Source organism: Acidobacteriota bacterium, assembly GCA_016716435.1.
Taxonomy (GTDB): Bacteria; Acidobacteriota; Blastocatellia; order Pyrinomonadales; family Pyrinomonadaceae; genus OLB17.
Window position 1 is genome coordinate 687,501 of record JADJWI010000008.1, and the last position, 461,373, is coordinate 1,148,873.

The following is a 461,373-nucleotide window of genomic DNA, read 5'->3' on the forward strand; positions in this document are numbered from 1 at the left end:
TTTGCCCGTTATCCGGCCGGTATCGGCAATTATTTGCAGCTTCCCGATGATATTGATGGCCGGATCGTTGAGCTTGCCGCAGAGGTCACCGAGGGAGCGACCAACAGATACGACGCAGCCCGAATGATCGAGGGCTATCTTCAGACCGAGTTTGGCTACACGCTTGAAATGAAAGCCGGCGGCGATAATCCACTTGCCGATTTCTTATTTAATGTCCGCGAAGGGCATTGCGAATATTTTGCGACGGCGATGGCCGTTATGCTCAGAACACAAGGTATCGCTACGCGGGTGGTAAATGGTTTCCAGCGGGGAGAATATAACGAGACCGCGGATGTTTTCGTCGTTCGCCAGCGGGACGCACATTCCTGGGTCGAGGTCTATTTTCCGGGCGAAGATGTTTGGGTGTCCTTTGACCCAACGCCGGCCGCGGGACAAACTGGAGAAGCTGCCGCCGGCGGTTTTACCCAGAGCATGCGAAAGTACTTCGAGGCCCTCGAAATGCTTTGGATACAGTATTTCGTTGCTTTCGACAGCCAGGAACAGCGATCGCTCTTCGCCTCCGCCCGAAAGAATATCTCGGAAGCGAATCAGGCGGCGAACTCGTGGCTTACATCGGCCTATACCGCACTGCAGGAATGGTGGCGGAACTTCCGTGGTGACTCGGGCCTTGCTGGGACTGCATATGCGATAGGCGTCGGTGCCGGTGTTCTTTTATCTACCGCCATGACGGTTTATTTCGTGATATTTCTCTTCCGTCGGCTCCGCAAGTCACGTTTTTGGTCACGGTTCTCGTCGAGGCTCAGGCGAGAGAAGCAGGGCGACATGGTCGAGTTTTATGCTCGGATGCAGCGAATTTTGGCTGAAAAGGGAATGATCCGAGCCCAAGACCAGACGCCGCTGGAATTTGCTTATGCGCTCGGGGACCCGGATGTGAAAAATATCACTGAGGCGTATAACCGAGCTCGGTATGGCTCGGCCGAGCTTACATCCGACGAGAATGCAGCGGTCGAGGATTCGATCGCACGGCTGGAGGCCGAGAGGAGTTTTCCGCCAACAAGTAAGTGATCATAGGTCTCGAAGGCGGCTTATATGTCGTCGTTTGCAGATAACGCAGGGCATCACATATCTGCGTTCTCATCCCGAAAATAGTAAAGTAGAAGTAATGAAAAAGGTCGGATTTGTCAGTCTCGGGTGCCCGAAGAACCTCGTTGATAGCGAGGTGATGATGGGCACGCTCCAGCAAGCTGGCTGGGAAATAACGAATAATGCCGAGGAGGCAGACACGGTCGTCGTCAACACCTGCGGGTTTATCGAATCCGCCAAGCAGGAATCGATAGACGCCATTCTCGAGGCGACGAGTTTGAAAGCGAACGGTAAGGCGAAACGGGTTGTAGTTGCGGGCTGTCTTGTCGAGCGGTATCGCGATGACCTGATGAAAGAGCTCCCGGAAGTCGATGCGTTCATCGGAACAAATGAAGTCACCCGCATACTTGAGGCCGCTGATGAAAGGATGAATTTCCGCGAGCTGCCGCTGCTTCCTATCGGCAATAAAACAGCGACGTATCTTTATGATTTCGATACGCCCCGTTTCCGGGCGACCGAGTCGCATACGGCATTCATAAAGATCGCCGAGGGCTGCGACCGGCCGTGTGCATTTTGTTCGATACCGGGAATGCGGGGTTCATTTCGTTCACGGCGTTTTGGCTCGATCATCGAAGAGGCTCGCGGTCTTGCAAAACAAGGAGTTAAGGAAGTAGTCTTGATCGCACAGGATTCATCTCGTTATGGCGAAGATCTGGGCGAGGTTGATGCCTTGGCGGCTCTGATCCGAGCTCTTGGCGAGATCGATGAACTTGAATGGGTCCGCGTGATGTATGCATACCCTACCCATATTTCCGATGCATTTCTCGCCGCGATCGCCGAAACGCCGAAGGCGGTCAAGTATCTCGATATGCCGCTCCAGCATGCCTCCCGCAATGTGTTAAAGCTTATGAAACGCGGCGGGACTCGGGCCTCGCTTGAGAAACTTATTACCCGGGTTCGCGAGAAGGTTCCCGGCATCGCGATCCGGACCACGTTCATTACCGGCTTTCCCGGCGAGACCGACGAAGATTTTGACGAGTTGATGGAGTTTGTCCGCACGTGCCGTTTTGATAACGTCGGCGTGTTTACTTATTCCGATGAAGAGGGAACGCCCGCGTATGACCTGACGAACAAGGTGGACCCAAAAGTCGCGGTCCGCCGCCGGAATCTGCTGATGAAAGAGCAGGCAAAGATCAGCAAGGCCATGAACAAGGCAAAGATCGGCAGGACATTTCCCGTTATCTTCGAGGGCCTCTCGCAGGAATCAGACCTTCTTTTCCAGGGCCGGCTCGAGGGCCAGACACAGGAGATCGACGGCTACATTCTCATCAACGACATGCCCGAAGGTTTTGAGCCGAAGATAGGCAATATCTACAACGTAAAGATCACCGAAGCCCACGCCTACGACCTCATCGGCGAGATCGTATCTCTAAAATAGATTCGAAAGACCTTATCGCGGAACTCCGTATAGTCCGTAGATCTCATTCTCCAGTGTACTCAGGAATCTGTTCGCTCTTTCTTCGATCGAGTCCGAAATAGCTGCCGCCGGGCAATTGGAATATGAGCTCCAGCTTCCGCCGCCGGCTGCAATGACCTCTTCAACAAATGCCACGCAGTTATTCGGAAGAACTCCCCACGTCCATGTCCGCGACATCAGCCCTTCCAGATAGTTCATCGCCCCGTTCGGATCCGGGAGGCTCAGGATACGCCGCCTGATCTCCGATTTTCCGTTCTCGCGAAGGTACCTTTGAAATCCGGCCGGGGCCATATATTTCGGATAATCACGAAGCTCGGCGACATGAAAATAATTCATGTTCCCGCCGACGCCGGTCCCTATCAGAAGGTGGCCGCAAACATTTGGCCCGCTGCCGCTGACCGCTACGACCGCGACCCGCGAGCAATCCATATCGACCGTCCCGCACGAATCCAAAAACTCTCCATCGTATGCCATTGTCCTTTCTCCAGGTCTGTATTGCCCCGGGCGGGGCTCCAATATCTTACACCTGACGCCTCGGAATTTACAGTTTTGCCGCCCGGTGGAAACAATTTACGCCGAAACTGAGTATAATCCCAATAAAGTTCCCGGCCCGCGTGGCCATATCCTAAAAAAACACGACCGGCACCTCATCGGAGCTTTCCGCTTGTTCCGTTTTGCCCGCCGGAACCGAAAATACGCTATGAAAAAACTTCGCACACTTGTCTCGTCTTTCCTTGCGGTCAGCATTTTGTTTTCCTCGGTGGCATTTGCCCAAGCGCCGGACATAAATGCCCGCATCCGCGAGGAAGGAACAAAGAATTCACAGGTCGTAAAGCTTGTCCAAACTCTTACCGATGTTTACGGGCCGCGGCTTACGGGTTCGCCCAAGCTGAAAGCTTCCGGCGAATGGGCAATTCGGCAAATGGCCGAGTGGGGAATGAAAAATGGTGCTCTTGAGCCCTGGGAATTTGGTTTCCCGGGTTGGGAGAACGAAAGAGCTTCCGGCCACATGCTTAGCCCGGTTGCGAGCCCGTTGGTCTTTGAAGTTTTGGCGTGGACCCCAAGCACCAACGGCGTTGCCAAAGGTAAAGCCGTGCAGATGGTCCTCCCGCAGCGACCGACTCAGGCCGAGCTTGATACATATTTCGCCTCGATGCGGGAAAAGGTCCGCGGAGCGATAGTAATGTATGGCGAGCCTCAAAATGTTCCGGTGAATCTCAATCCGCCGCCGAAGCGCATCCCGGATGAACTTATCAAGCCGAGATTTGATCCTGAAGCTCAGCGGCAGCCCGGCCCGCAACGCCCGCCGCAGATCGACAGGGAAGCAAAGCCCGGCGAGCTCAACGGGGCACAGATCTCGCAGGCGGTAAATAAGTTCCTGATGGAAAGCGGCGTTCTTGTGCGTGTAAATGACGCCGGCCGCGAGCACGGACAGATCCGTGCGTTCTCGCCCTTCCGCGGTGAGTACGATCCGGCAAAAACTCTTCCCACGGTCGTAATGCGCAATGAGGATTTCGGCCGGATAGTTCGCCTGATGAAAGGCGGAAAGAGCGTAGAGCTTGAATTCGACATCAAAAACAGCATCTATCCGGAAGGGAAGACGGCATACAACGTGGTCTCGGAAATTCCGGGCACCGATAAGGCCGATGAGGTCGTAATGCTCGGCGGCCACCTTGATTCCTGGCATGCGGCGACCGGTGCGACAGATAATGCCACCGGCTGCGCGATCATGATGGAAGCGGCAAGGATATTGACGGCTTTGGGTGTAAAACCGCGGCGGACAATTCGGGTCGCACTCTGGAGCGGCGAGGAACAGGGCTTGTTAGGCTCTCAGGCGTATGTGGCCAAACATTTTGGCACGGCGGAATCGCCCAAACCGGCCTGGTTCAAGTTCAACGGCTACATAAATCATGATTCGGGAACGGGACGTATCCGCGGGCTTACGGTTTTTGGCCCGCCGTCGGCAGCGGATGAACTCCGCCGCGTCGGAGCCCCTTTTGCAGATATGAATCTCATCGGTGCGATCGCGACAATGAGCCGGAACACCGGCGGAACGGATCACACTTCGTTCAATGCAGCCGGGCTGCCGGGAATCGGAACCGCACTCGACCCGATCGAATACGGGACGCATACCTGGCACACGAACCTCGATACCTTTGAGCGGATCATCCCCGAGGACCTGCAGCAAAGCGCGATAGTCGCCGCCGCGATCGTTTACCACCTCGCGATGGCCGACGAAATGCTCCCAAGGTTCCCGGCCGATAAAATGCCGCCCGCACCGAGAAGGTAATTAGCCACAGAGAGCACAGAGGTTTGTGAGGCGTTGATCGAGTTCAACTATTGAATCGTTTGGTCACCGAGCCGAAATTTCACAAAAATCTCTGTGCTCTCTGTGTCCTCTGCGTTTGAAATAATTCCGTGGCTCGGTGTCTGTGCTTTCTGTGTCTTGGTCTGTGGTTTCTGTGTTCCTTTCCGTGCATTCTGTGGTCGAAGAAAGACCATAAACACAGAACACACAGATAAGGAACACAGAATGCTCAGACGGTTTCTTCTTTCTGTGCTTTCTGTGTCTTGGTCTGCGCATTCTGTGGTTTGCGGTTTTCTTAGAACACAGAATACACAGAACGGGAACACAGAATTCACAGACGGGGAATTGAAAGTAAGCCGTTCCCGAAATGAGCGGAAATGTTTCCGGATGATCCGGAAAAACCAACGGGCTTGCCGGGAACGTTTATGTTTGAGTTGAAAGACCTGACTATTCTGCCGGCAATTGTTATTTGTTAGTTGGAAAACGTTACAAAAATGCGGTGAGTTTTGCCGTCGGAGATGTGGAATGTTCCATCTCTTTCGGCAGGTTTTCCGGTTAGAAAAAAAGTCTTGTTAGGCGGGTTGGGGATTGTTTAGAATCATAAATGGCTTTGTGCCGAGGGCTTTCCTAAGGCTCGGAGCCACTTGGCCAGTCAAAACTCCTGTTTTTAGAACCACCTTTCCCGGGCATTCGGTTCTTTAACCCAAAACTCATAACGATGGCAAGAAAATTTTGGTGGCCACGCCGCCTTTCTAAGCAGCAGATGCTTGTCCTAAATTTCCGGTCAAAGATCGCGGGCCACGCGGCTGTTCTCGGGCTTTCGCCGGCGGAAACCGCGGCGGCCGTCGCTCTTTGCGACACGATGCTGACCGCTTACGCGCCACCGAACAGTGCAAATTAACGATGCAGGCGATGACGACGTGGCGGGACGAAGTTCTTTTCGGCAAGCAAACGGGTGCAGTCGCTCCGGCGGCTCCGCTGTTTCCCGCACCTCCGGCCGGAAGCCTGACAATCGGTGCCGTCGATCAATTTATCGAACTCCGCAACCGGATAGTCGCCGCTCCGGGTTTTAATGAATCGATCGGCTTCGACCTCGGACTTCTCGGCCCCGAACACCGGCCGAAAGATGAAGCGGAAGTTTTCCCCGAGCTCAAATTCAAGGTCACGAACGGCGGGACCATAAATGTCACCGGCAGCCTTCAGGGCACGGACGCCGTAAGGATAGAAAAGAAGGCCGGCGACGGCGAATTCACGACCGCGGCCTTTCTCACGATAACACCCGGCGATTTCCAGCTAACAACGACCACGCCCGGAGCCGTAGAACGCGTCGCCCTCCGTGCGATCTTTATCCGCAAGAATAAAGATTACGGAAACTTCTCGCCGACCTATAATGTCGTGGTCGATTCGGCGGTCTGATCAAAACATTTAGCAACTAATTCACGCCTCGATCCGGCTTGGGCAGATGTCGGCGAGTGTGCAGATGCCGCAGAGCGGTTTTCGGGCGTTGCAAACTTGGCGGCCGTGGTAAATAAGCCAATGCGGGAACATCACCCAATGTTTCTTGGGGACAAGTTCCGCGAGATCGGCCTCGATCTTTTCGGGCGTCTTTGCATCGGTCAGCCCGAGCCGCTGAGAAAGCCGCGATACGTGTGTATCAACGACCACACCCGACGCGATCCCAAAAGCATTTCCTAAAACAACGTTCGCAGTCTTGCGGGCAACACCGCCGAGCGTCAAAAGGTCTTCCATCGTCTGCGGAACCTCGCCGCCATACGTCTCCAAAAGCCTTTCACACGCCGCTTTTATATTCTTCGCCTTGTTGCGGAAAAATCCGGTCGAGTGGATCTCTTTTTCGAGCTCCGATTGGGAAAGCTCGACGAAATGTTTCGGTGTCGGGTACTTCCGGAAAAGCTCGGCGGTGACGATATTTACGCGCTCGTCCGTGCATTGTGCCGACAGGATCGTGGCGATCAAAAGCTCAAAGGCATTTGTATGGTTAAGCGCGCAATGCGCGTCCGGATAGGCCTTTTTAAGTTGTTTTATAACCTCTTTTGTCTGTGCAGCTCGGTCGGGGATCATTCCTGCAAGATTAAAGTCCGCCCGGCAACAATGCAAATCAAGAGGAACTTCGGTAAGATTTGGTTTTTAACGCAGAGACGCTGAGACGCAAGGGTTTTTAAGTTTTTCACCGCAGAGACGGAGGAAGGTTTTTGGGTTTTTGCAAGGCGGCAAGTTATGCGGGCAGCGTTCAGGGAATTTGCCCCCGAATATTCTCATCATCTCTGTGTCCTCTGTGGCAATAAATATAATGAAGGTTCCTTTACTTGATCTTAGTGAACAGAATGCAAAGCTTCGGCCGGAGATAGAGGCGGCTTTGGGGCGGGTGTTGGATACCAATGCATTCATCCTCGGCGGTGAGGTCGCGGAACTCGAATGTGAGCTTGCCGGTTATTGCGGGACGAGATACGCCATCGGATGCGCTTCGGGCAGCGACGCTTTGCTTCTGGCGATGATGGCCTTTGATATCGGTCCGGGCGACGAGGTTATTACTACGCCGTACAGCTTTTTTGCGACCGTAAGTGCGATCACCCGGCTCGGTGCGACTCCCGTTTTTGTCGATATCGAACCCGACACTTACAATATCGACGTCGCACAGATCGAGGCGAAGATCACCGAACGCACGAAGGCCATCCAGCCCGTCCATCTCTTCGGACAGTGCGCGGATATGCAGGCGCTGAACGCTATCTCGGAGAAACACGGCATACCTCTTATCGAGGACGCAGCACAGGCGATCGGGGCTGAGGAAAATGGAGTTCGGGCCGGGAATATGTCCGCCGTCGGCTGCTTTTCCTTTTATCCATCGAAAAATCTCGGCGGCATGGGCGATGGCGGATTTATGACCGCCAACGATGACGAGATTGCCGAGAAGTTAAAAGCACTTCGCGTTCATGGTTCAAAGGAACGGTATTTTCATAAATGGGTCGGGCTGAATTCAAGGCTTGATGGCTTTCAGGGAGCGGTTCTTAGAGTGAAACTTCCGCATCTTGACGAGTGGTCGGATAAGCGTAAAGCAAATGCCGAAAGATACGGCGAGCTTTTTTCCGCCGCGGGGCTCTCGGGCGAAATAACTCTGCCATATGAACGCCCGAACGTCCGCCATATTTATAATCAATACGTTGTAAGGGTTCCCGCGGGCCGCGATGAGCTTCGCGCATTTCTTGCGGAGAAAGGCATCGGCACCGATATCTATTATCCGGTCCCGCTGCATCTTCAGGAGTGCTTTGAATTTGTCGGCTACAAGGCGGGCGATCTTCCCGAGGCCGAGCGGGCGGCCCGCGAGACGCTGGCATTGCCAATTTATCCCTGAATTAAAGCCGGAACAGCAGGAATATGTTGTTGCCGCGATCGCGGAATTCTTCGCCGGCCGCTCGGCGTCTGCTTAAGAGTTAAATGTCCCGGATCGACACGACAGACACAAAGGTAAAGATAGCGATCGGCGTCCTGCTTGCGGCGACGCTCGCTTTCGCGTGGTTCGGGGTGAGGTGGCAGATCGGGAATATGTTTGCCGAGCTTACATCTCCGGCCCAACCGAATTCAGATGCTATTGCACGCTACGCGGTCTCGCTCGCACCCGGCGATCCGCTCGCCGCGTGGCTTGCGGCAAGCAAAGAGCGGGAGAATTTTTCGGCCGAGAGCATCGAGAACTCGGTCCGGCTGTTTGAAGATACCGTCCGGCTCTCGCCATATGATTTTCGGTGGTGGATAGAGCTCGGCCGTGCCTACGAACAGGCCGAACGGTTTGAAGAAGCCGAAAATGCGATCAAGCGTTCGATAGAATTGGCTCCGGAATACACATTCCCGCGTTGGCAATACGGAAATTTCCTTCTCCGCCGCGGCCGCAGAGACGAGGCATTCGCCGAACTCAACAAGGCAGCACAAAAAAGCAGCGTTTACCGCGAACAGGTCTTCTCGCTGGCTTGGGATTACTTCGGAAAAGATGCCGCCGAGGTCGAAAAGATCGCCGGAGACGCCCCGGATGTAAGGGCCAGCCTCGCGCTCTTTTTCGCCGCCCGCGGAGCCTCGGCCGACGCCCTCAGAAATTGGAACCTGCTCACCCCGGAACAAAAAGCAGCAAGCGACACTCTGCCCCGCACCATAGCGATGGGACTTTTCAGCCGGCGGGCGTTTCGTGAGGCGGCGGAATTTGCCCGGGACTCCGGGATCGACCCCGAAGCACGCGCCGAGCAGATGACGAACGCCGGATTTGAGAATTTCATCGGTGCGGCGGAGGATACGCTCTTCGGCTGGCGTGTCCAACGCGGAGAACCTCGGGTGGACATGACGCCGGATTCCGCCGTCAAGCGAGAAGGAACCCGGAGCTTCCGCCTGACCTTTAAAGGCTTCGATAAGCCTGAATTTTACAACATCGTTCAGGTCGTGCCGGTCGTTCCCGGCGTTTCTTATCGCCTGACCTATTGGGTGCGAACGGAAAACTTCCGCTCGGGCGGCCCGCCTTTTATCCAGGTCGCCAATGCGAGCGATGACACGTTAATAATCAATGGCGAGACCTTTCCCGAAGGAACTGCCGACTGGCAGCAGCGGACACTGGACTTTACCGCTCCCGAGAACTGCGAAGGTGTTTATGTGAGAACGGCGAGGATAACCTGCGGGCCGGAATGTCCGATCGTCGGCACAGCCTGGCTTGATGACTTTGCGATAGTGAAAAGATAGCCGCCGGAAAGACTTTAATGAGGTCCACACTTGCACAAAAAACGGCATTCGCCCTCCTGCTCGGACTCGCGGGCTTTGTCACGCTGGCATATGGCGGTGTTCATCAGCCGATAATCTCAGTTTACTATGTGGCGATCGCCCTGGCAGTTATGCTCGTCGGCGTGGACGCTTTCCGCTCGGGATCGATCGCCGTGGATAAGAGCTACGTCTCGGTCGCCATTCTGGCGGCTGCGGTTTACGGGCTTGTTCAAGTTATCCCTTTCGGAGAAGCTGCGGCCACGGCCGGGCTCACAGGAATCCCGGCGACGATCTCGCTCGATCCTTTTGCAACGAAACAATCCGCCATTGGCTTCTTCGCACTCTTTCTTTTGCTCACGGCCTTTGTCGCGGTCCTCAATAAGAATAAACGGATACACAAGGTCGTCGCTGTGTTAACGATCTTCGGTTTTGCGTACGCATTTTTTGCGATACTGCAATCTTTTTTGAGTCCCGGAAAGATCTACGGAATTTATGAGGTCAACGCTCAGACCTCTTTCGGCTCGTTCGTAAATCGCCACAACTTTGCGGCATTTATGGAGATGGCGATCGCACTTCCGCTCGGGCTTCTTTTTGCCGGGGCGGTCGAGCGGGACAAAAAGCTGCTTTACATTACGGCCGTGACGCTGATGGGCGTTGCGTTGCTGCTCAGCGGTTCCCGCGGCGGCTTGGTCGCCTTTCTGGCACAGCTTGTTTTTCTTGCTTTGGTTACGCTCGGAAAAGGCGGCGGCAAAAAACTCGCTCTTCGTATTGCACTGGTGCTTCTGCTATTTGGGGCGATCGTTGGCGGGTCGATATTTGTCGGCGGTGAAAGCTCGCTGACGCGGATAGCCGACACGGCCACGTCGGACAACATCACAAGCGACCGCACGCATATCTGGGGCGTTACCTTAAAGATGATCGCGGCGAATATGCCGTTCGGAGCGGGACTCGGAGCCTACGGAGTTGCATATACGCCGCACGATTCGCTTACCGGGCTCGAACGTGTCGAACAGGCGCACAATGATTATCTTCAGGTTCTCTCGGACGCCGGCCTGCCTGGTTTGATCATCGGCGGGGCGTTTCTTTTCTTTATCTACAGATTGGCGAAAGCGGGTATGGCGACGGGGAATCAGTGGCGGCGGGCAGTTGCAATCGGCGCCGTCTCAGGCATCTTTGCCATACTTGTCCACAGCATTTTCGACTTCGTACTTCACATCACCGCGATCTCGGTTACATTCGTAATGCTGATCGCGGTTCTGATCGCTGCGAGAGAGAGTTATGATGACGACTTTCCGGACGATCCCGATATTAAACACCGGCCGCGTTCACGCAGTTCGAAGGGAAAGATCGCGAGATTTAGGAAGTAGTTAAGCTTCGGCGGTTTGTTCGCGGCTGCGGCGTCTTAAAAGAGAGAAGACATACCAGACAACGCCGTGGCCGACGTAGATCGCTGAAACGATCAGCAGTACATATTCCGAATAAAGCCAGATAAGCATTCCGACCGCGGCAATGAGAAGCACGAGGTAAAGATTTCGCCTGCCAGTCCCGGCCGACTTAAAACTTGTGTATCGCAGAGTGCTGACCATCAAAACTCCAAGCACGGCAAGAAGCACCATCATCAGCATTGCGTAGAAGCGGGCATGTCCTTCGCCGTAGGTGTTGAGCGGCATCGGGGCAAAGTGGACTATCGAGGCCATCAGCCCGGCGGCAGGCGGGATCGGCAGCCCGACGAAATTCTTTTTATCAAGCTTTGGAGTTCCTTCGATAAGCACACGCGGCCGCGTAGCTTGCAGATTGAACCTCGCAAGCCTAAAGGCACCGCACATCAAATACATAAAGAGAAGAAAGATCGCGAAGCCGTGCTCTGAAGATTTTTCGCTAAAAGCCGTAGCAAATCCCCAGCTATAAACAAGTGCGATCGGAGCGATGCCAAAGGTTAGAACATCTGCGAGGGAATCAAATTGGACGCCGAGCTCGGTCGCGGTCTTTGTCGCCCGGGCGACGCGGCCATCGAGAGTGTCAAAGAGAATTGCAAGCCCGATCGCGATGGCAGCGTAATTGAAATAGCTCGCCGCGGCCGCCGGATTTTCAAAAGCAAGATGAAATCCGCGGATCGACCAGATGACCGCAAAAAAGCCCATGGCAATATTCGCCGCCGTAAATGCGGTCGGCAGGACGTAAAGCCCTTTTTTTATGCCTTTATGGCCCGGATGCTCTTCGGTTTCCATCTGGTCTATTTGATCCTTGCGATCACCGTTTCACCGCCGACGACGCGGTCGCCGATCTTTACCTGAAGCTCGACGATGTTTGGCATCAAGATATCCGTACGCGAACTAAACTTGATCAAGCCAAAACGCTGGCCTTTCTCAAGGGTGTCTCCGACGCCATTCCAGCAAACTATCCGTCGGGCAACGAGCCCGGCGATCTGCGTACAAACGACGGTGATCTTTTCGCCGCGAATGGTCAGCGAATTCCGTTCATTAAAAAGGCTCGATTCGTTGCTCGTCGCCGGGCCCTTCTTGCCCTTGATATATTCTGCTTTTTCGATAACACCGGCGATCGGCGAGCGATTGATATGAACATCGATCGGCGAAAGAAAGACACTAACAAGCGTGCCTTTCTCGCTGACATCGATGCGGGTCACCTTGCCGTCCGCTGCCGAGACAATGATGTCGTCGCCTTCGGGAATCACCCGATGCGGGTCGCGGAAAAAATACGCCATAAAGGCCGCGAGCGCCGCAAATGCGAAAGCCACCGGCCAAAGCTGCAGGTAACCGGCTATCAGCGCAAGCAGAGCCGGAATGAGTACAAACGGAAATCCTTCTTTTGCCACAGGAAGATCAAATGCAGGTCGTAGCTTTCCACGGCCCGCCTAACGCATCAAGCGAAAGTAAGTAAAGAGTTTAGCTGATAAGAATCGGTTTTGCGAACACGAAAAAGCCCGCCGTCATCGGACAAGCGGGCGTAAAGGAGGATCAAATGAAGAACGGTCATCTAACGGGATTGTCCTTTGCGTAGCTGTAAGCACACCAGGCAGCGATAATATGAACTATCCAGCCGAGAGTACCTGCGGAACCTATCCACGAAAAGCCGGACACAATAAGCCAAATGAAACCAATGATCAAACGGCCATTGTAGATCTGCCCAAAGCCCGGAATAAGGAAACTCAGAATACCAGCTAATAACGGATTTCTCATCGTGAATCTCGCCTCCATTAGCTTATACGCCCCGGCACGCCAGATGGTTCCGAACATTTGTTAGTGCGGTTGCGAAAAAAAACTAAGAAGGAAACGGATCAGGAAAAAGAGCCCAACACCGCCAAATACCGAGAGGGAAACGAATGGCCGCTTTCCGCCGTGGTGATTCACTTCGGGGATAAGGTCGCTTGCCGCGACATAAAGCGTTACGCCGGCCGCGATCGGCAGGGCATACATCACCGCATTCTCAAATCTCGCCCCGATAAGATAAAAGCCGATAACGCCGAGCAACGTCGCCGACCCAATTAGCCCGGTGGCAAAGATCACCTCGCGAAAGCCGCGGCCGGATGCGAGCACCATCGAACCGATCGTGAAACCTTCGGGAAGTTTGTGCATAAAGACCGCGAGGAAGACCAGAAATCCCACTTGCGGATCGATCTGTGCGGCAGCGGCGATGGAAACACCGTCGAAGAACGTGTGGATCAGCAGGCCGCCGATCCCGGCATACGCAGACCGGACTGAAAGGATCGTGTCAGTATGAACTTCCTCGCCGAGGTGAAAATGCGGAGCGATGGTGTGTTCAAAAAACTGTGTTGCAAGATATCCGGCCGTCACTAGTAGAAAAGGTACTGTGTAACGTTCGGCTCCGCCCGTCGCATCGCGCGACCAGAGTTCTAGAGCTCGCGGAAAGATCTCGAGCAGGGTCACGGCCAGCATAAACCCGGCGCCAAAGGCTAGCAGATAATTAAGATAGCGCTTGTAGGTAGTGTGAAGCCGCGAGGGGAATAGAAGCAGGCCGCCGACCACATTGCCGAGTCCGGCAAGTGTCCCAAAAACGATCAACTGTAAGAAGAGGTACGACATACACTCGCAAGCCGAATAGGAGACTCTACCGCAAAAATCGAGCTATGTGAACTGAATAGATGGACCGCGGAAGGCAATATCAGAAATTCTTAAGCAGTTGATTAAATTTTATGCAGAAAACTCTTGACATTGCATAAGAGTTCGGACTAAGATAACTGAGTCTAAAGGGGCAAAAGACCAAGGGGAAGTTCAAAATGACCAAATTATCGACCCACATGAGTTTAAGCAGTTGGCGCATTTTGACTGGACTTTCCCAAATAACACTCTTTGGACACAGGCATCGGCGGAATGCAGGCCGCTAGGTGTCGTTTCAACGGTAACTTTTTCCTTAAGTATTAACGAATCAAAACAAGACTGGCGCTATTCGCGACAGCGGGGTAGATGTGTCTTCGGGCGGAGCAGCCTCGACAATGGAACAGCTTGATGCAGCTTCCAGACACCGATCGGTGTTGCTTGATGAATCACTCGGGTTCTTTGACTTTGCGACTTCAGAGATCATCGTCGATGCGACGCTCGGAATGGGCGGGCACACCGAAGAGATGCTCGAACGCTCCGAAAGCCTTCGTGTAATAGGGCTTGACCAGGATGCGGCGGCACTCAAACTGGCTACGGAACGCCTGGCGAGATTCGGAAACAGATTCACGGCAATTCATACGAATTTTGCCGATATCCGCTCCGCACTCGCAGATGCTGGGATAGAAGCAGTCGACGGTGTGCTTGCGGATCTCGGGCTTTCATCTTTCCAGATCGATTCGCCGGAGCGAGGCTTCAGTTTTCGATTTGATGCCCCGCTCGATATGCGGATGGACCCGGATTCGGGCTATCAAACGGCGGCCGAACTTCTGGAAGAACTGGAAGAGGTGGAGATCGCGAACGTGATCTACCGGTTTGGCGAAGAGCGGGCGTCAAGGAAAATAGCCCGCCGGATCGTCAAACGCCGCGAACAAGGTCGTCCGGTGAAGACCACAACGGAACTCGCTGATCTTGTCGCCTCGGTGCTTGGACGAAAGCACGGCGAGCGGATCCATCCGGCAACGCGGACGTTTCAGGCACTTCGGATAGCAGTAAATCGCGAGACCGAGATCCTTGAAGGCTTTATTGACGATGCGGCCGATGTGCTAAAGCCGGGCGGAGTGATCGCGATGATCGCGTTTCATTCGCTGGAGGACCGGATCGTAAAGAACGAATTTAGGCGGCTTTCAGGGAAATGCAGTTGCCCGCCGCGAATGCCGGTTTGCCAGTGCCGGGCGGTAAAAAAGCTGGAGATATTAACCAAGAAGCCGATCGAGCCAACGCCCGCCGAGGCCGACGCAAACCAAAGAGCACGAAGCGCAAAACTTAGAGCCGCAAGAAGGCTCGCCGAACAGGAAGCAAGGTGACTTATGAGAAAGCGAACTCCAACCATAAACAGAAAAAAGAGAACAAACGGCCGGGGCGGCAGATGGAAATATGTGTTCATCACGGTGTTTTGCGCGGTTCTCGTGATGGCGGGCTTCTTTCTGGTCGCGGTTCAGCACTTTGCGACGGTCGAGCTTGGCATAAAGAATTCTGAACTTCGGTCAAAGGTCGAAGAGCTTGAGGCCGAAAAGCGTCGGCTGCTTCTCGCCCGCGAGACCACGCTTTCACCCGCAGAGATCGCCCGGACCGCTCGTCGACTCGGATTCGTTCAGCGTGAACTGGCTGAGCCTACGATCGAGATCGCGGCGACGACCGCGTCAGCAAAGCCGGAGACACTGGCAACAAATAAGCCAGTCGAGACAGCAGTCGAGCGGATAGTATATTCAAAACCCGCAGCTGAAAATCCGAAGGCCGGGGAACGCGAGCGAAAAGCAGTGACCGCCCCGAAAGCAGAATCGAAACCGCGGATTGTGGTTGCCGCTGTAGAGAAAAAGCCGGTCGACGTATTAGCGGCGAAGTCCGAAGGCAGGCCGCGGCGGGTATCAGAATCTTCGACAAAGAGTACACTGGCCACAGCGGCAAGACTTAAATAGAGCGAGCAAATGCCAAAACGGAATCTCAACGCCAAGAAAAAGAAAACGGCCGCCGAGCTGAGACAGACCGCGTTTATCCGATTCATGATCGTGATCGCGGTCTTTGTCGTCTGGTTTGGCGGGGTTGGGGCTCGGCTGGTTTACCTACAAATCACTCAGCACGAGCCCCTAAGATCAAAGGCGGTCAGCCAACGGCGCGATGTTCAAAAGAGTCGCATGCCTCGCGGGACGATCTACGACCGGAACGGGCGTGCCCTTGCGATAAGTGTTTCCGTCAAAACGCTTTACGCTGATGCGACCGCGATCACCGACATCGGCAAAGCTGCCGATGACATCGCGAAGGCACTAAAGACAAAGCCGGCCGAGCTTCGAAAGACGCTCGAAGAGGCCAAAGAGCTTGGCAGGAAAGCCGTGCCGATCGCAAAAGGGCTAGATGCGACCGAGGTCGAAGCGATCGAAAGGGCACTCGATACGCCGAATATGCGAAAGGCGGGAACGCCGAAGTACGAAGGCCTTTTCTGGCGCGATTCACAGAAACGCAGCTATCCGCACGGCCCGCTCGCGGCGCACGTAATAGGTTTCAGTGATGCAGAAGGCGTCGGGCAAGCGGGCATCGAGCAATCGCAGAATGAGGTGCTCTACGGTGCGGTCATCCGCCGCGAGCAAGAGCGCGATCGGCTCGGACGTGTTTACGACGAGGTCGTTACCGAAAAATCACCGCCCGGTGATGTCGTGCTGACCATCGACAATTCGGCTCAGTATTTTGCAGAGACGGCCCTTGCTAACGCCGTTAAAAACGCAAACGCGAAAGCCGGAATGGCCGTCGTGATCGCAAATAAGACCGGCGAAGTGTTGGCACTCGCAAACTATCCGACATTCGATCCCTCAAAGCTCGAATCGATCGGCGAAAACAATCTTCGCAATGCCGCGATACAGAATATGTATACGCCCGGGTCGGTCTTTAAGCTGATCACCTACAGCGCCGCCCGCGAACGCGACCTTGTTCGGCCTGATAACCAGATCGATCTGGGAGCCGGAACGATCGAGATCGGCTCCCGCAGATTTAGCGATTCGGGCCGTTACGGTTCAGTCTCTTATTCGCGGGCAATGGCCGTTTCAAGCAACGTCGGTGCGATCCGGACAGCGATGCGGGTCGGGAAGAAGGACTTCCACCAGAGCATTGTCAATTTTGGCTTTGGAAGCCCAACGGGAATCGAACTACCGGCTGAAACCGCAGGTGTTGTGCGGTCGCCGGAGCGATGGTTTGGCGATTCGCTCGCATCGATGGCGATAGGCTATGAAATTGGGGTGTCTGCTTTGCAAATGGCGACGGCTTTTGCGACGATAGCAAACGACGGCGTCAGAATTCAGCCACATATAATTAAGGAAATCCGAGACCATGACGAAACGATCGTTTCAGCGGCGAATCCGGCAAAAAACCGGGTCGTTTCCGTCGAAACTGCGCGTGACATCAGGGAAATGCTGAAAGAGGTCGTCGTATCAGGCACCGGAAAAAATGCGGCGCTTAGCGTTTATTCCGCAGCGGGCAAAACCGGAACGGCGTGGAAGTTTGACGAAAAGCTGAAGCGGATTAACTCGGCAAAATATATTTCGTCATTCATTGGGATGGCACCGGCGGACAACCCGGAGATCACCATCGCAGTTATCATTGACGAACCGAAGATCGGTGGCAGAGGCGGCGGTGCAGTTGCGGCTCCGGTATTCAAAGAGATCGCTGATAAACTGCTCCCGGCGATGAACATCCCGTCCGGCGGGTCGCCCCAGGTTTTGGGCGACGAAGAAGATGAGCTTATAGCGGAAACGGTCGGCAACGGAGAATCGCTCGACGGAGATGACGCCGACTCCGCCGTCACGAGCACCGAGACGAAGAAGGAGCAGAAGCCGGTACCGAAAAAGGGAGAGCGAGAGAGAATTGCGGCTGCCGCGCCGCCCGGAAAGAAGCCGGATGTGGCACCGAAGCGGCCGGGGACATCCGCGAAAAACAAGAATGAAGCTTCGCGAAGCAATTGAGAAAATGGCGGGCAGGTCGGCCCACCTTGACCCCGCACTGGCCGAAAGCGATGTGACACGTTTCGTGATCGATTCGCGTGAGGCAGGTGCGGGGAGTGTCTTTTTCGCTCTCTCGCAGCCCGAGTATAAGAACAACGGATTCAACGGTGATTTCGCCGATTCGACCGAGTACGTTCCCGCGGCATTATCGGCTGGAGCGGTCGCGGCGGTGGTTAGAGAAGAGCGTTTTGCTGAGTATTCAGAAGCACTTGAAGGGTTCAGCGGACAACTCATCTTTTCGGACGATGTCATCGCATCGCTCCAGTCGCTTGCCCATCAGGTTTATCTCGAATGGAACCGTCCGGTCGTCGCAATCACCGGAAGCGCCGGAAAAACGACCGCGAAAGAGTTGACGGCCCACGTTCTTTCAGCCGCGGGACTTCGCGTACTGCGAAACAAAAAGAATTACAACAATGGACTCGGACATCCGCTAACGGTCCTCGAACTACCGGCCGACAGTTCCTACCAGATGGCGGTGCTTGAGATGGGAATGTCCACGCCGCTTAATGAGATCGAGCGTCTTTGCCGCATCACGCCGCCGGACGTTTCGGTCGTGCTCAATGTGATGCCTGTCCACATCGAGCATCTCGGCACGATCGAAGGGATCGCTGCGGCAAAAGCTGAGATCGTCGAGGGGATGAAGGAAGGCGGCACGGCGGTTTTGAATGCAGATGATGAACGCGTTGCCGCGATGGCGGCCCTTTCGAAGGGGCATGTAATTACCTTTGGCATCGCTAATGAGGCGGATATTCGCGCCGAGGAAATCGAATTCAGCGGCTTTGGGAACACGCAGTTCAAGTTGATAACTCCAGCAGGTGAGGCTCAGGTTGCGTTTCCGCTTAACGGAAAGCATAACGTAATGAACGCACTTGCCGCAGCCGCGGTTGGCCATATCTATGGCATGGGCCCGGCGGATATCGCGGGCGCATTCGCGACCGTTTCCGCTCCCGGACAACGAGGCGAGATCATCGAATACAAGGCCGGTTTCCGCGTCATAAACGATTCTTACAACTCAAATCCGGATGCGCTTGTTTCGATGGCCGAAACGCTTGTTGCGGGAAGCCGTCAGGAGGAGCGAAAGATCGTTGTTGCCGGTGAGATGCTTGAGCTTGGAACCGGCGCGGTCGAGATGCACCGCGATGCCGGGCAACGGATAGGCGCTCTCGGCGTTGATGTTTTGATCGGTGTGCGAGGATTGGCGGAACATATCGTTGCGGGTGCCGAATTGGTAGGCATCAATAACGCAAGGTTCGCGGCTGATTCCGAGGCTGCGGGCGAAATGCTCGCGGAGATGATCACCGCAGGTGATGTAGTACTTGTTAAAGGTTCGCGAGGGGTTAAGACCGAACGGGTCATAGAGAAATTGGACGAGCGATTCGAGCGTAGTTAAACGGGCCGCGAGGTTGATTGGCCGGCGGGCGGTTCGGAGCCGGGACGAGGAGTGCGATGCTCTATCATCTCTTATATCAATGGTTGTTCAGGGAATACGGGGCGGTCAGCGAATCGTATTTTTTCAAAGCGCTCAACGTATTTCAGTATGTGACCTTCCGCACCGCATGGGCGACGATCACGGCTCTGCTCGTGTCGCTTTTCCTCGGCAAATGGGTCATCCGCAAGCTTGAGGCACTCAAGGTCGGGCAGGAGATCCGCGAGGAACTCTCCGCCGAGCACCAGGCCAAAAAGGGCACGCCGACGATGGGCGGAGTGCTGATAATCGGAGCGGTCATTCTCTCGACCCTTCTTTGGGCACGGCTCGATAGCCTTTTCCTTTGGCTGGCTTTAGGTGCGACGACGCTTTTCGGGGTGGTCGGTTTCGCCGACGACTATATAAAGATCGTCAAAAAACGAAGCCTCGGGCTGACGGGAAGGCAAAAGCTTGCCGGGCAGCTTCTCACGGCACTCGGCGTTTGGGGAGTTCTGTATTTTCTGACGAATTATACGTGGAAGCTGAGCGTTCCGTTCTTCCGAGCGACCGTCGAGACGGACATCACAAACATCGGGCCGTGGCTCTATCTGGTGTTTATCGTTTTCGTGCTGCTTGGGTCGTCTAACGCGGTAAACCTGACGGACGGGTTAGATGGGCTGGCGACCAGCGTGACGTTCATCGCGATGGCAGCATTGACTGCTCTTACTTACGTTTCGAGTGACCGGCGTTGGGCTGAATACCTCGATCTCGCCCATATCCCCGCGGCAGGAGAACTGACCGTCTTTTGCGGTGCGATGGTCGGGGCAAGCCTCGGGTTTCTGTGGTATAACGCGCCGCCGGCTGAGGTATTTATGGGCGACGTCGGCTCGCTCGCGATCGGCGGGGCACTTGGAACCGTTGCGATCCTTACGAAGCAGGAGTTTCTGCTGCCCTTCATCGGCGGCATCTTCATCATCGAGGTGCTCTCGGTGATGATCCAAGTCTCGTTCTTTAAATTTACGAAACGGACCGGCGGAGTCGGGAAGCGAATTTTTCTTCAGGCCCCGCTCCATCACCATTTTCAAATGGCCGGATGGAAGGAACCGAAGATCGTTTTTCGATTTGTGATCGTAGCGATATTGTTCGCATTGCTGAGTCTTTCGACGGTCAAATTGCGTTAGAAAGCATCGGTTTTCGGTCTTTGGATTTTGGTCTTTGTTTGGAGGTTATATTCCTGAAACGAATTTTGAAAAACTAGATATTTACAAGCTTTCTGAGCGGCTTTCCTCTCTGATTTGGCGGATTGCGGTGAAATGGGAGCGACTTCCGCAGAATACCGTCGGAACTCAATTAGTCCGCGCGGCGGACAGCATAGGGGCAAATATTGCCGAAGGAAGTGGCCGGGGCAGCGAAAAGGACTACCTTCGCTTTCTAAGAATCAGTCGCGGCTCACTCTATGAAACTAAGCATTGGTTGAGACTCGCGTTCACAAGAGATCTTTTGACGATGGAAAATGTAGAGGAGCTTCGGGCGATCGTGGACGAGCTCACACCGAAGTTGAATTCGTATATTAGGGTAGTTGGCAATAAGAAAGCGGCCAAGGCTCGATACGAAGACCAAAGACCAAAAACCGAAGACCAATGATTGTTCGGGGCCAAAAAGCGTTAGTGCTCGGTGCGGGACGGTCGGGAATTGCTTCTGCGAAGTTTTTGGCCGAGCGCGGAGCGACCGTTGCCTTGCACGACCGAAAGCCGATCGCGGAATGGAGCGAGGCGGCTAGATCTTTGAAAGAAAGCAGCGGCGTAGGGCTGATCGACGGGCAGATTCCGTCGTGGCTCTTGGACCAAATCGATCTGGTTGTCATTTCGCCGGGCGTGCCGACGGGTTCGATCCCGGCTCGATATGTTGATCGAAAAGATGGCCAAGTCATCGGCGAGGTCGAGCTTGCTTATCGTTTTTTGAAAGGCCGGATGGTCGGCATTACCGGCTCGAACGGAAAGACGACAACCACGACGCTCGTCGGCGAGATATTAAAAGACGCAGGTTTAAGGACGCTCGTCGGAGGCAATATCGGAACGCCGCTCATCGACCTGATCGCCGAATCTGATGAAGATACGTGGACGGTCGCCGAGCTTTCGAGCTATCAGCTTGAGACCATCGTCGATCTGCACCCGCGAGTGGCTCTTTGCCTCAACGTTACGCCGAACCATCTCGATCGCTATGATCTTTTCTCGGACTACGCCGCGGCGAAGCATCGGATCTTTATGAATCAAACGCCCGAGGATCTTGCCGTGCTTAACGCGGATAACGAAGTGACGGCCGGTTGGGGAGCGGGCCTGCGGGCACATGTTGCAATGTTCAGCGTGGTGAAGGAACTCGACGAGGGGCTATTTCTCCGCGGCCGCGAACTTGTTTCTCGAAGCGGCGGCAAAGAAAGAGTGCTCACTACACGTGATGAGATCGCGATCCGTGGGCTTCACAACGTTGAGAACGTGCTTGCCGCAATGGCTGCCGGGCTGGCCTGCGGAGCGTCGCCGGAATCGATGCGGGAAACGATCGCACGATTCCGTGGGGTCGAGCACCGGATCGAATTTGTAGATGAGGTTGGCGGCGTTCGCTTCTATAACGACTCCAAAGCGACCTCGGTCGATGCTACCTTAAAGGCCCTCGAGGCTCTCAGTGAAGACGCCGGAAAGATCGTCCTGCTCATCGGCGGACGCGGAAAGAACGCTCCCTATTCGCCGCTCATTCCGCTGATAGAAAAGAGCGTCCGGGCATTGATAGTTTACGGCGAGGACGGCGATAACATTGCCTCGCAGCTCAGCGGGCATGCCGCGGTCGAGCGTGCCGCTTCGATGGCCGAGGCAGTGCGGCTCGCATTTGCGGCGGCCGAAGTCGGCGATTCGGTACTCCTTGCACCGGCATGCGCGAGCTTTGATATGTTTGGGAGTTTTGAAGAACGCGGCCGTGCGTTCAAGTCGGAGGTAGCGGCGATCGCTCAGGGCGAACGTGCCGCGGCAGGTGATGCATAGTTATGAAGCTCGACCGGATAGATTGGATCATGTTCTTACTGGCTGCGGGGCTCGCGGTCTTTGGGACGATGATGGTCTATTCCGCATCGGCGATGATCGCCCATCGCGAAACGGCCGGAGCCTCGCAGTTCACCTATTTTTACAAGCAGGCGGGCTTTGCCGTTGCCGGCATCGTGATAATGTTCGCCGCGAGCCGCGTTGACTACCGGAGGCTAAACAGCTTTCCGGTTGTGATCGCCGGGCTTTTGATAACAGTGGTTTTGCTCGCGGCGGTGTTCGGCTTTCCGGAAATCAACGGAGCACAGCGGTGGATCCGTTTCGGCGGCCTCTCGCTGCAGCCCTCGGAGATCGCGAAGATAACGATGCCCGTCTTTCTGGCGTGGTTCCTTTCGCGACAAGCCGACCGGGTTGGTGAGTTTCGGGCGACACTTTTGCCGATGATCTTGATCGTCGGGCTCGTCGCCGGATTGATCTTTGCAGAGCCGGACCTCGGCACGACCATGGTGATATGTGCCGTCTTCGCCGCGATCTATTTCGCGGCGGGTGCTCGGCTAGTTCACGTTGCGGCGGTCGGGGCATTGTTCGTGGCCGGAGTTGCCGCAGCCTTGTTTTTGGCACCCTGGCGGATGCGGCGGTTGGGAGCGTTTCTTGACCCCTGCGACCCGGAGAATGCGGCCGGTGCCGGCTATCAGGTTTGCCAGTCGCTTTATGCGATCGGCTCGGGCGGCGTACTCGGCGAAGGCTTTGCCCGAGGCCAGCAGAAGCTCTTTTACTTGCCGTACCCGCACTCCGACTTCATATTTTCGGTGGTCGGAGAGGAGTTCGGGCTGGTCGGCACGCTAGCGATCGTCGCGGCCTTTGCGATCCTGCTTTGGCGGGGCACAAGGGCGGCTCTGAACGCCCCGGACCGATTCGGGACGCTGCTTGGCATTGGATTGATAACAGGGATAACGGTTCAAGCCCTTTTTAACGTAAGTGTTGTTATTTCGATACTACCCGCGAAGGGCATACCGCTTCCGTTTATCTCTTATGGCGGCTCATCCGTTCTTGTGACGCTCGCTGCGGTCGGCATTTTGCTCAGCATTGCAGCCGCCGGCGAGGGCGATACGCCCGAAAGGCCCACTGGCGGGGTCAGACGCAAGAAGGCGAAGACGGGGCTCAAATGATACTTTAACGATCTGGAAATGAAGGTACTTTTCGCAGCCGGAGGCACCGGCGGACATATTTTCCCGGCAATTGCCGTCGCAAAGGAGGTCTTGCGGCGTGATCCTTCGTCTGAGGTTTTGTTCGTCGGAACAGCACGCGGGCTCGAAACACGGATCGTCCCCGAGGCCGGCTTTCAGCTTTCGCTGATAAACAGTGCGGGGCTCAAGAACGTCGGCTTCGCCGGCAAGATCAAGGGCCTTTCCGTTCTGCCAAAGAGCTTCATTGAGGCTCGGCAGATCATAAAGCAATTCCGGCCGCACGTCGCGGTCGGAGCAGGCGGATATGTCTCGGGGCCCGTGCTCCTGATGGCGGCAATAATGGGCGTGCCGACGCTTGTGATGGATTCGAACGCACTGCCCGGATTTACCAACCGGCAGCTCGCGAGGTTCGTCGATAAAGCGGCGTTGACCTTCGAAGCTTCGCTGCCGTACTTCGGCAAAAAGGGCGTGGTCACCGGAAACCCGGTCAGGAAAGAGTTTTTTGAGGTGCCGCCAAAGCCGCGAGGAGACGTCGCACATCTGCTGATCTTCGGCGGTTCGCAGGGAGCCCGTGCGATAAACAACGCGATGACCGAAGCCCTGCCGCATCTCAGCGAGCTTAGCGGCCGGCTGACGATCACGCACCAGACAGGCGAGTCTGACTTCGAGAAGATCCGCGAGCTTTACGGCCGATCAGAGTTTGCATCGGCAGACGTGCGGCCATTTATCGCGAATATGTTCGAGGAATTTGCGAGAGCGGACCTGGTGATCTGCCGTGCCGGTGCAACGACATGTGCCGAACTCGCTGCGGCCGGCAAGGCGTCGATAATGATCCCGCTACCGACCGCCGCCGACGATCATCAGCGAAAGAATGCAGAGGCTCTCGAAGAAGGCGGAGCGGCGAAGATGCTTTTGCAAGCAGATATGACCGGCGAATCGCTCGCCGAGCTAATTCGTTTGACGATCAGCGACGGCGAAAAGCTCTCGGCAATGGAGGCCGCCGCCAAAGCAATGGGCCGAGCGGACGCGGCCGAGCGAACCGCGGACATAATAGAGGAACTGAGGAACAGCATTTGATCCTTGTGTTCTTCAATGCAAATACGCGAAGGGGCAAAGACGCAAAGTTCTCATTTAATAGGTTTGTGTCCTCACAATTGAATGACAGATAAGGTTTTGATGTTTAGACACGTTAAGAAAATACATTTCATTGGCATTGGCGGTATTGGGATGAGCGGCATCGCGGAGGTGCTCGCAAGCCTCGGTTTTGAGGTGGCAGGCTCGGATATCAAGCGTTCGAAGAACACGGATAGGCTTGAGCTGAATTTCAACGTCCGCATCTTTGAGGGCCATGCGGCCGAGAATGTTGGAGATGCTCAGGTCGTCGTTTATTCCTCCGCCGTTCGGCCGGACAATCCGGAGATCGTTAAGGCGAAGGAGAACGGCGTCCCGGTCATTCCGCGTGCTGAGATGCTTGCGGAGTTGATGGTCTTGAAGCCATATGCTGTCGCCGTTTCCGGCACGCACGGCAAGACCTCGACCACTTCGATGGTCGCGACCATTTTGAAACACGCGGGGCTTGACCCGACCACGGTCGTCGGCGGAGTTGTCGAAACTCTCGGTTCGAACGCACAGGTAGGATCGTCCGAATGGTTTGTTACCGAGGCCGATGAAAGCGACCGCTCTTTTCTGATGCTCTACCCGACGATCGCCGTCGTCACGAACATCGACAAAGAGCACATGGAGAGCTACAAGGGAATGGACGACGTCGTGCAATGCTTCACCGATTTTGTGAACAAAGTGCCATTCTTTGGTGCGGCGATCATCTGCCTCGATGACCCGAACGTCCAACTCATCATCCCGAACATCAAACGCCGCCGCGTGACCTACGGCATGACCGCTCAGGCAGACATATCGGCACACGACATCAAGTACACGGACGGCTTCGGTTCGACGTTCGAGGTCTGGAAGGGAACTGAAGTGCTCGGCCGCATCGACCTGCCGGTCCCAGGCAAGCACAACGTTTACAACGCACTTGCCGCGACGGCGGTTGCGATGGAACTCGAAGTGCCTTTCGCAAAGATCGCCGAGGCGTTTACAGGTTTCAAGAATGCGAATCGGCGGTTTCAGTTCAAGGGCGAAATCGGCGGTATAACGGTCGTCGATGACTACGGGCATCATCCGACCGAGATATTAGCAACGCTTTCAGCGGCCAAGAATGCAGCCGCCGGCCGACGTACGGTCGTCGCATTTCAACCGCATCGTTTCACGCGAACGCAGGAATTGATGGACGAATTCGCGCTCGCGTTCAACAACGCGGATGTCCTTTTCGTGCTCGATATTTATCCGGCGAGCGAGCCGCCGATCGAGGGCATTACGGCCGAAGTGCTTGTGGAGAATATTAGAAAATACGGCCACAAGAATGTGACCTACATCGGTGACATCGAGACGGCCGCCGAGAAGATCGTACCGTCGCTCGTGGAAGGCGACCTCGCAATAACTCTCGGTGCCGGAACCGTTACGCGGCTTTCCGAAGAACTGTTGGAGGCTATTAAAAAGCGCGGATAGGCAATCTTGACCAAATGGCGAAACGACCGAATGCAGTGAAAGTAAGACGCGATGCGGGAACGCGGAAGAGCAAGTCCGCCCGCCGGCGAAACGCGCCGAATAGCGGCGGCGGTTCGACCCGCGTTCTTCCGCTTGTGCTTTCGACGGCAATGCTTCTCTGCATCGGCGTGATCGCGTATTTCGGCATCAGGGCGATCGTTAACTCGGATTTCTTTAGCGTTACGCGGGTAGAGATATCGGGTATCGAACGGGCTCCTCGCGACACCATCGAGCGGATCGTCAATGCCGAAGCAGCAGAGAACAGTGCCTGGACCGCAGACCTTGCGACGGTAAAGGAGCGGATCGAGAAGCTGACCTTCGTTCGCTCGGCGTCCGTCTCACGATGGCTTCCGAATTCGATCATCGTCAGCATCAAAGAGCACGAACCGGCGGCGGTCGTGAAATTGAAGAAGGGCGAGTTTCTCGTCACGAAAGACGCTCAGGTGCTCGCCGAGGCGACGGCCCCGGAACCGGGCCTGCCGGTCGCGATGATCGGCTGGGACGAGGAAAAATCGCAGACGGCCGATAAGGAAAATCTGGAACGCGTCAAGCTTTACGCAAAGATGATCGACGACTGGAAGATCCACGGTGTGCTTGAAAGGGTTTCGCTGGTCGATCTTTCGAATGTGCGCGTTCCGCGGGCGTTGGCAGAGGAAGGCGGGATGACCGTATCGCTTGAGGTCGGCAAGGAGAGTTTTGGCGAAAACCTTGAACGCGGACTAAGGGCGATAGCCGGGAAGGCGACGGAGTTCGAAGGCGTCGAATTGGTTGGTTCGACCCTAAATCTGAAGCCGAGAAAGACCGCAGCGAAATGAATGTTATGAAGAACGAGATTCACGCGATAGGACTTGATATCGGCACGAGCCGCGTTCGCTGCGTGGTCGGCGAGGCCTCCGATGACGGGCTGCTCAAGGTCGTCGGCATCGGCCGGAGCGAGTCACGAGGGCTTCGCCGAGGCATTGTCACCGGTGCCGAGGCTGTTGCCGAAAGCATTCGCAAGGCTTTCGATGAAGCGGAGCGGGTTAGCGGGCTCGAGATCAAGGCCGCGACCGTAAATCTTTCCGGCGAACATTTTCGCGGCGAGAACAAGAACGGTGTGGTCGCCGTCGCCGGTGCCGGACGCGAGATCAGCAACGAGGACGTGGAGCGGGCGGTCGAATCCGCCTGTGCCGTTCAGCTTCCTTCGGGCTGGGAAGTTTTCGATCGCGTTGCGCAGGAATTTATCATCGACGGTCAGGACGGCATAACCGAGCCGATCGGAATGAGTGGTTCGCGGCTTGAGGCACTTGTCCACGTCGTGACCGGGCCGAGTGCGGGCAGGCAAAACCTCGAGAAGGCGGTTCGGCGAGCCGGAATCGACGTTGAGCGGATGATGCTCGAACCGATCGCCGCAGCGGAGAGCACGCTAACCGACGACGACCGCGAATACGGTTGTGCGGTCGTGAACATCGGTTCGGAGATCACGAGCCTCAACATCTTTGGCCGCGGAGCGGTTCAGCATACGGCGGTCTTTCCGTTCGGCGGGCTGCATTTCACGAAAGATCTGGCGGTCGGGCTTCGCGTTTCGATGCAAGAAGCCGCCGAGATCAAACATCGCTACGGCTGCGTTGCAACATTTTTGATGGACGACCAAGAGCGGGCTGAGATGATCGAGATAACCCCGGTCGGGCGGAGCGAGACGCGAGGGCTGTCGAAAGAAATACTGTGCGACATAATGCAGCCGCGTGCGATCGAACTCCTTCAGCATCTTGCCGGCGAAGTTGCTACGGCTGGAGCTCAGATCCCGAGCGGAGTTGTGCTGACTGGCGGCGGCTCGATGCCGCGTGGAATGGTCGAGATCGCGGAGCAGGTCTTCGATGCCCCGACGCGACTCGGTTTGCCTTCGCGAAAGTTGTTTGGCGGATTGATCGAGCAGATCGAAACGCCGGAGTGGGCGGTTGCTTGCGGGCTTGCTCTCCGCTCTTTGCGTGAGCAAATGCGCGAGGGCGGCGGCATTCGCGGCGGAACGGGCAAACTTGGCGTTTGGTTTGAAAATTTTCGCGAAAAATTTCGTTAGTTTGGAATTGTTGACTAGATTTTTTACACAAATGGTTGTATGCTCTTCTCCCATCAACACTATATATAGTTGATATTGCACTCGTCAGCATTTCACCGAAAACATCGAATTGTTGGTTTCCTGTGTGTGCAGGAATTGATTGAATTTTGCAAAAAAGGACACGAAATGAACACTAGTGGTATCAAGATGTTTATCGACGAACCGCCCATCACCGGGGCCAGGATCAAGGTTATCGGCGTCGGCGGCGGCGGCGGGAACGCGGTGAACCGGATGATCGCAGAAGGGATCAAGGGCGTCGAGTTCATCGTGGCTAACACCGATCTCCAGGCTCTCAATGCCTCAAACGCTCCGATCAAGATCCAGCTCGGTAATCGCTCGACCCGCGGGCTCGGTGCGGGTTCGAATCCGGACACCGGCCGCGACGCCGCACTCGAAGATCACGAGAAACTTCTTGAGGTGCTAGAAGGTTCGGACATGGTCTTCGTTACCGCAGGGCTCGGCGGCGGAACGGGAACCGGTGCTGCTCCGATCGTTGCCTCGCTCGCGATCGAGCTAGGTGCTCTTACGGTTGCGGTGGTGACGAAACCCTTCGGCATGGAAGGCAGGAAGCGAATGGCCCAAGCCGAGCGAGGGCTGGCCGAGCTTCGCGGCTGCGTCGATACGATCATCACGATCCCGAACGCGCGTCTCCGCGAGGTGGAAGAAAACATCACCGTGATGGACGCGTTCAAGAAAGCGGACGAGGTTCTGTTGCAGGCGGTTCAGGGCATCACCGATCTGATCACAACGCCGGGCGTCGTCAATCTAGACTTCGCTGATGTGACCACTGTAATGAAGGGCCGCGGAGTTGCATTGATGGGTGTCGGCCGTGCGAAAGGTCCGGACGCCGCTTCAAAGGCGATGCGTGAAGCTCTTGATTACAAGCTGCTCGAAGAAAATTCGATCACGGGAGCGAAGGCCGCGCTGATCAACGTTACCGGAAGCTCGCGAATGGCCCTCGGCGAGATCGAGGACGCGATCGGTATGATCGAGAGCGAGGCCGACGAGAATGCGGACATTATCTGGGGGAACGTCTTCCGTGATGACATGGAGGACGAGATCAAGGTGACCGTCATCGCGACCGGATTCGATGTCGCGGCCGAGGTTGCGATGCCGCTGCCACGTGCGGTGCCGGCGGTTGCGAATGGGGGCGGTGCTGCTTTTATACCGGTCGATAGCCGCGGAAGCGAGGACCTGGACGTGCCGACTTTCATCCGACGGCAAGCGGATTGATCCTGATTAACCACTTAACTATCAGCGGTGGTATCATTGGCGTGTAATGACGTCTTCGATGCCGCCGCTTTCAAATTGGGGCCGTCCCCGGATCGGTATTACCATCGGCGATGCCGCCGGCATCGGTCCCGAGATAGTACTCAAATCGTTAGCTGAAAATGAGTTGCACGCGTCCGCGGATTTTCTTATCATCGGCGATCTCGCATTCCTTCGCTCCGAGGCCGAGAAGTTCGGAGTCGATTTTGATTTGACCTCAGGTGATACGCCCGAGCCCGGCAAGGCGGTCGTATTTGACCTTAAGAATTTGCCCGAAAGCGTTGTCGCGGGCAAGGAAGACGCGGCGTGCGGACGGGCGGCAGGCGAATATATCGAGGCCGCGGTCAAACTTTGGAGCGAGGGCCGGATCGATGCCGTGGCGACCGCGCCGATCAGCAAGCATTCCTTAGGTCTAGGAGGCTACGCCTTTCCGGGACACACTGAATTCTTGGCGGCACTGACCGGCACCGAAAAGTTTGCGATGAGCTTTTTTGCGGGGTCGCTTCGGGTCGTTTTGCTTTCCACCCACCTCTCGCTGCGCGATGCGATCGGACGCGTTACGAAAGAGCGGCTTGCCGAACTGATCCGGTTCACTTCAGCCGAACTGGCGAAGCTTCTCGGCCGGCCCGTTCGTCTCGCCGTTGCCGGCTTGAACCCGCACGTTTCTGAAAATGGGATGTTTGGAAGCGAAGAGGCCGAAGAGATGACGCCGGCCATCGAGCACTGCCGAAGCGAAGGCATTGAGGTCACGGGACCGTTCGCGGCTGATACGGTCTTTTTGCGATGCAATTCGGGCGAGTTTGATGCCGTGATCGCGTGTTATCATGATCAGGCGACGATCGCAGTAAAGTGCCTTTCGTTTGGCCGCGGCGTGAATGTAACGCTCGGCCTGCCGCTGATCAGGACATCTGTCGACCACGGCACCGCGTTCGATATCGCAGGCAAAGGCATCGCTGAACACTCCAGTATGATGGAGGCGATAAGGCTTGCTGGCGAACTGGCGAGAACCCGGCCGCGAGATCAGAAAATGCAGCCTGAGCACGCAAATTCTTGACGTTTAACAACATAAGGTGTTAGGTTTTTGAAGACCGATCTTCATTTTTCCTTTGTTTTGAGGAGCAAATACCGTGAGCAACCGCAAGCTATTGATAGCAGACGATTCTGTAACGATACAAAAAGTAATTAAACTTACGTTCACTGAAGAGGGGTACGAGGTTCTCACCGCTCCGGACGGAGCATCCGCAATGGAACTGCTGCGGGCCGAGCGGCCGGACATCGTAATGGCGGACGTTAATATGCCCGGGCCTGACGGTTACGAGATCTGTCGTGCCATTCGCTCGGATATGAATGCCCACGCGACTCCGGTGGTTCTTCTCGCGGGCTCGTTCGAGCCCTTCGATGAGCAAATGGCATCGGCGGTCGGGGCTAGTGCCTCGGTCACAAAGCCCTTCCAATCCATCCGCCAGTTGGTCCATCAGGTCAATCAGCTTGTTGAAAATAGCTCGATCGTAGAGAACGGAGAATTGCCTGCCGGTTTGGCTAATGATGATGCGAACCATTCGGACATCGAATCGCTCTATCAACAAAGCATCCATGATCCGGCAACATCGGTAGAGACCGTGGAATTTGAATTCAGCGACCAAGGCCTTGACGATGAGATGATCGAGACCCAATACTCAGGGTCGTCTGTTGATCAAACAGGGCCGCTACCGGAGCAGGACTACGGAGACCTTGCGTTTGAGCCTGAGAAGCAGCGTGAGCAGGAGCTTTCCTTGCCTATCATCGAAGAATCAACCGCAGAAACCCAGCCGATGATCGAGGAAAGCTGGACAAATGGGGATACCGATATCGAAACGGACGAGGCTGCTTCCGGCTTCGAGCAGCAAGCTGATCGCGAGGATGAAACTGTTGAGTTCAGCACCTCAGATCTTGCTTCCGCGATGGATTATGGGTCGCTCGATCGCGAGAATGACGGCGAGCATCTGGTTCCGGTGAGCGACGGTTTCGAATTTGAGCCTGTCGTTCCTCAGCAAGAAGAATTGCTGTCGGATGACGACGAAAATTCCTCCGCTAGCGAGCCCCAGTCATATTCAGAACTCACCAGAACAGAAGAGTTTCCTCTAGCGACAGAATCCGGGTGGAACGATGTCGACCTTCTAGAGATTCCGGTGGTCAGGAGTACATCAGAGCCGGTTCGATTCACGACCGAAAGCGAAGCGGCGAGTATCGAAGGCAAGGAACGAGTTATCGCTCTTTCCGATGAGTTGATCGAACGGATCGCAACTAGGGTCGCCGAGAAGATAAATCGGCCGATCTAAACAAAGCCACGCTTCAATTCCGCCGGCCGGTGATCTCAAGCGAGATGAAAACCGGCCGGTTTTGTTTTAGAATCTCATTTTTATTCATATGGAAATCGCTAAAGCCTACGACCCCAAAACGGCTGAGGAAAGCCATTATCAGCGTTGGGAAGCAAACGGGTGTTTCGCTCCCGAGATCAATGAAGATCCTGCGGCGCCGACGTATTCGATCGTAATTCCGCCGCCGAATGTAACGGGCTCGCTGCACATGGGCCACGCTCTTCAGCACACGATTATGGACGTGCTGACCCGCTGGAAGCGGATGCAGGGCTATCGGACGCTCTGGCTTCCGGGCACCGACCACGCCGGAATTTCGGTCCAGCGAAAGGTCGTCGAACAGCTTAAGAAAGACGAGGGCAAGTCGCCGCTCGACATCGGCCGCGAAGAGTTTGTCCGGCGGGCATGGGCCTGGAAAGAGCAGTACGGCAACACGATCACCGAGCAAATGCGCCGCGAGGGAGCCTCGGTCGATTGGTCGCGGCATCGCTTTACGATGGATGAGAGCCTCTCGCTCGCCGTTCGCAACGTTTTCTGCACGCTCTACAAAGAGGGCTGGATCTATCGCGGTCTTCGGATCGTCAACTGGTGCCCGAGGGATAAGACCGTTCTCTCCGACCTTGAAGTAAAAGAAGAGACCAAAAAAGACGGCAAGCTCGTTTACCTGAAATATCCGGTAAAGGGAACCGAGCGAACGATCACGGTCGCGACCACACGTCCGGAAACGATGCTCGGCGATACAGCCGTTGCCGTTAATCCCTCGGACGAACGTTACAAAGACATGATCGGCAAAACCGTCGAGCTGCCGCTTACCGAACGCGAGATACCGATCATTGCCGATGAATATGTCGAAGCTGAGTTCGGAACCGGTGCGGTAAAGATCACGCCGGCACACGACCCGAACGACTATCTCGTCGGCGAGCGGCATGGGCTCGAGCAACTTCTCGTGATGAACGAGGACGGCACGATGAACGCCGCCGCCGGCAAAGACTTCGACGGGATCGATCGCTTTGCGGCCCGCACGATGGTCGTCGAACGGTTCGAGGAACTCGGGCTGCTTGAGAAGATCGACGACTATGAGGTCTCGCTGCCGATCTGCGAACGCTGTAAAACGGTGGTCGAGCCGATCCTTTCAAAGCAATGGTTCGTCAAGATGGACGAGATGCGTGACATCGCTCTCGAGCTTATGCGGTCTGAAGGCGTTCCGCACTTTCACCCGCAGGTCCCGCACGAAAAGGTCTATACAACATGGCTTGAGAATCTGAAAGATTGGACGATCTCGCGGCAGCTTTGGTGGGGACATCAGATACCGGCCTGGTACGACGAAGAGGGCAACGTTTTCGTTGCCCGCACCGAGGCCGAAGCGAAAGAAAAAGCCGGCGGCAAGGAACTTAAACAAGACCAAGACGTACTTGATACCTGGTTTTCGTCGGGGCTCTGGGCCTTTTCAACGTTCGGTTGGACTGGAGAGGTGAGCAGTGAGCCGTCAGCAGTTAGCAGTCAGGACGTGGGCTCAGATATGCTCACCGCTCACCGCTCACCGCTCACCGATCTGGAAACTTTCCTCCCGACAGACGTGCTCGTTACCGGCCGCGACATAATCTTCCTTTGGGTTTCGCGGATGATAATGCTGACGAAGAAATTCGCCGGTAAGAAGGCATTCGAAGACGTCGTTGTTACCGGAACGGTTTTAGCCAAAGATGGTAAGCCAATGTCGAAAGGTCGCGGAAATGGGGTTGATCCCATCGAGATGTTCGATAAATTCGGTGTGGACGCGACGCGAGTTTATCTGGCCTCTATTGCAACGGGCGCAGATATCAGGTGGAACGACTCTGGAATAGAAACCTACCGAAACTTCGCCAACAAGATCTGGAACGCCACGCGTTTTTGCCTGATGAATTCCGAGAATGCGGCTGTGGACCACGCGAGTTTAATGGATCGGTCAGCCCTTTCGCTTCCGGACAGGTGGATCATTTCGCGGCTGAACCAGACGGCGATGGATGTTAACAGGTCGCTTTCGAGGTATGAGTTCCACACGGCGGTTTCATTGCTTTATCACTTTGTCTGGGACGATTTCTGCGATTGGTACATCGAGCTAAAGAAGGACGAGATCAACGCCGGTGATGTCGACGCGACGTCGCGGATCCTGACCATTCTTGAGATCGCCCTGCGGATGCTCCATCCATTTATGCCGTATCTGACCGAGGAACTCTGGCTGAAACTCCCGGGAACCTCGTCACAAATGCATGCCAAGGCGTATCAGAATGCCGAGACGACGATAATGCTCGCGGCGTTTCCGCCGGGTGACGTGAGTGCGGTCGATGCGGCTGCCGAGGCCGAAATGCAGCTCGTGATCGATACGATCCGCCGGGTTCGCAACATTAGAACCGAGATGAACATCAAGCCCTCGGACCGCGTGGCCGTTCATGTCGCGGCCGCCGCAGAGCAACAGGCGATCCTTGCGGCCAATGAGGCGCAGATATTAAAGCTTGCTCGGGCTGATAAACTTGTGCTCGGCGATACTCTTGCTGTCCCGAAGGCCTCGGCGAAAGCCGTTATCACAAACGCCGAGATTGCGGTGCCGCTCGAGGGGCTGATCGACTTCGACAAGGAACGCGAAAGATTGCAGAACCAGATCAACAAACTTGATGTAGAATTGCAGCGTCTAAACGGGCAGCTTTCAAACGAAGATTTCGTCAACAAAGCCCCGGCCGAAAAGGTCGAAGCTTTGGGGTCAAGGAAAACCGAAATAGAACAGCAGACCGCAACCTTAAAGACAAATTTGGAGGCACTTAATTAAAATGCGGACTTCGATCAGTTTACTGGTAACTATTTTTATCTGCAGTTTATGCTCCGTTGCTTTTGGGCAGATCAAAGAGATAAAGAGTGACGAATACCGGAAGGCGTTTGGCGACGCTCACTCGAAATCGAGAGTGGTTTCCCGACGGGTGACGCAATCGATCAGCGGTACGAGAAACGACAAGCCTTATTCAGAAGTATGGACGTATGAATATCAGTTACCTGATAGAATTCGCTACGTGCATATCACAACGTATTCGGGAAAAGAACGGCGAACCGAACAAATTGAAATCGGGGATACGAAATACTGCCGTAGGGATAATGGAAAGTGGGAGTTGATCAAAGGCCCTTGCATCGGCGGTTCTGTATCCGGGGGACCGTCGGGCATCATCAGTGAACGATTCGAGCGAGAGAAAAGTAAAAAAGATGGTAAGGATCAGGTTCGATTTGGGGAGTATATTACCTACAAGAACAACTATTCAAAAACGGCTGATTCCGACGGGCCTTTATTCTGGAACTCATCGTTTTGGGTCGACAGTTCCGGAAGGTTGGTGAGGAACGAAATAAGTACAGGTTTCGTGAAAGGTCCGATAGTTACATATCAAAATATCGAAACGATCGAATATGATCCAAATATCAAGATAGAAGCGCCGATTCCCTGATTCTGCGAAAACTGATTGAAAAATGGCCGCGGGCGAGTGCGGAAGTGGAGCTTCGAATTCCGCACTCATCCGTGGCCAAGTGTTTTTACGGCAAGCGATAGGTCTATGTCGGCCTAGTTGCTGTCGTCGCTGTTTGCAGTGTCGTCCTCGCTGTCGTCGGTAGTTTCCGGTGTTGGAGCCGGAGCCTTTCCGGCTTCGATCGTTATGGCAACGGTCTTCCCATCTTTCTTCTCGCCTGCCTCATTATGCATATCGGCGGTCAGGATGTATTTCCCGCCCGCAACGCCTGCAGGTATCGGCAACGAATACATTGCCGTTCCGCCGCCGTCCGGTACCGCGACATCGACATTCGTTCCTTTAAGCATCTCGCCCTTCGTCATGTTTGCAACCTCGTCTGCCGAGAGAAAAAACTTGACCGTAGTCTTCCCCGGTGCATTTGAGATCGTCGCGACGCCGTAAATGGTGTCGCCCGCTTTGAAGGCCGCCGATTCCTGCGTCACGGCCTTATCTTTACCGACCTTAAAGCTGCTCATGTTCGCGGTGCTCATGTTGCAGGCGATGCCAACGGCAAGAAGTGCCGCAATTGAAACGACCAACTGAAACTTGTTTTTCACTTAGAAAATCTCCTTCGATCCGAAATTAGAATCTATATGGACGCGCCGAGAGTACTCCTACCCGGTGACTGTGTCAAAGTTCGACAAAGTTCTAACCGGATAAACGAATCTTTGCTATGATTTGGGTCAAGGGTTTCGTTAATTTCTGATAAAGATATGTACTGGTTAGATAACGGAGAGGTCATCTCGGCGATCGGACAATTTCTGGCGGAAGACATCGGCCGCGGTGATATTACTACATCGGCGACGGTCCCGGACGAGGTTCGCGGCGTCGGCCGATTCTTGGCCAAGGAATATCTGGTCATCTGCGGGATGAATGTCGCTGAGGCCGTATTTCTTCATCTTGACCCGGATATTCCCGAGATCGAAACCGGATTCCAGGACGGCGACGAGGTCGAGGAAGGCACGATCTTCGGCTCGCTAAAGGGTTACGCTGATGTGCTGCTGACCGGCGAGCGCGTCGCGCTTAATCTGCTCCAGCGAATGTCCGGCGTGGCGACGCTTACACGGCAATACGTCCGAGCCGTCGAGGGAACGAATGCGGCGATAGTCGATACCCGCAAGACAACTCCCGGCCTTCGCTTGCTAGAAAAATATGCCGTAACGGTCGGCGGCGGAAAGAATCATCGGATGGGGCTCGATGATGGCGTGCTGATCAAGGACAACCACATCACACTCGCCGGCGGTGTGACCGAGGCGGTCATCGCAGCGAAAAAGAAGGTCGGGCATCTGCACAAGATCGAGGTCGAGATCACCAATTGGGCCCAGCTTCGCGAGGCGATCGAGGCCGGTGCGGATATCGTTATGCTCGATAATCAGTCGCCCGAAGAAGCGGCAAAGCTGGTCGAAATGTCGCGCAACCTGAACCCGAACGTTCTTATTGAAGCCTCGGGCGGAATGGACCTCGACCGTGTTCGTTCCTATGCCGAGGCAGGAGTTGACCTAATATCGGTCGGCCGACTGACACATTCGGCGCGGGCGATGGATATCTCCTTCAAGATCCAGACCGCTTAAGCCCCGGAACGAACCAGATCAATGCGGTCGAAAAAAGCAAGGCAACGGTGCATGCAATGCCGCCCTCGAGCCCGTAGTCGCCGCCGGTCAGCCAGACCGGGCCGGCGTCCGCCTTTACCAAAAATGGTGCGGGAATAAGCTCTTTCAGCCCGCTCACTTCAATCCCGAAAAAGGCTCCCTGCATCCAGTTCCACATTACGTGCAGCCCGGTCGCGAACCAGAGGTCGCGCGTCCGGAGGTAAGCGACGGCAAACCAGATGCCCGCCAGAAAAGTGTTACTCCACGAGAAAACCGACGCGTTCGGGTTGGCATTGTGGACGGTCGCAAAGAGCAGCGAGGTTAGCACGATCGCAAAAAGCGTCAGCCGCGAGCGGTCGAACGTCTGAAAGATGTAACCGCGAAAGAGCGCCTCCTCGGCGGCTCCGGCCGCAAAAAAGACTGCGAATGTGAGAGCCAACGTTTGCAGGATCGCAGACGCTCCGGCCTGATTCATTGCAAATGACACGCCGCCAAAAGCCCAGGCGATCCCGATCGCCAGCGACAGCGTCGCCGCTCCGAGCAGACTGCCGATAGCAAGGTTCTGCAACCATCCGGACGAGAACGACGCACCGAGCGAACTGAACGGGAGCCTCTCAAAAGTCCGGGCACAAAGCCACCCGATCAGTAATGCCGCGGCCGTCGTGAAAACGCCATTGATCAAAAGAAAGGTGGCTGAACCGGCACCGGTCTCGATGCCAAAAGGGCTTGCGAGTGCGAACGCACTGACCGTGACAATCACCCACGCGACGATAAAGAGTGCCGAGAAAACGGCGAATCGCCAACCGCTTCTCAGCACTCCATCAGGCCCGAAAAATATCGACGAAACCGGCATATTCAGCAGAGTTTAACGAAATCCAGGCGGCGGCACAATCAGCCCTTCGGCCGCCACACTTATGGTAAACTCTTGCAAAATGGCGAAGACAAAGGACAAACCCGACCGGCGAAAAACGGCGATCCTTACCGGGATCTTCGTCGTCGTTTCGTTCGTCGTGCTTTTTCTTTTGCAGACGTCGAACCTCTGGAAAGATTTTTCGGTCCAAACGGCGAGCGACACGCTTCTCCTCTACGCACTTTCGTCGCTCAACTTTTTTGCCTTCATAATCTTCGGATTTATCTTTCTCCGCAGCGTGCTCAAGCTCGTCCGCGAGCGGCGACAGCTTCAGCTCGGTTCGCGGATAAAGACGCGGCTCTTTCTATATTTTTTCGCTATCAGCCTTTTGCCGATCGTGGCGATGGCGGGGTTTTCATATCTTTTTATGAACCGAGCGATCGAGCGCTGGTTCTCGCAGATTCCGGAGAACGTGCTGACCCAGGCCCGCGATGAGGCGATCGCTGACCACGCTGCCGGATTGCTCCGCGACGCTCGTGCTCTTTCTGCGGCGGTCGGCAGTCGGGAACTATCGGAGGCCGATCTCGACCGGATCGCGGAGGCGGCAAATCTCTCGCACATTGAAATCATTGATGGCAGTGGTGCCGTCATCGCGGCGGCAACTCGTCTAAGCTCACCGGAGCGAAAGGCTGAACTCGACGATCTTATAGCGAGATCGAAAAGTGGAAGCCTGCCTGAGGTTTATATCAGCGAGACCGGCGGCTTTGATGCCGTGACCACCGGTCTTGCCGAGGGCAGAAAGCTGCGGATCGTTCCGAACAAGCGTTCCGGCGAGATCGCGGGCCAGAGCTTTCAGGAATCGCTCGTTGAGTTTGACCGGATGAAGGAGCAGCAGATCACCGTCCGCCAGCTCGGCTTTCTTACGCTTGGCGTGCTTACATTTTTGCTCATTTTCGCCTCATCGTGGACGGCGATCTACGTCGCCCGCGGTCTGACCGACCCGATCAAAGCTCTTGCCGAAGGTGCGCGCGAGATCGCTAAAGGAAATCTTGGTCATCGCGTTGACGCACCGGCCGAGGACGAACTCGCCTTGCTGGTCGGGGCGTTCAATGAGATGTCCGGCAAGCTCGAGGAAAGCTCGGCGGAGATCCGAGAGCGGCGGCGGTATATCGAGACCGTGCTCGATTCGCTCCCGACCGGTGTCGTTTCGCTCGATGCCAACGGTCGCGTTACGACGATCAACCGTGCGGCGGTTCGGATGCTGAAGCTAGAAACGGCGGATTTCAAGGGGCTCGAGCTCGCGACGCTACTCGGCGAAGAGAACCGTCGGGTTATCGAGACGCTCGTCTCGCGGGCAAGGCGGATTGGGCACGCGTCGGACCAGACGCAGCTTCGGCCCGAGAATGAAGCGACGGCCGATGCGGTCGAGATACCGGTCGCAATAACGGCGACGGCCCTTGAGAACGAAGCCGGTGCGGTGGTCGTTATCGAAGACCTCTCGGAACTCATCGCCGCACAGCGGGCCTCGGCATGGCAGGAAGTGGCACGCCGAATGGCGCACGAGATCAAGAATCCGCTTACCCCGATTCAGCTTTCAGCCGAGCGGATCGCAAAGCGTTTTGCCGAGTCGAACGGAACCGCAGAAGATATCCACACCACCGACGGCCAGACCGTAAAGGTGATCCGCGACGGCACGAGCACCATAATCCGCGAGGTGCAGTCGCTGAAGACGATGGTCGATGAGTTTTCGCGATTTGCCCGTTTGCCGAACGCCAAGCCGCAACCCGGCGACCTCAACGAGATGATCCGCCAGGCGGCGGCAATGTACGAAGATCGTAGCGACGAAGCAAAACTTGAGGCCGAACTCGCCGCTGGCCTGCCGCCGTCGATGCTCGACGCCGAGCAGATCAAGCGCGTTTTTGTTAACCTGATCGAGAACGCCTACGAGGCATTTGAAGAGCACGGCGACGGCAACTTGATCAGGATCTCGACCCGCTACGAACCGGCACGCGATATAATCGTTGCCGAGGTGACCGACAACGGAAAGGGAATTCAGCCGGCCGACCTCCAGCGGCTCTTTCAGCCATATTTTTCGACCAAGGGCCGCGGAACCGGCCTCGGACTCGCGATAGTCCAGCGTATTATCAGCGAACACAGCGGCAAAATAATCGCCGCAGTAAATAAGCCTAAAGGCTCAAGGTTTATCATCGAACTGCCGCTCTAAGGGGGATTATGTGGACGAATTGGAAGCGAGAATACATGAGCCGTTTTGCTTCCGTACGATTCGTTTCGATAGTTTCGGCCGTACTGCTGGTAATTCTCTCTTTGAGGGAAGTGGTCTTGGTTCCGTTTGCTGCTCAGGCTGCGGAAGAGGTATCGGAAAAGGCAGTGTTTAAGGCTATTCTCGTGCCTTTTTGCTTTTTCGGATTGTTTGGGCTCCGGCTGGCTTATCTGGCGTTCAATCGGCTGAGCTTGCTCGGAAACTTTGTCACGTTTTGCATTTGCTCGGTTTGTTCGTATGTTTTGGCCTCGTTCTCTCTATATGGTTGCGTGTGGAACTGTGACAGCTCAAACGGGTTTCCGATGTACAGTCTACTTACGACCTTTCCACTTGAGATGACGTCGCTTGCGTTTGTATTACTTGGGTTGGTCAAGTTTGCCGGGATCTCGATAATCTCCATTGATAGGTTTCGTGCGAGCTAAATGAACGGTTTGTATAAAAGATATGTCGAACTAATGCTGCGAACCCGGGGGCTTAGTATCGCTGCCGCGTCTGGGTTGCTGTTTCTCTCCGCGGCGGAGATCGCTGGCGTTGTTCAGGCTTGGATCAATCATGAGACTTCGGTTTCGTTCGAGAACAACCTTGGGGACCTTATTCTTTTGGGAAGTGTTGGCATTTTGATTCTTGCGCTTGGGTTTCGCATATACATACTTTCGCGACGTGACGAGCAGAAACATTTTCGGCAGGTCGCGTCTTGGATCGCAGTTGTGGTTCCATTGATCGCGTTCTTCGTAGTTTGGGACATTTCGACACGACCGATGCCGTCGGTTCCTTGTGATCACAAAGCGGAAGAGATGTGTTTTGGCATCTATGTTTTTTATCGGTCACCTCCTTTACTGATTGCGATGCAGATTTTCATCGGAGGGAGTATTTTACGGAGTCTCGTAACATTGATGGTTGCGAAAGCAAATCTGCGGAAAAAGCTCAAATGAGTACCGTACATAATGTTGATTCAGATTAAGTCGTGAATATCTGGCACAGGAGATACGTTGAATTGATGCTGCGAACCCGGTGGCTGACCTTGCTCGGCGCCGGAATATCCGCATTGGTAATTCCAATCGAGTTCTTTCAGTTCCAGGCTGCTGTCGAGCGTGCTGAGGTGTTCGATCTCCGGGATATTTACGCGGCAATGCTGCCAGAAGTGGTGACGCTCGCCATCGTTGGTTTAGCCTTTGCGTTGCGGTTCGCGATGGTCGCAAAGCTCCAGCAGAAGAGTTACTTGCTGGCAACGGCTTCTTGGGCAGGAGCAATAGTATTGATGATCTTTTACGTCTGGGTTAGTCGAGGGTTTGAGCCTTACTCAATATATTACCCTGATGGTGGAGAACGGTATGGAATTTATGACTCGACGAGGAATGCTCCGTTTGCCTTCAACATGGTCTTCTTGTCGAATCTGCTACTCGGAAGTATCCGAGCTTTTGCAACAGCCGCAATTGCGCTACTTACTCGAAAACGTATTGCTAAATGAGTTCTGTTCTTATAGTTGACGACGAGCCGAGTATTCGCGAGACTCTTCGCGGAGTGCTCGAGGATGAGGGTTTTGACGTTGCAGATGCGGCGACGGGCGAGGCGTGCCTTGAGGTAACGCGGAAAGAGCATTTTGCCTGCATTCTGCTCGATATATGGCTTGGCGATGGCATTGACGGGCTCGAAACACTGCAGAAACTCCGCGAAGAGGGAAACGACGCAGCTGTCGTAATGATCTCCGGCCATGGGAATATCGAAACCGCGGTCCGCTCGACCAAGCTCGGTGCTTTTGATTTTATCGAGAAGCCGCTGAGCCTCGAGCGGACGATCGTTACGGTAAAAAACGCCGTTCGCCAACGCGAACTCGAACGCACAAATCAGCAGCTTCAGCAGGACCTAGCCGATGAATACGTGATGGTCGGCGAATCGGTCGCGATGCGGGCGCTCCGCAAACAGATCTCGATCGTCGCTCCCTCGGATGGCCGCGTTCTGATCTCCGGCGAGAGCGGAACGGGCAAGGAGCTCGTCGCCCGGGCGATCCATGCCCAGTCGAAGCGGCGAACCGCTCCTTTCGTCGAGATAAACTCGGCGGCGATCCCTGAAGACCTCGTCGAATCCGAACTATTCGGCCATGTGAAAGGGGCGTTTTCCGGAGCGACCGCGAACAAGAAAGGGAAGTTTGAGATCGCCGATGGGGCGACGCTCTTCTTGGACGAGATCGGCGATATGTCGCCGCGGGTGCAGGCGAAAATGCTGCGGGTGCTTGAGGAGCAACGCTTCGAACCGGTCGGCAGCAATTCGCCCATCAAGGTCGATGTCCGCGTTATTTCGGCGACCAACAAACGGCTCGATTGGCTTATCGATAACGGAAACTTTCGCGCCGACCTATTTTATCGGCTGAACGTTATCCCGTTTCAGGTGCCGCCGCTCCGCGAACGTAGCGAGGACATTCCGCTGCTTGTCGAACATTTCAATCGGCGATTCTCAGCAGCCTATGGCAAGCCGCCGAAGATATTTGCCGAGGACACGATCGACGCTCTCGGGAAATACACTTGGCCCGGCAATATCCGCGAACTGCGGAACACGGTCGAGCGGGTGATAATAATGAACGCGAAGCAGAAGATCGCCGCCGCCGATCTGCCATCATTCGGCACCGCCGATGAAGCGCCGGCCGCGAGCTTCCGATTTCCGTCGTTCAAGGCCGCGACCGATGCCTACCAGCGGGAGTTCATCCTTCACAAACTCGCCGAACACGACGGCAACGTTAGCAAGGCCGCCGAGGAAATGGGCGTCGACCGCAGCCACCTCTACCGCCGTATGCGCAACCTCGGCATCCAGCCAAAGTAGCTACCGCCCGAAAAATATTGACATCGAAAAAGCGAACAACGTAATATAACGGGAATCTTCATTCGGAGTAGTACCATATGACCCACAAAAGTATCCGCCGGCGTTCGCTGATCGCGTTCTTCATCTTCGCGGCCGCGTTTGCCCTGCCGGCCGCCGCCCAGGAACAATGGACCTCGGCACGTTCGGCCAATTTTCACCTTATCGGCAATGCGAAAGAAGCTGAGATCAAACGGGTCGCGACCCGGCTCGAGCAGTTTCGCGAGGTCTTTGTCCAGCTTTTTCCTTCGCTCAAATATACATCACAGGTCCCGACGACGGTGATAGTCTTTCGAAACGAGAAGTCCTTTCGCCCGTTCAAGCCGCAAGCCGCAGATGGCAAGGCCGTCAAGTGGATCGCGCGATATTTTTCCGCACGGGAGGATGCGAACTACATCGTGCTTTCAACCGAAGGGGAGACCAAACAGACGTATCAGACCATCTATCATGAGTATGTTCATTACCTTGTAAACAACAGCTTTGGCCGGTCAAAAATTCCGCCGTGGTTCAATGAAGGCCTTGCGGAATATTACGATCAGTTTGAGATCGAGGGCGATATTCGGGTCAAACTCGGAATGATCAATCAGAATCACCTGTACACGCTCCAGAACACGAAGCTTATACCGTTACAGCAGTTCTTCAGCATTGATTACTTTACCCTCAATCAACAGGGAGGCCACAGCGCGAATATTTTCTATGCTCAGTCGTGGGCTCTGATGCATTATCTGATCCACGGCAAAGGCGGGAACCGGGCGAACGAAATAAACGCATATCTGAATGCCATTGATAAGGGCGATACGCCGGCGACGGCATTTCGTGCTGCTTTCAAGATGGAATTTGAAGAGATGGAAAAGGAATTACGCCGCTATGTGGAACGACGCTCTTACCAGGCCTATCAAATCACTTTCAAAAATAAACTCGCTGTCGATGACCCGATCAAGACCGAGCCGATGACGCTTGCTTCGGCAAACGCATATCTGGGCGATCTGCTCCTTGGCTCCGGCCGCACCGAGGAGGCACATGCTCGGTTAGCCGAATCGCTCGCCGCCGAGCCTGACAATGTCCTCGCGAATTCATCGATGGGAATGGCGAAAATGCGCCAGCGGAACTTTGCCGAAGCAAAAGGCTATCTGGAAAAGGCCAGACGGGCAGAAACAGCGGGCCACCTCGTCCATTATCGTTATGCTTATGTCCTCAGCCGCGAAGCGATGGACACGCGCGGTTTCGTCTCGCGCTATCCGGAGGATGCGGTTCGGTCGATACGCGAATCGTTGAAGAAGGCCATCGCGGCGAATCCAAACTTTCCCGAGAGCTATTCGCTTCTCGCCTTCATCGCGCTCGTTCAAAACGACGAGATAGACGACGCGATCGGCCAGATCCGTACGGCGCTACGACTTTCGCCAGGAAATGAGAACTACATTCTCGACCTAGCCGGGCTCCATGGGCGCAAACGCGATTTCGATCAGGCGAAGAAGCTGGCCGAGAGCGTTTACAATTCGGCACAGGATCCCTATACACGGGCGCGTGCGCAAAGCGTTTTGCAGAATGTTACTGACCTGCAGCTTTATGCGGAGAATGCGAGCAGTCGAGGGACGGGCAATTCGGGAGAGGCAGCAGGTGAACGCGGCGTTCGTCGGCAGACCGTGGTCATGCTCGACGCCGATGAGGAACTTACCGAAGAGAAGCTGAAAGAACTCACCGCCGCTGCCGAACTCGAATCGATAAACGAGGCACTAAGGAAGCCGAAGGACGGAGAGAAGCGCATTCTCGGCCACCTGAATGCGATCGAATGTGCGCGAGATAATATCGCTTTTGTCGTCAAATCCGCGGCATCCACGATCCGGCTGACAAGCAAAGACTTCCAGGGCCTCGAGCTGACCTCTTTCGTCGATATGCCCGACCTTCAGATCGGCTGCGGCACCATAAAACAGCCGCTCTGGGCGGTGGTAACATACGTCCCCGAAGAAGACCAGAAGAAAAAGACCGCCGGTCGCATCATCGCGATTGACATCGTTCCCGATAGGGTGAAGTCGATCGAATAGTCCGAGCAGTTGGGTTCAGTCAATGCAATTTCGAAACTAAAAGAGGGCAGATTCGATCTGCCCTCTTTTAGTATTCTAAGAACGTAACGTCTCTACGCCTAAAATCCTCGTTTCTTCATCAATGCCTCGACTCTTGGGTCGCGTCCGCGGAATTTACGGTAGGCCTCGGCGGGGTCCATTGTGTTGCCGACCGAGAAAATGTATTTAACGAGCCGCTCGCCAACCGCTTTGTCATACGGGCCTTTGCCTTCGGTAAACGCTCCGTACGCGTCCGCGGTGATCACGTCCGACCAGAGATAGCTGTAGTATCCGGCCGAGTAGCCGTCGCTCCCGAATGCGTGTGAGAATTGTGGGGTTCGGTGGCGCATAACGAGTTCACGCGGCATCCCGAGTGTATCGAGCGTTTCCTTCTCAAATTTCGCGACATCGATCTTCTGCGAGCCCGCGAGGTGCAGCTTCATATCGATCAAAGCACTCGCGAGATATTCTGTCGTCGCAAAGCCCTGATTGAAGGTCGCTGCTCGCGCGATCTTGTCAACAAGATCCTGCGGGATCGGTTTGCCGGTCTCATAATGGACAGCGTATTTCTGCAGAACCTCGGGCGTTGAGAGCCAGTGCTCCAGAAGCTGCGACGGGAACTCGACGTAGTCACGCGAAACAGCCGTGCCCGAAAGCGACGGGTAGTTTACGTTCGAAGAAAGCCCATGAAGCGCGTGGCCAAATTCGTGGAACATCGTGCTCGCGTCGTCCCACGAGATCAAAACCGGCTCGCCCGCTTTGCCTTTGACGAAGTTCGAGTTGTTCGAAACGATTGTCGTCACCTCGCCGTCAATCTTCGACTGCGAACGGTATGCGTTCATCCATGCTCCCGACCGCTTGCCGTCGCGGGCATACGGGTCGAAATACCAGAGCCCGACGTGCTTGCCGTTCGCTTTGTTCTTCACTTCCCAAACGGTAACGTCCGGATGAAAGACCGGCACATTCGTGACCGGCGTGAACGTGAAATTAAAGAGCTCGCCCGCGACCCAGAACATCGCGTCGCGGATCTTGTCGAGCTGCAAATACTGCTTGACCTCATTCGCATCAAGGTCGTAGCGGTCCTTCCGCACCTTTTCCATATAGTAGCGGTAGTCCCACGGCTCGATAGTGATCTTTGCGCCTTCCTTGTTGGCAAGGGCCTGCATGTCGCGGACCTCTTCCTTTACGCGGGCGATCGCAGGCGTCCAAACTGCCTCGAGAAGCTCCATCGCCCGCTCGGGCGTTTTTGCCATTGCGTTCTCAAGCCGCCAGTGGGCATGCGTCTCGTATCCGAGCAACTTTGCCCGTTCGGCACGTAGCTGCAGAATTTCAGTGATGATCGCTTTGTTGTCCGTTTCGCCACCGTTGTCGCCCCGCATTATGAACATCTTCCAGACCTTTTCGCGGAGGTCGCGGCGTTCGGCATAGGTGAGGAACGGATCGACCGAGGACCTTGTGTTGCGGATTATCCAACTGCCTTTGAGTCCCTTTGCGGCTGCATCGGCGGCGGCTCCGTCCTTGAAAGACTGCGACATTCCGGCGAGATCGCCTTCACTCTTGAGTTCGATATAAAGGTCATTCTCATCCTTGAGAAGGTTCTGTCCGAATTTCGTAAAGTGGCCCGCAAGTGCTTGGTTTATCTCCGAGAGACGAGCCTTTTGCTCGGTATTGAGCTTCGCACCGGCCCGAACAAAATTTGTGTAATAGACCCACGCGAGCCGCCGCTGTTCAGATGTCAGCTTGGCCTTTTCGGGGGAGTTGTAGACTGTTTCGATCTTTTTGAATAGGCCCTCGTTCTGCGTGATCTTGTCGCTAAACGCCGCAAGCTTTGGAGCCATCTCGCGTTGCACCTTAGCAAACTCGGGCGAGTTCATATTCGCCGCCCAGATGTAATAGACCGTTGAAACGCGGTCCATTTTGTCGCCGGCACGCTCCATCGCCGCGATGGTGTTTTCAAACGTCGGCACCGCTCGGTTGTTCGCGATCGCGTCGATTTCCTGAAGCTGCTCGGCCATCGCCTCTTCAAGCGCAGGGGCAAATGCTTCGACCTTGACCTTGTCAAAAGCGGGAACTCCGCTGAACGGGCCACTCCATTTCTGGGTCAAGGCTTCGACGGCGGCCTTGTCAACCTCCGCGGCGGAAGTCGCCGTTTCATAATTCGTTGTCATAAAGATCGTTGAGAAAGCGCCGGCCGCCACGACTGCGGCAATGCGGGCTTTCTTATTTCTGAAGATGTTCTTCATTTCTTGCTCCTAAAGTGAGTATTTCTTTTATTCTGCTCTCAATTGACGGCCTAATCAAATACGCGACAAACCGCTCCTTGGTTTTCCGGCGGAGTCTAGCGGGATTTTGATTCCCGAAGCGTCATGAGCGTTGGAGTAAAAGTTCAGCCGCATCAACCATATCGGCCTCGATGCTACAAAAGCGTAGGACTCTGCATCGAGGCAGTACAAAAATGTAGAAGCCGTTCGTCTTTGGCTTTTAGCAGGGCAGAAGTAAGTGTCTGGGTTCATTGGTTTTTTGCGAACTCGCCCTGACTCTTGCTAATCGGCACAGTTATTGCGACTCCAAGACTAATTTCTTTGAGAGAATTGCCTTACAGTTTAGGCAGCCAATTCGAACACAAATATATGAACCCAAAACAAGTAATCCATTTCGGCTCCGATCAGGAGGCAAGATTCGTCTCCATTCGGTTTTGCGACCTGCTCGGCGCTTGGCACCATCTCACGTATCCTATCGGGCAATTGACCGAGGACTCGTTTGAAGATGGTTTCGGCTTCGATGCGTCGTCTCTCCGCGGTTGGGCGGCGATCAATGAATCGGACATGCTGCTCGTTCCGGACCCGTCGCGGTTCTGGATGGACCCGTTCACCGACGAGCCGACGCTCTGCCTTATCGCCAATGTGGTCGACCCGATAACTAAAGAAGGCTACGGCCTCGATCCTCGCTCGGTCGCCGTACGGGCAGAAAGCTATCTTCGCTTCACCGGCATTGCCGATACGGCATATTTTGGCCCTGAGGCGGAGTTTTTCCTCTTTGACGAGGCGGCATTTCACAATGACCAGAACTCGGCCGGCTATTACCTCGATTCGGAAGAGGGCCATTGGAACAGCCGCCGAAGCCGCGACGAGATGCGGCCGAACCTGGGCTACCACATTCGCCCGAAGGAAGGTTACGTCCCGGTCGCTCCGCTCGATAGCCTGATCGACATCCGCAACACGATCTCCCTGACGCTCGCCGAGGTCGGCATAGACGTTGAATGCCATCACCACGAGGTGGCGACCGCAGGTCAGTGTGAGATCGATTTTCGCTTCTCGAATATGCTCCACACGGCCGACAATCTGATGCTCTTCAAATATGTCGTGAAGAACACCGCCGTGGCTTATGGAAAGACGGCGACCTTTATGCCTAAGCCGCTTTTTGGCGACAACGGTTCGGGAATGCACGTCCACCAGTCGCTCTGGCGCGACGGCGAGCCGCTCTTTGCAGGTGACCAATACGCCGGGCTTTCGGAGATGGCAAAGTTTTACATAGGCGGCCTGCTCAAGCATGCCCCGGCACTCGTTGCCTTTGCGGCTCCGACGACCAACAGCTATAAGCGGCTTGTACCGGGTTTCGAGGCACCGGTAAATCTCGCGTATTCCGCCCGGAATCGCTCTGCCGCGGTGCGGATACCGATGTTTTCGCCGTCGCCAAAAGCGAAGCGGCTGGAGTTTCGTCCGCCGGACCCGACCTGCAATCCGTACATCACTTTTGCGGCATTGATGATGGCGGGGCTTGACGGCGTCCAGAATCGCATCGATCCGGGCGAGCCGCTCGACAAGGACATTTACGATCTGCCGCCCGAGGAGCTGAAAAATGTTCCCTCGCTTCCGGGAACGCTCGACGAGGCGCTTACGGCACTTGAGGCAGACCACGATTTCCTTCTCAAAGGCGACGTCTTTTCAAAAACGATGATCGAACGCTGGATCTCATACAAACGCGAAAAAGAGATCGCTCCGCTCCGCCTGCGTCCGCATCCGCTTGAGTTCGCGATGTACTACGACGTCTAGGCTCTCGCCCCGATCGGTAAAAGTGAAAAGGCTGTCTGAAAAGGCGGCCTTTTTCGTTTAATGCGGGGCGGCAGCGATCGCACCGGCGAAATCCTTAACAAAAAGCTGTTGCTGAGCGATTTATCGACGTCCGCAAACCGTTCCGCCACGTCGCCGAACCATTCCGACACGTCCCCAAACTATTCCGCCACGTCGCCGAACCATTCCGAGACGTGGTAAAACCGTTCCGACACGTCCCCAAACCATTCCGCGACGTCGCAAAACCATTCCGCGACGTCGTAGAACCATTTTGAGACGTCGTAAAACCGTCCTGAGACGTCGTAAAACCATTTCGAGACGTCGTAAAACCATTTTGGGACGTCCTAAAACCATTCCGCGACCTGCTAAAACCATTTTGAGACGTCGTAGAACCATTCTGAGACCTCCTAAAACCATTTTGAGACGTCCAGAACCATTTTGAGACCTCCTAAAACCATTTTTGGACGTCCTAAAACCATTCTGACACGTCGTAAAACGAATTTTTTGGGCCGTGATATGGGCCTGCGAAGGGTCGCGGAGATGCAGGCCAAGGTGCATTTTCTATATTTCAGACCACCTTTCTTTTACGCCGCAAGCTAATTTGATTATTATTAGGAGTAATGTTTTTGCTCAAGACGTTCAGATGGATAGGAATGAATGGGGTCGCCGGGGCTTTGGCCATCGCGGCAATTGCGATCTCCGGTTGCGGCGGTTCGGGCGAGTCGGAAGTTTCGGCTTCAAATGCCTCGGGCTCGAACACGACAACGGTCGTCAAGCCAGTTCAGGTCGATCCGAATGAGGTCAATTCACCGGCCGTGCCCGGCGATGCAAACACAAATCGGCCGTTGAACCCGATCGAGCAAGAACGGCTCTTAAAAGAGGAGCGTGCAAGGCAATCTAACCTCAAGGTGCCGGACGGGGTGATCCATCCGGGGCTTCGGGCCGAGCCGCTCGCAAGGCCGGCCCCCGACAATTCGACCATTTCGACGACGCTGACGGACGTTGCGACCGAAACGCGGCAGTTCCGATCGCATCCGCAGATCAACAAGGTCGAGCGTGTAACCGATACCAACGGTTCGCGGGTAAAGATCTATTTGAAGAACGGTAAGGTGGTTGACGCAGACCCGAACCGGTTTCGGCAGATCGCCAATGTCTCGGTGAATGAATTTATCCTTGCTGCCGGCCTGACGCCGCCCGCAACACCGACACCGCCGCCTTCGACTGTACCCGGAAAGGGCGGAAACAACCCGGCGAAGGTGCCAAATGTTTTCCCGGGCCGCCCGAGTAATTGATGGATAATTAAAGGGCTTTTATGGATAAATTCTCGATAGTTTGCCCTTGCTGCGAGGCGGCCATCACGGTCGATGCCATGACCGGTGCAGTGCTCGCGCATGAGGAAAAGAAGAAAGTACACGGCTCGTTTGATGAGCTGAAGGGCGAACTTTCGAAACAGAAAGATCTTCGCGACCAGCTTTTTGCGCAGGAAATGGCGTCCATGAAGGACCGCGAACGGCTGCTTGAAGAGAAATTCCAGGAAGCATTGAAAAAGGCCGATAGGACCTCGAAAGACCCGTTCAAGAACCCGCTTGATCTTGACTGACGCTTCAAAATAACCTCCGTGACGAAACCCGCACCCGAAAGAAATTTATCGATAGAACCCCGCGAACGCCTGATCGTTGCTCTGGATGTGCCGGATCGAGCCTCGGCAACCGCGGCGGTCGAAGAATTGAGCGGAGCGGTCGGTTCTTTCAAGATCGGGATGCAGCTATTCACGTCGGCCGGCCCGGACCTTGTTCGCGAACTTTCGTCGGCGGGCCATCGTGTTTTCCTGGACCTTAAGTACCATGACATTCCGACCACGGTCGCAAACGCGGCGGTCGAAGCGACCCGACTCGGCATCTGGATGATGAACGTCCACGCTCTCGGCGGCCGCGAAATGATGGCCCGGACAGCCGATGCCGTCAATGAGGTCTGTGAGAAGGAAGGCCACAACCGGCCGATCCTCATAGCTGTAACGCTTCTTACCAGCAGCGATGCGGCCGTGCTCGCGGAGCTCGGGATCGGCGGAACTGAGGAAGAAGCGGTATTGAGGCTGGCAAAGCTGACGGCGGCGAGCGGATTTGATGGCATTGTCGCCTCTGCCCGCGAGGTTGCGGCGATCAGGCAAGATCCGATCACTGCAAATTGCGTGACCGTGACGCCGGGAATACGTCCGTCGGATGGAACAAATGACGACCAGCGGCGTGTAATGACACCGGAGGCCGCCGTGGCTGCAGGCTCGGACTACATCGTCGTCGGCCGGCCGATAATGAACGCCGCCAACAAGCGGAAAGCAGCAGAAGGAATCGTAAACTCGATTGCCGCCGTCAAATAGGTTCTGAGAGGAAAGCTCGATCTGACAAATACTGAACTGAAATCATGTCCGCTCGGCCCGATCGCCTTCGGGCTAATCGCATTTGCCACACTTGCGGTTTTTCTCTTCGCCGGCGTTCCGGCAGGAGCACAGCAGCAGAAGTTTCGCACGGGCGAGAAACTGGCATATCGCGTCTCGCTTGATTCGTTTGATGATGTGGCATTTGCCGAGACGCATGTCGTCTCATCGGGATTGCTTGACGGGCGTCCGACGTATGAGATCAGATTCCGGACGCGTTCGCTCAATTTTGCTTCGGCCGCATTTTTTCTTTTCGACGAGGACCGAACGACCTTCGTTTCAGCCGATACCGGCTTGCCTCTCTTCCAACGGCGGATCGACGCTTCTGCCGGGATGCCGATCGAAACGACGATCGACCGTCGCCAGGATCCCGCGGCCCCGCTAGATCTTGTGACGGCACTTTCCCGCATCCGGCAGTCGAATGGCTCGGCAAACCTTGTTTTTGCAGAGGGCGATCGAACCTATTCGCTGACCTCATCGATCAGCGGAGCGGAGCGGCTGGTGCTTTCGGCCGGTGAGTTTGATACGAATATTGCCACGCTCCAGAGTGATTATTTCACGACGCTCGGGATGAGCGATTTCCGATTGAACCTGACAAGCGACGAACGGCAGATCCCAGTGCTTCTCCGTGCCCGAATCACACGCGGTGAACTTCGGATCGAGATATCGGGCATCGTAATGGTCGAGCAGCCCTCGGCCGAGCCGACGCCGAACCCAATTATTTCGCCCGTAACGCCGCCGCCGACGCCAACTCCGATGCCGACGCCAACGCCGTATCAGGCCAACCAGCCGATCTCGCCTGAGCTTTCGTTCGTTCTTGGCGAGACAATGAAGTTTCGCGTAAGGGAAGCCGGCGTCGATGCCGGCCTGCTGACGGTCGCTGCCGAAGAGAGGCGGGAGTTTGATGGTATCGATTCAATTCGCATTGCCGCAAGGTTCTCCGACGTCCCAGCGACGTCAACCGCGATCCGCAATGGCGATTCGGTCATTACGTTTGTCGATCCGCGGACGATGATCCCGTTCAAGACCGAAGTTCGATTCTCGGGTGCACTCGCCGCGATGTCGCAGACCGCCACGCTCGACCGGACGACCAACGCGATCGTCTACGACGGCACCCGACTAGATGCTCCGTTTGCAACGCATAGCGTTCTCTCGCTTTTTTACGCCGTCCGCTCGTTCAACCTAAAGCCAAGTAATGACGCAAAGAATCCGGTAAATGACACGCGAGTGTCTGTCTTTTGGCGCGACCGGGCCACGGTCTTCACCCTTCGCCCCGGGCAGGGCGAAACCTTTATGAACCGTGGGGAAACTCGCCCAGCACAGTTGATCACCATACTCCCCCAGAATCCCGAGCTCGACCGGCTTTTTCCAAAATTATGGCTTGGGCTCGACGCAAATAGAACGCCTCTTAAGCTTGTTCTCGGTACTTTCGAGTTTGAACTAATTGATGTTCAGTTTCGCCTTCCTGCACCTCCGCGTGAACCTCAAAAAATTGACACAATGCCAAATTGAAAGTGGTTTTCAATTAGATTACACTTCAATTTATGAGGCTTTCCGACTTGCCAGCCGGAGGTTCCGGAATTGTGACCGCGGTCGATGATGGCTCCCGCGTCGGCCGAAGGCTTAGCGAACTCGGCGTCGTTCCGGGCGTTAAGATCGCGGTCATCAAGCACGCTCCATTCGGCGATCCGGTCGAGATCCGTCTTCTCCGATACAATCTTGCTCTCAGAAAGGAGGAAGCGGCGGTCGTCCAGATCGACCCGGAAAGCACAAATGGACGAAGCTAACTCCCAAAAGGCCTCACCGGTCATCGCCCTCGCCGGCAATCCGAACGCCGGGAAAACCACTCTTTTCAATGCTCTGACAGGACTACGTCACAAGGTTGCAAATTACCCGGGCGTTACGGTCGAACGCCGCTCCGGGCGATGGGGCATCGGCGAAGGCTCGGCTGAGTTGATCGACCTGCCCGGCCTTTACAGCCTTGATGCCACCTCGATGGACGAGGAGATCGCTCGAGATGTCCTCCGCGGTTCGGCCGAGTCTCCGGTTCGTCCGGATGCGATCGTCGCGGTCGTCGATGCAACCAACCTCGAGCGCAACCTTTACCTAATAACGCAAATCATCGAGCATGAAACGCCGGTCGTCGTCGCACTGACGATGATGGATCTGTTTGAAGAACAGGGGCATATTGTTGATCTCGCGTCGCTCGCGGCAGGGCTTGGCGTGCCGGTCGTGCCGGTCGATTCGCGAAAGGGAACCGGCATCGCGGAGCTCGGAGAGGCTGTCAGCAGCGTACTCGGGAATAAGAACGGAGTGCCAAACGGGCTTGCGGCCGAACTAGCCGGAGAGGGAAGCAATGTCTTTGGCCGCTACCGTTTCATCTCCGGCCTCGTCCAAATGGCGGTGAAGCATAACGACCTCGACGCCCATCGGTTTTCGGACCGGATCGATTCGATACTGACGCACAAGGTCTGGGGCTTGCTGGTGCTTTTTGGCATCCTGCTTCTTGTTTTCCAGGCCATTTTTTCGTGGGCGACCGTTCCAATGGATCTGCTCGAGGCCGGTTTTGGGGCGCTCGGCGACGGTGCGAGAAGCATTCTGCCTGAAGGAATGTTGGCCGACCTCGTCGTTGACGGAATTATCGCCGGTGTTGGCGGGATTCTTGTCTTTCTCCCGCAGATCATTCTGCTTTTCGTCTTTATATCGATACTTGAAGATTCGGGCTATATGTCGCGGGCGGCATTTTTGCTTGATCGCCTGATGAGCCGCATCGGGCTCCACGGCAAGGCATTTCTGCCGCTTATCAGCAGCTTTGCTTGCGCGATTCCGGGTATCATGGCGACTCGTACGATCGAGGACCGCCGCGATCGGCTGGCAACGATAATGATCGCCCCGCTGATGAGCTGTTCGGCTCGGTTGCCGGTCTATGTCCTTATGATCGCGGCCTTTTTCGGTGGTCAAACTGTCTTCGGCTTTGTATCGCTCGGGGCGGTAATAATGCTAGGGATGTATTTACTCGGCATTGTCGCCGCCATAGTCGTTGCATTCATCCTTAAACGAACGGTGCTCAAGTCTCCGACGCCGCCTTTCATGATGGAGCTGCCGCCTTACAGGATGCCGAGCGTTCGCACGGTGCTGGCAAATGTGCTAGAGCGTGCCGGGCTATTTGTGCGAAGGGCGGGTACGGTGATCCTGGCGATCTCGATCATTCTCTGGGCTCTCGCCTATTTTCCGCGAAGCGATACGGCGGCCGAGCCGGGCTCGGAAACGGCGGCAAGCGCGCAGCTAGAGAATAGCTTTGCCGGGCGGCTCGGGCATGCGATTGAGCCGGTGATCGAGCCGCTCGGATACGATTGGAAGATCGGCGTCGCTCTGATCGCGAGCTTTGCCGCCCGCGAGGTTTTGGTCTCAACGCTCAGCATTCTCTACAATGTTGGCGGCGACGCCGAGGAGACGGGCGGGCTTGCATCGGCACTTCGCGATGCCAAGCGAGCAGATGGGTTGCCGGTTTGGACGCCGCTTACGTCTATCTCATTGATGGTCTTTTTCGTCCTGGCAATGCAGTGCATGAGTACGGTCGCGATCGTCCGTCGTGAGACGAATAGCTGGCGATGGCCGCTTTTTATGGTCGTTTATATGACGCTGCTTGCGTATCTCGGGGCGTTTGTTACTTATCAAGGCGGGCGGCTGCTCGGGTTTACTTAAGGCTCCTATGGAACTATCAATACAGGAGATGGTCGTTTATGCGGTTATCATTGGGGCGGCGGCTTTTGGCATTGTCGGGCTGATTCGCCGCAGTTCAGCTTTTCGCCGCGGCTCTGAGTGTTCCGCTGACTGCGGCTGCTCGCCTGCTCCTCGAAAACATCCGTGAGCGACGATAACTCTCTTTTAACCGCCGGCGTAAAGGCGATGTTTCTCTCGACCCTCTCGTTCGCCCTCGCAAATCTTTTTGTAAAGCAGGTCGCACATCTTCCGGCAATGCAGATCGTCTTTTTTCGCTGTGTAATCGCCTCTGCATTTTGTTTCTACGGGCTGCGAATGGCCCGGGCGGATTGGATCGGCTCAAACCGGATGTTGCTCCTGCTCCGCGGCTTTTTCGGCACAATTGCTCTTTATCTTTTTTTCGTCACGGTCCAGAATGTCCCGCTTGCGACCGCGACGACCATTCAATATCTCTCACCGATATTTACGACCATAATCGCGATCTTTCTGCTCAAAGAAGGCGTCCGACCGCTGCAATGGATTTTTTACGCCCTCGCTTTCTCGGGGGTGGTTTTGATACAGCAGCTCGATGGTCGTGTCTCGGCGTTTTACGCAATGCTCGGCATCATTTCCGCACTTTTCTCGGGAGTTGCTTATAATCTTGTCCGCTCGCTGAAGGGCAAGGAGCATCCGCTTACGGTGGTCCTACATTTTCAGCTTGTAGGTGTCGTCGCCGGCGGCATCAGCATAATGTTCTATTGGACGACGCCGGTCGGATGGGACTGGCTTTACCTGCTTCTCATCGGAATATTCTCTCAGCTCGGGCAGATGTTCCTTACGAACGCATTGCAGCGAGAGGCGGTTGCCGGAGTGGCGATAGTGAACTACACCGGCCTGGTTTATGCGGTCTCGATCGGCTGGATCATCTTCGGCGAACCTCAGACGGTTTTCTCGATAGCCGGGATGTTTCTGGTTGTCGCCGGAGTGCTGATGAGCGTACTCTATAGCCGAAGGCAGCGGGCGCTCGAAAAGCTAGAGGCGACCGCGGCTTGAACGCGATGAAATTTGACCCGGAGATCAAGGCAGCGGTGCTGACCGCAAGCGATACGCGAACAAAGGCGACCGACGAATCGGGCACGGTCTTGGTCGGGCTTTTGCTCGGCCTCGGCATCGGCGTTACCGAGCGTGTGATCGTGCCGGACGAGTTCGATGCCATTCATGATGCTCTTGTCGCCTTTGCGGACGAAGCTCGAGTTGACCTGATTCTGACAACCGGCGGGACGGGATTCGCCGCGAGAGACGTTACGCCCGAGGCGACGCTCGCCGCGATCGACCGCGAAGCTCCCGGCATCGCTGAGGCCATCCGCCGCGAGACCGCCACTAAAACGAAGTTTGCAATGCTTTCCCGGGCCGTCGCCGGTATCCGCGGAAAGACGCTGATCATAAACCTGCCCGGCTCACCAAATGGCGTCCGTGAATGCTTCGCTGTCTTCGAGCCCGTCCTGGTCCACGCTTTAAAACTGATTCGAGGCGAGACAGCTCATTAGAGCCGCTCGCCCCGAATACAGTTGCGATAAACAACCTACCTAACGCGGAACACTTCCGTTGATAAAGACCCGAATATCGTCTTTCAGTTTCTTGAGCGAACCGACCTCTATGTACATCATATGGCCGGCCTCGTAGTAGGCGGTAGAGATGTTCCGCCGGATCTCGGGTTCGAGATTGAGCGAGGCGAAAGTATAATCCGCCGCGAAATATGGCGTCGCCATATCGTAATAACCGCTGGCGAGGAACACCTTCATATACGGGTTCTTCCGCATCGCGCTCGAGAGTGCCTGGGTCGTATCCGCCCAGCCGTTGTTCGTGTTCCAGTTCCAGGGCTGCGTGATTCCGCCGCCCAGGATGTAGTACTCAAGATCGGTCTGGAAGCCGAGTTCACGGCGGACATAATCGTTGAGCGTTGCGGTGTAAGGCGGCCGAATGGCAGTCATGCTCGGGTCAAATTCCGGACCTGCGGCACCAGCATCGCGGTCGATACCCGTGAAGCGGCTGTCGAGCCGGCCGGTCGTCCGCCGACGGTCGCGGAGAAGTTCTTTGTTGAACTCGCCTAGTTCGACGCGGAGGTTTTGATTCGCGACGAATGTCGGTGAGAGCCCGCTATAAGCCGCATATTTTTGCACAACCGCGTTCCGCTCCGCGGCCGGCAAACGGTCGGCACGCAGCAAGGCAGGTGCGAGTTCATCAACGGCAAAAGACTCGGCTTCGCGGAGCAATTCCTGAAGCGGCTTTCGCTGCAGTTCGGGCGAGAGCTTTTTGTGGTACCACGCCGTTGCCGCATACGACGGGAAGATCATCACCAGCGGAGTGTCGTTGTTATCGGCAAAGCGGATCGACTGAAAGTTCGTCACCATCGAGACCATCGCTACGCCGTTGAGTCCGATCCCCCGTTCGAAAAGGTGGTTTGAGAGCCCGGCGACGCGAGTCGTTCCGTAGCTTTCACCGACGAGAAAAAGCGGTGATGACCACCGCTCATTGCGGACAAGGAACATCCGAATAAATTCGCCGTTGGACTCGATGTCGCCATTGACCGAAAAGAACTTCGAGGCGAATTCCGGTTTCGTCGCCCGCGAATAGCCCGTCCCGACCGGATCGACAAAGACAAGGTCAGTCAGGTCAAGCCAGCTATGATCGTTCTCGACCAGTTGATAAGGCGGCGGAGGCATCATGCCGTCGTCGAGCATCTTCACCCGCTTTGGCCCGAGGGCACCGAGGTGAAGCCAGACCGATGCCGAGCCTGGCCCGCCGTTGAACGAGAACATCAGCGGTCGCTTTGACCTATCCGCAACGCCGTCCAATTGATAGGCCATGTAGAAGATGCGGCCTTCGGTCACCTGCGTCTGCGGATTGCGGATCGGCATAAAGCCGGTCGTGACGGTGTAATTGAGCACGCGGCCGCCGACCCTTGCCGAGTGTTTCGTGACGACCGGCGGGTCTTCCTTCTCAGCGGCCGGAGCAGCGGGAGCAGGCGAGCTCGCGGGAGCTTGAGCCATCCCGAAAGCCGCAAGAGAAAATGCGATCAGGATATGAAGGATGATACGTTTCATTTCGAGCTTACCTCGCCTCCTCGCTGACCATTTTGCCGTTGATCATCGTGCCAATGCACTTGGTCGTGTATTCGAACGGGTCGCCGTCGTACATTGCAATGTCCGCATCCTTCCCAACGGCCAGCGAGCCGATACGCGAATCGAGCCCGATTATCCGTGCGGCATCGATCGTGATGCTTGCAAGTGCATCGCGTCTTCCGAGTCCGGCACCCGCGGCGACTGCCGCTTCAAAAAGCACAACGCGGGTCTTCGGTACGTAGCCTTCGTAGCCGCTCTGAATGGCGAAAAGAATACCGGCTTCCTTAAGCTTGGCAGCGGTGGCCATCGAGAGGTTCTCGCGGTCGCCGCCCGGCCGGGCCATCGTCGGGTGAAGAATGACAGGAATTCCGGCAGCCTTGATCTCGTTGATAACAATCTGAGCATCGGATGCACCGTCGAGCACGATACGGATGTTGAATTCTTTCGCGATCCGAAGAGCGGTGAGAATATCCTGGGCCTTTTCCGCAGTGACGAGCAAAGGCACTTCGCGTTTGATCACGCGGATCATGATCTGGCTCTTCAGGTCGGTCGGCGCTTCCGATTTCTTCGAGGCTTCCTGAGCTTTGATAAGTTCGCCGCGAAGCATTGCGGCCTGTTTCGCACGCGTGCCCGGCGACCGGCCCTGACCGGCAAGTCCAGCCTGGCCGAGAGTCACCGCGATCATAGCGAGCGGGGAAACGGTGGCTTCGTCAACGTTCTTGCCCGCCGTCTTTGCGATCATCGTCTGGCCGGACACAAGCGCTGAAGGCTGATGGCCGGTGTGGATGGTCGTTACGCCGAGGTTGCGAACATATTCGACGAGCGTCTCCTGGGCGTTGTAGGCATCGATAGCACGAAGTTCCGGCTGAAATGCAGAACCGCCGTCAAGAGCCATTTGGTCGTGCGGCTGATTGAGGTATCCATTGAGGCCGATAACGGTGTGGGCATCGATAAGCCCCGGCGTCACGACCTTTGCATTCATGATCCGATAGCCGTCCGGGATGCGGACCTGTGCCGCCGTGCCGACCGCCTCGATCTTGCCGTCCTTTACGAGTACGACGCCGTTCGTGATCGGTTCACCGGTCATTGTCCATACCGTTTCGCCGCGGACGGCGATCTGTGCCGAGGCAGCCGTTGCGAACGGGAAGGCGACGATTGCGAAAAGCGAAACGGCAGCGAGTGCACGTCCGAAAATTCGTTTATTGATATTTGAGATGCTCATTAGTTTTCACCTCCGATGTCACCGTCAAAGCAGTGAATGTGATCGGTGTTTTCGTCATTGCCGGCACCGAAGCCGCCGACGGCGATCAGGTAATCTTTCGGGTCCGCACGGTCAAAGACCTTGTTTCCTTCGACCCACGTTTCGAGGACGTTCGTGTAAACGCTCAGCGGATCACCGGAGAGTACGACCATGTCAGCGTCCTTCCCGACCTCAAGCGAACCGACGCGATCCTGGAGGTCCATCATTATCGCGTTCGCCATTGTTAGGGCATAAAGAGCCTTTTCACGCGACATTCCGACGCGGACTGCAAGGCCCGCAGAGCGGAGGAATAGCCGCGAATCGGTAATCGAATCGTCGGTATGAAAACCGGTCAAAGCTCCGGCCTTTTCGAGGGCTACGCCATTCTCGAATTTGATGTCCATCGTCTCAAGCTTTCCGCCGGGCGAATCGATGAAGATTATCGATGCCGGAGCGTTTGCCGCAGCGATCTCCTCGGCGACCTTCCATGCTTCTGAGACGTGCTGGAGAACGATGCGGAAACCGAACTCCTTCTGGAGCCGGAGTGCGGTGAGAATGTCATCATGCCGGTGTGTATGGAAATGCACCACGCGGGTGCCTTCAAGAACTTCAACAAGAGCTTCCATCGCAAGGTCGCGAGCCGGCATCTTGCTCGCGTCACCAGCGGCTTTCTGGATCTTTTCGCGGTATTCACGTGCCTTTATCAACTGCTCGCGAACGAGTGAGGCCGATTTGGCCCGAGTCCCCGGGAAACTGCCGCCGCCGGCACGGATCGAGTTAGTACCGTTAGCAAACTTCATCCCGCCCATGTATTTGCCGTTCTTGTCTAGTATCAGAACGTCGTCGATCTTAACGGCATTGTCTCGGAGCTTAAGGTAGAGGGTTTGTCCGCTATTCAAATGTCCGGAACCGGGCATCACGTTAACAGAGGTAATGCCGCCGGACTGGGCACGCTGCAAGCTCGACGATCGTACGTTAAGAGAATCGAGTAACCTCACCTCGGGTTGGATGGGCCCGGACGCATCGGCACCGGCAGTCCCGCCGATATGACTGTGGGTATCGACAAGTCCCGGCATTATCACTTTGCCGGCCATGTCAACGACCCGAGCGCCCGCGGGCGGGCGGACAGAAGCAGACGGCCCGATCGCGGTGATCTTGCCGCCCTGAACGACTATAGTTCCACGCTCGATCTCAGGACCTGTGATAGGGATCAGACGCGCATTTGTAAATGCAACCGGCTGCTGCTGTCCTAAAATCGGACACGCGAACAGCGCGGCTACACTAATCAGCCTTAGTAGTTTTCGCATTTTTTTGACCTCGTATGTGATTGCGGTTGCAACGGGAATATGACTAAAGTGCTACGAAATCGTGTGACTGTCAAGAAAGCCCGCACTATATCGTACGTTTCGGTCTGCAAGTTTATTTATTTTCGAGAGCGATTCAACACCACCGTTCCAAGAAATATAAACGTATTAGCCAAACTCCGATATTGAAAGCGTTTTGGCACACGGGTTGACTATAGAATCTCTTGAAACATCTTTTGGGGGAGAGATATTATGAAGAAACTAGTTATAGTCTCAATTTTCTTTGCATTTATTTTCACGATGATCGTACCGGAATCGTACGGTCAGACGCGAAGAAAGAAGAAGAAGTACCCGGGGCTCGCGACCAATATCGCGATCGTCGCCGGTAGTACGGCAGCAGGTGCTTTGATCGGCCGCGGACGTAACGGTGCGATGATCGGGGCTGGTGCCGGTTTACTTTACGCCTCAAGCCGTAAGGGAACCAAGCGTCGAGCTTATAATTCGAACTATCGTCGTGGTGCGAAGATCGCCGGTGGTACGCTTCTCGGTGCCGGTACCGGTGCCTGGGTCGGCGGCAAGACCGGAATGGTCGTTGGCGGACTTGCGGGTGCAGGTGCAACGTATCTTTACACCAAGAACGGCAACCGCTACTATCGCGCAAACAATGGCCGGCAGTTTTATACTCGTAACGGAAAGCGTTACTACGTGAGATAAACTCGGATGAACTTTTCAGGCAAAGGCGGGCGTTTCGGCGTCCGCCTTTTATTATTTGGCGATGGGAATTTCGACGACCACCTCGGCACCGCCTTTCTCGGCTGAACGAATCTCGATCGTACCGCCATGAGCAGTCACGATGCCGTAGCAGACAGCAAGGCCGAGCCCGGTGCCTTTTCCGGGAGGCTTGGTCGTAAAGAATGGATCGAACGCATTTCGCGAAATGTGTTCGTCGAATCCGCTACCGGAATCCGCTACGGTCAATCTCAAAGTATTTCCCGATTGCTCGGCCTTGATCTCCAACACGCCGCCGTCATGCATCGCATCGCGGGCGTTAAGTAACAGATTCAAGAGGACCTGTTGTAGCTGGCTCGCATCAGCCATTATCTGCGGAAGTTCATCTGAGACACTCGTCCTGATCTCAAGCCGGCTAAAGCTCGCATCGTAATTCGCAAGCTGAAGTGCCGAATTCACGACATCCCTTACGCTCACCAAAGAGCGGCCGGGCGGTCTGCTTCGCGAGAAATCTGTCAGATCGTGCGTCACCCGTTTTATCCGTTCGATCTGTGCGGCGATGAGGTCGAGATCTTCGTTCGTTTCAGGATCGTTGTCTTTGCGGGAGCGAATAAGCTGGATAAGCGACGAGATGGACGCAAGTGGATTATTGACCTCATGGGCCACGCCTGTAGCAAGCGTTCCCATCGCAGCCAGCCTGTCCGCTCGTTGAAGCTGTTCGTTCATACGCCGAAGCCGTTCAAGGTCCTCGGCCATCTTTCGGCTCATTTCATTAAACGATGAAGCAAGTAGCCCGATCTCGTCATTGCTTTTTCTAAGGTCGGCTTCAGCACCGTAGCGGCCGTTCGTCACCTCGATCGCGGCAAGAGTTATCCGCTGGAGCGGCCGCGAGACCGAGCGTACGACCATAAGCAGCAGCAAAAGGTTCGGAACAAGCGCCGAAATGATGCTGAAGATCAAAAACTTTTGCCAGGCAAAGGATGTCATCCCATCGCGAAATGCCCACCAGGCGATAGGCACCTGAAAGATGAAAAATGACGGAACAGCGACCGCCGCAATGCTAACGGCGATCTTGTATGTGATCGGGAAAAGCCGAAATTGATCGAGAGTGGTTTGCAGCGATAGCAGCTTGAAATTAGTTATCGCGTAGGCATAGATCAGCACGCCGGGGATGACGAATAGCGAACTGTAAGGCAATAGCTCATAGCGGTCAAAGTAGGGAAGTACCAGATTGGCGCATGTCTTCAGTACGCCGGTTATCGCGAGTGCAAGGATGATAGCCCCAAGCTGCTTCGCCCGCTGTGTGCCGGCATAGAGCCGATATTTCCGTGCGAGCACCGCGAATCCATAGAAGAACAAAAAGTAAACGTAGCCTACAAAAATATATGCGAGAGGCGAAAGTGAAATGGAGAAACTAACGTCGGCAAGTTCGATCGAATCCCACAGATAGCCAAGCAAAGCAGCCGGTATAAAGATCAGGCCTGGAGCGAAGAATACCGCTGCCTTTTCTCTCGGAATACGATTGTTTTCCGGAAAGACCCAAGCAAAGATGACCAGTGCATATTGAAGGAGAAGCGCGGTCACGAAGCTTGCTGCTGCCCACCAGCCGGCTCCGAATGCGGGGTCGTTGAAGTTCCAGAAAACAAGGTCCTTTGTGGTCCAAAAGGCGAGAAACGCAATGAACGCACCAAACGTCTGATTTGCTCGGCTCCGTGGGTCATTCACAAAAACGAAAAACCCGAGCAGAACGAGTAGGATCACGACCGCGAGCTGAAAGAATGCGAACATCAAGAGCATTCTAAGCCCGCAGCCTCGATAGCGGAAATTCGCAGCCGTTGCCGCTTAGTCGATCTCGATCTTGAAGTTCACGCCAACGGCGTTGATATATTTGGGAAGCCCGCCTGTATTGTAGCGATTCAGATAGAAGACCTCAGCCGTAAAATTCGGGGTCACCTTTCTCTCGATTCCTGCAGAAAACTCGTTTCGGAAGAACCTGCCATCTCGAAAATCATAAAAGACCTCGTCGGCAGCAAATGCCGAAAAGATGGTTTTGCCATCTTTTTTGATGGGATGCTTGAAGGTTATTTTGTTGCGGTAACGAATCGTATCCGGGCGGCTGTTGCGGATGCGATATTCAACTCGGTTACGATCCTTAATGGAGAGTTCTTTGTATGTAAATGAAAGAGTCGTATCAAATCGTGCCCGGTGTTCGATGTCCTTTCGTCCCGGGAACTGCTCGGCATATTTATAAATGTAGGTAGGCGTGATCGAAACGTATTTGTTTATCCTCTTATCGAAACCGATGCCGACGCGTTCATCGACGGGATAGAGCTTGTTGCGGCCAAGGCGGATGCTGCCGATCAATAGCAGCGATAGGTCTTTGTACTCCTTGTCATCCGCATCGCGTTTCTTGACCAACGGTATGGTTACTACAGTTTCGCTCCAGACTTGAAAGTCGCGCTCGCCCGGGCTCGATTGGCCGTAGGCCGTTGTAATAATTACCGAAAGGAAAACAAAAAGAATGGCAGATGGTCGAATTGATTTGGCGTAACTCTTCACATTTTCGCTCTAATCTGAGGTCTAGGAACGAGGAAGATGTTAACACGAAGTTACAGGAAAGTTACAAGCCGACAAAAACGAAATGCTTTACGATCCGAGAAAAAGGGCGGCGGCAGTCCCGGAAATTCCAACCGCCAAAGGGAGAAATCGCTTGACGGCGATCTTCCCATCATCAGCGGCGAGACTATGTAGAGCCGCAAACAAAGGAAGTGCAGCCGCGGCAACAGCTCCACCGATGAAGGCTCCGACGAAAGCTCCGAATACGAACAAGAATATGCCGCCGGCAGCTCCGGAAATTATCCCCCATGCGGCACCGAGGATGGGAATGAACAAAAGTGAACGAAAGAACCCGGACGCGAGAATATTGTCGAGCGATCGAGCAACAGCACCGCCGGTCAAAAAGCCCACTGCTCCGGTCACGGCGGTCGCTAATGCGGCTATCAAAAGAACCGCTGGGTTTGGAGAAGAGGTATCCATCACAAACAAGCGCACAAGAATCGCCGCGGTCGGCACAGTGCCGATCGCGAGGCCAAAGTATTTGATAGATGCCGTGAGGTCGAGTTCCCGGTTTATAAAACCTAACGCTTTGGGAGCATTACCGGACGTGATGGCAAGTTCGCTCGTAGCTCTTCGAAGCTCGTCGATACGCCTTTCGTAATCAAGGTCGTCGCCGGCCATCAAAGGTGAAAGAGTGTTTTCGTCAACCTGCGTTATCGTTTCCATATGAACTCCCCGATATGATGACGGCGTTGTGCCCAGCAGTTGCTCGCTGTAGCTCTGATAGAGTGCTATCGGTAAATAGCTCGTCGGCTAACGCCGATCCGGCGACTTCCGGAGCTCTGAGCCAAAGCGTTTCTCTCAGATCATCGGCTGAACGTCGTGCGTGGATCGCGACCCGCCGAGCGTTCCGGCGGGCAAGGCACCTGCTCGCAAGTCCCGGATCAGGATGTCCGGAAACCGTAAAGATCTCCGCATTGCTTTGGTGAACCGCAAAGTTCTCGTGGCTCGCAAGTCGAAGGCCGACAAACCGATCGATCGCGTCAAACAGCTCCTTTCGTAAAGCAAAGCGGCGGTCCTCCGACCTCTCGAAATGACCTTCGACTGCCGATCTCAACGAAGTTGCCTTGCGAGTGATACGTGAATCCGATGTATTACGCGTATCGAAGGTAGAGGCAGTAATCAAAACAGGTCTTCGCTTATACAGGAGAATGCCCAAAAAGATCGGCCAGAGCCCGAAGCCAAATAAAGCTCTTCCAATTGTTGAAAAAGTTGGTCTTGACTTCTCGGCTTGAAGCAGCAAATAGACGCCGACTGGGGATCCAAGAGCAAGATAGGCAAGAATGATATCAATGGCCATCGCGGTACACGCGGCAAGTATCGTTCCTGCGTTCAACGTGTCCGGTTGCCTGCTCCCGTTACGTCTTAATTAGCGAGAAGCAAAGGCTTTAACAATAATTTGGGAACCTAGGGCCTTGTGAATTCGTAAGGCAAATTTAGGGAAATCGCAAGAAATTGGTGAAACCGGTTCGCAAAATGCAAAATTTTCAAATTTGCAACACGAAATCGAAGCGATTATGCAAAAACTTCGATTTGGGCCGTTCTTATTGTAATGGCACGGTGATTGCTTGAAGTAATAGCGGGCAGTCAATTTGGCCATAGAGTTTTGGGAATATTTTTACCGAGATTGGGATTAACAGGATTAAAGCAATGAAGGATAGAAAGGTCAAAGTCATTAAGAAGGCGGCGTTTGAGGCATCGGCGGGTAAGAATATTAAACAACCTACAAAAGCCCGCGATGCCGCTCGGGACGCGGTTAAGACAGTCTCTGCGTGGGTGAGTGATTTCCAATCGCGTAAGAGCGAGGAGACCTACATCGCATTCGAAAAGCTTTTTGCTCAAAGCCCGAGAGCCTCAGAAGGCTAACGCAAACGAGATAAGATCCCCTTAATACCTATACTTAAGCCGGCATGTGACCGGCTTTTTTCTTTTCTTGGCTATTGACCTTTTGCAACAATTCAATCCGTATTGCTATCCTAAGCGTTCTAAATATATACGGAACCCCCAAAACAAATGAAGGACAAGGTTGCAATCGTAACCGGTGCCAGCAGCGGTATCGGAAAGGCCACGGCGGTTAAATTTGCTCAGGAAGGCGCGACGGTCGTCGCCGTTGGACGAAACGAGGCGGGTTTCAGCGAGCTTCGCGAAGAGGTTCGTGAACTGGAAGGAACCCTCCGCGTTCACCTCGCTGACCTTACGGAACAATCGCAGATCGACCGACTCGTCTCCGAAACCGTGCAGCATTGCGGTCAAATTGACGTTTTGGTCAATGCCGCCGGCATCATTCGCTCTGGCACTCTGGCAGACACATCGGTTGATGATCTGGACAAGCTGATGGGCATAAATCTCCGGTCTGTTTATTATTTAATGCAAAAAGTTTTGCCTTTTTTGGAAAAAACGAGCGGAAATATCGTCAACATCTCAAGCATTGCAGGTTCGAGGGCATTTCCGGGCGTGATGGCCTATTGCATTTCGAAAGCTGCGGTCGATCAATTAACGCGTTGTGCTGCCCTAGAACTTGCTGAAAAGGGCATTCGGGTGAACGCTGTTAATCCGGGAGTGGTAGTTACGAACCTGCACAAACGGGGTGGAATGTCCGAGGAAGCGTACGAGGCATTTCTCGAGAACGCAAAACGGACACATCCGCTTGGGCGGCCGGGCGAGGCGAGCGAGGTGGCCGAATTGGTCGCGTTTCTAGCATCGGACAAGGCGGGCTGGATCACGGGCGTAACATACGAGATCGACGGCGGGCGAGGCCAGACGTGCCTCCGATGACGCCCGATCGGAGAAAGGGATTTGAAGCTAAGACTTCTTCCAAGTTCATTTGACCAGAATGGCGTCTATTCGGCCGGCCAGCATCTGACTTCGTTTTTGATCGATGATCGCGTCGCCCTCGATGCGGGAAGCCTTGCAATGGCCGCCGGCGAAGCGGATCGCCGCTCCGTTCGCGATATCATTCTGACCCACGCCCACCTTGATCACATCGCCGGCCTTCCGCTCTTCATTGATGACCTTTTTGCCTCCCTTACAGAGCCGATACGGATCCACGCAACTGCTGATGTGATCGAGGTGCTCGAACGCGATGTCTTCAATTGGTCGGTTTATCCGCGGTTTTCGGAACTGCAGAATGATAATGGGCCGGTGATGGAATATCGGCCCTTTGAACTCGGTGCCCGATTCGATATCGGCGGCCTGACCTTTTCATCCATCCCGGTCGACCACAAGGTGCCGTCGTCGGGCTTTGTCATCGATGACGGCAGCTCGGCGATCGCATTTTCGGGCGATACATCCAGTTCGTTGGCGTTTTGGGCGAATGTGAATGAACGAAATGATCTGAAGGCAATTCTTGTCGAGTGTGCATTTCCGGATCGGATGTCGGAACTAGCCGAGGCCTCACATCATTTCACACCTAAAACTTTAAAGCTGGATCTTGGGCTGCTCAAGCTTGATGTCGAGATCTGCATCATCAACATCAAGCCGATGTATCGGAGCGAGGTGATCGACGAGTTGCGAGCGACACTCGACCGTAGTGTGACGATCATTGAGCCCGTCAGGCAATATCATTTCTGAAGGGGACCTGCAGCGGGACGAAGAAAATTGATCGGTTCAAATGAGCTTTGCCGGTGTTCATCCGGAAAGTCATAAAGCTTAACCCGGCCGTTCGGGCGTACCTCCTTCACCTTGAAGGTTCGCTCGTCGCGGGTCTTCCCGGGCATTATCTCTGCTCGGAACGTGACCAGCATCTCGGGCCTTGCCCAGATGTGCTTCTTGATCGGCTCCTGTTTACGTTTACTAAACATCTGAGTTGTCTTCCGTGGGGTTTTTCTGTTTGTGCTTGCTCTTTCGACCCGAAGGATAGAGCTTTTCCGCCGGTTTGTCCGGGTCGATCTTACGGCTAGGCGGAGCGGTCGGCTTCCTGATCGATTCAAAGATCGTCGTTCGCTTCTTTTTCCTTCCCTTAGTCACAGCGGGCGATATTATAGCAGAGGATTCACAAAGTATCGTGAATAAAATCCGCGGTGAATCAACGAACAGATTGACTATATGGCCGAAACGATAGAGTATTTACGTCGGTAATGACGGGAAGGCAAGTAAATACATTTGGCGGGCGGTCGTCCAACCGGCGTATCGACCCGAATCGCGGGCCGTTGGCGAAACGCGAGCCATTTCGGTTGCCCGCAACTGGGTTTTATATCGCTTTTGTGCTTTTTTCCATCATCATCGCCCTATTCGTATGGTTGGTGCTTTATGAGACCGGAGACGAATCGGCGGCGAACTGGGCGATAATTTCGGGCGTCGCCTGCCTTTCCGGAGCGGTCATATTTCGCGAGGCGTTCCTCACGAGCATGAGGAAAAAGATGCTTTCGCGGGAACGTCGGCTTATCAGCAACGTCTCAGGTGAGTTCGAAGTTCCAAAGCCGTCATTTAAGCTTACCGTAGAGCATAATGCTGCCTGGGTTCGGTCGATGCAGCAGAAATCTGACGCAGCAAATGTTCTCGGAGGGCTTGCCGACGGACATCGCGAGGTCTTTCTCCTTTGTGAGGAGTATCTCGAGGTAATTAAAAGCGAATTGCCGCGGGTCGCAGCCGGTTCGCCGCGGTTTGCGGCGTTCAGAAAGGGAACCGTGGTCGCCAACCGGCTTCACTATGAGCACATGATCCGTTGGGCAAAACTCGAGGCTGCGGGAGCTACAGGATCTGCTGGAAGTGACAGCGACGAGGCGTTTAAACGTCGGTCGCGGCAAGCGGCGCAGGCACTGGATACAGCATTGTCCCATTACCCGGACGAGCGGCTGCTTATCGAGCTTCGAGGTTCATTCGCGGCTGTAGATCGAGTTGATGGGTTTGGCGAGGTCATTGATGTCGAGGGCGAGGTGATCGAGGCCGAATCGTAAGGCGGAATCACGAGCATGCAGAATCCCGGAGACTTTAGTAGACTTTTTAATAATTTTTCGCTCAAACTGTTAAATCTTTGTTAGAATATTGCCCACTGGGCCTGATGCAATGCTGTAAACAGTAAAGCACTTTTGTGAAATGATCTCTCAACGCTGTCCAAAATGTCGCAGTAATCGCATCCGACGCGGTTATCGACCCACGCCCTTTCTTCTAAAACTCATATTCCGATTTAACCTGCTTTGCGATAACTGCAACCTGGAATTTCGTGGTTTTGCCGTTCCGGGGACGGTAAATTCTCGTTCCAAAAAGCGTGAACGGGCGGGTTAGTTGTTTATCCCAGGCGATCCCGCATAAAACACTCACGATTTTTTGTTTTGGTGTGTGTCGTTTTGCATCTGATTTCGTAATATAAGGAAATTGAGTCGTTTTTCCACACCTAGTTCGCTATACGTTTTGCTCTGGATCACCGCTGTGCTCGCAGGGGCCACAGGCGTTTCTGGACAATCGAATAAGATCACAACAATTCATTATGGCGATCGTATAGAGATCGACGTGCTCGGAAGTTTTGAGTTTGATTGGCGAGGCGGAATCAACCCGGAAGGATTTCTCGATGGGTTTGACCGTGTTGAGGAGCAAGTTTATGTCCTCTGCAGGACAGAAGCTGAGGTGGCTGCCGAGGTCGCCCGGCTCTATTCGCGGTTTCTTCGCGAACCGGTGGTTACGGTTAGGATAATCGATACATCAGGCCGGCCGAACGTATTCTTGACGGGCGGCGTGCGAAATCCGCATAGATTTCGGCTTGCGAGGCCGGCAAGCCTTCAGGAGCTTCTTGTCTTGAGCGGCGGATTGACCGAGCTAGCGAGCGGTGAGATCACACTTTTTCGGCGTCCGGACACGAGCTGTGACCCAGCTTCAAACGGCGATCGTTCGCCGCAGACGTTGCGAATCAAGATCAGCGACATCCTCGCCGGCGACCCTGCGGCGAATCCGCAGGTCTTGACCGGCGATATCGTAGATGTGAACGAAGCGTCCCCTATCTATGTGATCGGTGGTATTGCGAGGCCCGGCCGACAGCTTTTTCGCTCCGAGCTAACGCTTTCGCGTGCTGTGGCCGCCGCCGGAGGGCTGGACAAGAATGCCGTGGCGTCGCGAGTTGTAATATACAGGCGTGAGGGCGGGACCGGTTCGATAATCGAGGCGGACCTGGAAAAGATCGCGTCGGACCCAACCGCTGACGTTGAGCTAAAACCCTACGACGTTGTGGATATCGGTATCAGAGGCCTGGAACGGAGACAATTTTCGCCAGTCGTCGAGGGCTTTGGAGCCGCAGCGGTTCCACGAGAGGAACTTCCGCTAAGGGTCATAGATTAAATTTGATCTCGTCGGATTGAAAGCAAACGTTGTAAAGAGTTCCCGAATCAGTTTATTATTATAGATTGCCGTCAATTCTACGGCATTTTGTTATGGCTGAAAAGAGAAAGCTTAGCAGGCGGATGTCCGCCCTTATTTGGTTGGTCGGAGTAGCGATCGTGATCGGTGTTCTCATTGCGACGCACCAGATCGCTATGATCTATCTTCTGGCGACCGTTGCTTTGGTGGTATTGCTCCTGATCGTGGCATTTTCCGATCTCGAGAACATTGATCGCCAGGATATAGCTGGTTCGGAAGCGGACTAGGTATTTTCTCGGCGGTTCGTTTTGATGAAACGAAGCCTTAAAAGTTTTTTGCTCCTGGCAGTGCTGATCGTGGGCACTCACATGGGCTACGCCTCATCGTTCGATGCGGATTCGGGCAGTATTCCTGACCTGCGGTGGCGCGGAAACACGATCCGCATTGGCATTTCGACATCGCTGACCGACGAAAGTCCGTCGATAAAGCGGGGAAGCGATGCAGCGGCCGCAGTCGAGCGTAGCTTGCAACGGTGGGCCGAAGCAGCGGGCATTAGCATTCAGGTCTTTCAGACCTCGATCGAAAACGTCAGTCCGTCGGGGCCGCGAGGCGATGGCGTTTCGCTCATCACTATTGCTTCTACATCGGAGAACACCCTCGTATTCAACAAGAACGGAAACCAACTTCCGGCCGCCACGCGGATATTTTTCGACCGCAGCGGCAATATCTCCGAGGCGGATATCGTTCTCAACGCGAGTCACCAGTTCTCGACCGACGGAACATTTGGCACCTATGACCTCGAGACAGTTTTGATGCACGAGGTCGGCCACTTGCTCGGGCTTGATCACGCCCCAACCGTAGGCAGCCTGATGTGGCCGCAGATAAGCCGCAACGGCCTCTTTTCTGTCAATTCTTTTTTCCGACGTGAGCTTTTAGAAACTGACGTAGCATCTGTTCGCGAGATCTACCGCTCGGAGACGGGCGACGAAGGATCCTCCGGATCGGTCGAGTTGAAAATTTCCGTTGGCAAGATCAAGGCCAGTGAGGCCGGATTCATTTGGCTTGAAGATGCCGTCAGCGGCAAACTCGTCACGACTGTTTCGATCCCTTCGGATTCCGACAACATACAACTTCGTTCAGTACCCGAGGGAACCTATAACGTTTTCTTTTCAAATGCGGATTCCGATGGCATAGGCAGCGGGCAAACGATTGGGACCGTTGACGTAACGAACGGCGAGCCTAGCGTTTTTAAGATCGTCGGAGAGGCATCAACCGGTTCCGCAACACTTATCGGCCTCAACGGCGAGACGACGGCTCTTAGCTTGCCCCTGAACGCCGGCAAGACCTTTTCCGTCTCCATGGTGCTGACGGAAGAAATGGACCTCCGACCCGTTCTTTATTCGTATTCTCGATATATTGTCGTCGACGAAAGTAACATTCTGCCAACGAAAGACCCGCTTGGGCGTGCCGTCGCGATTTTTGACGTTACGATCTCAGAGGACGCCCCGAACGGGGCCTATTCGCTCTGCACTATCAACCGCACCGGCGGCGAAGCCTGTTTTCCCGGAGTTTTTTCCATTTCCGGCCATCAAAACCCGTGGTATAAGCGGGACTTCTCAAAATATTAAGAAAAGTTTAAAAACTTCTTCCATTTTTTTCCGATATTGTGCATAATCGAGGCGTTCACCTCCCCGGTGAACATCGGTCCGCAAGGGGTGAGGACTTGCGGCCAAAACGGGCGGCGGTGTGGGAGACGCCGCCCATTTTCTTGTGCGGCTCCTGATTCGCGGCCTTCCTTCGGAGCAATTCACGGCAACTTTGAGAACTACATTGCCGATCCACTTTGGGATTTGACCCACTGTGGTATATCCTCACAGTGTTTTTCCCGCGGCGCATCTATTTGAATGCCCGTGGCTGGCGGCATGGTTGAAAGAAGAGCTGTTTCTCGCATATTTGGTTGAGAAGCGGTTCTTTTGATTTTTTATGGCTCTGAAAAAGCGCGGCAGGCTCGGCCGGTGGATGTTTGAAGGCGTCCCGGAGGTCGAAGGTCCTCACGAACCTGAAGGCCGCCACCGGAAGCACTCCTGGTGGCAGGTGATGTGCCTAACGGGCGTCGACTATTTCTCCACACTCGGCTACCAGCCGGGAATTGCTCTGCTTGCCGCAGGTGCCCTATCTCCGTTCGCTACGCTTGTTCTTGTCTTGCTAACGCTTTTCGGGGCGTTGCCGATGTATCGCCGCGTTGCCGAGGAAAGCCCGCATGGCGATGGTAGCATTTCAATGCTCGAACGGCTCCTTTCGCGTTGGAAGGGCAAGATGTTCGTGCTTGCCCTGCTCGGCTTTGTAGCGACGAGTTTCATCATCACCATCACCCTTTCCGCCGCTGATGCGACCGCCCATATCATCGAGAATCCCTTTGTAGTCAAGAATTTACAGTTTCTGCACCATGAGGTGATCGTTACGTTGGTCCTTATCGTCCTGCTCGGCGCGGTGTTCCTTCGCGGCTTCAGCGAAGTTATCGGGATCGCCGTCGGCATCGTCGTTGTTTTTCTGGGACTCAACCTCGTCACCATAGGAGTCGGCGTTTATCAGATCTTTTGGATCCAACCGGACATCGTGCCGAACTGGAGCGCTCTTCTTTGGTCGCAGCCGAACGTCAACGGAAGCATCTTCATGCTCATTGCGGCATCGCTGCTTACCTTTCCAAAACTTGCACTCGGGCTCTCGGGGTTTGAGACCGGCGTGGTCGTCATGCCGCTTATCAAGAGCGATGTCGAGGTCCAAAAGTCGCAGCTTGTTGCCTTTCATTCGACGCAGGTCGATCACTCTGAAGCACCGGACGACATAAAGGCTCATATCGAGGGACGCATCCGCGGCGGCAAAAAGCTGCTTACCGGTGCGGCCGTGATAATGAGCTTTTTCCTGATCGGTTCGAGCATTATCACGACAATGCTTGTCCCGCAATCGGAGATCGGCCCCGGTGGAAAGGCTTACGGCAGAGCTATAGCGTATCTCGCCCACGAGTATCTCGGGCCGGGCTTCGGTACGGTATACGACCTTTCGACGATCGCCATTCTCTGGTTTGCCGGTGCATCGGCGATGGCCGGTTTGCTTAACATAGTGCCTCGCTACCTCCCGCGATACGGCATGGCTCCCGATTGGGCAAGGGCGACGCGTCCGCTTGTGATCGTTTTCACGGCGATCTGTATCGTTGTCACCATCTTTTTTGAAGCAAGCGTTTCGGCCCAGGGCGGAGCCTATGCGACCGGCGTCTTGATGCTGATGACCTCGGCCGCCGTCGCGGTCACCATCTCGTCGAGGCGAAAGAAAGAGAAGCGATGGGTTGGGTTTCTGATCATTACGCTGATATTCGCCTACACGACCATCGCGAACATGATCGCCCAGCCGAGTGGAATCCAGATCGCGACACTCTTCATCATTGGCATAATCGTTACGTCGTTCATTTCGCGTGCTCTGCGGACGACTGAACTCCGGATCGACGAGATCGAATACGACGAGACAGCGCTCGAGTTCATCAAGGAAATGGCCGAGGGCGACATCCGCATTGTCACCAACCGCCGTGAGGTCGGCAATGTCGTCGAATACCGTTTCAAGGAGCATGAAAAGCGGATCGACAACCACATCCCTTCGACCGACCCGGTGATCTTTTATGAGGTCGACCTCGGAGACGCGTCGGAGTTCATTGGCACAATGGCGGTTCGCGGCGTCGACGTTGACGGCTACAAAATTCTGCGGACAGAATCACCGGCAGTACCGAATGCGATCGCGGCTCTTTTGCTCGACCTTCGCAATCGCACGGGCAAGATTCCGCATGTCTATTTCGGCTGGAGCGAGGGTAACCCGATAATGTACCTCGCCCGCTACATACTCTTCGGCGAGGGCGATACAGCGCCCGTTACGCGTGAGATATTGAGGCAGGCGGAATCGGACCCAGAACTCAGGCCGAATGTTCACGTCGGTGGTTAACTTCCTTACTGGTGCGGCGGCAGGAGCGAAGGGTTGAGTTCGAGGTAACACGAGCGGCAATAGACCGGACGGCCCTGCGAGGGATAGAACGGAACGGTCGTATTGCATCCGCATTTGGCACAAGCGACCAGGACCTCGATCCGTTGTTTGACGCCAAGCTCATGAGCAGCATTGATCGCGGCTATCCGCTCATTTTTTGCCTGCTTGCAGGGTTTGCACCGCTTTGGCGGGTTTTGGAGGTTCTTGTCGTAGAAGAACTGCTGTTCACCGACGGTCCAAACGAAATCGCTGTGGCAATCCATGCAGTTGATCGTTTGGTCGGTAAATTGTGGTTCTTCAGCACTTGCCTGTAAGGGGGCGCTGAATGAATCTGAAAAGCCGTTATCTGACATACCCTACCTCTTAATCGTCAATGAAAATCAAGATCGCAGCCTGATAAACGCGACCGGCAGCCGAACCGTAAGTGGTCGGGAAGTGTTGAAATTGCCCTTTGTCACAATTGCCGGCATCCGGGAGAACAGGCAAATTTGTGTAGGGAGCGGGCCAAGCGGGAACAACGTCTGAACTTATAAAATTAGCTAATGCATGTCAAGGATGTGCGATTTGAATTGACCCAGGTTCTCTGTAAAGATTGTCGGAGCGTATGAAGATTCTAGTTATCGGTTCGGGCGGCCGCGAACACGCCATATGTTACACCTTTCAACGGAGCCCGAGGGTCGAAAAGGTCTATTGTGCAAACGGCAATGCCGGGATCGCGTCCATCGCCGAATTGGTCGACATCAAACCGGACGAGATCGATCGCCTCGCCGGGTTTGCCGAGACTGAAGGCATTGATCTTACCTTCGTCGGAGGCGAGACGGCTCTTGCCCTCGGGATCGTCGATGCGTTCGAATCTCGAGGGTTGCGTATCATCGGAGCTTCGAAGGCAGCGGCAAGGTTGGAGGCGAGCAAGTCGTTTGCAAAGGATTTCATGCAGAGGCACGGCGTCCCGGCCGCTGATTATGCGGTTGCGGCATCGCCGACCGAGGCGATAGAAATACTTGAAAGCGGCCGATTTAGCGATGCATCAACTCCGGTCGTCGTAAAGGCAGATGGCCTTGCGGCCGGCAAAGGCGTCGTCGTTGCCCGCGAACGCTTGGAAGCGATCGAAGCCATCAATGAATTAGAGACACTGGTCGGAGCAGAGGCGGCTTCGACCATCGTTCTCGAGGAATGTCTTTTCGGCCGCGAGGTCTCGCTCATTCTTTTTGCCGACGGCGAAAGCTTCTCCCTAATGCCGCCGACGCGTGACCATAAACGTATCGGCGAGGGCGATACGGGCCCGAACACCGGCGGCATGGGCACATTCACAGCCGACGCTTTGCTAACGGCCGAGCAGCGTGAGCTGATCGTTGACACGATAGTCAGCCCGACTCTTAGGGGCTGTGTTGATGATGGTTTTCCGTTTCGCGGCATACTCTTTCTGGGGCTGATGATGACGGACGCCGGCCCAAAGACGCTCGAATACAACGTCCGCTTCGGCGACCCCGAGACGCAGGCGATATTGGTTCGGCTTGAGTCCGATCTCGTGGAGATCTGCGAAGCAATGCTAGAAGGGCGGCTAGCTGATATGGAAATCAAATGGCGAGCGGGTTCCTCCGCATGCGTCATCCTGGCAGCAGAGAACTATCCGGCAAAGCCGCGGACGGGCGATGTTATTACCGGCCTTGATTCGGCGGTAGCTCGCGAGGACGTTGTAGTATTTCACTCAGGAACGAAGCTCAGCGAGAGCGGCGAGTATCTGACCTCCGGCGGGCGTGTGCTTGGCGTTACCGCGGTCGGCGATGCTCTGGCGTCGGCGCTTGAAAAGGCCTATGCGGCAGCCGCGGAGATCTCCTGGCCCGGAATGCAGTTCAGGCGCGATATCGGGAAGTGAGAAGATTCAATATTCCGCGACGCTTTTCTGATACGACTCGAAATTGCGGAGCATTTCATCAAGCGAATCGCCGCCGAATTTCTCCCGCATCGAGTTCGCAAGCACAACCGCCAGCATCGCTTCGCCGATGACACCCGCAGCGGGGACAGCGGTAATGTCAGAGCGTTCAAAAGCGGCTGGCGACTCTTCCTTCGAATCTATATCGACTGAGGTCAACGGCTTTCGGAGCGTCGAGATCGGCTTAAGATATCCGCGGACGCGAAGCTCCTCGCCATTCGTGATCCCGCCTTCGAGCCCGCCTGCCCGGTTTGTTTTGCGGACGAGGCCGGCGTAGATCTCATCGTGGACCTCCGAGCCGAAACGGCCCGCATTCGCGACGCCCTCACCTATCTCAACCGCCTTCACCGCGTGGATCGACATTATCGCCCGGGCGATGCGGCCATCGAGCTTTTCTTCCCACGAAGTGTGCGAGCCGAGCCCTATCGGCAGCCCGTGGGCAACGACCTCAAAAATACCGCCAAGTGTGTCGCCATTTGCCTTTGCTTCATCGACCAGGGCGACCATTTGAGCCTCGACATCTTTATCGACGCAAGCGAGTGGGGCATCCGCGGCAATCGCGGTAATCTCTTCCCACGAAGCATTTATCGGCGTTTCAGGCACCGAGCCGAGCTTTGCGACATGGCTGCGGACCGCGATCCCGAACGCGGCGAGGAGTTGTTTGGCGACGGCACCCGCCGCGACGCGTGCTGCCGTCTCGCGGGCGGAGGCGCGTTCCAGGATGTCGCGGAGGTCGCGTGTTTGGTATTTTTGTCCGCCGGCGAGGTCGGCATGTCCGGGCCGCGGCCGCTTTACGATCCGCGGGTTCCTCGGCTCGGCGTCGAGTGCATCGGCGGACATCACTTCCTGCCAATGGACAAAATCGCGGTTCTCGATCGTCAATGCGATCGGCGAGCCGAGAGCCCGGCCGTGTCGCACGCCTGAGAGCACTTGGACGGCATCGGACTCGATCTTCATCCTGCCGCCGCGGCCATAGCCCTGCTGCCTCCGCCAGAGCTCAAGGTCGATCGCCGCTTTGTCAAAAGGCAATCCCGCCGGAACGCCCTCGATTATCACCACCAAAGCCGGGCCGTGCGATTCGCCTGCTGTTGTAAATCTGAAGTTCATTCGTTCGCTTTAAGCTCGCGGACACGCCGCCTGAAGACGATAAGGCCGATTCCAGAGAGGATCAGAAGCCCGCCGATCAGCGTTTGCGGCGGAAGAGTCTCGCCGAGAAAAATGTTGCCGACCAACACCGCAATCAGCGGCGTGACCAGCGAGATCATCATCGCCTTTGTCGATTCTATCCTCGCAAGAAGCCAGTAATAAAGCCAGAAAGCGGCAATCGTCCCAGCAATTGAGAGATAAAGCACGGACGCGACCGCCCGCGTGCTCCAGTTATGTTGAAATGGTGAGCCCTCAACAGCAAGCGCATAGATCACGAGCGGCGGCAGCCCGCAGAGCATCTGCGAAAGAAGGATCATTGCCGGGTCGATCCCGACCGCCTTTGCCTTGACCAGAATCGACGCCTGTGCCGCAGCATAAGCTCCAACGACGATTGCAACGGAACCTGCGAATGCCCGTGCACTTTCCACCCGAAGCTGGTCTATAAAGATAATGCCGACCCCGACGATGCCGATCAGAACGGCGATTATTTTGAGCGGAGTAATGCGTTCGCTCGGCAGAAATATCCACGCGAGCACTAGGCCAAAGACCGTTATCATCGCCTGCAAAACGGCGGCGAGGCCCGAGGTAATGTGTTGCTCCGCCCAAAAGACCGTGCTGTAGTTTACGGAAAATTGCAGAACACCTGTCAACGCGATCAATATCCATTCGCGGCGGCCCTGCGGCCACGCGATCCGCGCAAAATAAACGACCGGCAAAAGAAGTACCGCGGAGAGAAGAAAGCGGCTGACGGCGAAGGTGATCGGCGGAAGGTCCTCGAGCCCGATCTTGATGAAGATCCATGTCGTTCCCCAGATCAGGCAAAGTATCAGCCAAACGAAGATCTGCATAAAGTTACTCCGCCGGCCGTTAGCTGCGTTCGTAAAAACTCAATCGCGTCTCGCCTTGTTTCAGGATACGCCAGCGGCGAATATGTCCGACCGCGTCCGGAAGCACGGTTTTCGCGTGGTGCTCGACCACAAGCAGGCCGCCATCCTTTAGCAAACGGCTGGCGGCGGTGCCAAATTCGTGAAGCACGGGCGAATAGTTCATCTCATATGGCGGATCAAAGAAGACTATGTCCCAGCCCTCGGCATGTTCGCGACCGGTAAAGTTTTCGGCCGAGAGAGAGAGCACCTCGGTTTGGTCCTCAGGAACGACGAGCGTGTCAAGATTTTCTTCGATCAGGGCACATGATCGCCGTGAACGGTCAACGAATGTAGCGTGTTTGGCTCCGCGTGAGATCGCCTCGATACCAATTGCTCCCGTTCCGGCGCAGAGGTCCAGGAAGCGTGTATGCTCGTCGATCTTCGGGGCAAGAATGTTAAAGAGCGTCTCGCGAAGGCGGTCCGAGGTCGGACGTGTGCGGTTATCCGCGGGGCTTTTCAAGATCCGGCCGCCGTAAGTCCCTGCAATGACACGCATAAACTCCTATCCTATCCCAGCGAGGCGATATTTCGAATCGCCGCGGACACGTTTGATAAGAGCGGCAGTCTCAGGGTTCACCCTTTTTGCGGCAAGGAGTTTTTCGGCGTCCCCGCGAGCGGCCTCTAGGATCTCAAAATCGCGGATGATATTGGCGATCTTGAACATCTGAACGCCCGATTGCCGCGTGCCGAAAAGCTCGCCTTCTCCGCGGAGTTCGAGGTCCTTTTCAGCGATCTTGAAGCCATCGTTCGTCTTTTCCATTATCCCGAGCCGTTCTTTGGCGACCGCCGTCTTTTTGTCGCCGGTCAGCAGCACGCAGTAGCTCTGCTCCGCACCGCGGCCAACGCGTCCGCGAAGCTGATGTAGCTGCGAAAGGCCGAATCGCTCGGCGTGTTCGATGACCATCGTCGAGGCATTGGGCACATCTACGCCGACCTCGATCACGGTCGTCGACACGAGCACCTCGGCCTCGCCCGCGACGAATGCCCGCATCATCGCTTCCTTTTCATCGCTTCTCATCTTGCCGTGGAGCAGGCCGACCGAACGGTGCGGGAAAACACGCTGGCGCAGTTCTTCATACATAGCGGTCGCGGCCTTTAGGTCGAGCTTCTCGGATTCGTCAATAAGCGGATAAACGACATAAGCCTGCCGGCCAAGCTTCAGCTCGCGTTCGATGCCTTTATAGACACCGACACGTTTGTCTTCACCGACGACGACCGTCTTGATCGGCGTTCGCCCGGGCGGAAGCTCGTCGATCACAGAAACATCGAGGTCGCCGTAAACCGTCATTGCAAGCGACCGCGGGATCGGAGTCGCGGTCATGACGAGGACGTCCGGATTCAGGCCGCTTTTCTTGAGTGCGGCCCGCTGTAGCACGCCAAACCTGTGCTGTTCATCAATAACGGCAAGGCCGAGGTTCTCGAACTCGACGCCATCTTGAATTATCGCGTGTGTCCCGATGACGATCTGCACTTCACCCGTGGCGATGGCGTTGCGGGCTTTCTTTTTTTCGGCCGCCTTTAAGCTGCCCGTAAGCAGACGGACCGAATAACCGGCGGGCTCGAAGAATCGGACCGCGTTGCGGAAATGCTGTTCGGCGAGTATTTCGGTCGGAGCCATCAGCGCCGTTTGATAGCCGTTCTCGGCCGCGGCGAACATGGCGATGAATGCGACGATCGTCTTGCCGCTTCCGACGTCGCCCTGGATGAGCCGGTTCATCGGAGCGTCCGACGTCATATCGCCAAATATCTGCTTGACAACGCGGCGTTGAGCCTCGGTTAGCTTAAAGGGAAGCAGCTCAGCGATGCGTTTCTTGACCGTCTCGTTTATCTCAATAACTGCGCCTTTCGGTTCCTTCTTTCGCTCGCCGCGGACGAGTTGCAGGGCGAATGAAAGCCAGAAGAATTCCTCGTAGATCAGCCGCCGGTGAGCATCGCTCCGATACCGCTCATAATCTGAGATCGATGCAGTTTCGGGTGGGAAGTGGACCTCGCACATCGCGTCGCCGCGGCTGATCAATCGATTGGACCGGACCAGTTCGTCAGGCAGAAACTCACCGATCGAGCCGCGGTCGAGCACACGCGTGACGGCATAAACGATCTCGCGAAGCCGCTTTGTTTGAAACGGGCCGAGCTTGCGGTAAACGGGTACGTGGCGGGCGGTGTGGATGGTCGCAAACTCAGCATTCGATTCATCTGCGCCGAGTTCGTCTTCGGATCCTTCTTCATTGTCGGCAATCAACGGAAGTTCGACTGCGGCTTCGTCATCCGGGAGAACTTCGAGTTCATCGGGCTTTGTGACCTTGAGGACGAATGTATTTCGCCGACCGTCCCACTCCCATCGGCCGTGGGCCACGAAGCGAACACCGCGTTTGAACTTGCCCGTATAGAATTCGATTGCGTGTTTTGCGGCCTTGCCTGACAGGAACCACATCACTACGACGGGCTTTCTGACGCGTTCGCGGTCGCTGCCGGTTATCTCAAAGATATATAGCGGCGGCTGCTTCGGCCCGCGGTTTTTACCGACCTGAAAGGCACCCGAAACTCGTACGTGAAGCTCGACCGAGGCTTCTAGGCCGTCATAGAGTTGATCGATCGGGAGCAAATTCGAGCGGTCTTCATAACGCGTTGGAAAGTAGGAAAGAAGGTCCTCGACCGTCGATTCGAGCGGCTCAGGCCGCCCGGCGTAGGCTCCGACCGCGGCCGCGAGCTTTCGAGCCATTGTCGCCGAAAGATGGACCTCGGGAAACCGCGGTAGCTCAAGGATAGGAGTTTCAAGCGTAAGGGGCATTGCTTGGAAAGGATTCTAGCAGAAACTCCGGCGGGCTTGCATTAACGCGATGAACGGCCCTCAGGTCTCGAGAGTGAACGGGTTGAAGTTCGTGTCTTTGTCGTAATGATCGACGTTCTCAGTTCGCTTAAGGAAGCCGACGATGATGTAGGTGAAGGGCGTTGCGAGAACCTCCCAGAGCACCTTCAGGATATAGTTGCCGATCATAACGCTAACGACCTGCTCGGTCGGCCAGACGCCGAGGAACGCGACCGGATAAAAGATCAGGCTGTCTGCCATTTCGCCGAATATGGTCGAGCCGATGGTCCGGGTCCAAAGCCAGCGGCCGCGTGTCAGCAGCTTCATCTTTGCGAGAACAAATGAATTGACGAACTCGCCCGCCCAAAAACCGAGTACGGAAGCCGCGACGATCCGCGGCGTTTGCCCGAAGATCATGTTCACCGCTTCGACATATTCCGGCGGCATCGTTCGAGCGACCGGGAGATTGGTGACCGTTACGGCCATCAGCGAGGCAAAGATCAAGGCACCGAAGCCGGCCCAGATGACCCGCCGCGAGCGGGCGTATCCATAAACCTCAGTAAGGATATCGCCGAAAAGATAGCTGATCGGGAAAAAGAGGACGCCGGCCCCATAGATGTATTCACCGTAGAAGGGCAGGTTTACATAAGAGACCTTATGGACGCCGATCAGGTTAGAACACAAAATGACCGCGACGAATGCGGCCATTATCAGGTCGTAATATTTGAATTGCCGTGTTGCCAAGCAGGTCAGGGAACGCCTTGGTTTATAGGATCAAGTCTAGCAAAAGTAAAAGGTTATGCAATACGAAAAACCGGAGCACGCTCGAAAACGTGCTCCGGAAAAAGGAGGAATATAGAAAACACTACTGTTGGGCTATGGCCGATACATGCTTGGTAAGCCGAGCTTTGTAACGGGCCGCCGTGTTGCGGTGAATAACGCCCTTATTTACCGACTTATCGATAAGCGAAACGGTCTCGCCGAGCAGTTCAGTGCTCGTTTTGGAATCTGCGGCTCCGATGGCCGTACGAAGTTTCTTGATCTGCGTCCGGAGCTTACCACGGTTCGAGCGGTTGATCTCGCGACGCTTTTCGTTCTGTCGTATCCGCTTTTCGGCTGATTTATGATTTGCCATTCTTAACTGTCCTCAAAAGCTGCCCTTATCGGCAAACTCCAAATAATAGTACCTGGCCCCGTCCAAGTCAAGTTTCCAGACGGGTCAAAACCGAGTGGGCTAGGTCGGCGATCATTACAAATATGGGCGGGTAAAACACGAACTCCGGGTTAAGGGTCACAGAAAAGATTCTCGGCATCGTGACGGCGAGAAACTGCGAGTAATTTCCGATGACCAGGCCGAGTGTAAAACTCGCAACAACCGAACCGAGGATCAGTGCGCCGATGGTTAGCCGCGAATACGGCTTTCCGCTTTCCGGCTGAGCTTCGAAAAGAGAATCGTGAATCTCGGAATCATCGTAGGTGAACCGGTCGAGCCCCTGCCGAATGCGGCCGTAAATATGAAAAAGCCCAGCGGCGAAAAGAAAGACGATCACGATCTTTATGATGACCGGAGCATTCAAGAAGTAATGCGGCTTGCCAAACGCGACGAGGAAGGTCGAAAGTATCAACGCGACCGCGGGAAAGATAAGCTTCTGAAGCTCGGCCGCCTGCCGGCGTTCTTCGGCGACCATGCGGTTGATTATCTCGTTGTAACGATGCTCGTAAACGAGTTGCCGCCAGCGGCGGGCGTGGCTATTGCGTGAAGTGAAGATCGAATCGTCGCCGCTGCCGTTGCCATTCTGGTACTGATGTTCAAGGAGTTTGCGGTCGTAGCGGGCCCGTTCACGCGGACTTCCGAGCACTTCATAGGCCTCGGCGATCGCCGCAAATGCTTTCGCCGTCTCCTCGGAGCCCTCGTTTTTATCGGGATGCAGCTCTCGCGCAAGACGGCGGTAGGCCGACTTGATCTCGTTCTTCGAGGCTCGCTGCGAAACCTTTAGGACGTCGTAATAATTCACTGACCGAATGCTCGAACCGATAACAAAATGTGGGGAGCGGAGTCGGGTGGTGGAGCCCCCGATTTCTTCAAAAGTATAACATATTCCATGCTGCAATTTCTGCCGAAACTACTACTCTAACCGATCGATTTGCAGGCTTATCGGCGAAGCTCCGGCCAACTTTACTGCATCGACGATCCGGGCGACCGACCCGTAATCGAGGCCCTTCGGGGCTTTGATAAAGACCGTGCGTTCGATGTCTGTCTTGCCGGTTTGGGGATCGGTCCGGAAAGCGTGGATCGCAATCCGTTCGGCAAGTGTTTCTCGGATCACCGAAACGAGTGCATCGGGTTCGGCGATGGTTGCGATCGGATCGCTTTGGTTGACGGAAAGACTGCCGTTGCGGTCGGCGTTTACGATGATCGTGTCCGGATTGGGCTTGACCGGCAATGCGTCCGCCGGCTCGGAAGGAACCCGCGTTTCGAGGCTGCTTGGGCGGGTTGGTGTGATGATCATGAAGATGATCAGAAGGACGAGTAGAACGTCTATAAGCGGGGTCACATTTATTTCGGGCTGGTTCATTTCGGGTTCCTCCAATATGTTTTTAGACACCGAAATGGAGAAATTGTTCCCGAACGCCCGACTTCTATTTCACGCACAGAGCTTGAAGGAGAGCTTTTGCCTTGAGCAGCGATTCGCGGTATTCGCTGTCGGGGTCGCTATCGATCACAACGCCGCCGCCGACGTTAAAGACAGAACGATTATCGGAGATCGTGATCGTGCGGATCGCGACGTTCGTATCAATGAACGGCCCAAGTTTCTCGAAGACGTTGCCGCCGACGGCGATGCCGACCGATCCCATCGAGAGCCCACGAGCCACCAGCTCGATCTCGCCGATGAGCTGCATTGTCCGGACCTTTGGGGCTCCGGTGATCGAGCCGCTCGGGAAAAGTGAAAGCAGCACCTCGCGGAGTCCCGCGTCCTGCCGAAGCCTGCCGCTCACGGTTGATACCAGATGAAAAAGCGTCGCGTGTTCCTCGATGGTGCAGAGCTGGTCAACAGCGACCGATCCGTATTCGCAAATGCGGCCGAGGTCGTTGCGGAGCAGATCGACGATCATCGTGTTCTCGGCCCGATCCTTTGCACTCGCCGCGAGAGCCTCGCGGAGTGCCGCGTCTTCTTGCCGATCGGCACCGCGTTTGATCGTGCCCTTGATCGGAGCGACAGTTATTCGATCGCCCTCGATGCGAAAGAACCGCTCGGGCGATGAAGATACGACCGCCGTCTCGCCACGTTGAACGAAAGCGGCAAAGGCGGACGGATTTTGGCTCCGCAGCCTCCTGAAGACCTCGCCAGCAGGAATCGCGTCTTCAAACTCGATCGCAAACTGCTGCGTCAGGTTTGCTTGGTAAGTATCGCCGCGGCGGATGTGTTCCTTTACCAGGTTGACGGCAGCGACGTACTCGTCTTTCGTAAAGCTCGATCTGACCGCACGTGCCGCGGAAATGCCGCCGATCGGCTTTGCGGCCGTAGTTAGAAGGCTCTCGATCTCATCGAAGCGAGCTTCGTTTCCATCAATGTATGTTTTCCCGGTCGCGTAATCGTGGATGGTCAGAGCGTTGAACTGGGCAACGTATGCCAGCGGTTCTTTCGACTCTGCAGTTTCGGGAATTTGTATCGGTTTTGGTTGGAGCGAGGCACCGAACTCGTAAGAGAGAGTGAAGATCGAGGAGTAGTTCTTGTTGAGAAGGCTTGCGAGTTCACTTAAGCCTTCTAGTCCGCCCGTTCGCACCTCGAACGTCTCTACCGGATCAACGCCGGCGATGAGAAGATGCGAACCGAGATACCCGACGCCGGAGCTGTCCAAAATCGCCGCTCGCCGCTCCGGCGGAAGCGCGGAAAACGCATTGACCACATCGGCGGCTGTTGCACTGATCTCCTTCACCGAAATGGATGATATCACGCCCGCCTTTGCGTTTTTCAAAATCGCTGAATTGACGTAATATACCTCAGACCTCACTTTCCGGTTCTATCCGTAAAATTTATGACCCTCGACACAAACGACAAGCACTCACTAGTACGTGGACTTGGACTCATCGCCGCTGCCTCGGTGATCATCGGTAACGTTATTGGTACCGGTGTGTTCTTTAAGGCAAGGATCATGACCTGCAACGTCGGCGAACCGACGTGGGTAATCATTGCGTGGGTTGCCGCCGGCCTTCTCGCTCTCGCGGGTTCGCTGACCTACGCCGAGCTTACGGCGATGAAGCCGCAGGCAAGCGCGGAGTATGTTCTTCTCCGTGACGCTTACGGCAAGGTCTCAGCCTTTCTATACGGCTGGATGCAGATGCTCATCGCAAAGACCGGTTCGATGGCCGCTCTTGGTGTTGCATTTGCGATCGCCCTGAATAGCTATCTGGACGAAAAGCTTGGTTATACTCTTCTCTCGATTCCTGTCGGCGGGTCAAATGTTGAGATCACTACGCTGCAGATCATCGCCATAATGGCGATCATCATCTTCACTACGCTTAACAGTGCGTCGGTTGCTATCAGCGGCCGGATCGCGACTGTGCTCACCTTCGTTAAGATCGCTCTCGTCGTGCTCGTCGGGCTCGGAGCTTTCATGTTCGTGACCGGCGGCAGTTTTGAAAATTTCGGAATGACCTCAGCCGGGGCAGAGTGCCTTGACGTAGCAGAATCGCAGAGATACGGGCATGTCAATTATTCGTTCTTTGCCGGATTTGCGGCGGCGATGCTCGGGGCACTTTGGGGCTACGACGGCTGGAATCAGCTTACGTTCGTCGCCGGTGAAGTTAAGGATCCGAACCGCAACATCCCGCTCGCGATCATCGGCAGCACCGTACTTATCATGGTGCTTTATGTGTTCGTTCACATCGCATACTTCTACGTGCTCGATCCGGCCGCGATCGCCTCTGTTGACAAGGACGTCGCAGTGGCCAATGTCGTGCTCGGTAAGTTTTTCGCGGCGGATGCTGCAACAATGCTGACCGGAGTCGCCGTGGCCATCTTTACAATGGGCCTCGTGCTGTCGTCGCTTGGTTCGCTGCATACATCGATATTGGCCGGTGCCCGCGTTCCATACGCGATGGCACGCGACCGGCAGTTCTTCTCGCGGTTCGGCACGCTTTCGGTCTCCGGCGTTCCGATCGCCTCTCTGATACTTCAGGGAACTTGGGCGATCCTGCTCATTCTCTCGGATTCGCTCTGGCGGCTCTATAACCCCGATAGTGCACTTTTCGACATGTTGACCAACTACGTGGTCTTCGGCTCGTTCATCTTTTACGCGCTGATAACCTCGACGGTCTTCATCTTCCGCAAGCGATATCCGGATGCCGAACGGCCATACAAGACCTTTGGTTACCCGGTCGTTCCGATCATTTTCCTTCTTGTGACGGCCTGGCTGTTGATCCAGACACTCTACGACGATACGGCCAATTCGCTGATCGGTATCGGACTGATCCTGCTTGGCCTTCCGGTCTATTACTATATGAACGGCAGGAACAAGGACGCGGCGGTAGAAAATGACGATAAATGATAGAAGAAGCGGCCGCGAACGGCGTGCGGTCGCCCGGTCGAAGGTGACCGTTGACATCGAGTGGGAGAATCACCTCGGCCGGCACAAAGGCACGATCAGCGACATTGGCGGGAAGGGGTGTTTCGTCCTAACCGGCGGCGATTTCGTCAATGGCGAGACGGTCTTTTTATATCTGCCGCTATCGACCGGAAATCTAATGAGAATTCATGGCGAGATCGCAAACAATGTTTTTGAGATAGGATTTGCGGTCAAGTTCGAGGGGCTTTCGGAAACGGAGCTCGAATTCATCGACAATTTTATCGCCTTTCACGCAGAGGAAAGCTAGACGCTAGCGTTCCGCCAGCGACGCGATCGCCTCGCGGGCGGCCTCGCGGTCGTCGAAGTGAAATTTGTCATTCCCGATGATCTGGTACGTCTCATGGCCTTTCCCGGCGATGATCACAACATCGCCAGGGTGAGCCACGCGGATCGCCGTCGCGATAGCTTCGCGGCGATCTGAGATGCTCATTCGCTCGGCTCTTGTCCCGGCAATTCCCGCCTCAATTTCGGCGATGATCTTCAGCGGGTCTTCGGTGCGCGGATTGTCCGATGTGATTATCGCAATATCGCTCAGCTCGCCGGCAACCTTTCCCATCGGAGCACGTTTTGTTTTGTCCCTATCGCCGCCGCAGCCGAAAACTGTGATGACACGGCCCGTGGTCAATTGCCGGGCGGTGCGAAGCGTATTCATCAGAGCATCGTCCGTGTGGGCATAGTCCACGACCACCGCGAATTCGCCGTCGTGCGGAACAAGTTCAAACCGCCCGGGAGCTCCAACACATTTCGACAGCCCTTCCGCGATCGCATCGAGCCCATAGCCGAGCTCGAGTGCCGCAGCAGCGGCCGAAAGCATATTGTAAACATGCGGCCTTCCGACCAGCGGGGAAGTGATCTCTCGCTCGTCCTCGGGCGTCTTCAAAAGAAATGACGTTCCCTCTAGAAGCGAGACTTCGATATTCTCGGCGGTCAGATCCGCGTTTTGCGTGCCGTCTTCAGACCGCCGCTGAGAGAAAGTTACAACCTTCTGGCCGTCTGCCCGTAGTTCACTCGCTAATTTCGCACCCCAATCGTCGTCGATATTTATCACGCACGCACCGGGACGTTGGCCCAGTCGGCCGTCAAAGAGTTTCTTCTTCGCGTCGAAGTAGTTCTCCATCGTGCCATGGTAATCAAGGTGGTCTTGCGTCAGGTTCGTAAAGATAGCAACGCGAAAACGGAGCCAGTCGCAGCGATGCAGGTCGATCGCCTGTGATGAAGCCTCCATCGCCGCAAAGCCGCAGCCCGCCTCGACCGCCCGCCGCAAAAATCTGTTCGTGTCCGAGGCTTCGGGTGTGGTTCGCACCGCCTCTTCGCTTTCGTCGCCGATGCGGTACTCGACCGTGGTCAACATTGCGGGTTTTATGCCTGCGGCTTCGGCGAGTGCGTAGCAGAGATAGGTTGTCGTCGTTTTTCCGTTGGTGCCGGTAATGCCGATAAGGTCGAGCAGGTGCGAGGGTTCTCCATTGATGATCGAGGCCGCCTTTGCGAGAGCGACGCGGGCATCCGAAACCTTCAGCCAAGCACCGGCAAAGCCTTCAGGTGCATCAAATTCTGAAATAACGCCGACCGCTCCGCGACGCATCACATCCTCAACGAACCTGTGACCGTCAACCGTCGCACCCTTGATCGCCGCAAAAAGCGTCCCCTCGCGAGCTTGCCGCGAGTCGTGCGTCACGTCCAAAGGGTAGCCCGCTGTGCCCGAAAGCTCGGCCCCGATCTCGGAAGCAAGTGCCTCTATTGTGTTTGCTGCCACGTTGTGAATCCCGTCCCAAAAAACGAGATTATACGACACGCTGCAATTTTGTTCGAACAACCGCTTTTGGTTTTCGTATCTCTAAATAGATCGGAGGGGTTCGACGAATGAAATTCATAAAGGTAATTCTTACGCTATTGGCGATAATGTTTGGGGTGATGGCGGTTTTCTGGCTTCTTGGGATCGTTTGGACGCTTTTTGGCTACGCGTTCTGGTTCGGTGTAGTCGCTGCGATCGGGTATGGCGGCTACAAACTGTTCAAGAAGCTCGAGAATAAGGCACTCACGAGCGGCACTGCCTTTCCGGAGATCGAAGATCGGGATTACACGCTCTCGTGGGAAGAATACAACCGAAAGTATCTGAAAAAGTAAGTCGCTAGACATTTTCGCCTCGTTTGGCTAGATTGGGTTAGGCACCACTGCCGAGGTGGCGAAATTGGTAGACGCACTAGACTTAGGATCTAGCGTCGAGAGACGTGCAGGTTCGATTCCTGTCCTCGGCACCACATTCTTGATCATACGGCCGTAAGCTGCATACCCAGCTCGGCCGTTTTTGCGTTTTGGATACAGACATCGTATTCGACTTTTCTGCCCCGCTTAGCTATCCTTTTCAATTACTTGACCGGTATTTGATTCGTAAATGAAAAGCCAATTAAAAGAGGTCTCGCCGACAGAGCGAGAGATAAATCTGACGATCGACGCGGCGTCCTTGAAAGATGCTTACGGCAAGATAAGCCAGCGATTTGTTAAGGGAGCCAATATTCCCGGATTCCGCAAGGGCTATGCTCCGCTCGACGTTGTTCGCCTTCGCTACAAGGAAGAGATCAAGCAGGAAGTGCTTCAGCTTCTCGTTCCGGAACAGGTTTCCGCCGCAATACTTGAGCACGGGCTTCAGCCGCTCTCCGAACCGCAGCTACACATCGATGATGTCGAGAATGTGAAGGTCAACGGCTCGCAGGATGTTGAATTGCACGTTCACGTCGAAGTGATGCCGGAGATTCCGCAGCCCGACTACAAAGGCCTCGAGCTCACCCGCCGCATCAAACCGGTTGATGATTCTGAGATCGAAGACCTGATCGCCCGCCGCGTCAATGAAGAAGCGGCCCTTGTGCCGATCGAAGGACGAGCTTCGCAGGATGGCGACACGGTCATTGTCGATCTGGAAGGAACATTTGCAGACGATCCGGCTGGCGAGCCCATCACCGCTGAGGACCTCGAGGTCAAGCTCGGTGATGAGTTGATCGAGAAGTCATTTTCGGAGAATCTGGTCGGTGTAAAGGAAGACGACGAGAAGGAATTTACCGTCAGCTATCCGGACGATTTCTCTTCGCCCGCACTTTCCGGGAAGACGGTTCATTACAAGGCGAAGATCAAGTCTGTCGGGATCATGGAAACTCCGGAGCTCAACGACGAATGGGCGGTCGCACTTGATGAGGGCTACGAGTCGCTTGCAGATCTTCGGACAAAGCTTCGTGCTGATCTCGAAAAGCTTGCCGAGACAGACGCCGACGCTCGGCTTCGCAACAACGCGATCGCAAAGCTCATTGAGGAGAATGAATTTCAGGTTCCGAACTCGCTCATCGAGAGCCAGGCCCGCAACCTGCTGAATAACTTCGCCCAGGACCTTCAGCAACGCGGCGTTGACCTGAATAAGGTCGAGCCCAACTTTGTCGAGATGGCCTATTCGCAGATGAGGCTCCAGGCCGAGCGAGACGTTCGGGGAGCGATCTTGCTCGAAAAGGTCGGCGACACCGAGGGCGTTAAGGTCGAAACTGCCGAGGTCGATGAGGAGGTCGGGAAGATGGCTGAGTATTATCGTCAGGAACCGGCCGAGATGCGGAAGATGTTTGAGGCTCAAGGCGGGCTCGCAAACATCGAGAACAACCTCCGCACCCGCAAAGCGATCGAGGCTCTCGTAGCCGCAGCAAAGGTGACCGACGGGCCGTGGGTCGATGAGAATCAGCCTGAAGCCGAGGCTGCCGAGGCTGTTGAGAAGCCGAAGAAGGCCGCGAAGGCGAAAGCCCCGGCAAAGGCTAAGAAGTCGACGAAGAAAGCGGCAGGTGATGAATAGGCTCCTTGGCCGCCCGCTTTATTGTTTGCATTTTTAGGAGAAATGTGTAGAATCGGCAATCGGCTGATATCCAACACTTTACCTCCGCATTCTTAAGGCTAAGCTTTAAGGAATTTCCGAACAGAGGTTTTACGAATATGGCTTTGGTCCCAATGGTGGTCGAACAGACGTCTCGCGGCGAGCGTGCCTTCGACATCTTCTCGCGTCTCTTAAAAGACAGCATTATCTTCATCGGTACGCCGATCGACGACCAGATCGCGAACCTGATCGTCGCCCAGCTGCTCTTTCTCGAGGCGGACGACCCGGAACGCGACATCAATCTCTATATCAACTCGCCGGGCGGTTCAATAACGGCCGGAATGGCGATCTACGACACGATGCAGTTCATCAAGAACGATGTGACGACGATCTGCGTCGGGCAGGCAGCATCGATGGGAGCTCTCTTGCTAACGGCCGGAGCGAAAGGAAAACGCTTTGCCCTGCCTCACTCGCGGGTTCTTATCCATCAGCCTTCGGGCGGTGCTTCGGGCCAGGCGTCAGACGTCCGCATCATGGCCGAAGAAATTCTGCGTATGCGTGAGATGACCTCGCGGATCATCGCAAACCACAGCGGCCAGAGCTTTGACCAGGTCGAGCTCGACGTCGAACGCGACCGCATTCTTTCACCGGTCCAGGCAAAGGCCTACGGCCTGATCGACGAAGTGATCGAGCACCGGGAGAAGTAGAGGGAAGTCTAGGAAGTCGAGGATGTCTAGAAAGTCTTGGAGGTCTGGAAGCTAACGGATATTGCTTGAATTAAAAGGGACGTAACTCGAAGAGGACATCTTTTTCTTTCAGAAACTTTAGCGCCGACGGCTTCCAAAACTTACCGGACTTCCTTGACTGACCGGACTGACCAGACTAACGATATGGCTAATTTCCGACGACCAGAAGAATTGTTGTGCTGCTCGTTTTGCGGGAAGACGCAGAATGACGTTAAGAAGCTGATTGCCGGCCCGGGTGTCTACGTCTGCAATGAGTGCATTGATATCTGCAACGAGATCATCAATGACGACGACAAGGTCGATGGACAGCTATCTCGCACGCACCTTCCAAAGCCCTCGGAGATCAAAAAATTCCTCGATGAATACGTCATCGGCCAGGATGGAGCAAAGAAGCGGCTCGCAGTCGCCGTTTATCAGCATTACAAACGGCTTGAGCTCGCCAAGCGGCGTTCGGACATCGAGATCCAGAAGTCGAACATCCTCCTAATCGGCCCGACCGGCACCGGCAAGACGCTACTTGCCCAAACGCTCGCACGCCAGCTCAGCGTTCCTTTCTGCATCGTTGACGCGACCAGCCTGACCGAGGCCGGCTACGTCGGTGAGGATGTCGAGACGATATTGCTTCGGCTTCTGCAGGCCGCCGGCAACGACGTCGAGCTTGCCCAGCAGGGCATCATCTACATCGATGAGATCGACAAGATCTGCCGCAAGGACGACAACCCCTCGATCACCCGCGATGTCTCCGGCGAAGGCGTGCAACAGGCATTGCTCAAGATCCTTGAAGGCACGGTCGCCAATATCCCGACCGGCGGCGGCCGCAAGCACCCGCAGCAGGAATTCACACAACTTGATACGACCAATATCCTCTTCATGTGCGGCGGAGCGTTCATCGGGCTTGAAAAGGTGGTCGAGAAGCGGCTCCGCAACAAATCGCTCGGCTTTCAGGCTGACGTCAAATCAAGCAAGGAACGCCGCAACGAGGCATTCGGCAAGCTTGAGCCCGAGGACCTTATCCACTACGGCCTTATCCCCGAGTTCGTCGGCCGCCTGCCGGTCGTCGGCGTGCTTGCCGAGCTCGATGAGGCCGCACTCATCCGCATTCTCACCGAGCCGAAGAACGCCCTTGTCCGCCAGTATCAGCGGAAGTTCGAGTTCGACAATATCTCGCTCAAATTCACCGCGGGAGCTCTAAAGGCTGTTGCCCACGAGGCCCACAAACGCAAGGTCGGTGCCCGCGGCCTGATGATGATAATGGAAGAGATACTGCTCGAATCAATGTACGAGCTGCCCTCTGACACAAAGATCAAGGAGCTCCTCATCACCCGCGAAATGATCGAGAAAAAGACCCCCGTCTTCGACGTAGTCGCCCCAATAGAACAAGCCGCTTGATCGTGGTTCTTACCTGCATTCGTTTTCCATAACGCGCCTCTGTGCACGTTTAACCATCAACTATCCAAGGAGAATGCACATGCTAGAAAAGGCAAGACCGACCATTTTAATCTTCACTTTCGTACTTGCTCTGGTAACGCTCGGAACAGCTCAATCGGGCGAGAAAGAAGTTCACATCGGCTTAAAGGGCGGATTCAGCCTTCCGAACCTGGTCGGCGGCGATGATCAAGAGATAACGCGTGACTATAAGTCACGGTTCGCACCAAATTTTGGTGCATATGTCGAATTTGGCACGGCACGGAACCTTTCGATCCAAACCGGGATCGACTACGCACCGCAGGGCGGCAAGCGAGACGGTATTCAGCCGATCACGGCTCCGATCCCACTGCTTCCTCCGCTCCCGGCTGGGCAATTTTACTACGCAGACTTTAAGAACACAGCGAAACTCGAGTACCTTGAGTTTCCGGTGCTCGTAAAATACACCGGGCGGCGAGAGAGTTCCTTGCAGCCGTATGTCAATGCTGGGCCTTACGTTGGTGTGCTTCTAAAGGCAACTCAGGTAACGAGAGGTTCAAGCACGATCTATTCCGACCGAAATGGAACACCCATCCTAATTCCGCCGATAAATCAGCCGCTACCTCCGATCTCGTTCGATGCGGAAACCGATGTGACCGATAACTTGAATCGGGTCAACTTTGGTCTCACTGGCGGGGGCGGGCTGAAGTTTCCGGTTAAAGGGAATTACTGGTTCCTTGATGTTCGGGCTTCATACGGCCTTACGACCCTTCAGAAAGATACCGCCAACGACGGAAAAAGCCGGACCGGAAATCTCGTCATCTCGGTTGGATATGCTTTCAAGGTCAAGGGGCAATGACTTGTACAAGTCAATGTAGTTAACGAATCTGTGCGTTCGGTCGAGCGGGAAGGCAGATGAATTGGAATCGGATCCCAATAAAGGCGAGTGTTCCCAGTTACCCTTTGAGCGAGCTTACCGCCCGCAGGGGACGCCGTGCCCGTGCACCAGACGCATGCAGTAAAAGAAAAAAGGGTGTCGCAGAAAACTGCGAAACCCTGAAACGAAATTAACTGGTGCACCCGGCATGATTCGAACATGCGACCCCTTGATTCGTAGTCAAGTACTCTATCCAGCTGAGCTACGGGTGCCCGAAGCGAACTATTAGATTACGAAGAGCGGCCGAGGCTGTCAAGTAAACCCCGTCGGGCTAGCGGGCGAAGTAGCCTTGCCGTGTGCGTGAGATCAGGCCGGGTTCGTTTACCTCGACGCGTATCTCACGCCACTTGCCGTCGCGGGCGAGGTTGGTCGGTGCGTATTCGATGGTGTAGAGCGTGCGGAGATCGGCGGCGACCTCGGCATAGAGCCGGCCCATTTCCTCGAGCCGCTGAATAGTATTGAGCGTCCCGCCGGTGCGGTCGGCGATATATTTCAGCCGCGAGCGGGCGACGCGAAACATCTCCACCTGTCGCGGTGTCGGGTCGGCAAGCCGTGCCGGATCGCCGGTCGGCAATGCCAGCGGGTAAATGGTCACACCTTGCTTGTCCGCCCGGTCGAGTATCTCGTTGAGCTTGCTGTTGTCCTCGGTCTTGAGAAAACTCGGGATCTTGTCGTCCGTAAGGCCCGCGAGCATCTGACGGTCGCGGTCTTGGGCGTCGGTGTCGATACCGTCGGACAAAACGACGATCGCCTTTCGCCGCGTGTTCTCACGTTCAAGCCGCTGAAGTGCGAATTCAACCGCCTTATAAAGATCGGTTTGGCCTTGGCCATTGGCGAGCTGGATCGAGGTTGCTGCACGCCGCTTGTCGGTCGTGAAATCATTTAGCATTCGCACCTTGTCGTAAAACTCGACCACGGCAATGCGGTCGTCCGGAGCTAGTGCGTCAAGAAAACGCGAGGCCGAGAGCTTGATGTTCTGGCGAAACGACTTGGTCGAGCCGCTCATGTCGAGCAAAACGACAACGCTAAATGGAGCGGTCGTTGTCTCAAAGCGGGCAATGTCCTGCTTTTCGCCGTCCTCAAAGACTGAAAAATTCGTGCGGTTGAGCAGCGTGATCGGCCGGCCGCGACCGTCGACAACTCCGATATTAAGCCGCACCAAGGCGGCATCAACGCGAATCGGGTCGTCGTCCTGGGCAATAACGGCCGGGGCCGCATAGGCAAGCAGGGCAAGGAATGTAATAAGGCACAAAAGGGAACGCTGCATATGCTCGGTCAAATGATAACAATCAGACGCCGCCAGCGGAAGTTTCGTTGTATCTGAACAATGCGTTCCGCTCTTAACTTATTGACCCATTTGGCTTATACTTCTGGCAATCCGGGTTACGGGCCTGGCGAGAAAGCAAATGCTCTATCGGCCAAAATTCTGCTGCAGCTGCGGTGAGCGGATCGAACGGGTGGAGTGGGGATTGCTCACCAGCCGCCGGTTCTGCGATTTTTGTGCAACGGAGAACATGGGCTTTGAGTGGGCGAATAAAGGAACGCTCGCCCTTGGTTTGGTTCTCGGCCTTTTCGGCTTCGTGAGCTTTCTCGGCGGCTCCGGAAAGGGAACTCCGGCCCGGATGGAGGCTCCGGCCGCGGTGGTCAATGAGAAGCGTTTCCTAAAGCCGTTGCCTGCCGAAGCAAAGCAGGCCGAGCCGGCGAGGCCGCTCTCGCAAGTTCCGGAACCGGTTCAGCCATCGCAGGCTTTAATTGCTCCGGCCGAGCCGGTAAGGCCCGCTCCGGCTGTAGCAAAGTTTTTCTGCGGTTACCCGACAAAAAAGGGAACGCCTTGCTCTCGAAAGGTGAAAGTGAAAGGTGCCAGGTGCTACCAACACGACGGGCTCGAGCTTCCCGAGTGATTTTTGTTGCACCCTTTTGCCTCAATTTTGAATCACTTATAACTGGCCCTGATGTTATAAGTATGCCAGGCGTGAGAATTCTTGTTGATGTTTAACCATATTTGTAAGAGAATGTCTGGGATTAGGCCTCAAACATTGTGTCACCCATTCTTCAGTTCATCAGCCTAAAAACGAAATGAAACCACTTGCACAAAATACGATGATCCAGGGCCGCTACCTGATCGTCCAGCTCATCGGCAAAGGCGGGATGGGTGAGGTATATCTCGCCGTGGATCAGCGTCTCGGGAGTGCCGTCGCTCTTAAGCGGACATTTTATGCCGGCGATGAAGCTCTCGGACAGGCTTTTGAACGCGAGGCTCGTACTCTTGCCCGCCTGCGGCACCCGGTCTTGCCGAAGGTCAGCGACCATTTCGGCGAGGGTGATCAGCAGTATTTGGTGATGGAGCATATCTCGGGCGACGACCTGGCAAAGCGGCTCGAGGTTGCACAGAAGGCGTTCCCGATCAACTGGGTGATGTTCTGGGCCGATCAGCTTCTCGACGCTCTCTCGTACCTCCATTCGCATGAGCCGCCGATCATTCACCGCGACATCAAGCCGCAGAACCTTAAACTTACTGACGAAAATCACATTATCCTGCTCGATTTCGGCCTCTCGAAAAGCTCGACTGGAAACACGCTGATCCGTGAAGATGGGACGGGTACGTCCTCCGGAAGTTCTGGAAGCGTTGTCGGCTATACGCCTCATTACGCTCCGATGGAGCAGATCCGCGGGATAGGGACGAACGAGCGAAGTGATCTTTATGCTCTTGCGGCGACGCTCTATCAGTTGATGACAAACGTCGTCCCGGCGGATGCTCTAACCCGTGCCGACCGAATGCTTGCCGGTATCGAAGATCCGGTCGAACCGCTGTACATGGTGAACACGGAGATCTCGAAGGATGTCTCAGATTCCATCGCAAAGGCGATGGACCTCTCGCAGGATAAACGCTACGCGACCGCCCGCGAGATGCAAAAGGCCTTGCGGAAGGCCTATGCGGCGATGCAAGCCGCAACGTCTGAGAAGACCGTCGCATTCACTGCTGAAGAGTCGGCGAAGATCACCGAACAAAGCACGGCCGAACCGCAGGTCCCGGCTACGACCTCGTTCGACAAGACCGAGGTAATGGACTTTTCAAACGCTGCCGGGCTCGCAGGAGCAGGTGCGATCGCCGGCTCGATAGCTGCGAATGAACCGGACCCTGAACCGGTCGATATGGATGCGACCGTTGCGTTTAATTCTGACGCAGGCGGGTCGGAAGTGAAGCAATCCGACCTCAAGACAGAAGTATTCATTGGGGGGGCCGGCCTTGGCGATTACGGAACGCCGGCAGAGACGCCTCCAGAGCAACTTGTACCCGAGGAAGCGGCCCCGAGTGATTACTCGACGCCGTACGACGGGTCTTCAGAGCAGCCATACGACGCAACCGTTGCCAATTTTAATGCCGGCGGGTACGGTTCGGACAGCGGGCCTTCGCAGCCGGATGAATTTTATACCACGCCGGGATTCACGCCGGAGTCTGAGAGCGGAACAGACTTTCAGAACGAGGCTCGTTCTGACGATGAGGCCCCGTTTGAAGAACCAGCCGTAGCGGCCGCGGCGGCGGGCTCGTCGCAGCCTGCACCAGCAGCAAAAAAGAAGGGCTCGGGCGGCAAGATCCTAGCGATCTTTGCGGGCCTGTTCGCGATTTTTATTCTGGCTCTCGCGGGAGTCGGCGGTGGTTGGTATTACTACACGAACTATTATGCCGGCGGGCAGACGGACCCGGAGCCGACGCCGCTTCCGACATTTGAGGCAACGCCGTCGCCGGAACCGACCCTTGACGTAACGTTCGACTCGAATGTGAACAGCAATTCGAATTCGAATGCGAACGTGAACGCCGCGACCCCGACCCCGACCCCGACACCGGTCGTTGAGACAACCCCCGGAACTCGGGGGCAGCCAACGCCGCAGCGGACCCGAACACCCGCAGGTACGCGTACACCACAGCGGCCAACGCCTCAGAGGCCGACGCCGACACCGCGGCGAACAGGACCCGGAATTTTGCAGTAATTTGCCATGGAGACCGAAATGAGAAAGCTCGTCAATGTTTTTGGAATTGTGATGTTCGCCGTGCTCTTTGGCACAGTGTTATTTTCAGCTGAGGCAGCCGGGCAGAATCGCCGCGATGTGCAGCGGGCGAACCGGCTTGTTACGGAAGGCAATCAGTTGTTCAATCAGCGGAATTATAGTGCAGCACTCGAAAAGTATGCCGAAGCGATCGTGCTTGTTCCGCGTAATGCCGGTGCCTATTTCTGGAAGGGAATGTCCCATCACAATTTGGACCAGGGCGAAATGGCTCTTGCGGAGTTCGACAAAGCGTTGACTTACGGCTACCAGCGACCGGTCGATATTTATCGGGTCCGCTGGAGGATACATTTTGCCCGCAAAGACTATGCGGCCGCACTCAGCGATGTCACAAATGGTTCCTCGATCGACCCGAACAATTTCGAATTCGTATTGGCCCGCGGCGATCTGAATTTTGTCCAGAAAAAATACAACGATGCCATTCCGGCATACCTTGCCGCGATAGAGAAGCAGCCGACGAATGGAGCGATTCAGCTTAATCTTGCGTGGTCCTATTACTACACCGGCAATACGAACGCGCAGTACAATTACGCGAAACAGGCATTAAGTCGCGGCGTGCAGAACCCGGCCGATGCCCATTTGCTGATAGCAGATGCGTCCTATAAGCTGCGACGATACTCGGAAGCGACGGAATCGTACAAACAAGCTTTAAGGGCCAATCCGGACAATTACGAGATCTATCGGCGGCTGGCGGATCTTCATCGCATACAGAATCAATACGAAGAGGCGATCACCGTTTCCCGACAGGCCCTGACGCGTCTATCAAGCACCGGACAGGCTACGCGTGAACTTCAGGGGCAGATATTCACTGATCTGAGCTGGTACTACAGCCTCAATGAGCAGCACACCGAGGCTTCGGAAGCCGCAAAGGCCGGAACCACATTTCTTCCGAACGAGTATATGGCCTACACAAATCTTTGCCGGGCCTATAACGACCTGAACAAGCCAGAAATGGCGATCCGCGAATGTAATAACGCTCTAAAGTTCCGCCCCGGCGATGGCGAGACGCATTTCTATCTCGGATACTCGAACAGCCTCCTCGGCCGAACGGCTGAAGCGCAGCGTAATTATAAACTCGCGGTTGCTGGCCTTGAGCAATTTACCCGAGAGAACCTTACCTATTCGGACGGTTTTTATCTGCTTGGGAATGCCTATTTTGCCGATGGCCAGACCGACAAGGCGATCACAGCATACAAGAAGTCCATCGAACTTAGCCCCGGGTTTCCGCGGGCACTCTATAATCTCGGTTTTGTTCTCGTGCAAAAGCGGGACAAAGCAGGAGCAATGGAACAATACGAGAACCTGAAGGGTCTCGATTCAAAAAGGGCAGATCAGCTAAAGAAGGAGATCGATAAGCTCTGATATTTTGTAATTTCGATCGACCTAGGAATCTCTGGGTCAGTTGCGATCGATTGGCGTTCTCCTTTAAACACTCGGCGGTCTCTGCGTTCAGATCAATTGAACGCAGAGGCCGCGAAGTATATGCGCGGAGCTAGCCGATTGCCAGCTCGCTAGTTGAATCCAAAACTCGGAAGAATGTCTCGCGGATTTCCGAAGAGAAAGAACGCCAGGTTCGGGCTTTCGTGAGATCGGTCGTAACCAACGAGTTCAGCATAGGCCTTTCCTTTCACAGATTCACCCGCTGCCGTTCCGCGGACCCGGCAAGACCCTTCCCAATAAACTATCATCGTCGTCCCGCGGGTATCGAGTTCCTGGTCGCGGAACATCGGAGCGACGCGTAAGTCAAGTTTGAGCTTCGGCACCTTTATCGCCCATCCGCTCGGATATGTCGCATTAGTGTTCGGGCTCGTCCAGTGCTCGGTTGGTACGATGGTGAAGTCCTCGTTGCGGAACTTGGTCACATTTCCGTGCTCGTCAACATAGGTGCCGCTCGAATATGGCGAGGTTTCGTTCTCGCTGTTCCTGAGGTGATAGCACATCAGCTCGCAGCCACTATCGAGCTGTATCGAGAACCAATCCCAGCCCTTTTGGTTCTCGGTCGGGAGCCATGTGCCAAACTCGCGGTCCATCCATCCCGAGCCTCGGAAGTGCTCGGTCTTGCCGCCGAGCGTAATATCGCCCTCCATTTCCATACGAGTGTAGGCAAAGTAGCGCGAAGCTTCGCCGGCATCCTTAAAAGAAACGCCGTTCTCGCCGTTGAGAACGACCGGCTTCGTGGGTTTGAGCGAGGCTTCGAAGATCGTGCCGTCTTTCAATGTTGCTCGAAGGATGTGAACGCCGCCCGATTCCCGCACCGACCAATCGCCAAGCCGCAGGTAATAGTGCGATTCGCTCGCTGCGGCCGGTTCATCCAAAACGCCGTTCGAACTCTTCTTGTGATCGTAACGAAACGATTGGCTCTCAACGTCCGAGATCGCAAAATGAGCGAAATAGAACGGATTGCCAATCAGCCGCACCGGAACTATCGAAAACTTGTCGAGGTCCGTCCGGCGTTTGAAAAAGACCAGTTCAAAGCCGAATTCGCGGCCCGAGTCGGTCTCGGCATGGCCGGTGTAGTACCACCATTCGGTCTGCACGTCGGAATGCGCCGCGAGGTCGCGGGGAAGCTCGACCGGGTCGTGCTCCGTGCCATCGCGAAGCGTGCTCGCCCGGCCGGAGACCTGCTCGGCGAGAGATTCAAAAATGCCTTCGACCGCTCGCAGCGGTTCGGCTGTCACCTGTTCAAAAAGGTTGCGGATATCCATAAGTTTGGTTTTCGGGTTGCCAACCCCATCAGATTCAAAAAAACAAAGCCGCGGTTGTTCATTTCCGCGGCTGCGATGGCGTCTGAATTTGTCGGAGCGATCTAGTTTACTGGCGAGGTTTGTCTCATATCGACATCTACGGTCTGAAGCTTCAGCACGACCCTTACGCTCTGGCCGCGGCGGTCCATGCTGGCGGGGACGAACGGTGCAAAATCTGGATCGGATTGCAAAGCTTTTTCAAGGTCACGAATTGCCTGGTCGTCGTTGAGCGGCTCTACGACCTCGGCGATCCGGGCGAGCCCGTTGCCGAAGACGTCCGCAACCACAACAACCTCTTCATCCTTCATTTCGCCCCGAAGCAACGACCGCGTCAATGCGACCAATGCCCCCTGCGGATTAACACTTGGCGACTCGGCCGAGACAGAATACCGGGTGCTGGCGTATTGGAAGGGTGTAAGTTCAACCGAAAGCGGGTCGCTTCCTGTCAGGTAGATCGGCCGTTCAGCAGGCTGCTGCGGCGTTCGGTTCGCGGCCACGTTCAACCCCTCGGCCGGCGACATTAGCAGCCAAAGTAGCGTGATACCCATGACGAACGATGCGAATGAGCCGATCGTCGAAGGAAACAGCCAACGGTCGAACCAGTTTCCGGTACTTTCGATCAACCTGAAGCCGGGCGCCGCTGTCGGAGATATCGGAAGGCTCTCGGCCACCGCCGCACGGATCATTCCGATCCGCTCGGCTGATAGCTGCGGCCGGCTAAGCGAAGCGATCTCGCTCTTTAGATCTTTCAGGTCGGCAAGCCGCTGACGGCAAACAGGGCAGCCATCCAGATGCATTTCTATCTCTGCGGCGTCACCGGAGCGAAGCTCGCCGTCAAAATACAACGGCAGAGTGAGTTCGATCTCTTTGCAACGCATTGACCTGTTCTCTCCGCTCATACTTCCCTTATTTAAATCGTTCGAACGGATCATCGGCTGGCACCACTCGGCTGCCGGAATCAGAGAAAATGCACTTCCTCGAATCCTGCAGGTCCCTTCGTCTTTTATCGCCACATCGATTTGCTGGTCAATGTCTGTAAAGATCAAGGCGACTCGTCACGAAAAGCACTGCAGCTAACCGGAGCAGAGCGTTTTCTGACCTCTCGTTTGGCACCGATACGTCGATTTTAGGCTGCTCGAGCAGGTGCCAGCGGATGATCCTATTCGATTGTCAATAACCTTTGAGCTTTCTTCTAAGCTCTTCACGGCCGCGGGCGATCCGCGATTTTACCGTGCCCATTGAGATGCCGAGCACCTCGGCTATCTCGTCGTAACTCAAACCCTCGATGTCGCAGAGCACTACGGCTTCGCGAAAGATCTCGGGCAGTTCATTCAGTGCCCGGCGGAGCGAAAGCTGCCTTTCGCGCCAGATTGCCTCGTCCTCGGGCGAACGCGAACCCGCGTCGAGAGTATCGCCGATCGTTTGCTCCGAAGGACCGATGGGCGAATCGATCGAGATCGTCTTCGTCTTTCCCCGCCGGAACCACCACCGCTTTCTATTGCGGGCGTGGTTGATCGCGATGCGATAGAGCCATGTTTTCAAGCCTGAGTCGCCGCGGAAGCCCGCGACCGACTTTGCGGCACTCATGAACGTCTCTTGCGTAAGGTCGGCGGCTTCTTCGGCGTCTTCGGTCATGCGATAAAGCGTCGCGAAGATATCGCTCGAAAAGCGGTCGATCAAAGTGTCAAAAGCTTCCTGCCGCCCCGCCTTCAGCCCTTCAAGCAATTCTATTTCCTGTCGCGAGATGGCCGAGTCGAGTCCCGCTGCCGAAGCTGCTTCGTTCAGCGTGTCCTCATCGTAAACGATCGATCTGCTAAGGGCCATTTCGTCTGTCTGACTCGAAACCGCCGGGCTTTTTCAAAGGTGCCGTGGGGAACCATATCCCCTGTAACTATGTTTAGACACCACTTTCTGAAAAATGTTCCCGTGTTTCGTAACTTTTTTTCTTCGGGAATGTTCCGCGAGCCTGTTATTTGCTCTTCCGTCCCATATAAGCTACATTTACTCTTTTGGAAACTTCCCGAATTTCCTTATTATATAACGATTTGGATAAGAGAAATTGCACTTTTTGTAATGGCGAGAAAGAAACGAAGAATTGAACAGGCCGTTCCCGTAGCGGCGAATGAGCCGGCTGAGAAGCCGCGTTATCAGGATCCGTTCCAGTCGGCCGTAAGCCACCGGATAGAAGAGGCCGGTAAAGTGTTCGAAGGCAAGGGCCGAACAATCCTTTATGGCATCGGGGCCCTAGCAGTGCTCGGGATCATTATTGCTGTCTTTGTTCAGTGGAACAATCGGTCGCAGGCCGCAGCCCAGACCGCACTCGGCAAGGGGATCGAGATAATGCAGGCACAGGTGACGGACGTTCCGCCGCTTGCCGGTTCGACCGAGAAGACCTACAAGACACAGCGCGAGAGAGCCGAGGCAGCGATCGCCGAATTCGAATCGGTTGCACGCGAGCATGGCGGTGCGGCTGCTGAGAAGGCAAAGTATTTCGCGGCCGTTAATCGTCTTTATGTCGATCGTGAAATGGCGCTCAGCGAGCTTGAAGCGATGGCAGCCGGCAGCGGCGAGGTTGCAACTCTCGCGACGTTTGCTTCGGCGCAGGCACGATTCGATGCAGGACAGTTTGATCTGGCGGCCGCTCATTACCGAAAGCTCAGCACCGGAGACGGAACGATCATCCCGCTTGATACCATTAAGCTCGAACTCGGCAATACGCTCGAGAAGCAAGGAAACAAGGAAGAGGCGGTCAATATTTTCTTTGAGATCGCAAAAACCGCCAGCGAAGCGAAAGATAAAGAAGGCAAGTCGATACCGCTAAGCTCGGCCGCACTTGAGGCAAAGGACAGGCTGAAGGAACTCGCACCTGAGAAGGCGAAAGAGATCCCCGAACCGGATCCGGCAGCCGCCGGAATGCCGTTCGGTTTTTAAGAATCCTCAAACAATTTTACGGCCCGGGCAGAGAGAATACTTGACGCCCGGGCCATTCTGCATTTACATCTAAAGGTAGTGATAGAAGAATCGACCGAACAAACCAAGAACGACCACATTGCCGCTAGGGTAAGCGTTCGTGTTTCGCCGGGGCCATATTTGACGGCGATATCGCTTCTGCTTCTCATCGCTCTATTTCTTCTTTACCTCGAGCTTTTTGCTGCGGCCGCGATCCTTGCGGTCGGGTCGGTCGTCACGGGCTTCATCTTTGCCGTGACCGACCGCGTCGTTTTTGACGGGAAGCGGATCCGGCGTACGGGCATACTTCCGCGGACCGGCTACCGTATGTTCGGCCTCCGCGATCGCTTGAAGCTGACGGACATCGAACAGGTAGATAGCCAGTCGGTGCGTGGCATTCGTCGCAGCGGTCGTTTTCCGTATCGCCACCGCACGACCTTTCGGGGCAAGGGCATTGCGATGACGGTCGTATCGGGAGGCGAGCGTTACAGGAAGTTCGTGCGTGAGGTGCTCGGTAGGCTGGACCCGAACGTCCTCGATGCCAGATCGCTCGAACTCCGCGAATACCTCTCAGACCCTGCGACGATCGATCGGCTGATCGAGCAGTTCCGCATTCCATCGGCCGACGTGCTCGAGCCCTCGTTCAAGAAATGGAAGGCCGCACGCAACTCCGATGTTCTTCCGGGCGAAGGTTCTGGGCAGGAGTTTAGCCAAAAGGCACGCGAGCTCCGCGACCTCGGAAATCGGCTTCGATTTTCGGGCTCGCTGATCCAGGCGGCCGAGGCTTTTCGGCGTGCCCTGCGGCTCGACCCGCGTGACGGCTGGGTGCTGTTCGACCTCGGGCGATGCCTTCTTTCGGTTGCCGGCTACGAGCGAGACAGCAAGCTCCATCGGCGGGCGATTGCTCTTATGAGGCTCGCCGAGCGGCGGGCCGGCGAGGACGGCGAACTGCTTTCGCGTCTCGGCGAGGCTTACTTTCAAGTAGGCGATTGGAAGCGGGCAAATACGGCATTTAGGCGTGCGATCGAAGTCTTAGGCGACGGCTTTCGTGCCATCCGCGGGCTTGCGGAGATCGCACTTCGCGAAGGAAAAATTGCACACGTTATTCACAATTTTGGTGCAGCGAATCGTTCTGCTGAGAATGCCGCACTTCGCCGTTGGGCCGGGACCGAGGCAGATTATTTCTCGCGGCTTAATGCCGATGATGAATACATGGAACTCGAGGTCAGCCGCGTCAATCTGCTCGAAAGGCTTGAGCGAAATAGCCGCGTCGCCGTCCGAGCTTCGTTTGTCGGGCTACTTGTACTTTTCGGGGGGCTGGTTTTTGAACAGGTGATGGTCGCCAACTTCGGCTGGGCGATCATTTTCATCGCCGTTGGCTTGAGGCTTGTTCTCCTCATAGGCCGCAAGATGATGACCAACCGCATTCCGTTCGAACTCGTTGAGCGAGACCGTGAGGAATAAAAGTCTGCGATCATGAAAAAGCCCCGCGAATCTTTCGGATCCGCGGGGCTTTAGTATGTTCGGCTTGAGTCTAATTTCCGGCGTTTTTGACCCGTGTTTTCTTCTCTGCGGATGCTTTCGGTGTGCTTGACGCCTTCGCTTTGGCCTTCGCCGGCGATTTTGCGGCCCTAGTTGTTACTTTTTTTTTAGTCTGGCTTGCCGGGTTTAGCATTGCCGACCAGCGGTATTCCGGTGCGTCCCATCCTTCTTTGAGCTTCTTTAGGATGAACTCGGTCATATTCTCTACGATCCAGTTATGGTTGTACTCGCCGACCGAAGCGAGTTCGGCGTCCGGTGCCGGGTTCATAAAGTCGATCGCGTACGGGATGCCATCCTTGATCGCGAACTCGACCGTGTTGAGGTCATAGCCGAGAGCCTTGCAGATCGTGATCACGTCCTGCTCGACCCGCTTGTGCAGTTCCGGCGTCAGGTAGTTTTCGATGTTGACGTACTGCATCCCGCTCAAGTAAGGCTTCGAGGGGTCGTACGGCATGATCAGCACCTTTTCTTGCCCGACGCAATAGCAGCGGACGAAGTGATCGTATTCGATGCCTTCCTGAAGCGTCATGCAGAGCGTGCCCGACTGGTTATACTCCGACCAAAGTTCCTCGAGCGAGTTGACCTTCGAAACGTTCTTCCAGCCGCCACCGTCGAAGGGTTTGAGGAAAGCCGGAAAGCCGACGTAATCGACAATGCCTTCCCAATCGATCGGGAACTCAAGGTTACGCAGCGATTCGCTGGTGATGTCTTTGATGTAAGCGTGCTGCGGAAGCAGTACGGTCTTCGGGATCGCGATGCCGATCTTTGCTGCGAGCGAATAGTTAAAGAACTTGTCATCCGCCGACCACCAGAAGGGATTGTTGATTACGTAGGTGCCCTCAAGGGCCATTCGCTTGAGAACTGCCCGATAATAGGGCACCTCGTGCGAAATGCGATCGATGACCACGTCGTAACGCTTCTCTTCTTCGTGGCGAATGCCGCCGACCTTTACCATTTCGGCAACGACCTCGCCGCCGCCTTTTTCATTTATGCTGTTAATTATAGATTCGGGAAACGTGACCTCACGCCCGACCAATATCCCAACTCGTTTCATATCTTGATAATATTCCTTATTGAAATTGCTGCCGGGGCGGAAGGCTCCGACAAAGTAAAACCTAGATTGTAAGCGATTGCCCCCCGCCGGGCAAGACAAACAAAAGCCTTGCGCAACCGGCCGGTAAGACGCTATTATTCAATTACGGGCATCTGCGGCCCCGACTAGTCGTTCCCAAACTCTCGAACTAGTTTTACCCTTTATCGATCATGGACACTAATCAAACTCTTCCAGTGGAGCAGTCTGCTCGCGCTACGCCCGTTACACAGCCCATTCAATCTGCGAAGGATATTTTTCACAACATCCTTCGCCGGATGCTTGCGGCCGGCGATAAGGTCAGCGACCTCATATTTTCGCCCGGAAGACCGCCGCAAGTTGAGCTAAGCGGCGACCTTGAACCGGTGCCGATCCCGGGCTACGAAATGCTCAAACCGCAGCATATCAAGGCATTCGTCGATGTGATGCTCGAGGGAAACCGGCAGGGAAATGAATCGCTCGATGCAAAGGGCTCGGCGGATATCTCTTACAGCGTGCCGGGCCTCTGCCGTTTCCGTGTAAACATCTTCAATCAACGCGGTACGCATGCGGTAGTGATGCGTGTTATCCCGACTCGGCCGCCGAATTGGCAAGAACTCGATCTTCCGATAGCCGTTCGAAACGTTGCCACGATCAAGAATGGCCTTGTGCTTGTAACAGGGCCGACCGGTTCGGGTAAATCGACGACGCTGGCTGCGATCATTGACCTGATAAACAACACCAAGAAATACCACATTGTCACCATCGAGGATCCTATCGAGTTTATCCATGACCATCGCCTAAGCACGATACATCAACGTGAGCTCCACTCGGATACACCCGACTTTGCACTCGCTCTTCGGGCGGCTCTTCGGCAGGCCCCGAAAGTAATCCTTGTGGGTGAGATGCGCGACCGCGAGACGATCGAGGTAGCTATGGAAGCTGCCGAAACAGGCCACCTCGTGCTCTCAACGCTCCATACTATTGACGCCGCGAAGACCATCGACCGCATCATCGGCGTTTTTCCGAAAAACGAAGAAGCCGCGATCCGTACGAGGCTTTCGCAATCGTTTCGGCGGATCGTCTCGCAGCGATTGATGCCAAAGGTCGGAGGGGGCCGCATCGCGGCGATCGAGATCCTCGTCTCCAATTCACGAACCCGCGAATATATTGAGCGAGGCGAAAAAGAGGGCCGTTCGATCACGGACGCGATGAAGGATGGCGAACTCGACGGCATGCAAACATTTGACCAGGAGCTCGAAAAGTTGATACGCAAGGGGCTGATCACACGCGATACCGGAATGGCTTACGCATCAAATGCGACGAACCTCGGGCTCGCGATCGCCGACCTCGACGGCACACCGACCTCGTTCGAGGAACAACCAGCCGCAAACGGATACTCAGCTCCCCGGCATGAAACATCGGTCGAGGCCGAGATAATGTTCGAGGGATTTGAACGATAAATTGTGAAAGCCGCCGATTTGGCGGCTTTTCACTTGTTAATATCTATTGGGTCTAGCGGTTGCCTTCGGGCAGGAGTTCGTAGTTGCCCATTTCGCGGTTGTAGGCGTCGAGTTGGCCGACGGAGTCTGCCGTTGCGTCGAGCATTTGCTTGGTCATTGCGATGGAATCAGACAGTTGCTCGAAGTCGAGTAGCGAGAATTTCTCCGGCGTTGACATCGTTACGATCTCGTCATTGAGGTAACTGAAAAAGTTCTCGATCGACTGCAACTGGCCCTCGACAAGTTTAACGCTCCGCTCGATCTCATCGAACGATGCGATACGCCGTTTCAGTATTTCGACGTTCGTCTGCTGGATCCGCTTGGTCTTTTCGTCGGTCGATGACTCGGCGGCACGATATGCCTGCGAGAGTTGATTGTGAACTGCCTGCCGATTGATCGATTTCAGGTGTTGCTTTCGCCGGCGGTAAACATCGAGCAGATCGACAAAATCTTCCCAACGCTGGTCGAGTGCGATGAGATTGCCGGGCAGCCTTCCGGCACCGGTGAATTTGCGGTAGTTGTCCTGGATCTTTTCCTTAAGCCAACGAAGATATTCGACCGCTTCGCGTTCGCGGGGTGTGAATGATTTGATCAGCTTCTCGCGGTTCGACTTCGCCAATTGAAAAAGCCGATCCTTTTCGCGCTTCTGTACGATCTGCCTGTACCACGGCAAGTTAGGCATGACCATTATATAGACCACCTCGACGATCAGGGCTACAAGAAGCGGTATAACGCTTCCGGTATAAGCAGCGGCAACGGCAAAGCCCGCGAGCCCCCAAAAGTTCGCCGGTTCTTTGATAGCTTCCTTAGCGTAGCTTGTTTGGAATTTTTCCAGACTCTGCTGGTACTTAGCCAGATCTGCCATATAAAACTAGATGCCGCCGAGGTCCGATTCGTTCGAACAAATTGTAACGATCAGGACTTTGCTTCGTTCGCTTCGGTCTCGATAACCTGTTCCAGGATCTCTTCCTCAGTAGCGGGAGCTCCCGAGCCGGCTCCGATCTGCTTGCCCGCATCATTGGACGAACCGGCACCGAGCAGGCCCATCTGCTGCTTATAGGAAAGAAGCTTGTCCTGGAGCTGAATGTCCATTGCCTCGCGCTCGATGTCCGCCATTTGCGAATCGACCGACGAGGAACCGAGTTGGAGCTTTGCTTCCGCAGCGGCAACGCGACGCTCGATCTTTTCTCGCATTTCGTTGAAGGTCGAAGCATCGTCGCCGATGTTGAAGCCTTCCATCGTTTGGGCGAGCTGTTCCTGAAGCTTGGCCTGCTTTGCCGCGGAAATGAGCTGCATCGCCTCTGCGCTCTTTTTCTTCATGTTCAGGACGTAATTGTCCCGAGCCTTGAGCGCATTGGCCGAAGCGGACTGTGCGAGTTCAAGCTGTGCACTTGTTCTTTCAAGGTCGATCTGCGCTTGCTGGAGTTGGCCGATGTAAGCGGTAGCGATGTCGTCGCGGCCCATCTTGACCGAGGCTTTGATCTTCGAATCGAGATCGACCACCTGAGTTTCGAGGTTCTCTCTATTCTTTTGGAGCAAGCGCTCGGTCGCCATTACCTGAGCCACCGAATTATTCAGTTCCGGCACACGGTCGCGCATATCGCGGATGGTCTGCTGGAGCACGAGTTCCGGGTTCTCGATCTTATCGAGAGCCGCACCGGTACCTGCCCTGAAAATCCGCGTTATCCTTTGCCACAATCCCATTTTTTTCTGGTTCTCCTCTAAATTCTAACAACGAGCAACCCGCCGGCCAACATCTGTACGTCGCCGTACGGTTCGAAGTTCAAAAATCGGATTAAGTATAACAGGAATTGCGATTTAGTTAATAGTAGCGTCCGCTGGGGTGCAAAAGTTTCACCGATTTCACAGAGACGGAGCCTAACGGTATGATGTTCGGCAGCACAAGGAGGCACGATGAACGATGAACTGAAGCGAGCGGTACGGGAACTGGATGACGATCTGGTCAGAAACAATCGGCGAAATGAGGAGCTTTTTGCGAAGCTGTCGGAACTTCAGGTTTCGCTTGGGCTTCTGCACGATGACCGGCCGATATGCCCATTTCTGCGGCCGTTTTTCCTCTCTCGCGATCTGTATTCGGAGATCTCAAAGGCCGCCCGCGTCGTGAGCGGGGCGTTTGCCCAAGTTGCTCTCGCTGCGTTAGAAGATCCAAAGATCGCCAAAATGCTCGGCGTGACCGAAAAAGAGATGGTTTGGGCGAAGCTCGACCCGGGCTACAGCGGCGTCACCGTTAACAGCCGTTTGGACACATATATTTATGGCAACGAGTTCAAATTCCTCGAATACAATGCCGAGAACCCGGCGGGCATCGGTGACCAGCAGTCGCTAAAGACGCTTTTTGCTGAGGTTCCGGAGGTCAAACATTTCCTCGCCGCAAACAAACATTATTTCCCTCAGCCGCATCAGACGCTTTTGGAATCGCTCGTTTCCGCCTATCGCGAGTACGGCGGCACGGAAGAGAAGCCGCAGATCGCGATAGTCGATTGGGACGGCGTTTCGACCGCGGCCGAGTTTGAGATTCTCGCCCGGCACTTTGAGGCGTGCGGCCACCGAACGCTGATCTGCGACCCGGAAAATCTTGAATACGATGGGAAGGTTCTCAGCTACGGCGATTTTCGTATCGATATTTTTTTCAAACGGGTGATCATACACGAGTTTCTCGAGCGTTTCGACGAATCGCACCCGCTCTATAAGGCTTGCCGCGACGGCAATGTCTGCATGGCGAATGCGTTCCGGGCGAAGCTTGCACATAAAAAGGCCGGATACGCCATCGTCACCGACGAGCGATACAGCCATCTTCTCACCAGCGAGCAGATCGAAATGGCAACAAAGCATCTGCCCTGGACGCGAAGGGTCACCGACGAACGAACCAAGTACGAGGGGAAAGAGGTCGAGCTTCTGGAATCTCTTCGCCGCGAACGCGAACGGTTCGTGCTCAAGCCAAGCGATGACTACGGCGGCGAAGGTGTAAAGCTCGGTTGGGAATCGAGCGAAAGCGAGTGGGAGGCCGCGCTTGAGGATGCGATTGATAATGACTTCGTCGTGCAGGAAAAGGCACCGGTCGATAAGATCCGGATCGCTTCATATGCGGATGGCGAAGCCTTTCACCAGGACCTTTTGGTCGATTTTGATCCGTTCCTTTTCCGCGGCAGTGTCGAGGGCGGAATGGTTCGGCTTTCCGCGGATTCGATCGTTAATATCACACAGGGCGGCGGCGAGACCGGCCTTGTTATTCTTGGGTAACCGCCACACCTTTGGCGATCATTTTTGAAACCGACGTCTCTCGAATTTAAGTCGGTGGTGCAAGTATTTACCGTTCGGTCCGTTCCAAGACCAGGCAATGCTCGTTTGCCCGCGTTCAAGTCGCGGTCAAATGAGCAGGCTAAAATATAACGAACGGGAAGTTAACGTAATGAGAAAATTCACTGCTTTGGTGCTGTTATTTACGATCTATACGGGTGCAGTCGCTCCCTTTGCCGTTTCCGGACAGATCGTTGGAAGGACAATGGAGATCAAGCTAAAAGACGTTCCTTCGGGACTTACATTTCGGCTGAGCGAAGGCTCCGAGGGTGCCGAGACGCGCGAGGTCCAGCAACCCGCGACCGCGGAGCAGCTAACCGACGACGCCTCCGGCAAATTGCTCGGCCGGCTGCCGGCGATCAAGACCGACCCCGACGATAAGGCCGAATTTGCAAAGCGTATAGGCACGCTTCCAGCACCGAAGACCGGCGAAAAGATACCGGTGAAATTTCCGGCCGATACACAGCAGCCGATCCCGCAAACCGGCGATGCAAAGCAGGCGCTCGAGGTAGTGCGTTTTTCACCTGAGGGCGACGTCCCGCTCGCTCCCGATCTAAACATCACTTTTTCGCAGCCGATGGTCGCCGTTACTTCACAGGAAGAAGCGGCAAAGTTTGCACCGGTCGAACTGAGCCCGCAGGTCGAAGGTCGCTGGCGATGGCTCGGAACGCGAACGCTGATGTTCGATACCGACAAGCGTTTCCCGATGGCGACCGTTTTCACCGCCCGCGTCCCGGCCGGAACGCGTTCAACGAACGGCCAAGCTCTCCAAAAAGATTTCATTTGGACATTCAAAACACCGCCGCCGAAAGCAATTCAGATGATGCCGAACGGCCAGACGACCCGCCGCGATGCGGTCATCTTCGTTGGCTTTGATCAGGCGATCAACCCGGCAGCCGTGCTCGAATCGATAACAGTTACGGGCGGCGGCAAGCGGCTCCCGATCCGGCTCGCTACCGAAGCGGAGACGGTTCAATTCAAGTATTACATCGATCAGGCACAGCCCGGCCGCTGGCTCGCTTTTCGTGCGGTAACCGCCGATGGCGGAGTCGAAAATGCATTGCCCGCCGATTCGCCGATAACGGTAACCATAGGCAAAGGAACGCCCTCAGCCGAAGGCCCGCTAACCACGACCGCGGCACAGACTTTCAGCTTGCGTACGTACGGCGCCATGAAGGCGACCGATTTCGTCTGCGGCTGGCAGCGGAACCAAAACTGTTCGCCCTTCGAGCAGTGGATGATCACGTTTACAAACACCATCAATTCTTCGGATTTCAAGAAAGAGATGGTGACGATCGAGCCCGCCGTCGAGGGCCTTAACATCTATCCGTCCGGAAACCGCATTTACGTTCAGGGCCCAAAAAAGGGAAGGACCTCGTACAAGATCACGGTCAGCGGCGAGCTCAGCGATATTTACGGCCAGAAGCTCGGAGCACCGGCCGTCGGCACGATCAAGACCGGATCGGCCGAAAGCAATATGTACGCCCAGGGCGGGCCGATGACCGTGCTCGACCCGATGGCGAAGCCGAATTTTTCGTTCTATTCGACCAATCATAAGAACGCCCGCGTTCGGATCTATCGTGTTCAGCCCGAAGACTGGAGCAAGTATGTTCAATACGTCCGGTATCTGAACTACGACGATGGCCGCCGGCCCTCAATGCCAGGCTCGCTTGTCTCTGAAAAGGTGATGCCGATCGAATCGGTGGCCGATGACCTCGTCGAGACGCGCATCGATCTTGCCCGCTTCCTGAGCGGCGGCGTCGGCCATCTGGTCCTTGATATCGAGCCGACGGTCAAGCGCGATCAGTATGACCGGACGAGAATTCTCACTTGGATCCAGTCGACTAAGATCGGGCTGGATGCGTTCGTTGATAACGAAGAACTCGTCGGCTTCGCGACGGAACTTTCGACCGGAAAGCCGATGTCGGGCGTTGGGCTGACCATCTATCCTAACGACGGAGTTGTGGTCGAGCGTTCCTCGAATGAAGGCGAAACGGGAACGACCTTCTTCGGCTCGATCTGGAATTGGATCTCGAGTTGGGGAAGTGCCGACCCGACGGAGAATTCCTCGGTCGATGCCGATGGCTCCGCGGTCGAACTCGAGACCATCGAGCCGGCCCAAAGCCAGCAGACCGGTGCCAACGGCATCTTGCGGATCGCTCTTGCCGAAAAGGCTTCCGACAAAGGGCAGAATCTGCTGATCGCCCGCCGCGGACAGGACTCGGCATTTTTGCCGGAGAACTCCGATTACTATTGGCAGGATTACGGCAATTGGCACAAAAGAGCTCGACCGATTCGCTCCGTTGGTTCGTCTTTGACGACCGCCGGATGTACAAGCCGAACGAAGAGGTCTCGGTCAAAGGATATCTCCGAAAGCAGACGGCTGGAAAATTTGGCGACATCGAACCGCTAGGTGACGCGGCATCGGGGATCACATGGTCGGCCCGCGACCCGCGGAACAACGAGATCGCGAAGGGAACCGCGAACCTCAACGCCTTCGGAGCGTTCGACCTCAAGTTCAAGCTGCCGGACAACGCGAATCTTGGGTACGCGAGTGTCCAGTTCACCACGGCGAGTGCGCTTTCCGGGGCGAGCTATTCGCACCAGTTCCAGATACAGGAATTTCGCCGGCCCGAGTTTGAGGTTACGGCAAAGGTCGATAGCGAGGCACCGCATTTCGTTGGCGAAAAGGCCGATCTTTCCGTCGAGGCAAAATATTACGCCGGCGGTGGGCTTGCCAATGCGGAGACCAACTGGACCGTAACGGCGACGCCGACCAGCTACACGCCACCCAATCGTGACGACTTTACCTTCGGCACTTGGGTGCCCTGGTGGCGTGGCGATTTCTACGGCGGGCCGCGTGGTTCGGGTTCGACGCAGAATTTCGAAGGCACGACCGACGCCGAGGGCAAGCACCACCTCAAGATCGATTTTGAATCGGTAAAACCGCCGCGGCCTTACACCATCTCAGCTTCGGCCTCGGTGCAGGACGTTAATCGCCAAGCGTGGGCAGGCCAGACCTCGCTGCTCGTCCATCCGTCGGATCTTTACGTTGGCATCAAGACGCCGCGGACCTTCGTCCAAAAGGGCGAAAAGATCACGGTCGAATCGATCGTGTCTGACATCGATGGCAAGCTGATCGCCGGCCGTGACGTCGAGATCAAGGCCGTGCTCAAAGACTGGCGGTTCGACGCCGGTTCGTGGAAAGAGGTCACTATCGACGAGCAGGCCTGCAACGTCAGATCGGGCGAAGCCGCAGTTAAATGCGAATTCGTCGCCAGAAATGGCGGGCGGTACATCGTCACCGCGACCGTTATGGACGACCGCGAACGGTTCAACGAAAGCGAATTCATGATCTGGGTTCCGGGCGGAAAGACGCCGCCGAACCGTGGCGTTGAACAGGAAGAGGTTCAGATAATCCCGAGCCAGAAGGAGTTTGCTCCGGGCGACGTCGCCGAACTTCTCGTTATCGCTCCCTTTACTCCGGCCGAAGGCGTGCTTACGCTCCGCCGCGATGGGTTGGTGAAAACCGAGCGGTTCACGATGAAGGATTCATCGATAACGCTCAAAATACCGATCGAAGAAAAGTATCTGCCGAACATTTATGCCCAAGTCGATCTGGTCGGCGCCTCGCCTCGGCAAAACGACAAAGGCGAGGTCGATGCGAAGCTTGGTTCGCGGCCGGCATTTGCCACAGGCAACCTCAACCTGCCGGTCTCGACCGCGGGGAGGAAGCTGACGGTCACGGCCGAGCCTGCGGATTCAACGCTCGCTCCCGGCGGCGGACGAAGGTCTCGGTTTCGGTCAAGGACCATCGCGGCGAACCGGTCGCGAACAGCGAGGTTGCGATCGTCATCGTTGACGAAAGCGTGCTTGCTCTTTCGCGTTACACGATCTCCGACCCGGCAAACGTCTTTTACACGCCCCGTGGAGCGGGCGTTCAGGATCATCATTCTCGAAAGGATGTTCTTCTCGGCAATCCGGAGGATGTGCAGCCCGTTCCGCCGCCTCCGCCGCCCATGCCCTCACCCGCGAGTGGGGAGTTTGCGAAATCGCAGCGTGCGAGAAACAGCGCGCCTACGGCAGGCAGGGCAATGGACATGGCAATGCTTGAAGCGGTAACAGCGGATAGCGACGATTCCGGCGGCGACACGCCGATCAACTTGCGGGAGAACTTTGACGCACTCGCCGTCTGGTCGCCTTCGGTGCGGACGGATTCTAACGGCCGTGCGACCCTCGATGTAAAGCTGCCTGACAACCTGACGCGTTATCGCATAACGGCCGTCTCGGTCGATAGCGGCAAGCGGTTCGGCAAGACCGAATCGAGCATCACGGCCCGCAAGCCGCTGATGGTGCGGCCCTCGGCACCGCGGTTCATGAACTTTGGCGATAAGATCGAGCTTCCGGTCGTAATCCAAAATCAGACCGATCAGGATATGGCGGTCGATGTTGCCGTAAGAGCGACGAATGCCGTTTTGAGTCCCAACTTTGGTCAGCTAAATGCTGAGTCTCAGTCGGTTGATGGCGGCACCCAGAACGCAGGAAAGCGTGTCTTGGTCAAGGCCAACAGCCGCGAGGAGGTTCGCTTCCCGGTGGCGGCGATGAAGGCCGGGACGGCCCGCTTCCAATTTGCAGCAAGCTCGGGCAAGAACAACGACGCGGCCGAAATATCTCTGCCCGTTTGGACACCCGCGACGACCGAGGCATTTGCCACTTATGGCACGACCGACGCGAACGGTGCCATCTTCCAGCCGGTTCAAACTCCCGGCGACGTTTGGCCGCAGTTCGGCGGGCTCGAGGTGACGACCAGCTCGACTCAGCTACAGGAGCTGACCGATGCCTACATCTATCTCGCGAATTATCCGTACGCCTGCTCTGAGCAGATATCCTCGCGGATGATCTCGACCGCGGCCCTTCGCGACGTGCTCTCGGCTTTCAAGGCCAAGGACATGCCGACGGCGGCTGCTATCGAAGCACAGTTCAAGCGCGATATCGAGGTGCTCGCCTCGCGTCAGCGGAGCGACGGCAGCTTCGGGCTCTGGAAGCGTGACCGCGAGCGGTATGAATATCCGTTCCTGACGATCCACGTCGCCCACGCCCTTGCCCTCGCGAAGCAAAAGGGCTACAAGGTCCCGGATGAAATGCTCAACCGGACAAAGCCTTACCTTACGGATATCGAAAGCAAGCTGAAGGATCAGCTCTATATGTCGTCGCCGCAGGTGCGTTGGTCGATCTCGGCCTACGCTCTCTACATCCGCAATTTGATGGGCGACCGCGACGCCGGAAAGGCGAAGAAGCTCCTCGCCGAAGCAACGATCGAAAAGCTTAACTTCGAGGCTCTCGGCTGGGTTCTCTCGGTACTTGCCGAGGACAAAGGCTCGGTCGCCGAGGTCGAACAGATCACGCGGTTCCTAATGAACCGGACGACCGAGACTGCTGGTGCGGCGAACTTCGTCACCAACTACGCCGATGGCGGCTGGCTGATCATGCACTCGAACCGCCGAGCGGATGGCATCCTTCTCGAATCGCTGATCCGCGTCCGCGGGGCCGGTTCGTCCGCCGAAGGAACGCGAGCGGCGGTCGAGGACCTGATCCCGAAGCTCGTCCGCGGGCTGCTTGCCCATCGAAAGAAAGGCCATTGGGGCTCAACGCAGGAGAACGTCTTCATCCTGCTTGCCCTGGATAAATACTTCAACGCCTTCGAGAGCGTGACGCCCGACTTCGTAACGCGTGTCTGGCTCGGCAATACCTACGCGGGCGAACAGGCGTTCAAGGGCCGCAGTGCCGATTCGAATGTGCTCAACATCCCGATGTCGTATCTGGTAGAGCAGGGCGGCACTTCGAACCTGATCCTCGATCGGCAAGGTGCGGGAAGGCTTTATTACCGCATCGGAATGCAGTACGCGCCGAAGAGCCTCAAGCTCGAACCGGCAGATTATGGCTTCACCGTTCTGAGGAAGTACGAGGCCGTCGATGACCAGGCGGACGTTCGGCAAAACCCGGACGGGTCGTGGGTCGTCAAATCCGGTGCACGCGTCCGCGTTCGGTTGACGATGATCGCTCAGGCACGGCGATACCACGTCGCACTCGTCGATTATCTGCCGGCCGGATTCGAGATACTCAACCCCGCACTCGCGACAACCGAAGCGATTCCCGCAGATGCCGGCGGCGGCAACACGGGCGTCATTGAGGTCGGCGGGCGTTCGATCGGAAGGAACTATTTCTGGTGGCGGCAATATTGGTTCGAGCACCAGAACTTCCGCGACGAGCGGGCCGAGGCCTTCGCGTCGCTGCTCTGGGAAGGCGTTTACAACTACACCTACGTCGCACGTGCCACGACGCCGGGCGAATTCGTCGCCCCGCCCGCCAAGGCCGAGGAGATGTATTCCCCCGAAACCTTTGGCCGGACGGGCACCGAGTTCGTCAAGGTTGAATAGGTAGGCCGAGGCTTTCCATCGTTTCGCCGTCTGTGGGTTTCGGTTCTGTGTTTTCTGTGGTTATCGCCCTGTCCGCGAGGCGGCTACCGCAGAAAGCACAGAAATAAGACACAAACGGCAAAGCGTCGGACGACCGTGTTTTGCTAATAAGTCCCGTTCATCTTTACGGCCTTGCCTACGTGCTTCTTCATAAAGTCCTGATTCTTCGTCGTAGGTGAACCGTTATAGTCCGGGGCGTCTTTTAGAAATCCGTTTTGATCTTTATGGAGCGAATTGTCCATATTCGAAAGGATATGCGCCGCCTCGTGATAAATAGCACCGGAAAGTTCCTTCGGGCTTCCATCGTACATCCGGTCAAAATAGACCTCGCAGATCTTTTTATTTAGATCGGTGAGCCCAAGAATGCCCTCGTTCGCTTCGGCGATCGCAGCGCTGCCGCCCTGCTTTGCGATGACGCTTTTGCTCACGCTTCGGACCATGTAAACGATCACGTCCGTGTCGAGCAGCGTTGGCGAGGTTCCATCGTCAACGACCTTTACGTCCGTTCCGGTGATGGTTGTGTTCGTGATCGAAGATAGGTAGGTCTTCAGCAGGGTCGCGGCTTTATTTGCTGCTTCCATATCACCGCCTTTCCTCTTGATGTAGATCGTAAATGTGCTCATTCGTCTCTTTCTCCATTTGGTATATTTACCCCTTGTTTATGCTGGTTTGACGCTTCACCGCGGCCGTTTTGCATTGCCCGCGTCGGTCGTGAGATTTGAACAGCGGTTCGTCAGGGGCGTGATGATATATCAGTTGCATTGGAATGTGTAGGCTTGAAAAAGTCACTGGGATTCCGCAAACTTCCCCTCGTGGCAGAGAATCATACAAAGATCCGCGAATTGCTGTTGATCGAGGCCGGTGCGGTCGAGCGGGCGGCGGGCCGTTTGACGGCGGCGGACGCGGATAAAGCTGTCGGATTGCTTGTAGGCTGTGAAGGCAAGGTCGTCGTACTCGGCGTCGGGAAGTCGGGCGTCATTGCCCAGAAGATCGCCCAGACAATGACCTCGACTGGTACCGTCGCGGTCTATCTTCACCCCTCGGACGCACTCCACGGTAGCCTCGGCGTAGTGACGAGTGGTGACGTGATCATCGCACTCAGCAACTCCGGCGAGACGGACGAGATCATCGCGATTCTGCCGACGCTGAAATCGCGGCAAGTTCCGATCATAGCCATCGTCGGCAATCTCGCATCGACACTTGCCCTCGAATCCGACGTCGCGCTCGACGCAAGCGTTGACCGCGAGGCTTGCCCGCTCAATCTCGCCCCGACAACATCTACGACCGTCGCTCTTTCGCTCGGCGACGCACTAGCGATGACTGTTATGGAGGCGAAAGGACTGACCGCCGAAGACTTTGCGGCGAATCATCCCGCCGGGCGGCTCGGCAAGCGGTTGACGCTCCGTGTCCGCGACCTTATGCACCCGAGCCCGAACGTGTCCCCGGCCGATGGTTGGCTCTCGGTCGTGAAGGCGATCTCGGATGGCTCTCTTGGTGCGGTAAATGTCGTCGATGGCTCGGAACTTATTGGTATCATCACCGATGGCGATCTTCGCCGCACAATTGAGCGGACCGATCCGGCCGAGTTCTCATCGCTGACGGCCGAGCAGATGATGACCCGCTCGCCAACGACAGCAACCGACGAAATGCTCGCCTTTGAAGCGCTAAAGGTGATGGAGGAACGGCCGTCGCAGATCTCCGTACTTCCGGTCGTGAATGCAGAGGGCGAATGCACGGGAATGCTACGGCTTCACGATATAGTCCGGGCAGGCATCTAACCGAACAACGCATCGCCCGCTTTTTGCGTCTCAGAAAGGGTTCAAAGTGAGGACAATGGATATGAAAAACTTACGGGCTTTGGGATTTCTATCGGTATTGATGCTTGCTCTTTCAGTCGTAGGCCACGGCCAGCGGACTGAAATCACCATCTCGCTCGGCGAGCAGTTTTTTGAGACTGTCATCGATTCGGTCTTCGCCCACGCGGCTCCGCCGGAATTTTCGATCGCCGGAAACAACGCGAAACCCGGCCCGCTTGCCAATGAACCGTGGTCGGCCCTCACCATTTCATACCCGAGCTCGTTTCTTCCGAAGCCTAACCCCGCACCAGCCTGTCGAGAATCCATAACGCTCCGCCGTGACAATTCCGGCGTCCGGACGGCAGTCCTTTTCCGCGATGGCCGTATCTCAGCACCGCTTGCATTTTCGGGTGGATATAATCCGCCGCTTGTCGGCTGCGTGCAGTTCGCCGGGCTTGCCGAAACGAACCTCGACCTCGAGTTTGACGAACCCGGCCAGCGGCTCGTGGCACGTGCTCGCGTGACCAATGTTAATCTAAATGGAACGGGCGGGGTCGGCGGAAGCGTTATCGCCCGGCTCGTACAAAGCTCGATCGACCGAAAGATCAACCCGATCGAGATGATCAGCCTCGATAAGCTCTCGTTCCTTTTGCCGCTTCAGGGTGATTCGAAAATGAGGATGGTCGCAAAAGCGATCCGGCCCGAAGTGCATCCGGGCCGGCTAGATATTCACGTTACTTACGAATTTGCTAAGGCTGAGTGATCAATTGGCTTCGGTCAGCTCAACGCCTTGTGCTCCATAGGGCGAGCGGACTTCCTGCTTGACCAGCCCTACGCCCTTCGCGAACCAGTTCGTGCCTTTGATGGTCATTCCGGGTACTTTTTGGCCTCCCATGGTCAGGTTGATCGTGATCTCGGTATCGACCTTCGCGGCCTCGAATTCCTTGCCGCCGGCTGTGATCTTATCGTTGAGCGAAACGACCTTGTTTCGAACGACGACGTCGCCGTCCGAGCCGATGTTCATCCCGCCGGCTTGTCCCTTGACGCGGACCTTGTAGGTCGCGTCCCAGGCCTTGCCGACCGAAAGCTCACGCGGTATCGTCAGGCCTTTGCTCTCAAGTGTTTCCATGTCAAACGCAGCATTCTCGACCGAGATATTGTTGCCGTACTGCGCGTTACGAAGGCCGTCTGCATCGCAGATCCAGTTGGTCGTAACATTCACACCCGAATCAAAAGCCCGCGTCTCGCTGAACGAATTCGGGTCGTTCAGCTTCTGGGTCAGAGTGTAGCTGCCCGGAGCGGCACCGGTGACCTTGTAGTTCTCCGCACCGCTGTTGATCGGATAATAATCATTTGCACAATTTCCGAGCGTTGCCGTTTGCGTAGCTGTCTCGGCAGTATTCGTTTCGGTGCTGGGAGTGGTCGTGTTCGCCGGTGCCTCCGCAGTATTTGAGCTTCCGGTAAAGCGCTCGAGCGAGCCGCAGCCCATTACGAACAAAAGTGCTGCGAGGCAAAGCCCGCCGGAGATCAGCGTTTTATGTGAAGGTCCTGAGGTGTTGTTCTTTTGCATTTCGATAACTCCGTGTTGCCAACTGTGGGAGGCAAATTGTATGAATAGTGTTTGCTTATTTGTTTGACCGTAAGCAATTTACCACACCGGACGGGTTCGTGTGAATCTCAAGAGGAAGCAACTCGAACCGGTCTGATGGAGAAGAATGGCACTACCGCTCGTAGCTATCATCGGCCGGCCGAATGTCGGCAAATCGACGCTCTTTAACCGGCTGGTCGGTTCGCGGCGCTCGATCGTTGGCGACGAGCCGGGCATCACCCGTGACCGTATTTACGGCGAGGTCGAGTGGTCGCAGAAGCGTTTTGAGCTTGTCGATACGGGCGGCATCGTCCCCGACGATGAAGCGATAATTCCCGCGAACATCTTCAAACAGGCAGGTTTTGCCATCGATCAAGCCGAGGCCGTGATCTGGGTCGTCGATTCGCGTGCCGGCATTACGCCGCTCGACGAAGAGATCTCGGTATTGCTGAGAAATCTCGGAAAGCCGATCTTCATCGCCGCCAATAAGGCCGAATCGAAAAAAGCGACCGAAGAGGCGGGCGAGTTCTATCAGTTCGGCTTTGAGATGTTTCCCGTCTCGGCCGAACACGGCACTTCGATCGGTGATCTACTCGACGGCGTAACCAGCGTTTTGACCTTCGACGAAGAGGCCGAGGATCATCGGCCCGAAGAGATACGGCTGGCGATAGTCGGCCGCCCGAACGTCGGCAAGTCTTCGCTGCTCAATAAATTGCTCGGCGAGGAGCGGGCGATCGTGTCGCCGATCGCCGGAACCACGCGGGATACCGTGGATACTGCAGTCGAGTTTGAAGGAACCAAGTTTGTTCTCGTAGATACTGCCGGCATCCGCCGCCGCGGCAAGACGACCGAAATGGCCGAGAAAATGTCGGTGATAATGGCAAAAAAAGCTCTCGAACGCGCCGATGTTGCGGTCTTGCTTATCGACGCCGAAGAAGGCGTAACGAACCTTGACGCAAACATTGCCGGACTCGCGGTCGATTCGGGTTGTTCGGTGATCATCGCGCTCAATAAATGGGACGCGGTCGAAGAGAAAGAAACGAACACCATCTACGAATATGAACGCGAGGTGCGGCGGCATATGAAGTTTCTCGATTGGGCGCCGATCGTGCCGATCTCTGCCTTGACGGGCCAGCGGGTGAGCCGCGTGCTTGAGATCGCGATCGAGGCGAATGAGGCACGAAATCTCCGTATATCGACCGGGCGGCTCAACAAATTCTTTGAAGAAAACATATCGCAGCCGCGGAGCGGCGGGACGCCCGCACCGGTCAAGGGCGGTGTTTCGCGCCTCAAGGTACAATATATTACCCAAGGCGGTGTCCGCCCGCCGACATTCATTTTGTTCACGACCGGCGGAGGCAAAGGCGGAATGCACTTTTCTTATCTGCGGTACGTCGAGAACCGGCTTCGCGAGGCGTTCGGGTTTTACGCGACGCCGCTAAAGATCAAAGAGAGGCACAAGACAAAACCGAAATGAGCGATGAGATGTTGCTGATATTGCGTGTTCTGCTCGCCGCCATTTTTGCGCTCGCGGCGGTCGGTAAACTGCAGGACCGAGCCGGTGCCAAGAAGGCAATGGCAGATTTCGGCGTGCCCGAAAGCTCCGCACCCGCTGCATCGCTTGGGCTTGCGCTCGCGGAGCTTACGGTCGCTTTTTGTCTGCTGTTCCCGAGCGTTTCGTGGTTTGCGGCGATCGGTGCAACGCTGCTCCTTGCTATATTCACCGGGGGAATGGCGTATCAGATTGCAAAGGGGAATGCTCCGGATTGCCACTGCTTTGGGCAATTGCACAGCGAACCGGTCAGCATTTGGAGCCTCGTCCGTAATGCCGGTTTCATTGTTCCGGCTGTGCTTCTCGTCATCGCAGGCCGCGGTTCCCAAGGGCCGGCGGTTGCGATTACGGCCCACGAGTATTTTGTCGTTGCGATCTTTGCCGCACTTTTCTGCGCAGCCGCGGCGATCGCCGGATACGCCAAGCAGATCATCGCAAATCAGGAAAAGATCATCCGGCGCGTCGAGACGCTTGAGCTTCTCTCCGGCGGCGAGCCCTTGCTCGAACGCAACGAAGCCGGCGATCCGGCTGACGGCCTCGCCATCGGTTCGCCTTTTCCGGACTTCAAACTCCCGGACATCAACGGAAAGGTCTTCACCTTCGACCATCTTTTCGCCGAGGGCGGCCCGATGCTTTTTATGTTCATCGGCCCGGATTGCAACCCTTGTAAGGCATTGTTTCCCGAGTTTCGCGAATGGGAACGTGAGTTCGCCGGCCGGCTTCGCTTCGTTTACATAAGCCGGGGAAGTGTTGCCGAGAACGCCGACAAGTTTGCCGAAGGCTCGGACATCCGGCTGTTACTGCAGAAGGAAAGGGAACTCGCCAACGAGGTCTATGCCAAATGGACGCCGACCGCCATATTCGTCGATGCGAACGGGAACATCGCCAGCCACACGGCCGCCGGCGACCAGGCGATCCGCGAACTTATCGACAAGCTACGCAAGGCCGATCTCAGCCGCCAACATATTTACTTCCGTTCAAATTTTGTCAAAACGCGTGAACCGAAGATCGGGAAGCAGATACCCGAATTCGCGTTGAAAGACATCAGCGGCAACGACGTCCGAAAGGCCGACCTCATCGGCAAACGAAGCCTCGTATTTCTTCTGACGCTGACCTGTACTTACTGCCAAGACGTTGTCAAGGACATCAAGAAACGCGAAGCCGAAGCAAACGGGCATCGGCCGCAGTTCATCGTCCTCGCCGATGGCGATCCCGCTGAGCTCGCCGAGTGGGGACTGAAGTCGCCTGTGCTCATTGATAAAGACTACAAAACGGCGGTCGAGTTCGGGCTCCATGGCGCTCCGGCAGCGGTTTTGATCGGCGAAGACGGCACGGTGCTTTCGGAGTCGGCCGTTGGTGCCCCTGTCATCTGGCCGCTGATCGGTGAGAAGCCATGAGCGGCGGTTCGGAAAAGGCCATTGAGTGGACCGTCGAGGCGACCGATGGCCGGGCGCGAGCGGGGACGCTTCGCACACGTCGCTCAGTCATCGAAACGCCGGTATTTATGCCGGTCGGCACGCAGGGCTCGGTCAAGGGCGTGCGGTTCGAGTGGCTTGAGGACGAGCTCGACGCCCGCATCATTCTCGGCAATACCTATCATCTTTTCCTTCGGCCCGGGCCGGATGCGATACGAAAGCTCGGCGGGCTTCACAAATTCACCACATGGAAGCGTTCGCTCCTAACAGACTCCGGCGGTTTCCAGGTTTTCTCGCTTACCGATCTCAGAAAGCTGACCGAGGCAGGCGTCGAATTTCGCTCGCATCTCGACGGAAGCCGGCAATTCATCTCGCCCGAGGTTTCGATGGAGATACAGGCTGCGCTCGGGGCTGAGATCGTGATGGCATTTGACGAATGCCCGCCCGGGGACGCCGGCCACGAAAAGACCCGCGAGAGTATGGATCTAACACTCCGCTGGGGCGAGCGTTCGAAGAAGCGGTTCTTTGAATTGCAAGAATCGGGCGAAGATGCAGGCCGACTTACGGCCGACGGACTTGCCGGCAGACAAGTACTTTTCGGCATCATCCAGGGAGCGGGCCACCACGACCTTCGCAGCGAGAGCCTTGAACGCACCGTCGCCATCGGCTTTGACGGCTATGCGATTGGCGGCTTGAGTGTCGGGGAGGCAAAGCCGGTAATGTACGGCGTGCTTGACCACATCGCGCACCAAATGCCCGAGAATGCTCCGCGTTACCTGATGGGCGTCGGCACGCCCGAGGATCTGCTCGAAGCCGTCGGCCATGGCGTGGATATGTTCGATTGCGTAATGCCGACGCGAAACGGCAGGACCGGCGGCGTCTTCACCTCGCGGGGAAAGATAAACATCCGCAATGCGAAATTTGCCCTCGATGAAGCTCCGCTTGATGACCGTTGCGGCTGCTCCGTCTGCCGTCGTTACTCGCGGGCATATCTTCGCCATCTCTATCAGGCGGGCGAAATGACGGCCGCGACGATGATCTCGCACCACAACCTTGCGTTCTATCTTGATCTGATGCGGGGGGCGAGGGAAGCGATCCGCGAGGGGCGTTACTTGGCCTTCAAACAGGCGCAGCTTGCCGGATTTGCTGAGAATGCCGCTCCCGACGTTTGATAATCAAAGGGCTACTATATAATATGAATCTTTTACTTTCTGGTCGGAACACGCAATGAACCTATTACTCTTTTTTCAGGACGGCGGATTCTTAGGCGGCTTCGGATTCCTTCTTCCGTTTGTATTGATCTTCGCGATCTTCTATTTTCTGATCATCCTTCCGCAAAAGCGGCAGAGACAGCAGCTTTCGGAGATGATCGCCGGCCTCAAGATCAATGACGAGGTCGTGACCAATGGCGGTGTGATCGGAAAGATCAAAGAGGTTCGCGAAACGAGTTTCGTTATATTAAGCGCGGAAAAACGCTGATCGAGATCGGAAAGACTGCCGTCGTCGGCAAAAAGCCGTAATCGGGACCTTGAGCCCGAGGCTGACTTCGGACGAGCAAGCAATATCGGAATAATATGAACACCAAGAGTTTGAAAGTACGGACTCTGATCATCCTTGCCGTGACCCTGGCAGGGATCTACTTCGTCTTTGGCCCGCGTCGCACCCCGACGGGAGCCGACTTTACTTGGACAGGCATCAAGGCAAATCTTGAACAGAATATCAGCCTCGGCCTTGACCTAAAGGGCGGTACGCATCTCGTAATGCGTGTCAAGACGGACGATTACCTCAAGACCCTGACCGAGAATAACGCCCAGGCCGCACTTACCGCCGCTCAGGACGCAAAGCTTCCGGTGGCCGGCAGCAATGTTGTTGCCGCGGACGGGACTTACGAGATAACGCTAAACCTCGGGCCTGATGCCCAGGGAGCAGCCGTCGCCGAAGAGGTCAAGAAGAAGGTCGATTTCTTCAATTGGTCTGAGGACGTTTCTGCAACTGCCGTTACCTGGTCGTTGCCCTCGACCGTCCAGACGAACCTCAAGAATCAGGCCGTCGAACAGGCACTGAGGATCATTGAGAGCCGTATCAACGCATTTGGTGTTAAGGAGCCGACCCTTCAGCGGCACGGTGCCGAAGCTTCGGCACAGATCCTCTTACAAATGCCGGGCGTCGAAGACCCCGAACGTGTTAAGAAACTGATCGGTGCGGATTCGAACCTGATGCTGATGAAGATCGTCAGCCCGCCGAACCCGTCGCCTGTCCAAACATATCCGTCTCGCGAGGCCGCTCTCCAGTCGGTTGGTGGAGCATTGCCCCCGAACCGCCAGATCTTGCCGTATGCCGAGCGTGATGCGCTGCCCGGAGCTGATGGGGCTCAGCCGCCGCCAAGTTTTGTGGTCGTTGAATATCCGCCGGTCGTGGACGGCAGCGAGCTTCGCGATGCCTCGGCCGTGTCGCGGACTGGCAACGAAGGCGATTACCAGATCTCGTTCTCATTCAAGCCGGCCGGTGCCCAAAAGTTCGGCGAATGGACAGGCCGCAACATCGGAAACTACATGGCCGTTGTTCTTAACGACGAGGTGAAATCGGCCGCCTACATTCGCTCGCAGATATTTGATCAGGGCGAAATTTCCGGGCAGTTTACAAAGACGACCGCCGAGGACCTTGCTTTAACACTTCGCTCCGGTGCACTACCGGCTAAGATCGAATACCTTGAAGAGCGAACTGTCGGGCCGAGCCTCGGTGCCGATTCGATCGCGGCAGGCGTTCGGGCCTCATTAGGCGGCCTGGCGTTTATCATTCTGTTCATGCTCTTTTATTACAGGGCATCCGGAGTAAACGCCCTTGTTGCACTGGTTCTGAATATGCTTCTTACCGGAGCTGCCTTAGTAATGTTTGGGGCAACCTTGACCCTTCCGGGCATTGCAGGCTTTATCCTTGGCATCGGCATGGCTGTCGATGCGAACGTGCTTGTTTTTGAGCGAATTCGTGAAGAGCTGCGGGCCGGAGTTCCGGTTTCAAAGGCCATCTGGAACGGATTTGACCGGGCGTTCATCACCATCGTTGATTCGAACGTCACGACGATCATTTCTTCGCTCATTCTATATCTTTACGGCTCGGGCCCGATCCGTGGATTTGCCGTGACGCTCATTTTGGCGTTGCTTATCAACCTGTTTACGGCAGTATTCGTTTCGCGGACCATCTTCGGATGGCTCTTGAGCCGCAACCCGGAACCGAAGTCTTTGAGTATTTGACCAAGTGTCCGGCGGCGTGCGACGAGTACGCTGCCGGGCCAGAGAACATCTTTAAATGTTTCAATTTTTTACTGAACTAAAAGTTGACTGGATGGGCCTTCGCAAGCCCTTCGTCTTTATCTCGATCGCGATCTTGCTTGCGGGTTTGATCTCTGCTGCTGGCCGGCAATTGACCGACGGCGGCTCTAGCGCGTTCAACCTTGGTGTTGATTTTCAGGGCGGAACGGTCCTGACCGTGAAGTTTCGCGAAAAGCCGACCGCCGATGCGGTCCGAAGTGCTCTCAACAGCGTTGGCATCGGCGAAGCGGTAATTCAGGATTCGACCGACAAACCGGACGAAAAGCTGATCAAGATACCGATCATCGAAGGCCAGGAGGCCGCCGCCCCGCCACCCGCTCCGGAAGCGAACGCCAATGCGAACACCCAGGCAGGCACAACCGCCGGCGGAACGCAGGTCGAGATCGGCCGGGCGCAGGTAAAGAGGGCCCTGGATACTTTTGGCAAGGAAGCAGCCCCGGAACAGAGCCTTGAGCAGGACGCTGCGGCCGCGTACAAGATCGTCGGAACCGATTCGGTCGGGCCCGTTGCCGGCGAACAGCTCCGCGACGCCGCGGTCATTGCAACGTTGCTCGGCATGGTCGGGATTCTGCTTTTCATTGCGTTTCGTTACGACTGGACCTATGCGGCCGGTGCCGTTATCGCGGTGTTCCACGACGTTCTCGTAACACTGGCATTCTTTACGGTCTTTCAATGGGAGGTCAGCCTCACGGTGCTCGCCGCGATGCTTACGCTCGTCGGTTTCTCGGTCAATGACTCTATCGTCATCTTTGACCGCATCCGCGAGAACATGAACCTAAATCGGACCGATTCGGTCTATAAGCTGACGAATCAATCGATCAACCAAACGATGTCGCGAACGATCGTCACCAACGGGTTGACGTTCCTCGCCGTTCTCGCTCTCGTGCTTTTCGGTGGCGAGGTGCTCCGGACCTTCTCGCTTGCACTTCTCGTTGGCTCGATAGTCGGTACTTATTCGACCATCGCCATCGCCAGCCCGATCGCCCTCTGGTGGCAGAGCAAGATCGGCCGGGCCGAGATGAAGGACGTGACCCCGGACAAAACGAGCGGCGAAAAGCTCGCCTCCGCCTCGCGCCGTTCGGTAGCGCGTAGGCCGGTGACTCGGTAGCTGTCCGCGGAGAGCCCGGTAAAGGTTTTGGTTATTAAGTTTTTGTAAAGAATTAGTTTCGCTTACGGAAAATTCGCGATTTTACCTTGACTTTCGGGAGTCGAAAAATTAGACTTTGCCTGTTGCTGGTCAATTTATTCGTTCTTCGTTTGCGTCCTTTCATTCAATGAATTGGAAAGGCTCGCGGATTTTCGTTGATTGTGGCCGGCAGAGTTCCAGTTTGCCCCGCACTTAGTGAGAAAGATCTTTAGTATTCGGAGAACGGGCTCGGGAGCCTTGTTGGGCGCACCCGAGTTATCAGGTTCGTTTACAACGCGATTTAGCTGTTTTTACATCGAAGTCGTTGAGTGATCGATTTACCCCCTGACCTCAAAGTTTGGCACCGGAAAGAAAGGGAGGACCCAGGATGTTAGACCAATTAGTAGAATCAGCCAGCCATTCCCAAGAGAATCGGCGCAAGAGCGGACTGCTGCTCACGACCTTCGTGATACTTTCAACGGTATTGCTTAGCTCGTGGGTTTACAGCCTCTTCGCGAAGGATTATGGAATGGGAGGCGACGAACTTTCGCTCCAGACTCTGGTAGCTCCGCCGGTGGTCGAAGAACCGCCGAAGCCGGAACCGGAGGAAAAGCCGAAAGACGCACAGAAAGACCCGAACGTTGATATCCGCAAGGAGATCATCGCGAGCATGACCGAAACTCCGCCGAAACCGCCGGATAAGGTCAGCACGACGCGAAACGAAATTCCGCCGCGTGACCCGAATCGTCTTACGATCCAGGGCGACCGGAACTACACGGCAACGAACCCGCTTCCGCCGGACTACAAGGGTCCTGTGAACACGCAGGGAACCGGAAGCGACAGCGGCCGTCCGGGTGGAGGAGGAAATGAAGAACGAGGTGGACCGCCGCCGCCCCCGCCGCCGAAGCCGCCGCCACCAGCAAAGCCGATCTCGGGCGGTGTTCTTAACGGTAAGGCGCGCAGCCTTCCGAAGCCGGCGTATCCGCCGGCAGCCCGTGCTGTTCGAGCCTCGGGTCCCGTTCAGGTTCAGGTGGTCATCGATGAAAGTGGTAATGTGATCTCGGCAAGCGCCGTTAGCGGTCATCCGCTTCTTCGTCAGGCCGCCGCTGGTGCCGCTCGCGGAGCGAAGTTTAGCCCGACGATGCTTTCCGGGCAGCCGGTCAAGGTGCAGGGGTATCATCACCTATAACTTTGTCGCACCATAACCTTAAACAAGGATCTTCGGGCCGGCCGTTTCTGCTTGCGTTCGGCTCGAAGACAATAACAAGATCTGCAATCTTAGACATTCACGATTTTCTTTGGAGGAAAAACAATGACTTTAATCGCAAGCCTGCTGGGTAGCGACTTCTCAGCCGCTCTGCTTTTCTTCGCCGGCCAAATGAGTTTCGGCATATATGACATCGTCAAGAGTTTGACGATCCCGGGTTGGGTAGTTATTTTCGTGCTGCTCGTCCAGTCAGTTTATCTTATTGCCGTCGGCATCGAACGCTGGCTCACCTACAACAAAGCAAAGCAGCAGTCGCGGGCATATGCCCCGAAGGTCGCTCAGGCTTTGAAGAACAGCAATATCGACGAAGCGATCAACATCAGCGACAAGCACAAGGATTCGCACCTCGCGATGGTCGTTTCAAGCGGCCTCAAAGAGTTCAGTGCTCACCTTGGCAATGAAGAGATCACCGCTGACCAGATGGAAGCTTCGAAGCGTGCCCTTGAGCGGGCGATCGCCGTCAAGACCGCCGAACTCAAGCGCGGCCTTTCGGGCCTCGCAACGGTCGGTTCGACCGCACCGTTCGTCGGCCTCTTCGGAACGGTCGTCGGCATCATCTCGGCGTTCGTTGCACTCGCTCAGGCCGAAACGGCCGGTATCGCAGCGGTCGGCGGCGCTATCGCAGAGGCCCTTGTCGCTACGGCCTTCGGTATCGGTGTGGCAGTTCCGGCCGTTTGGATGTTCAACTACTTCACCAACAAGGTGACGAGCTTCAGCGTCGAAATGGAAAACTCGGCTTCGGAACTCGTTGACTACTTCATCCGCCAGCGCACCAAGCGTCTGCACGGCTAGTGGTTTTAGTTAAGCGGCCGCCTCGTTAAAAGAGGCGGCCAAGAGCAAAGTTCGGAGAATTAAGCAATGGGTGCAAAAGTCGGTGGAACCGATGAACTCAATTCGGAGATCAACGTGACCCCAATGGTGGACGTCATGCTGGTGCTGCTGATCATCTTCATGATCGTCACACCGCTGCTCAACGAGGGTGTCGCCGTCAATCTTCCGAAGGATATGGCCACTCCGGTCGAGGACGCCGAGATAACGAAAGATACTTCGGTCGTTATCACGATCCCGGACAACAGCAACTTCTATGTCGGCAAGGACCCGTTTCCGCTCGAGAATTTGGCGGAAAAGATCCAGACGATGATGCGGGACAAAGCTCCCGATAAGCGCATCGTTTATATCAAGGCCGGTATTGAGGTTGATTATGGAACGGTCGTTCAGGCGATCGATGTCATCCGCAAGCAGGATATCGATAAGATCGGCCTGGTCGCTGACCGCAAGAAAGGCGGTGAAGGCAGCGAAGGGAGCTAGTCTTATTCGCGGCGGTGCAAATATTACGCCGCAAGGAGAACAAAAATGGGAATGTCATCCGGTGGTTCGAAAGACGGAGCCACACCAAACATTAACGTAACTCCGCTGATCGACGTTCTGCTCGTTCTGCTCATCATCTTCATGGTCATCACGCCGCTCAAGCCGAGCCGGTTTGAGGCCAAGGTTCCGGCGGAACCGAAGAATCAGCAGAATCAGGAGGTCAAGCCGAACCCGCTTACACTTGTTGTCGCGATCAGGCGGACGTCCCGCGAGATCCTGCTCAACAATGAAGCGTTTGGCACGGTCGATGAACCGGAACGGCTCACGGAGCGGCTTAAGGCGATTTTTGCCGAAAGAGAAACGAATAACGTCCGGCGTGAGGACAGCAACGAGATCGAAAAGACCGTATTCATCAAAGCACCGACACTTGTTCGGTACGGCGATGTCGTAAAGGTCATTGACGCGGTCAAGTTGGCCGGGTCCGAACCGGTCGGATTGCAGATCGACGATCTTACAGCAGAATAAACGTAACACCGCCCCGCAATGCAAAAGGCATAGAGCTGCGGGGCGGTACTTTTTATATGGAGTCTAGAATGAGTTTTTCTCGTTTAGGGGTAATTGTATTCTTAGGCGCGCTGGTCGCTGTTTCAACCGGTTGCGAGGCATATAGTCGGATCCTTTCTCGTAAGGACGTGGTTGACGGCTCGACGGCTTATAAGGAACGGAAGTTCGCTGAGGCTGAAAGCCTCTTCCGCCAGGCCGCAGCTCGCGACCCCGAAGGGAAGACGGAAGAAGGCAAGATCGCCCAACTCTTCCTTGCCCGAACGCTTCACTCGAGGTACATCGGTAATCGAACTGAACGGCCGTTAGCAGAGCAGGCGATAGCTGAGTACAAGAAGGCCCTTCAGAACGATCCTAACGAGCAGAGTGCTTACAAAGCAGTTGCGAGTCTTCTTGATACGCCCGAGTTGCAAAATGAATGGCGTGCATGGGTTACGGAACGTGCCAACAATGAAGGCATCCGAGCTGAGAACCGGGCCGAGGCTTTGACCTCGCTCGCCGCTCGCGAGAATACCTGCGCCAACGAGATCACGGATACGGAGGCCACGAAGAAGCCCGGTAAGCGTGACGGTCAGGATGTATTCCTTTTCGTCAAGCCTGAAAAACCGGAGGACCTTGAACGCCTAAAGCAATGCGTTGCTCGTGGTACCGAGTTCGCAGACAAGGCTTCCGGGCTTGAGCCGCCGGACGTCGAGGCAGCCAAGAACCTCGACCTGACAGCGCTTTCGGCTGCGGAGCTAAATTCAAAGCACGAGTTGGTCAAGATCTTCGAATCTGCCCGCTCTTACAAAGCCGCAATGCTTAACCAGGCAGCTCGCCTTGCCGAAATGGAAGAACGTACTGAAGATGCCGCCCGGCTTCGAACCGAAACCGATGCGGCCCGGGCACGATTTAATGAGCTTTCGCAGTTGAATAAGGCCTTCCAGACAGAAAAGGACCGTCGCCTGGCTGTCGAACGTGATGCTGAAAACGCGAATGCGAACGCGGGGAAATAGTTCTCCTTCAGTTTTACATTACAGAGGCTGGCCGCTTGGCCGGCCTCTTTTCTTATCAGTCGCCGGGCCGATCATCTCTGGTATAAACACGCATTGTAGCTATAGAATGGTTGTAAGGGTTTTCTTATGATCCGCATCGATGACGTCATTGAAAAGGTAGAGCACAACCGCCCGAGCTCGAATATCGATCTGATCCGGCGGGCTTATCTTTTCTCTGCGCTTCATCATAAAGGCCAAACCCGTGCCTCCGGCGAGCCTTATCTGGTTCACCCGCTTGCAGTTGCCAATATCCTCGCCGATCTCCGGCTCGATGAGACCAGCGTCGCGACCGGCCTGCTCCACGATGTCGTCGAGGATACTCTCGTCGACCTTGACACCATTCGCAGCTATTTTGGCGACGAGATCACCTCGCTCGTTGATGGCCTGACAAAGATCGCACAGATCAGCAATCTCTCGAAAGAGAAGCAGCAGGCCGAGAACGTTCGCAAGATGGTCCTCGCGATGGTGACGGACGTCCGGGTCGTGCTGATCAAGTTGGCAGACCGCCTGCATAACATGCGGACGATGCAGTTCCTCAAGCCCGAGAAGCGAGCCCGCATCGCCCAGGAAACGCTTGATATCTACGCCCCGATCGCCCATCGGCTCGGAATGGGTAAGATCCGAGGCGAGCTCGAAGACCTTTCTTTCCAGAATCTTTATCCGGTCGAATACGAGCGGCTTTCTAAGGAAGTAGAGATCCGCCGCCCCGACCTCGAGGCCGCACTTTCCCGCATCACCTCGACCATTGAGGAACGCCTTAAAGTGAATGACGTGCCGTACATCAAGGTCGAAGGCCGTGTGAAACGTCTTTTTTCGCTCTGGAAAAAGCTCAAGAAGCAAAAGATCGCCATCGAACAGGTCTATGACCTGATCGCGGCCCGCGTCATTACCGAAAATCAGAAGAAGAATTGCTATCTCGCCCTGAGCGTCATCCACGATACATGGACACCCGTCCCGGAGCGCTTCAAAGATTGGATCGCCATACCGCGTGATAACCTCTACCAGTCGCTCCACACGTCCGTGATCGGCGATGGCGGCCAACCCTTTGAGGTTCAGATCCGGACGCAGGAGATGCACCAGATCGCCGAGGAGGGCGTTGCAGCCCACTGGAAGTACAAGGAAAAGCGGCTCGGCTCGGCCGAGGACGACGAAAGCCTCGAAGAACTCCGCCGGACGGTCGAAAAGCTTCTGCTTCCGCTGGTCGAGACGACGAACGAGAATCCGGATTCGGAGGATTTTATCGAGTCGCTCAAGCTCGATCTTTTCCCCAAGGACGTTTATGCCTTTACGCCGATGGGGAAGGTCATTCAGCTTCCGCGCGGAGCGACGCCGCTCGATTTCGCCTATGCGATCCACTCCGAGGTCGGCGATACCTGCACCGGTGCGAAGATCAATAGCCGGATCGTTCCGCTTAAGACCGAGCTGCAGAACGGCGATGTGGTCGAGATCCTGACCACTTCGAACTCAAAACCCTCGCGCGACTGGCTGACCTTCGTTGTTACGTCCAAGGCACGCAACCGCATCCGCCATTGGATCACCGAGCAGCAGCGGTCCGAGTCCATCGACCTCGGCCGTAAATTGCTTGAAAAAGAAGCCGACCGCTTTAGGGTCGCACCGAAAAAACTCATCGGGAATGATGATGCGATGAAGCGTATCGCCAATGAATACGGCCTCGGCCGGGCCGAAGACCTTCTAGCCTCGATCGGCTACGGCAAGACGCTTCCGAGGAATGTCCTCGCAAAGTATCTCGGGCCTGAAAAATTTGCGGAGCTCGACCCCGAACGGCGAAAGGAAACGCGACTTGAGACAGGCATGAAGGCCGTCAAAAAGTTCATCGGGCTCGGCGAGGATGCGATCGTCGTAAAAGGCGTCGATAATCTGCTTACGACCCGTGCAAGGTGCTGCAATCCGATCCGCGGCGAGGATATCATTGGCTACATCTCGCTCGGCAAGGGCATCGTCGTCCACAGCAAACGCTGCAAGAATGTAAAGCAGTTGATGATCAACCGGGAGCGGATCGTCGAGGTCGAATGGGCAAAGATCGAAAAAGAAGAGGTCCAGTCCGTCCGTCTTCTTGTTACGACCGAGAACCGCACAGGTATGCTTGCCGGCATCACAAATGCGATCGCCGAGATCAAGACCGGCATCCGGGATGCCTCGGCGAGCGTTTCCCGATCCGACCAGGGACTTATCGAGGTGACGGTTGAGGTATTCGATAAACGCCATCTCGACCGCGTCATCTCCTCGGTCGAGGGAGTCCCCGGCGTACTTGCGGTGGAAAGAATGAATGCCTCCTAAATCCCCTTGCCCGCATCGTTTTGTTTATCGTGGCTAATCTGTTAAAATTCGCCTTTTGCTTGAGGTAAGCGAGCGACAGATATGAAGGTGATCTCGACAGAAAAAGCACCCGGCGCTATCGGGCCATATTCGCAGGCGATCGTTGCAAATGGAATGGTCTTTTGCTCGGGCCAGATACCGATCGATCCGGCAACCGGAGATTTTGTTTCCGAGGATGTCAGCGAACAGACCGAGCAGGTTTTCAAGAATCTGAGTGCGGTGCTCGAGGCTGCCGGCGCGTCGCTTGAGAGCGTGGTCAAGACGACCGTCTTTCTCGCGGATATGAATGACTTTGCGGCGATGAACGAGGTTTACGGCCGATATTTTGATACGAACAAACCGGCACGGGCGACGGTACAGGCGGCGCGGCTGCCGCGTGATGCCCGCGTTGAGATCGAGTGCATTGCACTCGTTTAGATCTTTGTAAGTGAAGTGGCCGGAGAGCTTCCGATCCTAATGGTTAATCGGGAACACAAGAAAAGCCAAACGCCTTTTGAGCGTTTGGCAACTTTCTCGGTAAAGCAAGACTCAAAAAGAGTTAAGCAGCTTTAACGATCTTTCCAGACTTAATGCAGCGTGTGCAGACCTTCGCCCGAGCGTTTCCGCCGGCCGGCATCTGAACACGAACGTTCTGAAGATTTGGGTTGAACCGACGACGCGTTTTGTTGTTCGCGTGCGAAACGTTGTTTCCGAATTGCGGGCCCTTGCCGCATATGTCGCATCTTTTTGCCATTATCATCGCCTCCGTAAAATTGCGGTGCAAAGAGTTTGTAAAAACTCAAAAACAAGTTTTATACCAGATAGGTCTCTAAGTAGTCAAGTAATGATTGAAAAAGGATATTTCAAAGGAGTACTTTCGAAAGTGCAAATTTCCAAGTTTCGTTTAGGTTTGGCCGCCGTTGTGGCGGTCACCGGCGTTTTTCTTTCGGCATGCGGTGGTTCCGGTACGGCCAATGGCCCGAGCGGCGATCCAAATGTGGTCGCTGCTAAGGTCAATGGCAAGGATATCAAGCTCGAAGAGGTTGAAAAGGGCATTAAGGCACAGGCACAGGGTGCCGAGGCCAACCTTTCGCCGCTTGAGCTTGCTTCGGCAAGGCTTCAGGTGCTTGAGCAGCTGATCCAGACCGAAGTGATGTTCCAGCGTGCTGAAAAGGAACTGACCGTCCCGACCGAGGACGAGGTTACGGCAGAGATGAACAAACGCCGAACGGCGAGCAACCTCTCGGCCGAAGAGTTTCAAAAACAGATGACCGCCGCCGGTGAGACCGAAGAGAGCTGGCGACAGAACGTACGCAAGGAAATGGCACTCTCCAAGCTCCAGGAGAAAATAACCGGCAAGGTCGAGGCCCCGAAAGACAGCGAGATCGAGGCCTTCTTTAACGGCAACCGCGAGCAGTTCAAGAACAAACGTGGTGCACAGCTCGCAGCGATCGTCATCGACCCCGCGAACAGCGGTCAGGGCGATACGACGACCACCGACCAGGAAGCTCAACTTCGGGCCAAAGAGGTCGGCCAGCGTGCCTTGAGCGGTGCCGATTTTGCAACTCTTGCTCGTGAATTCAGCGAGGACTTCGATACACGTGCCCGCGGCGGCGACTGGCGGTATTTTACCGAGCAAGAGATGACGCAGGTCTTTGGCCAGGGCGTTGCCGCCTTCGTGATGGGCCAGATGCAGAATGGCCAGATCGTCCCGCAGGCGATCCCGTTCGAGGGCCGTTACCTTATCATCAAGCTGCAGCGTAAGGTCGAGAAGGATGAGGACCGCACGCTTGAGAGCCCCGAGGTTCGGCCGCAGATCACGCAGTTGCTTATCAACGCACGCAAGAATTTGTTATGGCAATCGTACATGGCGATTGCACTTAACGAGGCACGCATCGAGAATCTGCTGGCCCGAAAGGTCGTTGATAATCCCAACGAGCTGAGCGGTGCCCGCCAGGCTCCGGTAGCGACTCCGGCCGATGCCAATACGAACACGGCAAACGCAAACGCGAATACGCCATCGAATGCGAACGCGGCAGCAAACGCTCCGGCAAATGCGGCAGCGAACTCGGGCTCGGCGAATACTGCAAACGCCAACGCGGCGAACGCAAACGCCAATCGATAACATCGCCCACGGGGGCGTTTCACAATAACGCCACGGGGCGGATCGCTTGAAGTTAATGCGGTCCGCCCGTGGCATTTCTAGTCAAGAATGCTGTTCAGATTCGGCGACATCACCAAGAGCTACGGCGGCACGGAGATACTACGCGGCGTCTCGTTCCAGATCAATCCGGGCGAAAAGGCTGGACTTGTCGGGCGAAACGGAGCGGGGAAGACGACCGTCTTTCGCCTGCTGACGGGATCTGAATCGCCGGATTCTGGCGAGATCGCAAAGATCAACGGGCTCCGACTCGGCCTGCTTGACCAGCACGTAGATTTCGCCGCGGGCGAGACGGTCCATACGGCCGCACTCTCCGCCTTCAAAGAGATCCACGACATCGAAGCCGAGATGCGGCAGCTTGAGAAGCAGATGGAGACGGACCACTCGGCTGAGATCCTTGACCGCTACGCCGACCTCCAGATCCGCTTCGAACAGGCCGATGGCTTCACCTATGCCGCCCGGGCCGAGTCGATCTTGCTTGGCCTCGGGTTTACCCGCGAACAGTGGTCGCACGATACGGGCATCCTCTCCGGCGGGCAGAAAAACCGCCTTGGCATGGCCCGGCTGCTTCTCTCGGGTGCGGACATTCTCTTGCTCGATGAGCCTACAAATCACCTTGATGTCAACGCTGTCGAATGGCTCGAGGGCTTTTTGGCGCAATACGAAACGGCGTATGTCGTCATCAGCCACGACCGTTACTTCCTTGACCGGACGACCGACCGGATCATCGAGATCGAGAACGGCCGTGCGGTTACGTATAAGGGAAACTACTCAAAGTTTCTCGTTGAGCGGGAGCTCCGCCGCGAGCAGCAGCAGCGGGAATACGAGAACCAGCAGTCGATGATAAATAAGACTCAAGAGTTCATCCGCCGCAACCTTGAAGGGCAAAAGACCAAGCAGGCAAAGTCGCGACGCAATATGCTGGAACGGATGGAACGGCTTGACGCGGTCATCGCCGACAAGTCCGGCGGAAGCTTTGGGCTAAAAAAGGTCGAACGGACCGGCAACAACGTCCTGATGGCCGAGGACCTTACAATCGGTTACGGTGATAAGGTGCTAGCCTCGGACATCAACCTCTCGCTCCATCGCGGCGAGGCTCTTGGCATAATCGGGGCGAACGGCACCGGCAAAACGACATTTCTCAAGACCATTCTCGGGCAGATCCGCGAACTCGACGGAAAGTTCATCTGGGGCACGAAAGCCGACATCGGCTATTACGCTCAGAATCTCGACGATCTTCATCCGGCGAATGAGATAGTCCAGGAACTTCGTCGGGTCGATCCGATGGCCGATAATGGAACTCTCCGATCGTTTCTCGCCCGTTTTCTTTTTGTCGGCGAGGATGTTTTCAAACGCGTCGGCGACCTCTCGGGCGGCGAGAAGGGAAGGCTGGCTCTCGCCAAGCTGATCTATTCGCGAAAGAACGTTCTGGTGCTCGACGAGCCGACGAACCATCTCGATATTCCGTCCCGCGAGGCGCTCGAAGACGCCCTACGCGAATACGACGGGACGATCATAACCGTCAGCCACGACCGCTTTTTCCTCGACAAGATCGCGACCCAGATCCTTGCCTTCAACGCCGACGCCGTGCACGTCTTCGCCGGAAACTACACCGAGTATCACGAATGGGCAGAGACGGCGGCGAAGGCCGAAGGCAAGAATGTCGGGGTCACGCTTAAGGTTGAAGAGCCATTGGCGATCGGGGCAAGTTCGGACGGCGGTTCGGGGAACGGCCATGCGGTCAAAGCCGCGATCGCTGATGCGGCCGTTGCCGGAGGTCAGGAAAAGAAGCCGTCCCGCTTTAGCAAAAATCAGCTTCGGCAGATGGAGCAACGCGTCGCCCGGCTTGAAGAGCTGATCGCCGAGTGCGAGGACCGGCACACCCGACTCACCGTCGAGATGTCCGAACCCGAAACGGCAAAAAGTGCCGACCGGCTCGCCGAACTCGTCCGCCTTATCGCCGAGACCGAGACCGAGCTCGGGGCCCACACCGCCGAATGGGAACAGCTCTCGCTCGATCTTGAATCTTAACGGCCGCTACTTGCCGGAGTATTCGGCCCGCTCGGCGAGCAGTTCATCCATCAGGTTTTTGTCCGACTCCCGGACCGCATCTTTATCTTTCAATTGTTGGGCGATCTCAATAGCTTTTCCTATCGAATCGATAGCTTTCTCACGCTGCGAGGTCTCGAACTGAGCTCTTGCGAGCAGCCGATGGGCGATCGAGAGGTCGTATTGATAGGTCAGCGATCCCTTATCGGCCTCTGCGATCGGTTCCATTATCCGGATCACGCCCGCGAGCGGAGCCAAGGCCTCGGAATATTTTCGAAGTGCTACTAGTGCTCGTGCGCGTTCCGTTTCGTAGATGGCAAGGTTTCGTTTGTATTCGTTGTTGTCCGGATTCTTTTCGCTCAATCGTGCCATGACGGCAGAGGCTTTTGCCGTGTTTTCGACCGTCGCAGTAAAGTTCCCAGCAATACGATTCGCCCGTGCGACGTTGAAATACGATATCGCCAGGTCATAGGCCACAACGCCATTTTCGGGCTCCTTTGCCAGTGCGTTTTCGGGAAAAGCGGTCGTCGGCGAACATGTCTCGACCGCTTGTTTGCCATCCTGTTTGTCGATGAAAAGCTCGCACTTCATTAAATGGGTCAGCCAGACACTTCGCTGAACGCGAAAGTCATTCGGGAACTCGCGTGCGAGTTCGTCGCTGAGCGCGATTGCCAGGTCGAATCCACGGACGGCCGCTTCGTAATCGCCGAGCGAGGCTTTTGCCTTGCTCATTATCCGGAGCAGACGCGTTTGCGCCTTTTTGAAGTCGCCGTTTTCCGGATCGCTTGCTCGCAGCTTTTCGATGATCGCGAATGCTTCGTCGAAGAGCACTACGGCCTTCTCGGTCTGCGAATTGAAAACAGGTATCGCCCCGTAGTCGATCAGCAAGACCGCAAGTCGATTCTGGTGATCGGCCGATTCCGGCATGTCGCGTACAAGCTCTCGACGCAGGCCAAGGGCTCGCTCAAATGCCTGTTCGGCCTCCGCCGTCCGGCTACTGTTCCATAGCGTTCGTGCGGTCGTGTAGTAATTATTGGCGAGCTTTTCTTTCGCTTCGGGGTCGCTTGGGTTCGCGGCGTAAACCGCTTCACGGAGCTTCGCCGCTTTTGCATAGCTGTCGAGGCCGGCCTGTACGTTGCCGAGGCTCGAGTTGCTGAGAGCGCCCTGCACATCCCCGACCTTTTCGTAAGCGGTCGCAAGCTCGCTCTGAAGTGAGAGATCGTCGGTTGCTTCGCTCGAAAGGCTGTCTAGGTATTGGAGTGCGTTCGTGATGATCTTTTCGCGAGCCTTCAACGAGCCCTCAAGGTTCTCTATCTCCGGATAAACGTCGAAGAGGTATGAATTCGCCAGGGTGCGAACATCATTGAAACGTTTCTCGGCCTTGGCACGTTCCGCTTGAGCCACCCTCGCCTGCCAGACGGTCGCGATCACGCCCGCCGCGATGGCGAGGATCACTAGCCCCGCGCCGATCGCTCCGGCTTTGTTGCGGGCGTAAAATCTCTCGATGCGGTACGAAAATGTGTTCGGCCGGGCCGTCACGGGAAGTCCGCGTTGGTGCCGGTGAATGTCTTCCGCAAGATTTTCGGCCGAGGTGTACCGTCGCTCGGGCTCTTTGCGAAGTGCCTTGAGCACAATATTGTCCAGATCGCCGCGAAGGCTGGTGGCATTTATGCTAGGTTTGCCCGGCAGAGTGATCTTCTGCCTTCCGGCATCTGTGTTCGGACGGGCCGCCAATGTCGGCTGTTCCTTGGCTTCGGGCGTGGCGGCGAGCACTTCTGTTCCCGCGTCGGAAAGTGATCGGTAGATCTTTGCGGCCGTCACGACCTGATCCGACGGCGGCCGCGGTTCTGCCTCAAGAACTGCTTTGTAGATTTCCTGAAGGTCGGCCTCCTTCTCCCGGAACGGCCGACTGCCCGTAAGGAGTTCGTAAAGTATGACGCCGAGCGAGTAAATGTCGGTCGCGGTGGTTACGCTTTCATTGCGGAGTTGTTCCGGCGAGGCATAGCTCGGGGTCATCACGCCCAAGTTCGTGACCGTCGATGCGCCGAATGCGGACAACTCCTCCGAGAGAACTTTCGCGATCCCGAAATCAAGAAGTTTCGGAACGCCGTCGCCATTGACCAGAATGTTCGAGGGCTTTAGGTCGCGGTGAACGACCAGATTTCGATGTGCGAAATTGACCGTCGAACAGACCGTTCGGAAAAGGTCGAGACGCTTCGCGAGTCCAAGGCCGTGCTTATCGCAATAGACATCGATGGGCAGGCCGTCGACATATTCCATCGCGATAAACGGAACCTGATCGTCGGTCGTGCCGGCGTCAAGAAGACGGGCGATATTTGGATGTTCGAGCGATGCGAGTATTTCGCGTTCGTGTTCAAATCGGCGGCGGAGATCGGCGGTGTTGAGTTCACGTTTGAGAAGCTTGAGCGCGACCTTTTGATCGAACTTGCCGTCCGAGCGTTCGGCAAGATAAACGACGCCCATACCGCCGTAACCGATCTCTCGGGTTATCCGATAGTTGCCGATCTCCTGCCCGACCAGCTTCTCATCGGCCGAGTCGGCAAAGAAATCCTTCGAAAACTCGACAGCCGAGAGCCGCAGCACATCCTCGGACTCGGTCTCGAATGCGAGGAGCGAATCGACCTCCGCACGCATTTCAGGCGACAGGCCAAGGCCATCGATAAACGAACGCCGTTCCGATTCGGGCAGATCCAGGGCATCCGCAAGAATATCCTTTATCTTCTTCCAATTTTCGGACTGCATAAATTTGCCGGTCGAATTGAGTTTCTCTCAACAACTGAAATGCGTGAGATCGGAGAATTTCGTGCCAACAAAAATTAAGAGCGATTTAACTCGCGAAACAACCAGAGTCGAGCCGACTGCCATTCGCGCACGACGGTCCGTTCGGAAATGCCAAGTGCTTCGGCGATCTCGGCATTGCTCATCCCGCCGAAGAACCGCATCTCAACAACGCGTGCCTGCTGTTCGTCGATCGCGAAAAGCCGGTCGAGCACTTCATCGACGATCAAGATCGAATCGGCCCGCTGCTCGACCGGGATATCGACATCGTCGGCGGAAAAATGTATTGCGTGATTGCCGCGTTTTGCGGCGCCGTGATTTCGAGCATGGTCGACGAGTATTTGCCGCATCAGCCGGGCGGAAGTGCCGTAGAAATGGGCTCGGTTTTGCCATTCGATGCCGGTTTGCTTGGCAAGCCGCATGAAAGCCTCATGAACAAGCGCGGTCGGCTGGAGCGTATGATTCGGCCGCTCGCGCGACATCAAAGCCCGAGCCTGCCGCTTCAGCTCGTCATAGACATAGGGAATCAACCGCTCGCCCGCCGCGTCGTCGCCGTTATTCCAGTCTTTCAGAATGGTAGTGATCTCCGAGATGTTCGGTTCACTCATAATCGTCGATGTGTAGAGGATTTTGCGAGCATAGTAACCTATTCGCCGCCCAAAGCGAAGCAAAGGGCAATACTCAACAGCCCTAGCTTCATGAGGATCATTTGGCAAATGGGCCTGTAATACTTAACTCTCTATTCGATAGTTCGGGGCTTCTTTGGTGATTATTACGTCGTGGACGTGAGATTCGCGGAGGCCGGCGGACGTCATCCGGACGAAACGGGCATTGGCTTGCAGGTCCGCGATGTCGCGGCAGCCGGTGTAACCCATTCCGGCACGAAGCCCGCCAATGAGCTGCGTTACCATCTCCGCGACGGAGCCTTTGTAAGCCACGCGGCCCTCGATGCCCTCGGGCACAAACTTCGAATCGACCGTCGTCATCTCCTGTGCGTAGCGGTCGCTTGAACCCGCTTCATTGCACCGATCGAGCCCATCCCGCGATAGGTCTTAAAGCTGCGTCCTTGGAAAAGAATGACTTCGCCCGGGGCTTCCTCGGTACCGGCGAAAAGCGACCCGATCATTACGGTATCGGCACCGGCGGCGATCGCCTTGACCACATCGCCCGAGAACTTGACGCCGCCATCGGCGATAATGGGGACGCCCGTGCCCTTCGCGGCCTTAACTGCATTTGTAACGGCTGTTATCTGCGGCACTCCCGCACCGGTCACAACCCGCGTCGTGCAGATCGAACCCGGCCCGATGCCGATCTTTACGGCGTCAACGCCCGCTGAGATGAGCGCCGCGGTGCCTTCCTCGGTCGCTACGTTTCCGGCGATGACCTGCATTTCGGGGAACTTCTGCTTTATCGCCTTTACGGCCTCGAGCACACGCGAGCTATGGCCGTGGGCCGTGTCAACAACAATGGCGTCAGCACGTGAGCTGACCAGAGCCGTCGCTCGTTCAAGGAAGTCGCCGGTCGCGCCGACGGCTGCCGCACAGCGAAGCCGGCCGAAGTCATCCTTTGCCGCATGAGGGAAGCGGATCGCCTTTTGAATGTCTTTCACCGTGATCAGTCCCTTGAGATGCCCGTCGCCATCAACGACAAGCAGCTTTTCAATGCGGTGCTTTTGAAGTGTGACCTTGGCGTCGTCCAGCGTTGTGCCGACCGGAACAGTGACGAGAGGCTGCGGGGTCATTACGTCCGAGACCGGGCTGTCGAACCGTGTCTCAAACCGTAGGTCCCGGTTCGTGATGATCCCGACCAGAAAGCCGTTCTCGTCGATCACCGGAACGCCGCTGATCTTGTAGCGTTCCATTATGTGAAGAGCCTCGGAAACGAGCGCATTCTTGTTGATGGTGACCGGGTCAACGATCATCCCGGACTCGCTCCGTTTGACCTTGTCGACCTCTTCGGCCTGTTCGGCGATGGAGAGATTTTTGTGGATAACGCCGATGCCGCCTTGCTGGGCAAGAGCGATGGCAAGTCCGGCCTCGGTCACCGTGTCCATTGCCGAGGAGCAAAGCGGGATGTTCAGCTCAATGCCGCGGCTGAAGCGTGTTCGGGTATCGACCTCGCCCGGCAGTATCTCAGAATAATTGGGGACGAGCATCACGTCGTCGAATGTAAGGCCTTCTTTAATTTCGTCGATGTTCATAAAAGCTTGTTCTATTTACAAAAAAGCCCGCAAGTATCTGCGGGCGGCGCAATCCATGTATTTTGGCGAATCGTTGTGCTTTTCGTAAGGAACGTATCGCATCTTTAGGGCGTCGGCGTTGCGGCCGGTGTCGTTCTGGCCAGCGGCGTTGTGCGTACGGCGGGCGTCGCCGTCCGGGCCGGTGTCGCGGTGTTTCCGCGGATAACGGGCCCAGGGCTAAGTCCCGGTGTTGTTACCGGACTCGTGCTCACGGTTGCGGTCGGAACGGCAGTCGGCGTCGGTGCGGGCGTAGTTACCGTCGGACTTGGAGTCGTCTCGCCGGGTTGAACAAACCTTCCCGCCGTGTAGATCGCCTCGGCATTCGCCTTATCTATCGTAAATGTGACCGAGCTTCCCCGAGCCGGAGCCGGAGGAGGCTCGATCGCTTTGCCGTTGAGTTTCAACGCCACCTTATCAAAAAAGCCGCGGTAATAGCTGAGCCGTACGGATTCGCTCGCAGTAATTACCTTTGGCGTACCCGCAGGAACAACCTCCGAGATCTGTTTTCCATCTACCACGGAAGTCAGGCTGATCGCTTCAGCGGTCGGTGTGAATTCGATGCGGATCTCATTAAAGCTCGGGGCCGGTGTCGGGGTCGGGACCGTTCCGGTCCGGTTTGCGTTCACATTTGTGTTCGCCGCTGGCTCGCTAGGCTGAGTCTGTAGATAATTCAGGAGAAAGAGAACTCCGCCGGTTATCAAAGCGAGGATGATGCCCGCGAAGATCAGGGTCGGGATCATCGAATTCGCAACATTATCGTCGGTTAGAACCTCGGACCTGTAAACCCGAAGTTCTTTATCTTCAAGCCCCTCGGTCTTTGTGACGATCCTCGAGTATTCCTGAACCGCTTCGTTTTCATCGAGCCCAACGAATTTCGCGTAGGATTTAACGAAACCTTTGTTAAAAATGCCGCCGGGGAGTGGTTTGTAGTCGTCGCGCTCTATCGATTCGAGATAGAGGCTGGAGATGCGCGTTTGCTCAGCAACCTCGCCGATCGATAAACCTCGCTCCTCGCGAGCCTCTCGCAGTTTTTCACCAAGGGTTTGAGACATTTCTATGATCGGTAAGCCGTTCCAGAGCCATTCACCACCAACATTTCCGTAAACTTGAAATATAGCCCTGAAAACAAGGCTGTGTCAATCGGAAGGCCTATTTGAGCTTTCGGCTCGGTTGCTTGATTATTCCGAGCTACGCGTGATACGTTTACACATTGATCATCAACGGCATGCGGGCCGCGACGGCCGCACTGCCACAAACACTACAGGGAGCTAGATCGATGAGTTTAGAGGCACTAGGAATGGTCGAGACCAAAGGTTTTGTCGGCGGCGTTGAAGCCGCGGACGCCATGGTCAAGGCCGCAAATGTTCAACTGGTCGGCAAAGAGTATATCGGCGCCGGTTATGTGACGATCTTCGTCCGCGGCGACGTCGGTGCGGTCAAAGCTGCGACCGATGCCGGTGCCGCAGCGGCACGACGCGTCGGCGAGCTTATCAGCGTCCACGTTATTCCGCGGCCTCATCAGGAGGTCGAGCGTGTCATCCCGAATGGCGGTAAGGTCGGCTACAGCCCGGATGAAAAGGCTCTGCAGGGCGGCGGAAAGCAGATCGCTTCCGGCTCGGAAAACGACAGCAGCAAGCTGAAGTCCAAGTAATTACTAGCTCCGGCTCTCTCCGGTAACGGCTGTCCATGGGCGATAAAGATCTTGTAGCTCAACAAGAGGCCCGCGACGCGGTCGAATCAGCTCACATAGCCTGGCAGAAGCTAGCCGCTTTTGACCAGGCTAAAGTTGACGCCATCTGCGACGCGATGTCCGCGGCCGCCCTTCGTGAAGCGGGACGGCTAGGTACACTCGCGCACGAAGAGACGGGCTTTGGCCGGCCCGAGGACAAGCGGGAAAAGAACCGCTTCGCCGCCGAGGACGTTTGGAACCACTTCAAAACGCTTAAGACCGTCGGCGTTGTTGCCGACCATGGCGACATTGTTGAGATCGCATCGCCCCGCGGCGTTGTCGCTGCGATCATCCCGTCCACAAATCCGACCTCGACCGCGATCTTCAAGATAATCATCGCCATCAAGGCTCGCAATTCCGTTGTGCTTTCACCGCACCCTTCGGCCGCACGCTGTATTGCTGAAACGACCCGCGTGATGCGTGAGGCGGCTATCGCAAATGGCCTACCTGCCGAGGCGATACACTGCCTTGAGAACTCGACCATCGAAGGAACTGAGGCGCTGATGCAGCACAAGCGTACGGCTGTGATCCTTGCGACCGGCGGCATCGGGCTTGTCCGTGCGGCATATTCGTCGGGCAAACCGGCATTTGGTGTCGGGCCCGGAAACGTGCCGGTTTACGTAGACTCTTCGGCAGATATCAAAAAGGCGGTCGCAGACATCCTGACCGGAACTTGCTTTGATAACGGCACCATTTGTGCGTCGGAGCAGTCGGTCGTGGTCGATCGGTCGGTTGCCGATACGGTTCGTGCGGAATTCACAGCTCAAGGCGGGCATTTCCTAGATCGAACTTCCGCCGATGCGGTCGGAAAGATTTTGCTTACGCCACAGCGCACTCTGAATGCGGCGATTGTCGGCAAGTCGGCGGCACATATTGCCGAGCTCGCGGGCATTTCAATTCCGCAGGGAGTTCGCTGCCTGCTCGCCGATTGTGACGGTGTCGGCCGCGATCATCCGTGGTCGATCGAGAAGCTTTCGCCGACGCTCGCATTCTTCGTGGTTGACGGTGCCGAGGCCGCCGCCGCTCGTTGTCGCGAGATACTTCAGTTCGGCGGAATGGGACATACGGCGGGAATGCACTCGCGCGACCGAGCGGCCGCGATCCGCTTTGGCGAGCTTATGCCGGCCTCGCGTGTCATTATCAATTCGCCGACAACGCACGGTGCGATCGGGCTCTCGACCGGGCTGCCGCCGTCGATGACGCTCGGCTGCGGATCATGGGGCGGAAACGTCACCTCGGACAACGTGTCGCCGGTGCATTTGATCGACATCAAACGCGTCGCCTTTGAAACAAAACCGGTCAATCGGCCGGCCGCGTCGTCGGCTCCGGCAAGAGCAGTCGCCCCAACGCCTTCGCGAACGGTCAACCGCGATGCGATAGCGACATTGGTCGATTCATTTCTAAAGGATAAGCTCGCGAGTGTTCCCGCAGAACCTGAACCGCCGCCGGCTCCGATAATGCCGAAGCCCGAACCGCCAAAACCGGTAGCGGCCCCGGAAAGTCCGGTCCGGACAATAATTCACGAACTCCGCCCGACGCAGGAAGGCGAGACTAAGTCGCGGGTCGCCGTCGACTTCGTCAGCGAGGCGGACGTCCGGATGGCGGTCGATAAGGGCGAGAAGATATTCATTAACAGCAAGACCATCATTACCCCGGCGGCTCGTGACCTCGGGGGAGAAAAGGACGTCTTTGCCCGCGTATAGATTTTTGATGCTGCGGATCGCAATATTTACCTTGGTCGCTATGCTTTCGCTCTGCTCGTTAGCATTGGCCCAAGCGCCCGAGGCCGAGAGCGAACCCGCGACGAAAACTATCGGTTTTTTGATTGATAATTCAGGGACCTTTCGGCGGATGCTCGATCGATCGATTCGCATCGCGTCCGGTGTTGCTGTGGGCTTGCCGGAAGGCTCGGCCGGGTTTTTGATAACCTACACCGACCCCGAAAACGTTTATCTGAGGCAGGACCTGACGAACGACCGGGAAATGCTTGCGGGAGAGATCGAGAATATTTTTGTGCGGCCGGGCCGAACGGCGGTTTGGGATGCACTCCGGGTCGCGGCAGATCATTTTCGAAGACACACGCCCGCCGGCGGCCGGACGCTTATCGTTTTTACTGATGGCGACGAACTCGGCAGCGTCTCAAAACCCGATCAAGTGATCAAGGACCTGCAAGAACTTAACGTGACGGTCATTGCTATTGGGCTCGCCGAGCGGCGGGTGAATGAAAAAATGCTCGACCGAGTGGTTCGCGAGACCGGCGGACTTAAGATCCTTCCTCATATGGGCAGCGATCTGCGATCGGTCTCAGAAGAGATATTGTCTCGAATTCGTGATGGAAACTAGCACGGTGGAAAACCGTCCAACACAATCGGTCTGCCCTTCATGTTCTGTCGAGATCCGCGACGGCGCAATGTTCTGCTATAACTGCGGCACCGCGACGCCAGCAGCGGACGAGACAGAATTCCTCGAGGCAGCAGTTGCCGAGGCCGACACTGAGGCGAAGGTCATCGAGGAAAAGCAGGCCGAGACGAAAGATCCCTGGAGCGTCAGCGCTCCTATCGAATCACGGCCCATAGCCACTCCGAAGAAGCGGCGCGAAAAACGCCGGCACTCAAAACCACAGGCCGTTGAGATCGTTCCGCGGAGCGGCCCGCAATGGCAGTTTGTCATCGCGACCGCAGTGCTCTTCGTAATCGGCTTCGTGGTGATCCTTCTGGCTCTCTATTTCAAGTAGGCCTTAAATGGAGATCGCAATACTCATCTTCTTCGCCGCCATTTTAGGCGTTGCCGCGTTTGTCATCATCGGCGTATTGATACTTCTCTACCTCAGAAAGCGCAAATGAAAACGGCCGCTCGATCGGCGGCCGCATTTCAGATCAATAACATTCGTTCTAGTTTCTTTGCAGTGTGGGGGCATTGCCTGTTGGCGTTGCGTACCTTCCGGTGCGGGTGACCGCGATCCGCCGTTCGCGATTCGGCCCGTCTTTGATCACAACCCGAATATTGCGAAAGGTGCCGTCGGTCGTCTCGTTGGTCGGGGCATAGCCGATCGAATACTGCATTCGCATCTCGTTCGAAATGGATGCCGCGATCTCATTCAGTTCGTTAACGCTCGCCGGAAAATATGCCCGGCCGCCGGTCTCTGTCGCGAGTTTGGTCAAAAGATTCTTCGCACGGTTATACGGGCTGCGGCGAATAAATCCACCTTCTTTCGGAAGCTCATCGAGAAAACCGATGGTGTAGATCTGCACGTCAAGCTCTTTGAGCAATTCGAAAAGCTGCTCCTCCTTAAAATAACTGTCGCGATCCTCGCCGTCCGAAACCACGATCAATGCCCGGCGCTTTCGTTCGTTCGGCCCGAGGCTTTTGTCGTGTTCGTTCACATTCTCCGCGGCGAGATAAACGGCATCGATGATCGCCGTCTGCCCGCCCTCGGTGTAGAGATCGTCGAGCGTTTCGCCAAGGTATGTCTTATTGGTTGTAAAGGGCTGCTTGACCTCGATCTTAGCCGAGCTGACAAAGCGGATGATCGACGTCTCGTCTTCTGGGCGGTTTGCGTTGACCAAGATCTTGCCCGCTTCAATGACCTTTTCGATCTGCTGACGAAGCGAATTCGAGTTGTCGATCACCAGCGAGTAGTTGGTCGGGACCTCCGAACGCGAGAAAAACTCGATCTGCTGCGGCTGGTTATCCTCAAAGATCGTGAAATCCGATTGTGAGAGGTTGCTGATCGGGCGGTTGTTTCTGTCGACAACGCGGACGTTTAGATTGACGAGTTCGGTCTCGATCTTGATCGGCTCTTCATCGTCTATCGTTGGTGAGGGGGTCGGCGTTGGAGTTGCGGCACTATTTACTGTCCGCTCGCGGCTCGTGTCCTGAGCCGCTGCCCGATCGGCAAAATAAACACCCGCCGATATGAAACACATCGACGCAAGTAAAGTGCTGAAAAGCTTGAACTTATTCATCGTATCGATCCCGCCCTATCGGTAAGTAACCTGTGGAGTGGCGAAATAACCCTCCCGGCTCCGAACCGTTAGACGCGGCAATCCGCGAGGGGGTTTGACGCGAACTCTAACCTTACGCCATTTTCCATCGGGGCTGAAATCTGGTGGGGTATAGCCTACGGAATACTGATGCCGAAGCTCGAGCGCGATACGTTCAAAGATCTCGTCCATCTCGACCGCAGTATTCGGATAGAATGCCCGTCCGCCTGTTACGGACGCGAGTTCATCGAGAAATGCCTGGCCCTGCATTCCGAGCTGCGACGAAACGTCACCGCGATCCTGAATGCCGACGGCATAGGTCACAACGTCCGATTCCTTCATCAACCGCTTGACCTCGTTGAAATTGTATCGCGATGCATTGTCCTGGCCGTCGCTGATTATCAACAGCGCCTTCTTCTGATGAGTGCCCCGCGTCACGCGGTCAAGCCCGAGATAGACGGCATCGTAGAGCGCGGTATTTGCTCGCGGGTTAACGAGCGTGAGCTTTTGAAGCACGGCGTCACTGTCACGGGTCCGGTCTAACAAAAGTTGGGCACGGCTGTTAAATCCGATCAGGAAGTACTCGTCGTTCGGATGGCTCGCCTCGACGAAACGCCGGAGGGCGGTTCGAGCCTTGCCGATCTTTTCGCCGCCCATCGAGCCAGAAACGTCAAAAAGGATGCCGACCGAAACCGGCGCATCGCTATCGCTGAAGAATGTAATGGTCTGTTCCTCGTTGTTATCGAACACGCGGAATGAGTTTTTCGAAAGCCCGGAAACGTAGCGTCCGTAAAGGTCGGTAACCGTCAGCGTAAGCGTAATGAGGTCGGTTCGTACTGTCACCGGGCGGGTCGGGTCGTCGGGGGGCGGCGTGGCCACCGGTTCAGGATCCTGGGCGAACAGAGCCGCCGAAAAGATCAACAAAAGGCCAAGAGCTGCCAATGACCGGTAAAGAATACCGCCCCGGACAACCGACAAATCGGAAAAAACACGCATAGCGTCCCCTGTTAGCTTAATACCATCTTAGAAAAAAGGTACACGTATCGCAAGATTTTTCTTTGATGAAGGAAGTTCCGCTACGGTTGTTCGGAAGCGATACGAAAATTACCATCCGCTTCGCAGGAACATTTTCGCCGCTTGTGCGTGTTATAATTCAGGAATTCCGAGAGGGCTCGCAGCCTCGGGGTGACCGATTAACTGCGAAGTCCGTGTACTTCTTTTTCTATGCCCGAATTCGTTTGCCGGCTTGGCACTCCATCCGGAGAGATCGTTACGCGAATAGTTGAGGCCCACGCCGCCGGCGAGGCCCGCACCGAACTTGAGCGCGAGGGCTATCGCGTCTTTGACGTAAGCTCGGCCGACGGCGGCATGGCCTCGATCCTTTCGTTCGGCGGCTCGTCCTCGAGGCCGAAGGTCAAGCAGTCCGATTTTCTCCTCTTCAATCAACAGCTTTCGGCGCTTCTTCGAGCCGGCATTCCGGTTCTGCAGGCCGTCTCGCTTCTCAAGACGCGTTCAACTTCGGCCGCACTCCGCGAAGTGCTCGGCAGCGTTGAAGAAAAGATCAAGAACGGCATTCCGCTCTCCAAAGCGTTTGAAGATCAGGGGATATTTCCTCGCATTTACACAGCATCGATACTTGCCGGCGAGCAGAGCGGATCGCTCGACGAGGTGCTGGCCCGCTTTGTCGAATATCTTCGCCGCAGCGTTTCGATAACGCGAAAGCTTCGCGGAGCACTCGCCTATCCGGCGTTTCTACTGGTAGCGGCCGGGTTCATGATCGCGTTCCTTACGCTTTACATCGTGCCGCGGATGTCAGACCTTTTTCGCGGGCTCGATGCCAATCGCGGCTTACCGGCGATCACGAATTTCGTACTCGCCGTCTCGACCGGCGTAACGCAAAACATTTGGTGGCTGCTGCCGCTCGTCATCATTCTCATTACCGCCCTCGTGATCTGGCTTCGGACTGCGAGCGGGCGGCTTGTCCTTCATAAATTCCTGCTAAGGCTTCCGGTTGCCGGCACGCTGATCAAGCAAATGGCGACGGCGCAGCTCACCCGTTCGCTCTCGACGCTCCTTTCGGGCGGCATCACTGTCCCGGACTCGTGGGAGATCGCCTCTCAGGCAATTACAAATACCGAGCTCCGGCGGCGAAGTGAATCGGTACTGCAGCTCATTCGCGAAGGACGCGGCTTTACCGAAGCGCTCGAACAGGCAAACTGGCTGCCCGACCTCGCTCTTGACATGATCGGCATCGGCGAACGATCGGGCAGCCTTCGCGAAATGCTCGATGAGGTCGCGAAGTTTTATGATGCCGAGTCCGAGGTCAAGCTCGAGCAGCTTACGACACTCCTGGAGCCCGCGATCCTGCTTGTGATGGCCGGCGTCGTCGTGGTCATCCTGCTTGCCATCTACCTTCCGATCATCGATACGATCTCCGCCGGGCCGAGCGGAGGACGAAGATAGTCAAGAAATATAATGAACGTGGAAACACCTACGACAACTAACGTCTCATCGCCGAAGATCGAGCTCTCAGATTTTCTCGAGAACGAACCGCCTGAGGTGCTTCAAGCAAAGCAAATCGCCAAGCGTTACCGCTTGCCGTATATCGACCTGCTGCCGCCGGACGCCCCCTCGCCGATCGATTACGACGAGCTGGCGAAGATCCCGGTCGATATGATGCTCCGCAATCATTTCGTCCCGCTCAAGCGCGAAGGCCGCGACCTCCACGCTGCGATGGCCGACCCGACCGACCTCGAGAAGATGGACGAGATGGAGAATGCTCTTAACGTCCGCATTGTTCCATATATTGCGACGCAGGGAGCCATCGACGTCGTTCTCAAAAAGGGCGATGCGACCCAGCGTGTTCTGCAGGAAGCGGCATCGGGCTTCAAGATCTCGCTCGTAAAAGAAACCGAACACGGCGAAGAGGTCCTCGACCTCGACCGATTGGCGACCGATGCGGATATGTCGCCGATCATCAAGCTGGTCGATACAATTATTTATAACGCTATGGAATCGCGGGCGTCGGACATTCACATCGAGGCCGGCGACCGCGACGTCAGCGTCAAGTTCCGCATTGACGGAGCGCTCTATTCAAAGGTCGATCCGATCGATATTGCCTATCACCAAACGCTCGTCTCGCGCATCAAGGTAATGTCCGAACTCGACATCGCCGAACGCCGCATTCCGCAAGACGGCCGTTTTCGTGTGCGTTACAAAGGCCGGACGGTAGATTTTCGCGTCTCGATACTGCCCGCAGCATTTGGCGAGAATTGCGTTATTCGTATCCTTGATAAAGAGCAGATCTCTGAGGAATTCAAGAACCTCAGCCTGGAGGTCGTCGGCTTTGACCCCGAGGACCTTCGCCGTTTCCGTATTTACATCAAAGAGCCATACGGAATGGTGCTCGTAACCGGCCCGACCGGTTCCGGTAAGACGACAACGCTTTACGCCGCTCTCAACGAGATCCGCAACGAAGAGGACAAGATCATTACGATCGAAGACCCGGTCGAGTATCAACTCCAGGGCATCATGCAGATTCCTGTAAACGAGAAAAAGGGCCTGACCTTTGCCCGTGGGCTTCGCTCGATACTCCGCCACGATCCGGACAAGATAATGGTCGGTGAAATTCGTGACGAGGAGACCGCCCAGATCGCGATCCAATCAGCGCTTACGGGCCACCTTGTTTTCACAACCGTCCACGCCAACAACGTCATCGACGTCATCGGCCGCTTCTTGAACATGGGCGTCGAGCCCTACAACTTCGTTTCGTCGCTCAACTGCGTCCTTGCCCAGCGGCTCGTCCGCCTGCTTTGCCAAACATGCAAACGGCAGTACGACCCGACCGAAGAGGAACTGAGGGAATCGGGCATGCGTCCTGAAGAGGTCAAGGATCGGGTCTTTCTTCGTAACGTCGGCTGCGACGCCTGTAACCACACGGGCTACCGCGGCCGAACGGCGATCCACGAACTCCTGGATATGTCCGATAACATCCGGGAAATGATCATCGAGCGGCGGCCGGGCTCCGAGATACGCCGGCAGGCCGAAAAAGAAGGCCTTTCAAGCCTTCGCGAATCGGCGATAAAAAAGGTCTTCGCCGGCCAGACGACGCTTTACGAGATCAATCGTGTGACCTTTGTTGAAGAGGCGAAATAAATGAGCCGACGAATACTTTTCTTGATTGCGATGGTTATGTTCTCATCCGCCGCCTTCGGCCAGATGGAAGGGAACCCGACCAACTGGTGCCGCGGCGGCTTCTTTACGTCTGAATCGGAGAGCTTTTCGACCGGAACCGTTAAAGGCAAACGCGGAACGCGGTCTTATTTTTTCAACGACGACCGCGAAGATTGCCCGGCGGGCAAGAACTGCCAGGCGAGATCCTACGTCGTCACCGGCGACGAGGTGATCGTCAATCGCATTTACAATGGCTTCGCTTGCAGTTGGTTTCCCGGCAAGAACGGCGGGACCGTCGGCTGGCTCCGTGCCGATACGCTGGACATGCCGGAAAGCCTTTACGATGCATCACCTGCAGCATGGTCCGGAGAATGGAATTACGCAGAAAACTCGATCAAGCTTGTCCCCGAGCGAGGTTCCGGCTGGCTGCGTGTGACCGGCAATGCTTTCTGGAAAGGCCTCGGCGATAACATCCACATCGGCGAACTCGACGGCCGTGCCGAAGCGAAGAACGGAATCCTGAAATACTCCGACGGCGACGATGAATACGACTGCAAAGTGACGATGCGACTTCTCGGTAGCTACCTCATCGTTTCTGATAATCAAAAATGCGGCGGGGTGAACGTGACGTTCTCCGGCGTTTACCTCAAGACCAAAAAATCAACGAGCCGCTATCCGAGAAGTGAGCAGTAAACTGCAGGATCGACATTCCCGCCGCTGACAACCAAGCAGATCTTCTTTCCGGAAAAGCGTTCAGGCTGTTCGAGCAAAGACCCGAGCGTCAATGCTCCCGTCGGTTCGGATTTCAGATTCGCGAGGCCGTAATACAGACGCACTGCTTCTGCGATATTTTCGTCCGAGACCTCGAGAAAATCTTTCACGCCATTTTGTATGATCGGCCAGTTCAGATTCCCGAGCGAGATCGTCCTCGCTCCGTCGGCGATGGTCGTCGGCTCGGTTTCGTTCGGTATCAAACGGCCTTCGCGGAACGAACGGGCAGCATCATTCCCAAGCAAAGGTTCTGCGCCGTAAACCTCAGCCAGATCGCCGTTGCGGCAAAGCCCGGTGACCACGCCGGAGATCAATCCACCGCCGCCGACCGGGACAAGGACCACGTCAAACCCCTTGCCCGAAAGCTCATCACCGAGCGTCGAATTGCCCGCGATCACCCATTCATCGTCGTATGCCGAGGCGTGATAGGCATCGGGCATCCGGGCTGCGAGCTCCGCTACACGCTCATTGCGGCCGACCTTTTTCGTATCTATCAGATCGACCGTCGCACCAAAACCACGGACCGCATCTATCTTTACCTGAGCTGAGATCTCGGGTATCACAACCGTGCACCGCTTGTCGAGCAACTTGCAGGCATAGGCAAGGGCCTGACCGAAATTGCCGGAAGAAGCCGTCAGTATCTCTTCGTTCGGTACGTTCAAAGCGAGGTTGTAGCCGGCACGGAACTTGAAACTTCCCGTGTGCTGGAATGTTTCGGTCGCGATCGTGATATCTAATCCGAGGTGATCGCGGAGCTTTGAGGATACGACGAAGGTCGTCGGGCGAATGGCGTCTTTGAGTGATAACATATCTCGTGAAACCGAGTTTAATGCTCCCGGCCAAAGCGGGCAAGTTCGTCGTCGATGCGGCCAAATTACTAGAACTTTATGAAAAAACCGGAAAAGGAGATGAAAGAGCTTTTGGAGCTCATATTTCTTCAGGCGCAGATGCAGTTTGGCCCGGCGATCAAGTCGCGTTGGCTTCATGATGGCGATGGCTGCCCGGGCTGCGGCGGCGAGCTTAACGTCGTCAAGTTCAAGAAAAAGAAGGCACTCTCGCTTAACGCATTTATCTTTCGCGAGCACGGCGTGCTGATCGCCTATTTGCTCTGCAGCAAATGCGCAAATGCTGTGATCAAGCTCGGCGAAACGCATCCGCACGGGACGACGCCGCTCCATCAGGAGATCGAGAAAAACCTGAAGGCCGCATATCTGAAACACCAGGGACATTAAATGGCGAAAGCAGAATTTGGAATGGTCGGGCTCGGGACGATGGGCCGCAACTTTTTGCTAAATGTGGCAGAGAATGGCTTCGCGGCCGTCGGCTACGACCTCAATGCCGAAAAGCGCGATCTGCTCGAACAGGAAGGAGCAGGCCTGCGGGTGAAAGCGGCAGCGGACGTTGTCACGCTCGTCGCTTCGCTTGAGTCACCCCGGCGGATAATGATGCTCGTGCCCGCCGGGCCGATCGTCGAATCGGTCATCAATGAGCTGCTGCCGCATCTTGAGCCCGGCGACATCGTCAACGATGGAGGCAATTCGCATTTTCCGGATACCGCGCGACGCGAGGCATTTCTTAAGGAAGCGGGCATCGCATTTCTCGGCGTCGGCGTTTCGGGCGGCGAGGAAGGTGCCCGCCACGGCCCGAGCATTATGATCGGCGGCGATCCGGCGGTTTATCCCCAAGTCAGCCCGATCTTCGAGGCCGTTTCCGCAAAGGTCAACGGCGAACCCTGCGCCGCCCATGTTGGCCGCGGCTCAGCCGGCCACTTCGTCAAGATGGTCCATAACGGTATCGAATACGCGATGATGCAACTCATCGCCGAGAGCTACGACCTTCTTCGCAGGGCCGAATCGCCTGCGTCAGCGGGCGGCCAGGTTTTGTCAGAACCGCCTACCTCAGCGGGCGGCCAGTTTGCTGCGAATGATGATGTCGCCAATATCTTCGCCGAATGGAACCGCGGCCGTCTCAATTCGTTTCTAATCGAAATAACCGCGACCGTCCTGCGAAAGACCGACCCCGAAACCGGCAACTCGCTCGTCGATATGATCCTCGACACCGCCGGCCAAAAGGGCACCGGCAAATGGACCTCGCAAGCCGCAATGGACCTCGGCATCCCGATACCAGCGATAGACTCCGCCGTGACGATGCGGCAGATCTCCGCCCAAAAAGCATTTCGAACGACACTTTCAACCCAGTTTCCGTCTTCAATAATTAATAATTATCAATTAGTAATTAGTAATGTAGAAAGTGCCTTGAACGCAGCATTTATCGCGGCCTATGCTCAGGGCTTCTCGCTGCTCCGGGCGGCGTCGGATGAAATGGGCTTTGAGCTTGATATGGTCGAGATCGCCAAGATCTGGCGAGGCGGGTGCATCATCCGGGCAGCGATGCTTGAGGATATTCGTGCTGCCTTTTCGGAGGAACCCGGACTCGAAAACCTGATCGCGTCGCCTCGGTTTCAGTCTGCACTCTCCGCCGGCCGGGAAGACCTTCGCCGGGTCGTCGTCGCGGGGGCGGCCGCGGGCATTCCAACGATGGCATTTGCCGCGTCCCTGAACTACCTGACGGCCTTTGCCACCGAACGCCTCCCGGCCAACCTAATCCAGGCCCAGCGAGACTACTTCGGCGCCCACACCTACCAACGCACCGACCGCGAAGGCACGTTTCACACGGACGATTGGGAGAGTAGATGATCTATTCGGTTCGTCGAGTTTTTGCTCTTTTCGTCTTTGCCGTCGCCGCTTCTGTGGTGACCGCCGGACAGCAACGCAACCCGTGTGCAGATGAGCCGCCCTACGATTCCACTACCAGACTATCCGGCGGATATCGGATCGTGTTCACAAAGGACAACGAACTGAAGTACCTGAGCCTCTGGAGGGGTAAGAGAAAGATATTGGAACTTTCGTCTGTGTCCTGCGGTCTTTCGCACAAGAACCTTGGCTATGTTGGAGCGGACTTTCCTAAACATTTCGCTTTTGTGAATTCGTTCGGCTCCGGAAATCCGCACTTTGTTAGTTTGATTCGAAAGGCGGACGGCTCTGACATTCTCTCGAAGGAAAAAGATGTGTGTTGGGTTGATGCCGACGAAAAGAACTCGCTTTTGATCTATAGCACCGCCTGTGTGCCGAAGGCGACGAGCCGAATGGTGCTGTTCAATATGAAAACGTTGCATAAGCGTTCGGTTCGGTTCCCGAGCATTGTCTTCACCGGCCCGGAAGCACTGAATCGCATCTCCATCGTTTCTGTATCGCGAAACTTTGTAACTCTCGAGTTTGAGAACTGGGAACGTACGCGTTCTATGCGGCTGCGATATCGATTCTGATTGCGACTCCATTCGCTATCCGGGAATAGCGAATGCAAAGGAGATTTCTTCATCCGCATTGGAGCAACTGCTCGAACATCGCGAGTTCATTGAAAAGAGGAAAAGATCGCTTCCGACAGCTATTCCAAGATCTCCCAGGCTGATTCGGTTTTCAGGAGTTTGCTCATCAGGGCGGCGTGGACGGCGTGGCCGCTTTTTTCGGCGGTGATCTTTCCGAGGACGGGGAGGCCGACGAGGGCAACGTCGCCGATGATGTCGAGTATTTTGTGTCGGACGAACTCATCGTCGAACCGGAGCGGCGTTTCATTTAGCATCCCGTTGGGCGTCAGGACTATGGCGTTATCGAGCGAGCCGCCGAGCGCTAGATTTGCCTTGCGGAGCATCTCAATCTCTTCCGTAAAGCCGAATGTCCGCGCCGAGGCGATCTCGCGGCCGTAGCTGCCGTTATCTGCCGTAAAGCTGAAGCTCTGCCGGTTGATGAAAGGATGCTTGAAGTCGATCACGCATTCGATCGAAAAATTCTCCGCCGGTTCGATCGACATACGGCGATCGCCCTGTTCGATCTCAACCCGTTCCCGCACCTTTAGGTAGCGACGCGGGGCATCTTGCTCCGCAACACCGGCTTCTTTGATCAGGTCATAGAAGTTCTCGCTCGAGCCATCGAGGATCGGTATCTCGATGTTGTCGAGGTCGATGAAACAATTATCGACGTCCGCACCGCGAAGCGCCGAGAGAAGATGCTCGCAGGTCGAAAGCACAACGCCGCGTCGGACGAGCGTCGTCGCATAGCTGCAATGGCCAACGTATTCGACCGAGGCCGGGATCTCGAAATCATCAAGGTCGGTCCTGACAAAAATATAGCCGGTGTTCGCCGGCGCCGGCCTCAGCCGCATATTGACCGGAACTCCCGTATGGAGCCCGACGCCGGTTGCTTCAATTGGTTTTGCAATGGTCGTTTGCCGCATTTTTAAGAATTAGTAACAAAACCCGTGCCTAAACTTTCGGCTAGTGATTTCTTCCAAATTCAACTGCAAACCGAAATTTCAAGGCGGAAAAATTTGCCCAGCTGTTGCGGGACCGCAACACATCCGTGGCGCGATTTACTAATTGTCGGCAACAATCTACAATTAGGGTTTTACTACAGTTATGGCGATTCAAACTGCGGGCCAGAAAACCGCAAAAGCAGTAAAACTTAGGATCGAGAACGCGTCCTCGCTTGATATGCCCAAGGGCGGCGAAGAGACGATACGGCAAGTTATCGATTATGTCCCGATCGAGCAACTCCGCGGGCTTGAGCGCGTGAAACTTGTCGATTTCATCAACGACCCGCGTCTCAAGAACGTGGACGTTCCGATGAAGGGCGACCTTCCGGGGGCTTTACCACCCAAAGGTCGGCAACCAAAATGCGTGGTTTGAGATAGCAATGGGCGCCTTGCTCCAGCCGACCGAGGGCTTTGCCAAGCGTTGGATGGCTAAGACGTCGTTCAAGGCAAATATCGCCGGCTTGCTCTTCTCGCTCATCGGCCAGCACTATTACTTGACGCTCCGCCACTCCGTCAAAAAGCAGAACCTTGAACCGCAAATTCGGCAGTACACGGAAAAGAACCTCCGCTCATGGAGCGAAAAGCAGAACAAGAACAGCTTTCGGGCAAAGCTCTTCAAACCCATCCGGCCTTTCGTCGAGCGCATGGCGAAATGGCTGAATAAAAAAGCCGCGAAAGCGCAAAAGAAAGTCTAGGAAGTCTGGGAAGTCTGGGAAGTCTAGGAAGTCTGGGAAGTCTGGGAAGTCTAGGAAGTCTGGGAAGTCTGGGAAGTCTAGGAAGTCTGGGAAGTCTAGGAAGTTGAGGAGGTCTAGGAAGTCTGGGAAGTTCGAAAGTTTGGTCCGACGAATGATATGGGGACATTCAAGAGGTTCGAGGATATTGTCGCTTGGCAGAAGGCACGCGAATTGAATCTCGAAATTTACCGTATTTGCGGTTCCGGGCCGTTTTCAAAAGATTTTGATCTTCGAAACCAAATACGTCGATCATCGGTATCGATTGCAGCAAATATTGCCGAAGGGCAGGGACGGCGTACCGATAAAGATTTCGCACATTTTCTTAATATCGCCCTTGGTTCTGTTGCCGAAACGAAGTCACACTTATACTTGGCTTTAGACCTTGGATACATCGACAAGACGACCTTTGACGAACTATACGCTCGGCTCGATGAGATCGGACGGATGACCTTTGGTCTCATCCAACATTTGCGAAACGCGAACAAAACGATTGAAGTTTAGGAAGCCCGAAGCGGTTCAACTCTGTGCTACAGACTTCCAAGACCTCCTAGACTTCCAAGACTGACTAGACATTAAACTTATGAACTACTGGATGGTTAAACAGGAACCCGATTCTTACTCTTGGGACGATTTTGTAAAGGACGGAAAGACCGATTGGACCGGCGTACGTAACTATCAGGCACGCAACAACCTTCGCGATATGAAGGTCGGTGATAAGGTGCTCTTTTACCATTCGAACATCGGCAAGGAAGTGGTCGGCATTGCCAAAGTGACGAAGGCCGCATTTCCGGATCCAACGGCTGATGATGACAAGTGGGTCGCGGTCGAGCTTTCGCCTGTAAAGCCGCTCAAAAAGCCTGTCGGGCTCGCACAGATGAAAGAGAATCTGGCCCTCAACGACCTCAAGCTAATTCGGCAGTCGCAGCTTTCCGTGATGCCGGTTACAAAAGACGAGTTCGACGAGATACTCAGCATGGCAAGGTAAACCGAATGACAAGAAAAGAAGCCGTTGAGTACTATCACGAATTGCTCGAAGACGCCGACCTCGCCCGCGAATCTGCCGAAGCTCTCGACCGTGGCCTCGAATCGGCCCGCTTGGTTTTCGGCCGCCGCCGTCTGACGCCGTATCTTCGGCCGCATTTTATCACCGCAGAAGAATGGTCGATGGCCCGAAAGGCGTGCGAGACCATCTGGGGAACGCTTCAAAAGGTAAAGGACGCTGCGGTCGAGAGCGACGAGCTGCTTGACGAACTCGGCATCACCGAGATCGAAAGGGAACTCGTAAAGATCGATCCCGGTTACGAACAGGTCTCGCCGACCGCACGGCTCGATTCGTTTCTTGGCGAAACGGCCTATAGCTTTGTTGAGCTAAATGGCGAAAGCCCGGCCGGTATCGCCTATTCGGATTCGGCTTCGGACATCTTTCTTGACCTTCCGATAATGAAGCGATTCACCGAACGCTATCCGGTGACGAAGCTGGAAGGCCGGTCGAAGCTTCTGCAGGTACTTCTTGATTGCCATGCCGAATACCTCGGAAAGCAGCCCGACGAGAAGCCGATCATCGCCATTGTTGACCTCAACGATCTCCCTACCCAGAAGGAATTCGAGCTTTTCCGCGACTTCTTTGAATATTCCGGCTACACTGCCCTCATCTGTTCGCCCGAGGAGCTCGAGTTTGACGGTAGCAGGCTGCGATATGCCGGCGTTGCTATCGACATCGTTTACAAGCGGCTGTTAGTCAATGAATACCTTCCGATAATGGAGCAGGCACCTGCATTGCTTGATGCCTATCGGGCCGGTGCGGTCTGCATGGTCAACAGCTTCCGCGGCAAACTTGTTCACAAGAAAGCGATCTTTGCTGTGCTGACCAACGAACGATACGCATCGCTCTTTAGCGCCGAAGAGCTGGAAGCAATCGGCCGGCATGTGCCTTGGACACGCCGATTTCGGAATGAGCGAACGATGAACCACGGCAGCGAGATCGACCTTGTCGAATGGACGCGTGCCAATGCCGCAAAGCTCGTTCTGAAACCAAACGACGACTACGGCGGCCACGGCATCTATATCGGCTGGAGCCTGACTGAAGACGAATGGCACGAAGCTATAACGGTCGCTCTCGAAAACGGCGACTATCTTGTCCAGGAAAAGGTCCAGACCGCGAAGGAATATTTCCCGATGCTGTTCGACGAACACGGAAAATGGCGCATGGTCGAGCAGCTCGTTGATCTTGACCCGCTCCTGTTCAATGGCGTCGTCGGCTCGGCATTCACCCGGCTTTCGTCCTCGGAGCTTGCAAATGTTTCAAGCGGCGGCGGGATGGTTCCGACCTTTATTTTGGGAGAAGTTTAACTATGAGAACTACGGCAACTGGACTTTTGTTTGTGCTTTTCGCGTGTCTCGCCGGCGGGGCAAACGCACAGTCGTCCGTTCGCCTTTTTTCGGTCACCGAAGCTTCTAGCCCATTTGCCGAACGTTCATCGATCGCCGCAAAACGCGAATCTACCATCGCTGTAAACACCGGCGAGGCTTTGATGGCGGAGGCTCTAGAGCTTCCGATGGCTGAAGGCAAAGCGTACCGTGCCCTCAAGTCTGAGTCTGAAGTGCGAGGCGTTGATGACGTCACTTGGCGCGGGAAGATCAGTGAAAAGGGCTTTGAGGGCGACGTTGTCTTGACCTTCCGCAAGGGCCACGTCGCCGGACTGATCTACACGCCCGACGCCGTATATGAGATCGTCCCGCGTGGAGCCCATCACATTCTCGTGGAACTCGATCAGGCATTATTCCCTGAGTGCGGCGGGGCGATCGAACCCGGAGATGCGACTAAACAGGATCTGTCCGAAGGCGACGCCCTCGCCACATTTTCTGATTCCGGCGATCGGATCGATGTGCTTGTCGTTTACACAACCGCGACCAAGAACGTTCTCGGCGGTGATGCCCAGGCCCAAACGCTCGCTCAAAACGCGATCGACGCGACAAACACCGCCTACATCAACAGCCGGGTTCGGCAGCGTGTCCGAATGATCGACGCTAAGGAATGGGTTTACACCGAAACAACGAGTGCAAGCACCGACCTAAGCAATCTTCGCAATGATGCGACCATTCAGGGCCTCAGAAACTCGGCTAACGCTGACCTCGTGGCGATGATCGGAGAGATCGCCGGGGCATGCGGCGTCGGTTACCTTATGGGGTCGAATCCAGCCGGCAATCCAAACGCCGGATATACCGTAACTTCTCGGAGTTGCGCGGTCGGCAATCTTTCGTTCGCCCATGAACTCGGTCACAACATGGGCGGCCAGCACAATCCGGAGAACGGAAGCGGTGCGACCTACGCGTATGGCTATGGCCACTATGTCAATGCCGTGTTCCGAACGGTGATGTCATATTCGAACCCTTGCGCTAACGGGTGCACTCGACGAGCGTATTTCTCGAGCCCCTCAATTCTTTACCAAGGCTTCCCGACCGGCATCGACAACACACGCGACAATGTGAGAGCGATCAACGCTACGGCCGATGTTATCGCAAACTATCGCTACAGCGGCTCGAGCATAACGCTGGTAAACTTCGCCAACGGCGGCTTCTTGCCCCGCGGAATTGCCCGGCCGGTAACCTGGAAAACGAACAATCTCGGTGGCAATGTTCGCATTGAAATTTCGCGAAACGAGGGCCTTAATTGGACCACGGTAGTCGCAAATACGCCGAATGACGGCAATGAACCGATCGCGATCTGGGGCGGAGCAAGCCGGCGAGCTTGGCTGCGGGTTGTGAGCATTGATTCGCCTACGGTTTCGGACACATCGACCGGCTCGGTCTATCTTCGCTAAGCCGGTCACTTTTGAATTAGCTACTGATAATGAGTAAATCTGAAAATCGCCTCCGAGCTCTTACCGATGAATACCTGCAGCTTGAGGAAAAGCTCAAGCAGGGCGGCGGGCCGGAGAAGGTTGCGAAAATTCACAAACAAGGGAAGCTGACCGCCCGCGAGCGCATCGAGCTTTTGCTCGATAAGGACACCTACGCGCAGGAGATCGGCCTTCTGGTCGCCTATGACGAATATGGCGGGCAGGCTCCGGCCGCGGCTGTTGTTACCGTCGTTGGAAAGATACGAGGCCGTGAGTGCGTCGTCGTCGCCAACGACGCGACGATCAAAGCAGGTGCTTGGTATCCGGAGACGATCAAAAAGATACTCCGCGCACAGGAGATCGCGATGCGGAACCGCGTCCCGATCATCTATCTCGTCGATTCGGCCGGCGTAAATTTGCCATATCAAGGCGGCGTCTTCCCGGGACAATACGGTGCGGCCCGCATCTTCTATTACAACTCGATAATGCGGCGCTATCTAAAGGTGCCGCAGATCGCGGCCGTTATGGGAATGTGCGTCGCCGGCGGAGCTTATCTGCCCGCACTCAGCGACGTGATACTGATGGTCGAGGGCACTTCCTTTATGGGCCTCGGCGGTGCAAATTTGGTCAAAGGTGCGACCGGCCAGACCATCGACAATGAAACTCTCGGCGGGGCGATGACGCACAACGCCATGTCCGGCGTCGCCCATTACCGCACAAAAGACGAGGATGAATGCATCACCAAGATCCGCGACCTCGTCGCCGAAATGCCCGCCAAAGATCCGACGCGTGTTTCGATCGAAGAAAGCCGTGAGCCCTTAGCCGTAAGCGATAAGCTTTATGAAATACTGCCTGAAGATCATCGAGCTCCATACGACATGCAGGCCGTGCTCGAAACTTTTCTCGACGAGGGCGGTATAGATGAATTTCAGGCAGATTTCGCAAAAGAGATGATCTGCGGTACTGCGCGGATCGGCGGCATTCTGGTTGGCGTTATTGCAAACAGCCGCGGGATGTCGAAAGGCAAGCCGGGCGAGCCGCCTCGTTTTGGCGGGATAGTTTACACCGAATCGGCGGAAAAGACGGCGTATTTCATCGAGAACTGCGACCGCCACGGCACGCCGCTTTTGTTTGTCCAAGATGTGTCGGGCTTTATGGTCGGCGCCGATGCCGAGCACTCGGGCATCATCCGTGCGGGAGCCCGTTTCGTCGAGGCAATGGCGACCGCCCGCGTGCCGAAGATTGTTTTGACCATCAACCACGCCTCGGGTGCGGGTTATTATGCGATGGCCGGCCAGGGCTTTGACCCCGACTTCATCTTCTCGCTGCCGACCGGGCGAATGGGCGTGATGGAAGGCGACAGCGCCGTTCAGGCGATCTTTGGAACACAACTCGATAAGCTCAAGGCGGCCGGCGAAACGCCCTCGGCCGAACTAGAAGCCGAGATGCAAAAGGTTCGCGAAACCTACGACCGCGAGCTCGACGCCAAGCACGCCGCCGCCCGTGGCCTTGTCGATGCGATCATCACGCCCGAAGACCTCCGTCCGGCATTGCTTCTCGCACTCCAAACGACCCTGAACACATCAACGCCGCACATCGGCGCGTTTGTCCTTCCGACGATATAAAAGAGCGTGAATTATTTGATCGGGGGCTCAATTATGATTGTGCTCGTGTAATCGTATTCAGTAGTGGTTCGGTATTTACTTGGTGGAATTGTGTCTTCGCTGGTCATGCGCAGGAGCATTCCGTCCTCACGGTACCAGTACTCTTCGACGAACGTCCTTACGAATTTTCTTTCGGCAATCGACGATGTCGTCTTTATGCTTTTCGTGTACCGGTCTGCCTTTTGACCGTTGATTCGATGTTTTCCCAAATAAAGGTACTCGATTTCGATCTTCGGCGGAGGACCTAGGGTGCCGGTGCCGCGACCGCCCGCAACCGCCGAACCGCGGCCAGAGGAAACTTCCACTTTCCGCCATCCGTCATCATTTTGGCGGGCGTAAACATTACCACCGATCCTGATCGTTTCCGACTTCGTTTCAACACCTTTTGATGTTCGGCTAACCGCAATTCGCATTGCTCCATCCGGACCGTGGTCGTAAACCGTACGGCTACTGTCTCCTGGCGCATATCCTTCGGTCGTAACGGTCACACGCATCGGGAGACCGGCCCTTAATCGTGATGCAGTGCTGATCTTGCTTCTAAACTCAGCCTCTTCGATCTTTCTAGTTTGAGCATGAGCATCGATGCACACGATTGCAGTTACGCTCGTGACGAGAAAGAGTAATGATGATCTCTTCGACATTTTCAGTCCATTGCCTCCGGGATGAAGAAGTGACTGTTTATCCGACGGTTTCGCCGGGCTCCTTTTCTTTATCGTTATGATACCGTTGAGCAAATGATGTGACAACAATAACCTCGAGTTGCCTATTTCCATCACCTCAAGCTCGCCCTGATGTCTTTGATGTTCAGCATCAAGGTAAGCGGTTCGATCGGTGATTCCCGGAATCCGTAACGCAGATAGAAGTGCTTTGCTTCTTCGTCCTTGGCGTGAGTCAGCATAGCCCGAAGCCCGGCAATGTCCGCGGCTGCAAGAGTTCTCAACATTGCGTCCTTGAGTAATCCCTTCCCGAGCCCTTTTCCTTTTTCGCGGATATCGACCGCAAGTCTTGCGAGCAGGATGATGGGAATCGGATACTGCGGAAGCTTAGCCTTGACCGCGGGCGTCGCCTCAGCATGCGAGACTGACCCGAAAGCGAGCGTATAATAACCGACAGCAAAGCTATTCCGGGTCGCAACGTAGGTCCGCGAGATCTCGTTCTCTTGATTGATCAGAGCGTATTTCTTGAGGAACTGGTTGAGTGCAGGTTTGCCGCAGGCGAATCGGGAACAGTCATGCGACGCGGTCAGCAACTCCGGCGGGCTGAGCGGTTCGCTATTTTTCATCGAAAACGCCCGGCTCCTTTAGAAGATTTCTTAGCGCTTCTATGCTTCGCGGCGGTGCGTCGAGAGCGGCGATGAATTTTTTCCATTCGCGGTCGGTCAGCTCGAAATGAGCATCATCGCGAACGACCGCCTCTGCTGCTGAAAGAGCATTTTCCAGCACAAAGTCGCTCAGATTCTTACGTTCCTTTCGAGCCGCCCGCTCAAGCAAAGCCTTGCCTTCGCTTGTGGTTCTAATGCTGAGCCTCTCTTTCTTTAATTCGATCGTCGTAGCCATCGGTCCAATATACTCTCGTAATGTGCGTACATCCAATGTACACCCGTGGAAAGTATATCGGGATTGAGGGCAGAAAAGCAAGAATTTGACCGAGCTCGGCAAGCCGCAGATCAAAAGCGAGCGGGGCGACAGTTTAGTTACCGTTTGCCCGGAGTTCTGATACGATTCGCAGTATGGAGTTTGCGGTTGAGAGATCGATCGAATTGCTGGCAGCCACGCCGGAGTCCTTGCGGGCGTGGCTCGGCGGGCTTTCGGTTGAGTGGACTGCTTCAGCCGGGAATCGTGACAATTGGGAGCCGTATGATATCGTCGGCCATTTGATCCATGCGGACGAAACGGATTGGATCCCGCGGGCAAGGGTCATACTTGCACAGGGCGAGGACCGAAGCTTTCCGCCGTTCGACCGTTTCGGACAGTTCGAGCGGTCGCAGGAAAAGCCGTTTTCAGAACTCCTCGATGAGTTCGCGGCGGTCCGCAGGCGGTGCCTCGACGAACTCACCGCTTGGAACCTTTCCGCCGAGCAACTCGAGCTTTGCGGCAGCCATCCTGAATTTGGTGAAGTGTCTCTCGCTCAGCTTCTTTCAACATGGGTCGTCCACGACCTCACGCACATCCGCCAGATCGCGATCGCAATGGCACGCCGCTACGAAACGGCCGTCGGCCCGTGGAAAGCTTACCTGAGCATCTTGAATTGAAATGAAGTTTACTATCGAGGCGTTCTTGGGCCGCCTGCCGCTCCCGGCAAACGACAAATGGCCCGATGGTGTTTGGGACATCGAGCCATTCGAGAAAGATGGCGTGAAGCTGGTCTTCTTCGCTCCCCGCGGCACCGATCACCAAACCAGCCATGACGAGGACGAATTCTATTTCATCGCCCGGGGCAGCGGCGAGATCTTGATCGCCGGCGAACGCCACACGTGCACTGCCGGCGACGCATTCTTCGTCCCGGCCGGGGTCGAGCATCGGTTCGAGAATTTTACCGACAACTTCGCAACCTGGGCGGTGTTCTTCTGATCGATAACTTTTGGATGGACCGAACTCGCTGGTTAGACGCTAGTATGCCGAAAGTTCTTTCTAGTTTGATGTCAAATTATGCTGCTGCTCCGGCGACGGAGGGAAAAGCGTTTGGATCTCATCTTCTGTTCTTCGCTTAAGAATACCGAGTCAACATCTTTTCGGCCGATTTTCGGCACGTCGAGAAGTCTCTTTAGCTCAGGCCCGATCAATTCAAGATCTTCCGGCTTCACAAAAAAGCCCGAGGCACCTGCCGAGAACGCCTGTTCTTTATCGATCTCGCGATCAAGGGCACTATAGATAAGAACCGGTGCCCGTGGGGCAAATTCTTTGATCTGTTTGCAGAGTTTTACGGCGGTTACGTCCTGCAAGCAGTAATCCAATAGGAAAACATCGTACGGACTAGACCTCACCATTTCGATCGCATGGCTTCCACTTGAGGCAGTATCTACCTGATACCCAAAATAGTGGTTAAGCTGAAACGCCATCAGTTCGCAGCCATCGGCGTCATCATCAACATACAAGATTCGCGGTGTGGTGTTCATAAATCTCACGATCCTTTTGAAAGAAGACGGAATGCCTTCGCTGTGCCAATATCGATGCCTGATTCAGGGGCTCCCGCCCCAGCCCTTCTACCTTCCGAGCGTTCCGGTTTCCTTCGTATTATTCAGTCGATTTAAAGAGTATGGACGATGAGCAGCAGGCGGGACTGTACGTTTGCTAACACAGTCGAAACTATTTTCGAGGTGGAGGTTCAGTTTCTATGTTCGGCCTTGTATTTGTTGAGGATCCGGTCGCGGCATTCGACCACAACTTCGTGGCATTCGCAGACGATTGAATTGAGTTTTTTGAGATTGGCGATCGCGACTTTGCCGCGACTGGTCCCGATCACGCCTTGTTTGCTTAGATTAGTTAGGCCAAGCGAAACGCTTTCCCGCCGAACACCTAAAAGGTTGGCGATCTGTGCATGTGTGACGAAAAAAGTTTCGGTTTGCAGCTCGTCGTTCATTTCCAGAAACAGCCGGCATAGGTGTTGATCGACGCGATGCAAGCGATAGCAAATGGCATTCAGCGCGATCTGAGTGAGCAGGCCCTGATTGTAAGTCATCAGCAGGTCCTGGAAGTCACCGCATTCTGATAGTTCTTTTCGGACGACTCCGGAACCCATCTGATATGCAGTTCCCGTGTAACTGACAACGGCTCGATCAGGTGTTTTAAGGCCCATCACAATGCTTGTACCAGCAATGCCGTGTCGCCCGATGGTGGCCACGGCGATCGAATCGCCATCGCCGGACTCATACATCAGCGAAATGAGAGAATCGATGGGGAAATAAATAAATTTGCCCTTCTCCTCGGCCTCCCATAGGACCTGGCCCTTGTGGACCTCAACGATGGTGCATGCATTTCTGATATTCAACCACTCCGCAGCCGGAAGTGTAGCGAGGAGCATGTTAAGAGAAGGCATTTCGGTTGATGCGGTTTGTGGCATTATGTTGATCTAGATCGCTCTCCCGGTTAGTTCGGCATAGTCGGCGATCGCCGTTCGGATCACCTCATATGATGCTTCGCGGCCGTAGGAGTACGCGATCTCGCAGACATTCGGTGCATCGGGCAGCGATTTGTAGGTAAGGAAATAATGCTCGAACCGTTCGAGAATTCCTTTCGGGAGTTGGCTGATTTCACTATATTGCTCAAAGACCTTATCGCCCTTCAGCACCGCGATTATTTTGTCATCGGCTTCGTTATCGTCTACGAGACAAAAGCCACCGATCGGCCTCGCCTTTAGTATGATGTCGCCCCGCGGAATGTGATGCTCCGAAAGCACTAGAATATCGAGCGGGTCACCGTCGCCCCCGGCTATCTTAATGTCGGTTTTTGCACGAGCCAGGGCCGCGATCCCCGCCGCACAATAGGTCTGCGGAATAAAGCCGTAATTTGCAGGGACGACATTCGAGTACTGCTGAGGCCGGTCGATCTTAAGATAACCCGTTTCCTTATCGACCTCGTATTTGACCGTATCCCGCGGGACGATCTCGATAAAAACCGTCACCTCAGCCGGTGCATCGTCGCCGATCGGAATGCCGTGCCATGGATGCGCTTTGTCCGTGCGAAACATATCGCTATTATTAAGCCGTAGCCCGCCGATGTCTAACCCGCTAACAACCGAAGCGCACGGCGACGCATTGATCGCCCGGTTCACGCGCCCCGAAGTGCGGAATCCGCTCTCGGTTGAAGTTATCGCGGAACTGAATCGCGTGATCGACAATATTCAATCATCGACCCGGCGGCTTATCCTCACCGGCAGCGAAGGCGTTTTTGCCTCCGGTGCAGATCTTCGCGAGATAGCGAGGCTCGACCCGGCGAGTGCAAGAAAGTTTGCCGAACTTGGACAAGGCCTGATGCGGCGCATTTCCGAGCTTCCAGTCACGACTATCGCGGCGGTGAATGGGCCGTGCTTTGGCGGGGCTCTCGACCTCGCACTGGCTTGCAGCGTTCGCGTAGCGTCACCGTCGGCCGTATTCTGTCATCCGGGAGCAAAGCTTGGAATAATGACCGGTTGGGGCGGGACCCAGCGGCTCCCGCGTCTGATCGGCGAGGCACGTGCGCTCGAGATGTTCTTCACCGCTGAACCGTTTTCGGCCGAATGGGCACTGGATGCGGGCCTGATCAACCGCATCGCTGAAGACCCTGTCCTGGCCGCAATTGAGGAGGCATTCTGACGAACGAAAAGTTCTCGGCACAACATCAGTTCATCGCCATCGCGGTCATCGTGCTCGTCACGCTTGGCGTCTATTACGGGTCGCTCTCGGGCGATTTTGTTTACGACGATAACCGGCAGATCGCCCAGAATCTTCTCATTCAGGAGCGCTCTCTCTACGGTACGGCAATCGTCTCGGACGTTTGGGCCTACAGAGGAAGCGGCGCGGTCGCTGACAGCAATTATTGGCGGCCGACGTTCACTCTCTGGAGCATCGCCAATAACGAACTGTTCGGCATCGAGCCTTTCGGTTGGCGCGTCTCGAATCTCGCCATCCACATCGCGGCCGCGGTCGCCGCATTCTATCTGCTTCTTTTGCTCGGGATACCGCTGATGCCAGCTGCCGTCTTCGCAACCGTTTTCGCCGTTCACCCCGCTCAGGTCGAGTCGGTCGCGTGGATATCCGGAGCCCCAAGCACGCTCGCCGGCCTCTTCTTGACGTTGTCCCTGATTTTCGCTGTTCGCTCGGCCCGAGAGTCGAAGGGCAAATACTATCTTGCCATCGCTGTCGGTACATTCTTACTTGCGGTCGGAGCGAGGGAATCGGTCGTCGTTTGTCTGCCGCTGTTTTGGCTTATCTTTTCGACACGCGGGCTTTCCGACTTCTCGGAAATGAAGCAGAGAACACGCAAGAGCATACTACCGCTCGGACTCTTCGCGTCGGCCGCCGCTGCTTTTCTTATCATCCGATCGATCATTTTGGGCGGCGTCGCGTTGCCGGTAGAGAATGCGCCGAGCCTCGCCGAGGCGATCCTTACCGCTCCGACTATCTTTCTGTTTTATCTAAAACAGATCTTCTATCCATCCATCATCGGCCCGAACTATGGCATCCGGGCGATCGGCGAGATCGGCCTGATGAACTTCGCCGTCCCCGTGATACTATCCGCCGCGATACTTGGCTTTGCGATATTCTTTGCTCGTAGCTCGCCGCGGGCACTCTTTGGCCTTGGGCTCTTCATTCTTCCGCTTCTGCCCGCCTTTTACATTCCGGCCTTTCGGCCTGAGGAGCTCGTCCATGACCGCTATCTTTATATCTCGGTCCTCGGCCTCTGCATCATGTTTGCCGCGATGATCTACGACCGGTTTGCGGCCTCGATGCAGGGGATCAACTTCAAGGCGGCATTCACCATCGCGTGCTTCATCGCATTTCTGCTGGCATTTCGTTCGTTGGTCTATACCGAGGTCTGGCGGTCTGATGAAGCGCTCTGGCGGCACGCCGTTACGGTCGATGCAAATTCGGCGACCAACTGGCTCCAACTTGGTGCCGCCCTTGAGGCGAACGGCAAAGATGCTCTTAGCGAATTCGAACGCGCCGTCGCGATCCGCCCCGAACCGCTCGCCCTAAACGGCCGTGCCCGCGCTCGTATCGCCCGCAACGACCCGCAAAATGCCATCGCCGATGCCGAACGCGTCATCGCCACGCCCAACGCGAACATCAACGCCTACACGCTCTTTCAAGGCTATGAAGTCCTCTCAATGGCGCTCCAAAACGCCAACCGGCTGCCCGAAGCTCGCCAGCGTTTGACCGAAGCACGCGAACGGCTACCCATATATCGTGCCGCCCTTACCGAAAAGATCGCCGTCGTTTTGTATCAGCAAGGCCAGAAGGCCGAGGCCCTGCGTGAGCTCGAGTCTGTCCGCGAAGTGGCCGCCGCCGAGATGATCCCCGGTTCGAAGCTAGTATTTTTACGGCTAGGGATGCTTTACGCCGAACTCGGGCGGCGGGACGAAGCGAGGCGGGATGTTCAGCGCTTTCTTCAGGCGACGGGCAAAGACCGCTCGCCGATCACCCGCGGATACAGGGCCGAGGCTGAAAAACTACTCCGTTCGTTGAGCTAAGGTTTTCGCGGTTCTTCAGCCTTGACGTCCACGTCTGGACGCGAGAAGCGTGTGTATTCAAAGACGGCCCGAACGTCAGTCTCACTCCGTTGCTGCTTACGAATCAGCGTGAAAAATTCGTGCGTGATCTTCGCCGGTGTGTTGATGCCAAACTCGCTCGGCTGATATTCGAGCACGACCCGCGAGATAACCACCGGCCGCGCAAAACCCTTCGGCTGAACGGTCAGCTCACGAACCTCGCGGAGCACGCGGCTCGTCTCCGCATCTATCCAGAGCGAGCCGCGCAGCCTTTCATTAAATGGCTCCCGCGATCGGTCCTCTATCTCAAAGCTGACCACCGGCTCCTCGCCCGACGTCAGTCCGCGGTTGAGCGTTATGTATGGGCTCTCCGCCGTCTGTTCGTAATTAAGCCGGACCACGGCGCGGCCGCTGATCGCATCATCCTCGGATTGCCGAATCGTCATCACCCCGCGGACCTTCGGCGAGAGAGCGACCGCCTGAAAGAGCGTAAAGCCGTTGATCCGCATGCCTTCGTCAAACCGCGTGCTCTCATCCTGCAGCTTTTCGAGCTCTTTTCTAGAAGACCCGAGCGTGACCAGCTTTTCAAAAAACTCCTGCGATCGAAGCTCGGCCTTCTCGACCGCCTTGCCATCGACCCGCAGCACGTGCCGATATTCGGCGGCCGTGCCCTCTCCGCCGCCGAGCTCATAAACGATGAAGTTCGATTCGACAACCCGCGTCTTCCGAACTCGCCCGTTCGATCCGAAAAACTCGAACGTCTTTTTCTCCTCGGCAAGCAGATCGCGAAACCTCGCCAGATATTCGCGAGTGCCAGCATAAGCGGCATCAACCACATCCTGCCCAACGGCCGCCGCCGGAAAAAGCCCCACGAGCACAAGCATCGCCGCTCCGATCAAACCGCCATTCCGCTTTCGTGGGTTTATCATCAAATAGAAGTTCCTCGGCCTTTCGGCTATATTTATCCAAAGGCCGGATAACAGCTATGAAAATACAACTCATAAAGATCGCCCACGCCCGCTCGGGCGACAAAGGCGACACCGCAAACGTCGGGCTCATCGCTCTCGAAGATAAATACTATCCGATTCTCGTCCGCGAGGTAACGGCCGAACGCGTAAAAGAGCACTTCGGCGACATCGTCAAAGGCGACGTCGAACGCTTCGAGCTACCAAACCTCGGCGCCCTGAATTTCCTGCTCCACGGCGCCCTCGGCGGCGGCGGCACGCTCAGCCTGATGACCGACGCCCAAGGCAAAACATTTTCAACCGCCCTGCTGCGGATGTATATCGATATTGACGAAGCTTAGTTCTCCCATCTAATTACTAATTAAGAATTATTAATTAGTAATTAGCCGGAGAATAGAGATCAGCATTCATATGGAGAAGAACCCCGTACTCGATAAGTCGCTTGATTTTGCTTTGCGGATCGTGAAGCTTTGCCATTTTTTGAATGAGGAGAAGCGGGAGTTTGTTTTATCGAAGGAGTTGTTGATCTCGGGGACGAATATCGGCAAGCATGTTAAGGCGGCTATCGGGGCGGAGAATCGCAACACTTTTATAACTGAATTCGGGGTCGCCCGTCGACGTGCAATGGAAACCGAGTATTGGCTGATGGTTCTTTTCCATGGCGGCATCTTGTCCGAGGCACAATTTAATGAGATCGAATCCGATCGCCTTGAGTTGGTAAAGATAATCTCGTCGATAATCTCAACCTCTCGCAAGTCTTAATTACTAATTATTAATTGATAATTACAAATTATGTCGACAGTAATCGTCTCGACCGAAGACAACATACGGATCTTGACCCTGAACCGCCCCGAGAAGCGGAATGCGCTTAATGATGAGCTGGTGGCGGAGCTTAAGCGGGCGGTGCGGGAGGCGGATGCGGATGATTCGCTGAGTGCGGTTGTGATCCGCGGGGCGGGGAAGGATTTTTGCTCCGGGGCGGACCTTTCGGCGTTGCAGAAGATCGCCGGGGCGTCATACGAAGAAAATCTGGAGGATGCGAAAGGCCTTGCGGAGCTTTTCTCGTTGATCCGCAATGCGCGGGTGCCGGTGATCGCGGCGGTTCATGGTCGGGCGCTTGCGGGCGGATGTGGGCTGGCGACCGGCTGCGACATCGTGCTTGCGACCGAGACCGCCCGCTTCGGTTATCCGGAGGTGAAGATCGGCTTTGTCCCGGCGATCGTTATGGCGATACTCCGCCGCAACCTCGGCGAAAAACTCGCCTTTGAGCTGGTCACACAGGGCTTCGAGTTCTCCGCACCGGAGGCGAAGGCCCTCGGCCTCGTCAACCGGATCTTCCCCGAGGAAGGCTTTGAGGCCGCCGTGCTTGACTACGCCACCGTCTATTCAAAGATCAGCCGCATCGCCGTCGCCCTCAGCAAATCGCTGCTCTACCGAATGGACGCCATGGACTTCGCCGCCGCCCTCGCCGCCGGCTCCGAAACCAACGCCCAGGCCCGAATGACCGAAGACTGCCAAAAAGGCATCACTAAGTTTTTGAAGACATCGTAAATTAGGGATCGGGGCTCAAAACGACTCTCAAGTTTCTGCTGATATTACTCCATTTCGATACTCTGTCATTTCTAAAATGTACGGTTGAATACCCGTAACCGAAGCTATTACCTATTATGCTATCGGGCGTACCTTGAACTCTAATGACGTCGTCTTTGCTCGAACCGATCGTAAACTGATTCAACGACATTTCAGAATTGCTCAACATTCTCACTTTCAAGTTCTTACTAATGTTGCTCCAACCAACAACAGAATTTCCTTGAAAGGTAATGCTTGAATAACCATAACCGTAACTATTTCCGATGATACTGTCGGGCGTGCCTTGAATCTTAACGACATCGGCTCTGGTCGAGCCGAGAGTAAAATAATTTTCGCTACTTGGAGAATAACTGATCATTCTTACGCGCAGATTCTTACTTATATTGCTCCATCCAGACACCCGATCGTTCTGAAAACTTACGCTTGAATACCCATATGAAAAAGTATTGCCGATTATGCTGTCTGGTGTGCCCTGAATTCGTAATACGTCATTCCGCGTGGAGTTCAGAGAGAAAAAACCAGCACTTGGTGCAGTTTCATTAAGTTCGGCTTCGACTCCAGAGGGATGCGCTTGAGGCGGCGGCTCCAAGGAAAAAGGTTTCTCTGCGGGTCGTTCTATAGTTTGAAGAGATAAGGGAGCCAATTCCACATATTCATTTTCGGAAACCTCATTCAGGGAATTTTCGAACGAATTTGTATCATTCTGATTTTCGCCAACACGAATCCTTTGTTCTGAATCAGTTTCGGCAGCGACCTCTGGGCTAATAGCGTTAGAGGTCGAGTTCGTCACGCCAGAAGCTACTGGGCTTTCGGCGCCTGGGTCTGTATGGGTTCTCCTAGTGATATCGCTATAGATCAAAAAGGATCCTAGCGAGAGGAAAGCGGTAGCTACGAATGCAATGTAGTAGCGTCTATTGGTCGGCTTAACCGCTACCTGTGTGGTAGAGAACGGGGTGTATTCATCATATAAATTCGTTACCGGGGATTTTTCTCTATTGGAATGTCGCTCGGAAGCCTCATCATAATCCTGAGAGTCCTTTTCATTTGCTTTTTTTGCTCGGTCGCTATCATTTGATTTTCTGGTCTTAGCTTTTGCTTTCGAAGAAGCATGGCTATCGTCTGAGGAGCGGTGTGTAGATTTTTTTCGTTCGGTTGTAGAACTTGCTTTTTTCGATCCATTTTCTATAAATGACGACACCTTTTGATAGGCCTCATTTATTTCTTTCAGTTTCTCTTGAGCCTTAATTCTTAGTTTTGGATCGTGAAGAAATCTATCTGGATGCCAGACCTTTACAAGATCCTTGTAGGCTTCCTTGAGCTGTTTTTGGCTCGAATTGTGAGCTAAGCCTAAAATGTCGAAATAGTGATTTATCCCTTGCTCTCTCATTCAACCCTATCTCCGCCTTATGAAAAACGACCACGAGTAAATAGTGCCTCGCGACAATGTGCTTTTGCCAAATGTGGCCCGAACGCCGGGCGACCATCCATAGTATTCGTAGGGGCCGGGCGCTAATGTAAACGAGCGAGTTGTATTGGCTTTAATAACGTATAGGACGCCATTCATACGGAGATTCAAATCCGTTGCCCTTTCCTGATTGGTGATCTTAACCGTTGGATTTGAATCAGATTCAGTTACTTCTTCTTCAAAATCCGGCGCGGTGTATCGATTCGCTGTGAGTTTATTAACGATTACACTTTGATCGATCCATCCTTCGATGGCGGTTTCTACATGAATCACGCGAAACCAAGTTCCTGTTGGTTCGCGTTCAATTAATGAAAGAGCTTCGCCTCGTTCAACCTCAAGAAGAATTCGGCTCGTCCTATCCGGTTCTTCCCTGATGTTGGCTCTTGTCGCGACAACAAAGGCTGTGTCAGCACCTGGATCAGGCATCTTTCGGACTGCCTCTTCGTCCGCTGCCCTTTGCGCTTTCTCTTGCGCTGCCTTAGCTGCTGCGGCCCGAGCAGTCGCTCCTTTTTGGGCGAGACAGACGCTTGACGCTGCAAAAATTAGCAATATAACGAGACTACCTGTTTTGAATATTTTCATTGTTAACCTCCTACTGCGTTGGCGGCTCCCTTTTTATCGGTGCTTTCTCGAAGTGGGTGGCTCGGGTGGTACAAATTCGTGTTTTCCCCAGGCTGAGCGGGCCGTCAGGAAAAAAACGAAGCGCCATGAAGCCCACTATAACCCTATTTTTCATAGCGGAAATAATACACGCATCCGCATTCATCTGCAATGCTCTTTTCTTGCCTCCGGACAACGCCGACGCTCACGAACCCTACTAAATCGCCCCACCAAGAGCCTCCGAAAATTATGAATTAGCAATTAGAAATTAGAAATTAGGACGGATGAGGGAAAAGCTCGTTCGCCCGAACATTTTATTGTTGACATAGGCGTTGCAGCCATGATACAGTCATGCGTGTCTAGGACAGCCGGGTCGCGGGCTTGCGGCGGGCGGTCGAGAAAGAAATGGTGATGATGGGAATGGATCGGAAATTGGGAATGGCGGCGGCGGAGCATAGGGAACGATTGGCTCCGGTGATTGTCCGTTCGTTTTCCTTTTGCGCAAGTCCGTTCAAATCGGCTGCCGGGAAAAGTGTAAAACTATTTCAGGACAAAGCTCCACGACTTCGTGTTTCCGGCGTTCGCGATGTTCGCGATGTTTCAGTTGTTTCACATGTTTCCGATGTTTCTGTTGTTTCTTTGTTTCAACCGTTTCAGAAACGCGCAGTCTCCTTAAAAAATGAAACGCCCCAAATGCGGAATACGCGCTCCGGAATCTGGAATCTGGAATTTGGAATCCCAAATCGGCCTCAGGCTTCGATGATCTCGACCTTTGTCTCGATCAGGTGCTTGGGGATGAGGGCGGGGAAGTACGCCATTATCTCCTCGACCTTCGGGCGGCCGCCGGCAAAGCCTGTAACGGCGGGCGGGCCGGTCAGGATGAGCGGTGCGATCTCCTTCGTGAACCGCTCGACATCCGCCTTGCTTTGCCCGCGTACGCCGATCCGGAACTGCACTTCGGGGATGTCAGCGGCGGGCTCGCCGGAAAGATGCCCGTGGGTCGCGTTAACACCGACGAACTCGCTGAGTACGACGTCGAACTTAAGGCCGAGCCGGTCGAGCCGTTTGCGGAGTATCCGGTCCGCGGCCTGGGCCTTCTGGTAAGCGTCGGGCCAGGAATACACAAGAGTGCCGACGGCCTTCCAACCATGAGAATAAGCGATCGAAACCTTGAAAAATTCGGTATTCGGGTTTCCCTTGATGCCGAAAACCCGCACGCGGTCAGGACCGGCATCCTCAAGCTGAATGGACGAGAAATCGGCGACAACGTCGGGCGTGATGTAAGCCTTCGGGTCACCCATTTCGTAAAGAAGCTGCTCTTTGACAGATTGAACACTAACACGGCCGCCGGTGCCGTCGTGTTTGGTGACGATGAACTCGCCGCTCGGCCCGGCCTCGACGATCGGAAAGCCGACGCGTGCCATGTCGGGGATCGAGTTCCACTCGAACTGGCAGTTGCCGCCCGAGGCCTGAGCACCGCATTCGATGATGTGTCCGGCGATCGTACCGGCGGAGATCAGATCCCACTGGTCAAACTTCCAGCCGAACTCGTGCATCAGCGGAGCAAGCGTAAGGCCGGTGTCGGTCAGCCTGCCGCCGACAACGACGCGAGCACCGCGATCAAGAGCCTCGACCAAGCCGCCGGCACCGAGATAGACGTTCGCTGCCTGAACCTTATCGCGAACGGCCGCCAGCGGTTCGCCCGTATCCATGTTGGTGATCTCAATGCCGCGTTCGGCAAATTCATCAAGCCGCGGAAGAATGTCGTCGCCGGTGATAACGCCGATCTTGAGCTTGCCGCCAAAGCCGAGTTCGCGGGCGGTCTCGCGGATCGCCTCGGCGCAGCCTTCGACGTTCACACCGCCGGCGTTCGAGAGCACCTTGATGTCCTTTTCGACGCAATCGGGAAGAATCTCGCGCATCAGCGAGACAAAGTCGCGGGCAAAGCCGGCGTTCGGGTCGCGCTGCCGTTGCTTCTGGACGATCGACATCGTCACCTCGGCGAGGTAATCGAGCATAAGGTAGTCGATCGGCCCGCCGCGGACCTGATCCACCGGCGCCGTCAGCAGATCGCCCCAAAAACCCTGTCCGCTAGCAACTCTGATCTTTTCTTTCATAAGCGTTTGTTAGGAAAGTATAAGCGGAAAGGCAGGCTTTGGCGAAGTTGGGAGTCCACCGGTAAGCCTACCCGCTTGGGCAAAGGAAAAAGCGTCCAATCGGACGCTTTCACGAAATCGAGGATGACGACGGTTCTAGTAAACGATCTTCTTCGTGCGGCTCACGACCTTGCGGCCGGTCCGCCAAGATTTGTTGGTGACCCATTTGCCGCCGCGATAGGTTTTGTAAGCGACCCAACGCGATCCGTTCCAGATCTGTTGACCAACGTACTTACCGCCGCGATAAATGCGCCGCGTAGCACCGACCTTTCGCTTTCTCTTAACCGATGTTTGAGCCTGTGCGGAAAATGCGTCACCGCCGCCCGTCAACGACGAGACGCCGCCGCTGATAAATGTTGCCGAAACGATCAACGCAAATGCGAAGAAAAGTAATTTTAGTTTTTTCATTGAGAAACGTTCCACCTTGTTCTAACGCTTTCGAACGACCCAAGGGTCGTCGCAACTGGCTATTCAGCAGCCCGGACGTTCGCCCTTATGTAGGTAACGATGTCCTCTGTCGATGTTCCGGGGAGAAAGATCTCCGAAACGCCCTTTTCTTTCAGAGCCGGAATATCCTCGGCCGGTACAATACCGCCAACCAAGACGAGTGTATCATCCATTCCATTCTCGCGGAGCAGATCGACGATCCGAGGGCAGAGCGTTTTGTGCGCGCCGCTGAGGATCGAAATACCGACGGCATCAACGTCCTCCTGCAGAGCCGCCGAAGCAATCATCTCGGGCGTTTGCCTCAGGCCAGTGTAAATGACTTCCATTCCCGCATCGCGGAGGGCCCGGGCGATAACCTTTGCCCCGCGGTCGTGTCCGTCGAGGCCCGGTTTAGCCACCAAAACCCTTATCTTTCGTTCGCTCATAAAAGCGTAAGTATATTACCGCCAAAAGTTTCGGGCAAGCGATGGTCAGACGGGCAGGCGTGTTTCGGTGACCGATTCTTCCGCCTCCATGTTCGGCGAGCCGAAAATGCATCGGAGCTTTGCGAGCATTCCTTTGCGGTTCCGCATCGCCTGCCACGTCTCAACCCAGCCGTGAGTGTTGATCCAGAGCAGGTTATAACTCTTGATCGGTTTGATGATGCCGTACCGCGGTTCTTCGGTTTCCGGAACGAAAGAACCGAAAAGTTTGTCCCAAATGATCAGAACGCCGGCGTAGTTTTTATCAAGATAGGGATTGTTAACGCCGTGATGAACTCGATGATGCGAGGGCGTGTTGAGCACATGCTCAAGCGGGCCAAGGCTTCGAATGAATTTCGTGTGTATCCAGAACTGGTAGATCAGGTTGAACCCGTGCATCAGGGCGAACATCCACGGTGCGAAGCCGAGGAGCATGATCGGGGCGTAAAATACCCAGTGCAAGATGCCCGAGAACCAGCTTTGCCGCACCGCGACGCTCAGGTTGTAGTGCTCGCTCGAATGGTGGACAACGTGGAAGTTCCAAAAGAGCCGCATTTCGTGGCTGATTCGATGGAACCAGTAATATGCGAAGTCATCGACGAAAAAGAGGATCGCCCAGGTCCACCACGCCTCGGCCGGGAATTTGTAAGGCGCGAGCTGATATGCGGACGTATATATAACCGCAACAAAGACGCCGAAGAGAGCACCGAAAGCGACGCTCATAAAGCCGACGAAGATGTTCGTCCAGGCATCTCTGGATTCGTATGCATTTGCATGCCGTCGGTGGGAATACCAAGCCTCAAGCCCGATAAGAAGGGCGAAGATGGGGATCGCAATGACGGTCGGCTTAAGCATCTTTCCGTATTCTATTACGTTCGCTGGAAAAGTGAGAAGCGAATTTGCGGACGCTCTATAGGGTTCGGGCTCTTGGCCGTTCCAAAGCGTGAATATATAGCCCCGCTCGTGATATTATTTTTTTTATGCTGGACCTAAAGATCGTTCATTATCCTGACCCCGTGCTGCTTACGGTTGCAAAACCGGTGACCGAGGAGCGCTTTGGAAAGGAACTTGAGGAACTGGTCGATAAGATGTTCGCGACGATGTATCAGGCCCGAGGCGTCGGGCTTGCTGCTCCGCAGGTGGGAATTTCGGAACGGATATTCGTTATGGACATACCGAACGAAGATGGCCCTTCGCAGAAGCACGCGTTCATCAACCCAGAGATTCTTCATGTCGAAGGCGAGCAGGTCGGCGACGAAGGATGTCTCTCGTTTCCGGGGCTTTATCAGCAGGTGAAGCGCGACACGCGGGTGATCGTTAGGGCACACGACGTTGCGGGAAAGGAGTTTGAGCTGGACGTCAGCGACCTAGCGGCCCGCTGCGTTTTGCACGAGACGGACCATTGCGACGGGATCGTATTTCTCGACCGAATGAGTCCGCTGAAACGTCAGCTCGCGAAACGAAAGATCAAGCGGTTACAGAACACCGGCGAATGGGAGTAGATTGGAGATACTTTATGCAAACACAAAGAGTTTTAGACGAATTTAAGAACGAGCCTTTTACCGATTTTTCGAAACCCGAAAATGCCGAAGCGATGCGGGCGGCGATCGAGAAGGTGCGCGGCGAACTTGGACGTGAACATACATGTCTGGTAAACGGTGAACGGATTTCGATCGATTCCAAGTTCAAGAGTTACAATCCGGCAAAAAGGGATGAGGTCGTCGGGGTCTTTTCTGTGGTCGATGACGATCTCTCAATAGTCGAAAATGCTATCGACGCCGCGACCGAGGCGTTCAACACTTGGCGGTTTGTGCCTGCGGCCGAGCGAGCGGAGTATCTTTTCCGTATCGCCGATATTATGCGGCAGCGGAAGCACGAGCTTTCGGCTTGGATGGTGTTTGAGGTATCGAAAACCTGGGCCGAGGCGGACGGCGATACGGCAGAAGCGATCGATTTCATGGAATTCTACGGCCGCGAGATGATCCGATGGTCGCAAGAACAGCCGATCACAAAGATTCCCGGCGAGGACAATAGCCTTGAATATATTCCGCTGGGCGTTGGGGCGATCATCCCGCCTTGGAACTTCCCACTCGCGATCATGTCAGGAATGGCAATGGCGGCGGTCGTTGCGGGGAACACCGTGGTGCTGAAGCCGTCATCTGATTCGCCGACGATAGCGGCGAAGTTCATCGAGATCGTTGAGGAAGTTGGCTTGCCACCGGGCGTTGTGAACTTTGTCACCGGCGGCCCGCCGACCGGTGAAGCGATGGTGACGAGTCCGAAAACGCGCTTCATTTCGTTTACCGGCTCGAAGGGCGTTGGGCTTCACATCAACGAAGAAGCGGCGAAACCACGACCGGGACAGATCTGGATCAAGCGGGTCGTGGCCGAGATGGGCGGAAAAGACGCCATCGTCGTAGCCGATGATGGAGACATCGATGCAGCAGCTCTCGGAGCTGTCCAGGCGGCCTATGGATTCCAGGGGCAGAAATGCTCAGCGTGTTCGCGTTTGATCGTTGATGAGAAGGTGCACGACGAACTGCTTGAAAAGGTCGTCGCCCTGACAGAGCGACTTAACATCGGCCAGCCTATCGAAGGCGACACGAACGTCGCTGCCGTGATCAACAAAAAGGCGTTTGACAATACGCTCGGGTACATTCGAAAGGGCGCTGAGGAAGGCGGTGAGATCGTGACCGGTGGCACCGGTGATGATTCGCAAGGCTTCTTCATCCTTCCGACCATCATTGCCAACGTCCAACCCGGAGATACGATCGAGCAGGAAGAGATATTCGCTCCGGTGCTGGCTGTGATTAAAGCACGCGACTACGACCACGCTCTTGAGATCGCAAACGGAACGGAATTCGGGCTAACCGGTTCTGTCTATTCAGCATCAGAGGAAAGACTTGAACGGGCTCGCCGTGAGTTTCATGTCGGTAATCTCTACCTCAATCGGAAGTGTACCGGTGCTCTCGTCGGAGTTCATCCATTTGGCGGGTTCAATATGAGCGGTACGGATTCGAAGGCAGGCGGGCGTGAGTATCTGCTTCAGTTCATGCAAGGTAAGTTAGTGTCACGGAAGGTGTGATGAAAAGAGTTTTTGTTAAATTTTGTGTCGTGGCGGCGGTTGCGGGCGTTGTATTTGCCGGGAGTTCTTTTGGGCAGAGGCGAACGCCAACTCCGGCAAAGCGCGTGCTTAAGCCGATAATCTTCGCTGTTTTGAACGATGGCCAGTTACTTGAGCCGATCGCCCATGTTGAGAACGGGAAGCTTTCGGAACCCGTCGGCGGAGGTGATGAGAACTCGCTGATCCAAAAGTTCAACGCCGCGTACTATGCTCCGAAGTCTTCGTATCGTCTGATCTTCGGCGGGGCAAATGCCGGAACTGTGACCGTTGACAGCTCAGACGCGGCAGTCGATTGCGGGCCGAATTTGGCAAAGGCAACTACGTCATCGACGAAGGCTAAGCTCAAAGGCAAGCTCATGGCGATCGCGACCAATGCGCCGGCCGGAAAGGGGGCGTTTGGTGTCAGGCGTCCGCCGACCTGGCCAGAACGCAACGAGATCGATGCACTTGTGCGAGCTGAGTTTGCGAAAAACACCGTCGAGGTGACAAAGCTTGATTATCACAATCTAACGGCTCTCGATCTGAATAATGACAAGAAGGCGGAATTCGTCGGAAGTTTCTGGGCTGAGAACGACCCGAAATCGCGTACACTTCTCTTCTTTGTAGCCGAAATGGACTCGGCCGGAAAGTTGGAGATTGTCCACTCGGACCTCCGTACCATCAAAGAAGATGAGGTTATGAACGGTGAGATCACATCGCTCGATGAGGGCGTTTACCACGAACTTCTCCTCGATGTTTTCGATTACGACCGCGATGGAACAGCGGAGATCTTCACATACGTACAGGCGTTTGAAGGTGCTGGCTTCAATGTCTATAAAAGCCTTGGTGGAAAGTGGAATAAGGTTTACGAATTTTCAAACTACCATTGCGGTTTTTAGTTTTCATGGTCTAGATAGTTCCCGCGGCCGCTCAAATTTCGGCGGCCGCATTTTAATTTGATGAAGATCGTTTTTATGGGTACGCCGCGAGCAGCGGTGCCAAGTCTTGAGCGACTTGCAGCAGATGGCCACGAGGTCGTCGCGGTATACACCCAACCGGACAGGCCGGCAGGCCGCGGCCAAAGGTTGACAACTTCGCCGGTGAAAGACTCGGCAGTGCAGTTCGGTATTCCGGTTGTGCAGCCCGAAAGGATAAGAACTGCTGAAGCCCTTTCGGAATTTGAGTCGTTTGGAGCAGACGCGGCGATCGTGGTTGCATACGGCCGGATATTGCCGGAAGCGTTTCTCCACGCGTTTCCGCGTGGGTGTATCAATGTACATTTCTCGTTGCTGCCAAAGTATCGCGGGGCCGCCCCGGTCAATTGGGCGATAGTAAATGGCGAAAGCCATACCGGGGTGACGACGATGCAAATGGACGCCGGCCTTGATACCGGGGACATCTTGGTTCAGCAAGAGACGCCCATCGCTCGCGGCGAGAATGCGATCGAACTGATGGATCGGTTGGCCACACTCGGTGCCGATGCTCTCGCGACGACGTTGAACGGGCTTGACGCGATCATTCCAACAAAGCAGGACGATTCAAAGGCATCACTCGCTCCGATACTTAAGAAACAGGATGGAAGATTCGATTGGTCCGACGCCGCTGTAGTGATAGAGCGGCGAGTCCGCGGCTTCCAGCCATTCCCGACCACATTCACAAGCTTTCAGGGCAAAAAGCTTACGCTTTGGAGGACTGAAATTGCAGATTTGCAAATCGATAGCGTTGTGCCGGGAACCGTGCTTCAAGCAAAGGCCGACGACCTTGTTATAGCATGCGGAAAAGGTGCATTGCGGATACTCGAAATCCAAACAGAGGGCCGTCGTAAAATGAGTGCGAGAGATTTCCTCAACGGAGCGAAGCTTGAGGAAGGGAATCGATTTGAATAGGCGTTTAGCAGAACAATGTTCGAGATAATCACATTTTATGAGTTCAAGAGAATATCAGAGGTAGGCAACCTCGCGGATATGCGAGATGCTCTTCGCAACGCGATGCGCCGATATTCAATAACGGGAACCGTGATCTTAGCGGATGAAGGCTTTAACTCGACGGTCTGCGGTCGGCCCGAGGACATTCGGAGCTTCGTTGGGTACGCGGAAAAGATCTTCAAATCGACGCTGAACTATAAATCCTCATCTCATAATTCGATGCCATTCAGAAAGGTTGATGTGAAGATCAAGCCCGAGATCGTAACTCTAAAACAGAGCGTAGATGTCGAGAAGGGAAAGGGAACGCATCTTGGGGCGAAAGAATGGAACCGGCTCATCTCCGATCCTGACACCATTGTTTTGGACACCCGCAATGACTATGAGTACCGAAGCGGAACATTTCGGCGGGCGATCAATCCGGGAACCGAAAAATTCAGCGATCTGCCGGCATTCGTCGAAGACAACTTAGATCCAGAGCGCGACAAGCGAATAGCAGTGTTTTGTACCGGCGGTATCCGATGCGAGAAGTTCGCTCCGTATCTGATCGAAAAGGGCTTCCGTGAGGTCTTTCAACTCGATGGTGGGATCTTAAAATACCTTGCGTCTGTTGACGCTACCGAATCGCTGTGGGAAGGCGAGTGTTATGTTTTCGATGAAAGGGTGACCGTCGATCATAGTTTAACAAAAGGAAACTCAACCGATCTTTCGCTTCTCAAGCCGGAGAATGCGGAATGAAGATATCTCCCGCGAGAACGTCCGCGTTCGATATCCTCTTTCATATTGAAACCGAGCAAGCATACTCTTCGGTTCTTCTTCCGCTCCACACTAAGAATCTATCGGACGTTGACCGCGCCTTGTGTTATCAGCTCGTTCTTGGCTCGCTGCGGCGACAGTTGTTTCTTGATGAGGTCATTCGCCATTTGTCCGGAAAGAACAGACTCGACATCGAGGTTCGGATCGCGCTTCGTCTCGGTGTGTACCAGATCGGATATCTTGACCGCATACCGCCGCACGCAGCCATTAATGAAAGCGTAAACCTTGTTGTCAGATCGCGGAAGGCTTCTGCCAAGGGGTTTGTCAACGCAATTCTTCGGAAAGCGGCTGCGGGTTTTCCGACATTCGCTAATTCTGACGCGGCCGAGACCTTGTCAATCGAAACTTCGCATCCGAAGTGGTTGGTCGAAAAGTGGATGTCCGATTTTGGGCTCGAGCGGGCTACGGCGATATGCAAGGCCAACAACGAAGCAATTCCCCCGGCTTTCAGGCTTACGGCGCGGTTTTTTGCAGAGTTTGGAGTCGAGAACAGGTCGCCAAACAGTGTGGCACAAGCTTTGGGGCTTAGCGAGACCGATCTCCGAGCTTCGCAGACGATCAACGGATGTTTTTATGCTGAACGAATGATCTCGAAGATCCATGACGCCGTAGAGGCCGGATTTATTTATTTTCAAGACGCGGGGTCACAACTGGTTGCTGGAGCCACGAAAATACCTGTGAACGGCCGTTTTCTCGACCTTTGCGCCTCGCCCGGGGGTAAAGTCACGCGGATCGCGGCAGAGACAGGGACATTGGCGGCTTTGATCGTTGCGGCCGATTACAGCTCGGTGAGAATAAGGAACCTGAAAATGAACTGCGAACGCCAGGGCTTACCCGGTATCAAGGTTTTGCAGATCGATGCCACTAGCGACTTGCCGTTCATCGACAGTTCCTTCGATACTGTGCTCGTCGATGCACCTTGTTCGGGAACGGGGACAATTAGGCATAACCCTGAGATCAGGTATCGAGTCTCATCGGAAGATATATTAGCGAAACAGCGTAAACAACGCGCGATATTAGATTCGGCATCAAAGGCAGTTAAGGTCGGTGGTTTGATCATCTATGCAACCTGTTCGCTGGAGCGAGAGGAGAACGAGTACGTTGCGAACAGCTTTCTGGCCGAAAACCAAAATTTCGTATGCGTTTCGCCGATCGTGCCGGACTATTTTTTAGCGGAAAGACAGTCTGCTCGAACGTTCCCATCAGATTTTGAGGGTGACGGCTTCTTTATCGCTAGCTTCGAGCGTAAATCGATCTAGTTTTATTGGTCGCGGCAGACAAAAATGTTAAACTTTCACTTTAATTTTTGAAGTCCTCTATGAATATCTTCAAGCTCGGAATGACATCACTTGGCCGCCTGCTTTTTCTTGCAGGGATGTTGGCTGCATTCCTGTTTGGAATGGCCGCGGTGGTCTATATGTCGCTTTCTGGCGAAGAGGTCAAGGTGCCGGAACTTGTCGGCCGGGACTTTGTAGAGAGCGAGAAGGAACTTGCAGCCCTTGGTCTAAAGATCAAAAAAAGAGCTGATCGCCCGAGCACTGAGAAGATGAACACTGTACTCGAGCAGTTGCCGCGGCCCGGCGAAACAGTGAAGACCGGGCAAATGATCTTGGTCGTGGTGAGCAAAGCCGGACTTACCCAGGACGAACGGCCCGAATCGCTTAAGAAGGACATTGAAGAAGACGATACAAAGAAGATCGAGGAGATGATCTCGGACAAGCCGAAGAGACAACGTCCGAATGCGAACGCAAACGCGAATAGCAATGCGAACACTCCTCGGAAGGTCGCTGACACCGCTCGAGACGTTGGCTCAAATACGTCAACGTCTTCGAATACCGCAACTGTAGACGGGCCAACAAGGACCGACGAAGTCGACAGGCGAGAGACGCCGCCCGCAAATACGGGAGAGCGTCCGAACAGAAATACGGCACCAACGTCAACGCCGCGACCGCAATCGTCGCCCTTGGGCTCTCGGCCCGCGTCGGGCGACACACGGCCTCGAACGGCCAATCGTCCGTAGTGATCAACGATGTATAGCATCGCACCATCTATACTTTCGGCCAATTTTGTTAGGCTCGAGGAAGAGATCGTAGCAGTTGAGCGCGGCGGAGCAAGTATTTTGCACGTCGATGTAATGGACGGGCGGTTCGTTCCGAATATTACGATCGGACTTCCGGTTGTTAAATCGATTCGGAAAGCAACCTCAATGACGATCGACACTCATTTGATGATCGTCGAACCAGGGAAATACGCCGTCCAATTCGTTGAGGCCGGAGCGGATATGGTCTCTGTACACATCGAGGCCGACCCGCATATTCATCGGACGCTGCAAGGGATTCGCGATGCAGGAGCAAAGGCGGGGGTTGTTGTGAATCCCGGCACACCGTTGAGTGCCATTACTGAAGCGATCTATCACGTCGATTTTGTGCTGTTGATGTCGGTTAATCCCGGGTTCGGCGGTCAGAAGTTCATACCTCGGTCGCTGGCCCGAGTTCGGGAACTTCGACAAATGATCACGGAACGCGGTTTGAATGTGAAGATAGAGATAGATGGCGGCATCGACCTTGGCAACATAGCTGACGTCGCAGAAGCAGGGGCCGAGATAATGGTTGCTGGCTCCGCAGTTTTCGGCACTGATGATCCTGCCGAAGCGGTCCGATCACTAACTCAGAAGGGGGCCGTTTGGGTTTGAACTAGTTTACGGCCAACAAGTTTTTAATTATGAAGCGTTTTATTTTTTCGTTCACTACTGTTTTTGTTATCGCGATTGGTTTTCTGGCCGTCTCGGATTCATTCGCTCAGGCTCGGCCCGGAGAGGGCACACCTCTGCAGCGTCTACAAGTGATGCGTGAAAAGCTCGAAGCTATACGCCGTTCGGCAAATGGTTCGCTTTCGGGTCTCCGGCAAGAAGGCCGCGATACTAAAGAGGAACGTGAGAATGCCGATTCACCAGTTGCCCGCCTTCGGTCAGTCGAAAGTGAAGCATCGAGAATTCAAAGCGATGTCATTTCACTAAGAAACAAGCTCGACCGGAACGAAAAATATGAAGCTTCGGAGGTCGACCAGCTTGAAGTCGCGGTTACTGAACTGCAAACGCGTGCGGACCTAGTCTTTACTGAGACCGCAGCGGCTCGGGCAAACCCGCAATCAACAGTCGGTCAGCCGCGAGAAATAAAGAAAAAGAAGAAGTTTCTTGGGATCTTTGGAGGTGGCGGAAATGACGAGTACGATGAGCTGCTAGGTACTGTGTCTCCCGGCCGAGATCGTGAGCTTTTTGTAACAGCGACCCGTGAAGCAAGGAAGAAGAATTTCGACGTTGGGCGTCTGCTCTTCCAGACGATCATTACGACTTACCCTGATTCTCCCTACCTCCCGATGGCGAAGCTTGCTATTGCTGACGCTTTTTTCCTGGAGGGTACGACGAGTGCTCTGATCCAGGCGATCGCGGCTTATCAGGATTGGTTGACGTTCTTCCCGACCCATCCGCTTGCAGACCGCGTCGTTTTGAAGATCGCCGAATCCGAAATGCGACAGATCGGGCTGCCAGACCGTGACGCAACTCGAGCCAAGCGTGCTGAGGTGCGACTGAGGGCACTACTCGCGTCATACCCGAATTCGATCCTAAAACCGGAAGCGGAAAAACGGCTCGTAGAGGTTCAAAATAACCTTGGTTCGCACAATTTAGGTATCGCTAATTACTACTACACCCTTTCGGTCGACCAGAAAAAGGGCGGTCTCAAGGGGGCTCAGTCGCGGTACAGAGAGATAATCGACAAGTATCCGAACTTCGCGTACATGGATGAGGTTTTGTACAAGCTCGGGGTAACTTATATGGTCGAGGAAGAGACCGATCAGGCTGCGAGATATTTCCAACAGATCGTCGCGGACTATCCAAATAGCGAATTTGTTTCAAAGTCGAAAGAGCAGCTCGAACTGATCGGGGCTTCCGTTCCGGAACCAAATCCAGAAAGAGTGGATGTGCTTCCGGCTCCGAGGGACGGTTTTTTCACCAATTTCCGGAATCAGCTTTTTGGTATCTACCCGATGACTATTGATAAGAATGGCGTTCTCATGACGAAAGACTTTGACCGCGAGAAGTTTGAACTGATCGATCAGATCATCGAGAACCAAGGCGATATCCAGACCAACCAGATCCCGCAATCGTTCACGACGGTGATCTCAGATAGGCGTACTGCGAGCATTACAACACCGTCGCCGTAGTCGTCGGATTGGCTCGTTGATCTTTTAGTTAGTTTGACGCGGGGCCGACGATTAAATGTCGGTCCCTTTTTCTTTGGCCATTTTCGTGAAAACCTGAATGAAATTGCAGTTCTTGTCATACCGTATCGTCCTTTCGCTCGTCGTTGCCGTTTTGATGTCAGGCACATCGGGGGCCGTCTTTGCGTTCCCACAGGATAACTGGGAAGCGACGATCGCGAGGCTAGAGGGCCGAGCCGCACTCTCCGGCTCGCCGAGTGATGTTTCGGCACAGGAGGCTTATGCGAAGTTACTCGAGGGCCAGCGTCACGCCTGGGCTGCCAAGCGAACAAGAAGCGCCGCTCGGGCTACTGCCTCTGTTCGGTCTGCCCGAATAGCGTTGGTCGCGGCCGTCGATGCAGATCCAGGGCTTTCCGAGGCATATACAGCTCTTGCAGAACTCGAAATTCTTCGTCGGGTGGGTGAGGCGGAGGTATCGAATGCGATCAGGCTTGCAACTTTGGCGTTAAGGAATGACGGGAATAATTTTGGCGCACGGCGAGTGATGGCCCGCCTCTTGTCGCTTAGGGCAAATCTAGCCCGAGGCCAACTCGATCGCAGAAGCGCCGAAGTTGCCGCTGTCGAATGGCGAAAGGTCGCAGAACTTGACCCGAGAAACACGGAAGCGTGGGCGTTCCTAAGTGTGATCTATGAAAAACTCGGGGAGCCTGAGAAAAAGATCGAAGCCCTTCGTAAATGGGTATCATCAAGCGGGGCTCTCGAGAGTCAATACTATCAGTTCATCGTTGGCGTCAACGAGGATCTCGCGCCGGAGCGGGCATCGGTTCGTCTGGCCTCGGACCTTCTTGCACTTGGCCGGGTGAGCGAGGCATTAGAGGTGGTCGCTCCTGTGGTTTCCGATCAACCCGGGAATACGGTTGCAGTAAACATACTGAGGGACGTCGCGGAACAGATCGACGAAAATCGGTTCGAACAAGCTGCTGAGCCGTTGACTCAGGCGGTTGCGACAGATCCGAACAATGTGGAACTCGCGAACACACTGGCAAGGCTATATCGGCGACGGGGGATGCAGGAGCGAGCGGTGACCGTGTATTCGCGCGCGCTACAGCAGCTCAGCTCGCGAGAAACGCGTGTAAGAGCGAGACTTTTGATTGGCAGAGGTGACCTCTTAGCCGGTGCCGGGAAGTACGAAGAAGCAATACTTTCCTATTCTGAGGCATTTGAGGCTTTTGGATCTGGTGCTGGCCCTGGCGAGCAAGAAGTTGCTCGTGAGGCCGCACGTAAGATGATCGTCACAGCACGTGTGACGGGTGATACAAGCCTTATCGAAACAGCCCTGCAACGCGCGGCCCGGCGCTTTGGCGGTGACGACTCTCTGGTACTTCTCGAGAGATCGGCACATCTTCGCGAAACCGGAAAAAGAATCGAGGCTTTGGCGTTGCTTAAAGGGGTCGCGGCAAGCGGGAATCGATCGTTCGAAGTCTTTCGAGCCGAGGTAAGTCTTTTGGTCGAGACCGGCAAGGTAGAAGATGCGGTGGCTTTGATCCGGAGTTCGACACGTGGCGAATCATCTGCCGCCGGTGGTCCGCGCGGGACCGATTCTGCATTCCTTGATAGTTTTACTGCTTCGCTTTTGATCACAGGTGCATATATCTCCGGAAAGAAGGCCCCCCAGGCAATGGCGGCGGCTGAGGATCTGTCATCGCTTGCGCGTGGCAATGAAAGGCGGCAGCTTGCAACCATCAGCAAAGCTACCGCGGCCAATCTAAACGGCGACCGGAGCACGGCCCTGCAGCTTTTGCGAAGTGTGCTTGAAGAATCCCCAAACAATCCGATCGCGTTGAATAACCTTGGCTACTATCTACTGGACGAGGCTGCGAGCAGAGATGAGGGAATCGCAATGATAAGGCGGGCGGTTTCCGTTGATCCAAGAAACGCGTCCTACTTGCACAGCCTAGGGAAAGCAATGTTGCAGAAAGGGGAATTGGATAATGCGGGGATTTATTTGTTTGAGGCGGTCGCGATCGAGCCGGGATCTCTTGTGGTCTGGGAGCAACTCGGTGAACTCTTTGAGCGACGGAGAGCGGTGGCGGAGTCTCAACGAGCGTTCCAACGGGCACTTCGTATGGCATGGAACTCCGACGACAAGAATCGACTTCTTGCTCGGATCAAATAAAAAGTGCGGCAATGGTGCCGCACTTTTCGATCGATCGGTTGAAAAGGAAAGCCAAGGTTACGGCTTGTCCGGAGAAGGCGTCGGTTCGGGTGTTTGATCACGACGCTTCAGTTGCGGTGGTTTGCTCGACGATGACCCGGAGGAATCAGAGCTGTCCGAATCGCTAACGCCCGGCTCATCACCGTCCGCTGGTTGTCTCCGCTTGAGCGTCGGTCTTCCCGGCTCGCCTTCATCCGAATCACTGAAAACTCCGGCTTTTGCATTTGTCTGCCTCAGAAGAAGATTCTTAACCCGCTGGAATTCTGAGGTGCTGATGACGTATTCCTCACGTTCCGGAAAACGAGAAACCAGTGCGAGGCTTGCATCTCTGCGATCTAGTGACTGCGGATGCGTAGTGAATATTTTGGCCAATGTTCCCGGCTTTTTCTTATTCTTTTCATTCAACTTTTCGAACATTGTCGCCATCGCGGAAGGATCGTAGCCGGCAGCGTACAGGTATTGAACCCCAAGCATATCAGCTTCCATTTCTGCGTTGCGGCTAAACTTTAGAAAACTGAGGAGTTGGGCAAAACCGCCGGCATTCTGTGCGATCGGAGCGGCGATACCACCGCCAAAAATGATAGTTGCAAGCAGGCCATAATTGATCGCCTGCAGCTTGCCCTGGTTTTCCATTGCGTGCCGGGCGGCAACGTGTGCGATCTCGTGGGCCATAACACCCGCGATCTCCGCTTCATTATCGGCTGCAAGGATCAGGCCCTTATTTACAAAGAAATATCCTCCTGGCAACGCAAAAGCATTGACCTCGTCGCTGTCAATAACTTTGATCGTGAAAGGTATCTTCGCGTCCGAATGAAGCACCAAATTCTGACCAACCCGGTTGATGTACTCAGTGATCATCGGATCTTCGACCATTTTCGCCGACTGCTCTATCTCCAATGACAACTGACGGCCGATGGCAAGCTCCTTTGACTGCGAGCCGCCGAGCCATCCGAAAAATTTATCTGTGCCTTTATTGATCTTACGCTTACCGATCATTGCCGGATTCTCTTTTTCCGAGAGAGGCTTAAGGCTCGATTGAGCAGTAAGTTGACTAGTAGTCGTTTCACTTTTCGCATTCGACGCCGTTTCGTTGGCCTTCTGGGCGATCGCCTGGGCCGGCAGAAATGCGAAACTGCCAACGAGCATCACAAATGAAAGCAAAAACGACAGTGCTTTGGATTCTCTGATCTTCATAAGGGTGTCCTACGATCGGTTCAACGTCAATCCTACCGAATTTTACTAGTAGAGTTCAATGTATTTTGATGCACCGAGAAATTATTTGGTTGCGAGAAACAGGCCAATTTTTACTTTTTCCATTTCTCGAAAAGTCTTGATACCAACCAGCGAGAGAATTTTCGTTCTCGTGTGCCGAAATACGTGTTATATTCATAGATGCCTTCAACCGTCTCACGGGTTGCGGGCGTCTTTCCGAAAACCCCTAAACATTGCAGCCTTCGCTGCTTTTCTTTCAAATGAAGATTCAGGAAAAAGTTAAAGATCTCGTGGAGGTCCGACACTATAAGGGCCTTCGCGATTTCCACGCCGATCCTTCCGCGACTCTGGAAAGCTATTGTTTTACCGATGAAACCGCCACACTGATGGCGAGATGGATCGATTCGGCCTCAACGATCGGGCCGGGGAAAGGGAAATCGCTTGCTCTCGCCGGCTATAGAGGAGTTGGTAAAAGTCACTTTTTGGCATCCTTCGGTTCGATACTAGCGCTTCCGGAACTCCGTTCCAAGATTCAGAATCATCACGTATCAGCGGCAACGCAGGGACTGTTGCGAAGGCACTATCCCCTTTTGAACGTGCGCCGTGGAACGCAGGCGACCTTGATCGAAGAGCTCAAGTCAGCTATCTCTGCATCGCTCGGTCCCGAAGCGGTTATCGGAGCAGGTAGTATCACAACTCTGCTTGCAAAAGCGGCGGCCCGATCTGGAGATGTCCCGCTAGTCATTATTGTGGACACCGCCCACGATCGGGAGAGCCGCGTATCGCGAAACGATGGCGATGAACTCGCAGAAATGTCCGTGTTCGCAGCGGAGAATAATGCTATCCTCGCGGTCGCGCTCGATGACGATATCGCCGGGGCTGACGGCTCAAACTCGGCAATAGTCCGGGCATTCAACATCGACTTTCTCGACCAACAGCATCTATTCAAGGTCGTAAATTCATTTATTTTTCCGAAGTTTAACCAAAAGATCTCGCTTATCGAAGAGATCTATTCATTCTTCAGCCGCGTTGTGCCGAACTTCCGATGGAGTTCACAACGGTTCGTTTCTTTGTATCCGCTGCATCCCGGAATTCTTGATGTGGCTCCGTATGTCCGCCTATTTGTTCAGGATTTTGCTTTGCTTGGATTCGCGGCTGAAGCCGGCGAGCGCATTCTTGGCCGTCCGGCGACCTCTTTGATCGCATTTGATGAGGTGTTTGACAATGCTGAGGCGGGACTGAGGAAGGTAAAGGACCTTGAAGATGCCTTTGCCGCTTACGACCGGTTGAATGCGGAGGTCGTGAGCAAAGTGCCCGTTATACAACGACTGCAGGCTAAGCTCATTTTGAAGGCCCTTCTTCTGCATTCCCTTAATGGTCGCGGTGCCACGGTCGAAGAGATCTGTGCGTCGATGATGATCTACGATGAGTCTGATCCGTCGAAGGCACTCGAAGGGGCAACTGGCATCATCAAAATGTTCGCAGACGCCTTACCCGACGACATATCTTCGTATTCGGAAGAGGGAATCGGCGTACTTTATAGTTTCCGAGCAAATTCGAAGGAAAACGCGAACATTGTACTTGACGAGGCGATCGGCCGAACCGACCCAGGTGTTGTGACCGAAATACTCAGGAAGCTATTGCAAGAACGGTATCCGGATCTTACATTAACGCCGGCACCTGATAATCCCAATCTGCTTTCTTCAGAGTCATTGGCGATCTGGAGAGGTGGTCAGAGGCGGGGAAGATTTTTTGCGGCACTTGATGACTCAGCGGTCGAGGTATTGGGGATCCAGGAAGAGTCGCTTGAATGGCGAATAACGTTGGACGTAAGAGGGGTTCTTCGGCCAGCTACTGAGGCCGCGTCAGCACCAGATTGTGTCCTCTGGCGCCCAGACCTTCTCAGAAAAGATGAGATCGACACACTTCTTCGGTTCTATGTGCTTCAAACTCAAACCGAGTTGATAGAGACGTTTGGGGATCAGCATAGGGCGCTTTTGCATTCCCAACGCGTTGCCGCCGTAAACATCGCGGAAAGGGTATTTCTTGCGAATGGAAATCTTTTCATCAACGGTTTCGATTTCAACTTCACCGAGGAAGCAATGGCTTCGCAGTCGATTTCCGGATTGATCTCGGCAATGTTGGATCCGATGTTCGAGACGCAATATCCTGATCATCCGGTTTTTGGTCGAACTCTGGGCATCAAGGATGTATCAGCCACGATCACGGACTTTTTCGATCCTGCAAAAACCGGGTTGGAAGAAACCCAGGAAATGGCTCGTGCCTTTCTCGCTCCGCTTGGGCTGGCCACAGAGCAGGATGGAAAACTCACGCCCGTGTTTGGCGAAGATCTTGACCGCCTTCCTTACATCGGGACGATCAATGAACTTCTAAGTACAACGGGCAACGGACCCGCCGAGATCCTTGGAGTTTATCAAAGCCTAAAACAGCCGCCTTTTGGATTTGTCCGAGAGGCTCAGCATTTGATCCTTGCATCGCTCGTAGCGGATCGAAGGATCGAGTTCGTTACGGCTAAAGGCGATCGGATCAATGCGCGGTCACTCGACCTGAAGATCGTTTGGGGCGATATTGTCGGCATCGCTCGGCCGACCGTAACCGATCGCCCGGTCGTGTCGAACATCAAGTGGGCACAGCTATTGACCGGATTCGACGATGAGCTTTCCGACAAGGGTACTCCGGGAAACGAACGTGTTGTTGAGGCACTGGGCGCGTGGCTTGAGGAGTGGAACACGGCGAATCTCTTGAATCGGTTCGATAAGGTGCCGGATTCGCTTGTAAACACCAGGATCTGGCTCGACGCGTCGTTCGTTAAAAAGACTCTCGGTCGCGTTGTGGAGACTATAACCCATTTGATAGCCGGTTCCACGCGACTCGACCAAGCACTTGGAGACATTGCTGATGCGTTTTCGCATAGCGAAACCGAATTCGAAAAGAGTGTAGCGGGGCTCGAAAGGATAGAGACGTTTCTATCATCGGTCGCAGTTCGGCAACGCATCGTAGGATATACCACACCCGCCGGATTTACTCCTGACGCAAAAGCCAACGACACAAAACGAGCACTACTAGCGTGCATTTCGGAGAGCATCAGGAATCCGGGTTCGGCAAGAAACCGGGAAGCGGGCTATCTCTGGGATGGCTACCGCTTACAGTACCACGAAGCATTTACTAACGAACATTCAAGGATAATGCGTTCTCACGAGCTTCAGGAAAGATTTGAGAGTATGAGGCGAACGGATATTTGGTGGGAGTTCGAGTCACTCAGCGAAATCCCGCAGCTTCGAACGCCCTTTTGGCAGAAAGCTCTTGAGCTCAGTGGCCGATTGACTGAGCTTGACTGCGGCTTTGAGACCAGCCGCGGACTTGAACACCGCGCTGGCTGTGTCTGCGAATTTGATATATCCGCCGCGAGCGACTGGGAAATGATGTCAGACGAACTTTGGGATGCAGTTACGTCCGGGCATAACATGATCAGGGAAAAGATCGCTCGGGACTGCGAACGCCTTGCTGACGTTGCCAACGGCGCAATTTCAACGTTCAAGTCAAAGCGAGACGCCGAGGCCGGCAAGGCTCTTTTAGCCGGTTTACGCGTAGAGGGTCTTCGTCGACTAGGCAAATCCGAAATCGATATTCTACGATTTCTTTACCGCGATCTGGCTTCACAAGGACCGTCGAATGATGCTGGCCCAATTTCTTCTGACCGCTACTCTGTTTCCCCTCCTGGAGCAGACCCCCAGCACAGGGAACTCGCGACAGTATAGGCCCTACGGTTCAGCGTCTGAATTTGTCGAACCTTACGTTTCTCGCCCATATAGCGAAATCGATTCTACCGCTGTATTCTTAACATCGTGAAACGAGTTGCGATTGTTGGGGTCGGACGGGTTGGCGGAGCTTTTGCTCTGGCTTTGGATCGCTGCGGCTACACGGTCAATGAACTCATCACCCGCGATGGAAGTGTTCCCAGCGTGATGGAGCACCTTTCGCGCCCAGCTCTGGTTACCGGCATTGAACACAGCGAAGGAATTTCAGCGGACATTGTGATCATCACTACGTCCGATCCGGACATCGAAACGGCGACCACCTCCGTACTACCTCGGCTTGCTAAGCAAGCGATGGTATTCCATACAAGTGGTTCACTCAGCTCAGACGTACTTTCTGTCGTTGAAAAACGGGGGCACGCGACCGGTTCGATCCATCCACTTATCGCGGTGAGTGATGCTGTCGCAGGGGCAGCGGCTTTCTCAGGCGCCTATTTTTGTATTGAAGGATCAGAGGTCGCAGTGCAGGGGGGTCGCGAGATCGTCGCTCAACTTGGCGGTCACGAGATCGTTGTTGAGACCACTAAAAAGCCACTTTATCATGCTGCCGCAGTCATGTCGGCCGGACACTTGGTGGCATTGCTTACCACCGCTCACAGACTCATTGCTATGGCAGGCGTCGATCCGGATCGGGGCAAAGAGGCTCTGCTAGTGCTTTCAAGATCTGCGATAGATAATCTTTCACACAAACGACCGGAGGAGGCTCTTACCGGGACGTTTGCCCGGCTCGACATTGCCGCCTTTCGCCGTCACCTAGAACTACTGGGGGCTGGAGCTGAGGGATTTGGCAAGGATATTTACTTGGCGCTCGCCGCCGCGTCCATGGAATTGGTTCGAGAAACCGAAGAGAACAAAGAGCTTCGAGACCATCTCATCGAAGAGTTAAATATGGCTAAAGCGAATAGCAAATGATACCATTATAATTTAGGTGACGAGCCGTGGCAGAGTTCGAAAAAGAAAAGGAAATCTTTCTGGAACACATCCGAAAGTCCGGCCTGCGTAGGACCGGTCAGCGTGATTTGATCCTGGAGATCTTCCTCCGAACGGAGGATCATTTAACGAGCGAAGACCTCTATTGGCTGGTCCAGAAAGAGGATCCGTCCGTTGGGCACACCACGGTTTATCGCACGCTTAAACTGCTTACTGAGGCTGGCCTCGCACGAGAGGTTCGGTTCGGCGACAACAAGACCTATTACGAGCACCATTACGACCACGAGCATCACGATCATTTGATCTGCACATCGTGCGGTAAAGTTGTCGAGTTTTATTCCCCCAAGATCGAAGAGCTACAGGACACGATCGCGGAGCAGCAGGGCTTCACGCTTTCGCATCATAGTCTCAGGATGTGGGGACTTTGTGAGTCATGCTCACTTTCAAAGGCGGAAGTTTCAACAGCACCCTCCGGGGCGCAACCAAAAGTCAGGGTAAGAACAGTGATTGGCGGATATTGATGGAAAACGAAGTAAAGATCGACGAAATAGCAATTGAGTTCAAGAAAGAAGGAATCAATGGGAGCATTCCGGCTGGTACATATCTGATAGATGCGGCCAAAAGGCTGGGCGTCCGATTTCCTATCCCTTGTATACCGGTGTCCGGCGAGCACTATTGCTCGGTCGACGTTGAGAACGGAATCGGGGCCCTGTCGGACACGTCAGAAGCCGAAAAGGAATTCTTCGCAAACAGCACGGCGGCATTTGGAAATCGGCTCGCCTGCCAAGCCCGTTTGGAACGGCCGGGTTCAATAGTAGTTGAGACCCGGTTCGAAGAACCTGAGCCTGAGGAGAAAAAGGAAGATGGAAATAAGATCTTCGAGGGCTACAAAGAGCGGTTCTCCGCACTTTCACTCGAGCAGAAAATGTCCGAGATCAGTCAGTTGGAGGCCCTCGCTTTAGCAGATACGCTCGGTTTCGTGATGAACGCACCATACGCGATCGGGAATAAAGTGACGGATGTTCTTGCCGATATCGGGCTGAAAAAGGACATTCCCGACGATCCGGAAAAGGGCGAAAAAAAGGTTGAAGCCGAAGAACCGTCGAAATAGGGTAAAACCAGATCGGCCGTCCGCTCGAATCCAATAAATGCAGGCGACAGGGTAACGTGAACGATAACGCGATCGAAAAACGAGTTCCCAACATGATCAAGGACAAGGGACAATATTTCCTTGCCTTCGGGATCATTGTTTCGATGCTCGCGGTCACCAACATTCCATTTCTTGTTATATTCTTCTTCGGGGTTTTCGCCTATTTTGTCATAAAGGTCTTTGCCGGCGGGCCTCGGGCCGATAGTCGTGAGATCTTTGAGTTCTTTTTGAGCGCGAACGAGATACTAAGGGACGACGACCGGCGGTGGTTTGGGTTCGAACTTCGCGAGACGATCGAGCGAGGTGAGAACATTGTCCGCAGGATGTCCGCTGCCCCGCCGTTGGTTTATTTCGCGCTTGGAGCCTTGTACAACAAACTAGGCGAGCATAAGGCTGCAGTAAAATATCTTTCACGTGTAGTTGAAAAACCGGAATCGGATGAGTCCGCTTATGTTTATCCGACCCCGGAACTGCGACAGTATGTCAGAGTACTGCGACGGATCGAACGGGAACCTGCAGACGCTCCGCTGACCTCAGCAGCGATACGATCACTCGAACGAGCGCGGAAGTTGCGGGGAACGAACTTGCTCGAGGATAGTCGGGAGAGGTTTTCGGCTGGAGAGTTGAGTCCGGGACAGGTTGCTGCCGCTTTGCCTGAGGCCCCGAATGCGGAAGAGAACGCAGTGCCGCTCGTTTACACCGAAGAGTTGGTGCCTGATGATTCGTCATTGCGGACGGAGCAGAATGGTAGCTCGAGCGGAAAGTCGTCTCCAAATCAAGTCGATTCCGCGGGTGATCCGTTTTCAAACAGAAAGCCCATCACCGAATTGCTTCACGACATCTACGACAAGAACCCACGCTGATCATTTCCGCAGACCAAAGAATTGTTTTACAGACAGAAGGATCCCCTGTTTATTAGGGGTCTTGTCCTCGTGATGTCTATCCTCGATCGCGGAAAGCTCGTTCCTTCGCAGTTCAACGATCTCGGCGATTCTCTCTGCAAGAGAGGGATCCTTCTTTAGAATAGGAGCGAGTTCTTTCTTCCTTATTTCGATGACCTGCGTTTCGTCGTCCGCAATAACACTTGCCGAACGCTTCTCGCCGGTTAGTAGACTCATCTCTCCAAAAAAGTCACCGGTGCCGAGACGCGTCAGGACGTGCCTATCGCCACCCTCGACATGTTCGATCCTGACGCCGCCTTGCGTGATGATGAACATCGACCCTCCTGATTTGCCTTGTTCAACTATCACTTCGCCGGGAGCAAACACGCGGGCTACGGCGTGGGTGGCCAACTCATCCAGGTCGTTTTCTGAAAGCGGCGCAAAGATCGGCACACTTGCGATGGCCTCAGATGAACGTGCGGAGCGTTCTTCATGAGCAATCGGCGACGCGGCACCTTCAACGTGAACAGTCCGGGTTGGGAATGCGAACCTGATGCTCTCTCGGGTGAAAAGGTACCAGACCGTTTGTCGGATCACCGCATCCGTGTCGTTATGCCGACGGTAATCTTCGCACCAATACTTGATCTCCCAATCGATGCCGCTCTCGGCGAGATCGCGAATTCGCACGATCGGACGCTTCAGCGGCGAGACGTTTGAGATATTTCGGACCGCCTCACGAACTAGCTTAGCCGTTCGCGACGGCGAAAACCCATACTCCGTATTGAAAAAGACCAGACGTGCGTTAAGGTTGTCCTTTGGAGCGACTTCGATAACCTCTTTTCCGATCACGGAGTTGCTGATTATGATCAATTTGTCCTGAAAGGTGCGGATCTTGACGCCTCGCCAGGTCACTGACTCAACAACGCCTTTCGCTCTACTCGCGACCGAGATCACATCGCCTACCTGAAATGGATGATCTGCCTGAAGGGCAACGCCCGAAAAGAAATTCCCAAGCGTGTCCTGGAGAGCAAGTCCGACCACGATGCCGACTATGGTTGAACCTGTGAAAAGTGCAGCGAGCTGAACATCCGGAAAATGCGACTGAAAGATGACAAAAAAGGCGGTTATATATACCAGAACCGAGACCACCGTGCGGGTTAAGGAGACGATCTCTGAGTGGGCGACCGACCTCAGCACGGTCGCGAGGATGATAGCCGTGAGCAATCTAACGATGGCGACAACGAGCGACATCCAGAAGAGAATCTTAAGTGTTGGAAAGAGGTATGACGCGAAAGACTGAAGGCTTACGAAGAACATCTCGGAAGTAACGCTTCGTGCGTACATACCGCCGATATATTCGAGAGTTGTGGCTTCGATTCGAGGAAGGAGAAAAAGAACTATCGAAACCAGGATGATGAACAAAAAGGTCGGAAGAATGCGGTTAAGAAGTTTATTTTGGTCCATGGCCTAGCCGCTAAAAATATCAGCTATTGAATACCCAATCAACATTAGAGACAAGATCGAGACCACTCCAGTGATCGCCCAAGCAAAAATGTTGAAGTACTTTCCGTTGGCGTAATCGCCCATGATCTCTCGATTGCTGGCAAGTTTGACGATAGCTACTAAGATGACCGGCAGTAGCAGGCCATTGACGCTTTGCGTAAAGATCAAAAGCCGGATCTGCGGGATACCTGGAATCAAAGCGACTATAGTTCCGATGACGATAAGGACGGTGAACAGCCCAAGGAAAATAGGTGCTTCGCGAAATGAGCGGGAAAGACCCTTCTCGAATCCGAGTGCTTCGCTCATCGAATATGCCGTGGCCAATGGGAGAACTCCCATTGCCAGCATTGCCGCCCCAAATAGCCCGATCGCAAAGAGATAGTTTGCGTACTCCCCGACGACCGGGACGAAGGCCTGGGCGGCGGTTGCGGCAGAATCGATCTCATAAATGCCCTGCAAATGCAGCGTCGCGGCAGTGGAGATCACGATAAAAGCTGCTATCACAACGGCAAATGTTGTTCCGAGGATGACGTCCGCTCGAGCGATAGGCAGATCATCTTTGTCCAGCCCTTTCTCTACGACCGTTGACTGGACATACACCTGCATGAAAGGGGTTATCGTTGTCCCGATCAGTGCCATTATCGTGAAAAGATACGCGGTCTCAGCCCGAAACGTCGGCATTACGAAACCGGACGCAACGTCGCCCCAAACGGGGCGTGCCAAGAACGCGGAGAGTATGTAGCAGAAAAAGACGAGCGACATCGCGAGGAACACTCGTTCGATACGCTTTTGTGTTCCGCGAACAACAAGCCACCAGATCACGCCTGCGGTCAAGGGCACGGAGACGTAACGCGGCACTCCGATCAATTCAGATGCCTGAGCAATACCGACAAATTCTGAGATGACAACGCCCGTATTTGCTATCAGCAGAGCGACCATCACCAGGGTCGTCCATCTGACTCCGAATTGTTCACGAATAAGGTCTGCGAGCCCCTGCCCGGTTACTGCGCCCATGCGGACGCACATTTCTTGAACGACAATAAGGCTTATGACCATCGGGATGAACACCCAGAGAAGGGCGTATCCGAATTGGGCTCCGACGGAGGAATAGGTGGCGATCCCGCTAGCGTCATTTCCTGCATTTGCAGCAATTACTCCAGGACCTAGTACGGCCAGATAGGCAATAAACCGATATTTAGACAGACGTTCCGCAAGCCGCCCCGTAAGGCGCCGCAATCTGACGATCAAGAACTTTGGTGAAAGTCCGCCGAGGTTCATTGCCGCAACTATCGCTCTCTAGCATTCCGGAATGTAGTCCAACTATTGTTGCTTAACGCGAACGATGACTATAACCCGTTTTTTCCGAGCAGCAAAGCAATGCTCGATGGATTTGAATCGCCAAAGCTGTTTCAAGTCAATCACGGAATTTGTGCGGTCGTAGGTCCTTTGATAAAGTTCCGATATGACTAAAAAGATGGTCCTCCGATCTCTTGCCGCGCTCCTAATTCTCACTTTCTCATTTTCTCTTGCAACACCCGCGGCTCAAGCCCTTGCTTCGCTTGAACCGGTCCGCGCACGCAGCGCGATGGTTGCCTCGCAGCACGAATTGGCTTCGAAGATCGGCGTCGAAGTGATGAAACGCGGCGGGAATGCCGTCGATGCCGCAATCGCTGTCGGAATAGCGTTAGCTGTCGTATATCCGGAAGCGGGAAACATCGGTGGCGGCGGTTTCATGGTCATTCGGTTCAAGGACGGTCGAACCCACGCGATCGACTATCGCGAGATGGCTCCGGCGGCAGCCCATCGGGACATTTATGTGGATAAGGACGGAAACGTGATTCGGGGCGAGGGCAGTTCGACCATCGGCTACCGAGCATCAGGAGTCCCTGGCACGATCGCCGGGTTCGAGATGGCTTTGGCAAAATTTGGTTCCGGAAAGCTTAAATGGCGCGATCTGATCGAGCCATCTATCCCGCTGGCAAATGATGGTTACGTGCTGTCGCATCGGCTTGCATCGTTGGCCGAAGCATATAAGGAACATCTTTCAAAGTATCCGGACAGCAACCGGATCTTTCTGAACAACGGCAAGTTCTATAAGGAAGGCGATGTGTTCAAGCAACCCGAACTGGCAGCGACCTTGAAGCGAATCGCTGACAAGGGGCCGAGAGAATTCTACGAAGGCGAGACTGCGAAAATGATCGCCGCCGATATGAAGGCGAACAGCGGCCTCATCACCCTCGAAGACCTCAAGGACTATAAGGCAAAGGAACGGGCACCGATCCGCGGAACCTATCGCGGGCACGAGATAATCTCAATGCCTCCGCCGAGCTCCGGCGGCATCGTGATGCTCCAGGTGCTGAACATGCTTGAGGCGTGGGACATCGCAGCTATGGGCCACAATTCCGCTGCAAAGTACCACGTGCTGACAGAGGCCTCGCGGCGGGCATTTTCGGACAGGGCAGAATATATGGCCGATCCTGATTTTGCGGATGTTCCAACGGGCGGGCTGATCTCAAAAGAATACGCTGCCGCCCGACGCAAGGGAATCGACCTTAAAAAGGCTTCAAACAGCCGTGAAATCAAGTTCGGGGAGGTCGCAATAAGCGAAGGGCAGGACACGACCCACTACACGGTAGTTGACCCGGAGGGTAATGTAGTTTCAAACACCTACACGATAAATGACCTTTATGGTTCGCGAGTGACCATCAAGGGAACTGGCATTTTGATGAACGACGAGATGGATGATTTCGCCGCGCGTCCGGGGACGCCGAACCTTTTCGGACTTGTTCAAGGCGAGAGAAACAAGGTTGAGGGTGGCAAACGGCCGTTGTCATCAATGACCCCCACGATCGTGCTTAGAAAAGATGGTTCGGTGTGGTTTGCCGTTGGTGCAAGAGGTGGCCCGCGAATCATCTCGGCGGTAATGCAGACCGTGATAAACGTGATCGATCACGGAATGAACATTCAGCAAGCGATCGATTCTCCAAGGATCCATCACCAGTGGCTGCCTGATGAGGTGCTTCATGAGCCCTACGGACTTTCACCTGATACTATCGAGATCTTGCGAGGTTACGGGCACAAACTTGCGGATCGTCCGGGAAATATTGCTTCAGCAACTGGAATAATGATCGGGGGCGACGGAGTTCGCTACGGAGCGATCGATTCGCGTAGCGACGGAGCGGCGGTGGGCTTTTAGAGCTCTTCTTCTTTCTCCAAGAGTTTGGTCGTATTGTCTGTCGCGCTTGCGGGACGTCGATCAAGCTCATTGGTCTCACGCCATGCACCTTCTTTCGGCGGAGCATACGCGTCTACTGGAATTGATTGTCCTTTCGGTAAAGCGCGAAAGCCGGCGGATGTCGCACCGCCCAAGGATTTTAGGCCCTCATCTGAGGCATCTACGGCCGGATCAGAGGACTCAAACATTAATGCAAATACCACGCGGAGGATGCCGCCAACCAATAAAATGATCGCCGAGGCAGCGACGAAAAAGGGCTCAGCATTTGCCGCAATGGTTATAAGAGAAACCAACGGCACGACCAAGAAAGAAAGCAGGAAAATGAACAGGCCTTGATAAATGCCCTTTCTCCGAGGATTCATCTTCGACCCATTCTTGGGTTCCGGCAGCTTTCCGCCGCCTTCTATCAACGCTGTCACCCCGCTCATCTCAAAGCCGCAGCGGGAGCAGAAGCGAATCTCACGTGAAATTTGTTGTTGACCGCAAACGGGGCAATGCATCATTTCTCAAGATCTCTTTGAAGAAGTTTCGTCGTACTCTCTGTAACACTTCCCGGACGTGCTAGATCGTCAGTGTCAGGTGCTCGCCACATTCCCGCCGAAGGCGGCACGAAATCAGCAACGCCGACAGGGTTGCCCGCCGGTAGTTCGCCATAATTTGGTCGGCCAGAAAGCGACGATTGCCGTTCCGATCTCCCCGGGTCAGGTAGATCTGCAGTTTTCCGCGTCGATGATTTCGGGAGCAAGACCAACGAAACAAGAAGAAATAAAAGGCTTCCAAATATCGACAGGACTCCCGAGATCGCAACCAACACATCGCCATCGAGAATAGCGAGGATCGGCGTGACAATGAACAGCATTATCAGGAACCAAAAAGCGGTGAAGATCAGACCGTTCTTCCGCGTCAACAAGGAAGTCGCGTTCGCGGGAATTAGCGGTTGTTGCGGAAGTTCACCATGATTATCCAGGACTCCTGCTATTGCAGTTAGCGGCAGGCCACAACGCGCACAGAATCGCGTCTCCTGACTAACTTGCTGTTGTCCACATCGAGGGCAATGCATTTTCTTGATCCGCAACTAAGCCGTCCTGAATTCACTGGACTGAATGACTACGAATTCTTACACAGAATTGTTCGCGATGTAAAATACTAGAGTCTTGGTGGCGGTTCGTCTGAAAGCACCTGGAACAGTGCAAAAGCTCGGCCTTGAAGATGTTCGGCAGTACAAAGCGATTCGAGAATGACGTCGATTATCGGCCTTAGTTCCGTAGGGGCCGGTATTTCGCGAAGCAGAGCCGTGTCGTCGCCGATGAATTTGAATCCTTGTGAAGTCATATCCTCGACCTCCGATAGGTAACGAAAGATCGTTTCGTGTGACCCAACAGCCTCGGCAAGCGTCCATTCAAACGGATCATCCCAGAGACGGCGAGTGATCCCGCCAAAGGCCATTTCGACATTTGCAGCCGAACGAATAATGTATTCTGCGCATGAAAAATGGGACGGAAAGTAATGCAACCGCTTGGGCCGCTCAAAAAGCAAATGAGCCGGGCAGTTCTGAATCAGGCCGTGCGAGCGGCGATGAAGGTTTTCAAACCTGCTTTCGAAGTGGTCAAGAAGCGTTGCCATAGACTAGAAAGACCGCAGTTTAGCGCGGTCTTTCGTGATTCTCATACCGTAGAAACGTCTATCGCTTACGGAAACGACGGTCTTTCTCGAGCATTCCGAGCCCAAAATTCCGGCCCTGCCAACTGACACCGCTTCCGATGCGGCCCTTTATTCCGATCTCCGCCCCCTTATTTGGGACAATGTCTTCGGTGATTATCCAAAGCGTCCCGGTGCCGTCGTCGATCTTATAGGCTCCGCCGCGGATCGGTGTTCCGGGTATGTTCACCCCGTAACTGTCTCGAACGACGCCTGCAACTGAAACGTCCTTATTGCTATATCGAGACGGGTTTGCTTGTAGTTCTGCGATGCTAACCCGCTTTGGGCAGGCCGCAAGGAACAATGATCCTACTACCAGTAACAAAACCCCAGCAATGGTGCTTTTCTTCATTCTAATTATGATCTCCTCCGGTTCTAGGTCTTTGCCGTCACCGACGCTGTAGAGATTCGTTCCGGCACTAAAAGAGTTGCACAAAATTTCTTAGAAAGCGTGATCTTCTTCGCTGGAACTAGGCCTTCTAATTGCAAATTTGCTGAAAAAACAACTTAAAATGCCATATTTTATGATATATTAAGGGGTTTCCGTTCGTTGCCAGCGTTCGGATGATCGAAAATACTTCTTAATACTTATGACACAAAGTCTATTTAATTCGCGCCAAACGTTTCGGACCGGAGCAGGATCCGACGGTACCTTTTATTCATTGCCGCAGCTCGAATCCGAAGGAATCGGGCAGATAGGTAGATTGCCGATCTCGATAAGGATCGTTCTCGAGTCAGTTCTGCGGAATTTCGATGGCGGCCTAAAGGTAAGCGAAGAGAATGTTAGAAAACTAGCTAGCTGGAAGCCAAATGACGAAAGAACGGCCGAGATACCATTTATTGTTGCCCGGGTCGTGCTTCAGGATTTTACTGGTGTTCCGCTGCTTGTTGACCTTGCTGCGATGCGATCGGCGGTTCAGAGAATGGGCAAAGATGTCGGATTGATCGAGCCATTAGTGCCAGTCGACCTTGTCATCGACCACTCTGTTCAAGTTGATTTCGCAGGAAGTGAAGCGGCCTACCAACGTAACATGGAGATCGAGTTCCAACGGAACGAACAGCGGTATCGCTTTCTAAAGTGGGGAACTCAGGCGTTCAACGGATTTAGCGTTATACCTCCGGGAATCGGCATCGTTCACCAGGTCAACCTTGAATACCTTGCAAAGGGTGTTTTTGAACGTGACGGAGTCTATTTTCCGGATACGTTGGTGGGCACCGATTCACACACGACGATGATAAACGGCCTGGGAATTGTTGGATGGGGAGTAGGCGGCATTGAGGCGGAAGCAGGAATGTTGGGACAGCCGGTCTATTTTCTGACACCAGATGTCGTGGGTGTTCATATGACCGGATCTCTTGCCGAAGGCGCTACAGCGACCGATTTGGTGCTTAGTGTGACCGAGATGCTTCGGAATTTGAACGTCGTCGGCAAATTCGTTGAATTTTTTGGCGAAGGGGCGGCGGCCCTTGGAGCAACCGACAGAGCGACCATCGCCAACATGGCGCCGGAATATGGAGCGACAATGGGCTTTTTCGGCGTTGATGAAAAGACCCTAGAGTATTTTGGGTCGACCGGCCGCCAAAATGAGCATATAGAAACGATCCGAAACTATTTTGTTGCACAGCAGATGTTCGGCATCCCGAAGAAGGGAGATGTTGATTACAGCGAAGTCCATGAGTTGAATCTGGCAACGATCGTACCTTCGGTCGCGGGACCAAAGCGTCCGCAGGATCGCATCGAACTTAAGGACCTTTCAACAAAATTTCGCGATCTCTTTTCAGCACCATCGGCGGATGGAGGATTTGGCAAGTCGGCAGAGCAGCTCACCGATCGGTTCCCGGTCGAGCTTTGTGGAGCAGAAGATTCAATCGTCGCGGGCGGCGGCGATCAGCGCTCTGCCTCGATTCCACTTCCGATTTTCGGGGATGAAAGCGCGAAAGATACGAACGTTAAATCCGAGGTCGAAATGGTAAATAATCGGCCAACGCCGAATTCGGTCAACGTTGCACAAGAGGATTGCCCACCTGAACGCACGAACATCGGCCACGGTGATGTACTCATTGCCGCGATAACTTCCTGCACGAATACTTCTAATCCTTCAGTGATGATCGCAGCCGGCTTGCTAGCGAAAAAGGCGTCGGAACGGGGAATGAAGGTTCCCGATTTTGTCAAAACTTCTCTGGCTCCGGGGTCGAGGGTCGTTACCGATTACCTCGAAAAAACTGGTCTGCAGAAGCATCTTGACGCTGTCGGTTTCAATTTGGTCGGGTACGGCTGCACGACCTGTATCGGAAATTCAGGGCCGCTGGACGGCGGGATCGAAAAAGAGATCGTCGGGAACGATCTAGTGGCAGCATCGGTGCTCTCGGGTAATCGTAATTTCGAAGCTCGTGTTCATCAGAACATCAAGGCGAATTTTCTTATGTCTCCGCCGCTTGTTGTTGCGTATGCACTTGCCGGAACGGTTCTGAAGGACATTTATCGGGAACCGATCGGTCGAGACAGGGACGGCAGCGACGTTTATTTGAAGGATCTTTGGCCGACGCTCGATGAAGTCAGGGAGTTGCTCGCTCAAGCATTTGACCCGGAGACGTTCAAGCGGCTCTATAGTGAATTTGCTGAACAAAACCCACTTTGGAACCAGATCGAAACGTCGGTCGGCAAAGTTTATGAGTGGGATGCGTCTTCAACATATATTCAGGAACCGCCCTATTTTGACGACTTTTCGCTGGAAACGGGCCGGTTTTCGGACTTTCAAGGGGCTAAGGCGCTCGCGATCTTTGGCGACTCGGTAACGACCGACCATATTTCGCCGGCCGGTGCGATCAAGGCAGATTCGCCGGCTGGGCGATATTTGCAGGAGCTTGGTGTCGAGCCGAGGGATTTCAATTCTTACGGTTCACGCCGTGGCAATGATAGGGTCATGCTCCGAGGGACTTTCGCCAATGTTCGGATCAAGAACAAGCTTGTAGCCCCGAAAGAGGGTGGATTTACAAGGTATCAGCCCGATGGTTACGAGTTGACCATTTACGATGCCGCAGCCAGATATAAATCGGCCGGTGTGCCGCTTATGATCTTTGCAGGGAAAGAATATGGAACCGGTAGTAGCCGCGACTGGGCGGCTAAGGGCACGCGTTTAATGGGCGTCAAGGCCGTTGTAGCCGAGTCTTTCGAACGTATTCATCGCTCTAACTTGGTTGGGATGGGTGTACTCCCTCTGCAATTTGTAGACGGTGAGACGGCGGAGACGCTTAAACTCGATGGAACGGAGACTTTCGACCTTGTTGGACTAGAAAGCGGTGATGTTAGACCGATGCAGGACGTAACGCTACGGATTCGGCGGACAACCGGTGAGATCACCGAAACTTCGCTCCGACTTCGAATCGATACGCCGATCGAACTCGAATACTATACGGGCGGGGGTATTTTACCGTTTGTGCTGCGGCAGTTGATCCGAATGGGCGATGCCGCCACCGCCTAGAATGTTTAAAGTGTTGGAATAAAATCGATTCAGTTCCGAATTACAATTTGGCAACGCTCTGATTTGCCTCAAGCCCATACTGAATTTGAACCAGAAGTTGGTCAGGAGTTGTTATGAAAAAGCTGTTCTCTTTGGCGATCTGCCTTTCCCTCATAGTTGCAAGCCCGTTAATTCTTCAAGCCCAACGGGGCGAATCTAAGGGACGGATGTTGCCGCCGCTTGCGGACCAATCGCCAATGGTTAGTTCTTTAACCGCATTCGGGCCCGCTTTTGCTTATACCGACGGGAACGTGACGTTGGTCGAATGGACCATGATCGCGGAAAGAGAAAATTTCGGTTTCAGCCTGCAACGACTTGGTGATAAAGGTTGGGAGACCGTCTCCGACACTTTTACTGGCGGATCGGCGTTGCTTCACGGGTCAGCGGTCGTGCCTGGCGAAAAATACAGTACCCTGGTTGAATACAATGCTGCCGGTACGATCTATCGTATCGAAAGTATTTCCACCGTGGGTGCGATAACTTTTTCTGAGCCGTTCACGGCAGTGCAAGTTAACGAACTGGCCGGCTTCTCAGAGTTCCACAATGCCGAAACTCGCAAAAGAGCCCGTAGTCAGTCAGGGACAACTGTTATAAACACTCCGAGTCTACCAAAAGAGGTTGCTTCCGAGGTCGAAAGCAATTCGTTGACCCCTAATCCTGATGGGCACCGATGGGTCGTTTCCCAGCCCGGTGTTCGAATCGGTGTTCGGAAAGATGGGTTTTATCGTGTGACTCGTACGGAACTTGAGATCGCCGGGTTCAATGTGAATGCCGATCCTGCCCTTTGGCATCTCTATTCAGAGGGAAACCAGCAATCACTCATCGTTGGGCCGAATGGTGATTACATTGAATTTTACGGTCGCGGTATTGATACGCCGGAGAGCGACAATCGCGGGTATTTTCTTGTTGTAGGCCCGAGTGCCGGAAAGCGGATGGCCACGAGGGTCGCCCGTCCGGACGGTAGTACGGTCCGAGCTGCAAGTTACCAGCACCGCTTCGAATTCAAGGAAAGAATCAATTATACGAACCAGATCAGAAACGGTGATGCCGAGAATTTCTTCGGACGGCCCATCCTGAGGACATTGTCCGCTACAGTTCCTTTCAATTTGTCTGAGATCGATACGGAAGCTCCTTCGGCTCAAGTCTCTGTTCGAATCCAGGGCTTTAGCGCCGGATTGCATTCGGTATCCGTCAGAGTGAACGGCCAAAGTGTTGGCACCGTCGAAGGAGCCGGGCAGCTTAATGTTGTACAGACATTTTCGATTCCGACTGCTTGGCTCCAACAAGGTGCAAATTCGGTGTTGCTTGCTGCGGTTGCTCCTGGGACTGAAGCGGACACCAATCTTTTCGACAGTCTAACGGTTGAGTTTCGTCGTAAGCATGTGATCGAGGGCGGGAAACTTGATTTCTACACGCTCGGCAACCGCGGAGCGACACTAACTGGCCTTTCATCTGCGAATGTTCGGTTGATCGACACTACGTTCGAAAACGACCCGATCGAAGTGGTCGGTCTTAATCCGATCGAATCGAACGGCAACTATTCGTTACAAATCCCGGCCGCGCGTCCGAAGACATATCATGCATTTGAGCCTTCGCAAGTTCTTTCGGTCGCAGATATTCGTCCGATTATCGCCGACTCTTTAGGGACACCTGCGGAAGGGGCTCAGCTAGTTGTTATTGCCCATCCAAGCCTCATGACCGAAGCAACCCAATGGGCGGCATACCGACAGTCACAAGGGATTAGCGTGAAAGTGGTCAATGTTATTGACGTTTTCGATGAGTTCGGTTTTGGCGTATTAAGTTCCGCTTCGATCAAGTCTTTTCTACAGTATGCTGAACTTAATTGGACTGTGAGACCTGGATACGTTTTGTTGGTCGGAGACGCGTCGTACGACTCGCGAGATTATACAGGTGCTGGCAAATGGAATATGGTACCGACCAAGATCGTGAATACCATCTTTTCGGAGACGGGAAGCGATGAGTATTTGGCTGATTTCAACAACGATGGGCTATCGGAGATCGCGATCGGCAGAATTCCGGCTCGCACGACCGCACGAGTTCAAAATGCTCTGGAAAAGGTAGTTCGGTGGGAAGCGAACCTCATTGACCCATTGTCTCGTGGGGCATTGTTTGCGTACGATGAACCGGTCGGTTATGACTTTCAAGCAATGAGCGAACGGCTTCGCGACCGTTTGCCGCAGTCGATGACTGCGACATTCGTAGGAAAGCCTGATGTGGACTCAGTGGCTTCCCTGATAAGTGCGATGAACAATGGACCCTATGTAGTAAATTATGCTGGTCACGGGTCGACCGGGGCGTGGTCAGGAAGCCCAGTTTGGTTTAGCGTATTTAATGTCAATTGTACGAACGGAGCGACCCAATGCGTTTCTAACGTTGATAATGAGTCCCTTTATTTGATGCTGACATGTTTGAATGGCTATTTTGTGCAGACTACAAGTGACAGTCTTGCAGAGTCTCTTCTTTTCCTTGAGGACCGCGGAGCCGTTGCTTCGTGGGCTTCTACTGGTCTTACGACAGCTGACGTACAAGAGATCATGGGCCAGAGGTTTTACCAAAAAGTGACCGAAGGGACGATACCGAGAATCGGCGACCTGATCGTGGACGCAAAGTCTATAATTCCGGGCGGCACTGACGTCAGGTTGTCGTGGGCTCTGTTCGGAGATCCGATGCTTAGAGTTAGGTAAAATAAGAACATTCGAAAAAAAAGGCATCCGATCGACTCGGACGCCCTAACTTATTGTAAATAATGGTACTCGCGGCAGGAGTCGAACCTGCGACTTCTTCCTCCGGAGGGAAGCGCTCTATCCACTGAGCTACGCGAGCGAAAGCAAAATTATAACACAGAGCTATTTCCTCGGTTCAATTCGGATCGTCTTGATGCGTAAGTCCTCGACCGGCCGTTCGAAGTCCTTTGGCTGGACGCCGGAGATGATCCGGGCATTGTTCATTCCCTCGATCACCTTGCCAAAGATCGTGTATCGCCGATCGAAGGCAGATTCACGTTTTAGTGTTATGAAGAACTGCGCGTTGGCCGAGTTAACGTCCGGACCGCGTGCCGCGCCAACGATGCCAGAATTGTATTCGATATCAGAAAACTCGGCCGGAACGTCCGGCTTTTGCGAGCCGCCCTGGCCGTCGTTTGTGGGGTCGTCGTCCTTGGAGTTAGGGTCGCCGCCCTGTATCACACTGTCGTTGACGCGGTGAAAGGTGGTGCCGTCGTAAACGCCTTCGCGGGCGAGTTCCTTGAACCGCTCGACCATTTTCGGAGCAATATTGGAGTAAAGCTCTATCTTGATAGTGCCGTAAGCTCCGTCGTTCTCCATTTCAATGACCGCGATTTCCGGGTCAGCAACCGGCGTAACGCCCGTTTTGACGGGGGCATTCGTTGCGTTGCTCGCCGTAGGAGTATTGCCGCATCCTGCGGCCAACAAAAGGCTGAGCGACAGTGCCAATGTAGTTCCAATCGTTCTTCTGATCATTTTTCTTTCTTTAGATCGTCGGTATCGAGCCAGATTGTGACCGGGCCGTTGTTAACTAAAGAGACGTTCATCATCGCCTGAAACCGCCCTGATTCGACCTTCAATCCGAGCCGCTTCGTCCGGTCGATAAAGTATTCATAAAGCCGGTTCGCTTCCGCTGGCGGAGCCGCATCAATGTATGACGGCCGCCGGCCGCGTCTGGCATCGGCAAAAAGGGTGAACTGCGAAACTACCAGCATCTCTCCACCCACCTCGAGGAGCGATAGATTCATCTTGCCCGCTTCGTCGTCAAAGATCCGCAGATGGACGATCTTCTCAACAAGCTTATCCGCTTCTCCCTTTCCGTCTTCGGCTCCTACGCCGAGCAGGACGACCACGCCACGTCCGACCTGTCCGACCAGCTCGTCGCCCACCTCGACCGAAGCTTGCGAGACCCGCTGGATCAGGGCTCGCATTAGTTGACTGCTTCTTCAATATATACGCGGGTCATCACTACCGGCTCGAGCGGTTTGTCGTTCGAGTTCGTCGCTACCTCGGCGATCTCATTTATCACGTCCTGACCCTCGACGACTTTGCCAAATTTTGTATAGCTCGGCGGCAGCGGATAATCGATGTGCATTATGAAAAACTGCGAGCCGTTGGTGTTCGGGCCGGCGTTTGCCATGGCGACCGTGCCGCGTTCGTAAACGCCGGCGTAAAGGTCGGAGGTCTTGTCGATCTCGTCATCAAATCGGCCGCCCCAGGCTGATTCACCGCCGAAGCCTTCGCCGAGCGGGTCGCCGCCCTGGATCATAAAATTCTTGATAACGCGATGAAAAATAACGCTGTCGTAATAATTTCGCTCGGCGAGAAGCCGGAAATTCTCGGTCGTCTTCGGTGCATCCTGCTCCAAAAGCTCAAATTTGATAACACCCTTGTTCGTCTCAATTACTGCAATTCGATTGCTCATAAATCTCTCCTAAATTGAATAAATACAAATGAAAAAACTACCATGATTGCCCTCTAAACGCGAATTGGCGCTCTATCGGTCAAGAATGAACCTCCGTATCGCTTCGGCTACGCCAGCACTGTTGTTGTCCGAGGTGCGGTGGACTCCGTCGCGCTCGAGCAGCTCCCTGGCAGCGTTGCCCATTACCACCGGCGTTCCCGCGTATTCGAGCATCTCGAGGTCGTTGAAATTATCTCCGATCGCCATCACGCCCTCGTGCCCAATGCCGTGCCGTTCGGCCAGCTTCTGAACGCCGATGCCCTTTGAGGCGTGGCTCGGAAGAATGTCGAGCAGGGTGAAGTCGAGCTTCGGATAGACCGTCGCAAGGAGCGTTACCGTGTCGCCGAGCTCGGTTCTGAGCAGAGCTTCGAGCTTGGCCATCGGCTCGCATCCGCCGGAGAACGAGATGTGAATGACCTGATGGTCGGGCACTGCATCCTCTAGCGAGAGCACGTGATGAACTGCCTCTTCGGCCTCGTCGCCGTGCATCGTCTCGGCCCAGCGGATGTATTGCTGCAGCGGCTGATTGTCCTCGGAGATGCGGTCGTAGATCATCGTCCCTTTGCCGGCCGGGTCGGCGCTTACGAGGGCGTCGCCGCCATACTTTTTGCCGACGCGAACGATCTCGAGAGCGACGTCCGTGGCAAGCAGGGAAGCCTCGACCGTCTGCAGGGAATCGGCGAACTTCAAGAGTGCTCCGTTGTGAGTTATGAGCGGAGCGTTCAGCTCAAGAGCTTGCCCTACGTGCCTTGCGTCGCGGAAGCGACGGCCGGTCGCGATGGTGACAAGCACGCCGGCGTCCTCCGCCGCACGTATCGCGAGCCGATTCGCTTCCGGCACTTTGCCCTGAGAATCCAGGACCGTGCCGTCAAGATCTAATGCGAGGAGTTTTATCATCTGGAGTTGTTATGCTTTGTGGGCGTCTACGTACTGTCGTTTCGGAGGCACGGCCTTGAATCCCTTTCTAACAATTCCTTTAGCCCACATTTCCGGTGTTGTTCGCGGGATGTCTGAAAGATCGATCTCATCATCCTTCATATTTCGAAGCCTCTCGATGTCAGTCCCGTATTTGTTTGAAGTATCTTTCTTGTTCATTTTTGTCGCGTACGTTCTATGTCAGCTCAGTGGCACCTCTAGCGCTGAGGTATTTCCTCCACAAAATTGTTGCTTGCCAAACGAAGAGAACAATGATCGCAAATGCGGCGAGATAATCGTAATGATTGGTCTTCATCGAAAGTTCAAGCCATCGGTTAGTGTAAAAGTTCTCGCCGCCAAGTGCTCCTCCTCCATCCAGCCGCTCCCAGATACTAAACAAAAGTAAAACGAGATAGACCACTGTTAGCGAAATCGAGATGATGAACTCTTTTGTTCGGAAAAGAGCTAGGAATATGAGAAAAGTTATCAAATGAAACATTGGAACCGTGGGCGTCATAAACCTACCCGATAGTTGGGCGAATTCATTGGCTAACGAGGCCCTGTAAATTTGTACCTCTTCCGCAAATATTGCCGCGGCGAAGATCGCGAAGACCATAAAGCTGAACGATAGGAGGAGAACCCGCTCGGTCTTTGAAATTGGATGACCTGGCTTCATGCTATCTTTAGACCCTCATCTTCGCTAAATGTTCCACCTATCAATTGCCCTCGCTCTCCCGTTTCAGCCTTCGCTGTTCCTCTAGCCATCGTTGGTAGATGGCTTTGCCTTTTTCGAAATCGGCGGCGGAGGCGTAGAAGTGGTGCGAGCCGTCGTTTTTCCCAACATCAAGCACGTAGAATATGTAGTCTGTCTCGGCCGGGTTAAGGGCTGCTTCGATGGCCGAGGCTGAGACGGATGAGATCGGGCCGGGCGGGATACCGCCGTATTTTCGCGTGTTGTAGGGCGAATCGGCCTCGATGTCGCTTTTGTGAATGGTGCCGTCCCAGCGGTTCTGCATCTTTGCGACATAGACGACCGTCTGGTCGATGCCGAGCGGGATGTTCCGCCTGATCCGGTTATAGATCACGGACGCGACGATCGGCCGCTCGGCCTCGACCGGCGATTCGGTCTCGATCAGCGACGCAATTGTGACGATCTCATGCGGCGTGCGGCCGAGGGCCTTTGCCCGCTCGGTCCATTCCGGCTTCCAGGTCTTGCGAAACTGCTCGACGAGCATCGGCAGAATGATCTTGGCCGTAGCGTCGGGCGGCAGCTCGTACGTGGCCGGGTACAGGTAACCCTCAAGGTTGCGGGCGTCGGGGTCGAGGTCGCGGATCAGCGCCGTATCGTTCATCAAGGTTAGGATCTCGCCTTCGCTCATCGCCGGTTCGCCCGGGAATTGCTCGGCAAGCCGCTTGGCGATGTCGAAGCGGGTGAAGCCCTCGGGAATGGTCAGCCGCTTCGTTGCTGTCGTGCCTTTCTCGAGCGTCTTTAATACTTCGAGCGGCGAGATCGGCGAGGCAAAGCGGTACTCGCCGGCCTGGAGCTTTGAGGCGTCGCCGACCGTCCGCAGATAGAGCTTGAGTGCAAGGGGCGAGCGGACAATGCCCGCCGCGGCGAGGCGGTCGATGATCGCATTCGGTGCCGTGCCGCGTTCGACCGCAATAACCTCGTCGGCCATCGTATGCTCTGTCTTCACGCCAAGCGAGGAATAGAGCCAATAGCTAACCGCTATCGCCGCCAAAAGCCCCATTGACGCCAGCACGAAAATGATCTTCAACAGTCTTTCCATCGCGTTTTCCATATTACCAAAATCGGGCCGACGTTCTCATTTCGGCAGTGTTTCGTTTCTAAACGGAGACCGCGCGTTTCTGAAACACCATGAAACGAATGAAAGAAACGAAGCGCCTGAAACAAGTGAAACACCTGAAACAAGTGAAACACCTTGTGTCGTCCTGAAAAAAGTTGACACTTTCTGTTGCATCGTCCTGATATAGGTTTGCATTGTGCTCTTAGTCCTGTTCTTTGCTCGTTCGATCTCGGCATTTTTCACTAGTGTTAATTTCTAATTCGGTAATTATTAATTATTAATTTAGGAGGCTTTCGAGTATCTGTCCCACTATTCTCGATTTACATTCACGATTTACTATCCTCCGCTGTCCATTTTCTATACTCTCCGGGTGAAAGGGAATGGTGATCCGTGAGAGATGGAAGATATGGATGATATGGAAGGGTAAAGTTTAGGAGTTGCGAAGTTTCGAAGTTGCGAAGTTTCGAAGTTGCGGAGTTTCAGAGTTGCGGAGTTTCAGAGTTGCGAAGTTGCGGAGTTGCGGAGTTTCAGAGTTGCTGAGTTGCGGCGGGGGAATGTGTTGGGTGTCTTGGCTTGGGTTGGCGAACTACTTTTTCATAAAGTCTTCTTTTGTAGTAAGTCGGCTAAGACCTCGGGGCTTAGGAGGCGGTCGTATTCGTCCTTTACGACGCGGTAACATTCGCATCCAACCGTCTCAAGCCTATTGCGGTCGACCATCGTGATGGTCCCGCGGACGTACTGTATCAATCCGAGTTTCTGAAAACGCCCGGCGGCGACCGAAACACCTTCTCGGCGAACGCCAAGCATGTTTGCGATCAGATCGTGCGTCATTATCAGCTTGTTTGACTGAAGAAGGTCGTAATTGATGAGGAGCCAGCGGCAAAGCTGCTGCTCGACCGTGTGGAGCCGGTTGCAAACGGCCGTTTGGGCGATCTGCGTCATCAGCGCCTGCGTGTATCGCAGCAAGATCTTTTGAAATGGTCCGCCGAGGCTGAATTCATCGGTCAAATGTCGTGAATGAAGCCGAAAGGCTTTCCCGCCGCTTTGAACGACCGCGCGGCTCGGGGTAGTGCTTCCGCCCATGAAGAGAGCGATACCGACGAGGCCATCATTGCCGGAAAGGCCGATCTCGGCGGTTGACCCGTTTTCCATTATGTAAAGCAGCGAAATGATCGCGGTGGTTGGAAGAAAAAGGTGCTCTAGTTTCTCGCCGGATTCGTAAATGACGTCTCCAAGATCAAGCGATACAAGTTCGAGATGGGTGGTTAGCCTCTCGAAGTCTTCATCCGGAAGGGCGGCAATCAGCTTATTTGAATGCGCGTCATCACTGAAAGGTATGGAAAGCGGTTCATTCGACATTTAAGTTTACATGACCCGCGGCGAGTCCAACTGGATAAATTTATTGTTAAGACTGTATCGCGCTTTGTGAACTGTTCCAAACTGTTTTCTTCTAATGAAACATTCGATTGTGTATGAAAACGCACAGACGGCCACGTAATTATTGGGTAAACTCAATCTAACTGGAAAACTTATTCACCGAGAATAACTAGCTCACGGGTTTTCATATCAAGGGACGGCCGATGACCATCGGTCAAAAGCCGCCGGTATTAGTGGTTCAGTCCACAATGATGGGACAACTGAGATTCAGTTGTCCCCTTTTTTATTCTATGAAGCAAACAAGACAAGCAAGGAGAGTCAAGGTTGTTAAACGGCGGGACAGGCCGCTGATGCCGGGCTATTCTGCCGCTCAGGCCGAGAGTCGGACCGCAAGAGCGATCAGTGATGAACGCACGAGCATCGTTGCCGCTTGGATCTCGGAACGCGAGCAGATTCAACGCAATGAGGAGGCCCGGTCAAGAAATGTGATCGAGGCGTGGAGAATGGCCGATGGCGAATGATCGGGAATCGCTTCGATAACCACACGATCACTTAGCGAGGGCCGCTTCGAGCTTCTCAACGACCTCGGGGTCGGTCGGCACGGTCCGCGGCGAAAAGCGGGCGATTATCTTTCCCTCGCGGTCCGCTAGAAACTTCTCAAAATTCCATGTAATGTCGCCGTCGAAACCGGGATTGGTCTCAGGGTGCGTCAAAAACCCATAAAGCGGATGTTGGTCGGATCCTTTGACCGAGATCTTTGAGAACATCGGGAAGCCGACGTTGTATGTCAGCGAACAAAATTCTTTGATCTCTGCCTCGGTGCCGGGCTCCTGGCCCATGAAGTTGTTGGCGGGGAAGCCGAGAACGGTGAAGCCGCGGTCCTTATATTTCTCGTAGATCTCCTGAAGGCCTTCGTATTGCGGCGTCAGACCGCAGCGGCTTGCAACATTGACCAGCATAACGACTTCACCTTTGTATTTCTCAAGGCTGACGTCGTTGCCATCGATGTCCTTCATCGTAAATTCGTACATTCCTTTCTCCTTTACGGCGGCGACCGGCGACGGGTTGAAAATGAACCCGTACTTATAGGCGGCGAAAACGAGTCCCGCCGCACCGGCCGCAACCAAAACCAATATGATCTTAAGCATTACTCTCATCACTTCGCCTGCCTTCTATCAGCGGATTCGCCTTTAGCGGTTTAGCTCACGCGGCGTCCGAGGGGTCGGCGGAAGTTCTTCCTTCTTTTCGCCGGTCTCGGCAAATACTTCTTTCAGCATTCCGACGCTCGAGAGCATTGCCGAGGTCTCCATCGGCATAAAGATGACCTTCGAATTCTGCGTCCGAGTCATATCGCGTAGCGACTCGATGTAGCGAGCGGTGATCAGATATTGTGCTGTTTCCTGCGAGTTGCCGATCACTCCGGCGATCTGCTTGATGGCCTGTGCCTCGGCGTTTGCGGCCGTAAGCCGTGCCTGAGCGGCGCCTTCGGCATCGAGGATGGCGGATTGCTTGTTGCCCTCGGAACGAGTAACGGCGGCCTGCTTTTCGCCCTCGGCACGCGTGATGGCGGCTTGCTTGTCGCCCTCGGCCTGCAAGATCAACGCACGGCGGTTTCGCTCGGCGGTCATTTGCTTTTCCATCGTGATGCGGACATCTTCGGGCGGGTTGATGTTCTTGACGTCAACGCGGGTCACCTTAACGCCCCATTTATCGGTCGCTTCGTCGAGGATCATCCGGAGCTTGGAGTTGATCTGGTCGCGATTGGAGAGCGTGTGGTCGAGGTCCATTTCGCCCATAACCGAACGCATACCGGTGATCGTCAACTGCACAAGACTGCCGACGAGGTCGTTGATCTCATAAACCGCCTTAATAGGATCGGTGATCATCCAATAGACGACGGAATCGACGTTAATGGTCACGTTATCGCGGGTGATGACCGGCTGCGGCGGCAGGTCGATGTATTGTTCGCGGAGGTCGATTGATGTTACGCCGGGCCGGACGTTGGTCCAATAAACCGCACGGGGCGAATCGATGATCGGAACGATGATGTTCAAACCGCTTGCTGCGACGCGATGAAATTTTCCAAGCCGCTCGATGAGCAGGACGCTCGATTGCGGGACGATCTTGATCGTTCGCCAGGCGACGAGCAAAAGTGCAAAGCCCAGAAAGAGCAGAAATGCGAGTCCGAGTCCGGCAATTGGTAGTTCCATCAGTATCCTCCACGAAGTGATTTGTAAGCCAATTATAACCCAAACGTTTTTAGCCGTATAGACAGGTTTGCACAAAAACACGTTAAAACCTTTGTCCTGCGTGCGGCGGTTAGTGCGTCTTTTTAATTGAGGGGACGCGGCGGCGTGATACGAAATCGAAAACGGTGACGCGTATCAAGGTGAAGTATCTGGAACCCAAGAAGGGTTCAAGGCGTTAAAGAGTTCAGAAGTTTTCATAAACGGAAGGAACGCTCGGAAAGGCACAGTAGACATACCTTAAACCTTCATTGATCATCCTCAGGTCTTCTTCATAAACCAATCATTGTCTTTCCGGGCGGGCCGACCGCCCTTTTTTATTTTGCTTTGCCACAGAGGGCACAGAGAATTTGAGTTAGTTGAGGCCGTTTCAACGTGTTCCGTTGGTTTCGCCGGTAGGTGCGTTCCGGATCGCTTCTCTCCAATTACTGATTTCCTCTTAGTTCGCTTATAATCTCCCGGTCTATGCCGGTGGGAATTAAGGACATTGAAGCTGCTCGCGAATTGCTCGCGGGCGTTGTTACACGCACTCCGACGCTCTACGACGGGCGGATGTCAGAGAACATTCACGCAAACGCCTATCTGAAGGCCGAGTGTCTGCAAAAGAGCGGTTCGTTCAAGATCCGTGGGGCTTATAACAAGATCTCGCGGCTTTCGGATGAAGAAAAGCAGCGGGGCGTTATCACCGCATCGGCGGGAAATCATGCCCAAGGCGTCGCTCTTGCGGCGAAACTCCATGGCATCCGGGCAACGATCGTGCTGCCGGAGTTTGCTCCGCTGACAAAGATAATGGCGACGCGGGCGCTCGGGGCCGAGGTGATCATGCACGGCCAAAGCTTTGACGAGGCGGTCGCATATTCCCGCGGGCTCGGCGAGGAACGGCGGATGACCTACGTTCACGCTTTTGACGACGATCATGTGATCGCCGGGCAAGGAACTATCGGGTTCGAGATCGCCGAGGATCTGCCGAGTGCGAATGTCATTGTTGTGCCGATCGGCGGCGGCGGCGTGTGCTCCGGCGTTGCGATCGCGGCGAAGCATTTGCTGCCGGGCGTGAAGGTTTACGGTGTTCAGGCGAAGAACGTGGCCTCGATGCGTGTTTCGATCGAGGCCGGGCAGCCGGTCGAGGTCGCCCATCAATCGACGATCGCCGATGGCATCGCGATAAAACGGCCGGCCGAGCGGACGCTTGCTCTGATCCGCGAATATGTGGACGAGATCGTTGAGGTTACGGAAGAGGAGATCGCGGCGGCCATCTATCACCTGGCCCAGAATGCGAGACTCGTGGTTGAAGGCGCCGGTGCGGCGGGTGCGGCTGCCCTTTTGGCAGGCCGAATAAAGCTGCAAAGCGACGACACCGTTTGCACCGTGCTCTGCGGCGGCAATATTGACGGGAACTTGCTTGCCCGCGTCATCGAGCAGGTGCTGGTCCGCAACGGCCGATACATCATTTTGCGAATCCTTGTACCGGACAGGCCGGGATCACTTGCCGGAATGCTCGCTATTGTAGCAGAGCAGCACGCGAACGTGATCGAGGTCTATCACCAGCGGGCGATCTGGCTGGCGCCGCTCGGGAGCGTCGGGATCGAGGTGATCCTCGAGGTCCGTGATGAGGAACACGGCGAACAGGTCCACCAAAAGTTAACGGAATCCGGCTACTATGCCGAGCACGTTAAGGGTGACTGGTAACATTCGCCTTATCGATCTCTACGTAAACTTAGCGGCCTCTGCGTTTCAATTGCTCGAACGCAGAGGCCGTTGATTTTCAAAGACTACCGATGACCTTTAGGGGACGTCGATGGTCATCGTGCTTCCTGAAAAGGCAAAGTTTGGCCGCTTGCGTCCTTTCATGAACTTCGCCGCGGTCTGCGATAGAGCGGTGATGATCATCGGCAATGCGATCGAAGGATCGGCCGGGACGTAGGCGGTAGTCGCTCCTTTGAGCAGCTTGCCAAAGGTCTCGGTGTGCGAACCGCCAAATGAAGGCGTACGCGTTGCGAGCGGGACCGAATCGGTCGTTATCGAGATGGCATACTTGTGCCCGCGGAGCTTTGAGCGGGTCAGGTACGACGTGATCTCGGCGATATTGAGCATAGACTGGCTTGAGCTCGAGCCGAGCGTGATGACCGCGGAATTACGGGTCTTCTGGGCGATCTGCATCATCTCGAGCGTGTCCTGCGAGATATCGAGGCTGAGCTGCAGCTTCTTCTCAAAGCGGGCACGAGCGATGCCGGCGGCCATCTCGCTGCCGAGAATATCCGGGCAAAAGACGGGCACGCGTGACTTGTAAGCGGCGGTCAGGAGGCCGTCCTCATTGGCGATCTCAGCCAATTCCCGGCCGACAAGATGCAGAAACTCGCGAACGGCATATGGCCGCGAGGTTTCAAGCTGATTGACGACGCTGCCGATCCATTCGTCCGCTTCCTGATATTCCTCGCGGTTGGCGAGAACGTCGCCGATGCGGGTCACGTCTGAACCATCAAGTTCTTCGTCGCTCATGCTCGGGTGGCCCTGGAAGTGATTCCGGCCGAGCGTTTCGTGGATGTCCTGGAAAAGAACAGTTCCCGAAAGCACGAGCACGTCAACAAAGCGGTTTTTGACCACATAAGCCAAGAGCCGCCGCATTCCCGACGAGACGAGGTTTCCCGAACCGCAAAGGTAGATGGTCGAATTATCATCGAGCATATCGAGCCAAATACGGTGGGCTTCTGCCAACTGCTTGGCGCCAAAGCCGGCGCCTTCCATCTTTTCCAAAAGGCCGGCGACAGAACGGTCGCGGTCGATCGGAACAGGCCTCGTCGGTACGGTGAGGAATTTTGAGGCCTTGTTTTTCTTTTGAGTTACCATAGTTTCTCCAACACTGAAGATTGCGTAAAGCTAAATTTGCATTGAGATCAGACGGAGCCGTTGTGTGAGAGATACGTATAGCTCTCGCCCTGATTCTCGTAATATTCGATCAGATCGGTGCCTTCCTTCGTTGAAAGCAGACCGCTTTTTATTCGCTGCATGACCGAACGGCGAAATTGGTCATGAAGCTGAACGGCGTCAAAGCGGGCCGTTGCCACGGCCTCGCCGAGCGTTGCTCCATAGATCACTTTCTTGATGATGTGGCCGTCCTCGCCAATAAAAATGTGAGCCTCATGCGGCACGCCGAACAGGTTGTGATTGTTGCCCATCACTTCCTGATACGCACCAACGAGCATCATCGCAATATAATACGGCTCGCCGGTAATGAGCGTGTGAAGCTCGAGGACGTTCTTTACATCGTGCAGGTCAACAAATTTATCAACAATTCCGTCCGAATCACACGTAATATCACATAGCGTAGCATATTCCGTCGGCTTTTTGTTGAGTCTATGTATTGGCACGATCGGGAAAAGCTGTTCGAGTGCCCAATTGTCCGGCATTGACCGAAAAACCGAGAAATTTGCGAGATATTTGACGCACAAGAGCCGCCGAAGGTCGTCAAATTCCTCAGAAACGTATTTCTTTTGCTGGGCAAACTGGTCTGCCCGCTCGCAAACGTCCCAGAAGAGCACTTCACCCTTGCCCTTGTCCTCAAGATCGATCAGGCCGAGGTTAAACATCGTGAAAAGCTCTTCGCGATGCTCGAGGGCGTCGTGGTAATACTCGCGGTGATTCTTTGCGTTTATCGTCTCCCGAAGGTCGTAAAGCTCTTTAACTACCTGCGGGTCATCCTCGTCGATCGTGAGCGGCGTGATGTCTTCAACTACCGTTTCTATCTCATCCTGCACATTCGTAACGAGGATCGCGTGATATGCGGACAGGTAACGGCCGGATTCCTGAATGATCGTCGGGTGCGGCACGTTCTCGTCGTCGCAAACCGTCTTGATCACGTAGATAACGTCATTGGCGAACTCCTGAGCGTTATAATTGGCCGAGCTTTCAAACGAGGTCCTTGAGCCGTCGTAATCGACCGCCATACCGCCGCCGACGTCGAGATATTCGATATCGATCCCCATCTGCCGGATCTTTGCGTAGGTCCGGGCGGCCTCTTTCATTGCATTCTTGATCCGCTTGATGTCGGTAAGCTGCGACCCGATGTGAAAGTGGAGCAGCTTGAGCATCGAGAGCTTTCCGGCCTCGTTAAGCTGACGGATGACATCGAGTATTTCTGTCGTTGTAAGGCCGAATTTTGCTGCCTCGCCCCCGGATTTCTCCCATTTTCCGGAGCCTTTTGAATAGAGCTTGACGCGAACGCCGAGCATCGGCATATTCGTTTCCGGATTCTCTGCCTCAAGATCGGCTGCGATGGCGAGAGCATGCGTCAACTCGCTCATCTTCTCGATAACGATGACGACATTCTTACCGGCACGGGCTCCGGCAAAGGCGAGCTCGACAAAGTCGCGGTCCTTGAAGCCGTTGAGGACGAGGAGCGAGTCTTTCGATTGGTCCAGGGCGAGAGCGGCATAAAGCTCGGCTTTCGAACCGGCTTCGAGGCCAAAGCTGTAGCGTGAGCCCTCGCGGAGATATTCTTCAATAACGGCCCGGTTCTGGTTGACCTTCATCGGGTAAACGCAGAGGTGGCCGCCCTCGTAGTCGAATTCCTTTATCGCCTTTTTGAACGAGTTGTGAAGCTTGCGGATCTGGCCGGCAAGAAGCTGAGGAAAGCGTAACAAGACCGGCGTTGAGACACCGCGGCGTCGAAGATCGTCGATGATCTCTTTAACGTCAGCGGTCAATTTTTCGTCCTCCGGTGCCCGTACGACGAGATTGCCCTTGCGGTTTACGCCGAAGTAACCCGCTCCCCAATTCTCTATGCCGTATGTTTCGGACGTCTGGTCAGTAACTGAACTCAATTATTTCCCTCGAAAGTCGCTTTAAGCGTCAAAGTTTACGAAACTACAAAACTACAGAGTGTAATAAAAATCGGAGAAAAATGAAAGCCCCTTTTTTTGCAAGGTTTGCCACGAGATCGCAACCCGGGTGATCGAAGCCAAGTTTGGCTGGCACAGACTTTGCACTGATCCTTTGCGGTAAATGGGCCGGTGGCCAGCATGAACCTGCTAAAATTAAGGTTTTTCGACGAATTGCAGGCCTTTTGAAAACCCAAACCGGTCAAAATGGCAAAAAGTGGTGTCAAAAAGTGTCACCAGCCGAAGCGAAAGCTAGATAAAGCTTGATACACAAAGGAACGGACTGAGATTATGAATACGAATGGACAAGGCGGATTCTCGCTAATCGAACTATTGATCGTCGTTGTTATCGTCGGAATTGTAGCCGCTCTCGCAGTCCCGTCATTCCAGCGAGGAATTCGTGCTGCGGAGAACGGGACCGCTTTCGCAACTCTTCGTACGATATCGTCTTCACAGGTCGGCTATTTCTCGCAGAACAACCGCTTTGGCCGGCTTTCGGAACTCAATAATGCCTCGAACCAGGTTTTTGGTGTTACCGCGGGCGACCGTGTGATCAGAGGACGATACGTCTTTGAAATGACGCCTGCGAATCCTACCGATGCTGAGCTTCGCGACTCGTTCACCATTTCGGCGACTCGTTCAGTATCGGATGACACCGTTTACAAATACGAATTGACCCACACCGGCGAGATCATCCAGATCTTGCCATAAACCCTTTTCTTAATGCGGCTCCCACGCCGCTCCCCACCTCCTCCACGGGGACCAAAACCAACATGAATGTTTTTGAAGATCTCGTCGAAGAATTAAAGGAAGAGAATCTCCTCGAGTCCACCTTTATCGAAGGCTCGGGGACTTCTCACGTTTCTGCGAACGGCAATGAGCTGCCGCTGACGCCACCCTTTGGCAACCGATTCGGCGAGGCGGATGTTGCTGAAGAACCGCTCGATTCTATTGACCTCGAGGAGATCGATGTCGAGATGACCGATGGCTCAGACATCGATGACGAAATCGATGTACCGGAAGAACCGCCGGTCACCGACGTCCCGCAGATCACAAAGGCCAAAAGCCAGACCGATTTCCTTCGGCGCAGGGCCAACGAAGAGGTCAGCAGTCTCCAGATGGTCGAACACGTTCTGGCCGGAGTCGAGCGCGAGCACCTGAAGATGGTTCCGACGCCCTACGACGACCTGAACGCCAAGAAAGCACTTCATCGATTTCTACAGTCGCTCGAAGTCCCGCGAAGCGAAGAGACCGCGGACGCTGAATACGAACTCTTGCAAGAGACCCAGACATGGGCCTCGGAACTTGCCGAGCGCGATAGCCGAGTCTCGGTTGCCAACCTACGCAGATTCTGTGAAAACTCAAGACCCGCACTCAGTTCACAAGCTCTTATCGCGCTCGCACGATTTTACCGCAACGGTGCTCTGACCGACGTCAATCTGGAAAAATTCGATTTCGTAATGACTCGGCTTTTCTCGCGTGATGCCGGCGGTGAAAAGCGAAGATTTCTTTTTGAGCGGCCGGAGGTCGTTCCGCATATCAAGACGCTCTACGGAAACTGGTCAAGCGTTTGTCTCTATTCGGTAGAGGAAAACGGAGCGGAGATCAAGGACCTCATTTCATCGCTCGCGGCACTGCGGACGACCGCAGATGCTGCAGACACGATAGACCAGCTTCTTGCGAGCGGCGTATTCGAATCGGTGCGTTCGCTTAAACAGCAAGCCGGTGAATATTTCATGGTGCCCGAGGTGCTGGCAGCCGCGATAGATACCAATATTCACCTTGGTAACCGCTTTGTCGAATTGGCCGAGGAAAGCCGGAAGGTAAACTCGCTCGATGAGATGGAGGAACGTTTTGGTGACCAATACGACCACCTGATCTCGACGGCGACCGGAAAGACCTATTTACTTTGCGATCTGGTATCCGGCGATGCTACGCACGGCCGCGAACGGATCAATGTTAATTTCACCCCCGCCGCGAGCGTTGAAAGAACCGAGACAACCTCAACTTCCTCGGCCGTCAGTTCGAGCTTCTTGGCTCTACGCATCAATAAATGGCTGTTGCTCGCCGCTACGATCCTGATCGGAGTGAGCATTGGGCTCTATCTCTGGGCCGACCAAATGGTCGAATCAAACAAAGCAAGTATTGTCGCGGACGAGATCGACCTTGCCGGAACGGAACTCGCCCCGCATCTCGGCAAAGCGAAGCTCACAAAAGATACGTTCTATGGCATGACGGAACCGACGTGGGACTCACTTACAGAAAGCGAACAGAAGCAGATAACCGTTAGAGCCTATCAATTTGCCCAACAGAAAAATCTTTCGAAGGTCAGCATACTCAATTACAGAGGCCGAACGGTCGCTTTTGCAACAGCAAACACCGTCGAAGTGGTCAAGCCCTAAGGCGTCGATATTTACAAGAGTTCAAAACGGCCGAGCTTGAAAATAAGCCCGGCCGTTTTGAGTTGTTTGAAGAGCAGTGGCCGCGATCAACGCGAAAGAAATCTGAATTCCCGCCCTCATTCCTCGTTTACACGGATGAATCTTTTACAGAAGGGGCGGAACATGCTCTATTGATTGGCGGCTTCACAGCCGATTGCAAACCTGCTCGGTTTTTGAGTAAATGGAGTTATCCGACCGTTCAGGAATCCTAATCCGACAATTTAGCAATAAGATATATGCAGGAATTTTCCGACCAGATGCCTTCCGATATTAAGCGATATCCAATGGTCCCGATCCGGGATGTTGTGATTTTTCCCTCAACTAAGGTTGCGTTCAAGATCGGCCGCCCGAGCAGCGTCCGTGCGCTTGAGCAGGCAATGGCCGGCGAACGGGACATTTTTCTTGCAACACAACACGATGCAACGATCGACGAACCCTCGGCAGACCAGATCTACCGTGTCGGTACGCTCGGACGCATCCTGCAGGCACAGCGGCAGGAGAACGGACAGATCAAGGTCGTGGTCGAAGGCCGCGAGCGTGGACAATCTGTAAAGATCGAACAGGACGAGGACGGGATGTTCTTCGCCTACGTCCGGCGGGTACAGTCGACCGACGAATCGGGCTTCCGGACTGACGGGCTACTGCAGAAGATCCACACACTAGTTGAGCAGTTCCTGAGAGTTTCGCCGGATGCATATACGGACGCGCTCCACGCCAGCTTGCGAGGAGTTTCGGCCTCGCACATCGCGGATTCGATGTCGTCGCATTTGCGCATCAGCGTTGAGGAAAAGCAGGGTTTACTTGAGACCTTTTCAGTTTCGGGGCGGTTGACGCAACTGGTCGAGATCCTTGAACAAGAGATTGAAAAGCGGCAGCTTGACCGTGCGATCCACGCCCGGACCAAGAAGCAGATGGATAAGCATCAGCGTGAGTATTACCTCAACGAGCAGATCAAGGCCATCCACAAGGAACTCGGGCGAAAGGACGAAAAAGCCGAGCTCGAAGAGCTGAAAAAGAAGGTCGAAGAATCGGGCATGACCGATGAGGCCCGCGATAAGGCGATGCAAGAGGTCGCCCGGCTTGAGGCAATGCCGCCTATGTCCGCCGAAAGCACTGTCTCGCGAACCTACATAGAATGGTTGCTGAACGTGCCGTGGAAGGACCGTTCGGAAGAGATCGACAACCTTATTGAGGCCGAACGGACGCTGAACGAAGACCACTACGGGCTAGAAAAGATCAAGGAACGCATTCTCGAATTTCTCGCCGTTCGGCAGTTGGTCAAAAATCCGAAAGGAACCATTTTGTGCTTCGTCGGTGCTCCGGGTGTCGGTAAGACGTCGCTAGGGAAGTCGATTGCCAACGCGACGGGCAGAAAGTTCATGCGGCTCGCTCTCGGCGGTGTGCATGATGAGGCGGAGATCCGCGGCCACCGCCGAACCTATATCGGTGCTCTGCCGGGCCAGATAATTCAGTTGATGAAACGTGCGGGCACGGTCAATCCGGTGATCCTGCTTGATGAGGTCGATAAGCTCGGCCGCGATTTCCGCGGCGACCCAAGTGCGGCCCTGCTCGAAGTGCTCGATCCCGAGCAGAACGATACATTCCGCGATCATTATCTGGACGTCGATTACGACCTCTCGAACGTTTTCTTTATCGCGACGGCGAACGTGCTCCATACCATTCCGCCGGCGCTTCAGGATCGTCTTGAGACGCTTAATCTCTCCGGCTATACCGAACGCGAAAAGGTCGAGATCGCCAAGCGTCACCTGATACCGAAGCAGTGTCTTAACAACGGTATGGACCCAGAGAAGGTGACCTTTACCGACGACGGAATTCTTGAGACGATTCGCCACTATACCCGCGAGGCCGGCGTTCGAAGCCTAGAGAGGGAACTGAGCTCGTGCCTCCGCAAGATCGCTCGCAAGTTCGTGGTTTCTGAGTCGAAAGATGATTTCCGCGTGGTGATCGATGCTGAGAAGGTTCGCGAGCTGCTCGGCACCATCCGTTTCCGCAAACAGGACGTTGCCCGGACGAGCGAGATCGGGCTTGTTAACGGGCTCGCCTGGACCGAGGTCGGCGGCGATGTTCTGCAGGTCGAAGCGACCTTGGTTCCCGGAAAGGGCGACGTTACGCTTACCGGTAAGCTCGGCGAGGTGATGCAGGAATCGGCTCGGGCGGCACTTACGTGTGTGCGGTCGCGGGCGGATGAGATCGGGATCGATAACAAGGAATTTCGCGAGAAAGATCTGCACATTCACGTACCGGAAGGAGCGATCCCGAAGGACGGGCCAAGCGCGGGCATTACGATCGCGACAGCAATGGTTTCGGCATTAACGCGGCAGAAGGCCCGCCATGATGTAGCGATGACGGGTGAGATAACGCTCCGCGGCAAAGTGCTGCCGATCGGCGGAGTGAAGGAAAAGCTGTTGGCAGCACACCGGTTCGGCCTGCGAACGCTTATACTTTCGCGTGAAAATGAAAAAGACCTCGCCGACATTCCGGATGAGGTTCGTGACGAGCTAACGATAAAGCTCGTTGATACGATCGATGAGGTGCTCGCCGTCGCCATCGAGCGAGGTGAAGTAAACGAATCGGCCGTTCCGCATGTCGTTGCGGTCGTCGAGCCCGGGTCGCTCGATCAGCCTTCGTTGGGCGAAAGCACACTGACGCCATGAGAATCGCCTCGGCCGACTTCGTCAAGAGCGCCTTTGATGCCACGCATCTGACGACCGACGGCCTGCCGGAAATTGCTTTTCTCGGCAGGTCGAACGTCGGCAAATCCTCATTACTCAATTCGCTTCTGTTGCGTAAAGGCCTTGCCCGTACGTCCCGAACCCCGGGACGGACGCAAAGCATCAACTATTTCCTAATTAACTCGGCGTTCTACTTTGTTGACCTTCCGGGCTACGGCTATGCGAAGGTGCCGAAGGCGATGCGGCAGGAATGGGGTAAGCTCGCCGGTGATTATCTTTCAACCCGGAAAGAACTTGCTCTCTGCGTGCAGCTCGTCGATTCGCGTCATAAGCCCTCAGAACTCGATATCGAGCTTTTTGATTGGCTGGTCGAGAACGGCCGCGAGCATATCGTCGTCGCCACAAAATCCGACAAACTTTCGGCGAACAAATTGAATCAGAGCCTCAAGCTGATCAAGGAAACGCTCGGTGATGCCGAGATCCTCGCCTACTCTTCGGAGACGGGGAAAGGCCGGGAGAAGCTCTGGGCGAGAATTTCCGCAGCGGTTGGAAAATTGTGAAAAAAATATTTGCTTTCTATCGCTGAATGGTGTAAATAATAGTTTATTCCTTGATCCTAAAGGTTACCGCGGATTTGTTCTCCGCTTTTTCTTACATAACTGCGTTCATTTCCATACGAAACCTCCGTGTAAATAAAGTTGCCGCCTTGCGGCGCATCCACCCGGAAACCTCAAACCGGAACTCGTTGGGTTAGCGAACATTGATACCATACTCTGCTAAAAAATAATGGCAACCAAAACTACCACCACCCGCAAGGGTAAATCGGCCGCAAAGGACGAGACTCTCTCAGATCCGGAATCGGTTGAAGTAATTGAATCGGAAAATCCGGAAGGGGAAACGGAAGCTCCCGCAAAGGAAAGACCGGCGTCAAACAACAGCACAAACGGCGAAGTGCTCAACCTCGCCAATCTCAAGGATTTGTCGATCAGCGAACTAACGCATATCGCTAAAGAGATGGGCATTGAGGGCGCGACCGGGCTGCGCAAGCAAGAATTGATCTTTAAGCTGCTCGCCGCACAAACGGAAAAGAGTGGCCTGATCTTTTCGGCGGGCGTTCTCGAAACGCTGCCGGATGGCTTCGGCTTCCTTCGCGCACCTGAATACAACTATCTACCGGGCCCCGACGATATTTACGTCAGCCCCTCGCAGATCCGCAAATTCGACCTCCGCACCGGTGATACGGTTTCCGGGCAGATCCGCCCGCCGAAGGAAGGTGAGCGTTACTTTGCCCTGATCAAGGTCGAGGCTATCAATTTCGAAGCTCCCGAGACCTCGCGGGAGAAGATCTTTTTCGACAACCTGACGCCGCTTTATCCTGACGAAATGCTCAAGATGGAGACGACGGCTGACAACATTTCAGCTCGCGTCCTTGATCTTGTAACGCCGATCGGAAAAGGACAGCGTGCGTTGATCGTGGCACCGCCGCGGACCGGTAAGACGATGCTTCTTCAGACCGTGGCCAACTCCATTACGGAGAACCACCCGGAAGTGACCCTTATCGTTCTGCTCATCGACGAACGTCCGGAAGAGGTCACCGACATGCAGCGTTCGGTCAGGGGCGAGGTCATCTCCTCAACCTTTGACGAGCCGCCGACCAGGCACGTACAGGTGGCCGACATGGTCATCGAAAAAGCGAAGCGGCTCGTAGAGCACAAGCGCGATGTTGTTATTCTGCTCGATTCGATAACTCGCCTTGCCCGTGCCCATAACTCGGTCGTTCCGCCTTCGGGCAAGATCCTCTCGGGCGGTATCGATTCGAACGCACTTCAGCGTCCGAAGCGCTTCTTTGGAGCGGCACGTAATATCGAAGAAGGCGGCTCGCTGACAATCATCGCGACGGCCCTAATTGATACGGGTTCGCGAATGGACGACGTTATCTTCGAGGAATTCAAGGGTACAGGTAACTCCGAGATTCACCTCGACAGGCGGCTTTCGGACAAGCGGCTCTTCCCGGCGATCGACCTCCAGCGGTCCGGAACGCGAAAAGAAGAGCTTTTGCTCAGCAAGGAAGACCTAAACCGGATCTGGGTCATGCGGCGTGTGCTCAACCCGCTTTCGCCGGTCGAACAGATGGAGGTGGTGCTCGAACGCCTTGGCAAGACCAAGAAGAACGCCGAGTTCCTCGCCTCGATGCAGACTTAGTAGACGTCAGTTGTCAGTTGTCGGTTGTCAGCAGTCGGTTTCGGAGTTTTTCTGACAACTGGCGGCTGGCAACCGACAACTGTTTTTTTATGCGTGTAGCTGTCATTTCCGCGGAAGCGGTGCCTTATTCCAAGACCGGCGGGCTCGGCGATGTGGCCGGTGCCTTGCCGAAGGCATTGAAGGCGGTCGGCGTCGATTCGGTGCTGATAACGCCTTGTTATTGGCAAACAAAAGGAGAGCACCTCTGGAAAACGGCGATCGACGACCTTTTCGTCGATTGGCGTGGCGGCACCTACCACGCAAAGGCATTCTACAGCGAGGCGAACGGCTCACCGACCTTTCTCATCGATGCCCCGTCGCTATTCCACCGCGACTCGATCTACGGCTATCGCGAAGACCACGAGCGATTTGCGTTCTTTAACCATGCGGCTCTGACGCTCTTAAAACGCATCGGCCCGCCGCCGGACATCATTCATCTTAATGACTGGCACTGCGGCTTCGGTGCTGTGGAGCTTGCATCCTTGCGTCGGCGTGACGAATATTGGCGGCGAACGCGGACGGTTTTCTCGATCCACAACATGGCATATCAGGGCGGCTTCGGAAGCGAGGACCTCTGGAAGTTCGGTTTTGGGAGCGAGTTCGCCCGAAATGCATTCGCCTCTAACGGCCACGCATCGGCGATGAAAGCCGGGCTTGAAACCTCCGATATGCTCTCGACCGTCTCGCGGCGATATGCACATGAGATACAGACGCCTGAGTTCGGATATGGGCTAGACTGGCTGACGCGGCAGCGGGCCGGCCGCCTTGTCGGGATAACCAACGGCGTCGATTTCGACGTCTGGAATCCGGCGACCGACCCTGAGCTTCCCGCCAACTACGATATTAACGACATGAGCGGAAAGGCCGAGTGCAAGCGGCAGCTTCTCGACCGTTTCGGTTTGCCGCAAGACCTTGAGCGTCCGGTAATTGCTATCGTAACGCGTCTTACAGGACAGAAGGGCATCGAGCTGATCCAACAGGCGGCGGGCGACATTCTCGCGACCGGGGCATTCTTCATCGCACTCGGCTCGGGTGAGAAGCAGTATGAGAATTTCCTCCAGCGGCTTCGCGACGTTGCCCCTAGGCAGGTCGGCGTTTATGTCGGTTACAGCGAACCGCTCGCCCATCAGATCGAGGCTGGTGCGGATATTTTCTTGATGCCGTCGCGATTCGAGCCCTGCGGGCTGAATCAGATGTATTCGCTCCGTTACGGGACGATCCCGGTCGTTCGGGCGGTCGGCGGGCTTGATGATACGGTCGAGAACTTCGACGCCGTAACGGGCCGTGGCAACGGGTTCAAGTTTCACGCCTTTCCGTGCCGACAGGTTCGTCGAGCGGATCTATGAAGCACTTTTCGCATATGCCGATCCGGTGATGCGGGGCCGCATTCGCCGCAACGGAATGGCGATAGATAATTCGTGGGAAAACGCCGCCCGCAAATACGTTGACCTTTACCGCATGACGCTTTCCATCTAATGTTTGCTTTCAAGATCGATAACGATGTTGAACTAACTCTCCCGCAGATGCACCATGCGGAGGAACTGGCGGCGGTCGTTCGAGATAACCTCGATCGGCTCCAACCCTGGATGCCGTGGGCTGTCGACGACTACTCGCTCGAACACGCTAAGCAGTTCGTCTTTCGGACGCTCGACGAATTCTCCCAGGTCGGCCGTTTCGATGCTCTGATCCTTTACCGTGGGCGGTTCGTTGGAACCATCGGTTTTCATCATCTGGACACGACCAACAAGATGGCGTCGGTCGGTTATTGGATCACCCGCGAGCTTGAGGGAAAGGGCGTCGTCACGAAATGCTCGCGTGTCGTTATCAACTATCTTTTTGATACAATGGGACTTAACCGGGTGCAGATCAACTGCAATGTCGAGAACCTTCGGAGCCGTGTGATACCTGAAAGGCTAGGGTTCACGCTGGAAGGAACTCTGCGCGAGGTCGAATATTTGGACGGCAGATTTGGCGATTGGGCGGTATATTCGATGTTAAAACGCGAATGGGAAGCGAACGGCCGAGCATCCGGAAATTGATATGATAATCGTAATTATTGGCGCCCAATGGGGCGATGAGGGCAAGGGAAAGGTCGTTGACCTGCTGGCGGAACGCTTTGATATCGTTTCGCGTTATCAGGGCGGGCACAATGCCGGCCACAGCGTTTACGTCGGCGACCGGGCTTTTGTGCTTCGGCTTCTTCCTTCGGGGATAATCCATCCGGACAAGACGTGTGTGCTCGGGAATGGAATGGTCATCGACCCGAAGGCTTTCTTCGAAGAGGTCGACCAGATCGCCGAAAAGGGCGTCGAGGTCTCGCCCGAACGGCTGAAGGTCTCAAGCCGGGCGCACCTGATAATGCCCTATCACCGGGCACTTGACCATACCTCGGAAGAACGGCTTGGCAACGAAAAGATCGGCACGACGCTCCGCGGCATCGGGCCTGCGTATGAGGACAAAGCGGGCCGGCGAGGTATTCGCGTTGCCGATGCGATGTCGCCGGAGATCTTGAAGCTCAGGATCGAGCGGAACCTTGAGGAAGCAAACCGGATAATCGTTCTTTTCGGCAATCAGCCGCTGAGGGCCGATGAAATACTGGCTGAGATATCGCCTTTGGTCGAGCGGTTGCGGCCGTTCGTTTGCGAGACCTCACATTTTCTAGCCGAGGCTCGCAAGGCCAAGAAGAAGATACTGCTCGAGGGAGCGCAGGCGACGCTGCTCGACGTTGACCACGGGACGTATCCATACGTAACGTCGTCGAACCCGACGGCTGGCGGTGCCTCGGTCGGAGCGGGCATTCCGCCGCACCACATCACGGGAGTCTTGGGAATTGTTCGGACTTACGCAACACGCGTAGGTGAAGGGCCGTTCCCAACGGAGATGCTCGACACCGAGGAGCCGATCGCTCACATCATCCGCGAACGCGGGAACGAATATGGTTCGGTCACCAAGCGGCCGCGGCGATGCGGATGGTTTGACGCGGTCGCGACGCGATATGCCGCCGAGCTCAACGGCTTTGATTCAATCGCACTTACAAAGCTCGATGTGCTCGACGAACTCGATGAGATCAAGGTCTGTGTCGGTTACACGATCAATGGCGAACGCGTTGATACCTTTCCCGCCGTCTCGCATGACCTGCGGCAGATCGAGCCGATCTATGAAACGCTCCCGGGCTGGAAGAGCGATACGCTCGGAACTACCGAGTTTGACGAGCTGCCTGAGAATGCCCAAAACTACGTTCGCTTTCTTTCAGACCGGGTCGGTGTTGAGATCGGACTGATCTCGACCGGGCCGGAACGCGACCAGACGATCATTTTGAAGGAATCAGTAATGGAGGGCTGGTTCGCATAGGTTATTTTTCCGGAGTTCGGGGCCGTTTTCTGGTACCATTATCCGGATCGAAAGCTTAGGAGGGTCAATGAAAAACCTAAAGAACTTAATGCTCGTTCTCGGCCTTGCCATCGGACTCGGGCTTGCTTGCGGAGGCGGCGATCCTGTGCCGCAGGCCTATCAAGGAGACTGGATCGGAACTGACGGTTCAACGATCTACATGTATGGCGACGGCAAGGCTGGCTTCAAGGTCGGCGGAAAATCGGTGGATGGCGGCGGAGCAGAGATCGACAACGCCGCGAAGACACTCACCATTTCGCTCTTTGGTATCAGTCAAACCTGGAAGATCGACGAGGAACCGGCCGACGGCGAAATGAAGCTGAGCGGTGTCGTTTACCGGCGGAATTAGAGTCGGCACTTTCCAACCGATGACGCGGCCTGGACGAAACAACCGGAGCCTTCGCGCTCTTTTAGGTGAACTTGCCTTAGATCACTCGAATAGGTAGAATTTTCAATTCGGCCCGAGCGGCCGTATGGTCCGATAGCTCAGTCGGTAGAGCAAATGGCTTTTAACCATTGGGTCCCAGGTTCGAGTCCTGGTCGGATCACCAGATTCACAAAGGCACGTCTTCACGGCGTGCCTTTTTTGCCGCAATCCCTCCATTACCGACGTTCGAGGGTCATCGGCAAGCCTGAATACATCAAATGGCAATCGGGTTTCTCAAATCCAAATCTGCCGATAGAGAGCCCGGAATCGTCAATTGTACCCAAGAGCAAAATGCGGGCACCGCGGAGTTCGATGATCACCTAGTTGTTGCTCGATACCACAATACGTTCTCAGAATTAAGAACCAGATCGTACTCGCGAACAATAAGTTCATAGGTAGTCGGGGTGTTCTTCCGAATAAGTTCCAAACAAAAGGGATACAAAACCAGGTTTTCCGGTCGGGATTTTGTTATCTCCTCCTCGAGTTTACGCCATTGGCCTTCGACAAAGAATTCCGGCATCCAGCCGTTCGATGAGATCGGCGGGATCTTGTCGTTAAGATAGTAGTAATGCGGTTCGGCACATGCCCAAATGTCGCTTCCGCCTGATTGAAGGCCTGCTGCGCGAGACTGGTCGATGACTTTCCGGTATACTTCCCAGCTATCTCCTATTGGGCCAACCAGTCCATTTTCATAACCAAAGTCGCGCGGCATAAGGCTCGATTTCACAGCCCGCACCGTGAAGACATTAAAAATGGATATAGTGATGACCGTTGCTACAGTAAATATAGCAGCCGCGGTTCGCCTGTGGGCCCAATGACGGCTATCAATTAAGAGAATCATTTCGTCCATACCGCGAAGAGCAAGAAAGCCGAGCGGTACGACGAAAAGCATGAAGTGATATGCCCACCATGATGTTGCCTGCATTATCAAAACAAACAGCCCGACGACCAGCCAGACGCAAAAGCACCATGTGTAAATGGATCGGACGTCGCGGGTCGCTTTGGTTTTGCCGCCCCTTGTTTCATTGCCCTGGGTCCTGAAACGCCTGATCGTCGTCAGGAGCCCGAACACGGACGTTAGTAGAATTAGCGGGGCGAAGGTAAGTGCGAACCATACGACGCTATTTGCCAGGGTCGACAAACGCTCAGCCCCGGCATGGGCCGCAACCGCCTGTTGGGGATACTGGAACGTACTGTAGATGATCTCATCAAGTATTCCGTCGTACCAATATTTCACAAGAAAGAGAGCGATAATGGCCGCGGCAACACTCCAAATCGAAAGCAGGCTCAACGCCGCCCCGGAGAGTGTCAATCTGCTCGACTTCCAAACCGTAGTGGTTATAGCCGCAAGCGTCAGCAGGCCAAGAAGCGGAAGAAATGCGAACTTAAGCATCAACGCGGAGGCGATTGCCAGCCCGCTCACGAAGATTCCGATCATCCACGTTAATGAGCCGACCGAATCACAAGTTCTGGGAATAAATGCAAATGACAAAAACAAGGGAAATCCGACAAGCGTTTCAACTTGAGTCATCTGTAGGCTGCCAGCGGTTGCGTAGTAATACCCAACCGTTGTGAGCGGCATCAGGTATCGTAGCCAGTCATTCTCGAATTGTTCGTCTGTGATCCAAATCAGTGCCGCCGAAAATACTATCCAATACAAAAGCTCAAAAAAATGAATGCCTATTTCCGAAAATCCGAAGATCCGGCCCGCAAATTCATAAAAATAGAAAATGCCCGGCTGCTTGACGTCCCATAGATCCACGTAAAGCTGCGACCCTCCCGCAAGCCCCTTGGCATAGACCAAAAACATTGCTTGATCGCCGTTGAACGATTCAGATAGTCGAATAAGACCGAAAACAAACGCGATTGCTAAAGCAGCAAACGAAGCAATGATCTTAAGGTGGCGTTGAGTCATGGTATCCCCTAGGGTTCGTAACTGTACCTTTCTTCCGTCGACAGAGACAACTGTTGATACCGCGCATTCCGAGGTCAATGTCTGCGGTTGAGCGATCAGCCGGCTTATGGCTTCACTTCCGGGTAACTTCAATAGGTCGCAGGGGTTGCGGTGACGAGCTCTCCTTACCGGTCCCGATCCGAAAGATCTACGCCGCTCATCAACGCTTCCGATAGATCGCGTAGAACAGGTCGTCCGATATATAGGGCAGTCGTATTCGGTCCGGTATGAGTCCGAGCCCTGGCATTCTTCCAAGGCGGTATCTGAGTAACGACTTAATGTGATCGCCCGCGATCCATTTCAATGTTCTGCCTCCGCTAAGCTTCTCAAAGCCTAGCGGGCTGAGACATCTGTCAAGGCCCTCTGAGCTGAACCATTGCAGAACGCTCGGCGGCGAGTATTCGTGCCAGTGTTTGCCGAGCGTTCGGGCAACTATCGAACCGCGATCCCAGGTTTCGATCAGCAGCAGTCCGCGGTCCGTCAGCAGGTCGCGCGCTTTTTCGAATGCCCGCATCGGCTCGCGAAAATGGGCAACTACCTGTATCATCGCGATGGCCGAAAACCGGTCGGACTCACCAAATGCCTCAAGCGTTCCGTGGCGAATGTCGAGCCCTAGTTGGACGCGGCCGTAGGAACCGATCATTTCGTTAGGCTCGATGCCGGTTCCGTTCCACCCCGCGTCATGAAAACCCTTCAGCGTAAAGCCAGCCGCACAACCTACGTCCAGGATCCTCCCGGGTTCCGTATGGCGGGCTAGCTTTCGTGCGTAAAAGACTCCTCGTTTTCGAAGTAGCCGCTCTTCCGAAAGATAGTCCGCATAGCCTGCTCCGCCTTCCGTGAAATAGTGGTCGCCGTAAACCCGCTCGATGTGGTCCTCTTCGTCCCCGGTTTCGGCGAACCTGTGCCCGCACTCCTTGCAGTCAAGGATGTTGATACCCGAGACCTCAAAAACAAAGGCCTGCATCCGTGATCTGCAAAGGGGGCAGGGCATAGGCATTTCACTGTACTGCGGCCGGATCCGTACTGGTCAATGGCCGGCTACGCTTGCCCGCGATCTCCGCGTGTTCCCCTAGCTTTACCGTTTCGAAATCGCGTGTTAGTCTGCCGACAAATTCGTTAAGCAACTCGATCTTCTTCTTATGGTCCATATTCATTGCCGGAAAGAACTCGAGCTCCCGAGCGTCTCCGCCGTCCAGAAAGTCGAGCGGATGCAGAAGCATCGAAGGCTCTACGCCGGCAAGCTTGCAGAACCGAAGGGCCGCATTGAAGTAAAGCCACGCTGACGTTTCTGAAAAACATGCAAGGTAAAGTAGATATGAGAAATGGATCGGTGTCTTTACGCCCGGAAAGGTGGTCACCGGTATCTCCATCAGTTTTCGGCCGTTCACGTTCAATTCGTGCGCTTTCAGGGTCACGAAGCCGTCACCAAACGTTCCGAAGAGCTTCTTCCTCTTCTCTCGCTCTTCCTGAGACATTTTTGGCGACCGCAGAAAGTAATACGCTCTCGCCAAAGGGCCTATATATGTCGGAAACTTTGAACAGTCGTATTTGTAGCCTCTTTCGGCTAGGACCTCCTCTACCGTTGCCGAAAGGCTGAAACCCGGCCCGCGAAAGCCGATCGGCTGCCGCCCCGTCGCGGATTCGATCGCTGCTTCGGCCTTATCAAACTCCTCGGTCAATTGCTCCTTCGAGTAAAGGTGCAGCCACGGCTCGTGATTGAATGAATGGTTCCCGATCTCATGTCCCGCCGCCGGTATTTGCGCTAGAGCCTCGCGGTTCTTCTCAAGTGCGGCGTCCTGCCCGACGATAAAGTAGGTAATTGCAAGGTCTTGCTCCTTAAAAAATGCGAGCGATCGCGGTACCACGGTCTCCAGATATGTTGGAAACGTTTCCCAACCGCTGTCGCCATGTGTCTTCATATACGACCACTTATTATCTAGGTCGAGCGAAAGGCTTGCGATCGGTTTGGCGGAGTTCATAATGCAGCGATTTCGGGCCGGCTTTTCCGGCCTTGCGGTTCAAAGATGGTCGCAAAAGAACGCCTCGGCAAGCTGAACCGTTTCGTTTACGTTAAGCGTTCCGTTGGCGATGTGCGACGAGTTCAGAACATACACCCCTTTGATCGAGGTTCTCACCGGGGCGACCAGTTCCGAGTATCCGACCACTGGGATAGGGAATACCTCCTTGACCCGCGATATCCTCATCTCGGCCACGTCGCTCCGCGAAAGCTCCGGATACATCGCTTCAAGTCCGGCCAGGAACCGTTCCTTTATTGTCTCGTCCGTTTCCGTGAACATTTCGTCATTCGGAGAAAGATACTTCGGAAGGTAGACCAGCGAATTCCCATCGAACTCGCTCTTTTCTACCAGGGCCGTCATTTCGATGATTCCCGTAAATGGCGTTTCGTCCGTTATGTTCGTCACATAAAATTCTGACAAAGGCCGCTTCAGAATTAGTGAAGCACAAATGATCCCCTGATACGGTATCGCCTCGTATCGCGCCTTTTCCTCCTGAGTGAGTTCGGGCAGCATTCCTGCGGCCGCTCGCGGTGTACAGGTCAGCAAGGCCGCATCAAAGTCATCCGAATGGCCTTCCGCCTCCACCTTGACCTTCCCGCCCTCAGAATGAATACTCTTTGCCCGGGTGTTGAGCTTTATCTCTACGCCGAGTTCGGCGAGCCGCTCTCCAAACCGGCCGAGCACGCGGGCATACCCGCCGCGTACGTAGCCGAACATTTCTCTCTTGAGCCCCGATCGCCGTGCCGCATACATCCGTTGGATCGTCGCCCAGATGAAAGCGGCAGACGTTTCCTTGTAGCTGTCACCGAGCTTGGCTCTAAGGAGCGGCCGCCACATTCGCTGAAACGTCTTCCTGCCCGACAGCCGGGTCAGCCATTCTTCGACCGAGATCTTTTCAAGCTTACGCCAATTCTTTACCTTCGAGGCATAAAAGATCGTGCCGCCTAGCCGCAATTTGCTTATCAGGTCGAGCGGCGGAAATCGCAGGAACTCCATTGTGTTGGACATCGAGTAGAGCTTTCCGCCGGAGTAAAAGCCCGTCCGCGTCTCCACCCACCGAAATTCGTCCCCGAGGCCGATCTCTTCGACTATCGCCCGGGTATAGCTGTCCGAAAGCAGCGTAACGTGGTAATGCTTGTCCCACCTGATGCCGCCGATGTCCCAGGCCGCCGCCAGCCCGCCGATCTCGGGCCCCAATTCAAACACCGTGACCTTGTCTCCGCGTTTTGCACATCGCAGCGCGACGGTCAAACCAAGAAACCCGGCACCAACTATCGCTATACGTCTGCTCATCAATGGCCCGGATCGCTATCAAGGCTATTCTCGATCGGCGAGACAAGGCGTTCCTTGATCGTGTAGCGAAGCCCACACTCACACGCGTATTCCGCCGCCTCCGGCTCGCCAAAGCGATAAAAAAGTAGCCCGCATTTGCATACTGCACCTATTGATTTGGCCGGGCTTCCGATCGCGAGGTGATGGTCCGGAATGCTCTTTGTGACCAGCGAACCCATACCGATCATCGCCCACCGCCCGATCTCAAGGTCATTGCCGATCACACATCCTGCACCTATCGTCGCCCCGGCCCGAACCACGGTCGGCAGCGTATGCTCGTCAGGTTCGCTCGGGCGAAGTGACTTTAGATCCGGAAAGGTCGCCCGCGGGAATCGGTCGTTCGTAAATGTGGTCGAGGCCGATATCATGACCCCGTCCTCGATCGTCACCGCCGCACAGATATAGACCATCGCATTGATCTTTACCCGGTTCCCGATCTTTACATCGTAGGCGATGTAGGACTTTTCGCCGACGATGCATTCCTCCCCGATCGTCGCCCCGTGCCTTATATGGACGTTGTCCCATATGCTGCTGCCTTCGCCGATCGTGACGCCTTCTTCGATTATCGCTGTAGGGTGAATACGTGTCATAGCTCGTGCGATCTTTTTTCCGACGTCGGTAACATTATTTACCCCGGCCGGTCTTGGCCGCCGCAACCGGACGTCGGGTCAACTTCTTCGTTTACGCTGCCGACGCGGTACTTTCGGCCGTCGGGCCCGACCCGACCGACTCCCAGTGGTTTGCATTCAGCGACCGGTATGCCGCCTCGATCACCTCGACCGAGGCAAGTGCTCCCGCTGGATTGATCAATAGATCTTCTTTTCCGACCGATGCTCCCGAAAAATTCCGGATCTTCGACTTAAAGGCCTGTACCTTGTCATAGCCGCTCCCGAAAACGGTCCAGTCCGGCGAGGAGTTGAGCTTATACTTCGATTCTCGCCAGCCGATATGCAGCGTCCCCTGCGTACCGTAAATGCTGATAAAATACGGAAGCTCTTTGTTGATTCCCCATGTTAGGTCAACCGAGGCGACGACGCCGTTCGCCGTCCGTGCCAGCAGCCGGACATTCTCATCCACCTTCAGGCCCTGCGTCGCTCCGGTCTCGATCGCCAGCACATCCGATATCGGGCCTAGAAAATATCGGATGATATCGACCGAGTGGGTACCATTGTCCATCAGTACACCTCCGCCCGAGATCGAAGGCGTCGAGTTCCAGCGGCCGGACATATCGACCTTTGCAGTGAACGCGTTCTCGAACTGGATCACCTCTCCAAGAGCTCCCGAGGCAAGCATTGCTTTCGCTTTGATCACATCGTCCACGTACCGGAACTTTGAGGCCATCGTGAACGTGACCCCTGTCGTTTCGGCCGTCTCGATCATCCTTCGGGCTTCTGCCGGCGAAATGCAAAGCGGCTTCTCGCAAAGAACGTGGATGCCCTTCTGCATCAGCGCGACCGCGATGTCGGCATGCGTGTTCGGCGGGGTTGCGATGATCACCGCATCCGGTTTCGCTTCTTCCACCATAGCCACATGGTCGGTGAAAACCTTTGCTTGAAAGGGCTCGGCAAAGGCCTCGGCAGCATCCCGGCGAATATCCGTTACGGCCGCAAGCGTGCCGCATTCATTCGTCTTAAAAGCTTGGGAGTACGTCTGTGCGATCCCCCCTGTCCCGATTATTCCGTATTTCAATCTGTTCATAACACAAGATCTTAGCTGCAAAGTTGATTTGGGCCGCCCACGAGCGGCCCGTTGACTAGATCGCCGGGCCCGCGGTCCGACGCTCGGCCGCCGGCTAGGCGATTCGGATTGCTTCTGCCGCCTCCTTGATCGAGGCCACAAGGAAATTGGCATGCTCCGCAGTGTATTTTTCGTTGATCGGGAGCACGAGAACATCGTGAAGCCCCTTAAAGGTTCCTGGGAAGTGTTCTTCACTGTAATCGACCGCTTCCGGCCTCGCTAAGTTGAAGGGATAGTGGCTGTCGCCGAATGTGTTCTGCTCCGCAAACACTTTGCACCGGAACGCCGGCTTTACGACGTATCGCGGGGCCGAAGCCACATCATAGACCTTAAGAGCTTTCGCCAGGCCGACAGAGCCATCCGCCAGCTTCGCGTCATCTACCCGGAGGCAATATTTCCAATACGTCATTGTCGAGCCCTCTGCGGCTTCGTAGCTCTCAATGCCGTCGATGTCTTTGAGGCCCTCGTGCAGTATTCCCGCGATCTTCCTTCGCTGCTCCACACAGGCATCAAGCTTCTTTAGCTGCTCGTAGGCCAGTGCTGCCTGCAGTTCCGTCATCCGGTAATTGAGCGAGGCAAAATAATGGTCCGGGTTCGGGTCGCCGTATCCCCAGGCCTTGTTTATAAAGAGATACATTCGGCGGGCCAGAGCATCGTCATTTGTCACGACTATGCCGCCTTCGCCCGTGGTCATATGCTTGCCCTGTTGAAATGAGAAAGCGCCGATCTTGCCGATCGTCCCTACATATTTGCCGTCGCACTGCGCGAGAAAAGATTGTGCCGTATCTTCGATGACCGGTATTCCCCGTGAATCCGCAAGTTCCATTATCGCCTTCATCTCGCAGGGGTTTCCGAACAGGTGAGTCACAATGATCGCTTTTGTTTTCTCTGACAGCACCCTCTCGATGGTCTCTGCGGTAACGTTCAGCGTCTTCGGGTCAACATCGGCAAAGACCGGTATCGCCCCCTGAAAGACGATCGGGGTCAGTGCCCCCATGTCCGTTATCGATGTGGTGACGATCTCATCACCCGGGTTCGGGTTTATCGCCGCTATCGCAACGTGGACCGCGGCCGAGCCCGAGTTGCACGCATAGGCATATTTTACGCCCAGCCGTTTTGCAAATGCTTCCTCAAGCATCCGGCCGTATTTCCCCTTGGTCGTTATCAAAGTGCCGGTGTTGATTACATCCGCGATCGCATCCAGCTCTTCTTTGCCAAATGAACGGCCGCTTATGTCCTGATCCGAAGGCAGTTTGATATTTACTTCACTTGTTGCTGTTGTTGCCATGATTCCTTCCTTTTATTTATCTTCGTTTGTGGTCGATGGTTATTTGATGGCTTCTTCCTGCGAAGAAGGTCTAATAGAAGCCGTTTTCCCGAATATTCGCATTTTTGCAAGTCTTGCGAGCAACTTCAAATGCCCTGCTATCGTTTTGGCGGTCTTCATCTTTGAGAGGCCGAAAAGTCGCACCTCGAGCACCGCCGGATGCTCCACGATCGTTGCACCTTCGATATGCAGCTTCCCGAGTAGCTCCGCTACGCCCAAAAAGCCTGTTTCCTTGATCTCGATGTCTGCTACCGATGACCGGCGATATATGCGAAAACAGCTTGTATAGGTCGCAAGTTCACTTTTTAATGTCTTGCGGTAAAGAAATGATGCTCCTCTTGAGAGAAATAATCGCCAACCGGGAACATTCTTCACCCGGCCGCCAATGTGGTACGGGGAGGCTGTGACCAGATCGACCCCATTCTTGAATAATGGAAGCATCGCCGCGATCTCATATGGATCGTATGTGCAATCACAATCGATCGAACAGACTATCTCCGTCGTTGAGGCACGGATCCCGGTCATTATGGCCCCGGCGACCCCCAGGTTCTTCTCGTGTCGGATGATCCTAAAGTTCTTGTCGTTTCCGAAATACTCTGCCAATTTGTCGTAGGTCGCGTCCGTACTCTTGTCATCAACGAATGTCGCGTGCATCTCGTAGCCGCGCTCTGCAAGCTCGTGTCTTACGCCCTCGAGCGTTTTGGCCAGATAGGGAAGCGACTCAACCTCGTTGTAGCACGGGACCACAACCGTCACCGGTGTTTCTGTCGGCGTCTTTGCTCCATCTGCGAAGGCAATGGCGGATGTTTGGCCCTTGAATTCCATTTCGCCTCGGTCCGCGGCTAGCGAGCCCTCGAGTCCAAGATGCCCTGCGACCGAATCGAACCTATGGGTCGTTAGCAGGTCGCGAACCACCCAGTCCATTTTGTCGAGCTTCCGGTAATGCCGGAGCTTGTTTCTCAGGCTCGCTGCCGAGATTCGCGGCTGCTCGGGGTCAAGTTCCCAAACGTGAAAGTAAAAGACGAACGGGCCTTTCTTCGCCTCGTCCCATCGCCTTATCGCATGCTTCGTTATCGAATATGGGATCTGCCTGATGTAGTTGCCGCCCGAGATCGGTACGAGGGCAGCAAAAAGGTCAATAGTCGAATACGGGAATTCCCATATCGGGCCCGAGGCCGTCTCGATGACCGATGCCGTTCTCAGCTCCCGAGCATCCTTTCGTACCGGCAGGAATGAGGCGTCATAGGCCATTCCCTCTTCGGCCAATGCATCAAGCACCCATGCGTCCCGAGCAAAGCTTAATTTTTCGGCCGCCCGATGCCCGAGCACCTTTTGGCCCGTCGCCGATTCTATCGCTAGCGTCGTGCGGTCAAGGTCTGCCTTGAATTCGTCGCGTGAGAGGTTCACCAGGCCGCGATGATAAAATCCCCGGCTCGCCACCTCGTGTCCGCGTCGGGCGATCTCTTTGATCAGGCCGGGATTCTGTTCCGCTATCCATCCGAGTACAAAGAAAGTAGCTTTTGTATCAGATTTGTCGAGCAGCTCGAGGGCCTTTTCCGTGTTTTGCTCGTACCGGGTTTGAAAATTGGGCCAATTCCGCTTTCTTATCAGCGAATCGAACGCTCCGACGTGGAAATAATCTTCGACCAGGATCGTCAGAAGGTGGGTTTTATCATTTGATCTGGACGTCATTGGGATATAACTTTCATTCCTTGACGCATTCACCGTCCGACTTTTGCCGAAGAAAACTAAAGTTTTCGCAATATCACGTCAATTATCTTTTCCGCCGACTTGCCGTCGCCAAAAGGGTTCTTGCGCTGTCTCACCGATCTGATCCACGTCTCGTCGCGATAGTTGGCCTCCAGATGCCGCTTTAGCGAGCTCGGCGAGCGGCCGACAAGCCGGGCAACACCTGCCTCTATCGCCTCCGGCCTTTCCGTGTTTTCGCGGATCACCAGCAGCGGCTTACCAAGGCTCGGAGCCTCTTCCTGGACTCCGCCCGAGTCTGAAACTATCAGCCACGATGACCGGATAAGGGCTATAAAGTCGCTATAGCCCGCAGGTTCCAGCAAAAATATTCGATCCGCTCCTTCCAAGATCTCTTTTGTTGCCCTCCGGACATTAGGATTCGGATGGACCGGGAAAAAGAGCGAGGTGTCCTTGTGCGTCTCGATGAACGCTTTCAAGACCCTTAAGTTTCCTTCCATTGCCTCGCCAAAGCTCTCGCGTCTGTGGGTGGTGAGCAAGATCCGCCTTGTGGATTCGGTGGCGGCAAGCAGCTTGGCAAGCTTCGGGTTCGGCACGGCCGTCGCCGCAAACCTGAGCAGGGAATCGACGACCGGATTTCCCGTAACGGCGATGTTCGCTCGCGGCACGCCTTCTGCGATAAGCGTCTCTCGGTTGCGCCGGGTTGCCGCAAAGTGCAGGTCTGCGAGCTGTGTGATCAACCGCCGGTTCATTTCCTCCGGGAAGGGGTTTTTCGGGTCGCCCGAACGTAGGCCAGCCTCGACATGGCCGATTTTGATGCCTAGGTTGAAAGCTGCGATCGCTCCCGCTAGTGCGGTCGTCGTATCGCCCTGGACCAGCAAGATGTCCGGCTTCTCGCCTTTAAGGATCGTATCGAGCTTCGCGATTGCCCGTGATGCTACGTCGTTTGGCGTCTGGCCGCGGCGCATTATCCGGAGGTCGATGTCGATCTTCAAAGAAAATTCATCAAGGAAAGGCCGGAGCAGATCCGTGTGCTGGCTTGATGAGATGGTCGTGGTTGGGAGCCCTCTCTTCCTCGCCGCCTCGATCACCGGGGCCAGCTTGATCAATTCCGGGCGGGTGCCAAAAAGCACTGTCGTTTTTGGGAGTGGCACTTCTCGGGTCATTGACCGGATTATAGCCGAATTTGAACCGTATCGGGAATGCCGCGGCTTACAAATTTACACGAGTGTTAGATTCATTTGCCGGGCTTTTCTTGCTTACAATTGCCGCCTCCGTTCGTTCGGTGCCCCCTCGCCCTGCGATTTCCTGTTCGGTCAAATTGACATAACGCATTCCCGTTTATTAGACTTCCGTTTTACAAGGCCGGCTGAACACCAAGCAAGCTTTCTGGAATCATCGGCTCTTTCAAGGTTTTCTTTAAATGTGGAAAACCGTTTCGGGCTCCCCAGCCCATATTCCCAATACTGAACAGTTGGATGTCATATTGACCGATAGTTGCTATCGGCTGCCCCTCACAAGATTTGATCTGTTGAACATCTGTTCATCGGTCTCCGTCCCACAAATTTGCCCAGAGTTTCGTTTCGCAGAAGATCGCGGATAGGCTCCAACCTGTCCATTTCTGCTAGATCTTTTCGGCTGGCCCAGGAGCCGTCGCCCTGAACGCTAGGCAGGTTTTTGTCTGAGCTGTACCCTGCGGCCGTCGCACTAAACAGTCCCGTACGGAGGAATTCATGTTCTCGATCTCAAGTCTTAGGCTCTACACTTTGAAGTCCGTTTTGATCGGTTTGGGTAGCATCTCATGCGTAAGCGTGATGCAAACGCCCGCCGAGGCCGCCACCCTCAATGTCCCGAGCTCGCAATACCCGACCATCCAGTCTGCCATCAATGCCGCCAACCGCGGCGATACGATAGTTGTTGAAGCGGGCCGGACCTATACCGAGAACCTGGTTCTCCGGTACAAGAGTGGTTCGGGCTACGTCACTATTCAGAGTTCGGCTTTAGGGAGTTTACCAACGGCGGGGAATAGAGTTGCTCCGGCTGATGCTTCTAATATGCCGACGATTCGCTCGACGGCGGCGGGGGCGACATCGCCCATTAATACCGTATCGGGGTCAAACCCGACTGGTTATTACAAACTGATCGGGCTGAACATTCTTCGGCATAATTCGACATCACAGCAGCAGGTATTGTTGCGGCTTGGGACGGAAGGGACGAGTCAGGATACGCTTGCCGAAACGCCGCACAACATCATTATCGACCGTTGCTTGATACGCGGCTCGGACGCGGGGCAGACCCGTCGAGGCATTCAACTCAATGTAAAGGATTCGCAGGTCATCAATAGTTACATTGATAACTTTTGGGAAACCGACACGGAGAGCCACGGCATACTTGGCTACAACGGAACGAACAGCGTCCTGATAGCCAATAACTTCATCGAGGGAGCAAGCATCAATATCCTGATAGGCGGGGCTGACCCATCGGCAGAGGAAATGATGCCGACCGACATCACGATAGAGCATAACCATTTCTTTAAGCGGCTTTCGTGGATAGGCGACGGTGCGAAGGATATAAAGAACTTGCTTGAGTTCAAGTTGGGCATTGGGCTAACGATACGCAATAACATTTTTGAGAACAGTTGGGCCGACGCACAGGACGGACGGGGCATCCATTTCAGTAACCGGGGTTCGGCATCCGCTCCGTGGTCAACTGTCAAGAACGTCGTATTTGAATACAACATAGTCAAGAACGTCGGCAACGGCATATCGTTCCTTGTTGAAGATGATTTTTCGACAACCGTTGCTCAGGACAATATGGCTATCCGCAACAATCTGGTCATCACAGAAGGCGATGACAACGGCGGCTCAGGATGGGCGTTGCTGTTCGTGGCAGGCCAATCAGACGGCAACGATTACGACATAGATCATAATACGTTCATCCAAAAACCCGGCAGCAACCGTTTTATTGACAGCGACGGCGGGACGGATTTCATTACTAATCTAAGCGTCACTAACAACATCGTCGCGGGCGACAGCGGCGACATCGGACGCATTGCCTGTGACGGCAATGCGGGCGAGACCGCCCTTAATTCACTGGTCGATGGTGCGTGGACGTTTTCAACGAACCTTGTTCGGCGCAGTTCATCTGGGATGCCGGCCGGCAACTTTTATGTTTCGTCAACGTCGGCGATCGGGTTTGCAAATCCAACTGCCGGCGACTATCGGCTTTCTTCCGGTTCACCGTATAAGGGCCGTGCACCGGGCAATAAGGACATAGGTTCAGATATTGTAGGACTGAATTCTCGAACCGCTTGTGTCGTTTCCGGGCGGCGAAGCGACTGTGCCGCAACAGGTTCGACAGCATTCGACTTTGATGGTGACGGCAGGGCCGATGTATCACTTTTTAGGCCGTCCGATGGTGTTTGGTATCTGAATCGCAGCCGTGATGGCAGCACAGGTGTTAACTTCGGCATTTCTACCGACAAGGTCACTCCGGCTGATTTCGATGGCGATGGCAAGGCCGATATCGCCGTCTTTCGTCCCGAAAACAACATCTGGTACGTGCTCAATAGCTCTAGCTGGTCTCTTTCCGTAAGTTACTTTGGGAGTGTCGGTGATCTTCCCGTTCCGTCCGATTATGATGGCGACGGACGGGCCGAGTTTGCCGTCTGGCGCCCGTCTGATGGCACTTGGTATCGCGCCAATAGCACTGACGGCCAGTTTGTTGCTTCGCAGTTCGGCGTCGCGGGGGACCGGCCCGCCCTCGGCGATTACGATGGCGATGGCCGTGCGGACCTTGCCGTGTTTCGTCCATCCACCGGTGTCTGGTACCTGCTGCGTTCATCCGCCGGTTTCGCCGCATTCAAGTTCGGTATCGGGGGTGACGTGATAACGCCTGCCGATTTCAGCGGCGATGGGCGTACCGATATTGCGGTGTTTCGTCCTTCGAACGGAACCTGGTACCGGTTCGATCAATCGACCGGCCATATGACCGTATTCCAGTTTGGGACTGCCGCCGACCTGCCTGTTCCCGCCGACTACGACGGCGATGGCAAGGCCGATCTCGCCGTTTTCCGCCCCGCCACCGGTCTCTGGTATTTTCAGAAAAGCACCGAGGGCTACTCTACACTTCGCTATGGTTCCATCGGCGATACTCCGCTGGCGGCTCTTAGCTATGCCAACCTGCCTGCCTCAGCAAACTGATTCCACTCTAACTCGCCGTAAGTAGGGTATTGTTTTCCATTAGACGACATGCTTCTTGCGGTATCCTTTGCTCGTAAGTTAGAATTTCGGTGGTTCCGTTCGGCATTCAACGAGCCACGAACGATCGCCTGCGGTTGACCGCTTCGCCGAGGGAGGAAAGCTTATCAGGGAGAAAGAACGGCAAGAAAATACCTACGTAAAACCGGTTACCAAAGCAGATGATTTCCAGAGCTTTAACCGGGACAAGTTCAGCGGTTATGATTCATATCTTGCCGCGGAGTGGGAGCTCTTCAAGAAGAACGATTCGCGCTATCAAGCATTCCTTTCATTGGCTAACGCGGCACCTGTCCGTCGGGTCGCGGACATCGGGTGTGGAGCTGGTCAGGAGATGCTACCCTTCATTGCAAACGGTGCGTTTGGATGCGGTCTCGACTACGTTCCTGAAACCGGACAGGTTGGCCGCCGGCTCTATGAAGATGAAGGGCTTGGAGATAGGGTTGCTTTTCTCCGTGGTAGCGGCGACCTTTTACCGTTTGCCGATTCTCGGTTTGATGTTGTTGTCTGTAGGGGGGCGATAATGTTCATGAATAATGAACAGGCGATTGCTGAATTTGCACGCATTTTGCGTGATGGCGGCCAACTTTTCCTTATGTTAGGCTCGGCTTCTTGGGGAGTTTGGGGATCTTTGCGGCCGTTTCCTATCGCGGTACCTCGGTCTGGGGGGGGGGTGGGTGCTGGGGGGGGGTTGGGGCGGCGGGGCGGGGAAGCCGATTCAATCCGCAGCTCCCTTTATTGTATTTGCTAAGAATCCTACCGGTAAGTGATAAAGCACCGGGGTTCTCGTTCTCCGTAAAGCTACAACTTCGGAAGCATTCGTTCGAAAGGCAGATCAGAAAATACATTACCCTTCCTCAGCGAAAGCCATCTTCATGTACTCACTGATAACTATTCGCCAGTTCATCGGCCTAAGCCACCAACCGACGTTCGGCACATCAAGGCCCGACACCGATGGATGCACTATACCGATCGATCTGCGTTCGCTATACGCGTCGGTGATTGACAGATAGGTGATCAGGGCTCGGCGGGTGTGATAGGGTGAGGTAACGATCAGCAGCCGCCCGTAACCTTTGTCGCGGCAAAATGCCAGTACCTTTTTGGCCTCTACTTCGGTACCGATCTCGCCCCGGTCACGGATAGGTTCCGGAATTTCTTCTATTGCCGCCTCGGGAACTCCGTTTGCGATTAGCAGCCATCGGGCTTTTTCTACGAAATAGGGGTTTCGCCCTAGCTCATTGTTCCAACCGCCCTTCATTCCGTCATTTGTCAATATGATCCGCGGGGCTGCTCCTTCCCTGTAGAGTCGGGCGGCTTCCAGGTTCCTTTCCTCGTATTCGGCACTTCCGGCCAGCACGACTATCGCATCCGGATTCTCGACCGGCTGCGAAACCACCAGGTATCGCCCAAGAAGCCACGCCGTTGGTATCCATACCACAAAGGCCACCATTGCCGCGAGCCCGATCTTCCACAGATTCATAGCGAAAAGTAACCTCTTGACCAACGCTTCGGGCGTCCCGCTCGAGCCGGGTCCACTTGTCCGCACTTCCCGTCGCTTACCAGCATATTCCTTGGTAGTTTGGGCCGGTTTGGCGGTCGCCAAATATTCTCACAAGGTCGATGATCGTCGTCTTGCCCGCCGACGGAGTGTCGGCCAAGCCTGTGAATTCTTCGCTCTTGTTGCCGATCACGATAACCTCTGCGTGTTCGATCACCTCTGCGGCCGTTTCGGCCATCAGGCGTGAGATGTGCGGTATCTCCTGTTCGATGTATTGCTTGTTTGCCCCGACCAGCCGTGCAAGCGAGACCTCTTTGTCGTAGAGCCGCACGTCGTAGCCCTTGCCGATCATTCTTTCGATCACGGCAACCACCGGCGATTCGCGAAGGTCGTCCGTACCCGCCTTAAAAGCAAAGCCGAGAAATCCGATCTTTTTCTTGCCGGTCTTGGTTATCATCGTAACCGCCCGCTCGATCTGCAGGAGGTTGCTTTCAATCGTCGCTTCAAGTACCGGCACTGGCACGTCCAGTTGGCGTGCCTTGTATGTCAGTGCCCTCAGGTCCTTTGGCAGGCACGAGCCGCCGAATGCAAATCCGGGCTTCAGGTAATAGGGCGAAAGATTCAGCTTTGTGTCCTTTACAAAAACGTCCATTACCTCGTGGCTGTCAATGCCGGATTCCTTGCAGATATTCCCGATCTCGTTCGCAAATGCGACCTTCAGCCCGTGAAAACAATTGCAGGCATATTTTACCATTTCGGCTGCCTTGACCGATGTGATGTGTATCGGAGCGTCTATCATCCGATAAAGCTCCGTTAGCTGCTCGGCCGCCTCGGGCCGGTCAGCACCGATCAAGGTAAAGGGCGGAGCATAGAAGTCCTTTATCGAGCTGCCTTCGCGCAAAAATTCGGGATTGACGCATAGGTCGAACCCAACTCCCGCTGTTTTTCCGGACGTTCGCTCCAAAGCCGGCCTGACCACTGTTTCGATCGTACCCGGCAGCATCGTGCTCCGCATCACCACTAGGTGGCGGCCGTCCTTCATGGCGATCGCGGCACCGATCTGTTCGCTAACGCGTTCAACGTAGTCCAGCTTCAGCGAGCCGTTGTCGTTTGAGGGCGTGCCGACGCAGACCAGCGAAATATCTGTGCCCGCCACCGCCTCAGCCGTATCCGCGGTCGCTCGCAGCCGCCCTTCCCCGACGGCCTTTGCCGTCATCTCCGCTATGCCATCCTCCACTATCGGCGAAAGGCCCTTGTTGATATGTTCGACCTTGGTCGGGTTCACATCAACTCCGATAACATAGTGCCCCTCCGCCGCCAAACACGCCGCCGAAACCGCCCCAACGTACCCTAGTCCAAAAACGCTTATCATCATTAATCTAACAACTCTGAATCAACAAACACACTGGCGTTTCAGGCCGTCAACGCAGGCGTTTCTACCATGCTGCTTTCTAATAATCGATGCAATGTCTCATCCTTATGGAAACGATTGCGATCGGCTCGATCAACACTGCCCGTCACGACGCACATTGTGGGCGTCATTCTCACCAGTTTGAATTTTCCGGTAAGATTCCAACAGAAGCACCATCAAAAGCAACGCACCAAAGGGCAAAGAGACCGTTGCGATAAGGTCAAGAATAAACGAATCTGTTGCCGCGGCCGCGTATTGCGGCAAAATACTAAGCAAAAGAATGCTCCCAACGGCGAGAATCATGGTACGGACCGTGTCCCACTTCTCTCGGTACGCTAACATCCAAGCACAAATTATCGGAAGAAAAGCGAGCACATATGCATGTCGCCAACTTACAGGCGAAAACGGCAGAGTCCACAACAGGCTTGTAATCACCGCGACTACCGAACCAATCTCGGTAAATTGTCGTTTTCGCGCAACTACGATGAGCACCGAAGAATAGGTAGCAAATGCTAAAATCTTGAAAACAATTGTCGCATATCCGAAAAAGGAACCGTCCACTTTTTCGGGATAGTCCGCTGTAGAAAGGGATATTCCAGACAGCAGGGAGTATATAACACTTGAGAAGGACGCATTGGTGGAGACCGGAACCCCCTGCGACATTCCCGGCACTATTTTGAGAAAGAACTCATAGTGATTTTCCAGCCCCACAACCGAGATACTACCCAAAAGAAGCAAAACAAGAGAGGTCGAGTATGTGATACACCATTTCCATTGCCGACCGATCAACATCACTGGCAAAACCACGATCGGGGTCAGTTTAATAGACGTTGCAAGAGCGAGCGCAAACGCGCTGAAAAGTGGCGATCGTTTCAGTGTCGCGGAGCAGAACGCACAGAGCAACAGCATCAAAGAACCGACATTTCCGACCATAAGGAGATCCTGCATCGGAAGAGTAAATTCAAAGAATGCAACTGCGAGGGCCGCTAAAATGAAGCGTTCGGAATTTCTTGATACAAAAATGGAAAAGGTGAAGAAGATTCCGCAAAAGAGAAATAAGGTCAAAGCAAAGTGCCATACCATCGAAGCAGTATTGTATGGTAAATACGTAACTGGAATCATCAATACCGCGAATGGCGGCGGATAGAGATATTGCAAGCTCGATCTCGAAATATTGTCGAAGCCCGCGTACGTCGAAAGTGGGTCCGGCGGCATAAGCTGTGGATTGCCTTTCGGCCCGGTACCTCTGTCATCCGCTTGTCCATCTTTTGTTAACGAATAGAGGCGTCTATCGGATTGGCTGCTAGCCACTAGGCCCGCTGTATAATAAACAGCAAAATCAATGTGTTTGTCGCTTTTGGTTGGATCAAACACTTTTATCTCGCGCTGAATGAAGCCGCTGAACCAAACGACAAAAATAGTTAAGATCAAAAAAAGCGCGAATCGTCGATGTCCGAGGGGTTCCATATTCTAGCGTTGTCGGCAGTTTGCCAGTGATCTCAAGCCCCCCGCGAGGCATTGAACATATGATGCCGGGTGATTTGTGGAAAGAACGCGCAGGTAACTTCATAAACAAAACCAAGAATCAGAGTTTACCGTCGAGGACACAACCAATGTCTATAAGTGCATTTCCTGATTCCATGATGAAAAATCTTAACCCGCCTATCCGAATAAAAGTAAGTCGAATGTAGACCGACGCTAACGATGCTGTAATTCCGCGGCCTGAGAAAAGAACCGAGACCGCCCCCACATATCCAAGTCCAAAAACGCTAATTCGCATAGTTCTCCCGCTTACCGATCTGAAAGAGCAACAACAACGGAGTGCTCGGTCCGACCAATTACCACACCTTGGTTTTCGAATTCGCTCAAAGCACGGGTTGAAGGTTTGAACACCCAAACGTATCTATAATTGTTTAAAGTATGAGCCCTGTCTGATGGTAATATCTCGTTAGCACCCCGGCGATCAGGCAAATTTCTGAAAGCGAGTGGATGTTGTCCGCGTATAGCAAAGAGTCCGGGCCAGATAATGTCCCGGTCTATGCTTGCTAGGGCTATCGCCATGATAAGCGAACGTTCGGTTTTACTTGTCTGTTCCATGAATTCCTCGCCGTAAATGTCAAGAACGAAGCTTTTGCGAGGGACCGATTCAAATATTCGGGACTCCGCTATCAGCAGATCGCTCATCGAATCCCACCTATAGGCTACGGTGCCTTGGCGGATCCCGAAAACCGATAAGAATAATATCAGAATAGGAACGAACGGCCGATTCAGAACCTGAACGTCAAGCGACAGGAAAAACAAACAGAAAGCAGGAAGAATGATTCGCGCATCTGCATCGCCTGCAGTAAAAAGGAGGTTTGGAGCAGGGATGAACAGGAGAAAGAAAATACCCGAGATCGCCAGAAGCGCTCTATGAACGGACACAGTTCCTCTCGCAACAGCGATGATCGCAATTGCCGCAAAGATGCCATAACAGATGCCATCGATCAAGTAGTCGTAGCTGATTAGCGGCGATATCGCAAGGATAAGCTTCTTCGAGAAACCGGCCCATTCGAGGCCTCCGACGCTGCCGGAGCCGCTCAGGAAGGTAACGAACGCGATCGACGGCAACAGGAATAGGGCTCCGTCGCGTATCCAGTTCGAAATAGAACGTGTCCTTGATCCAGATTCCCACGCTTCGAATGTGTTGTATAGGATCAACGCCAAGGCCAAAAACGCAAACGATGACAGGTGCGAGAGATAGACCAGAATTGTTAAAACCGCCAGTGTCGCATAGCGGAGAACAGATAGTTCATCCCTCCACCGCATCCATAGCCCAAAGCAGACCAGGAATAGCGAAACGCTCAATACGTAGTTCAAATAGCCGTAGAAAAATGTTCCTCCATACAAGAGAAAAGGCGCGGCGAATGCCGTCAAGGTCGTCGTTCGGCCATGTGCCGCCATTGCTATCAACTGGCAGCCTAGAAAGAATGTCAATGCGACAATGGTAAGAAAGATCTTGAGCGTCGTCCAAATTCCGAATACCTTCGTCAGTGGAACGGCCAAGATGTCCAATGCAACATTCGGTATCGGCTCCAGGACAAGCTCAAAATTCCTCTGATAAAACTCGTTGCCTTCATAGTTTGCAAGGATATTGATCCGGGCTGCGTGATTCGGTAGGTCAACCAACGGCGGCACTTCGGGAACCCATATCGGCGCCACGAGCAGAACTAGGACTAGTGCTTGTATCAGCTTGAGGTAACTCTTATGCATAAAAGGGAGAACTCTCCGATCGTACGATTTCGCAAGCGGTCTGACCGTGGGCTAGCTATTCCGCCCGAGCCTTGAGTTGGTAGATCTTATAATGGGCTTGGTCGTAAACTAGCTCATAATCACGATTTAGGGTATCAACTACATGGTGGTATACCTCCGGCATTTGTTGCCGTTTGCCATCAAGAGCGTCCAAATAGACCTCTTCCAGTACAAAAAATCGAAATCGCCTGTTGCGTTCGAAACCAAGCCAGTGATCGTCAACGACCTGGCCGTCAAATCCTAGCGCGAAGGCCATCTCCGCACTCGCGGCTGTTACATCACCGGCCTTCGATCTCGCGCTTAAAAACGTTGCAGCGGCCGCGAACTGATCGGCATAAGCGTTCGACCTCATTTTGTACAAAAGCCCTCCAAGCTGCAAAAAAAGGACTCCGGCAATCATCATCGGCACGATGATCTTCAGAGTTCGCGACGCCCGGTACAAATGGACAGCGGAGACTGCGGTTATGATCGAGTACAGCGGAATAATATTCAGCAAGTAATAGCTAAGTTTTTGCCCGTCGAGTATTGTGAGCACGACAAAGAAAACTGATAGTAGGACTAGGCAGATCCTGACACCGCTGTGACGCCGCAGTTCCTTAAAAGCTAGTACCGTGATCAGCGAGACAAGATAGAGAACTAGAACACTGCTTTTTAACCAGATCGGCCCGGTCGATCCAAGTGAGTTTGGCCCAAGGCCGTACGCAACCGCATACCGTAATGTTAGCTCTTTGTAAATTGCCGATATTGGATCCGCCAATAGCTTCAGTCGTCCCCCATCGGCGGCGTTGCCCCCAAATTGCGACATAAAAAGTGCGGGTTCCTGCAGTATATAGGCACCCCATGCAAGACCGCCGATCAGGTAGGGAATGAACGAAAGAACCACATCTCTTGCCGATAAACGTGACCGGTCAAAATAGGCTGCAACTATCCAAAGCGCGAGAAAATAAAGAACACCTAGAAAATGGGTCAAACCCGACAAAACAACTAAGGTTTGCCCGACCAGCAGCGCCAAAAATAAATTTCTTTCTCTGAGTAGAAAATATGCCGCGATCGCCGACCATCCAAACGCGGAACAAATAATATCCATTCTCCCAAATGACGAGCCCATGACCACGACATAGTCAAACGAGAGTAGAGCTGCGGTCAATATCGCAATAGAATCATCCATGAAGAGCTTGCGGGATATAATAAAAACGGAAAGGACCAGCAAAAGTCCAAACATTGTCGAAAGCGAACGCATGGAAAGCAGGCTGAAGCCGAAAACCCGATACCACGCAGCTTGAAGCGGGTAATAGAGCGGAGCTGTCCAATAGGTATATCTGTCAAGTCCCTCGCGGTAACCCCGCGGCTCGATCACCAATGTTCCCGGTTTGCCATTGAATGCCAAGTTATATCCTGCCGCCGCGAACCACCCCTCATCGCTCCATGGTCGCTTCGTCAGGCTTGTCCCGAGACACAATGCAAGGAAAATGACCATAAGGACCAAGGTGATCCATTTGATACTTCCTAAAGTCGATAGCTGTTTGAGCATGCTGCTTCTGATTCTTCGGCTTTCGGCCGCGTGCGAAACTGTTAGGAACTAACATGGCTAACCGTTCGCTACGCCGAATGAAAGCTCTTTCCTGCCGTGGCCTTCGGTTCAAAGGCCGCAACTTGATGGGCCGTTTTGGCCTTCCCGACCGTCAAGGTGTTGTCCGCTATATCGGAAAATTGTTTCGCGATCCTGTGCCATGCAAATCTCCGTCGGACGATATTCGAACCCGATTCGGATAACCCGGCGGCGTATTCTAGATCAACAAAAAGCGAAACTATTGCTTGGCTAAATGTTGGTGGGTCATCGCGGAGCAGGATGTCTTTGCCGTCGGTTACCGGGAGTCCTTCGGCTCCGATGGTTGTTGAGACCACCGGAAGGCCCATTGCCATTGCTTCAAAGATCTTCAGCCGGGTGCCGCCGCCTATCCGGATCGGCACTACGAAAACGGCAGCCTCTCGCATATATGGGCGTACGTCATCGACCCGGCCGGTGACCTTTATTGATGGATCCCTTTTTGCCAGCTCAAGTATCTCCGGAAAAGGGTCGCGGCCGACCACCGTAAAGGTTGCCTCCGGTATCTCCTGCTTGATCCTCGGAAATATCTCCTTCGTGAACCACATTACGGCATCGCTGTTCGGCAGCCAGTCCATCGACCCCGTAAAGACGATGTTAGGTTTTGTGGTCCGGTCTCCGTTGACCGGCGTGAAATATTCGGTATCAACTCCGGTGCCGATCTCCTTGACGCGCTTATGGCCGTATTCGCTGCGAAATACCTCGCCGTCTTCCTTTGAAACTGCTACCACCGTGTCAAACCGCCTGCAGGCCTGCCGCTCGAATCTTCTTGCCCGTTCCCATTGCGATTTTAGGTAGGCTTTCTTCGGCATGCTTTCTGCGACCTCATAATGCCGTCGCCAGATCATCGCTTCGACGTTGTGTTGAAAGAGCAGAGTCGGGATGCCGATGCTTTTTTGTGGTAAGTTGATCGCCGGGTGGAGAAAGTCACATACCAATATGTCATGACGCCCGTCGGCAACCGTTGTTTCGATCGCTTGTTGCATTGCCGGCGAGCGGTATTTTGCAATAAAGTAGGGAAGCTTCGAAAAGAGGTTTCCGGCAAGTTCGCCGTAGAATCGCGGGCTGAATTTTGGCGCAACCTGGTGGGGGACCGTTATCAGTTCGCTGCAGTATTCTGCGGCAAGTTCCCGGGCGTCCGCGGCCGCCGTTCCATCGTCGAGCGTCAGATACGTGATCTCATGCTCCTTCTTCAGCTCGCGGAGCATTTGATAGGTCCGTATCCGCCCGCCCTTATCGACCGGGTGCAGAAGCTCGGTTTTTAGCCATAGTATCTTCACAAGTTTGAATCGTGCCTTCGCCGATCTAGGGTCTCCGCTATGCGGTTCTGGTGTCTGTGTCTACAAAACGCCGGTGCCAGATCTCAAGGTTTAGCAGGGCCCAGAGCCGTTCGTCATGGTTTTCGCCCTGCATATGCCTTTCAACCAGCTGCTTGACCTGCTTAGCGTCAAAAATGCCTCTGGCGAGTGCTCTTTCCGAAAGAACATATTCGTCAACTACGCTTCGAAATTTGCCGCGGAACCATTTTCCGACCGGTACCGGAAAGCCCATCTTGCCTCGGCTCAGTATCTCATCCGGAAGCGTGCCTTCCATCGCCTTTCTGAGCACATATTTCGTCGTCCGTCCGCGGAGCTTCATCCTCGTCGGCATCGCGGCCGTAAATTCGATCAGTTTATGGTCCAGAAAGGGGACCCGGCTCTCGATCGAGGCCGCCATCGACATCTGGTCCTGCTTCATCAGCAACTCGTGCAGGTAGGTCTTTGTATCCGCATAGAGCATTCGGTCGAGCAGGCTGCCGGTCTCCAACGAATCAAATAGCCGCGACATTTCTGCATAGGGGTCCGCCGAACCGTTCAGGCGTTCGCGGGTCGCCGGCGTCAGAAGGCTGTCCTGCATCGTGCGTGGAAAGACCGCAAAGTTGTCGAAATACATCGAATCGATCGTCGGTTCTACCGTGACAAAGCTCTTGCGGAGCTTATGCCTGATCTTTGACCGCAGTGGCAAGGCCTCGACCCCGCTGGCCAGAAGGCGTCTTGCCGCTCCCGGCAACAGCCCGTTGTAGAGCTTTCCGAGCCGAAGGTTCGCCAGCGTTCTCTTGTATCGCGGGTAGCCGGCAAGGCTCTCGTCGCTGCCTTCGCCCGTCAGCACTACCTTTACGTGCTTCGCTGCGAGCTTTGAAACAAAATAAAGCGCCACGCTCGAAGGATGGGCCAGCGGCTCATCCTCGTGCCAGACCAGCTCCGGTAATGCCTCAAAGAACTGCTCCGGCGTAACGACCACTTCGTGGTGGTCCGTGGTGAAACGTTCGGCGACCATCCTCGCGTATCTCAGCTCGTTGGCCTCGCGTTCGGCAAACCCGACCGAAAAGGTCTTGATCCGCGTCTCCACCATTTTCGCCATTGCCGCCGCGATAGCGCTCGAATCGATCCCGCCCGAAAGAAACATCCCAAGCGGAACGTCGGACATCAGCCTGAGTCGTACCGAGTCGTGAAAGAGTTCCGACCATCGTTCCACCCATTCGCGGTCGGATATGTTCTCGTCTTCGTTTCGTTCGAACGTGACGTCCCAGTATTTTCTCGTCTCGACCCGCCCGTTCTTCAGCGTCAGAGTGTGGCCGGGCAAAAGCCTTTTCGCCCCTCTAAAGAGCGTCAGCTCGCCCGAGTTGCCGTGGTTTGCTAGATAGTCCGTTAGCGAGCGGTATTCAAGTTCCGGCCGTACCGCACCCGCTTCGAGCAATGCCTTGATCTCCGAGGCGAAAAAAAGGCTGCCGTCCTCGCTGTGCACATAATATAACGGCTTGACCCCAAGCCGGTCGCGGGCAATAAAAAGCTCTTCTCCCTCCGCGTCCCAGATCGCAAATGCGAACATTCCCCGGAACTTTTCGATCGAGGCTGGCCCATACGCTTCATAGGCTTTGAGTATCGTCTCTGTGTCGGATGTTGTGCGAAAGGTGAAGCCGAGGCGTTCAAGTTCCGGCCTTAGCTCAAGGTGGTTATAGACCTCGCCGTTATAGACAATGACGAGCGAGCGGTCGTCGCTGAACATCGGCTGTTGGCCTGTCTTTAGGTCAACTATCGAAAGTCGACGGTGTCCGAGGCCCGCTCGCCCCGAGACGAAAAGGCCTTCTTCGTCCGGTCCGCGATGGGCCTGAACGTCGCGCATCCGGGCCAAGACCGATCCGTCGGCCGTTCGTCCCGAACTACGCGAATAGATTATGCCGTTAATGCCGCACATTTAAGCGATGTGAACTGGCTTGCGTATCTATGCCGCCCGCCCAAAATCGTCCTCCAGTCGCACAATGTCGTCCTCGCCTAGATAGGGGCCCTGCTGGACTTCGATGAAGACCAAATGTTCATCTCCGGGGTTTTCGACCCGATGTGCCGTCCCGACCTCGATATCCACCGCTTCGCCGGCCGTGACGAGGGTATCGCTTCCGTCGAGTGTTACCTTAGCCGTGCCGGCGACGACGAACCAATGCTCCGACCGCTGTGCATGTCTCTGATAGCTGAGCCGCTTGCCGGGCAGGACCTCGATCCGTTTGACCTTAAAGCCCTCGCCTTCATCAAGAACGGTAAAGCTGCCCCACGGCCGTTCGTCATATTTTGGAGAGTTTTCGTCGTTTACCAGAACCATAATGCTTAATATTCCCGCCGCCCTCGGCCATTTTACCAGCGGAATGTGGTTACGATCTCGACCTCGCCGGCTGCCACCACACGTGATCTGATGATCTTTGTAGGCACCAACTTACCATAAATTGGCGAGATGGCTGCATCATCTATCTCCCAGCTTGACGAGATCACGTTGCCGTTCTCCTTCGCTCGGGTTTCGCCGCAAACCATCAGGCTATTCGGTTCCGCTCTTGATGACAAGCAGATCTTGTCGCCGCTTAACCTTGCCTCAATATCGGGGGCTAGAACAAAACTGAGCGTGATCTCGTGCCGCTCGTCCGTTGCGATCGTATCCGTGAGAACCAATCCCTCGCCCGGTGTAAGTATTGCCGTTCGGCAATGTTCCACCCCGAGCCGGACAAACCCATCCGTCGCTGCGCTGATCTTAAACTCACCGTTAGCGGCTTCCGCAGCGAGTAAACGGGCATTTACGGCCGATTTCCAGGAGAATGGCCCGTCGGGCTCAGATAGGGACCGGCCATCGACGGTGAGGCAATTATGCGCTAAGCCCGAACGCAACAGGTTCCGCGTTTCAAGATCGGTGGTGTAAACGTATGTTCCCGAATCTATGAACACCCGATGGCCGCCAATGGTAGCTCGAACGAAATTGCATCGGCGTGGGCGTGTCCGCAGTTCAGAAAGCCGTGCGGCCCGGCGTGGAAAAGAAAATGCTCGGCCCCGCCCGGCGGCCGGTAGGCAAAGAGCCCGCCAGAGCGAAAGGCCGATAAGCCCATTGTCGGCTCTGTACGCGTCATTTCCTTGACCGCCTCTCTCTCCGCCTTTGAGAGCGACCAGATCAGCGACGGAAGCACATTCTCACCGTTAAGCGGTCCGTCGCTTACCGGTATCCCCGTTGCGGCCGACATTCGTGCGAGCGTCGGGCCTATGTGGTCGATCTCGGGCGGGTCCGAAGGGAAGTAGCGGCCGCCATCGTCATCACCGAAAATGATGAATGTTCCGTCCGGCCGGATCAGGGCCTCAAGATACTGCTTGAGTGCCGAAAGACGTTCGATCATTTCCCCCGGAACATCAAGTCCCTCGCGCCGCCGGATCAGCACAAGGTCCGAATAGATATCCGCCGTATAGCGGGCATAGTGGCTCGCCTGCTCAACATAGCTTCCGTCTTCGCGGATGTGCTTTTCCGCCTGTTCGCAGAGAATGCGGTAGCCGAGCTCCCGCCATCGCTTCGAGTGCTTGCCGGCATTGAGAAACGTCCCGATGTAGTAGAGCCCTATCGCCTCGCCGGTCAGGTGCGTGTTCGGTGCAAAATATGTTGAGAGAAACCGCTCAATGTGCCGGGCGTGAATAAATAGCATCCGGGCCAACTGTTCGGACCGCTCGGTTGTAAAGATTCCCGATCCATCTAGCAGGTAAAAGGCACGGATCCACGATATGGCCCGAAACGCGAGCTCCAGGCTCGAGAGCCAGTTAACCCCCGTCTTTGCTGGGTTCTCCCGGCACCATGAATCGAAATGGTTCCAAACCGCCTCGGCGTACTTTGGGTCCGCGGTTATCAAATACGCCTGGCCGAGCGTTATAAAATACTGATGTCGGTTTAGCTCCCAGATGACCTTCTTATCCCCGGTCTCGTCAGCGTTTATCTCGTTGATCCGCAACCAATGGACCCGCGGCGACCGCTTGCCCGAGACCGGGTCGAAATGCCAATCGGGAAGCGGCTTGCCAAAGTCGAGCCCCTCGTACCCGAGCAGATCGAATTTGCCCTCCAAGATTCGATCCGCTGACCGAATGATCGATTCCGATTGGTCCTTCGCCTGTTTGAGCTCCTCTACGCTCTCGTCCGGGCCAAAGGCGGCGGGCGCCAGAATGTCCCCAACTCCTTCCCGGATGCTCAGGCCGTCCGGCAGCCGCCCGGTTACGGCGTCAAAACCGGCCGCTTCCAAAACGCCGTAGATGGCCGTGACCGTCCGCTCTCTCAATTCGGTCAGCCCTTTGCCCTTGAGTTTTCTCAAGTGTCGCATCATCCCGGCTTCACCATCGACCGGTAAAGCTCGACCCACTCGTCCGCGACCCTTTCCCATGTATATCGCTTGACCTCGTCCCGAGCCGCGGAAATAAGCCGTTCCGCAAGATCAGGCTCACGAAACAAGCGTAAGGCATTTTGTGCGAGGCTTTCCGGATCATTGACCGCTGACATTAGGCCCGTTCTCTCGTGCTCAACAATGTACGGGATACCCCCGGCATTGGTCGTAACGACTGGAAGCCCGGCGGAGAAGGCCTCAATTACCGAGTTTGGCATATTGTCGATGCTCGAAGCGTTCAGGTAAATATCCGCCTCGTCATACACCGATGGCATCTGATCTGGCGAGACCGAACCTCGAAACTCGACATTCCGCAATTCCAACCGCGACGCCAGATCGCGAAGTTCCGCCCTCAAAGGCCCGTCACCGACGACCAGAAGGCTTGCTTCGGGCATTTGTCCCTGGATCTGCTTGAAAGCATGGAGAGTGCATTGGACATTGTAATGTGCCTCAAAATTGCGATTCGAGAGAAAGACCGGCCTGAGCGGGTCACGCCGTCGAAACGAAAACCGGTCGGTATCGACGAAATTGAAAATTGAATGTGCGTTGAGGCCAAATTTTGCGAAGACATCCACGAGGTATCCGGAGGGAACTACGATCTCATCGAATTGGCTCGCCGTCCTGATCGCGCTTTTCCAACGCCGCAGATGGTCTTCGGCCTCGCCGCTGCGGTAGTTCAGGATCGTCGGCTTGCGAAAGAGTTTCGCAACCAGCAGGGCCGGCGTCGGGCTGATCACGAATGAGGAATAGGACGCTGAAAAGATATGAATCACATCAAATGAACGGACCCGAAAGAGAAGATCGATAACGTATTTCGGAATAGTGATGAGCGTTCGTACATACTTGATCTTTTGCAGCCTCGGCAAAAATTGCGGATTGATGGGTTGGAGTGCAACCTCAAGCCCCGGGACCGCAGAAAGCCGACGCAGAAGCCGTTCTGCCTGCACAGTTTGCCCGCCGACGATAGGTAACGCCGGAGCAACGAGCAGAACTCGGATTGGTTTGGTTTTGTCGAGGGGGGTGTTCACGGATGGGTTGCTTTATCTGGGTATTACATCTGTCGGGTCATCCATTTAGCAGTGAATCGTAGAGTGATATGACCGCCTCAAGCTGTGCACTTTCGGAAAATCGCTCAGCCGCAATCGCCCGTCCCCGTTCGCCCATTGCCGTTGACATTTCCGCATCGTTCAAAAGTGCTAGTACCGATGAGGCTAGAGCCGTCACATCGCTTGCGGGAATCACAAATCCGGTTCGTTCGTGTTCCACCGCCTCACGTGCTCCGCCCACGTCCGTCGCCACCACCGGCAACCCTGCCGCCATGTATTCGAGTATCGCATTCGCAAACCCTTCTGACCGCGAGCAAAGTACGCCAACGTCCGATACGGAAAGGATTTCACGAACATCCGAACGGCCCCCAAGGAACCTGCATCGCCCACCAATGCCCAGTTCTCCGGCCATTTGCCTAAACTCTGCCTCAAGTTCGCCCTCTCCGACCAGTACAAAAATGGCCGTGTTTTCTTCGGCACCTATCAGCTTTGCCGAGCGAAGGAACATCTCGTGATTCTTCACGTCACTTCGCATATTTGCGACGATCGTGACAAGTCTTGCCTCTGGGTCGACATCGAGGCCAAGTTTATCCTGCCATTCGTGCCTGTCGTCTACTCGCCTCTCTACAAACCGACTCGGGTCCAGTCCGTTGTAGATCGTTGCGATCTTTGCTCCCGGTACCCCGCCCTCAATCAAAAACTCTCTGACTGCGTCCGAGTTCGCAACTATTTTATGAGCGAATCGAAACGCCTGCCGCTCAACCAGGAGTTGGGCTCCCGTCTTGCTCCAGGTTGCTCGTTTCGATGCAAGCCGGCATCGGGTATTTGCCAGTCTGGCCGATGCCATCCCTAGAATATTTGAATAGAAATCGTGAGTGTGCAATAGGTCGATTGCATTCCGTTTCAGGTAGCCCGCCAGGCTGAACGATTGCTTGATAAAATTTGCGTCGCGGAAACTTGTTAAGGGGAATTCCGCGACCGTTCTGTAACCGGCATCCTCGATGACTGTTCGAAGCGGCCCGGCCCCACTAATGGCGCCGACGCTCGTGCAAAGATCTCGTTGAGTTGAAAGGGAGCGAAGCAATCGAACTGCCTGAACCTCGGTTCCTCCTATTTCGAAACTTCCAAGTAAATGTAAAACTCTGGGTCGCTTCATTGACTTCGTCCAAACTTCAGACCGGCTGTATCCATTTGCCGCTAAGCCGCCGAAATATCGCAAGTTTCATTTCGCAAATATTCCTACAAGTGATCACTAAAGATTCCGATGGACTTTAACCGATAATTGCGATATTCGTTGGGCGAGCCGGTCTTTCCATCGACCGCCGCCATTACGATATTGAAAACTTCTCGAGCTGAAGCAAAGTGTACCTTGTAAGCTCCCGTTTTTTCGCCGTGCTCCACGATCTCAGAAAAGGCCCTTATCGCTTCATCGCCGATGCATGCCTGCTGATCGTCGTCAAAAAACCCGTGGCAATGAAGCTTGATGAAGCACCAATCGGGCCTACCTTTCACCGTCACATTCGCGTTGACCCAGCGATCAAGGCGACGAAGGTTGGTCGTGCGAAAATGCGCCAGTTCGGCGTTATCAAACTTCGGCAACGGAAGTGCTTTCAGCCTTGCCGACCAGTCAAGCACTAGCGGCCCTGTAACAAGTACGGGAAGTTGCGGTTTAGTGCCGTTGACCGCTAACCGCTTTTCCTTTCGGTGCGGAGCACTTTCAGAAAACGGGAGCCCGCTTTCATAAACGGAGTTGAGCACCGGAACCTGGCTGATGTCCGGAGCAGACGGCAAGGTCATATCGATATAGCACCCCGTCTCGCGCAGGATCTCGAACTCGTTATCAACTCCGCAGTATTGCCCATTCGCTGAGTTTCCCAATGCCCAGTTTCCGTGTACGAAAGCGTACATCGGCGGGCCCTCGCCTTCCATTCTCGAAAGACACTTGTGATCTTCAGCCAACCGGTCTCGAAACTCGACGAGCTGACTTCGAAGTCCCTCCTCAGTATCGGGGCTTTCGACGCCGTGGTGGAGGTGTATCTCGACCTCACCGAGTCCTGCAGCTTGCAGGTCAGCAATGGTGTTCAACAGCCCTCGGTCGTACTGCTCTGCCGGATAGAAGTTCGTGTGCCTGAATCTGGTTCCATCAGAATCCTTGACCGCCTCGCCCGCCCGCTCCGCAAGCTTGCACCATTCATCCAGCCGTCTCCTCTGCGTCTCAATGTCATACATTTCTTTCCCCTTCCAGCTGGGTTCGAAATGATTCGCGATGCAAAAGATAAGATGCTTTGGCACTGAGGCGTCATACTCAACCATTGCCCGGGCCCTTGAAATTGGATAGCGGGCAAGCCACGGCAAAGAATTCAATAGGTTGGTAAACAAACTCGACATAACTTATCGCTTGCCGATCAGATACGTGTGCCCCCCTTTGCCCTCTGCCGGGCCATCTTCGATTATTCCTAGCCCGCAGGCGTTTAGTTCCCGGGCGAGCATCGATTTCGTATGAAATGTCTCTTTGCCTTTCCAGAACGCTCCTCTTGGCTGCTTGCCTGTCATTAGGAACCAACCGCCGCCCGCAAAACAGATCACCGGATAGGCAAGTTGCTTGACCGAAAAGCTGCCAAGTCTTTTTCGGATCATCTGCAGATAGAAACCCGGTGCATGGACCGTCAGCACTATCCGCCCCTCAGGAGCGAGGATTCGCGACATTTCCCGAATTGCGGTTTCCGAGTGCATATAGGGTAACGCGACTCGGCAGATGATCAGGTGAAAGCTCTCTTTCGCAAAAGGAAGTTCTTCTCCTGCGGAATTTATGAAGATACTCTGCTCGCCGTCTCGTCGCGAATGCAGACGGTTGAAAATATCACCCGCGGCAAACTCAACGTCCACACCGATCTTTAGAACGCCCTTCCTGCTCGAGAACTGAAGCAATTCCTGTCCGGCACCGCACCCGAGGTCAAGTATTGCTGGTTTTTCGAATTCTAATACAAATTCAAGTAGCCTAAGTCCCTTATCCTGTCGGGATTCGAAACGCGAAAGTTCCTTTTCTAGATACCCTTTGTATGATTCTTCATCGTATGGCGTCATTATTTTACGGCCAGAATCTTCAAATTCTATCGGGGAAGCTCATTTCACCTAAACGCTCGGACGGATCAAGAGATTGCGAAAAGCCATGGCTTTCCAAAACCGTACACTCGTTCGCTCGCCTCCATATCAGAAATGTTGCGATCCCGTCCATGCTATGTTCCTTGATAGCGTTCTTGCCATTTCTCGAGCATAAAGAGTGCCCAGATGGCATGCGAGTGGTCCCGCCGGCCGCTTGAGTGCTCACCCAAAAGCACCTCGATATACAAGCGATCGAAAAGTTTTCGCCCAAGCGAATTTTTGTCCAGAAGTGTTTCTCTAATATCGTCCCGCAGTTCGCGGTTTATCCAGGCTTCGATCGGAACCCCAAAGCCTTGCTTCTCGCGGTACAGGATTTCCTTAGGCACAAAACCTCCGAGTGCCTTCTTTAGGATGTATTTTGTCTCACCGCCCTTTAGCTTTAGGTCGCTTGGAATTCCGGCCGCAAATTCTATCAGCTCCTGGTCGAGCAGCGGTGACCGGGCCTCCAACGAATTTGCCATCGTCATTCTATCGACCTTTACCATTATATCGCTCGGGAGGTAGGTCTTGAAGTCGAGTGCCATCAGCGGTCCAAGGAGGTCGGCCGTACCTCGGGATCCGGAGATCTCCGAAAATTTCTCTTCTGGTCCGCCATTTTTACCATTAAGCTGCCTCCGCAGATCCTCTGAGTAAAGCATTTGCCGTTGCGGCCGGTTGATCACCGAGACAAGATCGATGTATCGGCCGATATGGTCCTGCGCGATGTTGTAAAGATAGTTTTTTCCGCGTGCCGAGTGCGGAAGCCTTATGGCCGCCGCCGCGATTGCTTGCCGCAAAAAATGCGGCAGCCTCCGCGCCCATTGTCTCCCGAGAGCGGTCTTGTACCTCGTGTAACCGCCAAAAAGCTCATCGCCGCCGTCGCCTGAGAGCACGACCGTCACGTGTTCACGGGCAAGTTTTGCGACCATGAAAGTCGGCAGTGCTGAGGAATCTGCAAATGGTTCGTCGAAATGCCAGGCGATGTCGTCAACGGTGTCGACCAGTTCCGGTGTCACAATGAACTCATGGTGGTCGGTCTTGAAATGCCTTGCCGCCCGTCGTGCGTACTCAAGCTCATTAAAACTATCTTCGTTGAAACCGATAGAAAAGGTCTTGACCGGGCCGTCGCTTAGCTCGGCCATCATTCCGACCACTGCCGAGGAATCGATACCGCCTGAGAGAAAGGCACCAAGTGGCACCTCGGAGATCAGCCGTACTCGGACTGCCTCGCGGAGCCGTTCCACAAGCTCCTCCGCGATCTCATCATCGCTCCGGCCTTCGACTCTATCCTCCGGGAGTTTCCAGTACCGCCTAGTCGATATCTTGCCCTTAGCCAGCAGAAGGGTGTGTCCGGGCTCAAGCTTCTTGATCGCTCCGAATATGCAAAGGTGTTCGGGCACATAACCGAAGGCCAAATAGGCGTCAAGCGCTTCCGGGTCGATCGTTCTGTCAATTCCCGGGTGTAGTACGAGCGATTTTAGCTCAGAACCGAAGATGAATGCTCCGTCGCCTGCCGTCCCATAAAAAAGCGGCTTTTTCCCGACCCGGTCGCGGGCCAGAAATAGCTCTTCCGATTCGAAATTCCAGATCGCGATCGCGAACATTCCCCGAAGGTGATCTACGCACTCCGCACCGTATTCTTCAAAGGCATGTAAAATGGTTTCCGTGTCCGAATTTGTCCGAAAACGGTAACCCTTGGATTCAAGCTCCGCCTTTAGGTCGAGGTAATTATAGATCTCGCCATTAAAAACTATCGCCAGCCGGTTGTCCTCTGAAAATATCGGCTGCTGCCCGGTCGCGAGGTCGATAATGGCGAGCCGTCGCATCCCAAGCGCGGCCCGCCCCCGCACCACCGTCCCTTGGTCGTCCGGCCCGCGGTGCGCGATCGCGCGGCACATCGCGTCGAGCAGTTCCTCCCGTTCGTACCTCTCTTCGCCCGTCTTTCTACTAATGAATCCGGCTATCCCGCACATATCTTTTTGCTAGGTCAAATGTTGTTCCGCCGCTCTGCGGCCGTTCTTTCAGTCCCGGTTCCGTTCCTATGGCATCATGCTACCGTGGACGTCATTTCCGGCGTCCAACGAAACCGAAGGCCCTTGCCTTCAGGTTTGTCAGAAGCCGGACCTCGTCTTCCTCGAGTCCTGCATACCGAATGCAAAGTAAAAGGTACGGGATGGCAAATGCGATCCCGGCTACTGACAGCACCGCGAGCATCGAAAGGCTTTGAACCAGCTGCCCTGCCGTGTTTCCGTAGCTCTCATGTAGCAGGCCCGCGAGCATTTGCGGAACCCGAGCGCGGGTCGTGAAGTATACGGCCGCACAGCATATCGCCGCCGCTCCGCTTGCGATAACCAGGCGTAATACGCGGGCAAACTTTGGCAGGTCCGTCCGCCGAAACCCGAGTCTCGTAAAGATCCCGTATTCGGCAATAAGAGCCTCGCCGTACCTGATCGCCACCATCGTAAGGACGATCGCCAAAAGGCTTTCCGTCCCCGCTGCCGCGATCAGCCCGATTGTCAAGATTATCGTGGACCCGATCCGGACCTTTAGCAAAAAACTTGCCAGATCCGTGTAAACCCTGACGACCGAGTCGGACATTACGATCCCCAGCGGGATCAGAAAAAGGAATACCCTAAAAATAGGCGTGCTCGCCACATAGGCCTCGGTGAAAAGCAGCGTGATCACCGTTTCGGCCGTTATAAAAAAGAAAGCAAAGATCGGAAGGTAAACTATTGCCAATTTACTCGAGGCCCTAGCCAAAAGCTCTACCATCGAGCTCCGGTCGTCCGCCGACTGCAGCTCCGTCATCCGCGGTATCAGGACCGAGTTTACCGATTCTGATAGCATCCCGATCAGCGGTAGTTGAAAGCACCCTACCGCATAGATGGCAAAAGCCGCCGTATTGAATCGGTTGCCCACGACGAAGAAATGCAGATTCGCGTGAGCGTTCCACAAAAGCCCGGAAAAACCGAGCGGCAGTGCGTATGCAATATGCCTCTTGAGGAACGCCGCATCAAAGCTTCGCCAAAATCTTGGGAAACGGTCACCAAGGTAGACTAGTAGCACAACGCTCTGGATAGCAGCTTGTATTATCGATGCCACCAGGATCGATAGGACCGTCCCGAAGGCCACGGCGGCAATTATCACCGCCAGAGTCCGCGTTATCTGCGACGCGATCACGAAATATGCCCCTATCACCGGCTCCCGATTCGCGAAGGCAACATAGTCGAGAAAAAGCGAAAAAAGCACGACCGCCGAAAGGCCCCCGATCAATGCCGAGAGTGAAACGGTTTCGTCGGAGTCAAAGAAAACTCGGACCGCCTCCGGGAAAAACCCGAAGACGGCGATCGTGGAAAGGCCGATAAATGTGAAATAAAGGACAATGTTCAATACTGCTGGCGAGCGCTCAGAGTCGTCTCGCGAAAGGAAATAAAATGCGCTTATCCCAACCCCAAACGGCAATACCGAAGCAAGTGTTGTTATCAGAGTAGATGCCTGCTTGTAGACGCCGAAATGCTCGATAGTGAGAGTTCTGACGATGATAATGGGTGTAAGCACCGAAAGCGAGAACGCGATAAATCGCGCCAGGAAATACCATGAGGCCTGCTTCTGCAGGGTTGGGACGTCGATTCTGCTGCTAGCGGATTTTCTCGGGTCCATTTTCACTTGGTCGCTGGTACCGTTTGTCAAAGTGGTAAATTGAGGCGATGGCGACCGACTATTGACCTAAAATACACACATTCGCGAAGTGATCGTTTGCGTGATCCTTGGCGGCATTTGTACGGTGCTCTATCCGAATGAAAGTACGTAACGTCAGATCGGCAACGCGGGAAACCATAGTTCGGAAACAACATTTTGAGTAACTCGTAGTTGTCCCGGCTTGTTTAATTAGTTGCATCTCGGATTGGTTCCCAAACGTAAAATGTTTCACCTCACAGAAATCGATAGATTCCAAGTAGGGATGCAAGGTTCGCAAGCGCGAAGTAGGTAGGGTATCCGAGTATTCTGGCGGCGGATCTTTTCCGGTCGATCAGCATTCCGGCCAGCCCCACTCCCCAAAAGACCGTCTGACCAGCAAATAGTATCGCGTACCCGGTTGACCTGAAGGCAAGGACCATATTTGCGAAGTAGGCCGCGATCAGGAATAGCGGGACCGAGTATCGGGCCACTTTATGCGATACGATCGCAAATCCGAAAAACCCTGCCCTCAGCGGGTTCAGGATATCTCGGTTCCGCCAGATGTCAGAAAGCGTTTGGGCTATCACCCGCACCCGCATTCTTAACTCCTTTTCGGTTGTCTCGTTTGTTTCTTCTGTGCAGACGGCCTCTGGTTCAAAAACGGTTCTTAGCCCCTGTCGTTGCATCACAGTTGCGATCAAGAAATCGGAGCACGCCTCCGGGTACATTGGCTTGTAGGCTGAGCGGCGTACCGCATACATACAGCCCGAAACCCCGATCAGCGATGCGGCGAGGCTTTCGTGCCGCTTTATGAAGGTTTCGTAGCCCCAGTAGTCCGCTGAGGCCCTCCCGACCGAGGTGTTTGTACCATCTCGGTAAATGAGCATTCCGCCGACGCAGCCTATTGTCGGGTCTGCGAAGTTTCGGACAAGGTTGCGGACAACGTCCTTCTCGTACCAGGTCGTCGCGTCTGAAAAGAGTAAGATCTCTCCCTCCGCATGTTCCACCCCGAGGTTTTGTGCTCCCGTCTTTCCGAGTCGCCGTTCGGCACGGAGCAGTTTTACCCGCGCATCCGGAAAAGCCTCTACGATCGAGTCTGTCGCATCTTCTGACGCATCCGAAACCACAATAAAATCAAGTTTATCTTCCGGGTAATCGAGGGCCAGCGAGTTTTCGAGCTTTTCGGCAATCGCCTTTTCCTCGTTCCTTGCGGCGATTATCATCGTGACTCTTGGAGTCATCTCCTCGATCTTCCAGCGTCTCGGTCGCAACCGGGCTGCCAGCCAGACTGCGACCGGGTAGCCCGCGTAGGCATACGCTATGGCCGCCGTGTTGGCCCAAAAGATCAGTGAGGCGATCTCAAATATTCCCATTCTTCCAATCAAGCTCGGATCAATTCTGATTTCGGTAGGGTTCCTGCTTCTTGATCCTTCTGGCCTTCACTTTCGGTTCTCTGCCGTTCATGCAATTCCCGCAACCCGATAGCGTAGCATATCGGGAAATAAACGAACCAAAGGTATGCTATTGAGGCAAAAAAGCTCGAAACCGCATATCCGATTATCCCGGCCCACGTCCCGACCACAAGGTAATAGGCCGCGTGCCTTTCATCTCGGGCTCGAAGCTTCTTTTCTATCCTTGATAGCTCCCGAAGCGGATAACAGATAAGTACCAAATACGCTCCAAATGCTATCCAGCCGAGTTCGGACGAAACCTGCGTATAGGCGTTGTGCGTTTGCAGGTTGCGGGGGCCAAACATGATGCTGTTTCCGATTCCAACTCCCTGGGGGTTCCGTAGTGTGACGTAGATCGATCGCGTAACAGCTTCTTGCCGTTGATTGTGCGATCCTGTCGGGTCAAGAGCGGAGTCAAAGATCGAAGCGATCCTTGTTCCAATGTTGCCCGGCGCAAATGCAACCAGAACTATAAAGATGATCGCTGCCAGTCCAAGCGCCTGCGGCATCCGCCCTTTCCCGAGCCGGCTCAGCAGTGCGATGCCGATCGCGGCAATGCCGATCAATCCGCCTCTTGACTGCGTAAGCGTCACCGCTACCAGCATCAGCACGGCCGAGGCAAGCAGGAGAACTCTCAACATTATACTCCGCCCCGCAAACGCCAATCCGATCGCTATCGGAACGAACATCACCAGATGGATGGCCATGTCGTTCGGGTTCCCGAACATTCCGCCGAAATCAACTGCGATCCGGTAGCCCTCTATCTCGAAGATCCCTTGGCTGTAAAGGTCATAGGTCTGGTAGCTCAGGTAAACCCCGATAGCTACGCCCAGCAGCATTAGCGTTTTGATCCGCCGCAGGCTTGTCAATACGTTCGCCGTTACGAAAAATACAAGCACGAGCGGCAGCCACAGGTCGTTAAATGTCTTCCATGCTAATGCCGGGTCGCGGGCTATCGGCATTGTCAGCAAAGCAAACGCCGTCATTACCAGCACGCACTTCACCTCGGTCGGGAATTTGCGTGACGAACCGCCGCTCATCAGTTCGGTCAGAAGGAAAGAAACCAATGCCCCCGCCGCTGTCAGCATCGGCAGCGAGTTTACTACCGGAGTTGTCGGGTAAAACTCATGCGGCCGGAAATATACCGCATATGCAAACGCCGCAACGAACAAAAACGTTAAGCGATGCCCACCGGTTCGTTCTTCCGTTGGCTTTGCATCGCCAGCCGTCCTAGGATCGCGATCGAGAATCTTCCCATTTCTTACTGCTTCCTCCATCGCTCCGAAGATCTAGATGCTTGAGGTTTTTCGAGGTTTTCGTCCCCCGAATACACCTCGGTCTCTTAAGATCCATTACATTTTATTGGTCCCGGACCTTAAGCATCATCGATAAGCCGGTCCCGCCAAATCCGACCGCGTAAATACGTTTTCGCGTCGCATGAATACGCTCCAGCCGGTGCTTGCTTCCGGTGGCGGAAAGGCTCCATGTGGCTCCGTTATCCTCGGAGACTATCGCAACGCCCTTTTCGCCGATCGCCGTGGCCTGCCCGTTGCCGAAAAAAACGACGTCGGTCAGGTCGCTCGCGACCGGCGAGCGTACCACTTCCCAGTTGGTTCCGCGGTCCTTGCTGCGGAGAATTAGCCCATTGCGCCCTACCGCGATCAAGGTTTCTTTGTCGTCCGATCGTGCGACCGCGTTTAGCCGGAGCCGTTGGCCGGTCTGCGGAGCGGAGGCCGCCGTCCACGAACTGCCCCGGTCCATGCTTAAAAGTACGGTCCCCAACCCTCCGACGATAATGCTCCGGCCGTCTGCGTCCATCAGCCCGCTGGTCAGCATCGCCCGGGTCGCGAGCCTAACCCGCCGGAATCCGCTTTCATCGGGTTCCGGCATTAGCAGCGTGCCTGATTCGCCCAGGGCCCCGGGCATCCCGCCTTTTGCATCAAGCAAGAAACGCAAGAACCGCTCGCGGCCGGGCTCTATCTTAACCGTGTCCCATGTCGTTCCGCCGTCGTTGGTCCTTAGGATAACGGTCGGTGTCTCGGCCGCGGGGCCAAAAATGTCCTTTTCGCAAAGCAGCCAGCCGGTCTGTGCATTGGCAAAGTAAATATCCAGTATCGTTTCGATTCCGCCGATCTTTACCCGCTCCCAGCTATCGCCCCCATCTTTCGTCCTGAGTAGTGTGGCTGCGGTTCCGCCCGCCCAGCCGTTCAGATCATCGAGAAAATAGACCGATCTCAAGTGGGCCAATGTCCCCGAGTTCAGCCGCGTCCATTCTGCCTGAGCCGCGGCGACCCCTACGAGCAAAATTGCAATACCGCCCGCGACGAAAATGTTTCGCAAAAAATGGACCACGCTTTTACTTACAACGGACTGCCCAAAAGGACGCGGATCGCACTGACCCGGCCAACGATCTCGAATATCTTTGTCAGGCTCCAGCGCTTCTCGGGTACGATTATTTGGTCGCCCGGCAGCAAATATGGCACCGGCTCCCGGCCCTTAAGAACTTGTTCAAGGTCTACCACCGACTGCGAGAGCTGGCCGTTTCGGTCCATCCGGACCAGGACTACCCGATTGCGGTCGCCTTTTTCCGCAATTCCCCCGGCTTCGGCGATCGCTTCGTAAAGTGAATATCGACGGTTCATCGGCTTGATGCCGGGCGTCCCGACCCGCCCGAGGACGCTGAACCGGGCCGAGCCTACCTTGTCGAGCGTGACCGTCACCTGCGGGTCGATAATGTATTCGTTTAGCTCGCGTTGGATGATCTCGGCAACCTGTTCGGTCGTCTTCCCGCCGACAAAGATCCCGCCGCGTATCAATGGATACGCGATCCTTGATGTCGGCGGAACGACGATCCCCGATTTCGAGTAGTTCGCATGCCCGAATACATCCACTGAGATCACATCCTCCGGCCCGAGGACGTACTCAGCAAGGAAATTGTTGTAAAAGGGAAGCAGCGATTCTTCGTCATCCTGGCCCGCGGCGCTAGTGTTCGCGGGCGGTGTCCCCGCCGTTTGCGGAACTGTTGCATCTCCGGCAGTTTGGGCGCGGGCCTCGGCCCCAAAAAGTATTCCTGAGAATAATACCACCAATAAAACGCTTCTAATTCTCATTGTTCTTCACCTGTTTGCGTCCATTCCCCGGCTATGCGGTGCCCCGTATCCCTGCATGTGGATCTTGTTCGCCTATCGGCTGCCGCGTCCGAAGAGTATTGTCTTGAATGTTTCAAACAATATCACAAGATCGAGCGACAGCGACTGATTCTTTATATAGTAAAGATCGTATTCCAGCTTCTTTTTCGACTCCTCTACCGATGCACCATATGGATAATTCACCTGTGCCCATCCGGTCAGTCCGGGCGGGACAAGGTGCCGGTATTCATAAAATGGGATTGCTTCGGCAAGTTTCGCGACGAACTCCGGACGTTCGGGCCGGGGCCCTACGAAACTCATATCCCCTTTCACGATGTTCCAGAATTGCGGGATCTCGTCAAACCTCAGCTTTCTAATGATTCGGCCGACCCTTGTAATGCGATCATCCCCTTCGCTCGCCCAGACTGCACCGTTCTCTTCTGCGTCCGTCCGCATTGAACGAAACTTAAGTAGGACGAACCGCTTGCCATGCTTGCCGACCCGTGTTTGCTTGTAGAGCAACGGTCCGCTCGAATCAAGTTTCACGGCGATAGCGGTCAGGAGGGCGATCGGAAACGAAACGATCATTCCAACCAACGCAAGAAGTCTTTGCGAAACATCTCGGAAGCTCTGCATGAACCGGGTCTCTCTCGGCCGGGCCGAGAATATCAGCCACGAGGGCAGCAAGCTGTCCAAATGGACCTTGCCGGTAATACGCTCCATATAGGTCGTTGATTCTTCTATGCTCAGGTTTCCTGAGAGTCGCAGCTTCAGCAGCATATCTAGCGGGAACTTGCCGCGGCGGTCCGAAACGCCGACGACGACCCTCGTGATGCCCTCTTCGGCGATGACCCGTTCCAGTTCGTCAAGCCGGCCCTTGAATTCTAGGGCGGAACTCGGGCGGTTCCCGTTGAGCTTCTCGCCGCAAACATACCCGACGATCCGGTAGCCAAGGTCACGTCGTTTCAAGGTCGCGTAATTCATCTCATCCAGCGATGACCCGCTTCCGACCAAAATGACCCGTTCCCCGATCTCCGGATGGCCAAGGTAGTAGTGGATCACCACCCTTGAAGCCAAAAGGAACATCAGGATGATCGGGGCTGAAAGGGCCGCGACGCCGCGCCCGACCATTAGTTGGGGAAAGAAAAAGTATATCAGCGCCAGAAACAGCCACGTCGTCCCAAGCGACTGGATCAGCCTCACCAGCATTTCACGCCGGCTGCTTATGACCGAAAAGTCGTATAGATCAAAAACGTAGAGCGACCCGATACTGGCGGCCATAGCGAAAGCGATCTTGAGCTCGGTAAATTCATCTCCGAGCCAGGCCTCGGCATCACTCAAACCCAATCGCCCAACGGCCGCGAGCACGAATCCCAGGAATACGAATACAATATCCGCAAAGAGTAATAAAACGGCTCTTGATGTTAGGCGGCTATTCATTCTGCTTTTAACCGATCTTTCCTGGCGACCGCCACTGGCTACTTTTCACGCATCGAACGGTAATTCGAGTAGTAGTAATAGTCACGACTGACCAATGCTTCTTCCGATCGGTTGACCACTACGGCCAGAAGTTTTTGCTTCGGGAGCGTACGGATGACCCGGTCCAGTTCTTGATAATTCACCTGATTCGTTCCGACGACCAATATTCCGGCGTCTGCTACCTCGAGGATCGCCGCAGCATCGGCGAAAAGGTTCATCGGTGGGGCGTCAAAGATCGTGAGATCAAACGCTTCTACCAACTTGTCGTGCAGGTCACGGAATTTTGAGCTCGAGATCAGCTCCGCCACGTCTTCCCGCGACCGGCCGCCGTGGATCAGGCCTAAGCCGGACGGTTCGAGGATGTTTAGAGCTTTCTCGAAGGGTTGCCCATCTCTCAATAGCTCCGCCAGGCCGTATGAATCTTGGTGCCCGAGATATTCTGCTATGCTCGGCTGTCGAAGGTCCGCATCGACCAGGGCCGCACGGATCCCGTCCGTCTGAGCAAGTAGCCACGCCAGATTTATCGCCGTTACTGTCTTGCCCTCGCCCGAACCGAAACTTAACACGACAACACTGCGGAGCCCGGTTTCGTTTTTTTTTGTTGATCAATTGTGTCCTGAGTGATCGGTAATCTTCAGTGTATACCGACTCAGGTTCGCGAATAGCCACCAAACGTTCATTGACGCCCGTCGGTGAAATGGTAAGGGTCGCAAACTCGTCCGGAGCCGCCGCGGCAACGAGGTGGTTCGCGTTAGACGCTTCGATTGGAGCCCCGATCTGATGAATGCCCGAAGGGGCTGAAAAATCACCGGTAGGTTCGGTGCGGCTTTCTTCGGTCTTTGCGGTCGGACGCCCGAATTTCAGCTCGCGGACCGCGAACTCCGCGTTTTGATGCGGATCGCGGTTTGTCCGTTGAGACATATTGGACGTCGGGTCGAGTTTGTCCTCAGGCCGTGCTGGCGGGTTCTCAACCACTTTTTTTAAGGACTTAGAAAACCTCATTGATAATAAAGACTACGGAAATCACCAGTCCAACCCAAGTAAACTGCAAATATGGGCAAAACCGTTGCCCCGAGAAAATGTCGAATCAGTGAAAGTTTCCCGATTCTGGAAAATGCCTCACTTCAGCGGCCCGCCTAGAGCGGCTCAAAGCTTGTGACTTCTTCCTCCTCGTGGACCTTTGAGATCAGGTCACTGAATCCCCGTTCACTCAAAACCCTTGTATTCGCCTGTTCTGCCGCCTTTCGTTCATGCGAAAGAAGATTTTCCCGGTCCGGAAGAAGGTCGAGGCTGGAGGCGACCTCCTCCACCATGGATCGATCTACGGACTTTTTATTGGCTGCAAATGCTGCAATGAGGGAATTGTCGCAAAGGTTATTTACTTGTCTTGCAATTCCCTCAGAACATTGGAATATCAGTTCAATTGCCTCGCCACTAAAGATCGCATCGTTTTTTGCACCCGCAAGTTTCATTCGTTCGACAATGAAACGCTCGACTTCACCAACATCACCAAGTATTGGCATCTCACACCGCAGCGCGATCCTCTGTTTCAATTGTCGCAGGTCACGCCGGCGAAGCCGCTCTTTAAGTTCCGGCTGGCCAGTCAAAATGATCTGAAGGAACTTTGAACTGTCAGACTCAAAATTCAAAAGCAGACGGATCTCTTCCATTAATTCGTCTGACAGCTCATGGGCTTCGTCCACGATCAACATTGTCCTAAGGCCGCGCTTGTGTCTTTCCTCGAGCATTTTGCCCATTTCCAAGAGAAGCCCGGTCTTTGAATCGTGATCGCCAAGGCCAAGCATTTCTGAAATGTGTTGATAAAACTCGTCGATAGTTAAGTGCGGGTTGAAGATATAGGCGGCGAGAACGCTCGAATCGAGACGGCGGATTATCCAGCGCAACGCCGTTGTTTTCCCGGTCCCGACCTCGCCCGTTAACATCATCAGGCCTTTCGCCATCTCGACGCCGTAGTATAAGCCAGCAAGCAATTCATTGTACTTCGGTGTGAAAACAATGAACCTCGGGTCAGGCGTCAGGCTGAACGGGTAATCGTCTAATTCAAAAAATTCTTTATACATCTTATGAAAGGCGCCTTAGCCGATCAACTCGAATAGCCGCGTTGCCGAGATCGCCAAAGCAAGCACCGGCACCGCGGCCGCCGCAATGGCAATTCCACCGGCCCGCAAGAGCAAGGTTCGCCTCCTAGCCTGTACTACCTCGCCCTCGGTCAAGAGCGGCGGAATTGCGGCCCAAACAGGGAGGCCTGTATAGTACTCGGCGTCCACAACTGAGTTTATCCTGAAAAGCCGGGGAAATTCATAAAATGCCGTTAGAGCCAGACCGAAGAACAAGCCCGCCCCGATGCCACCAAATAAGAGAAATGTCTTCTTTGACGCGTTTTCGGGGGTTTCGGGGAGGTTAGCGGCGTCAACTATCTGGATAGTTTCGCCCTGGTCGTTAGATTCGCGTTCGACCTGCTGTTGAGCGGTGTTGAACTTTCGCAGCAGTTCGTCGTAATTCGCTTTCGCAGAGGCATACTGGTTGTTGACGCCCTCAAGTGCAACCTTAACGTTTGGTATCAAGTTGATCCGGCTTTCAAGCTGCACGATCTGTGCAGAATTTTGCCTTATCTCGAGGTCTTTTGCCTGCATTTGGACGTCGATCTGCCGAATCTGCCCCTCAGCCTTTTCGCGCTCGATCTCTAGACTGCTTTTCTGTAGTTCTGCCCGCCGGTTTGCGGCGTCGTTCACTTGCTTGACACGGTTATCGGTTGTCCGGGCAAGCTTGTCGATCTCGTCATTTACCTTCGAAAGTTCGATCTGTGCCTGAATCACATCCGGATGACGCTCGCGAAACTGCTTTTTCAGGTTCTCTAGCTTTGCCGCCACCTCGGTTCGTCGCGTGATCAACTCGGCATAGGCAGGGGTATCCTCAATGCGGGTCGCCTGAACAACGGCGTCCTGAGTTTCTTTCTGCCCAAAGTTTTCAACAAGACGAATCTGGCTATTAAGGGCTCGAACATTCTCAAAAACGCGTCCCCGCTCCATCATCAAGGTTTCCTTTTCCTTGTAGATCGTCTGTTCGCGTTGGCGTAGGCCTTGTAATTGTGCGATCAACCCTTGCGAAGACTCCGGCAGGGTCTCAATGTTGCTGGCCATGATCTGGAGTCGCTGCTGCTCAAGAGCGTCGAGGGACGCCTTGGCCTGTTCAAGCTGAGTGTCGATGAACTCCTTTGTCGTTTCGGCACTCTCCTGAGAGGCGGAGAGCTGGGATGCGATGTAACGGTTCGCGAGTTCGGCCGTCACCTTTTGGGCGGTGACCGGATCCGTGTATTCGTAGCTTATCCGAAACCCTACGACCTGCTGGCCTTCACCGCGTTCCGGTTCGACCAGGATGTCTCCCTTCATCTTCTCAGCGACGTCGCCAACCGGCATCCCGGCTGCAATGTCGCGAGGGTACAGGCCATATTGCTCGACCAATTCAGAAAGAGAAGAACGGCTAAGAACAGCGGAACCTATCGACTGCAGCCGATTCGAGAGATTCTCGTCGGTAAGAGATGGGGCGACCTTTTCGGATATCGAAGGAGGCGTGAGGGTAAGAAATGAGGTCGATTTGTATTTTTCGGGGAAGTCCTGGAGGCTGATAGCTACCGCGAGAGCCACCGCAACGGTCGGCAAAATGAGCAGCCAAGCCCTGCGCTTCAGTATTCCTAAAATGTCACCGGGTGTCCTTTTTCTGAATGCAAGATTCATTGTTCGTCCTTCTCTGCGTAGACAATTACCACGCTCAACCTTAATGCTCTACTCGAACCCCTGCTTGCAAGCTATTAGTAATAGCATATTCCCAGGACTCTTGTTGAACATAGATGATCTACGCGACTAACAGTGCTAATTGCTAAACGAATCCAAAATTTGGAGAGAAGGCTCTGCTTGTTAGCCGGCGTTTCCGAAACTTCTTCTTATTGCATGAGCGAACCCGACCAATCCTAAACCAAAGAGCATTAAGGAAGCGGACTCGAAAGAGGCAGGCGACCCGGGACAAGTTCCAAGGAAACTAACCCAAGCGGTAGTATCCGGGGAGCAGCCGACAGCGCCGTCCGCTATAGAGGAGCCCTGACTGATCTGAGCAAAGGTCAGGGCGAAAGCAGCCAAAGTCAAAAATAAACAGACCGCCATTAAGAAACGGTTGTGGGTCTTACGGGACATTTTAATACCTCTTCAGTGAGGGATGAGCCGGGGAAACGGCTTATCCCAATAAATCTCAGATCGACACTGTCGTCCAAAACTCGGGACTAGTTGCAACCGAATCTGAGATCGGCTCTATCTGCAAAAGCTACAATAGAGACGAATTTCCGCAATTAATTTGCTCAAGCCGGTCGAGGAGCTGTGTCCGAAACCTGTACAAACAAAAAGTTCCCAGAACTCCGGGAACCGCTGGTGAAAGACAACTTCTCTTCCGGTAATGACCCTTTTGGATCTGTAATTTCCTTCATCGTACCGCCGAAGAAGCAGAAAAGCAAGCATTTTTTGCGAAATTTAACAATAAAGTAGTTTATATAGGTGAGATGGAATATGCCCATCTGTGTCTCTTGAACCATTAGAAGTTGAATCGCGCTGAACTTGATATCGTCGATTGGCTTTTGCTGCGTTTCCATCAATTTCGTTCGAAAACGGCTACGGCCGAGAAGGCGGCCATGATGAGGACAACGAGCCAGCCGGCGGCTTGGAGCCAGGTCGGTATGGCGATGTCCGGACGGCGGCGGGCGGCGATGAGCATCAGGCCGAGGCCGAATGGCAGGATAAAGCCATTGATCGTACCGGCCCAGACGAGCACGGCGACAGGCCGCCCGACGATAAGAAATACGGTGGTTGAGAATGCAATGAAGACTACGATGGCCAGCCGCGTTCGCCATTCGGTCCATGTGCCAAATGTCTTGAGAAACGAGATCGATGTATAGGCCGCCCCGATGACGGATGTGATGGCTGCGCACCACATCACGATGCCGAAGATCCGTTGGCCTATGTCGCCCGCCGCATTCTGAAAGACCGAGGCGGGTGGGTTCGCAGGGTCGATCGTAAATCCCATCGAGATAACGCCGAGAGCCGCAAGAAAAAGAGAGAACCGGATGATGGCGGTCAGGACAATGCCGGTCACCGCGCTTCGAATGATCTGGCCGAGGTTCTCCGGCCCCGTGATTCCGGCGTCGATCAGGCGATGAGCTCCGGCGAAGGTGATGTAGCCGCCGACCGTTCCGCCGACGAGAGTTACGATCGCACGAGCGTCGATCGTCGTTGGGACAAGTGTCCGATAAACCGCTTCGCCGAGCGGCGGGCTTGAGACGAAAAGGACGTAAACGATCAACGCGAGCAATACGATGCCGAGGACCTTGACGAAATGGTCCATGAAGCGGTTCGCGTCGGGCAAGAGAAATATCGCGATGGCGACCAATGCACTAATGGCGGCACCGGCTTCGACCGGCAGTCCTGCCGCAGCATTGAGCCCGAGGCCGGTTCCGGCGATGTTGCCGACATTAAAGACTAGCCCGCCGAAGACGATCATCGCCGCGAGTACATAGCCAGAACCGGTCAGCGTTTCATTCGCGAGGTCCTGTGCCCGCATTCCGGCAAGCGAAAGCACCCGCCAGATATTAAGCTGGGCAAAGATATCGAGGATGACCGAGATAAGGATGACGAAGCCGAAGCTCGCGAGGAGCTGCCCGGTGAAGACCGTCGTCTGCGTCAAAAATCCGGGGCCGACGGCCGAGGTCGCCATTAGGAATGCGGCACCGAGTATGGCCGAAGATCTTGTCTTGTTTGTCATCTAAGCAGCTTTGATCTCGAATCCGTTTTCAACGAAGGCTTCGTAGAGTCGCTTGGCGATCGCGACCGCATTCGGGCCGTCGCCGTGGACGCAGATCGTCTCCCCGGAGAGCTCGACGTTTGAGCCATCGCTGGCGACAACGCCGCCGCCGAGAGCGATGCGAAGTGCCTGTGACGCCGCGATCTCGGGCGCATTTATCAGTGAGTTCGCCTTTATCCGCGAGACGAGCGAGCCGTCGGGTTCGTAAGCTCGGTCGGCGAATGCCTCGTCGGCGGCTTTGAGCCCAAGCGAGCGTGCAGCGGCGGTCGAATGGCTTTGAGCAAGGCCGTAAAGCGTCAGGCCCGGGTCAAACTCGCGGACAGCTTCGGCGATGGCTTTAGCGATCACGACGTCGCGGGCGGAGCGGTTGTAGAGAGCTCCGTGCGGTTTTACATGGTTCATCTTAACGCCCAGTTCACCGCAGGTTTCGGCAAAGATCTCGAGCTGTTCAAGGATCAGAGATCGGATCTCTGCAGGCGAAAGCTCGAAATCGGTCCTGCCGAAGTTCTCTCGGTCCGAGTAGCTTGGGTGTGCACCAACGGCAACGCCGTGCTCTTCGGCAAGTGCAATAGTTCGCCGCATCGTATTGGCATCGCCGGCGTGATAGCCGCAGGCGATGTTGGCCGAGCTGATGAACGGCATCAGACCTGCGTCGTCGCCGCAGCCCTCGCCCATATCGCAGTTGATGTCGATCGTGTACTGCATCGTCTTTGCGAAATATTCAATCAGCAAACCTGTTCGCGGGCAAGCCGAACGCCGGTTTCGAGGAAGAGGAGGTCTCGTTCCTGCTCGGCGAGTGATTGCATCGCATCTCCGAGTTCGATCAATTCAAATTTGAAGGAACGCCCCGGCCGGAGCTGAGCCAGGAGCGGCAGATCGACGGCGGCAACGGTAGCGATCCGCGGATAGCCACCCGTCGTCTGGTGATCTGACATCAGAACGGCAAGGCCGCCATCGGGCAAAAGTTGGACCGTTCCGAAAACGGCGGCCGAAGATAAGAGCTCAGTGTCGTCCAATGAAAAGAGCTTCGGACCGGAGAGCCGAAAGCCCATCGGGTCGGAGTTCGGCGTGATCGCAAATGGCTCGCTCGCGAGCACCTGCTCGCTCAATCCCGTGAGGCGGTGAAACTCGGGTCCGGCGGTGATGCGGATGCGAACCGGATCGGTTAGCCGCGGCCGAAGCGAATTGCCGAGAGCGGAAAATGCATCGTGAAAAGTCTCGTTAGTCTCCCCGATCGCTAGCCTGTCGCCAGCTGCCAAAGAGCGTCCATTAAAGCCGCCGAATTGAGCGGCGACATTTGTCGTTCGGCTGCCGAGAATTTCGGGCAGATCAATGCCGCCGCTTACGGCGAGATAGCCGAAGTTGCCCGACGCGGCACCAGAGAACGTAAGGACATCGCCAACCGAGGCAGATTGCGGTTGCCAGGCTTTGATGGTCGAGCCGTTAACGGCGGCTTCAACGTCACAGCCGCCGATGCAGAAAATGGCGTCTGTTTCAAACTCGATTTCAGGAGCGGGGAAGCCGAAATCGAGAACGGCGGCATTCTCGCTATTGCTGAGAAGGATGTTCACGATTCGAACCGAAAGCGTGTCCATCGCCCCGGTCGGGTTGATGCCAAGAGCCATCCGGCCAAAGCGGCCGAGGTCGCGGACGACCGTTCGAATGCCCGGTTTTCGTATGAGAAGCGACATTAGACAGCAACAAATCGGACGCGGTCTCCGGGGCGAAAGACGCAGGGTTCTGCGCGGTTCGGGTCGAAAAGTTCAAGCTCAGTTCGGCCGATCAATCGCCATCCGCCAGGCGATTCGAATGGATAAATTCCTGTTTGGCGGCCGGCGATACCGACGCTGCCCTTCGGTACGCGAAGCCGCGGCGTCGGAAGACGTGGAAACGAGATCGAACTATCAAGTTCGCCCATATATGCAAAGCCGGGAAGAAAGCCGAGCATATAGACGCGGTATTCGCGGCCGCAATATTCGGCGATGAACTCGTCACGCGTCTTGTCGATGGCCGCACAAATTTCGTCGAGGTCAGGCCCGGAAAAATCGACCGGAATCTCCATAAGGCGTGAGCTCACAGAGGCATCTATCGAAAGCTCGTCGAGGCGAGACTCGATCTCCTGTCGAACTTTTGAATGAGCATCGCGTCCGTCTCGCACCACTTCGAGCGGATCAAAGTAAACGCCAACCGACGCATAACAGGGAACTGCTTCGCGGAAGCCGACGAAGGGGGTAGCGGTCAGAGCGGTGGCGAGGGCGATGGCTTTGTCACTAAGCTCGGGCGAGATCTCGGTGCCGAGCTCGACCACCATTGCCGATTCGCCAAGCGGAATTATCCTCATCTTGTTCGCTGTTTGGGGTCGAGATACTCGCGGAGCCCGTCGCCCAAAAAGTTAAAGGCGAGCACGGTCAAGGCGATCGCGGCACCCGGGAAAAAGAGTATGTGCGGATAGATCGAAAAGAAGTTTCGTGCTTCCTCGATCATCGTTCCCCAGCTCGGTGCCGGCGGCGGAATGCCGAGGCCGAGGAATGAAAGCGTCGCTTCGGAGAGCACAGCTCCGGCCATGCCGAGCGAGGACTGGACGATAAGCGGCTGGATCGCGTTTGGCAGAATATGCGTGAAGAGAATCCGCATATTGCTCGCACCAAGAGCTCGGGCGGCCTGGACGAAATCGTATTCGCGGACCTTTAGAACCTGCCCGCGCATAACTCGGGCATAGCCGACCCAGCCGATGATGCAGAGTGCGATGATCAGCTTCTCAAGCCCGGCTCCGAGAAAGGCAACGAAGGCGATCGCGAGCAAAAGGCCCGGAAATGCGAGGAACACGTTGAAGAGATAGCCGGAAAGAATTCGGTCGACCCAGCCGCCGTAGAATCCGGCGATCGAACCAATAAAAATACCGACGACCGCCGAAACGACGACCACGATTATCCCGACCTGAAGCGAGATGCGAGCCCCAAAAAGAACTCGCGAGAAGACATCGCGGCCGAGGCCGTCCGTGCCAAACCAGTGCTGTGCCGATGGAGCGGCAAAGCGAAGCTCGAGGTTTTGCGCCGTCACCTCGTGCGTCGCCAGAAATGGGGCGAATATCGCCACGAAAACGACGATACCCGCGATCACAAGTCCGATGTAGGTCAGGCGATTCATCTAGTTAAGCCGAATTCGCGGGTCGAGCCAGCGATAAACGACGTCGGTCAATGTGTTGGCCAAAATGTACGTTAGGCTGATGACCAAAACGCAGCCCTGGACAAGCCGATAATCGCGTTTAGCGATGCCTTCATCGAGCAAAAGCAGGCCAAGGCCCTGCCAGCTAAAGATCTTTTCAGTGATTATCGAGCCCGCAAGCAAAACGCCGAGCTGAAGCCCGAGGATCGTTACGACCGGGATGAGCCCGTTCTTGAGGACGTGTTTGTAGATTACCGTGCGTTCGCTGAGTCCCTTGGCACGTGCGGTCCTCACGTAGTCCTCGCCGAGTTCTTCGATCACGCTCGAACGCACCATTCGCGTCAGAATCGCCGAAAGAGCCGCCCCGAGCGTGACCGCTGGGAGGATTATGTCTTCGGGATATAAGCTTCCGGTTGGGCGGAAAATCTCAAGCTGTACGGCAAAGAGATAGACGAGAAACGGCCCGACGACAAAGGTCGGCAGCGAAATGCCGAGCAATGCGATGAACGAGGCAAAGTTATCAATGATCTTGCCCTTGTTTGTACCGGCGAGAATTCCGAGCGGGATCGCGATCCCGATCGCGACGAGCATCGAGGCCACGGCGAGCTTGATCGTCGCCGGATACCTCTCGAGGATCATATCCAGAACGGGCCTATCCGTCCTGAATGACGTGCCAAGATCGCCGCGAAGCAGCCCGGCAAAATAGTCGTAATAGCGGTTATTGAGGCCGTGCCACTCAAAACCTTCCTCTGAACTGATCGAGAAAAAGAACGCCGGGCGGTCGAGCCCATGCTTGCGGTTAAAGTTGTCGATCTGCTCCTGCGTCGCCGTTTCGCCAAGGATCGCGGTCGCCGGCGAGCCCGGCACGAATTCGATGAGAAACGTGACGAGCGAGACCACGGTCCACGCGACCAAGATGATCAGGCCGACCTGCCGTGCAAAGCTGAGGAGCTTGTATTTCATCAGAACTATGGGAACGCCGCGAAGATTCCCGTCAGGAAGCAGGCGAACGCAGCCCGGTGTGTATCGCGGCGATGCCGCCGGTCAGATTCCGATATTCTACATCATCAAAGCCGCACTCGCTCATTAGCGCCACAAGGGCTTTCTGATCAGGGAACTTTGAGACCGAATCGGGGAGGTATTCATAGGCCCCACGGTTCCCGCTGACCATGCCGCCGATCCGCGGAAGAACGCGTGTGAAATAAAAATTAAACGCCTGCCGAAATCCCGGCAGGACCGGAGATGAGAACTCAAGGACGACCAGCCGCCCGCCGGGTTTGAGAATACGACGAAGCTCGACCAGGCCGTCGCGAAAATTTGCAAGATTGCGAAGTCCGAAGGCGATGGTGACGGCGTCAAAGGAGCGATCGGCAAACGGCATCGAAAGGGCATCGCCTTCGATCCAGGGAATACGCTCGGTCTTTTCCTTTGCGACGGCGAGCATCGGATGGCAGAAATCGCTTCCGATGACACGTGCATTCGCTCCGGTCTTTAGCTCGATAGAAAGGTCGCCGGTGCCGCAGGCGACATCAAGAACAACGGCGTTTTCATCGTCGAGAATATCGTCAAGCTGAGCCCGGACCTTCCGCCGCCAGCGTTTATCGGTGTTACCGGAGAGAACGTGGTTGAGCAGGTCGTAGCGACGCGCGATGCCAGAAAACATCGAGCGGACAGCACGTGCGTGCTCCTGTTCGCGTAGTGAACGTTCGGGCTGCACTAGTTTTCGGCGGTCTCCTCGGCGGGCGTAAAAAGCATCAGCGAGACCATTGGTGCGGCCCGCAGCTTGTCGATGAAGGACTGCACGTCGGTGAGCGACACGGCGGTGATGGCGTCGGCCTCGGCCTTTGCCGAACGGAGGCTGTAAGTATGAACGTCAAGCCAGAGCGTGGTCGGTTCGATCAAGGCACGCTTGGCGAGGACGAGCCGCTTTGCTGCGTCAAACTCCGCCTGCGAAACGCGGTCGCCGAGAGCCTTCGGGACGGCCTCGTTAACCTCAACAGGCTTGATTCCGTTGTCCGGCCGGCTGATATCGGAGAAGCGAATAACAAAGGTGCCCGGCAGGATATTGGCGTTATTTGCGACCGAAACAAGCTCGCGTTTGTCCGCTGGAGTGGCGTTGCGGAGCCGAGTTTCGATCAGCCCGGCGGCAACGAGCGATGCGGGATATTCCTTTGAATTTCGTGCAATTCCGCGGGCGACCATTCGCATCTCGCCTGTCCCGACAACTGGCGAAGCGACCGTCTTCATCAACGTTTCTGGAGTATCGGGCTGGCGAAATGTTGGCGGAATTCTTCCATCGGATTTTTTCCAAGCACCGAAGAACCGCCGCACGGCCCGATAAGTCATTTCACCTTCATACCGGCCGCTGAGCGTGATGGTCGCGTTGTCGGCACCGAAAAAGCGGCTATAAGCAAACTGCAGATCGGCGAAGTCGATCTTGTCGATCGACGTCGGTGTTCCATTGGCCGGGCGTCCGTAGGGAAACGTGCCGAGCAGATGTGAGGCGGCGGCGATGTCGGCTGCGTAAGCCGGCTGCTTCTCAAGCTCGGCTGCACGTTTAATGGCCTCTGCTTTAACGGCGGCGGTCACATCTTTATCGAGCGTCGGCGTCGAAACGGCAGCGGCCAGCGTCTCGATCATCGTCAAGAAACCTTCCTGATTTGATGACGCAGCGATCTCGATATAATCGTAGTTGCAGGTGACTTCGAGGCCTCCACCGACGTCCGAGAAAAAGTCGCGGGACGCCTGGTTGGGAAATATTGCATCGGAAAGCAGGCACATCAAGCCCTCTTTTCCCTGCGGGTCGAAGGCGGCTCCGGAGTGGACGCGCACTCGGGCCTTTATCTGTTCGGCGGTGTCGCTAAACATCAGGACACGCATTCCGTTGAGCAGTTTTTCCTGCCGTGGTCCGCCGCTTGAGGAGCGCTGTGCGGACATCGCTCCTGCAAATGCGGCAACAAGCGCGAGAGTAGCGAATGATCTAGTTAAAATGGCGTTATTGAACATCTTTTCACGCGGAGCAAAAGCAAAATGGTAACCTTTTTAGTTGCAAAATTCCATCGGAGTGTTGTAACCGCCTTTTCTACTTTTTCCCTTTGCCCAAACTTAAAGAAAAAAATTAACTATAGGCATCGTCACCAAGCGGGAAAGCATCTAGAAACTTTGGATGGACGCCCGGCGTTTCGCGATCAGGCTTTGGAAGATTGACACTTAACATTGCGGCGAAACGCGTTATAATATTTAGATAGATGGTTTTACCTGCCGTCACCCACAGGAGGCAGAGGAGAAGCGGAAAATGGCAAAGATCGTAAAGTATTGCGGTAAATGCGACGAAGGGTTTGCAGAACGGTTTACTTTCTGTCCCGATTGCGGAAGCGAACTGCAAGCTTATGAAATGAATCCGGTCGGCCAAGGGGCCGCACCGCCTTCGCCCGTGTTTCTGGAAGAGACTGCACCGGAGCCGGTCGTTGAGCCTCAGATCGAGGCGGCAGCGGTCGAGGAAGAAGAAATTCTCGAGCTCGGCAATGCCGATCAGCCTGCCGAAGAGATCTTCGTGGCCCCGCCGACTGTCGAGGTGAACGAAGAGGTTCGGGAGTTCGATGGGTACGACGAAGACGTTCAGGAAATTGAGGTTGAGGAACCAGAACCGGAACCGGAAAGGCTACCGACCTCCGCAGCAGCCTTCTTTGAACCGAAGGCCTATGAGCACTCTGAGGCCTCGAAAGCTGCTTACGACCACGACGATGACGGTTATTACATAACTGTTATCCAGGATAATAACGGGAAACAGCGGAATGTGCTGCTTCTAGGGGCAACCTTTCTGGTGCTGACCGTAGCTTTTGCCTCGTGGGGATATTCGCTCTTCAACAAAGATCTCGGCGTCGGTTCGATCGGTGATTCGCAATCACTTGCGTATTTGCTCGATTCGGTACCGATGCCGATCGATGAGATCGAAGAGCAAAAGAAGAATGACGAAGAAGGCGGTGGCGGCGGCGGTGGTGGCCGGGATGAACAAGAACCGGTCAGCCAGGGCGACCTTGCAGATCAATCTCGAACACCAACTCGTCCGCCGGATGCGAAAGTCTTCCGAAGCGACAATTTTGAGTTGAAAACCCCTCCGCCGCAAACCGAAGGCGATCGGAAGTTCCCTAAGGAATTTGACCGATGGGGCGATCCGAATTCGAAATACGCCGGACTTCAGAACGGTCCTGGCACTGGAGGCGGTCAAGGCACGGGCGTAGGGACCGGGCAGGGAAGCGGCCGCGGAACGGGTACGGGCAGCGGCACTGGATCGGGAAGCGGTAGCGGCATCGGCGACGGAAACGGCGGCGGCCGAGGTCCGGGAAGTGGTGGCCCGCCTCCGCCGATAGCGGTCGGACCGACGACGGGATTGAAGATCGTAGCAAAGCCGCGGCCGGGTTATACGGAAGCCGCACGCAAGAACGGAACTCAGGGTACTGTCGTGCTTCGTGTGACGTTTCTTGCAAATGGCAGCATCGGCCCGATCTCGACCGTACGTGGACTTCCGAATGGGTTGACCGAACAGGCTATCGCAGCCGCACGCAGCATCCGATTCGAAGCGCCGAAGCGCAACGGAGTTCCTAGTGCGATAACGCGAACGATCGAGTATTCGTTCACGATGTATTAAAGTGAAGTTAGTTAAATTGAAAAAGCCGGGTTTGTCGCCCGGCTTTTTTGTTTTTTTAAGTTGAGGCTGTGGACTCAATCTTCGAATTGGGCCTTCAGGCTCTCAATATACGGAGCACGAGCGACGCCTTTTTCGGTAATTATCGCCGTGACAAGATCATTTGGCGTGACGTCAAAGGCGTAGTTCGAAATGCCGATGCCGTCCGGTGCAAGCTGAATGTCCTTGACATGCGTAATCTCGCGGCGATCGCGTTCCTCGATCGGGATCTCGTCCCCCGACGGGCAGTTCATGTCAACGGTTGAGAGCGGTGCCGCGACGTAGAACGGAATTCCATGCCTTCGGGCAAGCACGGCGACCATATAGGTGCCGATCTTGTTGGCAACGTCGCCATTGGCCGCAATGCGGTCGCTTCCGACCACAACCGCCTGAACCTCGCCGCGCTTCATCATATGGCCGCTCATGTTGTCTGTAATAAGCGTTACTGGGATTTCGTCTTGCAGGAGTTCCCAGGCGGTCAAGCGTGCACCCTGAAGATACGGCCGGGTCTCATCTGCGATGACCGACACCTTTTTCCCTTGATCGACCGCACCACGGATAACGCCGAGCGCCGTTCCCCAAACGCCGCCGGTCGCAAGAGCTCCTGCGTTGCAATGCGTCAGAACGGTGTCGTTGTCCGCAAGAAGTTCGCCGCCAAACTGGGCGATCAGCCGCTGCGATTCGATATCCTCGTCATGGATCGCTTTAGCATCCGCGATCAGTATCTGCTTGATCTCAGAGATGCTGCGGCCGTCGGCTTTGGCCTTGGCAAAGGTCCGCTTCATCCGGTCGATCGCCCAGAAAAGATTGACCGCAGTCGGACGCGTCCGGCCGAGGACGTCGGAAATATAGTCTAGTTCCTCTTCAAGATCGGCAATGTCCGTACCGACAAATTGATTGACGCCGAGCGCGATGCCATAGGCGGCAGAGACGCCGATCGCCGGTGCTCCGCGGACGACCATATCCTTAATGCCAGCCGCGACCTCGTCGTAAGTGCGGAGCGTCAGCCACTTTTCCTCGGTCGGGAGCAGTCGCTGATCGAGCATCAGGACGCCTTCATCTGACCATTTAACAGGGATTATATTGAGATTCATAAGTTCAAAGTGCGGCCTCGTTCAAACGGCTGTCGGGCCAATTGCCAAAAGTTGAACTCTAAACGAAAACGCCGCAAGCCTCAAATTTCCTGAAACCTTTTGTAGGTCGCTTGACGTTATTAATGGCGGGAACGGCAGACTTATGAAGATCGAACAGATACTAGACGGCATACACGGCTCGGTGATCAAGCGTCGCTGGGCACAGCTCTTTACGGCATTCGTCCGTGTGCTTTTAGGCTTCGCTTTTATCCCGCCTAGCATTCCAAAGATCTTGAGCCAGCCCTTCACGGTTCTGCCGGATTCGAACCCGGTCGGGGCTTACTTCAACGCTCTTTATCATACGGGTTTTTACTACAACTTTCTCGGCTGGTCGCAGCTGATAGCGGCCATTCTTTTGCTCATTCCGCGAACCTCGCATCTCGGCGCGCTGATGTTCTTTCCGATAATCGTTAACATCGCGATACTCACCAGTTCGGTCGGGTTCGTCGGGACGTGGCTGATCACGGGCCTGATGGCTTTGGCCGCACTCCATTTGGTCGGGTGGGAATACGACCGCTGGAAGGGGATAATTTTCCGCGACCGCGAATGGCGGACAAATGCGGACTGGAAACGGATGGCGGGCATCGTGATCTTTTTCGCAGCAGGCGGTGTTCCGATGGGAATTCTTTGGTACTGGATCGGCCTCGGAAACTTTCCGAACTATCTGCGGATCACCGGAATATTGGTTGGGCTCGGCTTTGTCTTTGGTGTCCTCGTTGCATTTCACTACCGGCTTATGCCGGTAGGCAGACTAAACGATCCCGAGCTGAAATAGAATTTAGATCTACACAAACTCCCACGCATCCGGCCTTCCTTTCATTGAATCTTGATGCCGGTTGCTTTATAGTTTTGCTTTAATTACTCTCGAACCTCATATCCTCACTTTAGTACTTAATGCAGGCAGCAACCGAACGAATGGATCTAACGTTTCGCTCATTTCGCCCTTTTGGCGCCCAACTTCCCGAGCCGATCAATGCCCTTGACCGGATCGCGCGCAATTTTTACTGGTCATGGCATCCGGAAGGCGTCGAGCTTTTCCGTGATATCGCTCCGACCATTTGGGACAAGTACGAGCAGCACCCGCTGAAGGTGCTCGAAGAGGTCGGCGAGTTTCGGCTTTGGCAGAAGGCGGCTGACGACGAATACGTCAAAAAGCTGAACGATTTTGCCGCCAAGTTCGACGCCTATATGGCGGAGGCGGCACGCTCATACGAAAACGGACCGACGCCCGAGCACCCGGCGGCATATTTTTGCGCCGAATATGGCGTACATAATTCGTTGCCGAATTATTCGGGCGGGCTCGGCATACTTGCAGGCGATCATTTGAAATCGGCGAGCGATATGAATGTGCCGCTGGTCGCGGTCGGGCTGCTTTACCGCTACGGATATTTCCGTCAGGACATCGGCCACGACGGCTGGCAGGAAGAGCATTACGCAAATATTTTCGGGCATGGCCTTGCGATTACGCCTGTCATCGCCCCGACCGGTGAACGAGTTCGGGTAAGTTGCTACATCCGCGGGCGGGAGGTCATCGCTCAGGCTTGGCTCGTTAAGGTCGGCCGCATTTCGCTCTATCTGCTCGACACGAATGTTGATGAAAATAGCGAGGTCGACCGGATGATCACCGGCCACCTTTACGGCGGCGATTCGGAAACGCGTATCGTTCAGGAAAAAGTGCTTGGGATCGGCGGCGTGCGGTTGCTGCGAAAGCTCGGCGTTGAACCGAATGTTTTTCATCTCAATGAAGGCCACGCTGCTTTCTCGACGCTCGAGCTCGTTCATGAGTATCTGGCTAAGAACCCGGAGAAGACATTTGCTGAGGCTCAGGTGTTTGTAAAGGAGCAATGTGTTTTCACGACACATACGCCGGTCGCCGCGGGTAATGATGTGTTTCAGCCGGAGCAGCTTCGGTCGTGCTTTAGCCTGGATTACATCGCGTCGCTGAAGTTGGATGAGAGCGAGTTCTTTTCTCTCGGCCGGGTCGATCCCGACCACGAGACGGAACCTTTCGGGATGACGCCATTTGCGATTCGGATGACGCGCTCAGCGAATGGCGTTGCCGAAAAGCACGGCGAGGTCTCGCGTGGGCTCTGGAAAGATATGTTCCCGGCAGGCTCGGCTGTGCCGATCTCTCACGTAACGAATGGAGTGCATCCGCCAACGTGGATCGCACCCGCATACCAGCGGCTTTTCGATACGGAGATCGGTTCGGACTGGGCAAAGCTTATCCACGATCCGCAGGCATGGGCAGCGGCGATAGACCATATCGACGACGCGAAGATCTGGCAAAAGCACGTTACGCTTAAGAACCTCTTGATCGCATTCATCCGCCGCCGGACGCTACGAAAGGAGACCGGCGGTCAGGACACGATCAACGAACGCACGAGCACGTCGGACCTTTTTGACCCGAACGCCCTTACCATCGGCTTTGCCCGCCGTGTCGCCCAATACAAACGCTGGAACCTGATCCTTTCGGACCTCGACCGTCTTCTGCGGCTTGTGGATCACGCCGACCGGCCGGTGCAGTTCGTTTTCGCTGGCAAAGCGCATCCGCAGGACCGGACGGCGAAGGCAATTCTGCAAGAACTGATGAGCATTAACCACGAGTCTCAGTGGCAGTCGCGGGCGGTATTCATTGAAGACTATGACCAGGAGGTCGCACGGTATCTTGTCCAAGGCGTCGATGTTTGGCTCAACGTGCCGCGGCGTCCAATGGAGGCGAGCGGTACCAGCGGGATGAAGGCCGCAATGAACGGCGTGCTTAATTTCTCGATCCTCGACGGTTGGTGGCCCGAGGGATACAACGGCCGCAACGGTTTCGCGGTCGGCGACCTCAGAGATTTTGACAGCGATGCGGAGATCGACGCGATCGAGGCAGAGTCGCTTTATTCGACGCTCGAGAACGAGGTCGTTCCGACGTTCTATCAACGCGGCGAAGGCGGCTTGCCGAGCGAGTGGATCGCCCGGATGAAGGATTCGATCGCGACGCTTACGCCGCAGTTCTCGAGCGACCGTATGGTGGCCGACTACATCGAGAAGATCTACAAACGATAAGAGGCTCGGAATGTTTGAACCTCAACAGGAATTTACCACGGGCAAGATCAAGGCCATGGAGTGCTACCGCGAAGCCTGGGAAATGGTTCGCGGGCAGTACTTAATGGTGTTTGCGGTCGTGATCGTCGGGATGATCGTCGGTAGCTTGATCCCGCTGATCATTCTCGGGCCGATGGTCTGCGGCATTTACCTTTGCCTTTTCGATATGATCGACGGCAAGCCGATCAGCTTTGACAAGCTCTTCAAGGGGTTCGACTTCTTCCTGCCAAGTTTTCTGCTGACACTGCTGATAATGGTCCCGATCGTCATCATGGTCATCCTGATCTACATTCCGCTCATAGGGGTCGCGATCGCCGGCCAGCGGATGTCGCAAGACGAGCTCTTGTGGATGATCATCGGAATGTTAGGTGTCGAGCTCGTCTTCGCAGTGATAATGACCATCATCCATACGCTTGTCATCTTTTCCTTCCCGCTGATCGTTGACCGAAAGGCCGGAGCTTGGGAGGCGATTACGCTCAGTGCCCGAGCCGTTTGGGCGAATAAGGGCGGAGTCGGGGCTCTTTTTGGAATTGGGTTTTTGCTTGCGATCCTTGGTTATCTTGCATTATGCGTGGGGATATATTTGGTCATTCCGATAATAATCACGGCGACCGCCGTTGCATATAGAAAGGTTTTTCCGCCCTTGGCAGAGCGTTTCAGCTCGCCACCTCCCCCTGAGTTTTACGATAACGTTGCTTGATAATATGCCAGCTGAATTCAAGTATTTGGATACGATCGACGACTTTGAGGAGCTTCTGCGGGTTTCCGATGAGCGGCCGGTGACGGTCTATAAGCATAGCTCGACATGCGGCATCAGCGCTCATTTGCTCGAAGAGATGATAGCAGTTGACGGAAATGTAAACGTCGTTGTCGTCCAACGTTCGCGGGAACTTTCAGACCACATTGCCCGGCAATCGGGCATCCGTCACCAATCGCCCCAGGCGTTCGTTTTTCGCGAGCGAAAGGTCCGCTACCAGGCATCGCATTACGCGATCAACCCATCGGACATCAACAAGAACCTAAAGCAATGATAGAACCCCTAGAGATCGTTGAAGAAAACGACCGCGAACTGACCATCGGTTGGTCGGACGGCACCGAGACGCGCTTCACGGCCGCCGGGCTGCGGCGGGCGTGCCCGTGTGCCGGCTGCATCGACGAATGGACAGGCAAAAAGATCCTCGACGAGAAAAATGTACCCGATGATCTAACAATCAAACATACCTCTATCGTCGGCCGCTACGCCCTCAACTTCCACTTCTCGGATGGGCACGACACGGGCATCTTTAGCTTTAATTTTCTCCGCGACCTGAAATGACGCAAGCATCGTTCGGCCTCGATAGGTTAGAATATAGAGGATGAATGAACGCGATATCTTCGACGAGCGTCAAGAGGTAAAAACCTCCTCATTTGCTTGCACCCATTGCCGCGAACGCAACGACTACGAAGTCCGCTGGATGACCCGTATCAAAAAGAAGAACCTGCCCCGCAATTTGAATGAACGCGACCGGGCCCAGCTTGAGAAGTCGAGGGATTATATGGTCCGGATCGACGATGTGCTGATGTGCAAAAATCTCCGATGCCGCAAGCGTTTTGAAATACCCACAATGCAATCGGTCGTATTTTTGTAGTAAGGCTGCCTGCAAAGTGTTATTATTGGATTATTGAGATCAGTTCAGGCAGGTAATGGCTATGGTCCGAGATCCGTTGGCAAATTGGCCCGGAAGCGAGCCGCCCGATGAAGAAATTGCGAATTTCATCGAGCACGAGATCTCTCACGTCCCGCAAGCTCCTCATGAACTCCTTGAGCGCCTTACTGAACACCACTCCTCATCTCCGGCCGATTCAGGCGGCGATATCGATGCGAGCTGGGAAGAGGTAAACACATCAGGTTCCGAAGCTGTCTTCGGCCACAACCCGACTCCCGATCAATCCGACGTAGAAGAAAACGCCCACGCGATGGGGATCGATTTTGAGGACAACGAGCCGCTCGATTTCGTCCGCAAAATGGGACGGCGAGACCGCAACCGCTTTGAGCTCGACCCTCTCTCCAAGTCCGACGGTGATTCCATCTAGATCATTTATTTGATTCCCGGTCCGCTAAAAACGGCGAGCGGGATCTTTGTTGCGGGATCGAACGTGACCTCGGTTATCGGCTTATCTGTCCGGAGCGTGACGGTCTTTGCTCTCGCGTCGAGGTCGACTTTCTCGATCTTCGAAGTGCCGTCGCCGAACTTTAGCTCTACCTCAAGCGGCAAGCGGAACGCAGCAGGCGTTGTGGCCGAGCCTCGTTGGGTTTGGGTAAAGGTCAGGGTCACTGCGTTCCTTTCACTGTCGAAGCGGTTCGTTACACGGACCTTCGGATGCCCGGACTTGAAAACCCATTGGTCGAAGTACCAGCCGAGCTTCTGGCCGGAGGTTTCCTCCATAACCTTCTGCAGATCCGCAGTCTCAACCGAGCCGAACCGGTGACGTTCGAGGAAAAGCTTCACCGCCCGCCAAAAGTTCTCATCGCCGACCTGCTCGCGGAGTTGGTGAAGGACGGCCCCGCCCTTGTTGTAGGTCACGGCGGGCCAGCGGAAGAGTACGGATGTATCGCCGGCACGGCGGTTATACAGAGCATGTGAAACAGGCGTCGTCGCGGTGTGGTTCACGTAGTTTTCGGCATCAAGGCCGACCTTCCGAATGTATTCTTCACGCCCATAGAACTTTTCACGGATCGCGGCTTCGAAAAAGGTCGCAAAGCCTTCATTGATCCATAGGTCAGCCCAGGTCTTGCAAGTGACGTTGTTACCCAACCACGAGTGGGCGATCTCATGAGCAACCAGGTCCTCAACGTTTCCGCGCATGAAGTCGATCGAGGCGTAGAAGATCTCTGTGTCTGCCATCGTCGTCGCCGTAATATTCTCCATTCCGCCGAACTCGAAATTGGCGACCATCGTCTGGTCGTATTTGTTGAAGGGATAGGGTGTGCCGGTCAATTCCTCCATCGCCTCCAACATTCGAATGGACTTGCCGTAGGCGAGCGGGACGATGTTTTCGCGGCCGGGATACACATAATAGCCGAGCGGGATGTCGCGAAAGCTCTCGGTGATCTTTACGTATTCGCCGACGACGAATGAGATCAGATACGTCGGGTGCGGGATGTCCATTCGAAAATGGTGGGTTGCGGTGCCGTCGGAGTTTTCTGTCACAGCGACCGTCTCGCCATTGCCGACGACCGTTTGCCCTGTCGGCACTGTGATGAACTTCTCGGTCGTCGCCTTATCGCTAGGGAAGTCGAAGGAGGGAAGCCAATGGCGAGCCTCATCGGGTTGGCCCTGCGTCCAGATCTGCGCCGGATGGACTTGGCGGTCGCCGGCCTTTCGTTCGTCTACGAAATAAATGCCTTTCTTTGGCCGTGCGGTGTATTCGAAGCGTATCTCGTAGTCACGTTCGGCCACCGATGGCGAAGGCAGATCGACGATGACCTTGTCAGATACGGTCCGGAATTTCAGGTCGCGGCCATCGAGCGATATGCGCGAAAAACTGAACGAAACGGCGTCGAACTCGAGCGTCTTAAGCCCTACCTTGATCGGCCGTAACCGTACGGCCGTATCGCCGCGGACAAGCTTCTGCTTCGGATCGAAAGACAGCTTTATCGTGTAGTGCTGAACGTCATATTGACGAACGCGGTCGAGCTTCGGGTCGGCTTGGGCCTGAACGAAAATCGAGGTAAGACAAAAAAACAATAGGGCCGTGACGGTGGAGTATTTAAGGTTCACTTTCATTCGAACAATTAGATGCAGGCGGCTTTCAATTTGTAGCAACGAGAAAATCGCTTTAGGATAGCGTTAATTTATGATATCCACCATGCGAACCCTTCTCAATACGGTTGCGGCGATTTCGGTGATCGTTGCAACGCTCTCAGCACAGCAACCGCCGGCACCGCTCTTTTCACAGGAGACCCTTGATGAGGCCCGGCAAATACACGCGGCCGCACTCAGGTCCGACAAAGCCTATGAATGGACGGCGTTTTTGACGAACAATATCGGCCCGCGCTTTTCCGGCACGCCGCAGGCCGCACGGGCGGAGCAATATGTTGCGGAGGAAATGCGAAAACTCGGGCTCGAGGTCGAACTGCAAAAGCTCAAAGTACCGCATTGGGTCCGCGGCGAAGAGAAAGCTGAGTTGACCAGCTGGCCGGGAATGGCCGCCGGTACTGTGCAAAAGCTTGTACTCAAAACGCTCGGCGGAAGCATCGCAACGCCGCCCGAAGGGCTTGAGGCGGAAGTCGTTGTCGTTGAAAATTTCGCTGAGCTTGAAAAGCTTGGCCGTGAGCGGATCGCAGGTAAGATCGTCATCTTCAACTATCGGTACGACCGCAGGCTTTCAGATGCAGGATTTGGCCTTGAAGCCTACGGCCAGGCGGTCCAGTACCGCGGCGGCGGTGCGATCGCGGCCGCGAGGTACGGAGCCGTTGCGTCGCTAGTGCGAAGTGCGGGCGGCTCGCAGAACCGGCTTGCCCATACCGGCGGGATGCGTTACGACCCCGCGGTCGCGAAGATACCCGGAGCCGCTCTTTCGCATGAGGACGCGGATATGATCGCTCACCTTGCAAAGCAGGGAACGGTCCGCCTAAGGCTGAAGCTAACGCCTAAAACCCTGCCTGATGCCGACGGGCACAACGTGATAGCGGACCTCCGCGGGAGCGAGCTTCCGGACGAGGTCGTGATCGTTTCGGGCCATCTCGATTCGTGGGATGTCGGAACCGGGGCGCTCGATGATGCGGGCGGCGTCGCTGTCTCAATGCAGGTGGCGTATATTCTGAAACAGCTAGGGCTGAGGCCAAAGCGAACGATTCGCTTCATCGCTTACGCGAATGAAGAGAACGGGCTGGTCGGCGGACGGGAATATGCTGCGCGGGAATCAACGCGGATCGAGAAACACTTTGCGGCGATCGAAAGCGACCTTGGCGTTTCGCACCCGGTCGGTGTTCTCTACGCGGGCCGTCCCGAGGTCGGTGCGGCGATCGATCCTATCCTGCAAATACTCCGTGCCCAAGGCTCGGGACTTACCCGCCGAGAAGGCGGCGTCGGAGCCGACATCGGCCCGCTAACACAGCGCGGCGTGCCTTCATTTGCCCCGTGGTTCAATACGCGAAAGTATTTCGATTATCACCATACCGAGGCAGACACTTTCGATAAGATCGATCCGGTTGAGATGAAAAAGCTCGGGGCACTGATGGCGGTTCTCGCTTACGCGCTTGCAAATGCCGATGGGCCTTTGCCAAGATAGGGATATGAACAGGCCACCGCCATACTTTCCGCAGAATCAGCTCTCGCCGCCAAATGACAAGCGGTACCGCAATTTCAAGATCATTGTTGCGGTGCTCGCGGTCGTCCTGGTCGCAATACTTGGTGCCGTGGGCTACGGGCTTTATTATTTGATCTCCTCAATGTTCTAAATCTTTGATCTGCAGGATCGAAAAAAGCCGGGCGTTGGGCCCGGCTTTTTTATTTGTGATAACGTTCGAAGCTTTAGCGATTGTCTGCACCCGAATCGCCGATCGATGCCCGTCGGGCCTCGGCACTCTGCATTGCTAGTTCTCGGGCTTTCGGAAGTGCGTCGATCGCCTTCTTTAACTGGGTGTCGTATTCGTTGAAGACCTGAAACGACGCCGTCGTTCCATACGCAGCAGTTACGAGTTCCGACCTTAGCATCCGCTGAATAAATTCCTTCTCGGCCACAAGTTGGGAGTCCGTGTATCCAAATTTATCTTTGGCGAAACGCTTAAACGCCTGCAATACCGGTTCCGTTATCGGGAAATCCTTCGCGGTTAAATCGTATGAGAAACGGATCGGTTGAGACACCTTGAGGGATTCCAATCCCTTCACCCGCCCGGCCGTGAGATCAAGAGCGAATGCGAAGATCGGATTTGCAAGCTTTTGTTGAAAGCGTGCCCGCTCGATCGGAATAGTGTCGGCCTTGATCTCAATGTCCGGGGCAATGCCGCCGCCGCTGTAAACCGTCCGCCCGAGGTCGGTCTTGGCCTCATCGCCATTCGGCTTTTGGGCTTCATCATTGTCGCGGCCAACACCGCCGTTGGTGTAGTAGCTATAAAGGCTGCCATCCGAGTAATCACGTTGGATAAGGCGACCCGAGGGTGTTTCGTACTTCGCGACAGTCAATAGAAGCATTGAACCGTACTCAAGGATGAAAGGATTCTGTACGAGGCCTTTTCCGAAGGTGTTCTCGCCAACGATCAGTGCCCGGTCGTGGTCTTGCAGAGCTCCCGCAAGGATCTCGGAGGCTGAAGCCGATCCGCGGTTGACCATAATGACGACCGGCATGGTCTCCGGCAGCGGATTCTCGGCCCTGAAGGGCTCCGTAACACCTTCGAGTCGGCCTTTTTGGGTGAAAATGGTTTGCCCAGATTCAAGAAACGTGTTTGCCACGCGGTACGCCTGGCTTACGAGCCCGCCGCCGTTACCTTTAAGGTCAAGCACGAGCTGAGTCATGCCCGCGGCCTTCAGGCGTGTCATTGCCTCGGCGAATTCGGCATAGGTCGTCTGTGTAAAACCGCCGGTCATGGCGATGTACCCGGTGCCGGGGCGAATCATGTATGCCTCGGAGATCGAGGGCTGCGGAACAGCGTCGCGGATGATCTCGACCGTTTCGCGCTTGCCGGTGTCGTTTCGCTCGACCGTCACCTTTGCGGCAGTTCCTCGCGGTCCGCGCAGGTGGTCGCGAACCTCGGTAAACGGCTTTCCGACCATTGAGACGCCATTCACGTCAAGTATCTTGTCGCCGTATTTGAGCCCGACGCGGTTGGCTGGAGCATTCTCAAAGGTCGCCCGGATGTAGGTCCCGGTCATTTTGCCATCGCTGTCGGTCAGGTCATTGATGGTCGCACCGATACCGAAATAGCGCGAACTCTGGTCCGTGCGAAACTGCTCGAATTCTTTAGCGTCAAAATAGTTGGAATGCGGGTCGAGCGACTTAAGCATGCCGCCGATCGAACTCTTGAAGAGCTCGTTGTAATCGATCTGTTTGCCGACGACGTGGTTCTGCTGGATCAGCCTCAAGGCCTCGACCACGTCCAGACCGAGCGCTTCGGTGGTGACCGCAGGAGGTTTGGCCGAAGACGCTCCGGAAACTGCCGCTGGTGGATTCGAAGGCGTCGCGCCGCCGTTACCATTGGCCCGCGGCTGCGCATTGATCAACGAAGCAGACGCAAAAACAACAACCAGAATGAATGCAAACGGCAATTTGCGGACAAACGACCGACCGGCGGATACGGAAAGCTTCATAAATTGAAAATACCTCAAGAGGAATGGTAGCAATTATTGGACTAAATTTCGATAAAAATAGTTGCTCCGATAGTTGCGGCCGTGCACAGGCGTTTTGGGAAATGGCGGTGTTTCGCTAAACTTCCTTATGTTTCCCGGCAATTCAAACAAAATTTCGGAGGCTTGCTCACCTAATGATTCTGCGATCCGCGATCACGTTCACGCTCTTTTTACTCCTTTCGGCCACAGTATTTACGCAAACGAAACTCCTCAGGTTTCCTGATATCCACGGCGACCGCGTCGTTTTCAGCTATGGCGGAGATCTTTGGTCCGCTCCGGCTTCCGGCGGCACTGCCGTTCGGCTGACGGCACATCCGGGAGTTGAGACGTTTCCGAAGTTCTCTCCGGACGGCCGATGGATCGCGTTTACAGGGCAGTATGACGGAGACGAGCAGGTTTACGTGATGCCGGCTGGCGGCGGCGAACCGCGGCAATTGACCTTTTATCCTTCCCGCGGGCCGCTTGCACCGCGATGGGGATATGACAATCAAGTTTACGGCTGGACGAAGGACGGCAAGATCTTTTTCCGCGGATTGCGTGAATCGTGGTCGCTTCCGATCGCGAGGCTTTTCACCGTTTCGCCGGAAGGCGGGCCGGTCGAACCGCTTCCGATGCCGGAAGCAGGTTCGGGTGATTTCTCACCCGACGGCGGCAAGATGGTCTATTCGCCACAATCCCGCGACTTCCGCCCTGAAAAGCGTTACGAAGGCGGGCAGGCGAACCGGCTTTATATCTATGACATCGCGACCGCCGACGCGAAACTGATCTCCGACAGCCCGCGGGCAAACCGCGACGCGATGTGGATCGGCAATTCGATCTACTTCATTTCGGACAAGGACGGCAAATTTAACCTCTATTCGTACGACACCGGCAATGGCCGGACGACTCAGGTCACACGGAACCGTGACTGGGACATCCGCTGGCCGAGTTCGGATAGTCAGGGCAAGATAGTTTGGGAGCGCGATGGCGAGATCGAGGTCTTTGATGTTTCGTCAAAGCGGTCGAATAAGCTTTCGATCAATGTTCCAGATGACGGAGTGAATCGCAGGAAGCGGCAGACTTCAGTAGCGAATCTTGTAAGCTCATACGGGCTCTCGCCAAAGGGGGAGCGGGCCGTTTTTGCCGCACGCGGCGATATCTTTACGGCACCGATCGAGCGCGGAGCCGTCCGCAATCTGACGAATTCCTCCGGAGCACACGACAAACTGCCGGCTTGGTCGCCGGATGGCAGGAATATCGCTTTCATCTCCGACCGCACGGGCGAGGAAGAGGTTTGGGTAATGCCGCACGATGGGTCGGGACCGGCAACACAGATAACGACGGGCTCCAAGGCGCAGAAGTACGCGCCTTTCTGGTCGGCGGACAGCAAGAAGCTGGTTTTTAGTGACAAGGACGCGAGGCTTTTCATCGCGAATGTCGAGTCCAAACAGGTTCAGGAGATCGCTAACGCCCGCAATGGACTGATCTTTAACTACGCATGGTCGCCAAAAGGTAATTACGTGGCATACACGATGCAGACGCCGAACGGGCTTGCATCGGTGTTCATCTGGAAATCGGCCGACAACAGGTCGTATCGGGCAACGCCGGAAATGTTCAATGCGGGAAACGCGGCGTGGGACCCGAGCGGCGATTACCTTTACTTCATTTCACAGCGAGAATTCGCTCCGCAGATCTCGAATTCAGAATTCAACTACGCAACCGACCGGATGTCGCAGATCTACGCACTCGCACTTCGAAGCGATGTAAAACATCCCTTTCCCTTTCAGGACGATGAGGTGACGATCACACCGGAAAAGCCCGCGAGTTCCACAACACCTTCGCCGTCTCCGTCACCGACTCCGGCCGCTGCGCCGGAAACGATCGAATTCGACGGGCTTGAGTCGCGGGCCGTGAAGGTTCCGCTGCCGGCCGATAACTACAACGGCCTTTCCGCCAACCGAGGCCACTTGATCTACGCAGTTACACCTCCGTTCTACTACGGACGACAGGCTCCTATTCAGACCTCGCTGCGAATCTACTCGCTCAAGGATCGGAAGGAGACAACGCTTCTTACTCCGGCATTCGGTTATGCACTCTCCGCCGACGGAACGAAGCTCCTCAGCACATCGGCTGGCGGCAGCTATAACCTGCTTGACGCAAACCCACAAGGCGAGCGAACCCGGAAAGCGGTTTCGACTGCCGGGCTTGTGACCGAGATCGACCCGGTTGCGGAATGGAACCAGATCTTCAATGAAGCTTGGCGACGATACCGTGATTGGTTCTACGTTGAGAACATGCATGGATTTGACTGGGAACGCATCCGCGAGGATTACCGCAAGTGGCTGCCCCACGTTGCCCATCGAGCGGATCTGAACTACATCATAGCCGAGATGAGCTCTGAATTGACCGTCCAACACGCCTACATTGACGGCGGCGATATGAACCTGCCGCCGCGGGTTCGCGTCGCATTACCGGGAGCGAGATTCGAGGCGGATAGGGCTTCGGGCCGTTACAAGATATCGAAGATCTATACGGGGCAGAACGAGGAAGATATTTATCGGGCGCCGCTTGCGGAGGTTGGCGTCAATGCTCGGCCTGGCGATTATCTTTTGGCCGTAAACGGTGAAGAGGTGAAGACTGACAGGGACGTCTATGCGTATTTCCGCGGCAAGGCCGATGCGGCCGTCACGCTAACGCTGAATTCGTCGCCGACGATGCAGGGAGCTCGAAAGGTTTCTTTTAGGCCGATCATCTCCGAGTCAGATCTCATTTATCTCGACTGGATCGAAGCGAACCGCAAACGCGTCAGCGATATGTCGGGCGGCCGCGTCGGTTATATCCATATTCCGGATATGGGGGCGGCGGGAATTCGTGAGTTTATCAAGTGGTATTACCCGCAGCTCGATAAAGAAGGCTTGGTCGTTGACGTGCGAGCAAACGGCGGCGGAAACGTCTCGCGAATGCTGATAGAGCGGCTGCGACGGCGTGTGCTCGGGGTAAATTTCCGCCGCGGCGATGCCGACGGAACCACGTATCCTGACGGAGTGTTTGGTGGGCCGATGGTCGCTCTGCTAAATGAAAACTCTGCTTCGGACGGCGATATTTTCCCGTATATGTTTCGCGAGGCAGGGCTCGGGCCGCTTATCGGGAAACGGAGCTGGGGCGGCGTAGTCGGTATCACGAATCGCGGGAATCTGATCGATGGCGGCGTTGTCAACGTACCGGAATTTGCATTGGCGAACACGAAGGGCGAATACATCATCGAAGGCTATGGCGTTGACCCGGACATTGAGATCGATAACGACCCTCGGTCAGTGATCGCCGGTCGTGACCCGCAGCTTGAACGCGGCGTGCAAGAGGTGATGAAGAAACTGACCTCGCCGGTAAAGCTCCCGGCACGCCCGGCCGACCCTAACCGGAACAAGAACTAATGCCGCAATTGCTTGAAGTTGATCACCTGCAAACGCACTTTCCGACCCGGGCGGGGTTGGTGAGGGCGGTGAATGACGTCAGTTTTTCGATCGGCGAGGGCGAGCTTTTGGCTCTGGTTGGCGAATCGGGTTGCGGTAAGTCAATAACGGCGCTTTCGATAATGCGGCTTATCTATCCGCCGGGTAAGATCGCAGGCGGCTCGATCCTTTTTACGGGCGAGGAGCTAACGACTGCCAGCGAAGACCGTTTACGGCAAATACGCGGCAACGACATCGCGATGATCTTTCAGGACCCGATGACCTCGCTCAATCCGGTCTATACGGTCGGTGAACAGATAGCTGAGGCCCTGCGGCTGCACCGAAAGCTGGACAGGAAGGCAGCGAAAGCCGCGGCGATCGAGGCGATGAAAGAAGTTTCGATACCCTCGCCCGAGCGGCGTGCCGACGATTATCCACATCAGCTTTCGGGTGGAATGCGGCAGCGAGTGATGATCGCTATGGCTCTCGCCTGCGACCCGGAACTGCTTATCGCTGATGAACCAACAACCGCCCTTGATGTAACGATTCAGGCTCAGATCCTTGAGCTGTTGAACGAACTCAGAAGAACAAGAAAGCTCGCTGTACTGCTGATCACGCACGACCTTGGCGTCGTCGCCGACGTCGCGGATCGCGTTTGTGTGATGTACACGGGGAAGATCGTCGAGGAGAGCGGCGTGGAGGAGCTTTTTGAGGATCCGAAGCATCCCTATACGAAAGGCCTGCTTCGTTCAGTGCCGAAGCTCGCGGCTCACACGATAGGGAAGGTCGCCCGGTTACAAACCATCGAAGGCGTAGTCCCGACGCCGACCGATCTCCCGCCCGGCTGCCATTTCGAGCCCCGTTGCGAGTTCCGGATGCCTGAATGTTCGCGGGGTGAGATACCACTAATTGGAATCGGAAATGCGATCGGCGTTCGATGTCTCCTGTATGAGAAAGAGTCAAGAACCAAATTTGAAAGGGGCGTTGGTTTACCTGCGTCAACCGTCGATTGATGACGAGAAGGAATTCCTCGGCAAAGTCCGGAAGAGCCGTGAGTTTCATCGGGGCTTAATGCGGCTCGCAAGGAATCACAAGGAATTTGAAGCGTTTGTCGCGCGAACGCGGTCGTCGTCAACAGAAGGCTCTCTGATCTGTCGAAACTGTGACGATGTCATCGTTGGTGTTATAAGTCTTTCTCAGATCTTTTACGGTCCCTTGAAGAGTGCCTATCTTGGATATTCTTTATTCAAGGGGTTTACCGGATGTGGTTATGCAACTGAAGCGGTAAGGTTGATCGTGCGATTTTCCTTTAAAGATCTTAAACTGCATCGAGTTGAGGCGAATATACAGCCCGATAACTTAGCCTCAATTGCACTTGTAAAAAGGCTCGGGTTCAGTCGAGAGGGCTTTTCGCCAAAGTATCTGAAGATCGGTGGGCGTTGGCGCGATCATGAACGCTGGGCTCTCATAAAGGAGAACTGGAAAAAGAAACTGTAATGCACCCCTTAGCCGCACAAACCGGGACGACACCTTTGCTTCAGGTAGAGAGTCTGGTCAAGCACTTTCCCGTTGAGAATAGCGATGATGTAGTCCGCGCGGTGGATGGCGTTTCGTTCGACATTTTTGCGGGCGAGACGCTTGGGCTGGTCGGTGAATCGGGCTGCGGGAAATCGACAGTCGGCCGCTGCCTTTTGCGGCTTCATGAGCCGACGGCGGGCGAGGTGGTATTTGAGGGGCAGAACATTATCGGCCTTCCGCATCGCGAGATGCAGACGCTCCGGCGGGAGATGCAGATCATCTTTCAGGACCCCTACGCAAGCCTTAATCCGAGGTTGAGTATTCGCTCGATCATCTCAGAACCGCTGATAATCCACGGCATCGGCAACAAGGCCGAACAGCGGGATCGCGTTGCGGACCTTTTGCGAAAGGTTGGCCTCGACCCAGACTACATGGACCGCTATGCCCATGAATTCTCCGGCGGGCAGCGGCAGCGGATCGGCATCGCCCGGGCTCTTGCTTTGAACCCGAGGCTGATCATCTGCGATGAGCCGGTCTCGGCGCTCGATGTTTCGGTACAGGCTCAGGTCGTCAATTTGCTGCAGGATCTTCAGCAAGAGTTTGGTCTAACCTATCTTTTTATTTCGCACGGGCTTGCGGTTGTCGAGCATATTTCAAATCGCGTCGCCGTAATGTATCTCGGCAAGATCGTTGAGGTCGCGGAAGCACGGGAGCTTTACGAGAATCCGCTCCACCCTTACACAAAGGCATTACTTTCGGCGATTCCTAATCCCGACCCGAAAGAGAAGCGCGAACGGATCATCCTAACCGGTGACGTTCCGACGCCGATCAATCCGCCTTCGGGTTGCCGATTTAGGACACGTTGCCCGATCGCGATCCCGGAATGTGCGGCCGTCGAACCTCCGCTCGAAGAGCACGCGGCCAACCACCTTGCCGCCTGTATTTGTATCGGCGAACCTGTGATATAAACGAAAACTTGCAACACTCCGAGCGGGATTACCGTATATTGGAGTGAATTACATTTCTTTACAAACCTTTAGCTTAAAAAAGTGCCCGCCCAACGGGCCAAATGGAGGAAGATGTCTGAATTCGATCCTAAAGAAAACCGTGCGTCCAATGAGATCGTTGAGATGTCCGAGGTGGCGACGCTCGGCAATATCTTTTTCGAGCCCGAGCGAACGTTCAGAGCCCTTAGGGCAAAGCCCCGATTCATCCTGGCGGCCGTGATCATATCACTGTTGGTTGGCGGATATATCGTGGCCCTCAACTACAAGATCGGCCCCGAAGGCCTGCGACGCGAAATCTCGGCACAGCTCGAGAAGAACCCACAGGTCGCCTCGATGAGCGCAGGTGATAAGGCTCAGATGGTCGAAACGCAGATGACCATCAACAAGTACACCCAGTATATTGTTCCGATATTCGTGTTGATCAGCTTTGGCATCGGGGCCTTGCTTTATTGGGGCGGAGCAAAGGCATTTGGCGGCGAGGGCGGATTTTTGCAGGCGCTTTCTGTTTGGGTTTACTCATCTTTCCCGCCGGCTCTGATCTCAACGATCGGGAGCTTTATCGTCATGTATTTCAAGGCGGCCGAGGAGATCGACATTGTGTCGAGCCAGCGCGGGCTGCTACATGCAAATCTCGGCTTTCTATTTGGAAAAGACGCGAGCCCGGTGCTTGTAACGCTGATAAGTGTTCTTGATCTTTTCGCGATCTGGGGCTGGATACTGGCCGCGATCGGCCTTCGGGTAACTAACAAGATCTCGAACGGTTCTGCATGGGCGGTAATAGTTCTCGTGGCTCTTGTCGGCGTTCTGTTTAGGGTTATCAGTGCCTTCTTCTCAGGGAATCCAAGCTAGGCACCCGGAAACGAAGGGATGATCACTTTTTGAAAGAGGATGCTCAGTCGGGCATCCTCTTTTTCTTATTCGTAGCGAAGTGATTCGATCGGGTCGAGCCGGGCGGCTTTCCATGCAGGGAAAAGCCCGAAGACAAGCCCAATGCCGACACTGGCGAAAAAGCCGGCGATCGGTGCCCAGAGCGGAACATATGACGGGAAGACCGTTTGGATAAGGAGCGAGAGCCCCCATCCGATCGCAAGCCCTAGCAAACCGCCAAACCCGGTCAACGTCCCCGCCTCGATAAGAAATTGCAGAAGAATATCGCTTTGCTTTGCACCGATTGCCTTTCGGATGCCGATCTCGCGGGTTCTTTCGGTGACGGAGACGAGCATGATGTTCATCACGCCAATGCCGCCGATAAGAAGGCCTATGGATGAGATAACTACCATCGCGGCGGCGACTCCGGCAGTGATCGATTGGAACTGGTCGATAATGCTATCGGCCGTGGCAGTTGAGAAATTGTTCGGCTCACCGAATTTGACGCCCCGGCGAACGCGAAGAAGGTCCTCGACCTGGTCGCGGGCTTCCTGTATTCGACCGGGCTTTGAGACGACAGTTATGAAAATGTCATCTGCATTCGGCTTGATCCGCTGGGCCGAGCCAAATGGCATATAGATCGTATTGCTCTGGTCGCTGTTCCCGCCGTCACCGCCGAAAAGCTGCGGCTTTTTGTCGAGTTGGCCGACGATCGTAAATTCTCGACCATTTATCTCGAGCGTTTTGCCGATCGGTGTTTCAAAGGGGAAAAATGTCTCTTTTACGGTCGAGCCTATAAGGGCGACGTCTTTCTTGAAATCTACCTCGGTCTGGTTGAACCAACGGCCCTCGACAATGACCTCCGTTTCTGCCCGTTCGATCTCGGGCAAAGTTCCACTGAGCTGAATATTTGAGGTCTGTTTACCGTTACCGGAAACTACTGTGCGATTGCCAAAAAAGCCGCTCGATACATTTAGCCTGGGAACTGCGGTCTCAACGTCCGGGAGATTTCGTAGAGCAAGAGCGTCTTCCAGCGTCAGGTCGGGACGCATACGTTCCTCCCTTGAGGGACGCCCGAACCGTACTCCGGTGTTCATTTTGTTGACGAAGATCGAGCGCGTGCCGAACGATTTGACCTGTGCTTCTACCGCCATCCCGATGCCGGAAATGATCGATGAGATGAGCATCACGGTTATAACGCCGACAACGACACCGATGATGGTCAGAAACGAGCGCAGCTTATTGCTACGCAGCGTATCGAACGCCATCTTGAGATTCTCGTAAAACCTACTTGCCGCAACTCTCATTCTAATCAGCCCTCAGTGCTTCGATCGGATCGAGCTTGGCAGCCTTCCAAGCCGGGAACAGACCGGCAAGTATACCGACTGCGGCAGAAACGCTGATGGCAAGAACCGCGGCCCACCACGGTATCGAAGCCGGGAAAACATACATAGTGACAAAGAAGCTGGTTGTATAGGCAATAATTAGCCCGATCAACCCGCCGATCGCCGAAAGAAGCCCTGACTCGAAAAGAAACTGTCGAAGAATGTCCCCCTGTCTTGCCCCGAGCGATTTTCTAATGCCGATCTCTTTTGTCCGCTCCGTCACGGCAACGAGCATGATATTCATGATCACGATCGCCCCTACGACCAAAGCGATTCCCGGCACAACGAGAAGCACGGTCGAAAAGACGCCTGTGAAACTTCCAATCAGTCCACTGATCGCGTCCGGTGTTACGATACCGAAGTTGTCCTTCTCCTCTGCGGGAAGCTTGCGCTTTATTCGCATCAACGTTCGAACCTCATCAACGGCGTCCTCCATCTTAACGTCCTCACGGGCCGTTATCGAGAAGGTCGGGGCCCTTTGCCACCGAAGGCCGCCGAAGTTCGCCCCGAATGTGTTGATCGGGACCTGAATGAAATTGTCCTGCGGCTGGCCGAAAACGGAGCCCTTTGCCACCCGAATTCCGATCACCCGATAGGGAATCCCGGAGATCTGGATCTCGCTGCCGATGGCTCCGCCTTGCGGAAAAAGATTTTCTGCAATGTCCGTGCCGATGAACGCGACCCGGACGGCGTTATTGTTTTCAGCCTCGGTAAAGTAGCGCCCTTCCATGATCTCGATATTGTCGATCTGGGCGATCACCGGCTGCATTCCCTGAATATTGACCGCTTGAAGAGTATTGGTTCCGGAGCGAATGTCACGCGAAGTATTTCCGGCCCGTGCCCCTATTTTATCGATGAGCTGGGCTCGTTCTTTGATGAAATCGAGTTCGTCAAAGGTGAGTTCCTTGTTCCGCCGCTGTGCCTCGGCGATGGTATCTGAATTGCGGAAGTCAGAGAAATTGAACCGCTGGACCGTGAAGGCCTTCGAGCCAATGCCGGCAATTTTCTCATCGACATAGCCGTTGAACCCGAGCAAAAGCGAGAGAACGACCATAAACGCCGTCATCCCGATGATCATCCCGAGCAGCGTCAGGAACGACCGGAGTTTGTGGCCCATTATCGAATCAAAGGCCAATTTGAGTGTTTCGGCAAGGTTCATCTTTTTTGCAGTATTGCAATCACATTATACGCAACCCGGAGAATAAAGTTAGATGCGGGCGGACTAAATTTTGTTCGCGAAGAGTTTGTAAAGAGATGCAAAGTGGCAGAAAACGACGATCGGCACTATGACCGACGGCAGCCAAACGTACGGGAAAAAGGAGACGGCACGGTTAGGCTGTTCGAAAGCGATCTGCTGCATTGGAGACGGGAAAGCAGCAATGGAGATGCCGACGATTGTAAGCACTAGTCCAAGAGCCGCCAGGTTCCAGCCAATAAGCAATGTGCGGTTGGGGTATTTTCCGCGAAATGCGAGGTACGCGACTAGAGGAGCCGTGATGCCGGAAAGGATGTCGAAGTTCCAGCCGGTGAAGCTCATTTGCGGCGCGATCGCACCGGCTTCCTCAAGAAAATGAAGCACGATCTCGATCGGGATGCGGATCGTGTGGATCAGCGTCAGAGCAAGGAGCGGAAGCGAAGCGACGAACGTTCTCCGTGCAAAGACGAATAAGGCCAAAATAAAGAGAAATGCCGGAAGCGGGCCGAAAAGCAGCAGACGCGGCGGAACCCCTTCAGTATGCTGGTAAAAACCGCCAATGCCGAGCGCGGCCTGAAAAAGGAGCCAGAATGGGATCGCTGCGAGGACTACCCTGCCGGCTGTAGTGTCCGCTGAATCGCGGCGGACCACGAAAATAGAGATGCCGACCGTTACGAAAACGGTCAGCATAAATAGGATCGAAACAAATGGAGGAACGCCGCTCACCGGATCTTCTCGTCTTTTTCGATGCGACCGTCGCGAATGGTGATGACGCGGTGAGCCCGCTCGGCGACCTCTTGTTCGTGGGTGACGATGATGATGGTGTTACCGTCCGAGTGAAGCTTTTCAAAGAGTGCCATGATCTCCTGGCTTGTCTTTGTATCGAGAGCTCCGGTCGGCTCGTCCGCGAGGAGTATCGAGGGATCATTCACGAGCGCCCGGGCAATGGCAACGCGTTGGCGTTGTCCGCCGGAGAGTTCGTTAGGCTTATGCATAACGCGGTCACCAAGCTCGACCGAATTCAATGCCGCACTCGCCTTATCGTGGCGCTCGGATGAACGCATTCCCGCATAGATCAGCGGGAGTTCGACGTTGTGGAGGGCGGTCGCCCTGGCGAGCAAATTGAAGGTCTGGAAAACGAATCCGATCTCTTTGTTACGAATCCGGGCGAGTTCGTCGTCCGTCATTTCAGAAACCATATTACCGTTGATCCAGTAATTGCCCTTGGTCGGCGAATCGAGACAGCCGATGAGGTTCATCAAAGTCGATTTTCCGGAGCCGGACGGTCCGATGATCGCCAGATACTCGCCCTTTTCGACTCTGAATGAAACGTCGCGAAGCGCATGCAGCTCTTCTACGCCCATCTGGTAGGTCTTCCAGATGTTTTCCATAAGGATCAGGGGCCTTTCCTTGGCCGTATTCCCGTTTTTTTCAGGCTGCGGGGAAGCGTTCGCTTCTTCGTTTTCCATAAAGCGGTACATATCCATGGTCATCCATCAGCGGCGATCAAGACCCGGCCCTCGGCTGTGCCGCCTGTTTCTTCACTACGGTGCCTTCTTTTAGGGTGTTTAGAACACGGCTTGGCCCGGTTATGACCTCCTGGCCCTCAGAAAGCCCGGCGGTGATCTGAATATCCGATTCGCCCGTGATGCCTGTTTCCACTTCAACAAACTTCACCTTATTGTCCTCAAGAACATAAACGCCCTTGATCGGCTTCGGGCGATCGGCGGGCTCGGGCCCGTTGCCCTGTGGCGTTGGCGAAGGCGAAGCAGAGGCGTCCGGACGTTTTTCAACGACGGCCTGTAAAGGCACGGCGACGACGTTCTGTGCGGTCTGTGTCGTGATGGTCGCCGTTGCGCTCATGCCAGGACGCAGTCCTGTCTGCAGATCTGCGGGCAAATTCTTGAGCTGGATGACGACGCGAAATTCCTTCGCTTCCTGAACGTTGATGTTGGTCGAAAGGCCGCCGGAGGTCTGCGATTTGCCGACCGCAAGCGGTGTTTTTTGCGTAACCTCGCCCTCGATCTCGACATCGCCAAAGGCATCAACCTTGACCTTAACCGGCTGGCCGACTGCGACACGGTCGATCTCGGTCTCATCGACCTTGACTTCGACGTTGATGGTTGACATGTCGGCGATGGTCATTAGCGGCGTGGTCGAGAGCCCGGCAACGGCAAAAGTTCCTACTTTCGACGGGATCTCCGCAATTACACCGCTGATCGGAGCAACCTGAAGCGTCTTGTCGCGTTGGCTACGCTGGCCGCGAAGTACCGCCGCTTGCTGGTTTGCCCTCGACTGGCTTGAACTGACATTGATATTTGCTGTCTCAACTGCCCGGCGGGCGTCGCGGACAGCTATCTGCTGTTGATTTACTCTGGCTGTGGCATCGCGAACAGAGATCCGCTGCGATTCGAGCCTCGCTTTGGCCGTTGTCAGGTTAACGCGGGCGTTATCAACCCGGTCCCGAGCCGTGTCAAACTCTGACCTTGCAATGACCCCGCTCTCGAGGAGTTGTTCCGAACGGCGGAGTTCGCGATTGGCCGCATTGACCTCGACCTCGGCACGATCTACTTCCGTCTGCGCGGTCACAACGCCTTGTCGGGCATTATCGACAGCGACCTGAGCGATATTCAGCTGTTGCTGCGCCTGTGCCAACTGGTTGGTCGCGGCGGCAACCTGCGACTCGGTCGCTCTTATGTCGCTCTGGGCGGTCTGGAGAGCGGCAAGCTGTGCGTCAGTGCTCGATTCGAGTTGGTTCGGGTCTAGTCGAACGAGCAGAGCTCCTTTCTCAACCATCTGGCCTTCCTGGACGAATATTTCCTCGATTCGGCCCTGAACCTCGCTTGTAATATTCTGGAACTGGATCGGCCGGATCTCACCGGAGGAGACCACGGTCGAACGAAGTTCGGGACGAACTTCGATCTTAACCACTTGCACCTCGGGAACATCCTTACGAGTAGCAAAGATCGCCACAATAATGACGATCAACAAAACCACCAGAGATGAAGCTCCGATGATGATCTTCTTTTTTCGGCTCATTGCCATGCTTCGTTATACCTTTCTATTTATTGATCGGTTATTCTTCTATTTTTGTTTCGGGCACTTGGCCCACGGGCCGGGCCCTGTTTTGTTACAAGCAGTTACTACGACCGCCAATAATACGATGTTTCAATTTTCTTCAAAGATTCCGGCCGTGGCCAAGCGAAGCCAATACTTTTAAGCGGCTGCCCCGGAAACCGCTTGCCGAATTTACGAAACAGCTCGAAAGCGGTAGAATGCTTTTGTTTTAGCGTGCGAATTTTTCGACGACATCAAAACCCGGACCCTGGATAGAACATGATACCTTGCCCCGGCTGCGGCAGCCAAAACATAGATGGATCGCGTTTTTGCGACCAATGCGGAACACGGCTGCCCGCTGATATACACACAACAGAGGCACCGGCCGACTCGCCGGCGACCGAGATCAGCAGCCCAAATTTTCAGGTTGGCTCGGTAACTAGTATAGGTATTCCACCGATCGTCGAACCGATCGCCCGCTCTCAGGCACCGACCTCGAACGGCGGTTCTGATACTGAACGCGGTGTTCTTATCATCGAAAAAGGAGCCGGACCTATAACCGAATTTGAGTTGAAGAACCCGGAATCCTTTATCGGTCGCTGGGATGCAGACAATGGTATTTTCCCGGACATTGACCTCGACGCGATCGATCCGGATGCAAAGGTTTCAAGGCGTCATGCAAAGGTCATCCGCCGCGAGGGCCACTTCCTGATCGAGGACCTTGGTTCTACAAATGGTACATTTATCAATCGTGGTCGACGGTTGCTGCCCGGAAGTCCGCAGCGGCTGAACGACGGAGACGAGATAATCGTTGGAAAGACCTTTTTGCGGTTTAAGATCGTGCCCAATTGAGACACGCGGCCGAGTTTCATCCGAAGTGAACGTTCGCTCTAAATAATGAAGTGTCAGGAATGCAACTCTGAGATCTCGGAGCAGGATTCGTTCTGCCCGTACTGCGGCATTGTGCTAGCGACCGTGCCGGCCGTCGAGGCGGAGCCTGTGCCTGACGACCTTGAGAGCACGGTGATGATGTCGCCCGAGGAGGTTGCCCGGCTGGCCGAACTCGAGGCTAAAAAGGCCTCCGACCTACCTTTGGACACGGCGAATGAGCAAGAACCTATCGAGGAAACTCCGCCGCAAACGCTTGAGAATTTCATACCTGGGCCGACGTCCGAAACAGTTTACCCAACTGACGACAAGATCGAGCCCGATATCTCAGCCGAGCTTCCCGACGCTCCGCTTCCCGATATCCTTGCTGAGTCAGGTTATAGCACCGGCGATATGGATCAGGCACCGCCGGCCGACGTCGCGGAACCGAAAGTTGAGGAGCCACCGACCGTTGAACCAGCGGCCGTAGAGGAGCCCTTAGTTTTGAACGAGGCCCCGGCATTTTCTGAAGAGGCGACAATTTATCAGTTCACGCCCGAGCGTCCGCAACCCGAGGCTCCGACGCCCGCGGCAGAAGAACCGCCCACTGCGGTGTCGACGGAAGAACCCAAATCGAGTTTTGCAGTTGAGTTCGAGATACCGGCCGAAGAGGCGTCGGTCGTCGCCGAATCCGCTCCGGTGGAAGAAGAAGCGGTTGAGATCGGCTGGGGTGAGGAACCCTTCGAAGCTGCACCAGACGGCGAATCCAAGTCGAGTGTCGTTGCCGCAGAACCCGATGAGGAGCCTGCACCAGAGGCAGAGCCGGAGCCGGATATTCGGGCCGAGCACGAGATACTGAAGCCTGTCGAGGAACTTGATCTCCCTGATTCATTTACGGGCGGCTCGATATTTGATTCCGTGAGGATCATGGAGCCGCCGACCCTGATCGCTCCGGCCGTAAATGCCGAGGATCTGGTCGAACAACCGGCTGCTGCTGAGGTGCCCGCATCTCCGGATGATACCTCTGAGAAGCCTGCATCTGACGAACTTGCGGCCGCGGGCATTAACCCGACATCTCCGAACATTGGCGGCCCCGATACAGACAGCAAAAAGGCTGCAAAGCTTAAACCGCTTTCGGAGGGCACGATCCTGAACGGCCGCTACGAGATCATCCGCAAGATCGGCGGCGGAGGAATGGGTGCGGTTTATCTCGCGAGCGATAACAACCTCGGCGGCGTTCTTCGAGCCGTCAAGGAAATGATCCAGGCACATATCGAGGACGAGCAGCAGGAGAAGGCTATCAACGACTTCCGCCGTGAATCGATGATCCTCTCGACGCTCGACCATGCCGGGATTCCGACGATATTTGACTATTTCTTTGACCAGGATGAATGCCGCTTTTATCTCGTGATGAAATACATCTCGGGCGGCGACCTGGCGGCACGGCTGCGTTCGGCACCCGAGGGCAAACTCGACGAAGCCACGGTCACGGACTGGGCTATTCAGATCGCGGATGTTCTGGAATATCTGCACAGCCAGCCGTCGACGATCGTTTACCGCGACCTGAAGCCGAGCAACATAATGGTCGATGGGAACACGGGCCGAGTGATGCTGATCGATTTCGGCATTGCCCGCTCGATCAGCCAACGCGAAGAGAAAGGCGTGACCGCGGTCGGGACGATGGGCTACGCCCCGCCTGAGCTGTTCAGCGGAAATGTCGAGCCGCGTTCGGACATCTACAGCCTTGGCTCGACTATGTTCCATTTGCTCACCGGAGCCGATCCGCAAAGCAATCCGCTTCTAATTTTCGATTTTCAAAAGAACCCGCGGCCGCGACAGATCAATCCCAGGCTTTCGGACCAGATCGAAACTATCCTGATGAAGGCCGTGGAATACAGCGCGGAGGAACGCTTTGAGTCGGCGGCTGCGATGAAGGCGGCGCTCGAGGCCCATCTCACGGCGCTCAGCGGTGCTAAGGTGAGCTACGGGGTTTCGGAATCGCCGACACCCGCATCTCTTGCGTCGCAGTACGTCTTCTGTGGCTTCTGCGGTCAGCGGATCATCGCCTCGGATCTTTTCTGTGCGTTTTGCGGAGCTCGGCAGCCGATCGGCGGCCCGGGAATTCAATCGGCGAACTATCAGACCGGTACGCCGACCGCGAGGTTGTTTGTTGAAGGTACAAGCGAGCTTACCGCCCCGACCTTCTCAATAACGAAGGACGAGAGTCTGCTCGGGCGGCGTGACCCGATGTCGAACATCTTTCCGGAGGTCGATCTTTCTAAGTACGACCCGCAGACGAAGATCTCGCGTCGACACGCCCGCATCTGGAAGGACGCAGGAAGTTTCTTGGTCGAGGATCTCGGCTCGTCGAACGGAACTGTCCTTCTCGTCTCGGCAAAGCAGCCGATGCGGCTCGTACCGCACCGTCCGCACGCGCTCAATAGCGGTGACAAAATAAAGCTTGGCGATACGGTCCTTCAGTTTTACGTCGGGTAGTGATCGGTAATGGCGACAAAATTAGACGAACCGAAGGATATAAAGATCAAGAGGGAAACGGCGGGGCCGCAGATGGTTCGGGTTGTGCGTTTTGAGCCGGAAGAGGTGGTTACGCCCTTCTTTCTCCGATTTGGAGCAGCAGCCATAGACTACCTTTTTCTTGTTCTATTTCCGGCGATGTTCCTCGTAATAAGCCGGATGATGGGGAACGACGGAGCTGCCCTGATCAACAGCGAGCTGAACAACGTCGGCTGGCTATTATCTATCCTTTTCGGCCTATCGAACCTGATCGTCCTTCCCATTCTCACCGGCAGGACACTTGGGAAGTTTATGACCGGGCTTGAGATCGTCGGGAGCGATGGACGCCACCCTTCGATAATGAAGATGCTCCTGCGGCAAACGCTTGGGTATCTGACGGTCATTCTATCAGCAGGTTTCGGCCTCTTACCTGTCGCTTTTAGCCGAAAGGGCAGAGCATTGCACGATTATATTTTTGGTACCTTTGTCGTTTTTGCCAGCCGAAAGCCGGTCGGGCAAACGAATGATTAAAAGCGAAACATGGCCCGCCTAATACTTAAGAAGCCCAACGCCGATCCCGAGTTCGTCGACCTTAATCGAATCCGGACGACGATTGGACGTTCCGCCCGCAGCGACATCTGTATCGCCGATGCCTTCGCCTCGCGTCTGCACGCGGAGATCAGGCAGGAAGGCGATGGCTTTTGGCTGCACGATCTCGGCTCCGCAAACGGCACGCGCTACAACGGCACTTTCATCAAAGGCGGCGTGCCGATCGCGACCGGCGGTGAGATACAGATCGGCGAAAGCAAGATGGTATTTGAGGCGAGTCACGTTCCGGCGATCGGCGGAGCAACGCTTATTGCCGATCAGACCGAGGCGCTCGACCCCTCGAAGACGATCTCGTTCCAAAGCAGCAGGATCCCGACGACCGAGCTCTTAAAAGGGCAGTTTACCTCGCGGACCGATCTACTCGCGCTTATCAGTAAGGTAGGCGTGGCCTTGCTGTCTTCAACCGGACTCGAAGAAACGCTCGATCAGGTTGCGTCGCTTGTCTTTGAAGCGGTTCCCGCCGAGCGCGTCGTTATAATGCTCCGCGATGAAAAGGATTCGGAGAAGATGCAGGTGATGATCGCCCGCATCCGCAATCAGCAAGAGCGTCTCCAGGAGGTTCGTGTAAGCAACAGCGTGATGGACGAGGTGCTCAAGCAAGGGCGCTCGGTTCTAACGGCGGACGCTCAGCAGGATCCGAAATTTGCAACGCAGACCGTTATGCTTCAGGGCATTCGGTCCGTTCTCGCGGTTCCGCTAAGCGTTGATGAACGAACCATCTTTGGCATGATCTACGCCGACTCGCCGACCTATACGACGACGTTTACCGAGGAGCATCTCAATATTTTGACAACGCTGGCCTCGGTCGCTTCGATCCGGGTTGAGAATGCCGCGCTCGTCGATGAGCGAATGGAACGTGAGCGAATGGAACGCGAGCTTGAGCTGGCTACTGAGATCCAGCAGCGTTTCCAACCCTCGGCCCCGCCGACCCTCGAAGGCTACGAATTCCAGGGTATCTCGTTCTCGTGTTACGAGATCGGCGGCGATTACTACGATTTTATACGGAGGCCTGATGGAAGAATGGTTGTCGCCCTAGGCGATGTTTCCGGCAAGGGAACCGCCGCGGCGTTGCTTATGTCGAGTCTTCACGCCGCGATACACGCACAGATATCGGCTGCGAGTTCGATACCGAATACGGTCACGTCAGTCAATAAATACCTAGCCGAAAATACGCCGTCCAATCGGTTCGTAACGCTCTACATCGGCGAACTCGACCCTGCGACAGGGAAGCTGATCTACATCAACGCCGGCCACAATCCGCCGTTGCTTTGTCGGGCTGATGGGACGATCACGCAGCTAGATTCGGGCGGACTGCCGCTCGGTCTGATGGAGATGGCTGAGTATGAAAGCGGTGAGCTTACGCTCGAACGCGGGGATGTTCTTGTGGTTTATTCCGATGGTGTAAACGAGGCGGCCAATGATACTGAAGAGGAATACGGCCTTGAGCGGCTCGAGGAGGTCGTGCGGAATCATCGAACTGCCTCGGCGGCCGGCCTTCGCGACAAGATCGAGTCGTCGCTATCGACATTCACCAAGAATGCGCCCGCCGCGGATGACGTGACGCTTTTAATAGTGAAGCGAAACTAATCGTTCGTTAGCTCCGCGTGAAGCCACGCCTTTGCAAACTTCCAATGACGGTTAACGGTCGGCACGCTGATGCCCATCACTTCGGCCGTCTCTTCGATCGATAGCCCTCCAAAATATCGCAGCTCGACGACCCGTGCTTTTGGCGGGTCTTGTTTTGCGAGTCTCTCAAGCGCCTCGTCAAGTGCCAGCAATTCGCTCGATTTCTCCGTCGAGACGACAAAGATCTCTTCATCAAGCGGAAGTATCTCCGCATCGCCGCCGCGCTTATTTGCTAGGTGCTTTCGGGCGTGGTCCATCAGGATCCGCCGCATTACCTGGGCCGCGATGCCAAAAAAGTGGGCACGGTTCTGCCACCTGACCTGCCGCTGATCAATAAGCTTCATATAAGCTTCGTGGACGAGCGCCGTCGGCTGGAGCGTGTGGTCGCTACGCTCGCGTCTGAGATAGCTGCCGGCCAGGCGGCGAAGCTCGTCGTAGATGAACGGGTAGATCTGGTCAACTGCGTCGGCGTTGCCGTCCGTCAGTTCCAGCAGCATTTGGGTTATTTCGCCGGCGGCGTCGTTGCTCATATGTCCGATCAAGGCAGAGATTCAACGCGATTATATTTGAGGCTTCGGTTGTTGGCAATTTGAATCTGGTGATGTTGATACAGAATCGCAAACATCTTCGCGTTTAATGGTGACAGATATCCTGCGGCCAGCCGCGATGACCTGGAGAATATTAATGAGAATGCGATCATATTTGGTTTTGACGATGTTATTCGTGCTCGGCGCTTCGGGCGTCGCCCTTGCGGACCTAAAGGTAAAGACCCGGCAGACCGTCTCGGGGCAAAGCTTTGAGAATACGATGCTCGTAAAGGGAAAGCGCCAGCGCTCAGAATCGATGAACGGCGCTTTGATCAGCATCACCCAATGCGACCTTAAGCGTGCCATCCAAATGAACCCCGCGACGAAGACCTTTACGGTCAATGAATTCGGGGAGATCGAACCGGCGTCGGGAAACGCAACCGCGACGAAAGCAACGTCTCAACCGAGTATAAAGGGCGGCCGCGTTCTGATGACGATCAACATCCGCGACACGGGCGAACGGAAGCAGATGTTTGGCCTGGAGGCTCGGCGGTTGATCATCACGACAGTGATGGAATCTTCGCCTGATTCATGCAGCCGCGTAAACACCAAAATGGAAACCGACGGTTGGTACGCCGACCTCGAAGCCGGCTTTGACTGTAGCACCGCCGCTTACTCCGCACCGCACTCTGCGAATTCGGGCGGCTGCAAGGACCGATACGAAACGAAGCAGACCGGCACCGGCAAACGCGGTTTCGCCCTTTATGAAAAGATGACGATGTTCGACGATGCGGGTAAGGAAACTATGAGCATGGTCAGCGAGGTCATCGAGCTTTCGAAGGCCGTTCTTGATGGGGCACTCTTCGATGTTCCCGCAGGTTACCGTAAGGTCGAGGATTCCGCACAAATGTATGCAGCTGCCGGAGATCCATCTTCGACATCGGTGCCGGAGAGCACTAAGGGAAACTATGGAATGGAATCACCGCTTGCGACAAATGTCACCCGCGCAGCATCGACACCGTCCGTAGCCGGTGTTCAGGCGGGTGAGAAGAAACCGGGAACCGTTCGAATCGGACTTGCCAACGTAAAAACCGGCTCGCTCGGTAAAGAAATGCCCGCTGCGGAACTCGCGGAGGCCGTCCGAAATACGCTCATCGCATATTTGAAGATGCCGAAGGTCGAGGTCATACAGCTCGAAGCCCGGCTCCAGACGGCGATCGATGCCGAAGCAAAGGAAAAAGAGTGCGATATGGTCATCTATGCAACCGTTTCGCACAAGAAAGGCGGCGGCGGATTCGGGATGTTTAGCAAGCTCGCCTCGCCCGCACTCTCGAGCATCGGGTATGGCTCGACCGCAGGCGCGATCGCAGCAAATACGGTCATCTCAGCCGGATCTATCGCCGGAAGCGTAAAAGCAAAGGATGAGCTCAAGCTGGAGATCCGGATGGTTAGTGCATCGGGCCAGCCAACTCTCACGGGTGAGTACAAGGCAAAGGCGAAGAACGACGGCGACGACATTCTCTCCTCCGTGGTCGAGCAAGCGGCGGAGGCGATCTCTCGGGTCCTAAAATAGGGGCAGGAAAGAATTATAGCGGGCCCGACAATTGTGGTGCCGGGCTGCTCCAATTGTAAGTGGCTGCTGCGTGGCCTATTTCAGCGATCCGATACCGCCGTCCACACGCAGCACTTGCCCCGTGACCCAAGACGACTTATCCGAAAGAAGGAATTCCGCTGCTAGGGCTATATCAGATGGAACACCGTGACGCTTTAACGGATGGCGTTCGCCCGCTGCATCGCGCTTCTGGTCGGTGTTGAGAAGCTTTTCGGCGAGCGGAGTATCGGTCAGCGAGGGAGCGATGCAGTTCACGCGGATCTTTGGGGCGAGCTCCGCGGCAAGTGCGCGGGTTAGCCCTTCAACGGCGCCCTTTGCACCGGCGATCGACGCGTGGAACGGCATTCCGGTCTGGACTGCGACCGTGCTGAAAAGGACGATGGATGCAGAACCGGCTTCTTTTAGACTGGGAAGAACGCTTCGAATGGCCCTTGCCGCCCCTATGTAGTTAACCTCGATGTCCCGTAAGAAATCGGCGTCAGAGAACCGATGAAAGGGCTTCAGGTCGATAGTGCCGGGAAAGTAAGCAAGCCCGTCGATCGACCCCTCAATAACCAGTTCATCGGTTATTGCGTCAAACTGAGTATGCGTCACTCCGGCAAGGCCGTCGAGTTCACCGACCGTCCGCGAGAAGATAAGTACCTCATGGCCGTCTTCAGAGAGTGTTTTGGCGAGTTCCAGGCCGATGCCGTAGCTGCCGCCGATCAGTATAAATCGTTTGTTCATAGAGTTTAGTTCAGCGATGCCAGAAAGCTCTCGGCCGTATCGTGATACGCGGCACGCTTTTCCGAGGGCATCTTATCGAACGACCGCACCAGCATTCCGAGACGCGGATTCCGGATCAGAAACTCGCGGTGATTATCCATAAATCGCCAAAACAGTCCGTCCCAGATTTCGCACCATTCGCCTTTTCGGTAGTCGCTCATCTTGAGAATATAGTTGCTGCCGCTGAAATATGGCTTGGTCGTCATCGAGCCGCCATCGGCAAACTGGCTCATACCATAGGTATTCGGCACCATCACCCAATCGTATGCATCAATAAAAAGTTCCATGAACCATCGGTAAACCTCGTCTGGGTCGATCTCACATAGCAGCATCAGATTGCCGATTACCATCAGCCGCTCGATATGGTGGCAGTAACCGGTTTCCAGCACCTTTTGGATCGTTGCATCAAATGGTTCTAACCCTGTCGTACCGTCGTAGAACGAGCTAGGCATCGGGCGCGTGAATTTCCAAAAGTTCGTTGTCCTTTGCCGCCGGCCTTCGATCTCATAAACGCCGCGGATGAACTCACGCCAGCCAATGATCTGGCGGATGAAGCCCTCGAGTGAGTTGATCGGCATATCGTGTTTCTCGGCGTGTTCGATCGCGGCATCGATAACCTCGTCAGGTGTTAGCAGCCCGGTGTTCAGGTAAGGCGAAAGGACGCTGTGGAAAAGATACTTTTCGTCCCGTACTATCGCGTCTTCGTAATCGCCAAAGACCTCAAAGCGTTCGAGCAAGAACTGCTCAGGCATCTTGCGGGCATCGGCTCGCGTCACGGCCCAATTGAAGGAGCCGAGCTCACCAGGGTTGCCGAGGAAATCATCTTCGACCGAACTGATCGCGTCCTCCAGATACTTGCTACGGCCGGGAACCCAAACCTTTGGTATCGAGAGGCCTGCGGGCACTCGCTTTCGATTGTCCTGATCGAAACTCCATTTTCCGCCGTGCGGCTCGCCGTCGGCAGCTACCATGATCCGTCGCGACTTTCGTTCGGCAATGTAGAAATCGGTTTGGAAATATCGCTTTCGCGACTTGAGCTTCGTAACAATCTCGCCGGCTGAGTTTAGGAAGCCGGGCGAACGGTGACTTACGACCTCGATGCCGCAAGCTTTGGCAGCGGTGTCGATCCGTCGTGCGAGCCAATCGTCTGCAACTTCGCAGATGTGGATCGCCTGAATGCCGACCTCTGCAAGGTGCGGAATGAGCGCCCGCACATCGGCGATAGAGTCACCCGATCGAACGTATTCGACCGTGTAGCCTAAGCCCTCCAGCTCGTTTTGATAGGCCGCCATCGTTGCCCGGTGAAAGGCGAGTTTTTGCTTGTGGAAGCTCACCTCGCGAAAGAAAAGTTGTTCCTCGACCAGATAAACACCATCCGCAGCGTCGACGGCGGGATTTGGCAGAAATAGCTGATGCGGAAATACAATGGCCGCTGATTTTTCCCTCGACATCTGGTTCATTTCGTCATTCTTGTGTTCGGGTGGAAGAGGAATACGGTTGCAGATGGTCCGCAGTGGTGATATGTTCCGGTCGCGATCTCGCGTAAGAGGATAGCAAAACCCTATACCTACAAATTTTACGGAGGCACTATGAGCAACCCAACACCCGCTGATCAAGAACCGCGACCTACCCCGGGACAGGTGATGAAACGTAAGGGGGCATCCTTCACAGGCCGCATACGTAGCGGCAAAGCTTGGAATCGCCGATATTCTAGCTGAGGGCCCGCGAACGGCCGAGTACATCGCCGTTGCGACGCAAACGAATGAGGACGCGGTCTATCGCGTTCTTCGCGCACTTTCGGCGAGCGGAGTCTTCAGCGAGTCCTCGCCGCGGACGTTTGCCAACACGGCGGCAAGCGACACGCTGCGGACCGATCATCCGGAAAGTACCCGCTATATGACCATCTGGATGGGCGAGCCAGAGCACTGGAAGGTTTACGGCGGGATGATCGAAAGCGTTAAAACAGGTCAACCGGCGTGGGACTCGGTTCACGGCGAGCCGGTATTCAAGACGCTTTTTGAGACCGATCAGCCGCTCGGCGACATCTTCAACAAAGCGATGACGTCGTTCTCAAACGTAACGATACCGGCGATCATCGAGGCGTACGAGTTTTCCTCTGCGGGCACGGTTGCGGATATCGCAGGCGGATACGGGCACCTTCTCGGCGCAGTATTAAAAGCAAATCCGGGCGTGAAAGGCGTGCTGTTCGAACTTCCGACGTCCTAGTGGCGGGTGGCGTTCCGCGGCGGGGGCGGGTGGGTCGCGCTGAGACGACAGGCGGGTGCGAAGGTCTGTCCGCGCACGCGGGGCATGAGCCGCCGGCAGGTGCTCGCCTCGATGCCGTCTCGCCCGGCGGGAAGGAGCGAACGGCGGACGAGTTCGAAGAGCTACTTGAACGCTCGGGGCTGAAAATGACTCGGATAATCGAGACAAAAAGCCCAATCGGCATTGTCGAAGCACGTTAAAGCTTAGTTCTCATCCGGAGATCATTTCATGGAGGCCCGCATTTATTGCGGGCTTCTGTGATATTTGACAGGCCGTTTCATCGCGTTATCTGGCGGAGTCCTTAATTACTTTATCTGAGCAGCAATACTCACCATGACAAGCAAACTCAAGATCGTAAATGCTTTCCTCGCGGCCGTAACATTACTTTCGCTCGCCGCTCCGTTCATCACCGTTGAGGCTCAGACGCGTCGCGGGGCGGCGACCGCATCTGCCGGTACAAAGCCGGCCGCCACGAAATGCAACGGAGCGTGGACGGGCTCGATAACCTATTCACGAACGCAGTCGATGTCAGACACAAAGACGACCGATCGCGTCTCGAATCGCGGAAAGGACACGACGACCTTCGAGATGAAGATCGACTACAAGGCCCAGGTCGCCGTTGTCGAATCGGCGGAGCAGAACGGCCGCAGCGACGGAAAGGCGACGATCAACCACAGTTTCACCACGAGCGAAACTACAACAGCTGTTGAAAAGAATTCATGCGACCGCGGGAAGACGTGGCGAGATATGACCGGCACTTTCGTTTCACAGAGCCAAGTGACCGGTTCAGGCAAAGAAGAGGCCTCGGTCGGGATCGGCGTCAACGAAGATGGTACCTACAGTGTGAGCGTCGGGCTTCCGCAGATAAAGGGACAGGGAACCGGGAAACAGACGGCGACCTTCAGCGGACAGTGTGTCCCCAAAGAAGGCAAGAACCTCTCGATGCCCGCGACCGAGACGACGATCGAGGGCAACTCGCTTACCTTGGATGGTAGCCATCGCGTCGATCCAAACGACCCGAACAAGCTCAGCGGCAGCTTTACGCAGTCATTTCAGAACGTAACGGAAACGATCACTTGGAACCTTCAAAAGTGCGGAGCTCCGCTACGATTGATCGATCTCAAATTCGAGGAAATGAAATATCCGACATGGAATGACTGGGTCGAGGTCACGGAACAAAAGGGAACAACGGACGGCAATCTCGTGAAGATCAAGGCGAAGGTGCTGAATGCCTCCGGCGAGACGAAGTATGCCGACGTCAAGATCAAAGAGACCTACAAGGGCGACAAGTGGGACGGAGCACGGCCGGACGCTCCGCTCGAAGATCTCACGGGATCAGTTCGCGTCGAGCCCGGCGAGGAACGCGAGGTGGAGTTTGTATGGGATTCATCAGGCTATGCCTGGTACGACGACGGCCGCCCGCGGCTCGTCCAGCGGATCAAGGCCGAGCTCGAGGAGAACGGTAAGAAGTCCGACGAGATGACAAAGAACCTCAAGGTCGCACCGAAGCCGGTCGTGCTGGTCCACGGGCTTTGGAGTAACTGGAAGGCTTGGGAGGCGTGGCAAAACATTCTAACGACCTCGCATAGCTACGATTGGAAAGCGTATCCGGTCGGCGAAAAGCCGGAAAAGGGAACTATGAACACCGGCGGGTCGTTCCTTTCGACCAATGCGACGAACTCGATCTTCGAGAACGCCCAGGAGCTCGGCAAATATATTCGCTATGCGCAGGAAGACCGCAACGCCTGGCATGTTGACATCGTTGCTCATTCGATGGGCGGGCTTATTTCGCGACACTATATCCATCATTTCATGCCGCCGGTCGAGGATGGCCGGCCGCAGGTCGCCCATTTGGTAATGCTTGGGACGCCGAACATGGGCTCGCCGTGTGCGGATGTTATGAATACGGCATTTGAGACGCTGGGCAAGAATGTGGAGGCAGTCCGGCAGCTGCGGCAGGACGTCGCGGCCGAGTTCAATCGAACGGTAACAAACCGCAAGGGTGTGAAGTTCTCTGTGCTTGCCGGCGACCCGCTTCCGGTAATGTGCAAAACCTACGTTTGGAACGACGGCGTGGTGCCGGTGCCATCGGCCATTTGGCAGATCAAGGACAATGCAAAGTCGAAGAACGTCCACACGGAGCTTACCGGTACAGCGGACTTTTCAGCCTTCGTGAAGCCGCGATTGGCTATCGGCCCGAAAGGTAACCACTTTCCCGAAGCACCGGAGGCCCCGAGCCTTCCGAATTATCAAGGGCTTATTGAGCCGCAAAAGGCTGAATATTCTCCGCGACGATTTTACGGAGCATCGACGGCGGAGAGTGATGTCTTTGCACGCTGGCTGTCGATCGAGCCCGGTACTCCGACCGAGATCGAGTTACCGATTGCGGCCGGCGTCGACGACATCGGCCTGACCTTTATCGCAAATGCGTCTATATCGGTGACGCTTGTCGGGCCTGACGGTTCCGTTGACGGGAAAGATGAAGCGGGTTCGCGGACCGCAGGTAGCCCGTTCCGTTCGATCTACGTCGAACGCGGCGTGAAACCGGGGATTTGGAAGGTCCGTATCAGCAATACCGGCCGTGGAGAGACCGACATTGCGCTGACCTCATGGTCGGGCGTTAGGAGATAAACGAATGAGAATGTTCTTCAAATTGCTTTTGGTTTCTACGATCTTGGCGGCTGCCGGGCTGGCCCAGATGTCAACGAACGCCGACCCGGATGCGGTCAAGTTCGTTACTTCTGACATCGATCGTTTCTGGAAGGCATACGATAAGGCAACTGCCGAAAACGCCAAAAAGATCTATCAAGATGAGTACTTTGCACCCGGCACGGACGGCTTGCAGCTTTTTCTTAAATACCGGATCGGCAGTGCCAAATCGCTCGCTGCGCAGATAGCAGCGGCGCGGAAATATTATGAAGATCTGCGCGAGCCGAGCCGGCGGGTTGCCAGCTTTGAGCCGAAGATGCGAGCTTCTTTCCGGAAATTGAAGGAGCTTTATCCCGACGCCATATTCCCTAATGTTTATTTCGTCTTAGGCCGGATGAATTCCGCGGGCACGCTCGCTCCGGGCGGGCTTCTGATCGGCGTCGATATGTTCGGTGCCAATGGGAATATGAACACCGAAGGGCTCACGGCATGGCATCGTTCTGTGCTTGGGCCGATCGAGAAAGTGCCGTTTGTCGTCGCCCACGAATCGATCCATTATCAGCAAAAGTACTCTCTTGGAGAGGACGCGACCCTTCTCCAGCATTCCATCAAGGAAGGATCAGCCGATCTCATCGCGGAACTAATGTCTGGCGGACATGTGAATATGCATCTCAAGGAATTCGGCGACCGGAATGAGGAAACGCTTTGGACTGAATTCAAGCAAGAAATGAATGGTACGGATCTTTCGAACTGGCTTTATCAAGGCGATCAGGCGAAAGATCGTCCGGCCGATCTCGGCTATTACATTGGTTACAAGATCACGGAAAGCTATTACCGCAATGCCTCGAACAAGCTAGCGGCGATCAAAGAGATCCTCGAGATAAAAGATTTTGGGGAGTTTCTTAAGGCGAGCCGTTACGAAGAAAAATATACGAAGTAAGCCTACGGCAAGATAGGGCCGTTCATTCGGCGGAGTATCTCGCCGTATCGTTCGTCGCCGCGGATCGGATCGAGTTTCGGTTCGACCGCCGTCCATATCATCCAAGGATTGAATTCCTTTTGTGCTGCGTCAAGGTTTTCAAATCCCAGGTCGTATTCGCCTATTGCAAAGTAGGCGAGGGCGAAGAAATAGCTCCCGATGTATCGCTCAGCGGCGATCTTTTGCCAACGATCGATTCGGTCGCGAGCTTCTGCAACCCGGCCAGCTGCGGCGAGAGCAAAGCATAGCGGGTGTAAGATCAGCGGTGAATCGGGTGAGAGATCTTCGGCGATAAGCCCGTGCCTTAAAGCTTCCTCGACACTGCCTGCTTGTAGCAACGTATTGCAGGATTGCACGTGGCTTTGCATTGAATTTGGTGCAAGAGAGAGAAGCTCGTCACATTTTGCTACCGATCGCGAATAATCGCGGGCCTGATAGTAGGTCCAGGCCGTCAACACTTTTGGCCTCAGCGACAGCGGGTCGAGCGATTCTGCCGTATCCAGCTCTTTAAGACCTTCTGCAGTTCTTCCGGAACCGACGAGGTATGAACTGAGCCATTCATGGCCAAGAGGATAATTCGGGTTAAGCTCGATCGCCCGGCGATAGCATTCCTCGCTCTTGTCCCATTCCTGCATATTTGAATGGTAGAGTCCGAGGGCAGCGTGTGCCTCGGCAAGGCTTGGGTCGATCTCGAGTGCCCGATGAAGGTTGGCACGCATCTGCGGCAGAGCGACATCCGGCGGGATCAGCCCGTATATCAGTGCCCAACCGTTAAAATCCGCAAGTCCGGCATAGGCGGCTGCAAATTGCGGGTCAAGCTCGACCGCACGCTCGAACGATGCGAGTGTTTTCGGGAACGTCTCCGGCGAGAATTGGCTCCAGAAAAAGCGGCCCTGAAGGTAAGCATCGAGTGCGGCTGGGTTAGACGTTCCCCGCTTTGCTAACTGAGACGCCATCTCGTCGTCTATCTGAGTCAAGATCGAGCGAGTGACCTGTTCCGCGATCGAATCCTCAAGGTCGAGCAGGTCGACCGTTGATTCGTAAAAGCTCGCCGACCAACGAACGGAGCGCTCTCGGACGTCCAAAAGCTGGACCGTCAACCGTATGCCCTCGGTGGCCGTCCGCAGGATGCCATCGACAATGAACTTAACGTCGAGCTCCTCGCCGCAGACTAAAGGATCGTCATGCCGGCCGGCGGAGACGATCACCGAACTCGTCGGCCGAACTTTAAGTTTGCGGACGTTAGAGAGTCGAAGCGTCAATGCATCGGCGAGTGCCGTTCCAAGAAATTCCGGCAGGCCAAATGTAGGAGCGGTAGAACCGATGAGCCGGAAGGGGAGCACCGCGATCGAGCGCTCCCGGCCGTCGGTCCTTGGTGCTGCCGAGGTCTCAAGGGCAATAGGATTTCCCGTTCGGCCAAGAATGTCCCGATAGCGCGGATCGGCTCTGATGACACTGAGTTTGGGATCGACCCCGAACCAGACCATCCATTCATCGCCTTCCCGGAGAGCTCGCTGAAAGTACTCAAATGCACGATCGCGGTTGCCCGCGGCAAGGTGGGCCATAGCCAAAAAATACGGCTTCATATGCCCAGTGCCATCGGTCTCCTCGAGCTTTGCGACGATCTTAGCGACGGACTCCTGATCTCCCTGGCCGGCACGAGCGAAGGCCAGCATATATCTCGGAAGCCCGGCGGCTTTCCAAGATTCGGCAGAGAGCCGAAGCAGTTCGACCGCCTCATCGTATTCTCCCCCTTCGGTAAGAGCGTTCCCAAGATGCAGCATCGCCTGCGGCATCCCGGGTTCCATTTCAAATGCTTTTCGCGCCTTTTGGATCGCTTCGGAATTCCGTCCACAGAGATAATAGGTCCACGACGACATCAAGACCGCTCGGGGCGACAATGGATCAAGGGACTCGGCTTTCAGTATCTCGCTGATGGCATCATCGAAGACCCCTTTACTGCAGAAAATATTCGAAAGGCACTCGTGAGCGAACGGGGTGTCCGGGTTCGACTCAAGGGCGAGCCTTGCAACGCGTTCGGCTTCGCGCCAATCGCGCCTCCAGAGCAGCTCAATAAATGCCTTGCGCGAGAGGGCCTCGGCTGAGCCATCGTCGATCCTGAGGGCCTTGTCGATCGCGGCCTCGGCCTTGGGAAAAGCATCTGCCGCCGCGAGTTCGCCAAAGATCGAGGACCAAATGTAGAAGTCCGCAATGCCGATATACGGCAAGAGGAATTCCGGATCAAGAGTGACCGCTAGGCTGAACTCCTCAAGGGAGTTTGTAAGCCCCTCATCGGTAAATCGGCTCCAATGGAATCGGCCACGAAGATATGCCGAATACGCTTCGTTATCCTTTGTAGGGGGCGGGTGCATTTCCTCGCGGTCCTGACGCGGAAGCTCGGGCAATAAAGCTCCGGTCAGCTGCCGGCAGATCGAATCTTCAAGCTCGATAAGGTCCTTTGCGTTCTCGCGAAACTCTCGCGTCCAGACGGCGTCGCGTTTCGCTACATTGAAAAGGCTTGCCGAGACCGACACCTCGCCCATAACTTGCCGTGATGAACCTGCGAGAACGAAATCAACGCCGAGTTCGCGGCCTGCATCGAATGGCCTTCGGCTGCTGAATGAAAGCACAGAGGTAGTAGGCCGAACGACTATGCGGGCAATCCGCGAGATGCGGGAAATAAGGGAATCTGCGATGCCGACGCCGAAAGCTTCCGCGTCGTGCTCGGTCCCCTCGGCGTCAAATGGAAGGATCGCGAGCGTGGGCTTTCCAATTACGGGCGAGAGTGCCGAGCGGCAAGACCGCGACAGATCCTCAGATGCGCCTTCGAAATTCTTTTCAAGGGTCTTGCATATCGCTTGGGCGGAGAGCAAGCGGACGTTCGGGTCTACGGCCGTGCATCGAGCAATGATCGGCTCGAGGCACGATCGAATATCTGCAAACTCTTTCGTTTCGGCAACGCCTCGAAGCATATCTCCAAGCAGAATACCGAGTGCATAAATGTCACCCGCGACCGATGCGGGTTCGCCGCGAGCAAACTCGGGTGCATCGTAGCGGCTCGTGACGGATCTCCCGGGAGCCAGGCTTGCCTCGGGATCAGACCGCCGAATGCCGAAGTCGAGCAACTTTACGGTTCCATCATTGCTAACCAGAATGTTTTCCGGCTTCAGGTTGCCGTGGAGGACGTCTGCATCGTGAGCCGATTGTATCGCCTGTGCAACCTGCCGAAAAAGCGCCAGCCTCTCTGCAACGTCAAGCTTTTGCTGCTCACAATGATCGAGGATCGTTACTCCTTCCACGTATTCCAGAACAAAATACGGCGAGCCGTCCTCGGCAGTACCGCCACCGTAAAAATGTGCGATGTTGGGATGATTCAGGGCGGCTGAGATCTGTCGCTCGCGTTTGAACCGTTCGAGGCCCGGTTCGTCGAAGGTGCCGACCCGGAGAAGTTTTATTGCGACGCGCTGGTCAAACTCGCCATCGACCCGTATGCCGAGGAAAACCTCACCAACGCTGTCGCGGCCAAGAACCTTCTCGAGCCTATACGGGCCGATTCTCAAGGCAGGCTGAGAAAGAGGTTTTTGCAGGGTACTACTCATTGCGAAAGCCTAATTCTGACATCACCGGTTTGAGTGGTCAATGTTACTTTTCGGCAGGGCTTTTGAGTTTGTTCAGCAGGCGTTGGAAGCGGGCCTCATTGCGAATCGCATCAAACCGCGGATCGACCTCAAGGAAGTTGATCCCATGTGATGATGCTGATTCCGCTCGTTCGAGTGCGTCCAGAGCTTTGTCAGCGACGCCATAATGCATGAAAGCAAGTGCTTCCTCATAGGCGAAAGCATAGGCGTTCCCGGCGATCGCAGTATTCGCAGCAACCTCGCTGAGCGTCTGGATCGAAGCTTCGCGGTCAACTTGCGGGTCACGCGTCTGTAATTCGATCAGGAGCCAACTCGGGTCGCCAAGATCGCCGTTGCCGTAATTGATCTCTTTTCTGAAGACTGCCTGGGCAAGGGGGATGTCATTCATCGCCGAGGCTGTCCATCGTTTCACTTTCAACGCAGGAATGAATGACGGTTCCTCGGTCAGCACCGAATTGGTCTCGCGGATCGCCCCCTCGTAGTTTCCGGCGCAAAAGCTCGCCATCGCCGAGGCAGACCGGACCGCCGGCGACCGCGGGTCAAGCTTTCGTGCATTCTCGATCTCCTGGGCGGCCTCAACGTGTTTACCCGTGGCCGAGAGGAATAAAGCGAACCAATGATGGGCCTGCGAGAGCGATGGGTTTAACTGGATCGCCCGGCGATAAGCAAGTTCCGCTCCTTGGCGGTCGCGGGCTGCGTAAAACTTCAAATATGCATCGGCGGAGTGGGCCTCGGCGAGCCCGTCATCAATGCTTAATGCGCGGTCAACGTATTCTCGAGCCTTCTCGTACGAATCCGCCGGAGCTTTCGTGTCGTACAGCTTGAGAAGTAGGTACGCTTCGGCCATTCCGACGTAGGCGAGTGCAAAGTTTCCGTCCTTTGCGAGCGACTGGCCGAAGGTCGTGATCGCCTGTCGCAGGTCTGTGGCGGAACGACGCGTTAGTTGATACCGCCCTATGAGGTAAAATTCGTAGGCCTCGGGATTTTCGGTGTAGCTCTTTTCGACCTGATAGCGTTCAAGAGCAAGAGGCTCTATTCGAAGCGTCGCCCAAATACGCTCGGCCAGCTCGGTCTGAAGCGAGAAAAGACCGGTCTCGTCGGCGGCGAAGGTCTCTTGCAAAACGCTCGAACCGGACGCAGTATTTATCATCTCCGCCCTAAGTGTTGAGACGCCGTTCTGAACCGAGAGTTCACCTTTCACAAAAAAGTTCGCACCTGTTGAGGTGATCGCCGTGAGGTCGTCTTCGTTCATCGTTCGGGCAGTGTTTGCTGAGATCACCTGGAGCCCCTTGATGTTGCCGAGTTTGTGCGTCAATGCGTCGGCAAGCCCAACACCCAGATTGAACTTGTCATCCTGTACCGTGCGGAAGGGAAGCACAACGATCGTCGGTGTGGTGAATGGCCGCTCGGAAGCACCCCGTAAAGAGCTTCCAAAAAACACGGGCAGCACGAAATATCCAATACCTGCAAGGATCAAAAGTCCGGCGAGTGCCGCAGCGATCTTGCTCGGGAAACCGCCGATCTTTGCGCGGGCGGTATCCATTCCGGCGGTGTCGGGGCCGTCGCTAATAACGAGCGTTGTCTTCTCTTCGTTTCGGGAGAGGCTGCCATCAGTATCGTGCCCGAGGCGGTAGCCGCTTTCGGAGAATCGCTTGAAGAGCATTCGATATCCGGTCCCTTCAAGAATCTCGTCGAATCGCGGATCGCTTCGTATCGGATCGAACGCGGGCTCCACACCGAGCCAATTTAGCCATGCCTCGCGCGAATCGAGCGCCTCCCGGAGCTTCTCGATCGCTTTTTCGTGTTCACCAAGCTCAACATAACCGAGCGCCATCTGGTAAGGCGAGACGTATCTTTTTCCGGCCAGCTCTTCAAGTTCACCAGCCGCTTCGCAAGCTTCATCATCCCTGCCGGCGACAGCCAATGCCTCTACGTTTGCTGTTTTGGCGAAGAGCCCGTCCCCCATCAGAGCGATCGCTTTCTCAATTTCCTCGATCGCCCGCCGAGGTTCATCAAGAGCGCGCAGCACTTTGCTTAGGCCGTAATGTCCAAGACCATAGCCAGGAAAATCGCGAACGACCTTTTCGTAACGGGTACGGGCCTCGGAAAAGCGTCGGCTATAGTAGAGCCCCCAAGCGATGTTGTGATGGTTAAACGGGGTCAATGGGTCGAGTTCGGCGCCGCGTTCGGCAAACTGTAGCGCCTCCGAAAAGCGCCCTTCGGTGAACAGTACAATCGAATACCAAACGTGCGCCTTCGCGTTGGCCGGATTTAGTTCTAGGGCCTTGAGCAAATAGGTTTCCGCCTTTGACCAATCAAGGTTTCCGGCGTGAAGACAAAAGCCTAGGGTAGCGTTGGCCTCCGACAACTGCGGATCGAGTTCTACGGCCTTTTGCGCGGCAGCGATGCCGGGCTGGAAGCATTCATTCGGCGGAAGAACGCCGATTATACCGAGCCACGCGTAATAATCCGCAATACCCGTGTAGGCAAGAGCGTAGTTGGGGTCGGCGGCGATCGCTTTGTGAAAACTGACGAAAGCTTGGGCGAAGCCTTCCTCGGTAAAGCTATTGAAGTGATAACGTCCGCGAAGATAATTCTCGAACGCCTCAGGGTTTTCCGTTCCGCGCTTTGCGAGCTCTTCAAATTCCGCTCCGCTGATCTGCGGTAAAATCGCCTCCAGAACCCTGATCGAGATCGTATCCTCAAGAGTGAGCACGTCCGAAAGGGTCTCGTCGATCGAGGTCGCCCAAATGGTCGCATTATCGGCGATGCTGAGTAGTTGGACATTGACCCGCAAACGGTCGCCTGCCTGCTTGATGCTCCCGTCGATGATGAACTCAACCCCGAGAGCTTCGCCGGCCTTTACAGGGTCAGGCTGCTCTTGGCTGAAAGCGAGGATCGAACTCGTCGGCCGCACAGTGAGCCGGCGGACCTTGCTGAGGCGGGTGATCATTGCATCGGCGAGCCCAAGCCCTAGAAAGCTGTGGTCGGTATCGCTTGCCGGGCCGAGGTTTATGAACTTGAATGGCAGAACAGCGATCGACCTCGTTGCCTCGGCCCGCCGCAGAAACGAAGTCGTCTCGGAGAGCCTCTTTGGCGTGTATTTCGGGGCACTGACCTCGGATCCTGAGAGCGAACGCTCGATGTCAGCGGCAAGGTCGGCTGCACTCGCATAACGATCTTCGGGCCTTTTCGCCAAGGCCTTCATCAAAATGTCGTCGAGGCCGTTTCGCAACGTCTCGCGAAGTTGATCGATGGTCGTTTTACGGGTAGCGGCCGCGCGTCCGATATCGCCGTTGTATCGGGTCAGGAGCGTCTCGTCTATCTGCAGTGCGTTGCTGGGAAGCTCCGGCATCACTTCGCATATGACACGGCTGACCTCATGCAGTGCACGGCCGGAAAAGCTGTAAGGCTTGTGACCGGTCAAAACTTCGTAAAGCAGAACCCCGAGGGAATATATATCGCTTGCCGGCGTGACCTCCTCGCCCTGCACTTGCTCTGGGCTCGAGTAGTCAGGCGTCATCATCCTTAGCATCGAGGCGGTAGGGTTCACCGATTCATGGATAAGCTCGGGGTCGAGTATTTTGGCGATGCCGAAATCGAGCAGCTTTGGAACGCCGGCTTTGTTGATCAACACATTGCCAGGCTTGATATCGCGGTGAATTATCTGGCGGCCGTGGGCATACTCTACTGCTGAGCAAATCTGAAGAAAAATGCGAAGACGCTCTTCAATGGATAGCGTTCTCGAATCACAATAATTGTAGAGGGTTTCGCCATCTACATACTCCATTACGAAGTATGGAAGCCCCTCTTCGGTGGTTCCGCCGTCGAGCAATCTGGCGATGTAAGGGTGATCAAATGAAGCGAGGATCTGCCTTTCATGCCGAAATCTCCGGATGATGAAGTCAGAATCCATCCCCTTCCTGATCAGCTTTACCGCCACCTTTTGCTCAAATTCGCCGTCCGCCCTTTCCCCTAGATAGACCGAGCCCATGCCGCCGCGGCCAAGCTCACCTGCAAGACGAAAGACTCCGATCCTTCGCCCGTGGAGGTTTGATGTCGGGTCCGCGGGCGGGGCGTCAGACATCGAATTTGAGATCTCCTTCTTTGCATTTGTGGAGAGAAATCGGCTGTCGGTCCAGACTGAGGCCTCAATAAACTGCTCAGAGGAAGATTCACTGCGAAGAAGTTTCTCGACCTCCGGGATGAGCCCCGGAGCGTCGGCAAGCAGGCGCTCGATAAGGGACGAACGCTCAGTTGCGGGCACTTCAAGTGCCGCATGAAACGTCTCCTCTATTCGTTGCCAGTCGCTGTTCTCCACGCGTTTTATTATAGGCGCCATCGTAGAAAACGTCATTTCGCGGATGGTACGGTGAGGAAATAGCCTTCAGAATCTTCTGAACTGGGGTTTAACAATAATAAATATTGCCAAACACTAACTCTTTTGCTATCCTTTCCAGTAGCGCAACGTGCGCTCCCGCCGTTCTCCATCCCGCGATGTCCAAACCTAAACTGATCTACATTGTAATCCCCACACTGCTGGTCGTCGGCCTTTTACCGCTGATTCTTACCGGCTGGTTCCTCTCTGAAAGGAGCGGGACGGAGTTGCGCGCGGTTGAAAACCGATATCAGATACAGCTCGTTCAAGAAAAGGCCCGGTCGCTTGAGATGTTCCTTCAACGGCAGCTCGACCTTGTCGGCGGCCTTTCCAGCGGATTCGCGCTTGCAGGAACGCCTGAGATCTATAATCAGGTGCGAACGGATATGCAGCTCGAAGAGAAGCTGCGCGAAAATCCCGACGTTTTAGCACTTTTCGTTACGCCACCGACCGGCGAGACCCTCGCACTCTATCGGCCCGGAAACATCGGTAAGCAGCAAATCGACACAATTGCTAATACACTGATCGCGTCATCACAGGGCTCGTCTACGATGATCTCGAGAGCGACGGTTGCCGAGGGCTCGAACGAAAGTGTAGTGGCGATCGGCTCACGCATAGGCGGAAAGGACGGTGCCGGCTCCGTCATTGCCATCGTTAGCCTAACGAATATCGGCAAAATTCTTGTTGGAAAGGACGCGGTTTCCGAAGAGCAGATGTGGGCCGCCGGCTTGCCGATCATTTTGATCGTGGACGGTGCCGGACGTGCGATATTCCATCCGGATCCGCAGGTCGCCCAGCAGCAGCGTCCACTTACCTCACTTAGGATCGTTAGCGAATGGCAGCAGTCTAGCGAACAGATTCAGTCCGGTCTCGTGCCCTTCGTCGGGGAATTCGGCGGGAATGAGCACTCGATGATCGGAGCATATTCCACAGTTGACTTCGGCCAGAATGCGAAATTTGGCGTCATTACGATGCAGGACGAGGCAAAGGCCCTTGCTTCGGTCGGCGAGATGCGCACGCAGACGTGGATCATAAGCCTTGCGTTCGGACTCTTCGCGTCACTTTTTGGCCTATTTGTGGCGCGTCAGCTCGCGCAACCGATCTTGCGTCTTTCCGAGGCGGCCGAGACCGTCGCAAATGGCGACCTTTCGACCCGTGTCGAGGTCGGCGGTGTCAAAGAAACCGCAACGCTCGGCTCTGCTTTCAATACGATGAGCGACCGGCTCGAAGAGCACATCCGTCGGCTCGCTCAAGCCGCGCAAGAAAACAGGGAACTTTTTGTCGGAACGGTTAAGGCTCTTGCCGCCGCAATTGACGGTAAGGACAAGTACACACGCGGCCATTCAGAACGCGTCGCTCGCATCTCGGTTGCGATCGGCAAGGAAATGAACTTACCCGAAGACGAGCTCGAAGCCCTCCGTATCAGTGCCTTGCTGCACGACGTCGGCAAGATCGCCATCGACGACAGCATTCTCAAAAAGCCCGCTGCTCTCACTGCTGAAGAGTTCGATATCATGAAGACCCATCCGGTCAAGGGTTACAAGATCATGTCGCAGATACCCGGAATGGACGCGTTCCTCCCGGGAATGTATATGCACCACGAGATGGTCAATGGCGAAGGCTATCCGCAAGGCTTAAAGGGCGATGAGATACCGCTGCAAGGGAAGATCGTCTCCGTCGCAGATACTTTCGATGCAATGACCATCGACCGGCCGTATTCCAAGGGAATGGTTCTCAGCGAGGCCCTCGATCGGATTCGGGGGCTTGTCGGCACACGCTACGATGGGGCGGTTGTTGAAGCTCTTGTCCGGGGATGTCAAAAAGGCTTGATCGGCCGCGGCGTTGTTCAGCAGATCGCGACGAACGTCAAAGAAGGCGAGCGCGGCGTAAATGTCGGCATCGCACAAAATCTTAAACTAAACAGCGGCCATGATTCGGCCGAGCTCCCTCAAGTTGGAAACAATGGAGTTTCAGGAGCACAAGCTACAAGAAACGTGGCAGGTTGAGGTCGGCGGAGCTGTTTACGAAGCTCAATTCGCCGAACTTCCTGACTGGATAAGCGAGGGGTCGCTGCAGCCTGACGATAAGGTACGGCGAGGCAATCTTCGTTGGATCGAGGCTCGCAAAGTACCGCAGCTTGTGCCGTTTTTCAATGCGAAGGCGAAGGGCGAACCGCTACCGGTGGTCGTTACCGAGACAAAGCAGTCGGCGGAGCCGGATACGCAGAGCGTAACTCAAGTATCATTGAATGCAGTGCCGGAGCCGCTTCCGGTTGTTCTGCCAGCTACAGCGTCGATCAAGGCCACGAAAACTTCTCCAAACGACAACAGCCATTGTATAAACCACGCTGATGTTCCTTCGAAGTATGTGTGTTCCGCGTGTGAAACCGGCTTCTGCAAGGCGTGTCCCCGGTCGTACGGCGGCAGCGTAAGGATCTGCCCAGCCTGCGGCGAGTTATGCCGCGATGCGGAAGCGGTCGCTGCTGCACGCGTTGCCGCGAGTTCGGACGCTCTAGGAGGCGATACGTTCGGCTTCGGCGATCTGGGTTATTCATTTGGTCATCCATTCAGGTTCGGAACAAGCCTGGTTTTCGGCGGTATTCTTTACACCTTTCTCTCGCTCGGGCAATCGGCCGCAGGAATCGGTGGGATCGTCATGGTCGCTACAGCACTGATCGCTGTCATGGCCACAAATGCGATCTCCTTCGGCGTGTTGGCCAACACTGTGGACAACTTCTCTAAAGGGGCGATCGATTCGAACTTCATGCCAGACTTCGAGGATTTCTCGATCTGGGAAGACGTTGTCCATCCGTTCTTCTTGAGCCTTGCTGCATATATATCGAGCTTCGGGCCATTCATCCTGGCGGCGATCATCGGGGTTTATCTGATCTTCAGTGCGGTCAGCAGCAAGGTCGAATCGATCAACGCAGATCTCGAACGCATACCCGGCACGCACTATTATTCTCAGCGTGATGTTGCTGAGCAGTCGACGGATGTAAAGCGCGTGCTTACGGAGATCGCTGATGGCAAGGATGAACAGATCGGGAGCGTGATACAGCCGAGCGGCGAGCCGACGGCTGTCGTCGATGAAGACGCCCGCGAGCAGGAGGAGCTTTGGGCGATGGCCCAGGAACATCGGAAGGCTCAGCTCGAATCGGTCGTTGGACCTTCGCCCGAGACTCGCGACGCGCAGTTTCAGGAGTTTCTGACGGGATTTCTCCAGCTTGCGGCACCGCTGGTTGTGATACTGATGTTGACCTTCCTTTGGGGCCTTATCTTGTACCCCGCGGCATGTGCTGTTGCAGGTTACACTCGCTCATTTATGGCAACGATCAATCCGGCAACCGCTCTCAATACCATCCGTCATCTGGGATTTGATTACGTCAAGCTTCTGCTTTTTGGATTGTTGCTCACGATTTTCTCGGGTATCGTTATCGCAATTCCCACTATGTTGCTTACGCCGTTCGATATGCCCGGCGTTGGGAATTTGCCGGCAAAGGCGGTCGGCGCATTCATTGGATTTTATTTCTGGGCGGTATATTGCTGCCTTATCGGCTTGATGCTTTTCCGCAACCGCGAAAAGCTTGCTTTGCCTTCTTGAGCTGCGTTTCGTAAGCACCAAAAAGCCCGTGCGTTGTTCAGCGCACGGGTTTTTTCTATACTCAAAGTTTCGCGGTTGGAATTTATGGCATTTTGGCGCAGGAAAAAGGAAGACCCTTTCTCGACATCGGTACTCGGGCTCGATAAATCCATTGAGGAATTAAAGGCCCAGGAAGAGGCGATCGAAAAGGAACTCGGCGTTCGTTTTTCGAAGGCGATCGCAAAGACGCGGGACTCGCTCAATGACCGGCTCGACGCCGTTTTTGAGGGTCGAAAGCAGATCGACGAAGGGCTTTTGGACGAGCTCGAAGAGATGCTGATCTCAACCGACATCGGCGTAAACACGACGATGCAGGTGCTGGAAGCGGTCAGAAAAGGCGTTTCGCGTAAAGAGATCAGCGACATCGATGCTCTCAAGGCGACGATGAAGAACGAATTGCTCGGGATACTTGGGCATTCGACCGGCGGAATCGCCTCTGAAACGACGGTGGATCTCGCGATCCGGCCGTACGTTCTGATGGTTGTTGGTGTTAATGGTGTCGGCAAGACCACAACGATAGGCAAACTCTCGCAGCGGATAAAGAACGAAGGAAACGAGGTGCTCATTTGCGCTGCCGATACGTTCAGGGCGGCGGCTTCGGATCAGCTTGAGATCTGGGCCGGGCGGGCCGGCGTGCCGATAATACAGCAGAAGCAGGGAACGGACCCGGCGGCGGTGCTTTTTGACGCATTGCAGGCGGCGAAATCGCGTTCGGCAGACGTGCTGATAGTCGATACCGCCGGACGGCTTCACAACAAAGCAAATCTGATGGCTGAGCTCGAGAAAATGAAGCGCATTGCTGCACGCGAGGTCGAGGGAGCTCCACATGAGACGCTGCTTGTGATCGACGCGGTAACGGGACAGAACGGGCTTGAGCAGGCCCGGCAGTTTACGAAGGTCGCGAATGTCACCGGTATCGTGCTCACAAAGCTCGACGGCACCGCAAAAGGCGGAATTGCGGTCGCGATCTCAAAAGAGCTTAACCTCCCGATACGCTACGTCGGAATCGGCGAGCAGGTCGATGACCTGATGGTTTTCGACGCAGAGCGTTATGTAAACAGCCTTTTCAATTAGACCGGCCGAAGGTGGCCAAGAGGACGAGCATTGAACGAATATACGGAAAAAGATCTTGAGCATATGCGGCGGACCCTTGAGCTCTCGCGTGCCGGAATTGGGCTTGTTTCGCCAAACCCGTTGGTAGGTTGCGTTGTCGTTTCAGAAAGCGGCGAAGTGATCGGCGAAGGCACGTACATCAAGAGCGACGTCACGCACGCCGAAGTTATCGCATTGATGAAGGCCGGAGCAAATGCGGCCGGCGGCACGGCTTACGTTTCGCTGGAACCGCACGATCATCACGGTAAAACGCGGCCATGCACCGAAGCGCTCATCAATGCCGGGATTTCGCGCGTCGTTTGTCCGATCGAGGATCCGAATCCGCTTGTTTCAGGAAAGGGTTTTGATCATCTTCGATCGGCTGGCGTCGAGGTTGTGACGGGAATTCTCGCCGAAGAGGCCGCTCGCATTAACGAAAAGTTCATCTGCTGGCACAGGAACGGAAGGCCGTTCATTCACCTAAAGCTCGCGATGTCTCTTGATGGCCGCATCTCGCTCAAGAACAGCGTCTCGACCGCACTTTCGGGCGAAGCTGCCCAGCACCGAGTTCACGAACTCCGGCACGAGCACGATGCGATAATGGTTGGAGCAACGACCGCCTCCGTCGATGACCCGTTGTTGACCGACCGCAGCGGAAAGCCTCGGCTCCGGCCGCTCGCTCGTGTGGTTTTGGACAATAGCCTTAGACTGCCGACGAGTTCGAAGCTCGCAACAACCACCGAAGAAGCTCCGACCTTCGTTCTGACCAACTGCATCGATCCGGAACGCGTCAGTCCGCTTCACGAAAAGGGTGTTGACGTAATACTGCTCGAGGGTGGAGCGAGGAATCTTGTAGGTGTACTTGATGAACTGAAACGTCGCGAGATCCAAAGCATTTTGGTCGAGGGCGGTACGGCGGTTGCCGGGGCGTTCATCGATGCAAAGCTGGTCGATAAGGTGACGTTCATCTTCGCTCCGCTGGTGATCGGCGGAAGCGAAGCACCGAATGCGGTCGGCGGCCGCGGTGCTGAATCACTTGCTGAAGCCCTGAAGCTCCGAAACGTCACCATCGCCCGCCTGGGCGATGACATCGAGATCACCGGCTACCCGAGCTAATTACACACCTACGCTAATGTTTAAGCGTTCGTCATGAACCCTAGATCGGTGACAGGGAAGTTGCCGATATTCGGGAAGACAAATGGCATATCCGCTTCACTCAGACCAAACCAGCGGGCAAGCGTTCCCGCGTATTGCTCGACGGAGGCCGTCGGGATCCACCGTCCTCTAGCACCGGTGCCGAAATCGGCGTCGTCCGGGCCGTTGTTGACCAGGGTCGGGAACGGTGTGCCGTTCGACGCGTTGATCCCGTAAAAGTCCGACGCGGTTACCGCACCGCCGATGACGAACTGGTGATTTGCCCAACCATGGTCGCTGCCGACGTTCGCACCGGTTCCGGCGGGATCGAATGTGCGGTTGAAATCCGTAAGCGTAAACTGCGTAACCTTGTCTTCAATGCCTTGTGCGGTCATCTCATCATAGAAGGCCCGCGAGGCTTGGCTGAAATGTGTAAGCAAACCCTGCTGCCCAAGCAGCTGGCCGTTGTGTGTATCAAAACCATCAAGCGAACAATAAAAGACCTGTCGATTTACCCTGAGCGAACTGCGGGCCTTTATCATTCTTGCGATCTGCTTTAGTTGATTACCAAATTCCGTGGCCGGGAAGGTGACACTTACCTCATTCGCAGAGTTCAGTGTCCGGCTGATCCGCAGAGCTTCGCTCTGAATATTGTTCGAAGCCTCCACAAGGTCTTGACCTTTCTCAAGGAGTATTTGTGTCTCAAGAGCAGCAAGCCGTGCATTAGCGATGGGTGTACCGTTATAGCCCGTCAGTGAAAAGATCGAGCTAAGCGGTGTCGGTGCGGGGCCGAGCGACAGCGGCTGCTCATTCTCGCCAACCGTGAAAAGACGCGGCCCGACTATCGAGGAAACGGTTGGAACAAGGCGGTCAGGGTTCGAGCCGAGTGTCATTTTGTCGGCAATGCGTCCTCCCCAGCCGCTGAGCATTACTGCATCCGCCCGCGAATTGTGGTGCTGCTGAGTTTGGTCCGTGTGTGAGAAAAGGTTTCGCGGCCTGACGGTTGGGTCTGCCTGAAACTGAGCACGGGTGATAGGCATAATCAGTGGCCCGACGCCGCTTACAACCGCCATCTTACCCGTATCCCAGAGCGGATGAAGCCCGGGGTTCAGTCCGTTTGCAACAGTTCCCAATGCCGGATGAAGCCCGTAAGCCGATCCGCCGATCCGCGGTACCGCTATCGGAAGCAAAGATTTCTGCGGCAGAGCGAGACCGCGTGTGCCGCGAGCCTGAAAATAGTGATCATAGCCGCTGACGGATTGATCCGAATGGAGCGGCACGATGGTATTGTTTCCGTCATTTCCGCCATTGAAATAGATACAAACGAGGGCTCGGTAATCCTGCGGCTCTTTGCCCTCCGGGGCTTGGGCAAGAGCACTCATCAGTCCGAAAGGCTGCGGGCCCGAGACAAGCCCGGCCATCGTAAGGCCCGCACCGGCATGTGCTAGAAATCGTCTTCTGGAAATTGTCATTGGTTACCTCTGGATCTGATAGGCCGATGAAACGGCGATCAAATAAACCGCGGTCCTTATCCTAAGCATCGGATTCATTGCCGGAACGGCGACAACGGCCTTCAATATCGCGTCGCGTTGTCCGGGGTGCATTCTGCCGTGCATCATTCTTGCGTTGAGGGCATCGAGCAGCATGCCGCCGGTCGGGTCGGCCTCAGCGGCGGGCACGAACTCGCCGAAGGTCAGGGAAGTGCCACGGAGCGAGTCGGTCGCGTTCGGCGTTAGCCCATCAAAGATCAGCGTGTGTAGGAAATTCGTTCGCCGGGTTGATGTGTTCGTGTTCAGCAATTCGAACTCGGGTGCAAGGATGGTCGTCCCCGGAACGTTGTAATCCGGCGAGAAGTAATTGAAAACCGTCGGCGAGTTGAACGGATTCTGACCCATCAGGTTCGAATAGCTCGCCAGGGCTCCATCGCTTCGGTTATTGCCGTTGAAATCGAGAGCCGGGAAAATTCTAGCTAGATTGGTGATCAACTGGACCGGTTCACGAAGCTTGCCGTACCGCGGGTCGGTCTTGGCATCGCCGCGCGCTTCGGGGTCGAGAAGGATCGCCCGCAGCAGTGCCTTCATATCGCCGCGTGGGCTGCCCGTTTCACCATTGAAAACGGCTGCGACGCGTTCGACGTAAGCCGGCGAGGGATCACTCGTGACCATCTGCTTGATCATCAACTTGCCAATATATGGCCCCAAATTCGGATGGTGAAAGATATTGTCAAGAGCCATGTTCAGTGACTGCTCGGCATAGTTCCTGATCTGTTCGGGGTCCGTGCAGTTCTCACATGCCGGAATGATCGGATGCGGGGCGTTCGGATATTGCAGCAGCGTCTTTGCCGAAAGGTCATGGTTCGCCGGATTGAGGATCATCGGATCCTTGTAGTTAACGATGCCCGGCGACGAGTTTTGGCAGGTGATGTTGCAGAAGGTCCAGCCCGTCAAAACCCTTGTGAATGCATTCACCGTCTCCTGGTCGTAGGTTGGAATCGGCTGGCCATTCTGTCCGAGTCGCGGGGTGCCGTTGGGATTGAGTTCATAAAGCCCGATCGAGAAAAGCTGTAATATCTCACGCGGGAAATTCTCGTTCGGGTTCGCTCGCGTGCTGCGGACCATATCGAGGTAATGCCCCATCGCCGGATTCAGCGTCATGTCATGCATTAGCTGTCGATAATTCCCGAAAGCGTTTTCCGAGAGAACCTTGTGATAAGCGACCGCGTGGCTGCTCTGTTGAACGGTCAGGCCAGACGTGACCCAAATCTGGCTAAGCGACCACGCCGTTCGATGGCGGAGTTGTGCATCACCGTAGAGGGCCTCGGTAAAGAACCACCTCTGTAGCGGGATCATTGTGTAACGCTCGCGATAGCAGTGCGGGAACGTCGAAAGGCTGCAATCCATCGGCGGATTCGTCGGCGATTGCGGCGGGTTCGGATAGGCAAAGGTCGGATACGGGGCCTCAAATTGTTCGGCAAGCCAAGTCCGAAGGCCGATGCGACGCAGTCGCATATCAAGGATCGGCGAGGGGCCAAACGCCGCCTGTTCAGCAAAGCGTTTGCGATCGCCGGAATATCGGTAGCCGACATATTCGGCATCGCTTGCGGAAGGGGCAGCCAGCGGGAAAGTTTTTGGTAGTTCGATGCCGCCGGTCCCGCCGAGCCCGATCTTCAGCATATTCGAGGCATTGCCACGCCAGCTAACATAGATAATCGAATCGCCATCGGCGATCGGTTGGCCGCGGAAGCCGCTTCGGTCGAAGAGGCGAAAACGCAAAGCAAACTCCGAGTTCGCAACACTTTGGAGTTCTTGGACGTCGAGCTCAAACGTTTTTCCGCTCCGCTGCTTGAGAAACAATCTGACCGAATTTGCCCCTTCGTTCTGACTCAGCTCGATCCCGCGAATGAATGCCGTCAACGAAGTATCGGCCGACGGATGCACGACAGTAAGCTCGCGGGCTTGCTGCTGTTTGAAGATCGGCGCGGTTTCGCGAATTAGAATTCTTTCCGCATCACTACCGGAAACAAGGATCGGCGATGGGGAATTCGGGTTCGGGTCTTCCTGAGCACTAACCGCGAAGGAGACGAGCAGCAGGGCGAGGGCCGAACGCAGGTAAATATGTCGTTTCATATGCGAAAAGGTCAATAACCAAAGTTACGCGAAAGGCAAAAAACAAGAACGCTAAATTTATAAGCGAATTGGGCCGATTTCACAACCCTTAGCCCTGCACTGAGGCGGGCTTGCTGAAGCCGTCTGCTGCGCCTAAACTCGTTAAGAATGAGCGAATCGGACATTAGACCTTTGCGGGCAAAACGTTCGCTCGGCCAGAATTTCCTGGTTGATGGAAACTACGTCCGAAAGATCGTTGCCGCGATAAAGCCACTCGCGGGCGAATTGGTGGTCGAAATCGGCCCCGGCCGGGGTGCCTTAACGGAAGGCTTGCTCGAAAGCGGAGCCGCTGTTCTTGCAATAGAACTCGACCGCGAACTCGTGCCCGAACTGCACTCGCGATTCACGCCAACCGACAGGTTCAGGGTCGTAGAGGCTGATGCAACGGAAGTTGACCTCAGTGACCTGATCGATTCACACTTCCCAGGAACTGTGCGGGCCAAGATTGTTGCGAATCTCCCGTACTACATTTCGACTGCGATACTGCAGCATCTGGCGGCGGAGCGGCATTGCCTTTCGGAACTTGTTCTGATGTTTCAACGCGAGGTGGTTGACCGAATCACGGCCCCGGCGGCAAACAGCGATCGCGGATTTCTAACGGTTATGGTTGAAGGAGCTTTTGAGGTCGAGCGGCTCTTTGATGTTCCGCCGGAAGCGTTTCGCCCACGCCCAAAGATATGGAGCTCGGTTGTTCGGCTCGTGCCTAAGCCGGAAAGCCTTGCCGACGAGCCGGCGTTTCGCGGCTTGATCAGCGCGGCATTTGCCCAAAAGCGAAAGACCATCGGCAACAATCTCAAGAGCAATTTTCCGGACGCCACTTCGGCACTCGCAGCGGCCGGTATCGACGCAAAGCGCCGAGCCGAGACGCTTGAGCTTGCTGAATGGCTTCGCCTATATGCCGAGCTCCGTTCTTCGGCGGAACAATGACGGCCGCAGATGTGCTAATATCTAAGGTTTATTGTAATTCAGAAAAGGCGGTATCTGATTGAGTAGAATAGAGATAATACCACTTGGCGGCATCGGTGAGTTCGGGATGAACTGCATGGGCATCCGTTATGGCGACGAGATGATCGTCGTCGATGCCGGGATGGGGTTTCCCGAGGAAACGCCCTATGGCGTCGATATTTCGATCCCAAACTTCGATTTTCTCGAGGAATATCGCGACGACCTAACCGCGATCATCCTTACGCATGGGCACGAGGACCACATTGGAGCTCTGCCTTATATCCTGCGGAAGTTCAATCTGCCGGTTTACGCATCGCGGTTCACACAGGCACTTATTGAGAAAAAACTCGATGAGCACGAGATGCTGAATGACGTTCTGCTACATCGCGTGCGGGCGAACGATATCGCCAAGATCGGCAATTTCGAAATCGAATTTATCCACGCTTCGCATTCGCTCGTCGACTGCTTTTCGCTTGCCATCACGACCCCGATCGGGACCGTCATACACACCGGTGATTACAAAATTGACCCGACGCCAGTTATCGGGCCGACCTACGACCTGAAAACTCTCGGAGAATATGGCGACCGCGGTGTTTTGGCCCTGCTTGGGGATTCGACCAATGCTACGGTGCCGGGACGGACGCCTTCGGAGCAGGACGTGATACCTGCTTTCCGCGAGATCTTCGAAGAAACCGAAGGCCGTCTCTTTGTCTCGACGTTTTCATCGTCGATCCATCGACTACAGATCGTTTTCGACATTGCTCATGAGTACGGCCGTAAGGTCTGCGTGCTCGGCCGCTCGATGGTCAAGAACGTTGAGATTGCCGAAGAGCTCGGCCTCATAAAGATACTTGGCGATACGCTTATCGACCTGAGCTCAGCACGGTCGTATGACGACGATGAGATCTGCTTCTTGGTCACGGGTTCGCAAGGCGAGATGCGTGCTGCACTTTGGAGTATGGCGACGTCGACCTATAAGGGAATGCAGATCGAAAAGGGGGATACAGTAGTTCTTTCGGCCCGGATGATACCGGGGAACGAGCGAAATATAAGCCGCCTGATCGGCCACCTTTATAAACGCGGTGCGAATATCATCGAGGAGAAGCGGCGATTGGTTCACGTCTCCGGCCACGCTTCGCAAGAGGACATTAAGATAGTGGTCGAGACCGCAAGGCCGAAGTATCTTGTCCCGATCCACGGCGAATATCGAATGCTCTTTCGTCACAAGGAATACGTCAAGAACCACGTCCTTGGATACGATGATTCAAATATCATTCTTATAGAGAACGGTGACATGCTTGAGATCGACGAATTCGGTGCGAGGATCGTTGAAAGGCACGAACTTCACCGCACCTTCATCGATGAAGAATCGCTCGAAGAGATCGAGTATGACGTTATCCGCGAACGGAAAAAGCTCGCTTATGGCGGAGCGATCTCGCTGGTGGTAACCGTGAACAAAAAGACCCATCAGCTGGTCGGCGACCCGCACATTACCTACAACGGCGTTGCCGGAATGTCGGATTCCTCATCTCTTGCCATGGGTACAAATGGAATCACTTTCGGAGCCGAGGCTCGGCAGGCCATTTCCACGGCCGTCGGCGAAATGAAACGCGAACAGATCGCCGACCGAGCGGTGTTCAAAGAGAATTTACGCATCCACCTCAAACGCTTTCTCCAGAAAGAACTCGGTACTAAGCCCGTCATTGTCACGACCGTGGTGGAGGTTTAGTCGCTTCCTAATATGTCTGACGCATCGCCGAATCCCGTTGAACTTCTCGCGTCGACTCAGGTAGTTGTACTACCAGAGACGTATTCGCTTGTGGGGCTTGCCGAGGCTGAATGGACGCGGCTGATCGAGGATCCGGCATTGAGTCCGCGGATGTCGACGCCATTCATGATCTTTCGTGACCCACACGAAGTTACGATGCTTCTTGACGACGTTGACTTCCGGACGATGCAACATGCACTGCGGTCGGCAAAGGTCGAACGAGGCTTTCGCTTGCTCACATTCGATACTGTAATGGATTTCACGGTGGTTGGCTTTCTGGCGGCCGTTGCGTCGATTCTCGCTGAGGCCAGCGTTTCTATCGTGGCCCTTTCGTCCTTTTCGCGTGATCACATACTGGTCAAGCAAGATGACCTTGCCCGGGCGCTGAAGGCCCTCGGGCCGCATGTTCACGAGCTTTGCTAGTTGGTTTGCATTAACTCATCCTCCATTCGAGCCGCAGGAGCTTCAGTAGCATGCGGGTAGCTCGCTTCTACTTTTCCGAATCCCCGAGTCTGTTTACCACAAAATCGCTACGTGTGTGCCATCGCACAGACGCGCACGTCGTAACACTCTAATCTCTAGAAATACACTGTTTCAAACAAGGACAGAATAGTGCCCATACTCAAACTAAAGCACGTTCTAAGGGGTTAATTATATGGAAAATCAAGCTACAAGTAGAAAGGCCGAAGGCGGAATGCTAACGGGTATATTCTCGGACAAAGACAGCACAGAGAACGCATACAAGACACTTCGCGATCGAGGATACTCGGAAAGCGAAATCAACGTCATCATGTCTGATAAAACGCGTGATCAGTTTTACAAGAACGATCCGGACTCAGAGATCGGCAACAAAGCAGCTGAAGGCACAGGCATCGGAGGAGCGATCGGCGGCACATTGGGCGCGATCATCGGCGGAGTCGCTGCGATCGGGACGAACCTCGTTCTCCCCGGCCTCGGATTGATCGTGTGGGGACCGGTTGCAGCCGCATTAGCTGGCGCAGGAGCCGGCGGACTGACAGGCGGATTGGTCGGAGCCCTGGTTGGATGGGGAATCCCGGAAGAACAGGCAAAACACTACGAGAAGGGAATCGGCGAAGGTGGAACCGTAATCGGCGTGACGCCGAAATCGCAGGAAGATTCGGACTACTTCCAGAATGAATGGAAGACGAAACACAACGCACAGCATATCTACAGCTAGACTGAGTTTGGCGAAACTCGGAGCACGGCGTTAATTCACCACGCTCCGGGGATCTAGACGAGTGTGCCGCGGGGCGGAGATTACCCTGTCTTTTTCCGCCCCAAGGCGTCTCGTCGATTTAAAGGAATACCGCAACACAACGAGAACTTCTATGAAAACCAAGACAATAGCGATAATTATGTCTCTCGCCTTAGCCGTTATGGCCGGTTGCACGTCAACCAACGATAACGCGAACCTCCGGGGGGCGAATAGCAACACGGGTTACGTCTCGAACAATTCAAACACTGCAAACAGATCGCCAATGTCCTCAAACACCGGGCAAACATACGGCTCGAATAACAGTAACTCGGTAAATGGAATGAACCGAACAAATTCAATGGTGAACGCGAGTAACGCAAACAACGCGAATAGCGCGAATAATGCAAACCGGCCGTAGTTCGGCCGCTGAGGTAAAACAAATGGATTCAACAACACTCATCATTCTCATCGTTGTCTTGGTACTTCTATTCGGCGGTGGCGGTCTTTGGTACCGGGGCCGCCGGGGTTAACAGGGGAAAGGCCCTTTAACGCATCAATTTGATTTATCTGCGTTCCCGCAAAGGAACAATGACTTGAGCCCTGCCGATCCGAAAGATCGGCACGGCTCCTTTTTTCATCGCAATTGCTCCCGGACAAACAGCTTCGTGGATCCATCGATCCTCTTCATCGGATCGCGTTGATATAGCCTTCGCTATTCGGATGAGTTTTGAGATAGTTGTACCGTTATGCCATTTAACTGGAGCGGCAAAGTCGTTTTCCTAACCGGAGCGTCGAGCGGGATCGGCGAAGGGCTTGCTCTTGCACTCGCGAAACAGGGCGCCGTTCTGGGCCTTTTAGCCCGTCGAAAAGAGTTACTTGAAGACCTGGCAGACCGCTGCCGGGCATCCGGCGGGACCGCGCGTGTTTTTCCGATCGACGTAACTGATGAAGCGGCCGTGGATGAAGCTGCCGATGAGATGCGATCGGAGTTTGGAAGAATTGATATTTTGATCGCCAATGCGGGCATCGGTGGAAATGACGAAGACACGCGATCTTATCGTCCGTTCTCGGTTAAGAAGGTCATTGACATCAATCTGCTCGGAGCGGTCAACGCGGTCCACGCTGTTGCACCGCAGATGGTTGAGCAGGGCAGCGGGCATTTGGTCGCGATCTCAAGCCTCGCGGGGTTTCGCGGACTTCCAAAGTCAGCGGCCTATTCGGCGAGCAAGGCGGGAATGACGGCGTTTTTTGAAAGCCTTCGGCTCGACCTCAAACACAAAGGCATCGATGTCACGATAATTCAGCCCGGATTTATTCGAACCCCGCTTACTTCCGGACGTGCGAATAAAATGCCCTTCCTGATGGAACTTGACGACGCGATCCCGCTATTCATCAAGGCGATTGAAAAGAAGAAGCGATTTTCCGCTTTCCCGTGGCAGCTTGCCACCATCGTCCGGGCCGGAAAGTTCATGCCCGCGTGGCTTTATGACCGCATCGCAGGAAAGGCCCGCTACCGCGAATAGCAAACGGCGACCTCAAACGCTATAATCCTCACTAGTTTGCCCACATCGCTGTCCCCGTTTCCGGTTTATGAACTATATTCAAGCGATCATCCTTGGCATTGTTCAGGGGCTTACCGAATTCATTCCAATAAGTTCGACCGCGCATCTCGTGTTCGCCAGCCGCTGGACGAGCATCTATGGCGGCGACCCGCAGCAGATAACGGCGACAATGGCCGTCATTCAGCTTGGCACGATCGCCGCGGTGCTTGTTTATTTTGCATCGGACATTCTGAACATCGCTAACGCATTTATTCGCGACCATTGGGGCGTTCTCACCCGCAAGAACCCGGTTCGCCATTCGGGCACAAGGGGCGTGCGGCCGATCTGGCTTTCGAGCGAGGCATGGCTAGGGTGGCTGATCATCATCGGATCGGTTCCGATCGGCATCGTCGGGCTTTTTTTCAAAGATTTCATCGAGGGCCCGAACACGAAGAATCTCTGGATCATCGCGACGATGCTCATCGTCATCGGCCTACTGCTTGGGCTAGCAGAATTGGTCGGAAGCCAGCGGAAAGAAATGCGGTCAATGGGCATTTTTGACGCGATCGTCGTCGGGTTGTCGCAGGTGCTTTCACTAATGCCTGGTGCAAGCCGTTCGGGCTCAACTATCATGGGCGGGCTCTTTATCGGGCTAAACCGCGAGACGGCGGCACGCTTTTCATTCCTGCTTTCAATACCGGCGATTACGGCGGCAGGACTTCTCCAACTTCGCGAGGCGTGGAGCCTTTTACCGGACGATGCTTGGGGACCGCTGATCGTCTCAACCATCGTATCTGCTATCGTCGGGTATCTCGCGATCTGGTTCCTGCTGGCGTTTTTGCGAAAGAATTCGACCTTGATCTTCATCGTTTATCGCGTCCTTTTAGGCATCATCTTGCTCGTTCTTCTCTGGCAGGGCGTGCTCAGTCCCGTGGTGAGTATTTAACGGCACGGCCAAATGCAGAAACGTTGGAAGATCGCAAAACACGACCACGCCGCCGCGTATAGGCTCGCCTCGGAACGTGGCGTCCATAGACTCGTCGCGGCGCTTATGATCGCCCGTGGACACGCGGATACTGAATCAGCACGGGTATTTCTTTCTCCTTCGCTCGACCATCTGCATCAACCCAATCTTTTGAAGGGACTTAGCGACGCGGTCGAGCGTATCGAGACCGCCATCCGCGCGAACGAGAAGATCCTTATCTGGGGTGATTATGACGTTGACGGCACTACCGGGACGGTTCTGCTTCGCAGCGTTTTGAAGATACTCGGGGCGGCGACGGAGTATCACATCCCGAATCGTTTTACCGAAGGTTATGGGGTAAACATCGAATCACTCCGAGCTGCGAAGGAGCGAGGTTGTTCGCTTGCTATCACCGTCGATTGCGGCATCCGCAGCTTTGAGCCGCTTGAATGGGCGGCGGAGAACGGCCTTGACGTGATCGTTACCGATCACCATCTTTCCGACGAAGAACGCGGCAATCCGCCGGCGGTCGCGGTGGTCAATCCCAATCAACCTGGTTGCGAGTATCCAGATAAAAACCTTGCGGGCGTCGGCGTGGCTTTCAAGCTCGCACATGCACTTCTGCGGTCGGCGGGCAAAGAAGAGCTTGTCCAGTCTTTTCTCAAGATCGCCGCCATCGGCACGGTCGCGGACATAATGCAGCTCACCGGCGAGAATCGGGCGATAGTCGCGCTCGGGCTTCGCGATCTGCCGAACACAAGCAATTACGGGCTCAAAGCATTAATGGAGGCCGCTGGCTGCACTTCCGAGATGACGAGTATGCATATCGGGTTTCGGCTCGGTCCGCGGATCAACGCTGCCGGCCGAATGGACCTCGGCCGCCATGTCGTCGAACTTTTCGAGTCTGAGGATTTCGGAGCCGCACGAAAACTCGCGGAAATGCTCGACTCGCGCAATCGCGAGCGGCAGACCGAGCAGCAAAAGATAACAGAACTCGCGCTCCTGCAGGCTGCCGAGCAAGGGACCGACGCGTTCGTCGTTGTCGCTGGCGAGGGATGGCACCGCGGAGTTATCGGACTTGCTGCGTCGCGAATTGCCGAGCGGCTTTATCGGCCGGCGATCGTTCTTTCTATTGAGAATGGAACCGCAACGGGGAGTGCCCGGAGCATCGGTAAGTTTCACCTGCTGAAAGCGCTTGAGAGCTGTTCCGAACTGTTCGATCAGTTCGGCGGACACGCGGCGGCTGCGGGAATGAAATTGCCGACGGCGAACATCGAGCTGTTGCGGCGGGCACTTTGCGACTATGCCGCCGCAGAGCTTACGGGCGATCTTTTGACGCCGGAGCTGAATATCGATGCTCGCATTTCGCCGGAATCTCTTTCGATCGGGCTCGTAAGAGAAATTGCACGAATGGAGCCGTTTGGGGCCGGAAACCCAAAGCCCGTGCTTGCGACCAAAGGGCTTGCTCTTCGCTTTGAGCCGAAGGTGATGAAAGACCGGCACCTGAAGCTTTATCTCGGCGACCGCGATGGTCGGCGTTTTGAGGCGGTTTGGTGGGACGGTGTAGAGAAAGGAAAAGAGCAAACTCTTGCAGTCGGGCGCAACATCGAAGTTGCTTATACGCTGGACGTAAACTCCTGGCAGGGAACTGAACGGCTTCAGCTTGTGATAGAGGACTTACGGGACGATAATTAAGCAATGGCCGCGAGCGAGCGAAATGTCAAGAAAATGCAGAAGCGGGCGTATTTGCCGCTCGTTATGCGCGCCGTTGCCGCGGTAGTGCTTGTGGCCACGGTCATAGGCGTGATCGTGTATTTATCACGCGGTGATGCCAATGCCGAGTTTCGTGCCCGCGGGCTTCCCGCTTCGCTTTCAAAAGACGTGATCGCGGTGGTCGATGGCTACGAACGACGCGAGGTCGAGAACGGTGTCACCAAATACGCCATCCGAGCCGACCGGGCAACTACCTTTACCGATAATCACCAGGAGCTGGAGAACGTCTTTCTTGAGGTTTTTGACGAAGAGGCTCGGCCAAACCGGATCAAGGCCGCCAGGGCGATCTATCTGCCGGGCGAGGAGAAGACGTTCAAAGTCTTTTTTGACGGCAATGTTCACGTCGATTCTGCCGACGGCCTTAAGCTTGCAACCGCGATCATTGTTTATGACCACGCCACCGGCGTTGCTGAAGCTGACCGTCCGATCCAATTCACCCGCGAGAACGTTTCTGGAAATTCCGAGTCGGCGACTGTATTCGTTAATGAAAAGCGGGTTGAGCTTCGCGGTGCCGTAGTTATTGAGGGCTCCGATGCGGTCGAAGGCGTTGCGGGTACGAATGGCCCATGGAAAATGAACTCCAACTTCGCATCCTACGATTATGGAAAGAACCTGGCAGAGCTACGCGGCGATGTAGTTGTCGAAACGACGTCTGATGTGCTGAAAGCGGGACGCGCGGCGGTTACGCTCGCAAAGGTCAGCGAGACGGCGGCCGATGTGGCTCAGGCCGAGCTTTTTGATGGCGTAAACATCGAGAGCCAGGACACGGGCGGAGAGAAGCGAACGATCACGGCAAATTACGGTAAGTACGATAAAACGGCGGGCACATTTGATCTACAGGGCAATGTTGTCATTAATGCACCGAGTGAAAATGGACCGGTGAAGCTGACCGCGGCGACGGCTCTCTACAACGAGCGTGCCCCTTCAGCCAGATTGCTCGGCGGCGGCACCATTGAGACACCGCGTGAAAGGATAAGCGGCGGCGAGATCAATGCCCAGCTTGCCCCGGGCGGAAAGCTTCGTGCAGCCTCCGTCGTCAATAATGCAAAGGTCACCCAGAATTCGACCGAGCGAAGCCTAGATCTTGCTGCCACCCGAATTGATGCTGCCTTTGATGCTTCGGGAGAGCTTACGCGTGCCGAGCTTAAAGAACAGGCGACGGCTGTTGTTATCCCTGCGAACGCGGCGGGGTATTCGAAGGCAAGCCTCGCAGCGGCCTGGTCGATCCAGATAGTTATGGATAAAGGCCTGGCGAAGACGATGATAACAGACGGACGGACAACCCTCGTCCTCGACCCTCAGGTTGGCGACAATGCCTCGACTCGGCGGACCATTCGAGCAGATAAGATAAACACAGCATTCGGTCCTGATGGTAAGACACTTGCTCGGGCCGAAGCGATCGGAAATTCAGAGCTCGACATTGAGCCCGTTAATGCCGGGCCGGAGATCTACCGGACCATCGTCGCCGCTCCGCGGTTCGATTGCGACTTTTTTCCCGGACGCAATTTTGCCCGTAAGTGCGATGCCGGCCGAGGCGTTCGGACCCGGCGTTTGCCGACGGTTGCCCGCGAGGGCCGCGGCGAGCAGGTGATGACCTCAGATACAGCGACCGCACTTTTCCGCGACGATTCGCGGGATGTGGAGACGATGACTGCCGATGGCAACGCTCGGTTCACAGAATTCGACCGAAACGCATCTGCCTCCCGGTTCGTCTTTAATGCGGCCACGGAGGTCGTACAGCTTCGCGGAGGCTCGCCGACCGCTTGGGACTCGCGTGCCCGCGGCCGTGCCCGCGAGATCGATTGGGACGTCCGCAATCAGCGGTCAAAGCTTTCCGGTAACGTCAGCACGACATATTACAGCCAGGGCTCGACCGGCAATTCGGCGCCTTTCGGCTCGGTCAACGATCCGGTTTACATCACATCAAGCACCGCCGAGATAGACCACCGCACCGAGGTAGCCGCGTTCATCGGCAATGCAAGGGCATGGCAGAAAGACAATTTCGTCAAAGGCGGACAGATCACGATCTTTCAGAAAGAGGCCCGCTTCCGAGCTGAAACCAATGTTGAAAGCCAGCTTTATGGGGTCAAGACCCGCGGCTCGGGTGGCGCTATTCCTGTTTTTGCGAACGCTGATCGAATGGACTATGACCGTGCGAGTTCGCAGATCGTTTATACCGGTACAGTACGGATCAAGCAGGGGCCGGAGCAGATAAATGCTGAGGTCGGAAAGATCTTTTTGAGCAAAGAGAACGACATCGACAGGGCCGAATTTGAGCAGAATGTGACGATCACACAGCCCGGCCGAACTGCGAGCGGCAAGTCTGCTTTCTATTTTGCCGCTGATGAGCGCGTCGTATTGCGAGGCGATCCGGCTCGTGTTCAGGACCCGCGAAGCGGCTCTACCCAATCTGCTGAGATCACCGTGTTTCTTCGAGATGATCGAGCGATAGCCGATGGCCGAAGCGAAACGAACGCCGCTGGCCGAAACCGTTCGGTTTACAAAGTTCAAAACCCAGACTAACCTCTCATTGGTGGAATCGGATAAATCATTACAAAATGGCAAGGCCGCCGGAACCCTGGTGGCCACCGAGATGCGGAAGTCCTACGGTCGCCGTACTGTGGTTGATGGCGTAAGCCTTGAGATGCACGATGGCGAGGTAGTCGGGCTGCTTGGTGCCAATGGTGCGGGCAAGACAACGACCTTTTATTTGCTTGCAGGGCTTGAACGGTCGGAGGGCGGGAATATCTTTCTCAATGGCGATGACGTGACCCGCTTGCCGATGTATCTCCGTGCCCGGCTCGGGCTTGGCTATCTTCCTCAGGAGCCATCGATCTTTCGCAAAATGACGGCAGAGCAAAACATACTCGCCGTTCTTGAAACTCGCGGGCTTTCGCGTGCGGAGCGGTTTGCGCGGCTTGAAGAGCTTCTTGAGGAATTCGGCGTCGAGCACGTCCGCAAGACGCGTGGTGATTCGCTTTCAGGTGGCGAAAGGCGTCGCGTCGAGATCGCTCGTTGCCTGGCATCGGACCCACATTTCATACTTCTTGATGAGCCCTTCGCCGGCATCGATCCGATAGCCGTCGAGGATATTCGCGAACTCATCCTCTACCTCAAAGGCCAGGGCATCGGAATATTGATCACCGACCACAACGTCCGCGAAACCCTCGGGATAACTGACCGCGCCTACATTATGTCCGAAGGAAAAATCCTCAGGTCAGGGCGGCCGGACGAATTGGTCGAGGATGCAGAGGTTCGCCGAATATATCTTGGCGAACAGTTCAAGTTGTAGCAGATAAACTTTCGCGTTTTCTCCTTAAAGAATCTATAATCGAAGTCAGCAAGCAATTTTCGCACCACAAGTCACGGTGCGGCTCCGAACATCAGTAAATGTCGTCTCTTCGCCTTACAACTTCATTGCAGCAAAAGATGGTGCTGACGCCGCAGCTCAGGCAGCGGATCGAGATGCTCCAGATGACGGCAATGGAACTCAGCGAGCTTATCGAGACTGAACTCGTCGCAAATCCGGTCCTTGAAGAGATCACTCCGGGCGAAGAGATCCAAGAGGTTTCGGAACAGATCCTTGACCAGAACGCGGATGGATTTGACGACTTTCTACACAACGGCAAACCTGCATCCGAGGGCAACGAGGTCAACGATAGCGGCCGCGATGAGGCCCGGGAGTTCGACGGCGAGACCCAGACGCAAAACGCAGAGACCGCAGAATACGAGCGCGATGGAGAATCGACGGAGAACGCTAGCGGCGACACTCAGGATTCTTTTGAAGAGGTAGATTACGGACGGGAGTTTCAGGAGTATCTCGATCCCGGGTACAAGACCCAGGAGATCGAATACAAGGACGATGCCCCTAGCTTTGAACAGTTTCTTTCGCACAAGCCGTCGCTGACCGACCACCTCGAGTGGCAGCTCTCGATGCAAGAGATCTCGGAGCGTTCACATGATGCCGCGATCGCGATAATCGGCAATCTTGATCCAGACGGCCGCCTCGCTGCCTCGGTCGAGGACATTTCGCAGATGGTCGGTGTTTCGACGGAACGAGTCGAAGAAATACGACAAATGATAATGCGGCTCGACCCCGTGGGATGTGCCGCTTTGGACGTCAAAGAATGCCTTCTCGTCCAGCTTGACGCGATGGGTGAAGGCAATTCGCTTGCCGTAACGCTTGTCCGAGACCACCTCGAGGATCTGCAACCACATCGGCTTCAGCATTTGGCAAAGGCAACAGGCGAATCGCTAGAGGTGCTGGACGCGGAGATCACTTTGATCCGCGATTTGGACCCTTTTCCCGCCCGTCCGTTCTCGGCTGAAGAGGCCGTTTTCGTGGCTCCGGAGGTGTATATCGAGAAGATCGATGAGGATTACGTCATCTATTTTGCTGACGATGGTTCACCGCGGCTCCGGATAAGCCAGACATATCACCAACTCCTCGATAAGAACGAAACGAACAAAGAAACAAAGGACTTCATCCGCGAGAAGGTGCGCTCCGCGGTCGACCTTCTGCGCAACATTGAACACCGACGGCAAACAATCTACCGTGTCGTAGAGTGCATCGTCGATCGGCAGCGTGAGTTTCTGGATAAGGGTGTTGAGTACATCAAGCCGATGATGCTCAAGGACATCGCCGAGGATATTGGGATGCACCTTTCGACGATCTCGCGCGTGGTCAACAGAAAATATGCACATACGCCACAGGGCGTCATCGAACTTCGCCGTTTCTTCAGCGAGGGTATGATGAACGAGGACGGCGAGGAAGTTTCGACCCGTATCCTGAAGCTACGAATTAAGAAGCTGATCGAAGAGGAAGATACGAAAAAGCCTCTTACGGACGATCAGGTCGTGAAGATTCTTAGCAAGGAGGGCGTAAAGCTCTCGCGTAGGACGATCGCGAAGTACCGGGACCAGATGAAGATCCCCGGTTCCCGCGAGCGCAAGACGATCATTTAAGTTTTACTGATTTCTCATATAGAGGTAGGTTTCAAAACCATGAAAGTTGAATACACAGGAAGACACATTGAGGTAACCCCGGCTCTGAAGCAACATGTAAAAGAGCATTTCGATCGCATAGATCATCTCTTTCAGGGAAAGCCCGCAAAGGCCCAGGTGATCATAGAGGTTGAGAGAGGAAGGCACCGCTCGGAGATCATCGTCAAATGGCGAAATGATGTTCTGACCGCCACGACCGCGAACTCGGACATGTACAAGTCGCTTTCGCAATCGATCGACAAGATCGAGAAGCAAGCCCTGAAGCTTAAGAACAAGGTCATCGACAAAGCGCACAAGGCAACCAAGGCCGGCGTTATCGCGAACAAGGCGGTCGAGGTTCGCCCCGGGCCCGGTGCTCCGCGGATCATTAGGTCGCGTCGTTATGCCGTTAAGCCGATGTCGCCCGAAGAAGCCGTTCTGTTGGTTGCGGAATCAGATAACGACTTTATCGTATTTCGTAACTCGGAGACTGAACGTATTTCTGTCGTGTATTCGCGCAAAGATGGAAATTTCGGGCTCATCGAACCCTGATCTATGCTTAGCGAGAGCAAAGCGAAAACCAGAGCTATCTCCATCGCGGAATTTATGAGATCCGCTCCGGCGGAGCTTGATCTCGAGCTTGTCGCCGGCGGCGAAGGGCAAGAGAAGCACGAACTTCGTTCGGAGCGGATCCAGAAGCTTGGGCTCGCCCTTGCTGGCTATTCGGAGTATCTGCACTACGGCAGACTTCAAATGATCGGTACTAGCGAGACGGCCTTTCTTGATGGCTTCTCGCCAGAGAAGCGTGCCGATGCAGTCGCTTCGCTACCTTTTGAAAAGATCGCATGTATTCTGGTCACCAAGGGCCTTGAGCCGATGAGCGAGGTCCTTGCCTTTGCTGAGCGAAACGCGATCCCGCTGCTTCGCAGTGATGCGGTCAGCTCTCGGGCCATTGCACTCATCACCTCGTTTCTTCAGGAACGCTTGGCGCCTGAGACGACCATACATGGCGTACTTGTGGAGATGCACGGCTTCGGCGTGTTGATCCGAGGGGAATCGGGTATCGGGAAATCGGAATGCGCTCTTGACCTGGTGGCCCGGGGGCATCGCCTGATCTCCGACGATTCGGTTCGGATCAAGAATATCGGCGGCAAGTTGGTTGGGTCGTCAAGCGAAATAACCGCCGGGTTTCTTGAGATCCGCGGGCTTGGCATCATCAATGTTCGTGAGCTTTTTGGCGTAGCATCTGTCCGAACTTCGAAGTCGCTGTCCGTTTGTATTGAGTTTCGCAGATCCGACGATCAGATCGAGAGCGATCGACTTGGCCTTGAAATGGAAAGTGAAGAGATCTGCGGTGGTCGGCTGCCGAAGTTCTCATTGCCGGTGCGGCCTGGCCGAAACCTTGCCTCGTTGGTAGAGACGGCGGTCAAGGTTTATATGCTTCGGTGCGAGGGTTCGGATGCCGCAAAAGAGGTTCTCGAACGGCATGCCCGGGCAATTGCGAGTGATTCAGGTACGGAATAACCAAATCGAAGTGGCAGAATCAAAGAAAACTCTGATCGAGAGCTCATCGCTTGCGATCATCACGGGCCTCAGTGGCTCGGGGATGAGTTCGGCGATGAATGCCTTTGAGGACCTTGGATTCTTCTGTATCGACAACCTTCCGGTGACGATGATCTCGCCTTTTGTCCGCCTGATGTCGCCGAATGAAGAGGGCATTGTCCCGATTCCCAAAGCGGCCCTCGTTATCGATATTCGTGAAAGGCATTTTCTGGCGGATTTTTCAAAAGAGATCACCAAGATCAAGAAAAAAAGTATCGAACCGACGGTGATCTTCCTCGAAGCTTCGGAAGAAGTGCTAATGCGGCGTTTCTCCGAAACGCGACGGCCACACCCGGCGGAACGCGGCAAAGGGCTCCGTGATGCGATCCGTGCTGAGCGGAGGGCAATGGCGGCGGTTCGCGAAAAAGCCGACCTCATTATCGACACTTCCGAGCATTCAGTTCATACGCTTCGGCGAGAGATACTTAGGCGTTTCGGAGATGCCGGAGTCCGGCCTGAATTGTTAGTTCAGATCATGAGCTTCGGCCACAAATACGGAACGCCACGAGACGTTGACCTTCAGTTTGATGTTCGCCACCTTCCAAATCCTTATTTTGTTCCCGACCTTAGAGCGAAGACCGGAGCTGATGGAGAGGTAGTAAAGTTCCTGCGAAAACAGGCGGAAGTAAAGGAAACAATCGAGCGCTTTTCCGACCTCCTGCTTTACCTGTTACCTCAGTACCAGAGCGAGGGTAAGGCGTATCTCACGATCGCTATCGGGTGCACCGGCGGAAAGCACCGATCCGTCATGGTCGCGAACGAACTCAACCGAAAGATTGCAAAGGCAGGATTCAAAACTTCGATCTCGCACCGGGATATGCAAAAATAGCGTCTATGGCAAAGATCGGCGGTGTCATCATCTCGCATGGACAGGTAGCAAACGAGCTTCTCGCGGCGGCGGAGACGATCGTCGGCGAAACGAGCCACCTTGCCGCGGTCTCAATCGGCTGGCACGACGACGTGGAACTGGCGAAGAAGGAGATCGAGCGGGCGATCGAACAAGTGTCTTCCGGCCGCGGAGTGATCATCTTGACGGATATGTTTGGTGGCACGCCGACGAATATCGCCGCGATGTTCCTCAAGGAAAACGAGGTCGAGATCGTTACCGGTGTTAACCTGCCGATGGTGGTCAAGCTGGCTGCTTATAAGGGCGAGGGAACGCTCAGCGAAGTCTCACAATTGATAGAAGAAACAGGAAAGGGAGCGATTTATCGAACGGCGGCTCTGCTCGATTCGCGTTCGGCAGATAATGGTTGAGACCAGGGTAAAGGTTGTCAATAATCTCGGTCTGCATGCCCGGGCGGCGGCTCAGCTTGTTCGGCTTGCCGGAGGTTACGAATCGACGATTAAGATCATTCGCCCTGACAAGGGCGTTTTCGCGGACGCGAAGTCGATTCTGAATTTGCTTACCCTCGCCGCTTCGATCGGAACCGAACTTCACCTTCAGGCGGACGGGCCGGACGAGGCAGAGGCGCTGGCCGCGGTCGAGAATCTATTCACTAAAGGCTTCGGCGAGTTTTGATCTGGAAAGGAGATCTGTGCAAGGAGAAAACACCAAAAAGATCGACATCTTAGGCGTACCGCTTGGATTTGGGGCAGGAAAGCCGGGAAGCGAGCTCGGAGTCGAGGCAATTCGCCGAAGTACGATACGAGGCAATACGCTTGTTCACCATCTCGAACAGCTTTGCTTTCACGTTAATGATCGAGGAAACGTTCAGCTAGTTCAGCCGCCCGATAGCAAAAGTGCATCTGGGCCAGTAAAACATCTCGCCGAAGTATCCTTGTCATCTGAGAATATTGCAGCCGGATTGATCGAATCTCTGGCCAGCGGGGCCACCCCGATCGTTCTCGGGGGCGACCACAGTATTGCCATCGGGAGCTTTTCGGGGATATCCACCCATTTCAAACAGAAAAACCAAGATATAGGACTCATTTGGTTTGACGCTCATGCTGATATTAATACCCCCGAGACCTCCGGTTCGGGCAACGTTCATGGGATGCCGCTCGCAGCCCTTCTCGGTCATGGCGCCGACGAGTTAGTTCACGTCGCATCGCCGGGAGCAAAGCTGGATGGTCGATTTCTTGCGCACATTGGAGCACGCGACGTAGACCCCGGCGAACGGGAAACGATCGAAAAACTCGGTCTTCGAGACCACTTTTTCACTATGAGCGATATCGACAAACGCGGGATGCTTGCCTGTGTCGAAGACGCGATCCGCATAGCAGGTGCAGCTTCGGGTGGCTTTGCCGTGACGTTTGATGTCGATATGATCGACCCGCGGTTCGCTCCGGGTTCGGGTACGCTTGTTCGCGGCGGAACGACCTATCGCGAAGCTCATCTTGCTCTTGAACTCATCGCCGAATCGGGCCTGATGCGATCCTTCGAGATCGTCGAGGTCAATCCGCTTCTTGACCAGAGCAATCTGACCGTAGAGCTTGCTTGTGAACTGATTCTCTCTGCTTTTGGCAAGACCATCCTTTGATAGAAACAACATTATGCGAATCCGCGTAGGAGTGATCTTTGGCGGCCGTTCCGGCGAACACGAGGTTTCGGTGCGCTCGGCTGCGGCTGTGATAGAGAACATTGATAAAGAAAAGTATGAACCAGTTCCGATTGCCATCACGCACGCCGGAGCATGGCTTAGTCCTCGAGCATCCATTGGCCTGTTGCCGGAAAGGGTGCACGACGCCTTCGCGGTGGAAGCAACTGATGGCGAATTTGCGCTGATCGGCGATACCTCGTACAACGGGCTGACGGCTCTCCATCAAGGGACGCAGAACGTAGGCATTGACGTCGCGTTTCCTGTGCTTCACGGAACGTTTGGTGAGGACGGCACCATTCAGGGCTTGCTTGAGATGGCGGGGCTTCCATATGTCGGCTGTGGCGTGCTTGCCTCATCCTGCGGAATGGATAAGGTCGTTATGAAGTCGCTCTTTCACAAGGCCGGACTTCCGCAGTGTAGGTATTCATGGCTACTCCGACGGGACTTTGAGGCAGATGCCGACTCGGTAATTGGCAGAGTGGAATCCGAGATCGGCTATCCCGCTTTCGTAAAACCCGCAAATCTTGGCTCTTCTGTTGGAGTTTCACGAGCCGAAAGCTCGGATGAGATCAGGAAAGCTATCGACGAAGCGGCAAAGTTCGACCGCAAGATCATCGTAGAAGAGGCTCTGAAAATGCGCGAGATCGAGTGCGGTGTTATCGGTAATGACATTCCAACCGCGAGCCGCCCGGGCGAATACGTCATTCGCGATAAGAGTAAGGCCTTTCTGGACTACACTGAAAAATATGCAGGAACCGGCAACAACGAGTTCGTTGTCCCTGCGGGCGTTTCCGGAGAACTTGAAGCAAAAATAATGGAGATGTCGATAGCTGCGTTCAAGGCGATCGACGGGTCGGGGCTCGCTCGGGTCGATTTCTTTCTTCGCACCGATAACGGTATGCTTTTGATCAACGAGATCAACACGATGCCGGGCCTGACGGATGCCTCGGGCTTCCCGAAGATGTGGGCCGGCAGCGGCGTTTCATTTACTGAGGTTATCGATCAGTTGATCTCGCTCGCGATCGAACGGCAGGCTGACCGTTCGCGTAACCTCACCTCGCTTTAAGCAACATTACTAGGAGGGAATTATGTCAGTAGCAAAAAATATTGAGATCATTGCGACTTCGGCCGTGAGTTTTGACGATGCCGTAAAACAGGGCGTCGAGCGGGCCGCTCGTACGATCGATCATCTCCGAAGCGCGTGGGTGAAGGAGCAAAAGGTGAGTATCGTCGATGGGAAGGTCGCCGAATATCGGGTAGCGATGATCCTGACATTTGTCCTTGCAGACGACGAATAGGCTCTATTTCACGGCGTAGTAACCGTCACGAGTGCGGATCGTGAGGTTTGGCCTTGCGATCCGCAATTCTATTGAACGCCACTTTCCGTCCTTTTTTTCGTTCAGAGGTGCGTAGCCGAGTGTGTATTGAACGCCAAGTTCAGCAACGATCGCCTCGAACGCGCTACGAAGATCAGCTCCGCCCGGCTTTTCAACGAAGGTCCCGCCCGTTTTTTCGGCAAAATCTTTGAGGACCGCACGAGCCTGTTGGCGTCCGGTCGAGGCAGATCCGCTTGGCGTCATATCAACCGTGTAGATCGCTGCATTCGCAGCAGACGCGGCCTTTAGGGCTCGAGCGGCCGAACGGCCACTCTGCGTATCCGCACCATCTGAAAGCACGATTATCGCCCGGCGTTTCTCAGGACGCTTGCTTAACTCCTCCGAAGCTTTATACACAGCATCGTAAAGAACGGTCATACCGTCGGCCTTTACATCGAAAATTCGTTCATTTACATCGCGGCTATTCGAAAAATCCTGGACCATGTGGACTCGCGAATCGAACCGATAGATCGCCACGTGATCTTCGGCCCGAATGCCATCAAGGAAGCGAATAGCCGCCGAGCGAGCGAGGCTGATGTTTGTTCCCATGCTTCCGCTGCTGTCGAGCAGAATGACGGCGGCGAACGGAGTTTCTTCGGTTGTGAAAAAGGAGATCGGCTGCTTTACGTCATCCTCAAAGATCGAGAATACATTTTGCTTTAGGCCGGAGACGTGGAGGCCGCGGCTATCGCGGATCGAAACGTTGAGGACAACAAGATCAGAGTCGATGGTGAGCGGTTCGTCTTCGTCCTGCCCAAATGCCGCTACCACGGATAATGCGGAAATAATGCAGAGCAGAATCGGAAGACGGAATACTGTGTACAGCATCGGTTGAATCTATTGGGTTATCTTCAAAAAACGCGCGAACTTAATGACCGCATTCGAGGTCTGAATAGCAGCAGCCGAAATGGTGAAACGGCTTGTCCGATTGATCTCTTTAACTAGCTTTTCGGTCGATTCCTTGAGAGCAATAAAACCTTGGCGAACATCGACCGGAGGCTTCTCTTCGGCTTCGAATCGATCAGTGCCATCGGAGTCGCCTCCAAGGTCCTTTCGTATCCTCGAGGCTAGCTTTTCGAGGCGCTCAAGCTTTTCGCGATCGGCTTTCGTTAGTCCGCCAGTTGATTCAATCGATTGGTCGAGCTCGCCGACGAGTTCCATTGCTTCCTCGCCGCGTTTAAGCATCTCCTCATGTTCCTTTCGGAGCTTTGCCGCACGCTGCTTCTGGATCATCTCGCGAATCGATGTTGAAGGCCGCGTTCTGAGGCGGTCGTCATCATTCGGAAACATCACTTCGTTGTCCGCCGATTGGCCAAAGGCACCGCTGGCAGCCGCAATGATAATTATGAAGATGGAAAGTATCAAGTATCGCATCGAAAACTACTACGGCTGATCGACCTCCTGCGAAGGATCCATGACGACTCCCGTCACCCGCTCGACCAGCTTGATGAGAAAATCTTCCTCGGCAATTCCAGAACTCTGAACCGTCACCCACTCGGTAGTGAGCCCGCGTCCCGAGCGGCCCTCGACCTTTGCATTCACAAAAACATTATTCTTGATCCCATCGATCGATTGAACCTCGATGGTCAGCGTGTATTGCCCTCGCGACCAGGCGGAATCGGCATACTCAATAATTCCGTAGCGCTTTAGCTCAGCCGATGCGATCACAGGCCCCCGGCCAAAAAGGAACGGCTGAGTTACGATTATGCCCTCGGACGGTCGGGATGAAGCCTCATCTACGATCATTTTGTTCTCGGCAAGTACCTGCTTGATGGTCTCAAGCAGAACGTCACGACGGGAATTCATCTGGTAAGGGTTTGGCAGACGCTCACGAACTCGGGTCTTGCCCTTGCCCCAATCAAATGATCTGGTAGCATCTGAGGTCCGACTCGTTGCCTTATTCGCGTCGTCGCGGATGGTTTGTGTCTGTGAATCCACGCCCTTCTGTGCCGAGACCGACGCTGAAGAAAGTGCTATGACCGAAAAGATAAAAGCTCCGCAAAAGTACCGCATAATATGTCACGAACGGTGTCTAAACTCTTACGATGCCCGATAGAACCGCTTAGTTCGCTTTAGCCCGGGCGAAGCAAGGTTAATTTCCACAATTCGAGTTTAGCACGATACCAATCGACGGTTCGAACTATTCCTTCCTCGAGAGACACCGCTGCTGACCACCCTGTGACGTCCCGCATCTTATCGCCGGAAAGATACTGGGCATCGATCTCGTTCTTGATCTTTTCCTTTAGGAGGACGTTTGGAGAGACGGTGTCTGAGGCCCCACACGCTTCGATGATCGTGCTAACCAGATCAATGATCCGGACGGGAGCATTTGTGCCGAAATTGAAGGCTTGCCCGCTCGCGGCTTCAATATTTTCTGCGAGGGCGAGGTACCCGCTAACGACATCATCAACGTAAATGAACTCGCGAACGGGCGTACCATCGCTGCGGACGATGGGGTCCTCGCCCTTCAGGACGGAAATGATCGTGCCGGGAATGATCCGCGATAGATTGAGATCCGCCGGCCCGTAGATATTTGCCGAACGCGAAACCGCGACCGGAAGGCCATAGGTCGCCGCGAACGAGGCCGAGATCATGTCCGTGCAAGCTTTTGAGACGTCATACGGATAGCGAGCGTTGAGCTTAAGGTCTTCGGTGTAGGGGAGTTCGGTTTGATCGCCATAGGCCTTATCGCTCGAAGCGACGACAACCCGCGTGACAAGCGGCGAGCGGCGGCAGGCCTCTAGCAGCATATAAGTACCACGGATGTTCGTTTCAAAGGTCGAAAGCGGCGAGCGGTTTGCCGAACCGACGATCGCTTGGGCGGCAAGATGAAAGACCGTATCGACATCATTTTCGTTGAGAACTCGTTCGATCAGGTCGTGGTCCTCGACGGAACCATCGACAAACGAAACGCTTTCGCCAATGCCGAGCGCATCAAGTGAACTCGGCGTAATATGGTCGCGGCGTAGGCAGATTACGGAAGCCCCAAGTTGCTTCAGCGTATTGACTAGATTTGCACCAACAAAGCCGGTTCCACCGGTAACGAAAACACGTCTGTCTTTCCAAAAAGAACTTTCCATCATCAAAATCGAGCCATTACTACCAGATTTTCCAAGGAGCATCCGCCACCCAAAGGGCGTTGAATTCAAGGCTGTCTTTGTAGGTGTCCATACACTTCCAAAAGCCCGTATGGCGATATGCCATCAACTCACCCTCGGCTGCGAGTGTCTCAAGAGGCCCTTCTTCGAGCACCGGATCGCCTACGAGCAGATCAAGCACTTTGCGTTCGAAAACAAAGAAACCGCCATTGATCCAGACATCAAGTTGCGGCTTTTCTCGAAATGAACTAACGGCACCGTTGCCGTCGAGTTCGACAATCCCAAATGGCGATCGCGGATGAATTGTGGTCATCGTCGCTAGCTTTCCGTGGCCTTTGTGGAACTCCAAAAGACCGCCTGTATCAACATCGGCAAGCCCGTCACCGTAGGTCACGAAAAAGCGCTCTTCGCTTCCGAGCGTATCGGCGATCTTCGCGATCCGTCCGCCGGTGTTAGTGTCTTCGCCGGTATCGTAGAGTGAAACATTCCATGTCTCAGTTCCGTCGACTGGAAAATTGACATTGCCGGCATTCCCGTCTTGAGAACCAAAATAGCTGCGGATCTTGTCGCCCAAGTGGCCGAGACAAAGCGAGAAGTCGTGAAATCCGTGAGCGGAATAGAGTCGCATCAGATGCCAAATGATTGGCCGACCACCGATCTCGACTAGAGCCTTTGGCACCGCCTTCCCGAGTTCGTTGAGCCGCGTGCCCCGGCCGCCGCATAAGATTACCGTCTTCATTAGCTATTTCTTCTGCCCGAGTTCCCAGAGCTTCGCGTATTTGAGAAAAACGCCATACGCGGTAAAAATTGCGATGATAAGCCCGCGGATGCCGTCGCGAAAGCCTTGCTTGACGATGAACGTCCGAAGAAACGCCGCGATCGTCGAAAAGAATATCGTGGTTCCGGTCGCTACTCTTCCTTGTTCGAAGAGATGCTCAGCCGCGAGCGTCGCATAACTTTCCGTTACCCGATGATGCTCGGCGAGGTCCTGCTTTGTGTAATGCAAGAGCTCGCCCTTTAGCGTCTCGACGCGACCCGGAACTTGAGCTGTTTGGTGCGGAGCAATGCCGTCCCAAAAGCTAACCGACTTTCGATAAAGCCGCATCTGGTAGTCCGGATACCAACCGGAGTGCTCTATCCATTTGCCCAGATATTCGGTCAGCCGGGCAATGCGAAAGCCGTCAGGAAGTTCTTCGTCACTCCTTGCTTTCAACGCCTCGATCTCAGCCTTCAATTCGTCCGTTACGCGTTCGTCCGCGTCAATCCAGAAGATCCAGTCGCCGCTCGCCTTCGAATCGGCAAACTCGTGTTTATCCTTGAAGCCCCGGAACTCCCGATTGAAAACGTTTTTCGTAAATTCACGGGCGATCTCCGCGGTACGATCCCCTGAATCAGAATCGACGATGACGATCTCGTCGGCCCAGGCGACCGTCTCGCAAAGGCCGCGGATGTTCTGTTCTTCGTTGAAAACGATGATACAGGCGGAGATCTTCACAGTCGTAATTGTTGCATTAGAAAGAGAAAAACGAAAGCGTGGCCGGGACCACGCTTCGTCGGTTTGGAATGTATCTTCGCTTAGTTGTCATCCGTGGGTGAGACGACTTCGATGTTGTTTGCTGTAAAGGTCGTCGAGGTTGCCTTTTGCAGATCGGCAACGGCTTTATTGTAATCGGTCTCGGCCCGGATCTCAGCATTACGAGCATTGGTCAATGCATTTTCACGCTGGAAAAGAAGAAATGTCGTTGACCGGCCTGCCTCGAAAAGACGCCGCTCGCCCTCGAGCTGAATCTCGGCATTCTCGCGAGCTCGGCGGGCGATGAGTATTCGCTGGCGGGCGATGTCAAGAGCCTGAACGGCATTACGAACCTCTACGATCACTGTCTGCTCCTGTGAGCGAAGGCGTGCGTCGAGCTGTTCACGCTCGATCTCCGAAGTGGCGAGATTAGCCTTTGCTGTTCGGTTGCCGATCGGGAACGAGATCGTGACGCCGATCGAGTAGTTAGGTGCATCGCCGCGTAATGTGTTTGCCAGCGAGCGATTGAATCCACCCGAAAGAAACGATGGGCTCGCAGGGAATGTAACCGACGGATTGGGGATCGGATCGAGGCCCGGAATCGACGCTCGTGTGCTGTTGATCGCATTCAGAAGGGCTACATCCTGAAGCGACGTAAAGAAATTCGTCGTGATCGCTTCGTTCGGCCCTCCGCGTGCAAAACCCGAAAGCGAGAAGCTGCCATTGAGATCGACCTGCGGGCGGGTTTGATTCTTGAAATATTTGCGGTCGATCGCATTTATGTCCTGGGCGAGCTTTAGCCGTTGAAGCTCGTAACGGTTCGCCATCGCGTCCCTCACTGCATCATCCATTGCCACCGGGGCAAGATCGAGCGCCGGACGGTCCGTTGGCACGATCGTCCTTGCCCATTCAGGGCCGGTCGCTTCGCGAAGTACCAACGCTTTGAGATTGTTTTCGATCGTCGATACTTGTTGAGTTGCAAGTAAGAGATCGCCTTCCCGATTGGCTAACTCAGTTTCCACCTCGGCCTTTGCTAAGGGGGCAGCAGCTCCGGCGGCAATTCTAGCCTCGACCTGGCGGAGATTTTCACGCGTCAGTTCGAGATTTGCCTGCCTGTTCTGCTGGTCGCGAAGTGCGAAAACCAGATCCCAATATGTCCGCTGAACAAGGGCGATGGTGTCTATGGTTTGCCGGCGGAAGTCTGCGTCAGATTGCTGCAACTGTCGGCGAGCAATCTTCAGATTTCGTCGATTGCCGTCAATTGAAAGGTTACGAAGCAAAGGCTGGGTTAGCCTTATGCCGTAATTGGATGAATAGATCGCACTGCTGCCGGTCGTGATCGCGCCTGAACTGACCTGTGCCTGGCTAAACGCGCTCTCGGTTCGTGAATTGTTGAGAAAGACGCTGTAGTTCGCACCGGTCATCAACTCTTGCGTGAGGCTGGAATTCACGGTGAAATCGTTTGTCGCGGTCGAGCCGGTTGTCGAATTTCGATTGTAGGTCGGCGTCGCTGAAAAGACAGGATCGTAAAAACCTCGAATACCCCGGACGCGCTGTTCGCTTATCCGCACGTCGTCGCGAACGATCGCGATGGTGTTGTTGCTTTCCAGAGCCATTCGAATTGCTTCCTGCAGCGAAAGCGAAAACGGGTCCGTTTGTTGGACGCCGGGCCGCGTAAGGTCGATTTCCGCACGCTTTGCGGCTGACTCAGCCACAACGGATGGCGTGGAATCAACTGTCTTTACCGGTACGGGATTTACCGCCGCAACCGGTTCAAGTTTTGGTTCAGCTCCGCCGGGTTCTTGTCCTGCGACATTGGTGGAGAATAATAGAAAACTCGCAGCTGATGTGAGTATGAGGGTCTTGAGTTCTTTTGATCTCGTCATTTCTTGATCGCTCCGAAACATTCGGGCGGCAAAACTTGCCCAATTGCACAAACGCTAACTACGTCCTTTTTACTTCCATTGTTTCAACAAATTGACTCGCCCGGCTTTTTCAAAAACATTAACCCGAACAGCTCGACAATTGAAAGAAGCGGCGATATCGGTTATCTTTCTCGTTTTAACTAACGATTCTGGAGAGAACGATAAAACTATGGGTATCAAAGTTGGGATCAACGGATTTGGCCGCATCGGCCGCAACGTACTGAGGACTTGTTTAGGCGACAAAGACATTGATTTTGTTGCCGTTAATGACCTTACCGATACTAAAACACTTGCCCACCTGCTCAAGTATGACTCAGTAATGGGCAATCTTGATAATGACATTAAGGCCGAAGGTGACACGATAACGGTGGACGGCGATTCGTTCAAGGTGTTTTCGGAAAAAGACCCGGCGGCTATCGACTGGGATTCGGTCGGAGCAGAGGTCATCATCGAAGCGACCGGCCGGTTTACCAAGGCCGAGGACGCCGGAAAGCACATTCGCGGATCGGTAAAGAAGGTCATAATCTCGGCACCCGCAAAGGGCGAAGACGTTACGATCGTGCTCGGTGTTAATGAAGAGATGTATGACGCTGCGAGCCACCACATCATCTCTAACGCCTCCTGCACGACCAATTGCCTTGCACCCGTCGCGCAGGTAATCCACGAAAAGTTTGGTATTAAAAATGCGCTGATGAATACGATTCACAGCTATACAAACGACCAGCAACTTCTCGATCTGCCGCACAAAGATCTCCGTCGTGCACGCGCCGCGGCGCTTTCGATGATCCCGACCTCGACGGGTGCGGCGAAGGCTGTCGCATTGGTCATTCCAGAACTGAAAGGTAAATTTGATGGGATCTCGGTCCGCGTTCCGACGCCGAACGTTTCTCTCGTAGACGTCGTGATGAACGTCGAAAAGGAAACCTCGACCGAGGAAGTTAATCAGGTGCTCAAGGACGCGGCAAATGGCGAGCTCAAAGGCATTCTCGCCTTTTCTGAGGAACCGCTCGTTTCGATCGATTTCCGCGGTAACCCGAATTCCTCGATCGTCGACGCCGAGAACACAAAGGTCATTGGCGGCACCTGCATCAAGGTACTTTCGTGGTACGACAACGAATGGGGCTATTCCTGCCGCGTTCGCGACCTGGTCAAGTACATTGCAGCAAAGGGACTCTAAGGCGTGGTTTTAGTTAGAAAGCTTATAGCTATTAGCTGATAGCTATAAGCTATTTTTTATAGATGAATAAAAAGAGTATCAAGGACATAGACATAAAAGGGAAGACCGTCTTTATCCGGGTTGATTTCAACGTCCCGATCAAGGACGGCAAGATCGAAGACGATACGCGTATTCGCGGGGCGTTGCCGACGATCAAATATGCGATCGAGCAAGGTGCAAAGATCGTGCTTGCTTCGCATCTCGGACGGCCATTGAAAGATAAGAAGAAAGCGGAAGAAAAGGGAACACCTTACGATCCGGCGAAGTATACCCTGCGGCCGGTCGCTGAACGACTCGCTGCTTTGCTCGAGAAGAAAGTTGCGTTCGAGGGCGACGACATCAATGCCCAGATCGCCTCCCTTGAATCGGGCGACGTATTGATGCGCGAAAATCTGCGGCTCGATGGCGGCGAGGAAAAGAATGACGTCGAGTTCGCTAAAAAACTCTCAGAGGGTATCGACGTTTATGTAAACGATGCTTTCGGCACCGCTCATCGCGCTCACGCTTCAACCGAGGGCATCACGCATCACGTCGAGACATGTGTCGCGGGCCTGCTGATGGAAAAAGAACTTGAGTTTCTGGGCAAAGCTCTCAACAGCCCCGAGCGGCCATTCGTTGCAATCCTCGGCGGCGCAAAGGTCTCGGACAAGATTCCGGTCATCGAGTCGCTTATCGAGCGAAAGGTCGATAAGCTTCTTATCGGCGGAGCGATGGCATATACCTTTTTCAAGGCGCAGGGTTACACCGTCGGCAAGTCGCTTGTCGAGGATGAGATGATGCCTAAGGCTCTTGAGCTTGAGGAGATGGCGAAGGCTGCGGGAGTTGAGATATTGCTACCGACGGATCATCAGGTTGTCGATTCCTATGACCCGCTAAATTCCCGCAAGGCGATACAGATCGAATTCACGAACGCCGGGCTTGTCGGTCTCGATATTGGCCCTGATACGGCCGCCGTCTTTGCCAATGCACTCGAGGGCGCCAAGACGATAGTCTGGAACGGCCCGATGGGAATGTTCGAGGAAAAGCCTTTCGATGAAGGGACGATCGCGATCGCCAAAGCGGTTGCCGAAGCGACGGAGAAAGGGGCGACCTCGATCGTCGGCGGTGGAGATTCTGTCGCGGCGATCAATCAGGCCGGACTTGCAGACAAGATCTCGCATATCTCGACCGGCGGCGGAGCGACACTCGAATTTCTGGCCGGCGATGTTCTGCCGGGCGTCGCGGCTTTGGATGACAAATAGATGAGAAAACCCGTAATTGCCGGAAATTGGAAGATGTATAAGCTGCTCGGGGAGGCGGTCGATACGGCCCTCGCGCTTAAGCCGCTCGTCGCAAACGTCTCGCATTGCGAGGTCGTGATCGCCCCGGTCTTTACGGCGCTGAAAACCGTTGCAGACCGGATTGAGGGCTCGAATATTCGCATCGCCGCTCAAGATTGTGCGATCCAGAATGAATTCGGAGCACACACCGGCGAGGTCACACCAGCGATGCTTAAGGACGCGGGCTGCTCACACGTCATCATCGGCCACAGCGAGCGGCGGCAGTTTTACGGCGAGACGGACGACAATGTGAATCGTAAAACGCAAGCGGCTCTCGGTGCCGGATTAACGGCGATAGTTTGTGTTGGTGAGCACCTTAACGAAAGGGAAGCGGGCAACGCTGAATCACTCGTCGCGGGGCAACTCGCGGGCGGGCTCGCGGGTTTGACAGCCGATGATATGGAACGTATCATAATCGCTTACGAGCCTGTTTGGGCGATCGGGACGGGTAAAACCGCCACGCCGGAACAGGCTCAAGAAATGCACGCTCATATCCGCCGCGAGGTCGCGAGATCGCACGGCGAGAAGTCCGCCGAAAATGTCAGAATACTATACGGCGGTTCGGTCAAACCGGACAATATCGGTAGATTGATGTCGATGGCGGATATTGATGGTGCTCTTGTCGGCGGGGCAAGCCTTGAGGCCGAAAGTTTTGCAAAGATCGTAAATTATCAGGCATCAGCTTGAGCGGCTTTGCGGGAGTAGAAAGATTTGATCTACGTTCTCTATACATTGTTTTTCATCTCGTGCTTTGTGCTGATAGCGACGGTTTTGCTTCAGCCGGGGAAGACCGATGCTGGTGCGCTCTTTACGAGCAACATATCGAGTTCGGCGTTCAACCCGCGCGGAACGGCAACTATCCTTTCGAAGATGACCATTGCCGCAGCATCGGTGTTTATGGTCTCGGCGTTTCTGCTCTCGTTGCCGGCACTTCGCGGAGGGGTTTCTGTGCTCGATACGGTCGCTGAACCCGTTACCGAGACCACGGCTCCAGCCGCTGTCACGGATGCAAACACGAATGCCGCTCCGGCCACGAACGCAAATGTGGAGTCGCCCGCGGCGAACGCTTCTCAGCCCGCGGCTAGTCCAAATGCCGAAGAGACCGGCCAAGAACAACCGGCCGCGAACAACTAGTTTGGGTACGATTGAAAATTCTGCTGAGGTGGCGTAATTGGTAGCCGCGCACGTTTGAGGGGCGTGTGGAGCGATCCGTGCGGGTTCGAGTCCCGCCCTCAGCACCAAAAATGAAACGGACCTGGGAATTTCCCGGTCCGTTTTTGTTTTATGCGGTCACCATCGTTCCCGTGCCCTCGTCGGTAAAGACCTCGGCGAGGAGGGCATTTCGAACGGAGCCGCCGATCACGTGGGCCGAGCCGACCCCGCGGCTCAGCAAAGACGTCAGGCTTTGCAGCTTGGGTATCATTCCGCCAGTTGCTTTGCCGCTCTTGATCATTTTGAAAGCTTCTACCGTTGTTAGACGATCGAGCTTTGTCGTCTCATCGTTGGGGTCGAGATAGATGCCGTTCACGTCGGAAAGGAGGATCAGCTTTTCGGCTTTCAAAGATACGGCGATCTCGGCCGCAATCGTGTCAGCATTGATATTGAACACCTTTCCGTCATCGTCAGCTCCAAGCGAGGAGATAACGGGAAGATAGTTGCCACTAAGAAGAAGCTCGAGCAGATGCGTATCGACCTCAACTATATCGCCGACGTTTCCATAATCGACAGACTCGATGATCCCGGACTCTTTGTTCAGGACATTCTTCGGCGGCCGCCTAACCGCCTTGATCACGCCGCCGTCCACGCCGGAAAGTCCCACCGCATCGATGCCGCGACGGCGAAGCTGAGCGAGGATCTCGGTGTTTATTTTCCCCCGAAAGATCATCTTTGCAAGGTCTAGCGTGTCGTCATCCGTAACTCTGCGGCCCTCGATCACGGTTTGCACTACACCTAGCTTCTGCGCAAGCTCCGCAAGCTGTTTCCCGCCGCCGTGGACGACGCAGACACGAATTCCGACCTGGTACAGTAGCGCAAGTTCTTCGGCAAGCGATGCGAGGTTCTCACGGTCTTCCGTCACTTTGCCGGAAAACTTTACAACAAATGTCTTGCCTTGAAATCGTTGAATATAGGGTAATGCCTCGCGTAGAAGATCGAGAGATTCAATGTTCATTTGAAAAGCTCCGTCAATATTGCCTTCTGAATATGAAGCCGGTTCTCGGCCTCATCGATCACGACCGACCGTTGGCCGTCGATCACTTCGTCGGTGACGATCACGTTCCGCCGAACCGGAAGGCAATGCATAAAGATCGCGTCGTTTGTAAGCGACATCTTGCCTTCATCTACGATCCAGCGGTCTCGAAACTGCCGCCGATGAGCGATATCCGCGTCCGGATCTCCGTAAAACTTCTTACCGCCCCAGCTTTTGGCGTAAACGACGTCAACGCCCTTATAGGCCGCTTCAAGGTCGTGCGTGATCTCAAGGTTTCCGCCACTCTCGGCCGCGTAATGAGCTGCCTCGCGTATCAGATCTTCGTCGAGTTCATATCCCGGCGGATGGGCAATGCGAACGTCATGCCCGAATTGAGCTGCCGCAAGAGCAAAGCTGTTTGGCACCGCCATAGGGAGCGGCTTCGGGTGCCAAGCCCAAGTAAGCAGCACGTTCTGTTTTGTCGGACCGCACTTCTCCCGGATAGTCATCATGTCCGCCATTGATTGGCAGGGATGGTGCATCGCCGATTCAAGATTGATCACCGGAACGCTTGCGAATTCAGCAAATGCATTCATGATCGGATCGGTACGCTCCGCTTCCCAGTCCTTTAGGTCCGCAAAAGTTCTGACGCCGATCGCTGAAACGTAACGCTCAAGAACACCTACGAATTCCTTCAGATGTTCGGTCTTGTTGCCGGCCATTACTACGCCTTCGCGGTGTTCGAGCGTCCACGAAGTGCTCCCGGGTTCGAGTATTACCGCGTTCCCGCCAAGCTCATAGATGCCGACCTGCATCGATGCCCGAGTTCGTAGGCTTGGGTTGAAAAAGACAAGGGCAAACGACTCGCCTTCAAGCGGCCGCGCCGTATTGCCCTTCTTATAGCGGATCGCGGACTCGATGAGTCCCGTCAATTCGTTTGGGCTAAAATGTCCGGTTGATAGAAAATGCATTCTCTTAAAAATACACAAATAACAGCGGGGCTATGGAACGTGATACGCTCGTCACTTTCCACTTCCTACTTTGCGCTTATTTCGGAAATCACCCCTATTAGGGCTTCCGTGGCCGTAGTTGCATCGACACAAAGCGGCGGCAAGAGCCGAAGCACGTTTGGGTCGCTCGAGGTGCCGGTGATCACGCGATTCGCCAGCAGTGCTTCGGAATAAGGTCTGCACGGCGACTCGAATTCGATTCCGAGGAGACATCCCTTGCCTCGGATCCTCACAACGCCGGTTGTACTGCTCAGAGCGTCGCGAAGTCGATTTTCGACAGCTCGTGCGTTCGCCATCATATCGTCTTGCTCAATCGCCTCGAGCGTTGCGTGCACGGCAGCCATCGCGATCATTCCGCCGCCGAAGGTTGAGCCCAGATCGTTAAGTTTTATCGCCGATGAAATCGGTTCGTTGATTAAACACGCACCGACCGGGATTCCGCTGCCGAGCGATTTGGCGAGGGTGACAATGTCAGGAACAACTTCCGAGGCCGGTGAACTCCCGGCAAAGAACCAGTTGCCGGTTCTTCCAACCCCTGTTTGGACCTCGTCAAAGATCAGCACTGCCCCCTTACGGTCACAGATCTCGCGAAGCCCAACAAAATATTCCGGTTCGGCCTCGATAACGCCAGCCATTGATTGGATCGGCTCGAGGATGACGCCCGCTGTCCCGCCGTCGATAACCTGTTCGGCACTATCGAGGTCGCCGAAAGTTGCTTCGACGTGAAAGGGGACATTCGGTTCTCCGATCTTTCGATACTTACCAAGGAATGTCGCTGAGATCGAATCGGCTGTTCTTCCGTGAAAGCCGCCGTTAAATGAGACGATCTTTTGCCGTCCGGTCGCCATCCGGGCCATTCGCATCGCGTTCTCGTTGGCTTCGGTTCCGGAGTTGCAAAAAAACGCTTGCGTAAGCGAACCGGGTGCGATCGAGACGAGTTTCTCCGCCGCCAGCCCACGGATTTCGCTATAAACCAGGTTTGAGTAGAAGAGCACTTTCTCGGCCTGTTCCTTTATCGCCCCAACCACGTGCGGATGAGAATGTCCGGTCGCGCAGACCGCGTGGCCCCCGTAAAGGTCTAGGTATTTCTCGCCCTCGCTGGTCCACACCCAGGCACCGCTACCGCGCCCAACCGCGATCGGCATTTTGGCGTAGGTCGCAACCTGAAAGGCGTCTTCCGTTTTCTTGATCTCGCTAAAGTGCATCTCAGGGGTTGCTTCCGGCAAAGATGAGGCCGGTCTTCTCGTCAAGCCCAAATATCAGGTTCATATTCTGCACAGCCTGGCCGGCGGCACCTTTTACAAGGTTATCGATGGCCGAAAAGATGACCGCATTTCGGCCTGAAACGTGAACCGCAATATCGCAGAAATTCGTATTCTTCACCCAATTTATATCCGGCGAGCCCTCGACCATCCGCACGAAGAACGCGTCACGGTAGAACGCACCGAACCGCTCATAGAGCTCGGCCGACGTCATCTCGCTTTTCAACTCAACGTAGCAGGTCGCGAATATTCCACGCGAAACTGGAAGACTGTGCGTCATGAAGATGAATGGTTCATCAAGCGCTCCGAGTGTGCGAAGATGTTGTTCAATTTCCGGCACATGCTGGTGCGTAAAAGGCTTGTAAGCGAAAAACGAGTTAGTCCGCTGCGGATGATGAGTATTCGCCGCTGGCTTTGCACCGGAACCCGACGAGCCTGTCTTTGCATCGACAATAGTCTTTCCCGTCACAAAGCCCGAGGCGATCAATGGCGAAAGAGCTAGAGCCGTTGCCGTCGCAAAACATCCTGGGTTGGCAATGTAGTCCGCATTTGAGATCGCATCGCGGTTGGTCTCCGTAAGGCCATAAACAAATTTGTTCTGTAGTTCGCCGGCATGCGGTCGCTTGTAATATGCCTCGAAGATTTCCGAGTCATTGATCCTAAAATCACCCGAGAGGTCGATCGCTTTCGTACCCGCCGGTAGCTTTGGAACAAGCCCCAAAGCCTGCCCGTGCGGCAATCCGAAAAATGCGACGTCGATCTTCCCTAGTTCGTCCAGATCGTCGGGAATTGCTGTGAATGATAGATCGGTTAGGGAAGTGAGATTCCGGTGTACAGTGCTTACGCGTTTTCCGGCGTGTTCATTTCCGGTAACAAAGACGACCTCCGCGTTCGGATGGAACAGCAGTATCCGCAGCAGTTCGCTGCCGCCGTAGCCCGAACCGCCAAAGATGCCGACCCTGATCTTGTCTTTCGTATCGCTCATCTAACCGCCGAATAGCTCCAACAATTTCTTTACCGTAGCCCGCTGATCAGATGAGCGTCGTACGGCAACGAAGATCGTGTCATCACCGGCGATCGTTCCGACGATTTCGCTTAAGGCCACTGAATCGATCTGCGTCGCGGCTGCTGAGGCAAAACCAGGCTCACTCTTAACAACGATCAAGGAATCGCCGGACGTCTCAATGCTTCTTACTCCGAGCTTCGCTTTCTCCCTATCGAGTCTCGGAAGTGTATACTGCCCGGCTACCTTTACGATCCCGAGTTCGTCGAGATCTCGCGAGACGCTTGCCTGTGTGACGCCAAATCCGCGCTCGGTCAACAGGGCAACGAGCTTTTCTTGGCGGGCTATCCTTCTAGAGCCAACGATTTTCCTAATCTCTTGTAATCTGATTTGCTTGTCCATCCCGATAATGGGATATGCAGTATATACTGCATATCCGTTATGAATATGCAGTATAAATAGATGGCGAATTAAGGTCAATCGCTGCCCTGCTTTTAGTGCGATGTTAAAAAAGCGAAAGCTTTATCCGGAGATACTTCTTTGGATTTTGGCGAAAATCATAGATAAGCTTTGTGCTTTCGCTTGAGAATTGATTAATGTTTGAGGCTGTCTGGTTGAGGTTGTTATAGAGCGTCTCATCGGTAAAGAGCTTGCCGACCGTTCCTTTCCCGGCCTGCGTATCTCCAAGCATCGATTCAAGTTTTGTCGCAGTGGCGTTGAAGCGGGCAAGAGTGTCACGGGCATTGTCGTAAAGTTGCTCGTCCTTGAGGAACTTACCAAGCGAACCGTCACCGCCCGCAAGCGGTCCGGTAATGCTCTTCAGATCATCGGCGATCAAACTTATCTTGTTCGCGGTGGTCCGAAGATCGATTATCGCCGCTCGAGTTTCGTTATACAGAGCGTCGTCGGTCACGAATTTGCCCGCCGTCCCGCGGCCGGAACGAATATCTGTCGAAATGCCCTCAAGCTGTGCGACGGTCTTGTTGAGGTTCTCGTAAAGCTGCTTGTCGTTTATCAACTGACCTGCTGTGCCCTGGCCGCTGTTGAGCTTCTCGATTGTGCTCTGGAGCTTTACCATGGTCAGCTTCGTTTCTGCTACGGTCGCGTCAAGGTTGTTGTAGAGGGATTCGTCGTTAACGATGCGCCCGATGGTTCCTTCGCCCTGATTGGCTTTGTTGAGTATCTCGTTAGCCGGCACGGCGATCTTGTTGATCTGCTGGAGGAGGTCATTTCCGGTCTTCGTTAGTTGATTGATCGAAATGGCTTCGCTTGACTCGAGAACGTGATTTTCTGTTACGGCCGTTCCATCAGCGGAGCCTGGCGAAATGTTTATGATCTTTTCGTTCGCTAAGATCGAAACTGCAATCAACTGAGCCGTTGAATCAGTTCTAATACGCTCCGTTATTGGGCGGCCATTCAGCTCGGCATCGACCAACATCCTTGCTTCGATCTTTTCGGTCTCGGGCGAATCCGGCGGAAGAAAGATGACCTCCTCGACCTGACCAATACGAATGCCCGCGAGCTGAACATCCGAACCGGCCTTGAGGCCGTCCGCAGCGGCAAACCTTGCTTTGAGCACAAGCCGCTTGGCGAACGGGTTGAAGTCGCCCGTTGAGTTAAGTACGAGAAAAGCGAGTACGAGCAGCCCGGCGAGCACAAAAATGCCGACGCGAAGCTGCGAAAGCGTAAGTGAATTTCTTGTTTGTACCATCTCTTTTCGGAGCTCCTATTTGCCGTGAACGAACGTCCTGATATACGGATCTTCTGAGCGGAGCAGCTCTTCGTCTTTACCCTCAAAGCCGACCTTGCCATCGCGGAGCATCAGGATCTCCGTATTTATAATGCAGAGCCGCTCACCCTCTTTTTCAAACTTAACTTCGCCGCTTTCGTCGATCACCGCATATTCGGACGAGAGGTAGCGAAGGTTGTTCATCTCATGCGTGACAAAGATCGAGGAAACGTCGTGCAGATCGCGGAGCTTTATCGCGAGCTCGCAGATCGTTCGTGCGGTTGGCGGGTCGAGTCCGGCTGTCGGTTCGTCAAAGAGCACTATCTCCGGATCACCCACGAGAGCACGGGCGATGCCGACGCGTCGCCGCATGCCGCCGGAAAGTTCGCTCGGCATTTTTTCGATCGCATCCTCAAGTGCAACGAACCTGAGCATTCGCCGGACCTCGGCCTCGACCTCTTCTTCTTCAACGCCCTGCTCCCGAAGCCGGTAAGCAACGTTCTCGTAAACCGGTAACGAATCGAAGAGTGCACCTTCCTGAAAGACCATTCCCATCTTTTGGCGAACGGTCATCAGCGCCGGCTCGTCGTGATCCGTTATATCTTCTCCGTCGATAAGGATCCGCCCGGAATCGGGCTTTATCAAGCCCAGGATCAGGCGAATTACTGTCGATTTACCGCCACCGCTTCGCCCGAGGATTATCTTGGTTTCGCCGCGGCGAACGGAAAAGCTGATGCCATTGAGGATGACCTTCTCGTCAAAAGAAAGGCATACGTCACGAAACTCGATAACGGGTGCCACGCGATCTGGAGAATCGACCGCCTCTTTCATATCAGTGAACTCGATATCATCCGAAAGCGGAAGTGCACTATTGGCTTCGTCAACGAGCATAGAGATTCCCGATTATACGTGTCAGATACGGCCGATGTCGAGAAGGTACTGCAAGGCCTTTGCAAGAAAGAAGTCAAAAATGATGACCCAGATCGAAGCTGTTACGACCGAGTTTGTAACTGAGCGGCCGACCCCGACTGTACCGCCCGAGGTACTTAGACCCTTGTGGCAGGCAACAAGGCCAATGATGAATCCGAAGAAGATCGGTTTGACCATTCCGGCGATTATGTCCTTCGTTGAGATGCCGTTTCGTACCGATTCGGAGAAAACGTGAATGTCCTGGCCGTAAATGTAGTTCGCCACTATACCGCCGCCGATCAACCCGAAAATGTCTGCAGCGACAGTCAGGAGCGGAAGCATCATTATCAGGGCCGTGATCCGTGGAACGACAAGTTTTCGGATCGGATCGGTTCCGAGTGCACGCATCGCCTCGATCTGTTGCGAGACGACCATCGAGCCTAGTTCGGCAGCGATCGCTGAACCGATCCGCCCCGAAACCATAAGTGCTGAAAGCACCGGCCCGAGTTCACGGATCAACGAGGTCGCGACCGATCGGCCGGATTCGTTTTGGAGACTGTAGTATTCGAGCGTCGGGTAAGTTTGTAGCACCAGGACGCCGCCAGTAAAGAAACCAGTAAGAAGAACGATCGGAAGCGAACCGACGCCGATCATGTCCATTTGCCTAAGTGTTTCGGCGAAGTAACGCGGCCCGTGCCGCAGGCTGACGATCGAACGCCAGAGCAAAAGGCTTACGTCCTGCAGTTCGGCGATAAATCTTAAAAGGGGATTCATCAGAAAACGGGTCGGCAGTGCTTCTTTGAAGAACAGGGTAAGGTTACAACGACCGGCACAAAACGGCAAACAAATAGCCGCCATTTGAAAGGCGGCCAAGATATTTCTAACGCTTATCGATTAACGGGCGGGCCGCTGCGGCGGCCTCTCGCCTGGCTCTCGGCGTTGGCCGGGCGAGTTTCGCCGGAGTGGGGCATTCGGATTTTGTTGACGCCGGAGTTGCCGCTGCTGGCGGTTTTCGGCAAATCGACGGCGAAGCTCGCGAAACCGCTGAAGCTGCTCGGGATCAAGGATCTTTCTGATCGCAAGCTCCTCTTCGAACCGCAGTTTCGCTACTTCTTTCTGCGCTTCATGAAAAGCCGAAAGCTTTACTTTTACGAGATCTTCATCGAGGTTGTCGGCATAGATCGCCGCATCAAGCTCGCGATTAGCAAGCCGAAGCTGCATCGCCGCTTCCTGCCGCTTTGGCTGCCATGCTTGATTGAACCGACGAAATTGTTGAACTTGGTCGGGCCTGAGTCCTAACGCACGCGTCAGGTTCGGGCGCTGCTGTGCAGGCGGCGCATCGGGCTCGTCGTCCTTTGTTTCGTCTTGAGCAAGTGTAACGGCACCGAAAACAACAAATCCCGCAAGAAAAAGAAATGCGCATCTAAAAATTGTTTTCGCTAAGCTTTGCATTTAGTCCTCTTCACGCGTGTCGATATCAGCGACTATATCGGCCAATCTCAGCCCGTAATCAATTTCGTCATCGTCCTCAGTCAACCGCGGAAGACTAGCCGCCGGAAGCGACGCGGCGACAGCCTGTGAAGACCGATTCAAAACCGTCTCTTGTTTTGGTTTCGGTTTCACTTTTCGCGTCACGGTCTTAACGCTCGCTCGAACAACTTCAGTTCGAACAACATCGTCAACTGAGCTTTCCTTTTGTGTCGGGCTTGCCGCTTCAGCGATCACAACAGGCTCGATAGCAGGTGTGACAACAGCGGGTACATTTCCCGTCGCGATGTTTTCCGGTGATAAATCAATAGACGCAAAATAGAACGTACTCGCGAAGATGCCGACCAACACCGCCGCAAAGCCGCCCGCAAATGCAAGCCGATGGGGAAGTGCAAACCATCCGCGAATGGCGTCGAACCAGCCCGCAGTTGTTGCGTCCGCAACTTTCGGTGCAAATGCCGAGGCAAAGTCTGGTGTAGCAAGCGGAACAAACTCCTCACGCTGCCATTCATAGACCGAGAAGCGCGAGAACGAAATGGCGGCAAATTCATCGCGGCAAGCCTCGCACTCGGCGAGATGCCCGTCGAACCGCGCCAGTTCGGCATCAGTGCTTTCCCTGTAAATATAGGGAAGAGTCTCTGCCGAACGTTCGCATCCACTTTCGAATCGTATCGTCTCGTTCTTCATTGCCTTCTAAGTTACTTCTATCGGCAGCCGTTCAAGCTTTGCCCTCAATTGCTTAAGCGCAGTGTAAAGCCGGCTCTTGACGGTGCTGAGCGGGACCTCGAGCGTGTCCGAGATCTCCTGAAATGTCATTTCTTCAAATTCTTTCATCACAACGATCTGACGGAGCTCCGGCGGGAGCGACGTTACAGCGTTCCGTACGTGAAAAAGCCTCTCCGCTTGCTCGGTTGTGTTCGCGGGCGAACTACGTGACGGTGCAACGAAAACACGATCCGCCTCGTTCGTCTCTTCGTCGAGAAATTCCTCGGGACGCGCCTTTTGCCGTCGCTTTATAGTTAGGCATTGGTTCACCGCAATGCGATGGAGCCAGCTCGAAACCTTCGCTTCTCCGCGAAAGTTTTTCAGGTTACGATATGCCGAAACGAAGGTTTCCTGGGCCGCATCTTTAGCCTCGTCCTCGCGGCCGAGCATACCGAAACAAAGTGCAAATATCTTCCGTTCCCAGCGCCTGACCAATGCGCCGAAAGCATCGGGGTCATCGCCCACGGCGGCGGTTACAAGCTGTTCATCCGTCAGATCTCCAAACATTACGTATACCGGCTATTGACCTGAGAAAAACGGCCTCAATCGGCATAAATCTCCGCGGCCTGTTCGTTAGACGCAGCTTCCCGAAAGAAAGTCGAATAAAAGTGCGCTAATAGGCCCGAGCGAATATCACCCGTTTTGCGGATTCTTTGCCGGAATAAACGCATTTGCCCACTTCCTCGATCGAATTAAGCGGAATGCAGCGGATCGTCGCCTTGGTCTCGTTCTTGATCTTCGCTTCGGTCTCGGCCGTACCGTCCCAATGGGCTGAAATGAAACCGCCTTTCTCGATCTGCTGTTTGAACTCGTCCCAGGTATCGACAGTGAATGTGTTCGCCTCGCGGAAGGCAAACGCTCTGTCGTAGATGCTTGACTGGATATCATCAAGCAACGCCTTTATGTGTGCCGAAATGCCCTCGATCGGCCTTGATTCTTTGGTCAGAGTATCTCGACGGGCGACTTCGATAGTGCCGCTTTCTAAATCACGCATACCTACGGCGAGGCGAATGGGCACACCCTTCAGCTCATATTCGGCGAACTTCCAGCCGGAACGCTGTTTGTCGTCGTCATCGAACTTGACGCTGACTCCCAGAGCCTTCAGTTCAGCAATGATCGGATTGATGCGTTCGGTGATCTTTGCCAGATCTACTTCGCTCTTGTAGATCGGAATTATAACGACCTGAATCGGAGCAAGCATTGGCGGAAGTACCAGCCCGTTGTCGTCGGAATGGGCCATCACCAAAGCTCCCATAAGCCGCGTCGAAACGCCCCAACTCGTCGCCCATGCGAATTCGAGCTGATTTTCCTTGTTGACGAACTTCACATCGAACGACCGGGCGAAATTCTGCCCAAGGAAATGCGAAGTGCCCGCCTGTAATGCCTTTCCGTCTTGCATCAACGCTTCGATGCAATAGGTCTCGATCGCACCGGCGAACCGTTCACTTGGGGTCTTCACGCCTTGGATCACCGGCATTGCCATCCAGTTTTCGGCAAAGTCCGCGTATACACCTAGCATCTGCTCGGTCTCCGCAATGGCTTCCTTCTCGGTCGCGTGGGCGGTGTGGCCCTCTTGCCAAAGGAATTCAGCAGTGCGAAGGAATATGCGCGTCCGCATCTCCCAGCGGACGACGTTTGCCCATTGATTGATCAGGATCGGCAGGTCGCGCCACGACTGGATCCAGTTCTTGTAGGCGTTCCAAATGACCGTTTCCGAGGTCGGGCGGATGATCAATTCCTCCTCGAGCTTCGAATCCGGATCCACCATCAGGCCTTTCCCGTCCGGGCCGGCTTTAAGCCGATAATGCGTTACGACCGCGCACTCTTTCGCAAAGCCTTCCGCGTGTTCTTCCTCTTTCTCAAGGAACGACCGCGGAACGAAAAGAGGGAAGTAGGCATTCTCGTGTCCGGTCGCCTTGAACATATCGTCAAGCGCACGCTGCATCTTTTCCCAGATGGCAAAGCCATAGGGCTTGATCACCATGCACCCGCGGACGGCCGAATTCTCGGCGAGCCCGGCACGTTTAACCAATTCGTTGTACCATTCCGAATAGTTTTCGGAGCGTTTCGGTAAGCCTTTACTCATAATGATTACTTTAACTCGTCATTAAAAAGCTAGATACTAATCCATCTCGGTTCGGCTTACAATTTTACAAAAGCTAAGCTATTCAATAACCTAGGTTTGTGAGCCGAAAGGCCCGCTTTAGCTATGAGCGACTTCACCCTTGACTTCAACGACACTGCCACCGCCTTTGCCGACCGCACAGATGCAGAACTAAAAGAAAAGTATCGCCTGTTCAAAATGATGAACTCGCCGATGCTGAATTCCATCGGTACCGGCATCACAAAATTTGCACTCTCGATCGGCCTACCGGTTGAAGGGCTTATCCGTGGAACGGTATTTGGGCAATTCTGCGGCGGCGAGACGATCGAGGATTCGCAAAAGGCGATCGAGCGCCTCGGCAAGGCAGGGATCGGCACAATACTCGATTATTCGGTCGAAGGAAAGACCCACGAGGAAGATTTCGACGCCACGGCAAAAGAGATAATGAAAACCATCGAACGGGCGAAGGACGACGCCTTCATCCCGTTCGCGGTTTTCAAGTTTTCCGGCATCGCTCCGCTCGGGACTCTTGAGAAGATGTCCTCAAAACACAAGCTCGACGCAAAGGGCCAGATGAAATGCGAAGCGATCTCCCGGCGGGTGGACGAGATCTGCGGCCTAGCCTTCACACTAAAGCAGCCGGTTTTTATCGATGCGGAGGAATCGTGGATACAGGACGCCATCGATCGCCTCGCGACCGAGATGATGGAAAAGTACAATTCGGAGCTCCCGATCGTGTTCAATACTATTCAAATGTATCGACACGATCGTTTGGAATTTTTGAAAGAATCGCGAAGGGCGGCGCACGCTGGCGGTTACAAGCTTGGGATCAAGATCGTCCGCGGTGCGTACATGGAAAAGGAACGCGATCGAGCGAAGGAGATGGGCTATCCCTCACCGATCCAACCGGACAAGGCATCGACCGACCTCGACTTTGATGAAGCGGTGAATTATTGCCTAAAGCATCTGGACGAGGTCGCATTTGTCGCCGGAACACACAACGAGGCTAGCTCTTATCACCTCGCGAAGCGGATGTACGACGAAAACATTCCCAACAATCATCCGCACATCCACTTTTCACAGCTTTTCGGGATGAGCGACAATCTGTCGTATAACCTAGCCAAGCACGGCTATAACGTCTCGAAGTATGTGCCTTACGGCCCGGTAAAGGACGCGGTGCCATACCTGATCCGACGTGCGGAGGAGAACACATCGGTCACCGGTCAAGTTAGCCGCGAGCTCACTTTGATCACAAAAGAATTGAAACGTCGCGGCCTAGCGTAGGCCGAGATGAAGCCGAACCGAGCGGTCAGAAACGACTCGCTCAGGGTCATTTTCCCACGCTTTTACCAACGCAACGAGCTCAGGCTCAAGCGGCCGATTCGCGAGCCGGGATATCTGTGTACTTTCAAACGCCCGGTCTGTTAATGCAACGTGGCTCACCGCGACAGCGAGCGTTCCGTTAAGGGCCCGATCCTCGGCGGTCTCCACATCAAGAAAGAGATCCGAGAACGCCTGAACGTGCCAGATCGGCCCACCTTCTTCGGTTTCATTAGCCAGTAGTCGCATCAAGCCATAACCCGATTCGAGCTGAAACACAAGAAAATCCCCTGATTCGAACATCATCCTATATTACGAGACCACGCCGTGGTTTCGCATCTGCTCCCACATCCAGACCTTTGATCCGGCATCACCGATTCCGTCGCCAGCCCCGGCAATTCCGCCGTGCGTCGTATCGAAATCCTTCTTCACAAGGTTCACGCCGTTCGCTGCCTGCTTACCGCAGGTAGGAAATATCTGCCGGTCCATCCAGCTTTTTCTCGTCGCTATTGCGTGATAGCAATTCACAACGCCGCTCGGGATGTAGTTCAGGTCTGAGTTGGTTGAGGTATCCTGATCCACCGCATCGAAAAGGAACATTGCCTCGACTGAGCGGCCTTTGGCCTTAAGGTTATAGGCCGTCTGGATACAGGCGGCCGCACCTCGGCTCCAGCCGATCAAGAACACATTTTCCTGCCGAGCTTCGATAAACGCGCAGGCCCAATCAGCCATTTTTCGGATATTTATCTGGCTGCCGGACATCGAGATCGCGGCCGGGCCGGGAATGTACTTCGCGTGGTGTTCACGCGTCGTCAAATACGCCTCCCAAACGTAGTATTTGTAATTGTTCTCGCCGAAAATGGTCGGCGAACTCCCTTCAAGACAAACAAGCACGGGCCATTCTCCTTACGGTTTAATTTCAAGACTTTATGGATGAACCTGCCTAAGATAACATAGCTTTTTCGCATAGCTGAAATTCGGGTCTGCAAAGGGGCAATACTTACATAATGGCGAAATTTGTTTCTGCTGAAGAGGCTGTCGGTCGCATCTCGTCCGGTGACCGCGTTTTTATACATGGGGTCGCGGCGGCTCCGCGAGTGCTTATTGAGGCAATGGTTGCCCGTTCGGGTGAGCTTCGGGACGTCGAACTCGTCCATCTCCACACTGAAGGCCGCGCTCCGTACTCGCTGCCCGAACACGAAAGCTCGTTTCATGTGAATGCCTTTTTTGTCGGCGGAAATGTTCGCGAGGCAGTAAACGAAGGTCGCGGTGACTACATCCCGGTATTTCTTTCGGAGATTCCCGCACTCTTTCGCCGAGGGGTGTTGCCGCTCGATGTCGCGTTGCTCAATGTTTCGCCACCCGACAAGCACGGCTTTTGCTCGCTCGGCGTTTCGATCGATATCGCCCGAGCGGCCGCGGACACCGCTAAGATCGTCATCGCTCAGATCAATCCGCACGTGCCGCGAACCTCGGCGATGCGCTTGTGCACATCAACGCCATTCACTTTGCCGTCGAGGTCGATGAGCCGCTGCCCGAAGTTCCGCCGCCGGCAACGACCGCGGTCGACGAAGCGATCGGCCGCTCGATCGCCGAACTGATCGACGACGGGGCGACGCTCCAGATGGGCATCGGTGCGATCCCGAACGCCGTTCTCGCTTCGCTCACGAACCACAAGGACCTTGGCATTCATACCGAGATGTTCTCCGATGGCCTCATCGACCTGGTCGAATCCGGCGTCGTCAATGGCCGCAAGAAGGCGAAGCATCCCGGCAAGATCGTTTCCGGTTTCGTGATGGGAACGAAGCGGCTCTACGACTTTGTCGATGACAACCCGCAGGTCTTGATGCTTGACATCGGCTATGTAAATGACACGTCGGTTATCCGTCGCAACCCGAAGGTGACGGCGATCAACAGCGCGATCGAAGTGGACCTGACCGGCCAAGTGTGTGCTGATTCGATCGGTCGGCGGCAGTATTCCGGCGTTGGCGGGCAGATGGACTTCATCCGCGGAGCATCGCTCTCGGAAGGCGGAAAGCCGATCATCGCTTTGCCCTCGAGCACTTCTCGCGGCGAGAGCAAAATAGTGCCGTTCCTGAAGGAAGGAGCCGGTGTTGTGACGACCCGTGCCCACGTTCATTACATCGTCACCGAATACGGCGTTGCTGATCTTTACGGTAAGAATCTTCGCCAACGGGCGAGGGAACTGATCCGCATCGCCCATCCCGACCACCGCGAAGAGCTTGAACGGCAGGCCCGTGAACGCTTCCACCGTTTTTAGGATGGAGAAATCACATCCGCACTGATATAATTCGACGTTATAGCTAGAAAATATATATTTATTATCTGAGGACATATGACAGACAAGAACAAAGCAGTTATCTTGAGTGCCGCACGGACGCCGACGGGTAAATTTCAAGGCCTCCTGAAGGGCTTCACCGCGCCGGACCTCGCCGCGATCGCGATCAAAGAAGCGGTCAAGCGTGCCGGGCTTGAAGGTTCGGAAGTCAACGAGGTCATTATGGGCTGTGTGGTCCAGGCGGGAATCGGCCAGGCACCGGCTCGGCAGGCTGCGTTGAAAGCAGGCCTTCCGCCTGAGGTTTCCGCACTTACGGTCAACATGGTCTGCGGCTCGGGCCTTCGTGCCGTTGCACTCGCCTCGCAGGCGGTTCAGCTCGGCGATTCCGAGGTCGTCGTTGCCGGCGGAATGGAATCGATGTCCAACATCCCTTACGCAATGCCCGGTGCCCGCGACGGTTACCGCATGGGCAATCAAACCGTCACCGACCTGATGATCCACGACGGGCTCTGGTGTCCTTTTGAAAATTGGCATATGGGCAACACCGGTGAGGTCGTTGCTGATCTGCACCAGATCTCCCGCGAAGAGCAGGACAATTACGCCTTCAACTCGCACCGCAAAGCCGCCGAAGCCCAGGAAGCCGGCCGCTTTGCCGACGAGATCGTGCCGGTCGAAATACCGCAGAAGAAGGGCGACCCGATCGTGCTCAATTATGACGAGCCCGTCCGCCCGGATACGACCGCAGAGGCCCTTGGGAAGCTCAAGCCTGCATTCAAACGCGATGGCGGTACCGTGACCGCTGGTAACGCTCCGGGCGTTAATGACGGCGCCTCGGCGTTGGTCGTTACATCTGCCGAGCGTGCTGCTGCACTTGGCATCGAGCCGCTCGCTCGTGTCGTCGCATCTGCGACCTCGGGCATCGAGCCGAAGCTGATCATGATGGCACCGGTCCAGGGCGTTCTCAACGTCCTCAAAAAGGCCGGTTGGGAGATGGGCGATGTCGATCTTTTCGAGCTCAATGAGGCCTTCTCCGTGCAGGCACTCGGCGTGATGAAGGAACTCGGGCTCGATATGGACAAGGTCAACGTCAATGGCGGAGCGGTCGCTCTTGGCCACGCCATCGGCAACTCGGGCGGCCGAATCCTGACCACGCTGCTCTTCGAAATGAAGCGTCGCGGTGCGAAGAAGGGCGTCGCCGCCCTCTGCCTCGGCGGCGGAAACTCGGTCGCAATGGCGGTCGAACGCGATTGATCCTTTCCACGAACTAGGTGAAGGCGGCTGTCCGATCGGCAGCCGCTTTTTATTGCTCCGAATCCTCGCTGTTTCATTTTTTGCAGAGACCATATGTTTCTGAAACGGTTGAAACGGATGAAACAAATGAATTGCCTGAAACGGTTGAAACGACTGAAACATTTGGAACACGCGGGCTGGCTTTGGGCCTTTGGTCTTTGGGCGTTGGCCGATCGGAATGTCGTTTTGGATCGTCGGCGTTTTTTTCAGCATTGTTAATTGTTAATCGGACCATTGTTAATTGGTTAAAAAGAAGCATCGGGCTTTCAGGTTAAATCTTCGGCTTACAGCTAGAGGCTTAAGGCTTAGAGCTGATCGCTACAAACATCGGGCCTCTGCTTACGGCTCACCGCTCACTGTCCCCCGATGTCCATTTTCTTATCCCGCCAACCGGAAGTGAACGGCGATCCGTGAGATATGGAAGATATGGATGAAATGAAAGTTTTGGATAGCTGCGAAGTTCTGGGTCTCGGCTTCAGCCGCTTTGGGAACGCGGGCATCCTGCCCGCCGCAAGTAGGAACCACGAAATAAGAAAAGAAGAAAACCGGAAGCTTGTCTGTGGATTCTGTGGCCCTCGTCTGTGAATTCTGTGGTGTTGGAGAAAACCATTTCCACAGAAAGCACAGACCGAAGCCGCACAGAGAGATCGGCGGCGGAGCCGCACTCCTTTTTTGCACGCCGCCGGAAAGGCAGAGCCTTTCCGCTCATCGGGCGGCAGAGCCGCAATACAGGTGCAGTGCCTTGAAACTGGCGGTGCTATCTTCCGACCTACCGCAAATTGGTGACGCATTTCCCGGCCGGGCGGTCTATAATGCCCTCGGGCAACTTGCGGCGGGTTACCCGACTCAAACAAATACTCGTCCGCAGATCAGTTCTTTGAAAACCTATTGGCCGTAAGAATCCCGAGCACCACCATCCGCGACGCCGAGAGCCGACGCTTTACGTATGACGGCGAGAACAAGCAGGTGATGGTGGAAACGCTCGACCTGAACGGCAACCCGGTCTCGACAGTTGGCGAGTACGAATACGACGGAGACGGCAAGCGGGTGAAGAAGCACGTGCCCTCGACCGGCGAGGTGACGGTGTTCGTCTATGACGCCGGCGGGAAGCTCATCGGCGAATACTCAACCGTCGCCGCCCCCCAGTCTCCAAAGGTCAGCTACACCACCGCCGACCACCTCGGCAGCCCGCGCATCCTTACAGACCAGAACGGCACCACAATCTCCCGCCGCGACTTCATGCCATACGGCGAAGAGATCGCCCGCTCCGCCTACGGCTCCGACACCGTCCGCCAGAAATTCACCTCCTACGAACGCGATGGTGAGACCGACCTCGATTACGCTCAAGCCCGAATGCACAACTTCAATCTGGGCCGATTTTCGAGTTCCGATCCGCTCAACGCATCGGGCCGCCCAACTCAGCCTCAGTCGTGGAATAGGTATCCGTATGTGCTAAACAATCCGTTGCGACTAATTGATCCGACAGGTACGGTCGATGAGGGCTTCGTTAGATACGTGCACAGGGACAAAATAATGATTTCAACTGGCGGTAATTATGAAGTGAGGATCACCGCAACTCCTCCAGCGGATCCAGAAAAAGCTACTAGGACATACCGGGATACCGCAACCGGAGAGACGATAACCTATAATGTTTACGAGATTAATTTAAGTGTCACAGGTGGAGGCGGGTATTTTCAGCCTGAAGCTACTTCTCAGGTTGCCAGATTGGATGAAAATGGCAATCCGGGTGTTACTGTTACAACTCGTAACCGAGCAGAAGATGGGACGTTACTTACAACGCCTGAAGTGACCGAAACGGAGAATTATTCTGAAGTGGGTACCGCAGAGACAATAATTGCTAGTACAAGTGGAAATGACAATACTGGGGTTATGTCGGATCCTACCGATCCCGACAGTTTCGTTAAGCCGATAGCTTATCGTGCAAAAGTAAACGTCAACTCCACTCAAGCTACGGTTGATTTCAATATTCATCGGTTTAATGGATACGTTAATGTAGAGCCCGCTTCTCAGCCGATCCCGGGTCCTCCGCAAGCTACTGTAACGGTACAATCAGGGCGTCCTCCGGTTTCGGATCCAACCAAAAGAACGATCATTTTTGACTGAGTATTGGGTGGACGAAAGAGGGTGCGGTATTTGTGTTTCGAGGGACGGGTAGATTGATGAAAGAAGACCAAATCGTAGAACGATTTCTCGTTGTTGTTTCCCTTATTCTTGTTGTTTTTGTAGGAGCGAATGAGGGTAAGGGTAAAATTTCCGAACCACGTGATGAGGGAATCACGATCAATGTTGACAAACAGCCTTTAGGGCTCGTGTTTCGTGAATTGATGTCGAAACACAATCTAAACATCGGCTTCGAGCAGTCAACAAGAGATCAAGGAAAGAATTACTTTGACTTCGATACGAATATGCCATTAGAAGGAATCTTCTCTCGTCAAAGTCCGGACGCATCGGTGTCCGTACAGGTCAGTGTGAGGCATAATTTTAATGCCGGAAGCTATCCAGTATCTTTAAATTTGGTAAATGCCTCGATCGAAGACGTTTTCAACGCTATAGTCCCACAAATGAAAAATTATGACTGGGAGATGCGGGATGGCGTCATAAACATCTTCCCAGTAAGTGGAAGAGTCAAACGTCTGGCGGCCCTTCTTGATTTGAAAATTCGGCATTTTCAGCTTCGTGAGGGAAGTATGGTGGCGGATATTATTCCAGCGTTGTTGGATCTTCCTGAATTTCAACAATTTAGAAGGATAAATCGAATCACGTTTTCGCCGATTCGCGAAGGAAGCGAAACCTTGATCGGGATGCAGTATGGCCGCCGCATTGATGGAGCTATGCAGTTCGAAAACATCACATTTAGAGATCTACTTAATCGAATAACAAGAATAAAAAGAGGCGGATGGATTTTGAAGATTCAGGGCAAGACGAATGAAGGCGGGGTTCTGGGAGATCTTGATATATAGTCATAATGGAAGCCCATTAAGGCACCGAGGTAGAACACGTCAGCAGAAGATATAAGGTGTCCGACGGTATGTTGAAGCGAGGCCTCCTAGTCTTGGCAGTCGATCAATCCAAACCACGATTTTTACGGTGAACTGGAATCAGCCTTATACTTTCGACCGCTACGGCAACCGAAACTTTAACGAAAGCCGGACGATGACTTTGCCCAAGGGATGCATGGATGGCAGCATCATGGTCGTTTGCGAGGCGAACAAGAAGATCCTCAACCCGGACCTTAATGCCTCGGATTCTTAAGGCCATGGAAGACAATACCGTTACATTAAAGCTTTCGTTGCAAAGAGCTTTATTGGGGGAAGTGACTGAGAATCTAATTGCGGTCACTGCTAGGATCGACGGATTGAAGATACTGATCCGCGCGTATTACGACCAACAGGCAATGGAATCTGAAACAGAAAGAATTTCGATTGTAGCGACCGAGGTGATTGCGGATTTTCCTGATTCATTTTCTGTTGAGGAGCAGGTTCGACTTATTGGCCTCGTGGACGATTTGGAAGTCCTCGATTTCTGGGCTTACCGTCGCTCCACAGTATAGGGTTCGGGACGCATGCCAGTTTGTTTTTGCAAAGCCTTTTACGATTGCCAGGCGCCTGGCGTGAAACACGGTTAAGTAAATGGTCAACTCCGATCGCGACACGGCGGACAACCGTGACCTGTCGAATGAGAAAATCGAACGGACTGCAAAGGAATCAGCTGACCGACTTAAGGTCGGGTACATATACAATATGCTAACGACTAAGGCATCGATAAGGATTCAGGGAGGCCTTGATCCTGACGAGATCTCTCGGATGCTTGCTATGGTCCCAACCTATACCCATCGCGCGGGTGAGCCTGATCGGTTTGGCGAAGCACTTCGCTCAAATATGTGGCTACTCAAATCTGATTTAGGCAACGACAAACCGCTTGAACAACATGTTCAGTCGCTTTTCGATAAATTGCGTGACCAAATGCCGGCTATCGAAGAGCTTAGGACCGGTTGCAAGCTTGACGTTTTTTGTTCGGTCACGACCAAGGGCCAAGGAGGATTTTCGCTGCCCACGAGTGTGTTGCGGAACTTATCCGAACTCGGATTCAATCTCGAAGTGTCAATAGTTGCTAGTGACGGCGACGATTGAACTAACTACTTGCTACTTTTTATTGCCATAACATAATATCCGTGCTATTGTGTGGTTGATGATCGCGTCGTTTGCCGACAAGGCTACAGAGGATATCTTTAACGGCGTTAATTCGACTGCGGCGAGGCGGCGATTGCCCAAGGGACTTTGGAAAGTGGCTTTTCGCAAACTCGATCAGGTAGATTCGGCTACGGTGCTAAACGATCTGCGGGTGCCGCCGGGAAACATGCTTGAAGCACTAAAAGCTGAAAGGTTCGGCCAGCACAGCATACGAATAAACGATCAGTACCGCATTTGCTTTGAATGGACTCCGAACGGTGCGGAGCAGGTGGAGATCGTCGATTATCATTGACCATTTGGGAGGCATTATGATCAGAATTCCGAAGAACAGACCGGCGACGCATCCCGGGGAGATACTGCTCGAAGATTTTCTCCGACCGATGGGGCTGACACAAACCGAGTTGGCTGGGGCGATACATGTTCCGTTTCAGAGAATCAATGAGATCGTTTCTGGCAAACGCGGGCTGACGCCGAGCACTGCTCTTCGTTTGGCTAAGTTCTTTGGCAATTCGCCGGGCTTTTGGCTCAATTTGCAAATGCGATGCGACCTGCAATCAGCGGAGAGCAGCGAAATGGACATCTTGAAACACATTAAGAAAGCACCGCAAATCGCGGCCTGAGCGGTGAGCATGAATTTGCCGGCATTGAACGGTGGAATTTTCAGACGGTACGAGACATACAATCATGACAGCACAGGAACACAATCGGTTGATCAGCATTTTCTTTCATGTGCAGGGCGGGCTGCAGGTGCTCGGCGGCGTTTTGACCGTGCTTATCTATGTAGGGATCGGCGGCTTTTTTATTGCGGCAGGCGACCGGGACGAGCAGCAGTTCATGGGCGGGCTCTTCGTCGCGATGGCGGTCTTTGTCGCGGTCCTGGTTTTCCTTTTTGCTGCGCTCGATTTTTATGCGGGCTACAAGGTCGGGAAGGTGCAGCCGATCGGCCGGACGCTCGGGATCGTCGTGGCGATCCTTTCGCTGCTTAGCTTCCCGATCGGGACGGCGCTCGGCGTTTATGCCCTTTGGTTCTTTTTCGGCGATATGGGCAAGGCGCTTTACAACGTGGATGGTGCCGGCGGGCAGTTCCAATCACCGCCGCCGCCGCCAAATAGCTGGCAGTAGTATTTTGTTGGCAATTTTTCCGCAAGCGGCATGGGCCTAAACCCTGCCGCTTGTTTGTTTTGCCCCGGGCGTTTCGATATTCTTGTGGTTTAGGCCAGAACATCAATTTAATACAGGGACATTATCGAAATGAGTGACATTATTGGAGTAATCGGTGCCGGGACGATGGGAAACGGCATTGCTCAAACGGCGGCCGCTTCGGGCTTTGACGTCGTGATGTGCGACATCAGCCATGAATTCGTTGACCGCGGCGTTGCAAATATCAGCAAGAGCCTCGACCGCTTCGTCAAGAAAGAGACGATGACCGTGGAGCAAAAGGCCGAGGTGCTGGGCCGCATCCGGACGACGACGGCGCTTGAGGATCTGAAGGACTGCAGGCTTGTGGTCGAGGCGGCGACCGAGAATTTTGAGATCAAGAAGACGATCTTTGAGAAGCTGGATGCGATCTGCGGGCCGGAGGCGATACTTTCATCGAACACCTCGTCGATCTCGATCACCAAGATCGCGGCCGTTACGAAGCGGCCGGAGAAGGTCATCGGCATGCACTTCTTCAATCCGGTTCCGCTGATGAAGCTCGTCGAGGTGATCCGCGGCATTGCCACCTCCGACGCGACCTACGCGAAGGTGAAGGAGCTTTCGGAGAAGTTTGGCAAGGTGCCGGTCGAGTGCAACGACTATCCGGGATTTGTCTCGAACCGCGTGCTGATGCCGATGATCAACGAAGCGGTCTTTGCCCTTCACGAAGGCGTCGCGACCCGCGAGGCGATCGACGAGATAATGAAGCTCGGGATGAACCACCCGATGGGCCCGCTGACGCTGGCGGATTTCATCGGACTCGACGTCTGCCTCGCCATCCTCAACGTGCTCCACGAAGGCCTCGGCGATCCGAAATACAGGCCCTGCCCGCTGCTTAAGAAATACGTTGATGCCGGCTGGCTCGGCCGCAAGAGCGGCAAGGGCTTCTATGACTATCAATAAAGAATCGACTTAGCGCTAGGAATAGATGAACAAACCACCTTCGATCAAAAACTCGATCCGATCTGTGTTGTTGATTTGGGGAGCGTTCACTTTCGCCTGCGGATCTTCAACGTTAGATGATCCGACGGCGATCGCAATGATGTATGGAGGAAGCCAACTCTATCCTTCGTATGAGGTCACATTCAGGGCTAACGGCACCGCCGAATTCATAAGTGTTGTCGGTCCACGGGATCGAACTACCTTGCCGGAAGATATTGCAGAAAGACAGCATTCGAAATATACAGGGATGATCGCTCCCGATCAACTTCTCCGCCTAAAAGAAGTCCTTTTGGAAAACGGATTTAGTGGAATGAGCACCGAATATAGCCCGTCGACTGGCGGAGATCTTACGAGGATCAGGGTGGAATTCGGAAACGAGGCGAAGGAAGTCCCCAGCCAGCACGGCAGTCAGGGCCCGAAGTTCGATCTCATCAGGAAGGCGATCGAGTCAGTTATCGACCAGATCGAATGGACCAAGACGCCTATTTAGAGATCCCGTTAGAAACATTTAGTGCCAATGCATTCGAATCTACGTTCATTCATCGAAACGCTCAGGAAGGAGAATGAGATCATCGAGATCTCTGCCAACGTCGATCCGTATCGCCCTTGTTTACTCACTGACACTATTTCGAAACCGAAGCGCCCTTCGCCAATTCTTTTTTAAGGTTAAGTTTTAGAATGACGGGAGACACAAGCTTGTCCATGTTCAGTCCAGCGTTCTCACTCACCAACGGCCATTGGCTGTTCGCAACGAAATAGAACTCATCGCCCACGACCATTCCCAGCGTTGGTTCCATGAAATCGGAATGGTTTGCTTCGAGCGGTTTGAAAGAGGTGATGGCCCCATCGGCGACGACAAATGCAACCACACGATTTGGGTTGACACCATTCTGGATCGCTATCAGTTTACCGGCGTAGAAATAAAGACCATCTATTCCCAGCAAAGTAACCTGGTCTGCTGGTTTCATTTGCGTTATTTCTCTCGACTGAACATCAATACGAAATATGCCTTTAGAATAATCTGCAACATACAGTACTTTTTCGGTGGATCCGAAGGTCAGCCCTTGAAGCGAAACAAATAGGTCAGACGTGGTGAACGCCGATAACTGATCGGTTTTCGGATCGATAGAATAAATAGTCGGCGCCGCTGAATCTGTAGCAAATACGCGTCCCTCATTGTTCAGAACAAGATCTCCAAGAGCATGATTCTCGCTTGCGGGAAGCCGGTAAAGTTTTAAGAGCTTTCCTGTACGAAGATCATATTTTGCTAATCCGGATCGGCCCTTTAATTCAGCCGTATAACCTTTCATTTGCGGCAATGCCGAAGTCGCTGCCCAAAGATGGTTCCGCTTCTGATCGATCTTGATCCCCAACACGCTCCAAAGACCGTCGCTCGGAGACGAGAAATCCTGTACGCTACCATCATTTCCGACCTTGATAATCTTTCGTTGGTGAACGCTTCCGGCGAACCAACTTTTACTCTTTGTGTCGAAAGCGACGCTTTCAGCGATCAGTGTCTTGTCTTCAATTGTTAAGGCTCGTGTGCTCGCGTTGATCGGCATTCTGTTAGAGTCGGATCTCGCCTTCAACGTCTTGAAACGCTCAGTTTCAAACAATGGCTTAAGATCCTCATTCTTTTCAAAGGCGTATGCGAGTCCCATTCCATTGAGGCGCTCGAGGCCATCCAACGAATCGTCCAATCGTCCATTTAGGGCATGTGCGACGGCGAGATTGTAGATAATGCGCGGATGATTTGGCCGGTTCCAATTCGCCGTTTCAATCTGCATTAGAAACTCGGCCCTATTCTTCGACTGATACGCTTTAACAGCCGCACGTTCCGCTGTATTCGCCGTCTGCATTTCCGACGCAGTTTGTGTTCGTATTACGCTAGAAAAGCTCGTCACAATTAGCAGCAAAAAAATAATTACTTTCATAAATTGTTCTGACTCAGATAGATAGGGGGTAACTTCGACGGCTTTGATGCATACAATATGACAATGGTTTTATCGGGTGATCGAAGTTTCTAATTTCCGCGAAAGTTTGCCGTTTAGCACCTGCTTTGTTTCAATTAGAATATAGCGGCTGACCGATCATGCATAAAGATCTACGTTCATTCATTGCACTCCTCAAAAGCGAAAACGAGTTGATCGAAATTGCAGCTCAGGTTGATCCATACCTTGAGATCGCTGAGATCCATCGGCGTGTCATCGAGGCTCAAGGAACGGCTCTTCTATTCACAAATGTTAAAGGCTCGCGTTTTCCCGTGATAACCAACATGTTCGGGACGATCAAACGGATCGAACTTGCGTTTGGTAAGAAACCACAGGAGTTCGTCCGGCGGGCGGTGGAGATGGTGGATATTCTCGTCCCGCCAAAGATCGGCAAGCTCTGGGGCTATCGCGACATGGGCCTGACGGCGCTAAAGCTCGGGACCAAGAAGTCGCGGCGAGCACCGGTGCTTGAGGTGCGGCAGGCGGAGGTTGATCTTGAGGCGTTGCCGCTCTTGCAGCTCTGGCATGAGGACGGCGGGCATTTTGTGACGCTCCCGCTCGTTTACACCGAGAGCCCGACATCGGGCCAGCCGAACCTCGGGATGTACCGAATCCAGCGGTACGACAAGCGGACGACCGGAATCCATTGGCAGATCGGCAAGGGCGGCGGATTTCATTACTACGAAGCCGAGCAGCATAGCGTGCCGCTCAACACAACTATTTTCCTCGGCGGGCCGCCGGCGATGATACTCTCGGCGATCGCACCGCTGCCCGAGGACGTGCCCGAGCTGATGCTCGCCTCGCTGCTTGCGAATTCGAAGATCGGAATGGCCGATAATCCGTTGGCGGGCCATCATCGGTTGATCGCTGAATCTGAGTTTGCGATCTGCGGCCACGTTCCGCCGCACGAACGTCGACCCGAAGGCCCGTTTGGCGACCACTACGGCTATTACTCGCTGACGCACGATTATCCGGTCTTTCACGCGGACGCGGTCTTCCACCGCAAAGACGCGATCTATCCGGCGACCGTCGTCGGCAAGCCGCGGCAGGAGGATTTCTTCATCGGCGATTATTTGCAGGAACTGCTTTCGCCGCTCTTTCCGCTGGTTATGCCAGCCGTCCGTGACCTCTGGAGCTACGGCGAGACGGGCTTCCATTCACTGGCAGCCGCGGTTGTCCGCGAACGTTATGGAAGGGAAGCGCTCTCGGCAGGATTTCGCATTCTGGGCGAGGGCCAACTTGCGTTGACGAAGTTTTTGCTTCTGACCGATAAGCCGCAGGACCTCCGCGATTTTCGTTCGCTATTCGAGCACATCCTGGCGCGAGTGGAGTGGCATCGCGACCTGTTCATTTTCTCGCAAACCGCGTTCGATACGCTCGATTATGCAAGCGGCAAGATCAACCACGGGAGCAAGGCGATCTTGATGGGGACGGGCGAAGCGAAGCGGGAACTTGCAAGAGAGTTCAAGGGCGAACTTCCGCTCGGAGTGTCGTCTGCGGCCGTATTCTGCGGTGGGTGTCTTGTTGTAAAGGGCACGGCATATGAGAACGACAAGGATCTTGGCGAGCGGTTGGCTGCTGCCGATGTTTTCAAAGATTGGCAGGTCGTGGTCATCCATGACGACATCAACTACGCTATCTCGCCGGAGAAGTTCCTCTGGGCGACGTGGACGCGGTTCAATCCGGCGACGGACATTTATGCACGTACAACGACCGTTAAGAACAACCACATCGGATACGAGGCCCCAATCGTCATCGACGCCCGAATGAAGCCTTGGTATCCTGACGTCGTCGAGGTTCGCGAGGATATCAAGAAGCTCGTTGACGAGCGTTGGGGTGAATATTTTCCCGGCAAGCTCCCGAAATAGATATCAATGAAAAAGTGGCTAAAGCGGATCGGTCTTCTCATCGGTGTCCTTGCGATCTTGCTCGGGCTGTTTCTTTCGTATTCGTATTTCATCGAGCCGCGGCAATTCGTCGTCGTTAATGACGCCATCGCAGTGCCGCATTGGGACGGCCGGTTGAACGGCCTTCGGGTCGTGACGATCGCTGATATCCACACGGGTTCGAATTTTGCTCCGCCCGAACGTATTCGCTTTGTCGTCGAGCAGGCGAATGCGCAGAATCCGGATGTTATCGTCCTTCTCGGCGATTACGTCAGCGAGTCCCGCTTTGACCGCGAGCGTATGCGAACCGCTCCCGACGGTACCGACCGTACGGAACTGAAAGTGCCATTCGAGAGCGTGGCGGAGAGCCTTAAGGGCTTGCAGGCAAAGTACGGCGTTTATGCCGTGATCGGCAATCACGACTGGTATCACAACGAGCAAAAGATCCATCGAATGCTCGAGGAAATATCCGGGATCAACGTCCTGAACAATGAGATCCACGAGGTCGAGGTCAATGGCGCTATCCTCCGCATTTGGGGTATTGAGGATCTTTGGAAGAACCGCACTGTGCCGGCAGCGGCGTTCAACGCCCTTGCCGAAAAAAAGAACATCATCGCGATAACGCACAACCCCGACACGCTTCTTTCGGCACCCGAAGGCTTTTCGATCTTGTTTGCCGGGCACACGCACGGCGGCCAGCTAAATTGGCCGATCTTCGGGCCGAAGGCCGTGTTTAACGACCCGCGATTTATGGATGGCCTCGCGGTCGTTGACGGCAAATATGTGTATGTCTCAAGTGGTGTCGGGACGAGCGTAATCCCGCTCCGGTTCCGTGTGCCGCCGGAGATAAACGTCGTAACTCTTTCATCAAACACGGCGACAATGCCCGAGACCCCTTAGCCAATGCGGCGATTTATCCCATACATTCTGGCCGGCATCGCATTCAGCCTTTTGGCTTTGGCGTACGGCTATTTCATCGAGCCGCACCGGCTGGTCGTCAATGAAACTGAACTGGAGATCAACGGCCTCGACCCGGCGTTTGACGGCCTGCGCTTCGTGGCAGTTGCTGACATACATGCCGGCTCGCACGGAGTCGACGCGGAGCGGATGAGGGAAGTGGTCGATGAGATAAATGCCCAAGATGCCGACGTTGTCGTAATGCTCGGCGACTACGTCTCTCAATTAAATGACGGGAAACCGATCCGGGAAAGACAGCTCAAAATGCCGGTCGAAAGCCTGACCGAGGGCCTTGCGGGGATAAGGGCAAGATACGGTGTTTATGCCGTGCTCGGCAATCACGACGGCTGGTACGACAATACATCGGTCGCCGAGGCGCTTCGCCGGGCGGGAATTCGGGTGCTTGAAAATGAGGTTGCCTTTATTGAACGCGGCGGGCGGAAGCTTCGGCTTTTCGGAATGCGCGACCATCTGCACATGGGAACCTGGGCGACGTTTAACCAAGATATGCGGCGGGCCATCGCTTCATATGAGCGGTCGGGCGACATCATTGTGCTCCAGCACAGCCCTGACGTCTTTCCGGTGATCAATGCGTTTAAGACCTTCGGTGATGATTTCAAGCTGATGATCGCCGGCCATACTCACGGCGGGCAGGTGCGTTTCCCGGTTCTCGGCACGCCGATCGTTCCTTCCGCCTTCGGCCAGAAATATGCCGCCGGCCATGTCCGCGAGGAAGGCAAAGACCTCTTCGTCACGACCGGCATCGGCACGAGCTTGCTGCCCTTTCGTTTTCTTGTCCCGCCGGAGATCGCTTTGCTGACGCTACGGAGTAAGTAGCCACCGATGGCACTGAGGATTTTGAGGAAGCGTTTCTGGATAAAACCTTTCGGTGACCTTTGGCGCTTGTCCGTGCTACAACACAAATATCCCACGAATCTCCATGCCCTCTGTGGCAAGATCATTTCAGGACCGACTTGATCCGCTTTAACTTGCCGTCGTTCTTTGCGGGCTCGAGCCCGAGGATCGTACAGATAAGTTCGTAAACGTCCACAGCTTCGAAGGGCTTCGCGACGTATCCGCTCTTAAACTTCGGGCCGTGGCCGACGAACATCGAGCGCATCTCGACAATATCGTTGTCGTAGCCGTGAGCCCCGCGAACCGCGTCGAGCCGGCCGTCTTTCTCCGCACGTTCCATCCGCTCTCGGGTCGTGATGACGGTCCCGGCTTTGGGAACGACGACCAGCGGTGCAATTCGTTTATTCTTGCCAAACTTGAACCGCTTTGGAAATTCACTTCGCCGGTAGACGGTCGCGGAAGCCGGAAGTTTTGTTTTGATTGCGTTATAGATCGCGTCCTCCTTGCCGGGCTTTGGAAAGATCTGCGTGAACTCGCCGACCCAGAAAACGCGCTCGGCGTCGTTCGTGTCGAACATCTCATCAAGGACGACCGCATCGCGCATTTTGTACGGTGCCATTCCGTGATCCGACGTGAAGATGAGATTCACCTGCTCAAGTATCCCGCGAGCCGCAAGCCCATCGACTAGTCTCCGGATATTGCCATCAACGCGAAGTATCGCCTCGCGGTTCTCGGGTGACTCGGGTCCGTGGTTGTGGCCGGCGTCGTCAACGTCAGAGAAATACATCGTGATCATCGTAGGACGTTCGGCAGCGGGGAGATCAAGCCATCCGAGCACGGTATCAACTCGGGTATCGTTTGGAACCTTGCCGTCGTAATCTTTCCAGAACTTCGGCTGCATCCCGCCGATCACTGTTTCGGTCCCCGGCCAAAAGAATGCAGCCGAGATCTGCCCTTTTTTTTGAGCCGTATTCCAGACGGGCTCGCCGCCCCACCAAACCGGATCTTGGACGGCCTTACGATTCGCGAGCCCGAAAGAGAGACCACGCTCGGCGTCGAACATATTGTTTTCGATCAGCCCATGGTTGTCTGGATAGAGCCCTGTAACGATCGAGTAATGGGCCGGAAAGGTCTTTGTAGGATAGACGGGTTTCATCCACCGGGCACGAACGCCGTTCTTGGCTAGCTCGTTAAGCGTCGGCGGTTTGTGCAACTCAAAATAGTCAGCCCGAAAGCCATCGATCGAGACAAGGATGACCGTTGGCCGTAGGTCGCCGATCCGTTGCTGGGCAATAACGGCTACAGACACCCCAAGAATAATGATTAAAGTAGCGAGCCATCGCAGACGTCTATTTGCGTACATAGATCTCGTGTTTCCCGTGAGGGTTGAGTTGATAGTAGTTCTCCTCTATTATATCGGCGTTAAGAAAGCCAACAAATTCAATCCGGGGGAATTCCTTACTTGAAGAAAAACGACCCAAAAACAACACTGGGCCTGTGTGCACTGGCCATGATATTTCTCGGTGTCGCCTGTGGAGGGGCGGAGAAGACCGAGGTACCAACAGCTACACCAACAGCGACGCCAGCGGCGCCGAGCCCGACGACGGAAACACGCGTTACCGAAAAGGATATCGCGGGCAACTACTCAGTTACGGGTACGAATGAAGGCGGCGGTGATCAGTACACCGGCGACCTGGGGGTGACGAAGCGCGAGGGCGTTTATCAGTTTACGTGGGTCAGCGGCCCGAATACCTATGACGGGGTTGGGGTTCGTACAGGAGACAAGGTAGCGGTCTCGTTCACCGAAGGGAACAACGGAAAGGGCTGCGGTGTCGTGCTCTTTTCGATAGCCGGAGACGGCTCGCTTGACGGCAAGGTCGGCTACTGGGGCGTTAACGAAGCCGCGAAGGAGACGGCTAAGAGAAGTTCAGGCTCCGACCTCGAGGGAAGCTACGACATCACGGGCTCAAACCCGGACGGCTCGAGCTACACGGGAAAACTTTCGGTAAGCAAGCAAGGCAGCGGATATTCCTTCGCTTGGGATGCGGGAACCGTCTCGAAAGGCTTTGGTGTTCGTGATGGCAACTCGGTGGCCGTCGGCATCGGTGGATCGCAATGCGCTTTCGTAAGCTACAGAATCGGCCCGGAAGGAACGCTTGACGGCCGATGGGGCAGCCCGGGCTCAACCTCGGTCGGTATCGAGATAGCGAAAAAGAAATAGTCTGAACTGCAGGCAGCTCGAGCATGGATCTGTGTAACTTGAGTATCGAACCACGGTCGCATTGTTACGATTTGGAGCGAGGTTCGTGCTAGTACCTCGTGCCCTCATATGTAATTCGCGGGAGTCCGTTTCTAAAGGGGGACAAACCGCCTATTCTCCGAACCGTTTGGTGGTCTCTGAGACGGCGTTTGTGTTTTCCTACAATGGTTCTTCACCTGCCGGCCGGAAATCGCTTACTATGAAGTAAAGGAGTTTACGATGAAAAAGCTGGTTCTTTTGTTGGTCTGTACGGTTCTTATCGGGTGCGATGTGCAAAGCGGCATCTCGAAAAAGAGCGTCGAAAAGTATATGCCGACGCCTACGCCGACCGTGGAACCGACCCCGACCGAAGAACCGATCGACCCGGCTGATGTGGTGAACGTTGATACCGCCCAACAAGGGCCGCTGCTGAGCGTCAACGGCCCGAACGTGACAAAGACCGTCAACTGTGACCGCTATAATCGCGTTATGATCAATAGCGGCGGGAACAAGGTGACCATAAAGGGCGCATGCAATCAGGTGATGGTCAATGGCGATGAGAACGAGATCACGGCCGAGGCGACGATGGAGTTTGTCTTTAACGGCACCGGAAACAATGCGACTTACTCAAAGTTTGCGAACGGTAAACGGCCTCGCGTCACCGATAATTTAGGCGGCAACCTTGCAGAAAAGGCCGACGCCCCAGTTGACAAAAAAGACGGGAAGTAAAATTGGCTACTGCGCTGAAGGCACCGCGGCAAAGCCGCCGTCGAAAAACTGCCGGGCCTTCGACATCGCCGGAGCCATGCCTTTCAAGTGATTTAGCTCGGCATCTTTGATGATCATCCGCCGGAGCCGCTCGGCCGGAACGCCACGACGCCGCATCGCATTGTAGGCGACCTCGGTATTTTGCTGGCTTACGACCGTATCGCCATCGATGGCAATGAGCAGCATCGGAACCCGCGGCGACCAATTATAGACGTCGTTTTCGTTCAGCATTCGGACAAATGCATTACGCCTATCGTTTCGCTGCATCGCTCGCATAAATCCGGGTTGAAGTACGCTGGAAAGCCGGTTCTTTGATCGCATTAAGGCGGTCGTGACCCCGATATTGCGGATAACGCCGTCGTCGGTCGGGCTGAGGTTGTAGTTGACGGCGAGAGCGTTTGCCAAGGTCGGCTTGTAGAAGTCACGCCAGCGAAGCTTCTTCTCTTTCACAAGATAATTCACGGCGTACGAGGTCAGATAAACCCGTAGAATAAAATCGACCTGCTCACCCGTATCCTCAAGCATGAATTTGCGCGTCGTACCTGAAAGGTCATACGGCCCCGCAGCGGGAGCCGAGGCCGTCACGGTATATTCCGGTCCGCTGAAAGCTTGGAGGGCCTGCGTGAGTGCCATTGCGACACCTCCGCCTTCGGAATAGCCCGTGATGAAAAGATCGTTGCCGATGGTGTAGCTTTTTTGGCGGGCCAATTCGCGAGCCGCGGGAATGATATCGACGCCAGAGCGGGCGTTCACCTTGCTGAGTGGATACGGATGGGCGGCCTTCTGATCACCGAGGCCGATGTAATCTGGCAGCACGACCGCATAGCCGCCGGTCGCAAAACCGGTGATAGCCTCGATGGTCTCCGGAGCTTCGCCCTCGCCCTTGAATCGCGAAGGAGAACGGTCGCGGTCAACGGTCGTCCCGTGACAATAAACGACCAGGCCCTTCGGTGCACCGCCGACCGGCCATGCCACGAGGCCCGTTAGCTCCGCAGGTTTTCCATTGGCATCAAGCGAGCGGTAGGTGATCTTGTAAAGCTCGACCGCCGTCGTGGTTTCCGGCACGGCATACTTGCCGTAAACCTTCGCCATCCGCTCATTGAGAGCGGCGGCCGACATCGTGCCGTTTGCCTCATTGCTAACAAGCTGCTGTGCCGCGACGGCGCAAGCGAGAAGCATTGCGAAAAGCAATGCAGTAAGGGAACGTTGCAGGTAACTGTTCATTTTGCCCTACTTGATTTCTTATGGCCGAAGCCTGTAAAGCATTCTCGGGAAAGGGATCGTTTCGCGGACGTGTTCGATGCCGGCCATCCAGGCGACGGTGCGTTCGATTCCCATGCCGAAGCCGGCGTGGGGGACGCTGCCGTAGCGGCGAAGGTCGAGATACCACTCGAAGATGTCCTGCGGCAGGCCGTGATGTTTGAGCTGCTCCTCGAGATAGGGAAGCGAGGTCGCTCGCTCGCCGCCGCCGATGATCTCGCCGTAGCCCTCGGGTGCAAGCAGGTCGATGCCGAGAGCACACTCAGGCCGGTCCTTATCGACCTCGAAGTAAAAGCCCTTGATCGCGGTCGGGAAATGGTGAACGAACACGGGCAGGCCAAACTGCTTAGACAGGTAAGTCTCATCCGGGGCACCGAAGTCACCGCCCCATTCGAAATTGTTCTCCAGCTCGCCCTTGGCGTGGCCTTCCTGAAGCATTTTCACTGCATCGTCGTAGTGCAAGCGGGGAAACGGGCCCTTTATCGCTTCGAGCACGGTCGTATCGCGCTCGAGCGCCGCAAGCTCAAGTTTGCGATCGTTTAGGACGCGGTCGACGATATGCAGGATCAGCCCTTCGCCGAGGTCCATCATGTCTTCGTAGCCGGCGTAAGCGACCTCGGGCTCGACCATCCAAAATTCGGTCAGGTGGCGGCGGGTCTTCGACTTTTCGGCACGGAACGTCGGTCCGAACGCATAGGATTTACCGAACGCGGCAGCAGTTGCTTCGTTATAAAGCTGGCCGGACTGTGTGAGATAGGCCTTGTCGTCGCCGAAATAATCGACCTCGAAAAGTGTGGTGGTTCCTTCGCAAGCCGCGGGCGTGAATATCGGCGTATCGGCGAGCGTGAAACCGTTCTCATCAAAATAATCACGAACGGCTTTGATCACCGTATGGCGGATCTTCAATACGGCATGCTGCCTCTTCGAACGGATCCAAAGGTGCCTGTGGTCCATCAGGAACTCGGTGCCGTGCTCTTTTGGTGTGATCGGGTAGTCGTGGACGTTCTGGAGCACTTCAAGACCGGTAACGTCGATCTCAACGCCGATCGGCGAACGGGCGTCTTCTTTTACGGTTCCGGTGACGATGATCGAGGACTCCTGTCCGAGTGCCTTGGCGGCTTCAAAGACATCCTCATTGTTGCCTTTGAAGACAACGCACTGAACGGTGCCCGTGCCGTCCCGGAGCTGCAAAAAGACGAGCTTTCCGCTCGACCGGGTGTTATAGAGCCAACCTTTGAGCGTGACAGTTTCGCCGATATGGTTCTCTAATTGCTCGATATAAACTTGGTTCATGAATATTAAGTGCAGACGTGAGAAAACTTTAGCGTGTATTTTACTTTACCTTTGGTGAACTGGCGAAATCCAAGATAGTCGTTGTCCGGATCCTTCGGAAACCGCCTTAAGTCAACGTACTTCGTAATGATATCGGCTGATGTCCTGGGCACAAAACGCAGAGCGCCATCAGCGGAGGTGCCTATCAGAAGCGACTCTATTTCTAGGTCCATATAAACCGTTTTGCCGTCGGCGGAAACCGCGGCAGGTTCAACGCCGCTATGAACGTACCAACTACGTGTGGTTTTTCTCAGAGTTGCATCAACGAGTTCGACCTTTTCAAACAAGAATTTGTTCTTCGCCGAAATACTAACGGAACCTTTATCAGTCACTATTTGCAGTTGATCATTGGCCGCTCTGGTGATCGGCAGGTCGAGCGAACAGCCGCAAGGCGCGTCGCCGGGTTCTTTCGCCATAACCTGCATATTATTTCCGTCTCCACCCGTCAACGGATAAACATGAAAGACTTCGTTGTATTCAGTCAAAGGGAACTTGAACTCAGTTTTGCGTGATTCGACATCGCACGGATCAATATGATAATTGAATCCGAGAACCGCAAGGCGCTCGTTGGCATGATCAGCCAAACGCTGCGGCGCGATGTCGGGTTCGGCTTCCTGTTTTTCCCTTAGTTCCGTCAGCAAGGTTGATGGCAACACCCGAGGCAGATCAGACCTGACCGACTGAGCCTCTATGTTGGGTGCAACGGCCAAGCATAAGACGATCAACGCAAAAGAAACCGATATTACTTTCATCTGATCCAGCCTCAATGCAAAGAGTTTCGAAAAAGTTATATTAACATGTCCTACAGCAACGAACTCAACTGCATCGGGCTTGACTTTGTTCGGCCAGAATAACACCTTGAAAGGTATGCCAGGTGATAAGAAAGAGAAGAAGAAGGTCAACTACTCCGGGGCATGGGCTGAGGCTCGCAAGATTGTCTGGCGTGCGAGGTGGCGGCTTGCGTTCGGAAGCGTCCTGCTGCTCATTTCGCGGCTTGCGGGGATGGTCCTGCCCGCATCGACCAAGTTCATCGGCGACGAGGTCTTTGTAAATCAAAGATACGAGCTGATCAAATGGATCGCATTGGCCATTGGCATCTCGACGCTAGTTCAGGCCTCGACTTCGTTCGCTCTTTCGCAGATCCTCGGCGTTGCGGCACAGCGTGCGATAACCGAGATGCGCAAACGCGTGCAGGCTCACATCGAACGGCTACCGATTTCCTACTTTGACTCAACCCAAAGCGGCCAACTTATATCGCGGATAATGAACGACGCTGAAGGGATACGCAATTTGGTCGGGACAGGACTCGGGCAGATCATCGGCAGTATCGTAACGGCGAGCATCGCGATCGGCGTGCTGTTTTGGATCAACTGGGTGTTGACCGTCGCCACTTTGGTAGTATTGCTGGCTTTTGGCGGAGTGCTCCTTTATGCCTTTAAGGTTCTTCGGCCGGTCTTTCGCGAACGCGGGCAGATAACGGCCGAGGTGACCGGACGGCTCGGCGAGAGCCTCGGCGGCATTCGGGTCGTTAAGGCATACACGGCCGAGCGTCGCGAAGACCTGAGCTTTGCCCGCGGGGCGCATCGGCTCTTCCGCAACGTCGCAAAGACCGTTACCGGCATCTCGGCGATCGGGTCGTTCTCATCCGTCATCATCGGTGCGATAGCGGTGGTGATGATCGTCATCGGCGGCAACGCGGTCCAGGGCGGAACGATGACGCTTGGCGACTTCTTGATGTACATCTCCTTTACGTTCTTGCTTGCGATGCCGGTGATCGAACTTACATCGATCGGAACCCAGATCACCGAAGCGCTCGCCGGACTCGACCGGATCAGGGAAGTGATGGCGATGCCGACCGAGGACGAACAGGATAAGGAACGTCGTCCGCTTCCGAAGATGGACGGGTCGATCGAGTTTCGTGATGTAGAGTTCGAATACGACGAAGGTGTGCCTGTGCTCAAAGGGATATCATTTCACGCCGATGCCGGGGCGACCACGGCACTTGTCGGCTCGAGCGGCTCGGGAAAATCTACGATCTTGAGCCTCGTGCTGAACTTCATTCGTCCGACGAACGGAACGGTGCTAGTTGACGGCATTGACCTTCAGTCGATACGGCTAAGAGACTACCGTAAGTATCTCGGCGTGGTATTGCAGGACAACTTTCTCTTTGACGGGACGATCCTTGAGAATATCCGCTTTGCGAATCCGGAGGCCACGATCGAGACGATCCGGGAGATGTGTAGGGTTGCAAACGCGGATGAGTTTATCGAGAAGTTCCCGGATGGCTATGAGACCGTCGTCGGTGAACGCGGCGTCAAACTTTCCGGCGGCCAGCGGCAGCGGATCGCGATCGCACGCGCACTGCTCGCAAATCCGCGCATCCTCATCCTCGACGAGGCGACGTCGAGTCTGGACAGTGAGTCGGAAGCGTTGATCCAGGAAGGCCTGAACAACCTTCGACGCGGCCGCACGACCTTCGTAATCGCCCACAGACTATCTACGATCAGAAGCGCGGACCAGATATTGGTGATCGAGGCCGGCGAGGTCCTTGAACGCGGTACGCACGAGGAACTGATATCGATGGACGGCCGTTACAAGCAGCTCTACGACAAGCAGTACCGTTTCGAGCAAAATCTATTCGTTAATCCGGGTGAGGATTTCACATCAGCTGGTACTGACGGGACACCGAGTTCTAAACTTTAATTGAGACAGACATTTCCTTGAACACTATGAGCAACACTGAACAACCTCAGAACTATTCGAACCACACACGTTGGTTTCCGCTGGTCCATTTTGTGATCTTTCCGCTGTCGCTCGTCCTGCTCGTTTGGGCGATCGTCGATGCGTGGCGGTTTTTCGACTCGTCGTCGTTCAGATCTCTCCTGCTGGTCGTTGTCGTGATTCTCGTAAGCCTCGCCGCAAGGGTGCAGGCTCTGCGAGCTCAGGACAGGCTGATCCGATTAGAAGAGCGGCTTCGGTATTCGGTCGTGCTCTCGCCTGAGCTTGCTGCTAAAGCAAGTGATCTCCGCGTCGGGCAGATGGTCGCGCTTCGATTTGCGTCTGATGAAGAACTGCCGGAACTGATCTCGGAAGTTCTTGCCGGAAGGCTCACTACGCAGAAGGAGATCAAAACGGCGATCAAGAATTGGAGAGCAGACCACTTCCGCGTCTAGCCGACCTCGGCCGAGAGCAATTCGCGGAGGTTGGGATATTTGCCGAGCCGCTCGAGCGACCGGATGACGATGCGAAACATCGGACGGATGTAAGCCTCAAAGTGCTTTTTGCCCCGAAAGGCTGACTGGAACGAGAAGGTCCCGACGGCCTTAAGACAACGCTGTACGGTCTGATGATCGAACTCGGACGCGAACTCACCATCATTGATCGTGGGAAGCCCTAGTGGGGTGCGGCTTTTTAGGAAATGATGGATCTTCCCAGCGATCCAATCATCGGAAGGCGGTTCTGTGACCCGGTCGAGAAGCAGCGAAACCAGGTCGTACGTGACCGAGCCGATGCGAGCGTCTTGATGGTCGATGATTGCCAGGCTGCCATCGGGGCGGATCATGAGATTCGCGGCGTGAAAATCGCGATGGCAGAGAACGGCAGCACGTTGCTCAAGCCAGGCTGAAAGTTCCTTGAACTCGTTCGAAACGGATGATTCAATTGCGGATGGTATCTCTCGGCCTCGCAGAGAATGGAAATAGTGTTCGCGAAAAAAATCGAGCTCCCACGATAGCTTCGCCTCATCGAACCTCAGTTTGCCCGCGATCGATCCGCTTGAGATCGCGAGATCGGTTGCCGATTGAATCCTTGGAATAAGCTCGATCGCAGCCTCAATAAGCCGATCTCGCTCTCCTTCGGTCGCGGTCAAAAGGGAATCGCGGAGTATTCGATCTCCGAGGTCTTCGAGAATTACAACAGAGTGCTCCGCGTTGGACTTCACAACCTTGGCCACGGGCAGACCAGCCTGGATAAAAAGCCCGGTTACGTCAATAAGTTGGTCGGGCCCATCGGTGTCACCATCGCCATAAACGCAGGCGATGACCGTGCTATCGCCATTCTTCACGCGAAAAAACTGGCGCGTTGATGCATCGGGCGTGAGCTCGGCTTCTATCTCGCCGAGCCCTGCCTCACGAAGGAATTCCTCGAGCCTATTTTGCTGTTCTTCCGACAATTTGATTGCTTACCGAAGCGGGACCACGTATAGATCGCCGTTGAATTCGCCCGGCTCCGCCTTCTCGGGGATCTCTCTGCAATTGCGAACCATATCCGCTCGAACGATCGCGGAATCAAAGAATTTCTGACCCGACCTGATGACAACACCGTCGCCAACAATAGTACGCTCGAGTTTCGCACCGGGTTCGACTATCACATCGTCCCATAGAACGGTGTCATTGACGGAATTCGGTTCGGCGATCTCGGACCGACGGCCGACAATCGTTCCGCCGCCGTCGTACATAGCCAGCGAGATCTCGAGGTACCGCTTCATTGTTGATAGTTCGAACCAACGTCCATCCGTGATGTGAGCGGAGATGACCGCGCCGGCATCGATCGCCGGACGATAGAAGGTCGGCACAATATCTGAATAGACTCCGCGAGGAATGTAATCAAAAACACGCGGTTCAAGGATCTGGATTCCCGTAAACATATACGGCGGCTCGTTGCTTTTACCTGAAGCCTCAAGAGACGGCATTCCGCCAAACCCTTTAACGCGGTTTTCGGACGTAAACACCTCGGTAAAACGCTCACGGGCGACATTTGGCTTAAGCACCATCGTCGCGATCGCCCCCGAAGAACGATGCGTCTCGATAGCGGCAGCAAGGTCAATGTCGGTGATCAGCTTTCCGTTGATGACAAGAAATGTTTCATCCCCGAGGAGTTGGCGAGCGTGGTCGAGAGCCCCGGAGGTTCCCAAAATGGCGGGCTGCTCGATCGAATAGTTGATCTTGACCCCAAACTGCGATCCATCACCGAGAGCCGCGATGACGGAATCGGGTTGGTGATGGAGGTTTACAACGATCTCGCGAAAGCCAAACTCTGCGAGGTATTCGGCGACATAGCCGACCAAGGGTTTACCCAGGAAGGGAATTGCCGGCTTGGTTCTGTCGATGGTCAGCGGGAAAAGCCGTGTGCCGAATCCCGCAGCCAAGATCATTGCTTTCATGCGTATAAGCCGCCACAAAACGAGTGACGAATTTAGAGCTTACTCAAAAACGATCAGAGGCTGCAAACGCAGCCTCTGAAAGCAAATGAATTATCGGTAGTTCCTAGTTGATCTGGTAGTTCGCAACCGCGAAATCACCAGTGGCACCAAGCTGGTAAGTTGTCACAGCGTTATTGGTTCCATTGAGGATCCAGAAAGTTCCGATCGCGGGACGCCAAACACCGAAGTCGGCCTTGCCATCACCATCGTAATCGCCAAGTACACGGACATCTGAATCTGCAGACGTTCCCCAGCTAACCTGATACGGGCTGCCGGGAGTTGCACTCGGTCGGACGTACCAAACGCGAGCACCGCCGGCGGTTCTGCTTACAGCAAGATCGGTCTTTCCATCGCCGTCATAGTCGGCCGGAACGATAAAGTCGGTATCCAAGCCGAACGGTACGATCGCAGTTCCGCCACCCGAAAGCAGGTGCCAGAAGGCCGCCTGTCCGCCGCCGGCCGAACGCTGGACAACAAAGTCGTTCTTTCCGTCGCCGTCGAAATCTCCAACCGCCGGGAACGATGTGTCACCGCCAGTTCCCCAAGGAACGAAGGTAATGTTACCTCCCGGGTTGTTGAGGCTGCCGCGATAGAAGAAGGTTGCCTGGGCGCCAGCCCCCGCAGGAGCACGGAAGACAGCCGGATCAGCTTTACCGTCACCATCGTAGTCGCCTACTACCGACGGGTTGTCACCGGTCACGCCAAAGGTCTCGATCTGGAGTCCGAAATCGGAACTACGCAGAATATAAAACGCTGAGACATCGGCCGCACCCGGACGCCAGGTAACGATGTCCGCCTTGCCGTCGCCATCGAAGTCGGCAGGAGTGAAGAAATCGGTCGTGCCGATACCCCAGTCATAACCAACAACGGTGCCGGTCGAACTCGGATTGATGAACCAACGCGTTTGGCCAGCGATCGGCTGATTCGTTTGACGAACAACCGCGAAATCCGATTTGCCGTCTCCGTCAAAGTCAGCTACTGGCGACCCCGTCGGGGCAGCACCTGCGTCGATGGTGAGTGAGGCGGCTCCTACGCCACCCGTGTCACCGCCGCCAAAATCGTTAAAGCGAAGGATCCACGTGCCATTCGGGTCTGCAACGCCGGCGAAAGCCGGGCTTATCGAAGTAACCGTACCGCCGCTAACATCGCCGCCGACAGTTGTCGAGCGATAATCGCCTGAAGGAACCGGTGTACCTGCGACCGAAAACCAGTTCGTTGCAGCGGCTGTATCCTTAAAACCGTACGGTCCGGCAAGGTCGTTACCCGAGCCGCAACCGGTCGCAGTAGTTGAACCACGGCGGCCCTGTATCGGAAATTGTGTTCCGTTCGGGGCGATGAGCGTGGTCACAACGTCCCCGCTCCAAGTATGGGCCGGGCTGAACGTCATGTTGACCTCGACATTCGTCGGAGCTCCGCTCAACCCTGAGACCGTAAACGTGACGTCCTTATTCGGACCGCCAGGAGCACCGCAACCCGCAACTCCGCGATCCGGAATGGCACCAAGCGAACCAGCATCCGCCGGGAATGTTGCTGAAGGTGCGGCTGCCGCGACTTCAACGGATTTGCTCGCTTCGACCTGCGTGTCGAGCGAACCGAGATAGAAAGCTGTTGCGCCGAAAACGCCAACGGCGGCAACGGCGACAAGGCTTCGTGAGGACCAAACCTTTTGTGTCCAAGACATAGATAGAATCTCCCTCCACAGAGTGACCGATACCCCGGCAATGAACTACAGATCGCACATCCCCGTGTATCGGAAGACCAAATTTTCAAAATCAAAGAAAAGAAAAGTGCCCTAAAAGTACATCGTTTCGAATATCTTGTCAAGACACCACCGTAGGGCTACGATGACGAAAGTGTCTGTTTTCCTTACATTTCGCCTTCTTCGGTGTCGGGAGCCTTAGCTCCGATATCGTTAATCTGCTAACATCTCGAAGGCCAAACCGATGTCAGACAAGAACGACAAGAGAGAGATCTTTGGATGGATCACCTACGACTGGGCAAATTCGGCCTTTTATACCACGGTTGTCAGCGTACTCTTGGGCCCGTATATCACGGCTCTTGCCCAAAATGACGTCGGACGCGGGGGAACAGTGCTATCCCTCGGCGGGTATGCTTCAATAACTGCGGATAACCTTTTCACCTCAACGTTAGGTGTTTCTGTATTCGCCCAAGTCTTCCTGCTTCCGCTGCTTGGATCGATCGCCGACTATACGAATCTAAAGAAGCGAATGATGGCCGCGTTCTGTTATACGGGTGTTATCGCGAGTTCGCTGCTGTTTTTCGTTACCGGCGATGATTATCTTTGGGGATGTGTCGCCCTAATTGTTGCAAACATTTCGTTCGCCGCGACGAATGTTTTTTATAACGCTTTTCTCATCGATATCACCACAGAGGATCGCCGCGACCGCGTTTCGAGCCATGGCTACGCCGCCGGATATCTGGGCGGGATAATAATGCTCTTCCTCAACATTGCATTGATCCAGTTTGCCCCGAGTCTCGGCATCACAGAGGGCACCGCCGTTCGGATCTCAATGCTGGCAGCCTCCCTCTGGTGGGGCCTGTTCGCTATCGTAACGTTTAAGCTTTTAAAGAACCGCAACCAAAAGAGGGAGCGCAAAGACGGCCAGAATCTCTTCAGCGCAGGTTTCAAGGAACTCGGCAAAACAGTAAAAGAGCTTTCCGGCCTTCGATACACTCTTTTGTTCCTGATCGCATATCTGTTTTATAACGACGGCATTCAGACGGTTATCCTTAATAGCTCTGTTTTCCTTTCGCAGGAACTTTTCGTTTCCCGCGGGCTCGAGACCGACCAGACTTTTCTTTTGGGAATCTTCGTGGTTGCCCAGGTCGCGGCGCTGATCGGAGCGATCGGTTTCGAATACCTTTCGCGGTTCATCGGGGCAAAGCGAACGATCATTGCTAGCCTTGTGATCTGGTGTGGAATAGTTATTTACGCTTATGGGTTCCTTGAAACGCTTACGCAAGCCCTCATTATGGCTGCATTCATAGGCAGCGTTCTTGGCAGCACGCAAGCACTTTCGAGGTCGCTCTATTCTCAAATGATCCCGAAGGAACGAGAATCAGCTTTTTTCGGGATCTATGAGATCTCAGAAAAAGGCACATCATGGCTCGGAAATGCGGTGTTCGCCGTCGTAATTGGCGTAACAGGCTCATATCGCCATGCAATACTCGCATTGATTGCCTTCTTCCTTATCGGCCTCGTGCTTCTGGTCTTGACGAATACGGTGAAGGCGATACATCAGGCCGGTAATCTCACTCCTGAAGAGGCGGAACGTTCCTTTCCGCCAAACTGATTTGAAGCAGATGCCGTATCCGATATAATTTTGCTGTAGCCTTTTATTTTTGGAGGAAATTCTTTGTGCCCGAAACTGCTGCGGAGAAAATGGTGACGATCTTTGGTGGCTCGAAATGCACCGCAGATTCCGAGGAATATCAGGAAGCTTACGCTTTAGGGAAACGATTAGCTGAAGCGGGCTTCGCGATCTGCACCGGTGGCTATCTCGGCGTTATGGAAGCCGCCTCGAAAGGTGCCCGCGAGGCCGGCGGAAGGGTTTTCGGCATCGTGATGAATCAGTTCCGCTCTGAACCGAACCGGTTTCTCACCGACAAGGTTGCCACCGACCATTTTTACGACCGACTTCAGAACCTGATCACACGATCGATCGGGTTCGTCGCGTTTCGGGGCGGGATGGGTACTGTTACCGAGATCTCGCTCGTCTGGAATAAGCTTCAGACGAATGTCTTGTCACCGCGCCCCCTAGTGCTTGTCGGCGAATGCTGGCGCAACGTTGTTGCGAACTGGGAGCAGGAACTCGTCGTATCAAAGAAGGACGTCGGTCTTTTAGATTTTGCAGCAGATGCTGCAGAAGCAAGCTCTATCATTATCAAGCGTTCCGGAGTATAAGAATCAATGAATTGTCCAAAATGTACTGCTGATTTAGCTGCAAACGCACGATTTTGCGGGTCATGCGGCTTCACCCTCGTGGCATCCGAACCGCCGCCAGTCGTCGGTGCACCGCCGGTTATCGGGGCGCCACCGCCACGTAACAACGAGACGTTTCATTTTGATCAGGATGGCCGGGGCCAGGGCCGAGGTTACACCTGGGAGATCGCCCATGCGGGCTCATTCGCTCTGGCGCTCGTTAAGCTCGATTCCGGCCAGTCGATCAACGCCGAGGCTGGGGCGATGGTCTCGATGTCTTCTAATGTGGACCTTAGCTCGCAGATGAAGGGTGGCGTCTTTGGGGCCTTGAAACGCGCAGTTGGAGGCGAATCTGCATTTGTATCGACGTTTACGGCCCAAGGCGGGGCCGGCGAAGTTGCACTTGCTCCCGGCACGCCCGGCGATATTGTCGGGATCGAAATGCGGAATCAGCAGTTCAAGGTGCAGTCCAGTTCATATCTTGCCGGTGACACGAGTCTTGCGGTCGAGACCAAATTTGGCGGAGCGAAATCGTTTTTCGGTGGCGAAGGCCTTTTCCTTCTTGAGGTAGGCGGAACGGGTTTGTTGCTGATCTCCTCATTTGGAGCGATATATCGGCGGGTTCTGGCTCCCGGCGAGGGTTATGTGGTCGATACGGGGCATTTGGTCGCCTGGGAAGGCCATATGCAGTATAACCTCCGAAAAGCTTCAAAGGCCGGTTTCTTCAGGAGTCTGGCTAGTGGCGAAGGCCTCGTTGCAGAGTTTTCCGGGCCAGGTGAGATCTTGATCCAGACAAGAAATCTTGCTGCGTTTGCCGGGATGCTCAAGCCCTTTTTCCCGTCGCAATCAAGCGGCGGAATTAACTTCGGAAGCTAGTATTCCGCCTTTATTTCGATGCGAACATAGTGAGCGACCGACCCGGCCATAAGAACCAAGTCAGGTATAGAGGCAGGGCTGTGTCCCGCGGTTTTGCGGTCGGGCAGATCGTCTCGCTTTATGGAGAAAGGCGGCAGTTCTTTCGCGTTTCCATTCCGGAAAGCTCCGTTCAGGGCGAGATACGCCGGCTGCAATCGGCGATCTCGACGGCGAAACATCAAATTCAACGGCTGATTCGCTCCGATAATTCGGGCCTCAATGCGATCGCCGAAGGGATCCTCGATACACATCTTCTAGTACTCGAAGACCACACCTTCCTCTCGAAGATCGAGAATTCGATCGAACACGACCTTGTGAACGCCGAATGGGCGGTCAAGTCCGTCACGGACTCCTACCTTATCCAATACCGCTCGCTTGATAATTCGAATATTCGAGAAAGGGCCGCGGATATTTTGGACATCGCCGAGCGAATTCAATCAGCTTTGGGCGGACGACGAAGGTCGCCGATGAGGCTTCCTCCGGATTCCGTGCTTGCGGCAAAAGAGATCCGGCCATCGACAATGATCGAGTTTGGTGAGAACCGGCCGATCGCGATCGTCACCGAACATGGCGGGTGGACGTCGCACGCGTACATCCTCGCCCGCGAGCTCGATATTCCCGCTGTTACAGGCCTTCGGAAGATACTGCGGCATCTTCGGAACGGCGATCGCATCATCGTCGATGGCTATCGCGGCGAGGTGGTTCTTAATCCGACCGCTGAGACAGAGAGAGAATATCGGTCGCGGCAACCGAAGCCGCCTACGATCAAGAGATCATCAACTGAACCGGCGGAACCTGCGAGAACGCTGGACGGCCATTTGATCAGGCTCACCTCAAATCTAGATTCGGTCAACGGGCTTTCGGTGGCCAAACGAATGGGGGCGTGCGGTATCGGGCTTTTTCGGTCCGAATTCCTGATCGGGCAGTACGGCCGATATCCAACCGAGGCCCAGCAGTTCGACGCATACAGCTCGTTGGTGGCCGCTTCTGATGGCGAAACGGTCAATATTCGAACTTTTGATATTGGTGTCGGACAAATATCCGGACGCCACGAGGATCGCGAACGTAACCCGGCACTTGGCCTTCGGGGTATTCGTCTGAGTCTTAGTTTTGAAAGCGAGTTCGTTAAACAGATCAGGGCGCTTCTGCGGGCGGCGGCAATTGGGCCTTTGAATATTGTGCTTCCGATGGTTGGAGATCTTGGCGAGGTCCATTCGGTTCGCGGATTAATTGCGAGGGTTGCAGAGAGCTTAAAGGAAAAAGACGTACCGATCGGCGAACCAAAGGTCGGCATTATGATAGAAGTGCCGGGGGCGGCGATCCTTGCGGACGACCTTTGCTCGGTTGCAGATTTCTTTTGCCTCGGCACTAACGATCTTATCCAGTATCTCCTCGCGGCGGACCGAGACAATGAAAATGTCGCCGGTTGGTATCAAACGCTCCATCCGGCGGTACTCCGAACTGTTCGCGATGTGATCGAGGCCGGAAAGCGAGGAGATCGGCCGGTCTCGATCTGCGGAGAGATGGCCGGCTCGCCGTTCTACGTGCCTCTTTTGGTCGGAATGGGGGCTGAGGAGCTTAGCATGAATGCGAACTCACTGCCGGAGGTCCGGCGCGTTATTGGGTCGATCGCATTCGAAGAAGCTCAAGCCCTCGCCCGCCGCGTGCTGAAGTTGGCGAGCGCGAAGGAGATCGAAACGCAGATCCGCGAGCAGCATCGTGATAAGTGGTCTCACCTTTTTCCGGGAATCAGCTGACCCAACACGAAAAGTTGGAAAAAGCGATAAAGGGCGATTACAACTGTTCAACATTTTTGCTATACTTCCGATTGCCTGAGGCGGAGCAGCCGGACGGCCGCCGTAACATTTTTGTTAGGGAGGAAAGTCCGAACACCAAAGGGCAGCGAGCCGGATAACATCCGGGCGCCCGCGTAAGCGGGTGACGACAAGTGCAACAGAGAAAAGACCAGCCCTCACGGGTGATGGGTGAAACGGTGGGGTAAGAGCCCACCGGCGTATCTGGTAACAGGTACGGCCAGGCAAACTCCTCGCGGTGCAAGACCAAATAGGGAAACGTTTTCGGGCGGCCCGCCTGTAACGCGGCAACGCGGACGTTTCCGGGTAGGTTGCTGGAGCCGGCGAGTGATCGCCGGCCTAGATGAATGGCCGTCATCCGCTTGCGGATACAGAATTCGGCTTACAGGCTGTTCCGCCAATGGGCCTTTTCACTAAGACCGGAGAATAAACAACATCTATGGCTAATCGAAAGGGAGTTTTCATCGGGGCGTATGTCCCCAATGAACTCAAGGAATCGCTTCGGCGCCGTGCCGCCGCGGAGCACAGAACTCTTTCACAGGAAATAACACGCATTTTGGTCGAAGCGGTCCACGGCAAAGGCCTTCCCGCCGGCAGCGTCGATCGGCGTAATGACACGACCATACCTCGAAGGCGTTCAACCGACCCGCCAACCCGTCGGCGGGCAGGTGACCTTCCGTATATTCCGCCAGACTCAGATGAAAAGTGACACGTTTTTGGAGCGGCTGCCGAAACATGGCGGCCGCTTTTATTTTGGCCATCCGAGTTTGATACGATTAGGTGATGCCGACAAGGTATATCGCAATATCAGTTATTTCCGTCTTTCTGAGCTTCATCGGCGGCTTTCTTGTGGCAAATGCGTTGAATCGCTCTGAGGTCGCGTCTCTACAAAGCAAGCTTCAAAAGTCGACGGCAGATCCCGCAGCGGCAAACAATAGCGCAAACGAAAGCACGCTCTCGGATGACGAGATTCGCGCTAAGATCGCCGAGGCCGACGCGACACCCGATAATTTTGCATTCCAGCGTGACCTTGGCCTCGGGCTATATCGTTATGCTGCAATGCAGCAGGACACAGCCTTGCTTCGCGAATCATCGCGCCTGCTCGAGCGAGCCTTGGGCCTGAATCCGAATGACTATCAGATCAAAGTCGCGCTCGGGAACTCCCATTTCGACGTGGGCTATTTCGAAAAGAAGAACGAGCCATTCGTGGAAGCTCGCAAGTACTATCGTTTGGCGCTCGATGCCCGCCCAAATGACGTCGAGGTCAGGACTGATTATGCGCTCACCTATTTTCTACAATCGCCGCCTGACAATACGAACGCGATAAAGGAGTTTGAGGCAGTTCTACGCGATAATCCTAAACAGGAAAAGGCTCTCCAGTTTCTGACACGGGCATATTGGCAGGCCGGACAGGGGGAACGTGCGTCGGTGACGCTGCAACAGCTTCGTCAGGCTAACCCCGGCAGCCCGGTGGTCAAGGAACTCGAAAGTCTTTTGTTGCAACCTCCCGCGGCGGCACAATGAGAGAAGCTCTAATAATCCTCGCGGTGATCTTGGTCTTGTTCGCGATTTCCGCCTTCCGCTATCGGAAGCAGATCAAGACCATCTACGGCGTCTGGAAAGCGCTTAAGGAGATTCGTTCGGGCGGATTTCCGAATGGGCCGAACAGCCTTGGGCAAGAGGCCGAGTCCTCTAAGCTCGCGAGATGCATGAAGTGCGGAAGCTGGCACCCGGAAACGAAGATGATAAGGGTTGGCAACGGGCCGCTGTTCTGTTCCGCTGCGTGCTTTGAAAAGGGAGCCAAACAGGCGGCTTAGCATTTAATAGGCGAACTGTCCGAGATACCACGATATAATTGTTTCCCCGAAAAACAGGGCTGCGACAGAACCGATGCCGAGAAAGATGCCAAACGGGATCTGTGCCTGAAAGTTTCGGTCTCGCTTGATGAGGATCATACCGACGCCAGCGACCGCTCCGGCAAATGCAGCGATGAAGATCGCGAGAAACGCGAGCCGCCACCCAAGAAGAGCGCCGTAGCCGAGCATCATCTTTACATCGCCGAGGCCCATCGCGTCAACGCCACGCAATCGCTTCCATGCCGCTCCGATCGCCCAGAGAATTCCGCCGCCGGCGAGTGCTCCCAGCACGGCTCCAGCAAGCGAAACGAGAACAGGCGACTGTCCGGCAAGCTCGGAAATCGGGTACGAAAAGGTATCGGGGAAATAGGAACTCCCGGCCATCATAGGAAATGCGATCCTGACCAAAATGGCAAATATCACGAACGGATAGGTGATCACATTTGGCAAGATCATGTGTTCGGCATCGATGAAGACGAGCACGACCGTAACGGTTAGAAAGATCAGCGCGACCGGAAGAAATGCGGTGAGCCCGAAAAACCAGAATGCCGAAAGCCAGAGAAGAGCGTTGAGCAACTCCACCGCCGGGTAGCGAACCGAGATCGGGGCTTTACAGTTGCGGCATTTCCCTCCGAGTATCAGCCAACTGAGAACAGGAATGTTGTCGTAAGGCTTGATCGCCGCGGAACATTTGGGGCAGGCCGAGTTTGGAAAGACGATCGACTGTTCATTCGGGACACGATGGATGACAACGTTCAGGAAACTCCCGACCACGGCACCAAAAGCGAAGATGATGACCGCCGGGAGCCACGTGGGCTCGAGGATCAACGGATATAATGGTTGGAGAGGTTGCATCTGTCGGCCTATCTGAAATTGATTCGCTTATTTATTCCCCGCGACCGCGAGTAGAATAATCGTAAGCGAGACCTTGGGAAAAGAAAAGTACGGGGAACTGAAACCCGACAAGGTCCGGCATCGAAACTAACGCTGATTCGGTTTGGCTGTCACGCTGCAATCCGTTTAGGCGAGGTGCAACCGGGACACTTACTAATTTTATGACAAAGCCTGTTGTGATCATCGGGGCCGGTTTGGCGGGCATCTGCTGTGCACTTGAATTAGCTGATGCGGGGCACGACTTCGTTCTCATTGACTCATCTGACCGGGTCGGCGGGCGAATAAAGACGGACATCGTTGACGGCTTCAAGCTTGACCGGGGATTTCAGGTCCTTCTCGATAGCTATCCTGAAGTAAGCCGCCGACTAGAGCTCCGCGACTTAAAGCTCCAGAAATTTCTTCCGGGGGCGAAGGTGCGGTTCGGCGGAGAGTTCCACTCGGTAACTGACCCGTTTCGCCGGCCTTTGGAAGCGATCCCGACGGTCTTCTCGCCGATCGGAAGCCTGCTCGATAAGCTTCGGGTCGCATTTCTGCGGGCGGATGTGCTCAAGGATTCGACCACCAAGCTTTTTGCCCGCGAAGAAACTACAACGCTCGAACGCCTTCGTTCGGCCGGATTTTCTGATCCGATGATAGAGCGGTTCTTTCGGCCATTCCTCGGCGGTATTTTTCTCGAAAGCGAACTTAAGACCTCGAGCAGGATGTTCGACTTCGTATTTCAAATGTTCTCGACCGGTAATGCTTGCCTCCCGGCTGAGGGTATGGAGGCGATCCCGCGAGCATTGGCGGACAAACTTCCGAGTTCTAAGTTGCGGTTGAGTACGACCGTAAGCAGCATAGAAGAAGGTGCGGTAGTTCTAGATAACGGCGAAAGGCTCGAGGCCTCGGCAATCGTTGTTGCTACCGACGCTCTCAACGCGGCGAAACTGTTTGGCGATCAGAAGGTTCGAAAGGGCGTCGGCGTCACCTGTGTTTATTTTTCGGTTCCGATTGCGCCTTTGACCGAAGCCGTATTAGTGATCAACGGTGAAGGGAAAGGCCCGATAAACAACCTTTGTTTCCCGACACGGGTCGCATCGAGCTACGGCCCGGAGGGAACAGACCTTGCGTCGGTAACCATTCTCGGGACCGGGCACGATTCGGATGCATTCCTCACCGAAGTGAGCGAACAACTGAGTGATTGGTTTGGGAGCGAGGTAAATGACTGGAAACATCTCAGAACCTATTCGATCGAATTCGCTCTTCCTGCTCAAGAGCCTCCCGCCCTTTCACCGCCGGAGAGGGAAGTTAGAATTCGACCGGGCGTCTACATTTGCGGCGACCATATCGAAAATGCCTCAATACAGGGTGCGATGGTCTCCGGCAAGCGAGCCGCGACTGCATTGCTCGAAGACCTGCAATGAGCCGAAATGAAAACGAGGCTGTCGTTTCCGACAGCCCCGCTCAACCGACAGCATATTTGCTAAAGTTACATCACAGGGTTCTTTAGGATAGCTACCAATTCCCGGATTCGTGCCGAATTGACCTCATCCGCTCCCTTCACTTTCCCAAGAGACGATGCGAAGCCCTTCAACCGCGACTTCGATTTCTTGTCGAGCTTAGAGGCCTCGGCCGATCCGAGTGCTTCGCGGAGTCCGGCGATCTGCTCGGTGGAGATCGCTTTCGATCGCTCGAGTTGATCTACGAACGCCTTAGCAACGACCACGCTTCGCGGCCAAACGATCCTCTCCTGATTCTGGACGTTGAACTGCGCATACTTAACAGTCTTGGCAGCGTCGATCTCATTCTGTGTGAGAAACTCGGTCGGGGTGAGTTCGAAAATATCGAGCCCGCGAGCGATCTCCGATGAATAAATGCGGCCGTTGTACCAATACGCCGACCACGACCCGCCCATCACGAGCATCTTGTCGTTGATGGGGCCACGGTCGAAATATCCGATCTCGGTCGGATTTGCGGTATCCGTGAATTCCATCAACGATATTCCGCCCTGGTACCACGACTGAACTTTGATGTCGCGTCCGGGAACCGGGATCAGCGAACCGTTGTGGGCTACGCAGTTTTCGGTCGCAGACTGAGCCGCCGGCAATTTGTAATAGCTCTTGAACTCAAGATCGGTGCCATTGAGGTGAAAAAGTGCATTTGCTCCCCATTTGTCCGGGTCGCTCTCACGGCAACGCGGGCCCATTCCGCCGCCCCATTCGTCCGTGAAGACGACCTTTTTGCCGTCGTTAGAGAACATTGCAGAGTGCCAATACGCGTAGTTCGGGTCGTTGACGGCCTCAACACGTTTCGGGTTTGCCGGATCCTTGATGTCGAGCAAAATACCATTCCCGGCACATGCCCCGGCCGCGAGTCCGATCTCAGAATAGACCGTGATGTCGTGACATTGATTCGTCTCTTGCGGACGCCCTTTGGACTCATGCGAACCACCGTCATTGAGCGCATTGATCGCACCGGTCGCGGGATCGCCAAAGATACGCGGCGATGAGACCACCTTCGAGTTCTGCGGAGCCTTCAACGGCACCTTGATGACTTCGATCCGGAAAAGAGCAGTATTCGGGTCCTTGTCAGGCGGTCCGCCGGAGCAACCCTCTAGTTCCTCTCCCGGCCTTACGAAAGAAGTTCCGGAAACGTAGATGTAAACGTTGTCCTTGTCCTTCGGGTCAACGACAAGAGTATGGGTGTGCGAGCCACGGCATGTTTGGACAGCTCCAACCTGTTTCGGGCTCGTTATGTCGCTGATATCAAAAATCCGAACTCCACGGAAGCGGTCCTTGTTTGCCGCCGGAGGCCCATTACCGCCGGGTGCGCCTGTCGCCGGGAAGCCTTGCTCACCGCAATCTAGGCGGCCATTCGGCATTTCAACCGACATGAACATCAGATTTTTGTGGACCGAGACGTCGCCCTGTCCGCCGGGGCAGACCATCGAGGTCAATAGCTTGGTATCGGCGGGGTTCGAAATGTCGTAAATATTGACGCCGTAGAAATTTCCCAAAAAGAGCCGATCGCCCTGAAAGGCGAGGTCCGAATTCGCAAACGCCAGCCCTGCAAAAGAGAGCCGCATTGCGACCGGAACCATGCTCATATCGGGAACTCCAAGGGCTTTAAGGGCAGTTCCGACCTTTGGCGCTTCGGGATCGATGCCGAGCTCGAAGGCTGCAGGCTTCTTCAGAAGCGATATGTGCTTTATCCCAACGGCAGCCTCGCCAGCGTCGAAGAGGCCGGGTTTAAGCTTTGCCCGCGGGTCATTGACGTTAGCTCCCTTCATACCGGCGGGAAGCTCGGGCTTCGCGCCGTTTTGGGCAATGATCGCCTGTGAGCCGGAAACAACCAGCACCATGCAGGCGAAGATAATAAGCGATTTGATCGATTGCACTTTACTCATGATTAAGCATTTACGGCATTCTCGTTAACAAAGTTTCCATTGTTTTGATCTCGGCACGTTGTCCGCTATCGACATCGGTGGCGAAGTTGAAGAGTTCGGCATCCTGACCGGCTCCGGCAGTTTCAAAAAGGTCCTTGACCATAACCAATGCTCCTTCGTGATGCTGGATCATCCCCACGAGAAAAAGGCGGTCAAACTCTTTGCCTTTAGCGTTTCGGAGTTCGTTCATCTGGGCCGCGGAAAGCATGCCCGGCATTGAATGTTTAGAACCCCCCGATCGGCCGCCGTGGCCGTGAGCCGCGGAGCCTTCTGGCGATTGGTTCCGAATCTCGAGCCATCTCTTCATAAACTCCATCTCATCTGCCTGCGATTTGCTGATCCGCTCTCCAAGCAGCCGAATATCGCGGTTCTCGGTCCTGGATTCGATCATGTCGGTCATTTCAACGGCCTGTGCGTGGTGGACGATCATTCCCTGCATGAACCCGATGTCCTTTGAGGTGATCGCCGGCAACACGCCGATGGTCCCATTCGGAAGCCGGCGGGTCGGCTCTCCCGGAGCCCCGGGCTGAACTATGCTGGGCTGTGTAACAACCGGCTGCTGCGCAGTAACACTCAACGCACAAGCAGTGAGAACAACTGCAAAGAAAACGCTCGAGGTCGCCCGCAACCGTCCGTCATTCAAGTGATATGTGACCCAGGTTCTCATTTTTGTGGTAAACGGTATCAAATATAGCCATCGAAAGCGAAGAATGCGGCTGGATCATACAACTACACCTACACCTAACATCTCCAAACTTCAAAACGCTAAAACTCAGCAAAAGGTTCTCGCAATGAAGCAAAGAAATGCGAAGGAAATTGCGGCCTCAACTATTTCGATGTACTCGGGTTATAATGGGTTGGAGGCGGCGATCGGAATCGAACCGATGAATAAAGGTTTTGCAGACCTCTGCCTTACCACTTGGCTACGCCGCCGTCTAAAAAAGTATAAAGGAGAAATGATAAGGGATAAAGGTAAAGCCATCATCTTTAGCCTTTTTCCGTTATCATTTCTCCTTTCAAAAAAATGGAGCGGGAGACGAGGGTCGAACTCGCGACTTCAACCTTGGCAAGGTTGCGCTCTACCACTGAGCTACTCCCGCACAGCAATCCCCTATTTTACTTTCCGCTTGTGGTTTGTCAAGCCGCATCGCTCGACCGAAATAAGGACATGCTAATTCTGAACAGTGATGTCCTTGATGAAGCTCCAGTCTCCGCTCGGGCTGATCTTTACGTTTCCGATCCGCTTGCTTGTGATCACCATATTCGCGGGATACCAAAGCGGGAAGAGCGGAAGTTCGTTGCTGATGGTCTGCCAGGCTTCGACGTAGAGCTGTTTTGCTTTTTCGCGGTCGGTCTCATTCACGGCCTGTTCGATCAGCTTGTCCACATTAGGATTGCTATAGCGACTACGGTTACAGCAACTAACGTTCGGGCCCGGTATGCGGGCGGTGGTGAAGAGATCCTTCATAAAGATCGGATCTTGATTTCCGCCCACCCAGACGCCCGTGTTCATTTGGAAATTTCCTTGGGTGAGCTGTTCGCGGATCGTGTTCGGATCAAGCGTTTCGATCTGCACATTCAACCCGACCTCGACCAGCATGTTCTGGATCGCTTGAGCATAGCTGCTGTAGGCGGCGTTGCCGGCGGCAAATTTGAACTTGATCGGTTCGTTCTTGTAGCCCGCTTCTGAAATTAGCTTTCTCGCCCGCTCGGGATCGAATGTGTATTGCGTCCCGGGCGAATAAGCCCAAGAGCCCTCGGGAAGTATTGAATGTGCGATCTTTCCCTGACCCGAAAGCAGTTCGCGGATTATCTTTTCACGATCGACAGCATAACCGATGGCCTGGCGAATTTTCACATTGTTCAACGGGGCCGACTGTGTGTTGAGCCCAAGATATTGAATGTTTGAGCCGTCAAATTGTTGAACATTCAAATTCGGAAGGCCCTCAAGCGTTTTCAGCGAATCGGGTGTCAGGTTCGATGGAAGCGGGGCAACGTCTACCGCTCCAGTTTGCAATTCAGCCTGAAGAGCACTTGCATCCGGAATGGTCTTTACCCGTATTTTTGCGACCTTTGGGGCACCTTCCCAGTATTCGCCAAAAGCTTCTAGCTCGACCGTGCTCTGTGACTGGTCAAATTTCACAAACTTAAACGGGCCCGACCCGACAGGCAGCTCCCGTTGCGTTGCAACGGTGCCGTCCGGAATTATGGGAATGGCAACGAGATTCGAAAGCAGCTGGTTTTTCAATGCCGGGCGTGCGATTCGGACGAGAACGGTCATTTCGTCGGGCGTTTCGATTCCTTCAATGTGAGCGACGAGCTGTTTGTCAACCGAATCAAAAAATGCCAGACGTTTATAGCCTGTACTCTTGAAAAGTTCGTCGAAGGTGTATTTGACGTCCTTGGATGTAAAAGTGGTGCCGTTGTGGAACTTGATGTTCGGCCGCAGCTTGAATGTTATCGTCTTGCCGTCTTCTGAAGTTTCAATGGTTTCCGCCATCTCGCCGGTGTAATCGAAGCTCTCGGTCTTTTTTACGAGAGCATTGAACATCAGATTGCGCACGCGTTCGGCAGCGGCATCTGATTTATCCGAGGTTAACGTATCAAAGCCGGAGAACGACTCTGAAAGAGCTATTGTTACGTACTCTGAACCGTCCCGCCGGCACGCCATTGCGGCCGCCATTACAAAGACAACAAAAACAACAAGAAACTTTCTCAAAATATTCTCTCCCAATTATGACGTGAATTTACTGGAGTCTAGCCTTAAAATCGACGATCTTCGCTGATAGCTCGTCGAATTCCGACTCGTCAAACTTGATCGGCTCGGCAAGGGTCGAAGCAATTCGATCTATCCTTTCAATCGATGCGTCAAAGTGTGCTCGCGATAGCTCACCATTTTCTAGACCCGCTTCCAGGTGGTCGTAGCTTCGGACTATAAGTTCAGGTTCTGAGCAGATCGCTAACATATCCTCGCCTGCATTTATCGCCATCAAACACGCTTCCGGTAGCCCGTAGTCCCGCGTTATCGCACCCATCAACAAATCGTCAGTGATCGCAACGCCACTGAAACCGAATTCTTCCTTGAGCAGCTTATTTACAACGAGACTGCTTAGAGAAGAAGGTAAAAGTCTGCCACTTCGGTCCAGCTCCTGCAAGGCAAGCTCGGGATAGACGGCATGAGCGACCATGACGAAGCGGACGTCGAAGTCCGTAAGGAGTCGCCGATACGGGTGAAGATCGATCGATCCGAACTCCTCCTCGCCGATCGGAACAACCGGCAGTTCCTCGTGCGAATCTACGGTTGCAGCAGCGAGTCCGGGAAAATGTTTCAGGCAAGCGGCGATACCTTCCGCCTGCATCGCATTCAAAAATGAGCCGGCAAGGTCGACGACTTCCTCGGCAGAATTTCCGAAAGAACGTCCGCGTAACCCATTATTGTTTGCCCTTCGCTCATCGGTGGCAACATCGACAACGGGGGCAAAATTCATATTAAAGCCGAGCAGCCGCAAGGCGCGTCCGATCAACGCGCCGTGTTCGCGAGCGTCTTCGGCATTTCTGATCTTGTCCGCGGCCGGGAAAGGTTCGATGATTCGCCGGAGTCGATCGACAGTGCCGCCTTCCTGATCGACACTCAACATTATGTGCGAACCAACCGTCTCTCGGAGCGCAAGCAGAAGCTCATTGACCTGCTCTGCCGAACGAATATTACGGGCAAAAGGCAAACGCCGCCGGGGCGAACGCGTTCAAGCAGTTCTCGAGTCTGCGCATCGATCTCAGGGCCCGGAATCCCGATAAAGAAAGTTTTTCCGATCGACCGATCCATGTTTATAACTCCTGATCCTCAGACGCTTCGTTGTTTGCCGGCCGAGCAAAGAGCGACATCTGAGCGGAGGCCGAACGCCCGGCAGCACGCTTGAGTCCCGAAATTTGTTCGTCGGAAAAGACAGCAAGCTCGTATTTCTCAAGCTTTTGCAACACCTCGTTCGCCCTGTCGATGACCTCCCGAGGAAGGCCTGCAAGCCGGGCGACGGCGATACCATATGACTTCGATGCCTGCCCGGGAAGGAGCTTATGAAGAAAGACGACCTCGCCATCGCGCTCGACGGCGGAGATCTGGTAGTTCTTCGCCCCGGGAAGATGCTCGGCAAGCTCGGCGAGCTCGTGATAGTGCGTGGCAAAAAGCGTCTTTGCCGAGTGCTCGGGAGAATTATGGAGAAACTCCGCTACCGACCAAGCGATAGCAAGCCCGTCAAATGTTGATGTTCCGCGACCGATCTCGTCCAAAACAACCAAGCTCCGAGGCGTCGCGTTGTTCAGTATTGCCGCCGTTTCGGTCATCTCGACCATGAAGGTGGACCGGCCTGACGCCAGATCATCAGATGCTCCAACACGCGTCCAGACCCGATCAACTATCGGCAACCGAGCCGATGTCGCTGGGACAAACGAGCCGATCTGGGCGAGCACCTGGATCAACGCCACCTGTCGAAGAAGCGTTGATTTTCCACCCATATTTGCCCCGGTGATCACGAGTAACCGATCGGTCGAATTGTTCAGGTAAACATCGTTCGGCACAAACGAACCATCGAGAAAAGCCTCGACCACAGGATGCCGGCCATTCTTGATCTCGATCTCGTCGCCGTCATGCAGAACGGGTCGGACGTAATTTCTCTTCGCTGCTGTTTCGGCAAGAGCGGCGAGGGCATCCAGAGTGGCTATCGCACGAGCAGTGGACTGCAGCTTTCTGATCTCATTGCGGACCGCGGTTAGAACTTCGCTGAACAGCTCGGTCTCAAGCCGGATCATTCGTTCCTCGGCCCCTAGGACCGACGATTCCCATTCCTTAAGCTGCGGCGTTGAGAATCGTTCGGCATTGGCAAGGGTTTGCTTCCTTTCGTAGTCGTCAGGAACCTTCGAGAGATTGGCCTTGGAAATCTCAATGTAATAACCAAACACGTTATTGAACCGCACTTTGAGTGTCGGGATACCGCTTCGTTCGCGTTCGCTGGTTTCAAACGCGGCAATCGCCTGCTTTACGGAACCCGCAACGCCGCGGATCTCGTCGAGCTCCACGTTGAACCCCGCACGAATGGTACCTCCGTCCGAAAGATTTGCCGGCGGCTCATCAGCGATCGCTTGGGCAATAAGCTCGCGAATCTCGGGTAGCTCGTGGATGTTCTCGGAGAGAACCTGTAGAAGCAGCGAACGGGCATCGCGGATCGAGGCGTTCAATTCGGGAGTTTGCCCGAGCGAGCGGCCGATCGCGAGAAGATCACGGGCATTGAACGAAGGCATCCCCAGCTTTCCGACCAGCCGTTCGATATCAAAAACACTTTTAAGAAGAAAGCGGACCTTGTCCCTGAGGATCGAATCGCCGAGTTCCTCGACCGCGTTGAGCCTGGTTTCGATCTCACTTCGTTTAACAGAAGGACGCATGATCCAGCCGCGAAGGAGCCGGGACCCCATGCCTGTCACCGTGCTGTCGATCACACCGAGCAAGCTTGACTTTGCGGAGCCGCCGCGGCCAGCGATCAATTCGAGATTGGCGATCGTGACCACGTCCAGATTCAGGAAATCGTTCTCTTCCTGCATCGTCAGCCCTAGAATGTGCTCGGCGGAATCGCGACGTGTTTCGATGGCATAGGCTAGGCATGCTCCGGCTGCAGCGGTCGCCCCCGCACGGCCCTCGATGCCAAAACCTGCCAAAGTCTTAACCCCGAACTTTCGAAGAAGAAGCGCCTGTGCGGCCGCTGTTTCAAATGAATCCTCATTGACAGGCGTCACACCTATCTCCGTACCTCGGACATCGTCTTGCTCAGTTTCGGGATAGAGCAAACTCTCGCGGCGAGCAAATCCGAGATCTTCTGCCCATCGTTTTGCATTATTGCTTGGCATTATCAGCTCTTTCGGCGCGTACCGCTCGATGCGTTCCCGAGCTCGTGACCAACGATCGGGCCCGTCAAATTCCGAGACGAAGAACTCGCCGGTCGAGACATCCAAAAAGGCAACGCCGACGGCATCGTCCACCTCGACCGCTGCGGAAAGAAAAATCGGTTCGCGATCGCTCTGGAGTTGTTCATCAACCGAAGTTCCGGGAGTAACGATCCGAACAACTTCACGGCGAACGAGCTTCGTGCCTTTCGAAGCTTGTTCGGTCTGGTCACAGATCGCAACGCGGTAGCCCTTTGAGACGAGTTTGGAAATATAGCCAGATGCGGCGTGGTAGGGAATACCGCACATCGGAACAGGGTTGGGCGACTCTTTTTGACGTGCGGTCAGCGTGATCTGGAGTTCCCGCGAGCCGATCAACGCATCCTCATTGAACATCTCGTAAAAATCACCGAGGCGGAAAAAGAGAATGGTTCCCGGATACTGCTTCTTGATCTCGAGGTATTGCCGAAGCATTGGGGTGGCATTGTCCATGACTTATCCGTACTCCGGAGAGTTTAGCCAAAACGAATTCGGTTTCAAAATGACGGTTTCCAAAGTCCTTGTCTTTTGTTAGACTTAGGGATTGATTCTTATCGCCGATCGGCTCTCGGGCTTCGCTAGGTTCGAGGGAAGTTTGTAGTGATAGACATTTATGCGCGATTTTGCCCACTTGGAGAAGTTTTCCATGCGAACAATACTTTGGCTAACAGTTTTCTTTTTGTTGGGCACTAACCAACTTTTTGCACAGGGCGAACCGGCACCGACGCCATCTGGCCCGGCTTCTTTTCAGACCTCAGAGGAACGATACCGAATCGGGTTTCAGGATACGCTCGAGATACAGATATTTCGCCGTCCTGAACTCAATCAGCGGGTGAATGTTAATCCGAATGGGACGATAACTCTTTTTCGGCTCGATGCTCCAATAGTCGCCGTCTGTAAGAGCGAGCGGGAACTTGCAAATGAGATCGCGACCGCATACGCAAAGAACTACCTCCGAAACCCCGAGGTCAACGTAATTGCCGTAGAGCAACGCTCTCAGTCGTTCGCAGTAATGGGCGCCGTTGAAAAGCCGGCAAATTACTACATCAACCGGCCGATACGCCTTCTTGAGCTTCTTGCTCAGGCCGGTGGGCCGACCGATAAGGCCGGTTCGCGGCTGATAGTCGCTCGCACGGGCAGCCGTTCGAACTGCCGGTTGACGCAACAACGTTCGGACGAAGATACGGAATTTGAGATCGTTCATCTCAGCCTTAAGGATGTGCTCGAGGCGAAACAGAATATTCCTATGCTGCCGGGCGACATTGTATCGGTCCTCGAGGCTGACGTCGTTTATGTCTACGGCCACGTGGTCAAACAGGGTCAGGTGATAATGAAGGAGCCGCTTACGCTTACGCAGGCGATCGCCTCGGCGGAAGGCCTGAAGCCCGCTTCTCGCACCGATGTTCGGATCTTTAGGCAAAAGCAAGGCAGCTTGGAACGCGAAGAGCTCCTATTCAACCTCGGTGACATCGAGAAGCGCAAAGTCGCCGACCCGTACCTTGAACCGAACGACATAGTGGCGGTAAATGAGGACCGCGTGAAAAGTATTTTCAACTCGATCGGTCGTTCGCTTACTAACGGCATTCCGAGTATTTTCTACCGCGTTCCGTAAAACTTTCGGCTTAATCATGCGAGAAACGAGAGACATCATAAAGAGCCCGAGCGATCCTGCGACCGATATCGAAAGGCAGTTCGATCCACAGTTGGTTCCGGGCTCGGGCCGTTATCCGGCCTACAGGGAATTGCATTCAGCCGAAGGCTTTAGCCTGATGGAATATTGGTCGGCTATCCGCAAGCGGCTTTGGCTGGTGATCGGAATTGCGGTGCTGGTCACCACGCTGGTTGCGATCTACATGGCACGTAAGCCGAATATCTATCAGGCATCGGCGACCATTCAGGTCGACCTCGAACAAACGAACCCTGACCTAATCACAAGTGACCGCCAGCGGCCGAGTATTAATCTTGACCCGTCATATTTCAATACCCAGCTCCAGCTAGTTGGCAGTGACACGATCCTCCGCAGGGTTATCAAAGAGCACAGTCTGGACACCAACAAGGAGTTTCAGGCCGCGAGAGCGGAGGGCTCAGGTGGTGCCGTCCGCGGCTTTCTCCGCGCGATCGGGCTTGCCAGTTCGGACGATAAGCAGAATGATGCCGCCTTAAGCGAATTTGCGGCCTCACCGAATTCGGGCCTGATGTCGGCGGATGAGATCGCAGAGGCGATACGTCTTGCTCCGTATGTCGAGATAATCAAACGCAATATTTCGATCGAACCGGTGAGGGAATCACGGGCGACGGTGAAAGATACCCGATTGATCGAAGTTGCTTTCCGCAACACCGATCCGCAATTAGCTGCGTTTGTGGTGAACGGGATCGGTGAGACATTCGCCGTTGCGAACCAAGAGCAACGCTCGGGAACGTCGCGAAAGACAAGCGACTTTCTTCAGCAGCGAATCGCTGACCTGCAGTCTGATGTGCGTCGGGACGAACTTAAGCTCGTTGAACTTGAAAGGTCGGAAGGGATCTTAAAAACGCCGGGCGATCAGACGATCGTACTTGAACGGCTTGCTGGGCTAAACAAAGACCTGCTCACGGTCGAGAACGAAAGAAAAACGGCCGAGGCACAGTATCTGTCCGTTCGCAACAATCCTGAAAGGGTCGCTGCGTTGGCCGAAGCCGAGAGTGCCCGCTACATTACCGAACGCGAGAATTTTCTTTTGAATTATCGCAACGAGACTCAGAAGACGATTGCAGGGCTGACGGCAAACCGAGCGAAGCTCCTGGAAGAATTTCTTCCAACTGCACCGGAGATAAAGGAGATCGATTCTCAGATCAAGAGTCTTGAAGATTCTTTGGCCACTGCTACGGAGAAGGCTCAGGCCGAGATCCAGGCATATCGCAGCCGGACCGCCGACAATTTGTTGAAGGTCCTCGAAACGCAGTATCGGCGGGCCCAAGAGAAAGAAGACAAGATTCGGTCCGCCTTCAATGTTCAATTTCAGGAAGCACAGGGCCAGAATGCCGGTGCCGTGATGATCAAGCTGCTCCAGCAGAATATCGAGACGAACAAGGGCTTTCTCGACAATCTGCGGAAGCAGCAGAGCTCTAACGATGTTGCGTCACAGGGGTCTGACAACAATATTCGCGTTGCACAGTATGCGATCCCGCCAAAGAATCCGATTTCTCCGAGTAGAACCTCGACGGTCCTTGCAGCTCTGTTTCTTTCGACGCTTTTCGGAATGGGTTTGGCACTTTTCCTCGAGTATCTCGATGACACGATCGGTACGACCGAGGAGATAGAAAGCTACCTCCAGCTTCCTGCACTTGCGGCAATTCCTTCTCTCGATTCATTGCCAAAGCGGAAGCTCTTACTCGTCGGCGGTTCTGATAAGGAGGACGATGAATCGGTTCCGGTGAATTCGGAACTTCTCATTAACACAGACCCACGGTCATCGCTTGCGGAAGCGTATCGGCAGCTTCGCACGTCGATCCTCCTTTCAACCGCGGGCCACGCTCCGAAATCGCTTCTCGTGACCTCAAGTTTGCCTTCGGAGGGCAAAACCACGACCGCGACCAATACAGCGATCAGCCTTGCTCAGACGGGTGCCAAAGTTCTTGTTATCGATGCCGACATGAGGCGGCCGCGACTTCATTCTGTTTTCGGTATTTCGAATGGCGAAGGGTTGAGTACGATCCTCTCCAGCCAAATGTCGGAAAAGGAGATCCTTGCGGTGATCCAGCAGGAACCGAACAGCAAGCTTAATCTCTTGACGTCCGGCCCGATACCGCCCAACCCAGCCGAGCTTATCGGCTCACAGCCGATGGCGGAGCTTCTTGTCACGCTACAGAAGCATTTCACCCACGTGGTCATCGATTCGCCGCCGATTACCTCCTTTACGGACGGTGTGCTGATCGCGTCGATGGTTGATGGCGTCATTCTCGTGGTTCATTCCGGCAAGAGTTCGCGGCAGATCGTTCGGCGCGCCAAACAACTCCTGAACGACGTTGGTGCCCGCATATTCGGTGTTGTGCTCAACAACGTCGACATCCGGTCGCAGGATCATTACCACTACTATCAGAGCTATTACAATCAAGGCCACTACAGGCAGGACGAAGAATAGTGGCAGTTGGAATTCCGGTTAAAGTCCCATTGGTAAAGGATACGATCAGTCAGGAAGAGCTAATGGCTCTTTCTGACTGGCTTCGTACGTTCCCGCGTCTGACAAAAGGCGAGCTTACAGTTGAATTCGAGGAAAAGTGGTCGAGCTGGCAGGGTTGTAAGTATTCTGTTTTCGTCAACTCCGGGTCGTCAGCAAACCTCCTGATGTTCTATGCATTGCTCCTCTCCGGGCGGCTGAAGAACAAAAAGGTGATCGTGCCGGCAGTTTCGTGGGTGACGACCGTTGCCCCGGTGATCCAATTTGGCCTCGAGCCGATCGTATGCGATTGCGATCCCGTAACCCTCGGTTTGGACACCGATCATCTCAGCAAACTCGTTGACGAGCACGACCCGGCGGCGATCATTCTGGTCCACGTTCTTGGCTTCCCGAACAAGATGGACGAGATCATGGCTATTTGTAACGAGCGGGACATCGTATTGCTTGAGGACTCGTGTGAAAGCCTTGGTTCGGAATACCGCGCGATCAGGACAGGTAATTTTGGACTGATGAGCAGCTTTTCGCTCTATTTCGGCCATCACCTTTCGACGATAGAAGGCGGAATGGTCTGTACCAATGATTTGGAGATGAAAGACCTGCTCGTCTCTTTGAGGAGCCACGGTTGGGACCGCGACCTGCCGAATGCGAAACAGAAAGAGCTGCGGGCCAAATACGGTATTGATGATTTCCGGGCATTTTACACGTTCTATCATCCGGGCTTTAATGTCCGATCGACTGACCTGCAAGCGTTCCTTGGATTGGGACAATTGCGGAAGGCCGACTCGGTCGTCGAGAGCCGCAATCGAAATTTTCTGCATTACGATGCAGCCATAAAAGATTATCAATACAAGGTTCGACAACGCGAGGGAACGCTGGTTTCTAATTTCTGTTACCCGCTCATCACCGACAGACGAGATGAGGTGGTAAATGCATTGACCGAGGCCGGTGTTGATTCGCGGCCGCTGGTGTGCGGGTCGATCGCCCGGCATCCGTTCTGGTATGAACGCTACGGACACGCTGAGCTTCCGTTTGCCGATATCGTTCACGACAACGGAATGTACATCCCGAACAATCATGAGATGACCGATGCTGAGGTCGAATATGTCGCTGACGTCGTTAACTCTGTCCTTTGATGTCCCCTATTGCCGAGAAAAAGCGAGTTGCCATCGTCACACCGGTCCACAATCGGTGTGACCTTACATTGCTTTGCCTTCGAAGCATTGCGCGGCTGGATATCACCGGACTTGAGGTGTTTACGGTCATTGTCGATGACGGCTCGACCGATGATACGGCCGAGAGGGTAAGTGCGGAATATCCGGACGTCGAGATAATCACTGGCGATGGAAATCTCTGGTTCAGCGGCGGAATGAACCGTGGTTTTGAAGCTGCCCTTCGCCGAGACCCCGATTATATTCTTTCGATCAACAACGACACGGTCTTCGATCAACAGCTTCTACAAAATATGATCGAGACTGCCGAGAAGCATCCGAGATCCGTAGTCGGAGCTCTGCTTCTTCTTTGGGATCAACCGCATCGGGTCTTTCAGGTCGCGCCGAAATGGAATGCATTCTGGGGTGGCTTTCGCCACTGGCAGCAGCAGACCGTCTGGACCGTGCCGCAACAGGCTTGGGAGGTTGAGATCATCGTCGGCAATTGTGTTCTTTTTCCGGTCGAGGCAGTCCGCGAGTGCGGGCTGATGGATGAGAAGCGGTTCCCGCATTACGGCGACGCCGAGTACACGCCGCGGATGCGTCGGGCAGGTTGGACGCTTTTGATCGACCCACGCGCCCGGGCTTTTTGCCAACCAAACACGTCGCCGCCATCGGTAGGGAAAATGCCTCTCGCGAAGAAGCTGCGGACCCTTTTCCTCGACAAGGGCAATGCCAATAGCCTCTGGCGCCGGACGTTTGCGAATCTTTATGGAGCTCCGAATAAATTTTCCGGCCTCATCGCAACGCCGGTCTTCTATGTCCGATACCTGATCGGGCGGAACTACGAGACCTCGTACGCGGAGGTCGCTCCGGAGCCGCTACTAAAAGACCTCTATGCAGACAAGGTCGTCGCTCCGGACGAATAGGCCGGACGGAGTTCCTCGAGCCAATAATCGGTCATCTCATCGAGCATAGATTCGAAAGTGTATTCGGGCTTCCAGCCCGTAACACTCCGCAGCAGCGATGAGTCGCCTTTGAGATTGTGAAGTTCTTCGGGACGGAGGAACCGTTCGCTGACACGAACGTAGGCTTCCGGATCGAGTTCGAGCTTTGCGAAAACGTAGTTCACCAGATCGCGTACGCTGTGTGAAATGCCGGTTGCACAAACGTAGTCGCCCGGTTCATCAAGCTGGAGCAACATCCACATTGCCAGCACATAATCCTTCGCGTGGCCCCAGTCGCGCGTTGCGTCGAGATTTCCAAGCTCTAGCCGATCGGTTTGACCATACTTGATCCGGACCGCTTCTTTACAAACCTTATTGGTCACAAAGTTGGTTCCGCGACGCGGGCTTTCATGGTTGAAAAGAATGCCATTGCTTACAAATAGCTTGTAAGAATTTCGATAATTTCTGGCCAAGTGATAGGAGAATACCTTCGAGCACCCGTAGGGCGAAACCGGATTCATCGGAGTCGTCTCACGCTGAAAGCCGTCTTCATCGATCGTGTTTCCGAACATTTCTGACGACGAGGCTTGGTACATCTTAATGTCGGGTTTTGTGAGACGGACGGCTTCCAACAAATTAAGCGTGCCAAGCCCGGTCGCATTGGCGGTGTAGATCGGCTGATCGAACGAGATCCGTACGTGCGACTGCGCAGCTAGATGATAGATCTCATCGGGCGACGTCTCTTTTATCACATAAACAAGCGACGAGAGGTCTGTAATGTCACCGTAGTGGAGTCGCAGGTCCGAGCGTATGTGCTCGATCCTTGTCGTCTGCGTTTCAGCGACGGAGTTGCGCTTGAGGATGCCATGCACCTCGTAGCCTTTTTCCAGGAGCAATTCTGAAAGATAACTTCCATCCTGCCCGTTAATTCCGGTAATCAAAGCCGTTTTCATGATCGATCAATTGACTTGTAATAAGAATACACGCGGCGGAGACCCTCGGCTAGACCGGTGAATTCAAAATCGGGGAAGATCTCCAGCATCTTCGCATTCGAGACATCTTTGCGAAACTGCCCATCGGGCCCGCTTGAGTCAAATTCTATTGAAAGACTTTCATTTCCCGTCGCCTTCAAAGCGATCTCGGCGATCTCCCGGATCGAGAGGTTCTCAGAAACCGCGACGTTAAAGTTTTCGGTTACGTCCTTTTCAACACACTCGGCAAGCACTCTTGCCAGATCCTCGGCGTGCATGAACTGCCGCAAAGGCTTTCCGGTCCCGAGCAGATTTATCTTCCCGGCACCTTGCTGCTCGGCTTCGATTATCTTGACGAGCAGTGCCGTAACGAAATGGCTCTTGTTCTTGTCGGTCTTGTCGAATTCACCGTATAGATTGCACGGAATAAGATAGTTGTAGCTTGTTCCGTATTGAGCGTTGCTCGCGTCAATGTGGGCGGCCAGTGTTCGTTTGCTGATCGCATAGCCGAAGTTCGTCACCTGCGGCGGCCCATCGTGGAGCATTTCCTCGGTCATTGGGTAACTGTTCGCCACGTCCGGATAAATACAGGTGGAAAGCACTGCAGTGAACCGCCGAACCCCCGTTTCGCGGGCGTACTTCAAGACGAGAGTGTTAATCAAGAGGTTATCTTCGAGAAACTCCGCAGGGCGCGACTTGTTATCGAGTATGCCGGCGACCCGGGCGGCAAGGTGAATGACCCGGTCCCACTTCGACGTGAACAGCCTTCGGACATCTTCCTCGCGGCGGAGGTCGAACTCCTTGGAAGAAACGTAAACTGCATCCGGAAGGTATTTACTAAGATGGCGGCCCACTAAACCGGAGCCGCCCGTCACTAGGATATTTTCCATGCTGACCTTAAAATACACATTTTGCTCTTATGCGACAAGCAATCTATGCCTGGAACTATCTCGAGTGGGGTGGTGCGCAGATACACCTATTCGCGATAATTCGTGAGGTTAGGAAGATCTTTCGCGTGTCCGTCGTCCTTCCCACCGGTTCAGACCCAAAAGTGTTGAAATTTATTGACGATCTGGGCGTTGAGCGACATTTTTTTGAAGGATCGATAAATACCAAGCCGGCGGGAGGACTTGTCGGGAGCATCAGGTCTCGTTTTCGAAAAATGAAGACCGAGTACCGAATGATGCGAAAGATCGCTGAACTCGGACCCGACGGGGTTATTCACCTCGATCTGCTTCCGCATTATTCGCTTATCCCGCTTATTTGGGCCACGCTGTACGCTGAAGTGTTCATCACCTCGCACAATCGGTTGCCGGAAGTTGTCCCGATTCGTGAAGCAATCTGGAGACTTAAGTGCTCGGTCATTTCAAGGTTTCGGAATTTTCACGTATTTTGCTCAAACGAAGACGCAAAGAACTATTTCTCCCGGCATTATTCGAAACGCACTGCTGAAGATATACAGGTCACCTATACGAGTATGAACCCAGATGAGATCGGGCCGATCGCAAGTGACCCTTCGATCCGTGCGAAATTCCGAGAATTCATCGGGCTACGCGAAGACGAGATTGCGGTACTTTGCGTTGGTAACTTTATCGACCGTAAGGGAAGGTGGGTGTTCGTCGATGCAGCTCAAATAGCGGCCGCGAAAGACCCTTCGTTGAGGTTCGTTTGGCTGTCACCTTTGCCCGCAGATCAAGAAGCGTTGGAACGTATCAAAGGCTACGGGCTCGGCGAGCGTTTTCGGCTGGTGATCTCGGATGAAATAGGAAAGGAACGCCATGACGTGCTCGGCTTCTTTTCATTAGGGGACATTTTCGTGCTGCCGAGCTTTGTTGAAGGTCTCCCGGTTGCTCTTCTCGAAGCGATGGCTATGGGGCTTCCGGCGATTTCAACAAACGTCAATGCAATTCCTGAGGCGGTCATTCATGAGCAGACCGGGCTTTTAGTCGAGCCTGGCGATGCAGATTCACTTGGGGAAGCGATACTTCGGCTTGCATCGGATCATCAACTCGCTGAAGAACTCGCCACTGCGGGAAAAGCTTATGTGAATGCAAACTTCGACGAACGCGTTGTGGCACGAAAAGTTCTCGCCTCTTACCTTTACGCACTCGGGGCCAACTGATGCAAACAGGGAACAATGTTATCAGGAGTATCTCCTTCGGTGCGTTGACGTGGGTCGGCCCGATGCTGCTTAGCCTGATCGCGACGCCGTTCATCGTCCGAGCCCTCGGGCTTGAGGGCTACGGCATTTACGCACTTGTTCTCGGAATCATCAGCTACTCATTCAACTTTGGCGTTGGTCGGGCCGCGGCGAAATATGTGGCCGAATATCAGGCGACAGAAGATCGGCAAAAAATTGGGCCGATAGTATCGAGCAGTTTGATCGTGAGTATAGCTCTAGGAGCTGCAGCGGTACTTCTCATCGGCTTTCTCGCACCGTGGCTGGTCGTCAGCGTTCTCGGGATCGAGGCTCGCTTCCAGGACGGTGCGATAAATGCTCTATACATCGCCGCTGGCATCATTGTCGTAACGCTGATCAATCAGCTATTCGGGTCGGTACTGCAGGGGCTGCATCGTTTCGACTTGTATTCAAAGCTCTTTAACCTGACCAACTTTGCCGTTGTCCTCGGGAATCTCACTCTTGCCGTCGCGGGTTATGGACTTGAAGCTTTGCTTGCATGGAATCTCGGCGTGCTGATGATTTCGGTCGTTGTTCATGCCGTCTCCGCAAAGCGTCTCCTTGCCGATATCAATCTATTCTCCGGTTTTGACCGCGAATCCTTGCGGAAGGTTTTTCTTTATACGGGCGGCGTTGTTGGTTACCAGCTTTTGGGGAATGTGCTTCTGCTCTTTGAACGCGGATACATAACGCGAGTCCTCGGGAGCGATCAGCTGACCTATTATGTCGTAGCAATGGCGATCGGCCTATACCTTCACGGGTTTTCAACCAGCCTACTGTTAGCCATTGCGCCGGTCGCAAGTGAACAGAATCAGGATCTTGGCCGGCTGAAGAAGCTCTATGACCGGTCGACCAAACTGATCGGAGTGATCGTTGTGTTTGTTACGGCGGTCCTTCTTGTCTCGGGAGGGTCGTTCCTAACCCTTTGGATGGGCCAGCAATTTGCCGATGAGGCAACGGCGATCTTGAAGATCCACACGATCACATTTTCACTTCTTTCGATTGCCGGCGTCGCGTGGTTCATGCGCGAAGGCCTTGGGGTTCCCAAGCACAATCTTTATGTTTCCGCGATCTGCTTTGTTGTGACGCTGTCCCTTATGCTTTTGACGACCAAATACGGGAATGTCGGGATGGCGTTGTCGCGTCTAGCGGGCTTTTCGGTGATGTTCTTCTCGATCTTTACATTTGAGCGGTGGCTCTTTGGTAAGTTCGACGGAATGTTTTGGTTACGCAATTCTTTTCGGTTGCTAGTAGCCGCGATTCTCGCAGCGACACTACTTTTCTTCTCTCTGCAAACCTTCTCTCTTGCGTGGCCGGCTTACATCGTAGCGGTTGCCTGCAGCGGGCTTCTATATTGTGGTATTCTTTGGGTTTTGGGGTATTTGGACCAGTCTGAAAAGAATGCGATCTTTTCAGCGATCAGGTCCCGAACTGCATGACCGTCGGATTCAAAAGCGTTCAAAGAGTTCAGTTTCTTAAAGAGCTTGCCAAGGGCAAGCGTGTGCTCCACCTTGGCTGCACCAATTTTCCCTACACGCTTGACTCGATCGCCGCCGGTTCGCTCCTCCATGCTGACCTCGCTGCAATTGCCGATGAGCTAACCGGTTTCGATTTCGACCAAGAGGGGATCGATCTCTTGACGGAACGCGGTTTTGGAGAACTTTACCGAGCGGATCTGGAACGCCTTGAGGAGGTGACCCTCGAGCGCGAATTCGACGTCATCATTGCCGGCGAGATGATCGAACACCTGAATAATCCGGGCCTCTTTCTAAAGGGAATCCAGCGATTCATGAATTCCGAGACAAAGCTCGCGATCACAACAGTAAATGCCTTTTGCGCTTTTCGATTTGTGATATATGGCTTTCGCGGTAAAGGCGGCCAAAACGAGCCGGTTCACCCGGATCACGTTGCCTATTATTCATACCGGACCCTGAAAAAGTTGATCGATAATAGCGGCCTTACAATAGATGAGTTCAATTTTTACGATCTCGGCGTTGAGCATCGCGGCACGCTGAAATGGTATTATCGAGCAGTAAACGACGTCTCGGTTGCCTTGTTCCCGCAGCTTAGCGACGGTGTGATCGCAGTTTGCCGGAAGCGAACTGAGGGCGCAGAGTAGATCGATTCAGATGGCATTCTCCGGAATTCAAAACACGCAGAAACTCGGGTTCGGGAACAGCATGCTCGGTCCGGTTCTTGTGTTGTGGGGACTCGTGTTTTTGGTCGGTTTCGGTTTCATTTGGTATTCAAATGAGATCGGAACCAGCTATCGGAATTTTTATGTGCTTCCTTGGGTTTTTCTAACCGCGATCGTAATACTCGCCCCAAGCGCCTATTTATACTGGAAGGGCCGGTTCGACCTATTTCACCCGCTTGTTTTTGCTGCATGGTCCTATCTATTGCCGGCGTTCGTCGTCGGCGGCGTGATCGTCGCTTTTGACTGGGTTGAGTGGTTCTTTATCTCGTTCATTGAGGACCCTCAGTACAATATTCCGCTTACCCTCGTATACATCTCAATTGGATTTCTTGGCCTCACAGCGGGTTATTTTTCACCTTTTGGCCGTTGGCTCGCGGAACGTATCGAACCGTTTATGCCTAAAAGGGAATGGAATCCCGATCAAGTTTGGCTCGCCGGTTTTGTATTGATCATACTTGGCTCTGGGCTTAATATCTTCGGGTTTCTTCAAGGCCTTCTTGGATTCCAGAGGAATATCGAGATCGGAGCCTTTGACGGGCTTATTTCGTTTCTTGTGATCGTTCTGACCGTTGGCGGATTAATTCTCTGGCTTGCCGTCTTCACAACGAAGCAGCGTTCCGGGATCTTCTATTTGACTATCGGTCTGTTACTCGCTTTGATCCCGCTCAGAATGGCCTTGCTTGGTAGCCGAAGCAGCTTGATCATCGGGCTTTTGCCGATCGCATTCGCTTTTTACCATTCCGGCCGCAAGATCAAGTGGCAGTACACCGCGATTTTCGGTATGGCGGCAACTTTGGCATTGCTGATCGGGGTTGCGTATGGAACGAGTTTCCGCAACATCAAGGGCTCTGAGGCCCGCGTTGGTGCCGGCGACTATTTGGGCCAGGCTGTGGCAACCGTTGATTATCTCCTTGAAGAGGACCCGACCGTCGTATTTGGGGACACGATCCAAGCACTAGCACACCGCATCGAAAACCTCACTTCGGTCGCGATCGTGGTTTCAAACTACGAGAAACTTGCGCCTTATGAGGCCGCATATGGACTTGAGAATAATATTCTGAACGATCTTTATACATCATTCATACCGCGCTTTTTTTGGCCGGAGAAGCCGACAACATCCGACCCGCGAGCGTACAGTGACCTTTATTTTAGTTACGGTGATAATTCCTTCGCGATCTCACCGTTCGCTGACCTTTTACGGAACTTCGGGCCGATAGGAATTCCGATCGGGATGATGTTCCTCGGCTTCTATTTGCGGTTCATTTACGCCGCTTTGATCGAGACCCCATACTCGACAATGTGGCGAAAGGTCGCCTATTTTATGCTGCTCACGGTTGTTTCTTACGAGGCATTTTTCGCTATTATCTTTCCTTCGGTGATACGAACAGTTTTCATTGTCGCTGTGGCTTTGTTCCTTGCCAATCTACTTTTAACACGAAGAAATGTCGCGAACGCTTGACCTCGTAAAATGGACCCTTGCCCTTGGCAGCGGCGAGCAGAATTTTCTAGGGGCGAAGTGGGTTCCCGGCTTCCTCGCAAGGTTAAAAGGCGAAAACCAAAAGAAATGGGCCTTGAGGTTGCTTTCGATGAGTCCGCATTACTTTATCGATGGCACCTCAACAAAACGAGCGGATGAAACGACCGATGCTTTTCTTAACAGGGTTTTCGATGTAATAGTCGAGACGAGGATCGAGATCTACGAAAAAGTTCTAGCTGGCTATCTCAAGTCCGATGATGTAGTGGTCGACTATGGTTGCGGCCCGGGATTTGTAGCGGCCGCGGTCTCGCCACATGTCCGGAAAATATACGCACTTGATATCTCCGACGGTGCACTCGCATGCGGTAAGATCTTGAACGGCCGAGAGAACATCGAGTTTGTTCACGCAAAGGATTCCGAAGACGTTATCCCCAAAGGTGGCGTAAATGCGATATATAGTTATGCAGTCATCCAACATATGACCGACGAAGTCTTCCAGTCGATGTTGGAGAACTGTGCCCGATATGTGCAAGACAAGGGTAAGTTGATCCTTCATGTTCAGCTTCCGGATGACGCGTGGAGGACCGAGGCCGAGTGGCGAGCTGATGCGTCAGCAAAAGGACGCCTTAAGTTCAAGTACGGTCTCCATTGTTTCGGCCGAACAGAGGAAACGTTCGGTCAGATGCTGTCCGAAAGTGGATTTGAGGTAACAGAATGCCTCGAGATGGAGGGGCTTTTCGGTCGGGAAGACCGTGAGTTGGCTTCGCAACGGCTGATCGTCGCCGTTAAGAAATAGAAAGCAAGATGCCGAAGATCGTCTTTACAAACGGATGCTTCGATCTGATCCACCCGGGTCACGTTAGCCTTTTGGAGCGCGCTCGGGCGCTTGGCGATCGACTCGTCGTCGGAATCAATAGTGATGTGTCCGTTCGCAAGATCAAAGGACCAGGCCGGCCGGTTGTCGACCAGGAGTCGCGAAAAAAGGTCTTGCTTGCTCTTCATGCGGTCGACGAAGTCCATATATTTGAAGAACTTACGCCCGAAAGGCTGATAAACGACATTAAGCCTGATGTTTTGGTAAAGGGTGGAGACTGGAAGGAAAGTGAGATCATTGGGACTGACTTCGTCAAGAGGCTTGGTGGGCAGGTCGTCTCGCTTCCTCTGGTCGAGGGCTTTTCGTCGTCTAGTTTGATCGAGACTATCGAAAAGGACGATGGGCCAGATGAAAACGAAGCTTCAGAATTCGAACCGAAAAGCATAGTAGACGCGTCGTTCGAAGAACATAAGCGAGTATTTGAGCAAGCCGACGATCTTTTGATGGGTGCGATCGAAAGCTCTGCCCAAATCATCATCACGACGCTCCAGAATGGCGGTAAAGTTCTTATTTGTGGGAATGGCGGTAGCGCCGCAGATGCTCAGCACCTGGCTACAGAGTTTAGTGGCCGGTACGAAAAGGAACGAAGGGCACTTCCGGCAATTGCATTAACAACTGATACTTCAGCCTTGACGGCGATCGCCAATGATTACGGCTTCGAACAAGTTTTTGCTCGTCAGGTCGAGGCCCTCGCCGTGCCCGGAGACTGCCTGATAGCGATATCGACGAGCGGGAACTCACCAAACGTAATTGCCGCCGTGATGGCCGCTCGTCAGATAGGATGTAAGGTAGTCGGTTTGACGGGCCAAAGTGGTAAAAAGCTCGCTTCGCTTTCGGATGAATGTGTCCTCGTGCCGTCTTCGCGGACGGCGAGAATTCAGGAAATGCACATCACGGTCGCCCATATTTGGTGTGAGTATGTTGATGAATTTGCCGTATCGGATCAATGACAACAATTTCGCAAAAATTCGCCGATACAAATGTTCTTGTGGTCGGTGACCTCATGCTCGACCGCTTTTGGTGGGGCGATGTGACGCGCATTTCGCCTGAAGCTCCCGTTCCCGTCGTGCGGCTTAGAAGGGACACTTATGCCCCTGGCGGAGCTGCCAATGTTGCCACAAACGTCGTCGGACTCGGAGCGAGGGCCGCAGTCGTCGGGTATGTGGGTAACGATCCGGAGTCCGAGCTACTGAAGGAAGCTTTTGAGCGTTCGAATATCCCGGTCGCAAATCTGATAAGAGGTTCAAATTTCCCGACGGCAGTGAAGACAAGAATAATCGCCCACTCTCAGCAGGTCGTGAGGGTAGACAAGGAGCCATTCGAAGGGCTTGGAAGAGGGCATGAGACCGAAAGCCTCGCGATCCTTGAAAAACTTCTTCCGACGGTAGAAGCGGTCGTAATATCTGATTATGGAAAAGGGTTTCTTACAGACAAGATCATTCGATTCCTGATCGAAAGCTGCTCGGAAACTGGGACACCTGTGCTTGTGGATCCAAAGGGAAAAGACTACACAAAGTACGCAGGTGCGACCCTGATCACTCCGAATCGGAAGGAAGCCGCCGAAGCAACGTCGATGAGCGAGGAGGATCCGGAGTTGATCAACGGCGCTGGGATTCGGCTACGCGACGAGATCGGCATTCGCAACGTGCTGATAACACAGGGCGACAAGGGAATGACCTTATTTAACGAGGATGGAACGCGGGTTCACATCGAAGCAGAACCCGTTCAGACCTATGACGTTACCGGGGCCGGCGATACCGTTGTTGCAACTGTTGCGGTCGCCGTCGGCGCTGGCCTTTCCTTGACGGAGGCTGCCCGGCTTGCCAATACGGCCGGCGGCATTGTTGTTCAGCAGGTCGGCACGTCCGCTATCACGATCGATCGCCTGCTCGCGGCCTCCAACGCCAGCACGTCTCGCGATAGTTAGTTTCTAATGAAGATCTGCTTCATCGAACGCCTGGAGGCTGACACGCCCAGCATCGAGCGGGTATTCGACACTCTAACAACCGAACTTCGCTCGCTAGACGTAGAATGCGTGCGGCAGAAACTCCCATACGGAAATCGATTTCTTGACGTACTTCGCAACTTACTACGCTTCAAGCCCGAGCCAGCGGATATTTATCATATTGCAGGGCACATAAATTACATCGCGCTCAGATTGCCCCCGGCGAAAACGATCCAGACCGTACACGACCTCGGCATCCTCGAACTGCGAAGCGGGCTCCGCAAAAAAGTGTTGCAGTGGCTTTTTTTCAAAGGTCCGTCCCGTCGGGCGAGAAAGACGGTCGCGATCTCGGATGCGACACGACGGTCTCTCGCCCAGATCGCCGACGTTGACGTCCAGTCGATCGCGGTAATTCCAAATCCAGTTCCGCCGGGGTATGCTCGGCGGCCGAAATCTCTGGGTCAACCGCCGCGTGTACTACAGATCGGCACGGCACCGCACAAGAATCTTGAAAGAACTGCGAGTGCTCTGAGCGGGATGAAAGTTCACTTTCGCGTGATCGGCAGACTCTCAAATGCTCAGCGAGCTCACCTAGAAAACGAGACGCCGGACCACTCAAATATTGAGTTTGTTGATGACAGCTCGATGATGAAAGAATACGAAGCTGCGGATATTGTTGCGTTTTGCTCTCTCTTTGAGGGCTTTGGAATGCCGATAATCGAGACCCAGGCCATTGGGCGTCCCCTCGTCACGAGTGATCGAAGTCCGATGAAAGACGTAGCCGGGAAAGGCGCGGTCTTGGTTGATCCTGAAAGTATTGAAAGTATTCGACAGGGGGTTGCGAGCCTTCTATCGAGTCCAGAATTGATGTTAGAACTAGGCGACCTTGGCGCAGAAAATGCCGGACAATATCGCGTCGAAGCCGTCGCTGAGCGGTATCTAGAGCTCTATAACGAGATGATGAATGGCGAAAAGCCTTAAAGCAGTGGATTAGCTGTCGGCTGCCGACATATAAAGTTGCATATGAAGGTTCTAATTTTCGGCGGTTCGGGAATGCTAGGGCATAAGCTTGTTCAAGCGTTAGGTGAGGTATTTGACGTAAAGTACACCCTGCGTGGCAGCTTTGATTCAGTGCGTCGCTTCGGCTTTCTTCCACAGGAAAGCTGCATCGAGAATGTAGATGTAACGTCGGAAAATGCGGTGCGCGAAACATTGCAAAATGTCCTTCCCGACGTTGTAATCAACGCAGTCGGGGTGATCAAGCAAAAGCCCTCTGCCTCAGACGTTATTACGACCCTTGAAACAAATTCGATCTTTCCGCAACGGCTTGCGGCGTTAAGCGCCAAATATGGGTTCCGGTTGATCACGGTCTCGACCGACTGCGTTTTCGCAGGAACCCGGGGAATGTATCGTGAAATCGACGCCCCCGATGCACTCGACCTATACGGACAAAGCAAGCATTGGGGCGAGGTCACCGCAGCAAATTGCCTTACGGTCCGGACTTCGATCATTGGCCGGGAGCTTTCAGCGGGCCACAGCCTCGTTGAGTGGTTTCTGGGAAATGAGGGAAGCAAAGTAAAGGGTTTTCGAAAGGCGATCTATTCCGGCTTTCCAACTATAGTCTTTGCCGATATAATCAGGGGTTTGATCGCAGAACAGTCCGAACTTTCTGGCCTTTATCACGTTTCGAGCGACCCGATAAACAAGTTCGAGTTGCTCCAACTTGTTGGGCAAGCATATTCACGCGAAATTGAGATCGTGCCTGATGATGACTTTGAGATCGACCGTAGCCTTGATTCGAGCGTTTTTCGGTCGCTGACGGGCTTCGCTCCTCCGGATTGGCCGGAAATGGTCAGGTCGATGGCTGAAGACCCGACACCATACGATAAATGGAAATGACAACGCCTTTTGAAGGCAAAAAGATTCTGGTGACCGGCGGAACCGGCTCGCTTGGCAAAACCCTGGTACGGCGACTGCTGACCGGAGAAATGGGGATGCCTGAGCGGATCACGATCTTCTCTCGCGACGAAGCCAAGCAGCATTTTATGCGGCTTGAGTATATGCACCGCACGGCCGCGACCGATGAGGTCATCTATCAGAACTCGCAAAACGTGCTGCAGTTTAGGATCGGCGACGTCCGCGACTATGCCTCACTTGCAGCAGCGATGACGGATGCCGATGTCGTCTTCCATGCGGCCGCGCTGAAGCAGGTTCCGAGCTGTGAGTACTTTCCGTACGAAGCCGTATTAACAAACATCAATGGTGCGGCAAATATTGTCCGTGCGATAAGGGAACTTCGGTTGCCGGTCGAGACAGTGGTCGGAATTTCAACTGACAAAGCATGCAAGCCAATCAACGTCATGGGAATGACGAAGGCTTTGCAGGAGCGTGTGCTTCTCGAGGCGAACCGCGACCTTCCAAAATGCCGGATAATGTGCGTCCGCTACGGAAACGTCATCGCTTCGCGAGGTTCGATCGTTCCTTTGTTCGTTGAACAAGTTCAGAAGAAGCAACCGCTCACGGTTACTTTGCCCGAGATGACGAGGTTCTTGCTCAGCCTGGACCGGGCCGTTGACACTGTCTTCGCCGCGATCAGAACCGGCAAGCCGGGCGAGACGTTTGTACCGAAGGTCGCCGCTGCAAAGATCGTCGACGTCGCAAAAGCGCTGATGGGCGATGCCGACCTGCCGATCGTTTTCACCGGTATCAGGCCGGGTGAAAAGATACACGAGATCATGGTTTCCGAGGAAGAATGCTATCGGACGGTCGAACGCGGAGATTATTTTGCAATCCTTCCGGTTCTGCCGGAGGTGCGTGGGGAAGATGAGTTCACACCTGCGCTATCGGCAGAGTATTCTTCAAAAGATGATAATGTTTCCGGTACCGAGCTTCGGGAGCTGTTAAGCAGTGCGGGCGGCGAGATCGCGAGTTTTCTGACCGCAACGGGGTAGAGCAAGATGCGAGTAATGACGATTTTTGGGACGAGGCCGGAGATAATCCGGCTTTCGCTTGTGATGAAGGTCCTTGACCAACATTGCGACCACACCACTGTCCATACCGGCCAGAATTACGACGAAAGTCTAAGTGACATCTTCATCCGCGACCTCGAAGTTCGCCAGCCCGACGTTCATCTTGGTATTCGTTCAACGAGTTTCGGGGATCAGGCATCGCAGATACTCGCGGGCATCGATCGCGTGCTTGAGGAGAAGCGTCCTGACAAGATTTTGATACTTGGCGATACCAACAGTGCTCTCAGTTCAATCGTAGCTGCTCGGCGGCGAATTCCCATTTTCCATATGGAAGCTGGTAACAGATGTTATGACGACCGCGTTCCGGAAGAAATAAATCGCCGGCTGATCGACCACTCGAGCACGATCTTGATGCCCTACACCGAACGCAGCAAGGAAAACCTCGTCAAAGAGGGCATTGAGCGGGAACGGATCTATATAACGGGCAATCCGATCAATGAGGTTCTCGAATCTTTCTCGTCGCGAATCGATGAAAGTGAAGCTTTATCAAGGCTGGGAATTGAGCGGTTTGGGTACTTTCTCGTCACTTTGCACCGGTCGGAAAATGTCGACCTTCGAGAACGTCTTCAGGGAATTTTCACCGGGCTCTCGAAAGTCGCGTCGAAGTACCAGAAGCCGATATTCGTGAGTGTTCATCCGCGAACCGCCAGTAAGATCAAAGAGTTTGAGACGAACATAGACACCTCGCTTATCTGTCTGGTGGATGCGATGGGTTTCTTTGACTTTGTGAAACTCGAAAAAAATGCACTCGCGGTCTTGACTGATAGTGGGACGGTGCAAGAAGAGTGCTGTATTTTCGGCGTTCCAAATGTTACGATCCGCGACGTTACGGAACGGCCCGAGACGATAGAGTGCGGGAGCAATATCCTCAGCGGAGCAGAGCCGGACGCTATAATGAGCGCCGTAGATATCGCCCTCGCACAGCCTGCAAATTGGACACCTCCGCCCGAATATCTCGCAACGAACGTTGCTAACGTGGTCAGCAAGATCGTGCTTGGCTACACAAATATCAGGAAGTACGTTTCATAATTTCCGGATGCCGAAGCCCAGAGTCCTTGTGATCTGTCAGTATTACCTGCCCGGTTTCGGCGGCGGTGGCGGCATGTGGACCATCCGAAACTTGATCGAGCGGTTATCCGACCGCTACGAATTTTTTGTTCTAACAACCGACCTTGATGGGCCCGCACGGCGACTACCGGATTCGGTCGTTCGCGACCGATGGACCGAGCACGGAGCGGCACGTGTTTTTTACGCGACCCGCGGATTTGTATCGCCTCGGACCCTTCACACAATTACCGAGGAAGCGGCTCCAAGTGTTGTTTACCTGAATAGCGTATTCGCCGGGCTCACGCGGAAGTACTTGTCGGCAAGGCGACGAGGTTCGGTTAAGCGTATTCCAACGCTCATTTCCCCGTGTGGCGAGTTATCCTCCGGGGCTTTGCGGTCGAAATCAACGAAAAAGAGATCGTTCCTCGCGATGGCAAAGCTTCTGGGGTTATTCAATGGAATTGTCTGGCGAGCGACAACTGAACTGGAAATTCCCGAGATAAGGCAGGCAATAGGCGACGGTTCGAAAATATACGTCGCCCCGGATCTGCCTCCAAAGGAAATTATCCCCGAGTTTTCGTTCGAAGATAAGCCGCCAAAGTGGACCGGGATGGTCCGGATCATCTTTGCATCACGGATCGCCCCAAAAAAGAATCTTCACTTTCTACTTGAGCAAATAAGCCGCATCCCATTGTTAGAATGTGAGTTAGTTATTGCCGGCCCGGTCGAGGAACAGAAATATTGGAGCGAGTGTAAGAAAGAGATCGAACGACTTTCGAGCAATACGAAGGTAACGATCTGCGGCGGGGTTTCCAACAGTGAGCTTCTGGAATTGCTAATTGGGTCGCATTTCTTCGTCCTGCCGACGCTTAATGAAAATTTTGGCTATGTATTTCTTGAGGCTCTTGCGGCAGGCTGTCCGCTCATCATTAGCGAAAACACGATTTGGTCGGAGGTGGCCGAGCGGAACGCCGGCTTCGTTGTCCCTTTGGCAGATGAGAAAGAATGGCAAAATGTGCTTTTGAGGGCTGCCGGAATGAATCAAGTTGAATTCACTAGAATGTCGGTGGCTGCTCGTAAAGTAGCAACAGAATGGCTTGCTCGGCCTGACCATGAACTCGCGATGGTCGAAGCCCTAGAATATGTAATTTCAGAGGACCGCGGTCTCGCAAGATGAAGGGAGATCAAAGCAAAACAAGTTCAGACGAAACGCGACAGCGGCTTTGGATCGTTTGCGAGCTTTATTACCCGGAGGAAAACGCGACGGGACACTACATGACGCAGACCGCCGAGGGCCTTGCCGGGCATTTTGAAGTAAAGTTCATCTGCGGACAACCCAACTATGCCTCAAAGGGTCAAAAAGGCCCGAAGCATGAGATTCGCAATGGTGTTGAGATATTCCGTTGCTGGGGAACGCGCCTCGACAAGAACATCATTGCTTTTCGCCTTATCAATATGCTCACCCTCGGGCTGACGATGTTCCTGAAGTCGATCGTTAAGTTTCGTCGAGGAGATAAGGTGCTCGTCGTCACGGCACCGCCGAGCCTGCCATATCAGACCGGGCTAGCGGCTCTAATAAAAAGCTCCGGTTATTATCTGCTTTTGCATGATCTGTACCCTGACATCCTCGTCGCTGTCGGCGGGGCAAAACCGAGGTCGTTGCTGGTCCGGGCAATCGACGTCGCGAACCGATGGCTCTACAAGCACGCGGCGAAGATAATCGCCGTCGGCCGCGATATGAAGGAGCGTTTGGAAATGAAGACGGCCGGCTTGGACGTTCCGATCGCCGTTATTCCGAACTGGGCGGACATGGTCAATATTGAGCCACGCCCGAGAGAAGATAACGAACTGCTCGAAGAGCTCGGCTTAAAGGACAAACTCGTTTTCCTTTATGCAGGGAATATTGGGCATCCGACGGATATTCGGTCGATCGTCGAGGCCGCAGAGAAGCTTAATGACGAGCCCGTTCATTTCATCTTCGTCGGGTCGGGAGCAAGATTGCCGTGGTTGAAAGATGAAGTGGCGTCGAGAAATCTCCAGAACGTCTCTATACTCGGGCAGTTGCCGCGTGATCAGCAACGCGTCTTTTTGAATGCGGGTGACGTCGCCCTGATCTCGTTGGTGCGCGGAATGTGGGGAACGGCGATGCCGAGCCGGACATACAACACGCTCGCTACCGGTATGCCGATACTCGCGTTAACAGAAGACGGGTCGGAACTCGCGAGGGTCGTTGACGAGGAAAGGGTCGGCTGGCACATTCCGCCGGGGCAGCCCGCGGCTCTAGTTGATGTCATCCGAGAAATGTATTCGCGCCGTGGCGAACTCGGCGATATGAAACAACGAGCACGAGCCGCCGCTCTTGCAAAGTACACGCCCGAAAAGGCTATAGAGTCCTACTTAAAAGAGCTTTCTTAAATGATGAGGGTTTTGGTCACAGGTGCAACGGGCTTTGTCGGCGGTCGAATTTTCAGTGACCTTAAATGGGCCGGCCTTGGGGTTACTGGAACATCCACGACGATCGCAGACGATTCTAATATCGTCCAGTTTGACGTTACGGATAAGGAATCGGTCTCGCGTTTGTTCGCCGAGCGGTCGTTCGACGCTGTCGTTCATTCTGCCGGTATTGCTCATCGCTTTGGCACGACAACAGACGATATCTATCGAAAAGTAAATGTCGCGGGAACACGAAACGTAGCTTTGGCGGCGAGGCACGCGGGAGTCAGCAAGTTTATTTTGATGAGTTCGGTTCTGGTTTATGGAGGCGGTGGATCGGAACGTCAGCCAAAAATAGAATCGGACCAGACAGATCCGGCGGATGCCTACGCCAAGAGTAAACTCGATGCCGAACTCGCTGCGGTGGAAGTGTTTGATGGATCCGGATGCGATCTATTCGTGTTACGGCCGGCACCGGTCATTGGAGAGGGAAGTAAAGGAAATTTTGCTCGGCTCATACGTGCCATAGATCGTGGTCGTTTCGTTTGGATAGGGAACGGATCGAACAAGAAGAGCCTTACCTATGTTGGTGATATTGCCACGGCCTGTAGATTGTTTTTAGCGGGCGAGCTGAAAGATCGCGATTCAATCTACAATATCGCATCGCCGCCGGCAACAATGGCGAATATTGTTGCGACTATAGCCACGGAGCTCGATCGGGAGATACCTGCCTTTAAAGTTCCAGAATTTATCGCAAGCTCGGCCGCTCGAATTGGAAAGACGATCGGCGGCCCGCCCGGCAGGATCGCAGGCTCTATCGAGACGTGGCTTTCCGAGGATGTTTATTCAACCGCGGAATTGACCACTGCACTGCCGGATTTACAGCTTACACCGATCATTGATGCCGTCCGACGCGACGTCAGTGGATATCTTGCGAAACGATGATTGAGGTTTCGATTATTCTGATCAGCTCGGTCCTCGCTTTCATTTTGGTGGAGGCAGTTCGACGCTGGGGGCTGCGTCAAAAGGTTCTCGACGTTCCGAATGAGCGGAGTTCGCATTCGACTCCCGTACCGCGTGCCGGCGGCTTAGGAATTGTTGCAACGGTCTTCGTTGTTTACGTTTCGGGCTCATACGCTGCAAATTATCCGCTTTCCTTGGGGTTCCTGATTGGTAGCCTGATCGTAGCGGCGGTTAGTTTTATTGATGATCTCCGCGATCTTCCGTTTTACGTTCGACTGTTTGCCCAAGCAATTGCGGCTGCACTGGTCGTCGCAGATATCGGAGTTTTCGGTGAGATCAGCTATCTCTTCATCGACGGTTCATTCTCACTTGGTGTTTTTGCCATTCCGCTCACGATAACCTGGATACTCTGGATGATCAACGCATACAACTTCATGGATGGCATCGATGGCATTGCCGGCCTCCAGGCTGTTGTAGCTGCGATCGGGTGGGCATTGTTTTCGTTGCTCTTTGGCGTTGACGAGGTGAAATGGCTGGCACTTGGAGTCGGCGGGGCGTCGATCGGCTTTCTAGTTCATAATTGGAGTCCGGCACGAATATTTATGGGCGATGTCGGGAGTGCATTTCTGGGATTCCTATTTGCCGTGCTGCCGCTGATCGCGTCAAAGGGGCAAAGCGTTCCTACGGGCGTGATCCCGATTCTCGGTGTTTTGTTCGTGTTTCCATTTATTTTCGACACGGTTTTTACGTTTCTACGTCGCCTGTTCAATCGGGAAAAGGTTTGGAAAGCTCATCGAAGCCATCTTTATCAGCGAATGGTGATCAACGGAGCTTCACATTCGTATGTAACATTGATCTACGGAGCACTCGCTGCCGTTTCATCGCTTGTCGGAATCAGCGTTGTTGCCCAAATTGAAATCGCAGGGCCATTAATACTTTTCTGCATTCTCAGTGCATCGGCGTTTTTACTTCTGATGGGGTCGAAAAAACGTTGACGTAAGTATCTGAAAGTGATAACTTTACAGAATATTTGATGCTGGAACTACGAAGTAACGAATCTCAGGCGGTTAGTGATTTTCGTTGCACAGACGGTGAAGGTGTCAAGTTTGCGTTTGAGGCTTATGGCGTCCTGGTCGGCGTAACCACGGACAATCTTGATCTAAGCCGGAAGCTCTTTGAGATCTCAAACCGGGCAATGCTGGGAAAATGCCGCGTTCTCGATGCTGGTTCCGCAAAAGCGGAGCACGAATTCTTCATAAAAAAGAGTTCCGGCGAAGTTTTTGAATTAACGTCCGTTGGCGAATATACAACGGGTTCAGGCGGCCTTCGCGAGACCCTTGAGCTTTTTGTTCGAATACTGCGTCTAAAGGTGTCACAGTTCGCGAAAGACCGAGTTTTCGTGCACGCCGGAGTTGTTTGTTGGGGAAATCAAGCGATCATGATCCCGGGCAACAGTGGTTCGGGAAAGACAACATTAGTCGCCGAGTGTGTTAAGCAGGGTGCGTTATATTTTTCGGACGAGTATGCGGTGTTGGCTCCCGACGGGCTTGTCCATCCCTTTGCGAGGGCACTTTCGATCACGAATGGTGGCAGGAAGTGGAGCGAGGACGGAATTCCGGTCGAGAAGCTCGGGGGCCGGGCGGCAACGGATCCGGTAAAGATCGGAGCTGTTGTTTTGACAAGGTTTGAACCTGGCGCCGCGTGGCGGCCCGAGCGGCTCACACCTGGAAACGGGATAATTGAGGTGATACCCCATACTATCCCGATGACCGTAAATGCCGATTTGTCGCTTACAGTATTGAAATCGGCGCTCAGCCATGCGATAATTCTGAAAGGTGTGCGAGGTGAGGCCTCAGATCTGGCCACCGAACTTAATTTGTTTAGTTATAATGAGTTAACGACTTAGTATTACACTTGTTTCCGATACGCTCGGAATTGATCTCGGAGAAGATATGAACAATCCGCAATATCCAATTGCCCGCAAAAATGGACTTGTAGTCCAGGAAGTGCCCGACGAGGTCTTGGTCTATGACCTCGACACGAACAAGGCCCACTGCCTTAATAAGACCGCAGCAGCCGTTTGGCAGTCCTGCGACGGTAAGACGTCCGTGCCGGAGATCGCGAAATTTCTTTCCTTCGAAATGGGAACCAAAGTCGATGACGACCTCGTTTGGCTTGCGATTGATCAGCTTAACGAAAGTGCTCTTTTGGAATCACAGGCCGGACCAAAGTTTCAGGGCCAGAGCCGCCGCGAAGCCATCCGAAAGATCGGCATCGCTTCGATGATCGCTCTGCCGATCGTAGCCTCGCTCGTCGCTCCTAAGAGCGCAATGGCAAGCACATCGTGCCGCTGTGATAACGGTACGAACCTTGACTGTACTCTTCAGGGATCTTGTCCAACGACGTGCAACGTCGGACCAAATGTATGTGTATAGGGCGTTTTGCCATTTATTTTAGGTTCGAAAAGGTGGGCAGTCCCCACCTTTTTCATTTTGATTAGTCGAATGTTAAGCGTTGACGATAAATGGAACAGCTTATCTGAGGAAGTTCGGCTTTCT

The 461,373-nt window shown here is 54.6% G+C and carries 405 protein-coding genes, 7 tRNA genes, 1 other RNA gene and 5 pseudogenes (2 of these 418 running past the window's edge); 243 read left to right on the forward strand and 175 right to left on the reverse strand.

Going from position 1 to position 461,373, the window contains the following annotated elements; genetic code table 11:
* Together IPM21_15140 and rimO are read left to right on the forward strand one after the other, a co-directional pair.
* A protein-coding gene (locus IPM21_15140; GenBank protein MBK9165209.1) for a DUF3488 domain-containing protein crosses the window boundary here: on the forward strand, positions 1 to 1,065 show its 3' end. The gene continues 1,116 nt to the left of window position 1, outside the view; only the last 1,065 of its 2,181 coding nucleotides appear in the window; its start codon lies off the left edge, out of view; its stop codon occupies positions 1,063 to 1,065.
* 97 nt (positions 1,066 to 1,162) lie between these two features.
* Positions 1,163 to 2,521 (forward strand): 30S ribosomal protein S12 methylthiotransferase RimO, encoded by a 1,359-nt coding sequence (gene rimO, locus IPM21_15145; GenBank protein MBK9165210.1) that lies wholly within the window; start codon positions 1,163 to 1,165, stop codon positions 2,519 to 2,521.
* A 12-nt stretch (positions 2,522 to 2,533) separates the two neighbouring features.
* Here the strand turns inward: rimO and IPM21_15150 are convergent, their stop codons facing one another.
* The gene (locus tag IPM21_15150; GenBank protein ID MBK9165211.1) at positions 2,534 to 3,034 is read right to left on the reverse strand and encodes a hypothetical protein; all 501 of its coding nucleotides are present in this window, start codon (positions 3,032 to 3,034) and stop codon (positions 2,534 to 2,536) included.
* A gap of 226 nt (positions 3,035 to 3,260) precedes the next feature.
* Between IPM21_15150 and IPM21_15155 the strand changes: the two genes are divergently transcribed.
* From IPM21_15155 to IPM21_15165, 3 genes are all read left to right on the forward strand, one after another.
* Entirely contained in the window at positions 3,261 to 4,850 is a 1,590-nt protein-coding gene (locus IPM21_15155) for a M20/M25/M40 family metallo-hydrolase (GenBank protein ID MBK9165212.1), read from the forward strand.
* Between the two features lie 736 nt (positions 4,851 to 5,586).
* Complete coding sequence (locus IPM21_15160) at positions 5,587 to 5,769, forward strand: hypothetical protein (GenBank protein MBK9165213.1); 183 nt, start codon at positions 5,587 to 5,589, stop codon at positions 5,767 to 5,769.
* 11 nt (positions 5,770 to 5,780) lie between these two features.
* Complete coding sequence (locus IPM21_15165; GenBank protein MBK9165214.1) at positions 5,781 to 6,284, forward strand: hypothetical protein; 504 nt, start codon at positions 5,781 to 5,783, stop codon at positions 6,282 to 6,284.
* Positions 6,285 to 6,305: 21 nt separating this feature from the next.
* Here the strand turns inward: IPM21_15165 and nth are convergent, their stop codons facing one another.
* On the reverse strand, positions 6,306 to 6,947 hold the full coding sequence (gene nth, locus IPM21_15170; protein ID MBK9165215.1) for an endonuclease III: 642 nt from the start codon (positions 6,945 to 6,947) through the stop codon (positions 6,306 to 6,308).
* Positions 6,948 to 7,176: 229 nt separating this feature from the next.
* On the opposite strand from nth, the pseudogene IPM21_15175 reads away from it, so the two are divergent.
* The 3 genes and pseudogenes from IPM21_15175 (at position 7,177) to IPM21_15185 (ending at position 10,984) form a co-directional block, all read left to right on the forward strand.
* Positions 7,177 to 8,311, forward strand: a pseudogene (locus IPM21_15175) (DegT/DnrJ/EryC1/StrS family aminotransferase).
* A gap of 7 nt (positions 8,312 to 8,318) precedes the next feature.
* Positions 8,319 to 9,599: a tetratricopeptide repeat protein gene (locus tag IPM21_15180; protein ID MBK9165216.1), complete on the forward strand. Its 1,281-nt coding sequence runs from the start codon at positions 8,319 to 8,321 to the stop codon at positions 9,597 to 9,599.
* A 17-nt stretch (positions 9,600 to 9,616) separates the two neighbouring features.
* Positions 9,617 to 10,984 (forward strand): O-antigen ligase family protein, encoded by a 1,368-nt coding sequence (locus IPM21_15185; GenBank protein MBK9165217.1) that lies wholly within the window; start codon positions 9,617 to 9,619, stop codon positions 10,982 to 10,984.
* Here IPM21_15185 and IPM21_15190 read toward each other — a convergent pair whose 3' ends face one another.
* From IPM21_15190 to IPM21_15205, 4 genes are all read right to left on the reverse strand, one after another.
* A complete protein-coding gene (locus IPM21_15190; protein MBK9165218.1) occupies positions 10,985 to 11,845 on the reverse strand; it encodes a phosphatidylcholine/phosphatidylserine synthase in 861 nt (286 codons plus the stop codon).
* A gap of 5 nt (positions 11,846 to 11,850) precedes the next feature.
* Positions 11,851 to 12,450: a phosphatidylserine decarboxylase gene (locus tag IPM21_15195; GenBank protein MBK9165219.1), complete on the reverse strand. Its 600-nt coding sequence runs from the start codon at positions 12,448 to 12,450 to the stop codon at positions 11,851 to 11,853.
* Positions 12,451 to 12,607: 157 nt separating this feature from the next.
* Complete coding sequence (locus IPM21_15200; GenBank protein ID MBK9165220.1) at positions 12,608 to 12,814, reverse strand: hypothetical protein; 207 nt, start codon at positions 12,812 to 12,814, stop codon at positions 12,608 to 12,610.
* A gap of 60 nt (positions 12,815 to 12,874) precedes the next feature.
* The gene (locus tag IPM21_15205; GenBank protein ID MBK9165221.1) at positions 12,875 to 13,678 is read right to left on the reverse strand and encodes a ZIP family metal transporter; all 804 of its coding nucleotides are present in this window, start codon (positions 13,676 to 13,678) and stop codon (positions 12,875 to 12,877) included.
* A 410-nt stretch (positions 13,679 to 14,088) separates the two neighbouring features.
* On the opposite strand from IPM21_15205, the gene rsmH reads away from it, so the two are divergent.
* The 17 genes from rsmH (at position 14,089) to IPM21_15290 (ending at position 35,143) form a co-directional block, all read left to right on the forward strand.
* The gene (gene rsmH, locus IPM21_15210) at positions 14,089 to 15,057 is read left to right on the forward strand and encodes a 16S rRNA (cytosine(1402)-N(4))-methyltransferase RsmH (GenBank protein ID MBK9165222.1); all 969 of its coding nucleotides are present in this window, start codon (positions 14,089 to 14,091) and stop codon (positions 15,055 to 15,057) included.
* 105 nt (positions 15,058 to 15,162) lie between these two features.
* Positions 15,163 to 15,669 (forward strand): hypothetical protein, encoded by a 507-nt coding sequence (locus IPM21_15215; protein ID MBK9165223.1) that lies wholly within the window; start codon positions 15,163 to 15,165, stop codon positions 15,667 to 15,669.
* 9 nt (positions 15,670 to 15,678) lie between these two features.
* Positions 15,679 to 17,700 carry a penicillin-binding protein 2 gene (locus IPM21_15220; GenBank protein ID MBK9165224.1) on the forward strand — a complete coding sequence of 674 codons (2,022 nt, stop codon included), beginning with the start codon at positions 15,679 to 15,681 and terminating at the stop codon, positions 17,698 to 17,700.
* On the forward strand, positions 17,678 to 19,129 hold the full coding sequence (locus IPM21_15225) for a UDP-N-acetylmuramoyl-tripeptide--D-alanyl-D-alanine ligase (GenBank protein ID MBK9165225.1): 1,452 nt from the start codon (positions 17,678 to 17,680) through the stop codon (positions 19,127 to 19,129). Before IPM21_15220 ends, IPM21_15225 begins: the two co-directional genes overlap by 23 nt.
* Positions 19,130 to 19,185: 56 nt before the next feature.
* Entirely contained in the window at positions 19,186 to 20,325 is a 1,140-nt protein-coding gene (locus IPM21_15230; protein MBK9165226.1) for a phospho-N-acetylmuramoyl-pentapeptide-transferase, read from the forward strand.
* 49 nt (positions 20,326 to 20,374) lie between these two features.
* The gene (locus tag IPM21_15235) at positions 20,375 to 20,788 is read left to right on the forward strand and encodes a four helix bundle protein (protein MBK9165227.1); all 414 of its coding nucleotides are present in this window, start codon (positions 20,375 to 20,377) and stop codon (positions 20,786 to 20,788) included.
* A complete protein-coding gene (gene murD, locus IPM21_15240; GenBank protein MBK9165228.1) occupies positions 20,785 to 22,176 on the forward strand; it encodes a UDP-N-acetylmuramoyl-L-alanine--D-glutamate ligase in 1,392 nt (463 codons plus the stop codon). Before IPM21_15235 ends, murD begins: the two co-directional genes overlap by 4 nt.
* Before the next feature lie 2 nt (positions 22,177 to 22,178).
* Entirely contained in the window at positions 22,179 to 23,342 is a 1,164-nt protein-coding gene (gene ftsW / locus IPM21_15245; GenBank protein ID MBK9165229.1) for a putative lipid II flippase FtsW, read from the forward strand.
* A gap of 18 nt (positions 23,343 to 23,360) precedes the next feature.
* Entirely contained in the window at positions 23,361 to 24,437 is a 1,077-nt protein-coding gene (gene murG, locus IPM21_15250; protein ID MBK9165230.1) for an undecaprenyldiphospho-muramoylpentapeptide beta-N-acetylglucosaminyltransferase, read from the forward strand.
* Positions 24,438 to 24,536: 99 nt separating this feature from the next.
* A complete protein-coding gene (locus tag IPM21_15255) occupies positions 24,537 to 25,925 on the forward strand; it encodes a UDP-N-acetylmuramate--L-alanine ligase (GenBank protein ID MBK9165231.1) in 1,389 nt (462 codons plus the stop codon).
* Between the two features lie 14 nt (positions 25,926 to 25,939).
* A complete protein-coding gene (locus tag IPM21_15260) occupies positions 25,940 to 26,779 on the forward strand; it encodes an FtsQ-type POTRA domain-containing protein (GenBank protein MBK9165232.1) in 840 nt (279 codons plus the stop codon).
* Between the two features lie 5 nt (positions 26,780 to 26,784).
* On the forward strand, positions 26,785 to 28,020 hold the full coding sequence (gene ftsA / locus IPM21_15265) for a cell division protein FtsA (protein ID MBK9165233.1): 1,236 nt from the start codon (positions 26,785 to 26,787) through the stop codon (positions 28,018 to 28,020).
* A gap of 186 nt (positions 28,021 to 28,206) precedes the next feature.
* Entirely contained in the window at positions 28,207 to 29,292 is a 1,086-nt protein-coding gene (ftsZ, locus tag IPM21_15270; GenBank protein MBK9165234.1) for a cell division protein FtsZ, read from the forward strand.
* Between the two features lie 46 nt (positions 29,293 to 29,338).
* The gene (gene pdxA, locus IPM21_15275; GenBank protein ID MBK9165235.1) at positions 29,339 to 30,382 is read left to right on the forward strand and encodes a 4-hydroxythreonine-4-phosphate dehydrogenase PdxA; all 1,044 of its coding nucleotides are present in this window, start codon (positions 29,339 to 29,341) and stop codon (positions 30,380 to 30,382) included.
* A 73-nt stretch (positions 30,383 to 30,455) separates the two neighbouring features.
* Positions 30,456 to 31,646, forward strand: coding sequence for a response regulator (locus IPM21_15280; protein ID MBK9165236.1), 1,191 nt, complete (start codon positions 30,456 to 30,458; stop codon positions 31,644 to 31,646).
* Positions 31,647 to 31,740: 94 nt separating this feature from the next.
* The gene (locus IPM21_15285) at positions 31,741 to 34,482 is read left to right on the forward strand and encodes a valine--tRNA ligase (GenBank protein ID MBK9165237.1); all 2,742 of its coding nucleotides are present in this window, start codon (positions 31,741 to 31,743) and stop codon (positions 34,480 to 34,482) included.
* A 1-nt stretch (position 34,483) separates the two neighbouring features.
* Complete coding sequence (locus tag IPM21_15290) at positions 34,484 to 35,143, forward strand: hypothetical protein (protein MBK9165238.1); 660 nt, start codon at positions 34,484 to 34,486, stop codon at positions 35,141 to 35,143.
* 113 nt (positions 35,144 to 35,256) lie between these two features.
* Here the strand turns inward: IPM21_15290 and IPM21_15295 are convergent, their stop codons facing one another.
* A complete protein-coding gene (locus IPM21_15295) occupies positions 35,257 to 35,757 on the reverse strand; it encodes a hypothetical protein (protein ID MBK9165239.1) in 501 nt (166 codons plus the stop codon).
* 156 nt (positions 35,758 to 35,913) lie between these two features.
* Here IPM21_15295 and nadC point away from each other — a divergent pair, with 156 nt between their 5' ends.
* On the forward strand, positions 35,914 to 36,771 hold the full coding sequence (nadC, locus tag IPM21_15300) for a carboxylating nicotinate-nucleotide diphosphorylase (GenBank protein ID MBK9165240.1): 858 nt from the start codon (positions 35,914 to 35,916) through the stop codon (positions 36,769 to 36,771).
* Here the strand turns inward: nadC and IPM21_15305 are convergent.
* The gene (locus tag IPM21_15305) at positions 36,752 to 37,642 is read right to left on the reverse strand and encodes a CPBP family intramembrane metalloprotease (GenBank protein MBK9165241.1); all 891 of its coding nucleotides are present in this window, start codon (positions 37,640 to 37,642) and stop codon (positions 36,752 to 36,754) included. The genes nadC and IPM21_15305 overlap by 20 nt on opposite strands.
* A gap of 79 nt (positions 37,643 to 37,721) precedes the next feature.
* Between IPM21_15305 and IPM21_15310 the strand changes: the two genes are divergently transcribed.
* From IPM21_15310 to IPM21_15325, 4 genes are all read left to right on the forward strand, one after another.
* On the forward strand, positions 37,722 to 39,863 hold the full coding sequence (locus IPM21_15310; GenBank protein ID MBK9165242.1) for a HAMP domain-containing protein: 2,142 nt from the start codon (positions 37,722 to 37,724) through the stop codon (positions 39,861 to 39,863).
* Positions 39,864 to 40,914: 1,051 nt separating this feature from the next.
* Positions 40,915 to 41,388: a hypothetical protein gene (locus IPM21_15315; GenBank protein ID MBK9165243.1), complete on the forward strand. Its 474-nt coding sequence runs from the start codon at positions 40,915 to 40,917 to the stop codon at positions 41,386 to 41,388.
* Positions 41,385 to 42,734, forward strand: a complete 1,350-nt coding sequence (locus IPM21_15320; GenBank protein ID MBK9165244.1) for a sigma-54-dependent Fis family transcriptional regulator — start codon at positions 41,385 to 41,387, stop codon at positions 42,732 to 42,734. The genes IPM21_15315 and IPM21_15320 overlap by 4 nt, the downstream gene beginning before the upstream one ends.
* Positions 42,735 to 42,811: 77 nt before the next feature.
* Positions 42,812 to 44,812, forward strand: a complete 2,001-nt coding sequence (locus tag IPM21_15325; GenBank protein MBK9165245.1) for a DUF1570 domain-containing protein — start codon at positions 42,812 to 42,814, stop codon at positions 44,810 to 44,812.
* A 98-nt stretch (positions 44,813 to 44,910) separates the two neighbouring features.
* Here the strand turns inward: IPM21_15325 and IPM21_15330 are convergent, their stop codons facing one another.
* Positions 44,911 to 47,073, reverse strand: a complete 2,163-nt coding sequence (locus tag IPM21_15330) for a M3 family metallopeptidase (GenBank protein MBK9165246.1) — start codon at positions 47,071 to 47,073, stop codon at positions 44,911 to 44,913.
* A gap of 387 nt (positions 47,074 to 47,460) precedes the next feature.
* Here IPM21_15330 and glnA point away from each other — a divergent pair, with 387 nt between their 5' ends.
* The 10 genes from glnA to IPM21_15380 all read left to right on the forward strand — a co-directional run bounded on the left by glnA (position 47,461) and on the right by IPM21_15380 (position 56,580).
* On the forward strand, positions 47,461 to 48,882 hold the full coding sequence (glnA, locus tag IPM21_15335; GenBank protein MBK9165247.1) for a type I glutamate--ammonia ligase: 1,422 nt from the start codon (positions 47,461 to 47,463) through the stop codon (positions 48,880 to 48,882).
* Positions 48,883 to 49,520: 638 nt separating this feature from the next.
* Positions 49,521 to 50,192, forward strand: coding sequence for a hypothetical protein (locus IPM21_15340; protein ID MBK9165248.1), 672 nt, complete (start codon positions 49,521 to 49,523; stop codon positions 50,190 to 50,192).
* A 20-nt stretch (positions 50,193 to 50,212) separates the two neighbouring features.
* Complete coding sequence (locus IPM21_15345; GenBank protein ID MBK9165249.1) at positions 50,213 to 50,500, forward strand: 2-nitropropane dioxygenase; 288 nt, start codon at positions 50,213 to 50,215, stop codon at positions 50,498 to 50,500.
* 51 nt (positions 50,501 to 50,551) lie between these two features.
* Positions 50,552 to 51,274 carry an orotidine-5'-phosphate decarboxylase gene (gene pyrF / locus IPM21_15350; protein ID MBK9165250.1) on the forward strand — a complete coding sequence of 241 codons (723 nt, stop codon included), beginning with the start codon at positions 50,552 to 50,554 and terminating at the stop codon, positions 51,272 to 51,274.
* A 3-nt stretch (positions 51,275 to 51,277) separates the two neighbouring features.
* Positions 51,278 to 52,843 (forward strand): DUF3108 domain-containing protein, encoded by a 1,566-nt coding sequence (locus IPM21_15355; GenBank protein MBK9165251.1) that lies wholly within the window; start codon positions 51,278 to 51,280, stop codon positions 52,841 to 52,843.
* Between the two features lie 32 nt (positions 52,844 to 52,875).
* Complete coding sequence (locus IPM21_15360; GenBank protein ID MBK9165252.1) at positions 52,876 to 53,118, forward strand: ferrous iron transport protein A; 243 nt, start codon at positions 52,876 to 52,878, stop codon at positions 53,116 to 53,118.
* Complete coding sequence (gene feoB, locus IPM21_15365; GenBank protein MBK9165253.1) at positions 53,105 to 55,036, forward strand: ferrous iron transport protein B; 1,932 nt, start codon at positions 53,105 to 53,107, stop codon at positions 55,034 to 55,036. The genes IPM21_15360 and feoB overlap by 14 nt, the downstream gene beginning before the upstream one ends.
* Before the next feature lie 7 nt (positions 55,037 to 55,043).
* Positions 55,044 to 55,202 (forward strand): hypothetical protein, encoded by a 159-nt coding sequence (locus IPM21_15370; GenBank protein MBK9165254.1) that lies wholly within the window; start codon positions 55,044 to 55,046, stop codon positions 55,200 to 55,202.
* Positions 55,199 to 56,086, forward strand: coding sequence for a DMT family transporter (locus IPM21_15375; GenBank protein ID MBK9165255.1), 888 nt, complete (start codon positions 55,199 to 55,201; stop codon positions 56,084 to 56,086). The genes IPM21_15370 and IPM21_15375 overlap by 4 nt, the downstream gene beginning before the upstream one ends.
* 5 nt (positions 56,087 to 56,091) lie before the next feature.
* Positions 56,092 to 56,580: a MogA/MoaB family molybdenum cofactor biosynthesis protein gene (locus tag IPM21_15380; GenBank protein ID MBK9165256.1), complete on the forward strand. Its 489-nt coding sequence runs from the start codon at positions 56,092 to 56,094 to the stop codon at positions 56,578 to 56,580.
* A 39-nt stretch (positions 56,581 to 56,619) separates the two neighbouring features.
* On the opposite strand, the gene IPM21_15385 is transcribed toward IPM21_15380, so the two are convergent.
* The 3 genes from IPM21_15385 to IPM21_15395 all read right to left on the reverse strand — a co-directional run bounded on the left by IPM21_15385 (position 56,620) and on the right by IPM21_15395 (position 60,702).
* Positions 56,620 to 58,083: a peptidase S10 gene (locus IPM21_15385; GenBank protein ID MBK9165257.1), complete on the reverse strand. Its 1,464-nt coding sequence runs from the start codon at positions 58,081 to 58,083 to the stop codon at positions 56,620 to 56,622.
* 61 nt (positions 58,084 to 58,144) lie between these two features.
* Positions 58,145 to 59,377, reverse strand: a complete 1,233-nt coding sequence (locus IPM21_15390) for an amidohydrolase family protein (protein MBK9165258.1) — start codon at positions 59,375 to 59,377, stop codon at positions 58,145 to 58,147.
* Complete coding sequence (locus IPM21_15395) at positions 59,377 to 60,702, reverse strand: amidohydrolase family protein (GenBank protein MBK9165259.1); 1,326 nt, start codon at positions 60,700 to 60,702, stop codon at positions 59,377 to 59,379. Before IPM21_15395 ends, IPM21_15390 begins: the two co-directional genes overlap by 1 nt.
* Positions 60,703 to 60,951: 249 nt before the next feature.
* Between IPM21_15395 and IPM21_15400 the strand changes: the two genes are divergently transcribed.
* Entirely contained in the window at positions 60,952 to 61,413 is a 462-nt protein-coding gene (locus IPM21_15400) for a hypothetical protein (protein ID MBK9165260.1), read from the forward strand.
* Positions 61,414 to 61,464: 51 nt separating this feature from the next.
* On the opposite strand, the gene IPM21_15405 is transcribed toward IPM21_15400, so the two are convergent.
* The 4 genes from IPM21_15405 to IPM21_15420 all read right to left on the reverse strand — a co-directional run bounded on the left by IPM21_15405 (position 61,465) and on the right by IPM21_15420 (position 65,101).
* Positions 61,465 to 63,225, reverse strand: coding sequence for a HAMP domain-containing protein (locus IPM21_15405; GenBank protein MBK9165261.1), 1,761 nt, complete (start codon positions 63,223 to 63,225; stop codon positions 61,465 to 61,467).
* Positions 63,226 to 63,270: 45 nt separating this feature from the next.
* Positions 63,271 to 63,987, reverse strand: coding sequence for a DUF2490 domain-containing protein (locus tag IPM21_15410; GenBank protein MBK9165262.1), 717 nt, complete (start codon positions 63,985 to 63,987; stop codon positions 63,271 to 63,273).
* Between the two features lie 87 nt (positions 63,988 to 64,074).
* On the reverse strand, positions 64,075 to 64,710 hold the full coding sequence (locus tag IPM21_15415) for a hypothetical protein (GenBank protein MBK9165263.1): 636 nt from the start codon (positions 64,708 to 64,710) through the stop codon (positions 64,075 to 64,077).
* A complete protein-coding gene (locus IPM21_15420; GenBank protein ID MBK9165264.1) occupies positions 64,688 to 65,101 on the reverse strand; it encodes a hypothetical protein in 414 nt (137 codons plus the stop codon). The genes IPM21_15415 and IPM21_15420 overlap by 23 nt, the downstream gene beginning before the upstream one ends.
* Before the next feature lie 593 nt (positions 65,102 to 65,694).
* Here IPM21_15420 and IPM21_15425 point away from each other — a divergent pair.
* The 3 genes from IPM21_15425 to IPM21_15435 all read left to right on the forward strand — a co-directional run bounded on the left by IPM21_15425 (position 65,695) and on the right by IPM21_15435 (position 67,614).
* Positions 65,695 to 65,910 (forward strand): hypothetical protein, encoded by a 216-nt coding sequence (locus IPM21_15425; protein MBK9165265.1) that lies wholly within the window; start codon positions 65,695 to 65,697, stop codon positions 65,908 to 65,910.
* Positions 65,911 to 66,057: 147 nt separating this feature from the next.
* Positions 66,058 to 66,819 carry a glucose 1-dehydrogenase gene (locus IPM21_15430; GenBank protein MBK9165266.1) on the forward strand — a complete coding sequence of 254 codons (762 nt, stop codon included), beginning with the start codon at positions 66,058 to 66,060 and terminating at the stop codon, positions 66,817 to 66,819.
* 21 nt (positions 66,820 to 66,840) lie between these two features.
* Positions 66,841 to 67,614 (forward strand): 3',5'-cyclic-nucleotide phosphodiesterase, encoded by a 774-nt coding sequence (locus IPM21_15435; protein MBK9165267.1) that lies wholly within the window; start codon positions 66,841 to 66,843, stop codon positions 67,612 to 67,614.
* On the opposite strand, the gene IPM21_15440 is transcribed toward IPM21_15435, so the two are convergent.
* Positions 67,605 to 67,844 (reverse strand): hypothetical protein, encoded by a 240-nt coding sequence (locus tag IPM21_15440; GenBank protein ID MBK9165268.1) that lies wholly within the window; start codon positions 67,842 to 67,844, stop codon positions 67,605 to 67,607. The two genes, IPM21_15435 and IPM21_15440, sit on opposite strands and share 10 nt — an antisense overlap.
* A gap of 276 nt (positions 67,845 to 68,120) precedes the next feature.
* On the opposite strand from IPM21_15440, the gene IPM21_15445 reads away from it, so the two are divergent.
* The 5 genes from IPM21_15445 to IPM21_15465 all read left to right on the forward strand — a co-directional run bounded on the left by IPM21_15445 (position 68,121) and on the right by IPM21_15465 (position 74,316).
* Positions 68,121 to 68,939 carry a hypothetical protein gene (locus tag IPM21_15445; protein ID MBK9165269.1) on the forward strand — a complete coding sequence of 273 codons (819 nt, stop codon included), beginning with the start codon at positions 68,121 to 68,123 and terminating at the stop codon, positions 68,937 to 68,939.
* Positions 68,940 to 69,393: 454 nt separating this feature from the next.
* Positions 69,394 to 70,311, forward strand: a complete 918-nt coding sequence (locus IPM21_15450) for an SLBB domain-containing protein (GenBank protein ID MBK9165270.1) — start codon at positions 69,394 to 69,396, stop codon at positions 70,309 to 70,311.
* 92 nt (positions 70,312 to 70,403) lie between these two features.
* Entirely contained in the window at positions 70,404 to 70,616 is a 213-nt protein-coding gene (locus IPM21_15455; GenBank protein MBK9165271.1) for a hypothetical protein, read from the forward strand.
* Positions 70,617 to 70,640: 24 nt separating this feature from the next.
* On the forward strand, positions 70,641 to 71,957 hold the full coding sequence (locus IPM21_15460) for a matrixin family metalloprotease (protein ID MBK9165272.1): 1,317 nt from the start codon (positions 70,641 to 70,643) through the stop codon (positions 71,955 to 71,957).
* A 355-nt stretch (positions 71,958 to 72,312) separates the two neighbouring features.
* Entirely contained in the window at positions 72,313 to 74,316 is a 2,004-nt protein-coding gene (locus IPM21_15465; GenBank protein ID MBK9165273.1) for an amino acid transporter, read from the forward strand.
* Between the two features lie 5 nt (positions 74,317 to 74,321).
* Here IPM21_15465 and IPM21_15470 read toward each other — a convergent pair whose 3' ends face one another.
* A complete protein-coding gene (locus IPM21_15470) occupies positions 74,322 to 74,708 on the reverse strand; it encodes a zinc-ribbon domain containing protein (GenBank protein MBK9165274.1) in 387 nt (128 codons plus the stop codon).
* 251 nt (positions 74,709 to 74,959) lie between these two features.
* On the opposite strand from IPM21_15470, the gene purD reads away from it, so the two are divergent.
* On the forward strand, positions 74,960 to 76,231 hold the full coding sequence (gene purD / locus IPM21_15475) for a phosphoribosylamine--glycine ligase (GenBank protein MBK9165275.1): 1,272 nt from the start codon (positions 74,960 to 74,962) through the stop codon (positions 76,229 to 76,231).
* A gap of 6 nt (positions 76,232 to 76,237) precedes the next feature.
* On the opposite strand, the gene aroC is transcribed toward purD, so the two are convergent.
* The 9 genes from aroC to pabB form a co-directional block, all read right to left on the reverse strand.
* Positions 76,238 to 77,395: a chorismate synthase gene (aroC, locus tag IPM21_15480; protein MBK9165276.1), complete on the reverse strand. Its 1,158-nt coding sequence runs from the start codon at positions 77,393 to 77,395 to the stop codon at positions 76,238 to 76,240.
* Positions 77,392 to 78,282, reverse strand: a complete 891-nt coding sequence (locus tag IPM21_15485; GenBank protein ID MBK9165277.1) for an EamA family transporter — start codon at positions 78,280 to 78,282, stop codon at positions 77,392 to 77,394. The genes aroC and IPM21_15485 overlap by 4 nt, the downstream gene beginning before the upstream one ends.
* Positions 78,283 to 78,301: 19 nt before the next feature.
* Entirely contained in the window at positions 78,302 to 78,856 is a 555-nt protein-coding gene (rsmD, locus tag IPM21_15490; protein ID MBK9165278.1) for a 16S rRNA (guanine(966)-N(2))-methyltransferase RsmD, read from the reverse strand.
* Positions 78,857 to 78,862: 6 nt separating this feature from the next.
* A complete protein-coding gene (recG, locus tag IPM21_15495; GenBank protein MBK9165279.1) occupies positions 78,863 to 81,148 on the reverse strand; it encodes an ATP-dependent DNA helicase RecG in 2,286 nt (761 codons plus the stop codon).
* Between the two features lie 60 nt (positions 81,149 to 81,208).
* Positions 81,209 to 81,874: a queuosine precursor transporter gene (locus tag IPM21_15500; protein MBK9165280.1), complete on the reverse strand. Its 666-nt coding sequence runs from the start codon at positions 81,872 to 81,874 to the stop codon at positions 81,209 to 81,211.
* A gap of 157 nt (positions 81,875 to 82,031) precedes the next feature.
* On the reverse strand, positions 82,032 to 82,301 hold the full coding sequence (gene rpsT, locus IPM21_15505) for a 30S ribosomal protein S20 (GenBank protein ID MBK9165281.1): 270 nt from the start codon (positions 82,299 to 82,301) through the stop codon (positions 82,032 to 82,034).
* 67 nt (positions 82,302 to 82,368) lie between these two features.
* Positions 82,369 to 83,181, reverse strand: coding sequence for a J domain-containing protein (locus IPM21_15510; GenBank protein ID MBK9165282.1), 813 nt, complete (start codon positions 83,179 to 83,181; stop codon positions 82,369 to 82,371).
* Between the two features lie 111 nt (positions 83,182 to 83,292).
* The gene (locus tag IPM21_15515) at positions 83,293 to 83,742 is read right to left on the reverse strand and encodes a biopolymer transporter ExbD (GenBank protein MBK9165283.1); all 450 of its coding nucleotides are present in this window, start codon (positions 83,740 to 83,742) and stop codon (positions 83,293 to 83,295) included.
* A 64-nt stretch (positions 83,743 to 83,806) separates the two neighbouring features.
* Positions 83,807 to 85,180, reverse strand: a complete 1,374-nt coding sequence (pabB, locus tag IPM21_15520; GenBank protein ID MBK9165284.1) for an aminodeoxychorismate synthase component I — start codon at positions 85,178 to 85,180, stop codon at positions 83,807 to 83,809.
* Between the two features lie 24 nt (positions 85,181 to 85,204).
* Between pabB and IPM21_15525 the strand changes: the two genes are divergently transcribed.
* Positions 85,205 to 86,716 carry an amino acid permease gene (locus IPM21_15525; protein ID MBK9165285.1) on the forward strand — a complete coding sequence of 504 codons (1,512 nt, stop codon included), beginning with the start codon at positions 85,205 to 85,207 and terminating at the stop codon, positions 86,714 to 86,716.
* Positions 86,703 to 87,041 (forward strand): PilZ domain-containing protein, encoded by a 339-nt coding sequence (locus IPM21_15530; protein MBK9165286.1) that lies wholly within the window; start codon positions 86,703 to 86,705, stop codon positions 87,039 to 87,041. Before IPM21_15525 ends, IPM21_15530 begins: the two co-directional genes overlap by 14 nt.
* Before the next feature lie 3 nt (positions 87,042 to 87,044).
* On the opposite strand, the gene IPM21_15535 is transcribed toward IPM21_15530, so the two are convergent.
* A complete protein-coding gene (locus IPM21_15535) occupies positions 87,045 to 88,547 on the reverse strand; it encodes a UDP-N-acetylmuramoyl-L-alanyl-D-glutamate--2,6-diaminopimelate ligase (protein MBK9165287.1) in 1,503 nt (500 codons plus the stop codon).
* A 107-nt stretch (positions 88,548 to 88,654) separates the two neighbouring features.
* Here IPM21_15535 and IPM21_15540 point away from each other — a divergent pair, with 107 nt between their 5' ends.
* The 6 genes from IPM21_15540 (at position 88,655) to IPM21_15565 (ending at position 93,644) form a co-directional block, all read left to right on the forward strand.
* Entirely contained in the window at positions 88,655 to 88,918 is a 264-nt protein-coding gene (locus IPM21_15540; protein MBK9165288.1) for a hypothetical protein, read from the forward strand.
* A 49-nt stretch (positions 88,919 to 88,967) separates the two neighbouring features.
* A tRNA-Leu gene (locus tag IPM21_15545) sits at positions 88,968 to 89,052 on the forward strand.
* Positions 89,053 to 89,186: 134 nt separating this feature from the next.
* Positions 89,187 to 90,617 carry a trigger factor gene (gene tig / locus IPM21_15550; protein ID MBK9165289.1) on the forward strand — a complete coding sequence of 477 codons (1,431 nt, stop codon included), beginning with the start codon at positions 89,187 to 89,189 and terminating at the stop codon, positions 90,615 to 90,617.
* A gap of 137 nt (positions 90,618 to 90,754) precedes the next feature.
* The gene (gene clpP / locus IPM21_15555; protein MBK9165290.1) at positions 90,755 to 91,342 is read left to right on the forward strand and encodes an ATP-dependent Clp endopeptidase proteolytic subunit ClpP; all 588 of its coding nucleotides are present in this window, start codon (positions 90,755 to 90,757) and stop codon (positions 91,340 to 91,342) included.
* 183 nt (positions 91,343 to 91,525) lie between these two features.
* Positions 91,526 to 92,770: an ATP-dependent Clp protease ATP-binding subunit ClpX gene (gene clpX / locus IPM21_15560; protein MBK9165291.1), complete on the forward strand. Its 1,245-nt coding sequence runs from the start codon at positions 91,526 to 91,528 to the stop codon at positions 92,768 to 92,770.
* A gap of 79 nt (positions 92,771 to 92,849) precedes the next feature.
* Positions 92,850 to 93,644 (forward strand): PorT family protein, encoded by a 795-nt coding sequence (locus IPM21_15565; protein ID MBK9165292.1) that lies wholly within the window; start codon positions 92,850 to 92,852, stop codon positions 93,642 to 93,644.
* A 213-nt stretch (positions 93,645 to 93,857) separates the two neighbouring features.
* Here IPM21_15565 and IPM21_15570 read toward each other — a convergent pair.
* Positions 93,858 to 93,934: transfer RNA gene (locus IPM21_15570), tRNA-Arg, on the reverse strand.
* 59 nt (positions 93,935 to 93,993) lie between these two features.
* Entirely contained in the window at positions 93,994 to 94,989 is a 996-nt protein-coding gene (locus IPM21_15575) for a VWA domain-containing protein (GenBank protein MBK9165293.1), read from the reverse strand.
* A gap of 139 nt (positions 94,990 to 95,128) precedes the next feature.
* Between IPM21_15575 and IPM21_15580 the strand changes: the two genes are divergently transcribed.
* From IPM21_15580 to IPM21_15590, 3 genes are all read left to right on the forward strand, one after another.
* Complete coding sequence (locus IPM21_15580; protein MBK9165294.1) at positions 95,129 to 95,623, forward strand: hypothetical protein; 495 nt, start codon at positions 95,129 to 95,131, stop codon at positions 95,621 to 95,623.
* Between the two features lie 175 nt (positions 95,624 to 95,798).
* Entirely contained in the window at positions 95,799 to 97,712 is a 1,914-nt protein-coding gene (locus IPM21_15585; protein MBK9165295.1) for a serine/threonine protein kinase, read from the forward strand.
* A gap of 18 nt (positions 97,713 to 97,730) precedes the next feature.
* Positions 97,731 to 99,149: a tetratricopeptide repeat protein gene (locus IPM21_15590; protein ID MBK9165296.1), complete on the forward strand. Its 1,419-nt coding sequence runs from the start codon at positions 97,731 to 97,733 to the stop codon at positions 99,147 to 99,149.
* Positions 99,150 to 99,298: 149 nt separating this feature from the next.
* Here IPM21_15590 and IPM21_15595 read toward each other — a convergent pair whose 3' ends face one another.
* The 3 genes from IPM21_15595 to IPM21_15605 form a co-directional block, all read right to left on the reverse strand.
* The gene (locus tag IPM21_15595; GenBank protein ID MBK9165297.1) at positions 99,299 to 100,492 is read right to left on the reverse strand and encodes a carotenoid 1,2-hydratase; all 1,194 of its coding nucleotides are present in this window, start codon (positions 100,490 to 100,492) and stop codon (positions 99,299 to 99,301) included.
* Positions 100,493 to 100,593: 101 nt separating this feature from the next.
* Entirely contained in the window at positions 100,594 to 101,430 is an 837-nt protein-coding gene (locus IPM21_15600) for a zf-HC2 domain-containing protein (protein MBK9165298.1), read from the reverse strand.
* Positions 101,431 to 101,701: 271 nt separating this feature from the next.
* Positions 101,702 to 102,355 (reverse strand): sigma-70 family RNA polymerase sigma factor, encoded by a 654-nt coding sequence (locus tag IPM21_15605; GenBank protein ID MBK9165299.1) that lies wholly within the window; start codon positions 102,353 to 102,355, stop codon positions 101,702 to 101,704.
* 249 nt (positions 102,356 to 102,604) lie between these two features.
* Here IPM21_15605 and IPM21_15610 point away from each other — a divergent pair, with 249 nt between their 5' ends.
* A complete protein-coding gene (locus tag IPM21_15610) occupies positions 102,605 to 103,462 on the forward strand; it encodes a hypothetical protein (GenBank protein ID MBK9165300.1) in 858 nt (285 codons plus the stop codon).
* Between the two features lie 78 nt (positions 103,463 to 103,540).
* The gene (locus IPM21_15615) at positions 103,541 to 104,944 is read left to right on the forward strand and encodes a tetratricopeptide repeat protein (protein MBK9165301.1); all 1,404 of its coding nucleotides are present in this window, start codon (positions 103,541 to 103,543) and stop codon (positions 104,942 to 104,944) included.
* Positions 104,945 to 105,014: 70 nt separating this feature from the next.
* Here the strand turns inward: IPM21_15615 and IPM21_15620 are convergent, their stop codons facing one another.
* On the reverse strand, positions 105,015 to 106,076 hold the full coding sequence (locus tag IPM21_15620; protein MBK9165302.1) for a hypothetical protein: 1,062 nt from the start codon (positions 106,074 to 106,076) through the stop codon (positions 105,015 to 105,017).
* 209 nt (positions 106,077 to 106,285) lie between these two features.
* On the opposite strand from IPM21_15620, the gene IPM21_15625 reads away from it, so the two are divergent.
* Positions 106,286 to 107,554, forward strand: coding sequence for a PilT/PilU family type 4a pilus ATPase (locus IPM21_15625; protein ID MBK9165303.1), 1,269 nt, complete (start codon positions 106,286 to 106,288; stop codon positions 107,552 to 107,554).
* A 52-nt stretch (positions 107,555 to 107,606) separates the two neighbouring features.
* Here IPM21_15625 and IPM21_15630 read toward each other — a convergent pair whose 3' ends face one another.
* Positions 107,607 to 108,458: a hypothetical protein gene (locus IPM21_15630; protein MBK9165304.1), complete on the reverse strand. Its 852-nt coding sequence runs from the start codon at positions 108,456 to 108,458 to the stop codon at positions 107,607 to 107,609.
* Between the two features lie 50 nt (positions 108,459 to 108,508).
* Positions 108,509 to 109,297, reverse strand: coding sequence for a PspA/IM30 family protein (locus IPM21_15635; protein ID MBK9165305.1), 789 nt, complete (start codon positions 109,295 to 109,297; stop codon positions 108,509 to 108,511).
* Positions 109,298 to 109,507: 210 nt separating this feature from the next.
* Between IPM21_15635 and IPM21_15640 the strand changes: the two genes are divergently transcribed.
* The 3 genes from IPM21_15640 (at position 109,508) to IPM21_15650 (ending at position 117,348) form a co-directional block, all read left to right on the forward strand.
* Entirely contained in the window at positions 109,508 to 110,854 is a 1,347-nt protein-coding gene (locus IPM21_15640; GenBank protein ID MBK9165306.1) for a hypothetical protein, read from the forward strand.
* A gap of 2,328 nt (positions 110,855 to 113,182) precedes the next feature.
* Positions 113,183 to 115,033: a hypothetical protein gene (locus IPM21_15645; GenBank protein MBK9165307.1), complete on the forward strand. Its 1,851-nt coding sequence runs from the start codon at positions 113,183 to 113,185 to the stop codon at positions 115,031 to 115,033.
* Entirely contained in the window at positions 115,018 to 117,348 is a 2,331-nt protein-coding gene (locus tag IPM21_15650; protein ID MBK9165308.1) for a hypothetical protein, read from the forward strand. The genes IPM21_15645 and IPM21_15650 overlap by 16 nt, the downstream gene beginning before the upstream one ends.
* 143 nt (positions 117,349 to 117,491) lie before the next feature.
* On the opposite strand, the gene IPM21_15655 is transcribed toward IPM21_15650, so the two are convergent.
* Positions 117,492 to 118,010 carry a hypothetical protein gene (locus IPM21_15655; protein MBK9165309.1) on the reverse strand — a complete coding sequence of 173 codons (519 nt, stop codon included), beginning with the start codon at positions 118,008 to 118,010 and terminating at the stop codon, positions 117,492 to 117,494.
* A 165-nt stretch (positions 118,011 to 118,175) separates the two neighbouring features.
* Between IPM21_15655 and IPM21_15660 the strand changes: the two genes are divergently transcribed.
* Entirely contained in the window at positions 118,176 to 119,165 is a 990-nt protein-coding gene (locus IPM21_15660; protein ID MBK9165310.1) for a KpsF/GutQ family sugar-phosphate isomerase, read from the forward strand.
* Between the two features lie 61 nt (positions 119,166 to 119,226).
* Positions 119,227 to 119,946 carry a hypothetical protein gene (locus IPM21_15665; protein ID MBK9165311.1) on the forward strand — a complete coding sequence of 240 codons (720 nt, stop codon included), beginning with the start codon at positions 119,227 to 119,229 and terminating at the stop codon, positions 119,944 to 119,946.
* Here IPM21_15665 and IPM21_15670 read toward each other — a convergent pair whose 3' ends face one another.
* On the reverse strand, positions 119,947 to 120,753 hold the full coding sequence (locus IPM21_15670) for a hypothetical protein (GenBank protein MBK9165312.1): 807 nt from the start codon (positions 120,751 to 120,753) through the stop codon (positions 119,947 to 119,949).
* 145 nt (positions 120,754 to 120,898) lie between these two features.
* Here IPM21_15670 and der point away from each other — a divergent pair, with 145 nt between their 5' ends.
* The 13 genes from der to IPM21_15735 all read left to right on the forward strand — a co-directional run bounded on the left by der (position 120,899) and on the right by IPM21_15735 (position 135,117).
* Positions 120,899 to 122,248, forward strand: a complete 1,350-nt coding sequence (gene der, locus IPM21_15675; protein ID MBK9165313.1) for a ribosome biogenesis GTPase Der — start codon at positions 120,899 to 120,901, stop codon at positions 122,246 to 122,248.
* Entirely contained in the window at positions 122,245 to 123,720 is a 1,476-nt protein-coding gene (locus IPM21_15680) for a redoxin domain-containing protein (protein MBK9165314.1), read from the forward strand. Before der ends, IPM21_15680 begins: the two co-directional genes overlap by 4 nt.
* Entirely contained in the window at positions 123,717 to 124,910 is a 1,194-nt protein-coding gene (tgt, locus tag IPM21_15685; GenBank protein ID MBK9165315.1) for a tRNA guanosine(34) transglycosylase Tgt, read from the forward strand. The genes IPM21_15680 and tgt overlap by 4 nt, the downstream gene beginning before the upstream one ends.
* A gap of 55 nt (positions 124,911 to 124,965) precedes the next feature.
* Positions 124,966 to 125,217 carry a preprotein translocase subunit YajC gene (gene yajC / locus IPM21_15690; GenBank protein MBK9165316.1) on the forward strand — a complete coding sequence of 84 codons (252 nt, stop codon included), beginning with the start codon at positions 124,966 to 124,968 and terminating at the stop codon, positions 125,215 to 125,217.
* 95 nt (positions 125,218 to 125,312) lie between these two features.
* The gene (gene secD, locus IPM21_15695) at positions 125,313 to 126,989 is read left to right on the forward strand and encodes a protein translocase subunit SecD (protein ID MBK9165317.1); all 1,677 of its coding nucleotides are present in this window, start codon (positions 125,313 to 125,315) and stop codon (positions 126,987 to 126,989) included.
* A gap of 55 nt (positions 126,990 to 127,044) precedes the next feature.
* Positions 127,045 to 128,175 (forward strand): protein translocase subunit SecF, encoded by a 1,131-nt coding sequence (gene secF, locus IPM21_15700; GenBank protein ID MBK9165318.1) that lies wholly within the window; start codon positions 127,045 to 127,047, stop codon positions 128,173 to 128,175.
* Between the two features lie 406 nt (positions 128,176 to 128,581).
* Entirely contained in the window at positions 128,582 to 129,382 is an 801-nt protein-coding gene (locus IPM21_15705; GenBank protein MBK9165319.1) for a TonB family protein, read from the forward strand.
* Between the two features lie 123 nt (positions 129,383 to 129,505).
* Positions 129,506 to 130,252 (forward strand): MotA/TolQ/ExbB proton channel family protein, encoded by a 747-nt coding sequence (locus IPM21_15710; GenBank protein ID MBK9165320.1) that lies wholly within the window; start codon positions 129,506 to 129,508, stop codon positions 130,250 to 130,252.
* Between the two features lie 66 nt (positions 130,253 to 130,318).
* The gene (locus tag IPM21_15715; protein MBK9165321.1) at positions 130,319 to 130,768 is read left to right on the forward strand and encodes a biopolymer transporter ExbD; all 450 of its coding nucleotides are present in this window, start codon (positions 130,319 to 130,321) and stop codon (positions 130,766 to 130,768) included.
* A gap of 51 nt (positions 130,769 to 130,819) precedes the next feature.
* Positions 130,820 to 131,293, forward strand: coding sequence for a biopolymer transporter ExbD (locus IPM21_15720; GenBank protein MBK9165322.1), 474 nt, complete (start codon positions 130,820 to 130,822; stop codon positions 131,291 to 131,293).
* Between the two features lie 68 nt (positions 131,294 to 131,361).
* Entirely contained in the window at positions 131,362 to 132,324 is a 963-nt protein-coding gene (locus tag IPM21_15725; protein ID MBK9165323.1) for a hypothetical protein, read from the forward strand.
* A 126-nt stretch (positions 132,325 to 132,450) separates the two neighbouring features.
* On the forward strand, positions 132,451 to 134,661 hold the full coding sequence (locus tag IPM21_15730) for a bifunctional (p)ppGpp synthetase/guanosine-3',5'-bis(diphosphate) 3'-pyrophosphohydrolase (GenBank protein MBK9165324.1): 2,211 nt from the start codon (positions 132,451 to 132,453) through the stop codon (positions 134,659 to 134,661).
* A gap of 81 nt (positions 134,662 to 134,742) precedes the next feature.
* Positions 134,743 to 135,117, forward strand: coding sequence for a RidA family protein (locus IPM21_15735; GenBank protein MBK9165325.1), 375 nt, complete (start codon positions 134,743 to 134,745; stop codon positions 135,115 to 135,117).
* A 121-nt stretch (positions 135,118 to 135,238) separates the two neighbouring features.
* Here the strand turns inward: IPM21_15735 and IPM21_15740 are convergent, their stop codons facing one another.
* On the reverse strand, positions 135,239 to 135,433 hold the full coding sequence (locus IPM21_15740) for a 50S ribosomal protein L28 (GenBank protein ID MBK9165326.1): 195 nt from the start codon (positions 135,431 to 135,433) through the stop codon (positions 135,239 to 135,241).
* Between the two features lie 90 nt (positions 135,434 to 135,523).
* Here IPM21_15740 and IPM21_15745 point away from each other — a divergent pair, with 90 nt between their 5' ends.
* Together IPM21_15745 and IPM21_15750 are read left to right on the forward strand one after the other, a co-directional pair.
* Positions 135,524 to 136,804: a SurA N-terminal domain-containing protein gene (locus tag IPM21_15745; protein ID MBK9165327.1), complete on the forward strand. Its 1,281-nt coding sequence runs from the start codon at positions 135,524 to 135,526 to the stop codon at positions 136,802 to 136,804.
* A gap of 87 nt (positions 136,805 to 136,891) precedes the next feature.
* Positions 136,892 to 138,871, forward strand: coding sequence for an ABC-F family ATP-binding cassette domain-containing protein (locus IPM21_15750; protein ID MBK9165328.1), 1,980 nt, complete (start codon positions 136,892 to 136,894; stop codon positions 138,869 to 138,871).
* A 6-nt stretch (positions 138,872 to 138,877) separates the two neighbouring features.
* Here IPM21_15750 and IPM21_15755 read toward each other — a convergent pair whose 3' ends face one another.
* From IPM21_15755 to IPM21_15770, 4 genes and pseudogenes are all read right to left on the reverse strand, one after another.
* Positions 138,878 to 141,652 carry a serine/threonine protein kinase gene (locus tag IPM21_15755; GenBank protein ID MBK9165329.1) on the reverse strand — a complete coding sequence of 925 codons (2,775 nt, stop codon included), beginning with the start codon at positions 141,650 to 141,652 and terminating at the stop codon, positions 138,878 to 138,880.
* A 74-nt stretch (positions 141,653 to 141,726) separates the two neighbouring features.
* Positions 141,727 to 142,296, reverse strand: a complete 570-nt coding sequence (locus tag IPM21_15760; GenBank protein ID MBK9165330.1) for a sigma-70 family RNA polymerase sigma factor — start codon at positions 142,294 to 142,296, stop codon at positions 141,727 to 141,729.
* Between the two features lie 123 nt (positions 142,297 to 142,419).
* A pseudogene (gene guaB, locus IPM21_15765) lies at positions 142,420 to 143,888 on the reverse strand (IMP dehydrogenase).
* A 104-nt stretch (positions 143,889 to 143,992) separates the two neighbouring features.
* Complete coding sequence (locus IPM21_15770; GenBank protein MBK9165331.1) at positions 143,993 to 144,979, reverse strand: helix-turn-helix domain-containing protein; 987 nt, start codon at positions 144,977 to 144,979, stop codon at positions 143,993 to 143,995.
* Positions 144,980 to 145,203: 224 nt separating this feature from the next.
* Between IPM21_15770 and IPM21_15775 the strand changes: the two genes are divergently transcribed.
* The 4 genes and pseudogenes from IPM21_15775 (at position 145,204) to IPM21_15790 (ending at position 148,390) form a co-directional block, all read left to right on the forward strand.
* The gene (locus IPM21_15775; GenBank protein ID MBK9165332.1) at positions 145,204 to 145,578 is read left to right on the forward strand and encodes a BMC domain-containing protein; all 375 of its coding nucleotides are present in this window, start codon (positions 145,204 to 145,206) and stop codon (positions 145,576 to 145,578) included.
* 35 nt (positions 145,579 to 145,613) lie between these two features.
* Positions 145,614 to 146,942, forward strand: a pseudogene (locus tag IPM21_15780) (aldehyde dehydrogenase family protein).
* Positions 146,943 to 147,345: 403 nt separating this feature from the next.
* Positions 147,346 to 147,999 carry a VWA domain-containing protein gene (locus IPM21_15785; GenBank protein MBK9165333.1) on the forward strand — a complete coding sequence of 218 codons (654 nt, stop codon included), beginning with the start codon at positions 147,346 to 147,348 and terminating at the stop codon, positions 147,997 to 147,999.
* A gap of 4 nt (positions 148,000 to 148,003) precedes the next feature.
* The gene (locus IPM21_15790; protein ID MBK9165334.1) at positions 148,004 to 148,390 is read left to right on the forward strand and encodes a zinc ribbon domain-containing protein; all 387 of its coding nucleotides are present in this window, start codon (positions 148,004 to 148,006) and stop codon (positions 148,388 to 148,390) included.
* Positions 148,391 to 148,547: 157 nt separating this feature from the next.
* On the opposite strand, the gene IPM21_15795 is transcribed toward IPM21_15790, so the two are convergent.
* Positions 148,548 to 149,621 carry a VWA domain-containing protein gene (locus IPM21_15795; GenBank protein ID MBK9165335.1) on the reverse strand — a complete coding sequence of 358 codons (1,074 nt, stop codon included), beginning with the start codon at positions 149,619 to 149,621 and terminating at the stop codon, positions 148,548 to 148,550.
* A gap of 15 nt (positions 149,622 to 149,636) precedes the next feature.
* On the reverse strand, positions 149,637 to 150,635 hold the full coding sequence (locus IPM21_15800) for a VWA domain-containing protein (GenBank protein ID MBK9165336.1): 999 nt from the start codon (positions 150,633 to 150,635) through the stop codon (positions 149,637 to 149,639).
* 228 nt (positions 150,636 to 150,863) lie between these two features.
* Between IPM21_15800 and IPM21_15805 the strand changes: the two genes are divergently transcribed.
* From IPM21_15805 to IPM21_15815, 3 genes are read left to right on the forward strand one after another with little or no spacing between them, the layout of a single operon-like run.
* Positions 150,864 to 152,102, forward strand: coding sequence for a type II secretion system F family protein (locus IPM21_15805; protein MBK9165337.1), 1,239 nt, complete (start codon positions 150,864 to 150,866; stop codon positions 152,100 to 152,102).
* 12 nt (positions 152,103 to 152,114) lie between these two features.
* Positions 152,115 to 153,794 (forward strand): type II/IV secretion system protein, encoded by a 1,680-nt coding sequence (locus IPM21_15810; protein ID MBK9165338.1) that lies wholly within the window; start codon positions 152,115 to 152,117, stop codon positions 153,792 to 153,794.
* Positions 153,795 to 154,505 carry a hypothetical protein gene (locus IPM21_15815; protein ID MBK9165339.1) on the forward strand — a complete coding sequence of 237 codons (711 nt, stop codon included), beginning with the start codon at positions 153,795 to 153,797 and terminating at the stop codon, positions 154,503 to 154,505.
* On the opposite strand, the gene IPM21_15820 is transcribed toward IPM21_15815, so the two are convergent.
* Positions 154,484 to 155,392 (reverse strand): pyridoxal-phosphate dependent enzyme, encoded by a 909-nt coding sequence (locus IPM21_15820; GenBank protein ID MBK9165340.1) that lies wholly within the window; start codon positions 155,390 to 155,392, stop codon positions 154,484 to 154,486. The two genes, IPM21_15815 and IPM21_15820, sit on opposite strands and share 22 nt — an antisense overlap.
* 78 nt (positions 155,393 to 155,470) lie before the next feature.
* Here IPM21_15820 and IPM21_15825 point away from each other — a divergent pair, with 78 nt between their 5' ends.
* The 3 genes from IPM21_15825 to IPM21_15835 are packed head-to-tail and all read left to right on the forward strand — an operon-like array spanning position 155,471 to position 157,908.
* The gene (locus tag IPM21_15825; GenBank protein MBK9165341.1) at positions 155,471 to 155,815 is read left to right on the forward strand and encodes a hypothetical protein; all 345 of its coding nucleotides are present in this window, start codon (positions 155,471 to 155,473) and stop codon (positions 155,813 to 155,815) included.
* Positions 155,816 to 157,279 (forward strand): NADP-dependent decarboxylating phosphogluconate dehydrogenase, encoded by a 1,464-nt coding sequence (locus IPM21_15830; GenBank protein MBK9165342.1) that lies wholly within the window; start codon positions 155,816 to 155,818, stop codon positions 157,277 to 157,279.
* Positions 157,276 to 157,908 (forward strand): hypothetical protein, encoded by a 633-nt coding sequence (locus IPM21_15835; GenBank protein ID MBK9165343.1) that lies wholly within the window; start codon positions 157,276 to 157,278, stop codon positions 157,906 to 157,908. The genes IPM21_15830 and IPM21_15835 overlap by 4 nt, the downstream gene beginning before the upstream one ends.
* A 119-nt stretch (positions 157,909 to 158,027) precedes the next feature.
* Here IPM21_15835 and IPM21_15840 read toward each other — a convergent pair whose 3' ends face one another.
* Entirely contained in the window at positions 158,028 to 158,873 is an 846-nt protein-coding gene (locus IPM21_15840) for a UDP-3-O-acyl-N-acetylglucosamine deacetylase (GenBank protein ID MBK9165344.1), read from the reverse strand.
* Between the two features lie 181 nt (positions 158,874 to 159,054).
* On the opposite strand from IPM21_15840, the gene IPM21_15845 reads away from it, so the two are divergent.
* The 7 genes from IPM21_15845 (at position 159,055) to IPM21_15875 (ending at position 165,149) form a co-directional block, all read left to right on the forward strand.
* Positions 159,055 to 159,324 carry a hypothetical protein gene (locus IPM21_15845; GenBank protein MBK9165345.1) on the forward strand — a complete coding sequence of 90 codons (270 nt, stop codon included), beginning with the start codon at positions 159,055 to 159,057 and terminating at the stop codon, positions 159,322 to 159,324.
* 7 nt (positions 159,325 to 159,331) lie between these two features.
* Positions 159,332 to 159,646 carry a hypothetical protein gene (locus IPM21_15850; protein MBK9165346.1) on the forward strand — a complete coding sequence of 105 codons (315 nt, stop codon included), beginning with the start codon at positions 159,332 to 159,334 and terminating at the stop codon, positions 159,644 to 159,646.
* 156 nt (positions 159,647 to 159,802) lie between these two features.
* Positions 159,803 to 160,186, forward strand: coding sequence for a four helix bundle protein (locus tag IPM21_15855; protein ID MBK9165347.1), 384 nt, complete (start codon positions 159,803 to 159,805; stop codon positions 160,184 to 160,186).
* A 79-nt stretch (positions 160,187 to 160,265) separates the two neighbouring features.
* Entirely contained in the window at positions 160,266 to 160,670 is a 405-nt protein-coding gene (locus tag IPM21_15860; GenBank protein ID MBK9165348.1) for an EVE domain-containing protein, read from the forward strand.
* A gap of 5 nt (positions 160,671 to 160,675) precedes the next feature.
* Entirely contained in the window at positions 160,676 to 162,034 is a 1,359-nt protein-coding gene (locus IPM21_15865; GenBank protein MBK9165349.1) for a hypothetical protein, read from the forward strand.
* Between the two features lie 2 nt (positions 162,035 to 162,036).
* Entirely contained in the window at positions 162,037 to 163,506 is a 1,470-nt protein-coding gene (locus tag IPM21_15870; GenBank protein ID MBK9165350.1) for a hypothetical protein, read from the forward strand.
* 29 nt (positions 163,507 to 163,535) lie between these two features.
* Complete coding sequence (locus IPM21_15875; GenBank protein MBK9165351.1) at positions 163,536 to 165,149, forward strand: acyl-CoA carboxylase subunit beta; 1,614 nt, start codon at positions 163,536 to 163,538, stop codon at positions 165,147 to 165,149.
* Between the two features lie 11 nt (positions 165,150 to 165,160).
* Here the strand turns inward: IPM21_15875 and IPM21_15880 are convergent, their stop codons facing one another.
* From IPM21_15880 to IPM21_15890, 3 genes are read right to left on the reverse strand one after another with little or no spacing between them, the layout of a single operon-like run.
* Positions 165,161 to 165,961 carry a hypothetical protein gene (locus IPM21_15880; GenBank protein MBK9165352.1) on the reverse strand — a complete coding sequence of 267 codons (801 nt, stop codon included), beginning with the start codon at positions 165,959 to 165,961 and terminating at the stop codon, positions 165,161 to 165,163.
* Positions 165,961 to 166,470, reverse strand: a complete 510-nt coding sequence (locus IPM21_15885; GenBank protein MBK9165353.1) for a GNAT family N-acetyltransferase — start codon at positions 166,468 to 166,470, stop codon at positions 165,961 to 165,963. Before IPM21_15885 ends, IPM21_15880 begins: the two co-directional genes overlap by 1 nt.
* Complete coding sequence (locus IPM21_15890; protein MBK9165354.1) at positions 166,460 to 166,744, reverse strand: DUF1778 domain-containing protein; 285 nt, start codon at positions 166,742 to 166,744, stop codon at positions 166,460 to 166,462. Before IPM21_15890 ends, IPM21_15885 begins: the two co-directional genes overlap by 11 nt.
* A gap of 173 nt (positions 166,745 to 166,917) precedes the next feature.
* On the opposite strand from IPM21_15890, the gene IPM21_15895 reads away from it, so the two are divergent.
* Both IPM21_15895 and IPM21_15900 read left to right on the forward strand, forming a co-directional pair.
* Positions 166,918 to 167,439 (forward strand): DinB family protein, encoded by a 522-nt coding sequence (locus IPM21_15895; GenBank protein MBK9165355.1) that lies wholly within the window; start codon positions 166,918 to 166,920, stop codon positions 167,437 to 167,439.
* A gap of 1 nt (position 167,440) precedes the next feature.
* Positions 167,441 to 167,758, forward strand: a complete 318-nt coding sequence (locus IPM21_15900) for a cupin domain-containing protein (protein ID MBK9165356.1) — start codon at positions 167,441 to 167,443, stop codon at positions 167,756 to 167,758.
* Between the two features lie 71 nt (positions 167,759 to 167,829).
* On the opposite strand, the gene IPM21_15905 is transcribed toward IPM21_15900, so the two are convergent.
* The 3 genes from IPM21_15905 to IPM21_15915 form a co-directional block, all read right to left on the reverse strand.
* On the reverse strand, positions 167,830 to 168,303 hold the full coding sequence (locus tag IPM21_15905) for a response regulator (protein ID MBK9165357.1): 474 nt from the start codon (positions 168,301 to 168,303) through the stop codon (positions 167,830 to 167,832).
* Between the two features lie 209 nt (positions 168,304 to 168,512).
* The gene (locus tag IPM21_15910) at positions 168,513 to 169,223 is read right to left on the reverse strand and encodes a Crp/Fnr family transcriptional regulator (GenBank protein MBK9165358.1); all 711 of its coding nucleotides are present in this window, start codon (positions 169,221 to 169,223) and stop codon (positions 168,513 to 168,515) included.
* A 33-nt stretch (positions 169,224 to 169,256) separates the two neighbouring features.
* Positions 169,257 to 169,874 carry an inorganic pyrophosphatase gene (locus IPM21_15915; protein MBK9165359.1) on the reverse strand — a complete coding sequence of 206 codons (618 nt, stop codon included), beginning with the start codon at positions 169,872 to 169,874 and terminating at the stop codon, positions 169,257 to 169,259.
* 28 nt (positions 169,875 to 169,902) lie between these two features.
* Between IPM21_15915 and IPM21_15920 the strand changes: the two genes are divergently transcribed.
* Positions 169,903 to 170,478: an enoyl-CoA hydratase/isomerase family protein gene (locus tag IPM21_15920; GenBank protein MBK9165360.1), complete on the forward strand. Its 576-nt coding sequence runs from the start codon at positions 169,903 to 169,905 to the stop codon at positions 170,476 to 170,478.
* A gap of 50 nt (positions 170,479 to 170,528) precedes the next feature.
* A complete protein-coding gene (locus IPM21_15925; GenBank protein MBK9165361.1) occupies positions 170,529 to 172,355 on the forward strand; it encodes a tetratricopeptide repeat protein in 1,827 nt (608 codons plus the stop codon).
* Here the strand turns inward: IPM21_15925 and IPM21_15930 are convergent.
* Positions 172,352 to 173,302, reverse strand: a complete 951-nt coding sequence (locus IPM21_15930) for a hypothetical protein (GenBank protein MBK9165362.1) — start codon at positions 173,300 to 173,302, stop codon at positions 172,352 to 172,354. The genes IPM21_15925 and IPM21_15930 overlap by 4 nt on opposite strands.
* 56 nt (positions 173,303 to 173,358) lie before the next feature.
* On the opposite strand from IPM21_15930, the gene IPM21_15935 reads away from it, so the two are divergent.
* The 3 genes from IPM21_15935 to IPM21_15945 all read left to right on the forward strand — a co-directional run bounded on the left by IPM21_15935 (position 173,359) and on the right by IPM21_15945 (position 174,889).
* Positions 173,359 to 173,679 (forward strand): hypothetical protein, encoded by a 321-nt coding sequence (locus IPM21_15935; GenBank protein ID MBK9165363.1) that lies wholly within the window; start codon positions 173,359 to 173,361, stop codon positions 173,677 to 173,679.
* A 70-nt stretch (positions 173,680 to 173,749) separates the two neighbouring features.
* Positions 173,750 to 174,100: a four helix bundle protein gene (locus IPM21_15940; GenBank protein MBK9165364.1), complete on the forward strand. Its 351-nt coding sequence runs from the start codon at positions 173,750 to 173,752 to the stop codon at positions 174,098 to 174,100.
* A 30-nt stretch (positions 174,101 to 174,130) separates the two neighbouring features.
* Positions 174,131 to 174,889 (forward strand): enoyl-CoA hydratase/isomerase family protein, encoded by a 759-nt coding sequence (locus IPM21_15945; protein ID MBK9165365.1) that lies wholly within the window; start codon positions 174,131 to 174,133, stop codon positions 174,887 to 174,889.
* A 1-nt stretch (position 174,890) separates the two neighbouring features.
* Here IPM21_15945 and IPM21_15950 read toward each other — a convergent pair whose 3' ends face one another.
* The 6 genes from IPM21_15950 to IPM21_15975 form a co-directional block, all read right to left on the reverse strand.
* Positions 174,891 to 176,315, reverse strand: a complete 1,425-nt coding sequence (locus IPM21_15950; protein MBK9165366.1) for a DnaJ domain-containing protein — start codon at positions 176,313 to 176,315, stop codon at positions 174,891 to 174,893.
* Positions 176,316 to 176,321: 6 nt separating this feature from the next.
* Positions 176,322 to 176,975 (reverse strand): SH3 domain-containing protein, encoded by a 654-nt coding sequence (locus IPM21_15955; GenBank protein ID MBK9165367.1) that lies wholly within the window; start codon positions 176,973 to 176,975, stop codon positions 176,322 to 176,324.
* A gap of 767 nt (positions 176,976 to 177,742) precedes the next feature.
* Entirely contained in the window at positions 177,743 to 179,110 is a 1,368-nt protein-coding gene (locus IPM21_15960; protein MBK9165368.1) for a DUF1446 domain-containing protein, read from the reverse strand.
* A 135-nt stretch (positions 179,111 to 179,245) separates the two neighbouring features.
* Complete coding sequence (locus IPM21_15965) at positions 179,246 to 179,557, reverse strand: hypothetical protein (protein ID MBK9165369.1); 312 nt, start codon at positions 179,555 to 179,557, stop codon at positions 179,246 to 179,248.
* A gap of 59 nt (positions 179,558 to 179,616) precedes the next feature.
* Positions 179,617 to 180,021: a cobalamin B12-binding domain-containing protein gene (locus IPM21_15970; GenBank protein ID MBK9165370.1), complete on the reverse strand. Its 405-nt coding sequence runs from the start codon at positions 180,019 to 180,021 to the stop codon at positions 179,617 to 179,619.
* A gap of 45 nt (positions 180,022 to 180,066) precedes the next feature.
* Positions 180,067 to 180,912, reverse strand: a complete 846-nt coding sequence (locus IPM21_15975; protein ID MBK9165371.1) for a sterol desaturase family protein — start codon at positions 180,910 to 180,912, stop codon at positions 180,067 to 180,069.
* A gap of 125 nt (positions 180,913 to 181,037) precedes the next feature.
* On the opposite strand from IPM21_15975, the gene def reads away from it, so the two are divergent.
* The 10 genes from def (at position 181,038) to IPM21_16025 (ending at position 192,292) form a co-directional block, all read left to right on the forward strand.
* Positions 181,038 to 181,559, forward strand: coding sequence for a peptide deformylase (def, locus tag IPM21_15980; GenBank protein ID MBK9165372.1), 522 nt, complete (start codon positions 181,038 to 181,040; stop codon positions 181,557 to 181,559).
* A gap of 14 nt (positions 181,560 to 181,573) precedes the next feature.
* On the forward strand, positions 181,574 to 183,142 hold the full coding sequence (gene pruA / locus IPM21_15985) for an L-glutamate gamma-semialdehyde dehydrogenase (protein MBK9165373.1): 1,569 nt from the start codon (positions 181,574 to 181,576) through the stop codon (positions 183,140 to 183,142).
* A complete protein-coding gene (locus IPM21_15990; protein MBK9165374.1) occupies positions 183,142 to 184,059 on the forward strand; it encodes a hypothetical protein in 918 nt (305 codons plus the stop codon). The genes pruA and IPM21_15990 overlap by 1 nt, the downstream gene beginning before the upstream one ends.
* A 60-nt stretch (positions 184,060 to 184,119) precedes the next feature.
* The gene (locus tag IPM21_15995) at positions 184,120 to 185,046 is read left to right on the forward strand and encodes a methionyl-tRNA formyltransferase (GenBank protein MBK9165375.1); all 927 of its coding nucleotides are present in this window, start codon (positions 184,120 to 184,122) and stop codon (positions 185,044 to 185,046) included.
* Positions 185,047 to 185,061: 15 nt separating this feature from the next.
* Positions 185,062 to 185,820: a hypothetical protein gene (locus IPM21_16000; protein MBK9165376.1), complete on the forward strand. Its 759-nt coding sequence runs from the start codon at positions 185,062 to 185,064 to the stop codon at positions 185,818 to 185,820.
* Positions 185,817 to 187,157: a 16S rRNA (cytosine(967)-C(5))-methyltransferase RsmB gene (rsmB, locus tag IPM21_16005; protein MBK9165377.1), complete on the forward strand. Its 1,341-nt coding sequence runs from the start codon at positions 185,817 to 185,819 to the stop codon at positions 187,155 to 187,157. Before IPM21_16000 ends, rsmB begins: the two co-directional genes overlap by 4 nt.
* A gap of 59 nt (positions 187,158 to 187,216) precedes the next feature.
* Entirely contained in the window at positions 187,217 to 187,918 is a 702-nt protein-coding gene (locus IPM21_16010; GenBank protein ID MBK9165378.1) for a PASTA domain-containing protein, read from the forward strand.
* A gap of 9 nt (positions 187,919 to 187,927) precedes the next feature.
* Positions 187,928 to 188,590: a ribulose-phosphate 3-epimerase gene (locus IPM21_16015; GenBank protein ID MBK9165379.1), complete on the forward strand. Its 663-nt coding sequence runs from the start codon at positions 187,928 to 187,930 to the stop codon at positions 188,588 to 188,590.
* A gap of 29 nt (positions 188,591 to 188,619) precedes the next feature.
* Positions 188,620 to 190,119, forward strand: a complete 1,500-nt coding sequence (gene bamD, locus IPM21_16020) for an outer membrane protein assembly factor BamD (GenBank protein ID MBK9165380.1) — start codon at positions 188,620 to 188,622, stop codon at positions 190,117 to 190,119.
* Positions 190,120 to 190,216: 97 nt separating this feature from the next.
* A complete protein-coding gene (locus IPM21_16025) occupies positions 190,217 to 192,292 on the forward strand; it encodes a tetratricopeptide repeat protein (protein MBK9165381.1) in 2,076 nt (691 codons plus the stop codon).
* Between the two features lie 57 nt (positions 192,293 to 192,349).
* Here the strand turns inward: IPM21_16025 and IPM21_16030 are convergent, their stop codons facing one another.
* On the reverse strand, positions 192,350 to 193,525 hold the full coding sequence (locus IPM21_16030) for a M48 family metalloprotease (protein MBK9165382.1): 1,176 nt from the start codon (positions 193,523 to 193,525) through the stop codon (positions 192,350 to 192,352).
* Positions 193,526 to 193,803: 278 nt separating this feature from the next.
* On the opposite strand from IPM21_16030, the gene IPM21_16035 reads away from it, so the two are divergent.
* The 5 genes from IPM21_16035 to IPM21_16055 all read left to right on the forward strand — a co-directional run bounded on the left by IPM21_16035 (position 193,804) and on the right by IPM21_16055 (position 200,322).
* Entirely contained in the window at positions 193,804 to 197,322 is a 3,519-nt protein-coding gene (locus tag IPM21_16035) for a hypothetical protein (protein ID MBK9165383.1), read from the forward strand.
* 87 nt (positions 197,323 to 197,409) lie between these two features.
* Positions 197,410 to 198,291 carry a DUF2520 domain-containing protein gene (locus tag IPM21_16040; GenBank protein ID MBK9165384.1) on the forward strand — a complete coding sequence of 294 codons (882 nt, stop codon included), beginning with the start codon at positions 197,410 to 197,412 and terminating at the stop codon, positions 198,289 to 198,291.
* Positions 198,292 to 198,317: 26 nt separating this feature from the next.
* Positions 198,318 to 198,830 (forward strand): transcriptional repressor, encoded by a 513-nt coding sequence (locus tag IPM21_16045; protein ID MBK9165385.1) that lies wholly within the window; start codon positions 198,318 to 198,320, stop codon positions 198,828 to 198,830.
* Positions 198,830 to 199,420: a hypothetical protein gene (locus IPM21_16050; GenBank protein ID MBK9165386.1), complete on the forward strand. Its 591-nt coding sequence runs from the start codon at positions 198,830 to 198,832 to the stop codon at positions 199,418 to 199,420. Before IPM21_16045 ends, IPM21_16050 begins: the two co-directional genes overlap by 1 nt.
* Positions 199,421 to 199,476: 56 nt before the next feature.
* Positions 199,477 to 200,322: a hypothetical protein gene (locus tag IPM21_16055; protein ID MBK9165387.1), complete on the forward strand. Its 846-nt coding sequence runs from the start codon at positions 199,477 to 199,479 to the stop codon at positions 200,320 to 200,322.
* On the opposite strand, the gene IPM21_16060 is transcribed toward IPM21_16055, so the two are convergent.
* On the reverse strand, positions 200,323 to 201,804 hold the full coding sequence (locus IPM21_16060) for a mechanosensitive ion channel family protein (GenBank protein ID MBK9165388.1): 1,482 nt from the start codon (positions 201,802 to 201,804) through the stop codon (positions 200,323 to 200,325).
* Between the two features lie 3 nt (positions 201,805 to 201,807).
* Positions 201,808 to 203,121 carry a divalent metal cation transporter gene (locus tag IPM21_16065; protein ID MBK9165389.1) on the reverse strand — a complete coding sequence of 438 codons (1,314 nt, stop codon included), beginning with the start codon at positions 203,119 to 203,121 and terminating at the stop codon, positions 201,808 to 201,810.
* Between the two features lie 184 nt (positions 203,122 to 203,305).
* Here IPM21_16065 and ggt point away from each other — a divergent pair, with 184 nt between their 5' ends.
* Positions 203,306 to 205,039 (forward strand): gamma-glutamyltransferase, encoded by a 1,734-nt coding sequence (gene ggt, locus IPM21_16070; GenBank protein MBK9165390.1) that lies wholly within the window; start codon positions 203,306 to 203,308, stop codon positions 205,037 to 205,039.
* Here the strand turns inward: ggt and IPM21_16075 are convergent.
* The 4 genes from IPM21_16075 to IPM21_16090 form a co-directional block, all read right to left on the reverse strand.
* Positions 205,036 to 205,506, reverse strand: a complete 471-nt coding sequence (locus tag IPM21_16075; GenBank protein ID MBK9165391.1) for a hypothetical protein — start codon at positions 205,504 to 205,506, stop codon at positions 205,036 to 205,038. The genes ggt and IPM21_16075 overlap by 4 nt on opposite strands.
* 71 nt (positions 205,507 to 205,577) lie before the next feature.
* Positions 205,578 to 205,937, reverse strand: a complete 360-nt coding sequence (locus tag IPM21_16080) for a hypothetical protein (protein ID MBK9165392.1) — start codon at positions 205,935 to 205,937, stop codon at positions 205,578 to 205,580.
* Positions 205,938 to 206,224: 287 nt separating this feature from the next.
* Entirely contained in the window at positions 206,225 to 206,701 is a 477-nt protein-coding gene (locus IPM21_16085) for a hypothetical protein (protein MBK9165393.1), read from the reverse strand.
* 58 nt (positions 206,702 to 206,759) lie between these two features.
* Positions 206,760 to 207,128, reverse strand: coding sequence for a hypothetical protein (locus tag IPM21_16090; GenBank protein ID MBK9165394.1), 369 nt, complete (start codon positions 207,126 to 207,128; stop codon positions 206,760 to 206,762).
* A 238-nt stretch (positions 207,129 to 207,366) separates the two neighbouring features.
* Between IPM21_16090 and IPM21_16095 the strand changes: the two genes are divergently transcribed.
* Positions 207,367 to 210,258 carry an aconitate hydratase gene (locus IPM21_16095; GenBank protein ID MBK9165395.1) on the forward strand — a complete coding sequence of 964 codons (2,892 nt, stop codon included), beginning with the start codon at positions 207,367 to 207,369 and terminating at the stop codon, positions 210,256 to 210,258.
* A gap of 113 nt (positions 210,259 to 210,371) precedes the next feature.
* Complete coding sequence (locus IPM21_16100) at positions 210,372 to 213,002, forward strand: hypothetical protein (protein ID MBK9165396.1); 2,631 nt, start codon at positions 210,372 to 210,374, stop codon at positions 213,000 to 213,002.
* A gap of 63 nt (positions 213,003 to 213,065) precedes the next feature.
* On the opposite strand, the gene IPM21_16105 is transcribed toward IPM21_16100, so the two are convergent.
* The 9 genes from IPM21_16105 to IPM21_16145 form a co-directional block, all read right to left on the reverse strand.
* Positions 213,066 to 213,141: transfer RNA gene (locus IPM21_16105), tRNA-Arg, on the reverse strand.
* A gap of 23 nt (positions 213,142 to 213,164) precedes the next feature.
* Positions 213,165 to 213,797: a peptidylprolyl isomerase gene (locus IPM21_16110; GenBank protein MBK9165397.1), complete on the reverse strand. Its 633-nt coding sequence runs from the start codon at positions 213,795 to 213,797 to the stop codon at positions 213,165 to 213,167.
* The gene (locus IPM21_16115) at positions 213,794 to 214,252 is read right to left on the reverse strand and encodes a D-tyrosyl-tRNA(Tyr) deacylase (protein ID MBK9165398.1); all 459 of its coding nucleotides are present in this window, start codon (positions 214,250 to 214,252) and stop codon (positions 213,794 to 213,796) included. Before IPM21_16115 ends, IPM21_16110 begins: the two co-directional genes overlap by 4 nt.
* On the reverse strand, positions 214,252 to 214,746 hold the full coding sequence (locus IPM21_16120; GenBank protein ID MBK9165399.1) for a peptidylprolyl isomerase: 495 nt from the start codon (positions 214,744 to 214,746) through the stop codon (positions 214,252 to 214,254). The genes IPM21_16115 and IPM21_16120 overlap by 1 nt, the downstream gene beginning before the upstream one ends.
* Positions 214,747 to 214,818: 72 nt before the next feature.
* Complete coding sequence (locus IPM21_16125) at positions 214,819 to 215,682, reverse strand: HAD family phosphatase (protein MBK9165400.1); 864 nt, start codon at positions 215,680 to 215,682, stop codon at positions 214,819 to 214,821.
* 9 nt (positions 215,683 to 215,691) lie between these two features.
* On the reverse strand, positions 215,692 to 215,880 hold the full coding sequence (locus IPM21_16130; protein MBK9165401.1) for a hypothetical protein: 189 nt from the start codon (positions 215,878 to 215,880) through the stop codon (positions 215,692 to 215,694).
* Between the two features lie 16 nt (positions 215,881 to 215,896).
* Positions 215,897 to 216,376, reverse strand: a complete 480-nt coding sequence (locus IPM21_16135) for a hypothetical protein (protein MBK9165402.1) — start codon at positions 216,374 to 216,376, stop codon at positions 215,897 to 215,899.
* Positions 216,377 to 216,416: 40 nt separating this feature from the next.
* Positions 216,417 to 217,490 carry an endolytic transglycosylase MltG gene (mltG, locus tag IPM21_16140; protein ID MBK9165403.1) on the reverse strand — a complete coding sequence of 358 codons (1,074 nt, stop codon included), beginning with the start codon at positions 217,488 to 217,490 and terminating at the stop codon, positions 216,417 to 216,419.
* Between the two features lie 612 nt (positions 217,491 to 218,102).
* Positions 218,103 to 218,867 (reverse strand): Crp/Fnr family transcriptional regulator, encoded by a 765-nt coding sequence (locus tag IPM21_16145; protein MBK9165404.1) that lies wholly within the window; start codon positions 218,865 to 218,867, stop codon positions 218,103 to 218,105.
* 308 nt (positions 218,868 to 219,175) lie between these two features.
* Between IPM21_16145 and IPM21_16150 the strand changes: the two genes are divergently transcribed.
* Positions 219,176 to 219,406 (forward strand): hypothetical protein, encoded by a 231-nt coding sequence (locus tag IPM21_16150; GenBank protein MBK9165405.1) that lies wholly within the window; start codon positions 219,176 to 219,178, stop codon positions 219,404 to 219,406.
* Between the two features lie 27 nt (positions 219,407 to 219,433).
* On the opposite strand, the gene IPM21_16155 is transcribed toward IPM21_16150, so the two are convergent.
* Both IPM21_16155 and IPM21_16160 read right to left on the reverse strand, forming a co-directional pair.
* On the reverse strand, positions 219,434 to 219,916 hold the full coding sequence (locus IPM21_16155) for a glutathione peroxidase (protein MBK9165406.1): 483 nt from the start codon (positions 219,914 to 219,916) through the stop codon (positions 219,434 to 219,436).
* Between the two features lie 159 nt (positions 219,917 to 220,075).
* Positions 220,076 to 221,095: an SPFH/Band 7/PHB domain protein gene (locus IPM21_16160; protein MBK9165407.1), complete on the reverse strand. Its 1,020-nt coding sequence runs from the start codon at positions 221,093 to 221,095 to the stop codon at positions 220,076 to 220,078.
* 501 nt (positions 221,096 to 221,596) lie between these two features.
* On the opposite strand from IPM21_16160, the gene IPM21_16165 reads away from it, so the two are divergent.
* Positions 221,597 to 222,820 (forward strand): threonine ammonia-lyase, encoded by a 1,224-nt coding sequence (locus IPM21_16165; GenBank protein MBK9165408.1) that lies wholly within the window; start codon positions 221,597 to 221,599, stop codon positions 222,818 to 222,820.
* A gap of 96 nt (positions 222,821 to 222,916) precedes the next feature.
* Here IPM21_16165 and IPM21_16170 read toward each other — a convergent pair whose 3' ends face one another.
* Both IPM21_16170 and speA read right to left on the reverse strand, forming a co-directional pair.
* The gene (locus tag IPM21_16170; GenBank protein MBK9165409.1) at positions 222,917 to 223,978 is read right to left on the reverse strand and encodes a deoxyhypusine synthase family protein; all 1,062 of its coding nucleotides are present in this window, start codon (positions 223,976 to 223,978) and stop codon (positions 222,917 to 222,919) included.
* 47 nt (positions 223,979 to 224,025) lie between these two features.
* Positions 224,026 to 225,951: a biosynthetic arginine decarboxylase gene (gene speA / locus IPM21_16175; protein ID MBK9165410.1), complete on the reverse strand. Its 1,926-nt coding sequence runs from the start codon at positions 225,949 to 225,951 to the stop codon at positions 224,026 to 224,028.
* A 348-nt stretch (positions 225,952 to 226,299) separates the two neighbouring features.
* Here speA and IPM21_16180 point away from each other — a divergent pair, with 348 nt between their 5' ends.
* The 10 genes from IPM21_16180 (at position 226,300) to IPM21_16225 (ending at position 237,324) form a co-directional block, all read left to right on the forward strand.
* Positions 226,300 to 226,719, forward strand: coding sequence for a prepilin-type N-terminal cleavage/methylation domain-containing protein (locus IPM21_16180; GenBank protein MBK9165411.1), 420 nt, complete (start codon positions 226,300 to 226,302; stop codon positions 226,717 to 226,719).
* A gap of 62 nt (positions 226,720 to 226,781) precedes the next feature.
* Positions 226,782 to 228,410, forward strand: a complete 1,629-nt coding sequence (locus IPM21_16185) for a hypothetical protein (GenBank protein MBK9165412.1) — start codon at positions 226,782 to 226,784, stop codon at positions 228,408 to 228,410.
* 275 nt (positions 228,411 to 228,685) lie between these two features.
* Complete coding sequence (gene lon, locus IPM21_16190) at positions 228,686 to 231,124, forward strand: endopeptidase La (protein MBK9165413.1); 2,439 nt, start codon at positions 228,686 to 228,688, stop codon at positions 231,122 to 231,124.
* Positions 231,121 to 231,702, forward strand: a complete 582-nt coding sequence (locus tag IPM21_16195) for a YihA family ribosome biogenesis GTP-binding protein (protein ID MBK9165414.1) — start codon at positions 231,121 to 231,123, stop codon at positions 231,700 to 231,702. Before lon ends, IPM21_16195 begins: the two co-directional genes overlap by 4 nt.
* A gap of 226 nt (positions 231,703 to 231,928) precedes the next feature.
* Positions 231,929 to 233,344 (forward strand): transcription termination factor Rho, encoded by a 1,416-nt coding sequence (gene rho, locus IPM21_16200; GenBank protein MBK9165415.1) that lies wholly within the window; start codon positions 231,929 to 231,931, stop codon positions 233,342 to 233,344.
* An 89-nt stretch (positions 233,345 to 233,433) separates the two neighbouring features.
* Positions 233,434 to 234,729 carry a glycogen synthase gene (locus IPM21_16205; GenBank protein ID MBK9165416.1) on the forward strand — a complete coding sequence of 432 codons (1,296 nt, stop codon included), beginning with the start codon at positions 233,434 to 233,436 and terminating at the stop codon, positions 234,727 to 234,729.
* Between the two features lie 129 nt (positions 234,730 to 234,858).
* The gene (locus IPM21_16210; GenBank protein ID MBK9165417.1) at positions 234,859 to 235,422 is read left to right on the forward strand and encodes a GNAT family N-acetyltransferase; all 564 of its coding nucleotides are present in this window, start codon (positions 234,859 to 234,861) and stop codon (positions 235,420 to 235,422) included.
* 1 nt (position 235,423) lies between these two features.
* Positions 235,424 to 236,734, forward strand: coding sequence for an adenylosuccinate synthase (locus IPM21_16215; GenBank protein MBK9165418.1), 1,311 nt, complete (start codon positions 235,424 to 235,426; stop codon positions 236,732 to 236,734).
* A 67-nt stretch (positions 236,735 to 236,801) separates the two neighbouring features.
* On the forward strand, positions 236,802 to 237,122 hold the full coding sequence (locus IPM21_16220) for a hypothetical protein (GenBank protein ID MBK9165419.1): 321 nt from the start codon (positions 236,802 to 236,804) through the stop codon (positions 237,120 to 237,122).
* 126 nt (positions 237,123 to 237,248) lie between these two features.
* Positions 237,249 to 237,324, forward strand: a tRNA-Lys gene (locus tag IPM21_16225).
* A gap of 192 nt (positions 237,325 to 237,516) precedes the next feature.
* Here IPM21_16225 and IPM21_16230 read toward each other — a convergent pair.
* From IPM21_16230 to wecB (IPM21_16270), 9 genes are all read right to left on the reverse strand, one after another.
* On the reverse strand, positions 237,517 to 239,010 hold the full coding sequence (locus IPM21_16230; GenBank protein ID MBK9165420.1) for a hypothetical protein: 1,494 nt from the start codon (positions 239,008 to 239,010) through the stop codon (positions 237,517 to 237,519).
* Positions 239,011 to 239,314: 304 nt separating this feature from the next.
* Positions 239,315 to 240,118, reverse strand: coding sequence for a class I SAM-dependent methyltransferase (locus tag IPM21_16235; GenBank protein ID MBK9165421.1), 804 nt, complete (start codon positions 240,116 to 240,118; stop codon positions 239,315 to 239,317).
* Positions 240,119 to 240,152: 34 nt separating this feature from the next.
* The gene (locus IPM21_16240; protein MBK9165422.1) at positions 240,153 to 241,133 is read right to left on the reverse strand and encodes a polysaccharide deacetylase family protein; all 981 of its coding nucleotides are present in this window, start codon (positions 241,131 to 241,133) and stop codon (positions 240,153 to 240,155) included.
* A 39-nt stretch (positions 241,134 to 241,172) separates the two neighbouring features.
* Complete coding sequence (locus IPM21_16245; protein ID MBK9165423.1) at positions 241,173 to 242,465, reverse strand: NAD(P)/FAD-dependent oxidoreductase; 1,293 nt, start codon at positions 242,463 to 242,465, stop codon at positions 241,173 to 241,175.
* Positions 242,465 to 243,094, reverse strand: a complete 630-nt coding sequence (locus IPM21_16250) for an N-acetyltransferase (GenBank protein ID MBK9165424.1) — start codon at positions 243,092 to 243,094, stop codon at positions 242,465 to 242,467. The genes IPM21_16245 and IPM21_16250 overlap by 1 nt, the downstream gene beginning before the upstream one ends.
* Before the next feature lie 91 nt (positions 243,095 to 243,185).
* Complete coding sequence (locus IPM21_16255) at positions 243,186 to 244,202, reverse strand: Gfo/Idh/MocA family oxidoreductase (protein ID MBK9165425.1); 1,017 nt, start codon at positions 244,200 to 244,202, stop codon at positions 243,186 to 243,188.
* Between the two features lie 94 nt (positions 244,203 to 244,296).
* Positions 244,297 to 245,529 (reverse strand): DegT/DnrJ/EryC1/StrS family aminotransferase, encoded by a 1,233-nt coding sequence (locus tag IPM21_16260; protein MBK9165426.1) that lies wholly within the window; start codon positions 245,527 to 245,529, stop codon positions 244,297 to 244,299.
* A gap of 39 nt (positions 245,530 to 245,568) precedes the next feature.
* Complete coding sequence (locus IPM21_16265; GenBank protein MBK9165427.1) at positions 245,569 to 247,260, reverse strand: glycosyltransferase; 1,692 nt, start codon at positions 247,258 to 247,260, stop codon at positions 245,569 to 245,571.
* A 56-nt stretch (positions 247,261 to 247,316) separates the two neighbouring features.
* A complete protein-coding gene (gene wecB / locus IPM21_16270) occupies positions 247,317 to 248,429 on the reverse strand; it encodes a UDP-N-acetylglucosamine 2-epimerase (non-hydrolyzing) (GenBank protein MBK9165428.1) in 1,113 nt (370 codons plus the stop codon).
* 579 nt (positions 248,430 to 249,008) lie between these two features.
* On the opposite strand from wecB (IPM21_16270), the gene IPM21_16275 reads away from it, so the two are divergent.
* Both IPM21_16275 and IPM21_16280 read left to right on the forward strand, forming a co-directional pair.
* Complete coding sequence (locus tag IPM21_16275; GenBank protein MBK9165429.1) at positions 249,009 to 251,477, forward strand: VCBS repeat-containing protein; 2,469 nt, start codon at positions 249,009 to 249,011, stop codon at positions 251,475 to 251,477.
* A gap of 328 nt (positions 251,478 to 251,805) precedes the next feature.
* Entirely contained in the window at positions 251,806 to 252,282 is a 477-nt protein-coding gene (locus tag IPM21_16280) for a class I SAM-dependent methyltransferase (protein ID MBK9165430.1), read from the forward strand.
* A 96-nt stretch (positions 252,283 to 252,378) separates the two neighbouring features.
* Here IPM21_16280 and IPM21_16285 read toward each other — a convergent pair whose 3' ends face one another.
* From IPM21_16285 to IPM21_16440, 32 genes are all read right to left on the reverse strand, one after another.
* On the reverse strand, positions 252,379 to 253,011 hold the full coding sequence (locus IPM21_16285; GenBank protein MBK9165431.1) for a YdcF family protein: 633 nt from the start codon (positions 253,009 to 253,011) through the stop codon (positions 252,379 to 252,381).
* Between the two features lie 76 nt (positions 253,012 to 253,087).
* On the reverse strand, positions 253,088 to 254,404 hold the full coding sequence (locus IPM21_16290; GenBank protein MBK9165432.1) for a nucleotide sugar dehydrogenase: 1,317 nt from the start codon (positions 254,402 to 254,404) through the stop codon (positions 253,088 to 253,090).
* Positions 254,405 to 254,533: 129 nt separating this feature from the next.
* Positions 254,534 to 255,907, reverse strand: coding sequence for a DUF2029 domain-containing protein (locus tag IPM21_16295; protein MBK9165433.1), 1,374 nt, complete (start codon positions 255,905 to 255,907; stop codon positions 254,534 to 254,536).
* 324 nt (positions 255,908 to 256,231) lie between these two features.
* Positions 256,232 to 257,692 (reverse strand): hypothetical protein, encoded by a 1,461-nt coding sequence (locus tag IPM21_16300; protein MBK9165434.1) that lies wholly within the window; start codon positions 257,690 to 257,692, stop codon positions 256,232 to 256,234.
* 55 nt (positions 257,693 to 257,747) lie between these two features.
* Positions 257,748 to 259,091 (reverse strand): glycosyltransferase family 39 protein, encoded by a 1,344-nt coding sequence (locus tag IPM21_16305; protein MBK9165435.1) that lies wholly within the window; start codon positions 259,089 to 259,091, stop codon positions 257,748 to 257,750.
* 239 nt (positions 259,092 to 259,330) lie between these two features.
* Entirely contained in the window at positions 259,331 to 260,617 is a 1,287-nt protein-coding gene (locus tag IPM21_16310) for a glycosyltransferase (GenBank protein MBK9165436.1), read from the reverse strand.
* Positions 260,618 to 260,654: 37 nt separating this feature from the next.
* The gene (gene asnB, locus IPM21_16315) at positions 260,655 to 262,571 is read right to left on the reverse strand and encodes an asparagine synthase (glutamine-hydrolyzing) (GenBank protein MBK9165437.1); all 1,917 of its coding nucleotides are present in this window, start codon (positions 262,569 to 262,571) and stop codon (positions 260,655 to 260,657) included.
* Between the two features lie 27 nt (positions 262,572 to 262,598).
* Positions 262,599 to 262,970, reverse strand: coding sequence for a phosphomannose isomerase type II C-terminal cupin domain (locus IPM21_16320; GenBank protein MBK9165438.1), 372 nt, complete (start codon positions 262,968 to 262,970; stop codon positions 262,599 to 262,601).
* Between the two features lie 32 nt (positions 262,971 to 263,002).
* Entirely contained in the window at positions 263,003 to 263,581 is a 579-nt protein-coding gene (locus tag IPM21_16325) for a heparinase II/III-family protein (GenBank protein ID MBK9165439.1), read from the reverse strand.
* The gene (locus IPM21_16330; protein ID MBK9165440.1) at positions 263,572 to 265,023 is read right to left on the reverse strand and encodes a hypothetical protein; all 1,452 of its coding nucleotides are present in this window, start codon (positions 265,021 to 265,023) and stop codon (positions 263,572 to 263,574) included. The genes IPM21_16325 and IPM21_16330 overlap by 10 nt, the downstream gene beginning before the upstream one ends.
* Entirely contained in the window at positions 264,984 to 265,991 is a 1,008-nt protein-coding gene (locus tag IPM21_16335; protein ID MBK9165441.1) for a glycosyltransferase family 4 protein, read from the reverse strand. Before IPM21_16335 ends, IPM21_16330 begins: the two co-directional genes overlap by 40 nt.
* A 118-nt stretch (positions 265,992 to 266,109) precedes the next feature.
* Positions 266,110 to 267,246, reverse strand: a complete 1,137-nt coding sequence (locus IPM21_16340) for a glycosyltransferase (GenBank protein MBK9165442.1) — start codon at positions 267,244 to 267,246, stop codon at positions 266,110 to 266,112.
* An 83-nt stretch (positions 267,247 to 267,329) separates the two neighbouring features.
* The gene (locus IPM21_16345) at positions 267,330 to 268,319 is read right to left on the reverse strand and encodes a hypothetical protein (GenBank protein MBK9165443.1); all 990 of its coding nucleotides are present in this window, start codon (positions 268,317 to 268,319) and stop codon (positions 267,330 to 267,332) included.
* Between the two features lie 162 nt (positions 268,320 to 268,481).
* Positions 268,482 to 269,174, reverse strand: coding sequence for a class I SAM-dependent methyltransferase (locus tag IPM21_16350; GenBank protein ID MBK9165444.1), 693 nt, complete (start codon positions 269,172 to 269,174; stop codon positions 268,482 to 268,484).
* A 152-nt stretch (positions 269,175 to 269,326) separates the two neighbouring features.
* Complete coding sequence (asnB, locus tag IPM21_16355; protein ID MBK9165445.1) at positions 269,327 to 271,204, reverse strand: asparagine synthase (glutamine-hydrolyzing); 1,878 nt, start codon at positions 271,202 to 271,204, stop codon at positions 269,327 to 269,329.
* Between the two features lie 91 nt (positions 271,205 to 271,295).
* Positions 271,296 to 272,891, reverse strand: coding sequence for an oligosaccharide flippase family protein (locus IPM21_16360; protein ID MBK9165446.1), 1,596 nt, complete (start codon positions 272,889 to 272,891; stop codon positions 271,296 to 271,298).
* Between the two features lie 272 nt (positions 272,892 to 273,163).
* Complete coding sequence (locus IPM21_16365; GenBank protein ID MBK9165447.1) at positions 273,164 to 274,282, reverse strand: glycosyltransferase family 2 protein; 1,119 nt, start codon at positions 274,280 to 274,282, stop codon at positions 273,164 to 273,166.
* Positions 274,283 to 274,290: 8 nt separating this feature from the next.
* Positions 274,291 to 275,637 carry an O-antigen ligase family protein gene (locus IPM21_16370; protein MBK9165448.1) on the reverse strand — a complete coding sequence of 449 codons (1,347 nt, stop codon included), beginning with the start codon at positions 275,635 to 275,637 and terminating at the stop codon, positions 274,291 to 274,293.
* An 82-nt stretch (positions 275,638 to 275,719) separates the two neighbouring features.
* A complete protein-coding gene (locus IPM21_16375) occupies positions 275,720 to 276,700 on the reverse strand; it encodes a hypothetical protein (protein ID MBK9165449.1) in 981 nt (326 codons plus the stop codon).
* Positions 276,701 to 276,720: 20 nt separating this feature from the next.
* Complete coding sequence (locus IPM21_16380) at positions 276,721 to 277,470, reverse strand: polysaccharide export protein (GenBank protein ID MBK9165450.1); 750 nt, start codon at positions 277,468 to 277,470, stop codon at positions 276,721 to 276,723.
* A gap of 72 nt (positions 277,471 to 277,542) precedes the next feature.
* A complete protein-coding gene (locus IPM21_16385; GenBank protein ID MBK9165451.1) occupies positions 277,543 to 278,928 on the reverse strand; it encodes a TIGR03013 family PEP-CTERM/XrtA system glycosyltransferase in 1,386 nt (461 codons plus the stop codon).
* A 38-nt stretch (positions 278,929 to 278,966) separates the two neighbouring features.
* Positions 278,967 to 279,533, reverse strand: coding sequence for a CpsD/CapB family tyrosine-protein kinase (locus tag IPM21_16390; protein ID MBK9165452.1), 567 nt, complete (start codon positions 279,531 to 279,533; stop codon positions 278,967 to 278,969).
* Positions 279,534 to 280,103: 570 nt separating this feature from the next.
* Positions 280,104 to 281,048: an AAA family ATPase gene (locus IPM21_16395; GenBank protein ID MBK9165453.1), complete on the reverse strand. Its 945-nt coding sequence runs from the start codon at positions 281,046 to 281,048 to the stop codon at positions 280,104 to 280,106.
* 15 nt (positions 281,049 to 281,063) lie between these two features.
* A complete protein-coding gene (locus IPM21_16400) occupies positions 281,064 to 282,722 on the reverse strand; it encodes a hypothetical protein (protein ID MBK9165454.1) in 1,659 nt (552 codons plus the stop codon).
* 901 nt (positions 282,723 to 283,623) lie between these two features.
* On the reverse strand, positions 283,624 to 284,790 hold the full coding sequence (locus IPM21_16405; protein ID MBK9165455.1) for a divalent metal cation transporter: 1,167 nt from the start codon (positions 284,788 to 284,790) through the stop codon (positions 283,624 to 283,626).
* Positions 284,791 to 285,534, reverse strand: a complete 744-nt coding sequence (locus IPM21_16410) for a LamB/YcsF family protein (GenBank protein ID MBK9165456.1) — start codon at positions 285,532 to 285,534, stop codon at positions 284,791 to 284,793.
* A gap of 20 nt (positions 285,535 to 285,554) precedes the next feature.
* Complete coding sequence (locus IPM21_16415) at positions 285,555 to 286,520, reverse strand: biotin-dependent carboxyltransferase (protein MBK9165457.1); 966 nt, start codon at positions 286,518 to 286,520, stop codon at positions 285,555 to 285,557.
* Positions 286,520 to 287,170: a 5-oxoprolinase subunit PxpB gene (pxpB, locus tag IPM21_16420; GenBank protein ID MBK9165458.1), complete on the reverse strand. Its 651-nt coding sequence runs from the start codon at positions 287,168 to 287,170 to the stop codon at positions 286,520 to 286,522. Before pxpB ends, IPM21_16415 begins: the two co-directional genes overlap by 1 nt.
* A complete protein-coding gene (locus tag IPM21_16425; GenBank protein MBK9165459.1) occupies positions 287,167 to 287,976 on the reverse strand; it encodes an ABC transporter permease in 810 nt (269 codons plus the stop codon). Before IPM21_16425 ends, pxpB begins: the two co-directional genes overlap by 4 nt.
* A complete protein-coding gene (locus tag IPM21_16430; GenBank protein ID MBK9165460.1) occupies positions 287,977 to 288,957 on the reverse strand; it encodes an ABC transporter permease in 981 nt (326 codons plus the stop codon).
* Between the two features lie 31 nt (positions 288,958 to 288,988).
* Positions 288,989 to 289,657, reverse strand: coding sequence for a bifunctional demethylmenaquinone methyltransferase/2-methoxy-6-polyprenyl-1,4-benzoquinol methylase UbiE (gene ubiE / locus IPM21_16435; GenBank protein ID MBK9165461.1), 669 nt, complete (start codon positions 289,655 to 289,657; stop codon positions 288,989 to 288,991).
* Positions 289,658 to 289,710: 53 nt separating this feature from the next.
* Positions 289,711 to 291,000, reverse strand: coding sequence for an insulinase family protein (locus IPM21_16440; GenBank protein ID MBK9165462.1), 1,290 nt, complete (start codon positions 290,998 to 291,000; stop codon positions 289,711 to 289,713).
* A gap of 289 nt (positions 291,001 to 291,289) precedes the next feature.
* Between IPM21_16440 and IPM21_16445 the strand changes: the two genes are divergently transcribed.
* Positions 291,290 to 292,642, forward strand: a complete 1,353-nt coding sequence (locus IPM21_16445) for an energy transducer TonB (GenBank protein ID MBK9165463.1) — start codon at positions 291,290 to 291,292, stop codon at positions 292,640 to 292,642.
* A 74-nt stretch (positions 292,643 to 292,716) separates the two neighbouring features.
* On the opposite strand, the gene mtnA is transcribed toward IPM21_16445, so the two are convergent.
* Positions 292,717 to 293,772 (reverse strand): S-methyl-5-thioribose-1-phosphate isomerase, encoded by a 1,056-nt coding sequence (gene mtnA / locus IPM21_16450; protein MBK9165464.1) that lies wholly within the window; start codon positions 293,770 to 293,772, stop codon positions 292,717 to 292,719.
* 142 nt (positions 293,773 to 293,914) lie between these two features.
* On the opposite strand from mtnA, the gene IPM21_16455 reads away from it, so the two are divergent.
* The 7 genes from IPM21_16455 (at position 293,915) to IPM21_16485 (ending at position 298,977) form a co-directional block, all read left to right on the forward strand.
* Positions 293,915 to 294,586 carry a hypothetical protein gene (locus IPM21_16455; GenBank protein ID MBK9165465.1) on the forward strand — a complete coding sequence of 224 codons (672 nt, stop codon included), beginning with the start codon at positions 293,915 to 293,917 and terminating at the stop codon, positions 294,584 to 294,586.
* Positions 294,587 to 294,726: 140 nt separating this feature from the next.
* Positions 294,727 to 296,865 carry an alpha-glucan family phosphorylase gene (glgP, locus tag IPM21_16460; protein MBK9165466.1) on the forward strand — a complete coding sequence of 713 codons (2,139 nt, stop codon included), beginning with the start codon at positions 294,727 to 294,729 and terminating at the stop codon, positions 296,863 to 296,865.
* Between the two features lie 10 nt (positions 296,866 to 296,875).
* On the forward strand, positions 296,876 to 297,604 hold the full coding sequence (locus IPM21_16465; GenBank protein MBK9165467.1) for a hypothetical protein: 729 nt from the start codon (positions 296,876 to 296,878) through the stop codon (positions 297,602 to 297,604).
* A 4-nt stretch (positions 297,605 to 297,608) separates the two neighbouring features.
* Positions 297,609 to 297,935 (forward strand): bacillithiol system redox-active protein YtxJ, encoded by a 327-nt coding sequence (gene ytxJ / locus IPM21_16470; GenBank protein ID MBK9165468.1) that lies wholly within the window; start codon positions 297,609 to 297,611, stop codon positions 297,933 to 297,935.
* Positions 297,932 to 298,219 carry a DUF971 domain-containing protein gene (locus tag IPM21_16475; protein MBK9165469.1) on the forward strand — a complete coding sequence of 96 codons (288 nt, stop codon included), beginning with the start codon at positions 297,932 to 297,934 and terminating at the stop codon, positions 298,217 to 298,219. Before ytxJ ends, IPM21_16475 begins: the two co-directional genes overlap by 4 nt.
* A gap of 40 nt (positions 298,220 to 298,259) precedes the next feature.
* Positions 298,260 to 298,532, forward strand: coding sequence for a hypothetical protein (locus tag IPM21_16480; protein MBK9165470.1), 273 nt, complete (start codon positions 298,260 to 298,262; stop codon positions 298,530 to 298,532).
* Positions 298,533 to 298,593: 61 nt separating this feature from the next.
* Positions 298,594 to 298,977, forward strand: a complete 384-nt coding sequence (locus IPM21_16485) for a hypothetical protein (protein MBK9165471.1) — start codon at positions 298,594 to 298,596, stop codon at positions 298,975 to 298,977.
* Between the two features lie 5 nt (positions 298,978 to 298,982).
* Here the strand turns inward: IPM21_16485 and IPM21_16490 are convergent, their stop codons facing one another.
* Positions 298,983 to 300,671, reverse strand: coding sequence for a DUF3458 domain-containing protein (locus tag IPM21_16490; GenBank protein ID MBK9165472.1), 1,689 nt, complete (start codon positions 300,669 to 300,671; stop codon positions 298,983 to 298,985).
* A gap of 70 nt (positions 300,672 to 300,741) precedes the next feature.
* Here IPM21_16490 and IPM21_16495 point away from each other — a divergent pair, with 70 nt between their 5' ends.
* Both IPM21_16495 and IPM21_16500 read left to right on the forward strand, forming a co-directional pair.
* Positions 300,742 to 302,178, forward strand: a complete 1,437-nt coding sequence (locus IPM21_16495) for a M20/M25/M40 family metallo-hydrolase (protein MBK9165473.1) — start codon at positions 300,742 to 300,744, stop codon at positions 302,176 to 302,178.
* Positions 302,179 to 302,182: 4 nt separating this feature from the next.
* On the forward strand, positions 302,183 to 302,347 hold the full coding sequence (locus IPM21_16500) for a hypothetical protein (protein MBK9165474.1): 165 nt from the start codon (positions 302,183 to 302,185) through the stop codon (positions 302,345 to 302,347).
* 73 nt (positions 302,348 to 302,420) lie between these two features.
* On the opposite strand, the gene IPM21_16505 is transcribed toward IPM21_16500, so the two are convergent.
* On the reverse strand, positions 302,421 to 304,193 hold the full coding sequence (locus IPM21_16505; protein MBK9165475.1) for a S41 family peptidase: 1,773 nt from the start codon (positions 304,191 to 304,193) through the stop codon (positions 302,421 to 302,423).
* A gap of 173 nt (positions 304,194 to 304,366) precedes the next feature.
* On the opposite strand from IPM21_16505, the gene IPM21_16510 reads away from it, so the two are divergent.
* The 5 genes from IPM21_16510 (at position 304,367) to IPM21_16530 (ending at position 311,034) form a co-directional block, all read left to right on the forward strand.
* A complete protein-coding gene (locus tag IPM21_16510; protein MBK9165476.1) occupies positions 304,367 to 307,642 on the forward strand; it encodes a PD40 domain-containing protein in 3,276 nt (1,091 codons plus the stop codon).
* Complete coding sequence (locus IPM21_16515; GenBank protein ID MBK9165477.1) at positions 307,642 to 308,673, forward strand: ABC transporter ATP-binding protein; 1,032 nt, start codon at positions 307,642 to 307,644, stop codon at positions 308,671 to 308,673. Before IPM21_16510 ends, IPM21_16515 begins: the two co-directional genes overlap by 1 nt.
* Positions 308,609 to 309,157, forward strand: a complete 549-nt coding sequence (locus IPM21_16520; GenBank protein ID MBK9165478.1) for a GNAT family N-acetyltransferase — start codon at positions 308,609 to 308,611, stop codon at positions 309,155 to 309,157. Before IPM21_16515 ends, IPM21_16520 begins: the two co-directional genes overlap by 65 nt.
* Positions 309,157 to 310,146, forward strand: a complete 990-nt coding sequence (locus tag IPM21_16525; protein MBK9165479.1) for a dipeptide ABC transporter ATP-binding protein — start codon at positions 309,157 to 309,159, stop codon at positions 310,144 to 310,146. Before IPM21_16520 ends, IPM21_16525 begins: the two co-directional genes overlap by 1 nt.
* A 111-nt stretch (positions 310,147 to 310,257) precedes the next feature.
* On the forward strand, positions 310,258 to 311,034 hold the full coding sequence (locus IPM21_16530; protein MBK9165480.1) for a YIP1 family protein: 777 nt from the start codon (positions 310,258 to 310,260) through the stop codon (positions 311,032 to 311,034).
* Between the two features lie 65 nt (positions 311,035 to 311,099).
* Here the strand turns inward: IPM21_16530 and IPM21_16535 are convergent, their stop codons facing one another.
* The 5 genes from IPM21_16535 to IPM21_16555 all read right to left on the reverse strand — a co-directional run bounded on the left by IPM21_16535 (position 311,100) and on the right by IPM21_16555 (position 316,671).
* Entirely contained in the window at positions 311,100 to 312,359 is a 1,260-nt protein-coding gene (locus IPM21_16535) for an ABC transporter permease (protein MBK9165481.1), read from the reverse strand.
* Position 312,360: 1 nt separating this feature from the next.
* On the reverse strand, positions 312,361 to 313,596 hold the full coding sequence (locus tag IPM21_16540; protein ID MBK9165482.1) for an ABC transporter permease: 1,236 nt from the start codon (positions 313,594 to 313,596) through the stop codon (positions 312,361 to 312,363).
* 63 nt (positions 313,597 to 313,659) lie between these two features.
* Positions 313,660 to 314,358, reverse strand: a complete 699-nt coding sequence (locus IPM21_16545; GenBank protein ID MBK9165483.1) for a hypothetical protein — start codon at positions 314,356 to 314,358, stop codon at positions 313,660 to 313,662.
* Complete coding sequence (locus tag IPM21_16550; GenBank protein MBK9165484.1) at positions 314,355 to 315,032, reverse strand: ABC transporter ATP-binding protein; 678 nt, start codon at positions 315,030 to 315,032, stop codon at positions 314,355 to 314,357. Before IPM21_16550 ends, IPM21_16545 begins: the two co-directional genes overlap by 4 nt.
* A 106-nt stretch (positions 315,033 to 315,138) precedes the next feature.
* Positions 315,139 to 316,671, reverse strand: a complete 1,533-nt coding sequence (locus IPM21_16555) for an efflux RND transporter periplasmic adaptor subunit (GenBank protein MBK9165485.1) — start codon at positions 316,669 to 316,671, stop codon at positions 315,139 to 315,141.
* Positions 316,672 to 316,968: 297 nt separating this feature from the next.
* On the opposite strand from IPM21_16555, the gene IPM21_16560 reads away from it, so the two are divergent.
* Genes IPM21_16560 through IPM21_16575 form a run of 4 tightly spaced genes read left to right on the forward strand, consistent with a single transcriptional unit; the run spans position 316,969 to position 322,266 of the window.
* Complete coding sequence (locus tag IPM21_16560) at positions 316,969 to 317,541, forward strand: FHA domain-containing protein (protein MBK9165486.1); 573 nt, start codon at positions 316,969 to 316,971, stop codon at positions 317,539 to 317,541.
* A 45-nt stretch (positions 317,542 to 317,586) separates the two neighbouring features.
* Complete coding sequence (locus IPM21_16565; protein ID MBK9165487.1) at positions 317,587 to 320,052, forward strand: protein kinase; 2,466 nt, start codon at positions 317,587 to 317,589, stop codon at positions 320,050 to 320,052.
* A gap of 9 nt (positions 320,053 to 320,061) precedes the next feature.
* Positions 320,062 to 320,601: an RDD family protein gene (locus IPM21_16570; protein MBK9165488.1), complete on the forward strand. Its 540-nt coding sequence runs from the start codon at positions 320,062 to 320,064 to the stop codon at positions 320,599 to 320,601.
* Between the two features lie 9 nt (positions 320,602 to 320,610).
* The gene (locus IPM21_16575; protein MBK9165489.1) at positions 320,611 to 322,266 is read left to right on the forward strand and encodes a SpoIIE family protein phosphatase; all 1,656 of its coding nucleotides are present in this window, start codon (positions 320,611 to 320,613) and stop codon (positions 322,264 to 322,266) included.
* Here IPM21_16575 and IPM21_16580 read toward each other — a convergent pair.
* On the reverse strand, positions 322,263 to 322,835 hold the full coding sequence (locus IPM21_16580; GenBank protein MBK9165490.1) for a sigma-70 family RNA polymerase sigma factor: 573 nt from the start codon (positions 322,833 to 322,835) through the stop codon (positions 322,263 to 322,265). The genes IPM21_16575 and IPM21_16580 overlap by 4 nt on opposite strands.
* Before the next feature lie 160 nt (positions 322,836 to 322,995).
* Between IPM21_16580 and IPM21_16585 the strand changes: the two genes are divergently transcribed.
* Positions 322,996 to 324,405, forward strand: coding sequence for a hypothetical protein (locus IPM21_16585; protein MBK9165491.1), 1,410 nt, complete (start codon positions 322,996 to 322,998; stop codon positions 324,403 to 324,405).
* A gap of 75 nt (positions 324,406 to 324,480) precedes the next feature.
* Here IPM21_16585 and IPM21_16590 read toward each other — a convergent pair whose 3' ends face one another.
* Together IPM21_16590 and IPM21_16595 are read right to left on the reverse strand one after the other, a co-directional pair.
* Positions 324,481 to 325,170, reverse strand: coding sequence for an SDR family oxidoreductase (locus IPM21_16590; GenBank protein MBK9165492.1), 690 nt, complete (start codon positions 325,168 to 325,170; stop codon positions 324,481 to 324,483).
* A gap of 5 nt (positions 325,171 to 325,175) precedes the next feature.
* Positions 325,176 to 326,660, reverse strand: coding sequence for a cryptochrome/photolyase family protein (locus IPM21_16595; GenBank protein MBK9165493.1), 1,485 nt, complete (start codon positions 326,658 to 326,660; stop codon positions 325,176 to 325,178).
* Between the two features lie 247 nt (positions 326,661 to 326,907).
* Here IPM21_16595 and IPM21_16600 point away from each other — a divergent pair.
* The 4 genes and pseudogenes from IPM21_16600 (at position 326,908) to IPM21_16615 (ending at position 331,063) form a co-directional block, all read left to right on the forward strand.
* Positions 326,908 to 327,072: pseudogene (locus IPM21_16600) on the forward strand (methyltransferase).
* A 33-nt stretch (positions 327,073 to 327,105) separates the two neighbouring features.
* On the forward strand, positions 327,106 to 327,435 hold the full coding sequence (locus IPM21_16605; GenBank protein ID MBK9165494.1) for a hypothetical protein: 330 nt from the start codon (positions 327,106 to 327,108) through the stop codon (positions 327,433 to 327,435).
* Between the two features lie 372 nt (positions 327,436 to 327,807).
* A complete protein-coding gene (locus tag IPM21_16610; GenBank protein MBK9165495.1) occupies positions 327,808 to 330,105 on the forward strand; it encodes a hypothetical protein in 2,298 nt (765 codons plus the stop codon).
* A gap of 10 nt (positions 330,106 to 330,115) precedes the next feature.
* Positions 330,116 to 331,063 (forward strand): hypothetical protein, encoded by a 948-nt coding sequence (locus IPM21_16615; GenBank protein MBK9165496.1) that lies wholly within the window; start codon positions 330,116 to 330,118, stop codon positions 331,061 to 331,063.
* 2 nt (positions 331,064 to 331,065) lie between these two features.
* Here IPM21_16615 and IPM21_16620 read toward each other — a convergent pair whose 3' ends face one another.
* Positions 331,066 to 334,701 (reverse strand): protein kinase, encoded by a 3,636-nt coding sequence (locus IPM21_16620; GenBank protein ID MBK9165497.1) that lies wholly within the window; start codon positions 334,699 to 334,701, stop codon positions 331,066 to 331,068.
* A gap of 43 nt (positions 334,702 to 334,744) precedes the next feature.
* A complete protein-coding gene (locus IPM21_16625; protein ID MBK9165498.1) occupies positions 334,745 to 339,082 on the reverse strand; it encodes a protein kinase in 4,338 nt (1,445 codons plus the stop codon).
* A 155-nt stretch (positions 339,083 to 339,237) separates the two neighbouring features.
* Here IPM21_16625 and IPM21_16630 point away from each other — a divergent pair, with 155 nt between their 5' ends.
* The 4 genes from IPM21_16630 to ribD all read left to right on the forward strand — a co-directional run bounded on the left by IPM21_16630 (position 339,238) and on the right by ribD (position 344,965).
* Positions 339,238 to 341,124 (forward strand): HD domain-containing protein, encoded by a 1,887-nt coding sequence (locus tag IPM21_16630; protein ID MBK9165499.1) that lies wholly within the window; start codon positions 339,238 to 339,240, stop codon positions 341,122 to 341,124.
* The gene (locus IPM21_16635; protein ID MBK9165500.1) at positions 341,081 to 342,718 is read left to right on the forward strand and encodes a hypothetical protein; all 1,638 of its coding nucleotides are present in this window, start codon (positions 341,081 to 341,083) and stop codon (positions 342,716 to 342,718) included. Before IPM21_16630 ends, IPM21_16635 begins: the two co-directional genes overlap by 44 nt.
* A gap of 84 nt (positions 342,719 to 342,802) precedes the next feature.
* A complete protein-coding gene (gene ftsY / locus IPM21_16640; protein ID MBK9165501.1) occupies positions 342,803 to 343,831 on the forward strand; it encodes a signal recognition particle-docking protein FtsY in 1,029 nt (342 codons plus the stop codon).
* Between the two features lie 30 nt (positions 343,832 to 343,861).
* Entirely contained in the window at positions 343,862 to 344,965 is a 1,104-nt protein-coding gene (gene ribD / locus IPM21_16645; GenBank protein MBK9165502.1) for a bifunctional diaminohydroxyphosphoribosylaminopyrimidine deaminase/5-amino-6-(5-phosphoribosylamino)uracil reductase RibD, read from the forward strand.
* A gap of 20 nt (positions 344,966 to 344,985) precedes the next feature.
* Here ribD and IPM21_16650 read toward each other — a convergent pair whose 3' ends face one another.
* Positions 344,986 to 346,455, reverse strand: a complete 1,470-nt coding sequence (locus IPM21_16650) for a DUF1501 domain-containing protein (protein ID MBK9165503.1) — start codon at positions 346,453 to 346,455, stop codon at positions 344,986 to 344,988.
* 3 nt (positions 346,456 to 346,458) lie between these two features.
* Positions 346,459 to 348,609, reverse strand: a complete 2,151-nt coding sequence (locus tag IPM21_16655) for a DUF1800 domain-containing protein (protein MBK9165504.1) — start codon at positions 348,607 to 348,609, stop codon at positions 346,459 to 346,461.
* Positions 348,610 to 348,756: 147 nt separating this feature from the next.
* Here IPM21_16655 and rsmA point away from each other — a divergent pair, with 147 nt between their 5' ends.
* The 18 genes from rsmA to IPM21_16745 all read left to right on the forward strand — a co-directional run bounded on the left by rsmA (position 348,757) and on the right by IPM21_16745 (position 367,281).
* On the forward strand, positions 348,757 to 349,575 hold the full coding sequence (gene rsmA / locus IPM21_16660; GenBank protein ID MBK9165505.1) for a ribosomal RNA small subunit methyltransferase A: 819 nt from the start codon (positions 348,757 to 348,759) through the stop codon (positions 349,573 to 349,575).
* Positions 349,576 to 349,633: 58 nt separating this feature from the next.
* Entirely contained in the window at positions 349,634 to 351,322 is a 1,689-nt protein-coding gene (locus IPM21_16665) for a ribonuclease J (protein MBK9165506.1), read from the forward strand.
* A 12-nt stretch (positions 351,323 to 351,334) separates the two neighbouring features.
* On the forward strand, positions 351,335 to 351,784 hold the full coding sequence (locus IPM21_16670; protein MBK9165507.1) for an ACT domain-containing protein: 450 nt from the start codon (positions 351,335 to 351,337) through the stop codon (positions 351,782 to 351,784).
* A 232-nt stretch (positions 351,785 to 352,016) separates the two neighbouring features.
* Positions 352,017 to 352,559, forward strand: coding sequence for a hypothetical protein (locus IPM21_16675; protein MBK9165508.1), 543 nt, complete (start codon positions 352,017 to 352,019; stop codon positions 352,557 to 352,559).
* Between the two features lie 764 nt (positions 352,560 to 353,323).
* Complete coding sequence (locus IPM21_16680; GenBank protein ID MBK9165509.1) at positions 353,324 to 354,100, forward strand: SDR family NAD(P)-dependent oxidoreductase; 777 nt, start codon at positions 353,324 to 353,326, stop codon at positions 354,098 to 354,100.
* Between the two features lie 67 nt (positions 354,101 to 354,167).
* Positions 354,168 to 355,064, forward strand: coding sequence for an undecaprenyl-diphosphatase UppP (gene uppP, locus IPM21_16685; GenBank protein ID MBK9165510.1), 897 nt, complete (start codon positions 354,168 to 354,170; stop codon positions 355,062 to 355,064).
* A gap of 12 nt (positions 355,065 to 355,076) precedes the next feature.
* Complete coding sequence (gene recJ, locus IPM21_16690; protein MBK9165511.1) at positions 355,077 to 356,777, forward strand: single-stranded-DNA-specific exonuclease RecJ; 1,701 nt, start codon at positions 355,077 to 355,079, stop codon at positions 356,775 to 356,777.
* A 3-nt stretch (positions 356,778 to 356,780) separates the two neighbouring features.
* A complete protein-coding gene (lptC, locus tag IPM21_16695) occupies positions 356,781 to 359,378 on the forward strand; it encodes an LPS export ABC transporter periplasmic protein LptC (GenBank protein MBK9165512.1) in 2,598 nt (865 codons plus the stop codon).
* A 70-nt stretch (positions 359,379 to 359,448) separates the two neighbouring features.
* Positions 359,449 to 360,147 (forward strand): LPS export ABC transporter ATP-binding protein, encoded by a 699-nt coding sequence (gene lptB, locus IPM21_16700; protein MBK9165513.1) that lies wholly within the window; start codon positions 359,449 to 359,451, stop codon positions 360,145 to 360,147.
* A 98-nt stretch (positions 360,148 to 360,245) separates the two neighbouring features.
* On the forward strand, positions 360,246 to 361,820 hold the full coding sequence (rpoN, locus tag IPM21_16705; protein ID MBK9165514.1) for an RNA polymerase factor sigma-54: 1,575 nt from the start codon (positions 360,246 to 360,248) through the stop codon (positions 361,818 to 361,820).
* Between the two features lie 39 nt (positions 361,821 to 361,859).
* Positions 361,860 to 362,390 (forward strand): ribosome-associated translation inhibitor RaiA, encoded by a 531-nt coding sequence (gene raiA / locus IPM21_16710; protein ID MBK9165515.1) that lies wholly within the window; start codon positions 361,860 to 361,862, stop codon positions 362,388 to 362,390.
* A 54-nt stretch (positions 362,391 to 362,444) separates the two neighbouring features.
* Positions 362,445 to 363,362, forward strand: coding sequence for an HPr(Ser) kinase/phosphatase (gene hprK / locus IPM21_16715; GenBank protein ID MBK9165516.1), 918 nt, complete (start codon positions 362,445 to 362,447; stop codon positions 363,360 to 363,362).
* A gap of 10 nt (positions 363,363 to 363,372) precedes the next feature.
* The gene (rapZ, locus tag IPM21_16720) at positions 363,373 to 364,269 is read left to right on the forward strand and encodes an RNase adapter RapZ (protein ID MBK9165517.1); all 897 of its coding nucleotides are present in this window, start codon (positions 363,373 to 363,375) and stop codon (positions 364,267 to 364,269) included.
* Positions 364,270 to 364,274: 5 nt separating this feature from the next.
* The gene (locus IPM21_16725) at positions 364,275 to 364,697 is read left to right on the forward strand and encodes a PTS sugar transporter subunit IIA (protein MBK9165518.1); all 423 of its coding nucleotides are present in this window, start codon (positions 364,275 to 364,277) and stop codon (positions 364,695 to 364,697) included.
* A complete protein-coding gene (locus IPM21_16730) occupies positions 364,690 to 364,962 on the forward strand; it encodes an HPr family phosphocarrier protein (GenBank protein ID MBK9165519.1) in 273 nt (90 codons plus the stop codon). The genes IPM21_16725 and IPM21_16730 overlap by 8 nt, the downstream gene beginning before the upstream one ends.
* A 16-nt stretch (positions 364,963 to 364,978) precedes the next feature.
* The gene (gene rocF / locus IPM21_16735; GenBank protein ID MBK9165520.1) at positions 364,979 to 365,923 is read left to right on the forward strand and encodes an arginase; all 945 of its coding nucleotides are present in this window, start codon (positions 364,979 to 364,981) and stop codon (positions 365,921 to 365,923) included.
* A 13-nt stretch (positions 365,924 to 365,936) separates the two neighbouring features.
* On the forward strand, positions 365,937 to 367,049 hold the full coding sequence (locus IPM21_16740; GenBank protein MBK9165521.1) for a D-alanine--D-alanine ligase: 1,113 nt from the start codon (positions 365,937 to 365,939) through the stop codon (positions 367,047 to 367,049).
* A 22-nt stretch (positions 367,050 to 367,071) separates the two neighbouring features.
* Positions 367,072 to 367,281, forward strand: coding sequence for a dodecin domain-containing protein (locus IPM21_16745; GenBank protein MBK9165522.1), 210 nt, complete (start codon positions 367,072 to 367,074; stop codon positions 367,279 to 367,281).
* 3 nt (positions 367,282 to 367,284) lie between these two features.
* On the opposite strand, the gene IPM21_16750 is transcribed toward IPM21_16745, so the two are convergent.
* The 7 genes from IPM21_16750 to IPM21_16780 all read right to left on the reverse strand — a co-directional run bounded on the left by IPM21_16750 (position 367,285) and on the right by IPM21_16780 (position 373,856).
* Positions 367,285 to 368,187, reverse strand: a complete 903-nt coding sequence (locus tag IPM21_16750) for a VWA domain-containing protein (GenBank protein ID MBK9165523.1) — start codon at positions 368,185 to 368,187, stop codon at positions 367,285 to 367,287.
* Between the two features lie 9 nt (positions 368,188 to 368,196).
* Entirely contained in the window at positions 368,197 to 368,733 is a 537-nt protein-coding gene (locus IPM21_16755; GenBank protein MBK9165524.1) for a hypothetical protein, read from the reverse strand.
* 9 nt (positions 368,734 to 368,742) lie between these two features.
* Positions 368,743 to 369,372 (reverse strand): hypothetical protein, encoded by a 630-nt coding sequence (locus IPM21_16760; protein MBK9165525.1) that lies wholly within the window; start codon positions 369,370 to 369,372, stop codon positions 368,743 to 368,745.
* 59 nt (positions 369,373 to 369,431) lie between these two features.
* Complete coding sequence (locus IPM21_16765; protein MBK9165526.1) at positions 369,432 to 370,439, reverse strand: NAD-dependent epimerase/dehydratase family protein; 1,008 nt, start codon at positions 370,437 to 370,439, stop codon at positions 369,432 to 369,434.
* A 19-nt stretch (positions 370,440 to 370,458) separates the two neighbouring features.
* Positions 370,459 to 371,196, reverse strand: a complete 738-nt coding sequence (locus IPM21_16770; protein MBK9165527.1) for an NTP transferase domain-containing protein — start codon at positions 371,194 to 371,196, stop codon at positions 370,459 to 370,461.
* A 3-nt stretch (positions 371,197 to 371,199) separates the two neighbouring features.
* The gene (locus tag IPM21_16775) at positions 371,200 to 371,952 is read right to left on the reverse strand and encodes a glycosyltransferase family 2 protein (GenBank protein ID MBK9165528.1); all 753 of its coding nucleotides are present in this window, start codon (positions 371,950 to 371,952) and stop codon (positions 371,200 to 371,202) included.
* Between the two features lie 80 nt (positions 371,953 to 372,032).
* The gene (locus IPM21_16780) at positions 372,033 to 373,856 is read right to left on the reverse strand and encodes a TolC family protein (GenBank protein ID MBK9165529.1); all 1,824 of its coding nucleotides are present in this window, start codon (positions 373,854 to 373,856) and stop codon (positions 372,033 to 372,035) included.
* A 208-nt stretch (positions 373,857 to 374,064) separates the two neighbouring features.
* On the opposite strand from IPM21_16780, the gene gap reads away from it, so the two are divergent.
* From gap to IPM21_16805, 5 genes are all read left to right on the forward strand, one after another.
* A complete protein-coding gene (gene gap / locus IPM21_16785; protein ID MBK9165530.1) occupies positions 374,065 to 375,072 on the forward strand; it encodes a type I glyceraldehyde-3-phosphate dehydrogenase in 1,008 nt (335 codons plus the stop codon).
* A 62-nt stretch (positions 375,073 to 375,134) separates the two neighbouring features.
* Positions 375,135 to 376,352, forward strand: coding sequence for a phosphoglycerate kinase (locus tag IPM21_16790; GenBank protein MBK9165531.1), 1,218 nt, complete (start codon positions 375,135 to 375,137; stop codon positions 376,350 to 376,352).
* Complete coding sequence (locus IPM21_16795) at positions 376,353 to 377,117, forward strand: triose-phosphate isomerase (GenBank protein ID MBK9165532.1); 765 nt, start codon at positions 376,353 to 376,355, stop codon at positions 377,115 to 377,117.
* Positions 377,118 to 377,141: 24 nt separating this feature from the next.
* Positions 377,142 to 377,564 (forward strand): preprotein translocase subunit SecG, encoded by a 423-nt coding sequence (gene secG, locus IPM21_16800; GenBank protein ID MBK9165533.1) that lies wholly within the window; start codon positions 377,142 to 377,144, stop codon positions 377,562 to 377,564.
* Between the two features lie 22 nt (positions 377,565 to 377,586).
* A tRNA-Leu gene (locus tag IPM21_16805) sits at positions 377,587 to 377,671 on the forward strand.
* Between the two features lie 41 nt (positions 377,672 to 377,712).
* Here IPM21_16805 and argB read toward each other — a convergent pair.
* From argB to IPM21_16865, 12 genes are all read right to left on the reverse strand, one after another.
* Positions 377,713 to 378,600: an acetylglutamate kinase gene (gene argB / locus IPM21_16810; GenBank protein MBK9165534.1), complete on the reverse strand. Its 888-nt coding sequence runs from the start codon at positions 378,598 to 378,600 to the stop codon at positions 377,713 to 377,715.
* On the reverse strand, positions 378,597 to 379,589 hold the full coding sequence (locus tag IPM21_16815; protein MBK9165535.1) for an N-acetylornithine carbamoyltransferase: 993 nt from the start codon (positions 379,587 to 379,589) through the stop codon (positions 378,597 to 378,599). The genes argB and IPM21_16815 overlap by 4 nt, the downstream gene beginning before the upstream one ends.
* A gap of 65 nt (positions 379,590 to 379,654) precedes the next feature.
* On the reverse strand, positions 379,655 to 380,854 hold the full coding sequence (locus IPM21_16820; protein MBK9165536.1) for an aspartate aminotransferase family protein: 1,200 nt from the start codon (positions 380,852 to 380,854) through the stop codon (positions 379,655 to 379,657).
* The gene (gene argC, locus IPM21_16825) at positions 380,835 to 381,875 is read right to left on the reverse strand and encodes an N-acetyl-gamma-glutamyl-phosphate reductase (GenBank protein ID MBK9165537.1); all 1,041 of its coding nucleotides are present in this window, start codon (positions 381,873 to 381,875) and stop codon (positions 380,835 to 380,837) included. Before argC ends, IPM21_16820 begins: the two co-directional genes overlap by 20 nt.
* Positions 381,876 to 382,295, reverse strand: coding sequence for an arginine repressor (locus IPM21_16830; protein ID MBK9165538.1), 420 nt, complete (start codon positions 382,293 to 382,295; stop codon positions 381,876 to 381,878). It lies immediately after the preceding gene.
* Between the two features lie 103 nt (positions 382,296 to 382,398).
* Positions 382,399 to 383,604 (reverse strand): MCE family protein, encoded by a 1,206-nt coding sequence (locus IPM21_16835; protein ID MBK9165539.1) that lies wholly within the window; start codon positions 383,602 to 383,604, stop codon positions 382,399 to 382,401.
* Between the two features lie 15 nt (positions 383,605 to 383,619).
* Positions 383,620 to 384,513, reverse strand: a complete 894-nt coding sequence (locus tag IPM21_16840) for an ATP-binding cassette domain-containing protein (GenBank protein MBK9165540.1) — start codon at positions 384,511 to 384,513, stop codon at positions 383,620 to 383,622.
* A gap of 21 nt (positions 384,514 to 384,534) precedes the next feature.
* Positions 384,535 to 385,305, reverse strand: a complete 771-nt coding sequence (locus IPM21_16845; protein MBK9165541.1) for an ABC transporter permease — start codon at positions 385,303 to 385,305, stop codon at positions 384,535 to 384,537.
* A 120-nt stretch (positions 385,306 to 385,425) separates the two neighbouring features.
* On the reverse strand, positions 385,426 to 385,983 hold the full coding sequence (locus IPM21_16850) for a periplasmic heavy metal sensor (GenBank protein MBK9165542.1): 558 nt from the start codon (positions 385,981 to 385,983) through the stop codon (positions 385,426 to 385,428).
* Entirely contained in the window at positions 385,984 to 386,706 is a 723-nt protein-coding gene (locus IPM21_16855) for a zf-HC2 domain-containing protein (protein MBK9165543.1), read from the reverse strand.
* A 6-nt stretch (positions 386,707 to 386,712) separates the two neighbouring features.
* Positions 386,713 to 387,291, reverse strand: a complete 579-nt coding sequence (locus IPM21_16860; protein ID MBK9165544.1) for an RNA polymerase sigma factor — start codon at positions 387,289 to 387,291, stop codon at positions 386,713 to 386,715.
* 106 nt (positions 387,292 to 387,397) lie between these two features.
* Entirely contained in the window at positions 387,398 to 388,870 is a 1,473-nt protein-coding gene (locus IPM21_16865; GenBank protein MBK9165545.1) for a proline--tRNA ligase, read from the reverse strand.
* Between the two features lie 123 nt (positions 388,871 to 388,993).
* On the opposite strand from IPM21_16865, the gene IPM21_16870 reads away from it, so the two are divergent.
* A complete protein-coding gene (locus IPM21_16870) occupies positions 388,994 to 390,172 on the forward strand; it encodes a proline dehydrogenase family protein (protein ID MBK9165546.1) in 1,179 nt (392 codons plus the stop codon).
* On the opposite strand, the gene IPM21_16875 is transcribed toward IPM21_16870, so the two are convergent.
* The gene (locus IPM21_16875) at positions 390,164 to 390,514 is read right to left on the reverse strand and encodes a hypothetical protein (GenBank protein ID MBK9165547.1); all 351 of its coding nucleotides are present in this window, start codon (positions 390,512 to 390,514) and stop codon (positions 390,164 to 390,166) included. The genes IPM21_16870 and IPM21_16875 overlap by 9 nt on opposite strands.
* A 6-nt stretch (positions 390,515 to 390,520) precedes the next feature.
* On the reverse strand, positions 390,521 to 391,102 hold the full coding sequence (locus IPM21_16880; GenBank protein MBK9165548.1) for a hypothetical protein: 582 nt from the start codon (positions 391,100 to 391,102) through the stop codon (positions 390,521 to 390,523).
* Between the two features lie 113 nt (positions 391,103 to 391,215).
* Here IPM21_16880 and IPM21_16885 point away from each other — a divergent pair.
* From IPM21_16885 to IPM21_16945, 13 genes and pseudogenes are all read left to right on the forward strand, one after another.
* Positions 391,216 to 392,489: pseudogene (locus IPM21_16885) on the forward strand (acetyl-CoA hydrolase/transferase family protein).
* 75 nt (positions 392,490 to 392,564) lie between these two features.
* Entirely contained in the window at positions 392,565 to 393,758 is a 1,194-nt protein-coding gene (locus IPM21_16890) for an acetyl-CoA C-acetyltransferase (protein ID MBK9165549.1), read from the forward strand.
* Between the two features lie 17 nt (positions 393,759 to 393,775).
* Positions 393,776 to 394,072: a hypothetical protein gene (locus tag IPM21_16895; protein MBK9165550.1), complete on the forward strand. Its 297-nt coding sequence runs from the start codon at positions 393,776 to 393,778 to the stop codon at positions 394,070 to 394,072.
* A 613-nt stretch (positions 394,073 to 394,685) separates the two neighbouring features.
* Entirely contained in the window at positions 394,686 to 395,921 is a 1,236-nt protein-coding gene (locus IPM21_16900) for an RHS repeat-associated core domain-containing protein (protein MBK9165551.1), read from the forward strand.
* Positions 395,922 to 395,977: 56 nt separating this feature from the next.
* Entirely contained in the window at positions 395,978 to 396,778 is an 801-nt protein-coding gene (locus tag IPM21_16905) for a hypothetical protein (GenBank protein MBK9165552.1), read from the forward strand.
* A gap of 127 nt (positions 396,779 to 396,905) precedes the next feature.
* Positions 396,906 to 397,070 (forward strand): hypothetical protein, encoded by a 165-nt coding sequence (locus IPM21_16910; protein MBK9165553.1) that lies wholly within the window; start codon positions 396,906 to 396,908, stop codon positions 397,068 to 397,070.
* A gap of 4 nt (positions 397,071 to 397,074) precedes the next feature.
* Positions 397,075 to 397,368: a hypothetical protein gene (locus tag IPM21_16915; GenBank protein MBK9165554.1), complete on the forward strand. Its 294-nt coding sequence runs from the start codon at positions 397,075 to 397,077 to the stop codon at positions 397,366 to 397,368.
* A gap of 190 nt (positions 397,369 to 397,558) precedes the next feature.
* Positions 397,559 to 397,948, forward strand: a complete 390-nt coding sequence (locus IPM21_16920; GenBank protein ID MBK9165555.1) for a DUF4279 domain-containing protein — start codon at positions 397,559 to 397,561, stop codon at positions 397,946 to 397,948.
* Positions 397,949 to 398,006: 58 nt separating this feature from the next.
* Positions 398,007 to 398,300, forward strand: coding sequence for a type II toxin-antitoxin system RelE/ParE family toxin (locus tag IPM21_16925; protein ID MBK9165556.1), 294 nt, complete (start codon positions 398,007 to 398,009; stop codon positions 398,298 to 398,300).
* Between the two features lie 16 nt (positions 398,301 to 398,316).
* Positions 398,317 to 398,628, forward strand: a complete 312-nt coding sequence (locus tag IPM21_16930) for a HigA family addiction module antidote protein (GenBank protein ID MBK9165557.1) — start codon at positions 398,317 to 398,319, stop codon at positions 398,626 to 398,628.
* Between the two features lie 64 nt (positions 398,629 to 398,692).
* Positions 398,693 to 399,130, forward strand: coding sequence for a hypothetical protein (locus tag IPM21_16935; protein ID MBK9165558.1), 438 nt, complete (start codon positions 398,693 to 398,695; stop codon positions 399,128 to 399,130).
* A gap of 129 nt (positions 399,131 to 399,259) precedes the next feature.
* Entirely contained in the window at positions 399,260 to 400,108 is an 849-nt protein-coding gene (locus tag IPM21_16940) for a 3-hydroxybutyryl-CoA dehydrogenase (GenBank protein MBK9165559.1), read from the forward strand.
* A gap of 25 nt (positions 400,109 to 400,133) precedes the next feature.
* Positions 400,134 to 400,637: a hypothetical protein gene (locus tag IPM21_16945; protein ID MBK9165560.1), complete on the forward strand. Its 504-nt coding sequence runs from the start codon at positions 400,134 to 400,136 to the stop codon at positions 400,635 to 400,637.
* 133 nt (positions 400,638 to 400,770) lie between these two features.
* Here IPM21_16945 and IPM21_16950 read toward each other — a convergent pair whose 3' ends face one another.
* Entirely contained in the window at positions 400,771 to 402,081 is a 1,311-nt protein-coding gene (locus tag IPM21_16950) for a hypothetical protein (GenBank protein ID MBK9165561.1), read from the reverse strand.
* A 155-nt stretch (positions 402,082 to 402,236) separates the two neighbouring features.
* Between IPM21_16950 and IPM21_16955 the strand changes: the two genes are divergently transcribed.
* Genes IPM21_16955 through IPM21_16965 form a run of 3 tightly spaced genes read left to right on the forward strand, consistent with a single transcriptional unit; the run spans position 402,237 to position 405,818 of the window.
* Complete coding sequence (locus tag IPM21_16955) at positions 402,237 to 404,006, forward strand: UbiD family decarboxylase (GenBank protein MBK9165562.1); 1,770 nt, start codon at positions 402,237 to 402,239, stop codon at positions 404,004 to 404,006.
* Between the two features lie 6 nt (positions 404,007 to 404,012).
* Positions 404,013 to 404,924: a metallophosphoesterase gene (locus IPM21_16960; GenBank protein MBK9165563.1), complete on the forward strand. Its 912-nt coding sequence runs from the start codon at positions 404,013 to 404,015 to the stop codon at positions 404,922 to 404,924.
* A gap of 3 nt (positions 404,925 to 404,927) precedes the next feature.
* Positions 404,928 to 405,818 (forward strand): metallophosphoesterase, encoded by an 891-nt coding sequence (locus IPM21_16965; GenBank protein ID MBK9165564.1) that lies wholly within the window; start codon positions 404,928 to 404,930, stop codon positions 405,816 to 405,818.
* Between the two features lie 121 nt (positions 405,819 to 405,939).
* Here the strand turns inward: IPM21_16965 and IPM21_16970 are convergent, their stop codons facing one another.
* Entirely contained in the window at positions 405,940 to 407,199 is a 1,260-nt protein-coding gene (locus tag IPM21_16970) for an alkaline phosphatase family protein (protein MBK9165565.1), read from the reverse strand.
* A 147-nt stretch (positions 407,200 to 407,346) separates the two neighbouring features.
* Between IPM21_16970 and IPM21_16975 the strand changes: the two genes are divergently transcribed.
* Complete coding sequence (locus IPM21_16975) at positions 407,347 to 408,057, forward strand: hypothetical protein (GenBank protein ID MBK9165566.1); 711 nt, start codon at positions 407,347 to 407,349, stop codon at positions 408,055 to 408,057.
* A gap of 258 nt (positions 408,058 to 408,315) precedes the next feature.
* Positions 408,316 to 408,804: a DUF3060 domain-containing protein gene (locus IPM21_16980; GenBank protein ID MBK9165567.1), complete on the forward strand. Its 489-nt coding sequence runs from the start codon at positions 408,316 to 408,318 to the stop codon at positions 408,802 to 408,804.
* A 6-nt stretch (positions 408,805 to 408,810) separates the two neighbouring features.
* Here the strand turns inward: IPM21_16980 and IPM21_16985 are convergent, their stop codons facing one another.
* Genes IPM21_16985 through IPM21_16995 form a run of 3 tightly spaced genes read right to left on the reverse strand, consistent with a single transcriptional unit; the run spans position 408,811 to position 412,337 of the window.
* On the reverse strand, positions 408,811 to 410,067 hold the full coding sequence (locus tag IPM21_16985; protein ID MBK9165568.1) for a hypothetical protein: 1,257 nt from the start codon (positions 410,065 to 410,067) through the stop codon (positions 408,811 to 408,813).
* An 18-nt stretch (positions 410,068 to 410,085) separates the two neighbouring features.
* Positions 410,086 to 411,396 (reverse strand): asparagine--tRNA ligase, encoded by a 1,311-nt coding sequence (gene asnS / locus IPM21_16990; protein ID MBK9165569.1) that lies wholly within the window; start codon positions 411,394 to 411,396, stop codon positions 410,086 to 410,088.
* A 5-nt stretch (positions 411,397 to 411,401) separates the two neighbouring features.
* Positions 411,402 to 412,337, reverse strand: coding sequence for a hypothetical protein (locus IPM21_16995; protein MBK9165570.1), 936 nt, complete (start codon positions 412,335 to 412,337; stop codon positions 411,402 to 411,404).
* Here IPM21_16995 and IPM21_17000 point away from each other — a divergent pair.
* On the forward strand, positions 412,303 to 414,138 hold the full coding sequence (locus IPM21_17000) for an ABC transporter ATP-binding protein (GenBank protein ID MBK9165571.1): 1,836 nt from the start codon (positions 412,303 to 412,305) through the stop codon (positions 414,136 to 414,138). The two genes, IPM21_16995 and IPM21_17000, sit on opposite strands and share 35 nt — an antisense overlap.
* Before the next feature lie 26 nt (positions 414,139 to 414,164).
* Complete coding sequence (locus tag IPM21_17005) at positions 414,165 to 414,608, forward strand: hypothetical protein (GenBank protein ID MBK9165572.1); 444 nt, start codon at positions 414,165 to 414,167, stop codon at positions 414,606 to 414,608.
* On the opposite strand, the gene IPM21_17010 is transcribed toward IPM21_17005, so the two are convergent.
* The 3 genes from IPM21_17010 to IPM21_17020 all read right to left on the reverse strand — a co-directional run bounded on the left by IPM21_17010 (position 414,605) and on the right by IPM21_17020 (position 418,316).
* Positions 414,605 to 415,606, reverse strand: coding sequence for a phosphotransferase (locus IPM21_17010; GenBank protein MBK9165573.1), 1,002 nt, complete (start codon positions 415,604 to 415,606; stop codon positions 414,605 to 414,607). The genes IPM21_17005 and IPM21_17010 overlap by 4 nt on opposite strands.
* A gap of 9 nt (positions 415,607 to 415,615) precedes the next feature.
* Positions 415,616 to 416,596, reverse strand: coding sequence for an NDP-sugar synthase (locus tag IPM21_17015; GenBank protein ID MBK9165574.1), 981 nt, complete (start codon positions 416,594 to 416,596; stop codon positions 415,616 to 415,618).
* A gap of 103 nt (positions 416,597 to 416,699) precedes the next feature.
* The gene (locus IPM21_17020; GenBank protein ID MBK9165575.1) at positions 416,700 to 418,316 is read right to left on the reverse strand and encodes a VCBS repeat-containing protein; all 1,617 of its coding nucleotides are present in this window, start codon (positions 418,314 to 418,316) and stop codon (positions 416,700 to 416,702) included.
* 262 nt (positions 418,317 to 418,578) lie between these two features.
* Between IPM21_17020 and IPM21_17025 the strand changes: the two genes are divergently transcribed.
* The 8 genes from IPM21_17025 (at position 418,579) to IPM21_17060 (ending at position 425,124) form a co-directional block, all read left to right on the forward strand.
* Positions 418,579 to 419,949, forward strand: a complete 1,371-nt coding sequence (locus IPM21_17025) for an MFS transporter (GenBank protein MBK9165576.1) — start codon at positions 418,579 to 418,581, stop codon at positions 419,947 to 419,949.
* Between the two features lie 65 nt (positions 419,950 to 420,014).
* Positions 420,015 to 420,560: an LOG family protein gene (locus IPM21_17030; protein ID MBK9165577.1), complete on the forward strand. Its 546-nt coding sequence runs from the start codon at positions 420,015 to 420,017 to the stop codon at positions 420,558 to 420,560.
* Between the two features lie 6 nt (positions 420,561 to 420,566).
* Positions 420,567 to 421,454: a TIGR00266 family protein gene (locus tag IPM21_17035; GenBank protein ID MBK9165578.1), complete on the forward strand. Its 888-nt coding sequence runs from the start codon at positions 420,567 to 420,569 to the stop codon at positions 421,452 to 421,454.
* Between the two features lie 80 nt (positions 421,455 to 421,534).
* On the forward strand, positions 421,535 to 423,250 hold the full coding sequence (gene ptsP, locus IPM21_17040) for a phosphoenolpyruvate--protein phosphotransferase (protein ID MBK9165579.1): 1,716 nt from the start codon (positions 421,535 to 421,537) through the stop codon (positions 423,248 to 423,250).
* An 81-nt stretch (positions 423,251 to 423,331) separates the two neighbouring features.
* An RNA gene (gene rnpB, locus IPM21_17045) (RNase P RNA component class A) lies at positions 423,332 to 423,708 on the forward strand.
* A gap of 38 nt (positions 423,709 to 423,746) precedes the next feature.
* On the forward strand, positions 423,747 to 424,016 hold the full coding sequence (locus IPM21_17050) for a hypothetical protein (protein MBK9165580.1): 270 nt from the start codon (positions 423,747 to 423,749) through the stop codon (positions 424,014 to 424,016).
* 74 nt (positions 424,017 to 424,090) lie between these two features.
* Positions 424,091 to 424,831: a tetratricopeptide repeat protein gene (locus IPM21_17055; protein ID MBK9165581.1), complete on the forward strand. Its 741-nt coding sequence runs from the start codon at positions 424,091 to 424,093 to the stop codon at positions 424,829 to 424,831.
* On the forward strand, positions 424,828 to 425,124 hold the full coding sequence (locus tag IPM21_17060; protein MBK9165582.1) for a hypothetical protein: 297 nt from the start codon (positions 424,828 to 424,830) through the stop codon (positions 425,122 to 425,124). The genes IPM21_17055 and IPM21_17060 overlap by 4 nt, the downstream gene beginning before the upstream one ends.
* A gap of 3 nt (positions 425,125 to 425,127) precedes the next feature.
* Here the strand turns inward: IPM21_17060 and IPM21_17065 are convergent, their stop codons facing one another.
* Positions 425,128 to 426,018: a prepilin peptidase gene (locus IPM21_17065; GenBank protein MBK9165583.1), complete on the reverse strand. Its 891-nt coding sequence runs from the start codon at positions 426,016 to 426,018 to the stop codon at positions 425,128 to 425,130.
* Positions 426,019 to 426,218: 200 nt separating this feature from the next.
* On the opposite strand from IPM21_17065, the gene IPM21_17070 reads away from it, so the two are divergent.
* Entirely contained in the window at positions 426,219 to 427,460 is a 1,242-nt protein-coding gene (locus IPM21_17070; GenBank protein MBK9165584.1) for an FAD-dependent oxidoreductase, read from the forward strand.
* 65 nt (positions 427,461 to 427,525) lie between these two features.
* Here the strand turns inward: IPM21_17070 and IPM21_17075 are convergent, their stop codons facing one another.
* The 7 genes from IPM21_17075 to mutS all read right to left on the reverse strand — a co-directional run bounded on the left by IPM21_17075 (position 427,526) and on the right by mutS (position 435,901).
* Positions 427,526 to 429,442 carry a hypothetical protein gene (locus tag IPM21_17075; protein MBK9165585.1) on the reverse strand — a complete coding sequence of 639 codons (1,917 nt, stop codon included), beginning with the start codon at positions 429,440 to 429,442 and terminating at the stop codon, positions 427,526 to 427,528.
* Between the two features lie 10 nt (positions 429,443 to 429,452).
* Positions 429,453 to 430,148 carry a DUF305 domain-containing protein gene (locus IPM21_17080; GenBank protein ID MBK9165586.1) on the reverse strand — a complete coding sequence of 232 codons (696 nt, stop codon included), beginning with the start codon at positions 430,146 to 430,148 and terminating at the stop codon, positions 429,453 to 429,455.
* 191 nt (positions 430,149 to 430,339) lie between these two features.
* A tRNA-Cys gene (locus tag IPM21_17085) sits at positions 430,340 to 430,414 on the reverse strand.
* 92 nt (positions 430,415 to 430,506) lie between these two features.
* A tRNA-Gly gene (locus tag IPM21_17090) sits at positions 430,507 to 430,581 on the reverse strand.
* Positions 430,582 to 430,652: 71 nt separating this feature from the next.
* Positions 430,653 to 432,200 (reverse strand): ABC transporter substrate-binding protein, encoded by a 1,548-nt coding sequence (locus tag IPM21_17095; GenBank protein MBK9165587.1) that lies wholly within the window; start codon positions 432,198 to 432,200, stop codon positions 430,653 to 430,655.
* 28 nt (positions 432,201 to 432,228) lie between these two features.
* A complete protein-coding gene (locus IPM21_17100) occupies positions 432,229 to 433,203 on the reverse strand; it encodes a hypothetical protein (GenBank protein MBK9165588.1) in 975 nt (324 codons plus the stop codon).
* Between the two features lie 103 nt (positions 433,204 to 433,306).
* Positions 433,307 to 435,901 (reverse strand): DNA mismatch repair protein MutS, encoded by a 2,595-nt coding sequence (gene mutS / locus IPM21_17105; GenBank protein ID MBK9165589.1) that lies wholly within the window; start codon positions 435,899 to 435,901, stop codon positions 433,307 to 433,309.
* A gap of 193 nt (positions 435,902 to 436,094) precedes the next feature.
* On the opposite strand from mutS, the gene IPM21_17110 reads away from it, so the two are divergent.
* The 4 genes from IPM21_17110 (at position 436,095) to IPM21_17125 (ending at position 441,682) form a co-directional block, all read left to right on the forward strand.
* Positions 436,095 to 437,060, forward strand: a complete 966-nt coding sequence (locus IPM21_17110) for an SLBB domain-containing protein (protein ID MBK9165590.1) — start codon at positions 436,095 to 436,097, stop codon at positions 437,058 to 437,060.
* Positions 437,061 to 437,076: 16 nt separating this feature from the next.
* Positions 437,077 to 439,569: a polysaccharide biosynthesis tyrosine autokinase gene (locus tag IPM21_17115; GenBank protein ID MBK9165591.1), complete on the forward strand. Its 2,493-nt coding sequence runs from the start codon at positions 437,077 to 437,079 to the stop codon at positions 439,567 to 439,569.
* A gap of 62 nt (positions 439,570 to 439,631) precedes the next feature.
* Positions 439,632 to 440,738, forward strand: a complete 1,107-nt coding sequence (locus IPM21_17120; GenBank protein ID MBK9165592.1) for a DegT/DnrJ/EryC1/StrS family aminotransferase — start codon at positions 439,632 to 439,634, stop codon at positions 440,736 to 440,738.
* A complete protein-coding gene (locus tag IPM21_17125; protein ID MBK9165593.1) occupies positions 440,738 to 441,682 on the forward strand; it encodes a glycosyltransferase family 2 protein in 945 nt (314 codons plus the stop codon). The genes IPM21_17120 and IPM21_17125 overlap by 1 nt, the downstream gene beginning before the upstream one ends.
* Here the strand turns inward: IPM21_17125 and IPM21_17130 are convergent.
* Complete coding sequence (locus IPM21_17130) at positions 441,649 to 442,653, reverse strand: GDP-mannose 4,6-dehydratase (GenBank protein ID MBK9165594.1); 1,005 nt, start codon at positions 442,651 to 442,653, stop codon at positions 441,649 to 441,651. The genes IPM21_17125 and IPM21_17130 overlap by 34 nt on opposite strands.
* Positions 442,650 to 443,561, reverse strand: a complete 912-nt coding sequence (locus IPM21_17135) for an NAD-dependent epimerase/dehydratase family protein (protein ID MBK9165595.1) — start codon at positions 443,559 to 443,561, stop codon at positions 442,650 to 442,652. Before IPM21_17135 ends, IPM21_17130 begins: the two co-directional genes overlap by 4 nt.
* 29 nt (positions 443,562 to 443,590) lie before the next feature.
* Between IPM21_17135 and IPM21_17140 the strand changes: the two genes are divergently transcribed.
* The 18 genes from IPM21_17140 to IPM21_17225 form a co-directional block, all read left to right on the forward strand.
* On the forward strand, positions 443,591 to 444,793 hold the full coding sequence (locus tag IPM21_17140) for a glycosyltransferase family 4 protein (protein MBK9165596.1): 1,203 nt from the start codon (positions 443,591 to 443,593) through the stop codon (positions 444,791 to 444,793).
* Positions 444,793 to 446,289 (forward strand): oligosaccharide flippase family protein, encoded by a 1,497-nt coding sequence (locus IPM21_17145; GenBank protein ID MBK9165597.1) that lies wholly within the window; start codon positions 444,793 to 444,795, stop codon positions 446,287 to 446,289. The genes IPM21_17140 and IPM21_17145 overlap by 1 nt, the downstream gene beginning before the upstream one ends.
* On the forward strand, positions 446,286 to 446,969 hold the full coding sequence (locus tag IPM21_17150) for a methyltransferase domain-containing protein (protein ID MBK9165598.1): 684 nt from the start codon (positions 446,286 to 446,288) through the stop codon (positions 446,967 to 446,969). Before IPM21_17145 ends, IPM21_17150 begins: the two co-directional genes overlap by 4 nt.
* Positions 446,970 to 446,979: 10 nt before the next feature.
* Positions 446,980 to 448,506 carry a hypothetical protein gene (locus IPM21_17155; GenBank protein MBK9165599.1) on the forward strand — a complete coding sequence of 509 codons (1,527 nt, stop codon included), beginning with the start codon at positions 446,980 to 446,982 and terminating at the stop codon, positions 448,504 to 448,506.
* The gene (locus tag IPM21_17160; protein MBK9165600.1) at positions 448,490 to 449,320 is read left to right on the forward strand and encodes a class I SAM-dependent methyltransferase; all 831 of its coding nucleotides are present in this window, start codon (positions 448,490 to 448,492) and stop codon (positions 449,318 to 449,320) included. The genes IPM21_17155 and IPM21_17160 overlap by 17 nt, the downstream gene beginning before the upstream one ends.
* An 8-nt stretch (positions 449,321 to 449,328) precedes the next feature.
* Positions 449,329 to 450,348: a D-sedoheptulose 7-phosphate isomerase gene (gene gmhA / locus IPM21_17165; GenBank protein ID MBK9165601.1), complete on the forward strand. Its 1,020-nt coding sequence runs from the start codon at positions 449,329 to 449,331 to the stop codon at positions 450,346 to 450,348.
* The gene (rfaE1, locus tag IPM21_17170; protein MBK9165602.1) at positions 450,345 to 451,325 is read left to right on the forward strand and encodes a D-glycero-beta-D-manno-heptose-7-phosphate kinase; all 981 of its coding nucleotides are present in this window, start codon (positions 450,345 to 450,347) and stop codon (positions 451,323 to 451,325) included. Before gmhA ends, rfaE1 begins: the two co-directional genes overlap by 4 nt.
* A 6-nt stretch (positions 451,326 to 451,331) precedes the next feature.
* Positions 451,332 to 452,324 (forward strand): glycosyltransferase, encoded by a 993-nt coding sequence (locus IPM21_17175; protein MBK9165603.1) that lies wholly within the window; start codon positions 451,332 to 451,334, stop codon positions 452,322 to 452,324.
* Positions 452,325 to 452,366: 42 nt separating this feature from the next.
* On the forward strand, positions 452,367 to 453,242 hold the full coding sequence (locus IPM21_17180) for an SDR family oxidoreductase (protein ID MBK9165604.1): 876 nt from the start codon (positions 452,367 to 452,369) through the stop codon (positions 453,240 to 453,242).
* A complete protein-coding gene (locus tag IPM21_17185) occupies positions 453,239 to 454,294 on the forward strand; it encodes a polysaccharide biosynthesis protein (protein MBK9165605.1) in 1,056 nt (351 codons plus the stop codon). Before IPM21_17180 ends, IPM21_17185 begins: the two co-directional genes overlap by 4 nt.
* 6 nt (positions 454,295 to 454,300) lie before the next feature.
* Entirely contained in the window at positions 454,301 to 455,401 is a 1,101-nt protein-coding gene (wecB, locus tag IPM21_17190; GenBank protein ID MBK9165606.1) for a UDP-N-acetylglucosamine 2-epimerase (non-hydrolyzing), read from the forward strand.
* Positions 455,402 to 455,408: 7 nt separating this feature from the next.
* On the forward strand, positions 455,409 to 456,596 hold the full coding sequence (locus tag IPM21_17195) for a glycosyltransferase (GenBank protein MBK9165607.1): 1,188 nt from the start codon (positions 455,409 to 455,411) through the stop codon (positions 456,594 to 456,596).
* Complete coding sequence (locus tag IPM21_17200) at positions 456,593 to 457,834, forward strand: glycosyltransferase family 4 protein (protein MBK9165608.1); 1,242 nt, start codon at positions 456,593 to 456,595, stop codon at positions 457,832 to 457,834. Before IPM21_17195 ends, IPM21_17200 begins: the two co-directional genes overlap by 4 nt.
* Positions 457,835 to 458,797 (forward strand): NAD-dependent epimerase/dehydratase family protein, encoded by a 963-nt coding sequence (locus IPM21_17205; protein MBK9165609.1) that lies wholly within the window; start codon positions 457,835 to 457,837, stop codon positions 458,795 to 458,797.
* Positions 458,794 to 459,810, forward strand: a complete 1,017-nt coding sequence (locus tag IPM21_17210) for a glycosyltransferase family 4 protein (protein MBK9165610.1) — start codon at positions 458,794 to 458,796, stop codon at positions 459,808 to 459,810. Before IPM21_17205 ends, IPM21_17210 begins: the two co-directional genes overlap by 4 nt.
* A gap of 38 nt (positions 459,811 to 459,848) precedes the next feature.
* Entirely contained in the window at positions 459,849 to 460,721 is an 873-nt protein-coding gene (locus tag IPM21_17215; GenBank protein ID MBK9165611.1) for a hypothetical protein, read from the forward strand.
* Between the two features lie 46 nt (positions 460,722 to 460,767).
* Complete coding sequence (locus tag IPM21_17220) at positions 460,768 to 461,250, forward strand: PqqD family protein (protein MBK9165612.1); 483 nt, start codon at positions 460,768 to 460,770, stop codon at positions 461,248 to 461,250.
* 69 nt (positions 461,251 to 461,319) lie between these two features.
* Positions 461,320 to 461,373, forward strand: the 5' end (the start) of a protein-coding gene (locus IPM21_17225) for a nucleotidyltransferase family protein (GenBank protein MBK9165613.1). 831 nt of this gene lie beyond the right edge of the window; 54 of the gene's 885 nt are visible here — the first part of the coding sequence; the start codon lies at positions 461,320 to 461,322; its stop codon lies beyond the right edge, outside the window.

Coding starts and splice junctions, on each gene's coding strand:
- rimO (MBK9165210.1), top strand. CDS start 1,163: ATGAAAAAGGTCGGATTTGTCAGTCTCGGGTGCCCGAAGAACCTCGTT.
- IPM21_15150 (MBK9165211.1), bottom strand. CDS start 3,034: ATGGCATACGATGGAGAGTTTTTGGATTCGTGCGGGACGGTCGATATG.
- IPM21_15155 (MBK9165212.1), top strand. CDS start 3,261: ATGAAAAAACTTCGCACACTTGTCTCGTCTTTCCTTGCGGTCAGCATT.
- IPM21_15160 (MBK9165213.1), top strand. CDS start 5,587: ATGGCAAGAAAATTTTGGTGGCCACGCCGCCTTTCTAAGCAGCAGATG.
- IPM21_15165 (MBK9165214.1), top strand. CDS start 5,781: ATGACGACGTGGCGGGACGAAGTTCTTTTCGGCAAGCAAACGGGTGCA.
- nth (MBK9165215.1), bottom strand. CDS start 6,947: ATGATCCCCGACCGAGCTGCACAGACAAAAGAGGTTATAAAACAACTT.
- IPM21_15180 (MBK9165216.1), top strand. CDS start 8,319: ATGTCCCGGATCGACACGACAGACACAAAGGTAAAGATAGCGATCGGC.
- IPM21_15185 (MBK9165217.1), top strand. CDS start 9,617: ATGAGGTCCACACTTGCACAAAAAACGGCATTCGCCCTCCTGCTCGGA.
- IPM21_15190 (MBK9165218.1), bottom strand. CDS start 11,845: ATGGAAACCGAAGAGCATCCGGGCCATAAAGGCATAAAAAAAGGGCTT.
- IPM21_15200 (MBK9165220.1), bottom strand. CDS start 12,814: ATGAGAAATCCGTTATTAGCTGGTATTCTGAGTTTCCTTATTCCGGGC.
- IPM21_15205 (MBK9165221.1), bottom strand. CDS start 13,678: ATGTCGTACCTCTTCTTACAGTTGATCGTTTTTGGGACACTTGCCGGA.
- rsmH (MBK9165222.1), top strand. CDS start 14,089: ATGGAACAGCTTGATGCAGCTTCCAGACACCGATCGGTGTTGCTTGAT.
- IPM21_15215 (MBK9165223.1), top strand. CDS start 15,163: ATGGCGGGCTTCTTTCTGGTCGCGGTTCAGCACTTTGCGACGGTCGAG.
- IPM21_15220 (MBK9165224.1), top strand. CDS start 15,679: ATGCCAAAACGGAATCTCAACGCCAAGAAAAAGAAAACGGCCGCCGAG.
- IPM21_15225 (MBK9165225.1), top strand. CDS start 17,678: ATGAAGCTTCGCGAAGCAATTGAGAAAATGGCGGGCAGGTCGGCCCAC.
- IPM21_15230 (MBK9165226.1), top strand. CDS start 19,186: ATGCTCTATCATCTCTTATATCAATGGTTGTTCAGGGAATACGGGGCG.
- murD (MBK9165228.1), top strand. CDS start 20,785: ATGATTGTTCGGGGCCAAAAAGCGTTAGTGCTCGGTGCGGGACGGTCG.
- ftsW (MBK9165229.1), top strand. CDS start 22,179: ATGAAGCTCGACCGGATAGATTGGATCATGTTCTTACTGGCTGCGGGG.
- murG (MBK9165230.1), top strand. CDS start 23,361: ATGAAGGTACTTTTCGCAGCCGGAGGCACCGGCGGACATATTTTCCCG.
- IPM21_15255 (MBK9165231.1), top strand. CDS start 24,537: ATGTTTAGACACGTTAAGAAAATACATTTCATTGGCATTGGCGGTATT.
- IPM21_15260 (MBK9165232.1), top strand. CDS start 25,940: ATGGCGAAACGACCGAATGCAGTGAAAGTAAGACGCGATGCGGGAACG.
- ftsA (MBK9165233.1), top strand. CDS start 26,785: ATGAAGAACGAGATTCACGCGATAGGACTTGATATCGGCACGAGCCGC.
- ftsZ (MBK9165234.1), top strand. CDS start 28,207: ATGTTTATCGACGAACCGCCCATCACCGGGGCCAGGATCAAGGTTATC.
- pdxA (MBK9165235.1), top strand. CDS start 29,339: ATGACGTCTTCGATGCCGCCGCTTTCAAATTGGGGCCGTCCCCGGATC.
- IPM21_15290 (MBK9165238.1), top strand. CDS start 34,484: ATGCGGACTTCGATCAGTTTACTGGTAACTATTTTTATCTGCAGTTTA.
- nadC (MBK9165240.1), top strand. CDS start 35,914: ATGTACTGGTTAGATAACGGAGAGGTCATCTCGGCGATCGGACAATTT.
- IPM21_15305 (MBK9165241.1), bottom strand. CDS start 37,642: ATGCCGGTTTCGTCGATATTTTTCGGGCCTGATGGAGTGCTGAGAAGC.
- IPM21_15310 (MBK9165242.1), top strand. CDS start 37,722: ATGGCGAAGACAAAGGACAAACCCGACCGGCGAAAAACGGCGATCCTT.
- IPM21_15320 (MBK9165244.1), top strand. CDS start 41,385: ATGAGTTCTGTTCTTATAGTTGACGACGAGCCGAGTATTCGCGAGACT.
- IPM21_15325 (MBK9165245.1), top strand. CDS start 42,812: ATGACCCACAAAAGTATCCGCCGGCGTTCGCTGATCGCGTTCTTCATC.
- IPM21_15330 (MBK9165246.1), bottom strand. CDS start 47,073: ATGAAGAACATCTTCAGAAATAAGAAAGCCCGCATTGCCGCAGTCGTG.
- glnA (MBK9165247.1), top strand. CDS start 47,461: ATGAACCCAAAACAAGTAATCCATTTCGGCTCCGATCAGGAGGCAAGA.
- IPM21_15340 (MBK9165248.1), top strand. CDS start 49,521: ATGTTTTTGCTCAAGACGTTCAGATGGATAGGAATGAATGGGGTCGCC.
- IPM21_15345 (MBK9165249.1), top strand. CDS start 50,213: ATGGATAAATTCTCGATAGTTTGCCCTTGCTGCGAGGCGGCCATCACG.
- IPM21_15360 (MBK9165252.1), top strand. CDS start 52,876: ATGAGGCTTTCCGACTTGCCAGCCGGAGGTTCCGGAATTGTGACCGCG.
- feoB (MBK9165253.1), top strand. CDS start 53,105: ATGGACGAAGCTAACTCCCAAAAGGCCTCACCGGTCATCGCCCTCGCC.
- IPM21_15370 (MBK9165254.1), top strand. CDS start 55,044: ATGGAACTATCAATACAGGAGATGGTCGTTTATGCGGTTATCATTGGG.
- IPM21_15380 (MBK9165256.1), top strand. CDS start 56,092: ATGAAATTTGACCCGGAGATCAAGGCAGCGGTGCTGACCGCAAGCGAT.
- IPM21_15385 (MBK9165257.1), bottom strand. CDS start 58,083: ATGGCTCAAGCTCCCGCGAGCTCGCCTGCTCCCGCTGCTCCGGCCGCT.
- IPM21_15390 (MBK9165258.1), bottom strand. CDS start 59,377: ATGAGCATCTCAAATATCAATAAACGAATTTTCGGACGTGCACTCGCT.
- IPM21_15395 (MBK9165259.1), bottom strand. CDS start 60,702: ATGCGAAAACTACTAAGGCTGATTAGTGTAGCCGCGCTGTTCGCGTGT.
- IPM21_15400 (MBK9165260.1), top strand. CDS start 60,952: ATGAAGAAACTAGTTATAGTCTCAATTTTCTTTGCATTTATTTTCACG.
- IPM21_15405 (MBK9165261.1), bottom strand. CDS start 63,225: ATGCTCTTGATGTTCGCATTCTTTCAGCTCGCGGTCGTGATCCTACTC.
- IPM21_15415 (MBK9165263.1), bottom strand. CDS start 64,710: ATGGAAACGATAACGCAGGTTGACGAAAACACTCTTTCACCTTTGATG.
- IPM21_15425 (MBK9165265.1), top strand. CDS start 65,695: ATGAAGGATAGAAAGGTCAAAGTCATTAAGAAGGCGGCGTTTGAGGCA.
- IPM21_15430 (MBK9165266.1), top strand. CDS start 66,058: ATGAAGGACAAGGTTGCAATCGTAACCGGTGCCAGCAGCGGTATCGGA.
- IPM21_15440 (MBK9165268.1), bottom strand. CDS start 67,844: ATGTTTAGTAAACGTAAACAGGAGCCGATCAAGAAGCACATCTGGGCA.
- IPM21_15445 (MBK9165269.1), top strand. CDS start 68,121: ATGACGGGAAGGCAAGTAAATACATTTGGCGGGCGGTCGTCCAACCGG.
- IPM21_15455 (MBK9165271.1), top strand. CDS start 70,404: ATGGCTGAAAAGAGAAAGCTTAGCAGGCGGATGTCCGCCCTTATTTGG.
- IPM21_15460 (MBK9165272.1), top strand. CDS start 70,641: ATGAAACGAAGCCTTAAAAGTTTTTTGCTCCTGGCAGTGCTGATCGTG.
- IPM21_15465 (MBK9165273.1), top strand. CDS start 72,313: ATGGCTCTGAAAAAGCGCGGCAGGCTCGGCCGGTGGATGTTTGAAGGC.
- IPM21_15470 (MBK9165274.1), bottom strand. CDS start 74,708: ATGTCAGATAACGGCTTTTCAGATTCATTCAGCGCCCCCTTACAGGCA.
- purD (MBK9165275.1), top strand. CDS start 74,960: ATGAAGATTCTAGTTATCGGTTCGGGCGGCCGCGAACACGCCATATGT.
- aroC (MBK9165276.1), bottom strand. CDS start 77,395: ATGAACTTCAGATTTACAACAGCAGGCGAATCGCACGGCCCGGCTTTG.
- IPM21_15485 (MBK9165277.1), bottom strand. CDS start 78,282: ATGCAGATCTTCGTTTGGCTGATACTTTGCCTGATCTGGGGAACGACA.
- rsmD (MBK9165278.1), bottom strand. CDS start 78,856: ATGCGTGTCATTGCAGGGACTTACGGCGGCCGGATCTTGAAAAGCCCC.
- recG (MBK9165279.1), bottom strand. CDS start 81,148: ATGCCCCTTACGCTTGAAACTCCTATCCTTGAGCTACCGCGGTTTCCC.
- IPM21_15500 (MBK9165280.1), bottom strand. CDS start 81,874: ATGGCCGCATTCGTCGCGGTCATTTTGTGTTCTAACCTGATCGGCGTC.
- rpsT (MBK9165281.1), bottom strand. CDS start 82,301: ATGGCAAATCATAAATCAGCCGAAAAGCGGATACGACAGAACGAAAAG.
- IPM21_15515 (MBK9165283.1), bottom strand. CDS start 83,742: ATGAACCAGCCCGAAATAAATGTGACCCCGCTTATAGACGTTCTACTC.
- IPM21_15525 (MBK9165285.1), top strand. CDS start 85,205: ATGACCCTCGACACAAACGACAAGCACTCACTAGTACGTGGACTTGGA.
- IPM21_15530 (MBK9165286.1), top strand. CDS start 86,703: ATGACGATAAATGATAGAAGAAGCGGCCGCGAACGGCGTGCGGTCGCC.
- IPM21_15540 (MBK9165288.1), top strand. CDS start 88,655: ATGAAATTCATAAAGGTAATTCTTACGCTATTGGCGATAATGTTTGGG.
- tig (MBK9165289.1), top strand. CDS start 89,187: ATGAAAAGCCAATTAAAAGAGGTCTCGCCGACAGAGCGAGAGATAAAT.
- clpP (MBK9165290.1), top strand. CDS start 90,755: ATGGCTTTGGTCCCAATGGTGGTCGAACAGACGTCTCGCGGCGAGCGT.
- clpX (MBK9165291.1), top strand. CDS start 91,526: ATGGCTAATTTCCGACGACCAGAAGAATTGTTGTGCTGCTCGTTTTGC.
- IPM21_15565 (MBK9165292.1), top strand. CDS start 92,850: ATGCTAGAAAAGGCAAGACCGACCATTTTAATCTTCACTTTCGTACTT.
- IPM21_15575 (MBK9165293.1), bottom strand. CDS start 94,989: ATGCAGCGTTCCCTTTTGTGCCTTATTACATTCCTTGCCCTGCTTGCC.
- IPM21_15580 (MBK9165294.1), top strand. CDS start 95,129: ATGCTCTATCGGCCAAAATTCTGCTGCAGCTGCGGTGAGCGGATCGAA.
- IPM21_15585 (MBK9165295.1), top strand. CDS start 95,799: ATGAAACCACTTGCACAAAATACGATGATCCAGGGCCGCTACCTGATC.
- IPM21_15590 (MBK9165296.1), top strand. CDS start 97,731: ATGAGAAAGCTCGTCAATGTTTTTGGAATTGTGATGTTCGCCGTGCTC.
- IPM21_15595 (MBK9165297.1), bottom strand. CDS start 100,492: ATGGATATCCGCAACCTTTTTGAACAGGTGACAGCCGAACCGCTGCGA.
- IPM21_15600 (MBK9165298.1), bottom strand. CDS start 101,430: ATGAGCGGAGAGAACAGGTCAATGCGTTGCAAAGAGATCGAACTCACT.
- IPM21_15605 (MBK9165299.1), bottom strand. CDS start 102,355: ATGGCCCTTAGCAGATCGATCGTTTACGATGAGGACACGCTGAACGAA.
- IPM21_15610 (MBK9165300.1), top strand. CDS start 102,605: ATGGCGAGAAAGAAACGAAGAATTGAACAGGCCGTTCCCGTAGCGGCG.
- IPM21_15620 (MBK9165302.1), bottom strand. CDS start 106,076: ATGAAACGAGTTGGGATATTGGTCGGGCGTGAGGTCACGTTTCCCGAA.
- IPM21_15625 (MBK9165303.1), top strand. CDS start 106,286: ATGGACACTAATCAAACTCTTCCAGTGGAGCAGTCTGCTCGCGCTACG.
- IPM21_15630 (MBK9165304.1), bottom strand. CDS start 108,458: ATGGCAGATCTGGCTAAGTACCAGCAGAGTCTGGAAAAATTCCAAACA.
- IPM21_15635 (MBK9165305.1), bottom strand. CDS start 109,297: ATGGGATTGTGGCAAAGGATAACGCGGATTTTCAGGGCAGGTACCGGT.
- IPM21_15640 (MBK9165306.1), top strand. CDS start 109,508: ATGAACGATGAACTGAAGCGAGCGGTACGGGAACTGGATGACGATCTG.
- IPM21_15650 (MBK9165308.1), top strand. CDS start 115,018: ATGCTTGAAGCGGTAACAGCGGATAGCGACGATTCCGGCGGCGACACG.
- IPM21_15655 (MBK9165309.1), bottom strand. CDS start 118,010: ATGAGCACATTTACGATCTACATCAAGAGGAAAGGCGGTGATATGGAA.
- IPM21_15665 (MBK9165311.1), top strand. CDS start 119,227: ATGAAAAACTTACGGGCTTTGGGATTTCTATCGGTATTGATGCTTGCT.
- IPM21_15670 (MBK9165312.1), bottom strand. CDS start 120,753: ATGCAAAAGAACAACACCTCAGGACCTTCACATAAAACGCTGATCTCC.
- der (MBK9165313.1), top strand. CDS start 120,899: ATGGCACTACCGCTCGTAGCTATCATCGGCCGGCCGAATGTCGGCAAA.
- IPM21_15680 (MBK9165314.1), top strand. CDS start 122,245: ATGAGCGATGAGATGTTGCTGATATTGCGTGTTCTGCTCGCCGCCATT.
- tgt (MBK9165315.1), top strand. CDS start 123,717: ATGAGCGGCGGTTCGGAAAAGGCCATTGAGTGGACCGTCGAGGCGACC.
- yajC (MBK9165316.1), top strand. CDS start 124,966: ATGAACCTATTACTCTTTTTTCAGGACGGCGGATTCTTAGGCGGCTTC.
- secD (MBK9165317.1), top strand. CDS start 125,313: ATGAACACCAAGAGTTTGAAAGTACGGACTCTGATCATCCTTGCCGTG.
- secF (MBK9165318.1), top strand. CDS start 127,045: ATGTTTCAATTTTTTACTGAACTAAAAGTTGACTGGATGGGCCTTCGC.
- IPM21_15705 (MBK9165319.1), top strand. CDS start 128,582: ATGTTAGACCAATTAGTAGAATCAGCCAGCCATTCCCAAGAGAATCGG.
- IPM21_15710 (MBK9165320.1), top strand. CDS start 129,506: ATGACTTTAATCGCAAGCCTGCTGGGTAGCGACTTCTCAGCCGCTCTG.
- IPM21_15715 (MBK9165321.1), top strand. CDS start 130,319: ATGGGTGCAAAAGTCGGTGGAACCGATGAACTCAATTCGGAGATCAAC.
- IPM21_15720 (MBK9165322.1), top strand. CDS start 130,820: ATGTCATCCGGTGGTTCGAAAGACGGAGCCACACCAAACATTAACGTA.
- IPM21_15725 (MBK9165323.1), top strand. CDS start 131,362: ATGAGTTTTTCTCGTTTAGGGGTAATTGTATTCTTAGGCGCGCTGGTC.
- IPM21_15730 (MBK9165324.1), top strand. CDS start 132,451: ATGATCCGCATCGATGACGTCATTGAAAAGGTAGAGCACAACCGCCCG.
- IPM21_15735 (MBK9165325.1), top strand. CDS start 134,743: ATGAAGGTGATCTCGACAGAAAAAGCACCCGGCGCTATCGGGCCATAT.
- IPM21_15740 (MBK9165326.1), bottom strand. CDS start 135,433: ATGGCAAAAAGATGCGACATATGCGGCAAGGGCCCGCAATTCGGAAAC.
- IPM21_15745 (MBK9165327.1), top strand. CDS start 135,524: ATGATTGAAAAAGGATATTTCAAAGGAGTACTTTCGAAAGTGCAAATT.
- IPM21_15750 (MBK9165328.1), top strand. CDS start 136,892: ATGCTGTTCAGATTCGGCGACATCACCAAGAGCTACGGCGGCACGGAG.
- IPM21_15755 (MBK9165329.1), bottom strand. CDS start 141,652: ATGCAGTCCGAAAATTGGAAGAAGATAAAGGATATTCTTGCGGATGCC.
- IPM21_15760 (MBK9165330.1), bottom strand. CDS start 142,296: ATGAGTGAACCGAACATCTCGGAGATCACTACCATTCTGAAAGACTGG.
- IPM21_15770 (MBK9165331.1), bottom strand. CDS start 144,979: ATGTCTCAAACCCTTGGTGAAAAACTGCGAGAGGCTCGCGAGGAGCGA.
- IPM21_15775 (MBK9165332.1), top strand. CDS start 145,204: ATGAGTTTAGAGGCACTAGGAATGGTCGAGACCAAAGGTTTTGTCGGC.
- IPM21_15795 (MBK9165335.1), bottom strand. CDS start 149,621: ATGAATAAGTTCAAGCTTTTCAGCACTTTACTTGCGTCGATGTGTTTC.
- IPM21_15800 (MBK9165336.1), bottom strand. CDS start 150,635: ATGCGTGTTTTTTCCGATTTGTCGGTTGTCCGGGGCGGTATTCTTTAC.
- IPM21_15805 (MBK9165337.1), top strand. CDS start 150,864: ATGCCCGAATTCGTTTGCCGGCTTGGCACTCCATCCGGAGAGATCGTT.
- IPM21_15810 (MBK9165338.1), top strand. CDS start 152,115: ATGAACGTGGAAACACCTACGACAACTAACGTCTCATCGCCGAAGATC.
- IPM21_15815 (MBK9165339.1), top strand. CDS start 153,795: ATGAGCCGACGAATACTTTTCTTGATTGCGATGGTTATGTTCTCATCC.
- IPM21_15820 (MBK9165340.1), bottom strand. CDS start 155,392: ATGTTATCACTCAAAGACGCCATTCGCCCGACGACCTTCGTCGTATCC.
- IPM21_15825 (MBK9165341.1), top strand. CDS start 155,471: ATGAAAAAACCGGAAAAGGAGATGAAAGAGCTTTTGGAGCTCATATTT.
- IPM21_15830 (MBK9165342.1), top strand. CDS start 155,816: ATGGCGAAAGCAGAATTTGGAATGGTCGGGCTCGGGACGATGGGCCGC.
- IPM21_15835 (MBK9165343.1), top strand. CDS start 157,276: ATGATCTATTCGGTTCGTCGAGTTTTTGCTCTTTTCGTCTTTGCCGTC.
- IPM21_15840 (MBK9165344.1), bottom strand. CDS start 158,873: ATGCGGCAAACGACCATTGCAAAACCAATTGAAGCAACCGGCGTCGGG.
- IPM21_15845 (MBK9165345.1), top strand. CDS start 159,055: ATGGCGATTCAAACTGCGGGCCAGAAAACCGCAAAAGCAGTAAAACTT.
- IPM21_15850 (MBK9165346.1), top strand. CDS start 159,332: ATGGGCGCCTTGCTCCAGCCGACCGAGGGCTTTGCCAAGCGTTGGATG.
- IPM21_15855 (MBK9165347.1), top strand. CDS start 159,803: ATGGGGACATTCAAGAGGTTCGAGGATATTGTCGCTTGGCAGAAGGCA.
- IPM21_15860 (MBK9165348.1), top strand. CDS start 160,266: ATGAACTACTGGATGGTTAAACAGGAACCCGATTCTTACTCTTGGGAC.
- IPM21_15865 (MBK9165349.1), top strand. CDS start 160,676: ATGACAAGAAAAGAAGCCGTTGAGTACTATCACGAATTGCTCGAAGAC.
- IPM21_15870 (MBK9165350.1), top strand. CDS start 162,037: ATGAGAACTACGGCAACTGGACTTTTGTTTGTGCTTTTCGCGTGTCTC.
- IPM21_15875 (MBK9165351.1), top strand. CDS start 163,536: ATGAGTAAATCTGAAAATCGCCTCCGAGCTCTTACCGATGAATACCTG.
- IPM21_15880 (MBK9165352.1), bottom strand. CDS start 165,961: ATGGAAATAGGCAACTCGAGGTTATTGTTGTCACATCATTTGCTCAAC.
- IPM21_15885 (MBK9165353.1), bottom strand. CDS start 166,470: ATGAAAAATAGCGAACCGCTCAGCCCGCCGGAGTTGCTGACCGCGTCG.
- IPM21_15890 (MBK9165354.1), bottom strand. CDS start 166,744: ATGGCTACGACGATCGAATTAAAGAAAGAGAGGCTCAGCATTAGAACC.
- IPM21_15895 (MBK9165355.1), top strand. CDS start 166,918: ATGGAGTTTGCGGTTGAGAGATCGATCGAATTGCTGGCAGCCACGCCG.
- IPM21_15900 (MBK9165356.1), top strand. CDS start 167,441: ATGAAGTTTACTATCGAGGCGTTCTTGGGCCGCCTGCCGCTCCCGGCA.
- IPM21_15905 (MBK9165357.1), bottom strand. CDS start 168,303: ATGAACACCACACCGCGAATCTTGTATGTTGATGATGACGCCGATGGC.
- IPM21_15910 (MBK9165358.1), bottom strand. CDS start 169,223: ATGCCTTCTCTTAACATGCTCCTCGCTACACTTCCGGCTGCGGAGTGG.
- IPM21_15915 (MBK9165359.1), bottom strand. CDS start 169,874: ATGTTTCGCACGGACAAAGCGCATCCATGGCACGGCATTCCGATCGGC.
- IPM21_15920 (MBK9165360.1), top strand. CDS start 169,903: ATGTCTAACCCGCTAACAACCGAAGCGCACGGCGACGCATTGATCGCC.
- IPM21_15930 (MBK9165362.1), bottom strand. CDS start 173,302: ATGATAAACCCACGAAAGCGGAATGGCGGTTTGATCGGAGCGGCGATG.
- IPM21_15935 (MBK9165363.1), top strand. CDS start 173,359: ATGAAAATACAACTCATAAAGATCGCCCACGCCCGCTCGGGCGACAAA.
- IPM21_15940 (MBK9165364.1), top strand. CDS start 173,750: ATGGAGAAGAACCCCGTACTCGATAAGTCGCTTGATTTTGCTTTGCGG.
- IPM21_15945 (MBK9165365.1), top strand. CDS start 174,131: ATGTCGACAGTAATCGTCTCGACCGAAGACAACATACGGATCTTGACC.
- IPM21_15950 (MBK9165366.1), bottom strand. CDS start 176,315: ATGAGAGAGCAAGGGATAAATCACTATTTCGACATTTTAGGCTTAGCT.
- IPM21_15955 (MBK9165367.1), bottom strand. CDS start 176,975: ATGAAAATATTCAAAACAGGTAGTCTCGTTATATTGCTAATTTTTGCA.
- IPM21_15960 (MBK9165368.1), bottom strand. CDS start 179,110: ATGAAAGAAAAGATCAGAGTTGCTAGCGGACAGGGTTTTTGGGGCGAT.
- IPM21_15965 (MBK9165369.1), bottom strand. CDS start 179,557: ATGAAAAAACTAAAATTACTTTTCTTCGCATTTGCGTTGATCGTTTCG.
- IPM21_15970 (MBK9165370.1), bottom strand. CDS start 180,021: ATGAGCGAACGAAAGATAAGGGTTTTGGTGGCTAAACCGGGCCTCGAC.
- IPM21_15975 (MBK9165371.1), bottom strand. CDS start 180,912: ATGCTTAAGCCGACCGTCATTGCGATCCCCATCTTCGCCCTTCTTATC.
- def (MBK9165372.1), top strand. CDS start 181,038: ATGCTGGACCTAAAGATCGTTCATTATCCTGACCCCGTGCTGCTTACG.
- pruA (MBK9165373.1), top strand. CDS start 181,574: ATGCAAACACAAAGAGTTTTAGACGAATTTAAGAACGAGCCTTTTACC.
- IPM21_15990 (MBK9165374.1), top strand. CDS start 183,142: ATGAAAAGAGTTTTTGTTAAATTTTGTGTCGTGGCGGCGGTTGCGGGC.
- IPM21_15995 (MBK9165375.1), top strand. CDS start 184,120: ATGAAGATCGTTTTTATGGGTACGCCGCGAGCAGCGGTGCCAAGTCTT.
- IPM21_16000 (MBK9165376.1), top strand. CDS start 185,062: ATGTTCGAGATAATCACATTTTATGAGTTCAAGAGAATATCAGAGGTA.
- rsmB (MBK9165377.1), top strand. CDS start 185,817: ATGAAGATATCTCCCGCGAGAACGTCCGCGTTCGATATCCTCTTTCAT.
- IPM21_16010 (MBK9165378.1), top strand. CDS start 187,217: ATGAATATCTTCAAGCTCGGAATGACATCACTTGGCCGCCTGCTTTTT.
- IPM21_16015 (MBK9165379.1), top strand. CDS start 187,928: ATGTATAGCATCGCACCATCTATACTTTCGGCCAATTTTGTTAGGCTC.
- bamD (MBK9165380.1), top strand. CDS start 188,620: ATGAAGCGTTTTATTTTTTCGTTCACTACTGTTTTTGTTATCGCGATT.
- IPM21_16025 (MBK9165381.1), top strand. CDS start 190,217: ATGAAATTGCAGTTCTTGTCATACCGTATCGTCCTTTCGCTCGTCGTT.
- IPM21_16030 (MBK9165382.1), bottom strand. CDS start 193,525: ATGAAGATCAGAGAATCCAAAGCACTGTCGTTTTTGCTTTCATTTGTG.
- IPM21_16035 (MBK9165383.1), top strand. CDS start 193,804: ATGAAGATTCAGGAAAAAGTTAAAGATCTCGTGGAGGTCCGACACTAT.
- IPM21_16050 (MBK9165386.1), top strand. CDS start 198,830: ATGGAAAACGAAGTAAAGATCGACGAAATAGCAATTGAGTTCAAGAAA.
- IPM21_16060 (MBK9165388.1), bottom strand. CDS start 201,804: ATGGACCAAAATAAACTTCTTAACCGCATTCTTCCGACCTTTTTGTTC.
- IPM21_16065 (MBK9165389.1), bottom strand. CDS start 203,121: ATGAACCTCGGCGGACTTTCACCAAAGTTCTTGATCGTCAGATTGCGG.
- ggt (MBK9165390.1), top strand. CDS start 203,306: ATGACTAAAAAGATGGTCCTCCGATCTCTTGCCGCGCTCCTAATTCTC.
- IPM21_16075 (MBK9165391.1), bottom strand. CDS start 205,506: ATGAGCGGGGTGACAGCGTTGATAGAAGGCGGCGGAAAGCTGCCGGAA.
- IPM21_16080 (MBK9165392.1), bottom strand. CDS start 205,937: ATGCTGTTCATTGTCACGCCGATCCTCGCTATTCTCGATGGCGATGTG.
- IPM21_16085 (MBK9165393.1), bottom strand. CDS start 206,701: ATGGCAACGCTTCTTGACCACTTCGAAAGCAGGTTTGAAAACCTTCAT.
- IPM21_16090 (MBK9165394.1), bottom strand. CDS start 207,128: ATGAAGAAAAGCACCATTGCTGGGGTTTTGTTACTGGTAGTAGGATCA.
- IPM21_16095 (MBK9165395.1), top strand. CDS start 207,367: ATGACACAAAGTCTATTTAATTCGCGCCAAACGTTTCGGACCGGAGCA.
- IPM21_16100 (MBK9165396.1), top strand. CDS start 210,372: ATGAAAAAGCTGTTCTCTTTGGCGATCTGCCTTTCCCTCATAGTTGCA.
- IPM21_16110 (MBK9165397.1), bottom strand. CDS start 213,797: ATGATCAGAAGAACGATTGGAACTACATTGGCACTGTCGCTCAGCCTT.
- IPM21_16115 (MBK9165398.1), bottom strand. CDS start 214,252: ATGCGAGCCCTGATCCAGCGGGTCTCGCAAGCTTCGGTCGAGGTGGGC.
- IPM21_16120 (MBK9165399.1), bottom strand. CDS start 214,746: ATGAGCAATCGAATTGCAGTAATTGAGACGAACAAGGGTGTTATCAAA.
- IPM21_16125 (MBK9165400.1), bottom strand. CDS start 215,682: ATGATAAAACTCCTCGCATTAGATCTTGACGGCACGGTCCTGGATTCT.
- IPM21_16130 (MBK9165401.1), bottom strand. CDS start 215,880: ATGAACAAGAAAGATACTTCAAACAAATACGGGACTGACATCGAGAGG.
- IPM21_16135 (MBK9165402.1), bottom strand. CDS start 216,376: ATGAAGCCAGGTCATCCAATTTCAAAGACCGAGCGGGTTCTCCTCCTA.
- mltG (MBK9165403.1), bottom strand. CDS start 217,490: ATGGAAAGACTGTTGAAGATCATTTTCGTGCTGGCGTCAATGGGGCTT.
- IPM21_16145 (MBK9165404.1), bottom strand. CDS start 218,867: ATGTCGAATGAACCGCTTTCCATACCTTTCAGTGATGACGCGCATTCA.
- IPM21_16150 (MBK9165405.1), top strand. CDS start 219,176: ATGAAGCAAACAAGACAAGCAAGGAGAGTCAAGGTTGTTAAACGGCGG.
- IPM21_16155 (MBK9165406.1), bottom strand. CDS start 219,916: ATGTACGAATTTACGATGAAGGACATCGATGGCAACGACGTCAGCCTT.
- IPM21_16160 (MBK9165407.1), bottom strand. CDS start 221,095: ATGGAACTACCAATTGCCGGACTCGGACTCGCATTTCTGCTCTTTCTG.
- IPM21_16165 (MBK9165408.1), top strand. CDS start 221,597: ATGCCGGTGGGAATTAAGGACATTGAAGCTGCTCGCGAATTGCTCGCG.
- IPM21_16170 (MBK9165409.1), bottom strand. CDS start 223,978: ATGGTAACTCAAAAGAAAAACAAGGCCTCAAAATTCCTCACCGTACCG.
- IPM21_16180 (MBK9165411.1), top strand. CDS start 226,300: ATGAATACGAATGGACAAGGCGGATTCTCGCTAATCGAACTATTGATC.
- IPM21_16185 (MBK9165412.1), top strand. CDS start 226,782: ATGAATGTTTTTGAAGATCTCGTCGAAGAATTAAAGGAAGAGAATCTC.
- lon (MBK9165413.1), top strand. CDS start 228,686: ATGCAGGAATTTTCCGACCAGATGCCTTCCGATATTAAGCGATATCCA.
- IPM21_16195 (MBK9165414.1), top strand. CDS start 231,121: ATGAGAATCGCCTCGGCCGACTTCGTCAAGAGCGCCTTTGATGCCACG.
- rho (MBK9165415.1), top strand. CDS start 231,929: ATGGCAACCAAAACTACCACCACCCGCAAGGGTAAATCGGCCGCAAAG.
- IPM21_16205 (MBK9165416.1), top strand. CDS start 233,434: ATGCGTGTAGCTGTCATTTCCGCGGAAGCGGTGCCTTATTCCAAGACC.
- IPM21_16210 (MBK9165417.1), top strand. CDS start 234,859: ATGTTTGCTTTCAAGATCGATAACGATGTTGAACTAACTCTCCCGCAG.
- IPM21_16215 (MBK9165418.1), top strand. CDS start 235,424: ATGATAATCGTAATTATTGGCGCCCAATGGGGCGATGAGGGCAAGGGA.
- IPM21_16220 (MBK9165419.1), top strand. CDS start 236,802: ATGAAAAACCTAAAGAACTTAATGCTCGTTCTCGGCCTTGCCATCGGA.
- IPM21_16230 (MBK9165420.1), bottom strand. CDS start 239,010: ATGTTTTTGGTCTATGCCAAGGGGCTTGCGGGAGGGTCGCAGCTTTAC.
- IPM21_16235 (MBK9165421.1), bottom strand. CDS start 240,118: ATGCAGGCCTTTGTTTTTGAGGTCTCGGGTATCAACATCCTTGACTGC.
- IPM21_16240 (MBK9165422.1), bottom strand. CDS start 241,133: ATGAACTCCGCCAAACCGATCGCAAGCCTTTCGCTCGACCTAGATAAT.
- IPM21_16245 (MBK9165423.1), bottom strand. CDS start 242,465: ATGAGCAGACGTATAGCGATAGTTGGTGCCGGGTTTCTTGGTTTGACC.
- IPM21_16250 (MBK9165424.1), bottom strand. CDS start 243,094: ATGACACGTATTCACCCTACAGCGATAATCGAAGAAGGCGTCACGATC.
- IPM21_16255 (MBK9165425.1), bottom strand. CDS start 244,202: ATGAACAGATTGAAATACGGAATAATCGGGACAGGGGGGATCGCACAG.
- IPM21_16260 (MBK9165426.1), bottom strand. CDS start 245,529: ATGGCAACAACAGCAACAAGTGAAGTAAATATCAAACTGCCTTCGGAT.
- IPM21_16265 (MBK9165427.1), bottom strand. CDS start 247,260: ATGACGTCCAGATCAAATGATAAAACCCACCTTCTGACGATCCTGGTC.
- IPM21_16275 (MBK9165429.1), top strand. CDS start 249,009: ATGTTCTCGATCTCAAGTCTTAGGCTCTACACTTTGAAGTCCGTTTTG.
- IPM21_16285 (MBK9165431.1), bottom strand. CDS start 253,011: ATGAATCTGTGGAAGATCGGGCTCGCGGCAATGGTGGCCTTTGTGGTA.
- IPM21_16290 (MBK9165432.1), bottom strand. CDS start 254,404: ATGATGATAAGCGTTTTTGGACTAGGGTACGTTGGGGCGGTTTCGGCG.
- IPM21_16295 (MBK9165433.1), bottom strand. CDS start 255,907: ATGGAACCCCTCGGACATCGACGATTCGCGCTTTTTTTGATCTTAACT.
- IPM21_16300 (MBK9165434.1), bottom strand. CDS start 257,692: ATGCATAAGAGTTACCTCAAGCTGATACAAGCACTAGTCCTAGTTCTG.
- asnB (MBK9165437.1), bottom strand. CDS start 262,571: ATGTGCGGCATTAACGGCATAATCTATTCGCGTAGTTCGGGACGAACG.
- IPM21_16320 (MBK9165438.1), bottom strand. CDS start 262,970: ATGGTTCTGGTAAACGACGAAAACTCTCCAAAATATGACGAACGGCCG.
- IPM21_16340 (MBK9165442.1), bottom strand. CDS start 267,246: ATGAAGCGACCCAGAGTTTTACATTTACTTGGAAGTTTCGAAATAGGA.
- IPM21_16345 (MBK9165443.1), bottom strand. CDS start 268,319: ATGTATGACATTGAGACGCAGAGGAGACGGCTGGATGAATGGTGCAAG.
- IPM21_16350 (MBK9165444.1), bottom strand. CDS start 269,174: ATGACGCCATACGATGAAGAATCATACAAAGGGTATCTAGAAAAGGAA.
- asnB (MBK9165445.1), bottom strand. CDS start 271,204: ATGTGCGGGATAGCCGGATTCATTAGTAGAAAGACGGGCGAAGAGAGG.
- IPM21_16360 (MBK9165446.1), bottom strand. CDS start 272,891: ATGGACCCGAGAAAATCCGCTAGCAGCAGAATCGACGTCCCAACCCTG.
- IPM21_16365 (MBK9165447.1), bottom strand. CDS start 274,282: ATGGGAATATTTGAGATCGCCTCACTGATCTTTTGGGCCAACACGGCG.
- IPM21_16370 (MBK9165448.1), bottom strand. CDS start 275,637: ATGGAGGAAGCAGTAAGAAATGGGAAGATTCTCGATCGCGATCCTAGG.
- IPM21_16380 (MBK9165450.1), bottom strand. CDS start 277,470: ATGAGAATTAGAAGCGTTTTATTGGTGGTATTATTCTCAGGAATACTT.
- IPM21_16385 (MBK9165451.1), bottom strand. CDS start 278,928: ATGAATAGCCGCCTAACATCAAGAGCCGTTTTATTACTCTTTGCGGAT.
- IPM21_16395 (MBK9165453.1), bottom strand. CDS start 281,048: ATGTATAAAGAATTTTTTGAATTAGACGATTACCCGTTCAGCCTGACG.
- IPM21_16400 (MBK9165454.1), bottom strand. CDS start 282,722: ATGAATCTTGCATTCAGAAAAAGGACACCCGGTGACATTTTAGGAATA.
- IPM21_16405 (MBK9165455.1), bottom strand. CDS start 284,790: ATGACAAACAAGACAAGATCTTCGGCCATACTCGGTGCCGCATTCCTA.
- IPM21_16410 (MBK9165456.1), bottom strand. CDS start 285,534: ATGCAGTACACGATCGACATCAACTGCGATATGGGCGAGGGCTGCGGC.
- IPM21_16415 (MBK9165457.1), bottom strand. CDS start 286,520: ATGTCGCTTCTCATACGAAAACCGGGCATTCGAACGGTCGTCCGCGAC.
- pxpB (MBK9165458.1), bottom strand. CDS start 287,170: ATGAGGATAATTCCGCTTGGCGAATCGGCAATGGTGGTCGAGCTCGGC.
- IPM21_16425 (MBK9165459.1), bottom strand. CDS start 287,976: ATGAATCGCCTGACCTACATCGGACTTGTGATCGCGGGTATCGTCGTT.
- IPM21_16430 (MBK9165460.1), bottom strand. CDS start 288,957: ATGAAATACAAGCTCCTCAGCTTTGCACGGCAGGTCGGCCTGATCATC.
- ubiE (MBK9165461.1), bottom strand. CDS start 289,657: ATGTTTTCTGGCATCGCGCGTCGCTACGACCTGCTCAACCACGTTCTC.
- IPM21_16440 (MBK9165462.1), bottom strand. CDS start 291,000: ATGTTCAATAACGCCATTTTAACTAGATCATTCGCTACTCTCGCGCTT.
- IPM21_16445 (MBK9165463.1), top strand. CDS start 291,290: ATGGCAAAGATCGTAAAGTATTGCGGTAAATGCGACGAAGGGTTTGCA.
- mtnA (MBK9165464.1), bottom strand. CDS start 293,772: ATGAATCTCAATATAATCCCTGTTAAATGGTCAGATGAAGGCGTCCTG.
- IPM21_16455 (MBK9165465.1), top strand. CDS start 293,915: ATGAAGATCGAACAGATACTAGACGGCATACACGGCTCGGTGATCAAG.
- glgP (MBK9165466.1), top strand. CDS start 294,727: ATGGATCTAACGTTTCGCTCATTTCGCCCTTTTGGCGCCCAACTTCCC.
- IPM21_16465 (MBK9165467.1), top strand. CDS start 296,876: ATGTTTGAACCTCAACAGGAATTTACCACGGGCAAGATCAAGGCCATG.
- ytxJ (MBK9165468.1), top strand. CDS start 297,609: ATGCCAGCTGAATTCAAGTATTTGGATACGATCGACGACTTTGAGGAG.
- IPM21_16475 (MBK9165469.1), top strand. CDS start 297,932: ATGATAGAACCCCTAGAGATCGTTGAAGAAAACGACCGCGAACTGACC.
- IPM21_16480 (MBK9165470.1), top strand. CDS start 298,260: ATGAATGAACGCGATATCTTCGACGAGCGTCAAGAGGTAAAAACCTCC.
- IPM21_16485 (MBK9165471.1), top strand. CDS start 298,594: ATGGTCCGAGATCCGTTGGCAAATTGGCCCGGAAGCGAGCCGCCCGAT.
- IPM21_16490 (MBK9165472.1), bottom strand. CDS start 300,671: ATGAAAGTGAACCTTAAATACTCCACCGTCACGGCCCTATTGTTTTTT.
- IPM21_16495 (MBK9165473.1), top strand. CDS start 300,742: ATGATATCCACCATGCGAACCCTTCTCAATACGGTTGCGGCGATTTCG.
- IPM21_16500 (MBK9165474.1), top strand. CDS start 302,183: ATGAACAGGCCACCGCCATACTTTCCGCAGAATCAGCTCTCGCCGCCA.
- IPM21_16505 (MBK9165475.1), bottom strand. CDS start 304,193: ATGAAGCTTTCCGTATCCGCCGGTCGGTCGTTTGTCCGCAAATTGCCG.
- IPM21_16510 (MBK9165476.1), top strand. CDS start 304,367: ATGATTCTGCGATCCGCGATCACGTTCACGCTCTTTTTACTCCTTTCG.
- IPM21_16515 (MBK9165477.1), top strand. CDS start 307,642: ATGCCGCAATTGCTTGAAGTTGATCACCTGCAAACGCACTTTCCGACC.
- IPM21_16520 (MBK9165478.1), top strand. CDS start 308,609: ATGAGAAAGAGTCAAGAACCAAATTTGAAAGGGGCGTTGGTTTACCTG.
- IPM21_16525 (MBK9165479.1), top strand. CDS start 309,157: ATGCACCCCTTAGCCGCACAAACCGGGACGACACCTTTGCTTCAGGTA.
- IPM21_16530 (MBK9165480.1), top strand. CDS start 310,258: ATGTCTGAATTCGATCCTAAAGAAAACCGTGCGTCCAATGAGATCGTT.
- IPM21_16535 (MBK9165481.1), bottom strand. CDS start 312,359: ATGAGAGTTGCGGCAAGTAGGTTTTACGAGAATCTCAAGATGGCGTTC.
- IPM21_16540 (MBK9165482.1), bottom strand. CDS start 313,596: ATGAACCTTGCCGAAACACTCAAATTGGCCTTTGATTCGATAATGGGC.
- IPM21_16555 (MBK9165485.1), bottom strand. CDS start 316,671: ATGAGCCGAAAAAAGAAGATCATCATCGGAGCTTCATCTCTGGTGGTT.
- IPM21_16560 (MBK9165486.1), top strand. CDS start 316,969: ATGATACCTTGCCCCGGCTGCGGCAGCCAAAACATAGATGGATCGCGT.
- IPM21_16565 (MBK9165487.1), top strand. CDS start 317,587: ATGAAGTGTCAGGAATGCAACTCTGAGATCTCGGAGCAGGATTCGTTC.
- IPM21_16570 (MBK9165488.1), top strand. CDS start 320,062: ATGGCGACAAAATTAGACGAACCGAAGGATATAAAGATCAAGAGGGAA.
- IPM21_16575 (MBK9165489.1), top strand. CDS start 320,611: ATGGCCCGCCTAATACTTAAGAAGCCCAACGCCGATCCCGAGTTCGTC.
- IPM21_16580 (MBK9165490.1), bottom strand. CDS start 322,835: ATGAGCAACGACGCCGCCGGCGAAATAACCCAAATGCTGCTGGAACTG.
- IPM21_16585 (MBK9165491.1), top strand. CDS start 322,996: ATGCGATCATATTTGGTTTTGACGATGTTATTCGTGCTCGGCGCTTCG.
- IPM21_16590 (MBK9165492.1), bottom strand. CDS start 325,170: ATGAACAAACGATTTATACTGATCGGCGGCAGCTACGGCATCGGCCTG.
- IPM21_16595 (MBK9165493.1), bottom strand. CDS start 326,660: ATGTCGAGGGAAAAATCAGCGGCCATTGTATTTCCGCATCAGCTATTT.
- IPM21_16605 (MBK9165494.1), top strand. CDS start 327,106: ATGACCATCTGGATGGGCGAGCCAGAGCACTGGAAGGTTTACGGCGGG.
- IPM21_16610 (MBK9165495.1), top strand. CDS start 327,808: ATGACAAGCAAACTCAAGATCGTAAATGCTTTCCTCGCGGCCGTAACA.
- IPM21_16615 (MBK9165496.1), top strand. CDS start 330,116: ATGTTCTTCAAATTGCTTTTGGTTTCTACGATCTTGGCGGCTGCCGGG.
- IPM21_16620 (MBK9165497.1), bottom strand. CDS start 334,701: ATGAGTAGTACCCTGCAAAAACCTCTTTCTCAGCCTGCCTTGAGAATC.
- IPM21_16625 (MBK9165498.1), bottom strand. CDS start 339,082: ATGGCGCCTATAATAAAACGCGTGGAGAACAGCGACTGGCAACGAATA.
- IPM21_16630 (MBK9165499.1), top strand. CDS start 339,238: ATGTCCAAACCTAAACTGATCTACATTGTAATCCCCACACTGCTGGTC.
- IPM21_16635 (MBK9165500.1), top strand. CDS start 341,081: ATGGAGTTTCAGGAGCACAAGCTACAAGAAACGTGGCAGGTTGAGGTC.
- ftsY (MBK9165501.1), top strand. CDS start 342,803: ATGGCATTTTGGCGCAGGAAAAAGGAAGACCCTTTCTCGACATCGGTA.
- IPM21_16650 (MBK9165503.1), bottom strand. CDS start 346,455: ATGACAATTTCCAGAAGACGATTTCTAGCACATGCCGGTGCGGGCCTT.
- IPM21_16655 (MBK9165504.1), bottom strand. CDS start 348,609: ATGAAACGACATATTTACCTGCGTTCGGCCCTCGCCCTGCTGCTCGTC.
- rsmA (MBK9165505.1), top strand. CDS start 348,757: ATGAGCGAATCGGACATTAGACCTTTGCGGGCAAAACGTTCGCTCGGC.
- IPM21_16670 (MBK9165507.1), top strand. CDS start 351,335: ATGTCTGACGCATCGCCGAATCCCGTTGAACTTCTCGCGTCGACTCAG.
- IPM21_16675 (MBK9165508.1), top strand. CDS start 352,017: ATGGAAAATCAAGCTACAAGTAGAAAGGCCGAAGGCGGAATGCTAACG.
- IPM21_16680 (MBK9165509.1), top strand. CDS start 353,324: ATGCCATTTAACTGGAGCGGCAAAGTCGTTTTCCTAACCGGAGCGTCG.
- uppP (MBK9165510.1), top strand. CDS start 354,168: ATGAACTATATTCAAGCGATCATCCTTGGCATTGTTCAGGGGCTTACC.
- recJ (MBK9165511.1), top strand. CDS start 355,077: ATGCAGAAACGTTGGAAGATCGCAAAACACGACCACGCCGCCGCGTAT.
- lptC (MBK9165512.1), top strand. CDS start 356,781: ATGGCCGCGAGCGAGCGAAATGTCAAGAAAATGCAGAAGCGGGCGTAT.
- lptB (MBK9165513.1), top strand. CDS start 359,449: ATGCGGAAGTCCTACGGTCGCCGTACTGTGGTTGATGGCGTAAGCCTT.
- rpoN (MBK9165514.1), top strand. CDS start 360,246: ATGTCGTCTCTTCGCCTTACAACTTCATTGCAGCAAAAGATGGTGCTG.
- raiA (MBK9165515.1), top strand. CDS start 361,860: ATGAAAGTTGAATACACAGGAAGACACATTGAGGTAACCCCGGCTCTG.
- hprK (MBK9165516.1), top strand. CDS start 362,445: ATGAGATCCGCTCCGGCGGAGCTTGATCTCGAGCTTGTCGCCGGCGGC.
- IPM21_16725 (MBK9165518.1), top strand. CDS start 364,275: ATGGCAAAGATCGGCGGTGTCATCATCTCGCATGGACAGGTAGCAAAC.
- IPM21_16730 (MBK9165519.1), top strand. CDS start 364,690: ATGGTTGAGACCAGGGTAAAGGTTGTCAATAATCTCGGTCTGCATGCC.
- IPM21_16740 (MBK9165521.1), top strand. CDS start 365,937: ATGCGAATCCGCGTAGGAGTGATCTTTGGCGGCCGTTCCGGCGAACAC.
- IPM21_16745 (MBK9165522.1), top strand. CDS start 367,072: ATGTCAGTAGCAAAAAATATTGAGATCATTGCGACTTCGGCCGTGAGT.
- IPM21_16750 (MBK9165523.1), bottom strand. CDS start 368,187: ATGCTGTACACAGTATTCCGTCTTCCGATTCTGCTCTGCATTATTTCC.
- IPM21_16755 (MBK9165524.1), bottom strand. CDS start 368,733: ATGCGATACTTGATACTTTCCATCTTCATAATTATCATTGCGGCTGCC.
- IPM21_16760 (MBK9165525.1), bottom strand. CDS start 369,372: ATGCGGTACTTTTGCGGAGCTTTTATCTTTTCGGTCATAGCACTTTCT.
- IPM21_16765 (MBK9165526.1), bottom strand. CDS start 370,439: ATGGAAAGTTCTTTTTGGAAAGACAGACGTGTTTTCGTTACCGGTGGA.
- IPM21_16770 (MBK9165527.1), bottom strand. CDS start 371,196: ATGAAGACGGTAATCTTATGCGGCGGCCGGGGCACGCGGCTCAACGAA.
- IPM21_16780 (MBK9165529.1), bottom strand. CDS start 373,856: ATGACGAGATCAAAAGAACTCAAGACCCTCATACTCACATCAGCTGCG.
- gap (MBK9165530.1), top strand. CDS start 374,065: ATGGGTATCAAAGTTGGGATCAACGGATTTGGCCGCATCGGCCGCAAC.
- IPM21_16790 (MBK9165531.1), top strand. CDS start 375,135: ATGAATAAAAAGAGTATCAAGGACATAGACATAAAAGGGAAGACCGTC.
- IPM21_16795 (MBK9165532.1), top strand. CDS start 376,353: ATGAGAAAACCCGTAATTGCCGGAAATTGGAAGATGTATAAGCTGCTC.
- argB (MBK9165534.1), bottom strand. CDS start 378,600: ATGAACATTGAATCTCTCGATCTTCTACGCGAGGCATTACCCTATATT.
- IPM21_16815 (MBK9165535.1), bottom strand. CDS start 379,589: ATGCATTTTCTATCAACCGGACATTTTAGCCCAAACGAATTGACGGGA.
- argC (MBK9165537.1), bottom strand. CDS start 381,875: ATGAGCGATACGAAAGACAAGATCAGGGTCGGCATCTTTGGCGGTTCG.
- IPM21_16830 (MBK9165538.1), bottom strand. CDS start 382,295: ATGGACAAGCAAATCAGATTACAAGAGATTAGGAAAATCGTTGGCTCT.
- IPM21_16835 (MBK9165539.1), bottom strand. CDS start 383,604: ATGGTACAAACAAGAAATTCACTTACGCTTTCGCAGCTTCGCGTCGGC.
- IPM21_16840 (MBK9165540.1), bottom strand. CDS start 384,513: ATGCTCGTTGACGAAGCCAATAGTGCACTTCCGCTTTCGGATGATATC.
- IPM21_16845 (MBK9165541.1), bottom strand. CDS start 385,305: ATGAATCCCCTTTTAAGATTTATCGCCGAACTGCAGGACGTAAGCCTT.
- IPM21_16850 (MBK9165542.1), bottom strand. CDS start 385,983: ATGCAAAGCTTAGCGAAAACAATTTTTAGATGCGCATTTCTTTTTCTT.
- IPM21_16855 (MBK9165543.1), bottom strand. CDS start 386,706: ATGAAGAACGAGACGATACGATTCGAAAGTGGATGCGAACGTTCGGCA.
- IPM21_16860 (MBK9165544.1), bottom strand. CDS start 387,291: ATGTTTGGAGATCTGACGGATGAACAGCTTGTAACCGCCGCCGTGGGC.
- IPM21_16865 (MBK9165545.1), bottom strand. CDS start 388,870: ATGAGTAAAGGCTTACCGAAACGCTCCGAAAACTATTCGGAATGGTAC.
- IPM21_16870 (MBK9165546.1), top strand. CDS start 388,994: ATGAGCGACTTCACCCTTGACTTCAACGACACTGCCACCGCCTTTGCC.
- IPM21_16875 (MBK9165547.1), bottom strand. CDS start 390,514: ATGATGTTCGAATCAGGGGATTTTCTTGTGTTTCAGCTCGAATCGGGT.
- IPM21_16890 (MBK9165549.1), top strand. CDS start 392,565: ATGACAGACAAGAACAAAGCAGTTATCTTGAGTGCCGCACGGACGCCG.
- IPM21_16905 (MBK9165552.1), top strand. CDS start 395,978: ATGAAAGAAGACCAAATCGTAGAACGATTTCTCGTTGTTGTTTCCCTT.
- IPM21_16915 (MBK9165554.1), top strand. CDS start 397,075: ATGGAAGACAATACCGTTACATTAAAGCTTTCGTTGCAAAGAGCTTTA.
- IPM21_16920 (MBK9165555.1), top strand. CDS start 397,559: ATGCTAACGACTAAGGCATCGATAAGGATTCAGGGAGGCCTTGATCCT.
- IPM21_16925 (MBK9165556.1), top strand. CDS start 398,007: ATGATCGCGTCGTTTGCCGACAAGGCTACAGAGGATATCTTTAACGGC.
- IPM21_16930 (MBK9165557.1), top strand. CDS start 398,317: ATGATCAGAATTCCGAAGAACAGACCGGCGACGCATCCCGGGGAGATA.
- IPM21_16935 (MBK9165558.1), top strand. CDS start 398,693: ATGACAGCACAGGAACACAATCGGTTGATCAGCATTTTCTTTCATGTG.
- IPM21_16940 (MBK9165559.1), top strand. CDS start 399,260: ATGAGTGACATTATTGGAGTAATCGGTGCCGGGACGATGGGAAACGGC.
- IPM21_16945 (MBK9165560.1), top strand. CDS start 400,134: ATGAACAAACCACCTTCGATCAAAAACTCGATCCGATCTGTGTTGTTG.
- IPM21_16950 (MBK9165561.1), bottom strand. CDS start 402,081: ATGAAAGTAATTATTTTTTTGCTGCTAATTGTGACGAGCTTTTCTAGC.
- IPM21_16960 (MBK9165563.1), top strand. CDS start 404,013: ATGAAAAAGTGGCTAAAGCGGATCGGTCTTCTCATCGGTGTCCTTGCG.
- IPM21_16965 (MBK9165564.1), top strand. CDS start 404,928: ATGCGGCGATTTATCCCATACATTCTGGCCGGCATCGCATTCAGCCTT.
- IPM21_16970 (MBK9165565.1), bottom strand. CDS start 407,199: ATGTACGCAAATAGACGTCTGCGATGGCTCGCTACTTTAATCATTATT.
- IPM21_16975 (MBK9165566.1), top strand. CDS start 407,347: ATGATATTTCTCGGTGTCGCCTGTGGAGGGGCGGAGAAGACCGAGGTA.
- IPM21_16980 (MBK9165567.1), top strand. CDS start 408,316: ATGAAAAAGCTGGTTCTTTTGTTGGTCTGTACGGTTCTTATCGGGTGC.
- IPM21_16985 (MBK9165568.1), bottom strand. CDS start 410,067: ATGAACAGTTACCTGCAACGTTCCCTTACTGCATTGCTTTTCGCAATG.
- asnS (MBK9165569.1), bottom strand. CDS start 411,396: ATGAACCAAGTTTATATCGAGCAATTAGAGAACCATATCGGCGAAACT.
- IPM21_17000 (MBK9165571.1), top strand. CDS start 412,303: ATGCCAGGTGATAAGAAAGAGAAGAAGAAGGTCAACTACTCCGGGGCA.
- IPM21_17005 (MBK9165572.1), top strand. CDS start 414,165: ATGAGCAACACTGAACAACCTCAGAACTATTCGAACCACACACGTTGG.
- IPM21_17015 (MBK9165574.1), bottom strand. CDS start 416,596: ATGAAAGCAATGATCTTGGCTGCGGGATTCGGCACACGGCTTTTCCCG.
- IPM21_17020 (MBK9165575.1), bottom strand. CDS start 418,316: ATGTCTTGGACACAAAAGGTTTGGTCCTCACGAAGCCTTGTCGCCGTT.
- IPM21_17025 (MBK9165576.1), top strand. CDS start 418,579: ATGTCAGACAAGAACGACAAGAGAGAGATCTTTGGATGGATCACCTAC.
- IPM21_17035 (MBK9165578.1), top strand. CDS start 420,567: ATGAATTGTCCAAAATGTACTGCTGATTTAGCTGCAAACGCACGATTT.
- IPM21_17050 (MBK9165580.1), top strand. CDS start 423,747: ATGGCTAATCGAAAGGGAGTTTTCATCGGGGCGTATGTCCCCAATGAA.
- IPM21_17055 (MBK9165581.1), top strand. CDS start 424,091: ATGCCGACAAGGTATATCGCAATATCAGTTATTTCCGTCTTTCTGAGC.
- IPM21_17060 (MBK9165582.1), top strand. CDS start 424,828: ATGAGAGAAGCTCTAATAATCCTCGCGGTGATCTTGGTCTTGTTCGCG.
- IPM21_17065 (MBK9165583.1), bottom strand. CDS start 426,018: ATGCAACCTCTCCAACCATTATATCCGTTGATCCTCGAGCCCACGTGG.
- IPM21_17070 (MBK9165584.1), top strand. CDS start 426,219: ATGACAAAGCCTGTTGTGATCATCGGGGCCGGTTTGGCGGGCATCTGC.
- IPM21_17075 (MBK9165585.1), bottom strand. CDS start 429,442: ATGAGTAAAGTGCAATCGATCAAATCGCTTATTATCTTCGCCTGCATG.
- IPM21_17080 (MBK9165586.1), bottom strand. CDS start 430,148: ATGAGAACCTGGGTCACATATCACTTGAATGACGGACGGTTGCGGGCG.
- mutS (MBK9165589.1), bottom strand. CDS start 435,901: ATGGACAATGCCACCCCAATGCTTCGGCAATACCTCGAGATCAAGAAG.
- IPM21_17110 (MBK9165590.1), top strand. CDS start 436,095: ATGCGAACAATACTTTGGCTAACAGTTTTCTTTTTGTTGGGCACTAAC.
- IPM21_17115 (MBK9165591.1), top strand. CDS start 437,077: ATGCGAGAAACGAGAGACATCATAAAGAGCCCGAGCGATCCTGCGACC.
- IPM21_17120 (MBK9165592.1), top strand. CDS start 439,632: ATGGCTCTTTCTGACTGGCTTCGTACGTTCCCGCGTCTGACAAAAGGC.
- IPM21_17125 (MBK9165593.1), top strand. CDS start 440,738: ATGTCCCCTATTGCCGAGAAAAAGCGAGTTGCCATCGTCACACCGGTC.
- IPM21_17130 (MBK9165594.1), bottom strand. CDS start 442,653: ATGAAAACGGCTTTGATTACCGGAATTAACGGGCAGGATGGAAGTTAT.
- IPM21_17135 (MBK9165595.1), bottom strand. CDS start 443,561: ATGGAAAATATCCTAGTGACGGGCGGCTCCGGTTTAGTGGGCCGCCAT.
- IPM21_17140 (MBK9165596.1), top strand. CDS start 443,591: ATGCGACAAGCAATCTATGCCTGGAACTATCTCGAGTGGGGTGGTGCG.
- IPM21_17145 (MBK9165597.1), top strand. CDS start 444,793: ATGCAAACAGGGAACAATGTTATCAGGAGTATCTCCTTCGGTGCGTTG.
- IPM21_17150 (MBK9165598.1), top strand. CDS start 446,286: ATGACCGTCGGATTCAAAAGCGTTCAAAGAGTTCAGTTTCTTAAAGAG.
- IPM21_17155 (MBK9165599.1), top strand. CDS start 446,980: ATGGCATTCTCCGGAATTCAAAACACGCAGAAACTCGGGTTCGGGAAC.
- IPM21_17160 (MBK9165600.1), top strand. CDS start 448,490: ATGTCGCGAACGCTTGACCTCGTAAAATGGACCCTTGCCCTTGGCAGC.
- gmhA (MBK9165601.1), top strand. CDS start 449,329: ATGCCGAAGATCGTCTTTACAAACGGATGCTTCGATCTGATCCACCCG.
- rfaE1 (MBK9165602.1), top strand. CDS start 450,345: ATGACAACAATTTCGCAAAAATTCGCCGATACAAATGTTCTTGTGGTC.
- IPM21_17175 (MBK9165603.1), top strand. CDS start 451,332: ATGAAGATCTGCTTCATCGAACGCCTGGAGGCTGACACGCCCAGCATC.
- IPM21_17180 (MBK9165604.1), top strand. CDS start 452,367: ATGAAGGTTCTAATTTTCGGCGGTTCGGGAATGCTAGGGCATAAGCTT.
- IPM21_17185 (MBK9165605.1), top strand. CDS start 453,239: ATGACAACGCCTTTTGAAGGCAAAAAGATTCTGGTGACCGGCGGAACC.
- wecB (MBK9165606.1), top strand. CDS start 454,301: ATGCGAGTAATGACGATTTTTGGGACGAGGCCGGAGATAATCCGGCTT.
- IPM21_17195 (MBK9165607.1), top strand. CDS start 455,409: ATGCCGAAGCCCAGAGTCCTTGTGATCTGTCAGTATTACCTGCCCGGT.
- IPM21_17200 (MBK9165608.1), top strand. CDS start 456,593: ATGAAGGGAGATCAAAGCAAAACAAGTTCAGACGAAACGCGACAGCGG.
- IPM21_17205 (MBK9165609.1), top strand. CDS start 457,835: ATGATGAGGGTTTTGGTCACAGGTGCAACGGGCTTTGTCGGCGGTCGA.
- IPM21_17210 (MBK9165610.1), top strand. CDS start 458,794: ATGATTGAGGTTTCGATTATTCTGATCAGCTCGGTCCTCGCTTTCATT.
- IPM21_17215 (MBK9165611.1), top strand. CDS start 459,849: ATGCTGGAACTACGAAGTAACGAATCTCAGGCGGTTAGTGATTTTCGT.
- IPM21_17220 (MBK9165612.1), top strand. CDS start 460,768: ATGAACAATCCGCAATATCCAATTGCCCGCAAAAATGGACTTGTAGTC.